Origin of the sequence: Pedobacter polaris (assembly GCF_005116505.1) — a bacterium.
Taxonomy (GTDB): Bacteria; Bacteroidota; Bacteroidia; order Sphingobacteriales; family Sphingobacteriaceae; genus Pedobacter; species Pedobacter polaris.
In genome coordinates this window covers 1-415,023 of the sequence record NZ_SWBR01000005.1, presented here as the reverse complement: position 1 = coordinate 415,023, position 415,023 = coordinate 1, and the positions used below count along the sequence as shown (strand labels likewise).

At 34.3% G+C, this 415,023-nt stretch carries 393 protein-coding genes, 7 tRNA genes, 1 pseudogene and 1 riboswitch; of the genes and pseudogenes, 174 read left to right on the top strand and 227 right to left on the bottom strand.

The window, feature by feature from the left end; all coding sequences use genetic code 11:
* The first annotated feature begins 1,513 nt into the window (after positions 1-1,513).
* The 8 genes from FA048_RS18635 to FA048_RS18600 all read left to right on the top strand — a co-directional run bounded on the left by FA048_RS18635 (position 1,514) and on the right by FA048_RS18600 (position 9,964).
* Positions 1,514-2,443 (top strand): outer membrane protein assembly factor BamD, encoded by a 930-nt coding sequence (locus tag FA048_RS18635; protein WP_136843959.1) that lies wholly within the window; start codon positions 1,514-1,516, stop codon positions 2,441-2,443.
* Complete coding sequence (locus FA048_RS18630) at positions 2,443-2,769, top strand: DNA-directed RNA polymerase subunit omega (protein ID WP_136843957.1); 327 nt, start codon at positions 2,443-2,445, stop codon at positions 2,767-2,769. Before FA048_RS18635 ends, FA048_RS18630 begins: the two co-directional genes overlap by 1 nt.
* Positions 2,770-2,814: 45 nt before the next feature.
* On the top strand, positions 2,815-4,014 hold the full coding sequence (gene coaBC, locus FA048_RS18625; protein WP_205943523.1) for a bifunctional phosphopantothenoylcysteine decarboxylase/phosphopantothenate--cysteine ligase CoaBC: 1,200 nt from the start codon (positions 2,815-2,817) through the stop codon (positions 4,012-4,014).
* Entirely contained in the window at positions 4,011-4,913 is a 903-nt protein-coding gene (gene porD, locus FA048_RS18620; protein ID WP_136843952.1) for a type IX secretion system protein PorD, read from the top strand. The genes coaBC and porD overlap by 4 nt, the downstream gene beginning before the upstream one ends.
* A gap of 110 nt (positions 4,914-5,023) precedes the next feature.
* Positions 5,024-5,401 (top strand): BlaI/MecI/CopY family transcriptional regulator, encoded by a 378-nt coding sequence (locus FA048_RS18615; RefSeq protein WP_136843950.1) that lies wholly within the window; start codon positions 5,024-5,026, stop codon positions 5,399-5,401.
* A 3-nt stretch (positions 5,402-5,404) separates the two neighbouring features.
* On the top strand, positions 5,405-7,417 hold the full coding sequence (locus tag FA048_RS18610) for a M56 family metallopeptidase (protein WP_136843948.1): 2,013 nt from the start codon (positions 5,405-5,407) through the stop codon (positions 7,415-7,417).
* Positions 7,418-7,532: 115 nt separating this feature from the next.
* Positions 7,533-9,185: a DNA repair protein RecN gene (recN, locus tag FA048_RS18605; protein WP_136843946.1), complete on the top strand. Its 1,653-nt coding sequence runs from the start codon at positions 7,533-7,535 to the stop codon at positions 9,183-9,185.
* Between the two features lie 35 nt (positions 9,186-9,220).
* The gene (locus FA048_RS18600) at positions 9,221-9,964 is read left to right on the top strand and encodes an energy transducer TonB (protein WP_136843944.1); all 744 of its coding nucleotides are present in this window, start codon (positions 9,221-9,223) and stop codon (positions 9,962-9,964) included.
* Between the two features lie 232 nt (positions 9,965-10,196).
* Here the strand turns inward: FA048_RS18600 and FA048_RS18595 are convergent, their stop codons facing one another.
* Positions 10,197-10,478, bottom strand: a complete 282-nt coding sequence (locus FA048_RS18595) for a LytR/AlgR family response regulator transcription factor (protein WP_136843942.1) — start codon at positions 10,476-10,478, stop codon at positions 10,197-10,199.
* Positions 10,479-10,596: 118 nt separating this feature from the next.
* Here FA048_RS18595 and FA048_RS18590 point away from each other — a divergent pair, with 118 nt between their 5' ends.
* The 4 genes from FA048_RS18590 (at position 10,597) to FA048_RS18575 (ending at position 16,777) form a co-directional block, all read left to right on the top strand.
* Positions 10,597-11,829 carry a carboxypeptidase-like regulatory domain-containing protein gene (locus FA048_RS18590; protein WP_136843940.1) on the top strand — a complete coding sequence of 411 codons (1,233 nt, stop codon included), beginning with the start codon at positions 10,597-10,599 and terminating at the stop codon, positions 11,827-11,829.
* 76 nt (positions 11,830-11,905) lie between these two features.
* Positions 11,906-13,153 carry a carboxypeptidase-like regulatory domain-containing protein gene (locus FA048_RS18585; RefSeq protein WP_136843938.1) on the top strand — a complete coding sequence of 416 codons (1,248 nt, stop codon included), beginning with the start codon at positions 11,906-11,908 and terminating at the stop codon, positions 13,151-13,153.
* Positions 13,154-13,292: 139 nt separating this feature from the next.
* Positions 13,293-15,644 (top strand): TonB-dependent receptor domain-containing protein, encoded by a 2,352-nt coding sequence (locus tag FA048_RS18580; protein ID WP_169306907.1) that lies wholly within the window; start codon positions 13,293-13,295, stop codon positions 15,642-15,644.
* A 59-nt stretch (positions 15,645-15,703) separates the two neighbouring features.
* Positions 15,704-16,777 carry a PA0069 family radical SAM protein gene (locus tag FA048_RS18575; protein ID WP_136843934.1) on the top strand — a complete coding sequence of 358 codons (1,074 nt, stop codon included), beginning with the start codon at positions 15,704-15,706 and terminating at the stop codon, positions 16,775-16,777.
* Positions 16,778-16,819: 42 nt separating this feature from the next.
* Here FA048_RS18575 and FA048_RS18570 read toward each other — a convergent pair whose 3' ends face one another.
* From FA048_RS18570 to FA048_RS18555, 4 genes are all read right to left on the bottom strand, one after another.
* Positions 16,820-18,403, bottom strand: a complete 1,584-nt coding sequence (locus FA048_RS18570) for a discoidin domain-containing protein (protein ID WP_136843932.1) — start codon at positions 18,401-18,403, stop codon at positions 16,820-16,822.
* A 77-nt stretch (positions 18,404-18,480) separates the two neighbouring features.
* Positions 18,481-19,023: a discoidin domain-containing protein gene (locus tag FA048_RS18565; protein WP_136843930.1), complete on the bottom strand. Its 543-nt coding sequence runs from the start codon at positions 19,021-19,023 to the stop codon at positions 18,481-18,483.
* A 39-nt stretch (positions 19,024-19,062) separates the two neighbouring features.
* Complete coding sequence (locus FA048_RS18560; protein ID WP_136843927.1) at positions 19,063-20,550, bottom strand: RagB/SusD family nutrient uptake outer membrane protein; 1,488 nt, start codon at positions 20,548-20,550, stop codon at positions 19,063-19,065.
* Between the two features lie 60 nt (positions 20,551-20,610).
* A complete protein-coding gene (locus FA048_RS18555) occupies positions 20,611-23,613 on the bottom strand; it encodes a SusC/RagA family TonB-linked outer membrane protein (protein WP_136843924.1) in 3,003 nt (1,000 codons plus the stop codon).
* A 460-nt stretch (positions 23,614-24,073) separates the two neighbouring features.
* Between FA048_RS18555 and FA048_RS18550 the strand changes: the two genes are divergently transcribed.
* Positions 24,074-24,946 carry an ATP-grasp domain-containing protein gene (locus tag FA048_RS18550; protein WP_136843921.1) on the top strand — a complete coding sequence of 291 codons (873 nt, stop codon included), beginning with the start codon at positions 24,074-24,076 and terminating at the stop codon, positions 24,944-24,946.
* On the opposite strand, the gene FA048_RS18545 is transcribed toward FA048_RS18550, so the two are convergent.
* The 3 genes from FA048_RS18545 to FA048_RS18535 form a co-directional block, all read right to left on the bottom strand.
* The gene (locus tag FA048_RS18545; protein WP_136843918.1) at positions 24,929-25,309 is read right to left on the bottom strand and encodes a hypothetical protein; all 381 of its coding nucleotides are present in this window, start codon (positions 25,307-25,309) and stop codon (positions 24,929-24,931) included. The two genes, FA048_RS18550 and FA048_RS18545, sit on opposite strands and share 18 nt — an antisense overlap.
* A gap of 91 nt (positions 25,310-25,400) precedes the next feature.
* Positions 25,401-25,760 carry a hypothetical protein gene (locus tag FA048_RS18540; RefSeq protein WP_136843916.1) on the bottom strand — a complete coding sequence of 120 codons (360 nt, stop codon included), beginning with the start codon at positions 25,758-25,760 and terminating at the stop codon, positions 25,401-25,403.
* A 120-nt stretch (positions 25,761-25,880) separates the two neighbouring features.
* Complete coding sequence (locus FA048_RS18535; protein WP_136843914.1) at positions 25,881-28,415, bottom strand: ATP-dependent Clp protease ATP-binding subunit; 2,535 nt, start codon at positions 28,413-28,415, stop codon at positions 25,881-25,883.
* 1,638 nt (positions 28,416-30,053) lie between these two features.
* Between FA048_RS18535 and ettA the strand changes: the two genes are divergently transcribed.
* Positions 30,054-31,733: an energy-dependent translational throttle protein EttA gene (gene ettA, locus FA048_RS18530; protein ID WP_136843911.1), complete on the top strand. Its 1,680-nt coding sequence runs from the start codon at positions 30,054-30,056 to the stop codon at positions 31,731-31,733.
* Between the two features lie 96 nt (positions 31,734-31,829).
* Here the strand turns inward: ettA and FA048_RS18525 are convergent, their stop codons facing one another.
* The 5 genes from FA048_RS18525 to FA048_RS18505 form a co-directional block, all read right to left on the bottom strand.
* The gene (locus FA048_RS18525) at positions 31,830-32,717 is read right to left on the bottom strand and encodes a TIGR01777 family oxidoreductase (RefSeq protein ID WP_136843909.1); all 888 of its coding nucleotides are present in this window, start codon (positions 32,715-32,717) and stop codon (positions 31,830-31,832) included.
* 36 nt (positions 32,718-32,753) lie between these two features.
* The gene (locus FA048_RS18520; RefSeq protein ID WP_136843906.1) at positions 32,754-33,146 is read right to left on the bottom strand and encodes a hypothetical protein; all 393 of its coding nucleotides are present in this window, start codon (positions 33,144-33,146) and stop codon (positions 32,754-32,756) included.
* A gap of 10 nt (positions 33,147-33,156) precedes the next feature.
* A complete protein-coding gene (locus FA048_RS18515; RefSeq protein ID WP_136843903.1) occupies positions 33,157-33,510 on the bottom strand; it encodes a hypothetical protein in 354 nt (117 codons plus the stop codon).
* Between the two features lie 53 nt (positions 33,511-33,563).
* Positions 33,564-34,067, bottom strand: a complete 504-nt coding sequence (locus FA048_RS18510) for a GbsR/MarR family transcriptional regulator (RefSeq protein WP_136843901.1) — start codon at positions 34,065-34,067, stop codon at positions 33,564-33,566.
* Positions 34,068-34,418: 351 nt separating this feature from the next.
* On the bottom strand, positions 34,419-34,724 hold the full coding sequence (locus tag FA048_RS18505) for a hypothetical protein (RefSeq protein WP_136843899.1): 306 nt from the start codon (positions 34,722-34,724) through the stop codon (positions 34,419-34,421).
* Between the two features lie 98 nt (positions 34,725-34,822).
* Between FA048_RS18505 and FA048_RS18500 the strand changes: the two genes are divergently transcribed.
* Positions 34,823-35,209, top strand: coding sequence for a response regulator (locus FA048_RS18500; protein WP_136843897.1), 387 nt, complete (start codon positions 34,823-34,825; stop codon positions 35,207-35,209).
* Positions 35,210-35,310: 101 nt separating this feature from the next.
* Here FA048_RS18500 and FA048_RS18495 read toward each other — a convergent pair whose 3' ends face one another.
* The gene (locus tag FA048_RS18495) at positions 35,311-35,523 is read right to left on the bottom strand and encodes a DUF1456 family protein (protein WP_225872580.1); all 213 of its coding nucleotides are present in this window, start codon (positions 35,521-35,523) and stop codon (positions 35,311-35,313) included.
* 96 nt (positions 35,524-35,619) lie between these two features.
* A complete protein-coding gene (locus FA048_RS18490; protein WP_136843893.1) occupies positions 35,620-36,927 on the bottom strand; it encodes a DEAD/DEAH box helicase in 1,308 nt (435 codons plus the stop codon).
* 227 nt (positions 36,928-37,154) lie between these two features.
* Here FA048_RS18490 and FA048_RS18485 point away from each other — a divergent pair, with 227 nt between their 5' ends.
* Entirely contained in the window at positions 37,155-37,628 is a 474-nt protein-coding gene (locus tag FA048_RS18485; RefSeq protein ID WP_136843891.1) for a ribonuclease H-like YkuK family protein, read from the top strand.
* Between the two features lie 75 nt (positions 37,629-37,703).
* Here the strand turns inward: FA048_RS18485 and FA048_RS18480 are convergent, their stop codons facing one another.
* The 3 genes from FA048_RS18480 to FA048_RS18470 all read right to left on the bottom strand — a co-directional run bounded on the left by FA048_RS18480 (position 37,704) and on the right by FA048_RS18470 (position 40,847).
* A complete protein-coding gene (locus FA048_RS18480; RefSeq protein WP_136843889.1) occupies positions 37,704-38,285 on the bottom strand; it encodes a DUF4468 domain-containing protein in 582 nt (193 codons plus the stop codon).
* Positions 38,286-38,348: 63 nt separating this feature from the next.
* Positions 38,349-39,386 carry a porin gene (locus FA048_RS18475; protein ID WP_136843887.1) on the bottom strand — a complete coding sequence of 346 codons (1,038 nt, stop codon included), beginning with the start codon at positions 39,384-39,386 and terminating at the stop codon, positions 38,349-38,351.
* A gap of 93 nt (positions 39,387-39,479) precedes the next feature.
* A complete protein-coding gene (locus tag FA048_RS18470) occupies positions 39,480-40,847 on the bottom strand; it encodes an ammonium transporter (protein WP_136843885.1) in 1,368 nt (455 codons plus the stop codon).
* A gap of 311 nt (positions 40,848-41,158) precedes the next feature.
* On the opposite strand from FA048_RS18470, the gene FA048_RS18465 reads away from it, so the two are divergent.
* A complete protein-coding gene (locus tag FA048_RS18465; RefSeq protein ID WP_136843884.1) occupies positions 41,159-41,632 on the top strand; it encodes an SRPBCC family protein in 474 nt (157 codons plus the stop codon).
* 14 nt (positions 41,633-41,646) lie between these two features.
* On the opposite strand, the gene FA048_RS18460 is transcribed toward FA048_RS18465, so the two are convergent.
* Together FA048_RS18460 and FA048_RS18455 are read right to left on the bottom strand one after the other, a co-directional pair.
* The gene (locus tag FA048_RS18460; protein ID WP_136843881.1) at positions 41,647-42,618 is read right to left on the bottom strand and encodes a TIGR01212 family radical SAM protein; all 972 of its coding nucleotides are present in this window, start codon (positions 42,616-42,618) and stop codon (positions 41,647-41,649) included.
* A 1,134-nt stretch (positions 42,619-43,752) separates the two neighbouring features.
* Positions 43,753-45,168, bottom strand: a complete 1,416-nt coding sequence (locus tag FA048_RS18455; protein WP_136843879.1) for an APC family permease — start codon at positions 45,166-45,168, stop codon at positions 43,753-43,755.
* A gap of 239 nt (positions 45,169-45,407) precedes the next feature.
* Here FA048_RS18455 and FA048_RS18450 point away from each other — a divergent pair, with 239 nt between their 5' ends.
* From FA048_RS18450 to FA048_RS18435, 4 genes are all read left to right on the top strand, one after another.
* Complete coding sequence (locus tag FA048_RS18450; RefSeq protein ID WP_136843877.1) at positions 45,408-47,669, top strand: sodium-translocating pyrophosphatase; 2,262 nt, start codon at positions 45,408-45,410, stop codon at positions 47,667-47,669.
* 136 nt (positions 47,670-47,805) lie between these two features.
* On the top strand, positions 47,806-49,518 hold the full coding sequence (locus tag FA048_RS18445) for an amino acid permease (RefSeq protein ID WP_136843875.1): 1,713 nt from the start codon (positions 47,806-47,808) through the stop codon (positions 49,516-49,518).
* A 120-nt stretch (positions 49,519-49,638) separates the two neighbouring features.
* Positions 49,639-50,967 (top strand): porin, encoded by a 1,329-nt coding sequence (locus FA048_RS18440; RefSeq protein WP_136843873.1) that lies wholly within the window; start codon positions 49,639-49,641, stop codon positions 50,965-50,967.
* A 66-nt stretch (positions 50,968-51,033) separates the two neighbouring features.
* Entirely contained in the window at positions 51,034-51,615 is a 582-nt protein-coding gene (locus FA048_RS18435) for a MarC family protein (protein WP_136843871.1), read from the top strand.
* A 261-nt stretch (positions 51,616-51,876) separates the two neighbouring features.
* On the opposite strand, the gene FA048_RS18430 is transcribed toward FA048_RS18435, so the two are convergent.
* From FA048_RS18430 to FA048_RS18405, 6 genes are all read right to left on the bottom strand, one after another.
* Positions 51,877-53,067, bottom strand: a complete 1,191-nt coding sequence (locus FA048_RS18430; protein WP_136843869.1) for an RsmB/NOP family class I SAM-dependent RNA methyltransferase — start codon at positions 53,065-53,067, stop codon at positions 51,877-51,879.
* A gap of 17 nt (positions 53,068-53,084) precedes the next feature.
* Positions 53,085-54,323: a type 1 periplasmic-binding domain-containing protein gene (locus tag FA048_RS18425; RefSeq protein ID WP_136843867.1), complete on the bottom strand. Its 1,239-nt coding sequence runs from the start codon at positions 54,321-54,323 to the stop codon at positions 53,085-53,087.
* Positions 54,280-55,806, bottom strand: a complete 1,527-nt coding sequence (guaA, locus tag FA048_RS18420) for a glutamine-hydrolyzing GMP synthase (RefSeq protein ID WP_136843865.1) — start codon at positions 55,804-55,806, stop codon at positions 54,280-54,282. The genes FA048_RS18425 and guaA overlap by 44 nt, the downstream gene beginning before the upstream one ends.
* Positions 55,807-56,069: 263 nt before the next feature.
* Positions 56,070-56,531 carry a deoxycytidylate deaminase gene (locus FA048_RS18415; RefSeq protein ID WP_136843863.1) on the bottom strand — a complete coding sequence of 154 codons (462 nt, stop codon included), beginning with the start codon at positions 56,529-56,531 and terminating at the stop codon, positions 56,070-56,072.
* A 102-nt stretch (positions 56,532-56,633) separates the two neighbouring features.
* On the bottom strand, positions 56,634-57,920 hold the full coding sequence (locus FA048_RS18410; RefSeq protein WP_136843861.1) for a sugar MFS transporter: 1,287 nt from the start codon (positions 57,918-57,920) through the stop codon (positions 56,634-56,636).
* A gap of 146 nt (positions 57,921-58,066) precedes the next feature.
* Positions 58,067-59,497: a sugar MFS transporter gene (locus FA048_RS18405; protein ID WP_136843859.1), complete on the bottom strand. Its 1,431-nt coding sequence runs from the start codon at positions 59,495-59,497 to the stop codon at positions 58,067-58,069.
* A gap of 192 nt (positions 59,498-59,689) precedes the next feature.
* Here FA048_RS18405 and FA048_RS18400 point away from each other — a divergent pair, with 192 nt between their 5' ends.
* Complete coding sequence (locus FA048_RS18400; RefSeq protein WP_225872579.1) at positions 59,690-60,349, top strand: LysE family translocator; 660 nt, start codon at positions 59,690-59,692, stop codon at positions 60,347-60,349.
* 3 nt (positions 60,350-60,352) lie between these two features.
* On the opposite strand, the gene FA048_RS18395 is transcribed toward FA048_RS18400, so the two are convergent.
* The 15 genes from FA048_RS18395 to ubiE form a co-directional block, all read right to left on the bottom strand.
* Entirely contained in the window at positions 60,353-60,904 is a 552-nt protein-coding gene (locus FA048_RS18395; protein WP_136843857.1) for a hypothetical protein, read from the bottom strand.
* Positions 60,905-61,118: 214 nt separating this feature from the next.
* Positions 61,119-63,020 (bottom strand): amidophosphoribosyltransferase, encoded by a 1,902-nt coding sequence (locus FA048_RS18390; RefSeq protein ID WP_136843855.1) that lies wholly within the window; start codon positions 63,018-63,020, stop codon positions 61,119-61,121.
* A gap of 112 nt (positions 63,021-63,132) precedes the next feature.
* Entirely contained in the window at positions 63,133-63,957 is an 825-nt protein-coding gene (gene murI, locus FA048_RS18385) for a glutamate racemase (protein ID WP_136843852.1), read from the bottom strand.
* A 63-nt stretch (positions 63,958-64,020) separates the two neighbouring features.
* Positions 64,021-64,605 (bottom strand): OmpH family outer membrane protein, encoded by a 585-nt coding sequence (locus tag FA048_RS18380; protein ID WP_136843850.1) that lies wholly within the window; start codon positions 64,603-64,605, stop codon positions 64,021-64,023.
* 50 nt (positions 64,606-64,655) lie between these two features.
* On the bottom strand, positions 64,656-65,186 hold the full coding sequence (locus FA048_RS18375; protein WP_136843849.1) for an OmpH family outer membrane protein: 531 nt from the start codon (positions 65,184-65,186) through the stop codon (positions 64,656-64,658).
* Between the two features lie 15 nt (positions 65,187-65,201).
* Entirely contained in the window at positions 65,202-67,742 is a 2,541-nt protein-coding gene (gene bamA / locus FA048_RS18370) for an outer membrane protein assembly factor BamA (protein WP_136843847.1), read from the bottom strand.
* A 63-nt stretch (positions 67,743-67,805) separates the two neighbouring features.
* Positions 67,806-68,546, bottom strand: a complete 741-nt coding sequence (locus FA048_RS18365; protein WP_136843845.1) for an isoprenyl transferase — start codon at positions 68,544-68,546, stop codon at positions 67,806-67,808.
* Positions 68,547-68,564: 18 nt separating this feature from the next.
* A complete protein-coding gene (porG, locus tag FA048_RS18360; protein WP_136843843.1) occupies positions 68,565-69,371 on the bottom strand; it encodes a type IX secretion system protein PorG in 807 nt (268 codons plus the stop codon).
* A 1-nt stretch (position 69,372) separates the two neighbouring features.
* The gene (locus FA048_RS18355; RefSeq protein ID WP_136843841.1) at positions 69,373-70,254 is read right to left on the bottom strand and encodes an NAD kinase; all 882 of its coding nucleotides are present in this window, start codon (positions 70,252-70,254) and stop codon (positions 69,373-69,375) included.
* 7 nt (positions 70,255-70,261) lie between these two features.
* The gene (locus FA048_RS18350; protein WP_136843839.1) at positions 70,262-70,924 is read right to left on the bottom strand and encodes a CBS domain-containing protein; all 663 of its coding nucleotides are present in this window, start codon (positions 70,922-70,924) and stop codon (positions 70,262-70,264) included.
* Positions 70,924-71,688 carry an alpha/beta fold hydrolase gene (locus FA048_RS18345; protein ID WP_136843837.1) on the bottom strand — a complete coding sequence of 255 codons (765 nt, stop codon included), beginning with the start codon at positions 71,686-71,688 and terminating at the stop codon, positions 70,924-70,926. Before FA048_RS18345 ends, FA048_RS18350 begins: the two co-directional genes overlap by 1 nt.
* A gap of 100 nt (positions 71,689-71,788) precedes the next feature.
* The gene (locus tag FA048_RS18340; protein WP_136843835.1) at positions 71,789-72,235 is read right to left on the bottom strand and encodes a GatB/YqeY domain-containing protein; all 447 of its coding nucleotides are present in this window, start codon (positions 72,233-72,235) and stop codon (positions 71,789-71,791) included.
* Between the two features lie 128 nt (positions 72,236-72,363).
* A complete protein-coding gene (locus FA048_RS18335; protein ID WP_136843833.1) occupies positions 72,364-73,122 on the bottom strand; it encodes an SDR family NAD(P)-dependent oxidoreductase in 759 nt (252 codons plus the stop codon).
* Positions 73,123-73,173: 51 nt separating this feature from the next.
* Complete coding sequence (gene porT, locus FA048_RS18330) at positions 73,174-73,923, bottom strand: type IX secretion/gliding motility protein PorT/SprT (protein WP_136843831.1); 750 nt, start codon at positions 73,921-73,923, stop codon at positions 73,174-73,176.
* Positions 73,920-74,648, bottom strand: coding sequence for a bifunctional demethylmenaquinone methyltransferase/2-methoxy-6-polyprenyl-1,4-benzoquinol methylase UbiE (ubiE, locus tag FA048_RS18325; protein ID WP_136843829.1), 729 nt, complete (start codon positions 74,646-74,648; stop codon positions 73,920-73,922). The genes porT and ubiE overlap by 4 nt, the downstream gene beginning before the upstream one ends.
* A 116-nt stretch (positions 74,649-74,764) precedes the next feature.
* Between ubiE and yihA the strand changes: the two genes are divergently transcribed.
* The 6 genes from yihA (at position 74,765) to FA048_RS18295 (ending at position 81,735) form a co-directional block, all read left to right on the top strand.
* Positions 74,765-75,409: a ribosome biogenesis GTP-binding protein YihA/YsxC gene (yihA, locus tag FA048_RS18320; RefSeq protein ID WP_136843827.1), complete on the top strand. Its 645-nt coding sequence runs from the start codon at positions 74,765-74,767 to the stop codon at positions 75,407-75,409.
* Positions 75,410-75,448: 39 nt separating this feature from the next.
* On the top strand, positions 75,449-76,306 hold the full coding sequence (locus FA048_RS18315) for a UbiA-like polyprenyltransferase (RefSeq protein WP_136843825.1): 858 nt from the start codon (positions 75,449-75,451) through the stop codon (positions 76,304-76,306).
* 44 nt (positions 76,307-76,350) lie between these two features.
* On the top strand, positions 76,351-78,066 hold the full coding sequence (locus FA048_RS18310) for a M3 family oligoendopeptidase (RefSeq protein ID WP_136843823.1): 1,716 nt from the start codon (positions 76,351-76,353) through the stop codon (positions 78,064-78,066).
* Positions 78,067-78,212: 146 nt separating this feature from the next.
* The gene (locus FA048_RS18305; RefSeq protein ID WP_136843821.1) at positions 78,213-80,162 is read left to right on the top strand and encodes an amino acid permease; all 1,950 of its coding nucleotides are present in this window, start codon (positions 78,213-78,215) and stop codon (positions 80,160-80,162) included.
* 7 nt (positions 80,163-80,169) lie between these two features.
* The gene (locus tag FA048_RS18300) at positions 80,170-80,643 is read left to right on the top strand and encodes a hypothetical protein (protein WP_136843819.1); all 474 of its coding nucleotides are present in this window, start codon (positions 80,170-80,172) and stop codon (positions 80,641-80,643) included.
* Between the two features lie 48 nt (positions 80,644-80,691).
* Positions 80,692-81,735: an acyltransferase gene (locus FA048_RS18295; RefSeq protein ID WP_136843817.1), complete on the top strand. Its 1,044-nt coding sequence runs from the start codon at positions 80,692-80,694 to the stop codon at positions 81,733-81,735.
* A gap of 73 nt (positions 81,736-81,808) precedes the next feature.
* Here FA048_RS18295 and FA048_RS18290 read toward each other — a convergent pair whose 3' ends face one another.
* Positions 81,809-83,770: a KUP/HAK/KT family potassium transporter gene (locus FA048_RS18290; protein WP_136843815.1), complete on the bottom strand. Its 1,962-nt coding sequence runs from the start codon at positions 83,768-83,770 to the stop codon at positions 81,809-81,811.
* 248 nt (positions 83,771-84,018) lie between these two features.
* Between FA048_RS18290 and FA048_RS18285 the strand changes: the two genes are divergently transcribed.
* The 12 genes from FA048_RS18285 to FA048_RS18230 all read left to right on the top strand — a co-directional run bounded on the left by FA048_RS18285 (position 84,019) and on the right by FA048_RS18230 (position 94,671).
* A complete protein-coding gene (locus FA048_RS18285; protein ID WP_136843813.1) occupies positions 84,019-84,471 on the top strand; it encodes a T9SS type A sorting domain-containing protein in 453 nt (150 codons plus the stop codon).
* Between the two features lie 25 nt (positions 84,472-84,496).
* On the top strand, positions 84,497-85,108 hold the full coding sequence (locus FA048_RS18280) for a fumarylacetoacetate hydrolase family protein (RefSeq protein WP_136843811.1): 612 nt from the start codon (positions 84,497-84,499) through the stop codon (positions 85,106-85,108).
* Positions 85,109-85,113: 5 nt separating this feature from the next.
* Positions 85,114-86,871, top strand: coding sequence for a M23 family metallopeptidase (locus FA048_RS18275; protein WP_136843809.1), 1,758 nt, complete (start codon positions 85,114-85,116; stop codon positions 86,869-86,871).
* A gap of 56 nt (positions 86,872-86,927) precedes the next feature.
* Positions 86,928-87,389, top strand: a complete 462-nt coding sequence (bcp, locus tag FA048_RS18270; RefSeq protein ID WP_136843807.1) for a thioredoxin-dependent thiol peroxidase — start codon at positions 86,928-86,930, stop codon at positions 87,387-87,389.
* A 113-nt stretch (positions 87,390-87,502) separates the two neighbouring features.
* Positions 87,503-88,348: a transketolase gene (locus FA048_RS18265; protein ID WP_136843805.1), complete on the top strand. Its 846-nt coding sequence runs from the start codon at positions 87,503-87,505 to the stop codon at positions 88,346-88,348.
* Positions 88,349-88,472: 124 nt separating this feature from the next.
* On the top strand, positions 88,473-89,429 hold the full coding sequence (locus FA048_RS18260) for a transketolase family protein (RefSeq protein ID WP_136843803.1): 957 nt from the start codon (positions 88,473-88,475) through the stop codon (positions 89,427-89,429).
* An 85-nt stretch (positions 89,430-89,514) separates the two neighbouring features.
* Positions 89,515-90,066 (top strand): RNA polymerase sigma factor, encoded by a 552-nt coding sequence (locus FA048_RS18255; RefSeq protein ID WP_136843801.1) that lies wholly within the window; start codon positions 89,515-89,517, stop codon positions 90,064-90,066.
* A gap of 41 nt (positions 90,067-90,107) precedes the next feature.
* Positions 90,108-90,734 carry a hypothetical protein gene (locus tag FA048_RS18250; RefSeq protein ID WP_136843799.1) on the top strand — a complete coding sequence of 209 codons (627 nt, stop codon included), beginning with the start codon at positions 90,108-90,110 and terminating at the stop codon, positions 90,732-90,734.
* 15 nt (positions 90,735-90,749) lie between these two features.
* The gene (locus tag FA048_RS18245) at positions 90,750-91,274 is read left to right on the top strand and encodes a hypothetical protein (protein ID WP_225872578.1); all 525 of its coding nucleotides are present in this window, start codon (positions 90,750-90,752) and stop codon (positions 91,272-91,274) included.
* Between the two features lie 104 nt (positions 91,275-91,378).
* Entirely contained in the window at positions 91,379-92,578 is a 1,200-nt protein-coding gene (locus FA048_RS18240; protein WP_136843797.1) for an aspartate aminotransferase family protein, read from the top strand.
* A 52-nt stretch (positions 92,579-92,630) separates the two neighbouring features.
* Positions 92,631-93,308, top strand: a complete 678-nt coding sequence (locus tag FA048_RS18235) for a response regulator transcription factor (protein ID WP_136843795.1) — start codon at positions 92,631-92,633, stop codon at positions 93,306-93,308.
* 43 nt (positions 93,309-93,351) lie between these two features.
* On the top strand, positions 93,352-94,671 hold the full coding sequence (locus FA048_RS18230) for a sensor histidine kinase (RefSeq protein WP_136843793.1): 1,320 nt from the start codon (positions 93,352-93,354) through the stop codon (positions 94,669-94,671).
* A gap of 291 nt (positions 94,672-94,962) precedes the next feature.
* On the opposite strand, the gene FA048_RS18225 is transcribed toward FA048_RS18230, so the two are convergent.
* The 4 genes from FA048_RS18225 to dnaE all read right to left on the bottom strand — a co-directional run bounded on the left by FA048_RS18225 (position 94,963) and on the right by dnaE (position 102,395).
* Positions 94,963-95,883 carry a DUF58 domain-containing protein gene (locus FA048_RS18225; RefSeq protein WP_136843791.1) on the bottom strand — a complete coding sequence of 307 codons (921 nt, stop codon included), beginning with the start codon at positions 95,881-95,883 and terminating at the stop codon, positions 94,963-94,965.
* A gap of 273 nt (positions 95,884-96,156) precedes the next feature.
* The gene (locus FA048_RS18220) at positions 96,157-97,365 is read right to left on the bottom strand and encodes a PQQ-dependent sugar dehydrogenase (RefSeq protein WP_136843789.1); all 1,209 of its coding nucleotides are present in this window, start codon (positions 97,363-97,365) and stop codon (positions 96,157-96,159) included.
* Positions 97,366-97,505: 140 nt separating this feature from the next.
* Positions 97,506-97,823 (bottom strand): thioredoxin, encoded by a 318-nt coding sequence (gene trxA / locus FA048_RS18215; RefSeq protein ID WP_136843787.1) that lies wholly within the window; start codon positions 97,821-97,823, stop codon positions 97,506-97,508.
* Positions 97,824-97,961: 138 nt separating this feature from the next.
* On the bottom strand, positions 97,962-102,395 hold the full coding sequence (gene dnaE, locus FA048_RS18210) for a DNA polymerase III subunit alpha (protein WP_136843785.1): 4,434 nt from the start codon (positions 102,393-102,395) through the stop codon (positions 97,962-97,964).
* A gap of 228 nt (positions 102,396-102,623) precedes the next feature.
* Between dnaE and FA048_RS18205 the strand changes: the two genes are divergently transcribed.
* Positions 102,624-103,028, top strand: coding sequence for a GxxExxY protein (locus tag FA048_RS18205; RefSeq protein ID WP_136843784.1), 405 nt, complete (start codon positions 102,624-102,626; stop codon positions 103,026-103,028).
* Between the two features lie 124 nt (positions 103,029-103,152).
* On the opposite strand, the gene FA048_RS18200 is transcribed toward FA048_RS18205, so the two are convergent.
* Positions 103,153-103,611 (bottom strand): lipocalin family protein, encoded by a 459-nt coding sequence (locus tag FA048_RS18200; protein WP_136843782.1) that lies wholly within the window; start codon positions 103,609-103,611, stop codon positions 103,153-103,155.
* Positions 103,612-103,779: 168 nt separating this feature from the next.
* Between FA048_RS18200 and mdh the strand changes: the two genes are divergently transcribed.
* The 4 genes from mdh to FA048_RS18180 all read left to right on the top strand — a co-directional run bounded on the left by mdh (position 103,780) and on the right by FA048_RS18180 (position 106,586).
* Positions 103,780-104,718: a malate dehydrogenase gene (gene mdh / locus FA048_RS18195; RefSeq protein WP_136843780.1), complete on the top strand. Its 939-nt coding sequence runs from the start codon at positions 103,780-103,782 to the stop codon at positions 104,716-104,718.
* A gap of 93 nt (positions 104,719-104,811) precedes the next feature.
* Complete coding sequence (locus FA048_RS18190) at positions 104,812-105,234, top strand: retropepsin-like aspartic protease (protein WP_136843778.1); 423 nt, start codon at positions 104,812-104,814, stop codon at positions 105,232-105,234.
* Positions 105,235-105,308: 74 nt separating this feature from the next.
* Positions 105,309-105,983, top strand: a complete 675-nt coding sequence (locus FA048_RS18185) for a peptidoglycan recognition protein family protein (RefSeq protein ID WP_136843776.1) — start codon at positions 105,309-105,311, stop codon at positions 105,981-105,983.
* 66 nt (positions 105,984-106,049) lie between these two features.
* A complete protein-coding gene (locus tag FA048_RS18180) occupies positions 106,050-106,586 on the top strand; it encodes an SRPBCC family protein (RefSeq protein ID WP_136843774.1) in 537 nt (178 codons plus the stop codon).
* Between the two features lie 211 nt (positions 106,587-106,797).
* On the opposite strand, the gene gyrB is transcribed toward FA048_RS18180, so the two are convergent.
* Complete coding sequence (gene gyrB / locus FA048_RS18175; RefSeq protein WP_136843772.1) at positions 106,798-108,756, bottom strand: DNA topoisomerase (ATP-hydrolyzing) subunit B; 1,959 nt, start codon at positions 108,754-108,756, stop codon at positions 106,798-106,800.
* A 257-nt stretch (positions 108,757-109,013) separates the two neighbouring features.
* Here gyrB and FA048_RS18170 point away from each other — a divergent pair, with 257 nt between their 5' ends.
* On the top strand, positions 109,014-109,613 hold the full coding sequence (locus FA048_RS18170; RefSeq protein WP_136843770.1) for an OmpH family outer membrane protein: 600 nt from the start codon (positions 109,014-109,016) through the stop codon (positions 109,611-109,613).
* Positions 109,614-109,790: 177 nt separating this feature from the next.
* On the opposite strand, the gene FA048_RS18165 is transcribed toward FA048_RS18170, so the two are convergent.
* Positions 109,791-111,710, bottom strand: coding sequence for a TlpA family protein disulfide reductase (locus FA048_RS18165; protein ID WP_136843767.1), 1,920 nt, complete (start codon positions 111,708-111,710; stop codon positions 109,791-109,793).
* Positions 111,711-111,847: 137 nt separating this feature from the next.
* Here FA048_RS18165 and FA048_RS18160 point away from each other — a divergent pair, with 137 nt between their 5' ends.
* Entirely contained in the window at positions 111,848-112,582 is a 735-nt protein-coding gene (locus tag FA048_RS18160) for an EcsC family protein (RefSeq protein WP_136843765.1), read from the top strand.
* A gap of 42 nt (positions 112,583-112,624) precedes the next feature.
* Here FA048_RS18160 and FA048_RS18155 read toward each other — a convergent pair whose 3' ends face one another.
* Positions 112,625-113,026 carry an RNA-binding S4 domain-containing protein gene (locus FA048_RS18155; RefSeq protein WP_136843763.1) on the bottom strand — a complete coding sequence of 134 codons (402 nt, stop codon included), beginning with the start codon at positions 113,024-113,026 and terminating at the stop codon, positions 112,625-112,627.
* Between the two features lie 152 nt (positions 113,027-113,178).
* Between FA048_RS18155 and FA048_RS18150 the strand changes: the two genes are divergently transcribed.
* The 7 genes from FA048_RS18150 to miaA all read left to right on the top strand — a co-directional run bounded on the left by FA048_RS18150 (position 113,179) and on the right by miaA (position 119,803).
* Positions 113,179-113,997, top strand: a complete 819-nt coding sequence (locus FA048_RS18150; RefSeq protein ID WP_136843761.1) for a 2,3,4,5-tetrahydropyridine-2,6-dicarboxylate N-succinyltransferase — start codon at positions 113,179-113,181, stop codon at positions 113,995-113,997.
* Between the two features lie 6 nt (positions 113,998-114,003).
* Entirely contained in the window at positions 114,004-115,218 is a 1,215-nt protein-coding gene (locus FA048_RS18145; RefSeq protein ID WP_136843759.1) for a glycosyltransferase family 4 protein, read from the top strand.
* Positions 115,215-115,985 carry a DUF5672 family protein gene (locus tag FA048_RS18140; RefSeq protein ID WP_136843757.1) on the top strand — a complete coding sequence of 257 codons (771 nt, stop codon included), beginning with the start codon at positions 115,215-115,217 and terminating at the stop codon, positions 115,983-115,985. The genes FA048_RS18145 and FA048_RS18140 overlap by 4 nt, the downstream gene beginning before the upstream one ends.
* Position 115,986: 1 nt before the next feature.
* Positions 115,987-116,550 (top strand): L-threonylcarbamoyladenylate synthase, encoded by a 564-nt coding sequence (locus FA048_RS18135; RefSeq protein ID WP_136843755.1) that lies wholly within the window; start codon positions 115,987-115,989, stop codon positions 116,548-116,550.
* Positions 116,551-116,661: 111 nt separating this feature from the next.
* Complete coding sequence (locus FA048_RS18130; protein ID WP_136843753.1) at positions 116,662-118,068, top strand: CCA tRNA nucleotidyltransferase; 1,407 nt, start codon at positions 116,662-116,664, stop codon at positions 118,066-118,068.
* A 60-nt stretch (positions 118,069-118,128) separates the two neighbouring features.
* On the top strand, positions 118,129-118,782 hold the full coding sequence (locus FA048_RS18125) for an IS1096 element passenger TnpR family protein (protein ID WP_136843751.1): 654 nt from the start codon (positions 118,129-118,131) through the stop codon (positions 118,780-118,782).
* A gap of 85 nt (positions 118,783-118,867) precedes the next feature.
* Positions 118,868-119,803, top strand: a complete 936-nt coding sequence (gene miaA, locus FA048_RS18120) for a tRNA (adenosine(37)-N6)-dimethylallyltransferase MiaA (RefSeq protein ID WP_136843750.1) — start codon at positions 118,868-118,870, stop codon at positions 119,801-119,803.
* Between the two features lie 43 nt (positions 119,804-119,846).
* Here miaA and FA048_RS18115 read toward each other — a convergent pair whose 3' ends face one another.
* The 18 genes from FA048_RS18115 to rpsU form a co-directional block, all read right to left on the bottom strand.
* Positions 119,847-120,161: a DUF3467 domain-containing protein gene (locus FA048_RS18115; RefSeq protein WP_136843748.1), complete on the bottom strand. Its 315-nt coding sequence runs from the start codon at positions 120,159-120,161 to the stop codon at positions 119,847-119,849.
* Between the two features lie 110 nt (positions 120,162-120,271).
* Positions 120,272-124,561 (bottom strand): DNA-directed RNA polymerase subunit beta', encoded by a 4,290-nt coding sequence (gene rpoC, locus FA048_RS18110; RefSeq protein WP_136843746.1) that lies wholly within the window; start codon positions 124,559-124,561, stop codon positions 120,272-120,274.
* Positions 124,562-124,645: 84 nt separating this feature from the next.
* Complete coding sequence (gene rpoB, locus FA048_RS18105) at positions 124,646-128,452, bottom strand: DNA-directed RNA polymerase subunit beta (protein ID WP_136843744.1); 3,807 nt, start codon at positions 128,450-128,452, stop codon at positions 124,646-124,648.
* Positions 128,453-128,605: 153 nt separating this feature from the next.
* The gene (rplL, locus tag FA048_RS18100) at positions 128,606-128,983 is read right to left on the bottom strand and encodes a 50S ribosomal protein L7/L12 (RefSeq protein WP_136843742.1); all 378 of its coding nucleotides are present in this window, start codon (positions 128,981-128,983) and stop codon (positions 128,606-128,608) included.
* 64 nt (positions 128,984-129,047) lie between these two features.
* Complete coding sequence (rplJ, locus tag FA048_RS18095) at positions 129,048-129,569, bottom strand: 50S ribosomal protein L10 (RefSeq protein ID WP_136843740.1); 522 nt, start codon at positions 129,567-129,569, stop codon at positions 129,048-129,050.
* A gap of 2 nt (positions 129,570-129,571) precedes the next feature.
* Complete coding sequence (rplA, locus tag FA048_RS18090) at positions 129,572-130,270, bottom strand: 50S ribosomal protein L1 (protein ID WP_055132255.1); 699 nt, start codon at positions 130,268-130,270, stop codon at positions 129,572-129,574.
* Between the two features lie 23 nt (positions 130,271-130,293).
* Positions 130,294-130,737 carry a 50S ribosomal protein L11 gene (gene rplK, locus FA048_RS18085; RefSeq protein WP_136843738.1) on the bottom strand — a complete coding sequence of 148 codons (444 nt, stop codon included), beginning with the start codon at positions 130,735-130,737 and terminating at the stop codon, positions 130,294-130,296.
* Positions 130,738-130,933: 196 nt separating this feature from the next.
* The gene (gene nusG / locus FA048_RS18080) at positions 130,934-131,476 is read right to left on the bottom strand and encodes a transcription termination/antitermination protein NusG (RefSeq protein ID WP_136843736.1); all 543 of its coding nucleotides are present in this window, start codon (positions 131,474-131,476) and stop codon (positions 130,934-130,936) included.
* 9 nt (positions 131,477-131,485) lie between these two features.
* Positions 131,486-131,683: a preprotein translocase subunit SecE gene (gene secE / locus FA048_RS18075; protein ID WP_136843734.1), complete on the bottom strand. Its 198-nt coding sequence runs from the start codon at positions 131,681-131,683 to the stop codon at positions 131,486-131,488.
* 16 nt (positions 131,684-131,699) lie between these two features.
* Positions 131,700-131,770, bottom strand: a tRNA-Trp gene (locus tag FA048_RS18070).
* A gap of 84 nt (positions 131,771-131,854) precedes the next feature.
* Positions 131,855-133,042 (bottom strand): elongation factor Tu, encoded by a 1,188-nt coding sequence (tuf, locus tag FA048_RS18065; RefSeq protein ID WP_136843731.1) that lies wholly within the window; start codon positions 133,040-133,042, stop codon positions 131,855-131,857.
* 125 nt (positions 133,043-133,167) lie between these two features.
* Positions 133,168-133,239: transfer RNA gene (locus FA048_RS18060), tRNA-Thr, on the bottom strand.
* A gap of 80 nt (positions 133,240-133,319) precedes the next feature.
* Positions 133,320-133,392, bottom strand: a tRNA-Gly gene (locus FA048_RS18055).
* Positions 133,393-133,469: 77 nt separating this feature from the next.
* Positions 133,470-133,552: transfer RNA gene (locus FA048_RS18050), tRNA-Tyr, on the bottom strand.
* An 87-nt stretch (positions 133,553-133,639) separates the two neighbouring features.
* A tRNA-Thr gene (locus FA048_RS18045) sits at positions 133,640-133,712 on the bottom strand.
* A gap of 242 nt (positions 133,713-133,954) precedes the next feature.
* Positions 133,955-134,302 (bottom strand): ribosome hibernation-promoting factor, HPF/YfiA family, encoded by a 348-nt coding sequence (hpf, locus tag FA048_RS18040; RefSeq protein WP_136843729.1) that lies wholly within the window; start codon positions 134,300-134,302, stop codon positions 133,955-133,957.
* 13 nt (positions 134,303-134,315) lie between these two features.
* Positions 134,316-135,212 carry a tyrosine-type recombinase/integrase gene (locus FA048_RS18035; RefSeq protein ID WP_136843988.1) on the bottom strand — a complete coding sequence of 299 codons (897 nt, stop codon included), beginning with the start codon at positions 135,210-135,212 and terminating at the stop codon, positions 134,316-134,318.
* A 120-nt stretch (positions 135,213-135,332) separates the two neighbouring features.
* On the bottom strand, positions 135,333-135,527 hold the full coding sequence (gene rpsU / locus FA048_RS18030; protein ID WP_055132547.1) for a 30S ribosomal protein S21: 195 nt from the start codon (positions 135,525-135,527) through the stop codon (positions 135,333-135,335).
* 291 nt (positions 135,528-135,818) lie between these two features.
* On the opposite strand from rpsU, the gene FA048_RS18025 reads away from it, so the two are divergent.
* Entirely contained in the window at positions 135,819-136,205 is a 387-nt protein-coding gene (locus FA048_RS18025; RefSeq protein ID WP_136843727.1) for a hypothetical protein, read from the top strand.
* Between the two features lie 133 nt (positions 136,206-136,338).
* On the opposite strand, the gene FA048_RS18020 is transcribed toward FA048_RS18025, so the two are convergent.
* The 3 genes from FA048_RS18020 to FA048_RS18010 form a co-directional block, all read right to left on the bottom strand.
* A complete protein-coding gene (locus FA048_RS18020) occupies positions 136,339-137,490 on the bottom strand; it encodes an acyl-CoA dehydrogenase family protein (protein ID WP_136843725.1) in 1,152 nt (383 codons plus the stop codon).
* A 335-nt stretch (positions 137,491-137,825) separates the two neighbouring features.
* Entirely contained in the window at positions 137,826-138,353 is a 528-nt protein-coding gene (locus FA048_RS18015) for an adenine phosphoribosyltransferase (RefSeq protein WP_136843723.1), read from the bottom strand.
* Positions 138,354-139,274, bottom strand: a complete 921-nt coding sequence (locus FA048_RS18010) for a ComEA family DNA-binding protein (RefSeq protein ID WP_169306906.1) — start codon at positions 139,272-139,274, stop codon at positions 138,354-138,356. It abuts the gene before it with no gap.
* Between the two features lie 159 nt (positions 139,275-139,433).
* Between FA048_RS18010 and FA048_RS18005 the strand changes: the two genes are divergently transcribed.
* From FA048_RS18005 to FA048_RS17995, 3 genes are all read left to right on the top strand, one after another.
* Positions 139,434-141,185, top strand: coding sequence for a lysophospholipid acyltransferase family protein (locus FA048_RS18005; RefSeq protein ID WP_136843718.1), 1,752 nt, complete (start codon positions 139,434-139,436; stop codon positions 141,183-141,185).
* A gap of 227 nt (positions 141,186-141,412) precedes the next feature.
* On the top strand, positions 141,413-142,624 hold the full coding sequence (locus FA048_RS18000; RefSeq protein WP_225872577.1) for a hypothetical protein: 1,212 nt from the start codon (positions 141,413-141,415) through the stop codon (positions 142,622-142,624).
* Between the two features lie 98 nt (positions 142,625-142,722).
* The gene (locus FA048_RS17995) at positions 142,723-142,989 is read left to right on the top strand and encodes a hypothetical protein (RefSeq protein WP_136843716.1); all 267 of its coding nucleotides are present in this window, start codon (positions 142,723-142,725) and stop codon (positions 142,987-142,989) included.
* Between the two features lie 57 nt (positions 142,990-143,046).
* Here the strand turns inward: FA048_RS17995 and FA048_RS17990 are convergent, their stop codons facing one another.
* The 9 genes from FA048_RS17990 to pheT form a co-directional block, all read right to left on the bottom strand.
* Positions 143,047-144,495, bottom strand: coding sequence for a matrixin family metalloprotease (locus FA048_RS17990; protein ID WP_136843714.1), 1,449 nt, complete (start codon positions 144,493-144,495; stop codon positions 143,047-143,049).
* Between the two features lies 1 nt (position 144,496).
* Positions 144,497-144,781 carry a hypothetical protein gene (locus FA048_RS17985; protein ID WP_136843712.1) on the bottom strand — a complete coding sequence of 95 codons (285 nt, stop codon included), beginning with the start codon at positions 144,779-144,781 and terminating at the stop codon, positions 144,497-144,499.
* 506 nt (positions 144,782-145,287) lie between these two features.
* Positions 145,288-146,481: a hypothetical protein gene (locus FA048_RS17980; RefSeq protein ID WP_136843710.1), complete on the bottom strand. Its 1,194-nt coding sequence runs from the start codon at positions 146,479-146,481 to the stop codon at positions 145,288-145,290.
* Positions 146,482-146,598: 117 nt separating this feature from the next.
* Positions 146,599-149,415, bottom strand: a complete 2,817-nt coding sequence (locus FA048_RS17975; protein ID WP_205943522.1) for a TonB-dependent receptor — start codon at positions 149,413-149,415, stop codon at positions 146,599-146,601.
* A gap of 306 nt (positions 149,416-149,721) precedes the next feature.
* Entirely contained in the window at positions 149,722-150,222 is a 501-nt protein-coding gene (locus tag FA048_RS17970; RefSeq protein WP_136843708.1) for an Mpo1 family 2-hydroxy fatty acid dioxygenase, read from the bottom strand.
* A gap of 152 nt (positions 150,223-150,374) precedes the next feature.
* A complete protein-coding gene (rny, locus tag FA048_RS17965; RefSeq protein WP_136843706.1) occupies positions 150,375-151,946 on the bottom strand; it encodes a ribonuclease Y in 1,572 nt (523 codons plus the stop codon).
* 187 nt (positions 151,947-152,133) lie between these two features.
* On the bottom strand, positions 152,134-152,424 hold the full coding sequence (locus tag FA048_RS17960; protein WP_136843704.1) for a cell division protein ZapA: 291 nt from the start codon (positions 152,422-152,424) through the stop codon (positions 152,134-152,136).
* Between the two features lie 32 nt (positions 152,425-152,456).
* Positions 152,457-152,747: a hypothetical protein gene (locus tag FA048_RS17955; protein ID WP_136843702.1), complete on the bottom strand. Its 291-nt coding sequence runs from the start codon at positions 152,745-152,747 to the stop codon at positions 152,457-152,459.
* A 54-nt stretch (positions 152,748-152,801) separates the two neighbouring features.
* Positions 152,802-155,198 (bottom strand): phenylalanine--tRNA ligase subunit beta, encoded by a 2,397-nt coding sequence (pheT, locus tag FA048_RS17950; RefSeq protein ID WP_136843700.1) that lies wholly within the window; start codon positions 155,196-155,198, stop codon positions 152,802-152,804.
* 167 nt (positions 155,199-155,365) lie between these two features.
* Here pheT and FA048_RS17945 point away from each other — a divergent pair, with 167 nt between their 5' ends.
* Positions 155,366-155,788, top strand: coding sequence for a hypothetical protein (locus FA048_RS17945; protein WP_136843698.1), 423 nt, complete (start codon positions 155,366-155,368; stop codon positions 155,786-155,788).
* A gap of 52 nt (positions 155,789-155,840) precedes the next feature.
* Here the strand turns inward: FA048_RS17945 and FA048_RS17940 are convergent, their stop codons facing one another.
* The 7 genes from FA048_RS17940 to rpsT all read right to left on the bottom strand — a co-directional run bounded on the left by FA048_RS17940 (position 155,841) and on the right by rpsT (position 160,760).
* Positions 155,841-156,329 (bottom strand): hypothetical protein, encoded by a 489-nt coding sequence (locus tag FA048_RS17940; protein ID WP_136843696.1) that lies wholly within the window; start codon positions 156,327-156,329, stop codon positions 155,841-155,843.
* Between the two features lie 22 nt (positions 156,330-156,351).
* Entirely contained in the window at positions 156,352-156,558 is a 207-nt protein-coding gene (locus tag FA048_RS17935; protein ID WP_136843694.1) for a hypothetical protein, read from the bottom strand.
* Positions 156,559-156,561: 3 nt separating this feature from the next.
* Positions 156,562-157,956, bottom strand: coding sequence for a radical SAM protein (locus FA048_RS17930; protein ID WP_136843692.1), 1,395 nt, complete (start codon positions 157,954-157,956; stop codon positions 156,562-156,564).
* On the bottom strand, positions 157,949-158,725 hold the full coding sequence (locus FA048_RS17925) for a prolipoprotein diacylglyceryl transferase (RefSeq protein WP_225872576.1): 777 nt from the start codon (positions 158,723-158,725) through the stop codon (positions 157,949-157,951). The genes FA048_RS17930 and FA048_RS17925 overlap by 8 nt, the downstream gene beginning before the upstream one ends.
* A gap of 6 nt (positions 158,726-158,731) precedes the next feature.
* Complete coding sequence (locus FA048_RS17920; protein WP_136843690.1) at positions 158,732-159,571, bottom strand: endonuclease/exonuclease/phosphatase family protein; 840 nt, start codon at positions 159,569-159,571, stop codon at positions 158,732-158,734.
* An 87-nt stretch (positions 159,572-159,658) separates the two neighbouring features.
* Positions 159,659-160,357, bottom strand: a complete 699-nt coding sequence (gene radC, locus FA048_RS17915; RefSeq protein ID WP_136843688.1) for a RadC family protein — start codon at positions 160,355-160,357, stop codon at positions 159,659-159,661.
* Between the two features lie 148 nt (positions 160,358-160,505).
* Positions 160,506-160,760: a 30S ribosomal protein S20 gene (gene rpsT, locus FA048_RS17910; RefSeq protein ID WP_136843686.1), complete on the bottom strand. Its 255-nt coding sequence runs from the start codon at positions 160,758-160,760 to the stop codon at positions 160,506-160,508.
* A gap of 302 nt (positions 160,761-161,062) precedes the next feature.
* On the opposite strand from rpsT, the gene purN reads away from it, so the two are divergent.
* The 7 genes from purN (at position 161,063) to rodA (ending at position 169,357) form a co-directional block, all read left to right on the top strand.
* On the top strand, positions 161,063-161,641 hold the full coding sequence (gene purN, locus FA048_RS17905) for a phosphoribosylglycinamide formyltransferase (RefSeq protein ID WP_136843684.1): 579 nt from the start codon (positions 161,063-161,065) through the stop codon (positions 161,639-161,641).
* Between the two features lie 165 nt (positions 161,642-161,806).
* Entirely contained in the window at positions 161,807-163,333 is a 1,527-nt protein-coding gene (gene purH, locus FA048_RS17900) for a bifunctional phosphoribosylaminoimidazolecarboxamide formyltransferase/IMP cyclohydrolase (protein ID WP_136843682.1), read from the top strand.
* A 349-nt stretch (positions 163,334-163,682) separates the two neighbouring features.
* Positions 163,683-164,705, top strand: a complete 1,023-nt coding sequence (locus tag FA048_RS17895; RefSeq protein WP_131555670.1) for a rod shape-determining protein — start codon at positions 163,683-163,685, stop codon at positions 164,703-164,705.
* A 75-nt stretch (positions 164,706-164,780) separates the two neighbouring features.
* On the top strand, positions 164,781-165,620 hold the full coding sequence (gene mreC / locus FA048_RS17890) for a rod shape-determining protein MreC (RefSeq protein WP_136843680.1): 840 nt from the start codon (positions 164,781-164,783) through the stop codon (positions 165,618-165,620).
* Positions 165,610-166,125, top strand: coding sequence for a rod shape-determining protein MreD (gene mreD / locus FA048_RS17885; RefSeq protein WP_136843678.1), 516 nt, complete (start codon positions 165,610-165,612; stop codon positions 166,123-166,125). Before mreC ends, mreD begins: the two co-directional genes overlap by 11 nt.
* The gene (gene mrdA / locus FA048_RS17880; RefSeq protein ID WP_136843676.1) at positions 166,126-168,117 is read left to right on the top strand and encodes a penicillin-binding protein 2; all 1,992 of its coding nucleotides are present in this window, start codon (positions 166,126-166,128) and stop codon (positions 168,115-168,117) included. It begins immediately after the preceding gene.
* On the top strand, positions 168,098-169,357 hold the full coding sequence (rodA, locus tag FA048_RS17875; protein WP_136843674.1) for a rod shape-determining protein RodA: 1,260 nt from the start codon (positions 168,098-168,100) through the stop codon (positions 169,355-169,357). The genes mrdA and rodA overlap by 20 nt, the downstream gene beginning before the upstream one ends.
* A gap of 83 nt (positions 169,358-169,440) precedes the next feature.
* Here the strand turns inward: rodA and FA048_RS17870 are convergent, their stop codons facing one another.
* The gene (locus tag FA048_RS17870) at positions 169,441-170,466 is read right to left on the bottom strand and encodes a hypothetical protein (protein WP_136843672.1); all 1,026 of its coding nucleotides are present in this window, start codon (positions 170,464-170,466) and stop codon (positions 169,441-169,443) included.
* 94 nt (positions 170,467-170,560) lie between these two features.
* Between FA048_RS17870 and FA048_RS17865 the strand changes: the two genes are divergently transcribed.
* The 4 genes from FA048_RS17865 (at position 170,561) to FA048_RS17850 (ending at position 172,692) form a co-directional block, all read left to right on the top strand.
* The gene (locus FA048_RS17865) at positions 170,561-171,136 is read left to right on the top strand and encodes a thymidine kinase (protein WP_136843981.1); all 576 of its coding nucleotides are present in this window, start codon (positions 170,561-170,563) and stop codon (positions 171,134-171,136) included.
* A gap of 47 nt (positions 171,137-171,183) precedes the next feature.
* Entirely contained in the window at positions 171,184-171,381 is a 198-nt protein-coding gene (locus tag FA048_RS17860; RefSeq protein WP_136843670.1) for a hypothetical protein, read from the top strand.
* Positions 171,382-171,750: 369 nt separating this feature from the next.
* The gene (locus FA048_RS17855; RefSeq protein WP_136843668.1) at positions 171,751-172,167 is read left to right on the top strand and encodes a VOC family protein; all 417 of its coding nucleotides are present in this window, start codon (positions 171,751-171,753) and stop codon (positions 172,165-172,167) included.
* 69 nt (positions 172,168-172,236) lie between these two features.
* Positions 172,237-172,692, top strand: coding sequence for an SRPBCC family protein (locus FA048_RS17850; protein WP_136843666.1), 456 nt, complete (start codon positions 172,237-172,239; stop codon positions 172,690-172,692).
* A 39-nt stretch (positions 172,693-172,731) separates the two neighbouring features.
* On the opposite strand, the gene FA048_RS17845 is transcribed toward FA048_RS17850, so the two are convergent.
* Complete coding sequence (locus FA048_RS17845; RefSeq protein WP_136843664.1) at positions 172,732-174,120, bottom strand: TlpA family protein disulfide reductase; 1,389 nt, start codon at positions 174,118-174,120, stop codon at positions 172,732-172,734.
* A 142-nt stretch (positions 174,121-174,262) separates the two neighbouring features.
* On the opposite strand from FA048_RS17845, the gene FA048_RS17840 reads away from it, so the two are divergent.
* Together FA048_RS17840 and FA048_RS17835 are read left to right on the top strand one after the other, a co-directional pair.
* Positions 174,263-174,628 carry a hypothetical protein gene (locus tag FA048_RS17840; RefSeq protein ID WP_136843662.1) on the top strand — a complete coding sequence of 122 codons (366 nt, stop codon included), beginning with the start codon at positions 174,263-174,265 and terminating at the stop codon, positions 174,626-174,628.
* 101 nt (positions 174,629-174,729) lie between these two features.
* Positions 174,730-175,260: a ferritin gene (locus FA048_RS17835; protein WP_136843661.1), complete on the top strand. Its 531-nt coding sequence runs from the start codon at positions 174,730-174,732 to the stop codon at positions 175,258-175,260.
* Between the two features lie 318 nt (positions 175,261-175,578).
* On the opposite strand, the gene FA048_RS17830 is transcribed toward FA048_RS17835, so the two are convergent.
* The 4 genes from FA048_RS17830 to FA048_RS17815 all read right to left on the bottom strand — a co-directional run bounded on the left by FA048_RS17830 (position 175,579) and on the right by FA048_RS17815 (position 180,114).
* A complete protein-coding gene (locus tag FA048_RS17830) occupies positions 175,579-176,238 on the bottom strand; it encodes a hypothetical protein (protein WP_205943521.1) in 660 nt (219 codons plus the stop codon).
* Positions 176,239-178,746: a glycoside hydrolase family 127 protein gene (locus tag FA048_RS17825; protein ID WP_136843659.1), complete on the bottom strand. Its 2,508-nt coding sequence runs from the start codon at positions 178,744-178,746 to the stop codon at positions 176,239-176,241.
* Positions 178,747-178,927: 181 nt separating this feature from the next.
* Positions 178,928-179,818, bottom strand: a complete 891-nt coding sequence (locus FA048_RS17820) for an alpha/beta hydrolase family protein (RefSeq protein ID WP_136843656.1) — start codon at positions 179,816-179,818, stop codon at positions 178,928-178,930.
* A 223-nt stretch (positions 179,819-180,041) separates the two neighbouring features.
* Positions 180,042-180,114 (bottom strand) — tRNA-Phe (locus tag FA048_RS17815).
* Positions 180,115-180,350: 236 nt separating this feature from the next.
* On the opposite strand from FA048_RS17815, the gene FA048_RS17810 reads away from it, so the two are divergent.
* A complete protein-coding gene (locus FA048_RS17810; RefSeq protein WP_136843654.1) occupies positions 180,351-181,646 on the top strand; it encodes a (Fe-S)-binding protein in 1,296 nt (431 codons plus the stop codon).
* A gap of 137 nt (positions 181,647-181,783) precedes the next feature.
* Entirely contained in the window at positions 181,784-182,572 is a 789-nt protein-coding gene (locus FA048_RS17805) for a (Fe-S)-binding protein (protein ID WP_136843652.1), read from the top strand.
* Positions 182,573-182,634: 62 nt separating this feature from the next.
* On the opposite strand, the gene FA048_RS17800 is transcribed toward FA048_RS17805, so the two are convergent.
* Positions 182,635-183,423 carry a DUF3050 domain-containing protein gene (locus FA048_RS17800; protein WP_136843650.1) on the bottom strand — a complete coding sequence of 263 codons (789 nt, stop codon included), beginning with the start codon at positions 183,421-183,423 and terminating at the stop codon, positions 182,635-182,637.
* Positions 183,424-183,502: 79 nt separating this feature from the next.
* On the bottom strand, positions 183,503-183,982 hold the full coding sequence (locus FA048_RS17795) for a hypothetical protein (protein ID WP_136843648.1): 480 nt from the start codon (positions 183,980-183,982) through the stop codon (positions 183,503-183,505).
* 35 nt (positions 183,983-184,017) lie between these two features.
* Between FA048_RS17795 and FA048_RS17790 the strand changes: the two genes are divergently transcribed.
* Together FA048_RS17790 and FA048_RS17785 are read left to right on the top strand one after the other, a co-directional pair.
* Complete coding sequence (locus FA048_RS17790) at positions 184,018-184,518, top strand: ABC transporter ATPase (RefSeq protein ID WP_225872575.1); 501 nt, start codon at positions 184,018-184,020, stop codon at positions 184,516-184,518.
* Between the two features lie 176 nt (positions 184,519-184,694).
* Positions 184,695-187,124, top strand: a complete 2,430-nt coding sequence (locus tag FA048_RS17785; RefSeq protein WP_136843646.1) for an AsmA-like C-terminal region-containing protein — start codon at positions 184,695-184,697, stop codon at positions 187,122-187,124.
* Between the two features lie 90 nt (positions 187,125-187,214).
* Here the strand turns inward: FA048_RS17785 and mtgA are convergent, their stop codons facing one another.
* Positions 187,215-187,934 (bottom strand): monofunctional biosynthetic peptidoglycan transglycosylase, encoded by a 720-nt coding sequence (mtgA, locus tag FA048_RS17780; protein ID WP_136843644.1) that lies wholly within the window; start codon positions 187,932-187,934, stop codon positions 187,215-187,217.
* 257 nt (positions 187,935-188,191) lie between these two features.
* Here mtgA and FA048_RS17775 point away from each other — a divergent pair, with 257 nt between their 5' ends.
* Positions 188,192-188,995 (top strand): 3-keto-disaccharide hydrolase, encoded by an 804-nt coding sequence (locus FA048_RS17775; RefSeq protein ID WP_136843642.1) that lies wholly within the window; start codon positions 188,192-188,194, stop codon positions 188,993-188,995.
* 1 nt (position 188,996) lies between these two features.
* The gene (locus FA048_RS17770) at positions 188,997-189,401 is read left to right on the top strand and encodes a DUF1801 domain-containing protein (RefSeq protein ID WP_136843640.1); all 405 of its coding nucleotides are present in this window, start codon (positions 188,997-188,999) and stop codon (positions 189,399-189,401) included.
* A gap of 348 nt (positions 189,402-189,749) precedes the next feature.
* Here the strand turns inward: FA048_RS17770 and rplI are convergent, their stop codons facing one another.
* The 4 genes from rplI to FA048_RS17750 form a co-directional block, all read right to left on the bottom strand.
* Positions 189,750-190,193 carry a 50S ribosomal protein L9 gene (rplI, locus tag FA048_RS17765; RefSeq protein WP_136843638.1) on the bottom strand — a complete coding sequence of 148 codons (444 nt, stop codon included), beginning with the start codon at positions 190,191-190,193 and terminating at the stop codon, positions 189,750-189,752.
* Between the two features lie 9 nt (positions 190,194-190,202).
* Positions 190,203-190,466 carry a 30S ribosomal protein S18 gene (rpsR, locus tag FA048_RS17760; RefSeq protein WP_136843636.1) on the bottom strand — a complete coding sequence of 88 codons (264 nt, stop codon included), beginning with the start codon at positions 190,464-190,466 and terminating at the stop codon, positions 190,203-190,205.
* The gene (gene rpsF / locus FA048_RS17755) at positions 190,466-190,828 is read right to left on the bottom strand and encodes a 30S ribosomal protein S6 (RefSeq protein ID WP_136843634.1); all 363 of its coding nucleotides are present in this window, start codon (positions 190,826-190,828) and stop codon (positions 190,466-190,468) included. The genes rpsR and rpsF overlap by 1 nt, the downstream gene beginning before the upstream one ends.
* Positions 190,829-191,487: 659 nt before the next feature.
* Positions 191,488-192,081, bottom strand: coding sequence for a hypothetical protein (locus tag FA048_RS17750; protein WP_136843632.1), 594 nt, complete (start codon positions 192,079-192,081; stop codon positions 191,488-191,490).
* Between the two features lie 173 nt (positions 192,082-192,254).
* On the opposite strand from FA048_RS17750, the gene FA048_RS17745 reads away from it, so the two are divergent.
* Both FA048_RS17745 and FA048_RS17740 read left to right on the top strand, forming a co-directional pair.
* The gene (locus FA048_RS17745; RefSeq protein WP_136843630.1) at positions 192,255-193,127 is read left to right on the top strand and encodes an AraC family transcriptional regulator; all 873 of its coding nucleotides are present in this window, start codon (positions 192,255-192,257) and stop codon (positions 193,125-193,127) included.
* Between the two features lie 96 nt (positions 193,128-193,223).
* A complete protein-coding gene (locus FA048_RS17740; protein WP_136843628.1) occupies positions 193,224-195,080 on the top strand; it encodes a DNA polymerase III subunit gamma/tau in 1,857 nt (618 codons plus the stop codon).
* 59 nt (positions 195,081-195,139) lie between these two features.
* On the opposite strand, the gene FA048_RS17735 is transcribed toward FA048_RS17740, so the two are convergent.
* From FA048_RS17735 to FA048_RS17725, 3 genes are all read right to left on the bottom strand, one after another.
* On the bottom strand, positions 195,140-195,595 hold the full coding sequence (locus FA048_RS17735; protein ID WP_136843626.1) for a hypothetical protein: 456 nt from the start codon (positions 195,593-195,595) through the stop codon (positions 195,140-195,142).
* A gap of 43 nt (positions 195,596-195,638) precedes the next feature.
* Positions 195,639-196,553: a hypothetical protein gene (locus FA048_RS17730; protein WP_136843624.1), complete on the bottom strand. Its 915-nt coding sequence runs from the start codon at positions 196,551-196,553 to the stop codon at positions 195,639-195,641.
* 71 nt (positions 196,554-196,624) lie between these two features.
* Positions 196,625-197,302, bottom strand: a complete 678-nt coding sequence (locus FA048_RS17725; protein ID WP_136843622.1) for a hypothetical protein — start codon at positions 197,300-197,302, stop codon at positions 196,625-196,627.
* A gap of 761 nt (positions 197,303-198,063) precedes the next feature.
* Between FA048_RS17725 and FA048_RS17720 the strand changes: the two genes are divergently transcribed.
* The 3 genes from FA048_RS17720 to FA048_RS17710 all read left to right on the top strand — a co-directional run bounded on the left by FA048_RS17720 (position 198,064) and on the right by FA048_RS17710 (position 200,765).
* Entirely contained in the window at positions 198,064-198,702 is a 639-nt protein-coding gene (locus tag FA048_RS17720; protein WP_136843620.1) for a hypothetical protein, read from the top strand.
* A 640-nt stretch (positions 198,703-199,342) separates the two neighbouring features.
* Positions 199,343-200,119, top strand: coding sequence for a sensor histidine kinase (locus FA048_RS17715; protein WP_136843619.1), 777 nt, complete (start codon positions 199,343-199,345; stop codon positions 200,117-200,119).
* 1 nt (position 200,120) lies between these two features.
* On the top strand, positions 200,121-200,765 hold the full coding sequence (locus FA048_RS17710) for a response regulator transcription factor (RefSeq protein ID WP_136843617.1): 645 nt from the start codon (positions 200,121-200,123) through the stop codon (positions 200,763-200,765).
* An 88-nt stretch (positions 200,766-200,853) separates the two neighbouring features.
* On the opposite strand, the gene FA048_RS17705 is transcribed toward FA048_RS17710, so the two are convergent.
* Together FA048_RS17705 and FA048_RS17700 are read right to left on the bottom strand one after the other, a co-directional pair.
* On the bottom strand, positions 200,854-201,273 hold the full coding sequence (locus tag FA048_RS17705) for a hypothetical protein (RefSeq protein ID WP_136843615.1): 420 nt from the start codon (positions 201,271-201,273) through the stop codon (positions 200,854-200,856).
* Positions 201,274-201,560: 287 nt separating this feature from the next.
* Positions 201,561-203,780 (bottom strand): NADP-dependent isocitrate dehydrogenase, encoded by a 2,220-nt coding sequence (locus FA048_RS17700; protein ID WP_136843614.1) that lies wholly within the window; start codon positions 203,778-203,780, stop codon positions 201,561-201,563.
* 198 nt (positions 203,781-203,978) lie between these two features.
* On the opposite strand from FA048_RS17700, the gene FA048_RS17695 reads away from it, so the two are divergent.
* From FA048_RS17695 to FA048_RS17675, 5 genes are all read left to right on the top strand, one after another.
* Positions 203,979-205,274, top strand: a complete 1,296-nt coding sequence (locus FA048_RS17695) for an alpha/beta hydrolase family protein (RefSeq protein WP_136843612.1) — start codon at positions 203,979-203,981, stop codon at positions 205,272-205,274.
* Positions 205,275-205,326: 52 nt separating this feature from the next.
* Positions 205,327-205,830: a GNAT family N-acetyltransferase gene (locus FA048_RS17690; protein ID WP_136843610.1), complete on the top strand. Its 504-nt coding sequence runs from the start codon at positions 205,327-205,329 to the stop codon at positions 205,828-205,830.
* Between the two features lie 23 nt (positions 205,831-205,853).
* The gene (locus tag FA048_RS17685) at positions 205,854-206,336 is read left to right on the top strand and encodes a YcxB family protein (protein ID WP_136843609.1); all 483 of its coding nucleotides are present in this window, start codon (positions 205,854-205,856) and stop codon (positions 206,334-206,336) included.
* Positions 206,337-206,457: 121 nt separating this feature from the next.
* Complete coding sequence (locus tag FA048_RS17680) at positions 206,458-207,771, top strand: PQQ-dependent sugar dehydrogenase (RefSeq protein ID WP_136843607.1); 1,314 nt, start codon at positions 206,458-206,460, stop codon at positions 207,769-207,771.
* A gap of 344 nt (positions 207,772-208,115) precedes the next feature.
* Positions 208,116-210,161, top strand: coding sequence for a TonB-dependent receptor (locus FA048_RS17675; protein ID WP_136843606.1), 2,046 nt, complete (start codon positions 208,116-208,118; stop codon positions 210,159-210,161).
* A 160-nt stretch (positions 210,162-210,321) separates the two neighbouring features.
* Here the strand turns inward: FA048_RS17675 and FA048_RS17670 are convergent, their stop codons facing one another.
* Positions 210,322-210,666 (bottom strand): single-stranded DNA-binding protein, encoded by a 345-nt coding sequence (locus FA048_RS17670; RefSeq protein ID WP_136843604.1) that lies wholly within the window; start codon positions 210,664-210,666, stop codon positions 210,322-210,324.
* Between the two features lie 236 nt (positions 210,667-210,902).
* On the opposite strand from FA048_RS17670, the gene FA048_RS17665 reads away from it, so the two are divergent.
* The 15 genes from FA048_RS17665 (at position 210,903) to FA048_RS17595 (ending at position 223,026) form a co-directional block, all read left to right on the top strand.
* On the top strand, positions 210,903-211,256 hold the full coding sequence (locus FA048_RS17665) for a hypothetical protein (RefSeq protein ID WP_136843602.1): 354 nt from the start codon (positions 210,903-210,905) through the stop codon (positions 211,254-211,256).
* A 165-nt stretch (positions 211,257-211,421) separates the two neighbouring features.
* Positions 211,422-212,015 carry an FMN-dependent NADH-azoreductase gene (locus FA048_RS17660; protein ID WP_136843601.1) on the top strand — a complete coding sequence of 198 codons (594 nt, stop codon included), beginning with the start codon at positions 211,422-211,424 and terminating at the stop codon, positions 212,013-212,015.
* A 12-nt stretch (positions 212,016-212,027) separates the two neighbouring features.
* Positions 212,028-212,369, top strand: a complete 342-nt coding sequence (locus FA048_RS17655; protein WP_136843599.1) for a YciI family protein — start codon at positions 212,028-212,030, stop codon at positions 212,367-212,369.
* Complete coding sequence (locus FA048_RS17650) at positions 212,369-213,625, top strand: RNA polymerase sigma factor (RefSeq protein WP_136843590.1); 1,257 nt, start codon at positions 212,369-212,371, stop codon at positions 213,623-213,625. The genes FA048_RS17655 and FA048_RS17650 overlap by 1 nt, the downstream gene beginning before the upstream one ends.
* 466 nt (positions 213,626-214,091) lie before the next feature.
* Positions 214,092-214,661, top strand: coding sequence for a GNAT family N-acetyltransferase (locus FA048_RS17645; protein ID WP_136843588.1), 570 nt, complete (start codon positions 214,092-214,094; stop codon positions 214,659-214,661).
* Entirely contained in the window at positions 214,662-215,513 is an 852-nt protein-coding gene (locus tag FA048_RS17640; RefSeq protein WP_136843586.1) for a helix-turn-helix domain-containing protein, read from the top strand.
* An 85-nt stretch (positions 215,514-215,598) separates the two neighbouring features.
* Positions 215,599-216,015 (top strand): OsmC family protein, encoded by a 417-nt coding sequence (locus tag FA048_RS17635; protein ID WP_136843584.1) that lies wholly within the window; start codon positions 215,599-215,601, stop codon positions 216,013-216,015.
* A 28-nt stretch (positions 216,016-216,043) separates the two neighbouring features.
* Positions 216,044-216,538: a hypothetical protein gene (locus FA048_RS17630; RefSeq protein ID WP_136843582.1), complete on the top strand. Its 495-nt coding sequence runs from the start codon at positions 216,044-216,046 to the stop codon at positions 216,536-216,538.
* Positions 216,539-216,837: 299 nt separating this feature from the next.
* Positions 216,838-217,164 (top strand): ArsR/SmtB family transcription factor, encoded by a 327-nt coding sequence (locus tag FA048_RS17625; RefSeq protein WP_136843580.1) that lies wholly within the window; start codon positions 216,838-216,840, stop codon positions 217,162-217,164.
* Positions 217,154-217,657 (top strand): SRPBCC family protein, encoded by a 504-nt coding sequence (locus tag FA048_RS17620; RefSeq protein WP_136843577.1) that lies wholly within the window; start codon positions 217,154-217,156, stop codon positions 217,655-217,657. The genes FA048_RS17625 and FA048_RS17620 overlap by 11 nt, the downstream gene beginning before the upstream one ends.
* 45 nt (positions 217,658-217,702) lie before the next feature.
* Positions 217,703-218,128 (top strand): VOC family protein, encoded by a 426-nt coding sequence (locus tag FA048_RS17615; RefSeq protein WP_136843576.1) that lies wholly within the window; start codon positions 217,703-217,705, stop codon positions 218,126-218,128.
* A 38-nt stretch (positions 218,129-218,166) separates the two neighbouring features.
* Positions 218,167-218,679, top strand: coding sequence for an SRPBCC family protein (locus FA048_RS17610; protein WP_136843574.1), 513 nt, complete (start codon positions 218,167-218,169; stop codon positions 218,677-218,679).
* 130 nt (positions 218,680-218,809) lie between these two features.
* On the top strand, positions 218,810-219,190 hold the full coding sequence (locus FA048_RS17605; protein WP_136843572.1) for a DoxX family protein: 381 nt from the start codon (positions 218,810-218,812) through the stop codon (positions 219,188-219,190).
* Between the two features lie 198 nt (positions 219,191-219,388).
* Positions 219,389-220,153 (top strand): DUF3667 domain-containing protein, encoded by a 765-nt coding sequence (locus FA048_RS17600; protein WP_136843570.1) that lies wholly within the window; start codon positions 219,389-219,391, stop codon positions 220,151-220,153.
* A gap of 791 nt (positions 220,154-220,944) precedes the next feature.
* Positions 220,945-223,026 (top strand): tetratricopeptide repeat-containing sensor histidine kinase, encoded by a 2,082-nt coding sequence (locus FA048_RS17595; protein WP_136843568.1) that lies wholly within the window; start codon positions 220,945-220,947, stop codon positions 223,024-223,026.
* A 9-nt stretch (positions 223,027-223,035) separates the two neighbouring features.
* Here the strand turns inward: FA048_RS17595 and FA048_RS17590 are convergent, their stop codons facing one another.
* A complete protein-coding gene (locus tag FA048_RS17590; RefSeq protein WP_136843566.1) occupies positions 223,036-223,539 on the bottom strand; it encodes a protease in 504 nt (167 codons plus the stop codon).
* Between the two features lie 124 nt (positions 223,540-223,663).
* Between FA048_RS17590 and FA048_RS17585 the strand changes: the two genes are divergently transcribed.
* The 12 genes and pseudogenes from FA048_RS17585 to FA048_RS17530 all read left to right on the top strand — a co-directional run bounded on the left by FA048_RS17585 (position 223,664) and on the right by FA048_RS17530 (position 238,223).
* The gene (locus FA048_RS17585) at positions 223,664-224,605 is read left to right on the top strand and encodes a helix-turn-helix domain-containing protein (protein ID WP_225872574.1); all 942 of its coding nucleotides are present in this window, start codon (positions 223,664-223,666) and stop codon (positions 224,603-224,605) included.
* 138 nt (positions 224,606-224,743) lie between these two features.
* Positions 224,744-225,508, top strand: a complete 765-nt coding sequence (locus FA048_RS17580) for an SDR family NAD(P)-dependent oxidoreductase (RefSeq protein WP_136843564.1) — start codon at positions 224,744-224,746, stop codon at positions 225,506-225,508.
* Positions 225,509-225,588: 80 nt separating this feature from the next.
* Positions 225,589-225,951, top strand: coding sequence for a bleomycin resistance protein (locus FA048_RS17575; RefSeq protein WP_136843562.1), 363 nt, complete (start codon positions 225,589-225,591; stop codon positions 225,949-225,951).
* Between the two features lie 73 nt (positions 225,952-226,024).
* Positions 226,025-226,477: a GNAT family N-acetyltransferase gene (locus FA048_RS17570; protein WP_136843560.1), complete on the top strand. Its 453-nt coding sequence runs from the start codon at positions 226,025-226,027 to the stop codon at positions 226,475-226,477.
* A 76-nt stretch (positions 226,478-226,553) separates the two neighbouring features.
* Positions 226,554-227,312: a HEAT repeat domain-containing protein gene (locus FA048_RS17565; RefSeq protein ID WP_136843558.1), complete on the top strand. Its 759-nt coding sequence runs from the start codon at positions 226,554-226,556 to the stop codon at positions 227,310-227,312.
* A 2-nt stretch (positions 227,313-227,314) separates the two neighbouring features.
* Positions 227,315-228,036 (top strand): annotated as a pseudogene (locus FA048_RS20145) (SDR family NAD(P)-dependent oxidoreductase).
* On the top strand, positions 228,008-229,336 hold the full coding sequence (locus FA048_RS19955) for a DUF1572 family protein (protein ID WP_225872573.1): 1,329 nt from the start codon (positions 228,008-228,010) through the stop codon (positions 229,334-229,336). The pseudogene FA048_RS20145 and the gene FA048_RS19955 overlap by 29 nt, the downstream one beginning before the upstream one ends.
* Positions 229,333-229,779 (top strand): DinB family protein, encoded by a 447-nt coding sequence (locus FA048_RS17550; protein ID WP_136843556.1) that lies wholly within the window; start codon positions 229,333-229,335, stop codon positions 229,777-229,779. The genes FA048_RS19955 and FA048_RS17550 overlap by 4 nt, the downstream gene beginning before the upstream one ends.
* A gap of 133 nt (positions 229,780-229,912) precedes the next feature.
* Positions 229,913-231,808, top strand: coding sequence for a 7TM diverse intracellular signaling domain-containing protein (locus FA048_RS17545; protein ID WP_136843554.1), 1,896 nt, complete (start codon positions 229,913-229,915; stop codon positions 231,806-231,808).
* A 317-nt stretch (positions 231,809-232,125) separates the two neighbouring features.
* Positions 232,126-235,041: a SusC/RagA family TonB-linked outer membrane protein gene (locus FA048_RS17540; protein WP_136843552.1), complete on the top strand. Its 2,916-nt coding sequence runs from the start codon at positions 232,126-232,128 to the stop codon at positions 235,039-235,041.
* An 11-nt stretch (positions 235,042-235,052) separates the two neighbouring features.
* Complete coding sequence (locus FA048_RS17535) at positions 235,053-236,468, top strand: RagB/SusD family nutrient uptake outer membrane protein (RefSeq protein WP_136843550.1); 1,416 nt, start codon at positions 235,053-235,055, stop codon at positions 236,466-236,468.
* 306 nt (positions 236,469-236,774) lie between these two features.
* Positions 236,775-238,223 carry a glycoside hydrolase family 30 protein gene (locus FA048_RS17530; protein ID WP_136843548.1) on the top strand — a complete coding sequence of 483 codons (1,449 nt, stop codon included), beginning with the start codon at positions 236,775-236,777 and terminating at the stop codon, positions 238,221-238,223.
* Between the two features lie 59 nt (positions 238,224-238,282).
* Here the strand turns inward: FA048_RS17530 and FA048_RS17525 are convergent, their stop codons facing one another.
* Positions 238,283-239,116, bottom strand: a complete 834-nt coding sequence (locus FA048_RS17525; RefSeq protein ID WP_136843546.1) for a DUF3667 domain-containing protein — start codon at positions 239,114-239,116, stop codon at positions 238,283-238,285.
* Positions 239,117-239,234: 118 nt separating this feature from the next.
* On the opposite strand from FA048_RS17525, the gene FA048_RS17520 reads away from it, so the two are divergent.
* A complete protein-coding gene (locus tag FA048_RS17520; protein WP_136843544.1) occupies positions 239,235-239,696 on the top strand; it encodes a hypothetical protein in 462 nt (153 codons plus the stop codon).
* Positions 239,697-239,799: 103 nt separating this feature from the next.
* On the opposite strand, the gene FA048_RS17515 is transcribed toward FA048_RS17520, so the two are convergent.
* Positions 239,800-240,498: an RluA family pseudouridine synthase gene (locus FA048_RS17515; protein WP_136843542.1), complete on the bottom strand. Its 699-nt coding sequence runs from the start codon at positions 240,496-240,498 to the stop codon at positions 239,800-239,802.
* 255 nt (positions 240,499-240,753) lie between these two features.
* Positions 240,754-241,569: a 3-methyl-2-oxobutanoate hydroxymethyltransferase gene (gene panB / locus FA048_RS17510; RefSeq protein ID WP_136843540.1), complete on the bottom strand. Its 816-nt coding sequence runs from the start codon at positions 241,567-241,569 to the stop codon at positions 240,754-240,756.
* A gap of 378 nt (positions 241,570-241,947) precedes the next feature.
* Here panB and carA point away from each other — a divergent pair, with 378 nt between their 5' ends.
* The 8 genes from carA to FA048_RS17470 all read left to right on the top strand — a co-directional run bounded on the left by carA (position 241,948) and on the right by FA048_RS17470 (position 249,261).
* Positions 241,948-243,060 carry a glutamine-hydrolyzing carbamoyl-phosphate synthase small subunit gene (carA, locus tag FA048_RS17505; RefSeq protein ID WP_136843538.1) on the top strand — a complete coding sequence of 371 codons (1,113 nt, stop codon included), beginning with the start codon at positions 241,948-241,950 and terminating at the stop codon, positions 243,058-243,060.
* A 235-nt stretch (positions 243,061-243,295) separates the two neighbouring features.
* Positions 243,296-244,063 (top strand): ABC transporter ATP-binding protein, encoded by a 768-nt coding sequence (locus FA048_RS17500; protein ID WP_136843536.1) that lies wholly within the window; start codon positions 243,296-243,298, stop codon positions 244,061-244,063.
* Positions 244,064-244,109: 46 nt separating this feature from the next.
* The gene (locus FA048_RS17495) at positions 244,110-245,201 is read left to right on the top strand and encodes an ABC transporter permease (protein ID WP_136843535.1); all 1,092 of its coding nucleotides are present in this window, start codon (positions 244,110-244,112) and stop codon (positions 245,199-245,201) included.
* 226 nt (positions 245,202-245,427) lie between these two features.
* Positions 245,428-245,988 carry an NADPH-dependent FMN reductase gene (locus tag FA048_RS17490; RefSeq protein ID WP_136843534.1) on the top strand — a complete coding sequence of 187 codons (561 nt, stop codon included), beginning with the start codon at positions 245,428-245,430 and terminating at the stop codon, positions 245,986-245,988.
* A 66-nt stretch (positions 245,989-246,054) separates the two neighbouring features.
* A complete protein-coding gene (aqpZ, locus tag FA048_RS17485) occupies positions 246,055-246,738 on the top strand; it encodes an aquaporin Z (protein WP_136843532.1) in 684 nt (227 codons plus the stop codon).
* 197 nt (positions 246,739-246,935) lie between these two features.
* Positions 246,936-248,231 carry a phosphopyruvate hydratase gene (gene eno / locus FA048_RS17480; protein WP_136843530.1) on the top strand — a complete coding sequence of 432 codons (1,296 nt, stop codon included), beginning with the start codon at positions 246,936-246,938 and terminating at the stop codon, positions 248,229-248,231.
* A 144-nt stretch (positions 248,232-248,375) separates the two neighbouring features.
* Positions 248,376-248,675, top strand: coding sequence for an FtsB family cell division protein (locus FA048_RS17475; RefSeq protein WP_136843528.1), 300 nt, complete (start codon positions 248,376-248,378; stop codon positions 248,673-248,675).
* 88 nt (positions 248,676-248,763) lie between these two features.
* Positions 248,764-249,261 (top strand): hypothetical protein, encoded by a 498-nt coding sequence (locus FA048_RS17470; protein ID WP_136843525.1) that lies wholly within the window; start codon positions 248,764-248,766, stop codon positions 249,259-249,261.
* Here FA048_RS17470 and FA048_RS17465 read toward each other — a convergent pair.
* Positions 249,255-249,866 (bottom strand): trimeric intracellular cation channel family protein, encoded by a 612-nt coding sequence (locus FA048_RS17465; protein WP_136843523.1) that lies wholly within the window; start codon positions 249,864-249,866, stop codon positions 249,255-249,257. The two genes, FA048_RS17470 and FA048_RS17465, sit on opposite strands and share 7 nt — an antisense overlap.
* Positions 249,866-251,950, bottom strand: coding sequence for a VWA domain-containing protein (locus FA048_RS17460; protein ID WP_136843522.1), 2,085 nt, complete (start codon positions 251,948-251,950; stop codon positions 249,866-249,868). The genes FA048_RS17465 and FA048_RS17460 overlap by 1 nt, the downstream gene beginning before the upstream one ends.
* A gap of 146 nt (positions 251,951-252,096) precedes the next feature.
* Between FA048_RS17460 and FA048_RS17455 the strand changes: the two genes are divergently transcribed.
* A complete protein-coding gene (locus FA048_RS17455) occupies positions 252,097-252,834 on the top strand; it encodes a L,D-transpeptidase family protein (RefSeq protein WP_136843520.1) in 738 nt (245 codons plus the stop codon).
* Positions 252,835-253,239: 405 nt separating this feature from the next.
* On the opposite strand, the gene fabG is transcribed toward FA048_RS17455, so the two are convergent.
* The 10 genes from fabG to sucD form a co-directional block, all read right to left on the bottom strand.
* A complete protein-coding gene (fabG, locus tag FA048_RS17450; RefSeq protein WP_136843517.1) occupies positions 253,240-254,025 on the bottom strand; it encodes a 3-oxoacyl-[acyl-carrier-protein] reductase in 786 nt (261 codons plus the stop codon).
* Positions 254,026-254,082: 57 nt separating this feature from the next.
* On the bottom strand, positions 254,083-255,210 hold the full coding sequence (locus FA048_RS17445) for an agmatine deiminase family protein (RefSeq protein WP_136843516.1): 1,128 nt from the start codon (positions 255,208-255,210) through the stop codon (positions 254,083-254,085).
* Positions 255,210-255,563: a four helix bundle protein gene (locus FA048_RS17440; RefSeq protein ID WP_136843514.1), complete on the bottom strand. Its 354-nt coding sequence runs from the start codon at positions 255,561-255,563 to the stop codon at positions 255,210-255,212. Before FA048_RS17440 ends, FA048_RS17445 begins: the two co-directional genes overlap by 1 nt.
* Positions 255,564-255,656: 93 nt before the next feature.
* Positions 255,657-256,532 carry a carbon-nitrogen hydrolase gene (locus FA048_RS17435; protein WP_136843512.1) on the bottom strand — a complete coding sequence of 292 codons (876 nt, stop codon included), beginning with the start codon at positions 256,530-256,532 and terminating at the stop codon, positions 255,657-255,659.
* Between the two features lie 531 nt (positions 256,533-257,063).
* Entirely contained in the window at positions 257,064-257,285 is a 222-nt protein-coding gene (locus tag FA048_RS17430; protein WP_136843510.1) for a cysteine-rich CWC family protein, read from the bottom strand.
* A gap of 144 nt (positions 257,286-257,429) precedes the next feature.
* Entirely contained in the window at positions 257,430-259,814 is a 2,385-nt protein-coding gene (locus FA048_RS17425) for a ribonucleoside-diphosphate reductase subunit alpha (protein ID WP_136843508.1), read from the bottom strand.
* Positions 259,815-259,966: 152 nt separating this feature from the next.
* The gene (locus tag FA048_RS17420; RefSeq protein ID WP_136843506.1) at positions 259,967-260,938 is read right to left on the bottom strand and encodes a ribonucleoside-diphosphate reductase small subunit; all 972 of its coding nucleotides are present in this window, start codon (positions 260,936-260,938) and stop codon (positions 259,967-259,969) included.
* Between the two features lie 445 nt (positions 260,939-261,383).
* Positions 261,384-261,770: a septal ring lytic transglycosylase RlpA family protein gene (locus FA048_RS17415; protein ID WP_136843504.1), complete on the bottom strand. Its 387-nt coding sequence runs from the start codon at positions 261,768-261,770 to the stop codon at positions 261,384-261,386.
* Between the two features lie 179 nt (positions 261,771-261,949).
* Positions 261,950-262,420 carry a methionine-R-sulfoxide reductase gene (locus tag FA048_RS17410; protein WP_136843502.1) on the bottom strand — a complete coding sequence of 157 codons (471 nt, stop codon included), beginning with the start codon at positions 262,418-262,420 and terminating at the stop codon, positions 261,950-261,952.
* A 394-nt stretch (positions 262,421-262,814) separates the two neighbouring features.
* Positions 262,815-263,687, bottom strand: coding sequence for a succinate--CoA ligase subunit alpha (gene sucD, locus FA048_RS17405; RefSeq protein WP_136843500.1), 873 nt, complete (start codon positions 263,685-263,687; stop codon positions 262,815-262,817).
* A gap of 99 nt (positions 263,688-263,786) precedes the next feature.
* On the opposite strand from sucD, the gene FA048_RS19775 reads away from it, so the two are divergent.
* Both FA048_RS19775 and FA048_RS17400 read left to right on the top strand, forming a co-directional pair.
* A complete protein-coding gene (locus tag FA048_RS19775; protein ID WP_169306903.1) occupies positions 263,787-263,936 on the top strand; it encodes a hypothetical protein in 150 nt (49 codons plus the stop codon).
* A 42-nt stretch (positions 263,937-263,978) separates the two neighbouring features.
* Complete coding sequence (locus tag FA048_RS17400) at positions 263,979-264,416, top strand: cupin domain-containing protein (RefSeq protein ID WP_136843498.1); 438 nt, start codon at positions 263,979-263,981, stop codon at positions 264,414-264,416.
* Positions 264,417-264,511: 95 nt separating this feature from the next.
* On the opposite strand, the gene FA048_RS17395 is transcribed toward FA048_RS17400, so the two are convergent.
* The gene (locus tag FA048_RS17395; RefSeq protein WP_136843496.1) at positions 264,512-265,786 is read right to left on the bottom strand and encodes a dicarboxylate/amino acid:cation symporter; all 1,275 of its coding nucleotides are present in this window, start codon (positions 265,784-265,786) and stop codon (positions 264,512-264,514) included.
* Between the two features lie 139 nt (positions 265,787-265,925).
* Between FA048_RS17395 and FA048_RS17390 the strand changes: the two genes are divergently transcribed.
* Positions 265,926-266,363, top strand: a complete 438-nt coding sequence (locus FA048_RS17390) for a hypothetical protein (RefSeq protein ID WP_136843494.1) — start codon at positions 265,926-265,928, stop codon at positions 266,361-266,363.
* On the opposite strand, the gene FA048_RS17385 is transcribed toward FA048_RS17390, so the two are convergent.
* The 8 genes from FA048_RS17385 to truA form a co-directional block, all read right to left on the bottom strand.
* On the bottom strand, positions 266,360-267,199 hold the full coding sequence (locus tag FA048_RS17385) for a cyanophycinase (protein WP_136843492.1): 840 nt from the start codon (positions 267,197-267,199) through the stop codon (positions 266,360-266,362). The two genes, FA048_RS17390 and FA048_RS17385, sit on opposite strands and share 4 nt — an antisense overlap.
* Before the next feature lie 44 nt (positions 267,200-267,243).
* Positions 267,244-268,335 carry a cyanophycinase gene (locus tag FA048_RS17380; protein ID WP_136843490.1) on the bottom strand — a complete coding sequence of 364 codons (1,092 nt, stop codon included), beginning with the start codon at positions 268,333-268,335 and terminating at the stop codon, positions 267,244-267,246.
* Positions 268,336-268,390: 55 nt separating this feature from the next.
* Complete coding sequence (locus FA048_RS17375; RefSeq protein ID WP_136843488.1) at positions 268,391-269,779, bottom strand: RagB/SusD family nutrient uptake outer membrane protein; 1,389 nt, start codon at positions 269,777-269,779, stop codon at positions 268,391-268,393.
* Positions 269,780-269,790: 11 nt separating this feature from the next.
* Complete coding sequence (locus FA048_RS17370) at positions 269,791-273,186, bottom strand: SusC/RagA family TonB-linked outer membrane protein (RefSeq protein WP_136843486.1); 3,396 nt, start codon at positions 273,184-273,186, stop codon at positions 269,791-269,793.
* 101 nt (positions 273,187-273,287) lie between these two features.
* Positions 273,288-274,469: a FecR family protein gene (locus FA048_RS17365; protein ID WP_136843484.1), complete on the bottom strand. Its 1,182-nt coding sequence runs from the start codon at positions 274,467-274,469 to the stop codon at positions 273,288-273,290.
* 188 nt (positions 274,470-274,657) lie between these two features.
* Positions 274,658-275,260: an RNA polymerase sigma factor gene (locus FA048_RS17360; protein WP_225872572.1), complete on the bottom strand. Its 603-nt coding sequence runs from the start codon at positions 275,258-275,260 to the stop codon at positions 274,658-274,660.
* Positions 275,261-275,275: 15 nt separating this feature from the next.
* Positions 275,276-277,066 (bottom strand): ABC transporter ATP-binding protein, encoded by a 1,791-nt coding sequence (locus FA048_RS17355; protein ID WP_136843481.1) that lies wholly within the window; start codon positions 277,064-277,066, stop codon positions 275,276-275,278.
* Between the two features lie 73 nt (positions 277,067-277,139).
* Entirely contained in the window at positions 277,140-277,925 is a 786-nt protein-coding gene (truA, locus tag FA048_RS17350) for a tRNA pseudouridine(38-40) synthase TruA (RefSeq protein ID WP_225872571.1), read from the bottom strand.
* A gap of 48 nt (positions 277,926-277,973) precedes the next feature.
* On the opposite strand from truA, the gene FA048_RS17345 reads away from it, so the two are divergent.
* The 5 genes from FA048_RS17345 (at position 277,974) to FA048_RS17325 (ending at position 282,839) form a co-directional block, all read left to right on the top strand.
* Positions 277,974-278,432 carry a DUF4293 domain-containing protein gene (locus tag FA048_RS17345; RefSeq protein WP_136843479.1) on the top strand — a complete coding sequence of 153 codons (459 nt, stop codon included), beginning with the start codon at positions 277,974-277,976 and terminating at the stop codon, positions 278,430-278,432.
* Positions 278,433-279,011 carry a GDP-mannose pyrophosphatase NudK gene (gene nudK, locus FA048_RS17340; RefSeq protein WP_136843477.1) on the top strand — a complete coding sequence of 193 codons (579 nt, stop codon included), beginning with the start codon at positions 278,433-278,435 and terminating at the stop codon, positions 279,009-279,011. It begins immediately after the preceding gene.
* A 10-nt stretch (positions 279,012-279,021) separates the two neighbouring features.
* The gene (locus FA048_RS17335; RefSeq protein ID WP_136843476.1) at positions 279,022-279,792 is read left to right on the top strand and encodes a pseudouridylate synthase; all 771 of its coding nucleotides are present in this window, start codon (positions 279,022-279,024) and stop codon (positions 279,790-279,792) included.
* A gap of 66 nt (positions 279,793-279,858) precedes the next feature.
* Entirely contained in the window at positions 279,859-280,305 is a 447-nt protein-coding gene (locus tag FA048_RS17330) for a DUF2199 domain-containing protein (protein ID WP_205943520.1), read from the top strand.
* 590 nt (positions 280,306-280,895) lie between these two features.
* Positions 280,896-282,839: a DEAD/DEAH box helicase gene (locus FA048_RS17325; RefSeq protein ID WP_205943519.1), complete on the top strand. Its 1,944-nt coding sequence runs from the start codon at positions 280,896-280,898 to the stop codon at positions 282,837-282,839.
* Between the two features lie 173 nt (positions 282,840-283,012).
* Here the strand turns inward: FA048_RS17325 and FA048_RS17320 are convergent, their stop codons facing one another.
* The 6 genes from FA048_RS17320 to FA048_RS17295 form a co-directional block, all read right to left on the bottom strand.
* The gene (locus FA048_RS17320) at positions 283,013-283,345 is read right to left on the bottom strand and encodes a hypothetical protein (RefSeq protein ID WP_225872570.1); all 333 of its coding nucleotides are present in this window, start codon (positions 283,343-283,345) and stop codon (positions 283,013-283,015) included.
* Positions 283,346-283,738: 393 nt separating this feature from the next.
* The gene (locus tag FA048_RS17315; protein WP_136843473.1) at positions 283,739-284,380 is read right to left on the bottom strand and encodes a 1-acyl-sn-glycerol-3-phosphate acyltransferase; all 642 of its coding nucleotides are present in this window, start codon (positions 284,378-284,380) and stop codon (positions 283,739-283,741) included.
* Positions 284,370-285,203 (bottom strand): alpha/beta hydrolase, encoded by an 834-nt coding sequence (locus FA048_RS17310; RefSeq protein ID WP_136843472.1) that lies wholly within the window; start codon positions 285,201-285,203, stop codon positions 284,370-284,372. The genes FA048_RS17315 and FA048_RS17310 overlap by 11 nt, the downstream gene beginning before the upstream one ends.
* Before the next feature lie 2 nt (positions 285,204-285,205).
* Positions 285,206-286,204, bottom strand: a complete 999-nt coding sequence (locus tag FA048_RS17305; protein ID WP_136843471.1) for an NAD(P)H-dependent glycerol-3-phosphate dehydrogenase — start codon at positions 286,202-286,204, stop codon at positions 285,206-285,208.
* Positions 286,205-286,335: 131 nt separating this feature from the next.
* Positions 286,336-287,697 (bottom strand): efflux RND transporter periplasmic adaptor subunit, encoded by a 1,362-nt coding sequence (locus FA048_RS17300; protein ID WP_136843470.1) that lies wholly within the window; start codon positions 287,695-287,697, stop codon positions 286,336-286,338.
* Positions 287,698-287,727: 30 nt separating this feature from the next.
* Positions 287,728-289,086 (bottom strand): TolC family protein, encoded by a 1,359-nt coding sequence (locus tag FA048_RS17295; RefSeq protein ID WP_136843469.1) that lies wholly within the window; start codon positions 289,084-289,086, stop codon positions 287,728-287,730.
* Between the two features lie 82 nt (positions 289,087-289,168).
* Between FA048_RS17295 and FA048_RS17290 the strand changes: the two genes are divergently transcribed.
* Positions 289,169-289,786, top strand: a complete 618-nt coding sequence (locus FA048_RS17290) for a polysaccharide deacetylase family protein (RefSeq protein WP_136843468.1) — start codon at positions 289,169-289,171, stop codon at positions 289,784-289,786.
* A 386-nt stretch (positions 289,787-290,172) separates the two neighbouring features.
* On the top strand, positions 290,173-292,455 hold the full coding sequence (locus FA048_RS17285; RefSeq protein WP_136843466.1) for an aconitate hydratase: 2,283 nt from the start codon (positions 290,173-290,175) through the stop codon (positions 292,453-292,455).
* Between the two features lie 90 nt (positions 292,456-292,545).
* Here the strand turns inward: FA048_RS17285 and FA048_RS17280 are convergent, their stop codons facing one another.
* From FA048_RS17280 to FA048_RS17265, 4 genes are all read right to left on the bottom strand, one after another.
* On the bottom strand, positions 292,546-292,968 hold the full coding sequence (locus tag FA048_RS17280) for a putative signal transducing protein (protein WP_136843464.1): 423 nt from the start codon (positions 292,966-292,968) through the stop codon (positions 292,546-292,548).
* A 2-nt stretch (positions 292,969-292,970) separates the two neighbouring features.
* Complete coding sequence (locus FA048_RS17275) at positions 292,971-293,195, bottom strand: putative signal transducing protein (RefSeq protein ID WP_136843462.1); 225 nt, start codon at positions 293,193-293,195, stop codon at positions 292,971-292,973.
* 9 nt (positions 293,196-293,204) lie between these two features.
* Positions 293,205-293,597 (bottom strand): hypothetical protein, encoded by a 393-nt coding sequence (locus tag FA048_RS17270; RefSeq protein ID WP_136843460.1) that lies wholly within the window; start codon positions 293,595-293,597, stop codon positions 293,205-293,207.
* Between the two features lie 72 nt (positions 293,598-293,669).
* The gene (locus FA048_RS17265; RefSeq protein ID WP_136843458.1) at positions 293,670-295,007 is read right to left on the bottom strand and encodes a GH1 family beta-glucosidase; all 1,338 of its coding nucleotides are present in this window, start codon (positions 295,005-295,007) and stop codon (positions 293,670-293,672) included.
* Between the two features lie 168 nt (positions 295,008-295,175).
* Here FA048_RS17265 and rlmH point away from each other — a divergent pair, with 168 nt between their 5' ends.
* Together rlmH and FA048_RS17255 are read left to right on the top strand one after the other, a co-directional pair.
* The gene (gene rlmH / locus FA048_RS17260) at positions 295,176-295,649 is read left to right on the top strand and encodes a 23S rRNA (pseudouridine(1915)-N(3))-methyltransferase RlmH (RefSeq protein ID WP_136843456.1); all 474 of its coding nucleotides are present in this window, start codon (positions 295,176-295,178) and stop codon (positions 295,647-295,649) included.
* Entirely contained in the window at positions 295,627-296,442 is an 816-nt protein-coding gene (locus tag FA048_RS17255; protein WP_136843454.1) for a tetratricopeptide repeat protein, read from the top strand. The genes rlmH and FA048_RS17255 overlap by 23 nt, the downstream gene beginning before the upstream one ends.
* 237 nt (positions 296,443-296,679) lie before the next feature.
* Here FA048_RS17255 and FA048_RS17250 read toward each other — a convergent pair whose 3' ends face one another.
* Both FA048_RS17250 and FA048_RS17245 read right to left on the bottom strand, forming a co-directional pair.
* Complete coding sequence (locus tag FA048_RS17250; protein ID WP_136843452.1) at positions 296,680-297,219, bottom strand: DUF5606 family protein; 540 nt, start codon at positions 297,217-297,219, stop codon at positions 296,680-296,682.
* Between the two features lie 79 nt (positions 297,220-297,298).
* Complete coding sequence (locus FA048_RS17245; RefSeq protein ID WP_136843450.1) at positions 297,299-297,757, bottom strand: peptidylprolyl isomerase; 459 nt, start codon at positions 297,755-297,757, stop codon at positions 297,299-297,301.
* A 177-nt stretch (positions 297,758-297,934) separates the two neighbouring features.
* Between FA048_RS17245 and FA048_RS17240 the strand changes: the two genes are divergently transcribed.
* On the top strand, positions 297,935-299,197 hold the full coding sequence (locus FA048_RS17240) for an asparagine synthetase B (protein WP_136843448.1): 1,263 nt from the start codon (positions 297,935-297,937) through the stop codon (positions 299,195-299,197).
* 68 nt (positions 299,198-299,265) lie between these two features.
* Here the strand turns inward: FA048_RS17240 and FA048_RS17235 are convergent, their stop codons facing one another.
* The 3 genes from FA048_RS17235 to lpxK are packed head-to-tail and all read right to left on the bottom strand — an operon-like array spanning position 299,266 to position 303,096.
* Positions 299,266-301,257, bottom strand: coding sequence for a putative porin (locus FA048_RS17235; protein ID WP_136843446.1), 1,992 nt, complete (start codon positions 301,255-301,257; stop codon positions 299,266-299,268).
* Complete coding sequence (locus tag FA048_RS17230; protein WP_136843444.1) at positions 301,257-302,072, bottom strand: purine-nucleoside phosphorylase; 816 nt, start codon at positions 302,070-302,072, stop codon at positions 301,257-301,259. The genes FA048_RS17235 and FA048_RS17230 overlap by 1 nt, the downstream gene beginning before the upstream one ends.
* Positions 302,044-303,096: a tetraacyldisaccharide 4'-kinase gene (lpxK, locus tag FA048_RS17225; RefSeq protein WP_136843442.1), complete on the bottom strand. Its 1,053-nt coding sequence runs from the start codon at positions 303,094-303,096 to the stop codon at positions 302,044-302,046. Before lpxK ends, FA048_RS17230 begins: the two co-directional genes overlap by 29 nt.
* Before the next feature lie 273 nt (positions 303,097-303,369).
* On the opposite strand from lpxK, the gene pruA reads away from it, so the two are divergent.
* The gene (pruA, locus tag FA048_RS17220; RefSeq protein ID WP_136843439.1) at positions 303,370-305,001 is read left to right on the top strand and encodes an L-glutamate gamma-semialdehyde dehydrogenase; all 1,632 of its coding nucleotides are present in this window, start codon (positions 303,370-303,372) and stop codon (positions 304,999-305,001) included.
* Between the two features lie 222 nt (positions 305,002-305,223).
* Here pruA and FA048_RS17215 read toward each other — a convergent pair whose 3' ends face one another.
* The 3 genes from FA048_RS17215 to FA048_RS17205 form a co-directional block, all read right to left on the bottom strand.
* Positions 305,224-305,883 carry a carbonic anhydrase gene (locus tag FA048_RS17215; RefSeq protein ID WP_136843437.1) on the bottom strand — a complete coding sequence of 220 codons (660 nt, stop codon included), beginning with the start codon at positions 305,881-305,883 and terminating at the stop codon, positions 305,224-305,226.
* 6 nt (positions 305,884-305,889) lie between these two features.
* The gene (locus FA048_RS17210; protein WP_136843435.1) at positions 305,890-307,494 is read right to left on the bottom strand and encodes a SulP family inorganic anion transporter; all 1,605 of its coding nucleotides are present in this window, start codon (positions 307,492-307,494) and stop codon (positions 305,890-305,892) included.
* A gap of 88 nt (positions 307,495-307,582) precedes the next feature.
* Complete coding sequence (locus FA048_RS17205; RefSeq protein ID WP_136843433.1) at positions 307,583-307,921, bottom strand: hypothetical protein; 339 nt, start codon at positions 307,919-307,921, stop codon at positions 307,583-307,585.
* Positions 307,922-308,143: 222 nt separating this feature from the next.
* Between FA048_RS17205 and FA048_RS17200 the strand changes: the two genes are divergently transcribed.
* The 9 genes from FA048_RS17200 (at position 308,144) to FA048_RS17165 (ending at position 316,730) form a co-directional block, all read left to right on the top strand.
* Complete coding sequence (locus FA048_RS17200; RefSeq protein WP_136843431.1) at positions 308,144-309,685, top strand: acyl-CoA carboxylase subunit beta; 1,542 nt, start codon at positions 308,144-308,146, stop codon at positions 309,683-309,685.
* Between the two features lies 1 nt (position 309,686).
* A complete protein-coding gene (locus FA048_RS17195; protein ID WP_136843429.1) occupies positions 309,687-310,106 on the top strand; it encodes a GNAT family N-acetyltransferase in 420 nt (139 codons plus the stop codon).
* Between the two features lie 60 nt (positions 310,107-310,166).
* Positions 310,167-311,285: a M42 family metallopeptidase gene (locus tag FA048_RS17190; protein ID WP_136843427.1), complete on the top strand. Its 1,119-nt coding sequence runs from the start codon at positions 310,167-310,169 to the stop codon at positions 311,283-311,285.
* A gap of 367 nt (positions 311,286-311,652) precedes the next feature.
* Complete coding sequence (locus FA048_RS17185) at positions 311,653-312,345, top strand: HAD family hydrolase (protein ID WP_136843425.1); 693 nt, start codon at positions 311,653-311,655, stop codon at positions 312,343-312,345.
* On the top strand, positions 312,342-312,515 hold the full coding sequence (locus tag FA048_RS20035; protein ID WP_262709726.1) for a CatA-like O-acetyltransferase: 174 nt from the start codon (positions 312,342-312,344) through the stop codon (positions 312,513-312,515). The genes FA048_RS17185 and FA048_RS20035 overlap by 4 nt, the downstream gene beginning before the upstream one ends.
* Positions 312,500-312,967, top strand: a complete 468-nt coding sequence (locus FA048_RS17180) for a CatA-like O-acetyltransferase (protein WP_262709725.1) — start codon at positions 312,500-312,502, stop codon at positions 312,965-312,967. Before FA048_RS20035 ends, FA048_RS17180 begins: the two co-directional genes overlap by 16 nt.
* Positions 312,968-313,137: 170 nt before the next feature.
* Entirely contained in the window at positions 313,138-314,709 is a 1,572-nt protein-coding gene (locus FA048_RS17175; protein WP_136843423.1) for a helicase HerA-like domain-containing protein, read from the top strand.
* 60 nt (positions 314,710-314,769) lie between these two features.
* Positions 314,770-315,669, top strand: coding sequence for a nucleotidyltransferase family protein (locus FA048_RS17170; RefSeq protein WP_136843421.1), 900 nt, complete (start codon positions 314,770-314,772; stop codon positions 315,667-315,669).
* Complete coding sequence (locus FA048_RS17165; RefSeq protein WP_136843419.1) at positions 315,660-316,730, top strand: phosphotransferase enzyme family protein; 1,071 nt, start codon at positions 315,660-315,662, stop codon at positions 316,728-316,730. Before FA048_RS17170 ends, FA048_RS17165 begins: the two co-directional genes overlap by 10 nt.
* A 355-nt stretch (positions 316,731-317,085) precedes the next feature.
* On the opposite strand, the gene dnaK is transcribed toward FA048_RS17165, so the two are convergent.
* Positions 317,086-318,987, bottom strand: coding sequence for a molecular chaperone DnaK (dnaK, locus tag FA048_RS17160; protein ID WP_136843417.1), 1,902 nt, complete (start codon positions 318,985-318,987; stop codon positions 317,086-317,088).
* Between the two features lie 427 nt (positions 318,988-319,414).
* Between dnaK and FA048_RS17155 the strand changes: the two genes are divergently transcribed.
* A complete protein-coding gene (locus FA048_RS17155) occupies positions 319,415-319,771 on the top strand; it encodes a hypothetical protein (RefSeq protein WP_136843415.1) in 357 nt (118 codons plus the stop codon).
* A gap of 9 nt (positions 319,772-319,780) precedes the next feature.
* Here the strand turns inward: FA048_RS17155 and FA048_RS17150 are convergent, their stop codons facing one another.
* Positions 319,781-320,986, bottom strand: a complete 1,206-nt coding sequence (locus tag FA048_RS17150) for a class I SAM-dependent methyltransferase (RefSeq protein ID WP_136843413.1) — start codon at positions 320,984-320,986, stop codon at positions 319,781-319,783.
* A 117-nt stretch (positions 320,987-321,103) separates the two neighbouring features.
* Here FA048_RS17150 and FA048_RS17145 point away from each other — a divergent pair, with 117 nt between their 5' ends.
* Together FA048_RS17145 and FA048_RS17140 are read left to right on the top strand one after the other, a co-directional pair.
* Complete coding sequence (locus FA048_RS17145) at positions 321,104-322,840, top strand: GMC oxidoreductase (protein WP_136843411.1); 1,737 nt, start codon at positions 321,104-321,106, stop codon at positions 322,838-322,840.
* A 3-nt stretch (positions 322,841-322,843) separates the two neighbouring features.
* The gene (locus FA048_RS17140; RefSeq protein ID WP_136843409.1) at positions 322,844-323,467 is read left to right on the top strand and encodes a gluconate 2-dehydrogenase subunit 3 family protein; all 624 of its coding nucleotides are present in this window, start codon (positions 322,844-322,846) and stop codon (positions 323,465-323,467) included.
* Positions 323,468-323,555: 88 nt separating this feature from the next.
* On the opposite strand, the gene rplQ is transcribed toward FA048_RS17140, so the two are convergent.
* From rplQ to FA048_RS16980, 32 genes are all read right to left on the bottom strand, one after another.
* Entirely contained in the window at positions 323,556-324,146 is a 591-nt protein-coding gene (gene rplQ, locus FA048_RS17135) for a 50S ribosomal protein L17 (protein WP_136843406.1), read from the bottom strand.
* A gap of 130 nt (positions 324,147-324,276) precedes the next feature.
* The gene (locus FA048_RS17130; RefSeq protein ID WP_055130460.1) at positions 324,277-325,269 is read right to left on the bottom strand and encodes a DNA-directed RNA polymerase subunit alpha; all 993 of its coding nucleotides are present in this window, start codon (positions 325,267-325,269) and stop codon (positions 324,277-324,279) included.
* 78 nt (positions 325,270-325,347) lie between these two features.
* Positions 325,348-325,956, bottom strand: a complete 609-nt coding sequence (gene rpsD, locus FA048_RS17125; RefSeq protein ID WP_136843404.1) for a 30S ribosomal protein S4 — start codon at positions 325,954-325,956, stop codon at positions 325,348-325,350.
* Between the two features lie 70 nt (positions 325,957-326,026).
* On the bottom strand, positions 326,027-326,416 hold the full coding sequence (gene rpsK, locus FA048_RS17120; protein WP_025145207.1) for a 30S ribosomal protein S11: 390 nt from the start codon (positions 326,414-326,416) through the stop codon (positions 326,027-326,029).
* Positions 326,417-326,524: 108 nt separating this feature from the next.
* Positions 326,525-326,902, bottom strand: a complete 378-nt coding sequence (gene rpsM, locus FA048_RS17115) for a 30S ribosomal protein S13 (RefSeq protein WP_136843402.1) — start codon at positions 326,900-326,902, stop codon at positions 326,525-326,527.
* Positions 326,903-326,975: 73 nt separating this feature from the next.
* A complete protein-coding gene (gene rpmJ, locus FA048_RS17110; RefSeq protein ID WP_010599887.1) occupies positions 326,976-327,092 on the bottom strand; it encodes a 50S ribosomal protein L36 in 117 nt (38 codons plus the stop codon).
* A gap of 1 nt (position 327,093) precedes the next feature.
* Positions 327,094-327,312 (bottom strand): translation initiation factor IF-1, encoded by a 219-nt coding sequence (gene infA / locus FA048_RS17105; protein WP_008244555.1) that lies wholly within the window; start codon positions 327,310-327,312, stop codon positions 327,094-327,096.
* A 71-nt stretch (positions 327,313-327,383) separates the two neighbouring features.
* Entirely contained in the window at positions 327,384-328,169 is a 786-nt protein-coding gene (gene map, locus FA048_RS17100) for a type I methionyl aminopeptidase (protein ID WP_136843400.1), read from the bottom strand.
* Between the two features lie 8 nt (positions 328,170-328,177).
* A complete protein-coding gene (secY, locus tag FA048_RS17095; RefSeq protein ID WP_136843396.1) occupies positions 328,178-329,515 on the bottom strand; it encodes a preprotein translocase subunit SecY in 1,338 nt (445 codons plus the stop codon).
* Between the two features lie 3 nt (positions 329,516-329,518).
* Positions 329,519-329,965 (bottom strand): 50S ribosomal protein L15, encoded by a 447-nt coding sequence (rplO, locus tag FA048_RS17090; protein ID WP_136843394.1) that lies wholly within the window; start codon positions 329,963-329,965, stop codon positions 329,519-329,521.
* A gap of 103 nt (positions 329,966-330,068) precedes the next feature.
* Positions 330,069-330,248, bottom strand: coding sequence for a 50S ribosomal protein L30 (gene rpmD, locus FA048_RS17085; RefSeq protein ID WP_131555081.1), 180 nt, complete (start codon positions 330,246-330,248; stop codon positions 330,069-330,071).
* 4 nt (positions 330,249-330,252) lie between these two features.
* Positions 330,253-330,771 carry a 30S ribosomal protein S5 gene (gene rpsE / locus FA048_RS17080; protein ID WP_055130468.1) on the bottom strand — a complete coding sequence of 173 codons (519 nt, stop codon included), beginning with the start codon at positions 330,769-330,771 and terminating at the stop codon, positions 330,253-330,255.
* 18 nt (positions 330,772-330,789) lie between these two features.
* Complete coding sequence (rplR, locus tag FA048_RS17075; RefSeq protein ID WP_136843392.1) at positions 330,790-331,143, bottom strand: 50S ribosomal protein L18; 354 nt, start codon at positions 331,141-331,143, stop codon at positions 330,790-330,792.
* 5 nt (positions 331,144-331,148) lie between these two features.
* The gene (rplF, locus tag FA048_RS17070) at positions 331,149-331,706 is read right to left on the bottom strand and encodes a 50S ribosomal protein L6 (RefSeq protein ID WP_136843390.1); all 558 of its coding nucleotides are present in this window, start codon (positions 331,704-331,706) and stop codon (positions 331,149-331,151) included.
* A gap of 18 nt (positions 331,707-331,724) precedes the next feature.
* Positions 331,725-332,123: a 30S ribosomal protein S8 gene (gene rpsH, locus FA048_RS17065; protein ID WP_136843388.1), complete on the bottom strand. Its 399-nt coding sequence runs from the start codon at positions 332,121-332,123 to the stop codon at positions 331,725-331,727.
* A 159-nt stretch (positions 332,124-332,282) separates the two neighbouring features.
* The gene (rpsN, locus tag FA048_RS17060; RefSeq protein WP_136843386.1) at positions 332,283-332,552 is read right to left on the bottom strand and encodes a 30S ribosomal protein S14; all 270 of its coding nucleotides are present in this window, start codon (positions 332,550-332,552) and stop codon (positions 332,283-332,285) included.
* Positions 332,552-333,118, bottom strand: a complete 567-nt coding sequence (rplE, locus tag FA048_RS17055) for a 50S ribosomal protein L5 (protein WP_136843384.1) — start codon at positions 333,116-333,118, stop codon at positions 332,552-332,554. The genes rpsN and rplE overlap by 1 nt, the downstream gene beginning before the upstream one ends.
* Positions 333,118-333,456, bottom strand: coding sequence for a 50S ribosomal protein L24 (gene rplX, locus FA048_RS17050; protein WP_136843381.1), 339 nt, complete (start codon positions 333,454-333,456; stop codon positions 333,118-333,120). Before rplX ends, rplE begins: the two co-directional genes overlap by 1 nt.
* A 1-nt stretch (position 333,457) precedes the next feature.
* Positions 333,458-333,826, bottom strand: a complete 369-nt coding sequence (gene rplN, locus FA048_RS17045; protein WP_041878524.1) for a 50S ribosomal protein L14 — start codon at positions 333,824-333,826, stop codon at positions 333,458-333,460.
* Between the two features lies 1 nt (position 333,827).
* Positions 333,828-334,082: a 30S ribosomal protein S17 gene (gene rpsQ, locus FA048_RS17040; RefSeq protein ID WP_055130475.1), complete on the bottom strand. Its 255-nt coding sequence runs from the start codon at positions 334,080-334,082 to the stop codon at positions 333,828-333,830.
* 13 nt (positions 334,083-334,095) lie between these two features.
* Complete coding sequence (gene rpmC / locus FA048_RS17035; RefSeq protein WP_090992923.1) at positions 334,096-334,305, bottom strand: 50S ribosomal protein L29; 210 nt, start codon at positions 334,303-334,305, stop codon at positions 334,096-334,098.
* A 72-nt stretch (positions 334,306-334,377) separates the two neighbouring features.
* A complete protein-coding gene (gene rplP / locus FA048_RS17030) occupies positions 334,378-334,800 on the bottom strand; it encodes a 50S ribosomal protein L16 (RefSeq protein WP_131555073.1) in 423 nt (140 codons plus the stop codon).
* Between the two features lie 35 nt (positions 334,801-334,835).
* Positions 334,836-335,690 carry a 30S ribosomal protein S3 gene (gene rpsC, locus FA048_RS17025; protein ID WP_136843379.1) on the bottom strand — a complete coding sequence of 285 codons (855 nt, stop codon included), beginning with the start codon at positions 335,688-335,690 and terminating at the stop codon, positions 334,836-334,838.
* Positions 335,691-335,695: 5 nt separating this feature from the next.
* The gene (gene rplV, locus FA048_RS17020) at positions 335,696-336,058 is read right to left on the bottom strand and encodes a 50S ribosomal protein L22 (RefSeq protein WP_136843377.1); all 363 of its coding nucleotides are present in this window, start codon (positions 336,056-336,058) and stop codon (positions 335,696-335,698) included.
* 7 nt (positions 336,059-336,065) lie between these two features.
* Positions 336,066-336,332, bottom strand: coding sequence for a 30S ribosomal protein S19 (gene rpsS, locus FA048_RS17015; protein ID WP_136843375.1), 267 nt, complete (start codon positions 336,330-336,332; stop codon positions 336,066-336,068).
* Entirely contained in the window at positions 336,332-337,156 is an 825-nt protein-coding gene (gene rplB / locus FA048_RS17010; protein ID WP_136843372.1) for a 50S ribosomal protein L2, read from the bottom strand. The genes rpsS and rplB overlap by 1 nt, the downstream gene beginning before the upstream one ends.
* 23 nt (positions 337,157-337,179) lie before the next feature.
* The gene (rplW, locus tag FA048_RS17005) at positions 337,180-337,470 is read right to left on the bottom strand and encodes a 50S ribosomal protein L23 (protein ID WP_136843370.1); all 291 of its coding nucleotides are present in this window, start codon (positions 337,468-337,470) and stop codon (positions 337,180-337,182) included.
* A 1-nt stretch (position 337,471) separates the two neighbouring features.
* Complete coding sequence (rplD, locus tag FA048_RS17000; RefSeq protein ID WP_136843368.1) at positions 337,472-338,101, bottom strand: 50S ribosomal protein L4; 630 nt, start codon at positions 338,099-338,101, stop codon at positions 337,472-337,474.
* 4 nt (positions 338,102-338,105) lie between these two features.
* A complete protein-coding gene (gene rplC / locus FA048_RS16995) occupies positions 338,106-338,723 on the bottom strand; it encodes a 50S ribosomal protein L3 (protein WP_136843366.1) in 618 nt (205 codons plus the stop codon).
* 182 nt (positions 338,724-338,905) lie between these two features.
* Entirely contained in the window at positions 338,906-339,301 is a 396-nt protein-coding gene (locus FA048_RS16990; RefSeq protein ID WP_136843364.1) for a DUF1634 domain-containing protein, read from the bottom strand.
* Positions 339,298-340,134, bottom strand: coding sequence for a sulfite exporter TauE/SafE family protein (locus tag FA048_RS16985; RefSeq protein WP_136843362.1), 837 nt, complete (start codon positions 340,132-340,134; stop codon positions 339,298-339,300). Before FA048_RS16985 ends, FA048_RS16990 begins: the two co-directional genes overlap by 4 nt.
* Positions 340,135-340,215: 81 nt before the next feature.
* Positions 340,216-341,472, bottom strand: coding sequence for a prephenate dehydrogenase (locus FA048_RS16980; protein ID WP_136843360.1), 1,257 nt, complete (start codon positions 341,470-341,472; stop codon positions 340,216-340,218).
* Positions 341,473-341,653: 181 nt separating this feature from the next.
* On the opposite strand from FA048_RS16980, the gene FA048_RS16975 reads away from it, so the two are divergent.
* Positions 341,654-342,346, top strand: a complete 693-nt coding sequence (locus tag FA048_RS16975) for a hypothetical protein (protein WP_136843358.1) — start codon at positions 341,654-341,656, stop codon at positions 342,344-342,346.
* Positions 342,347-342,421: 75 nt separating this feature from the next.
* Here the strand turns inward: FA048_RS16975 and rpsJ are convergent, their stop codons facing one another.
* From rpsJ to rpsL, 4 genes are all read right to left on the bottom strand, one after another.
* Positions 342,422-342,727 carry a 30S ribosomal protein S10 gene (gene rpsJ, locus FA048_RS16970; RefSeq protein WP_008244591.1) on the bottom strand — a complete coding sequence of 102 codons (306 nt, stop codon included), beginning with the start codon at positions 342,725-342,727 and terminating at the stop codon, positions 342,422-342,424.
* A 145-nt stretch (positions 342,728-342,872) separates the two neighbouring features.
* Positions 342,873-344,987 (bottom strand): elongation factor G, encoded by a 2,115-nt coding sequence (fusA, locus tag FA048_RS16965; protein ID WP_136843356.1) that lies wholly within the window; start codon positions 344,985-344,987, stop codon positions 342,873-342,875.
* A 97-nt stretch (positions 344,988-345,084) separates the two neighbouring features.
* A complete protein-coding gene (rpsG, locus tag FA048_RS16960) occupies positions 345,085-345,552 on the bottom strand; it encodes a 30S ribosomal protein S7 (protein ID WP_136843354.1) in 468 nt (155 codons plus the stop codon).
* A gap of 16 nt (positions 345,553-345,568) precedes the next feature.
* Positions 345,569-345,982 carry a 30S ribosomal protein S12 gene (rpsL, locus tag FA048_RS16955; protein ID WP_008244597.1) on the bottom strand — a complete coding sequence of 138 codons (414 nt, stop codon included), beginning with the start codon at positions 345,980-345,982 and terminating at the stop codon, positions 345,569-345,571.
* A gap of 493 nt (positions 345,983-346,475) precedes the next feature.
* Here rpsL and FA048_RS16950 point away from each other — a divergent pair, with 493 nt between their 5' ends.
* Positions 346,476-346,868: an RDD family protein gene (locus FA048_RS16950; protein WP_136843352.1), complete on the top strand. Its 393-nt coding sequence runs from the start codon at positions 346,476-346,478 to the stop codon at positions 346,866-346,868.
* Positions 346,869-346,892: 24 nt separating this feature from the next.
* Here FA048_RS16950 and FA048_RS16945 read toward each other — a convergent pair whose 3' ends face one another.
* Entirely contained in the window at positions 346,893-348,491 is a 1,599-nt protein-coding gene (locus tag FA048_RS16945; RefSeq protein ID WP_136843350.1) for a DUF4139 domain-containing protein, read from the bottom strand.
* Positions 348,492-348,620: 129 nt separating this feature from the next.
* A complete protein-coding gene (locus tag FA048_RS16940) occupies positions 348,621-348,803 on the bottom strand; it encodes a hypothetical protein (protein WP_136843348.1) in 183 nt (60 codons plus the stop codon).
* A 183-nt stretch (positions 348,804-348,986) separates the two neighbouring features.
* On the opposite strand from FA048_RS16940, the gene FA048_RS16935 reads away from it, so the two are divergent.
* Complete coding sequence (locus FA048_RS16935) at positions 348,987-349,316, top strand: MmcQ/YjbR family DNA-binding protein (RefSeq protein WP_136843346.1); 330 nt, start codon at positions 348,987-348,989, stop codon at positions 349,314-349,316.
* A gap of 60 nt (positions 349,317-349,376) precedes the next feature.
* On the opposite strand, the gene FA048_RS16930 is transcribed toward FA048_RS16935, so the two are convergent.
* From FA048_RS16930 to FA048_RS16890, 9 genes are all read right to left on the bottom strand, one after another.
* Complete coding sequence (locus FA048_RS16930) at positions 349,377-349,562, bottom strand: hypothetical protein (RefSeq protein ID WP_136843344.1); 186 nt, start codon at positions 349,560-349,562, stop codon at positions 349,377-349,379.
* Between the two features lie 93 nt (positions 349,563-349,655).
* Complete coding sequence (locus FA048_RS16925) at positions 349,656-350,390, bottom strand: ThuA domain-containing protein (protein ID WP_136843342.1); 735 nt, start codon at positions 350,388-350,390, stop codon at positions 349,656-349,658.
* Positions 350,391-350,565: 175 nt separating this feature from the next.
* Entirely contained in the window at positions 350,566-350,787 is a 222-nt protein-coding gene (locus FA048_RS16920; protein WP_136843340.1) for a VF530 family protein, read from the bottom strand.
* 79 nt (positions 350,788-350,866) lie between these two features.
* Positions 350,867-351,544: a response regulator transcription factor gene (locus tag FA048_RS16915; RefSeq protein ID WP_136843338.1), complete on the bottom strand. Its 678-nt coding sequence runs from the start codon at positions 351,542-351,544 to the stop codon at positions 350,867-350,869.
* 27 nt (positions 351,545-351,571) lie between these two features.
* Positions 351,572-352,648, bottom strand: coding sequence for a PAS domain-containing sensor histidine kinase (locus tag FA048_RS16910; protein ID WP_136843337.1), 1,077 nt, complete (start codon positions 352,646-352,648; stop codon positions 351,572-351,574).
* 240 nt (positions 352,649-352,888) lie between these two features.
* Complete coding sequence (locus FA048_RS16905) at positions 352,889-355,147, bottom strand: M1 family metallopeptidase (RefSeq protein WP_136843335.1); 2,259 nt, start codon at positions 355,145-355,147, stop codon at positions 352,889-352,891.
* 140 nt (positions 355,148-355,287) lie between these two features.
* Positions 355,288-356,013 (bottom strand): hypothetical protein, encoded by a 726-nt coding sequence (locus tag FA048_RS16900; RefSeq protein ID WP_136843334.1) that lies wholly within the window; start codon positions 356,011-356,013, stop codon positions 355,288-355,290.
* A gap of 98 nt (positions 356,014-356,111) precedes the next feature.
* Complete coding sequence (locus FA048_RS16895) at positions 356,112-356,585, bottom strand: ankyrin repeat domain-containing protein (RefSeq protein ID WP_136843332.1); 474 nt, start codon at positions 356,583-356,585, stop codon at positions 356,112-356,114.
* Between the two features lie 220 nt (positions 356,586-356,805).
* A complete protein-coding gene (locus tag FA048_RS16890) occupies positions 356,806-357,156 on the bottom strand; it encodes a Spx/MgsR family RNA polymerase-binding regulatory protein (RefSeq protein WP_136843330.1) in 351 nt (116 codons plus the stop codon).
* A 210-nt stretch (positions 357,157-357,366) separates the two neighbouring features.
* On the opposite strand from FA048_RS16890, the gene FA048_RS16885 reads away from it, so the two are divergent.
* The 5 genes from FA048_RS16885 (at position 357,367) to FA048_RS16865 (ending at position 362,878) form a co-directional block, all read left to right on the top strand.
* The gene (locus FA048_RS16885; RefSeq protein ID WP_136843328.1) at positions 357,367-358,869 is read left to right on the top strand and encodes a sensor histidine kinase; all 1,503 of its coding nucleotides are present in this window, start codon (positions 357,367-357,369) and stop codon (positions 358,867-358,869) included.
* 12 nt (positions 358,870-358,881) lie between these two features.
* Complete coding sequence (locus FA048_RS16880) at positions 358,882-360,045, top strand: TlpA family protein disulfide reductase (RefSeq protein ID WP_136843326.1); 1,164 nt, start codon at positions 358,882-358,884, stop codon at positions 360,043-360,045.
* Between the two features lie 2 nt (positions 360,046-360,047).
* A complete protein-coding gene (locus FA048_RS16875; protein ID WP_136843324.1) occupies positions 360,048-361,550 on the top strand; it encodes a TlpA family protein disulfide reductase in 1,503 nt (500 codons plus the stop codon).
* Between the two features lie 162 nt (positions 361,551-361,712).
* Positions 361,713-362,030: a GIY-YIG nuclease family protein gene (locus tag FA048_RS16870; protein ID WP_136843322.1), complete on the top strand. Its 318-nt coding sequence runs from the start codon at positions 361,713-361,715 to the stop codon at positions 362,028-362,030.
* Positions 362,031-362,182: 152 nt separating this feature from the next.
* Entirely contained in the window at positions 362,183-362,878 is a 696-nt protein-coding gene (locus FA048_RS16865) for a LytR/AlgR family response regulator transcription factor (protein WP_136843321.1), read from the top strand.
* A gap of 1 nt (position 362,879) precedes the next feature.
* Here the strand turns inward: FA048_RS16865 and pth are convergent, their stop codons facing one another.
* The 4 genes from pth to FA048_RS16845 form a co-directional block, all read right to left on the bottom strand.
* Positions 362,880-363,440, bottom strand: coding sequence for an aminoacyl-tRNA hydrolase (gene pth, locus FA048_RS16860; RefSeq protein ID WP_136843319.1), 561 nt, complete (start codon positions 363,438-363,440; stop codon positions 362,880-362,882).
* A gap of 211 nt (positions 363,441-363,651) precedes the next feature.
* Positions 363,652-364,233, bottom strand: coding sequence for a 50S ribosomal protein L25/general stress protein Ctc (locus tag FA048_RS16855; RefSeq protein WP_136843316.1), 582 nt, complete (start codon positions 364,231-364,233; stop codon positions 363,652-363,654).
* 62 nt (positions 364,234-364,295) lie between these two features.
* A complete protein-coding gene (locus FA048_RS16850) occupies positions 364,296-365,237 on the bottom strand; it encodes a ribose-phosphate pyrophosphokinase (RefSeq protein WP_136843314.1) in 942 nt (313 codons plus the stop codon).
* 70 nt (positions 365,238-365,307) lie between these two features.
* Positions 365,308-365,378 (bottom strand) — tRNA-Gln (locus tag FA048_RS16845).
* Between the two features lie 232 nt (positions 365,379-365,610).
* On the opposite strand from FA048_RS16845, the gene FA048_RS16840 reads away from it, so the two are divergent.
* Positions 365,611-368,703 (top strand): glycosyltransferase family 117 protein, encoded by a 3,093-nt coding sequence (locus FA048_RS16840; protein WP_136843312.1) that lies wholly within the window; start codon positions 365,611-365,613, stop codon positions 368,701-368,703.
* Positions 368,704-368,778: 75 nt separating this feature from the next.
* Here FA048_RS16840 and FA048_RS16835 read toward each other — a convergent pair whose 3' ends face one another.
* From FA048_RS16835 to FA048_RS16815, 5 genes are all read right to left on the bottom strand, one after another.
* The gene (locus tag FA048_RS16835) at positions 368,779-369,744 is read right to left on the bottom strand and encodes an acetyl-CoA carboxylase carboxyltransferase subunit alpha (protein ID WP_136843310.1); all 966 of its coding nucleotides are present in this window, start codon (positions 369,742-369,744) and stop codon (positions 368,779-368,781) included.
* Between the two features lie 159 nt (positions 369,745-369,903).
* Positions 369,904-371,493: a S10 family peptidase gene (locus tag FA048_RS16830; RefSeq protein WP_136843308.1), complete on the bottom strand. Its 1,590-nt coding sequence runs from the start codon at positions 371,491-371,493 to the stop codon at positions 369,904-369,906.
* Positions 371,494-371,616: 123 nt separating this feature from the next.
* Positions 371,617-372,873: an alkaline phosphatase family protein gene (locus tag FA048_RS16825; protein ID WP_136843306.1), complete on the bottom strand. Its 1,257-nt coding sequence runs from the start codon at positions 372,871-372,873 to the stop codon at positions 371,617-371,619.
* Between the two features lie 9 nt (positions 372,874-372,882).
* Positions 372,883-374,790: an alpha-amylase family glycosyl hydrolase gene (locus FA048_RS16820; RefSeq protein WP_136843304.1), complete on the bottom strand. Its 1,908-nt coding sequence runs from the start codon at positions 374,788-374,790 to the stop codon at positions 372,883-372,885.
* Between the two features lie 4 nt (positions 374,791-374,794).
* On the bottom strand, positions 374,795-376,120 hold the full coding sequence (locus FA048_RS16815) for an alpha-L-fucosidase (protein ID WP_136843302.1): 1,326 nt from the start codon (positions 376,118-376,120) through the stop codon (positions 374,795-374,797).
* Between the two features lie 160 nt (positions 376,121-376,280).
* Between FA048_RS16815 and FA048_RS16810 the strand changes: the two genes are divergently transcribed.
* The 5 genes from FA048_RS16810 (at position 376,281) to FA048_RS16790 (ending at position 383,353) form a co-directional block, all read left to right on the top strand.
* Entirely contained in the window at positions 376,281-378,227 is a 1,947-nt protein-coding gene (locus FA048_RS16810; RefSeq protein WP_136843301.1) for a sensor histidine kinase, read from the top strand.
* Positions 378,228-378,241: 14 nt separating this feature from the next.
* Entirely contained in the window at positions 378,242-378,874 is a 633-nt protein-coding gene (locus FA048_RS16805; protein ID WP_136843299.1) for a response regulator, read from the top strand.
* 139 nt (positions 378,875-379,013) lie between these two features.
* Positions 379,014-380,165 (top strand): fatty acid desaturase family protein, encoded by a 1,152-nt coding sequence (locus tag FA048_RS16800; RefSeq protein WP_136843297.1) that lies wholly within the window; start codon positions 379,014-379,016, stop codon positions 380,163-380,165.
* A 97-nt stretch (positions 380,166-380,262) separates the two neighbouring features.
* On the top strand, positions 380,263-382,968 hold the full coding sequence (locus tag FA048_RS16795; protein ID WP_136843295.1) for a PAS domain S-box protein: 2,706 nt from the start codon (positions 380,263-380,265) through the stop codon (positions 382,966-382,968).
* 19 nt (positions 382,969-382,987) lie between these two features.
* Positions 382,988-383,353 (top strand): response regulator, encoded by a 366-nt coding sequence (locus tag FA048_RS16790; RefSeq protein WP_136843294.1) that lies wholly within the window; start codon positions 382,988-382,990, stop codon positions 383,351-383,353.
* A 60-nt stretch (positions 383,354-383,413) separates the two neighbouring features.
* Here the strand turns inward: FA048_RS16790 and fabF are convergent, their stop codons facing one another.
* The 6 genes from fabF to FA048_RS16760 form a co-directional block, all read right to left on the bottom strand.
* Entirely contained in the window at positions 383,414-384,664 is a 1,251-nt protein-coding gene (fabF, locus tag FA048_RS16785) for a beta-ketoacyl-ACP synthase II (RefSeq protein ID WP_136843964.1), read from the bottom strand.
* Positions 384,665-384,676: 12 nt separating this feature from the next.
* Positions 384,677-384,895, bottom strand: a complete 219-nt coding sequence (locus FA048_RS16780) for a DUF2798 domain-containing protein (RefSeq protein ID WP_136843292.1) — start codon at positions 384,893-384,895, stop codon at positions 384,677-384,679.
* A 20-nt stretch (positions 384,896-384,915) separates the two neighbouring features.
* Positions 384,916-385,665: an SDR family oxidoreductase gene (locus FA048_RS16775; protein ID WP_136843290.1), complete on the bottom strand. Its 750-nt coding sequence runs from the start codon at positions 385,663-385,665 to the stop codon at positions 384,916-384,918.
* Positions 385,666-385,726: 61 nt separating this feature from the next.
* Positions 385,727-386,314 carry a TetR/AcrR family transcriptional regulator gene (locus FA048_RS16770; protein ID WP_136843287.1) on the bottom strand — a complete coding sequence of 196 codons (588 nt, stop codon included), beginning with the start codon at positions 386,312-386,314 and terminating at the stop codon, positions 385,727-385,729.
* Between the two features lie 174 nt (positions 386,315-386,488).
* Positions 386,489-388,660 (bottom strand): TonB-dependent receptor, encoded by a 2,172-nt coding sequence (locus FA048_RS16765; protein ID WP_136843285.1) that lies wholly within the window; start codon positions 388,658-388,660, stop codon positions 386,489-386,491.
* A gap of 242 nt (positions 388,661-388,902) precedes the next feature.
* Complete coding sequence (locus tag FA048_RS16760) at positions 388,903-389,217, bottom strand: DUF6660 family protein (RefSeq protein ID WP_136843283.1); 315 nt, start codon at positions 389,215-389,217, stop codon at positions 388,903-388,905.
* Positions 389,218-389,363: 146 nt separating this feature from the next.
* On the opposite strand from FA048_RS16760, the gene FA048_RS16755 reads away from it, so the two are divergent.
* Together FA048_RS16755 and FA048_RS16750 are read left to right on the top strand one after the other, a co-directional pair.
* Positions 389,364-390,428 carry a sensor histidine kinase gene (locus tag FA048_RS16755; protein WP_136843281.1) on the top strand — a complete coding sequence of 355 codons (1,065 nt, stop codon included), beginning with the start codon at positions 389,364-389,366 and terminating at the stop codon, positions 390,426-390,428.
* Positions 390,429-390,434: 6 nt separating this feature from the next.
* Complete coding sequence (locus tag FA048_RS16750) at positions 390,435-391,178, top strand: LytR/AlgR family response regulator transcription factor (RefSeq protein ID WP_136843278.1); 744 nt, start codon at positions 390,435-390,437, stop codon at positions 391,176-391,178.
* Between the two features lie 85 nt (positions 391,179-391,263).
* Here the strand turns inward: FA048_RS16750 and FA048_RS16745 are convergent, their stop codons facing one another.
* Both FA048_RS16745 and FA048_RS16740 read right to left on the bottom strand, forming a co-directional pair.
* A complete protein-coding gene (locus FA048_RS16745) occupies positions 391,264-391,914 on the bottom strand; it encodes a GDSL-type esterase/lipase family protein (protein ID WP_136843276.1) in 651 nt (216 codons plus the stop codon).
* 283 nt (positions 391,915-392,197) lie between these two features.
* Positions 392,198-395,533 carry a caspase family protein gene (locus FA048_RS16740; RefSeq protein WP_136843274.1) on the bottom strand — a complete coding sequence of 1,112 codons (3,336 nt, stop codon included), beginning with the start codon at positions 395,531-395,533 and terminating at the stop codon, positions 392,198-392,200.
* A 251-nt stretch (positions 395,534-395,784) separates the two neighbouring features.
* Between FA048_RS16740 and FA048_RS16735 the strand changes: the two genes are divergently transcribed.
* From FA048_RS16735 to FA048_RS16720, 4 genes are all read left to right on the top strand, one after another.
* Positions 395,785-396,798, top strand: coding sequence for a LacI family DNA-binding transcriptional regulator (locus FA048_RS16735; protein ID WP_136843272.1), 1,014 nt, complete (start codon positions 395,785-395,787; stop codon positions 396,796-396,798).
* A gap of 95 nt (positions 396,799-396,893) precedes the next feature.
* Positions 396,894-398,378: a xylulokinase gene (locus FA048_RS16730; protein WP_136843271.1), complete on the top strand. Its 1,485-nt coding sequence runs from the start codon at positions 396,894-396,896 to the stop codon at positions 398,376-398,378.
* 70 nt (positions 398,379-398,448) lie between these two features.
* On the top strand, positions 398,449-399,780 hold the full coding sequence (gene xylA, locus FA048_RS16725; protein ID WP_136843269.1) for a xylose isomerase: 1,332 nt from the start codon (positions 398,449-398,451) through the stop codon (positions 399,778-399,780).
* 259 nt (positions 399,781-400,039) lie between these two features.
* Positions 400,040-400,777, top strand: a complete 738-nt coding sequence (locus FA048_RS16720) for a hypothetical protein (RefSeq protein WP_136843267.1) — start codon at positions 400,040-400,042, stop codon at positions 400,775-400,777.
* 15 nt (positions 400,778-400,792) lie between these two features.
* Here FA048_RS16720 and FA048_RS16715 read toward each other — a convergent pair whose 3' ends face one another.
* From FA048_RS16715 to FA048_RS16660, 12 genes are all read right to left on the bottom strand, one after another.
* Positions 400,793-401,359: a DUF4256 domain-containing protein gene (locus tag FA048_RS16715; protein WP_136843265.1), complete on the bottom strand. Its 567-nt coding sequence runs from the start codon at positions 401,357-401,359 to the stop codon at positions 400,793-400,795.
* Between the two features lie 73 nt (positions 401,360-401,432).
* Complete coding sequence (locus FA048_RS16710) at positions 401,433-402,011, bottom strand: YdeI/OmpD-associated family protein (protein WP_136843263.1); 579 nt, start codon at positions 402,009-402,011, stop codon at positions 401,433-401,435.
* A 9-nt stretch (positions 402,012-402,020) separates the two neighbouring features.
* On the bottom strand, positions 402,021-402,428 hold the full coding sequence (locus FA048_RS16705) for a DoxX family protein (RefSeq protein ID WP_136843962.1): 408 nt from the start codon (positions 402,426-402,428) through the stop codon (positions 402,021-402,023).
* A complete protein-coding gene (locus tag FA048_RS16700) occupies positions 402,428-402,901 on the bottom strand; it encodes an SRPBCC family protein (protein ID WP_136843261.1) in 474 nt (157 codons plus the stop codon). Before FA048_RS16700 ends, FA048_RS16705 begins: the two co-directional genes overlap by 1 nt.
* A 5-nt stretch (positions 402,902-402,906) precedes the next feature.
* Positions 402,907-403,230 carry an ArsR/SmtB family transcription factor gene (locus tag FA048_RS16695; protein WP_136843259.1) on the bottom strand — a complete coding sequence of 108 codons (324 nt, stop codon included), beginning with the start codon at positions 403,228-403,230 and terminating at the stop codon, positions 402,907-402,909.
* A 179-nt stretch (positions 403,231-403,409) separates the two neighbouring features.
* Entirely contained in the window at positions 403,410-404,294 is an 885-nt protein-coding gene (locus FA048_RS16690) for a hypothetical protein (protein ID WP_136843257.1), read from the bottom strand.
* Between the two features lie 60 nt (positions 404,295-404,354).
* Positions 404,355-405,683: an RICIN domain-containing protein gene (locus FA048_RS16685; RefSeq protein WP_136843255.1), complete on the bottom strand. Its 1,329-nt coding sequence runs from the start codon at positions 405,681-405,683 to the stop codon at positions 404,355-404,357.
* Between the two features lie 208 nt (positions 405,684-405,891).
* On the bottom strand, positions 405,892-406,770 hold the full coding sequence (locus FA048_RS16680) for an AraC family transcriptional regulator (RefSeq protein ID WP_136843253.1): 879 nt from the start codon (positions 406,768-406,770) through the stop codon (positions 405,892-405,894).
* A 484-nt stretch (positions 406,771-407,254) separates the two neighbouring features.
* Positions 407,255-408,358, bottom strand: coding sequence for a DUF5074 domain-containing protein (locus FA048_RS16675; RefSeq protein ID WP_136843251.1), 1,104 nt, complete (start codon positions 408,356-408,358; stop codon positions 407,255-407,257).
* A 21-nt stretch (positions 408,359-408,379) separates the two neighbouring features.
* Complete coding sequence (locus FA048_RS16670) at positions 408,380-409,318, bottom strand: PKD domain-containing protein (protein ID WP_136843249.1); 939 nt, start codon at positions 409,316-409,318, stop codon at positions 408,380-408,382.
* 10 nt (positions 409,319-409,328) lie between these two features.
* The gene (locus FA048_RS16665; RefSeq protein ID WP_136843247.1) at positions 409,329-410,453 is read right to left on the bottom strand and encodes a YncE family protein; all 1,125 of its coding nucleotides are present in this window, start codon (positions 410,451-410,453) and stop codon (positions 409,329-409,331) included.
* Positions 410,450-412,492 (bottom strand): TonB-dependent receptor plug domain-containing protein, encoded by a 2,043-nt coding sequence (locus FA048_RS16660; protein WP_136843245.1) that lies wholly within the window; start codon positions 412,490-412,492, stop codon positions 410,450-410,452. Before FA048_RS16660 ends, FA048_RS16665 begins: the two co-directional genes overlap by 4 nt.
* Positions 412,493-412,586: 94 nt before the next feature.
* Positions 412,587-412,777, bottom strand: a riboswitch (cobalamin riboswitch).
* Positions 412,778-413,034: 257 nt separating this feature from the next.
* On the opposite strand from FA048_RS16660, the gene FA048_RS16655 reads away from it, so the two are divergent.
* From FA048_RS16655 to FA048_RS16645, 3 genes are all read left to right on the top strand, one after another.
* Positions 413,035-413,622 (top strand): DUF4402 domain-containing protein, encoded by a 588-nt coding sequence (locus FA048_RS16655; protein WP_205943518.1) that lies wholly within the window; start codon positions 413,035-413,037, stop codon positions 413,620-413,622.
* 123 nt (positions 413,623-413,745) lie between these two features.
* On the top strand, positions 413,746-414,579 hold the full coding sequence (locus tag FA048_RS16650; protein WP_136843244.1) for a fimbrial biogenesis chaperone: 834 nt from the start codon (positions 413,746-413,748) through the stop codon (positions 414,577-414,579).
* A 46-nt stretch (positions 414,580-414,625) separates the two neighbouring features.
* A partial coding sequence (locus FA048_RS16645; protein ID WP_205943517.1) for a hypothetical protein occupies positions 414,626-415,023 on the top strand: 398 nt, incomplete at its 3' end.

Sequence of the window (415,023 nt, the reverse complement as noted above, 5' to 3'; positions counted from 1 at the left end):
TCTTTTTTCGAAACTTTTTTTCGTCCCGTATGTTTGCAATATATATAGTCCCTTATTTCAAACCAACCTTCACCTTTTATCCCCCTCTTTTTTCCTTCCGTCGTTACCTCCGTAGCGGGTTGCAAAGGTAGAAAACTTTTCCGCTTTCCAAAAACTTTTTTTAAAGTTTTTTAAGGTTTCTCCTAAGTCGCTGTAAGCCAGCATCCCCAATCCAAATCCCCCCTTTCAATACTCCCAGCCAACTTTCGCCAACCAAACGCCTCCTCCGAAGCGGGTTGCAAAAGTAGCAATATTATCCGAAAACACAAACCCATAACAACTATTATCTCCAATGATAAAGGTAAGTGCATGAATGTCAGGATGAAAAAATTCAAAACAGTCTTTTCCAATCTGACAGACAATGGAAAAAATGTTGAATGCAACGATCTAAACATGCCGTCCTAGCGAACTCGAGTAAACCTTGGAACTGTTCTTCTTATCTATAAATACTAATTTTTAGTATGGTATATAAATACTACAAACTACATTATATTAACTATTAATAATATATAAGGACCAAACCTATATAGGGCGGCAGCAAAATGATGATGTAATCATTGGTCGTAGCGAGACGCTACGACTAGATGGATTTTATATATACTGATTTTTAGTGTAGGATGAAAAAATTAAAAATAGGCTTTCCAATCTGACAGACAATGGAAAAAATGCTGAATACAATGATCTGAATATGCCGCTCTAGTGAATTCGAGTAACCTTGGAACTGTTCTTCTTATTTATATATACTGATTTTTAGTATAGTATATATATAGGTATATACAACGAACTACATTATATTAAGTATTATAATATATAGAAGGACCAAACCTATATAGGGCGGCAGCAAAATGATGATGTAATCATTGGTCGTAGTGAGACGCTACGACTAGATGGATTTTCATATGCTTGAACTCTGGTTGTAGCGTCTCGCTACGACCCCTAATTCTTTATTAACCTATTCATTTATTAAGAGATTTACGGGCAGAAGCTTTTAGTTGATTGAGAGTTGACTTCTATTTTCTTAAGCTAGTAGCGAAATTCAAACCTGTGTAAAAGGAAATCAGATCAACATATATTGCGAATATGGACATATATATGAATTAAAGGAAATTATAAAACCCTATAATGCCACCTTAAATAAAGAAGTATATATAGAAACTAATAGCATGCAAATGAAATATGCTTTAAAAGACACAATCTTCTGAAATTAAATAGATAAACCAGGATTGGTTATTAATGCTAATATTGATCACAATTAATAGCACCACTACTATTAGAGCCAATGAAAAGATGCCAAATGCTGTGACCCTACCAATAAAAATATCAAATAAAATGGTTATCCAAGCTAACTAAAATAGCCGTTTAACGTTCGTATGTTAAAAATTGTTAAGTGTTTGATAGGTTGAAAGGCTTTATTTAGCTTAGCGGACTATTATTTTTAATTGACGTTATCGTATTATTACCTTATCTTTGCACAATGTTTAAAATTAAACAACTACTTATTTTAAGTTTTACTATCATTTTATTAGGCACAGCTGGCTGTAAAAGCCGCTTTGAAAAACTACGCCTAAGTAATGATGTTGCCAAAAAATACCAAGAGGGTATTAGACTTTACAACAAAAAAGATTATTCTAAAGCTTTGATTTTATTTGAAGGTTTAGCACAAAAATATAGAGGTACTGCAGAAGCTGAGGATTTGAATTACTATTACGCCTTTACTCTTTATCGCTTGAAGGATTATACCACAGCACGTTACAAATTTAAAGAATTTGCTGATACCTACCCAGCGAGTAAAAATGCGGAGGAATGTCGTTATATGGGGGCTTATTGCTACTATTTAGATTCTCCAAAATCTTCTTTAGACCAAGAGAATACTTATAAAGCTATTGATGCTTTACAGTTGTTCATCAACTTGTATCCAAAGAGTGATCGTGCTACGCAAGCTGCACAATATATTGCAAACCTAAGAGGTAAGCTAGAAACTAAAGCATTTGATAATGCTAAATTATACTATGATTTAGGTGGTTACAGTATAGAAAATTATAAATCTGCAGTTGTTGCTTTAAAAAATGCTCAGATTGAATTTCCTGATATTAAATATGCTGAAGAAATGAATTTGCTAATTGTTAAATCGCAATTTATGTTTGCTAAAAACAGTTACCCAATTAGACAGGAAGAACGTTTTAAAGAAGCTATAACTTATTACGATGAATTTGTTGAAGCTTACCCTAACAGCAAGTTTGCTAAAGAGGCCAAACAATTGAAAGAAGATAGTGAGGCTGGCATTGTTAACGCTAAAAAAATTATTGCTGCCGAAAATGCAGAATACCAAAGATTACTTGCATTAGAAAAAAGAGGTGCAAAAAAAATAGATAGTACTAAAGTAGAGATTAAAAACCCGAAATAATGAATACACCAAAACCTGCAATACCAAATACTACGGTAACGAGAAATGTACACGATTTAGATGCAACTACTGATAATATTTATGAGTCTTTAGTAATCATTTCTAAAAGGGCTAATCAAATTTCAAATAACATGAAAGAAGAATTACACGGTAAACTAGCCGAGTTTGCTTCATCAAATGATAATTTGGAAGAAATTTTTGAGAACAGAGAGCAAATTGAAATTAGTAAGCACTACGAACGTATGCCTAAACCTAGTTTAATTGCTATTGATGAATTTCTAAATGGTAAAATTTACCACAGAAATCCATCAAAAGAACAAAAATAATTGATGCCATTGCTTATCTTGCACCTTAGAATTTATTAAGGTATCATGCTTAGCAACAAAAATATTATTCTTGGCGTTTGCGGCAGTATTGCAGCCTACAAATCGGCTTTATTGGTGAGATCACTTATCAAAGCTGGCGCAAACGTTAAGGTTATTCTTACGGCAGATGCGAGTAACTTCATTACTCCTCTTACACTTGCCACACTTTCCAAAAATCCTGTTTATACACAATATTTCGAAGCCGAAACTGGTGTATGGAGCAACCATGTAGAATTGGGCCTTTGGGCTGATTATATGGTTATCGCCCCTGCTAGTGCCAATACCATCGGTAAAATGGCAAATGGGTTATGCGATAATTTATTAACCGCCGTTTATTTATCCGCAAAATGCCCAGTATATATAGCTCCTGCAATGGATTTAGATATGTGGAAGCATGAGAGTACTCAAGAAAATATTGAACAGTTAAAAGGATTTGGCAATACTATTATTGCTCCTAACAAAGGTGAACTTGCCAGTGGTTTGTTTGGTGAAGGCAGAATGGCCGAACCTGACGAGATTGTTGCTTTTTTAAATCAAGAAATTAAAAAGAGCTTACCTCTACTTGGCAAAAAAGTTTTAGTAAGTGCTGGACCAACTTATGAAGCGATTGATCCCGTACGTTTTATTGGCAATCACTCTTCTGGAAAAATGGGTTTTGCAATAGCCAATGAAATGCTTGCATTAGGGGCTGATGTAACCTTAATTACAGGACCTACCACTGAAAAAGCAAGTTCTGCTTTAAACAGAATCGATGTTATTAGTGCAGCCGATATGTTAACTGCCTGCAATGCAAATTTTGAACAAAGCGATATCACCGTTATGAGTGCGGCTGTAGCAGATTATACACCTGTTGAAGTAGCGTATCATAAAATCAAAAAGAAAGATGATGGCCTTAGCATTAACCTCAAAAAAACTGTAGATATCTTAGCAGGCCTAGGAAAGGTTAAAAAAGAAGACCAAATTTTAGTAGGTTTTGCTTTAGAAACCGATCAAGAAGAAATGTATGCCAAAGATAAATTACATAAGAAAAATTTGGATCTCATTATTTTAAACTCTTTAAATGATAAAGGTGCCGGTTTTAAAACAGAAACCAATAAAATAACTATATTTAATAGGGCGCTAGTTAAAACAAGTTTCCAAACAAAATCTAAAAGAGAGGTAGCAAAAGACATTTGCGCTGAAATACTTAAGTTGGTTAACAAATGAAAAAAATAATAGGCATTACCCTTTCGCTACTAATGATTTTTGGTTTTGTAAATGCGCAAGAATTGAATTCTCGTGTGCAGGTATTAGCCCCAAATATCTCTAATATCAATAAGAAAAACTTAGAGCTTCTACAAAATACTATAAGAGATTTCCTTAACAATAATAAGTGGACCAATGAGACTTATATGCCACAGGAAAGAATTGAATGCAATTTTGTGATTACGCTTACCAAGTGGGACGGAAACGCTACCTATGCTGCTGAAGCTCAAATACAATCTAGCAGACCAGTTTATGGTAGTTCTTATTATAGTACTATATTAAATATGAGTGATAAAGATTTTGATTTCAATTACAATGATGGTCAATCTTTAGACTTTTCTGAACAAAATTTCATCTCTAATTTGAGTTCTCTTTTAGGGTATTATGCCTATACAATCATCGGCTTAGATAAAGATAGTTTTAGTAAACTTGGTGGCACTCCATTTTATACAAAAGCTCAAATGGTAATGAATATTGCACAAACTGGCAATAATAAGGGCTGGAAAGCTTATGATGGTTTACGTAATCGTTACTGGCTTAATGAGAACCTATTAAATAATGTTTTTAAAGAATTAAGAACATTCATCTATGATTATCATTTTAATGGTTTAGATAAACTTCAGGAGAATGTATCAATTGGTGCAAAAAACATTTTAGCGCTCTTACCTGGTTTACAAATAATGGACAAGCAAAAACTTGGTTCTATTTTTCCGAATGTATATTTCGCCAGTAAAGCCGATGAAATAACAAATGTTTTATCTACTATAGAATTACCTGATAGAATTAAAGCTTATAATCTGTTAAGCGATATCGATCCGGCAAATATTAATAAATACGAAGCTTTAAAAAAGTCCCGTTAAGCACACTCAGTGTATCTTTAAGAAAATAATTGTTAAATTTATGTTAAAATGTTTTGTTTATACGAATACATTCGTACATTTGAATACGAAATAATTCGTAGTGAAACAAAATGAGTAATACAAACATCAAACCAACAGAAGGCGAAATGGAAATCCTACAAGTACTTTGGGAAAAAGGAAACTGTACAGTTCGCGATGTTCATGAAGCTTTAAATAAAAAAGATGCTGGTTATACAACTAGCCTAAAGTTGATGCAGATTATGCATGAGAAAGGATTGGTAACTCGTGATACCAGTTCTAAAACACATATTTATAGAGCTTTGATTAATCAAGAGAAGACACAACAACAGTTGGTAAATAAAATGATAGATAATGTTTTTAATGGTTCTGCAGCTAGATTGGTAATGCAGGCTTTAGGAAACAAGACAGCAAGCCAAGAGGAGATAGATTTGATTAAACAGTATTTAGATAAACTTGAAAACAAATAAGTTATGGAAGCTATAGTTAATAATCTCATTAAAGCAATTGGTTGGAGCATTTTACATTCATTATGGCAAGGTGCGATCATTTATGCTATTTTATTCACCATCTTAATGGTGTGGCCTAAAATGAGTGCTAGATTAAAGCACAACTTAGCTTTTGGTTCATTATTCTTAATATTTAGTAGCTTTTGTTTTACTTTTTTTTCAATTTTTGAACTTCCAACAGCAAATAGCATTAAAAACATAGCCTTTAATCAACTAGCTTATCAAGATATATCACAATTTGCAAGTAGTTTTAATCTCAAAACAGAAGCATATTTTCCGGTAGTTGTAACTGTATATATAATTGGAATTGCTTTTCAAATGGTTGTTCTTTCGTCGGGATATATCAAGCTTAAAAAGCTTAAAAAATCAAATACAATTGCTATTCCCACATCCTGGAAAGTTATTTTCGAAATGACGCTTTTTCAACTCAAAATAAACAAAAAGGTTCAATTCTATTTGTCAGAAAAAGTGAATGTACCGTTGGTAATTGGCTTCTTTAAGCCAGTAGTATTATTTCCTTTCTCATTGGCGACACAATTAGATGCTAAACAAGTTGAAGCTATTTTAATTCATGAGTTATCACACATTAGACGAAATGATTACCTGATCAACCTTGTTAAAACCTTTATCGAAACACTATTATTTTTCAATCCATTTGTATGGTTAACCACTAAATTTATACATATAGAAAGAGAACATGCATGTGATGATTTGGTGATTAATGCTACTGGAACGCCCCTAACCTATGCTCATGCACTATTAAAATTAGAGTTACTAAAAGACAAACAGTCACCTGCATTATCGCTTGCTGCCACAGGCAAAAATCAACACTTATATCAACGCATAAAAAGAATCACAGATATGAAAACCAATTACATCAATGTTAAACAGCAGTTTTTTATCCTAACGTTAGCCATTGCAACAGTCGCATCATTGGCTTGGATAAACCCATCAAAAAAACAAGAAGTAAAAACAAAAGGAATAACTTCTTTAAAACTGATTAAGCCATCTATAATAGAAGATAAGGCACTGAATAAAAACCTAACCTTAAAAGCTGATACAGATACTACTAAAGTAAAACATAAAGCTAAAATCATAATTACAGATGATAAAGGAAATGTTAAAACGTATACTTCGGTAAAAGAAATGCCAGATAGTTTAAGAAAGAAAGTTGAAAGACAAATCTATCTTGGAGACTCAATTTCAGCTTATTATAATTCTCAAGTATTTAAAGCTAAGATTGCAGAAGTTCAAAAAAATGCATTAATGCTTTCTAAAAAATATGAATCTAAGGAATGGAAAGATCAAATGGCTAAAGTGCAAGAGAATGCGTTAGCTATTGCTAAGAAATACGACTCTAAAGAATGGAAAGATAATATGGCTAAAGTGCAAGAAAATGCATTAGCTATTGCTAAAAAATACGAGTCTAAGGAATGGAAAGACCAAATGGCTAAAGTACAAGAGAATGCATTGGCTATCGCTAAGAAATACGACTCTAAAGAATGGAAAGACAATATGGCTAAAGTGCAAGAAAATGCATTAGCCATTGCTAAAAAATACAATTCTAAAGAGTGGAAAGACAATATGGCTAAAGTTCAAAAAAATGCCGAAGAAATTCAAAAGAAATACAATTCTCCAGAATGGAAACAGAAAATGGAAGATTTAAAGAAACTTCAAGAATCACCGGAATATAAAGAACTAAGAAAGAAGTATGAAAGTGATTTAGAAGAATTGAAAAAGAAAAAAGGGATTAAAACAGATAAAGCTCTCCTTTTATTTAATGGAGACAATGTTGATAAAGTATTCTTACCCTTTACCGGAGACTTAAAAACTGCTTTTGCAGCTACATTACCTCTTAATTTTAAATCAGCAGACTTAGGATTTGAAACGCTGAATTTAAATTTTGAAACGCTAACTCCAATCAATTTAAAGCTGGCTACACCATTAACAACACCGCTAAAGGTTAAAGTTAATTAATAATAAACCACACAAATGATGTAGTAAGGGCAAGATAATTTCTTGCCCTTTTTTATTATTTAAATGCTATGGTTGTTGAAAGCTATATGCTTTTATCTTAATTTAGCATCTCAATATGCTACAAAAACTTTCTATACGTAACTACGCTTTAATTGATACTCTTGACATTGAATTTGACAAGGGATTGAATATAATTACCGGTGAAACTGGTGCTGGTAAATCTATTATTTTAGGTGCGCTATCACTTATTCTTGGTCAGAGGGCAGAAAGTAAATACTTTTTTAACCAAGATAAAAAATGTGTGATTGAAGGTGTTTTTTTATTATCAGATGAAAAACTAAAATCTATTTTTGAAGTTAATGATTTAGATTTTTTTGAAGAAAGTATTTTGCGTAGGGAAATTTCTATGGATGGAAAATCAAGGGCGTTTATTAATGATACCCCTGTAAATCTTTCCATCTTGAAACAGGTTGGAGAGAAATTAATTGATATTCATTCTCAACATGCTACACAAGAAATAAACGATTTAGATTTTCAGTTATTAATTGTGGATTCATTAGCGAATCATCACCAGTTGTTATCAGTTTACCGTAGCGGATTTAAAAAATTAAAACAAGATTATCTGTTCTTAAAAGAATTGATAAGCAGAGCTGATGAAGCACGGAGCAAACAAGATTACGAACAATTTTTATTTAACGAATTAGAGCAAGCTGCACTAAAAGAAGGTGAGCAAGAAGAATTAGAGCAAGAATTAGAAAAACTAACTCACGCAGAAAGCATTAAAAGAAGTTTATTAACTGCCACTTCCTTACTTACGGAAAATGAAATTTCTGCTTCTAGTATTTTAAAGGAAGCCTCAATACAATTACAAAACATTGAAAAATTTGATCCGGAAATTAATGTACTATACGAGCGTTTACGATCAAGCATTATAGAAATTAAGGATATTGCAGATGAAACTTCTATAATTGAAAGCAAAACATTGCATAGTGCCGAAAGATTATTAATCATTCAGCAACGATTGGATGTTTTGTACACTTTACAACAAAAACATCGTGTAGCCAATAATTCAGAGTTATTAATTGTTCAACAAAAATTAGAAGATAATTTAAATCAACTTCTTTCTTCAGATGAGCAAATCGAAAGCTTGAAAAAAGAAATAGAATTGCTTAAAAACGAATTAACCAAACAAGCTCAAGAATTAAGTACAAATCGTAAAAAAGCAATTAAACTAGTTGAAATAGCAACTGGTAAAACTTTACAACAAGTTGGGATGACTAATGCCAAGTTGGTTTTTGCACATCTGTCATTGGCAGAATTAAATAAAGATGGCCTGGATGAAATTCAATTGTTGTTTTCGGCAAATGCCGGACAAGCTCCAGCCCCAGTAAATAAAGTAGCTTCTGGGGGCGAATTATCTAGGTTAATGTTAGCCATTAAATCACTATTGGCTAAACATACTTCATTACCTACCTTAATATTTGATGAGATTGACACTGGAATTTCTGGAGAAACTGCTTTAAAAGTGGGAAGTGTTATTGCTGATTTAGGGATTGATATGCAAATATTATCAATTACACACTTGCCACAAATTGCAGCTAAAGGCCACTCACATTATTTTGTATATAAAAACGAAGGCAATAACAAAACCACAACTGGCATTAAAAAACTTAACCCAAACGAAAGAGTTAATGCCATTGCAGAAATGTTGAGCGGTAAAAATCCGGGCGCCTCTGCTCTACAAAATGCAAAAGAGCTATTGGGGTAGTTGTGGAATCTTACTTCAGATTTCATCATCATTTTATGAAAAAAATCATACTCCTATTGCTTAATTTGGCGTTTTCATATTGCTCATTTGCACAAGAAAAAACAGTAAAAATAAAATTGGACACTATTAACGTTAGTGGGAAATTAATTGCTGGTGATGGAACCAAACTTTCGAATATATACATTGAAACAAAATCCCAGCATAATCAATACTTGCAATTAAAGGTTGGGGCAACAACCGATAGTTTAGGTAATTTCAAATTAGAGGGAATTAAACCAACTGACACTTTAACTTTTTTTGCTTTAAATAATGAACATACTTTTATCAATCATGGAAGTAGGTTATTAAATATTACTATTTGGCCAAGTATTAGTAAGTTTAAGAATGAAACTCCAGTTGTTTCTGCTAAAAGAATTGCACCAAAAAAGATTGCATCATTTAAATTAACATATTTATTTAATGTTGGATGTTGTGATTTAACTCTTAATCCCCAGTATCCAGGAGGAGATAAGAAGTTTGCAGCGTATATATATGAAAATTTAAAATACCCAACCGCAGCCATTAAAAATAATATTGAAGGCACAGTAACTGTAGAATTTACAATTACAAAAGGCGGTACATTAATATTTCCTAAAATTATAAATGGATTGGGCTATGGTTGTGATGAAGCTGTTTTAGACATTCTAAAACATACTAAAAAATGGCATCCTGGAATAAGAAATGGAAGACCAATAGTAATGAGCTATCAAACAGATGTTATTTTTAAATTGATTGATTAATAAATCTTAACGCCTACTACATCTCTTAGTTTACTTTTTTTTCCTGCCTTATTTTCAATTTGCAATTGATTGTAATAAGTACTTTAGTATCAGCAAAAGCTTGGTTAACAGCTGGTAAATTTTCTATTTAGCCACTTTAAAACTTTCGTTTGAAGGCATTGATTTCCTTCCGCCTTCATCAACCGCTACTACATAATAATAATTGGTTTTATTTTTCACAAAACCGGTATCCTTATAAGTATGGGAATGCAAATTCGGGATGGGATGTTATAAATACGTTAATGGTATCTAAGTTTGAAATTGATTTAACGAAATCAATGCCAGTAATTTCTGGCATATCTATATCTAAGAATAATACATCTGGTGGGTGAGAGCTGATAGCACTAATTGCTTCTATTGGATTGCAATAACTTCCTAAAACTTTAATATTTTGAGAAGAAGATAGTTCGGCCTCAACAGCCATCCTATCCAAATCATCGTCATCAACTATGATGCAAGTGAGCGTATCTTTCATAAAGTGCAGATAAATAGATATAAAACATACGCAAAAAAAATAATTTCTAATTACAATCCAAATGGTAGAGATTGCAAATTTTATTTTATACACCTAATTATTTAGTTAAATTTACACTATGGCAAACAGATTTACATTCTTGTTCATTTTATTTTTTTGTTACTGTGGACATACTTTTGCCCAAACATTTTCCATTACCGGAACAGTTGGTGATAAAGTTGGTGCGCTTCCAGGAGCCGCAATATATGTTAGTGGTTATAAAATTGCAACGGTATCAGACAACAACGGGCATTTTATCCTTTCGAAACTTGCACCTGGAAATTATGATATTTTAGTACAAATGATTGGTTACCTACCCTACTCTAAAAATATTATAATTTCAGATAAATCTATCCATATTGATGTTATACTTACTGAGAATGCTACTCTGCTAAAAGAAGTAGTTATTAAACCAGATCCAAATAGGGCTTATTATCTTGCCTTGTTCAAAGATTTTTTCATCGGCAAAACTCCTAATTCTAAAGAGTGTAAAATACTAAACACAGAAGTGTTGATTATGGACGATGATAAAACCGAAAGTATATTAACTGCTAAAGCAACTGACTTTATAATCATAGAAAATAAAGCACTGGGCTATAAAATCAAGTACTTATTAAAATACTTCGAATATAACTATAAGTTAAAAATGATATTCTATGCAGGACACCCTTCTTTTGAGGAAATGAAGGGGAACAATGCAAAGCAAAAAAGATGGTTAAAAAACAGAGAAATGGCATACAAAGGTTCTATTCAACATTTCTTTAAGGCGTTATATAACAATACTGTTGTTGAAGAAGGTTTTATAATTAATAAAATGACTAAAATACCTAATAATAATAGGCCACCAGATAGTATCATTAACGCAAATATAAAAAGATTAATTTCTGGGCAGAATGGCTTAACAAATGTCCTTACCTTTAATGGGAACGATTCGCTGTCTTATTGGTTAAAAAAGCGCAAAGAGCCTGTAGAATTTAATGCTTTAAGCAGAAAGGACGTATTAGTAGACACTTTAGTGAAAAAGGTTAATACAAATCTTAAAATGATAAAATATTTAGATGAGCTCTATATCGGCTATAAGAATGAAAAGGAAACTCCAGCTTTTAATTTTAGTGGGCTTAAACAAAATCGCCCTCCTGAATTAACAGACTATCAAATTTCTATTGTTTCTCTATTGCAGCCATCAGTAAGTTTTTATGCCAATGGTGGTGTTGCAGACCCGAGAAGTTTATTGTATAGAGGATATTGGAGTTATGAGAAAGTTGCAGATATGGTACCCATGGATTATATGGCAATTATTGGCAAAAAGTAGAAGCGCTAAATGTTAAAAAAGTTAAATAAAATCAGATTATTGAATTTTAGTTTCTTGATTTACTACATTAGTAGCCATGTTTAGAGCGCTCTTACTCTCTTTAATTCTATTGTTTTCGGGCATTCAAACTTACGCTCAAAGTACATTTTCAATAAGTGGTATTGTTAGAGATCAAAAAGAGACCTTACCTGGTGCAGCAATTTATGTAAGTGGTTATAAAATTGCTACTCAAACAGATAATAATGGTAAATTCATTTTAGCTAATTTAAAACCGGGTAATTATGATATTTTGGTTCAAATGGTTGGCTACTTACCTTTCTCTCGCAACATCATAATCTCAGACAAATCTATACAAGTAGATTTTTTATTGAAAGACAATCCTGTCATGTTAAACGAAGTTGTGATTAGGGTTGATCCTAATCGCCAAAAATACATCAATCAGTTTAAGAATTATTTTATTGGCAAATCTCCAAATGCTAAATTATGCAAAATACTTAATCCTAATGTGCTGAGGGTAGATTTTGATGTTACAAAAAGTTTATTAACAGTTAAAACAGATGAATTTTTAATTGTAGAAAATAAAGCACTTGGTTACAGGATAAAATATATGTTAGATTATTTCGAATATAATAGTCGTACAAACATTATCTACTATTCAGGCAAACCATTTTTCGAAGAATTAAAAGCTTCAAATGCTAAAAAGAAGAAATATATTGAGCTTAGAGAAATTGCTTATTATGGTTCTGCACAGCACTTTTTTAAATCGCTTTATAGAGGCAAAAGTAAAGAAGAAGGTTTTATAATCAATAAAATTATCCAAATCCCAAATCCAAATCGAGCACCAGATAGTGTTATTAATAAAAATATATTCGCATTAAAACATCCTCCTGAAAAAGCTGGCATTAGAAAAAATGCTGGCAAAATTGATACTTCTTTAATGGCCTATTGGATGAAGCAACTAGAATTACCAAAAACTATTGACAAATTTATCAACGCTGAAGTTCTTCCAGACACCTTAGTTAATTACTACAACAGAGACCTTAAATATTTGAATTATACCAATGCATTATGTGTAATGTATACCAAAGAAAGGGAATCAACTGAATATACCAATTTTGGGTTTTGGGTTTTTAGACCTTTATATATTCCCGATTATCAATTATCTATAGCCAAACTAACAGATGGTGCTATTCGATTTTATGAAAATGGGGGGATTTTAGATGCAAGATCTTTATTATATGAAGGTTTTTGGGCGTATGAGAAAGTAGCCGATATGGTACCAATGGATTATATTCCTTTAGTTAAACGACCGGCATTACCTTAGTTACACCATTGTAGTTAATTTTTAATTTTAAATTGCATTTTAGTAATTGATAAATATGTTAATTTAGATGTGCATCTCTAAAACAACCTTACTCATCCTATCTTGTTTTTTAATAAATTTCAAGGTATTGGCACAAACTGTGTCTTTTAAAATTAAAGGCCGGGTTTTAAATGAATCTTATCAAGTTTTATCTGCTGCTTCAATTTCACTATTTAACTTAGAAAATAAAGAATTAATAAAATCGATTTCTAAATCTAATGGAGAGTTTGAAATAATATATAATATCAAAGGAACATATAGCTTAATTGTTAAACATACAGGCTATCAAGACTATAAATCTGCTATATTCGAACTTAGTGATAAAGATTTCGGGATTATCTCTTTAACGTCAAACGCACAAACCCTAAATGAGGTTGTTGTTCAATCTAAACAGAATTTAATCGAGGTAGATGCAAATAGTATTATTTATAATGTTTCAAAAAGCATAACCGCACAAGGGGGAAATGCACTTGATGCATTAAAAAATGCTCCTGGAATTTTTATCGACAATAATAATTCTATCTCTTTAAATGGAAAACAAGGTGCAATGATTCTTTTAGATGGGAAACAAACCTATCTTTCTAGTAAAGAAATAGTTGACTTATTAAGGTCTATGCCGGCTTCAGGTATTAAATCTATCGAAATCATCAATAGTCCAACTGCTAAATATGATGCAGCTGGCTCTTCAGGCATTATCAACATTAAAACATTAAAATCGCAAGTTAAAGGCTTTAACGGAACGGCAACAGCTGGTCTTTCTTATGGCGTTTACCTTAGACAAAATCAAGATTTATCGTTCAATTATAGAAATGACAAAGTAAATGTCTATGGAAGTTATAATCATTTTTTTGGCAATTATTCTTATTTATATGGGTCTGATAGGATACAAAATGGTAAAACTTATGACAGCTTTACTGATGATGTAGACAAGAGAAAAAAAATGGGAGCTCGTTTAGGTGCTGATTATAACATCAATGAAAAACATACTGTAGGCATCTTAGTAAATGGAAACTTCATTTTTGGTGGCGGAATTACAGATACTGAAACAGATATTGGTTTACCAAATTCATCAAATATTGATCAAACATTAAAAGCGATTAACGATTATTACCATCAGAATACTGAACGTTATAATGTAAATCTAAATTACAAGTATGAAGATACGTTAGGTAAAATCATTAATATAGATGCAGATTATGGATATTATGAAAAGGGAGCTGGTAATTTCCAATCAAATATTTATTCAACCCAAAATAACATTATAAAAGAAAATTATTATAGAACTTTAAACGGAGCAAAAATTTATTTAAAAGCATTTAAGGTTGATTATACCACAAATTTTTGGAAAGGGAAGTTGGAAACAGGAATAAAATACTCCGCTATTCAAACCAATAATAATTCAAAATTCTATCAAGTATTTAATACAATCGAAGTATTTGATGAGCGTAGGTCTAACACTTTTAAATTTGATGAAAATATTGCCAGTGCTTATGTTAATTACAAAAAGCCACTGGGCAAATGGGTTTTGCAAGCTGGTTTACGTGTAGAAAATTCTGCGTCAGAAGGTGAGTTAGCTTTTAAAATTAAAGGCATAGATTCTCTAGAGAATATTAAAAGAAATTATACAAATCTTTTCCCTTCTTTTAGCGCGTCAGTTAAACCATCAGCTAATCATAATTTTTCCTTTGGATACTCAAGGAGGATTGATAGACCAGCCTACAATGATTTAAATCCATTTGTTTACTTATTAGATGAACTTTCTTTTTGGCAAGGAAATCCATTTTTAAAACCTCAATTAAGTCATCGTTTTTCACTTCAATATGCATACAAAAGCAACACGATCATTAGCTTAAACTTTGCCCATACCAATCAGTACAGTGCAAATATTACCGATACTACTTCAACATCAAGTATTGTAATGATACCGAGGAATCTAGGAACGCAGCAAAATATATCTCTTTCATTAACGCAACAGTATTCACCAACCAAATGGTGGGATATTACCCTTAACGGCACTGTTTATCATATTCAAAATAAAATTGCTTTTGATCAGTACAGGAATTTAAATTTAAAACAGTTAGCAGGAAGGTTAAATATTCAACAAAAATTTAAAATGCCATATCAAATTACTGGAGAAGTTTTAGGCTTTTTAAATTCAAAAAGACTACTAGGTGCTAATCAAATCATGACGCCGACAAGTCAAATAGACTTAGGTTTACAAAGAAATTTTTTAAAGAATACTGCAACATTACGCTTAGCATTTACCGACATTTACAAAGGCAGTAAAGCTAATTCTACACAAAATTTTGACGGTTTTTATTTAAAAAACTCCAGCTATTTTGAGTCTAGGCAAATCAGACTTAATTTCACTTATAAATTTGCTGAAAATAAAGCTAAGGGGCCAAGGACTAGGAATTCTGCCTTAGAAAACGAAAACGGCAGAATTAAATAGTAAACATATTGTTGAAAAAAGGCTGATTAAAATTACTAATATTTTTAGTAATTTTAATCATGGAAAAAGTAGCTGAAAATCAAGATGATTACAAATATGGACGAGGTGCTCAGTTTAACACATCCAACAAATTTCTAAAGAATTCTTTAGCTAAAGAACATGCAGAAGGAATTGATGATTGGGAGGAAACCAATGAAAAAACGAGTTATATCATTGGCAATTCTAAGTCAATAGCTAATAAAGTTGACAGTCCCGATGTTGGCATGTGGTATTCTTTGAATCCCTACCAAGGTTGTGAACATGGCTGTATTTATTGTTATGCTCGTAATTCTCATGAATATTGGGGTTTTAGTGCAGGTTTAGATTTCGAAAGAAAAATTATCGTTAAAAAAGATGCACCAGAACTTTTTAAGAAATTTTTATCTAAAAAAAACTGGGATGCCACTCCTATTTCTTTATCCGGAAACACTGATTGTTATCAACCAGCTGAGCGAAAATTTAAGCTAACCAGACAGCTCTTAGAAATTGCCTTAGCTTATAAACAGCCGATCGGGATGATTACTAAAAACTCATTAATTTTAAGAGATATTGATATTTTACAAGAAATGGCAAAGGATAATTTAGTAATGGTTTATGTTTCAATAACTAGCTTAGATGAAAAACTTCGTCAAAAAATGGAGCCCCGAACCACAACAGCTAAACAACGTTTAAAAATTATTGAAGATTTAAGTAAAGCGGGATTACCAACTGGAGCTATGGCTGCACCTATGATACCAGGGTTAAATGACTACGAAATGCCTGCGATTTTAAAAGCTGTGGCAAATAATGGGGCTAAGTCTGCAGGTTATACTGTTGTTCGCCTAAACGGTGTCATCAATAAAATATTTGAAGATTGGCTAAGGAAAAATTTCCCAGATAGATTTGATAAAGTTTGGCATCAAATACAAGCATGTCATAATGGGAATGTAAATGACAGTAGATTTGGAACACGAATGCATGGAGAGGGAAATTTCGCTGAGATGATTAGAGATACTTTCAAATTACACTGCAAACTGAATGGTTTAAATTTAGAACGTATCGAACTTAATAGGAGTTTATTTAAAGTTCCACAAGCACAAATAAGTTTGTTTTAAGCGCTCGTCCTTGGGATAGACGAGCGACTTACAAAAACTAACTTAAAAAGCTCCAATCTCAGCAAGAGCTGCAAAATTGCTTCCATCATAGGCAGATTTAGCAATTATTTTAATGTATCGAAGTGATTGTTTATTAGGCAACTTAAAATATTGAATAGAAGTACTATTTGCCAATTCAAAATTTCCTGCAGAAACAAAATCAATACCATTCGAACTTGTTAAATATTCGAAACTTTTCACCGATCTAGAAAGAGTATTTCTTTGGGAAAGTGAAATCCCTTCAACCAATTTAACATTACCCATATCAATTGTAATTTGATGAGGATAGGTAGCCGCTGTGCCTGACCACCTAGAATGCCAATACGTACTTAAATCATTATCAATTAATTTAGAAGCCTTACCATTTATTGTTCCTTCACCTGAGGTTTCTTCAGAGCTTACTTCACTAATAGACCATCCTTGTTTATTAATTTCAGTTCGTGTACTAAAATCTAGCACAGGGATATCATTTTCAAACTTATAGAGGTAACTAAATGTAGACACTGTTCCATTCTCATTAACCAGTCCTATTCTAAGTTCATAAGGTGTATTACCCTTATATTGTAAATCTGACAATAAGAAACTAGTACTAAAGCCATTTGTTCCTACAGGTTTAGATTCATAACTAACTGCGTTATAATCCTTATTTGCGCCCATCCCTTCACTGTTAACATTTGGATCATTATAGTATATAATGTTCTTTACCGTAGCGCTTGAAATAAATTCACCAGAAATCACAATTGCAGATTTAGTTGCATCATAACTCGCATTAATTGTTTTTATACTTGCGGTAACACTTCCATAATAAGTTTTAGTATCCTTATTAAAAATCTCATTTGAATTTAATATAGCACAATCTGTTGCTGTCAAAAATGTTTTAGAAACACTTAATGTATAATTACCCGCACCCATTAAAGCTGTGCCTAAACTTGGAGTTTCAGAAACTTTTGCACAGTTATGGGGCAGATTTAGTCCATGGCCTAATTCATGCATCATGCCTCCGTACCATTTAGTAAATTTACTAGTACCAATATACTTTAGTTCTAGTCCTTCATAATCCATTGCATAACACCATTTTCCAATACCATAAAATGGTCCATCAATTGGAGAGCCATCAGCATTGTAACCATATGGAGGTAATAATATTAAGGTGTGTTGACCATTTTGATCACTAGGATTTGCAGCAAAATAAGCGTTTATTTCAGCAACTATTGCTGCAGAACCACCTTCTCTAGGATATTGGCTTTTTAACTTGGTTCCTCTAATGGTTATAATCTTTACCCTGTTTTTATTATTCGTAAGCAAACCGAAAGTTTTACCGGGATAACCATTACGGGTCATTTCATCATGGTAAAACTTCTGACCCATCAATAAAAGCTCACTCACTCTTTTTTCGTAATTGGCAATGGTATCTAAATCACTAGGCACAAAATAAACAACGTTTAAATTATATTTTTGGTCACTAGTAAAATTACTCGTTGCTGTGGGTGCTGGAGTAATAGATGTCGGCTCAGCCTTTGGTGTATCCTCTCGCTTTTTACAAGACAATAAAAAAAGAATACCGATTAAGAATAAAATGTTTTTCATAGGTTTTATTAAATCTTCTCTAAGGCATTAATTCTGATCTAGTAATAGATCTTACTAGATCAGAATGGGAAACAAAATTATTTTACGCCAAAAACATCAATCTCACCTAAAAAAGTATGGTTAGTACCTGCCTTTTGCGGTTCTAAAGCTGTTAATTTTAAATAGCGATAAGCTTTATCTGATGAAACCGGAAAGTTTTGTGAATCATTAGAAATTGCGAAGTTAAATTCGCCCAAACTACTAAATGTTGTACCATCATTACTACCTTCAAGTTTAAACTTCTTCATACCAACAGAATTGGGTGTAGCTGCATACCTATTTGTTATACCCACAGATATCATTTTATTTTCCTTTTTCATATCTATCAATACCCAGTGTGGGTATGGAGTTACAACTGCGTAGTTGGTATGCCAGTAGGTTTTAGAATCATTGTCTATTAATTTCTCTGCTGTTCCATTTGGTGCCTCATCAGCAGAAAAGCTAGAGGCAGTAATAGTCCATCCTATTTTGGAAATACCAATTGCAGTAGACTTATCTTCAAAAATCACTGAATCGGCTTTGTCACAAGCAGAAGCAAACATTAAGGATATTGCAACTACTAAATATTTAATTTTTTTCATGTTCGTTTATTTTCATTTACCAATTAAAAAGTCCGATTATTATGGGTTCTGGATAAGCTTATTATTTTTATCCACTTCGTTTTGGGGAATAAAAGCAATAATTTTACTATCACCAGGTTGTACAATCTGATTTGTTGAAGTACCAGTACCAGGATAGTTTCTAATTAATGGTCTATTATTTCTAAATAAATCATAAGCACGGTGCCCTTCAAATGAGAGTTCAAACCAACGTTCTTCTAAAACAGCATCTAGTACCGATTTACCACTTGTGGCTAATCCAGCCAAAGTGAGTATAGGAATGCCAGCTCTTGTGCGTATTTTATTTACATCGTCTAAAGCTAATTGCTCTTTCCCTGAGATTTTTGCATTAGCTTCTGCCTTATTCAAATACATTTCAGCTAAGCGTAAGTATACCGGTGAACTTAAATTTACAATGCCTTCTTGTAAGGAGTATTTATTGATATAATACATTGGTGCATTTGGTGTAATCTTATTATTCAATTTTACAACACCGTTCTCGGTTAATGGACTAATAAATTTCAACCTTAAATCTTGCGGATTTACATTTAAAGCATCGTATAATTTTTTAGATGCATAAATTTCTCCCCAACCACTGGCAGCTTGATTCAGTGCATTACCACTTGCATCTCCACTAAAATACATGGAACCAATAGCACTAAAGCCCCTATCTTCTGTTTTGATATGTCTAATACAGAAAATTGTTTCTTTGTTACCATCAGGTGCTCCTCTAAAATAAGTTGGATACTCACCAGAAGATAATAAATTATAACGTCCCGAATTAATTACTTTATCAGCATACTCTATTGACTCTGCATTTTTTTCCATATACAAATAAACACGGGATAATAATGCATAAGCAACTTCTTTAGAAGCAAATGAATTAGATTTTGGTTGATTCATTAACGTACTGGCTTTTAATAAATCAGCAACAATAAAATCATAAACCGTATTAACATTGCTTCTAGCCAGTGTCAATTTTTCATCATCTGTTAAACCTTCTTTTAATATGGGCACGCCAAGGTTTACTGTAGGATTTTGTGAGTACGGCCTTGCAAATATGCGCACCAAATTAAAATGTAACATCGCTCTGATGTATAAATTCTCCCCTTTTAATTGTCTGAGAGGTAAACTTGCGTTGTCATCAATTGCTTCAATTACCCTATTCGCTGCACTTATAGATTTATAAGCACTAGACCAAAAATTTGCCGCGTGACTTGAGGTTTTGATTGGTGTATATTTATAAATATTGCTTAAATCATCAGATGAATTCTGACCTTGGGCAACTTCATCTGTAGGATATTCGGTAAAGAAATAACCGCTTCGTACATAAGCTTCAGCCTTAAACAACGCATAGGTTCCAATGGTAGCTGTTTCAATATCAGCTTCGCTTGTTAAAGCAGAATTTTCATCAATTGCGGTTGATGGATTGAAAGTTTTTTTACAGGCTGTATTACCTGTAATTAGTAAACTAACTACAGCCACAGCTATTAAATATTTTATTTTCATAACAATATGTTTAGAATTTAATTAATGTCCTAAATAATGAGAGCCATTTATAGGTTTGATTTATAGTGATACATTTAAGCCAAACAATAATTTTCTACTAATTGGATATTTAATATATGATTCACCAGTTCTCAATTCAACTTCAGGATCTGTTCCACTAAATTTGGTAAGTGTCCAAATATTATCTCCACTAATAAAAATTCTTGCTTTATTAATTTTGGCCTTAGTTAACCATGATGTTGGCAAATTGTACCCTAACGTTACATTTCGTAAACGGATATAGCTTCCATCTTCTAAAAACCTGGTAGAAAGTGCGTTTGCATTATCTGCTCTACCATGAACAGGCTTAGGATGTGTTACAAGATCACCAGGTTTCTCCCATCTATTCCAGCCACTGGCCAATTGCATTTGGTTATAGCTTTCATATAAACCATCGCTATCAAATAGGAAACGACTTTCGTTATAAACATAATTGCCATAAACAAAGTTGAAGAATGTAGAAAGACTAAAGTTTTTATATTCGAAATTGTTACTTAAACCACCAGTAAATTTAGGCGCTGAGCTTTTTCCGGTATATACTCTACTAGCCGCATTATAGTTGCTAGTATAACTTAGAAACTCTTTTCCATCTGCATCCTTTACTCTATTCTCCCACAATGGGGCTCCATTATCTGGATTCACACCAGACCAAACTGGCATAAACCACTCATCCATGTCATGCCCAACAGCAATAGGTTGTCTGGCTCCATTACTTACTTCATTACGTCCTTGATTTACTTCTAATACTTTATTTCTGTTAAAAGCCATATTAAAATTGGTCTCCCATTTAAAAGCCTTAACAAAATTCTTTGTTGTTAAATTAAATTCGACACCTCTGTTTCTAACATTACCAACATTTTCATAAACCCCATTATAACCAGTAGTTGCAGGCAATGGGCGAAAGAATAACAATGAGGCTGCTTGTTTATGGTAAGCATCTATGCTTAACTCAATTCTTTTAAACAAAGTGATGTCTAAACCAATATTTGCTGCTTTAGATTTTTCCCAAGTTAAATCTGGATTTGCCTTTTGACTTGGGGCCGCACCCGGCAAACCTGCATAGCTAGCACCCGAAGAAATAGAATATAAACCCAATGCGGCGTAATAACCAATGCCATAAGCATTACCAGTTGTACCATAGCTTGCCCTAAGTTTTAAAGAGGTTACTGGTTTTACATTCTTAAAGAAAGCTTCGTTACTTATTATCCATGAAGCACCAAGTTGATAAAAATTCCCACTTGGATTATTGCTGCCAAATCTGGACGAATATTCTGTAACATAAGAAGCTACAGCAAAGTATCTATTGTCGTAATTATAATCTGCTTGCCCTAAATATTTGCTAAATTGATAAGTGTCATTTCCACTTGTTGGATTAGTGACAATATCTGTAGCAGTACTGAATGCATCTCTACCGGCAGGAAGATTTTTAACATTGGCTCCAAGTGACTCTGCATATCCATACTCTATCTCACCAACTGCTAAAACTGCTAAATTATGTTTACCAAATGTATTACTATACCTTAAACGATTTGAAGTTAAAAACGTATTCGTATAAGATGTTGAGGCAGATGCTGAACCATTATTAGTAGCTCCATCTTTAGATCTCTTATCACTAAAGCTATCGCTACGGTAATTAACTAACTTACCTCTATTGTAGGTAGAAAAAGTAAGATTTTTTATAATTTTATAGTCTAAATTAATATCCGCACTTACATTTAAGCTCTTGGCTTTTGATGTATTATATTGCAGCGTGTGCATAAAGTTATCCCTATCTCTGCCATACCATGTACCGTACCTAGAATCAACTGGTGTTAAATCTCCATTAAACGCAGGATCAAATGGTAAATTCACATAAGCATCATATAGAGCACCACTTGCGTTATAATTATCTTTTGTAAATATTCCGTTTAATAAAACAGATAAGTTGAATTTTTCAGACAGTTTTTGACTGATATTCGTTCTAAAATTATACCCTGTTTTATCATTATTAATTAATGTTCCTTCTTCTTTATAATAATTACCAGAAACATAGAACTTAGTGTTTTCACTTCCTCCAGACGCAGATGCTGTATGACTATTTACCATTCCTGTCCGAAATGCTAAATTCCACCAGTCTGTATCATTATTTAAGCGCTCAGGTGTTAATCCAGTATAAAATTTGCTTTGGTAGTCATATAATTGAGCGGTATTCATCAATTTAAAATTGCCTGTTGAAGCTTCACTATAACCCATTGAAGAATTAAAATCTACTTTTGTAACACCAGCTTTACCCGTCTTCGTTGTTACAATAATTACACCATTGGCCGCTCTAGAACCATATAGTCCAGTAGCTGCAGCATCTTTTAAAATAGTAATTGTTTCTACATCCGTAGGATTATAATTGCCTCCAATGTTACCATCTACCACAATTAAAGGATCTGTACTTGCATTTATACTACCAGCTCCCCTTATTATTATATTTGAGCCACTTGTAGGAGAGCCCGACGCAGTAGATACCACTACACCAGGAGCCTTGCCTTGTAAAAGGCTACTTAATTCATTTGATGTAACGTCTCTTAATTTTTCACCAGTTACTACAGAAACAGAACCAGAAATCTCACTCTGCTTTTTTGTAGAGTAACCTACTACTAAAACTGTCCCTAACTCAGTTGACATTTCTTCTAGGTTTACATCAATACTAGTATCATTTTCGATCCTTATTTCCTGACTTTTGAAACCTGTAAAAGAAAATACAAGAATAGATCCTACTTCAGCATCTATTATATATTTTCCATTGTTATCTGTTAAAACACCAACTTTGGTATTTTTTACACTAATAGATACACCTGGTATAGGCAAACCAGCTTTATCTTTTACTGTACCTGTAATTCTTGTTAATTGTACTATATTATCTTCAGTTAGCTTTTCATTTAGTACTGAAATAACATTTAAATTTTCCGTTGTGCTTTTCGTTGTAAATGCATAACCGTTGTTAAAGGATAATACAACGACACCACCTAATAATAGTAATGGTTTTATCTTCATTTGATTTAGTTTAGGTTAAATATTTTGGTTAGTATCTTCTTTTTAGTCAGTTTTTTCTTACATAGGCAATTTCTTATTGGTGATATATTTATTATTTCTCGCTATTAGATTAATAGGTTTCAATAAGCATATTCTGATATTAAAACTTAATAACTGATTACCAAGCTAAATACTTTGAAGTCGCCTAGGATAAACAAACACAGCGCAAACGTTTGATTTACAATTTGGGCATAGAATTTACTTTCAACTTATTTTAATCCTAAAGGATAGTTTTAGTTAAACTGTAGAAATGATGAAGGGGAATAGTGTTAATTTGCCAAACTTCGAATTATAACAAGATTTTTACATGCGGATTTAAGTATTTTTCTCCCGTTATTTGAGCAAATTTTAATTTATAACACAAACGTTTGCACTAAATTTCTAAACCTTATTAATTTAATTTTAGACAAATATTAACACCATGAAAATTGCCCTTATAACCTTTCAAGATAAAGGTGCTTACCATATTATTAACGTACAAAATGAAGATGATAAACTCATCAATTTTTTAAAATCAAAAGGTTTAAACATCATAAAAGAAATTTGGAATAACGATCAAGTTAAATGGGAAGATTACGATTTGGCAATCATTAAGTCTCCTTGGGACTATTTTGACTTAATTGAGGATTTTTATGCTTGGGTATCGAAGCTAGAACAAAAAAATGTGAGGCTCCTGAATCCTATTGATATTGTAAAATGGAATGCTGACAAGCATTACTTAAAAGATATTGAGAAAGCAGGTTTAAAAGTAACTCCTAGTATTTTTTTTACAAAAAAAGATGAAATTAACCTGCAGGATTACTTCTCAAGATTTCAAACAGATAAATTTATTGTCAAACCTGTTGTAAGTGGTGGTTCAAAAAATACTTTCAAAGTTACCGCAGCAAACGTTGATGAAATAAATGAAAAACTTAGGTCTTTAATTCAAGCTGAAGATTTTATCGTTCAACCATTTTTAACAGAAATTGAAGAAAATGGCGAGTGGTCGTTTTTATTTTTTGGAGGAAAATTTAGCCATGCCCTATTGAAAAAAGCAAAGTCTGGAGATTTTAGAGTTCAAGCAACATTTGGTGGAACAGTACATCCTATACAACCATCAAAAGATTTATTGGAAAGCGCACAACAATATGTCGATCAATTTGCAAAAGATTGTCTTTATGCTCGTGTAGATGGTGCAATTGTAAATAATAAATTTATGTTAATGGAACTGGAACTAATTGAGCCATTTTTATTTTTAGACACTGAGCCAAAAAGTTTAGAGAATTACTACCAGGCTTTAGAGAAATTTATGTAGCAGGATTAGTTTTAGTTGGGAGACATTTTTTACTTCGGTCTTCTTTTTAGACAAGAAAAAATAACCCATACTAGCTAATAAAATTATCATTACCCAACTATAATTGTCAATAGGACAGGTAAAAACACCTACTTGACCTTTAAATGCCGCACCAGAAAAACCACTTACAGTACAAGTATTAGCGGTTTGAACATATTGGCAACCAGGAGTTGCATCTGTAAATGTGGTTGACCTATAATTGGTACCAGACTGCAATGAGGTATAAATGCGTGTCTTAAGCGCACTACGAATGCAACCAGTTTGTGCATTAACAAAAGTCGAAACCACAAAAATCAACAGAAACGTAGCTGAAAATTTTAACATAGAGTAGTTATTCAAATATTTAAGAGTTTTAATTTATTAAATATACTATATTAAATGATTAAGCAATAATAAAATGGTTATTCATTACTTTTTAAAGTCCAGATGATGAATAATGAAATATCATAGGTTTTTTACGAAGAGCGAAATAGCCTAAACCTCCAAAAGAAATCATTAATAACCAAATATAATCGTCGATAGGACATGCTACTAAAGTTGTATCGCCCAAAGTTCCAGCGCCAACACCTGTTATTGTACAAGGACTTGAACCAACATATAAACAGCCACTATTTGCTGTAGAAAAAGGGCTTGATTTATAGATTGTGCTACTTGGTCCACCATCTCTTTTTGTATAAATTCTTGTCTTATTAGCATTAGGAACACATCCTGTTGCTGCTTTGCTCTGAATTGATGTAAATATGAAGAATAGAAAGAACGCAATAAATTTTAACATTGTAATTGGATAATAATTATCAATAAAGGTATAATAATTATTCCAATTAAGAATATTCACATATAAAAAATGCCCTCCATATTCATGAAAGGCATTTTTTATTTAAAGAAAACACGTTAATTATGCTCCCTCTTCTTTTTTCTTTTTCTTACCGTTGCTTTTATTTACAACTGTAATTTCTTCTTTTTCTTTATCATAATCAATTTCTAAAGTGTCTCCATCGTGAATTTCTCCTTTTAAGATTTCCTCAGCAATTGGATCTTCTAAATATTTCTGAATAGCACGTTTTAAAGGACGTGCACCAAAGGCACTATCAAAACCTTTATCAGCAATAAATTCTTTAGCAGTATCAGTCAGTTTAACTTCGTAACCTAAGTTATGAACACGACCGAATAATGATTTCAATTCAATATCGATAATTTTAAAGATTTCATCTTTGCCTAAGCTGTTAAACACAACTACATCATCAACTCTGTTTAAAAACTCAGGCGCAAAAGCACGTTTTAACGCGTTCTCAATTACACCACGACTGTGGGCATCACTTTGATTAACTTTAGCTGAGGTAGAGAAACCTACACCTGCGCCGAAATCTTTCAATTGGCGTGCACCAATGTTAGATGTCATGATAATAATTGTATTTCTAAAATCTACTTTTCTACCCAAACTATCTGTCAATTGACCTTCATCCAATACTTGCAACAAGATATTAAATACGTCAGGGTGTGCTTTTTCAATCTCATCTAATAAGATAACAGCATAAGGTTTTCTTCTAACTTTTTCAGTTAATTGTCCTCCTTCTTCATAACCCACATATCCCGGAGGCGCACCTACTAAACGAGATACAGCGAATTTCTCCATGTACTCACTCATGTCAATTTGAATAAGTGAATCATCGCTATCAAACATAAAACGAGCTAGTTCTTTGGCCAATTCAGTTTTACCAACACCGGTTGGGCCTAGGAAAATAAATGAGCCAATTGGTTTTTTAGGATCTTTTAATCCAGCTCTAGTACGTTGAATTGCTTTGGTTAATTTCTTGATCGCATCATCCTGTCCAATAATTTTTTCGGCAACTTTATCGTACATATTTAATAGTTTAGTACTATCAGCTTGTCCAACACGTTGTAACGGAATGCCTGTCATCATTGAAACAACTTCAGCTACGTTATCTTCTGAAACTTCATAACGTTTTGTTTTGGTTTCAGATTCCCATTCTGCTTTTGCACGATCCAACTCCTCTAACAGGTTTTTCTCAGTATCACGCAGTTTAGCTGCTTCTTCGTACTTCTGACTTTTAACTACTTTATTTTTTTCAATTTTAATATCCTCTATTTTACTTTCAATAGCAATGATATTTTCTGGAACATGAATATTAGTTAAATGCACCCTTGAACCTGCTTCATCTAAAGCATCAATTGCTTTATCTGGCAAGAAACGATCGGTAATGTATCTGGCGGTTAAAGTTACGCAAGCTTTAATGGCTTCATCTGTATAGGTAACACCGTGATGTTCTTCGTATTTATCTTTAATACGAGTTAAAATCTCAATGGTTTCATCAGGTGTAGCAGGCTCAATCATTACCTTTTGGAAACGACGGTCTAAAGCACCATCTTTTTCAATGTACTGACGATATTCATCTAAAGTTGTAGCACCTATACATTGTATTTCGCCCCTGGCCAATGCAGGTTTAAACATATTCGATGCATCTAAAGAACCAGATGCGCCGCCTGCACCAACAATAGTGTGAATCTCATCAATAAATAAAATTACATCCGTAGATTTCTCTAACTCGTTCATTACCGCTTTCATACGTTCTTCGAACTGGCCACGGTATTTTGTACCAGCAACTAATGAAGCTAAATCTAACGTAACAACACGTTTATTAAATAAAACCCTCGAAACTTTACGTTGCACAATTCTCAAAGCCAAACCTTCTGCAATGGCAGATTTACCAACACCAGGCTCACCAATTAAAATTGGATTGTTTTTCTTTCTACGTGATAGGATTTGTGAAACACGTTCAATCTCTTTCTCGCGGCCAACAATTGGATCTAGCTTACCCTCTTCTGCAGCGCGTGTTAAGTCACGACCAAAGTTATCTAATACAGGAGTTTTAGATTTAATGTCTGAAACTTTCTTAGGTGTAGTAAAGCTTTCTTCTTCTTGGTAATCATCATCACCGCCGGCAGTACCACCACCTTGGGCCTCATCTCTAAAACCGTTTTTATTCACCTCTACTTCTTGTTTAAAGATTTCGTAAGTAACGCTGTATTGCAATAAAATTTGTGATGCAATATTATCATCATCTCTTAAAATTGACAACAATAAGTGCTCAGTTCCGATTAAATCGCTTTTAAATATTTTTGCTTCTAAATAAGTGATTTTTAATACCTTTTCGGCCTGTTTGGTCAAAGGGATATTACCCAAATTAACGGTTACACTCGAAGTACCGCGAACGGCTTCTTCTATAGAACGGCGAAGTTTTGAAGTATCAACTCCTAATGATTTTAAAATCTTAATGGCCATACCATCACCTTCGCGAATAAGGCCCAACAGCAAATGCTCTGCGCCTATATAATCGTGTCCTAATCTCAGGGCTTCTTCCCTGCTAAAAGAAATCACGTCTTTTACTTGTGGAGAAAATTTAGCTTCCATAATATGTGTGTAAACCAGATGACTCTAAACTATAAATTTGTTTTATAAATACGGTCTCTGATTTTTTATAATTTATCAACAATTACGCCATTTTGGTGGATAAGGTTGTTGTTTGCTTCACTAATTAACAAAAAATAACATTAGTAAAAAAGAACTTCCTATTTTCATTACTTACGTAAACAAATAGAAAATAGGTTTTTAGCTTTCTAATAATCTAATTTACGCATCATATAGTAGATATTGTCGGTTTTTTGTAAGGTTTTAAGCGACCCATTTAACTGACAAATTGCTAGAGAAAGTATTTGAAAAATAGCAGTTTTGACATGAGGTAGTTGTAAGTGGTAAGTTTTACGTAGTAAGTAAAAGGAGCGAAGAAAATTTGGCTATGAATTACAAATCTGGTGCGTCATACCCAACTCGATTGGGTATCTTAATACAATAGAAGGCAAATTAAATAGTTGTGCTTTACGATTCCCGTTTTCACGGGAAGGACGACATAATTGAATTATATCTTCCCTCCTTTTACATCTTCCATTATTTGAAAAGCCAATTAGTGCTACTATTAAGCAAGTCCCGCTATGCACTATAATTCCCGATGAAACCTGTGAAGCTAGCAAGCATACAATTAAAAAACAATAGACCGTGATGCTTAAATCTGGAGATTTTCGTTGCTATCGGGTTTAGAGAGGTTAGAGAAGTGCAAGAAACATACTAAGAACCTGTAAGGTTTAAAAAAGAAGTAACAACAACTAAAATTTAATCGTAATAGCATAAGTAAAGAATAATACCAACGTTATATCAGCTTAACTCATGGCTCATACTTAGTTCGCAGTTAAGACGCAGTTAGTTCGGATTCAATTGTCATAGGTCCGAACTAAGTCCGAACTAACCCCGTCCTAAGTGCGTCTTAACGGTTAACCTTTTAATATGTTGTTACGATGCTGATACGAAGAAAATAGGCAAGAAAAATGTTAGCTTTTTTACCAAATAAAAATTAGAGGGTTTATTTGTTTAAACATTTAATAATTAAATAGAAGTTGATATTCTCATGGTTTCATGCTTCGCGATTGCAAATCACGAAGAGCTAGTGTAATAAGTTTTAAGTAATAAGTAAAAGGAGCGAAGAAAATTTGGCTATTAATTACAAATCAGGTCCGTCATTCCCAGCTTGACTGGGAATCTTAATGCAATGGAAAAGGTAAGTTAAATAATATAACGCTTTACAATTCCCGTTTGTACGGGAATGAAGACAGGATGGAATGTAAATCTTCCATTTGACTTTTTATACATTTCCCATTATTTGAAAAGCAAGCTATTGTTACTATCAAAGTCATTCCCGCTATCCACTTCAATCTTTTTGCGCCGGCTGCGCTCAGCATAACAAAAAGTATTTTCGTTACTATCGGGTTTAGAGTAATTAGGGAGGTGCAAGGAAACTCAGTTTTTCGAAAACTATAAATCTTGCGCTAGGGATTGAAGCGGCATACTTTTGCCTAAGCAGCGAAGAAGGCAAAAGATACAGTGGAAAGCCCACTCGAGCGCCCAAAAAATCAAGAACAAAATTCTTACTGGTATCTTTTAACCTTTAACTTTCAACTCTCTTCACTTTTAAGCATCTTTGCACAAATACTATTAATTATGTCAGACGAAAAAATAATCTTTTCAATGGCTGGAGTGAGTAAAATCTATCCACCACAAAAACAGGTTTTAAAAAATATTTACTTATCATTCTTCTACGGCGCTAAAATTGGCGTAGTTGGTTTAAACGGTTCTGGTAAATCATCTTTATTAAAAATTATTGCAGGGCTAGATAAATCTTTTCAGGGTGAAGTAGTTTTTAATGCAGGTTATAGCGTTGGTTATTTAGCACAAGAGCCCATTTTAGATGAAACCAAAACAGTACGTGAGGTAGTAGAAGAAGGTGTTGCAGAAGTTACTGCCATCCTTAAAGAGTACGAAGAAGTTAATGAAGCATTCGGCTTAGAAGAAAACTATTCTGATGCTGATAAAATGGATAAACTAATGGCTCGCCAAGGTGAGTTGCAAGATAAAATTGATGCTGTTAATGCTTGGGAATTAGACACCAAATTAGAAAGAGCGATGGATGCTTTACGCTGTCCAGAGCCTGAAACTTTAATTGGGGTACTTTCTGGAGGAGAACGCAGAAGAGTAGCCATGTGCCGTTTGTTATTACAAGAACCTGATGTTTTATTATTGGATGAGCCAACCAACCACTTGGATGCTGAAAGTATCGATTGGTTAGAGCAATTTTTACAGAACTATAAAGGAACGGTTATCGCTGTTACCCACGATAGGTATTTCTTAGATAACGTTGCAGGTTGGATTTTAGAATTAGATAGAGGTGAAGGTATTCCTTGGAAAGGAAATTACTCTACTTGGTTAGAGCAAAAAGCAAAACGTTTAGCACAAGAAGATAAAACAGAAGGTAAACGCCAGAAAGCATTAGAGCGTGAGTTAGAATGGGTACGTATGGCACCAAAAGCTCGTCACGCAAAATCTAAAGCTCGTTTGGCAAACTATGATAAACTAGCTTCGGAAGATGGAAAAGAACGCGAAGACAAATTGGAATTATTTATTCCGGCTGGTCCGCGTTTAGGTAATGTTGTTATCGAAGCTACAGATGTTACTAAAGCTTATGGCGATAAAATTTTATTCGAAAACTTAAACTTCTCCTTACCCCCTGCCGGTATTGTTGGAATTATCGGCCCCAATGGTGCGGGTAAAACTACTTTGTTTCGTTTAATTACTGGGCAAGAAACACCAGACAAAGGAACTTTTAGAGTTGGAGATACCGTTGCATTGGGTTATGTTGACCAAATGCACAATGATCTAGATGCAGACAAAACTGTTTACGAAAACATCACCGATGGTTTAGATAATATTCAGCTGGGTAACAAAGCCGTAAGTGGTCGTGCTTATGTTTCTAAATTTAACTTCAATGGTGGCGACCAACAGAAAAAGGTTGGTATTTTATCTGGTGGAGAAAGAAACAGGGTTCACTTAGCTATTACCTTAAAAAAAGGCGCTAATGTTTTATTGCTGGATGAGCCAACGAATGATATCGACGTAAATACGCTACGTGCTTTAGAGGAAGCTTTAGAAAACTTTGGTGGTTGTGCTGTGGTTATTAGTCACGATAGATGGTTTTTAGATAGAATCTGTACGCATATACTAGCTTTTGAGGGTAACTCTGAAGTTTATTTCTTTGAAGGTAATTACTCAGATTATGAAGAAAACCGCAAGAAAAGATTGGGAGATGTTACTCCGCATAGAATTAAATATAAAAAACTAGTTTAATAGCATGTCAGTCTGAGCTTGTCGAAGACCGCTTAATTGTGCTTCAACAAGCTCAGCATGACAATATTTAAAGTCTCAGGACAACTATTGAACTTTTCATTTTAAAATGTTGGCTAGAGCTATATCAATTGTAGGATATTTAAAACTGTAACCAACTTGAATGAGTTTTTCGGGAATAACCCACCTGCTTTTCAAGATCAATTCCGTTTCTGTTTTTATCACAATAGCTCCAATTTTTAGTAACCAAGTAGGTGATGGCAAACCAACCTTTACACCCATTGATTCTCTAAATGATTTCATTAGTGTTTTATTATCCACAGGATTAGGAGATGAACAATTAAAAACCCCTTCCAAATCCTTACGTTCTAGTAAAAACAATATTATACGGAATAAATCTTCAATATGTATCCAGCTAAACATTTGATTTCCGTTTCCCTGTTTACCTCCTAAACCAAAGCGTACAAGATTGGTGAATGGCTTCATCACTCCTCCATACTTACCTAACACAATTGCCATTCGTAGTGCAACCTGTCTGGTATTTGGCAGTCTAAAATCGAAAAAAGATTGTTCCCAATTTGTTGCCACATCTACAGAAAATCCACTTCCAATTTCCCCAGTACTTTCAGTCATAGCTCTATCGGTAGCGTGCCTATATATTGTAGCAGTACTTGAATTAATCCAAAGTTCTGGTGGGTTCTTACACTTCAAAATGGCCTTACCAAGTGTTTTTGTAGTTTCAGTTCTTGATTTTAAAATCTCTTCTTTGTTTTTTTTATTGTAACGGCAATCAACCGATTTACCAGATAGGTTTATTAGCATATCAGAATTCTCAAGCGCACCAAGGATTTCTTTTTCATTTTCCCATTGGATATTTTTATCCTGCCTTGAAATAATAAAAACCTGGTAACCGAGTTTTCTAAACTGCTTTGATAAATATTTACCTATGAAACCAGTTCCGCCCGCTATAACTATTTTCTTATACATATATATATATTTTAAGTTGAAAAGCAAATAAGTTAGTTAGGCTGTAAATGTTGGTGGGAATGGCGTAGGCTTTGGAGACTGATTTGCTTTTCTTTTTCCTCTAAAAAAGAAATAAAGATTAATAAATAACATTAAGCCTAAGTAAATAGAAAAACCTCCTATTTTATAGCTTAAAGCCTCGATTAAATCCTGATAATTGTTATTGTACAAATTGATTTTCAAAATCATCAAGGCAAACCCTAGATTTAACAAGTAAAAGCCAGTTTCAAATAATTTGTTTGTTGCACTGGCAATTTCATCTCTACCTTTAAAAATATCCAACATATACACTTTACTGTTTCTAAATAGTGTTCTAGAAACATAAAAAGTTAAAAATAAAGCGATTGGAACATATACTGCATAGCCGATTAAAATTTTTGTAGTTTCCATGATTAAGTGTTTAATGTGATTTGATTAATTTTTGAATGCTTGTTGTTAATATGATAATGTTTAAATAGTGTAGCAAAGAGAGGATAGAGATGATAATTGAAACTTTAATAGCAATCACTTCTACCAATTGATTTAATGAAATAATGGTTTCCCAACCTGCCAAAGTCATTGTTGCATAACCAATATTCACCAAGTAATAACCTACCAAAAGGATTTTATTAATTTGCTGGCAAAGCGCTAAATGATCAGGAATTAATTCTGCTACAAATATATTTCCATTGCTATAGCATAGCTTACCTACAACCACAATTATGAATACAATAATAGTAATGAAGATGCCGTAGGCTGTAATATTATAATTCATTTCTCTTAATTATTAAACTTTCAGAAAATATTGAAATTTTATTCTAAATTTTTTTAACCCATCATTTTCACAATCAACTTTGTAAGCCAATTATCTTTGTATTCTGTTACTTTATCAATCATTGTATCTGCTTTTGCTACAAAATCGTATAGTTTTTTAGTCTGATCAACAAAATGTTTAGCTTCAACTGAACTTGTATCGTCAATTGATGAAACTTCCTTTAGCACTTTCAATGCTGGTTTAATTTCTCTTTTACTTCTTTCTCTGGCTATTTTAGTTGCTAACTCATCTAAGTCCTTTTCTGCAGTAAAAAATTCTCGACGTTCACCCTGTTTAAATTCTTTATATACAATTCCCCAATCCATTAAGGCTCGTAGGTTCATACTTGCATTACCCCTAGAAATCTGTAGTTCTTGCATAATCTCTTCCATAGAGATAGGTTCTGACGAAACCATTAAAAAAGCATGAATTTGAGCCATAGTTTTATTTATACCCCACTGAGAGCCTAATGCGCCCCATGTTTGTACAAATTTATTTTTAGCCTCATTGAAATTCATAGTCAAATGTAATAAATGTTTTTAAACTTTCAAATATTATTGAAAGTTTATTTATATTTAAGTTCTGCTTATTTCTTTGTCAAGTAATAAATCAGCACTAGAACTGATATTACTATTCCGATAAAAAGTAATATAAATCTTATTTTTAGATTTGGATTGACCCCTTCAGTTTTAGTTTTCAGATATAAACTGGTGCTTAAAAGAATTATTCCTAGAATAATTAAATATGGAATGTAAGGCTGTAGAAATAGTGTTTCTGTTTTAAAAAACTGCCCTATAATTACTAAAAAAAGGCAAATTAGCCCTGAAATTCTTGTTATAGCTTGTGTGTTCATTATATGGGTTAGGCTATTAAAACCCTTTCTGTTCTAGTAAATAATACATTGCAATTCCTAATCCAGCTACTGTTCTTATAATTTCTCTGGTATGTAAGATTACAGAAAAACCTTTCTTTTTGCTTTCTCTTTTTAGCTTAATGAATAAGCTTGTACAAAGCAAAAGCATACTAAAAATTAATATTGGAGCATAATAGCTTTCATTTAAAAATCCAGCAGCTCCTGTTTTAGATCTACTAATAATTACAATAAGAATTCCGACCATGCCTAAAATCCATATGATAAATTCATTTTTCTTTTGTTGCTGATCTTCATTGCTCATATTTCAAACATATAAAAAAATAAGTTTCAAACTATTATAAACTGTAATGATTTTTCATTGTTATATATTTAATCTTACAATCTTATATATTTGCCATTATGAAGAAGATACTTGTAGTAGATGACGATGATGAAGTGTTAGAAACCATTCAACTGATTTTAGAAATTGGTGGTTATGATGTTGAGCCCTTGAATGACGCTGAATTAATATTCGAACGCATTAATGAATTTGAACCAGATTTAATTTTATTGGATGTAGTTTTAGGAAAAATTGATGGGAGAGTGATTTGTAGCCAAATCAAATCTCATGATGACACTAAAAAAATCCCTATTTTAATGATGTCGGGATTGTATGATTTAAAAGAAGTACAAGACATGGTATGTGCTCCAGATGATTTTATGTCTAAACCTTTTAAAATGGATGTACTTTTAGAAAAGATTGAAAAATTAGTCACTAAAAAAGAACCTAGGTACGACATTAATTAATAGTGCCCGTAATTTATAGCGAGCGTAGCGATGAAATTTGTTTTGTCAACAAACAAATTTCTCGTCACTACCGATGTGAATCAGTACACGTCTGAATGACTTTATTTTTTCTCTTCTCTTGGCCCGCGTTTGTAGATTACCAAACCATTTAAAAAATTACGTAAGATTTGATCTCCACATTTTTTAAAATTAGGATGCTCATCATTTCTAAAAATATCTCCTAATTCACTTTTAGTAACTGTAAAACCTACCAAATTACAGATTTCAATAATCTGGTCGCTGTTTAAGGATAATGCTACCCTTAGTTTTTTCATGATATCGTTGTTGCTCATTTTAGTATATAGTAGTCAGTATAAAGTATTTAGATAAGCCATTCGCTTTTGTCTTTTTACTTTGGTCTTTCAGCTCGATTACATTGCTGGTTCTATTTTTACTTTTTTATTTTTTACTCTTTCGTTAGCTAGTGTCCGTAAAACTTGTGGTACCAGTTTCCTTTTAATAGCTACGTAGGATGCTTGATCTTTTACTTCAATTAATCCAACATCTTCTTTTTGCAGCCCACCCTTTTTAAGTAATAAACCTACAATATCTATTTTATTAACTTTGTCTTTTTTGCCGGCGCTAATGTACAAAGTTTGCCAAATACTATCTTGGGGTAATTTATAAGGCCCTTTTAACTTTTCAACTTCTATATCAGCTTTTAAGAAAGGATATTTTTCATCGTCTGCTAAAATTAAATAAGCTGTACCCTTTGCATTCATCCTTGCAGTACGGCCATTGCGGTGCAAAAATGCATCTTCTGTGTAGGGTAACTGGTAATGAATAATATACTCAACTTCAGGAATATCTAAACCTCTTGACGCTAAATCTGTTGTAATTAGAATTTTAATACTCCCATTTCTAAACTTTAGCAAAGCTCTTTCACGTTCATCTTGCTCCATCCCACCATGAAAAATATCATGCGCCAGATCCTTATCAATTAATAAGTCACTAATCCTATCTACCGTTTCTCTGTGGTTACAGAAGATTAAAGTTGTTTTGCTTCCATTTTTACAGATCAGTTCAAACAAAGTATCCAACTTGTCTTCTGCTGTGGTTTGTACTTTTTTTAATTTTAAGTCTGGTGCAATTTGCTCATCCTGTAAAAAATTGATTTCCTTGTGATCTTTTAACCCTGTAAAAGCTGGTATTTCATCCATCGCAGTTGCGGAAGTTAAAATCCTTTGTTTTAAAGAATACAAAGTACCAATGATATGTGACATATCTTCTGTAAAACCAAATTCTAGGGCTTTATCAAATTCATCCAATACCAAAGTAGTAATGAAAGATTCGTCGAAATTTTTATGGCGTAAATGGTAAGCGATCCTTCCAGGAGTACCAATTAATACCGCAGGGGGTTGTTCTAAATTATTACGTTCAGTTTTTATGGGATGACCACCATAACAACAATTTACTTTAAAACCAGTCCCCATTTGCTTAAAAACCTGTTCAATTTGTAAGGCAAGCTCACGAGATGGAACTAAAATTAAGCACTGAACTCCTTTACTCTCTTTATTTAAGTTATTTAAAACCGGAAGTAAAAATGCCAAGGTTTTACCAGAGCCTGTTGGTGCTAATACCAATATATCGTTTCCTTTTTTTGTTGCCGAAATTGATGCCTCTTGCATTTGATTAAGGGCAGTAATTTTTAAGTTATCGAGTATTGGCTGAAGTATCATTGTGCAAAGGTAGAGATATAAAATGATTAAGGAACAAAGAGCAAAGAATAAGGATTAACATTCTATTTCCCCATTTACATTTTCCATCTACCATACTTTAACCGTATCTTGTTGATAACCAATTTAATGTTGACAAATAAACAATACTAAATTAACTATTATATAATGCGAACGACTTAATTTTAGGAAACCTGATTACGGGTTGTTAACCTTAACACCAATAACGTATGACCTGGAAGAAATTTAGTGGCGAAATTATTCAATCGTCAATCTTAGAAGAAGTTGAACAAGCGATTATCCGTGAAACAGAAAATGGCTACAAATTAAAAGTCTGCATAGGCACCGACTCACAAGTTAAAGGTGCAATAACTGATTTTGCAACTGTAATTGTTTTGTTGCGAGAACATCATGGAGGTTTTATGTACATCGCTCAAGACAAAACAGCTCAGAAAATGGGTATCAAAGAAAGAATGCTAGTAGAAGTTCAAAAGTCAATTGAAACTGCTTATTCAGTATGTGATTTACTTGATATTTATGATGTTGATTTGGAAGTTCACGCCGATATCAATACCAATCCGATGTTTAAGTCGAATAGAGCATTAAATGAAGCAATGGGCTATATTTTAAGTATGGGCTTTATTTTTAAAGCAAAACCAGAAGCTTTTGCAAGTTCTACCTGTGCAGATAAGATGGTACACTAAAGTTTTACGTGATAGGTTTTTAAGTAATAAGTAGAGACTGGACTTAAAACGTACAACTTATTACTTTTAACTCTATTACCATTCTTTCTTAACTACTTTCTTTTCGGTGGTGAGTGCAATTATTGGTGTTCTGCTAGACATGTAAAACTTAAACTTACTTGCCAAATCTTTAGCATATTTTGCAGTTTGAACTTTATACTCTTTCCATTCTCCGGCATTTAACTTACCAGGGTTATTTTCTAAAGGAATACCAACCGTTGTGCTGGCCACGAAATTGGCATAACGGTCGCGTTGATAGGGAATAAAGCTGAAATTAGTTAACCAAAAACGATATTTTCCATTTTTAACTTCAGCCTGAAAATCATATAAAACCTCTCCAGATGGGTGAGACATTACCAATAACGTTTTATTAATGATCATTTTACCAGTGGCGATGAAAGCTGTATCACCCTGAGTTGATTTGAATTTCAAATCCTTATTTTGCTTTTTAAGGTAGTTTAACACTCTAATTTTTAGAGAATCAGCTGGTGTTTTTACATTTACAACTTCATAATAAATTAACTTGCCCTGCTCATCTACTGGCAATGACTGCTCAGTCTGGGCATTGGTAATTACAAAACAACTCGATAACAATAAAAAACTTAAAATAAACTTCATAGGATAAATATAAAAAAAACGTCCCGAAAAATCGGGACGTTTAATAAGATTACGTCGTTATTATTAAAATGCGTAAACAGCAGCCAATGAGAATTGAGAAGCTGATTTAGTTGGAGCTAAATTTGATTTAACAAAACTTTGAGAAAAATCTTCATCATTATCAAAACGAACCTCTGGAATAAAAGTTAAACCACCCGCTTTAATGTTAGCAGATAAAGTAACAGACATTACACTTGGATTAGCTACCACAGGAATATTATATTTAAAATACTCACCTCTTAAACCTAAAGCAACTGAAGGAGTAAATGCATATTGAGGATATAAAGCAACACCAGTATAACCACCATTTCCACCAGAAACATGATAATCAGCAGCATTTAAGCCCAATTTAAATTTATCAGTTACTTGGTAAGCAGTAGTTAAGTCATAAATTGTACCTGTACCAGCTGCACCTGCTGAATGACCAGAAAGGAAATTTAAATAAGCAGTCCATCCTTTAACTGGAGAAACTGTTAACTGTGCACCAATATGAGAAACGCCATTAAAGTCTTGGTAAGCATTCCAATCATTAAATAAACCAGCCATTAAGCTAACCTTATCTGAGAATGCATAAGCTGCTTTGATCCCAGCATTTTGGAATGGACCATTAGTAAATAAGTACGATGTTGAATAATTGAAATTTCCTACTGGAGAAATTACTTCATATCCAATAAAGGTACCCATATAACCTGCAGTCATACTGAACTTATCAGAAAAAGCATAATTGATATATAAATTTTGGATATTGAAGGATGACAAAGATCCAGAAGTGGCATCTACCGCAGCATCAGGAATAGATTGCGCTTGACCACGTGGACCGAATGATAACTCACCTACAAAAGATGCTTTGCCAGTAGTCTTCTTCAAGGCAAGATCTATCATACCTAATGAAACAGAATTTTGCTCATTAGCAAAAGACGTTTTAATGTTTCCTGTTTTGTTAAAATCGTATTTGTAATAGGTATCAACTGAACCAGAGATTTGCAATGGAGTTGCATCTTGAGCGAAAACTGCAGAAGTTAATCCAAGGGCAAGCGTAGAAAGTAAAAGTTTAATTTTCATATTAAAAAAAATTGAAGCGTTTATAATTAGACATTTATCTGAATAGGGATGATTAAAGCTGTTTAGGCACGAACCTAAACAGCTAAATATTTTTTATTTATTTTCAACTTCCTGACCAGCTACAATCAAGGTACCTTGAGAGTATTTCTCATCATGCTGAGTTGCATCCAAACCTTCTTCTTCTTCTTCAGAAGTTACACGAATTGGCTGCACTAGGTTGATTAATTTGAAAATTACAAATGATACAACAAAACTGAAGATAATTACAATTACAGCACCTTTTAATTGTGTAAAAAAGAATTCTGGATTACCATAGAACAAACCATCAGCACCAGCAGAGTTTACAGTTTTAGTAGCAAAAATACCTGTTAACAACATACCAACTATACCACCCACACCGTGACAAGGAAATACGTCTAAAGTATCATCAAGACTTGTTTTTTGTTTCCAAGAAACAACAAGGTTAGAAATAACTGCTGCAATTGCACCGATGAATATACTAGAAGGTATACTTACAAAACCTGCACCTGGTGTAATTGCAACTAAACCTACAACCGCTCCGATACAGAATCCTAGTACAGAAGGTTTTTTGCCTCTAGCCACATCAAAAAACATCCATGATAAACCAGCAGCACCAGCAGCAGTATTAGTTGTAATGAAAGATGAAACAGCTAAACTACCAGCTCCAACAGCAGAACCTGCGTTAAAACCGAACCAACCGAACCATAATAAACCAGTACCAATTAATACGTAAGGAATATTTGCAGGCGGAACTTCTTTATGCTCTAAGTGAGATTTTCTACGTTTTAAAACTAAAGCACCAGCTAATGCAGCCATACCAGCAGAAATGTGAACTACGGTACCACCAGCAAAATCTAAAACTCCCATTTTAAACAAGAAACCATCTGGATGCCAGGTCCAATGTGCCAATGGAGAATAAACCAATAAGGCAAAAAGAACAATAAATAAAATATATGAAGTAAAGCGAATACGCTCAGCTACAGCACCAACAACTAAGCCTGGAGTAATGATGGCAAACATTAATTGGAAGACAGCAAACAATGAAAGTGGAATTGTAGCAGCTAAGCTCCAAGATGGACCAGAGTTTACACCTTGAAAGAAGAAGAATGTTCTTGGATCGCCAATAAAACCTCCAATTGAAGTTCCAAAAGCAAGACTAAAACCAACCACAACCCAAAGAACAGTAATTACACCAGCAGCAACTACACTTTTGATCATTGTAGAAAGTACGTTTTTACGATGAACCATACCTCCGTAAAAAAATGCTAATCCTGGAGTCATTAAAAATACAAGAGCCGCAGCTATTAACATAAAAGCAATATCAGCTCCATTATACTTTCCTTCATCAAAATTTGGAAGCAAAGGAGTAAAGAGAGCGAAGACTGCAACTACCATTAAAATGATAAATGGAGCATACTGTTTAAATAAAATTTTACCCATAGTTTTTAATATTTAGCGTTATTATTTGATTAATTCTCTAAAACTAGTAATAAATTTTCAATAATTAATAAGAATTAGCATAAAAAATGTAAAATATTAAAGAAAAAAGAAAAAATAACAGCTAATAACCGTAAAAGAGAGTCAAAATCAATAAAAAACAACAAAATGAAAGGTAATTTTGCCAAAAAAGGTTAATTTTTAAAAATTTATAAAGAATAATGGATGAATTTTAACAAAAATGCAAAATTTATACATTTTTTTACCCCCAATTACAATATTCAAAATATTAAGGCATAAACGTATCTTTAACCATGAAATCTTATCAAATAAAGTTTGCTCAAAAGCTTCCTATTTCAAGTTCCGATGCCTGGGATTTCTTCTCCTCTCCAGCTAATTTGGCCAAGATTACCCCAAATGAAATGGCTTTTATTGTTACTTCGGGAGATAGTGATGGAAAAATGTACCCAGGAATGATCATTACCTATAAAGTATCCCCCTTATTTGGCATACATTTAAATTGGATGACAGAAATTACCCAAGTAGAACATGAAAAGTACTTTATTGATGAGCAACGGTTTGGTCCGTTTAAATTCTGGCATCACCAGCATCATTTTAAAGCTATAGAAGGCGGCGTAGAAATGACTGACATTTTAACCTACGCTTTGCCGATGGGCATTTTAGGACGAATGGCACATGAAGTCATGGTAAAAAACAAAATCAAAGAGATATTTACCTTCAGAGAGAAAAAAGTGATAGAATTGTTTGGCGTTTATACAGGGCAATAAAAATTGCTTTATAGTTAAATTGTTGAATTGTTAGCCATACCAACTACATACATCGAACCCTGCATTACCCCTCTTCTTTCTATCTCCTTATCTATATAGGTTTGAATGGCTGATTTATTTAAACCCCAGTTAGGTGCAATTAACAAATCCCAATCAGAAATTCCGAATAAACGTTGTATCACAATATCTGGCCTTAACAAAGGAATTAATTCACAAAGCAGGTCGGTATATTCTTCAAGTGTAAATAATTTGAAAGGATTTTTTTTATACTTAGCCCCCATAATAGAACCTTCTACAATGTGCAAATGGTGAAATTTTACAAACTTGATTTGAGGAAAACGGTTAATTTCGTGAATATAACCCAACATCATCTCTCTAGTTTCCCAAGGAAAACCGAAGATAGTATGTACACAGAGATCTAATTTTGAATTTTCTAAAAGTTTAACCGCTTCAACAAACTCTCCGTGACTGCAACCTCTATTAATTTGCTCAAGAGTTTCATCATATATAGACTCCATTCCCATTTCTAAATCTACATCGAAACGATCGGTATAACTTTCTAATAGCGCAACCTTTTCTGCATCGATACAATCTGGTCTGGTACCTACAGAAAAACCAACAACATCTTCGGTATTAACAGATAACGCTTCATCATACATCATCTTTAAATAATGTACTGGTGCATAGGTATTTGTGTTTGGCTGGAAATAAACGATATACTTATCGGCTTTGTAAGAGTTTTTAGCTCTCGACATGCCTTCTATCAATTGATCTTTAATATTTGGATTTTTTCTTGATGGTTCTGGGGTAAACGAATCTACATTGCAATAGGTGCATCCGCCATAACCTTTACTACCATCACGATTAGGGCAAGTAAAACCTCCATCTACAATTACTTTAAATACACGCTGACCATTGTATTTTTCACGCAAGTGAATGCCATAACCCTTATACCCTTTTATACCCGAATCTAATGCAGTTCCCATTAAGTGCAAAGATAAGGATAAGAATTGGAGTTTAGGGGTTTGCGTAATATTTTGAAGGTTTGATGATTGTATTAAATTACTATGTCTGTCATTGCGAGTCTCCGATTTTCCCTCGGGCCGAAGCAATCTGTTTTGGTTGGACACCAACTATGATTGTTGCCAGCACTTAGGCTTGTCTCGGCTAGCCGCCACCGAGTGGCTCTTTCTTTTGGCTTGATCCAAAAGAAACAAAACATCAAGGCTGTAAATCATTGCTCGGATTACACTATCCAAACTTTTAGGGCGACAGAAAAAGGTCCGATGAAGGATCGAACTGCTTTCTGTCTTGAGTTGTGGTTTTTGAATGGTAGTGCACAAGTTTGAATGCGTTCTCCTTCGGAATGCTTCAAGGCCGGTTCTCGTTCTTGGGAATGGTTGTAGGGGATTGAGGGGTTTGCATGGCGCCCTTTAAACTATGTTCGTCATTGCGAGTCTCCGATTTTCCATCGGGACGAAGCAATCTGCTTTGGTTGGGGGGCCACCTATGATTGTTGCCAACGCTTAGGCTTGCCTCGGTTAGCCACAAAATGGCTCTTCTTCTTTTCCATTGATGAAAAGAGCAATCCCGAGCTTGCGAGTGCATGAATACCATTAAAGACATATAAACTGATGAATACATCTAGGCTGTGGATGCTATGGCGGAATAATACGTCAATTGTTTTTTTACCGTAGGACAAGCCGTTCGGCTGAAGATGCCTCTCTTCTCCGCCCTACTATTTTTTCTCTAGAGAGAATTTTTATTTAGAACAATTAACTATTCTTCCTTTCCTAGCATCCAAGGCCGGTTCTCGTTCTTGGGAATGGTTGTAGGAGATTGAGGGGTTGCAGAGTGTATTAGCACAGGCTTTGCATGCTAAACCCGATCGCAATGAAAATACTTTTTGTAATGCTGAAGATTGTTGAAGCACAAAAAGATTGAAATGAAGAGCGGGGCTATCGCAACCTACAAGCACCACAACTGCTTTTCAAAAACAAAAAAGATGATAAGAAACTAATCTTAATTAGGATTTCTTGGATTTTGAGATGGTTAGCATAAAAAAGGATAGTAGAAATTAATCCCACTATCCTTTAAAGAATCCTAATCAAGACAACCTTCTAAGCTTCTTTAGGTTTAGTTAGGTAATACACCGGAATACCAATTAACATAATCAATACACCCCAACCACAAGTACTAGTTTTAGTAATTAATAAGCCGATTGAAACTGCGGATGCGACTACTATATATATAAAAGGTAATACCGGATATCCAAACGCTTTATATGGACGTTCGGCATTCGGCATTTTTCTTCTTAAGATGAAGATTCCATATATAGTTAATATATAGAATATCAATACAATGATAATTACAAAATCAAGTAATGCACCATATTGACCAGTTAAACATAATAAGGATGCCCAAATACCTTGAGCCCACAAAGCCCATTCAGGAACATCGAACTTATTTAAATTACTAGCTTTTTTAAAGAATAACCCATCTTTAGACATGGTATAATAAACCCTTGCACCAGCCATAATTAATCCATTATTACAAGCAAAAGTTGATATCATGATCATTACTGCAATTATAATGGTTCCAGTATTGCCAAAAATATATTGTGCCGCAGCAACAGCTACCCTATCTGATGGGGCATTTGCAATTTCATTCAATGGCATAACTGCAACATACATTACGTTTGCCAAAATATAAATAACACTAACAATTAAAGTACCTAAGAACAAACTTAAACCAACATTACGTTGAGGATTTTTAATCTCTCCGGCAATAAACGTTACACCATTCCAAGCATCACTACTAAATAATGAGCCTACCATAGAAGCAACAATACCAGACATTAAAGCTGTGCCACCAATTGTTACCCATGAGGAAGTGCTGGCATCAAACATTTTAGAATCCCAAGCATTTGCCCAGTTCGCATTCCATACATCAGCTTTAGCCGCTAAGGTTAATCCGAAAATAATTAAGCCAAATAATGATAATATCTTAATGATGGTTAAGAAAGTCTGTAGCATTTTACTATCCTTAACTCCTCTTGTGTTGATATAAGTTAACAAAACAATAGTTACAATAGAAACTAATTGAGCAGCATTTAACTGAAAAGATCCCATCTCATACAAAATATTTTCATTACTTAATGGAGGATACAAATAGGCAGCAAACTTTGCAAAGGCTACACCTACAGCCGCAATTGTACCCGTTTGAATTACTGCAAAAAAGCTCCAACCGTATAAAAAGGCAATTAATTTATTGTATGATTCTTTTAAATAAACATATTGCCCACCAGCTTTAGGGAACATGGCGCTTAATTCGCCATAACTAACGGCGGCAATCATTGTAATTACAGCTGTAAGAACCCAAATTAAGATTAACCAACCTGCAGAACCAACCTGCCTAGTTATATCTGCACTTACTATAAATATACCTGAGCCTATCATTGAGCCCACAACGAGCATTGTGCCATCAAATAGGCCAAGCTCTCTTTTAAAAGAACCTTCTTCTTTTTGGTTTTCCATGTTTTAGTTTATTTGTTTGTTCCCAATAGTATCGGGATGGTTTAGTTTGGCTAATATATACTAAATATGGATTAAAAAAAACAGGCTAAAACGTTCTTGCGTCCGTATTATTACTAAAAAATAAAAAATGTTAACAATCATTTGCTTAAAAATTTGGTTATTAGCTAAACACGCTTATTTTTGCAACCCTTGTATTATTTTTATTTCACTAACTAAACAACCAAAATATAAATTACAATATGGATTTTCTACAAAACAATTTAATCTATTCCATTCCTCTTTTAGGCTTAATCGGTATTCTGGTTATGGCTGTAAAAAGTGCATGGGTAAACAAACAAGATGCTGGTGATGCGAATATGCAGGAGCTTGCTGGTTACATTGCCGATGGAGCAATGGCCTTTTTAAAAGCAGAATGGAAAGTATTAAGCATCTTTGCTGTTTTTGCTGCCGCTTTATTGGCTTATTCTGGAACCATCCACGAAATTAATGGTAAAGAAATTCACTCAAGCTGGATCATCTCTATTTCATTTTTAATTGGCGCCTTTTTCTCAGCTCTTGCTGGATACATTGGAATGAAAGTGGCAACAAAAGCAAACGTTCGTACCACACAAGCTGCAAGAACTAGTTTAAAACAAGCTTTAAAAGTGAGCTTTACAGGCGGTATAGTAATGGGCTTAGGTGTTGCAGGTTTAGCTGTGTTAGGATTAGGTGGATTATTTATCGTTTTTCTTTCTTTATTTGATGTAATTGGTACAGATGGAGTTGTGAGTGTAGTAAACATGAAAACTGCTATCGAAGTATTAACTGGATTTTCTCTTGGAGCAGAATCTATTGCTTTATTTGCTCGTGTTGGTGGTGGTATTTATACTAAGGCTGCCGATGTTGGTGCAGATTTAGTAGGTAAAGTTGAAGCAGGTATTCCTGAAGATGATGTACGTAACCCTGCAACTATTGCTGATAACGTTGGAGACAATGTTGGTGATGTTGCTGGTATGGGTGCAGATTTATTTGGATCTTATGTTGCTACAATTTTAGCAACAATGGTGTTGGGTCAAGAAATTACTGTAACTGATAAATTTGGCGGTATGTCTCCTATTTTATTGCCAATGGTAATTTGCGGATTGGGAATTATCTTCTCGATTATCGGAACTTGGTTTGTAACCATCAAGGATGAGAAATCTAGTGTTCAAAATGCTTTAAACTTAGGTAACTGGTCATCAATTTTAATTACTGCAATTTCTTCTTTCTTTATTGTAAAATGGATGCTTCCTGAAACTTTAAGCCTACGTGGTTATGAGTTTTCGAGCATGAATGTATTTTATGCAATTATGGTTGGTTTAATTGTGGGTACTATTATGAGTATAGTAACTGAGTATTACACCGCTATGGGTAAAGCTCCGGTTAATTCAATTATTCAGCAATCTTCAACTGGTCATGCCACAAATATCATTGCTGGTTTATCAGTAGGAATGAAATCTACCGTTATCCCTATTTTAGTATTAGCTGGCGGTATTATGTCTTCTTATTATTTTGCAGGATTATATGGAGTTGCAATTGCTGCTGCAGGTATGATGGCTACAACGGCTATGCAATTAGCTATTGATGCTTTTGGACCAATTGCAGATAACGCTGGTGGTATTGCAGAAATGAGTCAATTACCTCCAGAAGTTCGTGAGCGTACAGATAATTTAGATGCGGTAGGTAATACAACTGCTGCAACTGGTAAAGGATTTGCAATTGCATCTGCTGCTTTAACTTCATTGGCTTTATTTGCTGCTTTTGTTGGTATTGCTGGTATAGCTGCTATTGATATATATAAAGCTCCAGTTTTAGCTGGGTTATTTGTTGGCGGAATGATACCTTTCGTATTTTCTGCATTATGTATTCAAGCAGTTGGTAAGGCAGCAATGGATATGGTGCAAGAAGTTCGTCGCCAATTCCGTGAAATTCCTGGAATTATGGAATACAAAGCAAAACCTGAATATGAAAAATGTGTGGCTATTTCTACTAAAGCCTCAATTCGTGAAATGATGTTGCCTGGAGCAATTGCCTTAATTACTCCAGTAATTGTTGGTTTCACTTTAGGCCCAGAAGTTTTAGGTGGGTTATTAGCAGGTGTAACTGTATCTGGTGTATTGATGGGTATTTTCCAATCTAACGCTGGTGGTGCATGGGATAATGCTAAAAAGTCATTTGAAAAAGGGGTAGAAATTAATGGTGAAATGTATTACAAAAAATCAGAACCACATAAAGCATCTGTAACGGGTGATACTGTAGGAGATCCATTCAAAGATACTTCAGGCCCATCAATGAACATTTTAATTAAGTTAATGTCTATCGTTTCTTTAGTTATTGCACCATACATTGCAATTAGTGCATCAGATGCGCCTCATGTTACAGAAGTTGTAAAAGAGGTTCGTATTCAAAAAAATGTTGATTCTGCTGGTAATGCAACAATAGATACGATTAAAAATACTACTGATACACTAACCCATCGTTAGTTAAATCATAAATGTTACTAAATAAAGGGGATTTTGAATAAAAATCCCCTTTATTATTACAGAATTTTTATTTAGGTTTGAAACTATTATAAAACAAACTGAAAACTTATTGAAACACTTTAACTAAACTTAAACTATGAATTTTAGAAAGTCAATTGACTTACTTACAAAAGAAGCAGAAGAGAGCGGAGAAGGTACACTGAAAAGAACCCTCGGCCCTGTAAATCTGGTTGCTTTGGGTATTGGTGCAATTATTGGTGCTGGTTTATTCTCAATCACAGGTTCTGCTGCAGCTAATAACGCCGGTCCTGCAATTACTATTTCATTTATCATAGCAGCCGTTGGTTGTGCTTTTGCTGGTTTATGCTATGCAGAATTTGCATCAATGATTCCTGTTGCTGGTAGTGCTTACACCTACTCTTACGCCACTATGGGCGAATTTGTAGCATGGATTATTGGATGGGATTTAGTACTAGAATACGCTGTTGGAGCCGCAACGGTTTCTATTAGCTGGAGTCGATATCTGGTCAAGTTCCTCGAATACTTTGACATACATCTCCCAGCTCAAGTAGTAATGTCACCTTTTGATACGGCTACTTTAGCAGATGGAACAATTGTATCAGGTATGTTTAACTTGCCTGCTGTATTTATTGTTGTATTAATGTCTTTAATCTTAATTAAAGGAACTAAAGAATCTGCAGTAATTAATGGAGTAATTGTAGCAATTAAAGTTGTAATCGTATTGATTTTTATCTTCTTAGGATGGAAATATATTAATGCAGACAACTTTAGTCCTTATATCCCTAATAATACAGGCAAATTTGGCGAATATGGTATATCTGGGGTTATTAGAGCTGCAGGTATTGTATTCTTTGCTTATATAGGCTTTGATGCTGTTTCTACTGCTGCGCAGGAAGCAAAAAATCCTAAAAAAGATATGCCAATTGGTATTTTAGTTTCATTATTTATTTGTACTATACTTTATATCTTATTCGCACATGTAATGACTGGCGTTGCTAACTACGAGCTTTTCAAAGGTCAGGATGGTATTGCACCAGTTGCTGTTGCAATAGATAACATGGGTACTACAAATGCTGCAGGTGTTGTAAGTCCAGCATATCCTTGGTTAAACAAAGCAATCATCTTAGCTATTTTAGGTGGTTATGCATCTGTAATCATGGTAATGTTAATGGGCCAATCAAGAGTATTTTTCTCTATGAGTAAAGATGGTTTATTACCAAAAGTATTCTCTAGTGTACACTCTAAATATAGTACACCAGCAAAAAGTAACTTGTTATTTATGGTATTTGTGAGTTTGTTTGCTGCATTTGTTCCTGCACGTGTGGTTGGTGAAATGACGAGTATTGGAACATTGTTCGCATTTATTTTGGTGTGTATTGGTATTATGATTTTGAGAAAACGCATGCCAGATTTGCCAAGAGCTTTCAAAGTGCCTTTGGTACCACTTATTCCTATTTTAGGTGTATTGGTATGTTTAGGTATGATGGTGTTTTTACCATTAGATACTTGGGTTCGTTTATTGGTATGGATGATTATCGGTATTAATGTTTATTTATTCTATGGAATTAAAAACAGCTTATTATCTGATAATTTAAAAGCGACAATGATGAAGAGCAACAAAGTAGTATCTTATGTAGGTCTTGCACTTGCTGTACTTTTAATTATTGTAGCAATCTTACACCACCATTTATCATTAGAAGCTACTAAAGCAGATGCGACAGTTGAGGCAGATTATGGTTTATATTACTTCTCATTAGCATTTGCAGTTTTACACTTAATTATTTATGGTTATAGAATTGCCACTGTTAGTAAGATAGAACCTAAATAATATTCATAAAATTTTAATAAGCCTCCCATTGAAAAATCGGGAGGCTTTTTTATGTCAAAAATTATTTATCCTTCTTATTTTACTATGCAAATAAGAATTACCTTTGCTAAAAATACAAGAATGAAAGTTTTTAAATGTTATTTACGAAGTGCGGTACTCCTATTATTAATCTGTATTGGTAATAATGCTTTGGCACAAAGAAACATAAATGACATACTTGATTCTACAACAGTAAATAACTTGTTGATAATTTCAAAAAAATATGGATCTGTATCTTTTGGAGGTTACATGCAACCACAGTTCCAATTCGCTCAAGCTAAAGGTACACAAGCAGAATTTCAAGGTGGTAATTTTGGGGAAAACACTGATAATAGATTTAGATTAAGACGTGGCAGATTAAGAGCAGATTATAGCTTATTAAATGATGATGGAACTCCATCAACTTATTTTGTGTTTCAGTTTGACGGGACAGAACAAGGGGTAAATGTTAGAGACTTTTGGGGCAGATACTACGAACATCATTTTCAATTATTCTACTTTACAGCAGGTTTAGCAGGAAGGCCGTTTGGCAATGAGCTACAACTCTCATCTTCTGCTAGAGAAGCTCCAGAGCGTGGCAGAATGTCTCAAATCCTGATGAAGACGGAAAGGGATTTAGGAGTGATGTTTACCTTTAATCCTCGTAAAAAAACTGCAAAGCTTAAAAACCTGCAATTTGACCTTGGTATTTACAATGGACAAGGTTTATCAGGTCCTCAGGAATTTGACAATAGTAAAGATTTTGTTTTAAGGTTAAGCCATAAAAACTATGCCTTTAAAAAAATTCCATTAAATATTTCTGGAGGTATTAGTGCTTTGTTAGGTGGACTAAATCATCAATTACCAGTAAAATATGAAATGCAAAAGTTAAATAATACTTGGGTAATGGCTAAAGATTCTTCAATTAGCAACATTAATAAAATTGCACCAAGAAAATATTATGGAGCTGATGTTCAGTTTTCAACTAGAAAGAAAAGTTGGAAATCAGAACTTAGGGCAGAATATGTTACTGGTTTACAAACAGGAACTTCTACCAATAGCAGTACCCCAGGAACATTTCCTATAGACAAAAATGCAGTGAAACTACCTTATTATACTAGAAGCTTTAATGGTGCGTACTTTACTTTTGTTCAAACCCTAAACAGTACAGATAATCAACTCATTTTAAAATACGATTGGTACGACCCAAATGCGAAGGTTAAAGGAAATGAACTTACTGCTGCAAATGGATATTCAGCTGCTGATGTGCGGTTTGATACTTTTGGTTTTGGGCTCCTACATCATTTTAATCCGCATTTAAAAGCTGTTGTTTATTATGATATCATAAAAAATGAAAAGACTAAGTTGTTAAATTTTGAAAATGATTTAAACGACAATGTTTTAACCATTCGCACCCAGTTCTATTTCTGATAATTTAATGTCTAGTTTAATTAAGTTAAGTCTAATTAATTTAACTTTGTTGTAAATCTCCCAATTATGGAACATTTACAATTTGATTTCAGTCAAATCTTATCTACCACAATGGTATTATTTGCTATTATTGATATTTTAGGCTCTATTCCAATTGTTATTGAACTAAGAAAAAAAGCCGGACATATCGAATCTGAAAAGGCTGCAATTGTTGCTACTGTGTTAATGATTGTTTTTTTATTTGCAGGTAAAACATTGCTAAATGTGATTGGTATAGATGTTTCTTCTTTTGCTATAGCTGGTTCTTTTGTAATTTTCGCTATTGCAATGGAAATGGTGTTGGGGCTAACCATTTTTAAACATGATGCAGACAGTTCTGCAGCAACATCTATTGTGCCGTTAGCTTTTCCATTGATTGCTGGTGCTGGTACGATGACTACCCTACTATCTTTAAAGACAGAATATGCTACTCAAAATATAATTGTAGGTATTATAATAAATATGCTCTTCGTTTATTTCGTTTTAAAGAATACCAATAGATTAGAAAAGCTTTTTGGTAAAACTGGACTGAATATCCTTAGAAAAGCATTTGGTATTATCTTATTGGCTATTGCCATAAAGTTGTTCAGAACAAATACAGGGTTATAATTGAAGAAACTAACCTTCAAACAATCTTGCAATCCGCATTACGATGCCCAGTAAAGCTGAGCATAATGATTCTGCTTGGTTTGTCTTTAGATCTAGTTGGTAATGAAGATTTTATTAATTAAGATACTAAATCGTAACAAAATTTCGTTAAATTAGTCATATAGATGTTAAACCAAGATATGAACAGTTTTGAGCAGTTTACGGTTATCATTGGCGTTTTAGCCATTCTTTTCGAAGCTATTAAGCATCTGAAAGGGAAGATTAAGCATTGGCATCAATAGCCGAACTTTCTTGCTTGATTAACCTGGCTACAAACATACTGTCTGCCTTATTTCCATAACCCTTTATCAGTTCCATTTTTTCTAATTTCAAATCGAAATTTTCTGTTAAATATTTCACAACATCTTCATTTTCTGCTTTAAAAACAGAACATGTCATGTATATTAATGGCTTATCCTTTTTAAGGTATTTTACAACTTTTGCGGCAATTCCTTTTTGCAATTTCACGTAATTTTCGACCTTATACTTTTCAAAATAATAAAGCATTTCTGGTGTTCTACCCCAAGTTCCAGACCCAGAACAAGGTGCATCTAATAAAATACCATCAAACTCATAGTGGTGTAAGATCTGATCGTTATTTTGCAATAAATCCATTGCTTTTAAATGGTATTTCTTTAGCCCTGCCAGTTGAAAACGTTCTTGTAAGTTATTTAAGCTGTTTTCTCTAATATCACTCACTAAAAGCTCAATATTTGGCTCTAAACTATGTAACAACAATGATTTACCGCCAGATGCGGCACAGCTATCCCACCAATAGTCATATTTCTTAGGTCCGAAAAACGTTCCAGTATATTGTGATGAAAGATCTTGAATTTGATATAACCTTGGGTCATTGATTACCTGTTCTAATTTAGTTCCATTGGGCAATGCTAAAGTAGTAGCTGAAATTTCTTTAACCGAAACCCCGTTAGCTTGTAATTGGTCTACTACGGCTTGAATATGTGTTGATTTAACCCTAATGAATAAGTCTGGTTGAATAAAAAATGAACGGTAAAAATCTCCTTTAAAAATCCCTTCAGATAATTCTGTATCAAAAGAAAAAACCTCTTCTATTTTAAATGCTGAAAATTTCTTTTTAACAATAGCAATCTTATCTGTAATAGATGCTCCTATTGATTCCTCTAGTTCTGGTAAATAATGAGAAATAATCAAGCTTAAAGTATCATGGCAAAGAAAATCAGCTATTGCTAATCTTTGTAAGTTATTTAGTTTGCTTAATGCTTTTCCTAACCTAAAGAAACTATAAAGGTATCTCGTTGCCCATCTCCTATCTGAGGATCCCATTTGCTTATTTTGCTTGAAATAAGTAAACAAATGTCTATGCAATGGCAAAACACCTTTATAATCTTTTAAAATCTGCTCAAAAGCTCTTATCTGATGTTCTACTCTCATCCGTAACCCTATGGGGATTAATCAATAATACTTAATGTTAAGTTCTTGTATTGCAAAAGCATTAGCTCGGTATTGTAATATCCAAACTGTGGACTGTATTCAAACTCAAAAGAGTTATGCAGTCCTTTATACTTTTCTTTAGTAAGGTAATCTAAATAATTTGCTCCGTGTTTAGCTAATAATTTTCCAAAATAAAAGCCAATGTCAAAACCCTTAAAAGAATACTCACTTGGTTCAAAGCTAAATGCTGATCTATATTTTTTAATAAAATTAATCACAGATGTGCTTTTATAATCGATTTTATAAGATGAACTTACAATTGTATTTAAATCTTGTAACTGATCTAAGTTGTATGTTTGTTTTATCCAGTTTGGATGTCCAAATAAATTGATATCATATCCTCCTGCCTTTAAATTTTTAAGCTTATATATTTTATCAATACTTGGAGTTACAAATGGAGCGTCTGAAGAGCAAATAATTAAAGCATAATTTTTGTCTTTTATCATTCTTTTTTCAAAGGCATAAGTGGTAGAAAACTCTTGAACTATGAATTTAGGGTACTTTTGTTTGAAATGATTTCTAATCGGCTCAGCAAATTGTTCGTCAGCAGTTTTTTTAGGATTAATTAAAACTACAATTGAGTTACTACTCTGGTAATGACTAGCAATATAATCGGCTATTTTAATGGCATGCTGATTTATATTATTTACAATAGAAATGAGTTTTGGATTATTAAAATCGCTTGGTTTTGAAGCCGCTAATGGTGATACAATAGCCAAATCATTGGCAATTGCAGAGTTAGTAATATACTTAATACCTTCTGGAAAAACAGGGCCAATGATAAGGTTGCTGTTTTTTAAAGTTTCTTTTTTAAAAAGTACAGAAAGTTGAGCATTATCGTCTTTAGTGTCAAATACGTTCAAGTTAAAATTTAAACCCAATGCAGCTGCAGAATCTATTCCAAGTTTAACACCTTGATAAAAATCTATAGCCATATCTGCTCTATCTACTTGAGCTTTTGTTGCTGTTTTTAAATTGAATTGATTCAATTTAAAAGGCACCAACAACGAAATATCAGCTTTTGTAAACTTTTTTGCAGGCTTTTCTACTTTTGGAGAAACACTATTATCCTTAACAGGTTTATTTATAGTTGTATTAACTTTTGGAGAGCAGGATGCAATTAATACAACAATAAAAACTACTGGCCAAAATTTATTCCCACTCAATAGTAGCTGGCGGTTTCGAACTAATATCATATACAACTCGGTTAATTCCTCTTACTTTATTAATTATTTCATTAGAAATTTTTGCGAGCACGTTATAAGGTAAATGGCACCAATCTGCCGTCATTCCATCAACAGATTCTACAGCACGTAAACAAATTACATTCTCATAAGTTCTTTCATCGCCCATTACACCAACAGATTGAACAGGTAAGAATATTGCACCGGCTTGCCAAACTTCGTCATACAAACCAGCTTCCTTTAAATTATTGATGTAAATTGCATCAGCTTCTTGCAAAATAGCTACTTTCTCTGGAGTAACATCACCTAAAATTCTAATGGCTAAACCTGGGCCAGGAAAAGGATGGCGGCCTAAAATGAAACCTTCGATGCCTAAAGATTTCCCCACTCTTCTCACTTCATCTTTAAACAAAGTATTAAGTGGTTCAACTATCTTTAATTTCATAAAGTCTGGTAAACCGCCTACATTATGGTGAGATTTTATGGTTGCAGATGGGCCTTTTACAGAAACTGATTCTATAATATCTGGGTAAATAGTCCCTTGAGCCAACCAAACCACGTCTTTAACTTCATGGGCAGCATCATCAAAAACTTCAATAAATACTCTGCCAATTGCTTTACGTTTTAATTCTGGGTCTTTAACACCAGCCAATTGACTTAGAAACCTATCTTTAGCATCAATGCCTTTAATGTTTAGGCCCATGTCTTTGTATTGCTCTAACACGCTTTCAAATTCGTCTTTTCGCAATAAGCCATTGTCTACAAAAATGCAATGTAAGTTTTTACCAATTGCCTTGTGTAATAAGATAGCTGCAACACTAGAATCTACACCTCCTGAAAGGCCTAACACAACTTTATCGTTTCCTAATTTTTCTTTTAAAGCCGCAATTGTTGTTTCTACAAAGGCATCTGCTGTCCAGTCTTGAGCGCATCCACAAATACCAACTAAAAAGTTTTGCAACAAAATCTTTCCATCAGTACTATGTGTTACTTCTGGATGAAATTGTATTGCATAAGTGTTTGTATCTTTTACTTGAAACCCAGCAACTTCAACATCAGCTGTGCTAGCGATAATCTCGAAATTAGCTGGTACATTTTTAATGGTATCTCCATGGCTCATCCACACTTGTGAATTTACATTGATGCCCTTAAAAAGTTTATTTTCTTGGTTTACAAAATCTAAATTTGCTCTACCATATTCTCTACTATTTGATGCTTGAACATCTCCTCCACTTTGTTGTGCTATAAATTGTGCACCATAACATACCGCTAATAATGGGTATGCTGTAAACAAAGATAAATCTACATAAGGTGCATCTTCTTGACGAACTGAATATGGGCTACCTGATAAAATAATTCCTTTTACAGTTGAATCTAATTCGGGAATGTGATTAAATGGATGGATTTCACAGTAAACATTTAATTCGCGCACGCGACGAGCAATAAGCTGTGTAAACTGAGAACCAAAATCGAGAATGATGATTTTTTCTAGCATGCGCAAAGGTAGTTATTTAAGCTGAAAGACTAAAGGAAAAAGAGCAAGGATGAAGGAACAACGAACAATGAGAAAGAGATGTAAAATCTTTAATTATTTGAAGCGAAATGACAATAGAAAAATCAATGCTCAGTCCCGCTAAACGCTTTACTCTCTACGTTCGTGTTCGCTAATATCGGGGCTATAAAAAAAGGATTGTGCTATTAATCAATAGTTCCTTCAAGAAACCAAAATCTACAAAAATCATTTTAATCTTGGAATATTTAGGCCAAAACCTCGTGTTGCAAAACTTCAACTCCAAAACGAATTAAAAAATCTACACCTTCATCACTGGCCAAACCTTTATAAGCTGCATATGAATCTTTGAAGTAAACTTTTTTGATACCAGATGATAAAATTAGCCTTGCACATGCAATACAAGGAGAAAGTGTAGTATACAATGTAGAGCCTTCTATTTTTGATCCGTTTTTAACTGCATATAGAATCGCATTTTCTTCTGCGTGTAGGGCCAAGGAACAACTTCCTTTACTATCTCTAGCACATCCAAGTTCTGGCCATTCTTCATCGCAATTATGTGTACCAGCTGGCGGACCATTGTAGCCTATTGAAATAATACGAGTATCTTTTGTTAAAACAGCACCAACATGGGCCCTAACACAATGAGAGCGGGTTGCTAAATCTGTAGCCAGATTCATGTAAATATCATTAAATGCTTGTTTTGCCATTTCGTATAATTAAAAAGCCCTCTGATAAATACCAGAGAGCTTTCAAAATTAGTGTTTTTTTAAGCCATGCGGCTAATTTATTTGCTTAATTAAAACTTAACCTTATATTTTCTTCGCACCCGCTTTATGCCCTTTTACAGCAAAATAAATAATATACAAATAAGCTGGCAACAAAGTGTATAAAAACGCATGCTGAAAATCAATCGAAAGACTATCTTTTAAGAAACCATAAATGGGTAAAACCAACGCACCGCCAGCAATGCCCATAATCATAATTGCTGAACCTGTTTTAGTAAACCTACCTAAACCTTTAATGCCTAGCGGAAAAATAGCAGGCCACATTAGCGAGTTCGCTAAACCCAATAATGCCACAGAATAGAATGAAACATTACCTGTTGAAAAAGCTGAAATGAAAGTTAATGTTACACCTAAAATTGCACAAATGCGTAATGCCATTTGCTGGCTTATAATTTTAGGAATAGCGATGATACCAATTACATAACCCACTAACATACATATTAATGTAAATGATGTAGAGAAACGTACAATATTTGGGTTTATATTAAGCTCCCGTCCGTAAGTAGCTATTCCATCTCCAGCCATAACTTCTACTGCTACACAGCAGAAAATAGCAAAAGCACCCAAAAACAAATGAGGATATTGAAAGATGCTAGACTTAACTTTTACATTACTGACTTCATCCAGGACATCTTCTTCGGCCTCTACTTCTGGAAGATTAACAAATTTGATTAATATCGCAAAAAGCACAAAAACTATCGCCAAAACAATGTAAGGTGTATGCACACGCTGTAATAACTCATCTAAAATTGCATTTTTAGCATTTATATCTGTAGTTGCGTTAATTTTTGCTGTTGTTTCTGCAGAGTTTTTTAAAAACAATACGCCAAAAATAATTGGGACTAACACACCTGCGCCTTTATTACACAAACCCGCAATCGAAATACGTGCAGCTGCGCTATCAATTGGACCAATAATACTTAAATAAGGGTTTACTGCAGTTTGCAATAAAGCCATTGCCGATCCTTGAATAAAAATTCCTGTTAAAAACAATCCGTAACTTCTATTATCTGCAGCTGGTATAAATATCAAAGAACCTATCCCTAAAATTACCATACCCAGCACTAATCCGTTTTTAAAGCCAATTTTCTGTAAAATCCAAGAACTAGGTAAGGCAAGAAAAAAATAAGCAATGTAAGAAGCGAAGGTTACAAAAAATGCTTGTAAATCGGTTTCTAAATCTAATGCCAGTTTTAAGAAAGGGATTAATGTACCGTTTGCCCAGGTTACAAAGCCGAAGATAAAAAACAAGGCACAGCAAATTACCATTGGTAATAATGCCGTTCTGTTTTGGTTTGAAATAGATGTCATTGTTTAGTTTAGGTTTAAATTTTATCTAACATAAGTAAAAATAGAAGGCATTTAAAAATTAAAAACTGCGCAAACGTTTGATTAAGGGCAAAAAAAAGAGCCCCGATATAAATCGGGACTCTTTAAATAAAATATATTTCGGTTTTTTAGTGTCCGCCTGAAATTTTTTCATCAAAGTTAATCCCTTGCGACTTTAATATACTACTGGCTCTTAATGCATAAAACGCTAAATATGCGAAACATAAAATACCTATAACATAACTATACTGAATACCTGTATAGTTTGAAACATAGCCTTGAAGCCAGCTGATAAGACCACCGCCCATAATCATCATAATTAAATAGCTACTACCTTGGCTTGTATGTTTACCTAAACCGCTTACTGCCAAAGTAAAAATACAAGGCCATAATGTACTACAAAATAAACCAACACTAGTAAATGCATAAACACTTACCATTCCTGTAGTAAACATACCAACTAATAAAGCCAAAATTCCAACACCAGAGAATATGAAAAGCATTCTTGCTGGATTTCCTTTACTAGCCATATCTGCAATGATTAATATAAGAATAATTAATGCATATACATAGAATGGAGCCAAATCATGTTCAGCAATAGCATTTACCAATAAGAAAATGCCAAATGCCAAATAAGGAGCAATAAATCTCAATACTTTTTGTAAGCTAATTTTATCTGTAAACGCTTCAACCGCACCAGTCCAACGACCAATCATCATACTTGCCCAATACAAGGAGATATATGGAGCAACATCTTTAATTGCAAATCCTAAATCTTCTTCCATATATGCTGGCAAATTACTAGCTGTAGAAACTTCAACACCTACATATACAAAAATTGCAATCATCCCTAAAACCAATTGCGGATATTTCAAAGCCGAACCTTTTAACGAGCCATCCTCAATTACTGCTTCACTTAAAGCTGGCTTATCAGGTAATGAAGACATTTTTAAAAATACTGCTACCAATAAAAATGCTGCTCCTAAAATTAAATAGGGGATTTTAACACTTTCAATACTAATGTTCGTATTACCACTTGAAGCTGATCCGAAAATTGCAAAGCTTACAATAAGGGGCCCAATTGTAGTTCCAAAATTATTTATTCCACCTGCTAGGGTCAATCGTTGAGAGCCCGTTTTAATTGGCCCTAAAGCAATTGCTAAAGGATTTGCGACCGTTTGCTGTAATGAAAACCCTAATGCCACAATAAATAACCCAGAAAGCATTAGCGGAAACGACCCTGTATTTGCTGCTGGATAAAATAATAAAGTACCAACTGCCGAAATAGTTAGGCCCAAGGCTAAACTGTTCTTATAACCAATTTTGTTAATTAAATCTGTTTTCATTAATGCAGATATACCCACATATATTAACGAACCAACAGTGTATGCAATATAAAAGGCTAATGATACCAATTGGCTTTCGCTTTGAGACAAATTAAAAGCAGATTTAAACACTGGTATTAATATATCATTACTAGCGGCTACGAAGCCCCAAAAGAAGAAAACAGTTACTAAGGGTATGAACTGCCCCCAATTGGTTTTTGAATTTTGTTCCATACTTGGATCAGAGTTTAAGTTTAAAATTAAATTTTGGTTGGCTAAACATAAATAAAATTTATTGTTTATGAAGTGTATTTTTTACACTAATCAAAAATTTTATAAACGTTATAAAGACGTGTATTTTACACTTAATAGCTATATATCGCTTACAAACTAAGTGAAAAAATGAATAGATTTTAGCTTTAAAAATTGCATATTAGCATAAATTATGATGATAGGTTAATGTTTGAAGCGATATTATTAGGTATGGGTGCAGGGCTAATTTCCTCATTCTTAACAGGTCCTGTTTTTTTCGCAATGATTAAGACCAGTATTGAAAAGGGTTTCATGGCTGGCTTTTCACTTGCAATTGGCGTGATAATTAGTGATGTTATTCTAATTGGACTTGTTCTTTTTGGGAGTCAATTTTTAGCCTACCAAGATAGTTTTGACAAATATGTTGGTTTGTTTGGAGGCATCTTTTTGCTCGCCGTAGGAATTTACTATCTGGTTTCTAAAGTTTCTATCAACTATGAAAACAATACGATGATAAAAATTAGCAAACGTGGCTATTTTTTAAAAGGGTTTTTGATGTGCATTTTAACACCATCAACCTTAATGTTCTGGATAATTGTAAGTGGAATTATTTCTGTAAAATTGAATAATAGATTGAATGAAAAGCTATTTTGCTTTTTTATTGCAATGGCAACACAGCTCGCTATTGATAGTTTAAAAAGTTACTATTCTAGCAAATTACGTTACCGGATAAAAGAAGATACTTTAAGAAAATTGAATAAGATTGCAGGGATAATTATTATCGCTTTTGCTTTGTGGTTGATGTATAAAACCTACCACCAGTTTTATGCCTAAATACTATAATTTATTATCTAAATCATATAAATCTACATAGTCTAGCAAGCGTCCACCTGCACAATTTTCCATATTTTGCAACCTATAATATCTTCTCTCTCCTTTTTTTGAAAAAACTTGTTTACCAGTCTTCTCACACGGAGCTCCACCATTATTAGTTTTAATGTAGGTTATGATTGTTCCTTCAAAAGAAATGGTTTGCTGATCTACTCTTTTAATTTTACCATTGATCTTTAAAAACTCATTATTAGTATTGGTCTGTTCGCCTTTAATAGTAAACCATCCATCATTTTCTTTGCTTAAAGTAGCTTTACCTTGATTTTCAAAACTGATCCACTGCAAACTAATTGGGATACTACGTTCAATTTCTATTTTAACCTTCGGAATTTTATTAGCTACATCATCTTTAACTTTATTAAGCGTATCATTCAACTTGTTTAGCTTAGAATTTAAGCTATCACTTGTTTTAGCAATTGCATTTTCCACTTTATCTTGTTTAGCTTCTGAACAAGCCAAACCTAAACACACTAGTACACCTAAAAAAATCTTTTTCATAATCATTTTATTTAATAGGTAAAACAAATAAACGACTGCAATGTTTTTTTTGAGATTAGCAGTTCGTAATTAGCAGAAGCTTTGAAAAATAAACCTGATTGAAATGGAAAGCCCACAGCGCAGCGAGGACTTGCAATGAAAAGCAGGGCTGAATAAACATAAGGGGCGAAAACTTCCATTTTCGCCCCTTATTTATTTCAACTATCAGATTCTTCTAATATGCTCTTTGGTTGTTTCCTTCTTTCCAGTTAACAAAAGCTTTATTTACAACTTTATTGCCACCTGGTGTTGGATAATTACCAGAGAAATACCAATCGCCTTTATGGTCAGGGCAAGCTATGTGCAAGTTATCAAGGGTTTGATAAATTACCTCAACCTCTGCAATAGTTCCTTTTGGGGTTATGATCTTAGCAATTTTATCAGAAATCTCCTGTTGTTTAAAAGGCCTATAAATATCTTTAACATAATTTATAATTTGCTCCTTCGGCAATAATAAAGATGCCTTACATTTTTGATACACATCTTCAATAACACTTTCCATTCCGCGTTCTTTAAGCAATTGAATTGCTGCATCGAAAGCTACAAACTGGCCCATCTTAGACATGTCAATACCGTAGCAATCTGGATAACGAATTTGAGGTGCTGAAGAAACAATGATAATCTTTTTAGGGTGCAGCCTATCAATGATCTTAATGATACTTTGTTTTAATGTTGTACCACGAACAATAGAATCATCTACAGCTACCAAAGTATCAGTATGATTTTTAATTACTCCGTATGTTGTATCGTATACATGGGCAACCATTTCTCCCCTATCTGCATCTTGTGTAATAAAAGTACGAAGTTTAACATCTTTAATGGCCAGTTTTTCTACTCTTGGCGACATTGATAAAAGTTCGTTCAATTCTTCATCATTTAGCTTTTCCTTACGATTTAGCAAAGTATCTTTCTGAACCTCTCTAACATGGTTATGTAGGCCCTCTACCATGCCATAAAAGGAAACTTCGGCTGTATTCGGAATGAACGAGAAAACTGTATTTTTCAGGTCTTTTTTAACAGCATCTAAAACTTGAGGAATTAATAAATGACCTAATTGTTTACGTTCTTTATAAATATCAGCATCACTACCTCTAGAGAAATAAATTCTTTCAAATGAACAAGCTCTTTTTTCTGCAGGCTCACGATACATTTCTTGAGTAACTGTTCCATCCTTTTTAACAATTAATGCATGTCCGGGCTCAATCTCTTTAACCTGTTTAATTTGAACATTAAAAGCTGTTTGGATAGCAGGTCTTTCTGATGCTGCCACAACAATCTCATCGTCTGCATAATAAAAGGCAGGGCGAATACCAGATGGATCTCTTAAAACAAAAGCATCACCATTACCTACAATACCAGAAATGGTATAACCACCATCCCAATCTTTTGCAGAGCGACGAAGTATATTTGCGATATTTAAGTTTTCGGATATTTTATGGGTAATATCTACGTTATTCAGGCCTTCCTTTTTATAATCATCAAATAACTCTTGATTTTCATCATCAAGGAAATGACCGATTTTCTCTAGGACCGTAACGGTATCTGCTTTTTCTTTTGGATGCTGTCCTAGTTCGTAAAGTTGCTCTAAAAGTTCATCAACATTAGTCATATTGAAGTTACCCGCAATTACCAAGTTTCTAGTCATCCAGTTATTTTGGCGCAAGAAAGGGTGGCAATTTTCAATACTGTTTTTACCGTGCGTTCCGTAACGTAAATGACCTAATAAAACTTCGCCTATAAAGCTTACATTTTGTTTTAGCCATTCTGTATCTTTCATCAACTCTGGCGTTTCATTCTGAATATCTACAAATTTATTTTGCACATATCCAAAAATATCGGCAACCGCATTTTGAGCCATAGAACGGTAGCGACTAATGTAGCGACTACCAGGTTTCATGTCTAATTTTATGGTTGCAATACCAGCTCCATCCTGACCACGATTATGCTGTTTTTCCATTAACAAATACAATTTGTTAAGTCCGTAAAGTGCAGTACCGTATTTTTCCTGGTAGTATGAGAGAGGTTTTAACAGGCGGATAAAGGCAATTCCGCATTCGTGCTTGATCTGATCGCTCATTGAATTGATGATTGAGCCGCAAAATTAACCTTTTAATAATTGAAAACCTAAAAAGAAATCAAACGATTTCCCACATTAAGTAATTTAAATGTTAATTTTTAAAAGCCAAAAATCATTTGTTATTCATCTTTTTTGCCGCTATTTCTTCTCCTAAAAATATTGAAGCATGATTGTTAAAACTAACTACATCACCAGATGTGTAAAACTCTCTAGTTTCAGTTTTACCTAAGTAGGCTTCAATTTCATGGTGCCTTTTCAAATAATCTGCCAAGCTATTGGCAACGATATCTCCTTGACTTAACAATTTAATATCTTTGGGTAGGTATTGTTCTATTTTTGGAATTAGTAATGGATAATGTGTACAAGCGAGTAGAATGCAATCTATATCATCAGATTGTTGCAAAAGTTCTTGAATATACGCTTTAACAAAAAAATCTGCCCCATCATTTAAGTGTTCACCATTTTCTATAATAGGCACCCACATTGGACATGCTTGCTGATATACTTTTACTTCTGGAGAAAAGTGATTAATCTCTATTGGGTAAGAATTTGAATTTACTGTTCCTCGGGTACCCATCACTCCTACATTTTGTGTATACGTAAAATCACCTATCACTTCAGCTGTTGGTCTTATTACGCCTAAAACTCTATGATTTGGATATTTTTTTGGCAAGTCTAATTGCTGGATGTTTCTTAAAGCTTTCGCAGAGGCTGTATTACAAGCCAAAATCACTAGAGGACAACCCTTATCAAACAGCCATTCTACACATTCTAAAGTATATTGGTAAACAGTTTCAAAAGAATGATCGCCATAAGGTGAGCGAGCATTATCTCCTAAATAGATATAATCGTATTGTGGTAATTTTTGAACGATTGATTTAAATACAGTTAAGCCTCCAAAGCCAGAATCGAAAACGCCAATAGAAAATTTGTCCATAACAAAAAAGCGGAATAGGTATTGAAACCTATTCCGCTAAGATAATTAAAATTATATTTTTAATTAGTTCTTTTTAACTGGAGTTTTTGCTGGAGTTGCACTTGCAGAAATACCCAATTTAGTTTTAACAGCAGCAGTAATATCTTCACCACCATCAAAATAAATTAAATTGTTAAAGCCAGATGAAGCTGAAATATCAAAAACATAAGCTAAACCTTTTTCTTTAGCTACTGCACCCATAGCTGCAGATAGTTTCTGGTTAATTGGCGGATAAAGTCTTCCTTGTTCAGTTTGAACATCAGTAGTAGCTTTAGTACGAGCATCTTCAATTCTCTTACCAAGGTCTTGCAATTCTACTTGTGCATTCTGCAACTCTTTTCCTACAACTTCTTTGTTAGCTTCGCTTAAAGTTTTTTCTTTGTCTTGTGCTGCTTTAAGTTTAGCTTGATATTCTGTGATCATTTTATCAATCTCACCTTGTTTTGTTTTAGCCAATGATTCTAAACTAGCTTGAGCTGCTTTTGCCTCTGGCATAGTTGCATAAATCTCATCAGAGTTTAAATGACCTAACTTTTGTTGTGCATTTGCAACATTGGCAGTAAGTAATAACCCAGCTGCTACAAATAATACGTTAATTAACTTTCTCATTTTCTATTTTACTTAATAATTGTTTTATAATTGATTGTGTGTTTGTTTGCCTATTTTACAATTGTACCAGGTTTGTAACCTAATCTAACTATAACGTCATTACTGATGTCATAATTGCTACTTGCATAAATCATCATTGTAGATTCGCTACTCTTATCAAAAACAAAATCAATAAATTTGTTTTTTGCCGTTTCACCAATCACTGTCGAAACCTTTTCTTGAATAGGTTTTAATAGCTTAATACGTGTTTGAAAAAGCTCTCCCTCAGGGCCAAACTTTTGACGTTGCATTTCCTTAGCTTTCTTTTCCTTTTCAATAATGTCATTTTCTCTACGCTTACGCATATCATCTGTTAACAATACCTGATCTGCTTGGTAAGCTTTGTACATTTTGTCGATTTCTAAAAAGTTATCATCAACCTGTTTTTGAAATTGCTTAGATAAACCGTCTAATTGACTTTGTGCAGCTTTGTAGTCTGGTAAATGTTTAAGGATATACTCAGTATCTACGTAAGCAAATTTTTGCGCTGATGCCCCTAATCCGATTAAAAGCAAAAAGCTGGCTAATATATATTTTTTCATTTGTGTAAATGCTAATTAGTTAAACCCTCCTAATTGTTGCGCTATGCTAAAGTGGAATTGACCTTTGTTTGCATCTGGAATACCCGGAATTTTATCAAACCCATAACCATAATCTATACCCAACAATCCAAATATCGGTAAAAATATCTTTGCTCCAACACCTACAGAACGTCTTACATTAAACGGATTAAAATCGCTAAACTTATTCCATGTGTTACCACCCTCAGCAAAAACCGTCATAAACGCTGTTGCTTGTTGACTGCTAATTACCGGATATCTTAACTCCATTACATATTTGTTAAAGATAGGACTTCCTGAGCTTTGTGCAGTAGTTACATTAGCACCTACAGGAATAACTGAGTTATTTGAATAGCCACGCATTGCGATTAACTCAGATCCTTGTAAGAAGTCGAAACCTTGCATCCCATCACCACCTAATTTAAATCTTTCGAAAGCTGATTGACCAACTGCTTGGTTATAACTACCTAAGAAACCAAATTGTGCTTGTGCTTTAAATACTAATTTACCAACTACATTTTGGAACCATTGTGCTTCGAATTTCCATTTGTGATACTCAGTAAATTTATAACGTTGCTTATCTGAAGCTGTAGCATAATTTACATTGTTTAACAATGAATATGGTGGTGTTGCTTGAATTGTAAATCTTATATATGCTCCACCAGTTGGGAAGATATTATGATTTCTAGAATCTCTAGCAATCTCTTGTGTTAAGTTTAAATTGTAAGAAGTACCTGTACTAAATAAATATCCAGGATAGTTATTTAAGATGTACTGGTTTAAATTCACTGTGTGAACCAAAGAGAACCAGTTATCAGGCCATTTTAATTTTCTTCCTAAACTAATTGAAACACCATTTAAACGTATTTTTTGATATTGGCTATTGTCTACATCTATTCCGTTTGATTGTAGGGAAGTAAAGGCACTTAAACCAAAACTAACTGGTTTTTTACCACCTAACCAAGGCTCAGAGAACGAGAAACTATAAGATTGGTAATATTTACCATTAGTTTGTCCACGTAAGCTTAATTTTTGTCCATCTCCTTTAGGTAGCGGTTTATAAGCTTCACCATTAAATATATTTTTTAAAGAGAAGTTATTAAATGTTAATCCTAAAGTACCAATTACTCGGCCACCACCAAAACCACCTGATAATTCAATTTGATCAGAAGGTTTTTCTTCAACATTAAATTCAATATCAACTGTACCGTCTGCATTAGGTTTTGGAATTGGATTGGTTTTAGATTCATCGAAATTACCTAAAGCCCCTATTTCACGAACACTTCTTACTAAATATTCTTTCGAAAATTTCTCTCCAGGTTTCATACGAATTTCACGCAAAACAACCTTATCGTTCGTAATCGTATTTCCTTTAACTGTTATTTTATTGTTAGTGAATTGTGGGCCTTCATAAATACGCATTTCAAGGTCAACTGTATCACTATGGATTTTAGTTTGTACAGGATCTATATTGAAAGTTAAGTATCCATCATTTAAGTAAACGCTAGATACATCGTCTCCGTTAGCACTACCACGCAATTTCTTCTCTAATTTTTCTTCACTAAAAAGTTCACCCTTTTCAATACCAAATACTTTCTTTAAATATTCAGTTGTATACTTAGCGTTACCAACCCAACTAATGTCTCCAAAGTAATATTTAGGACCTTCGTAAAGGTCTATTTTAATACCAACAGATTTATCGTTGTATTTATAAATGCTATCTTTTAAAATGGCTGCATCTCTGTAACCTTTTTCTTGCATTTTAGCAACGAGTTTTATTTTATCTTCTTCGTATTTCTCTTTATTGAACTTACCACTACCAAAAACCTTATAGAAAGCCTGTTGCTTAGTTTTTTTCAAATATTTTCTCAGTTTACCAGATTTAAAAGCAGAATTACCAGTAAATGTAATTTCATGCACTTTTACACGCTTGCCCTTATTGATTTTAACTTGTAAGATTACACTGTTCTCTTGATTAGGATCTTTTTTAGATTCGAAGTCTATAGTAGTATAAAAATATCCTTTTTCAAATAAATACTTATTAATGATACTTCTTGTGGTATTATAAAGATTATCATTGATAATGGTTTTACCAGCTTTATCAGCTAATTTTTCAGAAATATCAGTTTTTTGAGATTTGCTAATCCCTATAAATTCAAAAGAACTTAAGCGAGGGCGTTCTACTACCTGAATATCAAAATAAACAGTATCTAAATTAATTTTTGTAACATACAATTGTATATCGTCAAATAATCCTTGAGCCCATAAATTTTTAATTGCATTAGCTGTAGCTTCTCCTGGTAAAATTATTCTTTCTCCCTTTGATAATTTAGAAAGCGTTATAATTACTTCTTTATCAAGATATTGTGTGCCAGATAAAGTTGTACCTCCAATGATGTATTCTTTCGGGCTAAAGTAGTCAAGGTTTAACCCATTAACTTTTAAAGAAGGAGTTGCCTGTGTAGGCTGATTACGGATTTGAGCTATTGCTGGCGAACCAATCAATAACAAAAATATAAGTTGGTATATTCTTTTCATTTACAATCTAAAAAACGTTGCTAAGTTAATTTAAACACATGTTAAAAAGTGTTAAAGTTAAAATTAGTTCAGTTGTTCACTAATTTTTCCAAAGCGTCGTTCGCGTTTTTGGTAGTCTACTATGGCCTCAAAAAGATCCTCTCTTCTAAAGTCTGGCCATAGGGTTTCAGTAAAATATAATTCAGTATACGCCATTTGCCAAAGTAAAAAATTACTTATCCTATGTTCACCGCTGGTACGTATCATTAATTCTGGATCGGGGATATTTGTAGTGGTTAATTGAGCTGCAAAAACATCTTCATTAATCTCACTCAATTTCATTTTCCCTTCTTCAACTTGTTGGGCAATTTTCTTAGCAGCTTCTAATATTTCCCATTTTGCACTGTAACTTAATGCTAATGTTAAAGTACATCTACTATTTTTGCTGGTTATCTCCATCACATTAGCCAAATCATCAATACATTTCTGTGGTAATGATTTTAAATCGCCAATGGCATTTAGTCTTACATTATTTTTATTTAGTGTTTCTGCTTGTTCATTTATAGTAGAAATCAAAAGCTCCATTAAAGCATTAACTTCTTCTATTGGGCGGTTCCAATTTTCAGTAGAAAACGCGTAAACAGTTAGGTATTTAATCCCAATATCTACACAACCTTCCACAATATCTTTTACAGATAAGACACCACTCTCGTGCCCAAAGACTCTAAATTTTCCTTGGTTTTTTGCCCATCTGCCATTGCCATCCATGATTATGGCAATATGTTCTGGTAATCGATTAATATCTATTTGCTCTTTAAATCCCATTTCTGCTTTGTCAGCGCCCTAAAAAGTAAAACATTTTTGGCTCACAAAGGTATAAGATATCCCAATACCTACAAACATGTAATTATCTCTTTTTCTAAAATCTCCTCTTTGGGTATCGGGACTACCTATATAATTCCCTGTTTTCTCTCCAGAACGATCAGCCAGTGCTCTGCTAATTTCGGCATTATTGCCACTCCAAGAGTTGTTTTTAGCATATAACCCACTAACATCATCTATGTAATCTGTAAATGGACTTCTGTAACCAGCCTGCCCAAAAATAGTTAAGCTTTCAGTATATCTATATTTAATTCCCACACCATAAGGAATAGTTAATGAATGTTTTTTATACGCCATACTTTGCCCTTCCGTATTGTAAAGCCTCAACAAATACTCATTATCCTTATATTCTGTTTTCGGCTCAAAAACAACAGCTCCAATACCTGCAAAAATATATGGGGAAAAGCGTCTTTTTCCTCCCGGGGAATACAAGTCGAAAAAATTAAATTGGAGTAATAGACTTACTTCATTTAATGGAGTATAAAAACTAAGATTACGATCTCTAAATTGCGCATAACTGGAAAGAGAGTCTGCACCTTTAATTTTACCGTAGTTATAATGTAAACCAACCGCCCAATGTGGATCTAGATTTACTTTAATGAAAGCTCCTGCAGATATTCCACTAATTTTTATTGGATTGTATTGGTTAAGATCACCAAGATAAGACGCTCCGCCAGCATTAATACCTAGTTCAATTTGTTGTGCAAACGCTGTACTAGATAAAAATATTGAAATCAGTATAAGTTGAACAGATTTAATGTAGCGCATTTTAGTAGTTACGGGTATCTATGCCCCAAAGTAATTTATTCCTTAACGTAGTAAGGTAACTTTCATTGTTAAGGCGAATTAGATTTACATTAAATTTCGCTTTATTGATTGTTATTTTAACTGATCTATCAACTGTTTCTGTTCTCGAATCACATGAAACTAAAAACTTTGTACTTCTTGCTTCAATTTCAAAAGTTAATTCTACGTCATCTGGAACAATAATTGGCCTTACATTTAAATTATGTGGGGCTATTGGGGTAATAACAAAACTTTGTGCATTAGGCAAAATAATTGGCCCACCGCAGCTTAATGAATAGGCAGTAGAACCTGTTGGTGTAGCTATAATAAGCCCGTCTGCCCAATAAGAGTTTACAAATTCTCCATTCATATAGGCATGTATGATCATCATAGCTGAGTTATCTCTTCTATGAATGGTCATGTCATTTAACGCAAAATTTTCATCTCCAAATAGATTATTTTGAGACTCTAAATTTAGAATTCCTCTTTTATCCAATGAGTATTCACCTTTAACAAGGGCATCAATTGCAGTATCTATTTCATTTTTATTGATACTTGCTAAAAAGCCTAAACGACCAAAATTGATTCCTATAACCGGAATTTGGGAATCTCTAACTAAAGAAAGGGTATCTAATAAAGTTCCATCTCCGCCAAGACTTAGCAAAACATCTCCCATAGCTAATAATTCTTGGTGACCAGAAAAGGTTGCTGTGTCTGGAGGTAAAGTAACCTTGTTTTTTATAAAATTATGAAACTTAGAAAAAACTACTATTTCAATTTTATATAATGACAATGCGTTAAATACTTGTTGTACAAATGGTAAAACACTATCATTAAAATCTCTTCCGTAAATTGCTATTTTCATGCGGGAATTATACGTTTAAATAGTTCATGAAGGAATTGAACCTATCTGTTGAACCATCATCGTTTTGCGTATTATTAAAAACAGCTTTAACCTCATAGTTATAGCGTTCGAAAGAAGCTATAATGCCTGAAAGTTCTGTTTTATTTATTTTTAAGGTAATCTCTAACCTTGTAGAATCAGGAAAAGAGCTTACATAAGATGATAAAATTTGAGCGTTATCTGCCTCAACAATTTGAGCCATGTGTGCCAATGAATTGTTTCTATTGTTAATTTCTAGAACGATAATCCCTCCTGGTTCTTTTACTGCGTAGGTATCAGCAGTATAAGCCAATAAATTATTGATAGAAACCACCCCTAAATAATTTTTATTCAAATCAAGTACAGGTACAAGTGATAATTGCATCAGGTTAAACAACCTAATTACATCATAAATATGTGCATCCTGAAAAACAAATGGATTTAAAATAGTTAATGATAAACTACCAATAGGTGTTTCTTGTTCTCTAATTTCTATAAGCTCATCTTCAGAAACTAAACCTAAAAACTGAGTTTCGTTTACAATGGGCAAATGGTAAAGTTTGAACTCACTCATCCTTTCCAAAGCTTTCTGTACAGTATCAGAAGTTTTTAGCGGTGGAATTACATTTGATATGAGTTCTTCTGCTATCATTATTTAAGTAAAATTCTATTTAAAAATTTATCCAAAAATTCGTTAAAAACTTCTGGTCTTTCCATCATTGGTGCATGCCCACATTGATCCACCCAATTTAATTCAGAATTTGGAAGTAGTTCGTGAAACTCTACAGCAACTTCAGGTGGTGTAATTTTATCTTGTCTACCCCATATCAAAGATACAGGGATTGTAATTTTAGGTAATTCTTTAGCCATATTATGGCGAATTGCAGATTTAGCCAAGGCTAAAATCCGAATTACACGAGAGCGATCATTTACTGATTTAAATACCTCATCAACCAACTCTTTTGTTGCAGTTGCTGGATCATAAAATGTAAATTCTACTTTCTCTCTTACATAATCGTAACTCTCTCTTCTTGGAAAAGACCCACCGAATGCATTCTCATACAAACCTGAACTTCCTGTTAAAACTAAAGCTTTTACAAATTGTTGATGAGCAGCTGTAAAAACTAACCCAACATGACCACCTAATGAATTTCCAATTAAAACAACTTGATTTAATTTTTTAAATTTTAGAAAGCGGTGTACATATTTTGATAAACTTTTAACGCCTAAAGTAAGCAGAGGCAAATCGTAAATAGGTAGAATAGGGACAATTACACGATAATTTTTCTTAAAATGATCTATTGCTGGGCTCCAATTACTTAGCTCGCCCATTAATCCATGAAGTAATACCAGTGGTTCTCCTTCGCCTGCTTCTATATACTTAAAACCCTCTTCTTCAATTACTTCGTATTCCATATAATGTATGCTTCTGTTTGGTATGTGCTACTAAGTTAATAGAGTAAAATTAATTTACGGTAATTAATATGAATATTTTTCTAAAAAAATATGATTTTTATTATCCTAGCTTCACTTTTACAATTTCTCCAATTAATTTTCCATCTGCTTTGCCTGCTAATTCTTTATTAGCAATACCCATAATTTTACCCATTTCTTTAATAGATGTTGCGCCGGTTTCGGTAATGATTCTTGCTACAACTGCCTCAATAGCAGATTGGTCTAACTGTTGGGGTAAAAACTGACTAATCACATCAATTTCTTCTTGTTCTACTATATATAAATCTTCTCTGCCCTGCTCTTTATATATAGTTGCAGATTCTTTACGTTGTTTAACTAGTTTTTGAAGAATTTTCATTTCAGCATCTGCATCCAGTTCTTCTGTATGGCCTTTTTCTGTTCTTGCCAATAACAAAGCGGCCTTAATTGCTCTTAAACCTCTAAGTTTTGCTTGATCTTTAGCCAACATGGCTTGTTTTATTTCTTGATCTATTGTTGTAGCTATCATATCTGTATTATATATTGTGATTACGGGTTATGAGTTTTAATTCAATTCGTAATACTAATGTTATTTTTATTGGTATTTGGTTATGCATCCAGACTTTTAACCTTCAATCCACAACCTTTAACCTTATTTTAGTCTCTCTTTATTAAATTACCATTGGCTTGTGCAGTTGGCATAATCAACATGTCATTAATATTTACATGTGCTGGTCTACTTACTGCAAACCATATTGCTTCTGCTATATCTTGCGCAATCAAAGGTTCAAAACCATCATAAACTTTTTTAGCTCTGCTTTCATCTCCTTTAAAACGTACTATAGAAAATTCTGTTTCTACAGCTCCGGGATTTATAGCTGTAACCCTTATTCCATGAGGCAACAGATCAATGCGCATCGCTTTATTTAATGCATCTACAGCATGTTTTGTAGCACAATAAACATTCCCATTAGGATAAACTTCTTTACCAGCAATAGAACCAATGTTTATGATATGACCCTTCTTTTGAGCAACCATCCAACTTGATACTACTTTCGAAACATATAAAAGTCCTTTTACATTGGTATCAATCATAATGTCCCAATCATCACTATCTCCCTTATCAATTGGCTCTAATCCCTGACTTAACCCTGCATTGTTTATTAATACATCAACATTTTTCCAAATAGCTGGTAAGGTTTCAAGTACATAGTTAATGTTTTCTTTATCCCGCACATCAGCCTGTATTTTTTTTACTTCAACAGCATATTTATCTGATAAATGATGCGCAATTTTCTCTAGCAAATGCTCTCTTCTTCCTAAAAGGATTAAATTAAAACCTTGTTGAGCAAAAAGATGTGCGCAAGCCTCGCCAATACCTGAGCTTGCACCAGTAATTAATGCAATTTTAGCCATGTGTTAATTGAATAGTTAATTAACAAAGGTATGAAATTTGAATGGGTTAGCTTACTCGAAAAATAAGCTAAAAGTAAAATGTCTGAGCTTAGCCTTGTCTATCGGATTTGAATATGGATTATTTTCGTGTCTCAAAACATCATTAAAAGAATAAGATAATTTTACCTCTGGAGACATTTTAAAGTATTCGAAATAAATATCAAAACCTATACCTGCTTCATAAGACAAAAAGCTTTTTGTATTTTTAACTAGCTTATCTATAGGTGCCGCCGCCGCATCATTTGTCTTTTTTCCAGATGCTAAATCCATTGAGTATTTTAGTCCACCAAGCATGTAAGCCCTAAAATTCATTAATCGATCAGATTTTAATTTTAATCCTACCGGAAGATCAATCATAGTAGCCTGCACTTTCTTTTGCGTTAATGAAACTCCGGGATTATTTATAGCAGGCTCTTCATAACTGTAATTTAGCAGTCGGTCGTTAAAAACAAGTGAGGGAGTAAAACGAATATCTAAATTTGGGGTAAGGTTACTATTTATCACAAATCCAATTCCAAAGCCTGCCGATGTTGGAGAAGAAATAGACGTTAAAGGGTCAGTAACATACCTTCCTTGTTCCATATCAAAATAAGGCTCCCTCCAATTTTTAGTTTTAATAAGTTTATATTCCGAAATGATGTATTGAAAGCTAAATCCCCAATTAAAGCGCTCATCATCTATGCCCCCACCCCAATTTTGGGCATTAGCAAAGCCTATAGTAAAAAGAAAAACGAAAAGAAAAAGCGTTATTTTTTTTCTCATTTAATACCTGTGTAAATAGCACTTATTCCAAACGTTAAAGGACGATGTTTGGTATTTTTATAACCTACTTTTTCCATTAAGCTAGTGAAAGACTCCCCATCTGGAAATGCTGCTACAGATTCGGGCAAGTAGGTATAAGCTCTACTATCTTTAGAAAATAATTTACCAAAGAATGGTGTTACATATTGGAAATAGAAATTATATCCTTGTTTTATAGGGAAGGTTTTAGGTTTAGAGAATTCTAAAATCACTATTTTACCTTCAGGTTTTAATACGCGTAGCATATCTGAAAGACCCTTTTCTAAGTTCTCGTAGTTTCTAACACCAAATGCTACTGTAATTGCATCAAAGGTATTGTCTTCAAAATTCAATCCTTCAGAATCTCCCAATTGAACAGAGAAAATATGCCCTAAGTTACGGTCGTGAATTTTTTTCTTAGCCACTTCCAACATGCCTTCGGAAATATCAACTCCTATTATTTTATCAGGCTGTAGGATGTCAATAGATTCAAATGCAAAATCTCCCGTTCCTGTTGCTACGTCTAAGATCATTCTTGGTTGAATAGATTTTAATTCTTTTATCGCTTTGCGTCGCCAAATGATATCGATACCTAAAGAAAGGAAGTGATTTAAAAAATCGTAGGTACCAGAAATGTTGTTGAACATAGTAGCTACTTGTTCTTTTTTGGTGGTTTCGTCTGCGTAAGGAGTTACTTCTTGATTCATAATTGTTGGGTCAAAGATACATAATGAATGTAAGATGTGAAATGTAAGATGGAAAATGTGTTTAGCATGATTTTATGCAGAACTATCTTCTCCAAACTTATTCTTACCTTTGTATTATGATCATAAAATCTGCCACATTTGTTGTTAGCAACACTAAAGTTTCTGCATTACCACTTCCAGACATGCCAGAGTATGCATTTATTGGTCGTTCTAACGTTGGCAAATCATCACTTATCAATATGTTAGTGAATGTGCAGGGCTTAGCGAAAACATCACAAAGGCCAGGAAAAACGCAGTTAATCAATCACTTTCTCATCAATGAAAAGTGGTATATTGTAGATTTACCTGGATATGGTTATGCTAAAGTTTCAAAAAGTAGCCGTGAGAAATGGGAAAAATTCATTAGAAACTACCTAACTAAACGTGAAAATTTGCAGTGCGTTTTTGTATTGATAGATAGCCGCTTGGAACCTCAAAAGATAGATTTAGAATTTTGTTCTTGGTTAGGTGAATGCCAAATTCCTTTTGCATTAGTATATACAAAGGCAGATAAACAGTCGGCTCCAAAAACTGACCAGAATGTAGCTAAATTTAATAAAACATTATTAGGTTGGTTTGAAGAAGTACCCCCATTCTTTGTAACCTCCGCCGAAAAAGGGCAAGGAAAAGAAAAGGTGTTACAGTTTATACACGAAGTAAATGAAGATTTCGTAAAACCAGAGATTGACCCACAGTTTTATTCAAACAGCAACACAGTATAATCAGATAGAAAAACTAGTCTCAAATCTCATATCTAGATAATGAAGAAATATTTTTCACTTGTATTATTTGCGCATTCTGTATTTGCATTGCCATTTGCTTTAATCGGTTTTTTTTTAGGGGTAACAACAACTCAAAATCCATTTAACTGGTATTTATTTGCATTGGTTATACTCTGTATGGTTTTTGCAAGAAATGCAGCAATGGCATTCAATCGGTATTTAGATAGGAATATCGATGCCAAAAACCCAAGAACGGTGATGCGTGATATCCCGGCAGGTAAAGTTTCTGCTGCTGAAGCGCTGACTTTTGTAATTGTAAACTGTGTTTTATTTGTAATTGCAACTGCTTTTATCAATACTTTATGTCTTTACCTATCACCAATTGCATTATTTGTAGTTTTATTTTATAGCTATACCAAACGTTTTACTGCTTTATGTCATTTGGTTTTAGGATTAGGATTAGCACTTGCCCCAATTGGCGCTTACATTGCAGTAACTGGCGCATTTAATATTGTACCACTATTTTACTCATTTGCGGTTTTGTTTTGGGTGAGCGGTTTTGATATTATTTATGCTCTACAAGATGAAAAATTTGACCGTGAGCAAAAATTACATTCAATTCCTGCAACACTTGGGATAAAAAATGCACTAAGATTATCTGTTATTTTGCATGTTTTTTCGGCATTGTGTGTAATACTACCTTTGTTTTTCGCAGAATTTAGTTGGGTTTATTATATCGGAATTGCCTTTTTCTGTGCAATGCTAACTTATCAGCATTTGTTAGTTAAACCAAACGACATTAGTAAAGTAGACAGGGCTTTTGCGACAACAAACGGGTACGCGTCTGTAATATTTGCAGCCTGTTTTTTAATTGATACTTTTTTAAGGACACGATAAATTTGAATTAGCTAATTATCTAATTCACCAATTAACTAATCTATATGAACAACTTAATTATAAATAAGAAACCAAGAACTTATATTCCTCAAGATTTAAAGATGGAATGGGATAGCCTATCTCCTATTTTAGATGAATTGTTGAAAAGAGAAATCAACAATGTTGACCAATTAGAACAATGGTTAAAAGATAAAAGTGAACTTGAAGCTGCCCTTGAAGAAGATTTTGCTTGGCGATATATTAAGATGAGTTGCGATACGGCCAATGAAGACTTGGTTACAGCTTTCCAATATTTTGCAACTGAAATTGAACCAAAAATATCGCCTCTTGCAAATGAACTAAATAAAAAATTTAGTGAGAGCCCTTTTATAGACCAACTTGACCAAGATAAATACTTCGTTTACATCAGAGCTGTTAAAAAAGCTTTAGAGTTATATAGAGAAGAAAACATTGAGCTTTTTACACAGTTACAAGTTAAACAGCAGAAATACCAGAGCATTACTGGTTCAATGAGTGTAACCATTAACGAACAAGAATATACGCTAGAGCAAGCATCAAACTTTTTAAAAGATACCGATAGAAGTGTTAGGCAAAATGCTTGGGAAACTGTTCAACAGCGCAGGTTAGCCGATAAAGATAAGTTAAACATTTTGTTTGATGAATTAATAGAAATGCGACATAAAGTTGCCTTACATGCTGGTTTTGAGAACTATCGTGATTATATGTTTCAAGCTTTAGGCCGCTTTGATTATACCCCAAAAGATTGTTATGATTTTGCTGAGGCAATTGAAAAGGAAGTTGTTCCTGTTTTAAGAGAACAAGCAGAAAAAAGACAAGAAGCTTTAAGTTTAAGTGAGCTGAAGCCTTGGGATATGGAAGTTAGTACCACTGGAAAGCCTGCTTTAAAACCTTTTAACAATGGCCAGGAATTAATTGATAAAAGTATTGATTGTTTCAACTCAATTGATCCGTCATTAGGTGAAAAGCTCGCTATTATGAAAGCAAATGGGCTGTTTGATGTAGAAAGCAGAATGGGAAAGGCTCCAGGTGGTTACAATTATCCTTTAGCAGAAACAGGTGCCCCATTTATATTCATGAATTCGGCAAACTCACTAAGAGACTTAACCACAATGGTTCATGAAGGTGGCCATGCCATTCATACATTTTTAACCGCTGGGTTAGAACTAAATGATTTTAAACATTGTCCATCAGAGGTTGCAGAATTAGCATCTATGAGTATGGAGTTAATTTCAATGGACAATTGGGCAATTTATTTCGACAATCCGGAAGATTTAAATCGTGCTAAAAAAGAACAATTAGCAGATGTATTAAAAACCTTACCATGGGTTGCAGTAATTGATCAGTTTCAACACTGGGTTTATACCAATCCAAATCACAATGCAGCCGACAGAGAAGCTTCATTTAAACAGATTTATAATCGGTTTGGAGCAGGTTTTGCAGATTGGACAGGATTTGAGCAACAGTTTGGCAATTTATGGCAAAAACAACTACACTTGTTCGAAGTTCCTTTTTATTACATAGAATATGCAATTGCTCAATTAGGTGCTATTGCCGTTTGGAAAAACTATAAAGAAAATCCAACAAAAGCATTAGCACAGTATTTAGCTGCTTTAGCATTAGGTTATACTAAACCTATGAATGAAATTTACGAAACTGCAGGCATTAAATTCGACTTTAGTGCGGCCTACGTTAAAGAATTAGCAAGTTTTGTAAAAGAAGAATTAGAGAAATTGGGATAGTCCGAAAAGCCGGAAGTCTGAAAGAAGTGAAAGTCTGAAGAAGAGATAAACAAGTCAAATAGTTTTTCTATATATCTTTAGACTTTTAGATTTTCGGACTTAAAAACCAGAGTTTTTTTTTATGTTTGAACAAACTAAACTGACTTATGCTCGATAAACTATTCAGAAAGAAATCAATCAGTAAGATTTTAGAAGACGCTGCAAAAGGCTATGGCGAACATGGCGATTCATTACATAAAACTTTAGGTGTTAGAGATTTAACGGCTTTTGGTATTGCAGCCATTATTGGAGCCGGTATCTTCAGTACTATTGGTAAAGCTAGTGCAGATGGCGGTCCTGCTGTAATTTTCTTGTTTATTTTTACTGCTATTGCTTGTAGTTTTGCGGCATTTGCCTATGCAGAATTTGCATCTATGGTACCTGTTTCTGGTAGTGCGTATACCTATTCTTATGTAGCGTTTGGCGAATTAGTAGCATGGATTATTGGTTGGTCTTTAATTATGGAATATGCTATAGGCAATATAACAGTAGCTATTTCTTGGTCAGATTACTTTACAGGATTACTCTCCTCCATCCGAATACCAGCTTTAGGGATTGATGGTATCAATATCCCAGATTGGGCTACAATGGATTATTTATCAGCTTTTAATGGGCATAAACATGCAGAAGCTTTATTAAATGCAGGCAAAAATATGGCTGACTTAGATTCTGCTACTGCATTAGCAAATAACGCTTGGTTAACTGCGCCAAAAATTGGCAGTTTTCATCTTGTGGCAGATTTACCTGCTTTAGGTATTATCATCTTCATTACATGGTTAGTTTACCGTGGAATGAAAGAATCTAGAAATGCAAGTAATGCCATGGTGGTGGTAAAATTAGCAGTTATCCTATTGGTTTTAGCTGTAGGGGTTTTCTATATCGATACAAAAAATTGGAATCCGTTTGCACCTAATGGGGTATCTGGAGTACTAAAAGGTGTGTCTGCAGTATTTTTTGCTTACATAGGTTTTGATGCAATTTCTACAACTGCTGAAGAATGTAAAAATCCACAACGTGATTTACCAAGAGGAATGATGTGGGCAATTATCATTTGTACAATTCTGTATGTTGCTATTGCTTTAGTATTAACTGGAATTGTTAAATCTGATACATTAGCGGTTGGGGACCCTTTAGCATTCGTTTTTGATGCTATAGACCTTAAATTAATGAGCGGTATTATTGCGGTTAGTGCAGTATTTGCAATGGCTAGTGTATTGTTGGTTTTTCAAATGGGCCAACCTCGTATTTGGATGAGTATGAGCAGAGATGGCTTATTACCAAAATCGTTTTCTAAAATACACCCTAAATATAAAACCCCTTCTTTTGCAACAATAGTTGTTGGTTTTGTAGTTGCAGTTCCGTCTCTATTTATGAATTTAACTATAGTTACAGATTTATGTTCTATAGGTACTTTATTTGCTTTTGTATTGGTTTGTGCAGGTGTATTGGTTTTACAGAATAGACCTGATGTACAACGTGGTAAATTCAGAATTCCTTATGTAAATTCTAAGTTTATTGTTCCGATTGTATTTATAGCCGTTATTATATTTTCATTTGTACAATATAAAGCCGAAACAACAGCTTTTATTACCAACGAGACTAAGATTAACGACCCTGTAACCTTTATTACTTCATTAAGTGCTACAGAATTAGAAACTGTTAAAAAAGAAATTAGTACAAGTCCTGTAGTTTTACAAGGAAAACAAATTGATGCTGAGGCTTATTTAAATAATTTAACCCCTGTTCAGTATGATGATTTTATGGCTAAATCATCTATCTCATTCGATAAAAAGTATGAAAGTGGTTGGTCGTTATTTAAACATAAAATTCCGATGTGGATTTTCTTATTCATCTGCATTGTTATTTGTTACTACTGCGTAACTAAAAATCTATCTTTAATACCTGTTTTAGGATTATTGAGTTGTCTTTACATGATGTGTGAGCTTGGCATTTCTAACTGGATTGGCTTTGGCATTTGGCTGGTAGTAGGTCTAGTTGTTTATTTCGCTTATGGTTATAGACATAGCAAATTGGGACAGCAGGTTGATAAGGCATAAATAGCTAATGAAACAACCACTTACTGATCAAGATAAAAGCAAAATCAAAAAACTTAATTTGTTCAGACTTAGCAATGATTGGTATTTAGTTTTAAGTTTAATCGGTTTATTTTATTTTGCGCTGGCATTTTTCTTGCCTTATACTGGCTGGAGACACAAACCAATAAACCCTCCTACAAATACAGAAGAATATGTTAAGCAAGTAATCCAGTGGTTATTACCTATATTCCCATTATGTATTCTTTCAATCTCGAACTATCTTGTTAAGAGGGTTGATAGATTAAAAGGATATAAAAAAATAGATGTAAGTACTGTAAAACTTAAAATAAGATTATTTGGGAAGCTAAAACTGATAATATTTAAACCATTTCTGATAATTATTTACTTCCGACCCCTTCAATTTCACGATTTAGAAAAAGAATCTATTGTAAAGGTAAAATTAACTTATTTTAGAAGGCTTATAGAATACGAATTGATCTGAGTATAATTTAATCTATATACCAATCTAAAATTTAACTTTGCCCGAATAATGAGCGATTTTAAATTAAAAGAAGATACTTCTTGGTTAGATAATTTAAGGGTTATTGCAACTATAAGTGTGATATTTCTTCATGTAGCAGCACCATTTTTGTACAAATTCACCAAAATTTCGGGTTTCAACTGGTGGACAGCAAATGTATATGACAGCTTAGTTAGGTTTAGCGTGCCTATTTTCGTGATGATTACAGGGGCTTTATTACTTCCAAAAGATTATCAGCTCAATGATTACTTAAAGAAAAGGGTGGTACGCATTATTTTCCCATTCCTATTTTGGATCTCAATCTATTCCATTCATGTCTTGTATCTATTAAAGAACGGTTTTAAGCTTCCCTTTCTTCAAATGCTAACCATTGGTTCTACTACCTTTGCTTATCGTACCACCTATCATTTTTGGTATATTTATATGATCATAGGCATTTATCTGTTTATCCCCATCCTATCAAAATGGATTAAAAACGCTAAAGAAAAAGAGATTCATTATTTTTTATTGCTTTGGATAGTTGCCATCATTATTGCTCAGCCTCTATTTTCAAAGTATGTGCCAGATTTTAACCTCCAATACTTTGCTGGTTTTATAGGCTATGTTGTTTTGGGTTATTATTTATCTATCAGAAATTTCGAAAACGTAAAACACATCAAAGCAATTGCATTGCTTATTTTCGCAACTGGTGTACTACTTACCGTTTTTGGAACTTACTTCCTATCTCTAATTAGTGGCCGTTTTGTGATAGATTTATACACTTACTTTTCTCCTAACGTAATTATCGCTGCAGTAGGATTGTTTCTGTTCTTTAAGCACATCAACCTAGCCAATCCTATATGGAAAGCTATTCGAAAGTTCATTAATAAACACAGTTTCGGCATATACTTTATACATATCCTAGTGCTGTTTTATCTAAATAAATCCGGAATCAATGGGGCTGTATTGGGACCAGCATTCGGAATTCCATTTGCTACTTTAGCCTGTTTATGTATTTCTGGTTTGATGATATATCTGCTGAAGAAAATAGGTCTGGCAAAAGTGGTCGGATAGTATTGAACAGAAAGGTTAAAGGTTGTGACTTTATTCCATAAAAAAACCAGTCCTAAAACTGGTTTCTATTTCATTAAACCGACAGTCGGTTCATTTCTATATCATCAGGTGTTACAAATATCAATGGCACTTTCTCTACATCTACATAACTAGAATCTAAGCCAAAACTGCTCACTTCTGATAAACTTAAGCGCTTAAGTACAAAATAATAATCCATAATGGTACGCTCATAGAAACTTAAGTTGGTGAATTTAGAAAGATGTTTTTCTAAAAGCACAAAACGGAAATCTCCAGTAATTTTATGTTTGTTTAGTGATGTATACTGACTTGTAATATCAACTTCACCATTTTTAACCAACTCTTCAACAACCTTACGGTATAACAAGTTAACCCTTTGCTCAATTCTAAAACCTAATTTAAAGTCTATACGTATCAACTTACCAGGAATTAAGAATTCTACTTTATAATCCATAGTATAAGGTTCATCCATTACATCTACGTGAACTAGCCAATATACATCTGCTCTTTTTGGTTCTTTTTGGATAATAGAATAAATAATCTTCGATTCTATTTCAGTTTTAAAGTTTGCACTAGTTAAATAAACCAATTGAGATGAGAATTTAGGAACACTTTCATCGTTACTTAGTTCATTTAAAATGGTGTAGTAATCTTCAATTTCTACATATTTAACAAAGCGGTTTTTAATTTTTCTAGAGTTATACCAAGTCCACATTACACTTAATAATGCACAACTGATTAACAAAGTAACCCAACCACCGTGTATAAATTTGGCCATGTTACCTACTAAAAATGCAATCTCTATTACTGCATAAACCACAATAAATAAGATAATGATATACTTAGGAAATTTCTTTCTTAACATGTAAACAGCAATCAAAACGGTTGTCATTAAGAAAGTTAAATTAATAGCTAACCCGTATGCTCCCTCCATGTTGTCTGATTTTTTGAAAATCAAAACAATGATGATACAGCCAATACAAAGCAACCAATTTATTGATGGCACGTAAAGCTGTCCTTTTTGAACACTTGGATAGTTAATTCTCACTTTTGGCCAAAGATTTAACCTTACAGCTTCAGAAATCAAAGTAAATGATCCAGAAATCATTGCTTGCGAAGCAATAACAGCAGCCGTTGTAGCTAAAATAACCATATACAATACCAAGTCATCTGGCACTAATTTAAAGAATGGATTTTCTAGTGCATTATGCGGGTTATAGCTTGGGTTACTTAATACCCATGCACCTTGCCCTAAATAGTTTAAAATCAGCATTAATTTAACGAAAATCCAGCTAATTCGAATATTCTTTTTGCCGCAGTGCCCTAAATCGCTATATAAGGCCTCGGCTCCAGTGGTACAAAGAAAAACCCCACCTAAAATTAGTAAAGCACTAGGGTTAGTTACCAATAAGTGTATTGCATAGTATGGGTTTAGTGCTTTAAAAACCGATGGATCGTCCATTACATGGGTTAAGCCAGCAACACCTAAAGCTGCAAACCAAAAAAACATAATAGGACCAAAAAGCTTACCAACCAGGTTTGTGCCAAATTGCTGAATAATAAATAACAAAGTGATAATACTAATTACAATAGGTAGTACCGGAACTGTTGGAAATTTAAGTTTCAAACCTTCAATAGCAGATGTAACTGTAATACTTGGTGTAATCATACCATCGGCTAATAATGCAGCACCTCCAATAATTGCAGGTATAACCAACCATTTTGCCTTTTTACGAACTAAAGAGTAAAGAGAAAAAATCCCTCCCTCCCCTTTGTTGTCAGCTCTTAGTGTTATAATTACATACTTTATGGTGGTTTGAAGGGTAAGTGTCCAAATGATACAGGATAATGCTCCTAATACTAAATCAGAATTAATTACCTGTCCAGTATCAATTACCGATTTAAAAATTGCTTTTAAAGTATACAGTGGTGATGTACCTATATCTCCAAAAACTATCCCTAAACTAACTAAAACTCCACCTGCTGTGAGTGCATTAACGTTTTTATGATTTGACACTTGATATAAATTTGGATGCAAAAATAATTAAATAATTAGTATTAAACGGATTAATATTTTTATCATAATCTAGCAACTGAAAGTTAAAAAAATTGCTTAAAAATAATGGGTGTTAAATAGTGTTAAATATTGATTTATTAAACAAATAGTTTGATTTCTTTGTTTAATTATTTATATTTTTGCTGCCAGTAAAGATGAAGTTAAAGCCAAAAATAGCGTTCTCATGGAGTATACTATGCACAATTTGCATGATTGTTTTATTGGGTTCGAGTGTTTTTGCGCAAAAGGTAGATACCTCAAAAATATCTTTTAAGCCAAAGGCTAAAGTTATAAATAAAGTACCTCAAATTAAGGCCAACATCACACCATATAAGCCTAGTAATGTAAGTTTTAACTCTGGCAGCAGCTCTTCATCTGTAACGCCAACAAAAACTGCTAAAATATTAAGTGTTTTAAAAGTTTATCCAAACCCTGTAAGTGAACAGATTAATGTTAGTTTACGCTTAGATAGAGATATATTACTTGTTGTAAAAATTACAGATATGTTGGGTAACGATGTGTTAAATTTAGCAAATGAGCGTTCTCCAGCTGGCGAACAAACAAAAACATACACTATTCCTAGTAAACTAAATGCAGGAATGTACTTTTTAAAGATCATTGCTGGCGGTGAGCAGATTGTAAAGAAGATTTCTGTTTTATAAATTACAATTTTTCTACTTTTGTTATATGAAGATTATTGCTATCGGTCGCAACTATGCTGCGCATGCTAAAGAATTGAACAATGCCGTTCCTACAAAACCTATTATATTTTTAAAACCTGACACCGCTGTTTTAAAAGACAACAAACCTTTTTACATTCCAGAATTTTCGTTAGATATTCATTATGAACTGGAGGTTGTTTTAAAAGTTTGTAAAGAAGGCAAACATATCGCCGAAAAATTTGCAAGCAACTATTATGATGAAATTGGTTTAGGGATCGATTTTACAGCAAGAGACATACAAACCGAGCATAAAGAAAAGGGCTTACCTTGGGAACTAGCAAAAGCATTCGATAATTCTGCAGCCATAAGTAATTTTTTGCCGAAGGCAGGGTTTTCAGACATGTATCAATTACAATTTGAATTACAAATTAATAAAGAAACACGACAGAATGGCCACACATCAAACTTACTGTTCTCATTTGAAAAGATTATTTCATTTGTTTCTCAATATATAACGTTAAAAAAAGGCGATTTAATTTTTACCGGAACTCCAGAGGGGGTCGGTCAAGTAAAACAAGGTGATCAGTTAGAAGCTTGGCTTGAAGGCAAACAATTACTCAATTTTAGTGTTAAATAATCCAAATGTTATATCAAAAAATCTATCCAGGCCTAAGCAGGCTTAAGCACTTCTATGTTATCTTTTTGTTTGTTTCTATTGCCAACAATGCTAATGCCCAACAAATCTTTAGTAACAACGTTTATCCATTAACAGATTTCAGACAACCTCTGGATATTGTACCGCCAGCGTTAGCTGGTTCATTTGGAGAATTAAGGTCTAATCATTTTCACTCTGGAACAGATTTTAGAACAAATCAAAGAATAGGCTATCCTGTTTACGCAGTGGCGGACGGCTATATTTCAAGGCTAAGGGTTCAGAACAGCGGCTTTGGATTGGCTTTATATATCAATCATCCCAATGGATTTACTTCTGTCTACGGACATTTATCCAGATTCAATCCAAAAATTGCGATGGAAGTTAAAAAAATTCAATACCAAAAAAAATCTTACGAGATAGATGAATTCCCTAACTCTGATTTTATCCCGGTTAGGAAAGGCGATGTTATAGCTTATTCTGGCAATACTGGAAGTTCAGGAGGGCCACACCTACATTTCGAACTAAGAGATACTAAAACAGAGGCGACGGTTAACCCTCAATTATTGGGCATCCAAATCCCAGACAATATTCCGCCAGTAATTTATTCAATGTATGTTTATCGACTTAATGGCAAACCATTTAATGAATTTACCCCTAAACAGTATTTTCAAGTAATTGGAGGAAATGGCAAATACAATTTAAATAAGGTAAGTACCATCAATTTAAATGGTGAAGTTGGTTTCGGAATCATAACTACAGACAAACACAGCGGAAATTCTGGATTAAATGGTGTGTATGCTATAGAATTAACTTTAGATGGAAATACTATTTTTACCTCTGCCTTAGAAAGATTTAGCTTTGAGAACAGTAAGGCAATTAATTCACACATCGATTATCCAGCCCTTCTTAATTTAAAACGTAGCATCCAAAAAAGCTTTGTTGATCCTGGAAATCCGTTACAAATTTATAGCAATCTAGTTAATAGTGGAAGGGTAGTTTTTACAGATGGGAAACTCCATGAACTAAAATATACCATTACTGATGCAAAAGGTAATAAAAGCATTTTATCATTTAATGTACAGGCAGATTCAAAAGCTGTAATTAATACTCCGCCAGTTCAGGCAAACAGCTTTCTCTTTCCTTACAATAAGGTAAATGAATATAATAATGATGACATTAAAATAATACTACCCAAAGGAACTTTATACAATGACCTGAATTTTGTGTACAAGAAATTACCTAAACCACAAACCAATGCCTTTTCTGCCCTTCATCAAATCCAGAATAATCTTACCCCCCTTCATGTAGGTTTTGAATTATGGATTAAAGCAGACAGTAGCTTAATTAAATACCAAAATAAGGCGTTAATTGTAAATGCAAATCGTTTATCACAAGGTGGATATTTTGAAAATGGTTATGTAAAAACACAGGTTCGTAATTTTGGAAGTTTCTTTATTGCTATTGATACGATTGCCCCTACTATCGTACCTGTAAATATTAATAATGGCAAAAATATGAACGGTTTAAGTAAAATGAACTTTAAACTTAGGGATAATCTTTCTGGGATTAAAAGTTTTAACGGATATATTGATGGCAAATGGGTATTGATGGAATTCGACACCAAAACTGCGAGCTTATGGCATAATTTTGATGCACAAACTGCCTCAGGCAAACATAGCTTTGAATTAATAGTTGTTGACATGAAAGATAATACTAGGCGTTATGCTATAGATTTTTATTTATAATTAATAAATTGTTAGCAGATTGCAACCTATAATAAAATTTCACAATAAAGAGCAATATGAGTATACTTAAAGCAGGCGATAAAGCCCCAGAATTTACTTCCAAAGACCAAAACGGGAATGCAGTTTCTTTAACCCAGTTTAAGGGGAAGAAAGTTGTACTATATTTTTATCCTAAAGATAGTACCCCAGGCTGTACAGCAGAAGCTTGTGATTTTAGAGACAATTACCAGAGTCTAAAAAGCCAAGGTATTGAAGTTTTAGGTGTTAGTATTGATGATGAAAAATCTCATCAAAAATTTATTACCAAATATGATTTGCCATTTACTTTATTAGCAGATACAGACAGATCGATCGTTGAAGCTTATGGTGTTTGGGGAGAAAAGAGCATGTATGGTAAAAAATATATGGGCACTAATCGTACTACCTTTATTATTGATGAAGATGGGAACATTATACACGTTATTAACAAAGTAGATTCAAAAAATCCAACGGCACAAGTACTAGACTTGATTAAGTAAATGCATTTACCTTGATAAATTAACAACTAAATCTATAAAAGTTTATCAAAATAGAAATACCTTAAATTTTTATAATTACCTTGCCTTTAATTAATAAAAAATACTCTTTTTAAATGAAACATACAATTAGTGAATTAGAAGATATTGCCTCACAGGTTAGAAGAGATTGTTTAAGAATGGTGCACGCAGTTCAATCTGGCCATCCAGGAGCATCTTTAGGCTGTGCTGATTTCTTTACGGCTTTATATTTTGAAGTATTAAACCACAACCCTAAATTTACAATGGCTGGTGCTGGTGAAGATTTATTTTTCCTTTCAAACGGACATATTTCTCCAGTTTGGTACAGCGTTTTAGCTAGATCTGGTTATTTTGATGTAAGCGAATTGGCTACTTTCAGAAAGCTAGATTCTAGGTTACAAGGTCACCCAACAACTCACGAAGGATTGCCAGGCGTACGAATTGCATCTGGTTCATTAGGACAAGGATTATCGGTTGCTATTGGCGCTGCATTAGCTAAAAAAATTGATGGTGATAAATCTCTAGTATACGCTTTAATGGGTGATGGAGAATTACAAGAAGGACAGAATTGGGAAGCTCTAATGTTTGCCCCTTTTCATAAAGTAGACAATTTGATTGCAAGTGTAGATTACAATGGCCAACAAATTGATGGTCCTACCGAAAAAGTATTGTCTTTAGAAAATCTTCAGGCAAAATTTGAGGCATTTGGCTGGCATGTAATTACTTCTGATGGAAATGACATGGGAGAAATAACCAAGGCATTACACTATGCTATATCTTTAACAGGAAAAGGCAAACCAATTTTAAATTTAATGAGTACTCAAATGGGTTACGGGGTTGATTTTATGGTTGGAACACATAAGTGGCACGGAGCTGCACCTAGTGATGCCCAATTAGAAGTAGCATTAGGCCAACTTAAAGAAACAGCTGGGGATTATTAACCCCCTTACCCCCTAAAGGGGGAATTAACAGAATTTCAAATAAAAAAATAAAGCCCCTTTAGGGGTTTGGGTATGAAAACCTGCGAAGCAAGCTTGAACACCTTTAACTAAAAATAAGTACATCGTGAAAAAATATACATATACTGAAAAAAAAGATACACGTTCTGGTTTTGGAGCTGGATTACATGAAGCGGGTAAACGCAATGAAAATGTAGTTGCGCTTTGTGCAGATTTAGTTGGCTCTTTAAAAATGGATGCTTTTATCAAAGACTTTCCTGAAAGATTTGTACAGGTTGGTATTGCAGAAGCCAATATGATGGGTATTGCTGCGGGTCTAACAATTAACGGGAAAATTCCATTTACGGGTACTTTCGCTAACTTTTCAACAGGTCGTGTTTACGATCAAATCCGCCAATCAATAGCTTATTCTGGCAAAAATGTTAAAATCTGCGCTTCTCATGCTGGTTTAACATTAGGAGAAGATGGTGCAACCCACCAAATTTTAGAAGATATAGGGTTAATGAAAATGTTGCCAGGGATGGTAGTAATCAATCCTTGTGATTATAACCAAACTAAAGCTGCTACATTGGCAATCATGGATTATGAAGGACCAGTATACTTACGCTTTGGTCGCCCGGTAATTCCTGTATTTACTCCTGAAGATCAAAAATTTGAAATCGGTAAAGCTTGGATGGTTAATGAAGGAACAGATGTTACCATTATTGCAACTGGGCACATGGTTTGGAGAGCAATTGAAGCTGGCGAAAAACTAGCAGAACTTGGTATTGATGCAGAAATTATAAATATCCACACTATTAAACCTTTAGACGAAGAAGCCATTCTAAAATCTGTTAAGAAAACTGGTTGTGTTGTTACTTGTGAAGAACATAACAAATATGGTGGTCTTGGCGAAAGTGTTGCTCGTTTATTAACTACCGAATACCTTGCTCCGCAAGAATTTGTAGCTGTAAATGATAGTTTCGGAGAAAGTGCTACTCCAGATCAATTGATGACTAAATACAAATTAGATCCAGCTGATATTGTTGCTGCAGCGCAAAAAGTAATGAAAAGAAAAAAATAGATTGAGTTATTGGCTATGAGATTTGAGACATTGTGTCTAAACTAATCTCATAGCTCAATTCTCAGATCTCTTATCTAGATAATAAATGAAACAAGTTGAAGATGCAGAAATTTTGCAAAAATTTGGTGTAGAAAAAACACGAAATGAAGCCTTCAACTTGCTTTTAACAAAATATCAACAAAAAATTTATTGGCACATCCGTAGGTTAGTTATTAATCATGATGACACCGATGATTTAGTACAAGAAACTTTTGTAAAGGTTTGGAAAAACCTAGTCAATTTCCGTAGCGATTCGCAACTTTACACTTGGATTTATCGCATTGCCACGAATGAATCTATTACCTTTCTTAATAAAAAGAAATTAAAAAATAACATCTCTCTAGATGATGTAAGTGGAGAATTGGCAGAAAGTCTTACTGCTGCTGCTTACTTTGATGGTGATAAAATACAACGCAAATTACAAGAGGCCGTTTTAACACTACCAGAAAAACAACGCATTATTTTTAATATGAAGTATTTCGATGATATGAAGTATGACGAGATATCTGAAGTGCTTGGCACGAGTGTAGGAGCTTTAAAAGCTTCTTTTCATATCGCTGTTAAAAAAATAGAAAGTATTTTAATAAATGAAGATTAGCTTTTAAACCTTTTGCAATAAAAAGTATCAATACTTACGTGATGAATATAAAAGATGAAAATATGGAATGGGAAAAGGAAGCATCGCACCTAGCGAGTTTACCTAGAACTACGCCATATAGTGTACCAGATAAGTATTTTAATGATTTACAAACACGTATTAATCAATCAGTATTTGTTGATGGCTTAATGCAAAAAGAAAATCAAGGTTTTACTGTCCCTCAAAATTATTTTGAAGATTTGGGTATTCAGATCGAAAGTAGAATTGCTGTAGATCAACTTAAATCTTTAGTAAATAACGATGGATTTAAAACTCCAACAAATTATTTTGATAAATTAAATGCTGAGATTTTAAATAAAACATCAGCAACAACCCCGAAAACAAAAATTATTCGTTTGTGGGGTTCAGATTTAATGAGATATGCATCAGCAGCTTGTTTTATTGTTTTAGTAGCCTCGGGTTTATATTTTAATGAGCAAAGTGTGGTTAAGCAAAATCACAATAGCGAGCTAGCTAACGAGCAAATGTTATATGATATTGATGAAAGTGTAATTATAGAACATATTCAAGAAAGTCAAAACGTAACAACTACTTCTGCATCTGAGACAGAAATGGAAAACTATATTTTAGATAATTATTCATCTAGCGACCTATCTAGTAATTTATAAACTAATGAAAGCATCATGAGTAAATACCTACAGATAATCAATATTGCTCGTAATTGCTACATCACTTCTAAAAAAGCAAATTTTAAATTAATGAAAAACCTATTTATAGCATTATTTATTTTTCTACCAGGTTTGGCTTTGGCCCAAGGACCACGTCAAGGAGATGAGAAAATAGAGGCTGCAAAAATTACTTTTTTTACTCAAAAATTAGATCTATCTGCCGAAGAAGCTAAGATTTTTTGGCCAATCTACAATGACTACCAAAAAGAACAAAATGCTTTGAGAAAAGATAGAATGAAAAAGATGATTAGTTTTAGAAAAGTAACTGAAATTGATGATTTAAGTGACTCTGATATTCAAATGCTAATTGCCGGCGATTTCGATTATAAACAAAGGGATTTAAATATTGAAAAAAAATACTACGCTAAGCTTAAATCTAGTGGTTTACCTATCAAATTAATTGGTAAGTTTTACAGAGCCCAAGAAGCATTTAAAAAAGAATTATTGGCTCGCTTTAGAGGCGGTCAGAATAAACACTAATTTGAATAATGATTAATTTTAAATCCCGTATGTGAGTAACATACGGGATTTTTTTATTTAATAATTGACATTAGCAGATTTTAAAAAAACCTTACTTTTACCTCATGCTTACACAACGTCAATTATTTCTAAAACACAATGCACAAACATCTACAACGCCACTTTTATTAGAATTTGTAAAGGCAAAAGGTATTTACATGTATGATGTGAATGGTAAAAAGTATATGGATTTAATTGCGGGCATCGGCGTAAGTAATGTTGGACATTGCCATCCCGCAGTTGTAGCAGCTGTAAAAAAACAAGCTGAAACCTATATGCATTTAATGGTTTACGGAGAGTTTGTTCAAAGCTCGCAGGTAGATTTTGCCAAAGCGCTGGCATCGGTTTTACCAGAAAAACTGGATTGTACTTATTTCGTAAACTCAGGTACTGAAGCTGTTGAAGGTGCGATGAAGTTAGCAAAGAGATATACCAATAGAACAGAACTAATAGCCTGCAAAAACAGTTATCATGGCAGTACACAGGGTGCATTAAGCTTAATGGGCAATGAAGAGTTTAAACAAGCGTACCGACCATTGTTACCAGATGTTCAATTTATCAATTTCAATTCATTACCTGATTTAGATAAAATAACGACAAAAACCGCCGCTGTGTTTTTAGAAACCGTGCAAGGTGAAGCTGGAATTAGGGTTCCAGATTTAGATTATATGAAAGCTTTAAGAGCTAAATGTACTGAAACAGCAACATTATTAATTTTGGATGAAATTCAATGTGGTTTTGGTAGAACTGGTAAAATATTTGGTTTTGAGCATTTTAACATAGTGCCCGATGTTTTATTATTGGCAAAAGGCATTGGTGGCGGAATGCCAATTGGGGCCTTCATCAGTTCTTCACAAATAATGTCGGTATTTGCTAATAATCCAATACTTGGGCATATTACAACTTTTGGTGGGCATCCCGTAAGTTGTGCAGCTGGCTTGGCAACTTTAAATGCAATTTTGGATGAAGATTTAGTAAAAGATGTAGAAGCAAAAGGAGAACTTTTCAAATCATTACTGAAACATCCTGCTATAAAAGAAGTTCGTGGCAAAGGATTGATGTTGGCAGTAGAATTTGATAGTTACGATACCCTAAAAAAAATAATTGATGGTTGTATAGAAGATGGGATTATAACAGATTGGTTTTTGCACTGTAGCAATTCAATGCGTATTGCCCCACCTTTAACTATCACAGTAGATGAAATTAGAGAAGCTTGTGCCGTAATCTTGAAAAATGTAGATCGGGTTGTGGCTTACGAATTGTAGGTTAAAAGCTTGGGCTCATAGCATGTAACTCGCAACCTTTAACTTGTAGAAAATGAATGTATTAATTGTTGAAGATGAAAAAGCACTTGCCTTAGAAATGAATGAATTTTTAAGCAAGGAAGGCTATATTGTTGAACATGCATGGAAAAAATCTTCTGCTGAAGAAAAAATATTTGTAAACAATTATGATTTTATTCTACTCGATTTGGGACTGCCAGATGGCGATGGCTTTGAAGTTCTTAAACAGCTCAAGAATATCAAAAATCGTGATGACGCCGTAATCATTTTAACGGCCAGAGGTGCTGTAGATGATAGAATTAAAGGCTTGGAAGAAGGGGCAGATGATTATTTGCCAAAACCATTTTCCTTAAATGAATTAATGGCAAGAATGCATGCTATTATCCGTAGAAAACATAAACTAGAAAAAAACGAAGTTAAAATTCATGATTTTGTTCTAGATATTCAGAACAGAACAGTTTCTTTTAATGAAGAAAGAATTCCTCTGACAAAAAAAGAGTTTGAAATTTTTAATTACCTAGTATTAAATAAAAATAGGGTAGTATCTAGAATGAGCCTAACAGAACATGTTTGGGGTGATATTTTAGAAGTAAATTCTGATTCAAACTTTGTTGATGTACATGTAAAAAATTTACGCAAAAAGCTCACACAATGCACGCTCACAGATTGGTTTGAAACTGTTCGCAGCATTGGATATAGAATAAATTATTAAGAACTATGTCTCAATACCCACATAGCAATAGGCTATTCTAATTATGAATCTTCAAGCCAAATTTGCGCTATACAATGCAATCACCAAAATTGCTATTATTTTGGTTTTGGGGTCTATTATTTTGCTTTCTTTAGAGACAATCTCATCTAATCATTTAGACGCTCGCTTAAAAAAGAAAAGGCTTAAAGTAATTGAAAACTTAAACGACAATGAAATTAATAGCCTAATCAAAAACAATCATTCATTTACAGATTACAATATTTTAAAAGAAGAATTTATTGTTTTAACAGCGATCCCGAATACTGGAAATATTGACACCACTATTTTTTTTAAAACAGATAGAAGAGAGATTGAAGGCGACATTGAAATTTATCGCATACTTAATGATCAATTCGAATTTAGAAATAAACGCTATAAATTAGAGCTTGGAGAAACCATGACTGCCATGGATTCTATTAAAACAACGGTTAGATTTTATATGCTTATTGTTTTGGTAATCGCATTATTAATTACCTTGATTACAGATTATGCCTTCACCAATTTGATTTTAAAGCCTTTCTATAAAATCATAGATCAGAAAATAAATAAGGTTAACGATCCAACACACTATAACTATGCGAACATCCCTACAAACACCAATGATTTTAGAATTTTAGACAATAGCATCAATTCCCTAATGCGGAAAATTGCAAATCTATTTTTATTAGAAAAGCAGTTTATTGCCAATGTTTCTCATGAATTGCTCACTCCAATTTCTATTTTAAGCAGCAGGTTAGAAAACATGTTAGCTTCAGAAGATCTACCATTAGCGCATGAGAATAAAATTTTTGCTTCGCTAAAAACATTAAATAGATTAAAAGTAATAATCAATAGTTTATTGTTAATTTCTAAGGTAGAAAATGAGCAGTATTTAAAAACAGATGATATATATATTAAGCAAGAACTGGATGATATTTATGAAGATTTAGAAGACCGCATAATAGATAAAGAAATCATTTATACCAATACAGTTAATGAAAATTTCTTCCTAACAGGAAATAAGGGATTGATTCATACACTGCTAATCAATATCATTAACAACTCTATTAAGTACAACATTAAAGGCGGAAAAATTACAATAAGCGATCATATCAATCAAAAAATGTATGTGCTAAGCATTATCGATACAGGTATCGGAATGGAGAAAGATAGCGCATCAGATGCTTTTAAACGTTTTGAACGAAAGAATAATAATACTGAAGAAGGCTTTGGTTTGGGCTTAGCAATTGTAAATAGTATTGCCAAATTCCATCAATTAAACATTAAGATACAATCTGAAAAAGATAAAGGAACAGAAATTGAAATTGAGTTTCCAATAAGTTAAACTTTTAGACAAACTTCATTAAAACTTCATAATCAAACGTCATATTTGAATAACAAAACATCAGAAGCGATTTCCGTTTTGTTATCTAAAATTCATCAAATAGTTTTTTAGTTTTCCGGTTACCCTTATCTGAACCTTTATGTATTGCAAAATACATGAAGGTTTTTTTTTATTTTAAGAGTACTCTTCTTTGGCTGGCAATATAAATTACTCATTTTATGATTGTCCTTCGACAGGCTCAGGATGACAAATTATGAATGAAAATGAACTAACGAACTTAGGTTTTAGGATTTACCCCATCTTCTGCCTCTTTATTAAATAGGCTTGTAAAATATGATCAAAACCTTCATTAATATCAGCGTCAACCATATCAATTTTATATTGTGCGCATTTTAAGGTTAGCTTTTGGCGGTAATCTTTCATTTGTGCTAAATAGGCATCTTTAACTTTAGAAGTATGTACTTTTAAAACTGTTCCAGTTTCCATATCAATAAATTCATACGGCCGGTTTGCAAAGTCAAAATCTACTTCCTTACTTTTATCTGTGACATTAAAAATTACTACCTCATGCTTATTGAATTTTAAATGCTGCAGAGAAGAAAATAGAGCAGAGATTTTATCTTCATCATGAACAGTTTGCAACATGTCACTAAACACAATTACCAATGAACGTTTGTGGATCAGCTCTGCAATTTGGTGCAAAGCTAAAGCCAAATTAGTTTGGATATTCATTTTAGGCTGTTGCAAAACCTGCTCTAGTTGTGCAAATAAATATTTTTGATGTGTATTGGTAGATTTTGCCTGTGTGTTTAAGCCTACTTGGTCTGTAAATAAACTCAACCCAAATGCATCTCTTTGCTTTTTGAGAAGATACATTAAACAAGCTGTGCTCTGAACTGCAAATATTAGTTTATTGTATTTATCAGCTGGAAAATACATTGAAGATGAAGTATCGATTACAAATTGGCAACGCAAGTTAGTTTCTTCTTCATACCGCTTACTGAATAATTTATCTGTTTTGGCAAATAATTTCCAATCAATATTCTTTACACTATCGCCAGTATTATATAGACGGTGTTCGGCAAACTCGACAGAAAATCCATGAAAAGGACTTTTATGTAGGCCAGTAATAAATCCTTCAACAACTTGTCGCGCCAAGAGCTCTAAATTAGAACTTAGCTGTAAGTTTTCATATTGATTTATGGTTGCCATAGTGTAAAGCTAATAAATAAATAATTTTTCAGTACTAACCTTTTGTTCAATAAACCTGATATAAGCGAGCACGAACGAAGTGAGCAAAGCATTTAGCAGGGTTTTAGAAACCGATTAGCACTGAAACTGCTTTTCGAATTAAGCAAGTATTCGGTCGTTGAGACGCCAAAAGAATGGTAAAACAAGGATTGTCAGTCTGAGCGTAGTCAAAGACAATAATTAAATAAAAAGATTCCTTCAACAAGCTCAGGATGACATTTTTTAGTTTGACTATTATTTCTTTGCAATCCTGTATAAATTCCCACCATCAGTTACACCATATAAAGCACCATCCTTCCCTGTAACCAAGTCTCTCCAACGCTCACCTTTGTCTTCTAGTAATCTTTCTTCACCTACAACTTTATTGGCTTTAATTACTAATCTAATAATATGTGAACCACTTAAGGCTCCAACAAATAAATTGCCTTTCCACTCGGTAATATTACCTGTATAAAAAGCAATACTGCCAGGAGAAATAACTGGGCTCCAGTAATAAACTGGTTGCTCCATTCCTGCTTTTTGCTGAATGCCATCACCAACTTTTTGCCCGCTGTATTCTGTTCCATAAGTAATAACGGGCCAGCCGTAGTTTTTACCAGGTTTAATTAAATTTATCTCATCTCCTCCTCTTGGACCAAATTCTGCTTCCCAAAGCTCTCCTGTTGCAAGATTAATTGCCAAACCATCTGGATTACGAAGGCCATAAGCATAAATCTCTGGCCTAGCATTACTTTTACCTGCAAAGGGACCATTAGGAACTGCTTCTCCATTTGGAGTTAAATGAAGAATTTTACCCAAAGAAGAATTTAAATATTGAGCCTGCACCCTGATATTTTTATCAGAACGTTCTCCCGTACTTACAAATAGATTCCCGTTTTTATCAAAAACTATTCGTGAGCCATATTGTAGTTTACCTGTGTGCGCTGGTGTTGCCCTATAGATGATGGTTTGATTTTCTATGCTTGTTTCATTGGCAGATAATTTACCTTTTGCAATAGCTAACAAAACACCTTTGCTTTGAGGTTCTGAATATGCCCAATAAACCATTCTACTTTTCGCAAAATCTGGTGCTAAGGTTACATCTAATAAGCCGCCTTGACCTGAGTCATCTACCTTCGGAAGCGCTGTTATTGTTTTAGATAATGTTCCATTGGCCAATAAAATAACCATTGTACCGCCTTTTTGGGTAATGAAAAACCTACCATCAGGCATTACCGAAATTGCCCAAGGGTTTTCTAATTTTTTATTGATTACAGCAATACTGATTGGTGTTGAGGTTTTAACCGCTTTAATTCTAGTTTGACCATCAAAGGCTGGTTTATAATCTGCAGTTGGTTTTCCAGTTTCTACTGAATTTTGCGCAGAAACTTCAGTTTTATTTACACAGCTTAATAAAAAACTTGCTGCAAATAAACTAGCTAAGGGAAATTTAAAATATTTCATAAAACAGGGATTTTCTTAAAAGAACAAAAAAAAATTGGCAATAAAAAATCCGAACTCATTTGAGTTCGGATTTTAATATATCTAGTATTAAAGATGAATAGACTTGATTTATCTTCAGCCTTCCAACCTCAACCTTGTTGTTATAATTGTGCGTCTAACTTACCAGCTAAAACAGATTTTGGAACTGCTCCAACTTGTTTATCTACAACTTCACCATTTTTAAAGAACAATAAAGCAGGAATGTTACGAATACCAAATTGAGTTGAGATTTGAGGGTTGTTGTCAACGTTTACCTTACCCACTAATGCTTTTCCTTCATATTCTTTTGAAATTTCGTCTACAACTGGACCTACCATACGGCATGGACCACACCATTCTGCCCAAAAATCTACTAATACTGGTTTATCTGATTTTAATACAACTTCCTCGAAGTTTGCATCTGTTATTTCTAAAGCCATAACTTATTTTTTAATTTATATACAAATATATTATCAATTGTAATGCCATCAATAGGTTGCTGTCAATTTGACATTGCTATGCTAAAAGCTGAAAGATTAAAGCTTTTTTCTTTGGTCTTTGAACTCCAAGCTTAAATCTTAATTCAATCTATAGTTTACAACATTGAGTTTCGTTAATTGTTCTAAGAACTTATTGTTAGGATTTATTTTTAGTGATTTTGATGGCAATTCTAACTTTAAATTCTCTACCCTATCATAAACCTCAAAATTCAATTTACAATTATGGCGTTCGCTATTTTCTTTATTCTCCTGCAAAAGAACGTCTATTTTCTCCATTAGCTCGTCATTGATTTCTTCTATAGGCACTTGAATGGTAATACATTTCGTCAGTTTATCTCTTAATTCTGACAATAAGTCTATTGAAGTAACCTTAAATTCCCAATCACCTTCTTTCCTAAAACGTTCACCTACCCTACCTCTAATCTGCAAGAAATATCCCTCTGTTAAAAACTGCTTAAATTTCAAGAAATCATCTCCAAACAAAGCAATCTCACAACTGTCATCATAATCTTCAAAAATGAATGTGCCAAATGGTTTACCTGTTTTGGTAATTCTTTGTGAAGCCATCACCACCAAACCACCAACTACCAAATCTCTATTTTTAAGCGATTCAAACTCTGCTAAAATCTCTTCATTGGTATCGCCGCTACGAATTTTATTAACAACAGCTAAATGTTTAACCGAATGTTGGCAAAAATTAGTCAATTCAAAACGATAATCATCCAAGGGATGTCCTGATAAGAAAATCCCAATCGCATCTTTTTCATACTTCAAACGGTCAATCAATCCCCATTCTGGAGAAACAGGAAAAGTTGGCTCTAAAATTAAATCAGCTTTAGAACCACCAAACAAAGATGATTGAGATGAATTCTGGTTATTCTGGAAATCATTAGCGTATTTAATTAACTTCTCAATGCCATTCATTTTATCATTAGGACCGATATAAAAATATTGGGCTCTATGGAAACCGTAAGCATCAAAAGCACCACTATATACAAAGCTTTCATAAGCTTTTTTATTTACGATACGGGTATTAGATCGTTTAGCAAATTCAAAAACACTAGTATACGGTCCATTTTCCACTCTTTCTTCTATTATACTTTCTACAGCTTTCTCTCCCACTCCTTTTACCGCAGACATGCCGAAACGGACTTCACCTTTTGCATTTACAGAGAATTTTAAATCAGATTCGTTTACATCTGGACCTAAAACCGTAACGCCCATCTGTCTACATTCTTCCATAAAAAATGCTACTTGTTTAATATCACTCATGTTATTGGAAAGTACCGCAGCCATATATTCTGCTGGATAATTTGCCTTTAAATAAGCAGTTTGGTAGGCAATCCAAGCATAACATGTAGAGTGAGATTTATTAAATGCATACTCAGCAAATGCCTCCCAATCTTTCCAAATTTTTTCTAAAACCTTTTCATCATGACCTTTTTCTGCTGCTTGCTTAATAAATTTCGGCTTCATTTTATCCAAAACATCACGCTGCTTTTTACCCATTGCTTTACGCAAAACGTCTGCCTCACCTTTCGTAAAGTCGGCCAATTTTTGCGATAAAAGCATCACCTGTTCTTGGTAAACTGTAATCCCGTAAGTTTCTTTAAGTAATTCTTCGCAAGCTTCTAAATCGTATTTTATCTCTTCTTCTCCATTTTTACGTTTTACGAAACTTGGAATATATGCAATCGGACCTGGACGATAAAGTGCATTCATGGCAATTAAATCTCCAAAAACCGTTGGCTTAAGTTCTTTCATGTATTTCTGCATTCCAGGACTTTCATACTGGAAAATGCCGACAGTCTCACCACGTTGAAAGAGTTCATAAGTCTTTACATCATCTATCGGAAAAGCATCTGGATCTAAATCAATGTCGTGTCTTTTCTTAACCAATTTAACCGTATCCTTAATTAGAGTTAATGTTTTTAACCCCAAAAAGTCCATTTTTAATAAGCCAGCGCTTTCTACAACCGAGTTATCAAATTGGGTAACATATAAATCAGAATCTTTTGCCGTAGCAACCGGAACGAAATTGGTAATATCATCTGGTGTAATAATTACCCCACAGGCATGGATACCAGTATTTCTTAATGAACCTTCTAAAATAATAGCTTGCTCAATGGTTTCTGCACTTAAATTTTTAGCAATTGACAACGCTTTTAACTCTATTACACGCTCATATTCATCTGGTCGCATGGCCGCTTTTAGTGCCTTTTCCTCCAGATTAAATATTTTTGCCAATTTCATGTTTGGTATTAACTTGGCAATTTTATCAGCTTCAAAAAGAGGCAAATCTAAAACCCTTGCTGTATCACGGATGGAAGATTTAGCCGCCATTGTACCATAAGTAATAATTTGGGCCACTTGGCTAGAACCATACTTATCGATTACATATTCCATTACTCTACCGCGACCCTCATCATCAAAGTCGATATCAATATCGGGCATGGAAACACGATCTGGGTTAAGGAAACGCTCAAAAAGGAGATCGTATTTTAAAGGATCAATATTAGTAATCCACAAGCAATAGGCAACTACCGATCCTGCTGCAGAACCGCGACCAGGCCCAACAGAAACATCACGTCTACGAGCCTCGGCAATAAAATCTTGTACAATCAAAAAATAACCAGGATAACCTGTTTTCTCAATGGTAGCCAATTCAAAATCCAATCGCTCAATAATGACCTCTGTTAGCTCTACATATCTTTTCTTCGCACCTTCATAGGTAAGATGTCTTAAATATTTGTTCTCTCCGCGTTTCCCTGCATCAGTATTATCTTCTTCCACCAAAAACTCATCAGGAATACCAAATTTTGGCAACAATACCTCTCGGGCAAGCTCATAAGCTTCAATTTTATCTACAATTTCTTGCGTGCTTAAAATCGCCTCTGGTAAATCAGCAAAAAGTGCTTTCATTTCATCAGCAGACTTGAAATAGTATTCTTGATTGGGCAAACCATAGCGATAGCCACGGCCACGGCCTATTGGTGTTGCTTGTTTCTCTGCATCTTTTACACACAGCAAAATATCGTGTGCATTTGCATCTTTTTTATTGATGTAATAAGTATTGTTTGTTGCAACAAGTTTCACATTGTGTTTTGCAGATAAAGCAACCAAATCTGTATTTACACGGTCTTCATTTTCTTGACCATGGCGCATGATTTCTAAATAAAAATCATCTCCAAATTGCTCCTTCCAATAAACCAAAGCTTCTTCTGCCTGCTTTTCACCCATGTTTAGCAACTTGCTTGCAACTTCACCATAAAGGTTTCCAGAAAGCACAATGATATCGCTTTTGTATTGCTCAATTACTTTTCTATCAATACGAGGAACATAGTAAAAGCCTTTGGTATAAGCAATAGAAGACATTTTAGCTAAATTATGATAGCCTTTTTTATTTTTAGCTAATAGTACTATTTGGTATCCATCATCTTTCTTGGTCTTATCTAAGTGGTTATCACAAACAAAAAACTCAACTCCTACAATTGGTTTAACTATTTGTGCCGTAGGCTCTTCACCCTTTTCTAAAGCTGCAGCATTTTTAGCTTTTATTTCCTTGTTATGCTTACTTACATTGCTCACAAAGTGGAAAGCACCCATCATATTCGCATGATCTGTCATTGCAACGGCTGGCATATTATGCAAAGCAGCTGTTTTAACTAAATCTGGCACACTAATGGTAGATTGTAGTACAGAAAATTGGGTATGGTTATGCAAATGTGTAAAGTTTGCATTTGCTAATTCTTCTTTGTTTCCAGCTAGAGTTTGTTTAGAAATACCTCCTGCCTGTGTGCTCTGCTGGCGTTTTCTAATTTTATCAGATTCAGTTTTTAAATTGGCATGTTGAATTCCAAAAGAGCCAATGGGACCGGTATTTATTTCTTTAAAGCGTTCAAAATAATCAGCCTCAACTAGCAATTCTTCCTTTTTAAAAACTTCTTTTTTAATCAGTTCCAAGAAGCAACGTGTAGTTGCCTCCACATCTGCAGTTGCATTGTGTGCTTCGGCAAATGGTACCCCAAAAAGATATTGGTGCAGCTCTGTTAACGTGGGCAATTTAAATCGTCCGCCTCTACCACCCGGTATTTTCAATAAGTCGGCAGTAATTTCTGTACAGGTATCTAAAACAGGCATAGTTGCCATTGGGCTGTCTACACCTAATCGGTGAAACTCGCATCCCATAATGTTTACGTCGAAACCAACATTTTGGCCAACAATGAATTTAGATTTACTTAATGCGACATTAAACTTCCCTAAAACTTCGGCAAGTTCTATCCCTTGTTCTGCAGCTAATTCTGTAGAAATACCATGTATGCGTTCAGCATCATAAGGAATGTTAAATCCTTCTGGTTTCACCAAGTAATCTTGATGCTCAATCAGATTCCCCATCTCATCATGCAACTGCCAAGCAATTTGGATACAACGCGGCCAATTATCGGTATCGGTAATAGGCGCATTGTAATTACGTGGTAAACCAGTAGTTTCGGTATCAAAAATCAGGTACATAGTAGGGAATTGATGGAGATCAAAAATAGAGAATTTTGATGGGGAACTTGTCAGTAAATTATCAACATCGAATAAGAAAAATGGTCTTGATTAGGATTTTTAGGATTAACAGATGTTAGGATTTATAATTGCGTTATTTCAATAATTGAAGAATTTCTTACTACCAATAAAATTTAATCCTTAAATTGAAATTTTAAAATCATCCCACAAGATTTTAAAATAAAGGAAATGAAACACAAAGAATTAACACATCAAATAATTGGGTGTGCAATGAAGGTTCATACAGTTCTTGGAAGTGGGTTTCGAGAAGTTATTTACCAAAGGGCTCTAGCTATTGAAATGAATAAGCAGGGCTTGGCATTTAGCAGAGAAATGGAAATGACAATTTTTTATGATGGAGTTGATATTGGGACTAGAAGGGTTGACTTTTTTGTTTCAGATTTAATTATGTTAGAACTAAAAGCAGTGTCAATATTGGATGATTCTCATTTAAATCAAGCTATGAATTATTGTCAGGCTTATAAATTACCAATAGGATTATTAATTAATTTTGGGGGAAGGAGCTTGGAATATAAAAGGGTTTATAACTTAAATCATCCTGACAATATTGAATATAAGAATAATCAGAAGTAGAAGTTAGTGTAAAGGTTGTCTGAAATAAGATTTTAGGGCTAATAGATGATATGATTTTCAATACATTATCGTAGGAGAATTTTAGAGCTGTAATCTTACGATCCTCAAATCCAAAAAATCCTAATCAAGACAAAGAGTGTTCCTGACTAACCAATTCTCCTGTATCATAACCCATTTGTCTGCAACGCTCAATAATCCCTCTTAGTAATTCGGGTTCAATTTGTGGTTCTCTAGCCATAATAAATAGGTATTTTTCATCAGGGTGACCTACAACCACGTAACTGTAATCATCTGCCAATTCTATTACCCAATAGCCAATTTTAAATGGCCATAAAAATTGAGCTTCCATATCTCCATCCGGCTTCGCATTATTAAAAAATAATTTAGAGGTAAGGGACTTTTCTTCTAACTTACCCTCTTTATGATAGGTTGTATAAACCTCATAATGTTCATCATCCACTAATGTGTATATTTCAGTGGTTTGCTTCCAATTTTTATCTAGTAATGTTGGGATAGAATATAATGAATACCATTTTCCGGCGAATGCTTTGTAGTCAATTGTGTTTACAGGTTTGTTTTCCATTGTTAATGATTTGATTATTTAACCGATTGAGATTTAAAAGGTTTTAATTATGTAAATTATTTATCATAAGCCTTATAAATTTCTCAAAGCATTTGGGTAAACTAATGCAATTCTATATCTTGGGCATCGAAAAACAATTTTCAAAGAAATTCCAAAATATAATCTAATATGAAGATAACGGTAGTAGGTGCAGGAGCCGTGGGCGCAACCTGTGCAGATAACATCGCTAGAAAAGAATTAGCAGAAGAATTAGTATTGTTAGACATTAAAGAAGGCTTTGCTGAAGGTAAAGCTATCGATATGATGCAAACCGCTGCTTTGTTAGGCTTTGACACAAAAATAAAAGGAGTAACTAATGATTATAGCCAAACCGCAGGCTCTACTGTTGCTGTAATCACTTCTGGCTTACCACGTAAACCAGGGATGACCCGTGAAGAATTAATCGGTATTAATGCTGGCATTGTTAAAGGTGTAGCAGAAAATATCTTGAAATATTCTCCTGATGCAATTATCATTGTAATCAGTAACCCAATGGATACCATGACTTATTTGTCATTGAAATCTTTAGGCTTACCTAAAAACCGTATCATCGGTATGGGCGGAACATTAGACAGCGCTCGTTTTAAATATTACTTAAGTGTTGCTTTAGGTTGTAATTCAAATGACTTACAAGGTTTTGTAATCGGTGGTCATGGTGATACAACTATGATTCCTTTAACACGTTATGCAACTTACCAAAGTTTACCTGTTAGCGAATTATTAGACGAAGCTACCTTAGCGAAAGTTGCTGCAGATACCATGGTTGGTGGTGCAACTTTAACTGGTTTATTAGGCACTTCTGCTTGGTACGCTCCTGGAGCAGCTGGCGCAGCATTGGTAGAAGCAATTGTTCGTGATGAAAAGAAATTATTTACTTGTTGCGTCGCTTTAGAAGGCGAATACGGACAAAATGATATTTGCTTAGGCGTTCCTGTAATTGTTGGGAAAAATGGTTGGGAAAAAATCATCGATTATAAATTAAACGATGAAGAGCAAGCAGCTTTTAATAAGAGTGCTGATGCTGTTCGCAACATGAATAGTGTATTGGCAGAAATGAAATTAATTTAATCAAGATTTGTCATTCAGAGAGAGGAATCTCTCAAATAGATTCCTCGTTCCTCGGAATGACAAAAATTTTGCTCTGAATGACAAGAATACTATATGAGAACAATTAATGTTCCCTTAACCTTAATAAACTTACAAGACGACGGTTTCCATCTTTTGGTGGAAATTGTTGTTTTTGGAGAAAAGTTATTCGCAGTTTTAGATACTGGTGCATCTAGATCTGTGTTTGATAAAGGACTAATGGAGAAGAATATCAAAGAAATTTCTGTTAGTGAAGAAACTCAAGCGGCAACAATTTTTAGCACTTCACAAACTTTGCAAGGTACTATACCTAAGCTTAAAATTGGTGGCTTGATTTTAAAAAATTATCCGGCAGTTGCTTTAGACCTACAAAGCGTAACAGATACTTACCTCACTATGGGGCATCCATCTATTGCTGGAATTATTGGTGGAGATATTTTAATGGAGTTTAATGCCAAGATTGATTACCAAAAAAGAATATTAAGATTTTATAAATAATAGACATTGCTAAATTACTCCATATTGATGTTTAACAACACAAGCATTTCTTTAAGCCACACTCCAAATATCAAATGAATATTTACCAAAAATATATACTTATTTTATTCATACTCGGTTCTAATACTGCCTTTGCTCAACAGTTAAGGATTATTGAAAAACCAATAATTTTTGATGCCACCAGAACACAGCTTTCGTTAGATTATTTAAAACGTAGACATTCAATTATTCAAGAAGAGCCTACAATAAAGCCTACAATGATTGTGCTACACTGGACAGCTTCTAGAAGCTTAATGGGCACCTATAATGCTTTTAATAAATCTATCTTACCTAGCGACCGCAAAAATCTTACTGGAGTAAGTAAATTAAATGTCTCCTCGCACTTTTTAGTAGATAGAGATGGGTCAATATATCAACTTTTACCAGATACAACTTTTGCAAGACATGTAATTGGTCTAAATTATTGTGCTATTGGAATTGAAAATGTAGGCAGTAATGATTATCCATTAACTAAAGCACAGCTTCTTGCAAATGAAAAACTGGTTCGCTATTTAGCAAAAAAATATAATATCCAATATTTAATTGGCCATTATGAACACACTTTGTTTAAAAACACCTCAATGTGGCGCGAGACTAATCCTTATTATCACTCTGATAAAATTGATCCAGGCAAGCTATTCATGAAGAATATCAGAGAAGAACTACAAGACCTTAATTTAAAAGGAGCCCCTATTCACTTGGGCAAATAATTGCCTTTTTAATTTTTTTCTTTTGAATGGTTTATTAGTAACTTTAAGTAAACCAAAAAAAACTATATGAAAATTTTAAAAGTATTAGGGATCATTATTGTCGTGCTGGCAATAATTATCTTAGTAGGCGGAATGTTTCTGCCTAAAACCTATTCGGTAAGTCGCTCTACAATTATTAATGCCCCAGATAGCGTGATTTACAAAAATATTGCAGATTTTAATGAGTTCTTGAAATGGAACCCTTGGGCTAAAATGGAGCCAACAGCAAAAACCACCATCAGTGGCCCATCTGCTCAGCCAGAACATTTATACCAATGGGAAGGAAAAGAAACCGGCAGCGGACAAATGAAGGTTAAAAGTGTTGAGCCAAATAAAATGGTTGATATTGAATTAAAATTTATCAAACCATTTGAAAGTCTAGCCGATACAAAATTTGCGATTGCTCCAGAAGGCACTGGCAATAAAGTAACATGGACGATGAGTGGGGAAAACAATTTAATTAGTAAATGGATGTGTCTATTTGTAAGTATGGATAAAATGATAGGGAAAGACTTCGAAGATGGATTGAAATACCTTAAGGAGAAATCGGAGAGTGATAAATAACTTTTCTTTTTAATACCAAAAACCTTTTTAGAAACTAGAAAGGCTTTTTTATGTGTAAAAACGTAAGGCAGTTAAGCCTACCGACAAAGACCTAACAGCTAATTATGCTGTATTTTAGATTTGTATCATGTTATAGGGACGAAATTTATTAAAAAACCCTCCAAGAGTTAACTTGGAGGGTTTTTGGTTTTCCGCTTAGTCTTTCAGCTTTCTAAGCATCAATTTTAGCATATTTTGCATTACGCTCTATAAACTCTCTACGTGGTGCAACTTCATCGCCCATTAACATAGAGAAAGTATGGTCACACTCTGCAGCATTTTCTATTGTTGCTTTTAGAAGTGTACGTCTAGCTGGATCAAGAGTGGTATCCCACAATTGTTCAGCATTCATCTCTCCCAAACCTTTATAACGTTGGATGTGAACGCTTTCTTCCTTACCTGCACCTTTTAAACGCTGTACTGCTTGGTCACGTTGTACATCATTCCAGCAATATTCAAACTCTTTACCTTTTTTAACTTGATAAAGTGGTGGTGCAGCAATGTAAACATAGCCAGCCTCAATTAATGCTCTCATGTAACGATAAAAGAATGTTAAAATCAACGTCGTAATGTGCGATCCGTCGATATCAGCATCCGTCATGATTACAACTTTATGGTAACGAAGTTTGGTAATGTTTAGCGCTTTATCATCTTCTGGTGTTCCAATACTTACACCTAAAGCTGTAAACATATTTTTAATCTCATCATTTTCGTAAATTTTATGTTCCATTGCTTTTTCCACGTTCAGGATTTTTCCTTTTAGTGGAAGAATAGCTTGGAAATTACGATCACGACCTTGTTTGGCAGTTCCACCCGCAGAGTCTCCCTCTACAAGATACAACTCACATTTTTCTGGATCACTATCAGAACAATCGGCAAGTTTTCCTGGCAAGCCAGAACCGCCCATTACACTTTTACGTTGCACCATTTCGCGAGCCTTACGAGCAGCAGCACGAGCAGTTGCAGCTAAAATAACTTTATTAACAATCATTTTAGCTTCCTTAGGATTTTCTTCTAAGTAAGCACCTAATGCTTCACCAACAGCAATATCTACAGCTCCCATTACCTCAGAGTTACCCAATTTGGTTTTGGTCTGCCCTTCAAATTGTGGCTCTTGCACTTTTACAGAAACTACTGCAGTTAATCCTTCTCTAAAGTCATCACCGGTAATTTCCATCTTAAGGTTCTTTAACAAACCAGATTTATCAGCGTAACTTTTTAAAGTACGTGTTAAACCTCTACGGAAACCGGCAATGTGTGTACCACCCTCATGCGTATTAATGTTGTTTACATAAGAGTGAACATTTTCTGAATAACTATCATTGTATTGAAAAGCCAACTCAACCGGAACCCCATTTTTAATACCATCAATATAAATTGGTTGAGGCAAGAAAGAAGCACGAGTACCATCTAAAAACTGAACAAATTCTTTTAAACCCCCATCAGACTTAAAGGTTTCAGTTAAAAATGATCCATCTTCTTGAGGATCGCGTTCATCTGTTAAGGTTAATGTAATTCCTTTATTTAAAAATGCCAATTCGCGTAAACGAGCGGCAAGTGTATCGTATTTATACTCTGTTGTTTGTGTAAAAATTGTTGCATCTGGCGTAAAAGTAACAATCGTACCTCTTTTATCAGTTGTACCAACTTCCTTTACATCATACTGTGGAACACCAATTTTGTATTCCTGCATCCAGATTTTACCTTCACGGTGTACCTCTGCTTTTAAATCAGTAGACAATGCATTAACACAACTTACACCCACGCCGTGTAAACCGCCAGAAACTTTGTATGTATCTTTATCGAATTTACCACCTGCGTGCAAAACCGTCATTACAATCTCTAGCGCCGATTTATTTTCTTTTTTATTTATACCTGTCGGGATACCACGACCGTTATCTTCAACTCTAATTGAATTATCTGCTAAGATATTTACGATAATTGTATCTGCATGACCAGCTAAAGCCTCATCAATCGAGTTATCTACAACCTCATAAACCAAGTGGTGCAAACCTTTAACGCCGGTATCACCGATATACATAGAAGGACGCTTACGAACAGCCTCTAAACCCTCTAAAACCTGTATATTATCGGCATTATAATTTGACTTTGGATCTAATTCTTCACTCATAATTTTATTTAATACTTAAAGAATCAAAAATAACCATTTTTTACCATTTAAGCCACATTGTGGATAACTATTTGAGTGTTGATAGTATGTTAAAAATGATTAAAAAATGCTGATTTTTAGGATACTCGGTTTTGATTTTTATATTTGCTAAAATTTATTAAAATAGAATGAAACCTGAAGCAGCTTACCACTCTAATTTCGACAACCAAATAAGCTGCTGAAAAACTTTATTACCTTTAAAAACAAATCAAAACTAAATGAAATCAAACACATTAAAAGTAAGCAGTTTCGCTACTGCAATAGCCATAGTTTCTGTACTATCTGCTTGTGGAAATAAAGAGGGCAAAACTGATGCTTCTACTACAAAAACAACTACAGCAGTAACTGCTGAGGAGAAAATTGTTTATGTTAATTCAGATTCATTGTTAGCAAACTACAATTATTCTAAAGACATTACCGCTAAAATGGAAACTAAAGGCAAATCTGCTGAAAGTGATTTAGCAGCTAAACAACAAGCTTTTCAAAGAGAATTGCAACAATACCAACAGCAACAAAATACATTGCCAGCAGACCAAAGAGCTGCAACAGAACAAAGATTACAGCGTAAAGGTCAAGAATTACAAGCTTACCAACAAAATGCTGGTGCTGCTTTGCAAAATGAGCAAGGTAAAGAGCAAGAAGCTCTTTATACTAAAATAACTACGTACCTAAATACTTACGCAAAAACAAAAGGCTACAAACTGATTTTAACCTACTCTAAACGTAATCCTACTATTTTGTTTGCTGATGAAAGCCTTGATGTAACTAAACCCGTTATAGCAGGCTTAAACGAAGCTTACGCAAAAGATAAAAAGTAACATTCATATCTTTTAAAAAATAACATTACTAAAATGCTCCGAATAATCGGGGCATTTTTTTTGCACAAAAAGATATAGTGCAAAACTAACAGCACAAAGTTTCAGTTAATCGTTCGATAAATGCAAAAGCCAACCTAAATTAAGTTGGCTTTTTACTAGTTATCATTTGTGTTATTATTATTTAGTTGCTTCCTTACCACCTTTAGCCAAAGCAATCATCATATCTAATTCCTTTACTGTGCCATCGGCAGTACCAGAAAAACCTACTTTCTTGAAACGAATATTTCCTTTTCCATCAATAATAAATTTTGTTGGAATTCCCTCCACCTTATATTGTTCAATTACCTCAAATTTGTTAGGATCCTGTTTATTCTTAGTGTCCAGCAAAACATTAAAAGTATAAGGGTTAGCAGCCATGAAATCTTTAACAACCTGCTCTCTATTTTCTTCTCTTTGGCTAGTATTGATAAATAAGAACACAACTGATGGATCATTTTTATATTTATCTACTGCTTTTTGCATGCCAGGGAAAGATGCGATACATGGGCCACACCATGTTGCCCAATAGTCAACTATTACTACTTTACCTTTTAAATTAGCTAAATCAACTTTTTCTCCTTTTAGATTTAGCAAGGCAAAAGTTGGAGCGGGGGCATTGATCATTTCCTTCATCCATTTTGCTTTTTCCTTTTCATTGGCTTCTTTTTCTAAAGCTGCATAATAGGCATCAAAAGACTGCGCACCTTTATATGCAGCTTTTAGATCTAATTTCATTTGATCTGTACCCTGCCCTGCTTTTATAAATCGCTCTGCATAAGTTACAACCTTATCATTTTGCCCATTTTTCGCTAAGAAATTAACATAGCGGACATTCATGTCAGCACTACTAAAATTATTTTTATTCACAGCTTCTTCTTGAAATTTTAAAGCCTCTGCATTTTTACCGGCATGAGCTAATAAAAGTGCATACGTATCGGCATAAGAAGCATAGCTACTTTCCAAGCCTTTGATATAATCTTCTTGTGAAGAAATATAAGCTGGTCTTGAATCACTTTTAGCAGCCTCTAATAATTCTAAAGATTTCTTTGAAATCTGAGTGGCAAATTCTACATTTTCTTTTTTCTCTGCTCCTGCCCAAGCGTAAGAATTGTAAATGCTAGCAAGTGTAGTTTTATTTTTAATCAGATTAGCATAAGCTTCAAATTTTACATTATTTTTTGCAAGTCCAAACCCACTAGCTACTTGAGCATAAAAGTTTTCAATTTTTTCAAAATCGGCTTTTTTGTTTACATCTAATTTAAAGTCTTTTATTAGCTTATTTAATTTCTCTTCGGCTTTTACAGCATCTTTTTCACTATAAATTCCATTAGCTGCCATATTATACATATAGGTACCTGTTGGGTAGTTTACCTTAACCAAATTATACACAGAATCGGCAGCAGGTTTTTTCTTTAAAACAGTATAAAGGCTTGCCATTTTAATCATATCATCCTCTTTCAGTTTATTTGAAGATGCATTTATCAGCTTAATCTGATCATTTATCAACTGTTCACCCTTTACTTTATCCAATCCATATTGCAAAGCTAAATACGCAATAATATTTTTGTCCTTCATTGATGGATCTATTGCAAAAGCTTTTTCATATGCAGCTAAAGACTTTGCCTTATCCGATTTAACACCTGCAAGTGCAGATCCCATTCCGTTATAAAAAAAGGCCTCCCAATAATATGCCATGGCGGTTGGCTGCCCTTTATCATAAAATAGGGTATAATATCCATTTGGATTATCGTCTTTTGTACCATCTGCAGAGAATACTAAAACTGCAATTGCTGTACTATCTACAGGCGTAAATGTTCCTTTATAAACAGAGCCTTCTTTAGTTAAATCTATTTTAACAACTTTCTGCTTACGGTTAACAAATGTTTGTGCAACACAGGTTACATTAGAAATCATCTCTAATTTCCCACCCTTTGATTCATATTCAAACGATAAGGGTTTGCCCGCCTCCGGGTTAGCTGGAGAAAATTTAACAGATTGTGCCTTCGAATAGCAAATAACCATTGATGAAAGCAAAAATAACAAGCATAATTTTTTCATGATAATCAAATTTAAGTGAAGGAATAACTAAATATATAGTTTGTTTTTTAAATCTCCAAATAATTGTAATAATTTATCAATTTTCTATCTAACAGATTGACGGAATGATTTTTGATTAATTCTTTTAAAAAATATAAATGGGAAATTACGAAGAACAAATTGGCTACGAACTACAATTCTGGAAAATGGACTTGATGAAGAAACCATCTATATTAGGCAATTTGGCTACCAAGGTTCAGACCAAAATAAATAGTTACATCCCTACTAAGGTTCATAAAGCCATTACAGTAACAATTAAACAAATGGTAAAAGCCGTGTTGTTCGGCTCTACTTATACAACATCTGCAATGCCGGATGAAAATACAAGTCTCGTACACAGAGAAGCACTAGTAAAGTCTAAAATTGATAATTACAGCAAAACTGGTGCAGCTGAGGGGGGTATTACTGGAGCTGGAGGTTTTTTAATGAGCATGGCTGATTTCCCTATTCTGATTGGCATTAAAATAAAAATGCTTTTTGAAATCGCTGCACTATATGGATATGATGTGAAAGATTACAGGGAGCGGTTGTATATATTACACATTTTTCAGTTGGCGTTTTCGAGCAAAACTGGTACTCAGAATGTATTTAAGCAAATGCAAAACTGGGATCAAAAATTAATTATTCTTCCAGAAAGTGCAGAAAATTTCGATTGGCAAACCTTTCAACAGGAATATAGAGACTATATTGATTTGGCAAAAATGGCACAATTATTACCAGTTGTGGGTGCAGCAGTTGGCGCTGTAGCTAATTATAAACTCATCCAAAAACTAGGTAAAACCGCAATGATGGCCTATCGTTTGAGAGTCCAAAGTTTAAATACTAAAAGCTAGGTTATGAGTTAATACAAATGCTTTGTCTTGCTCCTTTTAGCTTTAGGCTTCCTCCCCAAACATTCCTTCAATCAAATCATCCGTTTCACGTCTGTCTTTTTTAGTCGGCCTACCCGTACCACGATCTCGTTTTAAACTAGGTGCATGAAAAATAGATTTAAAGGCATGAGTTTCCTCCACAGGTGTAAGATCCTTATATTTTGTAACAGCGATTTTTGCTTCAACCCTAGTATATAATAGTTCTACAACCTCTATTATTTTCTTTTCGATACCTTTAGATACTTGATAAACCTCGCCAACTTTCACAATGGCAGAGGGTTTTAGATTTTGCCCATTAAACTTCACCCTACCAGCTTTACAGGCTTCGGTAGCTAAGCTTCTGGTTTTAAACAATCTAATTGCCCAAAGATATTTATCTATCCTTAATTTCTCTTTTTCAGTCATAAAAATCAAAAATACTAAGAAACATTAACAGTTAATTTATAAACAAAAATATTAAAACCCTTTAGTTTCTTACAATAAACAAACATTTAATTAGATGAAAACAATGTTCAATACATAAAATTGATTTATTTTGTAAAAAATTAAAAAACACCATGATTGGAGATTTAAAAAAATTGATAGAAGCCGCTTGGGAAGATAGGTCTTTACTTGCCTATAATAACTACTGCGAGGCAATTGAAGAAGTAATTTCAAGATTAGACAAAGGTGAACTGCGTGTTGCAGAACCTATTTTAAATACTTGGGGAATTAATGAATGGATTAAAAAAGCTGTAATATTATATTTCCCTATTAAAGAAATGAAAGAGATTAAAGTTGGTCCTTTTGTTTACCATGATAAAATGGAATTGAAAAACAACTATAAGGAAATTGGCGTTCGTGTAGTGCCTATGGCAAGTGCCCGTTATGGTGCTTATTTAGCTAAAGGTGTAATCATGATGCCATCATACGTAAATATTGGCGCTTATGTAGATGAGGGCACTATGGTTGATACTTGGGCTACAGTAGGCTCATGTGCTCAGATCGGCAAACGTGTTCACTTAAGTGGTGGTGTAGGCATTGGTGGTGTTTTAGAGCCAATACAAGCTGCTCCAGTAATTATTGAAGATGATTGTTTTTTAGGTTCTAGAGCCATTGTTGTAGAAGGGGTTAAAGTAGAAAAAGAAGCTGTATTAGGTGCAAATGTTGTACTTACTGCATCAACAAAAATTATTGATGTAACTGGTGCCACTCCAGTAGAATATAAAGGAATTGTTCCTTCTCGTTCCGTTGTTATCCCTGGTTCTTATACTAAGAAATTCCCTGCTGGAGATTTCCAAGTTCCATGTGCATTAATTATCGGAAAACGCAAAGAGTCAACAGATAAGAAAACCTCTCTGAATGATGCATTGAGAGAAAATAATGTAGCTGTTTAAACTAACGTGAAAGCAAAAAGCGAAAAGCTAACTAATGAAGCCGAAAGCCCTGAACTTGAGCAATCAAGCTTTGGTCCTTCGGCTTTTAGCTTTAAGCTCAAAATTGGATACGATGGCAAACGTGCTGCAAACAATTTAACCGGACTAGGCAATTATAGCAGATCTTTGATAGCAAATTTAGCCAAAAGCTTCCCTTCAAATGAGTATTTCGTTTATACGCCTAAAATAAAAGATCACCTTAAAAAATCTCCTCTTTTTACACAACCAAATGTTCATCTCGAACTTCCATCAGCTAAAAACTCAAAATTATTCTGGAGAAGCAGTGGTATTAAAAGTCAGCTTATAAATGATAACATTAACCTATTTCATGGTTTAAGCCACGAAATTCCAGTTGGCATTAATAATATTGGCATTAAGAGTATTGTAACAATGCACGATTTGATTTTTTTGCGTTATCCAAAATATTATAGACTTATAGATAGGCTTATTTACAAATTTAAAAGCAAATACGCTTGTGAAAATGTGGATAGAATTATAGCCATTAGCGAAAAAACCAAGGAAGACATTGTAGATCTTTATAAAATAGATTCTTCAAAAATCGATGTAGTCTATCAAAGTTGTGATGATAGCTTTAAAACCTCATCAACTGAGAATGAAAAAGAAAAAATAAGAGAAAAATACAACCTGCCAGTAAAATATATCTTAAATGTAGGTACAATTGAAGCACGTAAAAATCTTTTACTCCTAATTAGAGCATTACCAAAAATTGACTCTGCTTATCAACTTGTAGTTATTGGTAAGGAAACTACATACACTGCGTTAGTAAAAAAAGAAATTGAAAAATTGGGACTGAAAGAAAGAGTTATTTTCTTGAAAAATGTTCCTTTTACTGATTTACCCTTAATTTATCAATCAGCTGGTATTTTCATATTACCATCCTATTATGAAGGCTTTGGTATTCCAATAATTGAGGCTTTATATAGTAATGTACCAGTTATTGCAGCGACTGGCTCTTGTTTAGAAGAAGCAGGTGGACCAAATAGTATTTATGTTGCTCCAGATGATATTAAGGGTTTGTCAAATGCTGTAAACAAGGTTTTATCAGACCAAAATCTGCAAAAAGAAATGAAAGAAAAAGGTTTGTTTTACGTGCAAAAATTTAATAATGAAGCTGTTAGTAAGCGATTAATGGATTGTTATTTAAAAACATTGGCTCAATGAAAAGTTGTATCGTAATATTTCCATTATATCAAGCCCCAACCGAGCTAGAATTAGCTTTCTTAGAAAATGGTATCGAAAAAACCAGAGGAAATAAGCAAGTAATTGTTGCTCCAGAAGGATTAGTTATTAATCAATCATTCGGGTTATTAGAAAAACTTGAAGTAAAACGCTTTGCAAAACATTATTTCGAAGGAATTTCAGGGTACAATCAATTGTTATTATCTAAGGGATTTTATTCGGCCTTTAAACATTTTGAATATATGCTCATCCATCAAGCAGATGTTTATCTTTTTAAGGATGAATTACATTATTGGTGTGAAAAAGATTATGATTATATCGGCTCGCCATGGTTTAGACCTGAAAAATTAAATAGAAATGCCATTTTTAATTTATTTCAGCAACTAAAGCTCTCTTTCAAAAAGAATAAAATTTACGCCGATAGGTATAATAAAGTTGGAAATGGTGGTCTCTCTTTAAGAAAAATTAGTTCAGCTTTAAATGTATTAGAAAAGGTAAATCCAACCCTATTAAAAAAATATACAACTTTACAAGGTGATGCTTTTAATGAAGATGTGTTTTGGTCATTAGAAACACCTCGAATTTTAGATTTTAAAATACCCCAATGGGAAGAAGCAATGAAATTTGGAATAGAATTTCATCCAGAAATTGCCTACAAATATCTAGGCGAAATATTACCGTTTGGTTGCCACGCCCCATTAAAACATCATCCAGGATTTTGGAAAAAATTTATTCCAATAATTAAATAAAATGAAACAGGAAATTAACAATGCGCTTGAAATTTTAAAAAATGGTGGAGTAATCCTTTATCCTACTGATACGGTTTGGGGTTTAGGTTGTGATGCCACTAATGAAGAAGCTGTAGCGAAAGTAAATGAAATTAAGGGTCGCAGTGCAGATAAAAGCTTAATCATCCTTTTAGATAATGAAAACAAACTACAAAGTTATGTTACTGAAATTCCTGATGTAGCTTATGAATTAATTGAGTTTGCAGAGAATCCAATGACTATTGTTTTTTCTGGTGCTAAGAACTTAGCCAAAAATGTTATTAATCTGGATGGAAGTGTAGGCATTAGAATTGTTAAACATGATTTCTGTGAGCAATTGCTTCAACGCTTTCGCAAGCCCATTGTTTCTACTTCTGCAAATGTAAGTGGCGAAGCCTCTCCCCGATTTTTTGATGAAATTAGTGATGCTATCAAAGACGCTGTTGATTATATTGTAGACTTTGATCAAGATAACCGCACAGTTAAAAAACCCTCTACAATTATTAAATTAGGCCCATCTGGTCAATTTGAATTTATACGTAAGTAATTTTACTATTTTTGCATAAATTACAACCCCATTCGTCACCTTGAATTTATTTCAGGGTCTTTTAGGCTAAAAAGATGCTGAAATAAATTCCGCATGACGATAACAAATTTTATGCAACAGCACCTTCAAAATCCAATATTTAAAGTTTTAGCAACCATTGCAGAGCAAACCAAAACAGAAGCTTATGTGATAGGTGGTTTTGTACGCGATTTATTTTTAAACAGGCCATCAAAAGACATTGATGTGGTTATTCTTGGAAATGGGATTGATTTTGCTGAGAAAGTTGGTCAGCATTTAAAAACTAAAGTTGCTGTGTTTAAAAATTTTGGTACAGCAATGCTCAAATACAATGATTTAGAGATCGAGTTTGTTGGTGCCAGAAAAGAATCTTATCGCTCAGATTCTCGTAAGCCGATTGTTGAAAACGGAACTTTAGAAGATGATCAATTACGTAGAGATTTTACAATTAATGCATTAGCTATCTCACTAAATCCCTCAAATTATGGAAGTTTAATTGATCCATTTGAAGGATTGATAGCCTTAGAAAATAAAATAATTCGTACTCCATTAGATCCAGCAATTACTTTTTCTGATGATCCCTTACGAATGATGCGGGCTATTCGTTTTGCTACACAGTTAGATTTTGAAATTGATGCTGCTGCTTTGCAAGCCATTAAAACACAAAAAGAACGAATTAAAATCGTTTCAAAAGAACGAATTACAGATGAATTAAATAAAATAATTTTGGCCAAAACACCATCAATTGGCTTTAAGCATTTATTTGATACAGGTTTATTGCAGCTCATTTTCCCTCAAATGGCAAACCTTTATGGTGTTGAAATTATAAAAGGCAAAGGCCACAAAGACAACTTTTACCATACTTTACAGGTTTTAGATAATATTTGTAACACTACAGATGACCTTTGGCTTCGATGGGCAGCAATATTACATGACATCGCTAAGCCTGCAACAAAAAGATTTGAAGAAGGTCATGGTTGGACTTTTCATGGACATGAGGATAAAGGCGCTCGAATGGTTCCTCAAATTTTTGCTCAACTGAAACTACCTTTGAATGAAAAAATGAAATACGTTCAAAAATTGGTTCAATTGCATTTACGTCCAATTGTTTTGGCTCAAGAAAAAGTAACTGATTCTGCCGTTAGAAGATTGCTTTTTGAAGCTGGAGAGGAAATTGAAAGTTTAATGTTGTTATGTAATGCTGACGTAACCACAAAAAATGAGTACAAAATAAAAAAATACCGCAATAATTTTGAGTTGGTTAAACAAAAACTCAAAGACGTTGAAGAGCGTGATCAATTGCGAAATTGGCAACCCCCTATTTCTGGCAACGATATTATGGAAACATTTGGTCTATCAGCAGGAAAAGAAGTGGGCATTTTAAAAAATGCAATTAGAGAAGCTATTTTAGAAGGCGAAATAACAAACAACTATGAAGATGCTTTTAATTTTATGTTAAACAAAGCCAAACAATTAGGTTTAAATCCAGTTACAAGATAAAAACAACGGCAGATTTTATTTTTTATTTCTTAATTTTATAGACAGAAACAGAACAGCGCAATGGCAATTTATAGATTTAAAATTTCTTTTGAAGATTTTGACGAAGTAGTAAGAGAAATCGACATTAAAACTAATCAAACTTTTGAAGACCTCCACAGAGCAATTCATCGCTCAACCGGTTATAATGCAGAAAAATCGTCATCATTTTATGTAAGTACAGATAATTGGATTAAGGGGGATGAAATTGCCATTTTACCTAACCAACGGAAAATTGATAATGGAGTAGCTTTAATGGAGAACTCAAAATTGAGTAACTTTATCGAAGATCCACACCAGAAATTTTACTACATCTATGATTTCGAACGCCCATTCGATTTTCACGTAGAGTTGATTAAAATTATCCTAGAAAACGACCCTAATATAGAATATCCATTCTTGGTTAAAAGTACTGGCGAAGCACCAAAAATTATTGACAAAAATAATGCTGGTGCCTTTACAGTAAGCAGTGCAGCAGCATCAAGCGATTTTGATTTCTTAAATGAAATGGACTTTGTACCTGAAGATACCGAAGAATTGGAAGCAATGGGTGGAAGAGGTATTATGGCAGAAGAAGTTGATGAGGAGAGTGAAGAAGAGGTAGAAAAAGATGATTTTGCTGATAGTGATGATTTTGCCGACGAAGAATACGGAACTGGTAAAGAAGAAGACTATTAAAATTGAGTTCACAGATTTGGGTGATTTTACAGATTTTAGTTTGTCATCATTAAATTCAATCTAAAATCGTAATTCTAAAATTAATATGCCCATTCCAAAGAAGACCTTAATTGTTGTTGTTGGGCCAACTGCCATTGGTAAAACTGCGCTTGCTATTGAGTTGGCTCAGTTTTATCATAGCGAAATTATCTCAGCAGATTCTCGACAGTTTTTCCAAGAAATGCATATCGGCACTGCAAAACCTTCAAAAGAAGAACTGGAAGCTGTGCCCCATCATTTTATAGATTCTCATAGCATAACCACACTTTTCAGTACGGGAGATTTTGAAGTTCAGGCTTTAAAGTTAATGGATGAACTTTTTAAAAAGCACGATATTCTGATTATGGTTGGCGGCTCTGGCTTATACATTGATGCTGTTTGCAAAGGATTGGATGATTTACCAGAAATAGATCTGAATATAAGGGCCCAATTAAATCAGAAATTGGCTGATGAGGGTATTGATTCAATTAGAAAACAACTTCAAGAATTAGATCCTACATATTTTGAGAAAGTAGATCAATCTAATCCTCAAAGAATGATTAGAGGCTTAGAAGTGGTACTTTCAACAGGCGAAAAGCTAAGTTCTTTTTTAACCGCTAATAAAAAAGAAAGACCTTTTCAAATCATAAAAATTGGACTTAATACCGACAGGGCAATACTTTATGAGCGTATTAATCACCGTGTAGATCTAATGATGGAAGCAGGTTTATTAGAAGAGGCCAAATCACTCCTTCCGCACCGCCAATACAATGCATTAAATACAGTTGGTTATTCAGAATTATTTGATTATTTCGATGGTAAAACCGATTTAGCTACTGCAGTTACTTTGATTAAACAAAGTACACGTCGTTTTGCAAAACGTCAGCTTACCTGGTTTAGACGCGATGAAAACACAGTTTGGTTTGAACCGAATCAAGTTGAAGAAGTTATCAAACATTTAACTAAAATTTGTCATTCCGACTCTGGAGGAATCTCAAAGTAAAATATTCTAGAGATTCTTTGCTTCGCTCAGAATGACAAAATACCTAAGCTTGTGCAGTAGGCCCACCAAAATTCATTGGAAAACCTGGAGGCTCATCTTGAGTTTTAATTTTACCATTTGCCATTTCAAATTTTTCTATATTATCTTGCATGGCATGCAATAATCTTTTGGCATGTTCAGGAGTTAATATTATTCTCGATTTAACTTTTGCCTTTGGCACTCCTGGCATTACTCTAATAAAATCTAATACAAACTCTGTATTAGAATGTGTGATTATAGCTAAATTAGAAAAAACGCCTTCAGCAATTTCTTCAGATAATTCTATGTTGAGTTGGTTTTCGTTTTGTTGATCTTCCATAGTCAAAAATATAAAAAGCAATTGTTAATCGTTGCAATATTCAATAAAAAATCCCTAGCGAATTAACACTAGGGATTTTATTTACAAATCTTTAAGATCTGTTATGATAATTAAGCTTCAACTTCTTCTTCTTGTTTAGAAGCTAATAATTTATCGTATTCTTCTTGAGAACCAACAATGATACGCTCATATCCACGAACACCAGTACCTGAAGGAATCAAGTGACCAACGATTACGTTTTCTTTTAAGCCTAACATGTTATCACGTTTACCTGCGATAGCTGCTTCATTCAAAACTTTAGTAGTTTCCTGGAATGATGCTGCTGAGATGAACGATTTGGTACCCAATGATGCTCTAGTAATACCTTGCAAAATTGAACTCGCAGTTGCAGGTTTTGCATCACGTACTTCAATTTGTTTCAAATCTTTACGTTTTAATTGAGAATTTTCGTCTCTTAATTTACGTAAAGAAAGAATTTGTCCTGGTTTTACTGTTTCTGAATCGCCTGCCTCTACCACAACTTTTTTGTCATAGATTTCGTCGTTCTCAACCATAAAGTCCCAACGATCTACAGAGTCATTTTCTAAGAAACGAGTATCACCCGGATCTTCGATATGAACCTTTTGCATCATCTGGTGTACAATTACTTCAAAGTGCTTATCGTTAATTTTCACACCTTGTAAACGGTAAACCTCTTGGATACCATTAACTAAGTATTCTTGCACAGCCGCAGGGCCTTTAATAGCTAAAATATCAGCTGGAGAAATTGATCCATCAGATAATGGCATACCTGCTTTCACAAAGTCATTATCCTGTACTAAAATGTGTTTAGACAATGGTACTAGATATTTTTTAACTTCTCCGTCTTTAGATTCGATAGTCATTTCGCGATTACCACGTTTAACACCACCTAAAGTTACAACACCATCAATTTCAGTTACTACAGCTGGGTTAGATGGGTTACGTGCTTCGAATAACTCAGTTACACGTGGTAAACCACCCGTAATATCTCGAGTTTTACCCGTTGCACGAGGTATTTTAACTAAGATTTGTCCTGTTTGAACTGCTTCTCCTTCATCAATAGCGATGTGGGCACCAACAGGGATGTTATATCCTCTAATCAGTTCACCTTTTTTATCAACTACTCTAATTGATGGATTTTTAGTTTTATCACGTGTATCGATAATTACTTTCTCACGGTGACCAGTCTGCTCATCAGATTCTTCACGGAAGGTTACACCTTCAACAATCGCATCAAACTCGATTTTACCTGCAAATTCTGAGATAATAACCGCGTTATATGGATCCCACGAACAAATTTTATCGCCTTTAGAAACTTTATCACCTTCTTTAACGTATAAAAATGCACCGTAAGGAATGTTATTAGTTACGATTATTTTACCAGTTTTTGGTTCCGTAATTTTGAATTCTCCTGAACGACCCAAAACGATATCAGTCTTACCTTCTTCTGTTTGAGTTTCTACAGTACGTAAGTTTTCAAATTCGATAACACCATCAAATTTGGCATTGATTTGAGATTCTGCAGCAATGTTTGATGCAGTACCACCCACGTGGAATGTACGTAAGGTTAACTGTGTACCCGGCTCACCAATTGACTGTGCAGCAATTACACCAACAGCTTCTCCTCTTTGAACACGTTTACCAGATGCTAAGTTACGTCCATAACATAATGCACAAACACCACGTTTATTTTCGCAAGTTAATACCGAACGAATTTCAATACCTTCTAATGGAGATTCCTCAATAGTTTTTGCAATTTCTTCAGAAATATCTTCGCCTGCAGCAACTAATAATTTACCATCTAATGGATTGAATACATCGTGAAGTGAAATACGACCTAAAATTCTATCATATAATGGCTCAACGATATCTTCATTATCTTTTAAAGCTGTAGTGTACATACCTCTTAAAGTACCACAATCTACTGCGTTAACAATCATATCTTGTGCAACGTCATGTAAACGACGTGTTAAGTAACCAGCATCAGCAGTTTTTAACGCTGTATCCGCCAAACCTTTACGAGCACCGTGAGTAGAAATAAAGTATTCTAATACTGATAAACCTTCTTTAAAGTTAGATAAAATTGGATTTTCAATAATCTCACCACCAGAACCTGATTTTTGAGGCTTAGCCATCAAACCACGCATACCTGCTAACTGACGAATTTGCTCTTTCGAACCACGGGCTCCAGAGTCAAGCATCATGTAAACAGAGTTAAAACCTTGGTTATCGCTAGACAATTGGTTCATTACAAACGTAGTTAAACGGTTGTTGATACGTGTCCAGATATCGATAATTTGATTGTAACGCTCGTTGTTGGTAATGAAACCCATGTTATAGTTGTTTCTTACCTCATCAACTTCAGCAGCTGCTTGTTCTAGTAAAGTATGTTTCTCTACTGGAATATTAACATCTTGTAAGTTAAACGATAATCCACCTTGGAAAGCCATTCTAAAACCAAGTTCTTTGATATCATCAAGGAATCTTGCAGAACGAGCCATACCAGTCATTTTTACTACTTCACCAATAATATCTCTTAAAGATTTTTTAGTTAATAGTTCGTTGATATAACCTACTTCTTCTGGTACCATTTGGTTAAACAATACCCTTCCTACAGTAGTCTCAGTTAATTTATTTACAATCGTACCATCTTCTTGTTTTACATTTACTTTTACCTTGATAAAAGCATGTAAATCAATCATTTTCTCATTGTAAGCAATAATTACTTCTTCTGGAGAATAGAAAGATGCATCTTGTCCTTTAACTACACGAGTTTCATCAGTTCTACGGCCTTTAGTAATATAATAAAGACCCAAAACCATATCCTGAGATGGAACCGTAATTGGCGTACCATTTGCAGGGTTTAGAATATTGTGTGCTGCTAACATTAGAACTTGGGCTTCCAAAATTGCTGCATGACCTAAAGGTAAATGCACCGCCATCTGGTCACCATCAAAATCCGCGTTAAATGCAGTACAAACTAATGGGTGTAATTGGATAGCTTTTCCTTCAATTAAACGTGGTTGGAAAGACTGGATACCTAATCTGTGCAACGTAGGTGCACGGTTAAGTAATACTGGGTGTCCTTTTAGTACGTTTTCTAGAATATCCCAAACTAAGGGATCTTTTCTATCTACAATTTTCTTAGCAGATTTAACTGTTTTCACAATTCCACGCTCTATCATCTTGCGAATAATGAACGGTTTGAAAAGTTCTGCAGCCATATCTTTTGGTAAACCACATTCGTGTAATTTAAGGTTTGGACCTACAACAATTACCGAACGAGCAGAATAATCTACACGTTTACCTAATAAGTTTTGACGGAAACGACCTTGTTTACCTTTTAAAATATCTGATAAAGATTTTAATGCTCTATTACCTTCAGTTTTAACAGCATTTACTTTACGTGAGTTATCGAATAACGAATCTACAGCTTCCTGTAACATACGTTTCTCGTTACGTAGAATAACTTCTGGTGCTTTAATCTCGATCAAACGTTTTAAACGATTGTTACGGATAATTACACGACGATATAAATCGTTCAAATCTGAAGTTGCAAAACGACCACCTTCTAATGGTACCAACGGACGTAATTCTGGTGGAATAACAGGAACGATCTTGATAATCATCCACTCTGGGTTATTCTCAATACGAGTTTTAGCACCACGGAAAGCTTCTACAACTTGAAGACGTTTTAAAGCTTCATTTTTACGTTGTTGAGAAGTTTCATTTGCAGCTTGGTGACGTAGATTATAAGATAAAGTATCTAAGTCAATACGTTTTAATAAATCTTCTAATGCTTCTGCACCCATTTTGGCTACAAATTTATTAGGGTCTTTATCGTCTAAATATTGATTTTCTTTAGGTAATTTATCTAAAATATCTAAATACTCTTCTTCAGTTAAGAAATCCATGTACTGGATACCTTGATCTGCCATTAAACCAGCTTGGATTACTACATAACGTTCGTAGTAAATAATCAAGTCTAATCTTTTGGTAGGTAAACCTAAAAGGTAACCGATTTTATTTGGCAATGAGCGGAAATACCAGATATGTGCTACAGGAACCACCAAGTTGATGTGTCCCATACGCTCTCTACGTACTTTCTTTTCAGTTACCTCAACACCACAACGGTCGCAAACAATACCTTTATAACGGATACGTTTGTATTTACCACAATGGCATTCGTAATCTTTTACCGGACCAAAAATACGTTCGCAAAACAAACCATCACGTTCAGGTTTGTAAGTACGATAATTGATAGTCTCAGGTTTTAACACCTCACCACTTGAACGTTCCAAAATAGTTTCTGGAGACGATAAGCTAATGGTTATCGAGGTGAAATTGCTTTTTAATTTATTATCCTTTTTGTAAGACATATTCTTTCTTTAAAGTTGTGAGTTACGAGTTGCGAGTTATGGGTCAGGTCTTTTAACCTACAACCCGTAACCCGTAACAAATAACTAGTCTAACGTAATATCTAAACCTAAACCGCGTAACTCATGTACCAATACATTAAATGATTCTGGTACACCTGGAGTTGGTAGGTTTTCACCTTTAACGATGGCTTCGTAAGTTTTGGCTCTTCCAATAACATCATCAGATTTAACTGTTAAGATCTCTTGTAGGATATTAGCTGCACCGAATGCCTCTAATGCCCAAACCTCCATCTCACCAAAACGCTGACCCCCGAATTGAGCTTTACCACCCAATGGTTGTTGTGTAATTAATGAGTATGGTCCGATAGAACGAGCGTGCATCTTATCATCAACCATGTGACCCAGTTTAAGCATATAAATAATACCTACTGTAGTTGGTTGATCAAATTTCTCACCTGTTAAACCATTGTGTAAGTAAGTTCTACCAGAAGCTGGTACACCTGCTTTAGCGATCCATTCTTCAACCTCTTCAGACTTAGCACCATCAAAAATTGGAGTTGCAAATTTAACGCCCAATTCTTTACCAGCCCATGCCAATACGGTTTCGTAGATCTGACCTAAGTTCATACGTGAAGGTACACCCAATGGGTTCAACACAATATCAACTGGTGTTCCATCTTCTAAGAATGGCATATCTTCATCACGTACAATACGAGCAACGATACCCTTATTACCGTGACGACCAGCCATCTTATCACCTACTTTTAATTTACGTTTTTTAGCTACATAAACTTTCGCCATTTGAACAATTCCTGATGGTAATTCATCACCAACACTAATTGCAAATTTATCGCGTTTGTAAGCACCTAGTTCTTCATTTACACGGATACCATAGTTGTGTAATAACAATTTGATTTGATCGTTTTTATCATCATCAGTTGTCCACTTGTATGGGTTAATATGAGCATACTCTAGGTCTGCTAATATTTTCTGAGTAAACTTAGCGCCTTTAGCGATTAACATTTCCTTATAAACGTTAAATACACCTTGAGATGTTTTACCATTTACAATTTGAAACAATTTATCAACTAATTCGTTTTTAAGGTTCTCTGTAGCTAAATTATATCTCTTATCTAATTTCTCAATAGCCGATTTTTCTTCTGCTTTAGTAGTTTTCTTAGCTCTTGAGAATAATTTAGTATCAATAACCACACCTTTAATAGAAGGTGGAGTTTTTAATGAAGCATCTTTAACATCACCGGCTTTATCACCGAAAATTGCACGAAGTAATTTCTCTTCTGGTGAAGGATCAGACTCTCCTTTTGGTGTAATTTTACCAATTAGGATATCGCCTTCTTTTACTTCAGCACCAATACGGATGATACCGTTTTCATCTAAATCTTTAGTAGCTTCTTCAGAAACGTTAGGGATATCTGGTGTTAATTCCTCTTCTCCACGTTTTGTATCACGTACTTCTAATTCAAATTCTTCGATATGTAAAGAGGTAAAAATATCATCTCTAACAATACGCTCGTTAATTACAATCGCATCCTCAAAGTTATATCCTTGCCAAGGCATGAAAGCAACTTTTAAATTTCTTCCTAATGCCAGTTCTCCATTTTCAGTTGCATAACCTTCACAAAGCACTTGACCTTTTACAACTTTTTGACCTTTTTTAACAATTGGTTTTAAGTTGATACAAGTATTTTGGTTGGTTTTTTTGAACTTGATTAATCTATAAGTTTTGCTATCACCTTCAAATGATACTAAACGATCTCCATCGTTACGTACATATTTAATGGTGATTTCGTTAGCATCTACATATTCTACTACACCATCGCCTTCTGCATTGATCAATGTTCTCGAGTCACGAGCAACGCGACCTTCTAAACCTGTACCAACAATTGGAGCTTCTGGACGTAATAATGGTACTGCTTGACGTTGCATGTTTGATCCCATCAAAGCCCTGTTCGCATCATCATGTTCCAAGAAAGGAATTAAAGATGCCGCAATTGAGGTAATTTGGTTAGGAGCAATATCCATTAAGTCTAATTTCTCAGGCTCAATAATTGGAAAGTCACCTTCGTAACGTGCTTTAACACGAGTAGTTGTAAAGTTACCTTTATCATCATACTCAGCATTAGCTTGTGCAATAGTTTTACCATCTTCATCTTCTGCCGATAGATAAATTACATCTTTATCCATTGCTACAACACCGTTTTCAACAATTTTATAAGGAGTTTCGATAAAACCTAAATTGTTAATTTTAGCATGTACGCATAGTGATGAAATCAAACCAATGTTTGGTCCCTCTGGTGTTTCAATAGTACATAAACGACCATAGTGAGTATAGTGAACGTCACGTACCTCAAAACCAGCACGCTCACGTGATAAACCACCTGGGCCTAAAGCTGACAAACGACGTTTGTGTGTAATCTCTGCCAAAGGATTGGTTTGATCCATGAACTGAGACAATTGGTTAGTACCAAAGAATGAGTTAATAACCGACGATAAAGTACGAGCATTAATTAAATCTGTTGGTGTAAAAACTTCATTGTCACGAATGTTCATACGCTCACGGATAGTTCTAGCCATACGAGCTAAACCTACACCAAATTGTGCGTATAATTGCTCACCTACCGTACGAACACGACGGTTTGACAAGTGATCAATATCATCCACTTCTTCTTTAGAGTTGATCAATTTGATCAAGTATTTAACAATCGCAATAATATCTGCTTTAGTTAATACTTTTACATGATCAGGAGTATCCATTTTCAACTTACGGTTGATACGGTATCTACCAACATCACCTAAGTCGTAACGTTTATCTGAGAAGAATAAACGCTCAATGATACCTCTTGCCGTTTCCTCATCAGGTGGTTCTGCATTACGCAAAGCACGATAGATGTTTTCAACAGCCTCTTTTTCAGAGTTTGAAGTATCTTTTTGTAAAGTATTATATATAATAGTATAATCAGCTTGAGATGCACCATCATCTTTAGATAAGATAATAGTTTTTACACCTGCATCGATGATCATATCGATATGGTCGTCTTCAAGAACGGTATCCCTATCTAAGATAACTTCGTTACGATCTATAGAAACTACTTCACCTGTATCTTCATCTACAAAATCTTCAACCCATTTTCTTAAAACTCTAGCTGCAAGTTTACGACCGATAAATTTCTTTAAACCAGATTTACTAACTTTTACTTCATCAGCAAGATCAAATAATTCTAAGATATCTTTATCAGAATCATAACCAATAGCACGCAATAAGGTGGTTACCGGGAATTTTTTCTTACGATCGATGTAAGCATACATTACGTTATTAACGTCTGTAGCAAACTCAATCCAAGAACCTTTGAAAGGAATCACACGAGCAGAGTATAGCTTAGTTCCATTTGTGTGACGGCTTTGGCCGAAGAACACACCTGGAGATCTGTGTAATTGAGAAACAATTACGCGTTCTGCACCGTTAATCACGAAAGTACCTTTAGGAGTCATATATGGTATGGTTCCTAAGTATACATCTTGAATGATGGTTTCAAAATCCTCGTGTTCTGCATCATTACAAGAAAGCTTAAGCTTTGCTTTTAATGGAACACTATAAGTTAACCCACGATCAATACATTCAGGAATGTCGTAACGTGGTGGGTCAATAAAATAATCTAAAAATTCTAAAACAAATATGTTTCTAGAATCAGTGATTGGAAAGTTTTCAGCAAACACTTTAAATAGACCCTCTGTGTGACGGTTATCTGAAGTTGTTTCTATCTGAAAAAATTCTCTAAATGATTGCAACTGCACATCCAGAAAATCTGGATAATCAATGATGTGCTTACTACGTGCAAAATTTACTCTTTGGTCTACGACTTTATTTGCCAAGGGACTAAATTTAATTTAGTTTAAGAATAAACTATTTGAATGGTTTGCCTTCAAACAAATCACCAACCAAACAAGATGAAATGTTTATAAACAGGAATAGACTCCGACTTTGCAGTCGGAGTCTTTTCTTAAAGGTTCGTTAAAATTAAGTGATTACTTAATCTCAACTACAGCTCCAGCTTCTTCTAATTGTTTTTTCAAAGCTTCAGCTTCGTCTTTAGCAACACCTGATTTTAATTCTTTTGGTGCACCATCAACTAAGTCTTTTGCTTCTTTCAAACCTAAACCAGTTAAGTCTTTAACTAATTTTACAACTGCTAGTTTAGCACCACCAGCTTCTTTCAAAATTACATCGAAAGTAGTTTTTTCTTCTGCTGCAGGAGCATCAGAACCACCAGCAGGACCAGCAACAGCAACTGCCGCAGCAGCTGGTTCGATACCATACTCGTCTTTTAAGATTTGAGCTAATTCGTTAACTTCTTTAACTGTTAAGTTTACTAATTGCTCAGCAAACGCTTTTAAATCTGCCATTTTATTAAGATTTTAAAAATTTACGTAAAAATATTCTTGTTTAATTGCGAACTTTAGGTGTTCGTTAACCTCTTTCTTGTAGTGTTTTAACAATACCTGCAATTTTGTTACCGCCAGATTGTAATGCCGAAACAACGTTTTTAGCTGGTGATTGTAATAATCCAATGATTTCGCCAATAAGTTCTTCTCTTGATTTAAGACTTACTAATGCATCTAATTGGTTATCACCAACAAATATTGCTGTATCGATATAAGCTCCCTTTAGTTGAGGTTTTTCTTCTTTACCTTTTCTTAGGCTTTTGATCAGCTTAGCTGGAGCATTGCCTACTTTAGAAAATAATAAAGCCGATTGACCTTTTAATGCCGCGAATATCTCAGATGAGTCGCCTTCTAATCCATCAATCGCAATTTTGATCAATGTATTTTTTGCAACTTTCATTTCGATACCACTTTCGAAACATTTGCGACGGATGTTATTTACTTTCTCAACAGATAAGCCTGAGGTATCAGCAATATAAAAATTGCCATACTCTTGCATTTTCTCTTGTAGAGCTAAAACTACTTCTTGTTTTTCTTCTCTGTTCATAATTAGATCCCCGCTACTGATTTAGTTTCGATTGCAATTCCAGGACTCATTGTAGAAGACACGTGAATGCTTTTAAAATAAGTTCCTTTTGCAGCAGAAGGTTTTAATTTTGAAATCGTTTGAAGTACTTCTAACGCATTTTCATATATTTTCTCTGCTGAGAATGATACTTTTCCTATTGAAGCATGGATGATACCAGTTTTGTCAACTTTAAAATCAATCTTTCCGCCTTTTACGTCAGTTACAGCCTTACCAACTTCGTTGGTTACTGTACCTGATTTTGGGTTTGGCATAAGGTTACGTGGGCCTAAAACTCGGCCTAGTTTACCTACTTTTGCCATACAAGCAGGAGTAGTGATAATAATGTCAACATCTGTCCAACCACCTTCAATCTTAGCCACATATTCGTCTAAACCCACGAAATCTGCTCCTGCTGCTTTAGCTTCTTCTTCCTTATCAGGAGTACAAAGTACTAAAACACGTACAGTTTTACCTGTACCATGAGGTAAAGTAGCAATACCACGTACCATTTGATTGGCTTTACGTGGATCTACACCTAAACTAACATCGATATCAACCGATGCATCAAATTTAGTTGTAGTGATCTCTTTTACCAAAGCAGCCGCATCCTGTAAAGAATACGATTTACCGATTTCTAGTTTAGCGTGTGCCAGTTTTTGATTTTTTGTTAATTTCGCCACTGTTGTAAACTGTTTTTTGTTAATTAATTTGTCCAGGGTGCATCACCGCTAACGGTAATTCCCATACTGCGTGCTGTACCCGCTACCATTTTCATAGCAGATTCGATAGTGAAAGCATTTAAATCAGTCATCTTATCTTCAGCAATTGACTTAACTTGATCCCAAGTCACCGAACCAACTTTCTTACGGTTGGGCTCAGCAGAACCACTCGATAATTTAGTTGCTTCCAATAATTGGATAGCTACTGGAGGGGTTTTGATGATGAATTCGAAAGACTTGTCCACATATACAGTAATCACAACTGGTAATACTTTACCTGGCTTATCTTGGGTACGAGCATTGAATTGTTTACAAAACTCCATGATATTAACACCTTTAGCACCTAATGCAGGTCCTACTGGTGGTGATGGGTTTGCAGCTCCGCCTTTGATTTGTAATTTAACAAGTGCACCGACTTCTTTTGCCATTTTCTGATTTGTTAATTGTAATACTCAATGTTAAATATTGGAAGCATGTAACATTTAAGACCTTAATAATCTTTAGTTTACTGATATATGGGGATTAAGTTACCAAAACCGTCCACGGATCAATACACATAAAAACCAAAAGGACTGCAAAGATATGAATAATCTTGCAGTCCTCAAATATATTTTTAAAATAAATTTATTCTTTTTCTACTTGCATATAGTTAAGTTCTAAAGGTGTTTTACGACCAAAGATTTTAACCATAACTTTTAATTTTTTCTTCTCTTCGTTCACCTCTTCGATAACTCCTGTAAAACCGTTGAAAGGACCATCCATTACTTTAATGTTTTCACCTACATAATAAGCGATATTCATTGTTTCAGCTTGTTGGCTCATTTCATCAACCTTACCTAAAATACGATTAACTTCTGCTTGGCGCATAGGTATAGGATTACCTGCTTTATCGCCTAAAAATCCAATTACACTATTTACACCTTTAATAATATGCTCTAGCTCTCCATCTAAAATAGCTTCAATTAAAACATATCCCGGATAAAAGTTACGCTCTTTTGCAATCTTTTTTCCTTCTTTCATTTGGTAGTATTTCTCCATAGGAATTAATACCTGAGGTACCAAATGAGAGAAACCTAAACGGCTAATTTCAGAATCAATATACTGCTTTACTTTCTTCTCTTTACCACTAACCGCTCTAACTACATACCACTTTAACTGATCGTTCATCTAGTAATATTAATTTGAAAGTGAATTATAAAAAGTTTCTAATATATAGTTAGCGCCTTTATCCATTGCAAATATTACCAATGCGATGATAAAAGAAGCTATTAAAACCAATACTGCAGAATTTTGCAATTCACTCCAAGTAGGCCAAGTAACCTTCTGGGTCATTTCTTCGTATGATTCTTTAATAAATTGAACTACACCAGCCATATTTATATTTTTTAAGCACGGGAACAAGGATTCGAACCCTGATCAAAGGTTTTGGAGACCTCTATTCTACCATTGAACTATTCCCGTAATTAGAAAGCAAAGTACCTAAGAACTAGTTATCTTAAGTACTTTGCAATCACATATCCTTAATCCCTTTCGGGCTTTAGGCTACTATTTTACAATTTCAGTTACCTGACCAGCACCTACTGTTCTACCACCTTCACGGATAGCGAAACGTAGACCTTTTTCCATTGCGATAGCGTTGATTAATTTTACATTAATTGTAACGTTATCACCTGGCATTACCATTTCAGTTCCTTCAGCTAAAGTGATTTCACCTGTAACGTCTGTTGTACGGAAATAGAATTGTGGACGGTATTTGTTAAAGAATGGAGTGTGACGTCCACCTTCTGCTTTTGATAATACATAGATTTCAGCTTTGAAATCAGTGTGAGGAGTTACTGAACCTGGTTTACAGATTACCATACCACGACGGATATCAGTTTTCTCAATACCACGTAATAATAAACCTACGTTATCACCAGCTTCACCATAATCAAGAATCTTACGGAACATCTCAACACCAGTAACTGTAGATTTTAAGTTCTCAGCACCCATACCTAAGATTTCCACTGGATCTCCAGAGTTGATTACACCACGCTCAATACGACCAGTTGCAACAGTACCACGACCAGTGATCGAGAATACATCTTCAACAGGCATTAAGAATGGAAGTTCAGTTAAACGTGGAGGAATTGGAATATAGCTATCTACAGCATCCATTAACTCCATAATTTTTCCAACCCATTTTGGATCTCCGTTCAAGCCACCAAGAGCTGAACCTTGAATAACAGGGATATCATCACCAGGGAATTCATAGAAAGATAATAATTCACGAACTTCCATCTCTACTAATTCTAGTAATTCTGGATCATCCACCATATCAACTTTGTTCATGAAAACAACTAACGAAGGTACACCTACCTGACGAGCCAATAGAATGTGCTCGCGAGTTTGTGGCATTGGACCATCTGTAGCTGCTACTACAATAATAGCACCGTCCATTTGAGCAGCACCAGTAACCATGTTTTTCACGTAATCCGCGTGACCTGGACAGTCAACGTGTGCATAGTGACGGTTAGCTGTTGAATACTCAACGTGAGCTGTGTTAATTGTAATACCTCTTTCTTTTTCCTCTGGAGCAGAGTCAATCGAATCAAATGAACGCGCCTCAGATAAACCAGCATCAGATAACACTTTAGTGATAGCTGCTGTTAAGGTTGTTTTACCGTGGTCAACGTGACCGATAGTGCCGATATTTAAGTGCGGCTTGCTGCGGTCAAACTTTTCTTTTGCCATGTTTTTATACTTATTAGTAGGTTAACTTTTTTTATTTATTTATTGTTTTGATACAATTTCAATACAAAAAACCCTGTTCATTCTGTTTTACCAGATTAACAAAGCCTTTATTTTTATTCTTTTTGAGCCAACTATGGGAATTGAACCCATGACCTCTTCCTTACCAAGGAAGTGCTCTACCGCTGAGCTAAGTCGGCTTATTAGTTTTCAGTTCCCAGCAATCAGTTTTCAGTTCAAACTGTTAACTGCAAACCGCCAACTGCTCACTTCACATTAGAGCGGAAGACGAGGTTCGAACTCGCGACCTATAGCTTGGAAGGCTATCGCTCTACCAACTGAGCTACTTCCGCTTATCAATTTACAATTGATGATTTACGAATTACGATTTGCATCGTCAAACTGAAATCTACAATCTAAAATTAGATTGTGGGGGGAGAAGGATTCGAACCTTCGAAATCTTGCGATAACAGAGTTACAGTCTGTCCCATTTGGCCGCTCTGGAATCCCCCCGCTTTCTATTTATGATTTTTAATTTACGAACTACGATTGAACTTACGTCCAATCTAAAATCTAAAACCGTTGATCTAAAATAAAAAGAGCCTCCTATCGGGATCGAACCAATGACCTACTGATTACAAGTCAGTTGCTCTACCAGCTGAGCTAAGGAGGCTTTTATACTTTTATTAAATGTGGCGCAAATATATAAAAAATTGTGTTTTTATATAATCGAACTAACATTTTTTATTTTTTTATCTTTTCATAGAACTAACCACCTCAACTCAGGAACAATGCCCCTCCCGAAATGGAATGCAAATCTACAAAAATTAATCTTTGAAAAAAATATATTTTAAAAAAAAGTTTGACAGATTTTAGCCCATCAAACTTTTCAATTATTATTTATAAAATATCCGCTTAATAATCAGACACTTCATTGGCATTTAATAATGCCTTGTGCTCGCTAAGTTTTATACGAGTTTTATCTTTATGTTTAGTAATTTGCTTCTTTAGGGATTCAATTGCCAAATCCGTCGCCTCTTCAAATGATTTACATTGTTCTTTTGCAAAGAGGGTAATACCCGGAACCATTAATTTTATTTCTGATATTTTGTTTTCTTCATCTTCTACATTCTCCAACTTCAAATAAACCTCTCCACCTATGATCTGATCGAAAAACTGATCTAACTTATCTACTTTCTTTTGAATGAATTCTAATAATTTCTTGTCCGCATTGAAATGGATCGACTGTACTCTAATTTTCATTTTTCCTCCTTTTTTATGCCTTTGGATGGGCTTGTTTATATATAGATTTTAGACGCTCTACTGAGTTATGCGTATATACTTGCGTTGCCGCTAAGCTTGCATGCCCCAGTAAATCCTTAATTGCATTTAAGTCTGCTCCTTTATTAAGCAGGCTACTTGCAAACGAATGCCGCAAAACATGCGGACTTCTTTTATCTTGGGTTGATATTAATGTCAAATAACTTTTTACTATCCTGTAGATTAATTTTGGATAGGATGATGCACCTGTATTGGTAACGATTAAGGTAGTGATTTTGTTATGAAAATTTTGATTTAATTTTAAATCAATGTATGTTTTTAATTGATCGATGAGCTGGCCATGCAACGGGATAATGCGTTCTTTATTTCTCTTACCCAACACTTTAATAGTGCCTTCATAAAAATTAATATCCGATTCTTTTAACAGTAACAATTCTGCTAAACGAATACCTGTACCAAAAAGCAATTCTAAAACTACTTTATCTCTTTGGCTCGGGAAAGTTTCATCAAAAACTCTTTTCCCTTCAATTTCTCCATCTAACAAAAAATCCATCTTAGTTTCTTCTATAAACACCGGCAAACGCTTAGGTACTTTAGGTGCTTTAATTAGCGTCATAGGATTTACTTTCAGTTCATTTTCTCTAAGTAAATATTTATAGAAACTCCGCAAAGTAGAAATTTTTCGACCTATAGCATTTTCAGAGATATTGAGATCCATTAAAGAAACGATAAAACTTCTTATATGTGTAGCTTTAGCATTAACAGGAATGATTTCGAAATCGTTATGCAAAAAAGTTTCAAACTGGAGCAAATCTGTTTGATAAGATTTTACGGTGTGTGGAGAATAACGTTTCTCGTGTTGCAAATAAATTAAGAAACTATTAATAAGCATAGGCCTTATTTCTTGTTCATGTTTGTGAATATACAAAAAATAGCCTCTGTAAATTATTTTTTTCAAAAAAAAACGTCCCGAAACAAATCGGGACGTTTTTATCTATCTAAACAATTAGGACTATAAAGTACCTTCTTGATTCATGTTCTGAATGTAAACAGCGTGTTTAATTTCTGTACGACGAGCAACAGATTTTTTCTCGTATGCTTGACGGCTACGTAACTCTCTCAATACACCAGTTTTTTCAAACTTTTTCTTGAAACGTTTAAGCGCTTTATCTAATGATTCGCCGTCTTTAATATTAATGATAATCATAACGTAGAAATACCTCCTCTCGATGTTTTTAATGTTCCCTGTTATTGGGGTTGCAAATGTAAGTAAAATATTGAGAACGAGAAAGTTTTTATAAAAAAATAAACCTTGCCAAAATCTACGTGGCTACACATGCTTAGTACTTATTAAATTTTGTACAGCTATTTTCCCAAGGATCAAAATATTGTTATTCAATGATTACAATTGATTTTTAAAACTAGTTGAGCAATAAACTGGTTTTATTTCCTGGAAATGAATTTACTTTCCTACATTTAAATACCTTAAAAACATATCATGACAACTGGAAAGAAAATTACTGCAATTGCTGCACTTATTATTATTATAATTTTAGGATTTATTATCTATTATCGTTACTACTTCGTTTTTGGTGAGGGAGTAAAAGCTGGACAGCTAAACTATATCGTAAAAAAAGGATATATTTTTAAAACTTATGAAGGGAAAATCATTCAAACTGGAATAAGATCTAAACAAGTTGGTTCAGTACAATCAAATGAATTTGAATTCTCTGTAGCAGATGAAGAAGTGGCTAAAAAGATGATGTTAAATAGTGGCAAAATGTTTGAGTTACATTATAAAGAATACAAAGGCTCTTTGCCTTGGAGGGGCTTTAGCGTGTATGTTGTAGATAGCATTGTTACTATGCGGGAACCGCAACCTTAATCTTGTTTTTCGAAAGTTATAGATCTCCGAAGACCATAGAATATTATAGGTGTTTAACCGATCTCTATAATTATAAAAAAAGCTGTAGCTTTCCGGCTACAGCTTAAGTATTTCACTGAGATTGCAAGTTAGTTTACTTCAAAATTTCTCTTGCAATAACTATTTTTTGAATTTCTGAGGTTCCCTCTCCTATTGTACACAATTTACTATCACGATAGAATTTCTCTACAGGAAAATCTTTCGTATACCCATAGCCACCAAATATTTGAACAGCTTCAGTTGCACATCTCACAGCCACTTCTGAGGCATAATATTTTGCCATTGCCGATTCTTTAGTCATTGGCAGGTGTCTGTTTTTTAAATCTGCAGCCTGGCGAATCAGCAATTCTGCTGCTTCAATTTCAGTTGCCATGTCGGCAAGTTTAAAGCTTATGCCTTGGAAACTAGCAATTGGCACTCCAAATTGATGACGTTCTTTTGCATAGGCAACCGCAGCCAAATAAGCTCCTTTTGCAATACCTAATGACAATGCCGCAATAGAAATACGGCCACCATCTAATACTTTCATTGCCTGTTTAAAACCATCGCCAACATTACCTAAAAGGTTTTCTTTGGGAACGCGGCAATTATCAAAAATCATTTCTGTAGTTTCTGATGCTCTCATACCGAGCTTATTTTCTTTCTTACCTGCAGAAAAACCTGGTGTTCCTCGCTCTACCACAATGGCAGAAATTCCTTTTGAACTTCCTGCTTCCCCAGTACGAACCATAACTACGGCAACATCTCCAGACTTGCCGTGTGTAATCCAATTTTTGGCCCCGTTAATTACATATTCATCGCCATCTAATACTGCAGTAGTACGCATACGTAAAGCATCAGATCCGGTATTAGCCTCCGTTAAACCCCAAGCGCCAATCCATTCTGCAGTTGCTAATTTTGGCAACCATCTCATTTTTTGTTCCTCACTTCCAAAGGCTAAAATATGACCTGTACAAAGTGAGTTATGTGCTGCTAAAGACAACCCAATGGAGCCACAAACTTTAGATACTTCTACAATAACATCTACATATTCTTGGTACCCAAAGCCAGAACCACCATAAATTTCTGGTACTAATACGCCCATTAATCCTAGGTCTCCTAATTGTTTAAAAATTTCGACAGGAAAATGCTGTACTTCATCCCATTCCATTACGTTTGGACGGATGTGTTTTTCAGCAAAATCGCTGACCATTTGTTTAATAATTTCTTGATTTTCTTCTACTTCTAAGCTAAAGCCAGTGTTCATATGGTAGGGTTTAAAAAAAGAAACTGCTTAAACACAACGCTTCTTACAGCATTCGGATTTAAACAGTTTCTTAAGATTTATATTTGGTTTAAAACAATGATAAGCAAATTATATCATACCATCAAAGTAATTTTATTGGCTAAAAAGTAGAATGTTTTGGTATTCGGTTCAATTGTTTTACTTATTTATTACAGCGTAAGGAAATTTAGAAAAAATAATTCTGAAAAAAAATTAAAATATTTTGTAAAATTCTTTACCAAATTTATTTTTAAGTGAATATGGAAAGCGTACAGTAAGACTAGAATTAAGGAGGAATATAGGATTCATCCAAAAAACTAATATGATACTAGAGAAAAAGTATTTGGGCTAAACAAATCCAACCGTTGTTTGCCATTTAAAAAGTCGAGACTAATTAAAAATGAATATGCAGCTACATTTGCTTGCAGTTGATTTACCAATTTAGAAGCCGCTACAACTGTACCGCCTGTTGCCAATAAATCATCGTGGATTAGTACATTTTCTCCAGCTTTAAAAGCATCTTCATGAACCTCTAAGGTAGCACTGCCGTACTCTAAATCGTATGTTTGTTGAATAGTTTTATAAGGTAGTTTACCAATTTTACGAATGGGTACAAATGGGACTTTTAAAGCTTGGGCCAATGCCAGACCAAATAAAAAACCACGACTTTCAATTCCTGCAACCACATCAATTTTAATATCTTTTAATTGCGCAGCTAATGCTTCGGTAATTTCGATACATAATGCGGGGTCTTTGAGCACTGGTGTAATGTCTTTAAAAACAATTCCTGGTTTTGGGAAATCTGCTACATCACGTAAAGTTTGTTTAATTCTGGTTTCGAGCATTTAAAATTTGAGATAAGGTGCTAAATTTTGAATAATTTGTGGTGTTAAGATAACTACTTTCTTTAAATCATCAATGCTATTAAATTTTCCATGCTGTTTTCTATATTGAACAATTGCATTTATCTGTTTATACTTTAAATAAGGATGGTTTTTCAAATCATCAAATTCTGCAGTATTGATATTGATTTTCTTAATGTTCGACTCATCGATTTTAACTTGACCTTTTATTTCAGCAAACTTTATACTATCTAATCCATACACTTCCATAAGCTGTTCTTTTTTATAAAAGCCTCCCAGCTTATCTCTATACTTTACAATTCTTCTGGCAAATGCCGCTCCTACTCCTTTTATTTCATCAAGCTGCAGGGTATCAGCCCTATTAATTTCTATAACTGCTAATTCCTTTTTAGCATAGGGTGCTTTTTCTGGGTAAGTTTTCTTCTCAAATTTATTAGCAAAACCAGCATTATCAATTTCGATATAAGGCAGTAAAGCTTCATATTTTGAAGGTGTAATGGTATACATTTTCTGTAAATCTTCTGCCTTATAGAACTTACCACCTTTGTTTCTATAATTAAGTATAGATTGAGCTTGCTTTACAGAAAGGCCAAGTTTTTGCCAACCTTCGGCATTAATTTTATTTGGGTCGAATTTAAATAAGGATGTTGTTGATTTAACTTCGCTATCTTCTCCTTCTATTTCACTACGTACTTGATGATAATAGTTTGGCTGCTGTTGATTAACCAAAACCAGTTGCTTTAAGGCAGCCTGCTCTTCAAGCGACACAAAGTTGGGTTTCACAAAGTATTGGCCATAAACATATGGCAACACACTTATTAGCAATAATATAGCCATTAGAGCTAATAATCCGTTATACTCTCGCTTCGTAAAGCCAAAGTAGTTATTTAACCAATTTTTCATTAGCATAAATTGTTTTTCATAGGTAATAAAGTCATCTTGATTTGTGTTAACGATGTAAAAAGTTAAGGAAAAATTAAGATGTTTTCACTGATAGCATAGGTACTCTAAATATAAATCTTATTTTTGATATTGCTTTACAAAATTAATTCCTCCTTTTAGATGAAGATTATTACTAAACAAGAGTTTGCCAAAGCGACCAAAATAGACAAGTTAGGCGTTCCAGGTCTGGCAGCTTTATTAATGGAAGTAATGAAGTTAAATGACATCAACAAAGTATTTTCTAAGAACGAACATTTTGCCGGATTAGAATTTGTTGACAAAATTTTAGAGACCATAGGTGTATCGATAGATTTTGATGAAGATGATTTAAAAAACATACCAAAAACTGGCGGTTTTATCGCCATTGCCAATCACCCTTATGGCGGTGTAGAGGGTTTAGCCTTGGTTAAACTTTTGTGCACCGTTAGACCTGAGGCGAAAGTAATGGTAAATTTTATTCTAAAGAAAATACCAAACCTAAGTGAGTTCTTTGTTGCTGTTAATCCTTTTGAAAATGTTCAACATTCCTCAAGCATTAGTGGTTTAAAAGCTACTTTCGATTTATTGCAAAGTGGCACACCTATCGGCATTTTCCCAGCTGGTGAGGTTTCTACTTTTAATTTAGAAACACAAGAAGTAACAGACAGACTTTGGCATCCTGTAGTCGGTAAATTGATTTCACGCTCAAAAGTTCCTGTAATTCCAATTTATTTCCATGGCAATAATGGTGTTCTTTTTAATATACTCAGCTTTATTCACCCTACATTAAGAACCGCTAAATTACCATCAGAGTTTTTAAACAAACAAGGCTTAAAAATTAAGGTTAGAATTGGCAAACCAATTAAGATAGAAGATATATCTTATAAAAAAGATACCAATAAGCTACTTGACTTTTTAAGAGCAAGAACCTATGCCCTAGGCACAAGTTTAGAGGAGGATAAAAAACTATTTAACCCAATAAATCTCTTTAAACGCAAGAAGAAACCTGAAGCTGTTGTAGAAGAAACCAATAGAACTTTAATTGTAAATGAAGTTGCTAAACTGGAGGAATTTAGAGTATGGGAAGAGAAAAACTACGAAGTATATATTGTACCTACTGCTAGCATACCTAATATTTTAAGAGAAATTGGTCGTTTACGCGAAATTACTTTTAGAGAAGTTGGCGAGGGTACAAATAAAAAAATTGACTTAGATAATTACGACATTTACTATAATCACCTATTTATTTGGGATAAAGATTTACAGAATATAGTTGGGGCATATAGAATTGGGAAGGGAGATGAGATTTTAAATACGATGGGCCGTAGAGGTTTTTACCTATCAGAATTATTTAAAATTAAAGAGCCTTTTTATCCAATATTAAGACAAGGAATTGAACTTGGAAGATCGTGGATTAGAAAAGAATATCAACAAAAACCATTGCCACTGTTCTTATTGTGGAAAGGAATTTTAAAATATTTAGTAGATAATCCACAATACCGTTACATGTTCGGGCCCGTTAGTATTAGTAATAATTTCTCGAAATTATCTAAATCAATAATTGTAGATTACATTATTAAGAACCATTTTGATTATGAATTGGCTTCTTATGTAAAACCAAAAAACAAGTTTAAGGCAGATCTTACTGCTATTGACACCGACTTGTTGGTAGAGAGCAGCGATTCATTAAAAGACTTAGATGGTTTAATTGGCGATATAGAAAACTCACACATAAAAATACCAGTGCTACTTCGTCAGTACATGAATTTGAATGCAAAGATCATCTGCTTTAATATAGATCCTAAGTTTTCTGACTGTTTAGATGGATTTTTAGTAGTTGATGCACACAAGATTCCGGCAGAAATGTTGGAGAAAATCGGTAAAAACTTCTAACCCTCTCCCTAAAAGGGGTTTAACAACAAAAGCCACGACATCCATCGTGGCTTTTTGCTTTACTAACTAACCTAAACTTAACGTTATATATTAACCAAATATTTAACACTGCAAAAGTAATGGGGCGATGTTAAACTGATGTTAAATATCGATTACTATAATGAAAAACTTAATATTGCTTATTTGTTAATTTTATCTACATTTAATGTTAACTAAATATTAATGCCATGAAGGCATCGAGCATATATTCATTTTTTGTATTTCTAATTACATTTACTGGAGTGTTTACTAGCATTCAGGTAAAGGCCCAGAATTATGCTTTTGATTTTTATGAGGGCACATTTAATTTCTCGGCAGATCAAACCTTAAATATTGATTTTTCAGCTGAACTAACTCAACCGTCTGTTCGTGACTTTTACAATAAGCTTGATCAAAGTAACTATAAGGGTATGATCAGCGATTTATTAGCGTATAAAGAAAAATACAAACTAAACGACTGGCTTTATTACCAACTCATTAGGAAAACAGCACAACAAATTAGTCCCAAGGCAGAAAATTATAACCGCTACACTTTATATAAGTGGTTTTTAATGACTAAATCTGGCTATGATGCAAAAGTTGCAATTGGAAATAATCAGATTATATTTTATGTAAGGAATAATGAAGATATTTCTGACATTCCATTTTTCATGATTAATGAAAAAAAATACATGTGTTTAAATTACCATGACTATGGCAAACTTTTCAAAAGAGAAGAAACATATATTCCAGTAAAAATAAACATTCCAGAAGCTATAATAGCTTTTAGCTACAAGGTAACAAAAATGCCGGATTTTAAACCTGAAGATTATATCGAAAAACAAATTGCATTTAATTATAAGCATAAAGCTTATCATTTTAGCGTGAGGGTTAATAATGAAGTATCAAGCATTTTCAAAAACTACCCTATAGTTGATTTTGAATCCTACTTCAACATTCCCCTGAGCCGAGAAACATACCAATCTTTAATCCCAATTTTGAAGGAAAACATTAAGAAAATGCCTGTTAAAAAAGGGGTTGATTATTTAATGCGATTTACTAGGTATGCCTTTCTTTATGAGGACGATGAAAAACTCATTGGAAAAGAAAAGCGATTTTCTCCAGAGCAAACCTTATTAAATGATCAAAGCGATTGCGATGATAGGGCTGCGTTGTTCTTTTATTTAGTAAAGGAAATCTATAATTTACCAATGATAGCGATGCTTTATCCAACTCATATTACAATGGCAGTTCAATTCGATAAACCAATTGGCGATGTGATTGTGTACCAGGGCAAATCTTACTCAGTATGTGAACCAACCCCTCAAAAACAAGATTTAAAGATTGGCCAAATCTCGGCACAGTTTAAAAATGTACCTTATCAAATTGTATATGCTTATGCCCCGGCTTCGATGAAGTAAATCTTTCTTTGTTAACATCGCCAAACTATTTAACATAATGATAATATTAATTTAACTTATTGATCATTTATCTTTGGAAATATCACAAAATTCAAGTTATGAAGAAAGAAAAATCAAAATCAGAAAGCAAAAAAGCTAAGAAAGAATTAGAAGATAAATTGACTGCTGCATTTACAGCAATTGTTGCTGATTATGGTAAAGCAAAAAAAACTAAATCAATAATTGAAAAATTTGCTAAACAGTTAAGCAAAAAAATTGATCTTAAAAGTAAAACTGAAACTGTTGCTGAAGTAGTTGCTGCTCCTGTAAAAGAAAAAGTTGTTAAAGCAAAACCTGTTAAAAAAGCTATAGAAACTGCAGAATAATTTATTTTTAAATAGAAAAAGCCTGAGTAAATTTACTCAGGCTTTTTCTTATGGTTATTACAATACCGTAATATTTTTTGTAGCAGTTACTGGAGTTGCATATTTTCCTCCGGAAATCGTACATTTTAATTGATAGTTACCAGCATCAGCAATAGCCATTTCACTTAATATTCCATCAGTGTCATCAGTAAATTCATAATTATAATTAGTTCCATTTATCCCGACTATTTCCCATTTATAATATACACCACTTTCCTTAGAAAGATAGCTCATGATATATGTAAATTGCCCATTTGTATTCAAAGTGCTTGCACCTCCTATATAAGGAACAATTAAACTATTAGGATTTATCGAATATAAAGCATTAATTAGTGCAACATCATAATTATGTAATATAGGGTAAACCTCTAAATTTACAACACCGGTACTTCCATTCATTATTGAACTTGAAGAGTTATTATGGTTCAAACCTAGAGAATGTCCAATTGCATGAATAACTTTTCTCGCTGCTCTATCAGAATTTATAAATGAATTTGTGCTTGGATCTTTAAAATCAGTATTTATTAAAATTGAATTGCCTGATTTTCCATCACCATTTGGAAACTCTGCTACTGTCACTAAAGTTGATGCCAATAAGCCATCGTCGCCTTTTATCAAGATATCCGTTTCTGGTAATGGGTTATAATTAGAATCACTATAAATAAGATTTAACTTAACATCACAATTAGGTGTGGAGTTCCACACTTCCACTGCTAATAAAATAGCACTTGGCCACATATTATGTACTAATATAGACTGATCAAGTAAAATATTAATATTATGCACTTTGTCATTATTGATTGAATACATAGGATTACTAATATTTAACGAACTCTTTTTTATAAGTACATCATTCTCGACTAAATAGTGTGTACTACTGAAATTCGCAATTCCATTTGTATTAAAACCCATAGCTTGTATTTTAGTAATTATTGCAGGGTCAATACCCGATGGTGGATTAACAACTGGTTGGTTAATATTATATCTTACACTTGAATATTTAATAACATCCCTATTATAGTTAGTACTATAATATTTATATCTTAAAATTATTCTACCGGATGTTTTACCAGCTGGTAATTTTGCTGATAATTGTTTAAATGCATCAAAATTTGCTGTCGCATTGCTATAATCCGTACTTGTCACATTTTTAGGCGTCATCAATTCAATTGTTGATGGGTCACTTTCATAATCTGAGCCACCTGGAAAAGCCTCTGTCAAATTATTGGGATTTTCGGTATACAACAAGGTAACAGTGCAATTTCCAGATACATAACCGCCTGTGCTTGCTGCTGCTCTTTGTAACGAAATATAAAATTTAAAATCAGTAATTACACTCGGGTCATTCACAACCAATTTGTTAGAAGATAAATAATTAGCTGCTATTTCAAATTGTAAAAGTGAAACTTGGGCTTTTAATATTGGTGCAATAAATGTAAATATCAGAAAGAATATATACTTTTTCATACTAATTTTCGTAGTTAAGTTTATATTCATTTGCTTTGTTATATGTCTCTTGAACACTTTCTAAGCTTAAGTGATTCTTGCCATAAATAACGAACTCCTTTTCTTTCGCGTAATAAACTACTTGGTCTATTGGGGTATATAATGATATAGACAGAAATTTGGTCAGTTTGGCAATTGTTGCATCTTCAATTTTAACCTCAGGAACTGGGGCAATGGATTTCTCTTTTTCACAGCCAATAGTAGCATAGACTCCTAAGACTGCAACTATTGCAATCTTCAAGTACATTAATTTTGTGTTTTTCATATTGACAAATTAGAAATCCAATATCATCATAGTATTAAGTATTCTTTATCATATTACTTCGGATTAGATATTACATCTTGTGATTGGTGTTATCACCAATTATCTAAAAAGACCTATACTTGTTATATCTCATTTGTGGGTGGATAACACCCACCACGGGTGAAGAGAAAAATCAAAATCAGAAAGCAAAAAAGCTAAGAAAGAATTAGAAGATAAATTGACTGCTGCATTTACAGCGATTGTTGCTGATTATGGTAAAGCAAAAAAAACTAAATCAATAATTGAAAAATTTGCTAAACAATTAAGCAAAAAATTGATCTTAAAAGTAAAACAGAAACTGTTGCTGAAGTAGTTGCTGCTCCTGTAAAAGAGAAAGTTGTTAAAGCAAAACCAGCTAAAAAGATTACTGAAACTGCAGAATAGTTTATTTTTAAATAGAAAAGCCTGAGTAGATCTACTCAGGCTTTTTCTTTATGGTTATTTATTTCTTATAAATTAGCTAATAAATCTAAGCCATCAATATTAGCCCATTTACCTTTTGTTAAAGATGCACCAGTTGCAGTTGTAGAAACTGACCAATTAACACCAAAACTAGCTGCATTTACAGTAAACGCACCGCCAGAATTTTGCGAAAGGAATAGAACTGGCGTATTTGTAATTTTTACATTATTCAATTTAATCTTACCAGCAACTACTTGATCATTGTATGTACTCAAATCACGGATTTGAACAGCAGAACCGAAGCCAGCTTCAATCGATGCGTAACCATCAATAACAATATTACTAAAATCACCATTACCTTGTGCCTTAAACTGTATTGCGTCATATTGCTTTTCAGATGCTGATTCTGTACCTGTACCGGCTGCTCTTTTAAGTGTAATATTGGTAGCTTTTGGCCAAAAAGTATTATTTACGCTTTTAGCTTCAATTTCCATTCCATAGTTAGCTGTTCCTGTTTGGTAAGCAAACCAGTTGGTATTATCTTGTCCTCTCCAACCGTCTTGCCAATCGAAAGAATCATCTGCATTACCATAAGAAATTAAATTTTTACCGCTAGCAGTTCCACCATAAAATTCAAACCCATCATCGTTACCTTTGTAAGATACTAAGTTTTCTAATGTTGTACCGCTACCAACTGCGTAGAAAGAAAAACCATTATGTTCTTTAGTATTACTATTATAAACTAGGCCAGCATATTCAACTCTAACATATTTTAATGAGCCACTGCTATGAGATGCATTAGTACCACCGTAAGGTAGATTTAAACCATCTTCAGAAGTTGCACTAGCAACACCTCCAGAAGCAACTATTGGCGCTTCTCCGTACATAATAATACCTGCCCATTGACCAGGAGCTTTATCTTTTGCTGTAAATACAATAGGCTCATCTGCTGTTCCATTGGCAATTAATATACCACCCTTTAACACTACTAATCCATTTTCACCATTCGATTTATCTGCTGTAAAAGTAGATCCTTTTTCAATTGTTAACGTAACACCTGGTTGAATTTTAACCATACCTTTTAGGGTATAATTGCCATAAGCTAAAGTTCTGCTTGCTGTAATATCACCAGTAATTTCACCTACTACAGGTTGTTTTGTTGGCACCACATCATCATCGTCATCAGAGCAACCTGTAAAAATTGTAGCTACAATTGCAATTGCGTAAAATAATTTTTTCATCTTTAATTTTTTATTTTATTTATTCATTCAAAAATAGCGAGGCAATGTTGTGTATAGATTAACTAATCTTAATCATTTTATTACCTCAGTGTTAATAAATTGTTACTAATTTTTAATTTAGAAAGTATAGCCTAAACCTAATGACACACCCACTCCTCTTTTATAATCCTTAACTGTTAGGTCAGTTTCATAAACTTTTATTTTACTGTTAGCTCCTAAATCAATTTTATAGGTAGGGTTTAAGATATTCTCTATACCAAATTTCACATCCCATTTGGTAGCAATTTTATTGTTCCAAATAAAATCAAGTTTGCCAAATGGCTTTTCGTAATAACTATCTAATCCATTGGTACCAACTGCATAAATACGTTCACCATAAACATTATAGGCCAAGGTCATTGTGCTTTTCCATTTTTTACTAAAATCAGCTTCATGTTTAATATCGGCATTAATCAACCATGGTGAAGCACCTTGTAGCTTTCGTGTTTTTTTATCGCCTAGTGAAGCAATTTCCGAACTGTTTTTAATTACATCAATGGTAGCTTTAGTAACCATTAAAGAGGTATTAAAACCAAATGAAAACTTTTCTAACGATGGGTGTATTCTGCTCAATTGAAGTAAAAGCTCTAACTCTGCACCATACAAAATTGCCTTTTTAGAGTTACCGTAAGTAATGGCCAAACCGCCACTACCTGCCGATTGCTCAAATAACCTTTCTATCGGGTCTTGTAAGTATTTAGCGAAACCCGTTACGGCAAACATCTCTTTATTGGTAGGAAACCATTCGTACTTCACATCAAAATTATAATTTTGGCTATTAATTACATTTGGGTTACCGTTTTCTATAGTAGCATCTGGATTAACAAACTCTAATGGATAAGCTTCCATAATTACGGGCTTAGTTAAGGTTTTAGAAGCCGACACTCTAAAATTCGCCTTATCACTTAGCGCATACTTTAAGTTTGCTGCTGGTAAAACATCGAAGTTATCTTTAATGTCTTTTTGAAATGGAGCGTCGAAAGATCCTGATTCTCTATATCTTGTGATTCTTTGTGATTGTTCAAACCTACTACCTATGTTTAAATTCAATTTATTGTTTAATCTTAGCGCAAAATCTACATAACCAGCATTAACACCTTCTTGCATTCTAGCAGCATAGGTTGAACTAGAGCCTTCTTCATAGGTAAAACCACCATTAGCAATTGCTGATCCTAATACTGCATCGGGTTGATTTGTTGGGAAAGAAGCATTATTTGAGGCTAAATTTTTAGAAACTATAAATCTAAAATCAGATTCTATTTTATTAAATGAACCATTGTAACCTATCGATAGTTTATGAGCTTTGGTTAAATCTTCGTTACCAAATTTCCAATTGTACTCTAATAAGCCAGAAGCAAAGAAATCTCCATTATAGTCCATAAACTGTCTATAGATACTATTGCCAGAATAGCTTAGCGCAGTAGTATTATCATCCAATTTCGCTCCTCTAAAAGATTTCCTATCTGGCAATTGATACTTTGTTTTTGAGTAAGATACTCCAGCTTTTATACTATGAGCATCATCTTCTGTCAACTTATAATTTGCCAATAGCTGTCCAGTAAACATATCGGTTTTTTGTAATTGATTTAACCTGATAAAGGCATTGTTAACATTTGCTTGGCTATTGGTATAACCTAACTGATCTTGAATTAAGTTTTCGGTTCCCTTTAGATAAAAAGCATTTAAACTTAAGTTTAGTCTTTTGCTACCATAATTAAAGGCGGCTAATAAAGATGAGTTTGTAGAAAACCTGTTAGTTGTTGTATATAAATTGTTGTCGTAAACACCTAAGCCAGTATTAAAAAAGCGATCTACCCCTTCTCTAGTCTGAAAATTATTATCTGTATTTAAAGAGATTAGATATTGAAAACTACGTTGATTTTCTAATTGAAATTTTTGCGAATGCAATATACCTACGCTTGTGTTTAAAGGCGCTTTACCTTCATCAACATCGAAACCAGAACCAAATTGCGAGCCTGCTTCACTTGCAGACATCATATAAGATGATGGTTTTTTTCCGAAAGCTTTTGGTATATCACGTTCACTTCCTGCAAAACCAAAGTAATCTCCTATTGATGTAGCATCTTCTGACCTTAAGAATTTCTTAAAAGTACTATTAGAAATAAAGCTTGTGCCGATATTAATTTTGGTGATACTTTTTTCACCTTTAGCAGTAACAATGTTAAATGTACCTCCAGCAAAATCCCCGTATAATCCAGCATTAAATGTTTTAGATGTTTCCAAGACGCTAACGATATCGGTAGGAAAAAGATCCAAAGGAATAATTTTTTTAAACGGATTGTTTGAAGGAACTGCCAAACCATTTATCAATAAGTTATTGTATCTATCCTCTAAACCTCTAACAAATAAACCTCTTCCGTCTACTTTGGTAATTCCAGTAATTTTAGTTAAGCCTTCTTCAACATCACTTACACCTTTCCTCGATAGTTCTTGAATTCCAATACCTTGTTTTATTTCTGTAGCATTTTTTTGAATTGCTAATAATGCAGTTTCAGTTTCTCGGTTAACTTGGCCTTTAATTACCACTTGATTTAAAGTAGAACCCGCCTCTTCTAAAATAACATTTACAGTTGTTATTCCAGCGTCCTTTACATCAACTTCAGTAATGGTTTTTGTATTATAACTTACATAAGAAACCTCTAAAATATATTTTCCCGCTGTTAAGCCTGTCAAAACATATTTCCCTAACGAATCCGTTCCTACTGCTTTAGTAGTCCCTGCTATTTTAACACCAGCACCTATTAAGGCTTCACCAGTTTTTTTATCTGATACCGTTCCTGAGATTTTACCTGTTCCTTGTGCGAAAACAGTTGCACCAATAACTACAAATAGTAATGTAAAGAATGCTTTTTTAAGAGTTAATTGTGATTTCAATTTGCCTATTTTTTGTTTAGGCAAAACTATTACCACAATGTTAGCTTCATGTTAGCTGTAAATTACCATTCGTTTACCAACGTGTTAATTAATTGTTAAATGACGAGCTAATTAATATTCCAAGGCTCTTTTAGTAGCGCGTGAGATGATGTTACCAAATTAAGCGGGGTAACAAAAACTTAACTTTAAAAAAAGGTATCTCGGCAAACTACAATAAGATTCAGATGGTATTTGGAACAACACTATCAAATAATCTCCAACATCTGCGGCCAGAAATACTAATCATCAAATTAGAATTGAAAAGAATTAGTATTTCAAACCCATTTTTTTGCAAATGAAATGCAATAACCAAATTGGACCAATTAGCAAAAATTTAACATCATCTAAAAAGGAAGGTTTTTTCCCTTCAATTTTATGTCCGATAAATTGACCAATCCATGCCAGTACAAAAATTACCACATAAATTAAACAAGCATTTAAACTACCTAAACCATAAAACTGCTCTATTTTAACAATTACATAGCTCATTAGACCAATGATCCAGATCATTAAAAAAAACAAAACCGGTGAAAGGGTAAAATAATAGTACATCGCAAATGCAATTAAAAACGATGCCCAATTTAAATAACCGTTGTATTGCCCTAAAAACTCTAAATGAGGAAATGGAATTTGCCAAACTAAGCCCAATAAGCTAAAAACAATTAAAGGCACACAAATCCAATGTATGGTTTCATTGGTATGGTTTTGATGACTTTCTGCATATTTATCAAAAAGCACATCTACTGGGCGTTTTTCTATTTGTTCCATAGCTTAATTATTTCCGTAGTCTTCGACAGGCTCAGACTGACACTTGTAATTGGTTATATAAAGATAAAAAAAGCGTCCTGAAAATTCGGGACGCTTTTAAAATATTTATTTGTCTACTTAGAGATTCTTCGCTTTGCTCTGAATGACAAGTACTATTTGGCAAATGCAACAGATCTAGTTTCTCTGATTACAGTAACTTTAATCTGACCAGGATAAGTCATTTCAGTTTGAATACGATTAGAGATATCTGCTGCCAATAATTCTGCCTGCGCATCTGTAATTCTTTCACTTTCTACAATTACACGTAACTCTCTACCTGCTTGTATCGCAAAAGTTTTTTCTACTCCTGGATAAGACATGGCTAATTCTTCCAGTTCTTTTAAACGCTTGATGTAGCTTTCTACTACTTCGCGTCTAGCTCCTGGTCGTGCACCTGAAATAGAGTCACATGCCTGAATGATTGGAGAAATCATCGAAGTCATTTCAATCTCGTCGTGGTGAGCTCCAATAGCATTACAAATTTCTGGATGTTCTTTATATTTTTCTGCCAATTGCATTCCTAAAATAGCGTGTGGCAATTCTGGATTATCATCTGGCACCTTACCTATATCGTGTAATAAACCTGCACGTTTAGCCATTTTAGCATTTAAGCCTAGTTCGGCTGCCATGGTAGCACAGAAATTAGCCACCTCACGAGAGTGGTGTAATAAATTTTGCCCATAAGAAGAACGGTAGCGCATACGTCCAACCATTCTAATAAGCTCTGGGTGTAAGCCATGAATACCTAAATCGATAACGGTGCGTTCACCAATTTCAACAATCTCGTCTTCAATTTGCTTTTTAGTTTTTGCAACAACTTCTTCAATACGAGCTGGGTGAATACGACCATCTGTTACCAAACGATGCAAAGCTAAACGAGCAATTTCTCTCCTTACCGGGTCGAAACCAGATAGGATAATTGCTTCAGGAGTATCATCTACAATAATCTCAATTCCTGTTGCTGCCTCTAGTGCACGAATATTTCTACCTTCTCTACCAATAACACGACCTTTAATCTCATCGCTATCAATATGGAAAATAGAAACAGAATTCTCAATTGCTGCTTCTGCTGCTGTACGTTGGATAGTTTGAATAACTACTTTTTTAGCTTCTTTACTAGCCGTCAATTTAGCTTCATCAACAATGTCTTTAACTTGCATCATGGCTTGGGCACGAGCTTCAGTTTTCATGTTTTCTACCAATTGATTCTTAGCTTCTTCAGCACTTAAGCCTGCTATAGTTTCCAATTGCTGTACATGCTGATTCTTCAACACATCAACCTCTTCTTGTTTTTTAACTGCAAGGGCTGTTTGTTTCTCTAAATTAGATTTATGAGTATCTAATTCTTGTTCCTTGCGATTCATGTTTTCCAACTTAGAATTAAGCGATTGTTCTTTTTGCTTAATGCTATTTTCTCGTTGGTTAATCTCATTATTTCTAGTATTTACTTGTTGCTCATGTTCAGCTTTCATTTGCAAAAACTTTTCTTTAGCCTCAAGTAGTCTATCTTTTTTTAAAATTTCAGCATTGCTCTCTGCTTCTCTTAGTATTTTCTTGGCTTTGTTTTGCGCAGCAACTTCTTGTTGTTTTAACAGGCTACGTAAAAGGTATCTTCCTATTACAATACCTAGGGCTAAGCTGGCTAATACACCTCCAATTATTCCCGTTATATCTATTATGTCCATTTTTTGTTTTATATAAAAAAACCGTAACTAAATTATTATGCCTCGTGTATAGGTTCTTTCTCATCAAGATTGATGAAATAAAAACTACAAATATTGAAACATAAAAATTTAGCCACGGCCAAATTCTATTAGCTGTAATGATTTAACAGATGAATAACTCACCAATTAACCATTTATAAAGAACGATTTATTTAGCGAAAAAACTCTTTAACAAACTATCTAATTCTTCAACTTTTTCGGCAACTGCAGTATCTTGGTTCTGCACTTTATGTTCTGTTCTCAATACTGCCGTTGCATAATGCAACACCGCCATTGAAAGCAAATCTTGTTTATCTCTAACCGCATAATTTTCTTGGTAGTCTTTTATGCGTTCATTAATAATTTTAGCCGCTCGTCTCACAATTTCTTCTTCTTCTATATTCACCTTTAATGGGTAAATACGGTCGGAGATAGTTATTTTAATAGAGATTTCTCCCATTTTTTAGCTTTGTTTCAATTTTTTTATGCTACCTATTTTTTAAGCAACACTACACACTTATCTATTTCACGCACAAATTCGTTAATTTTTTGCTTTATATCAAGTGTCTTTTCACTTGTACCCTCAATACTTTTTGCTAATTTAAGTACTCTTAGCTTTTCATCAAGGTCTGTATGTCTAATTTTGGCAGTTTCTAAGGCTGCTTTTGTTTGTTGATTTTCTTTTTTTAATAAGTCATTTTCTTCTTGTAGGGCATTACAAAGCTCAATCAAGCGAGCAGTTTTTTGTATTACACTATTTAATTGTTCTGCAACTGAAGACATTCTTTACTAAATTTTTTAAAATCACCAGCATTAATATTGCTGAAAAATATTTTATTATCTTATCTCTGCTTTGGCAGTTTGTGCCAAGTTAGCTATAATCTTTTGCATAATCGCATCAATTTGCTTATCAGTTAAAGTTTGTTCTTCATCCTGTAAAGTGAAATTTAACGCATAAGATTTTTTTCCCTCTGGTAATTTATCGCCTTCAAAAACATCAAATATCTGCACTTCTTTTAATAGTTTTTTCTCTGTTTTAAAAGCAATAGATTTTAATTCCTCAAAAGTAGTTTCTTTGTCTACCAACATAGATAGATCTCTTCTTACCGTTGGATATTTAGGAACCTCTTTATTTACAATCTTATTTTTTCGAATTGCATCTAATAATAGTGCCCAATCAAAATCTGCATAAAATACATCCTTATCAACTCCAGTTTGTTTTTTATCAGCAGTTGTTACTGCACCGAAAGAAACAAGTGTTTGAGCACCTCTAAAATATTTTAGTCCAAATGCAAAGTTTTCATCCTTAATTTCTTCTGATTGGAAATTAGTTAAACCTAAGCGTCCCAGAATACCATCAACCGCAGCTTTTAAATTATAAAAAGTAGATGGTGTTGAGCTTTGGTTCCATTGTTCGTTCTGTTTTGCACCACTTATTAAAATCAATAATCTTGGTCGCTCAATATATTGATCTCCTATTAAATGGTAAGTTTTGCCAAACTCATATAATTTTAAATCTGTATTCCTTCTGTTCTGATTATAAGCTACACTTTCTAAAGCTGGCTGCAGCAAACTTTGGCGCATCACATTTAAATCTGAGCTTAATGGATTTAAAATTTGTACTGCTTCTTCTGGCTTTTTAGAAAATGCAGCACGCGTTAACGAGTTACACCAAATTTCTAAGTAACCGTTAGCCGTTAGCATATCGGCAATCAGATTTTGAACATTCTCTTTATTCGGCTTGGCAGTATACGCTAAAGATGCATTTACCTTTGTAGGGATATGAATGTTATTGTATCCATAAATACGTAAAACCTCTTCTGTAACATCACATTCACGAGTAACATCAACCTTATATGCCGGAACTTTTAAGCTTAAACCTTCTGCAGTTTCTATAGCAACCTCAATTCCTAAAGCTAAAATAATTGCTTTAATTTCTTCAGCAGGAATATCTTGACCAATTAGCTTTACAATGTTCGAGTAGCTAACCTCAACATCAAATGGAGCTGATTTAACAGGATAAATATCAGAAATTGAAGAAGAAATCTCTCCGCCAGCAATTTCCTTAATTAATAATGCAGCACGTTTTAACGCGAAAACTGTGATTTCTGGATCAGTACCACGCTCAAACCTAAAAGATGCATCTGTTTTTAAATTATATCTTTTAGAAGTTTTGCGAACACTAACTGAATCGAAATAAGCACTTTCTAAAAATATATTTGTTGTGCTTTCTGTAACTCCAGAAGTTTTACCCCCAAAAACACCAGCAATACACATAGGCTCTTCAGCGTTACAAATCATTAAATCGTCTGCAGAAAGTTTACGTTCTACCCCATCTAACGTTACAAAAGGAGTTCCTTCAGCACATTTTTTAACAACAACTTGTTTACCTTTAATTTGATCGGCATCAAAAGCATGCAATGGCTGACCAAGCTCATGTAACACATAATTGGTTACATCAACAATGTTATTAATAGGACGAATACCAATTACTTTCAATTTATCTTTAAGCCAATCTGGCGATGATTTTACAGTTACACCTGCAATTGTTACACTGCTATAACGAGGGCATGCTTTTGTATCTTCAACTTTAACCTCAATTATTAACTGTTCATTTTCAACTTCAAAAGTAGAAACATCTGGCATTTGATAAGAAGTACGCAAATAAGCTGCTAAATCTCTAGCTACTCCTAAGTGAGAGGCGGCATCTGCCCTATTTGGTGTTAAACCAATTTCGAACATAAAGTCATCTTCCATCTTGAAATAAGATTTTGCAGCAATACCGATTTGTGTATCTTCTGGTAAAACCATAATTCCTGCATGAGATGCCCCTAAACCAATTTCATCTTCAGCACAAATCATGCCTTCAGAAACTTCACCTCTTATTTTTGATTTATTGATCTTAAAAGGTTCTCCTTCATTAGGAAAAACCGTTGTACCCACTGTAGCCACTACAACTTTCTGGTTTATACCTACATTTGGTGCGCCACAAACAATTTGTAAAAGTTCTCCTGCACCAACGTCTACTTTGGTTACACGTAAACGATCTGCATTTGGATGCTGTGCACATTCAACAACATGTCCAATTACCAATCCTTCCAAGCCGCCAACAATTGGTTGTACTTTTTCTAAGCTTTCTACCTCTAAACCGATATCAGTTAAGATTAAAGAAATTTCTTGTGGGGTTTTATCAGTTTGAATAAATTGTTTGAGCCAGCTATATGATATTTTCATTTTTGGAGTATCAAGTATATAGTATCAATTATTGAGACAATGCTCAAAACAAGTACTTAAAATTAAACGCAAAGATATTATTTAAAGCTGAAAGGAAAAACTTGGAAGCAAACAAAGTGACCATTGTTTTGTTTATATAAGCGATAAGCCAACTAAATATCCTAAAGATGAAATTCTTGAGTATGATACTCGTCATTTGCTTGTATTTTTCCAATACAAAAGCACAAGAAGTCAACTATCAATCTATAAAGGGTTCATGGGAGTATAAAAGTCCGAAAGGAAAAACCAAATTGACTTATAAATTTGATGTTGATAATAAATTTACCAGCCTAACTGAACACAAAGAAAAGGAATTACAAGCAGAGGGAATGTATGAGTTTGACAAGAAGGATGATTTAGATAGACTGAAATTAACATTAACGGACAAGGCAAATAGCAACCAGAGCCAGATTTTATATCATTTTATCAAATTTGCAGGCGCCGATACTCTGAAAATACAATCGGTTAACGATAAGCAAACAAAATGGCTGCCAGAAAGACGAAGAAACACAATGATTTTTGTTAGAAAGAAAGAGAAGCCCAAGGAATAAACTACCAATTCGGATAGTAGTTAGTTCAAACCTATATATTACTCTGAAATTATTATTTTACTATTACTAAAGGGTTTTGACCTGAATTTCCGGTTTCTATTCTTGATTTAGCTGTACCATTAATCCAAATTTGCTGCAAAAGCGTATTTCTTTTTCTGTCTGAATTAAATTCTCCAACAATCTCATCTTCCGTACCATCCTTGTACCTAATAAATTGAGTGATTTTGTTTCCGCTAAAATTTTCAGTACTGATATCAAAGTACATTTGAAATCTACTTTTACCATTTTCGGTTCTAATCTTAAAAAATTTCGCTGCATCTAGATTACCTTGATATAAACGTATTTTTGATCCGTTTCTTAGAACATATATATCTACATTTTCTTCCGTCAGCGCACCTGCAGTATTTGTATTTAAAAGATCCTCACCTTTTGAATTTAAAAATAAAAAACTCACATCTGCATTAATATCTACACCCCTAATTGGTTTTTCACAGCCAAAAACAACTAAAACAAATAGCGCTATTGTTAATATTCTTTTCATAATTTCTACAAATTTAAATATATTAGTGCATACCACCCAAACCGCCTAATATAACTGCACAAGCACCAACGCCTATCACCAACATTATTACCGAAATAATTAACAGTTTTAAAGCTGGCTTTAGGGGCTCATTCTTTGATGATTTAATGATAAGCTGAATTAAGCCTATTAGAAAAACTACACCTGCAGCAAGCCAATATGCAATGCTTAAAACTATAATACCTTCCATATTCTAATTTAGGTTTAATTTTTCTCTTATCGTATCAATTTTATGATCTCGATAAAAAATATTCATTGTTTCAAATGGAACGATTTTATATTTATCACTCACAATGTGTACACATGATTTTTTTACCGCTCTAACATCAAAGTCTAAAGGATCCATGAAGTTCATAATAATAATGCGAAATAAATTATCATAACTTAAATTATCTGATTTAACTCTAGGTAGGCAACACATTAACTCTCCAAAAGTATCTTCGGCACAATCTACTGAAACGCCTGTACTAAATAAATTTAGCATATGCGCTTTCAACTTCTCATCATGCTCAAAAACTATTGTATTTTTTGAATTATTTAACAAATCTTCAGGATTGATTAAATGTGTCATCGGAATAACTTCATCGCCAATTTTTAGTGCATAAGCCATACACAAAGCATCAGGATTGCATGGAACAGGGATTAAATCTTGTGGAGTGAAAATTGGATATTGATCATATATTTTCCTGCGAACTTCCGTTAGGGTTATTCTCCCCTTTTGGTCGTTGTAGTCATCGTTTCTACCCGCAACCTGCGTAGGCTGAAAAGTTACACCTCTAACACATTTCTGTTTTAATGCATAAGCTAAAATATCGCCAATTTCATGGTCATTTAATCCATTTTGTAAAGTAACAACAAGGGTTGTAGATACATTAAATTGATTGAGATGTTCAATTGCCTTTCTCCTCACTTCAGTTAAATCTTCCCCCCTTAACTTGGTTAGAACTTCTGCGCTGAAACTATCAAACTGCAAATAAATCTCGAAATCTGGCATATAACTTGCCAATTTTTCAACAAAGCTAATGTCTTTCGCAATGCGGATGCCATTTGTGTTTACCATTAAGTGTTTAATGGGTTTAGTTTTTGCCAAATCTAGAATCTTAAAAAAATCAGGATGTACAGTTGGCTCACCACCAGAAAGTTGCACCACATCTGGCTCACCTTCATTTGCAACAACCACATCCATCATTTTTTCTATCTCTTCTAAAGTTCTGTGTCTGCCATAATTAGGAGAAGACATGGCGTAACATGTTGGGCAGGCCAAATTACATCTATCAGTAACCTCAATAACCGTTAAACAAGAATGTTGCTCATGATCTGTACATAAACCACAATCATACGGACAGCCATAATGCACTTTTGTATTAAATTTTAAAGGCATTTCAGATTGCTTGTTGTAATTCCTAATCTGCTTATAATATTCTACATCATCGGCAATCATTACCTTACTGTCGCCATGACTTTTGCAATGTTTAAGCATATAAACTTTCGCATCCTGAAACACAATTTTTGCATCACATAGCATTAAACACTCTGGGCACAAGCTTTTAGTATAATCGTAATAAATATAATCTCTCGTATTAGCCATAGATTTGCTTTTGTAATAGCATTTGATTAGTCAATCTAATAAAGAATTTATAATAATAGATAAAAATAAATATAGCCGACCAATGAATGCTACTTAAACTTAGGAATAAAGGATGATAAGGCTTGATAAATTCAACTAAAAAACGGAACAAAAAGTACAGTACCATAAAAAGTTTAAACCGATCCCCATTTAACAAATATTTATTTTTAATAGATTGAAACAATATAAAAAGTAGGACTACATAAATCATTTCATATAAGGCCACTGGGTGTCTTTTTATTCCATCACCCAAATCCATTCCCATAAAAAAGCTAGTTTTGATACCAAAAGTAGGTTCATCTACCCCCATAAAAAAGCACCCAAGCCTTCCTATAAATAATGATACAAGAATTGGAATGACGTATAGATCCCCCGAAGCAATTCTTACACCTATAAATTTTTTAATGATTTCGACTCCAAATAAACCACCTAACAACCCACCAGCTATTGTTTTGCTTGCATATAATGTCATAAAAGTAATTTGACTTAATTCTGCTGGAGTTTCTAGAATAGCAATTACTCTTGACCCTATTAAGGCCCCGAGCATTGCCCCTAGCATAATCCAAAGTCGATTTTCATCAGAAATAGGATCCTTTACATTCTTTTTTAATTGATAATAAACTCTAATACCAATGATAAAAGCTAAAGTTTCTAGAATATAGTGCCAATGGTATAGGTTACCATTAATCTCAAATTGAACTGGAAAGTGAATGTAATTAGCTAAAAACAAAATAGCTTAATTAAAAAACAACTTCACAAAAACAGGCAAATGGTCTGAATAATAACGTTGGTCTTTACTGTCTGATAAAGCAGCAAATTTTTGAACCTTAAATGCTTTATTTACGAAAATATAATCGATTTTATTCTGTAGTGGGCTATCCCACTTAAAAGCATTAAAAGTTCCATTTGGGCCATAAGGAGGTTCTATAGTAACTTCTTTAGTATCTATTAGGAAAGATTTAATGGTAGCAATTGCCTCAGTTTCTGGAGTTACATTTAAATCACCAGTAAAAATTACAGGTAAGGTTGGCGCTATCTGTTGAATTTTTTGTTTAATTAATTTAGCTGATTCAATTCTTGCCTGTACACCAATATGATCATAATGTGTGTTAAAAACAATAAACTCCTTTTTATTAGATTTATCATAAAGTTTAACCCAAGAGCAAACTCTATTTAAAGCTGCATCCCAACCTTTACTTGGCACATCTGGAGTTGTTGATAACCAAAAAGTTCCACCATCTTTTTTCGTAAAACGATTTTTATTAAAATATACAGCAGAAAATTCTCCTTTTCTTTTACCATCATCTCTTCCTGCCCCAACAACATCAAAATCTGTATTGGCTAATAAATCATCAAATTGCTCTGGCAATGCTTCTTGAACACACAAAATATCGGTATCGTAAAATTTGATTAATGCTTTAACATTGTCCTTTCTATTTGGCCATGCATTAATTCCATCAGATGCAACATTCAGCCTAATATTATACGACATCACATTAATCGGTTGGTTTTTCTGGGCATTTGATACCGAAATAAGTGATAAGCAAAGGAATAAGAGTATAAGGGTTCGTTTCATAATTGCACTAAATTACAAATCGGATATTAAATAATTGTAAAGAATTACTTATTAATCCAGACCTGCAACTCATAACCTATAACTCAATTACATCAACCCTTCATCAGCTAAACTCAAATAAGAATGGTCTGTTATAATTAAATGATCATAGATAGGAATTTCTAATAACAAGCCTGATTGTACCAGTTTTTTAGTTATGCTAATATCTGCGCTACTCGCTTTTAAATTACCAGAAGGATGGTTATGTGCTAAAACTATAGAGGCTGCATTATTTTCAATTGCGATTTTAAAGATAATTTTAGGATCAACTACCGTTCCTGATTGCCCCCCTTTGCTGATAAATTGTTTACTCATTACAAAGTTTGCTCGGTTAAGTAGTAAAACCCAAAATTCTTCATGTGGTAAATCTTCAAACTCAGCTTTTAAGATTAAGTAGGCATCTCTTGAGGAATCAATTTTTTGGCGCCTCTGCATTTCTGTTTCTTTTCGCCTTCTGCCAAGCTCTAGGGCGGCAACAATAGCTAGCGCTTTTGCTTCGCCAATTCCTTTAAATTTTGATAGTTCCTTAACGCTTAGCTTAGCAACTTTAGTTAAGTCGTTTTGGTAGAAACCAAGAATACGCTTGCTCAAGTCAACTGCAGTTTCTATTCTATTTCCAGAACCTATTAAAATTGCAATCAGTTCTGCATCCGTAAGCTGTCTTCTGCCTTGTAAAAGTAGTTTTTCTCTCGGCCTGTCTGCCTCAGCCCAAGCTTTAATGCTTAATTTTTGTTCGTAGTTATCCATCCAAAGTTGATCTAATTTATAAATACAATCGGGATGGATTGAGTGGTCTAATATAGAAATACTATTTGCTAATCCAATTTGAAAAATTTAAACACAAAAAAAACGGTATCGCAAAAGCAATACCGTTTATATATTTTAAAAAAGGCGACTATTTTAAACCGTTAACGAATTTCGTTAATTTAGATTTATTGTTAGCAGCTTTATTTTTGTGAATTACGTTTTTCTTAGCTAAACGATCTAACATTGAAATTACTTTAGGTAATAACTCAGTACCAGTTTTTTTATCTTCAGCAGCACGTAATCTTTTAATGAAAGTACGTGTAGTTTTTGCTTGATATCTGTTACGTAGACGTTTTGTCGCGTTTGCTCTAATTCTTTTTAAAGACGATTTATGATTTGCCATTATTGTTTAGCCTTTTTATATCTTCTGTGTTAACTATTTTTCGGACTGCAAATATAGAGTTTATGTTTTTAAAATGCAAAATGCTTTTGAAAATAATTTCATAAATATTTGTAAAATAGGGGAAATAGGGAAATTTAGACCAAAAACCTAGTAAATAACTTCCTAAATAAGTCTACGGCAAGCTCAGATAGACACATCTTTCGAGTATTAACAAACTCATTTCTACCTATATATTTATAAAAATTAATTAAAACGCTTTTATTGAAAGCCTAAAATGCTATTTTTGAAAAAAACATAGCATTTTGAAGAAACGTATCGCAATTTTTGCTTCGGGCTCAGGGTCTAACGCTCAAAAATTAATGGAGCATTTTAAACGTAACACAGAAGTAGAGGTTGCATTGGTTTTAACCAATAACCCAGATGCTTACGTTTTACAGCGTGCTGATAGTTTTGAAATACCATCTCACATATTCGACAAACACGAATTCTATAAAACTGACAACATTATAGACCTGCTCAAAAACTTAGATATTGATTTAATTGTATTGGCAGGTTTCTTATGGTTAATTCCTAAAAACTTATTGCAAGAATATCCTGGAAGAATTATCAATATTCATCCTGCTATTTTACCGAAATTTGGTGGCAAAGGCATGTATGGAGATTTTGTTCATAAAGCAGTAATGGAAGCTAATGAACCAGAAGGAGGAATCACCATTCACTATGTGAACGAAAACTATGATGAGGGAGAATTTATTTACCAAGCCAAGTACCGTATTGATAAGGGCGACAACCTAGAAATGGTGAAATTTAAAGGGCAACAATTAGAGCATCTACATTATCCACGCATTGTAGAAAGCATTATTAAGAAGATAAAAAAGTAGAAAAAAGTCCGAAAATCAGAAATACCTAAAGTCCGAAAGATTGGGCGGCAAGTAGTTCAATAATAAAGCAATTTAACAATAGAACTTTTTCTTCATTTTTATTTAAAAAACCTCCAAAAAAAACATTCGTTTTTCTTACCTTTGCGGCTTAAAATAACACCCTTCATGAGTCAGTCAGTAAAGATCAAAAACGCTTTAATTTCAGTTTATTACAAAGATGGTTTAGCGCCACTTGTTCAATATTTAGCCCAACAAGGCGTAACGCTATATTCTACTGGCGGAACAGAGCAATTTATTAAAGATTTAAACCTTCCGGTTGTGGCGGTTGAGGACTTAACTGGCTATCCATCAATCTTAGGTGGCAGAGTAAAAACCTTACACCCTAAAGTATTTGGTGGAATTTTAAACCGTAGAAATTTAGCTGGAGATCAAGAGCAAATTGCTCAATATGAAATTCCAGAAATTGATTTGGTAATAGTAGACCTTTACCCTTTTGAAGAAACAGTTAAAGCTGGTGGAACTGACGCAGAAATTATAGAGAAAATAGACATTGGTGGAATTTCACTAATTCGTGCTGCTGCTAAAAACTTTAATGACGTTGTAATCATTGCATCAAAAGATGATTATAGTACTTTATTAGGTGAACTACAAAATCAAGATGGGGCAACAACTTTAGCTCAACGTAAATCGTATGCTAAAAAAGCATTCCATACTTCTTCTCACTACGACACAGCAATTTTTAATTATTTTAATAATGAAGAGCCGCTAAGCGTTTTTAAACAAAGTGTAAAACAGTCACAAACTTTACGTTATGGAGAAAACCCTCATCAGCAAGGCACTTTTTATGGCAACCTAGATGAGATGTTTACCAAATTGAATGGTAAAGAACTAAGCTATAACAATTTGGTAGATGTTGATGCTGCAGTAGCTTTAATAGATGAATTTACTGAACCAACTTTTGCAATTTTAAAACATACCAATGCTTGCGGATTAGCCTCTAGAGCTACTGTTTTAGAAGCATGGACAGCTGCTTTGGCTTGCGATCCTGTTTCTGCTTTTGGTGGTGTATTAATTACTAACCAAGAAGTAGATTTAGCAACTGCACAAGAAATTAATAATCTTTTCTTTGAAGTTTTAATCGCTCCTTCTTACCAACCAGCAGCTGTTGAATTGTTTAAAGCAAAGAAAAACAGGGTTATTTTACAGCGTAATGAAGTTGAATTGAGCAAAAAACAATTCAAAACTTTATTGAATGGCGTAATTGAGCAGGATAAAGATTTGAGCTTAGAAGGTGCAGACCAAATGACCGTAGTTACTGAAAAAGCACCAAGCGAAGAATCTATTAAAGATTTACTCTTCGCGAATAAAATTGTAAAACATACTAAATCTAATACCATCGTTTTTGTAAAAGACAATGTGTTATTGGCAAGTGGTGTTGGACAAACTTCGAGAGTTGATGCTTTGAAACAAGCAGTTGTAAAAGCAGAATCTTTTGGCTTTAGCTTAAAAGATGCAGTTATGGCTTCTGATGCCTTTTTCCCTTTCCCTGATTGTGTTGAATTAGCAGCAGATGCAGGAATTATTGCTGTTTTACAACCAGGTGGATCAATTAAAGATCAAGATTCTATTAACATGTGTAATCAAAAAGGCATTGCCATGGTTACAACTGGAGTAAGACATTTTAAACACTAACCCCTAAATCCCCTAAAGGGGACTTTACAGAGCAGAAAGACTAAAGCTTAAAGACTTAAAGCCTTATACAATTCTCCTCTTGAAGGCTGGAGTGGTTTAGGCTACTAGCAACCTTAAATAGTTGCACAGCCTACTGTTAATAAACCCGATTGAACGAATGCCATTTTTTATGGCAGCAGGGAAAGCGGGACTGAAAAACCGATGGAAATATGGTATTGATTTTCAAACAATTCTAAACAAAATAAATATACTGTACCACGGATTTTTTTAATTTTAAATATAATAAAAACACTATTTTTACATTTGAATAGTAGAGATTTACTAATAACATAGCTAACACCACATATAAATGGGATTATTTAATTGGTTTACGCAAGAAGTTGCCATCGATTTAGGCACTGCGAATACCCTTATCATACATAACGACAAAGTAGTAGTAGACGAACCATCTATTGTTGCTTTTGACAGACAAACAAACAAAATCATTGCAATTGGCCGTCAGGCGATGCAAATGGAAGGTAAAACACACGATAACATTAGAACAGTTAGGCCTTTAAAAGATGGTGTAATTGCAGATTTTAATGCTGCAGAAGCCATGATTAAAGGAATGATTCGTATGCTTAACGGAGGTAAAGGATGGATGTTCCCTTCATTAAGAATGGTAATTTGCATTCCATCTGGTATTACTGAGGTTGAAAAACGTGCCGTTAGAGATAGTGCAGAAATTGCTGGCGCTAAAGAGGTTTATCTTATTCATGAGCCAATGGCTGCAGCAGTAGGTATTGGTATCGATGTAGAAGAACCAATGGGAAACATGATCATTGATATAGGTGGTGGTACTACAGAAATTGCGGTTATTGCTTTATCAGGTATTGTTTGCGATCAATCTATCCGAGTTGCGGGAGATAACTTCGATTCTGATATAGTGAATTACATCCGTCGCCAACACAACATTATGATTGGTGATCGTACTGCAGAAAAAATTAAGATTGAAGTTGGTGCAGCTTTACCAGAATTAGCAGATCCACCTGCAGATTTTGCCGTTCAAGGAAGAGATCTAATGACTGGCGTACCAAAACAAATTACGGTTTCTTATACGGAGATTGCACATTGTTTAGACAAATCCATCTCTAAAATTGAAGAAGCGATTTTAAAAGCTTTAGAGATTACTCCACCAGAGCTTTCTGCAGATATTTATCAAACTGGTATTTATTTAACAGGTGGTGGTGCATTGTTACGCGGTTTGGATAAACGTGTAGCTGCTAAAACAAAGTTACCTGTTCACGTTGCCGAAGATCCACTTCGTGCAGTAGTTCGTGGTACTGGTATCGCTTTAAAAAACATTGGTAATTATAAATTCTTAATGCAATAAATCAAGTTATACGTTGTAAGTTATAAGTTTTAAGTCTTGTAACTTACAACGTACCACTTATAACTTATCACTTAAATGCGTAACCTTTGGATTTTCATAAGCAGATATAACGCATTTTTCTTTTTCATCATTTTCTTTTCTGTTGGGATTATTTTAACCCTAAAAAATAATGCCTATCACCGTAGTGTAACCCTAAACTCTACTAATGCTGTTGTAGGCAGTGCTTACGAACGTTTAAATGTTTTAAAAAGATATTTAAACTTGGGCCAAGTAAATGATAGCCTAGCCATGGAAAACGCAAAACTTAAAACTCAACTTTTATCTTTGCAAAACGTAGACACTAGCCATGCAATTAAAGTTAATGACACTGTAAATAGACAACAATATACATTATTTGCAGCTAAGGTGATTAAGAACTCCATTAGCATGCGCAATAACTACATTACCATAAACAGAGGCAGTGCAGATGGTATTGTAAAAGATATGGCAGTTATTTCTCCTCAAAAAGGTGTAGTTGGGTTTGTACAAGATGTGTCTGAACATTTGGCAACAATTAGGTCTCTATTGAATAAAAATACAGCTATTAGTATCTTTATTAAAAAGAATAATGCTTTTGGATCATTGGTGTGGGGCGATGGAAATTTCGATTTCCGAAAAGCTTATATTAAAGAAATTCCAAACCACTTTAAAGTTAATGTTGGCGACACGGTGATTACCTCTGGTGTAGGTAGTTTCCCGAAAGGAATAGAGGTTGGCAAAGTAAGTAAAACTGGTATAAGTACAGGTGATAGTTTTATGACTTTAGAAATTAGTCTCTTTAACGATTTTAGCACATTACAATATGTGTATGTAATTAAAGATAGGTTAGCAATAGAACAAAAAGCACTCGAAACGCAATTACCCAATGAGCAGTAGAATAATATTTATCAATATATTTAGATGGATTGTACTTTTGTTTGTACAGATCTTTCTTCTGCGTAACCTAAATTACTATAACCTATCTACACCGTTCCTATATATTTTATTCATTTTAGTTCTTCCCTTTAGAACGCCCAACTTTTTGCTCTTTCTAATAGCTTTTGGAACTGGATTAACAATGGATGCTTTTTATGATACATTAGGTGTACATACGAGCGCTTGCGTTGCACTTGCCTTTGTAAGAATACTATTTATCTCCGTGAGTGTAAACAGAGATGCATTTGATGAACCTGAACCTTCTTTGGGTAATATGGGCTTCAAGTGGTTTACGCTTTATGCCGTATTGTGCACTTTGGTACATCATATTGTAGTATTTTTATTAGAAGCATTTAAGTTTAATGAAATTGCTTATACATTGGGCAGAGCTTTGCTTAGTGTGGTATTCACTATGTTTGTTGTGTTGTTGGTTGAATTAATTTTCCACAATAGAAAATCGAACTAAATGGATCAGTTGTTTAATAGAAAATATATTATACAAGGTTTATTTGTCTTACTTGCACTTATCCTCTTGGGCAAGCTTTTTTATATTCAAATTGCAACTGATAAATATTTTGTGAATGCCAATAGTAATGCACTTCGTAAAATTTATGTTTATCCGGCTAGGGGTGTAATTTTAGATAGAAATAATAAAGTTTTAGCGCAAAACCAGCCCACGTATGACCTATTGGTAACTCCAAAATTGGTTAAACCTTTTGATACTTTATCGCTATGCCAAATTATTGGGGTAGATATGCCAACATTTAGAGAAAAACTTAGAAAAGCAACTGTAAGATCTAGGTATCAAGCTTCTATATTTCAGAAATTACTTTCTGTACAAACCTACGCTGCTTTGCAGGAAAAAATGGCTAATTATCAAGGATTTGATGTTCAAAAAAGAACGATAAGGTATTATCCTGATAGCATTGCAAGTCAGTTTTTAGGCTACATGAGAGAAGTTACACAAACAGATCTCGAAAAATACGAAGGTTATTATAAATCTGGAGATTATATTGGTAAGGCAGGGATTGAAAAAGAATACGAAGTTGATTTAAGAGGTACAAAAGGGGTAACCCATATGCTCTACAATGCCAGAAATGTAGCCCAAGGAAGGTATGCTGATGGGAAATTAGACTCTATGGCAATTTCTGGTGACCAACTTACTTCAACAATTGATAGCAGAATACAAAAACTAGGCGAAGAATTACTAGCCAACAAAGTTGGAAGTGTAGTTGCTATAGAGCCAAATACCGGAGAAATTTTAGCTTTTGTAAGCAGTCCAGGTTACGACCCGAATAAGTTGGTAGGTAGCAATTTTAGCAATAATTACAGAGATATCTTTGCAAACCCAAACAGAGCGTTTGTAGTTAGGCCAATACAAGGGGGATATTCTCCAGGCTCAGCTTTTAAACCTCTAGATGCCCTAATTGCCCTAAGTGAAGGTGTTGTTGATCCAAATACTACTTTTAACTGTCCTGGTTATTACATTGCTGGTAATAGACGATTTAAATGTGAGCACGTTGATGGGAATACAGCATTACGTTGGGGAATATCTCGTTCATGCAACACCTACTTTTATAACATTTTTGCCAAAATGATGACTAAAAATGGTTTCTCAAATACCAAACAACAAGCGGCCTATGAAGCATGGCAAAATAAAGTGAGGAAGTTTGGAATTGGAGATACGTTGGGTATTGATTTTCCGGGTGAAAAAGCATATAAATTATATAGGGCAAAAGATTACAGTAAAATTTACGGCAAATATTGGGGAAACACAACCATCATGTCTGTTGCAATTGGTCAAGGAGAGATAAGCACCACTCCCTTGCAAATGGCTAATATCATGGCAATTATTGCAAATAAGGGATATTATATTAAACCACATGTTGTTAAAGCCATTGGAAGTGGAAGAAAGATAGACCCTAAATACAAGGAAAAACACTATGTAGGCATTGATGCCAAATATTTCGACCCTGTGATTGATGGGATGCAAGATGCAGTAAATACAGCAACAGGTACAGCAACAGAATCTAGGCTAAGAGACATCATTATGTGTGGTAAAACCGGAACTGTACAAAATAGCAGAGGAAAAAATCACTCTGTGTTTATTGGCTTTGCGCCTAGAGATAATCCAAAAATTGCCATTGCTGTAATTATAGAAAATGGCGGTTATGGTGGTTCTTATGCCGCACCTATTGCTAGTTTTATTACCGAAAAATACTTGACAGATTCACTTTCTGGAAGACTGATAAATGGTGCAACTTTACAAAAATATAAGGATGCGAATTTATTACCGGTGCCAAAAACAATAAAGCCAATTAAACCTACTTCTAAAACCGACAGCTTAAAAGCAGATAGCATAAAGAAAGCGGCACCAAAGGGGAAAACGAATGTAGCTGTGAATAATTTTAATAAAGAAGCCATTAAACCGAAAAACAATGCAACAGCAAAGCAATAGATTTTTCTATAATGTAGATTGGGTCACCATTCTAATTTATGTGGCCTTATGTGCCATTGGTTTCATGAACATTTATGCTACCGAATATAATCCAGATATAGCTATTCCCTTATCTAAGGCAAAGTATATCAAACAACTCACTTTTATAGGTTCGGGACTATTAATAGGCTTTGTGATCTTATTACTCGATGCCAAGTTCTTCAGCGTATTTGCCCCTATAATTTACGGCACCACTGTTTTTCTTTTATTGATTGTTTTGGTAGTGGGCAGAAATGTAGGCGGTAACCAAGCCTGGATAGCCATTGGCTCATTTCGTTTACAACCATCAGAATTTGCAAAGTTTGGTACGGCTTTATTACTAGCCAGGTACATCAGTTCGTTTAATGTTAAGCTTACTACTTTAAAACCAATATTAATTTGTGCTGCTATTATTGTATTGCCCATGTGTTTAATCATGTTGCAACCAGATGCCGGCTCCATGTTGGTTTTTTTATCATTTATGTTTCCCTTATACAGAGAGGGCCTATCTGGTAACCTACTGATTATTTTTTGGGGAATGGTACTTTTGTTTATACTCAATCTTTACTTTGCTCCTTCCATTCTCATCTCCTCTATTTTAATTTTAGGGGCCTTATTTATTTACTACAACCGTAAAAAGCAACAGAAAATTATTAGCATATCTATCATTACGATAATAGCGATTGGTTATTTATTTGTTGCCAAATTTTTGTTTAATAATGTATTACAGCAACATCAACGTACCCGTATAGAGCTGATTTTGGGCTTAACAAAAGACAACAAAGGTGCCGGATACAATGTAATTCAATCTCAAACTGCTATAGGTGCCGGACAAGTTACAGGCAGGGGCTTTTTACAGGGAACGCAAACTAAATTTAAATTTGTTCCTGAGCAAAGTACCGATTTTATTTTTTCTACTGTGGGCGAAGAATGGGGATTTGTAGGTTGTTTCGTAGTTATAGCCCTATTTATATTTCTATTGCTCAGAATCATTAATATTGCAGAGCGACAGCGTTCATCTTTCTCTAGGGTATATGGTTATTGTATTGCCTGCATTATATTTTTCCACGTATTCATCAATATTGGCATGGCAATAGGTATTATGCCTGTAATTGGTATTCCGTTGCCATTTATTAGTTATGGGGGTTCTTCTTTATGGAGCTTTACAATTCTGTTGTTTATCTTCTTAAAGCTCGATTCGAATAGAATGGGATTTATTTAAACCCCTAAATCCCCTAAAGGGGACTTTCCTAAATGATACAGAGATATTAGTGCAAATTCTACTCCCCTTTAGGGGTTGGGTGTTTATTTAAAACGTTGGTTCAATAACAAATAAAATTTATCAACCGTAGCTTGTTTTTCTGCCCAATTATTTTTAGCAGCATAATTCTTTTGAAAGAAATTATCTGCTGCTTCAAAGTTTGGCAATTTATTAGCTAAATCTATTGCCTCAGCATAGGCTAAATTATAACCATTAAAAAGATCTTTGATGTAAAGCAATTTATCGTTAAGATTAATGGCTTGTTTTAAGTCTTTGATATCGGTAGTGGTAGTAGAGTTGATATTTGTAGCGTTAGATTTTGCTAGCAAATCATTTAACGTTGGTTTGTAAGTTGGGTCTTCAACTGGCTCGGTTTTATTTACAACAGTATTTTCAATTGGTGCTATTTCCAATTCCAAATCTTCTTTTTCTATCGGAAACTCTTCTTCCTTTTGTACCAAGAATGGCTCTGGTCCTATTTCATCATCATCCGCAGTTTCTTCTGTTAAGGGCCCCTCTTCTCTTAATCCTCTTTTCTGCGCTAAAATGAGTTCTTCTTCTTCACTTAAAGGCCTGTTAAAAAGCTCATCTACACTTTTTTCTTCAAAATCGAACTTTTCATGCTCTGAGTGGTCATTTAAAATAAACTCGAAGGTTGATGGCTCATTATCTAGCTTAAAAACCTCCTCTTCTATTTCTTCAAAATGAATCATAGATTCTGGTTCTTGTTCAACTACCTTTTCTTCAATAACTTCAGGTATTTCTGTTGGCTCATTGGCAAAAGTAATCTCCTCAATTTGAGATACCTCCTGTATATCATCTCCTGTGGCACTAACATTTTCAGGCTCGCTTACTTCTGCTGCTGGAGTTAAAACTAAGGTCGGTTGCTGATTGGCATTTATTTTTTTTATGATTTGAACATGATCTGCCAAGAAATTTGCATTAGCATGAAAAAGTTCAAGTTCTAACTCATTGAGCTTTTGGGGGTTTTGAGCCAAGAATTGATATTGCTCATTCAACTCATTTAATATCAAACCTAATTTATTAAAAAGATCTTCTTGCTTTATCATGGTTGCTTAACGAAAAAATGGGTGATTTATGTTAATAAATGACAATCAAAAGTACTATAAAATTCTTTTATATTTGGCTAAAATACCTTTACAAATGTTATTCAGCGAGCAAAACTTTAGAAGAGGAGAATTTTGTGGAAGCATCGAAGTAATTTGCGGCTCCATGTTCTCTGGTAAAACGGAAGAATTAATTAGAAGACTTAAGAGAGCTCAGATAGCAAAACTAAATGTAGAAATTTTTAAACCTAAAACAGATACCCGTTATGATGAAACCGCAGTGGTTTCTCATGATTTAAATTCCATACAATCTACTCCCGTTGATAGTTCATCAGCCATTTTATTATTAGGGGCTAATACCCAAGTTGTAGGTATTGATGAAGCTCAATTTTTTGATGAAGAGTTGCCAGAAGTTTGTAACAAGCTAGCCCTAAAAGGCATACGTGTAATTATTGCTGGTTTAGATATGGATTTTCAAGGCAAACCATTTGGCCCCATACCAGCTCTTTTGGCCATTGCAGAGCATGTAACTAAAGTAAATGCAGTTTGTATGCAATGTGGTAGTCCGGCAGTGTATTCTTATCGTACCGTTGTAAACGATGCTAAAATATTGTTAGGAGAAAAAGACAGCTATGAACCTAGGTGCAGAGCTTGTTACAACGCTTTAGGCTAATTCAATTTCTCCCAAAAGCTACCGGATTACAATTTTACTTAACCCCTATGAAAATCCTCAATCAAGATACCCCAACTGGCGAACTAAATGAAGTTAAAGTAGGCGATTCGATCAGTAATGGCATCGGTACTTTTGGTGAAGTAGAGGATATTAAATTCGAAAATGGTGATGGATTTTGGGAATTCACCTTTGCCTTAGTAGGCGGTGGACTAATCCAAGTAAGAAAGACAATCCAAACCTGTTAGCCAACCATTACAATTCATCTTTTTTTAACGCTATGGATCTAACCATTTAACTATGGTTTGAGCAAGGGAAATTCATAGTAAATACGCATCGCTTCAGGTTCGTAATGATGTTATAAAAGCTTAACCCTTAAAACGGCGTTTAGACGGGGTTGGTTCGGACTTGGTTCGGACCTGTGACAATTCTATCCGAGTAAACTCCGACCTAAATACGACTACACACTAAGCCAAAAGATATCCGTTTATAACGCATGTAGGATACTGGCATAAAGCTTTCACCATTATGTCTCTTATACGCCCTAAGATTGTCTCATAGCCCCTCCTATTTTTAGTTTAAAATTCCGAGCTTAGTATAAACTAAATACAATAGTTATGACAAAAGAAATCTGGGCCAACCTACCAGTTGCCGACATCAGCAAGTCAGTTGACTTCTTTACCAAAATGGGATTTACTAAAAATGACAAATTCCCATTTACAGATACGATGGCCTCTTTTTTTATTGGCGAAAAAAGCAAATTTGTGATGATGTTATTTAGGAATGATATTTTAGAGGGTTTTAGTGCGAATAAAATTTCAGACACCTTAAAAGGAACAGAAGTTCTATTTTCTATAGATGCCGAAAGCCCAGCAGAAGTTGATGAAATGTTGCAAAAAGCAGCTGACGCCGGTGGTAAGATTTATGCAAAAGGCGGAGAAAAAGATGGCTGGATGTATGGTGGTGGCTTTATAGATCTTGATGGGCACAGATGGAATCTGTTGCATATGGACTTTAGTAAAATGCCTAAGTAGCCCTAAGTAGCGAGCCATTAATCTCAAATCTAACTAATTACTATATACCAACTACTAAATACTTATACTATGGAATTTAATATTGAAATCAATGCGCCTAGAGAAAAAGTATGGGATGTACTTTTTGGCGAAGAAACTTACCCATTATGGACCTCAGCTTTTGGTGAAGGTTCGAGAGTAGAAACTGATTGGCAAAAAGGAAGCAAGGCTTTATTCCTCGGTTCTGGTAACAGTGGAATGGTTTCGAAAATTGCTGATAATGTACCTAATGAATATATGTCTATTGAACATTTAGGGATGATTAAAAATGGTATTGAAGATTATGATAGTGAAGAAGTAAAAAGCTGGGCAGGTGCAAAAGAAAACTATACCCTTACGGATTTAGATGGTAAAACCAATCTGTATATTTTTATGGAAATGGATGAATCTGAAAAGAATAAACCGATGATAGATATGTTTGCAGACATGTGGCCAAAAGCCTTAGCTAAAGTAAAAGAGCTAGCAGAACCATCTGCTGTAGTATAACATAACCCATAGCTTTGGCAACTTTTATGGTTGTCAAAGCTATTGCTGTAAAATTCTTTTCAAATAATCTACAACTCCATCATTACTTGGCGAAGGTGCAGCTGTGGAGATTAAAAAGCCATTTCTGTCTAATACTGCGTACCTTGGAAATCCATTCTTTATTCCAAAAAATTCATTAAAATATTTTTCATCAGCAGCTTCAGCCTTTAAATTTACTCCTGTAATTTCATGGGCTTTAATAGCTTTAATCCATAAATCTTTCGTATCATAAAAGTCTAAGTAAAGGAAAATTACTTTTTCATTTTTAAATTTGTCTCTTAGCATTTTAGCATAAGGCATTTCTATTAAACAGGCTTTGCACCAACTTCCCCAAAAGTCAATATAAACTACATTTCCCTTAAACGATTCGATACTTACACTTTCACCCTTCGTGTTTTTTAAACTGAATGTAGGTTTCTTTAAATACTGCTCATTTTTCTTGAGCCATTTTGCTTCAAGGAGTTCAGTATAAGGTGAATTTGGATATTTAGTTTCATAGTTGGATTTTAAAGCGCTAATCATTGCCACCTCATCCATATATTGAATATAAAATAGAATTAGCTCTCCTTGAACAACTTCTAATGTTTTTGGCTTATCAAAAAATAAAGAATCCATCAATTTAAATTGAGTTTTAATAGCCGTAACCCTATCCACATTGGTATTCGAAAACTTTTCCTTTACCAAAAATTGGGTATAATCGCCAATAGCGCCTAAATAATTCTTAGAAATAACCCCATCCGGCAAAACTTTAAACCTCTTCCAAAAATCATAGTAATTCACTGGCAATTCTGTACTTTTCATATCGTAAATCATCACGAATTGACTCTTTTTATAGAGACTAAAGTTGATTACTTCTTGTATGGTTTGGATATAAAAACTAGGAGAAAGTTTATTTCTATAATCTCCAAGAACAGCCATCCTATGTTGTTCTAAACTATCTAACATTTTACTATGATTCTCCACCTGTGCTTTTGTAAAAGCCATATATCCTGGCAAGGTATAAGGTTGCATTAACTTGGTTTGATAAAGAACTTCATTTTCACTAGCATAAGCACCAGCAAATTTTAATGTATGTTGATCTTCTACCATATTAAATGAACCATTTTCTCCAAACCAAAGGTTATAATATTGATTGCCAACAAATAACACCACTTCCTTTTCTTTATCTAATTTTAAACTGGTAGTAAATTCACCAACACTGTCTAACTTACCTGTAGACAGAATTATTCCTTTATAGTCGTTAAATACAGATGGATTACTAATTATCCTGTAGGCTAAATTTTTGGCTGATGGGAGCTTAAACTTCACCACTATATCTCCATAGCCATAAGTTATGATCGTAAATAATAACACTAAAGTTAAACTGAAAATTCTGTGTGCTTGCATCATAATGTTGGCTTAAAGGTTGGATAAAGATATTAAATTACAATCAATGTACGAAATAATTCGTACATAAAATTTATCACTATATTTATTTGGAATAAATCTAAACAATTCCCTATATTTGTTTCCAACAAGCAAATTGAAACAAATGCAACAAACGCTTACCGTACCAAAAATCAATTTTACCGAAGTATTTAGCACTAAAAATGGCGCTATTTATCAATCAGACAGCGAGGGCTGTTGGTATATTGATTTTGCCGGAAAGTTAGCTCGTTTCGATTATCGAAATTTATTGAAGCTTAAAAAAGCAGTTTATCAGATCGACATTGAAGATCGTTTGTTAAACAGTACTAAATCTGCCGACTTAGAAATCATCTTCATTTGCGCTTGCGATCATTGCTACGTTTTATCGCTTTTACAGATCATTAAAATGAAAGAGTTGTTACAAGGCACCTTCACCATGCTAGAGCTTAACCACATTATTTTCGATCGTTTACACCGCATTACCGCCTAATTAGCTAGAATTAGAATCTTTCTATATTGCCTTTAAATTCTTTTTGATTAGAACATAGCAGTACCTTTATTGTTATTAAAGTATCATTAACAAGTTTAGTCATGAAAGATATCATTCGTGTAAAGTGTTTACTATCATCAGATGTAGAAACATTACTTAATCAACAAATTAAAAAAGAAGCACATTCATCGGCTATTTACCTGTCTATGGCTTCATGGTGCAACAGAAACGGGTACGATTTTTCTGCAGACTATTTCTTTAAGCAGGCAGAAGAAGAAAGAGAACACCAACTTAAAATATACAAGTACGTTTTAGATATGGGAGGAACTTCTATTTCTCCAGATATTACCAACATTAAGTTAGAATACAATTCGTTTAGAGAAGTATTTGAAGATGCATTAGATCAAGAAATTAGTGTAACTCAATCTTTAAAAAACATTGCAGCTCGTTGCCAAAAAGAACAAGATTTTGTAACGTTAGAATTCTTAAATTGGTTCTTTAGAGAGCAAAGAGAAGAAGAATACAAAGCCCGCAGAGCATTAGAATTGTTCGAAGTAATTGGCGAAGAAGGTACTGGAAGATGGCAGATCGACAAACACGTTGGTCAGATTGCTTACAATAGCGAAGCTTAATACCTCCCCCAACCTTCTCCTAGAACAGAGAAAGCCATAAAATTTAGAAAGGTGCATATTAAACAATATGTACCTTTTTCATTATATTGTATAACCAAACTGCTTATAAGTTTGGGCGTTTTAACACGCTATGCGCTATATCCCCGATGAAAAACGGGGGATGCCGCTCCTATCGTTAACGCAATTCATCGCATAACATACCATCATGTCGAAAAAAGACAAAAAGAAAGATAAGGATAAAGACAAAAAGAAGAAGAAAAAGAAAGAATGCTGCTTTAAGTATTTAAAAGGGAAGAGATGTGACAATTGCCCAAATGGTTAAGTAATTAGACTTAACTGTGGCTGATAACCACTTTTCAAAGCATTCATTATCGACTTTGGAGTTAACACTTTAACCACAGTAGATAAAGCAATTTGTTTACCTGCTGCATAACCAAAAGGCGACCATTGATAAATCAAATCATTAACAACAAGATAAGCTTCATTGTCAATAGAGATAAAAGTCCCAGTAGGTAAATCTTTTAATGTAGCCTGAAAGGTTACTTTTTTACCTTGTTCATCTATTCGTTCTCTATGCAAAATTTTATCTATTGCTCCTATCTTGGTTTTGAGGTTAAAACCATATTCAGGATTGCCTTTAAGCCAAGCTGCTTTAAAAAGATTAGCTGCTATTCTTCTACATTCAAAACAAGGTCTATGCCCCGCAGCTAGTGCCGTTGCTTCATCTAAAAAGAACAATTCTGTCCATAAATTAGGCGACATGATTACTCTACGCCTTCCTTTAAATACTAACTCACAACTAATCCAGGCCTTATGCTTAAAAGGGCGTAATATGGTTTTACCCGTACCATGTAATTGCCCTCGATTACCTAACCATTTGCCACGAGCTTTGGTGGTAATGAGATTGCCAAAAGGATCTACACGATTTTGAAGCATTTGGTTTTCTTTATTATACGAAGCTATTAAAAACCTTACCATCTACCTTTTAACATCTACTTGAACCTGTAAAATACCAGCTGCCGAATCATTTTTAGGCAGGATGTTGAGTTTAATTTTTTTCACACTGAATGAATCACCATTACTATGAACTAAATTAAATTGATCTTTTAAAATGGTGTATGTGTCTGTACTGTAAAGTGGGTATGGCTTCCATGTTGTAGATTCATCAATCGAATATTCTAAATTCCATGATTGAGGAACTTGTACCCCGCCTTTATCATCATACCAATAAACAGCAAAAGATTTTATAGCTGTAGACTTCTCAAAGCTCAATTCTATAGACTGAGCTTTCCCTTTTTGGGGATAAGATGTCCAACGTGCTATGCTATTGTCAAAAGAATGTTTTGGGAATTTTCCATTTACTATGGCAAACACATTTTCACCTGTGTTTGTATAACTAGCTTTAATATTATTAATTTCTTTAGGCAAGGATATTAATTCCTCTCTCAATGTAGGTTCATTTTCCGGAAACCATATATTCATTGTCGAAACGCCCCTATTGTTCCAAGCGTAGTAGGGTAATAGATTTAAATTGGCGTTATGCACCTCTCCTTTAAGGTCAATATATTTAGCAGGTATTTTTCTTACAAACTCAATATTCGGCAACTCGCTTGCATCGCCCTTGCTAACTATAGGATTTTCTACTTGAGCAGGAATATAATATCGAGTTACATCTGCATTGTTATCTACACCTTCAGCACAATACACAATTGGCCCTCTGGTAATTGCAATTCGGTTTCGATCAGCTTCAACTCTTTCATCTGCTTTTGTATAACGTACTGGCATAGGTAAGCGTAGTTCAACTTTATCTCCTTTATTCCACTTTCGGTTGATAGAAACGAAGCCCTTATTAACTTTATCATCCTTTATTTGCTTACCATTTACCCAAATGGACCAAGGTTTAGCATCATTATCCGTGAATTTATAAAGTCCACCAGGTACGAATTGAAATCCGGTCCAACTTGGAATTCTAAGTTTTACAGCAAATGTTTGGTTAGGTTTAGTAGGATTTATTTCTAGTTTAATTAATTCATCAAAAGGATAATTACTCGTTTGTTTCAGGTAAACGTTTCCCGAACTCAAAGGAATAACTGTTGTACTACTAGTATAGAAAACACAGTAAATGTCAGTTTGGGTATTGGCATACATCATTCCCGAAACTTGTGGTATTAATCTTGCTAAGTTTGTTGGACAACAGGCTGTCCCAAACCAATGAGAACGGTCTACCATACCTTCTGACTGAAGTGGATTTACATAAAAAAACTTGTTACCCTCGAGGTTGACTCCAGCCAATACGTTATTTAATAAGGCTACTTCAGCGATGTCCATATATTTTCCATCTTTATTCAATAAGAACATACGATGATTAAAGAATACGTTGCCTACTGCTGCACAAGTTTCGTTATACGCTTCTTTATTTGGCAAAAGAAATTCATCCCCAAATCCTTCTATTCCTTGAACTGCACCGAGACCGCCTGTGATATGCATACGGGTATCTGTGATATTTTTCCAGATTTTATTCAGCGCAGGGTTAAGTGAAGAATCGTCAGTAAATGCGCCAACATCAGACATAGCTGAATACAAATACATTGCCCTTACCGCATGCCCAACTGCTTTATCCTGTTCTCTAACAGGCTTATGTTGTTGTGCATATTCAGGAGACATTGGTCCTTTTCCATTAGGCATGTATGTTACACCTCTGATGTTTAAAAAATTCTTTGACATATCTAGATACAGTTTGTTGCCCGTAACTCGATATAATTTAACCAGCGCAAGTTCAATCTCTTCATGACCCGGTGCTTGATTTACAGGTTTTCCATTATTATATTTTGGGTCTCCCTCAAAAAACACTTTATTAACATGTTTGGCGCTTTTCTCTGCAACTTCCAATAAATTTCTTTTACCAGTTGCCTGATAGTAAGCAACGGCAGCTTCGTATAGATGGCCTATATTGTAAAGTTCATGGCTATGCACTTCCCAGGAATAAGGTTTATCCCCCATTCCAGATTCTCCCCATAATGTTGCACTTTTATATGAACCAGTAATATGAGGTGGGTAAAAGTAGCCATCTTTTTGTTGGGCGGCCGCTATAATTGTAGCAAGATCATCTATTTCTTTCTCCAGTTTGGCATCGCGTCCAATTTGTAGTAGATAGGCTGCACCCTCTATCACTTTAAAGAGATCTGACGAAGAAAATCTACTATTAGAAGGTAACGGACCTTCTTTTCCACTTAAATAATTTGCTGTTCTTTGTAAATCCTCAACAGCATTCTTTGTACGATCGAAAGCTACAGGCACCAATACTTCTTTTTGAATTCTGATACGCTCACTCCAAAACTTGTCTGTTAGTTTAACTTTATTGAATGCAATAGGTATTAATAAGTCTGATGATCCATTACTTTTTTTTAATTGAAACGATTGTGCTAAACAATTTGCAATGGAAAAGTTAAATAGAAGAAGCAGGTTTAAACTTAATAATTTATACATGACAAGTAATTATTGATATACTAGGATTACAATAAAGATAGAGTTAAATTATTTCCTTTTAAATAGTAGATATTTTCTTATGATTGGCATTACCACAAAACATTATTTGTATCTTATAACAATGCAAGCCGAAATAGAATTTCACCGCAACGTGTTAAATTAACAAGATTTATTATTGAGATTATTGAGGTTTCACATGCCCATTAATAGATTTAATCCATTTAATAGCTGCTTTTAGCGTTTCTTGTGATTTTGAGGAGGCCGTATTATGTCCCAAATCTGGAAATAACTGGTACTCGTATGGCTTACCTAGCGCTTTAAGTGTATTGAGGTGTTCTATTGATAAACCTACTGGAATTTGTATATCTTTTCCGCCAAAAATCCAAAGCCCTGGAATAGATAGCTTTGTGAGTACATCGTTCGGATCAGTGCCGATAAACTTATATTTATCAGCATCGTTGCGTATGTGTTCGCGTGCCTCAGCTTCAGTATGCGTTTCCCAAAATTTAGAATTTCCATTTGTATAAAACTGAAACCTCAATTGCTCGAGCGTTGTAACGACTGGTCCACTAAACAATACCATAAAGTTCACATTGCGATTTGTTTTTGCAGCAATAGGAATTACCCAGCCTGCCTGACTAAAACCCATTAAGCCTAATGGCCCATGAACAGCAGGAAGATGTGCCAAAAGAGTGTTGGAAGCAGCGCTTGCATCTAAAGCCAAAAGGGTAAGATTAGAAGAATCAATATTGTTAGTTCCTACTTCTGGACCAGCATAAACTCCTCCTGATTTTCCCACCCCACGTTTATCATAGGTTAATACTGCAATTCCGTTTTCAGCCAGAAAAGATGCCATTTTAACCATTCTTATTTCCTGCCCAGACCCGTGTACAAGAATTACTGCTGCATAAATATGTTTGGGTTTAAAGATAGTACCAGCAATAGAAACTCCTACACTTTTGAATTCGACATTTTCCATGGTGAAGTTCGGTGGGTAAGTAGAATCGGGTGTAGTTTGTGCAAATGCGCTAAAACATGCACAGCAAAGTAGCAGAAATAAATATGGTTTCATTGTTGTTAAATTAAAGGATTTGATGCCCCGTTATCAATACTATTTAAATGTAAAACAATATTACCCCAGGCAGAACACAGGTACAAACAAATGTGATGGAATAAGGGAAAAATGTGACGAAAGGAGGTTTATAGTTAGCATTATTAAACAACCAGAAACCTAGTATAACAAATCAAAACATCCTTAAACGCAAAAACCTCAACTTACGTTGAGGTTTTAAAGGTGGTGCCTGCTGGAATCGAACCAGCGACACAAGGATTTTCAGTCCTTTGCTCTACCGACTGAGCTAAGGCACCATCGCCCGTTTGGGATTGCAAATGTAGTTTCTTTTTTTAAAAACTAAAATATTTTTTCAATTTATTTCTACTATTTCAGTAACACCGAAGTATTCTCTCTAAATATCAAGGCATTACATTCTCAAAAAAAATCAAATTTATTCATATCGATTCTAAATTTTATAAATTATGCATGCATAGTAATATATATTAATTTAAAATATTTTAACTTAGCCTAACCAAGGAGCAAAGAAACTATGGCATCACAAATTATCTTTATCATCTTAGTCATTGCAGGCATAGCCTTATTTAGCTTTAATGTGCGCAAAGTTATTCGCAATATTAAAATCGGGAGACCTGCTGGTCGTAGCGATCAACCTGCAAAAAGGTTTATGACCATGCTCAAAGTGGCTTTCGGTCAGACTAAAATGGCGGCAAGACCAATTCCCTTTTTATTACACTTGGTGGTTTACTTGGGTTTCGTGATCATCAATCTGGAAGTGCTAGAGATTATGATTGATGGTATTTTTGGCACACACCGTGTATTTAATGGTTTAGGAGGTTTATATAATTTCTTAATTGGCTCTTTCGAGTTCTTAGCCTTAGGGGTTTGGTTGGCTTGTGCTATTTTCCTTATCCGCAGAAATATTTTAAAACTGAAACGTTTCGGAGGTGTAGAAATGAAAGCTTGGCCAAAGTCTGACGCCAACTACATTTTAATTACTGAAATTCTATTGATGTCTGCCTTCTTATTAATGAATGCTGCAGATTTCAAATTACAAGCATTGGGCGAAGCACATTACGTAACAGCTGGTTCTTTTCCAGTAAGTTCATGGTTGCAAGGCTTACTACCTGCTAGTGCATCGAGTTTAATTGTGATAGAGCGAGTGTGTTGGTGGTTCCATATCATTGGTATTTTTGCTTTTTTAAACTACCTACCCTATTCAAAACATTTCCACATCATATTTGCCTTCCCAAATACATACTTCTCTAATTTAGAGCCAAAAGGCGAATTTACCAATATGGCTAGTGTTACCAATGAGGTTAAAGCCATGCTTGATCCTTCTTTTGTACCCTCAGAAACTGCACCCGGTAAATTTGGGGCTAAAGACGTGAACGATTTAAGTTGGATTAATTTGATGAACGCTTATACCTGTACTGAGTGTGGCCGTTGTACTTCAGTTTGTCCGGCAAACATTACGGGCAAATTGTTATCGCCCCGCAAAATTATGATGGACACCCGCGACCGTATGGAAGAAGTGGGCAAGAACATAGATAAACATGGAGCTGAGCACCAAGATGGAAAAGCATTGTTAGACGATTACATCAGTCGTGAAGAAATTTGGGCTTGTACCAGCTGTAATGCTTGTACAGAGGCCTGTCCTATCAATATAGATCCTTTGGCAATTATAGTTGAGTTAAGAAGATTTGCTGTAATGGAAGAATCGGTTGCACCTGGAAGCATCAATGCCATGCTGGGTAATGTAGAAAACAATGGTGCCCCTTGGAAATATTCTCCTGCAGATAGATTGAATTGGGCTGAGCAGAGTTAGATTAAGGATAAAAGAGCAAGGAACAAGGAACAAGGAACAAAGATCAGAAAGTCATAAGACTGAAAGATTAAGAACAAAGAGAAAGATTAAGGAAGTTCAAGTCTTAATACTTGATACTAACTACTAAATACTTAAAAATGGAATTCAAAGTACCAACAATGGCCGAATTAATGGCTATGGGCGAAGAGCCTGAAATATTATTCTGGGTAGGTTGTGCAGGAAGTTACGATGAACGTGCACAAAAAATCACAAGAGATATCTGCAAGATTTTACATCATGTAGGCATCAAATATGCCGTATTGGGAACAGAAGAAAGTTGTACTGGAGACCCTGCTAAAAGGGCTGGAAACGAATTTCTATTCCAAATGCAAGCCATGACTAATATTGAGGTATTAAATGGCTATAACATTAAGAAAATAGTTACTGGTTGTCCCCATTGCTTCAACACCATTAAAAATGAATACCCAGGTTTAGGTGGTACGTATGAGGTAATTCACCATACCCAATTGATCCAAGATTTGATTAACGAAGGTAAGCTTAAAGCAGAAGGTGGTGAAAGTTTTAAAGGTAAAAAAATCACCTTCCATGACCCTTGTTATTTAGGTCGTGGAAATGGCGTTTATGAAGCTCCGCGTAAAGCATTGGAAGTATTAGATGCTCAATTGGTAGAGATGAAGCGTTGCAAAAGCAATGGCCTTTGCTGTGGAGCTGGTGGTGCCCAAATGTTTAAAGAGCCCGAAAAAGGTTTTAAAGACATCAATATTGAAAGAATTGAAGAGGCATTAGAAACACAACCAGCAATAATTGCTGCAGGTTGCCCATTTTGCATGACCATGTTAAGTGATGGTGTTAAATTAAAAGACAAAGACCAAGAAGTTAAAGTATTAGATATTGCTGAAATTACAGCAAGGGCTAATGGGCTATAAAAAAAATTCATCCTCAGCTTTTGAATATAGCTAAGATATTGATGATATTGAAAAATAAAACTCTATACTTCTGTTAACTTTCTATCCATAATTTCCTCTAAAACTCCATCCCACAAACTGATGCGTTTTTGAAGAGATTCTATGCTTGCTTTTTCGGCTTCAGCCCAGCGTTGTTCATCTGTACCGCAAAGCTTTGCAGTCATCTCAAGTGCCAAGTGACTATGGTGATCTCCATCAACTTCAATATGTCTCTCCAAATAATATTTAAAATCTGAAATGCTTTCTGGAAAATTTTTATGGATATCATTCACAATAGAGATAAACATGTTTGGAATTAAATCTTCCCTACCAAATGTAAAAACGGCAGATTGGATATAATCCTTATTGCTATTTATCACTTCAAAAGTATGCTCAACAAATTCTTTTGCTTTAGGCTGCACTGTAACAATATCGAGTGCCAAGGTTAAATTGCCATTTGCTTTTAAATGATCAACAAACTTTGCTATCTGATCAACGTCAGCTCCACATTGTTTCATGGCATCTAAATACATTTCAAAATGACTTTTTCTTATACCATTCCGATCTATATCAGACTCTTCTCCAGCAACAATTTCATTAATTAGATATCTTGTATCAGCAGCTCCTTTTGGAAACCAAGGAATAGACGTACAGGTCAAGTTATTTTGTAATGATTTTAACAATGACATAAAATCCCACACTGCAAAAATATGGTATTTCATAAAAATTTTAAGGTCGTCTATTTTCTTAATTGCAGCATATACTTTGTGATTAATAATCTCTTTCCTTAAAGGCTCTATTGCTTTTTGAAGTTTTGCTAGGTTCTCATTCATCTGGTGCAAAGATACCTCTCTACATTAATTAAGCTTTAAATATTTATTACTTATTTTACCAAAAAAGACCAATGACTGATTATTTATGCACCAACAATGTGGCATTCATTTTCTTAAAATTCTCTGCTAAGGCATTCAGTTCACTTACCTCAATATTTTTAAGCGGAATAACCATGTAAGTTCCCATTGAATCTATATCTCCGGCCCTATCATTTCTCGTTTGCACAATCACATCATCATTTTTGGTACGTAAATACAACTCCCCTTTTGTAGTAGTTCCATAATAATCCATGCTTTTTAAACGAGCGAGATTAAAAGCAAAATATTCCTGTTTTCCATTGTTAAATACCTTGCGATACCTACAAAAACCTGTGTTAGTAACATTAATTTCAAAGCGTTTAATATCCTTGATCTGGCTATCATTGTCATAATATTTGGTTAGGATATTTTGGATAATAACCGTATTTTCTTCAGGTAAATCGAAACCAGAAAAAACACAAAAAGCGATGCAAGCAGTAAAAGAAAACACAATTTTTAAGTTCAATGTAAACTTTTTCATCAGAGCGGAGTTTTAATAGAAGTAAATTAAATAAAATGATAAATTTGAATATGATTTTTTCTCCACAATCTAAAGTTTGGATTTACCAAAGCAACCGTCAGTTTACAGCTACAGAAACTGCAGAAATTCAACAGCAATTGGATGCTTTCACCGCACAATGGAAGGCTCATGGCCATCAGTTAAAAGCTAAGGGAGAAATCTTTTATAATTTCTTTATTGTGCTTACTGTAGATCAGGATGCAGCGTCAGCAACAGGTTGTTCTATCGATTCATCTGTTAGGCTAATTAAAGAGATTGAAAGCACTTATGGGGTAGATTTGTTTGATAGATTTAACATGGCTTACAAAATAGGTGATGAAGTACATGTAAATACTAAAGAAGATTTTGAGACTTTAATTACCATCAAAAAGATTGGTCCACAAACCATTGTTTTTAATAACCTTGTACAAACGTTAGCAGAATTTGAGCAGAAATGGGAAGTTCCCTTAGCAGAAAGTTGGCATAAAATGATTTTCTCTGAGCAATTGAGTGCATAATCCCCTAAAAGGGACATTTTTTCAATGTCAATTTGAGCTTGTCGAATACAATTTAAAAACTTGAAACGAAAAACGTGGCAAGATCAACATACCGCAGTACTTTCAAAAACCTTAACAATCATTAACAAACATTAGATATATTAATTTGTTATATTTATTAACATTAAACCATATCTATGTCTCGCTGGCTCAAAATTTCCCTTAAGATACTTGCTTCTCTTTTTGTACTGATCATTATCATTTGGTTAGGAGCGGCTTATTACATTAACCATAACAATAAAGCTATTTTAAATACCATTTTAACGCAACTAAATTCTAATGTGAATGGTAAAATAGAAGTTGCCAGTATGGAGACTACCCTGCTAAAAGGTTTCCCCGGGATATCTGTTTCACTAAAAAAAGTACAATTAAGAGATAGCTTATGGTCGCAGCACAAGCACGATTTGCTTCATGCTGATGATATTGACGTTTCTTTAAATATGTTCTCGTTAATGGCGGGCAATATTAACATTAATAAAATTGGGATCAATAATGCAGGTATTTACATTTATACAGATACCACAGGTTACAGCAACACTAGTATGTTTAAGTCTAAAAATACAGGCAAACCTGCAGATCCAAAAGACAAACAAGCATTTGAGATTAAACGTGTAGACTTTAATAATGTGAACCTGATTGTAGAAAATCAAAAACGATACAAATTATTCCATTTTTTAATAGACGAACTTAAAGGAAAAATAGATTATCCAGATTCTGGTTGGAATGGAAATCTGAAACTTAAAACGCTGGTTAAGAGTTTCGCTTTTAACACCAGAAAAGGTAGTTTTTTAAAAGATAAAAAATTAGAAGGCACTTTAATTGCACATTACAATAACGCAACAAAAGCAGTGACGATTGATCCGGAAAAGCTTACAATTGGTAATGATGAGTTTATTATTGGAGCAAAAATAGATTTGGCTAAAAATGAATCAGCTTTTGCTATAGATATTAGGGCTGATAAAATTCTTTATAAAAATATTGCCTTATTGCTGTCCCCCAATATATCATCAAAGCTATTGAAATTTGCAATAGATGAGCCAATTGCGGTTCTAGGGCACATTATAGATGATGGTAGTAAAATCAAAACCGATCCTTATATCAACGTTAGGATGACTGTTAAAGACAATACGGTAACTATTCCATCAGGGCAATTAACCAAATGCAATTTCTTAGGCACTTTTACCAATAAAGATAGCGTTGGCAAATCCATAGGGGATGAAAATTCTGCCATTCGCTTCTATAATTTAACAGCAGATTATTACAATGCTCCTTTAAAAGTGGATACATTTTCTATTACCAATTTAGCAAGACCTTTGGCCGCTGGACTTGTAACTTCACAATTTCCATTAGAAAAATTGAATAGTTCGATAGGAGGTGAAACATTTGACTTTAAAAATGGAACCGCTAATTTAAGGTTATACTGCAAAGCAGACATTGATAATTTTAGGTTTACCAAACCTGTTATTTCTGGAACAGTTGATATTAAAAATGCAGATATCACCTACATTCCTAGAAATATGAAACTGGTTAACAGCTCATTAACCTTAAACTTTAATCAGAAAGATTTAAACATAACAGGAAGTAGATTTCAATTAGGCAAAAGTGTATTAAACATGAATTGTTCGATACAGAATTTCCTTAATTTCTATTATACAGATCCAGAAAAGATTTTGGTAAATCTGAAACTAAGTAGTCCACAATTATATTTAAACGAGTTTATGCCGTTTTTAGGGACTAGAAAAAAAGTGAAAAGGAAACCTGTGAGTAAAAACGCTATCAAAGAAGTTTCTGATCAACTGAGTGCAGTTTTAGAAGCCTCTAAAGTAAACATTCAACTTAATGTAAATAAGGCCATCTACAAGCGCTTTGTAGCGACTAATCTGAATGCAAACATTGCAATGCTAACCGACGGCATATATTTTAATAAACTAAGCGTAAGTCATGCTGGTGGAAACTTAAGTATGACTGGTAATGTTAAACAATCTGGCACCATTAATAAGTTTGTGATGAATGCTGTGGTAAGCAAAGTAAATGTAAAGGAGTTCTTTTATGGTTTCGAAAATTTCGGACAGAATTCAATTACCAATCAGAATTTAAGAGGTTATTTATCTGCTAAAGTAAATGCTTCTGGCAGCATAACTGATAATGGAAGCATTGTTTCGAGATCGATGTATGGGCAAGTCATTTTTAACTTGAGCAAAGCTGCCTTAGTTAATTTCGAGCCGTTACAAAAGGTACAGAAGCTCGCATTTGCCAATAGAGATTTTTCAAATATTGCAATTGATAATTTAGATGGCACCTTAACTTTAAATGGAGATAAGATAGCCATTAGCCCAATGCAGGTGAATACAAGTGTACTTAACTTTAACATGAAAGGCATTTATGGTTTGGGCGCTGGAACAGATATAGCAATGGATATTCCGCTAAGGAACCCTAAAAAAGATGAAGAATTGACTAGTAAATCAGAAAAGAAACAAGCCAGAATGAAAGGTATTGTTTTACACCTGAAAGCAGTTGATGATGGTAAAGGTGGAATGAAAGTACGATGGAATAAGGATCATGATTAGAGCTAGAAGATGTGGAATGTAAATATAAAATCAAGTGTCTTCGACAAGCTCAGACTGACAATTAAAGCGTTTGATCTTCCTCTACTAACATTAAAAATCAAGCGGACCTAATCTTCTCATATTCCTCATGATGAGGTACTGCCTATGCCTAATGTAACCCGTTGGGTGTTTTGGTGTCCAGCGACGGGGGTTAGGGAAACAAGCAGCGATTAATGCCGCCTCACCCCTTCTTAAATTAGCACAAGATTTACCATAGTAAGCTTGCGATGCGGCTTCAGCACCATAAATGCCATCACCCATTTCTATTACATTCAAATAAACCTCAAGAATGCGCTCTTTACTCCATAATAATTCTATCAGCAAGGTGAAATAAGCCTCAAAACCCTTTCTAATATAAGATCTGCCTGGCCAAAGAAATACATTCTTAGCAGTTTGCTGAGAAATGGTACTTCCCCCTTTTATCTTTTTGCCTTTTGCATTATTAGCATAAGCTTTTTCAATTGCTTTAATATCGAAACCCATGTGCTGCAAAAAAAGCTGGTCTTCTGCAGATACCGCAGCACGTTTCATGTTATCAGAGATGTCTTCAAACTTAACCCATTTGCGATCAGCTTTGGCTACTTTACCCTCAGCTTTGCGCTCCCAATTTCTTTGCACCATTAATGGCGTAATTGGCGGATTAATGAACCGATAGGCTAAAACCCAAATCACACTCAACAGCACAAACCACAAAATAACTTTGCCAGTAACAATGGCAATGCGTTTAAATAAAGAAGGTTTACTAGTGGTTTTGCTTGTTCGTTTGGCCATTAGACCAAAGGTAGTAGTTTTTAATTACATAGATACATGGGCATATTAAGTTTAATCTATTAGCGGGTTCTCACCGATTGATAAATTTTCTTGCAGTCTAGCCAGTCAAAACCTACAAGCTCAGGATGAAAATTCTGGGTTTATTCGAGTGAATTTAAACTGTCATCCAGTCTTCCTTATCTTTTGATTAGATCCTAAACGATAAACCATTTGTTTCAATTGAATTTATACTTATTTTGGACATAAAATAACACATCATGAAAATCCTTGCTTATTGCGTTGCTGTAATTACCCTAATCATCTTTGCGTCTGCTAACCTAGCTAAAGAAAATGAAAAACCTGAATGGGTTTCTTTATTTAATGGTAAGGATATTAAGGACTGGAATGTAAAAATACATCGTCATGAGTACAACAAGAATTTCGGTAATACTTTTAGGGTTGAAGATGGATTGATTAAAGTAAGATACGATCAATATGGAGATTTTGATGATCAATTTGGACATCTTTATTATAAAACTCCTTTCTCCTATTATCATTTAAAGTTAGAATATCGTTTTATTGGTCAATTACACAATGGAGCCCCTAGTTATACTTTGCGCAATAGCGGCGTGATGTTTCATTCTCAAGACCCTAAAACAATGCCTAAAGAGCAAGATTGGCCAATTTCTATTGAAATGCAGTTTTTAGGAGGCTTAAGTGATGGTAAAGCCAGACCAACAGGCAACATGTGTTCACCAGGTACAAACGTAGTCTACAATGGAAAAATTGCAGCAGACCACTGCATCAATTCTACCTCAAAAACCTATGATGGCGATCAATGGGTAAAAGCAGAACTAATTGTATTAGGCGATTCGCTAATTACCCACATCATTAATGGCGATACAGTATTAAAATATTCAAAACCCCAAATTGGTGGAGATGTTGCCAATCGTTATGATCCTAAAATTAAAATAGATGGCAAATTATTAAAAAGTGGTTTTATCGCCTTGCAAAGTGAAGGGCAGCCTATTGATTTTAGAAAAATAGAAATTAAAGACCTAAGCACAGCTAGAAAGAAATAATATGGCAAAATCTACATTAAGCGATACCCAACAAGTTGAAGAACTTATCTCGAAATTAGATTTAGATATAAGAGAAACTGTTCAAACCATTAGAGCTATCATTTTAGCTACCGATCCAGAAATTAATGAACAGGTAAAATGGAATAGTCCAAGTTTTTACTATACCGGAGCGATGAAACCATTTGATCCGAAAGAATACAAAAGAGACATTGTGGTTTGTAACTTACATCGAGGTAAAATTTTGTTAGTTTTTCCTACAGGAGCAAAAGTTAAAGATAAGCTAAAAGGCAAAGATTACCCTGATGGAAGGAAAATCATTACTATAAATGGTTTAGCGGATGTAAAGACAAAACAAAAGGATTTACAACAGGTAATTAAAGATTGGTTAGCTATGGTAGAGAAGTAAAATCAACCGTCATATCGAAGAAGGAACGGCTGAGGTATCTTCCTTCCTAAAAACTGCTGGCTTACTGAAATGAAAGACAAGAGACTTCTCACTACACCGTGTTCCGTATCGAAGTGACGATGTGGTTTGCGTCATATCGACAGAGCGGAGCGACGAGATATCTCTTTCCTATTTCTTCTGGCTTATGCTTTCAATGATCATGTGCTCACTAACTTAGAGATTTCTCCTCCTGAAGAACTCGTTCGAAATGACGGTTATTAAAGACATAAAAAAACCGCTCCCGAAAATCGGAAGCGGTTAAATTTTATACTTGAGATCCTTCGACTAGTTCAGGATAACAAAGTAAGATTATTCAGCTACAACTTCGAAAGGAACTTTAACTTTCACTTCTTTGTGTAAGTTTAAGTTTGCGATATACTCGCCTACCATTTTAGGTTCAGTTTCGAAAGTAATACGACGACGATCAACTTCAAAGCCTTTAGCTTTTAAAGCATCAGCGATCATGATTGTATTTACAGCTCCAAAGATTTTACCAGTTTCACCAGCTTTAGCACCAATGCTTAATTTCACATCAGTTAAACGCTCAGCAATACCTTCAGCATCTTTCTTAATTTTATCTTGTTTAAAAGCAGCTTGCTTTAAGTTTTCTGCTAACACTTTTTTAGCAGATGGCGTAGCCAATTGTCCAAATCCCTGAGGAATTAAATAATTACGACCGTAACCTGGTTTTACATTAACGATATCGTCTTTCTCACCTAGTGATTTGATATCTTGCTTTAAAATAATTTCCATTCTCTGCGCTTATTTTAATTGGTCAGTAACAAAAGGCAACAAACCTACGTGTCTAGCACGTTTAACAGCTTGTGCAACTTTACGTTGAAATTTCAATGAAGTACCAGTTAAACGGCGAGGTAAAATTTTACCTTGATCATTGATGAATTTTAACAAGAAGTTTGCGTCTTTGTAATCAATATATTTAATTCCGTTTTTTCTGAAACGGCAATATTTTTTTCTGTTATCGTCCACTTTTGGAGCGGTAACATATTGTATTTGATCCTTTGCCATTATGCTCCAGCCTCCTCTTTCTTAGGTTTTTTGTTAAAAGCACCACTACGTTTTTTCTCGCTATAAGCAATCGCATGGCGATCTAATCTTACAGTTAAGAAACGTAAAACACGCTCATCACGTTTCAACGCTAGTTCTAACTTGTTAATTAATTCCCCTTCAGCTTTGTATTCTGTAAGGTGGAAAAATCCACTTGCTTTTTTTGCAATCGGATACGCTAATTTTCTCAAACCCCAATTGTCTTCTGCGACAATTTCGGCTCCGCTATCAGTAATAATGCTTTTGAATTTAGCTAATGCCTCTTTCGCAACATCTTCTGATAACAACGGGGTAAGAACGATAACAGTTTCGTACTGATTCATCTTTGTTATTTAATTGTTATTTAAAATTTAATTTCCGCTTTAAAACGGGTTGCAAATGTAGTGAGATTATTCTTAAAATCAAAAGGTTAATGAGAAAAATTTAGTGAATGATATCGAAAAGTCCAAGAGTAGGAAATTCTGGGAGATAATTACATAACTTATTGACCATCAATTTAAACGATTGGTAAAAGTTTGTCGGTGGCAATCGGCAATTTCAGTCCCGCTCTCACTTCAATCTTTTTGTGCTTCAACAAGCTCAGCTTAACAAAAAGGATTTCCGTTAAATCGGGTTTATTTAACAAAGGCGGTTGTCCTTGGAATGAACTTTGCCAAGTTCTTATTTTTAGCTCCTAACAAAATTTATCAAGGCTTTTCTTTAGGCCTTATCGTCTTTCTTTGGATAATTTAAAGCAACACTTATTTAGATAGTTTATATAAGTATATGGCAAAACCACCCATCAGCCTAAAAAACACTCTTATCTTACTCATGTTTAATTAATTATACATCAAAGGTCGATAACAATTTTCAATTAAACATCAGTGGTAGCACGTATTTGTGAAAAATACCTACTATTAGGTATGCTGCATCATACTAAAGAAAAAGCAAAAAAAAATGTCTATCTCGTAAGAAATAGACATTTAAAACTAAGTGTAGTAGCTTATTTTATCGAAAGCGTTTCAATAAATTCTTGATCTTTAGCTCTAACAATAAATGTAAGTTCTTTTGCTTCACTCTTCTCAGTATTGAATTTTTTCATAAACTTAGCTTTACTTGCAAAAACTTTAGCATAAAGTTCTTCATTGTACTCGTTTAAGATTTTAACTTCAATTGGTCCACTTGGCGCATTATCCATATTAAGTGTAATCACATTATTTTCTTTAGTTAAAACAGGCTTAAAAAACTCTGTAATTACGGCATCAGAAACTAATGTTTTGCCATTTTCTATAGTAACTTGGTATTCAATTAGTTTTTTATCATTCTCAATTTTCACAGTATAATTTCCATCAGGAAAAGCTTCTAAATTATAAACTTTCGTTAAAGGTCTTACTGCATGAATTTTTTGTTCATAAATTACCCCATCGTACAAACTATGAATGGATAAATTAACATCCTGAGCCTCTTCTATTAAAAAAACAATTGACTTTTCATCTCCATTCTTCACTTTTAGTGAAAAATCATCATAATTTGCGAATGCAACAGTAGAAGTTAATAAGATAACTGCTAAAAGACTAGTTTTTAATAAATTTTTCATAATATGATTGCTTAAAAGAGTTAATAAATAATTGTTAAACAAAAATACTACTGATTATCACGCTAATTTTATGGCATATTTTCCAATATCTATGCAAAATTACCCCAATAACTATTTTGTTTACGTTAAATTAACAATAGACCATAATTTTTAAGTTAATTTTGCATTAGAATATGAAAAAGATAAGGCCAAGTTTCGAAATTGTTGAACCTTCTTTTGGGAGTTCTTTCTCTTATTCTAAATACGTAACTAACGCCAACAATAAGGCTCATTTATGGCACTATCACCCAGAAATTGAGATGGTATTTGTAAATGGCGGTGCTGGCAAACGCCAAATTGGGAGTCATATTTCATACTATACCGAAGGCGATTTGATATTAATAGGCACTAATTTGCCTCATTGTGGTTTTACCGATGAAACCACTGGTAACAAAAATGAGGTTGTAATACAAATGAAACCGGATTTTTTAGGCACCGACTTTCTATCACTTAAAGAAACTAAAGGTATTGCCAACTTATTCGAAAAAGCTAAATATGGTATTGCTTTTGGCAAAGACACCATGAAACTTGTTGGACATACCTTAGAAAAAATGAATAGTTTATGGTCATTCGAGAAATTACTAGCGCTTTTAAGTGTACTACGAGAACTTGAACAAGCTTCTGATTATACCTTGTTAAATGCTCAAAATTTCTCTTTAGAAATGCAAGTTCAAGACAATGACAGAATTAACATGGTTTTCAACTATGTTAAGGATCATTTTTTAGAAGAAATTAGCCTAGAAGACATTGCAGAGATGTCAAGCATGACAGTGCCTTCGTTTTGTAGGTATTTTAAAAAGATCACCAAAAAAACCTTTACCAAATTTGTAAACGAATATAGAATTGTACATGCTTCTAAATTGTTAGCCGAAAAACCAATTAGCATCGCAAATATTAGCTACGAAAGCGGTTTCAATAACTTTAGTCACTTTAACAAGCTATTTAAAGAGTTTACAGGGAAAAGCGCTTCTCAATACCGAAAGGAATTGAAATCTATGATTAAATAAAAGCAACAAATTTTGGAACTACTTATCTGGTAGTAATTTTTCAACATTCCAAATTTGAACCCTTACAACAACTAAAATTTTCCTATTTTCGTTGCGATGGAAAATTTTATTGTTTCGGCTCGTAAATATCGCCCTGCTACGTTTGAAACCGTAGTTGGACAACAGCATATTACGGGAACTTTAAAAAACGCCATCAAGAATAATCAATTGGCCCAGGCATTTTTGTTTTGTGGACCACGTGGTGTAGGTAAAACAACTTGCGCCCGTATCCTTGCCAAAACAATTAACTGTACAAACTTAACACCAGAACAAGAAGCCTGTGGTACTTGTGAAAGTTGTGTTTCTTTTCAGACCGGGCATTCTTTTAATTTCCATGAATTAGATGCCGCTTCTAACAACTCTGTTGATGACATTAGAAGTTTAATTGAACAGGTTAGGATACCTCCGCAAGCAGGCAAGTATAAAATCTATATCATAGATGAGGTTCACATGCTTTCGGCAAATGCTTTTAATGCATTTTTGAAAACGCTGGAAGAACCGCCAAGCTACGCCATCTTTATATTGGCAACTACCGAAAAGCACAAGATTTTGCCAACCATTTTATCACGTTGTCAGATTTTTGATTTCAACAGAATTCAGGTAGAAGATATTGCATCTCACTTAAACAAAATTGCAGTTCGTGAGAACATCGCTGTAGAAGCTGATGGTTTACATATTATTGCTCAAAAAGCGGATGGCGGTTTGCGTGATGCGCTTTCTATGTTCGACCAAATTGTAAGTTATACCAACAAAAATTTAACTTATAAATCAGTAATCGACAACCTAAATATTTTAGATTATGATTACTATTTTAAACTAACTGACTATTTAAGTAGTGGCGATGTTAGCAAAGCTTTATTATTATTTAATGAGATTTTAAATAATGGTTTTGATGGCAACAATTTCATTAACGGATTAGCTAGCCATTTTAGAAATTTATTAGTTGGTAAAGACGCACAAACTATTCAACTTTTAGAAGTAAGCGAGAATATTAAACAAAAATACCTTGCACAAAGTAAGTCTGCTGACCTAGGTTTTATTCTTACGGCTTTAAATTTAGCCAATCAGTGCGATCTAATTTATAAAAACAGTAAAAACCAACGGTTGCAAGTAGAACTATCGCTCATTAAAATGTGCCATATTCCTTCGGTAATCCAACTTGCAAATCAATCCACAGCAACTGACTTAGATCAGGATAAAAAAAAAACTTTAATTAAGTCTGAAAGCAAAGAAGTCCGGAAGACCGAAAGTCTGGAAGGCGGAAGGTTGGAAAGCTTGAGTGTTGAAAGTGCGACCATTACCGATCTAAAAGATTTTGTTGAAAAAGAAGATTTACATGATTTGCCAGATCATTTAGATATTCCACTTCCTACCCAAGCTCCAGTTAATACCAAACCCCTTACCCCCTTAAAAGCAACCACAGGCTCCATTAAAATTCAGCCACTAAATACACAAAATGTTACTTCTTTAATTCCTTCACTTACAGACTTAGAAAGAATTGCTACCGCTGAAGAAGATAAAGGCCCTCAATATATTTCAGGAAACGAGAAGCAAGAGTTTACGCCAGAAAAACTTTTAGAACTATGGAAAGTTTATACACAAAAGGCAAATGATGAACATAAGATTCATTTGTTTACTTTGATGAATAATGATCCAATTATAGAAGGAACTGAAATTACGGTATTGGTTGAAAATTCTGCTTTAGAAAGTACCTTACAAAATGAAAAAGTAGAATTACTTAACTTTTTAAGAAGTGCACTAAAGAATTTTGATCTTCAGATCACCACCAAAAGAGCTGAGAGTACCGCTAAAAAGCGAATTTATACCAACAAAGACAAGTACACTCACATGGTTGATAAAAATCCGCAGTTGGAAGAATTGAGAAGAAGATTTAACCTAGATATTAACCCTTAAACAGTTTAAAGTTTAACTTTAATAAAGCAACTCCAGAGCAAGTCCCATAGTATTCTCTACTAATAACTAATTCTACGGTTAAATAATGTATCAAGCTTAGTTGTAAGTGCAAATCTAGTACCATCAGTTTTTATTTTTCTATTATACGTTTGTATAGAAAAATCAATATTTCTATAAGATGGATATTGTTTAAATAAGTATAAAGCAATGGATCTAGACCCAGCTTCTAAATAAAGCGTATCTCTAACCATTTGTTGAATTGAAGAGTTAACCCTAACTGCATTTATGGGTAAAACTAGTTTCTCCAAACCTGAATCCTTTGCAATTATTGTATTTCTCGAGGGGTTAGCAGGTTCTACTAAGCTAATATCGCTTTTAATAAATTGATAATTATTAGATTTACTTGTAAAAAACCCATACTGCCAGTTTAATCTTGTTACTCTAAAAACAAAAGATTGGGCAACTGAAAGTTCATAGCAGTTAATATTTTTATCAATCCAGACACTAACTTTCATTATCGATAAAAAAACGATTAACAATATTATTCGAAAAGTAATTTTATATGCTTTTATCATGTTCTTTAATTTTAAAATCAACAAAAATTGCTGGATACCAGCAAACTATATTTAGTATAATTAGTAGCACTCCAAAAAATAACAAGTCCATAAAAAGTCCAATAAACAAATGCATTGATATGATTATGACTATTATATATAATCTAGTTTTCTTAAACCACACGAGTATAAAATATAATGATTCCATAAATACCACCATAATTCCAAAAAAGGCATAGAAGAGAATACTTTGATCTTTTGGGAAAAAATTTGTTGTCATTATGGTTGGGTCGTTGCTAAGGAAATAAATAAATCTTCCATTCCACCAGTTTAGCATAAATGCTTTCTCAAACCCAGCCGACATATAGGTTATAATTAAATATAGCTGCAATACCCTGACACAAATTTGCTTAATCTCGCTAAGGCTATGGTAACTATCTTTTTTGATTAACGATAAACTATAACCCGTTGGAAATATGGTAAGGAAAAAAAAACAGACTGATTGATAAATATCTACCCCAAATGCGAAAGAAGACATTACATTGGTAATTAGCGTAAAGGTAATTAGGCAAACAATAGCTGATAACCTTGTCCAAACCCCCAACAATAATGTAATAAGGCTTAAAAAATATAGTGTAAGAATTGTAATCATTACATATTGGGGCGGGACATTTAAAAAATCGGCTATTTTTTGTGGATGACACTCAAACCAAAGTGCATTTGCATTAGAAACCTCCCAGTTAACTATACCGTTTGGCGCAAAAAAAACATCGTAATCTAACACCAAAGTAAACATCGAAATAATTGCAAAAGCTGCTACTAAAATTCTAAATACCTCTAATTGGTTAGCACTATAGCAATAGGTAATGTTATAAAAAACATTATCCTTCAAAACACTTTTAATTTTATATGAGTTCATTTTTAGTATTTTATATTAGTTAAATAACATTAATATAGTGTAGAGTTGCATCTACACTATATTGGCGAATTTTAGTTCAATCCTTTTTTAGCAAGGATTGCATTTAATTGGTTAAAACGTTCTTCTCCTAATTTTGACTTAAGCAAATCACCACTTTGTTTATAAACCCACCATTTTTCGTTAGCAGCCAAAACTGCATTAGCTGCAAGTCCAGGCATCCCGCTAAAACCACCCCTTGCTGTAGATTTCAATTGTCCAACCTTGTCTGGCGTAACAACTGCCAATTGTCCCTTCTCACCTAATACTGCTGTAAAGTTTCTACCCAAAACTTTCTGCATTTGTTGTTGCTCTGCTCTAGTAAATGCTACTGTTTTTTCAACCGCATTGATATTTAATCCTTTTTTGGTAAGGATTTTATTTAATTGGTTAAAACGTTCTTCTCCCAATTTTGACTTAAGCAAATCGCCACTTTGTTTGTAAACCCACCATTTTTCGTTAGCAGCCAAAATTGCATTAGCAGCAAGCCCAGGCATCCCCTTAAAACTACCCTTTGATGTAGATGTCAATTGTCCAACTTTGTCTGGTGTAACAACTGCCAATTGTCCCTTCTCACCTAATACTGCTGTGAAATCATTACCCAGAATTCTTTGCATTTGTTGTTGCTCCGCTTTAGTAAATTTTACTCCTCTTTGCGAAAATGCAACTGTACTAAAAGCCAATGCGATTAGTAGTAGAATTGATTTTTTCATTTTATTTAGATTTAATTTTTACTCCTACTCTTTTAAGGATTTTCGGAATACTCCTTTTAGTTATAATATATTTATGAGTTCATTTATAAAAGCATCGCCTAAAGAATAAATGATTGCTTATCACAAATCTGCACCACTATTCATTCGTAATCAATGTGCATAAAGCTGTATTTTTTTGTTTGCTTAACGGTAAATTTTACCGTTGTTTAACTGCATTAAAGAGTATTAATAAGCATCGAAAGCATAAAATGGGCTTAATCAATAAAGCTTAAATACGCTTATTGAAAAGAAAAACCTCAATTGGAAAGTTTATAAAAACCTTATTTTAATCGGTTCTGACAGAGCTTTCTGAAATAGAGAAGAAGGAGTTTAGCATGAGATAAAGTATAGCCAACTTTTCAGGGATAATCTTTGGTAGGTATAATATTTTATAGTTTATAAAATATGGTTTTGCAAAATTCTATTTTCATTTGCACCAAGTTCATAAACTGTTTCATTCGCCTCAAGTTTTTTTTCATCAATTCTATTTTATAAAAACTGTACTACTAAAATTTGTAAACCGTATTATACTTTACAAAGCTGCAATACTGTGAGGTCTCTACCAAAGTGTATAAAACTGAATTTTGATGTTTAAACAACGGTAAAATTTACCGTTGTTTAACGATAGTAAAAACGAGTTAATGCCCCTAGTTTTCTTAACTAAACCTTCTCTATTTTGTATAATTAAAAAGTATATTTATTATATAATTCAAATCAATAAAATGGAAAAGAAACATCTAACTCTCATTATTGTGGTACTTATTATCGCTTTTGGTGTATATGCTTACTACTATCCACCAAAAAAAACAGATTCCAACCCTAATCCACCCAGTTCTAAGCCAAGTACATTACGGGTTAGTTTAATACAAGAAATGACTAATAATTATAGGCAAACCCAACTTAAAGCCATAGATAACGTTGTGGAAAACGATGCAAATTCTATTTTATTCGATATACCTACGCTCAAAAAATTCATTAATGACATTGAAAGTAATGTAAAACATAACCAACCAGGGGTAAATAACAAACTGGCTATAAGAATGTACTATGCAGCATATCCATTAAATACAAAGTGGTCTAGACCGGGGTATGAAAATTTGGAAAAACTACTAAGCAATGATATTACTAGACTTTACGAAAGAAAACACACTTTAATTCTATTGCCAGTAATTAAAAATGCGAGAGGCATTTATGCTGATTTTAATCCTTTAGATATTAATACTTACGAAGGATTTATAAAGAAACCCGCAAAGCAAATGAGTTTTTTGATGGTAAAAGATGAAAGAGATGATATAGAAGTGATGTCATTAAATCATGGACAAATAATACCTCCAGTATCGAGGGAGGGGCAAGCTTTTTAATCACAATGGTATTAATTAGCAATACCCAAAAAATATTGAGCGAAACACTGATTTGGCTTCAATTTTTAACAGCTCTTGTTGCTTTATTTCATTACCCTAAACTCAAAAAAAGTTATTGGAAATGGTTTATTGTTTATTGTTGTGCTATTTTTCTTATGGAGGTATTTGCAAAATTAGGACTAAAAAATTATCCATCGTACATAAGTAAGTACTATGATTTTTTTGTTATACCAATTGAGTTTGTGTTTTTTTATTGGCTATATGCAATAAAATCGTTAAATAGACAAAAGTTGTTTTGGATTATTACAGGTTTATTTTGCATTTCGTTTTTACCATATTTTACAATTATTCATAAGCCAAGCATGATGCTGTCTTTAAGCTATACAGTTGGTACGGTACTACTGATGTTTTTAGTTATTTTAGAAATTTTTAAACAAATAAAATCAGACAAAATACTCTTATTCCGTACAAATTATATGTTCTATATTAATATTGGTATTATACTGTTTTATGTAGGAACCTTACCATTTTTTTCATTTTATAATTTATTGCTAAACGAACCGAATTTATGGAGCAACTACTATACTTTTTTCCTGATCGCTAACCAGTTGATGTACCTATTATTTACCGCAGCTTTTATATGGGGCAAACCGAATATTTATTAGTTATTATTTTATTTAATGTTTTTTTGGTTGCATTTATTGTGGCTGTTATCTCCTTTGTGGTTCAATATAAAAACAAAAAAAAAGAGAGTGTAAACCAATTACAGCAACAACATGTTTTGCATCAAAAGGAATTGTTGGCTACACAAATAGAAATACAAACCCAAACCATGCAGCACATTGGCCGAGAAATACACGACAATGTTGGCCAAAAACTTACTTTGGCAAGTTTATACACCCAACAATTGGTTTTTGAAAACGAAGCTTTACCAATAAATGATAAAATTACTGGAATTGGAGAATTAATAAATGATGCTTTGTCTGAATTAAGGCATTTATCTAAGTCTTTGACGGATGACCATATAGATACAAATGATATTTCTATTTTACTGAAAGAAGAATTTGCTAAAATTAAGGTGCTAAAAAAATATAAACTTAATTTAACGGTTAATTTTGAGTCGGTACTGCTAAATTATCAAACTAAAAGTTTACTGTTAAGGATAGTACAAGAATTTATACAAAATAGCATTAAACATGCTTCCTGTAAAACAATTTCGACAAGTTTAGTTAAAAATGATAATCAATTAACACTAACTTTAAGTGATGATGGCAAAGGCTTTAATACCGAAAAATTGATAAGCAAGGGTATTGGCTTAATTAATATAAAAAAAAGAATAGCCTTAATTGGAGGTAGTTACCATATGTTAAGTAAAGAAGGGAATGGAACAAAATTAACCATCGAAATTTCGATATAAAATGAAGACTAGTATTGTAATTGTTGATGACCATATTTTAATTGCAAAGGCATTGAGCGGTATTTTAGCGAATTTCGAGCAATTTGAGGTGCTTTACGAATGTGAGAACGGTAAAGAATTGCAAGAAAGATGTCAGCACCCTAAAAATGTACCCAACGTGGTATTGTTAGATATTAGCATGCCAATAATGGATGGTTTTGAAACTGCAGCTTGGCTTAAAGAAACCTATCCTGAAGTGTTAATTATGGCATTAAGTATGCAAGACGATGAGCATAGCCTTATTAAAATGATAAAAAGTGGTGCTAAGGGGTATTTACTAAAAAATGTACATCCAACAGTATTGGCCGATGCCCTAAATCATTTAGTTAAAAATGGACATTATTATCCAGAATGGGCTGCAAGCAAAGTATTTTCCAGTATTTGTAACGAAGACAAGCAATCTGATAAAAAAGATCTTTTTAATAATAGAGAAAAAACATTTTTACGATTTACAGTAACCGAAATGAGTTACAAAGAAATTGCAAACCAAATGAACTGTAGTACAAGAACTGTTGAAGGTTACAGAGATAGTTTATTTGAAAAATTAGAACTAAAAACACGTGTAGGTTTAGCAGTGTATGCAATTAAAAATGGGTTCGACAGTTAAGCTGTTGAACCCATTTATGCATTATAAAACAAGCAGTTACCTATTTTAAACTTTCAGCTAATTTATCATCAATTTTTATAATCCAGTTTTAACCTGCATTCGGCGCATCATTTTTAGGATAACCTTCTTCATCTAAGTCATCTCTAAAATCTTCTTCTGTACGGGCTAAAAGCTCATCTTCTGGACTTAACAAAACGCTTTCGCCTCTATTATCGATATGCATTCCCAACTCTTCTAATTTATCATTCACTTTTTCGACATCAGTTGCATATTCATCTCCAACATACGGGTTTGCTTCATCGAAAGTAGAATTATCATCTACGGAGCCAGCTGCAACAGTTTCATAAGGCATAGGATGATCGTAATCCTTTTCATCACCTTTTACATCTAACTCATAACTTTGCTTTACCTCATCAAAAGACAAGTCGTTAAAATCTTTGGTCTCCCCCAAATCGCTTGGATGTAATTTATCATTTGATGGTTTATGATTTTGATTTTCTGTACTCATGGTATTTCGATTATTTGTATGAATATAACGAAAGGGATTGGAAATTTGTTTTTAGAAATTTTACCACAGATAAAAAATATCTGTGGTAATCTGTGCGTATCTGTGGGTAAAAAATTGAAAACAAAAAAAGTCGTAGCGAGAAGCTACCACTAGTAATTGTTGGAAAATTTAACCACAGATAAAAAATCTTATGGTAATCCATTCGTATCTGGTTAAAAATTGAAAATAAAAAAGTCGTAGCGAGATGCTACGACTAGTAATTGCTATGATAAGTAATTTGTTTTACCTTATAGAGAAGCCAAAGTAGTATTCAAAGTCTCGCTTGGACGCATAGCTTTAAATGCTAACTCATCATTTGGATGATAGTAACCACCAATATTTTGAGGCTTGCCTTGTGAACCTATCAATTCTTCGGCAATTTTAGTTTCGTTTTCGCTTAATGCTTTAGCCAATGGCGCAAATCTAGCTTGTAGATCAGCGTCCTTTGTTTGCTTAGCTAACTCTTGAGCCCAATATAAAGCTAAATAAAAGTGAGAGCCACGATTGTCAACAGTTCCCAATTTTCTACCTGGAGATTTATCATTTGCTAAAAATAATGCATTCGCCTCATCAAGCGCATCAGCTAAAACTTGTGCTTTCGGGTTGTTTTGTGTTTGTGCCAAATGCTCTAAAGAAGCCTGAAGCGCTAAAAACTCTCCAAGAGAATCCCAACGTAAATAACCTTCTTCAATAAATTGTTCGATGTGTTTTGGAGCAGAACCACCAGCACCAGTTTCGAACAAACCACCACCATTCATTAATGGCACAATAGATAACATTTTTGCAGAAGTTCCCAATTCTAAAATTGGGAATAAATCTGTTAAATAATCACGCAATACGTTACCTGTTACCGAGATTGTATCTAATCCTTTTCTAATTCTGTCTAAAGTAAATTTAGTCGCTTCTACCGGAGAAAGAATTTGAATGTCTAATCCATTGGTATCATGGTCAGCTAAATATTTTTTCACTTTCGCAATGATTTCTCTATCGTGTGCCCTATTTTCATCTAGCCAAAAAATTGCTGGTGTAGCCGATAAGCGAGCTCTATTTACTGCTAATTTTACCCAATCCTGAATTGGTGCATCTTTAGTTTGGCACATACGGAAGATATCGCCAGTTTCTACTTTTTGATCAAAGAAAACTTTACCATCCGCATCAGTTACACGGATTGTTCCATTTGCTTTAGCTTGGAAAGTTTTATCGTGAGAACCGTATTCTTCTGCTTTTTGCGCCATTAAACCTACATTAGGTACAGAACCCATTGTAGTTACATCAAAAGCTCCATGAGTTTTACAGTCATCAATTGTTGCAGTGTATACACCAGCATAACAACGGTCAGGAATTAAAGCTGTAGTATCTTGAGCTTTACCAGCTGCATTCCACATTTGTCCAGAAGTACGGATCATTGCAGGCATAGAAGCATCAACAATTACATCTGATGGTACGTGAAGATTGGTAATTCCTTTATCAGAATTCACCATTGCCAATGCCGGACCATTTTCAATTGCTTTAGCTAAATCAGCCTCTACCTCAGCTTGTTTAGAATTTCCTGCAATTTTCGCATAAATATCTCCTAAACCATTGCTAGTTTCTATGTTTAGTTCTTTAAATAAAGCTGCATATTTTGTAAATACATCAGCGAAGTAAACTTCTACAATTGCACCAAAAATAAGCGGATCAGAAACTTTCATCATCGTTGCTTTTAAGTGAGCAGATAATAATGTTCCTTCAGCTCTAGTTGCTACAATTTCTTTAGCCACAAATGCTTTTAAAGCAGCTAAACTTAAAGCAGAACTATCAATAACCTCACCTGCTTTTAAAGCAGCTAAACCTTTTAATTCTGTTACAGCTCCATCTTCAGCTACAAATTCTATTTTAAATTGAGTGGCATCAGCTATAGTTACAGATTTCTCTGAACCATAAAAATCACCTTCGCTCATACTTGCAACACGAGTTTTTGAATCTGCAGACCAAGCACCCATTGAATGTGGATTAACCTTTGCATAATTTTTAACCGCTTTAGGCGCTCTTCTATCTGAGTTACCTTCACGTAAAACAGGGTTTACTGCAGACCCTAATACTTTACCATATTTAGCTTTGATGGCTTTTTCTTCATCAGTTTGTGCATTATCTGGGTAATTAGGCAATGCATAACCTTGAGCTTGTAATTCTGTAATTGCACCAACTAACTGCGGGATAGAAGCAGAAATATTTGGCAATTTAATAATGTTTGCCTCTGGAGTTGTTGCCAACGCACCAAGTTCAGCTAAAGCATCACCTATTTTTTGATCGTCTTTTAAATATTCTGGGAAGTTTGCTAAAATTCTTCCTGCCAATGAAATATCTCTGGTTTCTACATCAATACCTGCCGAAGCAGTAAAAGCTTGCACAATTGGTAATAAGGAATAGGTTGCCAACATTGGCGCCTCGTCTGTTTTGGTGTAGATAATCTTCGATGTATTTGACATAATTTTGGTATTTATTTAGGTGGAACTGGGCATGAAATTAACCCTTTTCTTAAAATCGCATAAAGATAAAATAATCAGATGAAATTAAAGACATTGATTTGTTAATTAAGCATTTTGAGTAAAAGATATTCTAATTTAATAATAAGATGTAACCTTAATTTAAAGCTAGTCGTCCTATAGTACAATCAAATCTATTGTATGTTTTATAAATATCTTTTTGTGCTTGTCTTCTTTGTAACTGAGATAAGTTCTGCGCAGCTAAAATCAATTCAGAGGAATGAATTATATCAATATGAAGGTACTTACGATTTTGGGAATGGACAGCGCATTACGCTTGGAATTTTCGATGAATTAAATCAAAGCTTGGTTTATCTAGACCTTAAAACTTTAAAAATTGGAGTGCTTATTCCTGTTTCATCAAATACATTTAGGGATATGAATGATAGCACGAAAACATTTGCTTTCACTTCAAAAAACAGCCAAATTGATGGTTTAGAGATAGTCGAGCATACTATAAGATCTTCGGGTAAAAGAGTAGCTCCACATCAAGTAGAATCAATATCATTTCAAAGTGGCAAAAATATAATCAAAGGAGATCTTTACTTGCCACAAGGAGAAGGTAAGCATCCTGTTGTTGTATTTGCCCATGGCTCAGGCCCATCAACAAGAGGTGTAGGATTTTTTACCACCTTTTTTCTGCAACTAGGAATTGGTGTACTCACATTCGACAAACAGGGCGCTGGGGAATCAACAGGCGACTGGGAAACTGCTAGCTTCGACGAATTAGCCAATGACCTAGTTGCTGGTGTTAAATTCTTAAACGGTCAAAAAAATATCAATCAGAAAAAGATAGGAATAATGGGAAATAGCCAAGGTGGGTGGACCGGAAGTATGGCTGCATCCAAAATAAAAGATCTTGCTTTTATGGTAATGAGGGTTGGATCAGGAGAAAATGTACGCCAAACAATTAGCCATGAATACAAAGGCTCCTTAATAGCCGATGGTTTTGATCCCGCAGCCATACAAGAGATTATGAAAATGTACCATGACAATTGGGAGCTGGCTGCTAATGGCAAAACATGGCAAGAAGGCAACCAACAAATAACTAGCTATAAACATAAAGATTGGTTCAAAAAAGTATATCCAACAGAAAGAACGCCAACTGAAAGTGCATTAAAATGGTGGGCATGGTTAAACAAAAATTTAGGTTATGACAGTTTTACCTATCTAAAAACCATCCAAAGCCCTACCTTATGGTTAATGGGAGAAAAAGATTGGAACATAAATTCGCAGAAAAGCTATCCTAAAATTAAATCTGCCTTGCAATTGGCGCATAATAACGACTTCACAGTTTCTATTGTTCCTAATATGGCACATAATGGAATGGTTGCAAAAAGTGGATACTATAACGAACCTTTAAGCTTTGAATATGCTGCAGGGTTTTGGGATAGACTAGAAAAATGGCTAATTGATAGAAAGATTGGCAAAAGGTAGTCTAATTTTTTAAATCCTATTTTGGTTCAAGATATTTGTTATTTTTGATCAAATGATCTCAAGTCAAAATCTTATTTTAAAACCTCTTTCTCACAATCAGCTGATCAAATATATTGCAAATGATGATTCATTAGAAAGAGAACTCAAGTTAAACCCAACAAAAAAAGTAATTTCTCCAGAGCTCAGGGAAGCATTAGCCGAAACCATTTTGCCAAATGTAGCTGATACAGGCAAAAACCATCTCTTTTCTACTTTGTGGACAATTATTCTAAAAGCAGAAAGCAGAATGGTTGGCGATATTTGCTTTGTAGGTGAGCCTACGGAAGATGGAGAAATAGAAATAGGCTATGGCACCTATGAAAATTTTAGAGGAAAAGGCTACATGACCGAAGCCGTAGCTTGTATCATTGACTGGGCAAAAAGGCAAGATAATGTAAAATCTATTTTCGCCCAAACGGCTAAAGATAATCCAGCTTCTTGGCACATTTTAGAGAAAAATAATTTCGAAAAAGTAAATGAGGATGGAAACTTATTGAGTTGGCGATTAAAGTTTTAATAGATTTGTAATTAAAAATAAAAATGACCTTTTACAACAAAATTGAATTCAATGATTATTTGAAATTGAATTATGTAATATTTTACAAAAAGATTGGATCAATACTAACATTACTTCTTGGAATTGTGTTTATTACTATTTCAATAATTGATTTTTTTGGAATTTATGACATTATAGAAGGCTATCCAACTTATCAACCGATATTGGGTTTAGCTATTGTTTTTTTAATGCCTTTGGCAATATATTTTACAGCCAAAAAGAATTTTAAGAATTATGAAGTTCTAAATGGTGCAAATGAATATCAATTTGACAATGAAAATTTAAGAATAATTGGGTCTAACTTTAATTCCGAAATTAAATTAAACTCTCTTTATAAAGTAGAAGAACTTAATGATTGGTTCATCATACATCTAGCAAAAGGTTCTTCAAATTTAATCACAAAAAAAGCACTAAAAGAGGAACAAATTTCAGCACTTCGCGAAATATTTAAAAAATCTAATTTGTAGACCTACCCTCTCAGTTCGTTTATTTCGCAACAAAATGAATACATCACTTATTAATGCAGTAAACAGAAAAACAACTTCTAAATTTGAGTGTTAGCCATACACATCCTTAAATTGTTATTAAATGAAAAATCAATTCCTTCGCCTAACCTTATTATCAAGTGCCATTCTATTGGTTAATTACAGCAATTCACACAGTCAAACTACACCTGCTGCAAAAGTAAAAACAGGTGCTGGTAAAATAATAGAGCTACCAGAGGCAGATACCAAAACAAGCAAAACTAATTTTAGTAAGGTTGTAGCTTGGCCAGAAGGCCAAACACCAACTGCGCCTGAAGGGTTTGTGGTGACCAAATTTGCCGAAGGCATGAAAAGCCCTCGAAATATTGTAATTGCCCCAAATGGAGATGTGATTGTAGTGCTTTCTAACTCGCAAAGAACCAAGGTGGAGCAAGCTGCCAATGAGATAAGTGGCAAAGCGAAATCTGAAGTTCAGGGCAAAAGTGTAAATACAATAATGTTATTTAGAGATGCTGATAAAGATGGGAAACCTGAAGTAATATTTACTTTTTTAACAGGATTAAATCAGCCTTATGGCGCCGCATTTATAGGCAATTCATTTTATGTTGCCAACACAGATGGTGTTTGGATGTATCCTTACAAAGCAGGCGACACTGAAATTAAAGCAGCTGGCAAAAAAATATTAGAATTACCAGCAGGCGGGTACAATAACCATTGGACAAGAAATTTGATTGTTAATCCTGCTCAGACTAAAATTTATGTAACTGTAGGTTCTGGTAGTAATGTGGCCGAACGCGGTTTACCAAATGAAATTAGAAGAGCAAACATATTAGAATTTAATCCAGACGGTACTGGAGAAAAAATATATGGCAGTGGTTTGCGCAATCCTGTTGGAATGGCTTGGGCACCGGGCACAAATGCCTTATGGACTGCAGTAAATGAACGTGATGGTTTAGGTGATGATTTAGTGCCAGATTATATTACCAGTGTAAAAGAAGGTGCATTTTATGGATGGCCGTTTTCTTATTTTGGTCAAAATGAAGATCCTCGTTTAAAAGGTCAAAATCCAGAATTAGTAGCAAAAGCAATTGTTCCTGATATTCCCGTTGGTGCACATACTGCATCATTAGGCTTGGCTTTTTACACCGCTAAAAAATTCCCTGCAAAATATCAAGGTGGTGTTTTTATTGGTCAACATGGCTCTTGGAACCGTTCACAACTTGTAGGGTATAAAGTAACTTTTATTCCTTTTAAAAATGGCAAACCAAATGGGCAAATGCAAGATTTTTTAACTGGTTTTATTAAAGACGAGAAAGAAGTTTATGGTAAACCAGTTGGTGTTGCAGTTGCACAAGACGGGGCTTTACTTGTTGCAGATGACGTGAGCGGCATTATTTGGAGAGTAGCGGCTAAATAGTTGAAGTTGCCCGGAGCTTCCTGTCATCCTGAGCTTGTCGAAGGATATTAACAAGTGTTTCGACAGGCTCAACATGACATAATTTTATAAATTTGCTTTCTAAAAATTTAACTCTCGCTCTATATCACACAAAATTATAATCTGCTAATCTGTGGCTAAATAGTTCTTGTTACCCTTCAGCTTCATGTCATCCCTAGCTTGTTGTCATCCTGAGCTTGTCGAAGGATATTAACAAGTGTTTCGACAGGCTCAACATGACATAATTTTATAAATTTGCTTTCTAAAAATTTAACTCTCGCTCGATATCACACAAAATTATAATCTGCTAATCTGTGGCTAAAAATTTGAAACAAACATTATTTGCGCTTACCCTTCTAATCTCTTTGAGTGCAAGCGCACAAACAGATACTGTTAAAAAGCTAAACGAAGTTACTGTAAAAGGCTATTACAATCCTCAGCCATTATTAAGGGCAGTAGGTTCGGTTAGTATGTTAGATAGCAATCAGATTAAAAACCAGCCAAGCACTTCTTTGGTGAGTTTAGTAAACACAGCACCGGGTGTGAGAATGGAAGAACGTTCACCTGGCAGTTACCGTTTATCTTTACGTGGCAGTTTGTTGCGTTCTCCTTTCGGAATTCGAAATGTAAAAATTTATATAGATAATTTCCCTCTAACTGATGCAGGAGGCAATACCTACCTTAATGCTTTAGACGTAGCAGCAGTAGGAAATCTAGAAATTTACAAAGGTCCAGAAGCCAGTATTTTTGGTGCCAATACAGGAGGCGCTTTGTTGATCAATTCCACCTTAAAAAAAGCGAATGACCTAAATCTCACTGCAACAGCTGGGTCTTTTGGTTTATTTCAGCAAACTGCAAGCTTAAACCAAGTAACCAAAAATTACAATTTCAATATTACTGGAGCTTACCAGCAAAGTGATGGTTATAGAGAAAATAGCGCCTTAAAAAGAAGATATATCCAAACTTCGCACCTATGGGACTATAGTATAAAAGGTCAATTGAAAGCTTTTCTTTTTTATAGTGATTTAGATTACCAAACACCAGGCGGATTAACCGTAGCACAATTTACTGCTAATCCAAAAGCTGCCCGACCAGCAACACCAACTTTACCAGGAGCAATACAACAAAAAGCAGCCATTTACAACAAATCTTTTTTTGCTGGCTTGTCTCATAACTATAGTTTCAATCAGCATTTTAAACATGTAATTGCCTTATTTACTTCCAATACCGATTTTAAAAATCCTTTCATTACCAATTATGAAAAGCGAAAAGAAAGCACAGTTGGGTTACGGACATTCATAGAGTTTGCTACTATTAGCCATAATATAAAGTATAATATACAAGCCGGTTTAGAAAGTTCGAGTACAAAAAGCGACATCAAAAATTATGGAAATGCACAAGGCGTAGCTACAAGTTTAACAGCATCAGACGATTTAAAAGCACATCAAGATTTTGGCTTTTTGAGGGTTAACTTCGACATTAAGCAAAAGCTTTTAGTAGAGTTAGGCTCAAGCTTAAATTTCTTTAGTTATGATTACGAAAGCTATTTCCCTATAGCCGTAGCAGAAAAGCAGAGAAGTTTTAAAACAAGGTTAATGCCTAAAATCGCTGCCTCTTACTTAATCGATTCTAACCTTACCTTTAGAGCTTCGGTAAGCAAGGGTTACTCTCCCCCTACTTTAGCTGAGGTTCGTTCTTCAGACAATATCATCAATAACAACTTACAAGCAGAGGCAGGATGGAATTATGAAAGTGGTTTACGGTATCAGACTAAGAACAAACGCTTCTTTACCGACGGAACTATATTCTACTTCCAGTTAAGGGATGCTATTGTAAGAAGATTAAATACCGGTGATGTTGAATATTTTATCAATGCGGGTGGAACAAAACAATTAGGCTTAGAACTTCAAACTGCTTTTTGGTTAATTAAAGCTAATCATAGTCAATTTTTAAATGGTTTATTGATTAGCAATAGTTTTACCTATAGCCACTTTAAATTTCAGGATTTTAAAAATGCAGGTGCCGATTATGGGGGCAATAAATTAACTGGAGTTCCAAAACATACAATCATCAGCGGCTTGGAATTCAACTTTCAAAAAGGAATCTATTTGTTTGCTCAACATAACTACACCTCAGCAATTCCATTAAATGATGCGAATACGGTATTTGCAAGAAAATATCATTTAGCAGACCTTAAAGCAGGGATTAGAAATTTGAACATCGGAAAGACTGCAATAGACATTTCCTTGGGAGCTAATAACCTTTTCAACCAAAGTTACAGCTTGGGCAACGATTTAAATGCGGCCAACAATCGCTATTTTAATACAGCTATGAAAAGGAATTATTATGCAAGTTTAGGAATTACCTTATAAAATTTTAGATTTCTTTAAATACGATGAACCTATAAGAATCAGAAGATATGACAGATCTAAGTTTAATCAAACTCATAAAAACAAAACTGTCTTATCAAAGGCATTAAAATGTCTTACATAGTTCTAAAAACAAACCATGTAAGACATTAAGTAGATTGAGCTAAGCCTCTGCTTCTACCTCTTTAAAGGTAACCTGGTCTACAACAATTTCAGTAGTATAACGTTTGGTACCATCCTTAGCTTCATAGTTGTTATTTTGCAACCTGCCTTCAATTGTAAAACGTGTGCCTTTTTTAATTTTTAGTTCTGCAATATCAGCTTTTGCTCCCCAAAAGGTAAGCGAAACCCATTGTGTTTTTTTCACTTCCTCACCAGCTCCATTTCTGTAGCTTTCATTTACAGCCATATTTACACGAGCTAATTTTTGATTACCACTTACTGCTTTTACTTCTGCATCGCTACCTGCACAACCGCTCAATACTACTTTGTTTACTACGTTTTCCATGATGTTTAAAAATTAAGTTTCTGAATGTTTAACGAACAATAGTCACCACGACTACCGACAGTACAAAGGTGCAGAGAGCTCGTCAACTTAGTCGGATTTTAAACATTTATAGTCGTTTATAAACGTTTAAACACGGATAAAACAGGTTATTTGGGCTAAAAAGGCATATTTAAAATTCTTTGCTATTTCATTTTTTTTGTAGATTTAATGATCATCCCTGATAAAAACCAAACCTTATGGAACGTTTATGTCTAGACTGCAACGCTGTTGTTAACGGCAGGGCTGATAAAAAATTCTGTGACGACCAATGTCGCACCAATTACAACAATCATTTAAGAACTGAAGACAACAGTTTTTTAAATGAGGTTAATCGAGCTTTAAAGAAGAACCGAGAGATCTTAAAATTGAAAAATCCAGAAGGCAAGACCAAGGTAAAACGAGAAGTTCTGCTTCGTAAAGGCTTCGACTTCAATTACCATACGCACACTTATGCCACCCAAAAAGGAACAACCTATATATTTTGCTATGAATATGGTTACCTCTCTCTAGAAAATGAAGAAGTTTTGTTGGTGAAAAGGGAGGAGAAATGAATGTCGAAATAAATTATATTTGGTTTTAAAAATACATACTATAGCCCTTTAATAAATTAGTAAATGGATTTCGCCTATTTTAAACCAGCACATAATAAAAGTTGAGACTTTTGTCCCCGTCCTGAAATATTAATCGTTATAAGGCAAAACAACAAAATTTAAAAGATGAAAAATGTTTTGCATATTATCTCGAGTGCAAGAGGAAGCCTATCTCACAGTAAAGGATTAAGTTCAGCCATTGTTAAAAAGTTAATGGACAAAAACGATATTAAAACAGTCGTTGAAAAAGACTTAACAAAAGAGTTTCCTCCCTTTATAGACCCAGAATTAATAGGAGAGTTTTACAAACATCCAGATTCTATCTTAGAAGATGGTAAGCAATTATTTACCTATGCTAATACAATTTTTAATGAAATTAATGATGCAGATATTATTGTTATCGGCACTCCAATGCATAATCTAGGAATTTCCGCTCCTTTAAAGGCATGGATTGATCAACTCATTAGATTTGGCATAACCTATCGATATGATTCTGATGGAGTAAGAACGGGTGTTTTTAAAGGTAAGAAGGTATATTTAGCAATTGCATCGGGTGGTAAATTATCTGATTGGCCCAATCAAAATGAATACATAGAATCGTATATAAAAACTGTTTTTAATGCTTACATGGGAATTTCAGATATTTATACATTTAGAGTTGAAAGCACGGCCAATACCAACCTAAAAATAGATTACCAAACATTTATACATAACATATAAAAGACTCCAAAAATGAAAGAATTTACATTAATCTTTAGGTTAAAAGATATTGCCGATTTCAAACCTTCGCCTGAACAAATGCAGGAAAGAATGAATTGGCTAGCAGGCATCGCTGCTCAAAATAAATTAGTAGACAAGGGAAATACACTTTTACCTGGTATTGGGAGTGCCAAAACGGTGAAGCCTGATCATATAGTAACCGATGGCCCATATACAGAAATCAAAGAGTTTATAGTTGGTTATATTATTATAAAAAGTGAAACCATTGATGAAGCTGTAGAAATTGCAAAGGGAAATCCGATTTTCAAAATTGGCGGCAACATCGAAATTAGAGAGGTTCTAAAAAGAGATTGATGACAGAAAATCAGCAATCACATAAAGAACTCTTACCTCATCTATTCCGACAGGAATATGCTAAAATGACGGCTGTTTTATGTCGTCATTTCGGTTTAAAGCATGTTGAAATTGCCGAAGACATTGTCAGCGACACTTTCTTAAAAGCGTCTGAAAATTGGGCAATTAATGGAATACCCAAAAACCCAACAGCTTGGCTTTATACGGTTGCTAAAAACAAGACCAAAGATTATTTTAAACACATTGTGGTTTTTGAAACACAAATCAAAGAAGTTATAAAGCCGAATGAATTTGACATAGAACAAGATTTTGAATTTAGCAGTCAAAACATTGCGGACAGTCAGTTAGCAATGATTTTTGCAGTTTGTAGCCCCAGTAATTCAACGGAAAGTCAAATTTGTTTAGCACTTCAAATTCTTTGCAGTTTCAGTGTGGAAGAAATTGCCAATGCTTTTCTTACAAAACCTGAAACCATTAAAAAGCGTTTGCAAAGAGCCAGAACTAATCTTCGCAATGACAGTTTTCAAATAAAAATATTAAACGAGAAGGAAACAAAATTAAGGTTAAATAGCGTTCTAAAAACTTTATACTTGCTGTTTAACGAAGGATATTTTTCCAAAACTAATAATCAGTTAATCAGACAAGAACTTTGTTCAGAAGCAGTAAGACTAACTTTAATGTTAACGGAAAATAATTTCACGAACACACCACAAACAAACGCATTACTTGCCTTAATGTGTTTTCAAAGCTCGCGACTTGAAGCAAGAACAAACGACCAAGGGGAAGCTGTTTTATTTGATGAACAGAACAAAAACTTGTGGGACAAAACGTTGATTGAAAAAGGAAATTATTATTTAGTGAATGCCTGCAATGGAAACGAAATTTCAAAATATCATTTAGAAGCGGGAATTGCTTATTGGCATACTACACCGACAGACCAGGATAAATGGCAACACATTTTACAACTTTACAATCAACTTATTCTTATTGAATATTCGCCTATAACTGCATTGAATAGGACATTTGCATATGCCAAAGTTTACGGACACAATAACGCAATACACGAAGCCGAAAAACTAAAGCTGGAAGAAAGTAATTACTATCACAAATTATTAGGCTACTTGTATGTAGATATAGACATTAACAAAGCCATTTTCCATTATACTCAAGCTATTGGGCTGACAAAATCCAAGATAGAAAAACAAAGCTTGTCAAAAGAAATAGAACGTATCAGCGAGAAGAACAACAGCCGCTAATACCGAGTGCAGTGGCCCTTAACATGTTGATTAATCAAACACACAATTGAAATCAGTTGGTGTTGGCGGTGAATTGCTTCCACCTGCCTAATATCTCAGACGTATCAAATAGTAAGTGAGTCCAATATGAGTCCAAGTATTTTCATAAAAACTTGGATAAATTATAACTATATTTTAGTTTTATTACTGTAACATAAGCTTGATGATAGGAACTAATACATAACCAATAGCATTGATGTTTTAACTTTGACAGTGGAATTGATGGAGAATACTTGGTTTCGGTGGGCATCAAAACCTATCACTATTTAAAAACAGTTGACAATCCATTAAAAACGGAACTGTTAAGTATATTGGCGAGACTGAAGAAATTTATGATTATTCACAAGCGGCTATAGACGATTGGAAAGAAAATAAAAAATCCTATTTCAGAAGTCATGCTACAAGAAACGAACAGAAAAAAGCCAATATGCTAACCCTTACATTTACCCCATTTCCAGTTTTAATAACAGAGCGTTTAACCCTAAGACAACTTTCTGTTAATGACGACAAAGAAATATTTGCACTTCGTTCAGATCAACAAGTAAATAAATACATTGACAGAGCCCCAAGTAATACGATTGAAGACGCAAGAAAATTTATCCATAAAATTGAGGAAGTAGTTAGGGAAAACAAAGGAATCTATTGGGCAATTACGCTAACTAATCACGACAATTTAGTAGGAACAATTTGCTTATTTAATTTTTTAGCCGAAAATGACCAAGCCGAAATCGGTTATGAATTATTGCCAACTTTTCAAGGACAAGGAATTATGCAAGAGGCTATATTAAAAGTTATTGGCTTTGGACTTCAGGTTATCGGACTAAAAACAATTGAAGCATATACACATATAGAAAACGTAAAGTCAACAAAACTTCTAGAGAAAAATAACTTCAAGAAACAAGAAAACATTGATAGTAATTCAGACAGCCCATACGTTCTCTTTAAACTTAATCATTTGATGCTAACGAACAACCCAACCTTTGAAAATCAACAATAAATGATAGGCGACCACAAAAGATATGATTTATTCGGCAAAACACTTTTAGAAATATTGGTGTTAAAGCCACCTTTTAAATTTGAAATGCCTGCGGCAGAAAATGCTTGTTTTCATTATATGTTAGAAAGTGAAATGCATTACAACATTGATGAGAAACAAGTAAAAATTTCAGCTAACGACTCGTTATTACTCAATTGTAGAACCGTTGGCAATAACATGAGCAATGTTACAGCAAATAACAATAAGGTTGTTATTGTACATTTTCACCCAGATATTTTAAAGAAGATTTATGACAGGGAAATGCCAACCTTATTGCAGCAACCCAAAAATCCAATTTCCAATAAAACAAGTGAGAGAATTAATAACGATTTTTTAATTCAAAAATATATTGAAGGACTTTTGTTCTATTTTGAAAATCCGTCTTTGGTGAATGAAGACATTCTGGTATTAAAACTAAAAGAGATCATAATTCTGCTTTCGCAAACTAAAAATGCCGAAGCCATTCAAATGATCTTATCTCAATTGTTCTCCCCTACCATCTATAGTTTCAAACAAATCATAACTGCCAATCTTTTTTCGGCAATTACACTCGACGAATTGGCCGATTATTGTAACCTGAGCTTATCGTCATTTAAACGAGAGTTTGCAAAACACTACAATGATACCCCTGCCAATTACATCAAAACCAAAAGATTGGAAAAAGCTACTGAATTGTTAGTAGTTTCCAATCAGCGCATCACCGATATTGCCTTTGAATGTGGCTTTAATGATTTGGCAAATTTCACCAAAAGTTTTCATGATAAATACGGTGTTACACCAAGCAATTATAGGCTGAACCAAATTGCCAAATAATTGAACCAATTCGCAAAAAGCTTTCCTTTTTTCTATCCAATATTTGCATTGTCAATAACGACATCACATATTAAACATAGAAAACATGAAACGTACAGCAAAAGCACATTGGGCAGGTAACCTAAAAGAAGGTAAAGGCGAAATAACTACACAAAGCGGAATTTTAAATCAAACAAACTACAGTTTTAAAACTCGTTTTACGGGTGAAGAAACCGGTACAAATCCAGAAGAATTGTTGGCAGCCGCACATGCAGGTTGTTTTACAATGGCTGTTAGTGCTGCATTAACAGAAAAAGGATTTAATCCAACAGCATTGGATACTGAAGCTGCGGTAAAAATGGAAGGTTTAGCTATCACATCGGTACATCTTACTATTACTGGTACAGTACCTGGCATAAGTGAAGCAGAGTTTGAGGCTATTACCAAAGGCGCAGAACAGAATTGTCTTATTTCTAAAGTCCTGAATATCCCTATCAGTTCAGAAGCTCATTTTGTGTCTTAATTCAAATTAATTTTAAAATCTTAAAATTATGGGACTCTCAAATTTAGGAATCTTTCATACAGTTATTGGTGTATTGGCCATTGTTGCGGCAATAGTATCCTATATAAAATACAGTAAAATCAATTTGGACGAATTATCCGGAAAAATATATTTTTATGGTACCATAATCACAGCATTAACAGCCTTGGGTATTTCAAAGCATGGTGGGTTTAACCCAGGCCATGCTTTCTCCATATTAATTGCGATTTTAGTAGCTGTTGCCTATTTTCTTCATTCAAGAAAAAAAGGAAATAATCGAAGTAGATATTTTGAAAATTTTTTCCTTTCATTCAGTTTCTTGCTATCATGGCTTCCTACAGTTAATGAAACCTTTACCCGCATTCCAATCGGTCATCCGCTGGCAAATGGCCCAAGTGATCCAATAATTGGCAAAACACTACTTGTTCTTTTAGTATTATTTATTGTGGGGTCTATTTTTCAGTTTTTGAAGCAAAAGAAAATAAACATAAGCACTAATCAATAAGTTATTTTTTGCAATAATAGAAAATCCCTGTTCAAATTAAATTGGACAGGGATTTTGTTATTTAGCCCCCCAAGACATAAAAAGGGCAAAGCTATCCTAATTTTGTAATCTTAAATTATAGGCCAACTGCAGTTTGCACAAATGCCCTGCTAAATTGTCGTATCTACACCACAAGCGTTATTTTCATTGCAACTATTTTTGAATTAGAAAAATAAATCTATTTTTTTTAAAATAAACTTGCGAAACCGAACAGTTGCATATATATTTGCAACCAATTAGTTTCATAACAACACTAAAAAATGAGAAGAGATATTTTTCAGGCCATAGCAGATCCTACCAGAAGAGCAATTATTACACTCATTGCCTTGCAAGCAATGACACCTAATGCATTGGCAGAACATTTTGACACCAGCCGACAAGCGGTATCTAAACACTTAAAAATACTTACAGAGTGTGAATTGGTGAAACAAGAACAAAAAGGTAGAGAGATTTATTACCTACTGGAACTTGAAAAAATGAAAGAGATCGACAAATGGATAGCGCAATTCAGAAAAATCTGGGAAACTAGATTCAATCAACTTGACGAAGTATTATTAACGCTTAAAAACAGAAAAGATGGAAAGTAATTTATTGTTTGACTTTATCGTAAACAAAGAAGACAAAACCATTCTCATTAAACGTGAGTTTGCCGCAGAACTTGCATTGGTTTGGGAAGCATGGACAACACCAAAATTTCTTGAACAATGGATTGCACCAAAACCTTGGAGGGCAGAAACTAAAACAATGGATTTTAAAGAAGGTGGATTTTGGCACTATGCAATGATAAGTCCGCAAGGCGAAAAGCATTGGAGCAGATATGATTACCAAAAAATAGAGTTTCAAAAAAGCATTACTGAATTGAGGGGATTTAGCAATGAAAATGGAATTGTTAATCCAGATTTTCCCCGCACCTTATGCACAAATATTTTTAACGAAACAAACGGAAATACTTTCGTAACTGTTACAGCCCAATACGGAAGCCTTGAGGTTCTTGAATACATGGTAACAAATGGTTTCAAAGAAGGCATGTCATCCGCTCTAGCAAATCTTGATGAATTATTATTAAATCTTAAAAAATAAACAAGAACAAAGTGAAAACACGAGTTCAATTAAAAACAAATAATTATGGCACTTATTAACCCACACATTAACTTCAACGGAAATGCCGAAGAAGCATTTAATTTTTACAAATCAGTATTTGGTGGAGAGTTCACAAAGATTATGCGCTTTAAAGACATAGCAAACGACGAATTCCCAGTAGCAGAAAAAGAAGCAAATAAGCTCATGCACATTGCTTTATCAATTGGTAATAATACCTTAAGGGGCAATGATGTTCCAGAAAGTATGGGGCAAGTAAATGAAAATGAAAACAGGTCTAAAATAGCTATTAGTGCCGAAAGTTTTGAAGAAGCAGACAGATTATTTAACGGGCTTTCAGTAGGTGGAAGTATTGAAATACCAAATGATGATAGTTCTTCGGACTCTTATTTTGCAATGCTTAGAGACAAGTTTGGCATAGAATGGATGATAGATTTAACCAAGCGCAGCTGAACTAAAAACAAGATAATTATCAATTAAAAATAGAAAAGATGAAAAGTAATTTATTATTCGATTTTATCGTAGACAAGCCAGCAAAAACAGTAGTTGTAAATAGAGAATTTGATGCAGACCTTTCTTTAGTATGGGATGCTTTTACAAAACAAGAAATTCTTGATCAATGGTGGGCTCCAAAACCTTGGATTTCAAAAACAAAGGTTATGAATTTTGAAGTTGGTGGTAGAAGGTTTTATGCCATGGTAAGTCCAGAAGGTGATGAACATTGGTCTATTCAGAAATATATTGCTATAAGCCCAACAAGCAATTTCAAAATGCTGAGTGCTTTTGCAGACGCAGATGAAAATCCTCAATTGCCAGGCTCTGATTGGGATTTTAATTTCAGTGAAGAAAACGGCACAACAAAAGTTAGCATTACAATTAAAAACGATTCGCTTGAACGTTTTGAGCAAATGATTGAAATGGGTTTCCAAGGTGGATTTACAATGACATTGAACTACTTAGATACGCTGTTAGAAACTTTATCTAAAAAATGGACAACTTATTAAGAATAAAATAAATTCCATCTCAAATGCCCATTTAACTTGTCGCGTCTGCACCTCAATTTTGAATTGATTTTAGTATATTTTTGACTAGCTTTAAATACAAAACCATTCCTAAATTATAAATCAAAAATACATGAAACAGAAAATCACATTCGTTTTAAGTCTATTATTTGGACTTTTCTTTATCAATGCAGGCTTAGACAAATTTTTCCATTACATGCCCATGCCCGACAAAATATCGGATGACATGATGAAAGCGATGACAGGGATGATGGCCGTGACTTGGTTAATGCCATTAATTGCAGTTGCTGAAATTTTAGGAGGCTTATTGATCATCTTCCCAAAAACAAGGGCATTAGGTGCTTTAATTATTGTACCTATAATGGTTGGTATTTTATTAACAAATACAGTTACGGATGCTAGCGGATTTCCTATTGCTGCAGTATTTACCGCTGTTTTACTTTGGATCATTTATGATAACAGAGCTAAATATGCACCATTAATAGAAGAATAAAATCAAAACTAAACCTTGTGCGTTCAGTAACAACTCTTCGCACAAGGTATTTAGATAATAAAAAGGACTATTCCTACTTCGATAACGATCCAAGAAACAAAAATCTTTATTTCACCTTTAAATTATCTTCTTGTTAAATTTATTTCATCAGCTTCTTTAGAAAAATCATTTACTAGATTTGCTTTACAACTTTAGCCGATGAAACAACGCTCAGCACAAACTATAGAAGAATTAACCAAAACAATAACCACTTGCGGAAATTGCAACAGTGAAGTAATCCAAAACTACTGTGCCAACTGCGGAAACCCTGTACAGCTAAAGAGGATTGATGGACATTATATCCAACACGAAATTGTGCATGTACTGCATTTCGAAAAAGGAATTTTTTATACCATTAAAGAACTGTTAATTAGACCAGGCCAAAACATTAGGAAGTTTATTTCTACAGATCGAAGCAGGCTAGTTAAACCAGTTATATTTATCATTATCACTTCTTTGGTTTACACCTTACTCACGCACTTTTTTCATATAGATGATAGTTTTATTAAAATAGAAGGCAGTAAAGGGGTTGCTACAAAAGCAATTAACAATTGGATACATAGCAACTATGGCTATTCAAATATCTTAGAAGGTCTTTTAATTGGTTTTTGGTTAAAATTATTCTTTTGGAAAAGTGGTTATAACTTTTTTGAAATCGTTATCCTGCTGTGTTTTGTGATGGGCATTGGCATGTTAATATTTTCATTGGCAGTACTTTTTAGGGGTTTAACACATATCAATGTAATGCAAGCTTCTGGCATTATTTTTTACATTTACGCTACTTGGGCAATTGGGCAGTTTTTTAATGCTGAAAAAGTATTGAGTTACGTAAAAGCCTTTGCTGCCTACATGATAGGCATGATAACTTTTAGTATGCTAGCTCTTGGAATAGGATATCTAATTGATTTGATGATTAAACATTAGAATTATATAAAAAGTACTTCAACAAGCTCAGCAATAGCAATTTAATATTGTAAGTCAAGGAAGCTAAAGCAAAGGAGATTGCCAAAGCCGATGAAATATCTCCTCGCAATGACGGTAACCAAACCTTTCCTCAAAAACCTCAACCCTTCCTATTCACCACTGCACCAAGGAGCGTGGGGCTGAAAGAACGGCGGGCCATGCGTAGGCCTGTGGGCGGAAGCATCGTTCTTTCTTGATTGTTTGCTTCTTTATCATCAAGGATAAAGAAGGAGCCCTTCGGCGGCGATGAGCCGAGGCAAGCCCGAGCGTTGGCACTATAAATAACAGATGCTTCGATAGGATCAGCATGACAAATGATAAAAGCAAGAAGGAGATTGCCACAGCCGATGAAATATCGCCCTCGCAATGACGGTAACCAAACCTTTCCTCAAAACCTCAACCCTTCCTATTCACCACTGCACCAAAGAGCGTAGGGCTGAAAGAACGGCGGGCCATGTGTAGGCCTGTGGGCGGAAGCATCGTTCTTTCTTGATGTTTTTGGTACTTTTTTCATCAAGAAAAAAGGACTAGGGCTTTCGGCGCCCATGAGCCGAGGCAAGGCTGAGCGTTGCCCTTAATAAAGGTGCTTCGACAGGCTCAGCATGACAAATGAATATATAAGTCAAGTAAGCCTTGTGCGTTAGCATCTTTAGCTAAAAAGCAAGAATGAAAACTAAACTTATTTAAACATAAATCCTTAACTTTAATCGGGTATTCTGCAATTAGCATCATACCCTAATTAACGCTCAATTATGCTCAATTTAATAAAACGACTTAAAGAGTTCTCACTCTTTTGTTTTATATCTTTTCTTAGCATTACAACTATTGCCCAAACTACCAAGGTAGATGAGTTACTTGGTCAACTGAATAAAAACAGTCCGGATACTGCTCAGATCAAAATCATGAGAAAATTATCTACAGCCTACTCTGCAGTTGATCCACTAAAAAAATTCTATTATGCCAACCAGTATAAATTATTAGCCGAAAAAAATGGAATAGATTCTCTAGTAGCAAGTGCATACCTAGACATGGGTATTTCCTATGGCATAAGAAGTAATCTAGATAGTGCTTTGTATTATTTTAATTTAGGCTTTCAAAAAGCGAAAGAAAGTAATTATGTGGTTGGTATAGCAAGAAGTCATGCAAATATTGGTTTTGCCTATGACCGATTAGATAGAAAAAAAGAAGCTGTAAAAAGTTATGAAGAGGCTTTAAATATTTATAAAAAACTTGGTAATAAAAAACCTATTAATCAAATGATAACCAATTTAGGATCTATTTATTTTGATTTGGGCGAGTACAAAACTGCGGATAGTTATTTCCAACAAGTGCTAGAAAATGTTAAAGAAACGCCTAAAGATGAAATTGGTCTTGGTAATGCTCTTTTTTCATTGGGTAATTCGAACAGAAAACTGGGTAAGCCTAAACAATCACTGGCATATTACCAACAGAGCTTAGCTATTAGAGAAAAGATTGGCGATTTGAATGGCATTGCGCTAAGCAATTGGGGAATTGGCCAGACATACATCGATGCAAAAAATTACAAAAAAGCATTAAGACATTTAGAAATAGCTCTAAAAAACAATAGAGCATTAAAAAATTTATACCATGAATGTGTGGTGCTAATATCTCTATCTCATGCTCAATTGGGTTTAAAAGATTATAAAAAAGCCGAAGAAACAGCAAATTTAGCTTTGTTAAGAGCTAAAGAGAGCAATTCAAAAGGGCTAACTGCTGATGCATTAGAATTATTGGCAGAGATAAATTCAGCACAAAAGAAATTTGATGAAGCACTAATCTTCCAAGCCGCCTATAAAGCCATTAACGATAGTTTGAATACCAATGAAACTACAAAAGATGTAATCATCAGCGATCTCCATAGAATTAATTCTGATAATAAAAATTTAGTAAAGGATAACAAAACCATCACCGCTAAAAATTCTGAATATGTTGCAGTGATTTCCATTATCACGATACTATTGATTTTCTTGGCCATATTACTTGCCCTTTATTACAAGAGAAACTTAGAAAAGAAGGCCACTAATCTTTTGTTGCAAGCCCAAAAACAACATATTGCCGAAGTCAATGAAGAGCTCACTACACATATGGATATTGTTTCTACACAAAACATAGAGTTAGAGAAGCTAAATTCAGTTAAGAATAAATTTTTCTCTATCGTGTCTCACGATTTAAGAAGTCCATTAAATAACTTAAAAACGCTTTTCGAATTGTACCATACAGGTGTTTTAAATAAGAAAGAGTTGAGTGAATTATTAATCAAATTAGAGGATACCATTTATTCTACAGCAAATTTTTTAGATAATCTATTGGAATGGTCTAAAAGTCAATTAGATGGCATGGTAGTAAAACCTTCATTAATTAAGATTAGTGACATTGTAAGTGAGAACATCAAATTAATGGATTCACAGATTAAGTTAAAGGGACTCACAGTAGAAAATAGAATTGACAAAGACATTACAGCCTTTGCCGATTCTAATATGATTGATACTGTGGTAAGAAACTTGCTTTCTAATGCTATTAAATTTTGTGATTTAGACGATAAAATTACTTTTGAGGCAAAATTACATAAGGATAAAGTGATATGCTCTATTAGCGATTCAGGACCAGGAATTAGCAACAAGGACCAAGAAAATCTTTTCAACTTATCCCATACCATTAGTACTGGTACAGCTGGAGAAAAAGGATATCATATTGGTTTAACCCTATGTAAAGATCTAATACTTCAAAATCATGGTAGCATAACAGTAGATAGCAATTTAGGCCAAGGCACTACCTTTCATGTTTCAATCCCCTTAAAGCATACACAAAATTAAATAGGATTATTATTTAATAGCAAACTGAACACTATCAGTTAATTTCAAACCACTTATACCTGCCGAATTATATTTAACGGTATAATTTCCCGCCTTTATATCATAAGCTTTTGTTAAATCTACTTTTACAGACAAGCTATCTTTTGGCTTAATGCTTAGGTAACTATCTGTCGGAGGTGGCATTATTCTTTTTGCCATTGGCCCTTTGTAAGCTGCTTCTATTCCTTCAGCGGAAGTTACATCCAGGTATTTACTCATTAATGGCTCAAATGGAGTATGCCATTTACAAAATGTTTTAACAGAATCAGTTGGATTGTACACAGTAAAGGTCATTTCAATTGGAGTTCCTACGCTTAAATTAGCAGGAATTGATATTTTCGTAACCAGTGCCGTATCAATTTGATTAGTAGCACTATCTGTTGCCACAACTTCTTTAGCATTTTGAGTAGAAGGACTACATGCAGCAACCGCAACGATTAGTAAAGCGGGTAAAATAATTTTATATGTATTCATAATTTATATATAGCAATATACCTGCCAGTTCTAAATTTCTTTTTTACTTAGTAGAAAGCATTAATTAAGAACCAAATTTTTTCTTACTGATCTGAATTTCATTAATAGCTAAAATTCCTTAGATTTGAATTTTGCAACCATCATGGAAATCACTTCACTAAAAGATTTTTATAGAGAAATGGGTTTTGACAATGAGCTAGAAACCATTTTACCAGAAGGCATCAACAAAGACATTGGCCATTTCAATGTTTTCAATATTGCAAGCGTAAGAAAAAAGGTAAAAGAAACAAAGACAATGCCTTATAACAGGCGCACTTATTATAAAATCAGTTTAATTAACGGGCACAATCGGGCTGAATACGCAGATAAGGTTATCGAAATTAAAAAGAATGGTTTGTTATTTGCCTCACCAAAAGTACCATACCATTACATTCCCCAAGATGAAGAGCAATCAGGTTATTTCTGTATCTTCTCTCATGAATTCTTAACCTCTTCACAAAGTGGAATTGTATTAGATAACCTTCCTATATTTAAAGCTGGCGGCTATCCTGTTTTTCAACTAGATGAAAATCAAGTGAAAGAAATAGAATACCTATTTGAAAAGATGTTCAAAGAAATGGCATCAAATTATGCGTTTAAATATGATTTATTGCGAAATTATGTTTTAGAATTGATTCACTATGGACAAAAATTACAGCCTGATATTGCCCAATATACAGCACACAATGCAACCACTAGAGTTGTGGGTTTATTTGTAGAATTACTAGAGCGTCAATTTCCAATTACAGCATTAGGACAACAATTAATATTACGTACTGCAAAAGATTACGCAGAGCGACTAAACATCCATGTTAACCACTTAAATAAAGTTTTAAAAGAACATTCCGGCAAAACAACAACAGATTTCATCGGCAGTCGCATTGCACAAGAAGCAAAAATACTCCTCAAACAAACTGATTGGAACATCTCTGAAATTGCTTATACGTTAGGTTTTGAAGAGGTGGCTCACTTTTCTAATTTCTTTAAAAAGCAAGCAAAGGTTTCTCCCCTAACCTTTCGTACTTAAATTTTCAATCCAGTTTACCTTTCTGAACCTGTTGAGCACCTAAGAAACCAATATTTGATTCTTGCAAACAATGGATTGATGTTTACAAGTGCTCCTCTTCAAATTGTATGATCTTTGTTTTATCAAAAACATAAAGATATGAATACAAGAAACAAAATAGCTTTGGTAACCGGTGGTAGCCGCGGACTAGGCAAAAATATGGCAATCGCTCTTGCCAAAAAAGGAATTGATGTAGTACTTACCTATCATAGCAACAAAATTGAAGCTGATAAGGTAGTTGCAGAAATCGAATCTCTTGGACAAAAGGCACTTTCGCTTCAGCTTGATGCAGGGGACATTAAATCATTTGATAGTTTCCTTAACCAAGTAACTTCACATTTAAAAGAAAACACTGGAAGTACAAATTTCGACTTCTTAATTAACAACGCTGGCACAGCTTTGTACGCTCCTTTTGCTGAAACAACAGAAGAGCAATTTGACACTGCCCTAAATATTCATTACAAGGGTGTATTTTTCTTAACTCAGAAGTCGCTACCTTTTTTAAATGATGGTGGTCGTATCATCAATATTTCGTCGGGTTTGGCACGTTTCTCATTCCCAGGCTCGTCTGCTTATGGTTCAATGAAAGGTGCTGTTGAAGGTTTAACAAGATACTTAGCTAAAGAACTAGGTTTTAGAGGAATTGCGGCAAATGTTGTTGCTCCTGGAGCAATTGAGACCGATTTTGGTGGTGGACGAACAAGAGATGATAAGGATATCAATGCCCATATCGCCAGTGCTACCGCTTTAGGTCGCGTTGGTTTGCCAGATGATATTGGTGGTGTTGTTGCCTTTTTATGTACTGACGAGGCAAGATGGATCAACGGGCAACGCATCGAGGTTTCTGGCGGAATGATGTTGTAAAAACCTATTGCATTAGCAAACAAAAGGAGTTAACTTTAAGAAACATTTTCTTAAGGCTAACTCTTTTTTAATTATATCCCATGCTTACTGCTATCAACCCCAAACTTCCCATGCGCAATAAAGCTATTACGAAAGATTTTTATATCAATAAACTTGGCTTTAAAGAACTAGGTTCTGCAGACTATGCTGAATACTTAATGGTGCAAAAAGAAAATATAGAGATTCACTTCTTTGAATTTAAAGAACTTAATCCGCTAGAAAACTATGGGCAAGTTTATATCCGAACTGACCATATTGAGGAATGGTATGATATGATTTTACTTCAAAAATTAAATATACCAACCGCTGGCCATTTACATGTAAAACCCTGGGGGCAAAAAGAATTTGCTTTACTTGACCCTGATCACAATTCACTTACTTTCGGTCAAAGTTTATTGTTATGAAAAAAATATATTATCGAATAATTATGCTTTAATTTAAAAAGAACATAATATTGAATGATATAATTTCATCATCATGATCAATACCATTAGAACCGATTCAGATAACTTAGCTTTTATTGCACTTGTTAAAGATTTAGATGCCTACCTCGCTGTAATAGACGGGAATGAACATGCTTTTTATGCGCAGTTCAATAAAATTGACAAAATAAAACATGCTGTAGTGGCTTATGAAAATGATAACCCAATAGGCTGTGGAGCAATTAAAGAACTTTCGCCAACTGCTATGGAAGTAAAACGAATGTATACCTCACCTGATGGTAGAAAAAAAGGAGTTGCTACTACAATTTTAAATGAACTAGAAAGCTGGGCTAAAGAAATGGGTTATGAAAAATGCATGCTAGAAACGGGAATTAGACAAGCTGATGCCATTTCATTGTATCAGAAACTTGGATATAAATCAATTCCAAATTATGGCCAATATATTGGTGTTGAAAACAGCGTTTGCTTTGAAAAGGTATTGAGATAATAAATAGATAAATCATTAAAACTTATTTACACAATCTCCCCTTTTAGTGAATGTGTTAAATTTCAATTTATTTAAAATGGCTTTTTATGATTTAACAAAAGCAGAACGCCTAAATCTTGTAGAAGATATAAAAACCAATATTCGGCAAGAATTGGAACAAAATTTATTAAACCAAATTATCCAATATTTTAGTAGCGAAGATACATACATCAGAAAATCTGCCTATTTAAGTTGTGGGAGACTCTATTTCTCAGATGATTCTTTAAAAACGAAAATTATTGCAACATTAAAAACGCTCTTGCAGCATAACGATTTTAAAATAAGACAAACTGTTATTAATGCAGCCGGAGAAATTGGTAAAAATGATTTCGAAACCGTAAAATCATTTTTTGATGAAGGCTTATTTGACAAACACCATTCTCCAAGAAATGCTGTAATTGGTTGCATTAAAAAAATGGGCGAGGTAAATCCAACTTCTGTATTAGATTGGGCAAGGCAATACCTCCATCATTCAGATAAAGAAGTTAGAAGAGAAATTTGCCACGGCATTGAGCTTAGGGGTCGCAAATACCCACAAGACATATTACCTTTACTAAAAGAATTACAATATGACAAAACAGCAAGGGTTAGAAATACCTTGGTGCATGTAATTGGTCAAATTGCTTATAAAAAAGGATGCTTGGCAACAGTAATTTCAAGTCTTAAAAATTGGGAGAATAAAAAACTTGTTAGCCAAGCACTTGAGGAAATTATAGATGTACATTTTCGATATCGCGATTTTTCTGCGCTAACGCAAGAACAAGCTAAACAGTATATTGATAATCATTACATTTGATAATGAGTAAAATACTTATCATCACTGGTGGAAGTAAGGGAATAGGCAAAGGAATAATTGAAACTTACCAAAGCCATGGCTATCAGATTTTCTCAATTGCCAGAACTAAAAACGAAACTTTTAAAAACGTTAAACAGGTTGAATTTGACCTTAGTAAAACTGATGGAATTAGAGATTTACTGTCGGGCATTTTTGACGATATTAAACAGCAAGATTTACAGCAAATAACACTTATCAATAATGCCGGAACATTAGGGCAAATTGGAAGGATTGAGGATATAAAAGACATTGAGGCATCTGTTCAATTGAACACCGTTGCACCTTTAATATTAACTTCAATATGGATTAGTTTAACGAAAGATTGGGCATGTGAAAAACATATCATCAACATCTCTTCTGGTGCCGCCCAAAACCTTATTACGGCTGGACAGTTTATTGCGCTACGAAAGCAGCAATAGACATGATGACAAAAACAGTTGCACTTGAACAGGACAGCGTAATAAATGGCACTAAAATCATTGCCATTTATCCTGGCGTTGTAGATACAGAGATGCAGGCGAAAATACGCCAAAGTGATAAAGAAAGCTTTGCCTCAATTGACAGGTTTTTAGAACTTAAGGCTACAAATTCATTAGCTAATGCAACAACTGTCGGACAACAGATATTTGCGATAGACCAAGATGAAGCTATAGAAAATGGAACTATCATTCGTGTTGATGAATAAACAAATTACAATGACCAATGATTACCTAGAAAGCGTTAAAAAGCAGTTTGAATATTACAAAATGCTCGGCGATAAAACCTTTGCTCAACTAAACGAAGAGCAGTTATTTTGGCAATTTAACGAAGAGAGCAATAGCATCGCAATGGTTGTAAAACACCTTTGGGGCAATATGCTTTCTCGTTGGACCAATTTTTTAACTACTGACGGCGAAAAAGAATGGCGCAATAGAGATGAAGAATTTAAAAATGACATTGGCAGCAAAGAAGAACTTTTAGAAAAATGGGATTCAGGTTGGCAATGTTTATTTAACGCAATAACTTCGCTAACAAGCGAAGACTTAGCAAAAGAGATCTATATCCGAAATCAAGGACATACAGTTGCCGAAGCAATAAATAGACAATTGGCCCACTATCCTTACCATGTTGGGCAAATCGTGTTTTTGGGCAAAATGCTCTGTAATCAAAACTGGAAATCGCTTTCTATCCCAAAAGGAGATTCCAAAACTTTTAATGATGAGAAATTTACTCACCCAAAACACAAACAACATTTTACTGATGAGTTTTTAAAGAATAAGATGGAATTAACCGCCAAATCTTTTATTGAAATCTTAAAAGCGAATCAATCTAATGAAGAGTTGAGAAAGATTCTTCGCTATTTTAAATCAGAAGAAGGAGATTATGGCTTTGGCGACGAATTTATTGGCGTAAAAATGGGTTTCATTTTCGAATTGGCCAAACAATGCAATCAAATGCCAATTGAAGAAATCGAGTTATTATTAGAAAGTCCGATTCACGAAGCTCGAACTGGTGCTATGAGTATTATGGATAAAGCCGCACGAGATAAAAAAATTAACCCAGTAAGGTTGGCAGAATTTTTTGAACTTTATATGCGCCGCCATGATCGAATTAACAATTGGGACTTGGTAGATTTGGGCTGTTTGTATATGACAGGCTTATATTTATTTGATAAGGATAGAACAATTTTATACAAATTAGCAACCTCAAAAAATATCTGGGAAAGACGTACAGCAATTTTAAGTACTTGTTATTTCATCAGGAAAAATGATTTAAATGATACTTTCCAAATTGCTGAAATGTTGTTAAATGACCAAGAAGATTTGATTCATAAGGCTACGGGATGGATGTTACGTTTCGCAGGCGACAAAAACAAGGATCAATTAACAACTTTCTTGGCTAAATATGCGGCAACAATGCCAAGGGTTTTACTTCGCAATGCGATAGAAAAATTTGATAAACCAGAACGCGATTATTATTTAGCATTAAAGAAAAACAAGATATGATAACCGAAAACCTAAAAACCATTTTCAATAGAGACCTCAATAGATTAAAAATAGAAATAGCCGCCTATCAAGATGAAGCTCAACTTTGGAAAATAAGTGGGGATATTAAAAATTCTGCTGGTAATTTGTGTTTACACTTGATAGGAAACCTAAATACTTACATTGGAGCAGAACTTGGAAAATCTGGTTATATTAGGAATAGAGAACTAGAATTTTCTTTAAAAGACATTCCTAAATCAGAATTGTTAATGATGATCGACCAGACCATTAAAGTGGTTGATAAATCATTAAGCTTGATCAGCGATGAAGATTTAAGTAGAGAATATCCCGTACTTGTTTTTGAAAGCAAAGCCTCAATTGGTTTTTTTCTCATCCATTTAACTACACATTTAACCTATCATCTAGGGCAAATCAACTACCATAGAAGGTTATTAGCAAAGTGATAAATCAAGTTTGCTATATGTAGGTCTTAAAAATTGGCATACCCTCAAACATGTTCACTTATTTCACTCAACTTACGAAATAAAGTTTAAAGCTTATGTTTACCTTTGTATCCCCTAAACTGTTAGCTAAAGAATGATCAAGTCTCTTTTGAAAATAACATATATATTATTCATCCTATGTATAATAAGCTATACTTCAAATGCACAAAAGATTGTCGCTGTTCAGGATGAAGTAGACCAACATATATTTAATTTCAGCGAAATTGAGTTTTTAAAAGATGCAAGTGACCAATTTTCCTTTAAAGAAGTGAGCAGTGCCGCATTTGATAAAAAATTTATTCCTAGTCCTGCGAGTACCCCTCAAACTAAAGAGCTAAATACCAGTTATTGGTTTCGCATTAAGATTAAACACAATAGTTTAGCTAAAAATAGGTTTCTATTAGAATTTTTCGATCAAACTATAGATCATATCACAGCTTATATTCCAAAAAGTAATGGTAGCTATGAAATAAAGGAACTGGGAGATCAATTTGGTTTTGAAAAGCGTAATCTCCATCATAAAAACTTCGAAATCTATTTAGATAACAACAATGACAAAGTTCAAACTTATTATTTCAAGCTTCGTTCTTCTCAAATTTCTGACGCAATAATTGTTTTACGTTCGGTAAATTGGTTTATTTCTTATGCCTTAGACGAGTACTTTTATTTTGGTGTTTTTTATGGGATGATTTTGGTCTTCAGCTTTTACAACCTGATCATGTTTATCGCCATGCGCCAAAAACAATACCTTTTTTATGTATTGTATAATTTAAGTGTAGGATTTTTCGAGATGAGCTCAGATGGCATTGCTTATCAGTACCTCTGGCCAAACTCTCCTGCATGGAATCAAATTGCCTATGCTTTTTTTCTGTATGGCACCAGCATTTTTGCTTTGCTCTTTACCCGAGAACTCCTTTTTGTAAAAGCTAAAGCACCACGTCTCAATAAATTAATCATTGGAATCATTATTGCCAGAAGTGCATTTTTCATTTATAGCCTACTATTTGATCAAAACCTTTTCAGCTATAAATTTTTAGAGTTCATTCCACTCTCTGTCGCGTTTTTTACTGGAATTTACATTTTTAAAAGAGGGTACCAACCTGCAAGGTTTTTTGTATTAGGCTACAGCTTTCTATTTTTTGGCTTTACCTTAAAGTTTTTGATAATGCTAGGTTTAGAATGGCTCAACTTTGGCATCATCACCTATTATAGTTTAAGCTTTTGTTTTGTGCTAGAAATGGTGTTTTTATCATTTGCCATAGGTGATAAAGTTCGTATCCTTAAAAAGAAAAAAGACAAAGCACAAAGGCAAATTATTCAACAAATGGCTGTTAATGTTAAATTAAAAGACAGCTTAAATCAAGAATTAGAAAAACAGGTAGAACAACGTACCAAAGAGGTTTTCCATAAATCAATTATCATTGAGGCACAAAATGAAGAGTTGCTAAAAGCCAACGACCAATTAAAACAACAGGCCGAAGAAATTTCTAGAATGAATGTTCTACTTGAGCAAGATAACCATGAGCTACAGGTTAATGTAGAAAAAGTAACTAGAGATCGTGTAATGTCTGCTGATGTAGATTTTGAAGAGTTCAGTAAAATTTATCCTGATAAGGAAAGCTGTAATGCTTTTTTAGCCGAACTAAAATGGCAAAATGGTTATACCTGCCGTAAATGCAAAAACACACACTTTTATACTGGGCATATTTCTTATAGTAGGCGGTGTAGCAAATGTGCATATGAAGAATCTGTTACCACCTACACCATCTTCCATAATACCCGTATTCCTATTAATAAAGCATTCTACATGATTTTTCTGATCTATTCTACAAAGGGAAAAATCTCCTCGCATAAGCTTTCAGAATTATTAAATATTAGACAAAGTACCTGTTGGACTTATGGCACCCGCATTAAGACAGTAATGGAAGAACGTAAATCAAGCCTAAAAAAAGCCAATAAAAACGGCTGGAGTCTACTTGTTCTAGATTAAATCTTGAGCCAACAGCAGTAATCAAGATTATTTAGCTCATTTTAAGGTTAAAAATACCTTGTTTTTACAAATAAAAATAAAGGGTACTGAAGCGTATCGGGTCTATAGCTAAACGACTACAAAAAGCATAGCTTATGTGCTGTATATCAGCACTAAACGAGTTTTCAATTTAGGGTATTGTAGCGTATCGAAATATTCATAATATATTAATTATCAGATAGTTATAAAAAATATTTTTATCAATTCTCTTGGATATTGGCTATAAATGGCCTTAACTTTATCCCAACTAAATTTAATTGTATACTAACCAAAAAATCATGAGAAAAAAATTTACCCTATTTATTGTATTGCTCTGCTGCGGAATGGGTTTTGCCATGGCACAAGATATCACGGTAAGTGGTCAGGTAAAAGACCAACAAGGCTTACCTATTCCTGGTGCATCTGTTCAAGTTAAGGGCACCAACTTAGGAGCATCAACAGCTGCCAATGGTACTTTTACACTTAAAGCACCTGCTAATGCTACGCTTACCTTTTCATTTATGGGTTTTAAATCTATAGAAGAAGCCGTAAATAATAGAACTTCAATTTACGTAACCATGTCCGAAGACAACAACCAACTGAATGAAGTAGTTGTAGTTGGTTATGGTACTCAGGTTAAAAAAGATTTAACAACAGCGGTTGTTTCTGTTTCTGCTAAAGACATAGAAAATCAGCCAGTAACTAATCCTTTGCAAGCTATACAAGGTAAGGCAGCGGGGGTTCAAATCATTTCACAATCTGGTAAACCAGGTGCTGGTGTAGCAGTAAGTATTCGTGGTAATACTTCTATCACCGCATCCAACAGTCCTTTATATGTAATTGATGGAATTACTTCTAGAGATGCTAGTTTTGTAAATCCTGCCGATGTAGAAACAATGACCATTTTGAAAGATGCATCTGCAGCTGCAATTTATGGTTCGAGTGGTGCTAATGGTGTGGTCCTAATTACTACTAAAAAAGGTATTTCTGGTCAACTAAAAGTAGGCTTAAATGCATTTACTGGATTTTCTAACCTATGGCAAACTCAAGATGTGTTAAATAAAGAGCAATACGTTGCTTTATTAACTGAACTAGGTGGTTATGCTACAGATGGAGCTGCAAACACAGATTGGCAAGATTTAACTTTTGGTACTGGAACTCAACAAAATTATCAAGTTTCTTTATCTGGCGGTATTAAAGGTGGCCAATATTACTTCTCTTCTGGTTACCAACAAGATAAAGGTATCGTTGCTCCTGCTAAATTAGATCGTTATACTTTAAACTTCAATGGTTCGCAAAACTTAACCAAATGGTTAAAGATATATGGTAATGCTGTTTTAACTTCTGGCAAATCTAGAGACGTTAGTGATAATGCTGGTGTTGCAAGAGGTGGAACTATTTTATCTGCATTAACTACCCCTCCAAACATTGGGATCTATTTACCTAACGGAACTTACGCAGGTAACCCAAATGCGGGTGGTTGGGAAAACCCAATTGCTAATGCATTTGCTGGCATCAATGCCAACAGAAACCTAAGATTTATAGGTGCTTTTGCTGGTGAAATTAAATTCACTAAAGACCTTTCATTCAAATCTAGTATCAGTACTAACTCAAGCACAAACCATTATAACTATTTTATAGATCCTTATTCTACAGATTATGGTAGAGCACAAAAAGGATTGTTTAGGTATAATGATACTAAAGATCATGTATGGTTAAATGAGAATATTTTAAGCTATGCTAAAAAAGTAGGTAAACATGATTTTTCTGCAACTGCAGGATATACTCTTCAAGAATCTGACTGGACCTATAGTAATTATGAGATTACCAAATTTACCGATCCAACAACTAACGCATTGCTAAATGATGGAACAGCTGTTGCTGCTGTAGGCCCACCATCTAGAGCACAATGGTCTAAAAGATCTTACTTAGGTCGTGTAAGTTATTCATACGATGGCAAATATTTACTGTCATCTAACTTTAGAGCAGATGGTTCATCTCGTTTTAAAAAGGGTAACAGATTTGGTTATTTCCCTTCTGTTTCTGCTGGATGGAGAATTTCTGCTGAGAACTTTATGAAAGACAGCAAAACAATTAACGACTTGAAATTAAGAGGTAGCTGGGGTCAAGTTGGTAATGATGAAGGTATTGGAGATTATGCCTATTTAAAATTATATCAGATTAATGCACAAGGTGGTTATGGCCTTTCTCAGCCTGCCAATGAGAATTTAACTTGGGAAAAAACTACACAAACTAATATTGGTTTAGACTTAACCATGTTTAACAGCAGATTAACATTCACTGCTGATGCCTACATCAAAAAAACAACAGATTTATTAGTTAGCGTACAATTGCCTCCATCATCTGGTTTAGGTGCACAATCCCTAAATGTTGGTGCAATGGAAAATAAAGGTTTTGAGTTTGTACTATCAACCAAAAATTTTATAAAAGATAAATTTACTTGGAACACCGATTTAAACTTCTCACTAAACAGAAATAAGGTAACAAGCTTAGGTATTACTACTAAATCATTAGATTTTGCCGGTATTTACGAGCGTACTGCGGCTGTTAGAATTGTTGAAGGAAGACCATTGGGTAGTTTTTATGGCTATGTTTCTAACGGGGTAAATCCAGCAACTGGTATGATTGATTATGCAGATATAGATGGCGTTCCTGGTATAACTGCTGATGACCGTACATTTATTGGTTCTGCTCAACCTAAATTTACTTATGGCATTAACAACAGTATGACTTTTGGAAATTTTGGTTTCTCATTCTTCTTCCAAGGCGTACAAGGCAATGATGTTTTTAATGCTTCTCGTATAGATCTAGAAAGCTTAAATGATTCGAAAAATCAATCAGCGGCTGTATTGAGAAGATGGACTACTCCAGGTCAAGTTACCGACATTCCAAAAGCCCTAAAAAGCAATTCAGACAATACCAGAACATCAAGCCGTTTTGTTGAAGATGGTTCTTATTTAAGACTTAAATCAGCAACGCTTTCTTATAGCTTAGGTAAATTAACTTTAGGCAGAATGAGAATGAGCAAAGTAAACATTTTTGCAACGGGATATAACCTTTTAACGTTTACTGATTATTCAGGTTTTGATCCAGAAGTAAATCAATATGGTGCAAATGGTCCATCAATGGGAGTAGATTATGGAACCTACCCACAAGCTAGAACTTTCTTATTTGGTGTTAATGTTGGCTTTTAATTATAAAAAAGATGAAAACTAAAATATATTCATTGCTGGCATTTGGTGCCTTAGCATTAACCGTTCAAAGCGGTTGTAAAAAAGATTTCTTGGAAAAAGACCCAATTAATCAAGTTACAGGAGATGTAGCTTTTGTAAACAAAGAAGCTGCAGAAAAATTATTACAGGGAGCATATGATGGGATGTATAACGATTATCACATTTGGGATTACATGATCAATGGTGATGTTACTGCTGATAATGCTTATGCTGGAGGAGACAACCAGGCCAATATTGACATTGATTTATTCAAAGCGAACTCTACTAATGGTAACGTAGGTAGAGATTGGGGTTCTTTATATTCAGACATTAAAAATGCAAACGAGGTACTAGAAAATGTTCCTAATATTCAAGACCCAGCTTTAGATGCAGGAAACCGTAGAAACGAAATCTTAGCAGAAGCAAGCGGATTAAGAGCTTACATGTATTTTAATTTGGTACGTTTATTTGGTGCCGTGCCTTTGGTTTTAAAAACACCAGCTAATTTAAGCGAAATGCAACCTGCAAAGGCTAGTATTGATGCTGTTTATACCCAGATTATTAAAGACTTAGAATTTGCAGCAACAAATGCAAAAACTACCTCTGCAAATAAAGGGATCATTACAAAAGGTGTTGCTAATGCTTTACTAGCTAAAGTATATGCTTCAAAACCTACACCAGATTGGGCAAAAGTGTTGCAATATTGCGATTTAACTATTGCAAATGGCTATAGTTTATTTGGCAGTTACAATGGCTTATTTGACGCTGCTAACAAAAACAACAGTGAAGCCATTTGGGAAATGCAATATGACGGTTGGGGTGGACAACATGGCAATTGGATGCCAAGTGTAATTGTTGGTACCGGTTGGAAAAGATTTTGTACTCCATCTAACGATTTAGTAAAGGCTTTTAATGATGAAGGTGATTTAATTCGTAGAAACGCAAGTATCTATTTCATGAATGCAACAACCGAAGGTTGGAGTGATTCTTACTGGGCTAAAGCAAACTATCCATACATTAACAAATATAGAGCTGATGATAAAAGCGATAGTTACATTATCAGGTTAGCCGATATTTTATTGCTAAAAGCTGAAGCTTTAAACGAAGCGAGCGCTGGTGGATGGGCTACTGCTAAACCAATTGTAAACCAAATTAGAGGTCGTGTTAGTTTAGGCAGTACACCTGCAATAGATCAAGCTAGTATGCGTTTGGCAATTGAAAAAGAGCGTAGATTAGAGCTAGCCTTTGAAGGTCATCGTTGGTTTGATTTGTTACGTACCAACCGTGCGGTTGCTGTAATGAATTCATCAAAAGATGGGGCTGGGAATAATTTATATAATATTTCTACTGCTAACCTTTATTTCCCTATTCCACAAGCCGAGATTGATAGAAATCCGAATGTGAAATAGTATGAATGTGGTATAAAAATAAGTTAGGTTGTTTTTATACCACATTTTTTCAAAATCTCAACATGTTATTTAAGCGTATTGAATTAGGTTTTAATACTGTCTAATTATCCTTATAAACATTTATGAGTAAGCTTAAAACCAATTTATGTCTATTGCGAATAAAGCGTATCACAAAACACACAAGTAACTATAAATCAAATATTTATATAAATAAATAATCTAAAATAAATATTTAATTCACTAGTTTTAAAACCGTTAATCCTTTAATAGACATCTAAATCATCAACTTAAAACCATTCTACACAAATGAAATTTTTAACCGCAACTTGTATAGCTTTAGCCATAGCCTTGGGCTCTTGCGCTTGTAAAAAAGGAACCAAAAAGGCTACAGTAATTCCTGATGACCCTACACCCACTACACCTGTAACCAGTGATGTTAGTTTTTGGCTTACCAAAGGAGATAAATCAGCTCTGCTACAAAAACAGAACATTGCTTTGAATTTTACCGCAGCAAATAATGCTAACACCACTATTGAGATTGATGATACTCAAGCTTATCAAACCATTGATGGATTTGGTTATACATTAACAGGTGGAAGTGCAACGTTGATGAATAACCTTGGCGCAACAGAAAAAGATGCTTTAATTAAAGAATTATTTTCTACCGAAGAAAATGCAATTGGGGTGAGCTATTTAAGAATTAGCATTGGGGCATCAGATTTAAGCGCAAATGTTTTTACCTATAATGAAAGGCCAACTGGACAAACTGATGTAAATCAAGACTACTTTTCTATTGATGCAGAAATGACAGATTTGGTACCTATCCTTAAAAAGATTTTAGCCATTAACCCTAACATAAAAATATTAGGTTCACCATGGACTGCACCAACATGGATGAAAACAAACAAGGCATATAAAGGTGGCAGTTTAAAACCTGAATATTACCAGGCTTATGCCAAGTACTTTGTAAAGTATGTTCAGGCAATGAAAGCTCAAGGCATTACCATTGATGCTATCACTATCCAAAATGAGCCACTTCATCCCGGCAACACACCAAGCATGTACATGGAAGCTATAGATCAAGCTAACTTTATTAAAACTGCCTTGGGTCCAGCATTTCAAACAGCCGGCTTAACTACAAAAATTATTGTTTATGACCATAATGCCGATCGCCCAGATTACCCGATGGCAATTTTAGCAGATCCAGCAGCAAATGCTTATGTAGATGGCTCTGCCTTCCATCTTTATGCCGGTAATATTTCGGCGTTAACTACAGTTCACAATGCTTATCCCAACAAAAACGTTTATTTCACAGAGCAATGGGTTGGAGGCCCGGGTAATTTTGCCGAAGATTTAAAATGGCATGTATCTACTTTAGTTATTGGAGCTACCAGAAACTGGAGTAGAAATGTATTAGAGTGGAACCTTGCAGCAGATGCGAATTATAACCCACACACTCCAGATGGAGGTTGTACAACTTGCTTAGGCGCTATTACCATTGCTCCTGCAGTAAGTAGAAACGTTGCCTATTACGTAATTGCACATGCTTCTAAATTTGTAAGACCAGGCTCTATACGTATTGCATCAACATTAAACAGTACGATATCAAATGTCGCATTTAAAACACCAGATGGAAAAAAAGTCTTGATTGTAATGAATACAAGTTCAAACAATCAAACTTTTAACATTAAAGACAACGGTAAAATTGTAACCACAACATTGCCTGGCGGTGCTGCCGGAACCTATGTTTGGTAAAGATTTTCATATTCACATATGATTGATTTAGTTAACCCCGCCTTGTGTGGGGTTTTCTATTACCTTCTGCCCATGTGTTTAAAGTAATCCATAAAGTTTAAGCTTTGGTAAACATAAATTGCACTAGCTATTTGGGTTAGAAAAGCCCATAACAGTAAGCCAATTAATGTAACCATTATAACTTTAAAAATTGCCCTAGGCCCTTTTAAATCAACAAAATCTTTATAAGCAATAACAAAATATATAAGTTGCAACAATAGGCCTAATAAGGGAGCAAATGCTACCCAGGAAGTTTCCTTTAGCAGGGCCCGCAACGGATGGACCAATAAGGTAAAGGCAAGATTAGCAAAGCTGATAAACATTAAATTGGCAACCAAATGTTCTGAGTAATTATATTTTTTTCTATAATAAATGAGCCAAAAATAAAAAGAAAAAAATGGTACGGCAATCATTGCCAAGATGTTCCCGTTCTTGACAAAAAACTGTTGACTTTTCATTGCCCTATGGTAGATTATAGTTGCTTCTTGCCTTTTTTCTGGGTCTGGTATCTCAGCAATTTTTATAAGGGTAGTTTGATCATCTTTTTTCACAGTGCTACTTAAACCATCAGATAACACATAAAAAGCGGCCAATATTAAAAAAAAGGTAAATGGGCTAAAATACTTTTTCCTCTTACCAGCAATGTATTCTTTGGCAACAATACCTGGCCTGATAAAAAGCTCTTTAAGCAAATAAAAAATGCCCTTATCTGCATGTGTAAATGCATGAAAAACTTCATGGAAGAAATGAGTGAGCGTAAAGCGATGTACATGTGCCTCTTGGCCACATTGTGAACAAAATTTTTGACCTATGTCTAAATTATGCTCACAATTTAAGCAGTGCTTAGTATTCATTGAGTTGCGTTTGTTGCTCTAATGTCGTGAAATGTATTTAAAAATCAAATCTATCCCAAAAAGCGAATAGCAAACTTTTTTATACTATCATTGTTCCTACTAGTATAAAATAAAAATCATGAAAAATTATTTCTTCCCTATTATCATTGCTGCACTATCGTTTACTGCCTGTCAAAGTGAAAGTACCGAACAAGAAGATAAAGTTGCTGTTGACACCAACATAGTAAAGGTGGGTGAAACTTATTGCTACACTTACATAAAGAATAAAGACACAGCAAAACTGACTTTTATGAGCACCAATGGCATTACTACTGGAGAATTGAGCTATAACCTCTTTGAAAAAGACAAAAACAAAGGTATAATTGAAGGTGAAATGAGAGGTGATACTTTATTGGCAGAATATACTTTTAATTCTGAGGGGAAAGAATCTGTAAGACAGGTAGCATTTCTTAAAAAAGGAAACCAGTTACTTGAAGGTTTTGGTGATGTAGAGGATAAAAGTGGAAAAATGATGTTCAAAAATCCTACTAAGCTAACTTTTGGTCAATCAATTGTTTTTGAAAAGGCAGATTGTCAGTAAAGGTTGTTAAGGGGATAATGGTTGATAGTTGATGGTCAAATGTTGATAGTTTAAGTGGTCAATAATGCAATCCATCAACTATAGGCTATGGACTATTTACCAATTATTTCTCAACTTTAAAATTCTCAAATCTTTCCCAAAAACCATCAACAGGCAATGGCGCAAAAATTTTAACCTGTTCTTTTTGCACAGGGTGAATAAATTCCAATTGTCTGGCATGTAAACAAATACTCCCCTTTCTACTTCCTCGTGGATAACCATATTTATTGTCACCAACTATTGGGCAATCCATTGTAGAAAGCTGCACCCTGATTTGGTGAGACCGCCCTGTAATAGGATTTACTTGTAATAAATAAAAGCCGCCAACCTCTCCTATCAATTTATAATCTAGCTCTGAGCGCTGACTTCCAGTTACTTCTTTATTATAAGCCGCAACTACATTTTTCTGAGGATTTTTAATCAGATAATGAACCAAGTTCCCTTCTATTCTCGCTGGTCTATTTCTTACCACAGCAAAATAGGTTTTACGAACTTCTCTATTTTTGAAAACAGCATTCATACGCTCTAAGGCCTTACTTGTTTTGGCAAATAGAATTACGCCACTTACAGGCCTATCCAAACGATGTACCACACCTAAAAAGGCACCATTGGGTTTGTTATACTTGGCAGCAATATATTTTTTAACCTTTTCATCTAAAGGTTCATCGCCAGTTTCATCAATCTGCACAATATCACCACTGCGTTTATTTATAGCAATTAAATGATTGTCTTCGTATAAAATATCTGCTTCAGTAATAGGCATTGTATTGGTAATTGTAGAAATTGTTAAATTGCTTAATTGTTACTGTCAAATGAAAACTGCATTTGTTTAATAAACCCGATTGTAATGAAAATACTTTTTGTTAAAGATCCTTCGACAAGCTCAGGATGACAATAACAAAAAGATTGAAATGAAAAGCGGGACTACTGCATCCGAAGAGCAATGAAACTGCTTTTCCCATCATAAGATTTACCCTGCTCGTTTATCCTTGTTCTTTGCTCCTTTATCCTTATTCAACTAATATTGTTCTTTCTCGTTCGGGAAATCTTTTGCTTTTACATCTTTAATATAAGATTGTGCTGCGCCTAAAATTCCTTCGTATAAATCTAAGTACTGGCGTAAAAACCGTGGCCTAAAACCTTTAGTTAAACCAATCATGTCATTTACAACTAGAACCTGTCCATCGCAATCTGGTCCGGCACCAATTCCAATTGTAGGAATATGTATGCTTTCTGTTACTTCCTTAGCCAATTTAGCAGGAATTTTTTCTAAAACAACGGCAAAACATCCAGCATCTTGAAGCGCTAGAATATCAGTTTTTAATTTATTTGCCTCTTCTTCATCCTTAGCTCTAACCGTATATGTACCAAACTTATAAATAGATTGAGGTGTTAACCCCAAGTGTCCCATAACTGGAATACCTGCAGTAATTATTCTTTGTATTGATTCTACTACCTCTATGCCACCTTCTAACTTCACACCATGTGCACCAGATTCTTTCATGATTCTAATGGCAGAATTTAAGGCTTCTTTTGAATTACCTTGATAAGAACCGAAAGGTAAATCTACCACTACAAAAGCCCTTGTTGCACCGCGTACAACGCCTTGCGCATGGTAAATCATTTGATCTAATGTAATTGGTAAGGTAGTTTCATGACCAGCCATAACATTGGATGCCGAATCGCCAACCAATAAAACGTCTAAACCTGCATCATCCAAAATGGTAGCCATTGAATAATCGTAAGCGGTTAACATGGCAATTTTTTCGCCACGCTGTTTCATCTCTTGCAAAATGTGGGTTGTAATCCGCTTAATTTCTTTGTTTACAGACATATTCTTTGTTTTGTTAGGCAAAATTAGGTTTTATTATTGTAAAAGGAACAAGATTAAAGTGTAAAGAACAAAAACTTAAACGTTAACATAAAGCATACGGAGATGGCGTAGCATTTCAAATCCATCCTTTGTGTTCGCTGTGAATTCCTCTTTTCTCTGTGGCTAATTAATTTCCATATAAATCATTTATCGCAATATGTATATCTCCATACGCAACTATTTTAAAAAAAATCTTGAAAAAACCGTTGAAAAAACTACCTTTGTATCCTGAAATGAATGAGTTCGGTCAGACTTCTTTACTATCTTACAAAAACGGCATAACCGTTACGAAATTCCATTCTTTTTTCTCTTTTTTCATCAATTCTTATTGTATTTTAAATGACTAACTACACCAAGTTACCTGCAATTTTGTTATTGGCCGATGGCACTGTTTTTTATGGTAAAGCTGCCGGAAAAATCGGAACTACTACTGGCGAGATTTGCTTTAATACAGGCATGACTGGCTATCAGGAAGTATTTACAGACCCATCTTACTTTGGTCAGATTATGGTAACCACCAATGCGCATATTGGAAATTATGGCATGCATAAGGAAGAAATCGAATCTGGCTCTATAAAAATTGCTGGTTTAGTTTGCAAAAACTATAACATTTTATACAGCAGAAAAGAAGCTTCAGAATCTATCCAAGATAATTTCCAAAACGAAAATATTGTTGGTATTTCTGAAATTGATACCAGGGCTTTGGTTCGTCACATCAGAAATAAAGGAGCAATGAATGCGATTATCTCTTCTGAAATTACTGATTTACAGGAATTGAAAAAGAAACTAGCAGATGTACCAAACATGGATGGCTTAGAGCTTTCATCTCAAGTTTCTACAACAGAGCCTTATTATTATGGCAATCCTGAAGCAAACTATAAAATTGCAGCTTTAGATTTAGGTATCAAGAAAAACATATTGCGCAACTTTGATGATAGAGACATCTATGTTAAGGTTTATCCAGCCAAAACTACTTTTGCAGAAATGGACGAATGGGGTGCGAATGGTTACTTCATTTCAAATGGCCCAGGCGATCCTGCAGCAATGGAATACGCAATTGATACTGTTAAATCTATTTTAGAAGCCGATAAACCATTATTTGGAATTTGCTTAGGTCACCAATTATTGGCAGAAGCAAACGGAATTGGTACCATGAAAATGTTTAACGGACATAGAGGCTTAAATCATCCGGTTAAAAACATCATTAAAAACCATTGTGAAGTTACTTCTCAAAATCATGGTTTTGGAGTAATACCAGATGAAGTTAGAAAATCTGATAAAGTAGAAATTACACATATCAATTTAAATGATCAGTCAATTGAGGGAATTCGTGTAAAAGGTAAAAAAGCATTCTCGGTTCAATATCACCCAGAATCATCACCAGGCCCGCATGATTCTCGTTACTTATTTGATGATTTTGTTGATTTGATAAAAGGCGACTTAGTTTGGTAAATTAAGCCAAAGATCTAGCATTAAATCTATAGCTATTATTTAAGGATGTTTGTTAATCAGACATCCTTTTTATTTTCGATAGACTTACAAATCCATTCGTCCCAATTAAGCATCAGTTTATCGACATTTTACTACCACTCAGATAAAATTCATTTTCTATTCATATAAACCTTCTTACTTTAGCATTATGTAATTAGCAACTCTGCGTGCTTAACTTCTACAAACAAACTAAACAATGGAAAAAAGGAATGTAATTATCAGTGTTAAAGATCTGGTAAAAAATTACGATGATTTCAAAGCTGTACAAGGCTTAAACTTTGAAGTTTATGAAAATGAAATTTTTGGATTACTTGGCCCTAATGGTGCAGGAAAAACTACTACTTTAGAAATCATAGAGACTTTACGCCAAAAAACTTCTGGAGAAGTGATCGTAGATGGATTCTCTATTGATAAAGATCCAAATGCCATCAAACGTATTATTGGTGTACAATTACAGGCAGCTGGATATTATCCAAACCTAAACCTCATTGAGCTTTTAGAACTATTTTCTGGTTTGTATGGTGTGAGTGTAAACCCGATGGAAATGTTAGCAAAGGTAAATTTGCAAGATAAAGCAAAAGCAAAATATAAAGCGCTATCTGGCGGACAAAAACAACGTTTTTCTATTGCAACAACATTAATCAATTCTCCGAAAATTATATTTTTAGATGAACCTACTACTGGATTGGATCCGCAAGCCCGCAGAAATCTTTGGGATTTAATTACCGACATTCGTAGTCAAGGTACAACAGTTGTGATTACAACCCACTACATGGATGAGGCAGAGCAGTTGTGTGATCGTGTTGCATTTGTAGAGCGAGGTCAGATTATTGCCTTAGACACACCAGATCAATTGATTGATAATTTAATAGCGAGCGGATTTGAACGTAAAAAAGAGGTTAAAAAAGCAAATCTCGAAGATGTTTTCATCAATCTTACAGGCCAAGAATGGCGTGAAGATTAATCAAATTCAATTATTTCAATATCATTAATCTTTCAATCTAAATATAATGAAAACTCCATACAGTCATACCAAAGCTACATTAGCACTTGCAAAAGCAAGCTTCCGTTCAATTATGCGCAGCCCTTCGGCTGTAGTTTTTACTTTAGCTTTCCCATTAATTTTCATCTTAGTTTTTGGCTTTTTAGGGGGGGGTGGTACAAAATTAGACATAGCACTAGCTCCAGGTTCTGATATGGAGAACCCAGTTATTGTTGCCTTAGAAAAAACAGGATTAGTTAGAATAACTAAGGATGATAACTTGGATAATATAAACAAGGATCTAGAAAAGGGAAATTATGATGCATTAATTAGTGTAGAGAAAAATCCAAATGGAGTTCCTGCTTATTTTACCAATGTTAAATACACTTCAGCATCGCTTGATAAAGGAAATATTTTAAAGTCTATTTTAAATGAAATTTCCTTTAACTTAAATACCCAAAACCTAAAACCAACTGTTACAGAAATCAGGGCAACCACTGTAAGCGGAAGGTTATACCGTACCATAGACTTTATTCTACCAGGGCAATTAGGCTTCTCCTTATTAAGTACTGGTGTATTTGGTACTGCATTTGTGTTTTTTAGTTTACGTCAAAACCTAGTAATTAAACGTTTCTTTGCGACACCTGTAAAACGTTCGAGTATTGTTATTGGCGAAGGTATTGCCCGTATTGGTTTTGCATTATTAGGTGCTTTATTTATCATTTTAATTGGACACTTCTTTTTCAAATTCACACTAATTCATGGTGCAACCACAGTTCTAAACATGCTTGTTTTAGCCACAATGGGCGTAATTGTTTTTATGGGTTTTGGATTTGTTGTTTCTGGTATAGCCAAAAGCGAAAGTACAATTCCACCGATATCCAACATTATCACCTTACCTCAATTTCTACTTTCTGGAACTTTCTTTTCTATAGACGCTTTTCCATCTTGGTTACAACCCATTAGTAGAGCACTACCGCTAACCTATCTTAATGATGCAATGCGTAAAGTTGCTTTTGAAGGTGCAGGATTATGGGATGTAAAACACCAAATGTTAATTATGTTGCTTTGGGGTATTGGAATTTATGCGGTAGCTGTTAAAACCTTTAAGTGGGAATAATAGCTTTCTGAAATATAATTTTAAAGTTAAAGGGATGATAGGATATACTTGTCATCCTTTTTTTGTTTATAGGCTTCCTTATGAATGGGTTAACCTTAACCATATTCGAGAAATAAAATCCCCATTTAAATGAAAGCTCTTTTTTAAAGGACCTTACCACATCTCCCTTTTTTGTTGCATCTTATTTTTAATTCATTTTTAGCAGATTAAAATAATATATTAGGTTATGAAAAATATTTCCATCATCTCAGCTAGTGTTAGAAATGGCCGAAATAGCCACAGAGTTGCACTTTATTTCAAGAATTACTTGGAAGAAAACAAATTAGCAAATGTTAATATAATCGACTTAAAAGAGTATGATTTTCCAATTTTTGAAGAGCGATTAAGGTTTATTTCAGACCCTACAGCAGCCATGCTTTCTTTTGCTAACGAGGTAACTACAGCCGATGGTATTATAGTTGTAACTCCAGAGTATAACGGCGGTTATCCAGCAAGTTTAAAAAATGCTATTGATTTATTGTATGCAGAATGGAAACGCAAGCCAATTGGCATTGCAACTGTTTCTGCTGGTGCATTTGCAGGTACACAAGTAATTACCTCATTGCAATTTAGTTTATGGAAAATAGGAGCATTAGTTATTCCAGCAATGTTTCCGGTAGCTACAATAGAAAAAACATTTGATGAAAATGGCAAACCAAGTGATGTAGAAGGTACCGATAAAAGAGCAAAATCTTTTATAGGCGAACTCATTTGGTGGATAGAAGCTAAGCAGAAAATGGAGATGTAAGCTAATTCATTTTAGGTTTAGTTAAGCGGCCAATACAACAATTGAAAACTTAAATAAACTTAAAAAATGAAAAAATTAGTAGCAGAATTTATTGGAACATGTTGGTTGGTATTAGGGGGTTGTGGCAGTGCTGTTTTAGCATGCAATTACCCTGGTGCAGGAATTGGATTTGTTGGCGTATCATTAGCGTTTGGATTAACAGTTGTTACCATAGCTTATGCATTTGGGCATATTTCTGGGGCACATTTAAACCCTGCAGTTTCCGTAGGTGCATGGGTAGCTGGCAGATTAGAAACCAAAGATTTAGGTCCCTATATAGTAGCTCAGGTTTTAGGCGGCATTGCCGGAGCTGGAATTTTATACCTAATTGCCACTGGTAACGGTAGTAATATAGGTAATTTCGCTACAAATGGATACGACCAATTATCTCCCGGAAAATATAGCTTGCTGGCAGCTATTGTAACAGAAATTGTCTTGACTTTTATCTTCTTACTGGTAATTTTAGGCACTACAGATGACCGGGCACCTAAAGGCTTTGCAGGATTAGCTATCGGATTATGTTTAACATTAATTCACCTAATTAGCATTCCTGTAACCAATACTTCTGTTAATCCAGCACGTAGTACTAGCCAGGCAGTTTTTGTTGGTGGAGAAGCTATAAGTCAATTATGGTTATTTTGGGCAGCTCCTATTGCCGGTGCTATATTGGCTGGTTTAGTTTATAAATACTTTTTTGCGGAAAAGAATTAGACAAAATGCTAATACATATAGCCTCTTTTTAGGGGCTATATTAATTTACAACTAATTGGCATTCTTTAACTAAGGAGCATTTTAAAAAAAATGAAACTATCCATACTTATAATTTAAAAATTATTTTAACTTTGGATACGCCCTAGCTAATTGTACTTTTTACACTAAGGGCAGTTTTTAATCAAAACCAAAATAAAATGAGTTTAATAATTGATGTCCACGCAAGACAAATCCTTGATTCTAGGGGTAATCCAACAATAGAAGTTGAAGTAATTACAGAAAATGGCCAAATGGGTCGTGCAGCTGTGCCATCTGGCGCAAGTACTGGTCAACATGAGGCTGTAGAATTGCGTGATGGCGACAAAAAAACCTATATGGGTAAAGGCGTTTTAAAGGCCGTAGAAAATGTAAATACTATTATCGCTAAAGCTTTGCAAGGCGTTGATGTTTTTGAACAAAACCTAATAGACAAGTTAATGATTGACTTGGACGGTACAGAAAATAAAGGAAAATTAGGTGCAAATGCAATCTTAGGTGTTTCTTTAGCCGTTGCTAAAGCCGCTGCCGCAGAAAGCAGACAACCATTATATCGTTATGTTGGTGGTGTTAATGCAAATATTTTACCTATTCCAATGATGAATATTATCAATGGTGGTTCTCACTCAGATGCTCCTATCGCTTTTCAAGAGTTCATGATCATGCCTGTTGGCGCACCATCATTCTCTGAAGCTTTACGTTGGGGAACTGAAGTTTTCCATAACTTAAAAGCTATTTTACATGATAGAGGTCTATCTACTGCTGTAGGTGATGAAGGTGGTTTTGCTCCTAAATTTGATGGTACTGAAGATGCAATTGAAACCGTATTAAAAGCGATAGAAAAAGCAGGTTATAAGCCAGGTTCTGAAATTTGTTTAGCATTAGATTGTGCTTCATCTGAGTTCTACAAAGATGGAAAATACGATTATACTAAATTTGAAGGCGATAAAGGTGCTATTCGCTCTAGCGAAGAACAAGCTCAATATTTAGCAGATCTTTCTATAAAATATCCTATCATTTCTATTGAAGATGGTATGGATGAAAATGACTGGGCTGGTTGGAAAACTTTAACTGAAAAAATTGGTGATAAAGTTCAATTGGTTGGTGATGATTTATTTGTAACTAACGTTAAACGTTTACAAACTGGTATTGATACAAATACTGCAAACTCAATCTTAGTTAAAGTGAATCAAATTGGTTCACTAACAGAAACTATCAATGCAGTGAGTTTAGCACAAAATAGTGGTTATACTTCTGTAATGAGCCATAGAAGTGGTGAAACTGAAGATACAACTATTGCAGATTTAGCTGTTGCTTTAAACTGTGGTCAAATTAAAACAGGCTCTGCTTCACGTTCAGATAGAATTGCAAAATACAACCAATTGTTACGTATTGAAGAAGAACTAGGTGATGCCGCTCGTTTTATTGGCAAAAACTTTAAATACGCAAAGAAATAATCCCTATATCCCCTAAAAAAGGACTTTAGATTAAACAAAAGCCCTTTTAGGGGTTTGATTGTTAACAAGTTGATAAACACATTTGCAAAACATCCGAAGATTTAAAACCTTCGGATGTTTTTATTTAATACTATATTTGCTTTAATGAAACGGTTATTAGAACTTTTGCGCAATAAATACTTTTTAGCAGTTGTTGCTTTCGCAGTATGGATGATGTTTTTTGATAAGAACGACATGCTCTCTCAATATGAATACCGTGCCGAGGTAAATAAATTGCAACAAGAAAAAGATTTCTATACAAAAGAAACCGCATCAGTAAAAAAAGATCTTAAAGAGCTAGATAGCAATTTAAACACAGTAGAAAAATTTGCTCGTGAAAAATACTTCATGAAAAAAGACAATGAAGATGTTTTTGTAATAGTAAAAGACGAGGAAAAAAATTAACTCAACTAATTGAGCCGCTGTTAAAGATTTTAATTTTAATGCCTTATATTCGTCTTAACGGAATAAACTAAATCCTATAAACAAGATAATGAAAAAAGGAGCCTTATTTTTCTTTTTGTTTTTGATAGGCATACACTACTCCTATTCTCAAGACTTACCCATCCTAAAGCACGTTAAATTAAATAAAAAGGTTCATTTTAAAGATACCGAGGCCTTAGTTCTAAAGGTTATCAATTATTTATTTGAAACTCCAATTGATAAAAAAAACAATGCCAGAACAGAAGCTGGACAGTTTTTAATAAAATGGATGAATGGAACGCCAGAATACACATTCTATTTAGAAGAGAAAGAAACAAACTTCTTTAATACTGATTCTGATTTAATGCTAATGTATATGGCTGGCTTAACCAAATTCACATTAGAAAATAAGGAAGTTAAAGACCAAAAAACTTTAGTTATTGGTGCGTTGAAATCTGTCCTACCTTATTTAAACAATCAAGAGAACAAGAAGAGATGGTCTACAGAACTTTGGCAACTAAACGAAGCTAACCAAAAGGGTAAATTAGAAGAGTTTCTATATCAATAGCCAAACTTCGGCAATGCCAATTTATAGCGTACCACAATTATTCTAAGTGTAAAAATAAATGCAATTACTATAATTTTTGCTACGTCTGCTTTTAAGTTAAAATACAACAGCGTGAAGTAAAGAACTCCACCCAAAATACAAGCAGTAGCATAGATTTCTTTTCTAAATATTAATGGGATTGTATTGAGTAAAGTATCACGAATTACACCTCCAAAGCAACCCGTTATAGTGCCTAGGGCTACGCAAATACCAGGATCTAAGCCAAAAACTATTCCTTTTTGAACCCCAACTAAGGTAAATAAGCCTAGACCAAGAGAATCGAATAAAAAGAGTGTAATCTTAAATTTTTTAATTTGTGTTTTAAAGAAAATCGTTAACAAAGCTGTAACCAGAATGAGCAAACAATAGTTCACATCTCTCATCCAGGCAACAGGTGTGTCGCCAAGTAATAAATCTCTAACCGTACCACCACCAATAGAAGTTACAAAAGCAATAATCAGCACACCAAAAGGATCTAACCTTTTTTGCATTGCAGCGAAAGTACCTGAAATTGCAAAGGAAATTGTTCCTAAAATCTCAATTGCATATGTAGTGCTAATTTCCATTAAACTTCGCCATTACGTTTTCTTAAAAACCACTCTGTCGATAATAATACTAATATCAATGCAAATAACCATTTAATACTAATCAATTCTTCATATTTACGGTCTTCGTAACTTATGGTTTTAACCTGTCCGCTTTTCTCTAATTCATCAGCTATGCTTAATAAATTTGCAGGCATTACCATTTTACCATTTGTTTGCTGGGCTATTGTATATAACAATTGGTGATTGGCTGTAGTCTGCTGATACTCGGCTATTAAGGCATTGATGTAGAAAGCTCCAGAAGCTGTATAGTTTTTATTGCCCAAAGTAGTACTCGCTAAATAAGTGTAATTACCTTGCGGCAAATTGCCAATATCTAATCTATATGTTACGCCAAACTTCGAAAAAGTATAATTAAATATTTTTCCATTGGCATTTTTAACCTGAACTTTTACATCGGGTGTATTGATAGGTTCATAAGCATCATTATATAACGTTGCATTTAAAACAACATTTTCATTTTCTTCGTAAGTATTTTTACTGCTGTAAACTTTAAACTTTCTCTTATCATCCTTTACAGCAAGGTATTGTACCGTTTTAGAGATAAGTTCATTCACCAATGGGAAGGCTTGTTCGTCTTTTGCCTCTTCTAATTTCCACTTCCAAATACCCTCACCTATTAAAAAACCCAGTTTTCTACCATTATCTTCTGCAAAAAACCAAAGGGGCGTTTGTGTTTTAACTTTACCAATACGTTGATTTAAGACTGCAGAATAGTTTCCATTAATACTCATTTTAGCAAAGAGAACTTGCAATGGATCGTAATCATCTAACTGTTTTAAAGTGATTGGATTTAAATTAAAGGCGGTAAAATTAGGTTCTGGGTATGGAAATATTTCTTGCAAAGAACCGGTAGACTTACCAAAACTCACTACATTCTGAAATTGACCCAATGTGTACAAACTTGTTTGTGCCCCAACGACATAAAAAAGAGAAATTTTAGTTTTTTGAAGTTTGTCGATCAGTGGAATTGAGACATTGGAATATCCCGGCAATTGATATAATATGGCTAGACCATATTTATTTGGATCGATGGAATTTAATTCATCAGCTAATGCAACGGTAACCTCATAATGTTTATTAAGCTCAATTGCTTGTTTGAAGGCAGCAATGTCTGGATGTGGAGCTGCCGCTGCCAATAATACTTTTTGACGAGCATCTATTACTTCAACAAAAATTGTTTGGGTATTATTTTTTGTTGTAATCTCATTTTTTAAACCTGAAACACTTACTGTATATTTCTGAATCCCTATTTTATTTGCTTTTAGCTTTACTTGTACCTCCTTCACAAAACTGGCGGCATCAATGTTTACATTTTGCTCTTTAACTTTAGTTCCGTTTTCGGCAACAGAAATTTGAATGGTTTCTCCTTTGCTTTCATAGGCTTGAATTTGGATAGCTAAGGTAAACTCATTATCTAAATACACGAGGTTATTGTAATTTACATTTGCAATTAAAACGTCTCTTTTCGCTATAGTATCACCCATAGCAATGGTATAAATGGGCGCTTTGATTTTATTTATTTCATATAATGGATTACCACCACGATTAAAAATACCATCGCTCGCCATAATCACAGCACCAACATTGCGATTTAACAATTCATCATTTAACCGATCAACCAAGGCAGATGCATTGCTTAATTTACCTTTGCCAGAAAAGTCTAAACCAGATTTTACGCTATCGCTAAAGCTATAGGTTTTCACCTCATATTTTTCAGACAGCCGATCTACAAGCCGCTTCAAATCTTGTTGATATTTTTGTTTATTAAACCCTATTGGCTCAATCTCAGCCACAGAAATAGAATTATCATTTGCTAAAACTATAATTGGTTTTTCTGGATGATATGAAATGCGTTTTACAAGTGGGGCAAAAAGCAAGTAAGCGATTAGGGTAATCACTACTATTCTAAATGCCCCCAAACAGTATTTTAAATTTTTAGCTAAATTTTTATTTGTCCCATACAAAAACCATGCGTACAAACAACCCAATAATAAACAGGCAAGAAAAGTGAAAACAGAAGTTGCTGTAAAAAAATTACCCATAGCTTAAACGTAAAGATGCTAATTTTCTAAAAAATACACCGTAATTTGTTTGTGGATTATTAAATTAATAAATACTCATTTTAAGGTATTTTCTTAGAGCTCTAATTTAAGTAGTATTGTTTTAATCCACCATAATACCACTAAATATGAATAAGCTCTTCCAAACATTACTACTTTTACTCATGACCATCCCTGCACTTGCCCAAAATAGCTTTAAAGCCAGTCAATTGAAATTTGAACGCGTTAGAATTGCTTACGAGCAAAAGGGAGAAACACTCCAAAAAGATTTACAAAAAGCAGGGTTTACTAGTGATTTTCAGCTCTTCATTGCTGCTTATAAAGTTGAAGGGAAATTGGAAGTTTGGTTAAAAGGAAATGGCCAAAACCAATTCAAATTGTTCAAAACCTACAATTTTTGCGCACATTCAGGTACTTTAGGTCCAAAGGTAATTGAAGGAGATGGACAGACACCTGAAGGATTTTATCAAATCAATGTCTTCAATCCGATGAGTAATTTCCATTTATCTTTAGGGATTGATTATCCAAACAAAGTGGATCTAGCAAGAACTGGAAAAGGAAATAAAACTGGTGGGGATATTTATATCCATGGCAATTGTGTAACTATTGGTTGCATCCCCTTAACAGATGAGAAAATTAAAGAAGTTTACATTTTAGCGGTTGAAGCAAGAAATGCAGGTCAGAAAGATATTCCAGTTAGCATTTATCCTTTTAAGATGACTGAGGCAAATATGAAGAAATACAGCAATCAATATCCACAGCAAGTTGCCTTTTGGCAAACCTTGCAAAAAGGTTATATGGCTTTCGAGAAGGATAAAAATTTAACGAAAGTTACACACGTAAAGGGGAGTTATTTTGTTAAATAAACCGTTTACTTTTTCGGTTGGAGAGACACCAACCGATAGGTTTAATTCATTTTTCTTTTCTCAAGTTTATTTTTCTTTGATATAAGAACATTATTAAAAAAGGAATTACAATAACAATTAGTATATCGATTAATAGCGCAAATAAGTTTAAGTTATGTCTAGTTTCGGGTTCTGGAAACCGTTTTCCCCCTAGATACTCGTAAAAAGTGAATGGAAAGCCGATAACATTATTACCATCAGAAGAAACATTTAACATAGAGGTTATCAAAATAACTAATATAAAAAACCCACTACAGCTAATAATTATTTTCTTTGTTGTCATTACGTTGGGTTAATGAAATTAATATAACATAAAAGGCGAAAAGTAAAACCCTCCGCCTTCTACCTTTATATCTTCTACCTCAATTACAGCATTCCTCCGCAAACCGATAAGGTTTGACCGGTTACGTAAGCACTCATATCTGAAGCTAAGAATACACAAACATTGGCAATATCTTCTGTTTCGCCAGCACGTTTAAGTGGAATATCTTTTTCCCAGCCTGCAACTACTGCAGGATCTAAAACATCAGTCATTTCGGTACGGATAAAACCTGGAGCAACAACATTTGCACGAATGTTACGAGAACCTAATTCTTTAGCAACAGATTTGGTAAAACCAATAATTCCTGCTTTAGAAGCAGCATAATTAGCCTGACCAGCATTACCTGTAACACCAACTATAGAACTCACATTAATAAAAACACCTTTACGCGCTTTCATCATTACTTTAGAAGCAGCTTTAGTTACATTGAAGATAGATTTTAAGTTAACGTTCATAACATCATCCCAATTCTCTTCGCTCATGCGCATTAACAAGCCGTCTTTTGTAATACCAGCATTGTTAACTACAATGTCAATAGTACCAAATTCAGCAACAATGTCATTAATTAGTTGTTCTGCTTCATCAAATTTAGAAGCATCAGAACGGTAACCTTTTACCTTTGTGCCAAAGCTTTGTAATTCTTGTTCTAAGGCTTGTCCCTTTTCTACAGATGAAAGATAAGTAAAAGCTACATTAGCACCTTGTTCTGCAAATTTTTCGGCTATTTTGCGACCTATTCCTTTTGATGCACCTGTAATTAGTGCTGTTTTTCCTTGAAGAAGTTTAACCCCTAAATCCCCTAAAGGGGACTTTTCTGTTATTTCGTTCATATATTATTTTAATAATTTTTGTAAAGTTAATATTTATAGCGTTACGGCAAAGCCCCTTTAGGGGTTGGGGTCTGGTTCTTGTTGACTCAAACAATGAAAACTACCCAATCCCCAAATAATGTCTGTAGAATCTATACCAACTACTGGCCTGTCTGGAAAAGCTTTCTGAATAATATCTAAAGCAATTTGGTCATTCACATCTCTAAATGTTGGGACTATAACAGCTGCATTGGCAATATAGAAATTGGCATAAGAAGCCGGAAGACGTGTATCTTCGTGTATAACTGGCGATGGCATTGGCAATTTGATAATATTCAATGGTCTTCCATCTAATAATCTCATCTGTTTTAATGCCTCATAATTCTCTTGTAATAGCAAATGGTTTTCATCCAGCGGATTACTTTCTAGTACAGTAAGCACCGTATCCTCATTTACAAAACGAGTAATATCGTCGATATGACCGTCGGTATCATCACCAACAATACCATTTCCTACCCATAATACCTGCTCCGCACCATAAAACTCTTTTAAGTAAGTTTCAATTTGTTCTTTATTTAAATGAGGATTTCTATTTTCATTTAACAAACAAGCCGTACTTGTTAGAATTGTTCCAGCTCCATTAAACTCTACAGAACCACCTTCCATAACAATATCAGGCGTAAATAAAGGCAAGTTAAAATGCTTGGCTATTTTAGTCGGAATTACATCATCTAAATCAAATGGTGGATATTTTCCACCCCAAGCATTATAACCCCAGTCAACAACTGCTTTTTCATTTCCTTTTAACAAAAAAGCAGGGCCATGATCACGGCACCAAGCATCATTGCTCTCGTTAAAATAAAATTCTACTTGACTTAAATCAGCATCAACTTTTTGAAGCTCTGAAACGGCAAAAGCTTTCATTGCTTCATCCCTTACATTGATACGAACCTTTTCTCCAGTCGCTACAATTTTAATAAATTGGCAATAAGGCTCATAAATAGTCTCTATTTTTCCTGGCCAAGATTCTTCCTTGTGTGGCCAACTTAACCAAGTTGCTTCGTGTTTAGCCCATTCAGCAGGAAAAGAGTAACCTTTCGCCTTTGGCGTTTGAGAAAAGTCAGAAAGTCCGGAAGTCGGAAAGTCCGATGATTTATTTCCAGAGAAATGAGGTGTATTAGATTTATAATGTGCTTTATCAGACATTAGCTTAATGATTTAATGAGACCGTTTATCATTATCAGAACTTCTTCACAGGCATTGTAAAGTTCAACAAAACGTTCTTCTAGTAAATATTTTCTTCTTTTAGCAAGATGCAAACAACCTACAACTTCAATGTCAGACCTCAATGCATAACGTAAAAACCTTATAAATTCGGCATTACTTTGCCCTGTACTTCCTTCTGCTATATTTAAAGATATTGAATCTGCTGCTCTTTTTATTTGTGAGTTTAAAATATAAATTTCGTCCTTCGGAAAAGTCTTAGTTAGTTTATCAATTTCGTCCGCTAAGTCTAAAGCTTTTTGCCAGACTTTTAGTTTTTCAAATTTAAATGCCATAGATAGTATTTTAGGTAGGCTGAAATATACAATATCTATTTGCTTTCAAAAAATATCTTTCGGACTTTCGGACTAAAAACTTTCCAACTTTATTTAATCGCCATCAATATATCTTTTTGTAATTGGCTGGTATGAATCTATTCTTCTATCTCGTAAAAATGGCCAGTGCTTTCGGATATAATCGCTCTGCTTCAAATCAATCTCAACCACTTCGGTTTCTTCTTGATCATGCGATGCTAAGTATAGCAACTTGCCCTGTGCATTAGTAGCAAAACTACCACCCCAAAACTTCATACGGCCATCTTGTTCAAAACCGACACGATTTACACTGATTACAGGTAAGCCATTCGCAACAGAATGTGAGCGTTGGATAGTTTGCCAAGCATTGTATTGATCTTGATTAGTTTCTTCGTCTTGTGTAGTATCCCAACCAATAGCTGTAGGATAAAACATTATATCAGCACCCATCAATGCCGTAATACGTGACGCTTCTGGATACCATTGATCCCAACAAATCAGGATGCCAATTTTAGCAAATTTTGTTTCAAAAACTTTATAGCCCAAATCGCCTGGTGTGAAGTAGAATTTCTCATAATAAGCCGGATCATCAGGAATATGCATTTTGCGATATTTACCCAAATAAGAACCATCAGCATCTAAAACTGCAGTTGTATTGTGATATAAACCTTCAGCTCTTTTTTCAAATAATGAAGCAATAATAACCAAACCCAACTCTTTTGCAACAACTTGTAAAGCATCTGTAGAGGGGCCGGGAATTTTCTCCGCTAAATCAAAGTTATCATAGTCTTCAACATCGCAAAAATATAAAGAGGTAAACAACTCCTGCAAACAAACAATTTGTGCGCCGCCTGCTGCTGCTTCCCTAATCTTTACAATCGCCTTGTCTAAATTTTCTTGTTTATCCTTAGTACAGCTCATTTGTACCAAGCCCACTTTTACTTTGCTCATAATTATAGATTTGAGTATTGAGATTTGAGTATTGAGAACCCCTCAAATCCTTAAACTTCTTGAGCTACAAAGTTAGGAAAAAAGGTTGAGGGTAGAAAGCTTAAAGACCAAAGCTGAAAGGTAAAAAAGTAAAGGAGGAGGATTGAAAAGCAATGAAGAAGCGTTTATTAAAGTTAGTCTGGCTATTCGTTTCAATCTTTTACCCCCTACATCCCTAAAGGGGACTTGGCAAAAAGGATTTTCACTGTTATCCAGTTTAGTTAACTTTGGCTTGTGCTACTATGAGGGGCTGCAATTTGCCAAGACCTACTACCTTTGTTAATTAAACCCGATTGACAGCGAGAGCTCTTGAGCTGAAAGCGAAAAGACTAAGGCAGAAAGCGGGGCTGCAATTGCTATGAAATACTGATATTGATTTTCAGAAAATCTAATCCATATTTCGGTCGGTGAGACACCAACCGATAGATTGTGTTAGGCGGCCGCCTAAAATTACGAAGTTCTGCTATGCACAACCTCTAGAAACTTCGTAAGTTATCCTACTAGCGTTTCGCGATATTCTTGTTGTAATTCAAATAGGCATTTTGCACATAAACAGCCGTCGTAAAGCTCGCTAATATGCTGTACTTCATTAATGCTAAGTTGAACTACGCTACATTGGCATTTGGTATAAGAATTTGCCTTACATTCAATAGCAGTTCCACAGCGTTCGCATGGAATAATTTCGTGTTTGCTATGTGGGTAAGGATTGTTCATTGGTCAATTGTTCATTAGTGAACTATCGTTTAACAAAAATAGGAACAAAAAATAAGGTTCTGAACTTTACGTCCAGAACCTTACATTATTATGCTTTTTTGAAAATCATCTTTCCGACTTTCGGACCTCAGACTTTCTGACTATCTATCCAGAGCAGCTAATACAACCTTCTTCCATTGAACAAACTGGTCCATCTACAATTTCTTCAGCAACTTGGTCTTGCGTCATTTCAGCTGGAATTACAGCTTCAATTGCTTTACCACCTTGATTTTCTACAGTAAATTTAACAGCTTGAGAAGCAGCTTGTGTACGTAAATAATACATACCTGTTTTCAATCCTTTTTTCCAAGCATAGAAGTGCATTGAAGTTAGTTTTGAAGTATTTGGTGCATTGATAAACAAGTTTAAAGATTGAGATTGGCAAATGTATGCACCTCTATCCGCAGACATGTCAATGATGTTTTTCATTTTAATCTCCCAAACAGTTTTGTACAATTCTTTAATGTAATCTGGTATTTCTGCAATGTCTTGAATTGAACCATTCGCTAAAATAATTCTATCTTTCATTGCTGGGTTCCACAAACCTAAAGAAACCAAGTCTTTTAATAAGTGTTTGTTTACTACCACAAACTCACCACTCAATACTCTTCTTGTATAAATGTTTGAAGTATATGGCTCAAAACATTCGTTATTACCCAATATTTGAGAAGTTGATGCAGTTGGCATTGGTGCAACTAATAATGAGTTGTAAACACCAGTTTTAACTACACGTTTGCGCAAAGCTTCCCAATCCCAACGCTTACTGCTTGGTTTTACATTCCAAAGATCGAATTGAAATTTACCTTTAGACAATGGCGAACCTTTAAAGCTTTCATAGTGACCATTTTTAGCGGCTAAATCAGCCGATGCTGTCATACCAGCAAAATAAATGGTTTCGAAAATTTCTTTATTCAGTTCTTTTGCAGCATCACTTTCAAAAGGCAAACGCAATAAGATAAATGCATCTGCCAAACCTTGTACACCTAAACCAACTGGACGGTGACGGAAGTTAGAGTTTTGTGCTTCAATAACTGGATAGTAGTTATAATCGATGATTTTATTTAGGTTTAAAGTAGCTTGATAAGTTACTTCATATAATTTTTGGTGATCGAACTCCCCATTAATTACAAATCTTGGTAATGCTAAAGAAGCTAAGTTACAAACTGCAACCTCGTCTTTAGAAGTGTATTCAATAATCTCAGTACACAAGTTAGAGCTCTTAATTGTACCTAAATTTTGCTGATTAGATTTACTGTTAGCTGCGTCTTTATACAATAAATATGGAGTACCAGTTTCAATTTGAGAATCTAAAATTGCAAACCAAAGTTCTTGTGCTTTAATTGTTTTACGAGCTCTTCCTTCTCTTTCGTAACGTGTATATAATTCGTTAAACTCTTCACTATGGCAATCTGCTAAGCCTGGAGCTTCATCTGGAGAGAATAAACTCCAATCGCCATTTTCTTCTACACGTTGCATAAATAAATCGCAAACCCAAAGTGCATAGAATAAATCACGTGCACGCATTTCTTCTTTACCATGGTTTTTACGCAAGTCTAAGAAAGCGAAGATATCAGCATGCCAAGGTTCTAAATAAATAGCAAATGCACCCTTACGTTTACCTCCTCCTTGATCTACGTAACGAGCTGTATCATTAAACACTTTTAGCATTGGCACAATACCATTACTCGTACCATTTGTACCACCAATATAGGCACCAGTAGCACGAATATTATGGATACTTAAACCAATACCACCAGCACTTTGTGAGATTTTAGCAGTTTGTTTTAAAGTATCATAAATACCTTCAATGCTATCATCTTGCATTGTTAACAAGAAGCATGAAGACATTTGAGGTTTTGGAGTTGCTGCATTGAATAATGTTGGTGTAGCATGTGTAAACCAACGCTCACTCATTAAGTTATATGTTTTAATTGCACTGTCAATATCCCCTTTATGGATACCAACAGAAACACGCATGAATAAATGTTGCGGACGCTCTACAATCTGACCGTTAACTTTTAACAAGTAAGATTTTTCTAAAGTTTTGAAACCGAAATAATCGAAGCCAAAATCTCTATCGTAGATAATTGTACTATCTAAAATTTCAGCATTGTCTTTAATTACTTGCCAAACATCTTCTGCTATTAAAGATGATGGTTTATCAGTTTTAGGGTCAATATAGGTATATAACATTTCCATCGTTTTAGAAAACGATTTCAATGTGTTTTTGTGTAAGTTGGATACCGCAATACGCGATGCCAACAATGCATAATCTGGATGCTTGGTAGTAAGGGATGCAGCTGTTTCTGCCGCAAGATTATCAAGTTCTGAAGTTGTAACCCCATCAAATAAACCTTCAATTACCTTTTTTGCAACATCTATCGGGTCTACTAATTCGGCATTAAAACCATAACACAACTTCTCAATGCGAGCCGTTATCTTATCAAACTTTACCGCTTCTTGGCGGCCATCTCTTTTCAGTACAAACATATTTTCATCAGATTTTGAGATTTGAGATGTGAGATTTGAGACAAATCGAACATGTTAAATCTTATAATTAGCATTTTATTATTTTGGTAAAACAGCTCCCTAACCTTCTATTTTAACCTATAGTATTTTCTTATTTTGGCTTAACCCTTAATCTAGAAGTCTTCGTCTAGTGAAAAAGCTTGCGCTTTATCTTCTGTAGAGGTTAATACTCCACTTTTTTGGTAATCACCAACTCTTTTTTCGAAGAAGTTTGTTTTCCCTTGTAGCGAAATCATCTCCATAAAATCGAATGGGTTTGTAGCATTGTATATTTTAGTATAACCTAATTCTCCAATCCATCTATCTGCTACAAATTCGATATATTGTTGCATTAGCTTGGCGTTCATACCAATTAAATTAACTGGTAGCGCATCTGTAACAAATTCTTTTTCAATTTCTACCGCATCGCGGATAATACCATGAACTTGTTCTTCGCTTAACCTATGTTCTAACATACTATAAAGCAAACAAGCAAATTCGCAGTGCATACCCTCATCTCTTGAGATTAACTCATTACTGAAGGTTAAGCCTGGCATTAAACCACGTTTCTTTAACCAAAAGATAGAACAGAAGCTACCGCTAAAGAAAATACCTTCTACTGCAGCAAAAGCAACTAAGCGCTCTGCAAAGTTTCCATTATCAATCCAACGTAAAGCCCATTCTGCTTTTCTTTTTACTGCCGGAACGGTATCGATTGCGTGAAATAGGCGATCTTTTTCTTCTGGGTCTTTGATATAAGTATCAATTAACAAAGCGTAAGTTTCTGCATGTATGTTTTCCATCATAATTTGGAAACCGTAAAAACAACGTGCTTCTGGCAATTGAACTTCACTCATAAAGTTTACCGCCAAGTTTTCATTTACAATACCATCGCTTGCAGAAAAGAAAGCCAAGATGTGAGAAATGAAATGACGTTCGCCACTATTTAAGTTATCCCAATGTTTTTGGTCATCTGATAAGTCAATTTCTTCTGCCGTCCAAAAACTTGCCTCGCTCTTCTTGTACATCTCCCAAATTTCAGGGTATTTAATTGGTAAAAGAACAAAGCGATCTTTGTTTTCTCTTAATAATAACTCGTCTTCCATAAGCTCAATTTTTTAACGTTAGAAATTGCATTATAGGTTATAGATTGTTTTTAAAACTTATCGGAATACGATATATCTTTAAACCAAATTAAACCCCTTATCTTACAAAGCTCTATCAAAATATACCCGCCAACAAAAACCTATTTAGTTTTTACAATTTTAAAAACGTTGAAATTTCACCGCTTTTTAATCAACTAAATATTAAGTACTTAAATAATATTTGGAGTGGATTCTTTTAAAGAACTTTGTTTAACAAATATAGAAGTTGAACGATTTTTTGCGTCGCAAAGTTGTTAACATGTTGTTGAAGGATATGCATTTTTCAATCAGAATTCTGTCAGAAACAACTTAGAAAAAAGCTAATTATTTCTTTTTAAGGACTTAGTAAAATAAAATGAGTGTTAATAATTTTAAAAAATGAGTGATTATGCACTTCATTTCTAAATTATTTTGGCCGGGCGTAACTTACCTCAACCTTAGCATAACCAAGTCTGTAAATACCTAAGGCTTTGGCTGCTGACTCTGAAAGATCTAATGAAAATTTCTTACTAAAAGGACCCCGGTCATTAATTCTAACTATTACTATTTTACCAGAAACCAAGTTCTTAACAGTTACTATTGTACCAAAGGGAAGTGTGCGGTGAGCTGCTGTAAGTTTTGCTGCTCTATATCTTTCTCCACTAGTTGTTTTTCTACCTTCAAACTTTTTAGCATAATAAGTGGTAAAGAGCGTTTTCACCACAGTATCTGATTGCTTGGTAGGATTTTCTTGTGCTTTAACAGCAAAAAAACCTAAACATAAGATCAATAAGAGTGTAAACTTTATTCTCATATTATTTGGTTGGAGGTGGGGGCAAATATACAAAATGATTTTTTGATGGTTTTTTTGCTCGGATTGTGATAAGGTTATCCTTCTCTATAAATTCCTTGCTGCGCTCTGAATAACAAATTTACTGCCAAAAAAAATGCCTTAGTAAAAACTAAGGCATTTCGTAATCAATAAAAATGATTTTATTTTTTATCAGGTACAAATATCATTGAGATAGAATTTACACAATGGCGTGTGTTTTTTGCAGTTAATCCTTCGCCAACAAACACGTGACCAAGGTGTGCGTCGCACTTGGTACAAACAATCTCTGTTCTGCTTCCATCAGCATCTGGAATTCTTTTTACAGCTCCTTTAATTTCATCATCAAAAGCTGGCCAGCCACAGTGTGCATCAAATTTTGTATCAGATTTGTACAATGGTGCATTACAACGCTTACAAATGTAAGTTCCTTTTTCAAAAAACTTATCGTATTTCCCAGTACCTGCCCACTCTGTTCCTTTACGAACAATTACATCTTCTTCTTCTTTTGTTAATTTATTGTATTCCATTTTCTTAGTGGTTTTAGATGGCGCTGCCTTTTCTTGCTTTTGAGCGCAAGCAATTATACTTGTTGAAACTAACAGGCACAGTGCCAATAATGTTTTATTAATCATAGCTTTAATTTTGTATGTTTTACAAGCATATATACGCTTTATCAACTTGCTTAGATTTATACAGCTTATACAAATATAATCAATAGTTAGTTTTTGATTTTCATTTGAGCGTCAAACGTTATAGCTTATAATTAACCGCAAGGAGCTAAGAAGATTTCGCAAAGAAAAGAGTTAATGATTGATAGACAATGGTGATAGCTAAGGCAGCGAAATACACATTACCAAACAAAGACTCTTTGCTTCTTTGCGGTTAAAAACTTCAGCTTGACTCCCTGTTCTCTGTGTATCTCTCTGCGCACTCTGTGTATCTTTCTGCGCACTCTGTGTTTAAAAACTCCATAAAAAAAGCGCTTCACAAATTGCGAAACGCTTCTAAAATATATTTGGTTAGTAATTATTTCTTCAACAAGTTGGCCATAGCTGCACCAATTTCTGCAGGACTTTCTACAACCGTAATACCACACTCAGCCATAATCTTCATTTTAGCAGCAGCAGTATCATCAGCACCACCAACAATTGCACCAGCATGTCCCATTCTACGTCCTGGAGGCGCAGTTTGACCAGCAATGAAACCAACAACCGGCTTAGTACCATTTTCTTTAATCCATAATGCAGCCTCTGCTTCCATGCCACCGCCAATTTCACCAATCATGATGATACCTTCAGTTTCTGGATCGTTCATTAATAACTCAACAGCTTCTTTAGTTGTAGTACCAATAATTGGATCGCCACCAATACCAATAGCTGTAGTAATACCCAATCCAGCTTTTACTACTTGGTCTACTGCTTCGTAAGTTAAAGTACCAGATTTAGAAACTACACCAACTGTACCTTTTTTGAAGATAAAACCTGGCATGATACCAATTTTAGCTTCATCAGCAGTAATAACACCTGGACAATTTGGACCAATTAAACGGCAATCTCTTCCTTTTAAGTAAGATTTTACAGCAATCATATCTTTTGTTGGAATACCTTCTGTAATACAAACAATTACTTTAATACCACCTTCAGCAGCTTCCATAATTGCATCTGCTGCAAAAGCAGGAGGTACAAATATAATAGATACATTAGCACCAGCTTTGTCAACAGCATCTTTTACCGTGTTAAACACAGGTTTATCTAAGTGCGTTTGACCGCCTTTACCAGGAGTTACCCCACCAACAACGTTTGTACCGTAAGCTATCATCTGCTCAGCATGGTAAGTACCTTCGTTACCAGTAAAACCCTGAACAATTACTTTAGAATCTTTATTTACTAAAACACTCATTATATCTATTTTTTGTGTTGCAAACTTAAGCTAATTGAAATAGATTGTCAAATGCAAAACACAGATAATTGAATAATTTATGTAACTAAATGAAAAACGATGAAAGATATGGTTAAAGTAGCAGAAAACAATGGCAGTAACTCTTCGGGAAATGCAGTCCCGCTTTCAGCTTTAGTCTTTTCGCTTTCAGCTCAAGAGCTATCACTTCAATCGGGTTTATATAACAAAGTTGGTGCATTTGGCAAGTAAAAAACAAAATGCCTACTTTTATTCGAACCAAAATTACCATCAATGAAAACTCCAAACAGGCTATATTCAATTTTATTTATTGTAGCATTTCTATTTGCCTTTAATTATACTGCAAAATCACAAACTATAGATACCAGCAAATTCATTTTACAAAATGACACTGATGTTGCCAAAGAAGAAGCTGGCACTCATAATGGGGGAGGTAAAACGATAGGTTATAACTTTTTTGCAGGTGCTAAAAATTTGAAAACAGTTTTTAGAAAGCGGATTTTAAAAGCAGGTTCGTCAATTGGCTATCACTTACAAAAAGAAGATGAAATTTACTATGTAATAAGTGGCAATGGCAAAATGAAAATGAATGGAGAAACTTTTGCTGTTAAACCTGGTGATGCTATTTTAACCAGACCCGGAAGTTCACATGGTATTGCTCCAGATCCGAATAATGATTTGGTGATACTGATAGTTTACGAGAAAAAATGATTGATAGGAATGTTTGGAAGATAAAATTAAACCATATAGGCACATAGAAAAGATTTTATCTCTATGTTTTCTATGTACCTCTGTGGTAAAATCAACTAAAAATGTTCCTCCTCAGCTTTCTCAATCGCTGCTGGCCTAATTGCTTTTAAATATTTCTCTTGATCAAATTCATTTTCACTTTTGGCAATTACGATAGTGGCAATACCATTTCCAATCATATTGGTTATTGCTCTTGCTTCGCTCATGAAACGATCTACGCCTAGCAAAATAGCAATATGCTCTACAGGCATAATTTTTAAAGCGGTAAGCGTACTTGCCAAAACAATAAATCCACTTCCTGTTACCCCAGCGGCACCTTTAGAGGTAACCATTAAAACTGCCATGATAGATATCTGCTGTGTTAAAGTTAAATCAATATTAAAAACTTGCGTTAAAAAAATAACAGCCATTGCTAAGTAAATCGCCGTTCCATCTAAGTTAAATGAATAGCCTGTTGGAATAACCAAACCAACTACAGATTTATCACAGCCAATGTCTTCCATTTTCTTCATCATACTTGGCAAAACAGATTCTGATGAAGATGTGCCTAAAACAATTAAAATCTCTTGACGGATATATTTTAGGTATTGCCACAAGCTGAATTTATAATACCTGCAAATACCATTTAAAACCACAAAAACAAAGAGGAAACAGGTTAAATAAACTGACCCCATTAATTGCGCCATTGGCTTTAAAGAACCCAAACCATACTTACCAATGCTAAATGCCATTCCACCGAAAGCACCAATTGGCGCTACACGCATTACCACTTTCATGATATTAAACAATACTTTAGATATTTTATCGAAAGTGCTAATTACAGAATGGCCGGCCTCTCCCATTTTATTTAAGCCATAGCCAAATAAAATAGCGAAGAACAAAATTTGCAAAATTTCTCCTTTGGTAAATGCTTCGAAAATATTCTTAGGAATAATGTGGGCAATAAATTCTAGCCAATTGATTTCTCCAGCTTGTGCTGTATAAGTTGCAATTTTTGTTACATCGCCTGTTGGCACATTAACTCCTACCCCTGGCTTTAATACATTAGCTACAACTAAACCAATAACAATAGCCAGTGTGGTTACAATTTCAAAGTAAAGTAAAGCCTTGCCACCTACACGTCCAACTTTTTTCATATCACCCATATGGGCGATCCCTAAAACAATGGTAAAAAATATAATCGGGGCAATTAACATGCTAATCATGTTAATGAAACTTTTACTAATCAACTCTGCATAAGAAGCAAAACCAGGGTATAGTACCCCCACTAAAATGCCTAAAGAAATGGCTACTAAAACTTGAAAAGTTAAATTAGAGAATACGTGTTTCATTCATTTTCAATTACAAACTGAAATATATAACTATTTTCTTTTTGGTTCTGCTCTTTTTTAAGTTTTAGTATAAAAAGTATCACAATTAGATAAAAAAGGCCATTAGCATTCTTATCTTTACTTCACAAATGTTAACTGAATGAAAAACTTAAAGATTGCAATTATCCTTTTAGGCATTACAGCACTAACTTTTTACGCATGCAAAAAGGAAGAAATTACTGACAAAGAAGCCGCTCAGAAGCATTTTTTAGGCAGATGGCCACTTAAATATAGAATTAGAACTGTATATGATTCATTCACTACTAGAATAGATACCACATTATCTACTCCTGTAGATACATTAATTTTTACTGATGATGGTAAATTTGAAAGAAGAAACAATACGCTAATTTTATCAGGAACCTACAATTTTGATGAAACAGGTGAAAATATTACGTTTTCTGGCACACCTAATTTAACTCAAAAAATAAGTTACATTAGGGTAACAACTATTGGCTTGCTGGTCTCTGACACAACTGTGGGTACTGGCACAGCTAAAATTAGAACTGTTGTTGAAGATCAGTTGAGCAAATTTTAAGGTTTAATATCAATTACATCGCCTGCGGTAAACAAGCCAAACTCGGCCTGATTAAATTTAATTAAACCTTTGGCTGTTGTTTTTAATTCTTTAGGATTAGCGAATCTAATTACTTGGCTATCGCCTGCTACAGTTGCTTTATTGCCGTGAACAATGATTGCAGTGCCCTCATCTATCCCAATACAAATCATTTGTGGGTGTGCAGCTAAAGAAGAGACCAATCTATTGTACCTGTTTCGCTTTAGGAAATGCTGATCTATAATTGTATTTTGAAGTAGACCTAGCCCTTCGGCAAACTCTACGTTTTTATCCCAAAGTTTATTGAAGGTTTCTTTGTAAACGGTATCTAATAATTGTTTGCCTGTAATCATATATTTACTCATCACCGCAGCACCTGCACTTGTACCTGCAATGGTAGCGCCATTTTGGAAAGCCGTATGAATTGCGGTATAAACTGGAGTTCCTAAAACTGCTTTCATGAAACGATTTTGATCGCCACCTAAAATGTAAATCAGCTTCGCTCCCGCTAATGAATCAATCCATTTTTTGTCATTAACATCATGTTTGCTAAAATTAAAGTTCTTGATGTTAAGTTGGGTCTGTTTTTTCAGTTGTGCAGAAATGTATTTAAAGCCAGTATCTGGAATTTCACTTGCCATTGGCAGAACAATTATATAATCATTGGCTTTAAAATTGGCAGTAGTAACCAATTGTTTAATTAATTCATCAGAACGATCTCCGCCACCAATAATAAACAAATTGCCTTTTGCTGTATTTTGAGCTTGAGCCGCAATTGTTAATGCAAAACTGATTGCTATTAAAAGTATTTTTTTCATAATTTATTATTTAGTCTTCGATAAGCTCAGACTGACAATTATTGTTACTGTAATTTCTTAATTAATACACCATTATTGATAGACCACCAATAAGATTTTCCACCAGTTGCATCTGTTATATTAAAGTTGGCTACATTAAAATTACCTTCACCAGTAACAGATGCCGGAATTTCATAAACTGAAACCGCTTGTTCTGTGTAATTCCAAGTTACTTTAGTGTTGGCAATTAACTGCTCGGGTTTTTTAGCTAAATCAGGCATTAGGAAATAGGCATAACTGTAAGGTCGTGTGGCAGAATAATCTCCATAAACTTTTGCTTTACCAGTGGCATCTATACAAACTGCTGTGCGTTCATCTACAGCAATGCCTTTTGCAGCAATGTTCCAATCTTTAAGTATTCTTCCTAAAAAAACCATCGAACGGCCTTCACGCTCTCTGGTTAAATAATGTTGGTCTGTAATTACATTTTGTAAAAATGGCGACTTTAAAAAATCGTTATTATAAAGCGTAATTGTATTTTCAAATGGATTTTGCAAAGCATTTGAAGAAGTAACACTCCCATTTTCACCGCTATAATATAAACCACCCAAAATTGCACAACCTGCACTTGTGCCACCAACGGGAGCTTTCTTTTCGGTTAACAAATAATTAAGCGCTTTTTCTACTTTGGTTCCTCGCCAATAATTCATATAATGAGATTGGTCGCCACCAGCAATAAAAACCATTTCTGCATTGCGAATAATATAAGCAACTATATCATCGTTAGCTAACTCTCTTGAGTTGATCAATAATGTCTCTACAGAATTTACTGTTCCTAATCCATTTACAAAAGGATTGTAGGCATCGGTTCCAGTTGCACGAAGAATAACCACATCACCACCACCGCTTCTATCAATCATCCATTTAAACGCAGCCTCAACATCAGCACCACCACCCATTAATACCATACCTGCGGTAACAGGTTTCACAACATTACTGCTATCTCCAATTATACCAATAGAACCTGGTCTTTTAGGTGTAGGTGTAACTACTACAGGAGGAGTTGGTGTAACTGGTGTAGCTGTATCTCCAGACTTGCCACAGCTAATGGATGAAATGCAACAGGATATTAAAAGGATGAGAAGGGATTTTTTCATAATGGTATGTTTAAATATTTTGGGGAAGAAGAAATTCCCTCCCCAAAAACTTTACCTAATATTTAGGATTTTGAACCATATTTTTATTAACAGATAATTCTGTTGCCGGAATAGGCAAAGCATATTGTGCCTGAGCAGGAGTTAAAGTAAGCGCACTCTGAGTTGCAGCAACATCTGCAGGAGTTCTCTCAATTGATAAATTTCTTCTTTTTAAATCAAAAAAGCGATGTCCTTCAAAGGCTAATTCTTTATACCTTTCCTCATAAATAGCATTAATTAATGCAGTTTTATCGGCAAAAGTTGCGTTTACATACCCATTAATTCTTGCAGCACGTAAAGTATTTATATCTCCTGCAGCATCGCCGGTTGTTTCTGCTCTAGCTTCTGCTCTAATCAAATACATTTCGCCGGTTCTAAACTGTTTTACATCTGCCAAACCAGGTGTAGCTGAAGATCCGCCAATGTATTTATTTACTAAATATTTAGATTTTGTTCCGGTACGTGTATTGTCAAATTTAATATATGGAACAAATCTAATGTCATTGGTTTGATCATAAGCAGCTATTAATTTAAATGAAGGTGCATATAAAACAACACCTCCAGATTGTCTAAAATAGAAATCTCCTGTTCTAGAATCACCACTAACACGTTTAAGTTTCCAAGCTACTTCAGCATCATTTGCATCTGTCCAAATACCTGGAAATTGTACTTTCGTAGCTAATGGCAATGCCGTAATTACTTCTGTAGAATAAGTGATCGCATCGCTCCAGTTTTTTTCATATAATGCAATACGGGCTTGAATTGCAGAAACAGCAGTTTTTGTAATCCTTGTTTTATCTGTAAATGTTGTTGGAATTAAATCTTTAGCTGCAATCAAATCTATTTTAGCTTTTGAAATTACAGCTTCAAAAGTTTCTCTAGCTGGATAAATCACAGCCGATTTTGTCATATAAGTTACTCCTAAAGCACCTGTCTGGTAAGAAGATGCATAAGCTCTTAACAATTCGAAATGTAAATATGCCCTTAATGCCAATAATTCACCTTTGTAACGATCTCCCAATGCAACATCTGTACCTGTAAAGGTTAATTTACCCATAGCTTCTAAAACTCTATTTACGCGATCTATAGCTTGGTAATTGGTATAGTATAAACCGGTAACCGAACCATTAGAACCATTATAGAGCCATCTGTATGCATCACTATTACCCACAGTATTTTCTTGTGGGTAAATGGCCTCATCAGAAACGATCGAACTATAGCTTAATGTAGAATAATCAATTGGTGCATAAGCGCCAATAACGCCCAAGTTAATATCTGAAATGTTCCTGAATGCCAATTCAGGCAAAATTAAATCAGTTGGCTTAAAATCTAGTTTAGTACAAGAGGTCGCCAAAAGCACTACTGCCAATAACACAGTGCATTTTTTATATATTTTGTTAATCATAACTGTAATTATTAAAAGTTAACATTAATTCCTGCGGTATATGTTCTGGTATTTGGGTATTGGAATCTACCAAAAACATCGTTGTTTTCAGGATCTAAACCTCTCCAACTTGTCCAAGTGTATAAGTTCTGTCCCTGAACAAAAACTTTTACTCCTTTAATGAATTTGGTTTTATCTAAGATGGTTTTAGGAACTGTATATCCAATAGTAACATTTCTCAATCTTAAATAAGAAGCATCCTGAATGTCCTTAGAAGTAAAATTTCTTGGGATATCAAATCTCTGTAAAATAGCATCGTCCTCAGAATCACCAGGATTTTGCCAACGGTTGTACAACATTCTTACCGACTGGTTACTAGTGCGGTAAGTTCTGTTTTCGTTATAAAGATCCTCATTATTATGACGCATCACATCAGACACAAAGGAAAATAATGCAGAAGCTGTAATTCCTTTATAATTGAAACTTGTATTAAAGCCACCAGTAAATGTTGGATATAAACTACCAGAATTAGTTGCGTTTTGTGTATTGGCATTATATAAGGTAGTAATGCTACCATCTAGATTATAATATTGTGCTTCACCCGTTTGTGGATTTACACCAGCCCAATCAGGAGCTACGTAAGTACCATAAGGTAAACCAACTTTAATGATACGTGTATCTCCTTCTGGGAAATTATCTGTTACATCACTTACACGTAAAACCATGTTTTTATTGTAACCAGCATTTGCACCTATAGTCCAAGTAAAATCTTTTGTTTTAAGCACATCTCCACTAATATCAAACTCAATACCTCTATTTCTCATTTTACCTGAGCTTAATGGTAAAGTTGCGTAACCAGCAACTGCAGAGGGTGGCTGATTGATGAACATATTGCTAGTAATTTTATTATAAACATCAGCAACTAATCTCAATCTATTACTTTTAAAAAGGGTTAAATCAAAGCCTGCATTAAATGTACTTACATATTCCCAATCATAATCAATATTACCTGCCTGAGTAGCACGAATACCTGTATTGCCACCATAAGTAGTATTACCATATGCTTGTTGATAATCGAAATTACCTCCAAACGTACTTGCTGTAGTACCATAGCTTGCTCTCACTTTCAAATCAGAAATAAGCTCTACATTTTTAAGAAAATCTTCTTGTTTAGCGTTCCAGTTTGCACCTACAGAATAGAAACCATGCCATCTATTTTTTTCTACAACAGTTGTAGAACCATCATATCGGTAACTTCCTGTTAATGTATATTTACCATCATAAGTATAGCGACCTATCCCCATAAAAGATGCCATTGCATTTCTAGTTTTACCTCCAGACAGATTAGGTAAAAATGTTGCATTAACTGTTATCCCAGCTGGTGTTTCTGGCAAACGACTATCTATACCAAAACCAGTATAACCAAATGATTTATAATCGTTATAAATATATTCGTAAAGTGCAGAGAATTCTACATCGTGTTTGCTATTGAATGTTTTTGAAAAAGTTAATCCACTTGTAGACACGATTCCAAAGTTTCTACGACTAGCTTCATCTAAACGGCCTCTTCCGCCTAAAGTATTAGTATTGGATCTAGATCCGTAATAAGAATCAGGATTGATGTAGTTTTCATCAGATGAATTTCTATAATCGATACCAAATCTAGTTGTAGCTTTTAAATAGGGTAGAATTTGGTACGCAAATGAACCACCAACAATCGCTTTTAATTGATCGGTTTTATTACTTGAATTTAAAACTCGTTCTAATGCTAAAGTTCCCTCTCTTTGGTCAAGAATATTGTATTTAGCTTGACCGCTAATACCTGGATGCACCAAAGTCCCATCCGAAGCATATGGCTTTTCATAAGGTAATGCATAGTAAACCGCAGACATTGGTGTTCCTGCGCTCGTAGTACCTTCTCCATTTATAAAAGTAGATTGAGAATAACCTAACGACACATTTACACTACCGCTGAATTTGTCATCATTAAAATCTAAATTACTACGCAAAGCATAACGTTTTAGTCCAGTGTTAATAGCAACGCCTTCTTGATTATAATAATTTAAAGAATTGTAAAAGCGCAATTTTTCACTGCCACCACTTATGCTTACTTGTTGTTCTTGAAATTTACCCTTTTGAAAGAAAATGTCTCTCCAGTCGGTATTAATGTTCCTCAAACTATCAATAATAAAATCTGCACGCGCACGAGTTGCTGTTGTACCTGCAGCATAAGTTGGATTTTTAGGAGAGTAAGTCCAACCTGGCCCAATATTTACACCTGTTAATCCTATCTCTTCTTCAAACTGTAAACGCTCATTGGTATTCATCATGGTAAAGTTAGGTCTACTCAAATTAGAAAAACCGTATTGAGAGTTATAACTTACTGCCACTTTACCTGCTTTACCTTTTTTTGTAGTATAAACAATTACACCATTCGCACCTCTTGAGCCATATAAAGCTGTAGCTGATGCATCTTTTAACACAGTAGCTGATTCGATATCATCGGGATTGATAGTTTGAAAATAACCAGCTTCAATAGGCACACCATCTAAAATCATTAATGGACCTCTTACACCATTCACAGTACCAATACCTCTAATTACAACTGATGCACTTTGACCTGGCTGACCAGAAGTTGAGATTACGCTCATCCCAGGAACACGGCCTTGTAATATTTGATCTAATGTTAAACCTGGAACTTGATTAATTTTATCAGCTGTAACCAAAGAACTTGCAGCTGCCGATTGCGTTTTCTTGTAACTCGTATAACCAGTTATTACTACATCTGTTAATGCATTGGCAACTGAAGACAACTTAATGGTTCCAATTTGTGCTTTAGCCGCTACTTCTACGTCAGCAAAGCCGATGTAAGAAATAACAATAGTTGCATTTTCATCAACATTTGGCAACACAAAGTTACCATCCGAATCACTAACAACTGCACCTGTCCTACCTTTAACCTTAACCGAAGCACCAGGCATTGGTATTCCATTCTCATCTACAATTTTACCTCTAACATCTATGTCAACCCTTGCAACATTTTTTAAAGGCATAATTAAAATAGTATTTTCTTTAATCTCGTAGCTAAATGGTTGAGATTTTAAAACTGTGACAAGCACATCTTTTAAATCAGCATTTTTTACGTTAATGGTAACTGGTTTAGACTTTTGTTGAATTAAGTCTAAATCGTACAAGAAAAAATAGCCAGTTTGGCGTTTAATTTCTTTTAAAACTTGCTCTAATGGCACGTTCTTTTGGCTTATGCTAATCTTTTGAGAAAATGCTGAAGCACTTACTTGCAAGCAAAAAGCAGTTAAAAAAATTACAATAAGTTTCATTGCCTTAGTTAATTTTTTGTTTAGTTGGTTTGTAATGAATCCTAAGTGCTTATTCGCCTTAGTTCCACCACTTTTAATGTAAAATCTCATACATTCTTGTGTGTTTAGGTAAGTGGTAAATAGTTTGTTTAAGTTTTTATGCCTAATGGCAATGGTTTGGTTTGTAGTAATTTTTCTTCATAGGGTGATCTTTATTTTTTAGTATAAACTTTTAATTTTCTTCCTTCTAATATTTCAAAAGAGATGTTTCCTGTTAACTCTAGCATACTTAATACTTCAGAAAGTTTAGCTTTTCTCGGCACCATACCATTATATCTTTTTTCTGGTACAGTACTGTAATCAATTTTAATGTCGTACCATCTTTCTAATTGATTAAGAATGGTTTTTAAATTCGCATTATTAAATCTAAACTGACCATTTTTCCAAGCTGTTTCATCATCGGTATCTACATTAGCCAATATGTTAATAGCTGCTAAACCATAATTTTGAATTACAGCTTGCTCACCAGGCTTCAATATCTTAACAGATTTTTGATTGCTAATTTTGATGCTTCCTTCTAATAAAGTCGTTTTAATAGATTTGTCATCCATATAAGTATTTACATTGAAATGCGTCCCCAAAACTTCTATTTCTTGGTTTTTGCTCATTACCCTAAATGGAAGTGCTTTATTTTTAGCAACCTCAAAGTAAGCCTCACCTGTTAGTTCCACTTTTCTTTCATTACCAGCAAAAATTTCTGGATACTTTAAAGATGATGCTGCATTTAGCCAAACTTTAGTCCCATCTGGCAAAATAACTTGATACTGACCTCCTTTTGGAGTTTCTATAGTATTGTAGGCAATAGCAGCAGATTTGATGTCTGATTTAGCATTTATTTTATAAAGTAACTGCCCATCTCCCGTTTTAGAAATTGTTACACCAGCTTTCTCACTTATATTTCCACTGGTGTGGTTATCTAACACGATTCGGGAACCATCTGCCAAAGTCAAAATAGCTTTATCTACTCCTGGCAAAACGTCATTTTTTTTCGCTAATTCTTTTGTAGCAACAAGTGTTTTCTTGTTATTAACAGTAATAGTATAAAAAGCGCCAATGCTCAATGAAATTAAAACCACTGCTGCTGCTGCATAGCGATACAATGGAATAATTTTTCGTTTTGTTTTACTTTGAGTAATTTTAGCTTGAATGGTTTTATAATTCTCCGTTGCTAAAGCATCTAGCTCTTCCTTAGTTTTTTCAGCTAAAATATCACTGCCTTTACCCAAATATTGATAATAGGCTTCAATAAACTTTATTTCTTCAGCTGTTGCCTTACCAGAAACATAGTTTTTAATTATACTTTCAAGATCTTTTTTGTTTTTAAAGGGAATCATTTTATAAGCCTTTTGTATAGATGTACCAAAAAGCAGTAAAAGTCCCAAAGGGATTTTAAAAAAATTAGGCCGTGATGTCGACAGAGCGAAGCGACAAGCGATAACTACTCTCTTTATCTAGGTATATCTAGTTTATACTCAAAAAATAAGATTTCTCCTAGTGAAGATCTCGTTCAAAATGATGAAAATTAAATTAAGGATAAGGCAAGGATCAATAAAAACATATGCGTTAACTTAAATTTTAATGCATGAGAAGCTGTAGTTAACTGATTTTGTACCGTTTTTCTTGATACGTTTAACTTAGTAGCAATGCTTGCTGTACTTAAACCTTCAAAATAATGCATTAAGAAAATGTTTTTTCGCTTTTCTGGCAAAGCAGCAATGTATAATTCTATCAAAGTCTTTACCTCTTTCTCTAGCAATTCGCTATCGCTTGCCAATGGAGATATTAATTCTGTTTCAAAATGAGCTGTAATAAAAGTATTCTTAGGACTTCTACTAATTTGTTTTAACACTTGAAAACGTACTGCAGTATGTAAATATGCAGTTGGATTATCTATTTCCAATTCTGCCCTTCTAGTCCAAAGGTCTGTAAATATGTTCTGAATAATATCTTGGCATTTTTCCTTTTCAGGTAATCTTTTGTATGCAGTATTATAAAGCTCTGCCCAATATCTATTGTAAATTTTTTCAAATGCACTTTCATCTCCTTGCTTTAATAAGTCAAAAAGTGAAATATCATTTTCAATATTTGGGTAAGCGCTTTCCAAGAATAGGTTGTGTATACCCAAACATAACAATTTTTATCAGTTGTTGGCTATGCCAATAGACGAAAATTGTAAATCGTACAATCTTTTATAATAACCATCTATTTTTAGCAATTGCTGGTGCGTTCCTTTTTCTTTAATTTCTCCCTTGTCTAAAACAATAATAAGGTCTGCTTTTTGAATAGTAGATAAACGATGGGCAATCACTATAGAAGTTCTGCCATGCATTAACTTTTCAATGGCAGTTTGTATTAACATTTCTGTTTCAGTGTCAACCGATGAAGTGGCTTCATCCAAAACTAAAATCGAAGGTTGATAAACCAAGGCCCTAATAAATGAGATCAGTTGGGCCTGACCAGCAGAAAGTGTAGCACCACGTTCCATTACATTGTAATTGTATCCGCCAGGTAAACGTTCAATAAAATCATGAGCACCTACTTTTTTAGCAGCATCAACTACTTCATCAAAAGTAATTTCTGGATTGTTAAGTGTAATGTTGTTAAAAATAGTATCAGAAAATAAAAAAACATCTTGCAAGACTGTTGCAATATTGCTTCTCAAATAGCTCAACTCATAAGCGGCGATATCAACCCCATCAATTTTGATTGTCCCTTTCTGTATTTCGTAAAAACGATTTAAAATATTTATGGTAGACGATTTTCCTGCACCTGTTGCACCTACCAATGCGATCGTTTGGCCTGCTTTAACCTCGAAAGAAATATCTTTTAAAACGTAATTATCTTCTTTAATATCACCATCTTGATTGTAACTGAACCAAACTTTATCGAAACTAATTGCTCCCTGCATTTTTGCCGGCGCATAGGTTCCATTATTTTCTGTTGTTTCTTTAGTATCTAAAACTTTAAAAACACGCTCTGCCCCAACCATTCCCATTTGTAAAGTATTGAATTTATCAGCAAGCTCTCTAATGGGTCTAAAAAGCATGTTGATACACATAATAAAAGTGGTAATAACCCCAGGTTTTACATCAATAGGATTTTTTAAAATGCTATTTGCACCATACCAAATTAGCAAACCTAAAGACATGGCAGATATCAGTTCTACTACTGGAAAGAAGATGGAATAATACCAGTTTGAACGAATGTTTGCATCACGATAGCGTTTATTAATTTTAACAAATTTTTTATATTCTTGATCTTCTCTTGCAAAATACTGGATAATGGAAATGCCGCTAATGTGTTCTTGCAAATAGGTATTTAAATTAGATACCTCTGTTCTTATCTCTTGAAATGCAACCTTAATAGATTTCTGGAAAATTCTTGTAGCAATTATTAAAAAAGGTATGGGCAACAAAACTACAATGGTTAATTCCCAATCTTTCCAAAGCATAAAACCTATAATTACAACTACTTGCAATAAATCGCCAATCATGGCAATTAAACCTTCAGAAAATATATCTGCAATGGTTTCTAAATCTGAAACTGTTCTGGTAATTAACTGGCCAATTGGGGTTTGATCGAAATATTTTAACCTTAATTTACTAATGTGATTAAATACATTGACCCGCAAATCTTTAATAGCACTTTGCCCTAAGGTATTGGTAAGTAAAGTATGACTATATTGAAAAACGGTTTGTAAAAACAATAATAACAGCATTATTACTGTCATTTTCACTAAGCCGCTATAATTGCTTTTTAAGATAAACTCATCTAAAGTATAGCCAATTAAAAAAGGCCTAACGGGTGCAATTATTGCCAATAATAAAGTTAAAGTTACCGACCATGCAAAAGTTTTACGATAGGGCTTTACATACTCAAAAACCCTTCTGAGTAAACCTACGTTAAATGCATCACCAGTTATTTTAGACATTAATAGTTAAATTGGTTTATTGTTAATTTGCTTTATTGTTGAATTGTTAACCTTTTCTTTGGACTTTAGTCTTTCAGCTTACAAACGGATACTCCACTGCCACCAAATACAAACCACAGGCAGGAACAGATTGACCCGCTTTGCTTCTATTTTTACTTTCAATTATCTGAGCTACTTCTTCTATTTCTATATCGCCCTTGCCCACTAAAATCATTGTACCCACAACTGCCCTTACCATATTTCTTAAAAAACGATCTGCCTTAATGGTAAAAATCAAACCATTCTCTATTTGCTCAAAACCTGCTTCAGTTATTTTACAGTTATTGGTAAAAGTCTGTGTTTTAGATTTACTGAAACAAGAAAAATCGGTAAAGTTTAGCAATAGTTCAGCTGCTTTATTCATTTTATCTGCATTTAAATCACCTTTATATAACCAAGATCGGTCAATTTTAAAAGGATCTTTATTAAAATGCAAATGATATTTATAGGCACGGGCTGTGGCATCAAAACGAGCATGAGCATTATCCGCTACTTTAAAAATCTTTTTAACAGCAATGGTATAGGGCAATAAGGAATTGATACCGCCTACCGCTTTAATTACCACTTCTTCTGATAAATCTACTACATCAAAATGTGCAAAAAACTGAGTAGCATGAACACCTGCATCTGTTCTTCCACAACCAAGTGTAACTATTTCTTGTCTAAAATAAACGCTTAAAGCTTTATCTAGGCATTTTTGCACAGTTATCCCGTTAGGTTGTGTTTGCCAACCGTGAAAATCTGTACCGTTATAACTTAGTTCTATAAAATATCGCTGATTGTTCAATAGCGCAAAAATAGTTTTTTCTAAGTATTTCAACGTGCTACTGTTTACCTTTTAATCTATATTTGTTAAAAAAATAATGTTATGATACAAAGAGTACAAACAATATGGCTTTTATTAGCTGCTGTAACCATTAGTTGTTTATTATTTATACCTATGGTTACCACAACTGCTGGAAATATAGAATATCAAGTTTTAGCAACAGGATTATATCAAAAAATTGGAGATGTGAGCAAGCAAATAGAAGCTTTCTTACCCCTTCTTATTGGCACAATTGCAGTTGCAATTATGAGCTTGGTTAATATTTTCAATTTTAAGAACAGAACCAATCAAAAAAGAGTAATTATGGCCAACGTGGTTCTGATTATCGGCTTATCTTTTTGGTGCAGTCAATATGCAAAGAAAATCCCTGGTGGTTTAGAAACAGCAAATTATAATGTGGGCATGTTTTTACCAGTAATTGCTATCTTTTTCTGCATTTTGGCAATAAGAGGCATTAATAACGATGAGAAGTTAATTCGTTCAGCCGATAGATTAAGGTAAATGATTAAAGAAGTAAAGATTTTAGAAACAGACATCCTCTCTAACAATTGGTACATCCTTAAAAAGATAACTTATGAATATGTAAAACCAAACGGGACTAAGCTAACTCAAACCCGTGAAGCTTATGATAGAGGCAATGGCGCAACAATTCTACTGTATAACAAAGAACAACAAACTGTTATTCTAACTAGACAGTTCAGGCTACCTACTTTTATTAATGGCAATGCTAATGGCATGTTAATAGAGGCATGTGCTGGTTTATTAGATAAAGATAATCCGGAAGATTGTATAAAGAGAGAAACCGAAGAAGAAACTGGCTATAAAATTACTGATGTAAAAAAGATTTTTGAAGCTTATATGTCACCTGGTTCAGTAACAGAAATCCTGTATTTTTTTGTTGCAGAATACTCAAAAGACATGAAAGTAAATGAAGGTGGTGGAGTTGCCGGTGAGGAAGAAAATATCGAAGTTTTGGAAGTAAAAATAAGTGAGGCCATGGAAATGATTACGAATGGCAAAATTAAAGATGGAAAAACAATCATGTTATTGCAGCATGTAAAGCTAAATGAGATTTTGTAAGAAATAAGCTGTGAAGCCATTAACCCAAAATAATTTCTTTACCAAGTTTGAGCAATCAATAGCTTACCATGCTTTGCCTACTCAATTCTCGTTAATGCAAAACAATGATCCTCACCCGCTGTGTGTTTTAGCTGCAGAGGAACTGCAAAATCATATTTTAAATCAAAAAGAATGGCAACATAATTTCGGTTTAGATACAAATGGAGAAGGGACTGTAATCGGTAAAATGTTCGGTGTACTGGTGGTTCAAAACAATAAAAAAGAAATTGGTTATTTGGCAGCTTTTTCAGGCAAACTTGCAGGCAGCAATCAACATGCTAAATTCGTTCCCCCAATATTTGACCTATTAACTGAAAACAGTTTCCTCAATAAAGGAATGCAGGAGCTTACTTCAATTAACCTTGAAATCAAAAAGCTAAGTGAATTGGGTTCGGATGCTAATCAAAAACAAATTGCTAAGCTTAAAGCTAAACGGAAACAACACTCAATCGCATTGCAAAATAAAATATTCGATCAGTACTATTTCCTAAATCAAGCTGGAGAAGAAAAAAGTTTAGTGGATTTATTTTTAGCTGCAAATTATAAAAACCCGCCTGCAGGTGCTGGCGAATGTGCCGGACCAAAACTTTTGCAATATGCCTTTCAACATCAAATGAAACCACTGGCCATTGCAGAATTTTGGTGGGGATTATCACCTAAATCTGCTACATGGAAACACAAACAATTCTATCCTTGCTGTAAGGAAAAATGCGAACCTATATTAGCGCATATGTTGAAATAGAATTGAGTTATTATATTTGAATTTAATAAAACATATTCAACCCTTCAAGGCTTAACAGAAACATCAATGACAGAAACTATTAAATATATTTGTAGTTGTTGTGGAAAAGAACACGAAGAATGGCCAGCGTTGGTTTATATATCGCCCACAAACTATAATATATTATCCGACACCGACAAGGCGATCAAGGGGGAGCTCGACACAGACTTTTGTATTATTACACATTCGGAACAAACAGACAGATTTATCCGTTGCACTTTGACACAGAAAGTTAATGACCACTGCGAAAATCTTGAATATGGACTTTGGGTTTCATTAAGTGACAAAAGCTTTCAGGATTATTCAGACAATTATAACAATGAAAATCATGAGACAAAATATTTTGGCTGGTTAAGCAACGACTTACTGGGCTATGATTTTAGTAAAGACAGTATTCTTACTACAGTTTTTACAAGAACAGGTAATGATCGACCTGAAATTGTCCCTCATCAAGATTTGACCATCCATTTGTAATTGACTATTATAAGGGAATTACAAAATTAGAAGCTGAAGGAAGAATAAAAGATATGCTTAAAATAAATAATGAGCGTAATGATAAAATAACAAAGCCTTGGTGGAAACTGTGGTAAATTTATCAAGAGAGACAAAAAAAATATGTTTTTTTAATCAAAAGAACCCAATAAGTGCAAAGCATATAGAAGATTTGATATTGGACAAAAACTAATTGAACAGGCAGAAAAACTAGCAAGTTAAATTAATGCAAGCTCTATTATGTTAAAGTGTGGCAACCGAGACGAACGACAATCAGCACATCAGTTTTACCCTAGAATAGGATTTGAAAGCAAAATCGACAAGTTATGCTAAGGAAATTAAATAAGCTTTATTTTATGCGTCATACCCAACTCGATTGGGTATCTTAAAGCAAATTAGACGGCTTAAAGCATTACGATTCCGGTTTCCACGGGAATGACGGAAACATTGAATTTCTCTTCTACCTACAACTCACTCTAAATCAATAATATCCTTAAAAAACTATTTGCTCAGCTATCAATAAAATACCAAATATTAACCTTACCTTTGCGGCTTAATTAAAAAATGTTATAATGATAAACCCATTTAGTAAATTGGGGATAAGTGATGACGTTGTTAATGCCGTAAAAGAGCTAGGATTCGAAAATCCTACGCCTATTCAGGAGCAATCTATTCCTGTACTGTTAGAAGGTAGTAACGACTTTGTTGGTTTGGCCCAAACAGGAACAGGAAAAACAGCCGCATTTGGTTTGCCGCTGTTAGAATTAATAGACTTTAAAAGCAATAAACCGCAAGCACTAATTTTGTGCCCTACGCGTGAGCTATGTCTACAGATTACAAACGACATCAAAAATTTCTCAAAAAACACGCCTAATGCACATGTGGTTGCCGTTTACGGTGGCGCTAACATTATGCAACAACTACGTGAAATACGCAATGGCGTACAAATAGTAGTGGCCACGCCCGGCCGTATGTTAGATATCATTGGCCGTAAAGCCATCGATTTTTCTAGCGTTAAATATGTAGTATTGGATGAGGCAGATGAAATGTTAAACATGGGCTTCCAAGAAGACATTAACGACATTTTATCGACTACACCAGACGATAAAAAAACATGGTTATTCTCTGCAACTATGCCTCCTGAGGTTCGTCGCATAGCTAAAAACTACATGGAAAATCCTGTAGAATTAACCATGGGCACAAAAAACACAGGTAACGTAAACATCGAACACGAATATTATATCGTAAAAGCTCGTGATAAATATGCTGCCTTAAAACGGATTGTAGATTTTAACCCAGAAATTTTTGCCGTAGTATTCTGTAAAACTAAATTAGATACACAGGATGTTGCTGAGCACTTAATTAAAGATGGTTACAATGCAGATTCATTACACGGAGATTTATCTCAACAACAACGTGATAAAGTAATGCAACGTTTCCGCGATCGTAACATGCAATTGTTAATTGCTACAGATGTTGCAGCTCGTGGTATCGATGTTAGTGGTGTAACCCACGTAATTAACTATTCATTACCTGATGAAATTGAAAGTTATACCCACCGTTCTGGCCGTACTGGTCGTGCTGGTAAAACTGGTATTTCTATCTGTATCATTAACTCAAAAGAAACTGGCAAAATCCGTCAGATTGAAAGAATTATTGGTAAACAATTTACAAAAGCAGAATTACCTACTGGTTTTGATGTTTGTGAAAAACAATTGTTCTCTTTAATTCATAAAGTTCACAATGTGGAAGTAAATACAGATCAAATTGATCAGTATATTCCAAGAATCATGGATGAGTTTGCTGAATTAAGCAAAGAAGACATCATTAAGAAATTTGCTTCATTAGAATTTAACCGTTTCTTAGATTACTATGCTAACGCACCAGATTTAAATGCTAGCGTAGATGATCGTGGAGATAGAGGCGAAAGAGGTGAGCGTGGAGAACGCGGAGAACGTGGTGCCAGAAACTTTGACAACAGCAATTATACTCGTTTATTTATCAATGTAGGTTCTGTAGATGAATTTACTAGAGGTGATTTATTAGGTTTTGTTTGTAATAACGGTAAAATCAGTGGTAAATCTGTTGGTAAAATAGATTTAAAAGGTGTTTTCTCTTTTATTGAAGTAGAAAATGATGCAGTTGATTCATTATTTACCAATTTCAAAGACATTAAATTTAACAACCGCGATGTAAGAATCGAAAAAAGCGGTGATGCACCAGTTGGTGGCCGTGGAGATGGTGGAGAGAGAAGAAGTGGTGGTGGTGAAAGAAGAGGTGGCTACGGTGGTGGCGAAAGAAGAAGCGGGGGCGGTGGTTTCGGCGGCGGCGGAAGAAGTGGTGGTGGAGAGAGAAGAAGCAGCGGTGGCGGAAGTGGAAGACGTGAAGGTGGCAACAGTGGTGGTGGTTTCAAGGATTTCTCTGGACGTAGCCGTGATGACAAAGGCGGAAACACTGGTGGTAGCGGAAGACGTGAAGGTGGTGCAGGAAGTGGTGAAAGAAGACGTAGGTCTTAATTCTCTATAACCTTATATAACAAAAAAGCCTCGACAAATTGTCGAGGCTTTTTTGTTATAAGCTAATTCGTTAGCCCGAACTTATTTAAGGGTAAAGCTAGTTTTGTCATCGAGAGCGCAACGAAGGATCTAACCTTATAGATTCCTCCAAAGTCGGAATGACAAAATTTCCCCTATTTCCCAGCTGGTTTATTTCTAATTTGACTTACTTTTAAATAGACCTTCGCTCCTTTGCTATTGATGTAATACTTATTGTTTTTACCATCAATATAAACATCAGACCCATCTGGTGCTATTTTGCCTTTATATTTTGCATCTACAACTTTTGCGGTTCCTTTAACTGCAACTTCAGCAGTTTTATTCCCTACACTTTTGGCTGCTTTTCCTGTTTTCTGGATTGCCTTACCTACATCAGTTTTTTTCTCTTGTGCACCTGCAGTAAATGCAACAGAAGCTATCATTGCCATGGCAGCTAAGCTACCTACTAAATATTTTTTCGTTTTCATGATATTAGATTTTTATTAATAACAATGGACAAGTATTTATTGTTTCTTTTATTTGAAAAGCAGGGGCAGTAAATCTTTTGAAAATACAGCCTCGCTATACTTTCCAATTTTTTGTGCTTCGACAGGCTCAGCATGACAAAAAAATTTTCACTGCTATCGTGTTTAGAGAAATTGGGTTTGTACTGCTATGTTGTACAGCTTCCTTGCACCATTTTAACCTATATAGCCCTTATTGCAGTGAAAATCCTTTTTACAAGCCATGATATAGTCATCCGATAAATATTAAATCATTCTTATGTATATAGGATGCCTTCAATAAACCACAAAAAAGATTGTAATGCAAAGCAGGACTAACTTTAATTTGAGCAGTGTTACTACGTTTCGAAATAAGGTTTACATTAAAACATTTGGTGGTGGATTGTATTTTTGCTTTTGCGCTAGTTTGCAATTGGTATAAAAAACATTATATGCTTCTTCCATTTTTTCTGGAATTTGTTCTCCAGTATAATCCATAAAGTAAATACTAGCTTTTGGCTTAAAATCAGCTAAAAAATCGAGCAACATTACGGCAAAAACAACTTGTACAGGTGCTTTCTTTTTCTTCAAAATTCTATCTAAACCTTTTTCAAAATGGATTTTATTTAAATGCAAAGAAAAAACTCCGCCCTGCGGAAAAATGCCCAACATGTTTTTTTTATCGCTTAGTAATAAAGCCGCATAATCTAGCGACTCGACTAATGATTTAGATTTTTTGTTTACCGAAAAACAGCCAATATATTTTAAAGGTTTAAAAAGCAACATCTGCTCTTCTAAAACCATTACCTTAAATTCTTTTTTGAGCACTTTTCTGCACAGGTAATGCATCATAGGCCCATCATTAAAGCTAAAATGATTCATTAGCAGCAAGGTTGCAACATCTTGATTTATTTTAGGTTCGTCTATAAATATTATTTTAGAAAATTTAGACAAAATAAACTTCTCAGCAGCTAACATTAACCATTGGATAAATCTTATAGGTTTGTCTTTAATTATCATTTTGCTGAAGTTGATTTGCCAAATAACTATTCATTGTTGCATTTACTAACTCATGGCCATCATTAAAAATGTGGACATTAGCTTTGTTAAGCATTTTACCAAAGCGTTCGCCTATTTTACTCGGAAAAAGTTTGTCTTTTGTACCAAAGTACAAGTGGCAGTTTAAGTTATGTGCATTTATAGACTTTGCAATCTTTTGTCTGTTGAAAGATAACTGTGCATAATAAGTTATAGTATTGTAACATGCCAATCTGGTTTCAGTTGTGCTAAATTCAGCTTTTAATATGCGATAGATCGCGGTATCAATGTAATTTAGTTTTAACAACGTATTGAGTAAGAAATGTACTGCCTTAGGGCTATAAACCAATTTGTAAAACAACCTGTTGATGACATAATTTGCACCTCCCAATTTTAACAAGCGATTAGGCTCAATTCCATCTGGAGCTATTAAATAAACCGAATCTACTTGTTGGGGTATATTTTCGATTAAACAAAGCGCCATTCTGGTTCCAATGCTGTAAGAAAGCAATGAAATCTTTTCTACATGGGGATATTTATTTGTCAAAAACGAATTTATTTGCTGCGCAAATTGCTTTGATTGTAAACCTTTCCTAATGTTTTTAACTGAATTATCTTTGATAAAAGTATCGCCATGAAAAAACAAATCGAAGCTGATAATTTTATATCTACTACCAAATGCTTCTTCGAGTACCTTAAATTGTGTTCCTCGCATTCCAAAACCATGAAAAGCTAACAAAATTTGGTCGCCAGTTCCATATTCGTAATAATGCAAAGTACTAATATCAGTTTCGAAAATGGGCATTGTTATCTTAGTTTTTCGGTAAGTAGGCGCATTTCGCTAACTGGTGATTTTGCTTGGTAAAGAATAGAATATACTGCTTTACAAATAGGCATATCTACTTTATACTTCTGATTAATGAAATTCATGCAATTAACCGCATAATAACCTTCAGCAATCATATTCATTTCTAGTTGAGCAGATTTAACAGTATAACCCTTCCCTATCATGTTACCGAAAGTACGGTTGCGACTAAATTGTGAATAGGCTGTTACCAATAAATCTCCTAAATAAGCCGACTCTTTAATATCTCTATCTATTGGATGCACAGCATCTACAAAGTTTTTTATTTCTTGTATCGCATTAGAAATTAGTACGGCCTGAAAATTATCGCCATAACCAACCCCATGACAAATACCACTGGCAACGGCATAAATATTCTTTAAAACTGCAGCATATTCAGTCCCGAAGATATCGTCAGAAACATTGGTTTTAATATATCTGGTTGCTAAAAAACCTGCAAATTCTGCAGCCAAAGCAACTTGCATGCTGGCAATTGTTAAATAAGATAACTTCTCTAAAGCAACTTCCTCTGCATGACATGGTCCACTTATTACTAAGATATCGGTTAAAGGGACTTGGTATTTTTGATTGATAAATTCTCCAATAATTAGATTTTCATCAGGTACGATACCTTTTATTGCAGATATGATTTTTTTACCTTTCAAATCAGCAGCACTCACATTTTTTAAAGTTTCTTTTAAAAATGCAGCTGGTACATTTAAAACAATATAATCTGCTTGTTTAATGATGAATGAAATATCTGATGAAATATGCTGTACTGGTAATTTTATTTCAACAGAACTTAAATAATTTGGGTTATGCTTAAAAGATTTGATATGCGTAATTGCTTCCTCATTTCTCATCCACCAAAAAATTTCTTTTTCAGTTGCGTTGTCCGCTAACATTTTGATAATCGCAGTAGCCCAACTTCCGCCACCAATCATTGCAATTTTAGGTATCATATTATTCAAGTTAAGGATAGTTTAATCAAAACCATCTTAAAAGGTAAAAGGTTTAAAATAACACTCCAAGAGCGTTACTTTAAACCTTTCAAAATTGCATTAAAAATATTTAATTATAGTGATTTGGGCTATTACTTTTTCTTATCCGTGCTAAACAGTTTATCCTTAGTGGTTTCTTCTACCTTCATTCCGTCTTTTAACTTATTCTGGATTGCTGAATATGGCCCACTAACAATCTGCTGACCAGCTTTAAGTCCAGATTTAATGATGATATATTGATCATCTTGAATACCAGTTGTTACCTCTGCTTTTTTAACTGTTTTTGCTTTATTATCGAACAAATAAACATACTGTTTAACTTTTTTATCAGTTAGTTTTGCTTTTTGCTTATCCTGATTTTGGTCATTCCCTGCATTTGCCATTGGATCAGTAGATTTGTCTTTATCCCCAGTAAATACGGATTGAATAGGAACGGCTAATGAAGTTTCAGATTCACTTTCAATATCCACTGTTGCAGATAAACCTGGTCTAAATGGTGAAGGTAAATCTTTTGCACCGCCTTTAACACTACTATATGAGTCTGCAATAATGCGAACTTTTACAGAGAAGTTGGTTACCTGGTCTACTGATGTAGAAGCTGTACCCACACTTGTTGATGAACTTGCAATCTCGGTAACTATACCTTTAAATTTCTTGTCTGCAAAAGCGTCAACTTCAATAGATGCGCTATCACCTACATTTACACGGTTAATATCATTTTCATTCACATCTACATTTACTTCCATAGATGTTAGATTAGAGATACGCATAATTTCTGTACCAGCCATTTGCGATGTTCCTAAGATACGGTCACCTAATTCGATAGATAATTTAGAAACCACCCCATTAACTGGCGAATAAATGGTTGTTTTAGCCAAGTTAGCACCAGCCTCTTTTACGTTTGCACCAGATTGCTCTAAACCAAATTTAGCGCCAGTTACGTTTTCCTTTGCACTTGCTAAATTAGCTTTAGCAGTTAAATAAGCTGCCTTTGCTGCATCAAATTCTGAAGCAGAAATTACTTTTTTATTGTACAATTCTACATTACGTTTATAAGTTGCTTCTGCATTTACAAAATTTGCTTGTGTTTGGATCAACTGTTGTTGAGATGAAGCTACACTCGCTCTTTGAGAATTGTAAGACGCAACTGCTCTTTCATATCCAGATTGTAAAACATCTGGTCTAACTTTACAAAGCAATTGACCTTTCTTAACCACATCGCCTTCTTTAACTAAAAGTTCGGTTACCTCTCCAGATACTTCAGAACTTAACTTAACTTCTGTTTCTGGCTGTATTTTTCCACTCGCAGTTACCGTTTCTACAACTTTTTTGTCGCCTGCTTTATCTACAGTTACCTTTTCAATTTGTTCGCCACCAATAAGGCCTGCAAAATTTGCACCTAATAAAAGTACAATTAGTACACCGAAGCCAATTAAAATGTGTTTAAGTTTCATAATGTATATTAGTGTTGTTTGTTTTATGTATTAAAATATAATTTGTTTGCCTAAATAATAGTCGATTACTTTTGCTCTAAAAATCAAATCATATTTAGCTTGAATGTAATCAATTTCTGCTTTGTTTCTGTTTGTTTGTGCCGTACTATAATCTAAAGAGTTAACTAAGCCAACCGCATAACGTTGTTCAATTACATAGAAAGCATCCTTTTGAGCCGTAAAAGCATTACCTGTAGATTGATAACGACTTTCTGCAGCTTTTAAATCAGCAACTGCCTGATAAATGATTTTATTTAGGTTATTTTTTGCTAACTGTTCTTGCGTTTCAGTTTGCATTAAATTAATCCTTGCTCTTTTAACACCAGATTTAGCCTGTAAGCCATTAAAAATTGGAATTGATAAACTTAAACCTAAACCTTTTCTAATGTTATTTTTTAACTGCGACATTAATGCTTCATTTGACAAGTTATTAAAATCATAGAAATAATTAGACCCATAACTACCATTAAATGATAAACTAGGATACAAATTACCTTGGGCAACCTTAACCCCAACTTTAGCTGCAGCAGTATTTAAGCTAGCTAATTTAATATCTGGAAAAAGGTTAAGTGCATTATTATAAACTTCTTCTGCATTATAGCTACTTGATGAATTTTTGAAACTATCAACTACTGGAGCCTGTACTTCATAAACTGAAGATGAAGGAATATCCATTAATTGTGCTAAAGTTAAATAAGAAATAGATAATGCATTTGCTGCGTTGGTAACATTTAATTCTGCTGTGGCCAATTGAGATTTAGATTGTGATAAATCTGCTAATGTTTTATTCCCAACATCCAACAATTGTTGTTGTTGGTTAAGTTGTTGCTTAGCAACAGTTAATTGATCTTCTGCTGCTTTTAAAAAATCTTTATTATAAAGAATTTGAAGATAAGAGGTAATAACTGATAAGATTAAGTCGTTTTTAACCTTTTCTGTATTGGTTTTACCAGCATCTAACAGAAGTTTATTTTGCTTAATCTGGTTTATTTTTGACAAACCATTAAACACATCTATGCTAGAACTTATGCTTGGATTTAGGTTATAATTCTGCGTATTTTGAAACAGACCTGAAGCAACTTGGTTACGACCCCAACCCATACTTTGACCAACACTGGCATTTAAGTTTGGGTATAACGCCATTTTCGATTGTTGTAACGTAACCTCTGATAAGCTTTCACTTAATTTAGATTGCTTAACCTGTAAGTTATTAGTTAAGGTTTTATCTATCGCCTGTTGTATTGTAATTACCTCTTGTGCAAAGCTTGTTTGGCTAATTGCTGTGGTAACAATAAACGATAAAATAAAAGAAAGCTTAGTTAGAAAGCTATAATTGGCAACTTGTTTCATAAAAATTTGTTTCGCAATAATAAATAAACAATTAATTGGTTTTTTAAATTTTGTAAGTGCAACCTAAATATTACTTTTGGTTATGTACTTGGTTAAATCTCCCCTTTTACTTAAATGGTATTATTCTGCATTAATATGGAATAAGCCACGCTCAGCAAAAATTGTTTATTTAACCTTTGACGATGGACCTATACCCAATGTTACAGACTTTGTATTAAATACTTTAAAAAGCTTTGACGCTAAAGCTACTTTCTTCTGCATTGGCGATAACATTGTTAAACATCCTGAAATTTTTGAAAAATTAAAAAAAGATGGCCATGCAATAGGAAACCATACATTTAATCACTTAAAAGGATGGAAAACTAAAGACGACACCTACATCAATAATTGTCTTAAATGTCAAGAACTTACGCAAAGTAATCTTTTTCGTCCACCTTTTGGAAGGATAAAAAAATCTCAAAGCTCAATTCTCAAATCTCTAATCCCAAATCTAAACATTATTATGTGGGATGTATTAAGCGGAGATTTTGACATTGATCTTTCTCCAGAAAAATGTTTTCAAAACGTAATCAAAAATACTGAAAATGGTTCTATCATTGTATTTCATGATAGCTTAAAGGCTTTTGATCGTTTAAAGTATGCTTTGCCTAAAACCATCCAGTATTTAAGCGATAAAGGCTACCAATTTGGCACACTTTAATTAGAGTTTAAAAAGCCAAGTTAATGCCAAGATAAAACCAGCACACAACTATCTAGTTTTTAATTATTTAGATAAATTTATTGTCTCTAGAGTGTTCGGTAATGTACAAAGCTGTTCGATAATGGACAAGAGCAAGGAAGAACTACAAAAAGATGAACATAGGCTAAAGCACAATTAAAAATATTTTGTAATCGTTGGCCTCCAAATTTCCAGAATTACATACTTTCTTACAAAAAACTTTATGCTATGCCTTAATATTCTTAAATAAAGTTATTTAGAATACTTCCAAATAATATAATGATATACAGATGATAGCGTTAAGCCTGTTTTTTTTGTAAATTCGCTACCAATTAGACGAATAGATTACCTTTAAACCAATATTATCAATGGCTTTTGATATAGAAATGATCAAAAAGGTGTATGCAAATTTTAGCAGTCGTGTAGATGCGGCTCGTAAAGTTGTTGGCAGACCTTTAACACTTTCAGAGAAAATATTATATACTCACCTTTGGGATGGAAATGCAAAAACAGCATTTATCCGTGGAACAGACTATGTAGATTTTGCACCAGATAGAGTTGCTATGCAAGATGCAACTGCTCAAATGGCGTTATTACAATTTATGCAAGCTGGTCGCCCACAAGTTGCAGTACCTTCTACTGTACATTGCGATCACCTAATCACAGCTAAACTTGGAGCAGAAATAGATTTACCTCATGCAAATACAGAGAGTAAGGAAGTTTTTGATTTCCTTGCTTCAGTTTCTAATAAATATGGTATTGGTTTTTGGAAACCAGGTGCAGGAATTATTCACCAAGTAGTATTAGAAAATTATGCTTTTCCTGGCGGGATGATGATTGGTACTGATAGTCATACTGTAAACGCAGGTGGTTTAGGTATGGTTGCCATTGGTGTTGGTGGTGCAGATGCTTGTGATGTAATGGCGGGTTTACCTTGGGAGCTTAAATTTCCAAAATTAATTGGTGTTAAGTTAACTGGTAAATTAAATGGCTGGACTTCGGCTAAAGATGTAATCTTAAAAGTGGCTGGTATTTTAACTGTAAAAGGTGGTACTGGTGCAATTGTAGAATATTTTGGCGATGGTGCAGAAAATTTAAGCTGTACTGGCAAAGGAACCATCTGTAACATGGGTGCTGAAATTGGTGCAACTACATCTACTTTTGGCTACGACGAAAGCATGGAACGTTATTTACGTGCTACGAACCGTGCTGATGTTGCTGATGCCGCAAATGAAATTAAAGAACACTTAACTGGAGATGCAGAAGTTTATGCAAATCCAGAAAGATATTTTGACCAATTAATTGAAATTAATCTTGATGAATTAGAACCATATTTGAATGGTCCTTTCACACCAGATTTGGCTACACCTATTTCACAAATGAAAGAAGTTGCTGCTGCTAATGGTTGGCCATTAAAGGTTGAATGGGGTTTAATTGGTTCATGTACCAACTCCTCTTATGAAGATTTATCTCGTGCTGCTTCCATCGCGAAACAAGCAATTGATAAAGGTTTAGGTATTAAATCTGAGTTTGGTATTAACCCAGGTTCTGAGCAAGTTCGTTATACTGCAGATCGTGATGGTTTATTAGGAACTTTCGAAGATTTAAATGCAACTATTTTCACCAATGCTTGCGGGCCATGTATTGGCATGTGGGATAGAACAGGCGCAGAAAAAGCTGAGAAAAACACAATCGTTCACTCGTTTAATAGAAACTTTGCTAAACGTGCTGATGGCAATCCAAACACTTATGCCTTTGTAACCTCTCCAGAAATAGTTGCAGCTATTGCAATTGCCGGAAATTTAGGTTTTAATCCATTAACTGACACATTAACAAACGATAAAGGTGAACAGGTTAAATTGGATCCGCCAGTTGGTGATGAATTACCTGTAAATGGTTATGCTGTAGAAGATGCAGGTTTCCAAGCACCAGCTGAAGATGGCTCTGGCGTTCAGGTTTTAGTATCTCCAACTTCTCATCGTTTACAATTATTAGACCCATTTACTCCTTGGGAAGGTACTGACTTAAAACGCTTAAAATTATTAATAAAAGCTAAAGGTAAGTGTACTACCGACCATATTTCAATGGCTGGACCTTGGTTAAAATTCCGTGGTCACTTAGATAATATATCTAACAACATGTTGATTGGTGCCGTTAATTATTTTAACGATAAAACAGATAATGTTAAAAATGAATTGACTGGCGAATATGGCCCTGTACCAGCAACTCAGCGTGCATACAAAGCAGCGGGAATAGGTTCTGTTGTAGTTGGCGATGAAAACTACGGAGAAGGCTCATCTCGTGAACATGCAGCTATGGAGCCTCGACACTTAGGTGTACGTGCTGTATTGGTGAAATCATTTGCTCGTATCCACGAAACAAACCTTAAAAAACAAGGTATGTTAGGCTTAACCTTTGCGGATAAGGATGATTATGATAAAATTCGTGAAGATGATACTATTGATATCCATGGATTAACCACTTTTGCACCGAATGTTCCTTTAAAAATGGATTTACACCATTCTGACGGGACTAAGGAAACAATTATTGTTAACCATAGTTACAATGCTCAACAAATTGAATGGTTTAAAGCTGGTGGTGCATTAAACATCATTAGAAGAGAAGCCGCCATAAAAGCAGCAGGACTATAAGTCTGAGGTTTATATCCCGATGTCCAAAGTTTGGGTATCTTGTTAAATAAAAAATCCCGTTTTGAGTAAAATCAGAATGGGATTTTTTATTTATTTAAATTCATTACCACATTCATAACAGTGGTAACATTTATTTGCCTTAAACGGATAAATGAAAAACAATAAAGAAATAATAGTTACCCACCAACTGAATCTTTTCTTAGTAGCTTGGCCAAAGCTTACATTTGTAGAACCGCATTTTTCACACTCAACCTTATCTTCTTCAATAATAGTTTCAGCATTATCTTCAATAAAATCTTGTTCTTCGTTTAGTAAAATATTTATTCTCTCAATATCTTTTTCAAATACATTTAGTTTTACACCCCCTATTGCTTGATTATACATAGGCTGGATAGTTGCAACATGCTCATCCGTAAGAAAACATGGAATATCACTATCCTCTAACCTACTTTTTATAATATTTGCTTCTATGGGATTGTAGTATGAACTGTAAACAACAATCTTATCTTCCATCTTTATAAAATTACATCATCTGCTAAAAACTTGCTTATTTCATCAGCTTCGTTTTCAAATACATGTAGTTGTATTCCACTTATAGATGGGTCGAAAAAAGTTCTTAGTCCGGCAGTGCTTTCTCCAGAAAGAAAACAGTTAAAACCAGCATCTTTTAATCTAGTCATTACAATATTAGCCTCAAGAGGATCTTGAAATGTTGTATATACTATAATTTTATCATCCATTTAACAAAGCTAGTAAACAAACTTGGGTTTACCATCAACACATTCAATACCTTTCGGTGGCATGACAAACATACAGTCAGACGCCACATCCCATTTCACATTGTAAGCCTTTTGTTTCTCTGTATAAAGAGCTACTTTCTCAAGGAATTCTGCTTCATCAATTTTTACAGCATAAGCAATATATCCAGTTGGACCTCCGCATGCTTTAGAACCAATTGCTGTAAATTTCCATTCTCCAGCATTTTCGCAAGTATGTTGATTTGCAATATTTTCAATTTCTTTTTTCAATGCGGTTATTTCTTTGTCTTCTTGTTTTCTATTATACAAGTCTTTTTCTTCACATCCATTAACCACAAAGAACAGCGAAACGATTAATAAACCTTTTGATAAAATATGCTTCATGTCATTTAGTTTTAGCTATAACGACAAAAGATTTTAAAACGCTACAAGAAGTTTAAAATACAAGGCTGTTTGTTATTTGGTTAAAAATTCTTGCCACCAATATCCAGATTTTTTAATTGTTCTTTCTTGTGTTTCAAAATCATTGTATACCAATCCAAATCTTGCTTCATAGCCTTCAGCCCATTCAAAATTATCCATCAATGTCCAAGCCATGTAACCTGTAATATTCACGCCTTCATTTTTTGCTTTTAACATCGCTGTTAAGTATAATATAAAATAAGCTATGCGTTCATCATCATTAACTATTCCATTTACTAATTTATCATTAAAAGCCGCCCCATTTTCTGTAATTATAATTTCCTTAACGTTTGGATAGGCCGCAAACTGTTTAATAATATTGTAAAAACTATCTGCATTAATCTCCCATCCCATTTTGGTATGTGGCTTTTTTCTACTTTTTGCTTTAACTTCCCAGGCCTGTATAACCGGAATAAATGCATTAAACTTTATAACCAATGGAAAATAATTTTGCAAACCAATAAAATCGAAATCAAATGTCATTCTTTCTTTATGCCGCCAAGTAGAATGACTAACTGCAAATTTTTCTAGCACATCCCAATCTGCAGTGGGGAAACCCATGCCTAAAGTTGGCTCAATAAACAATCGATTCATTAAACAATCTACCCTTTTTGCAGCAAGTAAATCTGTTTCGTTATGTGTATACGGTATAATTTCTGAACAGGAGAATGTAGTGCCAATATTCGCATTTTTCACTTCAGACCTCAAAATTCTACCTCCATCTGCTTGGGCAATGGTTGCGTGCTGTACAGCAGAAAAGAAATTTGTCAATCCTGTTTCTCCGGGGGCATGAATACCCAGCATATAACCTAAAGATGTAAAACCAAAAGGTTCATTCATTACAATCCAGTTTTTAACTTTATCTCCATAAGTTTTAGCACACAACAATACAAATTCATTAAAATCTGCATTGATGCTGTAAGCTGTCCAACCACCATTTTTAGCTAATGCTTCAGGCAAATCCCAATGATATAGCGTAACATACGGAATAAGACCATGCTGCAAACATTCATCAATCACCTTATGATAAAAGGCAATACCATCTTTATTGACCTGACCTTTACCAAATGGCAATACTCTTGACCATGCAATTGAAAACCGAAAAACTTTAAAGCCTAAAGTTTTTACCAATAAAATATCGTTTTTATAGTTATGGTAAAAATCACAAGCTATTTGAGGATGATGGGACTTTTTAATTTTACCCTTTCTTTTCGCAAAAGTATCCCACATGGAAAGCCCTTTTCCATAGGTATTTGCTGCGCCTTCAATTTGAGTTGCTGCAGTTGCAACTCCCCATAAAAAATCACTTCCAAAGTCAGCGGTATTAAGCATGTGGTAATTAAATTTCACTAAGGTTATAAATTACTATTAACTTAATATTAACAACAGACAATAGTTAAAGATTGACATTTTTTTCATTCAACGGTTAAACTTTCTTGCTAAATATTTGAGGCCATTAGCCTTAATTAGGTAATTTAGATTCACTTTAAAACAAATCATTTGAGAATTACATTAATAGCTGTAGGCAAAACAGAAGACAAATACCTAATTGAAGGTATTGAAAAGTACTTAGGGAGATTAAAACACTATATCAATTTTAATATTTTAATCATTCCAGATATTAAGAACACTAAAAATCTTTCAGAAGCGCAGCAAAAATCTAAAGAAGCAGAATTTATAAGTAAGCAAATCAATCCAACAGATATTGTTGTTTTACTTGATGAAAAAGGCAAAAAACATAGTTCCATATCATTTTCTGAATATTTAAATAAGCAAATGATTGGCAGTGTACAGCATTTGGTTTTTATAATTGGTGGCCCGTACGGATTTGATGAAACGATTTACAAACGTTCAAACACAAGCATCTCACTCTCTGACATGACTTTTTCACATCAAATGGTGAGATTATTTTTTGTTGAGCAATTATATAGAGCTTTCACCATTTTAAAAAATGAACCTTATCACCATGCTTAAAAAATTAACATTTTTCATTACAATCATTTTATTAAGCAATGCTGCATCCGCTCAAGAAAATGAATACAATTTAGGCCTAAAACTTTATAACCTTAAAGATTATGCAGGTGCGATTAATTATTTTACTGCTGCAATTAAAATAGATACCAATTTTAGCGAAGGATATGAAATTAGGGCAGCAGCCAAGCAACAATTAAAAAACTATAGTGGTGCTCTGGAAGATTATGCTAAAGCACTCCGAATAAATCCAGAGAGCACGAATAATTATTCGTCTATGGCGTATATTAAATATCTATTAAAAGACAACAAGGGGGCAGTTGCCGACTATAATAGTGCAATTAAACTAGACAGCGATAATGAAAGCAGTTATTACAATAGAAGCTTGGCATATATTGCAATGAAAGATTATAAAGCTGCAATGAGCGATTTAGACAAGGCAATTACAATCGACGCGAAATACGTTGATGCCTACTTGGCCAGAGCTCATGCAAAAAGAGTTTTGGGTGATAACAATGGTGCAATTTTAGATTATACCAATGTTATTAAAAATGATGATACAAATGTAGTGGCTTATTTTAACAGGGGACTGTTAAAGGCTTTAAAGGAAGATTATCAAAATTCAATTTTTGATTTCACGAAAACAATTGCCTTAGATGCTAAAAATGGAAAAGCTTATTATAATAGAGGATTATCTAAAATTAAGTTAAAACAAGAAGGCTGTTCAGATATTAAAAAAGCTATACAATTAGGTTATAAAGAAGCTTCAACACTATTTAATAACCATTGTAAATAATGACAATTATGGAAATAAGTTTCAAAATTCATCATTAATAAAAGAAAAAATTATGGTGCCTGGAGATTATAAAAGAAAGTATAAGTTTAAAACTGACACTTCAAAAGAAAAAAAATATTTTAACATTGCTATCATCGTATCTATAATTATGATAATAGTGTTGTGGTTTTTAATCAACTAATTTTAGGGCAAAAAAAAACATCCCAATAAATTGAGATGTTCTTAAAATATTAAAAACTATACGCCTTTTTTGCTTGTCATACTAGCTTTTTTAGCTGGTGCTGATTTTGCCGTAGGCGCTTTAGCATTTGTTGGCTTGGCTTTAGGTGTAACAGTTTTAGGTTTTAAATCTGTTTTATCATCTTTTGCACCTTCTTCTTCTGTTCCAGGAGCAGCCTCTTTAAATAAAGGCATATCTTTTATTAAATGATACCAAGTTAAAATTTTCTTCATATCAGAAGTATAAACTTTCTCTTGGTCATGACCTGGAGCAACTTCTAAAAAGAAATTTTTCAATGTAGTTCCATCAGCTTTTGCATCTGGTGCCGTTGCTTTTTTAGCATCAATATTGCCTAAAACATCAATTAATTTCAATTCTTCATCTTCACCATAAATGGTAATATCTTCTAATGAAGCTAGTTTTGTATTAGAAATATTTGCAACAATTTTTAATTTGTGCTCATCTAAACTTTCTAAAACATAACCTGATTTGTTTTGTCCAACAAGTTTAAATAAACCTGGTCTGCCAGATACGGCTACAATTCCTCTTAAATTCATATATGTATTTTCGTATGGAGTAATGCGTATTGCGTAACGCGATTGATCTCAATACGCTGTACGCAATACCCTATACTAATTAATCTTCTAAAACTTCAATCGATAAAATTTTATCGCCTTGTCTAATATCGTCAACAATATCTACATTTTCTACAACCTTACCAAAACAAGTATGGTTACGATCTAAATGTGCTGTATTAGCTCTACTGTGACAGATAAAAAATTGCGAACCTCCAGTATTTCTTCCAGCGTGTGCCATAGACAAAACACCACGATCATGAAATTGATTTTCGCCATCTAATTCGCAGTCAATTTTATAACCAGGCCCACCAGTACCCGGCATACCAGTTGCACCATCTTTAGAATTTGGGCAACCACCTTGAACCATAAAATTAGGGATTACACGATGAAAACTAATTCCATCATAAAAGCCTTCACTGGCTAATTTCTTAAAATTGGCAACTGCTTTAGGAGCATCTTTTTCATAGAACTCAACAGTCATGTCGCCTTTATCAGTTTTTATTATTGCTTTGCTCATAGTATTTTTTTGTGAGGGGCAAATTTAGTAAAAATCAAATGATTAGCTATAACTAATACAGTATAAATCCTGTTAAGAATTTATAATTAATACCAATTACATTAATTTTAACGTTTTGTAGGGATAATAATTTTATAATAGCCACCAAAAAATATACATTCGTAGGTACATCGAATTATGATTTTAAAAAAATACATCTTCTTAGTTGTTGTTCTGCTGCTGTCTGTGGCTGCAAAAGCTTCATCCATTCTAATTTACATGGATGAAGGACAAAAAAATCATCTTAAAGCCTATGGCATTGCCTATTGGAGTATTGCCAAACAAGCCGAAGTAGATTGGCTTTTAAATTACCGAGGCGGGAGTTTTTTAATTAAGTATAATAAAGCCGTAGAAGATGAATGCAAAGTTCGTGGTGTATCTTATGAAGTAATTGCAGATGGAAAGGTAAATGTTATTCTAAATGAAATTAACGATCCGGCAGTAAACATGGAAATGGTTAAGTTAGAAAAAACACCAAAAATTGCTGTTTACTCTCCAAAAAGTAAATTACCTTGGGATGATGCCGTTACCTTGGTTTTAACTTATGCCGAAATTCCATACGATTTAATTTATGATGATGAAGTTTTAAAAGACAAATTAACCAGTTATGATTGGCTGCACTTACACCATGAAGATTTTACTGGTCAATATGGTAGGTTTTGGGCCTCTTTTAGAAACGCCACTTGGTATAGAGAGGATGTAAAATATCAGGAAGCAGCGGCAAAAAGAAATGGCTTTAAAAAGGTAAGCGATATGAAACTAGCAGTTGCTAAGCGAATTAAGGAATTTTGTGCTGGTGGTGGGTTTCTATTTGCCATGTGTTCTGGTACCGACAGCTTTGACATTGCGCTTGCTGCAGAAGGCATTGATATTGCAGAAAACATGTTTGATGGGGATGGCACGGATGCCAATGCGCAGTCGAGGATAAATTTTGAAAACAGTGTTGCTTTTAAGGATTTTACAATAGATATGAATCCTAATAACTATGAGTTTTCTGATATTGATGTAACACAAACTAGAAATTTTAACGAAAGCAACGACTACTTTACCCTATTTGATTTTTCGGCCAAATGGGATTTAGTGCCTACAATGCTTACCCAAGATCATGATAAAGTTATTAAGGGCTTTATGGGGCAAACTACAGCGTTTAGAAAAAGTTTGGTAAAGCCTAGTGTAACTGTTTTGGGAGAAAACAAAGGTGGCGGAGAAGTACGTTATTTACACGGAGAAATTGGGAAGGGCCAGTTTACTTTTTATGGAGGTCATGATCCAGAAGATTACCAACACCAAGTGAACGACCCACCTACAGATTTAAGTTTACATCCAAATTCACCTGGGTATAGGTTAATTTTAAATAATGTTTTATTCCCAGCGGCGAAAAAGAAACCTCAGAAAACCTAAATATTTTAAGTTTTAAGTTATACGTTTTAAGTTGACTTATTACTTAAAACTTAGCACGTACAACTTATTTAATCGTAGAAATTCCAACTTACCCCAAACTTTAATAATTTATCTGGCATTGGATATTGTTTTACTGTGTAATAGCCTTGGCTAAACAAACCTTGATTTACATATTCATACTTTACAAATAGATTAGCACGGCGTAAACCTGCTTTTACCCAAACATCAACAACTGGTTTTGAGCCAAGTTTCTCATCGATATTATAAAACTGGCTTGCTGCCGGTGAATAAGCCGTTACGGAATAAGTTGTATTATATCTAATATCAACCCCTATCTGTGTTTTAAGTGTTTTAAAAAAGGTTTGATCCTTATACAAACTATTAAAAGTATAAATTTCTGGTATTCTTAACACCCTTGCGTTATCTGTTTTTTGATAAACAGCGTATGCATCTAAATGCCAAGTACCTAAAGTAAATTTCTTTCCTAAACTTAACTTAAGCAAACTAATATCTCCACCTTCTTGGGTTGGGATAATACCGCTAGCGCCATCACCTACAAAGTATAAATAATTTGTTATTAAGTAATAAGAAGCGTTTGCATCTAAATTATATTTAGCATTTAAATAACTAAAAGATAGGTTAGCTGTTTTTGTGCGGTCAAATTTCTTATCCCAATTGTAATGGTTTCCATAATAGCGATTGAACAGCTGTTCTGGAGATTTATTTTGCAAATATGCCCCTAAAACAATTCTACCTACATTCTTACTTAGCAGCAAATTACTTTTTGCTTCATATAAAAAATCACCCGTATTTTCTCCTTGAAAAATCTGTTGTAAATCTAAATTAAAATCAATTCTATTGCTAAAACGATACCCTAAAGACCCCAATAATGTTATATTTTGAAATGATGTTTCGTAAGAATAAAACCTTGTAGTATCTCTAAGAATTCCATATTGCCCATATTTATAAAAATCATGCCTTATACCTGCATCTATCTTAAGCTCGTTTTTAATGAGTGAGGTTCCTTTTGCTCGCAAAAAGAAACTATAAATAAACTCGTTCATTACATGCTTTACATTTGTAGAATCGTTTGTAAATACAGAGTCTACAGCATTTCGGGGTAAAACTTTATAAGAATCTATTTCATCCTTTTTAAAGGAGTAATCGTTTCTAGTGTAAGCTAAAGTGTAAGTTATTTTATTGGTTGGCAGTATGCTTTGTTGTGCAGTTATACCTGTACTGTCAATTCTGCCAACAAAATAACTTTGTTTTAACATCCATGAATTTTTGCGCCAAAGCTGTCTTGCTGTTGAGAGCCTTACTGGTTCTGCCAATTTATCTACTAGAAGATCTCCATTAGCCTTAAAAATGGTATCATTTACCGGCGAACCATTTTCTTCGGCTTTTAAGGTATTAAAAACCCCGTCGAACCACAAAGTATAGCGTTTATTTGGCGATTGATACCAAGTAAATACGGATGCATTCAAATGATCCCCACGTTGATGGGTATAAGCGCCATTTGCCCCTATTCTATTAAAATTAGCCCCGAAATTCCAATTTTTATTTATGTTTTGAGTATGAAGTAATTTTAAAACCTGTTCTTTATCTCCAGCATTTACATAATATAGATTTGTAAATGGCGAACGAGCTCTATAAAACTTTACATCCTCATGGTTCAGCATGTAAAAGTCTAATGCATGAAAACCTGCATCAAAGCCTATGGTTTTAACCGGCTCAAACAACAAGGGTCTTGCGGCTAGCCCTAAAACACCAGTACCTGCAGTTGGCCTGCGTGGTTGGGCAATTAAGCTAAAATTCTGTATACCTGTTAAGCCAGTATCAATAGGGATAGTTTGAATACTGTCTTTAGTTAGTTTATGCGTTGTATATCTAATGTATTTAGAGTTGAAAATAACTGAATCTGCGCCGGCTTCTGCTTTTTTACGGGCCGAGTCGAGCTCCTTATTCTTAGTTACCTCTGTTTTTAAATCTTGGGCAAAAACATTGGCTATTCCAAACGATAGGCAACAAAAAAGAAGTGATGCAAGTATTTTTCGCATTATAAAGTAGAGATAAGCTGGCTAAGAATTTGTGTCATTTTTGGTTCTGCAATAGCTGCAGTTTCTAAAATTTCTTCTAAATTAAAAGGTTGTAAATCTTCAGGAAAACCTTCATCTGTTAAAACTGAAATCGCAAAAACAGGTAATCCCATGTGGTTAGCTACAATTACTTCTGGTACAGTGCTCATGCCAACAGCATCTCCACCAATAATACGCAAATATTTATATTCTGCCTTGGTTTCTAAATTTGGTCCAGTTACGGCAACATAAACACCTTGGTGACAAGTAATCTTTTCTGCTTTAGCAATCTTTAAACCTTGTGCAACCAATTTTCGGTTATAAGGTTGGCTCATATCTGGAAACCGTGGGCCTAAATCTGAATCATTAATTCCACGAAGCGGACTTTCTGGTTGTAAATTAATATGGTCATTAATAATCATTAAATCGCCCTTTTTAAATGCTGGGTTTAATGAACCCGCAGCATTAGAAACGAATAAATGTTGAATACCCAATGCTTTTAAAACCCTAATAGGCGATGTAATTTGTTGCATTGAATAACCTTCATAATAGTGCAATCTGCCTTGCATAGCGACTACTTTTTTCCCTTTTAAAGTTCCGAAAATTAATTTCCCAGAATGAAATTCTAAAGTAGAGATTGGAAAATTAGGAATGCTAGAGTACATAACACTATGCAAAACCTCTATTTCTTTAACTAAACCACCTAGTCCAGTGCCTAAAACTATACCAACTTCTGGCTCAAAAGTGCCAATCTTTTTTTTAAGGTACTCAACTGATTCTTTTAGCGCTTGCAACATAGTCTAGTATATTTTTATCAAAGGTAAATTTATCTTTTGGTGCCAACTCTATTTCTATTGGCAAATAGTATACTGGCAAATTTAACAGTAAATCTTTTAAATTATTGCCTAATAAACGTTGGCTATCTTTTTCTGTTGTAATTATTATTTTTTCCTTAGCAGGATGATTGTTAAACGCATTAATTAAGGTATTAATATCTGCTCTGGTAAAATTATAATGGTCTGGATATTCGAATTGCTTAATGTCTGCTGAAAACCCTTCTAAATAACCTACCAATGGTTTTGGATTAGCTATTCCCGTTAACAAAAAGACAACTTCCTTATTAATTTCCTTTTTAATGTCTTTTGTAATTAAATGAACCAATTCGCCATATTTTATAGAAGAGAAAGAAATTCTTTGTTCAATTGTTAAATCAATTTTTCTTCTAACGGCTATTTGATCAACCATATTTACAGGATTAGGGCTTTTGGTAATTAGCACCGCATTTGCTCTAATGTAGTTGGCAAAATGTTCTCTCAAATTCCCTGTTGGCAATAAAAATTGCCAACGCCTTAATTGATCAAACTCAAAAAGTAATATATTAAACCCTGCCTTAACAGCCCTATGTTGGTAGGCGTCATCTAGTAAAATAACATCATGATTTTCTTTTAGCTGATTAATTCCATGTACCCTATCCTCGCAAACTGCAACAGTTACGGTCGCAAATTTTTGGTGGTATTGCATTGGTTCATCACCTATAGTTTCAGTTGTCGAATTTTCATCCGCTAGTACAAAGCCATTCGTTTTACGGCCATACCCCCTACTTAAAATAGCTACTTTATAATTTTCCAATAACCTCACTAAGTATTCTGTAGTAGGAGTTTTGCCTGCTCCACCAACAACCAAATTACCTATACAAATTACAGGCAAATCGAACTTTGTTGATTTTAAAATACCCCAATCATAGCATTTATTCCTTAGCAGGATAATAAACCCATAAATTAATGTAATTGGAAATAATAGAAGACGTAAAAATTTAATCATGTTAGTTTTCAAAAATAAGGATAATTTAAAAAACAAAAGCAACACTTTTAATCACGTAGCTTTGCTTGCATATTTCTATTTATTGATGTGGTCTTTGGAACTATTATTTGCTTAAAAATTTTTACTTAAAATCCTCTCGTTACTTATTTAAAATAAGAGACAAAGCGATAGATTGCTATGCAAAATCGGTCTATTTTCAGCTAATATTTTTGACTTGTAACACACATCAGCTTTAAATAAAAGCCTTATCTTTGCACAAACAATAATTATTTTATGCTTAAAGGATTTTTTAACGTACCAGCACCTGTTAACGAGACCATTTTGGGTTATGCACCAGGTAGCAAAGAACGCGAATTATTAAAAGAAGCATTGGCTGATAGTCGCTCAAAAGTGATTGATATTCCAATGTATATTGGCGGAGAAGAAGTTTATACCGAACAAAAAGGTAAAATTACTCCTCCTCATGATCATCAACATTTATTGGCTAATTACAGCAAAGGAAATAAAAACCATGTAAGTATGGCTATTGATGCCGCCCTAGCTGCAAAAGCAGATTGGGAGAATTTAGCTTGGGAACACAGGGCTGCAATTTTTTTAAAAGCTGCTGATTTAATTGCTGGACCATACCGTTATAAATTAAATGCTGCAACTATGTTGGGGCAGAGCAAAAATGCTTACCAGGCAGAAATTGATTCGGCTTGTGAATTGATTGACTTTTTACGTTTTAACGTAGAATATATGTCTCAAATTTACAAACAACAACCTCCTGTTTCTCCACGTGGAAGCTGGAATAGATTAGAGCAACGTCCGCTAGAAGGATTTGTATTTGCTTTAACTCCATTTAACTTTACTGCAATTGCTGGCAATTTACCAACTTCTGCAGCCATGATGGGTAATGTTGTAGTTTGGAAACCAGCTAATACTCAAATTTTTGCAGCTAATGTTTTAATGCAAATTTTCCGCGAAGCGGGACTACCAGATGGTGTAATTAATTTAGTATATGTTTCTGGACCTGATGCAGGAGATGTGATTTTCTCTCATCCAGATTTTGCAGGAATCCACTTTACAGGTTCTACTGGAGTTTTTCAAGACATTTGGAAAACAATTGGCAACAACATTCATAAATTTAAAACCTATCCTAGGATAGTTGGCGAAACTGGTGGTAAAGATTTTATCTTAATCCACGGTTCTGCAAATCCAGAAGTTTCAAGTACTGCTATTATTCGTGGTGCTTTCGAATACCAAGGACAAAAATGTTCTGCAGCAAGTAGAGTTTACATAGCGAAAAGTGTTTGGCCAGAAATTAAAAAATTCATGCTTCGTGATTTGGCTACTTTCAAAATGGGTGGAACAGAAGATTTTAGCAATTTCATTAATGCTGTTATTGACGAAAAATCTTTTAACAGTTTAGCAAAATACATTGATGCTGCTAAAACAGATAAAGGTGTAGAAATTATTGCTGGTGGAAATTATGACAACAGCAAAGGATATTTTATTGAACCAACAGTTTTAGTGGTTGATGATCCGAAATATACGACCATGTGCGAAGAGCTTTTTGGCCCTGTATTAACTGTTTTTGTTTATGATGATAAAGACTTTGATAAAACTTTAAACATTATAGATAGTACTTCTATTTATGCCTTAACAGGAGCCGTAATTGGTCAAGATAGATATGCACTGGAAAAAGCTACTCATCGTTTACGTAACGCAGCTGGTAATTTCTATATCAATGATAAATGTACTGGTGCAGTTGTTGGCCAACAACCATTTGGCGGTGCTAGAGGAAGTGGTACTAATGATAAAGCTGGTTCGATGATCAACTTGTTGCGTTGGGTATCTCCAAGAACAATTAAAGAAACATTTGATCCGCCTAAAGATTATAGATATCCGTTTTTAGCGGAGTAAATAAACTATAACAAGAAACCGTCCCTATAAGCTGGGGGACGGTTTTTTTATGCATTATACTTTTGAAACACCGTCTTTGTTTTTTAAACCTGATTGAAGCGAACACGAACGAAGAGAGTAAGCGAAAAGCGGGACTACAAAACCTATGAAAAACTGACACTCATTTTCAAAAAAAAATCCCAAACCTAAGCTTGGGATTTTCTATTTTAACTAATTTATTACTTAAACACCTACTTTAAAAGCTGGTGAAACGTCATCAAGACTATGGCTACTCACTTTTAAATCTTTTATAATACCTGTTTTTAAACTGTAAACCCAAGCATGAACTGAAAGTTCTTGTCCATTAGCCCAAGCATTTTGAACAATTGAGGTATTCATTACATTGGCTGCACCTTCAATGGCATTTAATTCTACCAATCTGTTAAATTTTTGCTCATGGTCTTTCATTGTAGCCATTTCTCTCTCATGCATACGGTAAACATCTCTAATGTTTCTTAACCAATTATCGATGATACCAACTTGTTTGTTACCTAAAGCGGCATTAACACCACCGCAACCATAATGACCGCAAACAATTACATGTTTTACTTTTAATACATTCACAGAATAATCTAACACGCTTAACATATTCATGTCTGTATGTACAACTACATTGGCAATGTTTCTGTGTACAAATATGTCACCAGGTAAAGTATTTGTAATCTGGTTAGCAGGTACACGACTATCTGAACAACCTATCCATAATACGGGTGGGTTTTGTCCGGCAGATAGCTTATCAAAAAATGTTGGATCGGTTTTTTTCATATCCTCAACCCAATCTAAGTTACCTTTTAATAGGCCATCATATGTTATATCTTTTGTTTCTATGGTTTTTGCGCACATAATTTTTTAATTATTAATTTCTTCTACAATTTTTGAATTTAATTTTGGCACAACATAATGACTTTTTATGTGCTCCAAAGTTACGATAATGCCTTTAGTATATGCATTATGCTTGTAATTAAATATGGTTTCCAGTACATCTGGATCTATATATCTTGAATTTGATCCATCGATAATTACATTGGTTTCTTTTGGAATACCAGTTAACAATACTTGGATGGCTGCTTTATTTAAGAAAGAAACTTCTTCTGCCAACTTAATTCTGATATGTTTCTTATCTCCTTCTTCTTGAATTTTATAGAAGAACGGATTCCGCATATTGGTGCGTAATAAATAAAATATAGAAAACGCCATACCAATTGCAACTCCCTTTAACAGGTCGGTTAATACCACCGCAAGCACCGTAACCACAAATGGAATAAATTGATCCCATCCTTTTTCGTACATATGCTTAAATAAGGCAATTCGGGTAAGTTTGTAACCCGTAACCAACAGGATAGCGGCCAAACATGCCAAAGGAATCATGTTAATTAGGTTAGGAATAAGCAATAACGACAACAACAACCAGGTTCCATGAAAAATAGTCGACATCTTAGTTCTAGCTCCCGCATTAGTATTTGCCGAACTCCGTACAATTACGGAAGTCATGGGCAAACCACCTAGCATACCACTGACCATGTTTCCAATTCCTTGGGCAACTAGCTCTCTGTTGGTTGGTGTAACGCGTTTAATTGGGTCAAGTTTGTCAATCGCTTCAATACCTAATAGGGTTTCTAAACTCGCAACTACAGCAATTGTTGCTGCTACGAGCCAAACATCCGATCTGCCTATGGCCGAAAAATCTGGAGAGGTAAATAAGCCTAGAAATCCGTCCCATCCACTAAAAACAGGAATATTTACCATGTGGTCTTTCTCTAATCCATAACTTGTGCCTTTAAAAGCCATAGCTAAGCCAATACCTATGGCCACCACAAGAAAAGGTGCAGGAATAGCATTCAGCTTCTTTATTTTTGGCCAATACACCAAAATAAGAATCGATAACACACTGATTACAACGGCTACCAAGCTAAATTCGCCAACTGCGCTTATAATTGCTGAAAAGGTATTTTCTCCATTTTTTTGAAGAAAGCCTTCATCACCGAAAAAATCTTTATCTACACCCACCGCATGCGGTAGTTGTTTTAAAATTAGCAATAAACCAATACCAGCTAACATTCCTTCAATTACACTTGATGGAAAATAATTTCCGATTGTACCTGCTTTAATTAAACCAAGTATCAATTGAATTCCACCTGCCAAAGCAACAGCAAGAATAAAGATTTGATAACTACCTAAACTTGCAATAGCTGCAAAAACGATAGCTGTTAGTCCGGCTGCAGGACCACTTACACTCAATTGCGAGCCACTTAATGAACCCGTAACAATACCTCCAACTATACCTGCAATTAATCCAGCAAATAACGGTGCACCAGAGGCTAAAGCAATACCCAAACATAAGGGCAAAGCCACTAAAAACACAACCAAACTAGATGGTATGTCTTTTTTTAAATTCTTTTTTAATATATATTTTTTCACTTCGAACCTTGATGAGGTCGAACTACCATTTCCCATAAAACTTAGCGTTAAATTCTATAATTTTTAAAATATTTATCACTCTGCAAAAAATTATTTTGCATAACAAAGCGACAGCAATAAGAAATTAAGAAAAGTTGGGTGGTGGTGTTGGCACTGAAGGATGATGTGGATCAACGTATCTCCGTGAATGTTCAATAAAACTATTTGTCACTCCGTAGTCAATAACAACAGGAACATAAGTTAAATCAAAACGTTGGAACATCAATTTATGATCTGCAAATTTAACATTGCTTTTTGGTGTGTCATCTCCGTTGTTTTCTACCTCTAGCTGCATAATTACAGCATTCATTAAGCCTTTATCTAAATGAGCGAAAATTACAGGAGCACCAGAAATTACCATCTTTGCTGCAAAGATGCCCATAAAGGCAATTACAATAAGTATACGGTATTTTCTTAAAAACATAAATTAATTAAAATTTTCTTGATTTGTTCAAAAATAGTTCCAAAACAAGTAAACATTCAAATAAATTAGTAATAAAAATGTAATTTAAAACGAGAATTTTACAAAACTCGCTCTCAATTAGCGCCTTAAATCTCACTGACAAGAAAAATTATGGCTTATCGATCCATTATCCGTTTGCAATACCAATGCTATTGTTTATTTTTAAAAAATTGATTTTTTGAGATGAAGAATAAGATTGAAATCTTACAAGATAAAATAAAAAGTGCTCATTTAGGTGGTGGGCAAACCCGTATAGACAGTCAACATAAAAAAGGAAAACTTACAGCTCGTGAGCGTATCCATTTTTTAATGGACGAAGGTAGTTTCGAAGAAATTGGAATGTTGGTTACACATCGAAGTACCGATTTTGGCATGGAGCAAGAAAAGTACCTTGGCGATGGTGTAATTACAGGATACGGAAACATCAACGGTAGACTAACTTATGTTTTTTCTCAAGATTTTACAGTTTTTGGAGGTTCGTTATCTGAAACCCATGCAGAGAAAATCTGTAAAATAATGGAAATGGCCATGAAAAATGGTGCTCCTTTAATTGGTTTAAATGATAGCGGTGGTGCTCGTATTCAAGAGGGTGTAGTCTCTTTAGGTGGTTATGCTGATATTTTTTACCGTAATGTTCAAGCTTCGGGTGTCATTCCTCAATTGTCTGCAATTATGGGCCCTTGTGCTGGCGGAGCAGTTTATTCTCCTGCAATTACAGACTTTATTTTAATGGTAGAGCATACATCATACATGTTTGTAACAGGGCCAAATGTAGTTAAAACTGTAACACACGAAGAAGTAAGTTCTGAAGAATTAGGAGGTGCCAATACCCATGCTACTAAATCCGGAGTTACACATTTTGCTTGCGCAAATGAGCTAGAAGCGATTAACCATGTTAAAAAGCTATTAAGCTATGTTCCACAAAATTGCGAGGAGACCCCCGCAAATTTGCCTTATGAAACAGGTGATGAAACTCGTCATGATTTAGATAATTTATTGCCTCAAAACTCAGCTCAACCTTATGATATTCGTGACGTAATCTCACAAGTAACCGATGCAGAAAGCTTTTTTGAAGTGCATGCCGCTTATGCAGAAAATATTGTAGTTGGCTTTGCTCGTTTAGCCGGAAGAAGTATTGGCATAGTAGCTAACCAGCCAGCTTATTTAGCAGGAGTTTTAGATAGCAATTCATCAACCAAAGCCGCTAGATTTGTTCGCTTCTGTGATTGCTTTAATATTCCATTATTAGTTTTAGAAGATGTACCTGGATTTTTACCAGGCACCGATCAGGAATGGAATGGAATTATCACTAATGGTGCAAAATTACTATATGCATTTAGTGAAGCAACGGTTCCACGCATTACTGTAATAACTAGAAAAGCTTACGGTGGCGCCTATGATGTGATGAATAGTAAACACATTGGTGCTGATATGAATTATGCTTGGCCTACTGCAGAAATTGCTGTAATGGGTGCAAAAGGTGCAGCTGAAATCATTTTCAAAAAAGAAATTTCATCATCAGAAAACCCTCAAGAAAAATGGATTGAAAAAGAAAAGTTGTATTCAGATATTTTTGCCAACCCTTATCGTGCCGCAGAACGTGGTTTTGTAGATGAAGTAATCGAACCATCTCAAACCCGTATTAAACTGATTAAAGCATTTAAAATGCTCGAAAACAAAGTAGTAAATAACCCCAGAAAAAAACACGGAAATATACCTCTGTAAAATGGCTGTAGTAGAACAAATATTCCCAGCACTAACCTGGCGCATTAGACATATTGCCATGTATCCAGCCCATTCTATTGAATTTGTTAAACTAGCAAACGATTTTGAGGGCATTCATTTTGGAATTTATGTAGACTACGAGTTAGCAGGAGTTGTTTCGCTTTTTATGCAAGGCGATATAGGGCAATTTAGAAAATTAGCAGTTTTACCAGATCTGCAAGGAAAAGGTTTAGGCAAACAACTAATGGAATACCTAATCGATTTTTGTAAGCTTCAAAAACTGACAAAACTTTGGTGCAATGCCAGGGTAAATGCCAAGGAATTTTATACTAAATTTGGCTTCCACGAAACAGATAAAACCTATACTGCAGATGGTTTTGATTTTGTAATTATGGAGCTATTAATTAATCACGAAAAATAAATAATAACAAACCTGTTTAATCTGTGAAATCATTTTAAATCGGTGTAATCATATTTAACAATGGCAAAGAAGAAAGAAGAAGAAACTAAGAAAAAACACGTTCCGGTAGTAACTAAAAAATCGATACAATTTTTAGAGAAATACATAAACAACCCTGCCCCCACTGGTTATGAGTGGGAAGGACAAAAAATTTGGTTAGATTATCTAAAACCATATATAGATGAGCATTTTATAGACAACTATGGTACGGCAGTTGGTGTAATCAATCCAAAAGCTAGTTATAAAGTGGTTATTGAGGCCCATGCCGATGAAATTTCTTGGTACGTAAATTACATTACCAGCGATGGTTTAATTTATGTTATTCGTAATGGCGGCTCAGATCATCAAATTGCACCTTCAAAACGTGTAAACATACACACCGAAAAAGGATTAGTTAAAGCTGTTTTCGGATGGCCTGCAATTCACACTCGTCACGGCGATAAAGAACAAGCACCAGAATTAAAAAACATCTTTTTAGACTGCGGTTGCACCACTAAAGAAGAGGTAGAAAAACTAGGAATTCACGTAGGTTGCGTAATCACTTACGAAGATGAATTTATGATATTAAATGATCGTTATTATGTTGGTCGTGCCTTAGATAACCGGGTTGGTGGTTTTATGATTGCAGAGGTAGCTCGTTTATTAAAAGAAAACAAGAAAAAACTTCCATTCGGATTATATATTGTTAACTCTGTTCAAGAAGAAATTGGATTACGTGGTGCCGAAATGATTGCACAACGCATTAAACCAAATGTTGCCATAGTAACAGATGTTACTCATGATACCACTACCCCAATGATTAATAAAATTACACAAGGTGATTTAGCTTCAGGTAAGGGCCCAGTTGTTTCTTATGCACCAGCTGTACAAACCAATTTGAATAAATTATTGATTAAAACTGCAGAAAAAAACAATATTCCTTTCCAGCGCCAAGCATCTTCTCGCTCTACTGGAACAGATACTGATGCTTTTGCTTATTCAAATGGTGGTGTTCCATCAGCATTAATTTCATTACCATTGCGTTACATGCATACTACGGTTGAAATGGTACATAAAGAAGATGTAGATAATGTAATTAGCTTAATTTACGAAAGTTTGTTAAATATTAAAGCAGACCAAGACTTTAGAGAGTTCTCTTAATGAAAGGTTGAAGGTATGAAGGTTGAGGGTTTTCCCCTCGACCTTTTTTTATATTCAAAATCGTCATTGCGAGAGCTTGCTCCGATTTATCGGAACGGCATACACGAATGTTGGGTTTATTGAAGTTAGGACATTACAATTAGTTTCCTACTGTTTAAACGCTAAGCAACTTTTGTTTCCTGCACTTTCTTCATTTAATAAACCTGATGGTAACGAACACGAATCCCGATTTTCATCGGGAGAAGCAAAGTGTACAGCAGGACTACCTTACCCGATTAACTACTACCTTTCATTTTCAAAACATTAATTTACCAGCTTAACGTTTAAACAATTTAGCTATTTTTACCGATCTAAAAACACCTCCAAAATGACTAATATCAAAGTTATCGCATTTGATGCCGATGATACTTTATGGGTAAACGAACCCTATTTCCGCGAAGCTGAGGATAAGTTTTGTGCGCTGTTAGAAGATTACCTTCCGCTACACAGTGTTGCCGCAGCGCTTTTTAAAATAGAAATCAGAAATCTCCCTTTATATGGTTATGGCATTAAAGGCTTTATGCTCTCTATGATTGAAACTATTTTAGAAGTTACCGAAGGAACAGCAAGTTTAGAAATGATTAGCAAAGCCATTGAATTTGGCAAAGAACAGCTAAACAAACCCATTGAATTATTAAATGGTGTTGAAACAGTTTTAGATGCCTTAAAAGGAGAATATCGTTTAGTTGTCGCTACCAAAGGTGATTTATTGGACCAGGAAAGAAAGCTGCAAAAATCTGGATTAGAAAAATACTTTCATCATATCGAGATCATGAGCGACAAACAAGAGAAAGACTACCTTAAACTCTTGAAACACTTAGATTGCAAACCTGAAGACTTTTTGATGATTGGAAATTCTTTAAAATCAGATGTTTTACCTGTGTTACAAATTGGAGGAAATGCTGTTCACGTTCCATATCATACCACTTGGGCGCACGAAGTTGTAGAAAATAATGTAGCTCATGATAATTTTTCTGCCATAGCTTCAATTGATGAAATTTTAGCCATCCTTAAAAAATGAAACAGCTGCTTGACTTAGAAAACTGGTCCAGAAAAGATCATTTCAATTTCTTTAATCGATTTGAAGAACCGTTTTTTGGAGTAGTGGTAGATATTGATTGTACCATTGCTTACGATAAGTGTAAAAAAGAAGGCATCGGTTTTTCTTGTATTATTTGCACCAAGCTTTAGCATCAGCCAATGCTGTAGAAAATTTCAGACTAAGAATTGAGGATAACCAAATTTATATTTACGACCAAGTTAATGCTTCGGCAGTCATTAATCGCCCAGATGGCACGTTCGGCTTTTCATATATAGATTATGCTACAGATTTTGAAGAATTTCAATCGGTAGCTAAAAAAGAAATACAACGAGTTCAAAACTCAACTGGTTTAATCCCCGCAGGTTCTGGAGACAATGTAATTCATATTTCGGCTATGCCTTGGTTAAAATTCACTTCACTTTCTCATGCACGTAGTTTTTCATTTAAAGATAGCTGTCCAAAAATCTCATTCGGTAAAATGACAGAAACCGATGGTAAAAAATCAATGCCAATATCTATTCACGTTAATCATGCTTTGGCAGATGGTTATCACGTAAGTTTGTTTGTAGATGAATTTCAAGAACGGATGAATTCACACTAAGCAATCCAATACCTATTTGTAACTGAATTTTTTAATTATAAGCTTAAAATCTTCTTTATAAAATAATATCTATTTAAAAAGTTCTATGTTAACTATGTTTTTATGTGGTTAATTATCTATTTCAATTCCCATATTTCTTTCTTAATTTAAACCCGAAAAACACCTGTACTATGAGTGACAAAAAATCTTTATTTATTGAAAAAATAAAAACATCGTATGCACCAACTGGGGCATCGATTTATTTAGGAGCAGGCATTTTAGATGGCGAAGTATTAGCTGCCGCAGAAGTGAATTTGCCTTTGCGAATGATGAACCGCCATGGTTTAATTGCTGGTGCAACAGGAACGGGTAAAACCAGGACATTACAATTATTAGCTGAACAACTTTCAGATGCTGGCGTACCTGTATTTATGTTAGATGTTAAGGGAGATTTATCTGGTTTATATCAAGCAGGAACTACAAACCCTAAAATTGAAGACAGAGCGAAACAATTAGACAAACCCTTCACCCCTACTGGATTTCCGATAGAACTTTATTCCCTTAGTGGAAAAACTGGCGCACAAATGCGTGCCACAGTTACAGAATTTGGACCAGTTTTATTAGCCAAAATTCTAGAACTAAATGATACACAAACAGGTGTTTTAGCAGTAATCTTTAAGTATGCGGATGATAACAAAATGCCTATTGTTGATTTAAATGACTTAAAAAAGCTACTTGGTTATCTATCTGAAGGCGCAGGAGCAATTGAAATAAAAAGCAGTTATGGCTCTATTTCTACAGCTACATCAAGTACCATTTTAAGAAAAATTGTTGCTATTGAGCAGCAAGGCTTAGGAGGTATGTTTGGTGAAACTTCCTATGACATTAATGACTTAATTAATCGCATAGATGGCAAAGGCGTAATCTCTCTTTTAAATATTGCAGATGTACAAAATCAGCCTGTACTATATTCTACTTTTTTATTGAGTCTTTTGGCAGAAATTTACCAAGCAATGCCAGAAGCTGGAGATTTAGATAAACCAAAATTGGTTTTCTTTTTTGATGAGGCACATTTGCTTTTCAATGATGCTCCAAAGGCATTTTTAGAACAAGTAAATACAATCATCAGACTAATTCGCTCTAAGGGAATTGGAGTTTTCTTTTGTACACAATCGCCTATGGATATTCCAGAAACAGTTTTGGCGCAGCTAGGAAACAGAGTGCAACATGCGCTAAGAGCTTTTACACCTAATGATGTAGATGCTTTAAAGAAAACTGTTAATACTTATCCAAAGTCTGAATTTTATGAAATAGATAAAATGTTAACAGCATTGGGTACTGGGCAAGCACTTGTTACTGTACTCAATGAAAAAGGTATCCCTACAGAAGTTGCCGCAACTATGTTAACGCCCCCAAGAGCAGTAATGGGGCCAATGGCTGCAATAGATTGCGAAAAATTAATGCAATCAAGCCCTTTATTTACCAAATACCAAAAATCTATCGATCCGGTAAGTGCTTTCGAAATGTTAACCGATAGAATTAATGAAAAAATGGCTGAAGACAATGAAATAAAGGCAGCTGCAGAAGAAGAACAAAAAAGAGTAGAAGAAAGTAAACCTAAACCCGGAGAAAAAAGCATAGTAGAACAAGTAATGGGCGCTACTATAACTCGTCAGATTGGAAAAGAAATTGTCCGCGGTCTTTTTGGAATGCTTACAGGTAAAAAACCAAGATCAAGAAGTGGTGGCATTTTTGGCTTTTAAAACTTATCTTTGCCACCTACTAATTAATAATCATCCGAACCAATTTTATAAAATTAATTAATGAAACCAACCCTACTAATTTTGGCTGCTGGTATGGCTAGCCGTTACGGAAGTATGAAACAAATAGATGGCTTCGGTCCAAATGGCGAAACTATCATCGATTATTCTATATATGATGCAATTAAAGCTGGCTTCGGCAAGGTTGTTTTTATCATCAAAGAAGAATTTGTAGAAAACTTCAAAAGCATTTTTGATGCCAAGCTGCAAGGAAAAATTGAAACAGATTACGTTTTTCAAAACTTCGATTTAAAACAATTTGGTATTGAAGAAGAGATTTATAGAGAAAAACCTTGGGGTACTGCTCATGCTATCTTATCAGGACGAAAAGTAATAAAAGAACCGTTCTGTGTAATTAATGCAGATGATTTTTATGGTTTTGATGCCTATAAAAAAATGGTAGCTTTCTTGAATGAAGAAGCTACAGATAGCAATTTCTCTATTATCGGTTATCAAATCGGTAAAACACTATCAGATTTTGGTGCTGTATCTCGTGGCGTTTGTAAAGTTGATGGTAATGGGAACTTAGAAGAAATTGTAGAACGCACTAAAATTTATCAAGATGGCGATGCTATTGTTTATGAAGAATATGATACAAAACATCCATTAGCCTATGAAACTCCAGTTTCAATGAATTTCTGGGGTTTTACTCCTGCTGTTTTTAAAGTTACAGAAGATCTTTTCAGAGAATTTGCATTAGCCAATAAGGATAAACCTAAAGCAGAATTCTTTATCCCATTAATTGGAGAAAATTTAGTAAAAAGTAATACTGCAGCCTTTAAAGTAGTACCAACTTCAAATCAATGGTTTGGTGTAACTTATAAGGAAGATAAACCTTTCGTACAAGCTAGCATAGATCAATTGATTAAAGATGGCGCGTATCCAGAAAAACTATGGAGCTAAATATTGACGAAGAAATATTAAAAGCTTACGGTTTCACTTTAGATACTATTGCTTTACAACAAATAGGTTCGGGACATATTAACCGAACCTATTTGCTTTTAACACAAGACAATAAAAAGTATATTCTTCAAAATATTAACACCCAAGTTTTTAAAGACCCTTTTGCTATTGCAAACAATATTAAGGCTGTAGCAGATTACTTAAAGAACCATTATCCAGCATACCTTTTTCCGGCACCAATTACAACCTTAAATGGAGACTTAATGCTTAGTCACCATGATTATTGGCGCTTACTTCCATTTGTAGAAAACACAGTTGCTCTCGATACTTTAAGCAATCCTAAACAAGCTTATGAAGCAGCAAAACAATTCGGTAAACTTAGTCGATTGTTAAATAATTTTGACGCATCTAGCTTAAAACCAACAATCAATGGCTTTCATGATTTAGTTTGGCGCTATGAACAATTTATTTTTGCCTTAAGTAAAGCGAAAGCTGAATTAAAAGAAAATGCCAAGCATGAAATTGACACAGCACTTCATCATCATTTTATAGTTGATTACTACTGTTCTTACGAGCATCGCAAGGATTTTCCAAATAGAGTAATGCATCACGACACTAAAATTAGCAATGTCCTTTTAAATGAAGATGACTATAGAGGCGTCTGTGTAATAGATTTAGATACTTTAATGCCTGGTAAGTTTATATCAGATTTAGGTGATATGATGCGAACTTATCTTTGTGCTTTTTCTGAGGATGAGACTGACCTTAATAAAGTAAAAATTAGGATAGATTATTTTAAAGCAACTATTGAAGGTTATCTTTCTGAAATGTCTAGTATATTAACAGAAACAGAGAAAGAATTGATCTTGTTCTCTGGAAAATATATTGTTTATATGCAGGCTTTACGTTTTTTAACAGATTATCTAAATGGTAGTGACTATTATCCTATTGCTTATCCAGAGCAAAATTTAGACAGAACAAAAAATCAATTCAAATTATTGAACGAGTTATTTGAAAATGAAAAAGTTTTGCAAGGAATAATAGAAGAATGTTTATCTTAATTTTGTCATTCAGAGCGAAGCGTTTGTCATTCAGAGCGAAGCGAAGAATCTACTTGCTTTATCATTAAAACATTCCCAAAAGCGCTTTTCCTTTGTTATATAAACCCAATAGTAACGAAAATACTTTTTGTTAGCCTGAGCGAAGTCGAGGGGTAAACAAAAAGTATTGTAGTGAATAGCGGGACTGAACTGGCCATAAAACACTGCCATTCATTTTCAAAAATGTCACCTTAAGATTGCTTCGTTCCTCGCAATGACGATGACATTAAACAAAAAAGCGTTACTGAACTTAATCAGCAACGCCTTTAAATATTATATTCAACTGAAAACTGTCAATTGAAAACTGAGAATTGACTTATTTCTTCTCTTCGTCTTTTACTTCTTCAAAATCAACATCAGTAACAGTATCGCCACCTTGTTGTGCATCAGCTTGTGGTGCTTCTCCTTGAGGTTGCTCACCAGCTTTGTACATTTCTTCTGAAGCTGCATTCCATGCAGTTTGTAACTCTTCTTGAGCTGCATCAATATCTGCAAAGTTACGAGACAAATGAGCTGCTTTTAATTTCTCTAAACCAGCTTCGATTGGCGCTTTTTTATCAGCAGATAATTTATCACCAAACTCTTTCAATTGTTTCTCAGTAGAGAAAATTAAAGCATCAGCACCGTTAATTTTATCTGCTTCTTCTTTTGCTTTAGCATCAGATTCTGCATTTGCTTCAGCTTCTTCTTTCATTTTCTTGATTTCTTCATCAGTTAAACCAGAAGATGCTTCGATACGGATTTTTTGCTCTTTACCAGTAGCTTTATCTTTAGCGCTTACGTGTAAAATACCGTTAGCATCAATATCAAAAGCCACTTCTACTTGAGGCACACCGCGAGGTGCAGGTGGAATACCATCTAAAATGAAACGACCAATTGTACGGTTTTGAGCAGCCATTGGACGCTCGCCTTGTAAAATATGGATTTCTACAGAAGGCTGATTATCAGCAGCAGTAGAGAAGGTTTCTGCTTTTTTAGAAGGAATAGTTGTATTTGCTTCAATTAACTTAGTCATTACACCACCCATAGTTTCAATGCCTAAAGAAAGCGGGGTAACATCTAATAACAATACATCTTTAACCTCACCAGTTAAAACACCACCTTGAATAGCAGCACCAATTGCTACAACTTCATCAGGGTTTACACCTTTACTTGGCTCTTTACCAAAGAAAGCTTTAACAGCATCTTGAATTGCAGGGATACGAGTTGAACCACCTACTAAGATAATTTCGTCGATATCACCAACTTTTAAACCAGCATTTTTCAAAGCAGATTTACAAGGATCAATAGTACGTTTAATTAAATCACCAGCCAATTGCTCAAATTTAGCACGGCTTAAAGTTCTAACTAAGTGTTTTGGGCCGCTTGCATCAGCAGTAATGTATGGCAAGTTAATTTCTGTAGAAGTAGTGCTTGATAACTCAATTTTAGCTTTTTCAGCCGCTTCTTTTAAACGTTGTAAAGCCATTGGGTCTTTGCTCAAGTCCATGCTGTTTTCAGCTTTAAACTCGTCATTTAACCAATCGATAATTACGTGGTCAAAATCGTCACCACCTAAGTGAGTATCACCATCAGTAGATTTTACTTCAAAAACGCCATCACCTAACTCTAAAACAGAAACATCATGTGTACCACCACCACAGTCAAACACAACAATTTTCATGTCTTTGTGTGCTTTATCTAAACCATAAGCTAAAGCAGCTGCAGTTGGCTCGTTAATGATACGTTTTACAGTTAAACCAGCTATTTCGCCTGCTTCTTTCGTAGCCTGACGTTGCGCATCGTTAAAATAAGCTGGAACAGTAATAACTGCTTCAGTAACTTCATGTCCTAAGAAATCTTCAGCCGTTTTTTTCATTTTCTGCAAAATCATAGCAGAAATCTCTTGTGGAGTATATTTACGGTCGTCAATCTCTACGCGAGGTGTGTTGTTATCACCTTTAATAACTTTATAAGGTACTCTACCAACTTCTTTCGAAACCTCAGCAAAGCTAGAACCCATAAAGCGTTTAATAGAATAAATTGTTTTTGTAGGGTTCGTTATCGCCTGACGTTTCGCAGGCTCACCCACTTTACGCTCGCCGTTTTCTGCAAAAGCAACAATAGATGGCGTTGTACGTTTACCCTCACTGTTGGCTATAACTACAGGTTCGTTACCTTCCATTACAGAAACGCAAGAGTTTGTTGTTCCTAAGTCTATACCAATTATTTTTCCCATTTTATTATGTATTTCTTTTAAATTTTTATTGTTTACAAGCTTAATAACAAGCAATGTGCCAATCAGGTTTTGGCAGAAATAACATTCAAAAGACTGTTAAAATGTAAAAAATGAAGTTAAATCGTGCTGACACGTTGTCAGAAATAAGTCAAAAGGCAGATTATTTAATAATTTGTAGTTTTTTTGAAAACGAATGTCAGTAATTCTTGAGATTTGTAGTCCTCTTATCTGCTTTACTCGCCTGTGGCTTCGTGTTCGCTATCAGCAGGTTTAAAATAACAAAAGCTTGTGCTAAATGTAAAACTGTGGCTTAAGCCTAAATTAAATGCATAAAAAAATAAGGTTTATAATTTATTAATTTAATCAATAGATAAATAAATGAGCGTAACAAACCGCATAAATTTTAATCGAACTACAAATCCTATATATGAAATACATATTACTCTCATTACTTACAATTTCATTATTAAGTTGTGTTGGCCCATTTGGAAATAAGTCGATAAAGGTCAAAATCATTAATGAATCACAAGTAGCTATTTCAAACGTTAAGCTTACAACATCAGAAAATTTAGATTCTCTGTTTTTCGCATATATTGAAAGCGATGCAAAAGAGTCAGGTAATTTAAATCTAGAGAAAAATAAAACAGATGGAGAGTATAATTTAAGCTTTAAGCAAAATGGAAAGTATCATATTGTAAAAAGTGGTTATTATACCAATGGGAGATCATTAGATTATTCTATGAATATCGTGGTAAAAAATGATACAGCATTCGTTTCTTATTAAAGTTAAAAATTAATTAAGCCCCAACAATCGTTCTAGATGATGATAATCAATCCCGAAATAAGCTTTAGTATCTTTTATTTTTTGTAAAATTTTTGCCCTTTCTTCGCTTTGATCTTTATTCTTTGAGCTTTCAGTTCTCTTCACTCCTACCACTAAAACATTCTTCGGAGTATTTGCATCAGAAATAAATTCGAACACTTTAGTTTTATAACCATAATATTCAAGAATTAAGGCTCTAACTCCATCAGTCACCATTTCAGCTTGGCGCTCTAAAAAAATCCCGTATTTAGTTAAAAAAGAAACTTCATTTTTAACCTTGTGCTTTTCAATTTCCCTTCTAATTTGTTTGTGGCAACAGGGTGCAACAACAATTAATTCTGCACCTACACTTATTCCTTTAAAGATGGCATCATCAGTTGCAGTATCACAAGCATGTAGGGCAATCAATAAATTAATCTCTTTTACTTTATAATCTTCAATAGTTCCTTCAACAAAATTTAATTGTTCAAAATTAGATTGTTTGGCAATATCATTACATAATTTTACTAAATCCTCTCTAAACTCAACACCGGTAACTTTAGCATTTAAGTTAAGCTGTTGATGCAAATAATCATACAGAGCAAAAGTAAGGTAGCCTTTACCAGAACCCATATCTACCACATTTTTAATGGTTCCATCTGGCAATTCTTTAATTAATGAACTTAAAATCTCAATATATTGATTGATTTGCTTGTATTTATCTTGCGCATTTTTAAAAACATTACCTTCAGCATCGGTAATTTTTAAAGAGTGAAGATAATTATTTGCTGTAGGCTTGATCAATCTTTTTTTCTCCTTATCGTGAGCAAGTTTTGGTTCGAGTTTCACATTCAATTCACGCTCACGTAGCTTAATCAAACCTTTTTTATCGTGTTCTATAATTATTTCTTTGTCAACGGTAAATAAGGTTGCAATCTTGAAATCATTACTCAACAGGTTGATGATTAAACCAGTGCCCTCTTCAAGCAGTAAATTTTTAAATATATCTCTAGTTTTATATCGATAATTAAAAGATAACATATCAGCTCTTTTAATTTTAACCAGCTTCACATACAGATTTTTCAGTTCCTTGTCATTACCTTGATAATTTCCGAGAGATAATTTAACTAGGTTTTTTTCAGCTATGCTGGCTTTTAAAAGGTTTGCAAACTTTAATAGAATATCACTATTGCTCATATAAATAAATCGATTTAGTTAACATTAAGGCTACATTATCAAAATTGTAGTCATAACGTTTCCATTTCACAAAATTAAGCTTTAAATTAGGATATCGTAAAATTCTAACCATTTAAAATGAGCGACTTTCAAATAAAAAAGTCTTCTACTGTATATGATGCCATTATTGTAGGCTCAGGTGCTGGAGGAGGAATGGCTGCCTATGTTTTGGCAAATGCTGGACAAAAAGTATTAATGCTTGAAGCGGGTCAATATTTCGACCCAAGAATAGATTCTCATCAAATGAAATGGCCATGGGAGTCTCCAAGACGTGGGGCTGGAACAACAAGACCTTTTGGAGATTTTGATGCTTCCTATGGAGGTTGGGAACTAGAAGGAGAACCATATACTAAAAAAGACAGAACTGAATTCGAATGGTTTCGGTCTCGCATGCTTGGTGGAAGAACCAACCATTGGGGTAGGATTTCTTTACGGATGGGACCAGATGATTTTAAGCCAAAAGATGGATTAACTGATGATTGGCCAATCACTTATGCAGACGTAAAGCCATTTTATGATAAGGTTGATCGAATGATTGGCATATATGGTTCAGTAGAAGGTATAGAAAATGAGCCTGATGGTATCTTTATGAAACCACCTAAACCACGCTTAAATGAACTTTTCATTAAAAAAGGCGCAGAAAAAGCAGGTGTTAAAGTAATTACTGGTAGGGGTGCAGTAATGACAGAATCTATTAAAGGCAACAATGATCGAGCACCTTGTTTTTACTGTGGCCAATGCGGCAGGGGCTGTAAGGTATATGGAGATTTTTCAGCATCATCTTGTTTAGTAATTCCAGCAGTAAGCACAGGTAATTTAACTGTAATAACTGATGCTATGGTTAGGGAAGTGATTACCAATAAGGATGGTACAGCAAAGGGTATTTCTTATGTAAATCGAAAAGATTTACAGGAATATCAAGTAAATGGAAAGCTAATCATCTTAGGAGCCAGTGCCTGTGAGTCTGCCAGAATACTTTTAAATTCAAAATCATCGCAACACCCAAATGGATTAGCAAATAATAGTGGGGTTGTTGGTAAATATCTACACGATTCTACTGGAGCAGGCGTATCAGGGTTTCTTCCTCAATTAATGGATAGAAAAAGATATAATGAAGATGGATTAGGAAGTATCCATATCTACTCTCCTTGGTGGTTAGACAATAAAAAATTAGATTTCCCTCGAGGCTACCACATTGAATATGGTGGTGGAATGAGTATGCCATCTTACGGATTTGGAGGAGGTGTACCAACTATGAATGGATTGGTACCAGACAAAAACGGAAAAATGAAAGATGCAGGTGGTTATGGTTCGGCTTTAAAAGATGATTACCGTCGTTTTTATGGCACCGGAGTAGGCATGGCGGGTCGTGGCACTGCCATTGCTCGGGAAGACAACTATTGTGAAATCGACCCAGATGTAGTTGATAAATTTGGTATTCCTGTTTTGAAATTTCATTATAAATGGGCGAAAGAAGAAATCTTGCAGGCCAAACATATGCAAGAAACATTTCTGTCAATTATGAAAGAAATGGGTGGAATTGTTACTTCTACAATTCATGGGCCCGAAACCAATTACGGATTGTTAGCTCCTGGAAAAATCATTCATGAAGTTGGCACCATTCGCATGGGAGATGACCCTAGTAAATCAGCATTAAATAAATACTGCCAGGCACATGATTGCAAAAATTTATTTGTAGTTGATGCCGGGCCATTTGTGCAACAGGGAGATAAAAATGCTACATGGACTATCTTAGCTTTATCCATGAGAACTGCAGAATATATTTTAGCTGAAAAGAAAAAACACAATATTTAAATTATGAATAGACGCGATTCCTTAAAGGCTATAGGCCTAACTGCATTAAGTACAACCCTATTAGTTGGTGCATGTAAAGATTCAGCAGAAAAAGAAGTAGTTAGCACAGCTGAAAGTACAGCAGGGCGTGAACCATGGGAAACAGAGAGAGATCAAAAATTAAAGAATGAAACTTTCTTTAATAAGCATGAAATGGCTACCATAACAGTTTTGGTTGACATTATCATTCCAAAAGATGAGATATCAGGTAGTGCAACAGACGCCAAAGTTCCAGAATTTATAGAATTTATTGTAAAGGATATGCCAGACCATCAAGTACCAATGCGAGGTGGTTTAAAATGGCTAGATATACAATGTTTTAATAGATTTGAAAAGCCTTTCATTGAAGCATCTGCTCAAGAACGAATTAGCATTATTGATGAAATTGCTTACCCTAATAAAGCAAAACCTGAAATGCGAGCAGGAGTTTCCTTCTTCAATAGAATGAGAAGTCTCACGGCATCTGGTTTCTATACTAGTGAAATTGGAGTAAGAGATATTGGTTATGTAGGCAACACTCCAAATCAATGGGCAGGTGTCCCTGATGATATTTTAAAACATTATGGGATGCAAGATATTAAAGTATAAACTTTATAACTTCAAACTCAATGCATTGTTTATAAAAAAAGCCCTTTAAGAAATTCTTAAAGGGCTTTTATATTTTAGTTAAGATTAACTATGCTTTTGGAGCTTCTTCTTCAGCGCTAGCTTCTGGTTTAGCTTCTTTAGTTGCAGGAGTTTCTTCAACAGCTGGTGCTGCTTCTTCTTCAACAACTACAGCTTCTTCAACTACAGCTTCAGCTTTTGGAGCTTTAGCCTCAGCCGCAGGAGCATCAGCTTTTTTAGCTTTGCTTCTACCTCTACGTGTAGTTTTCTTTTCTTCAGCAGCAGTATCTTTACCGTAAACTTCGTTGTAATCAACTAATTCAATTAATGCCATTTCAGCATTATCACCTAAACGATTGTTTAATTTGATAATACGAGTATAACCACCTGGACGATTAGCAACTTTTGCAGCTACATCACGGAACAATTCAGTTACCACTTCTTTATCTTGTAAGTAAGAGAAAACAATACGACGAGAGTGCGTAGTATCAGTTTTAGATTTTGTAATTAGAGGCTCAACATAACCACGTAAAACTTTCGCTTTAGCTAAAGTAGTTGAAATTCTCTTGTGCTTAATTAATGAAGAAGCCATGTTAGCTAACATCGCTTTTCTGTGCGAAGTTGTTCTGCCTAAATGGTTATTTTTTTTACCGTGTCTCATTGTTTGTTTTGTAAAGTGTATACCGTCTCTTTGAACTTAATCTGAGGGAATTATACACAGTGAATATTTAATTAATTATATTCCGAGCCTTGAGTTACAATTTCACAACTGAAACTCAAAACTGAAAACTTTACTCTTCGTCTAACTTGAATTTAGAAAGGTTCATTCCAAACGATAATTGTTTAGATTTAACTAGTTCTTGAATTTCAGTTAATGATTTTTTACCGAAGTTTCTGAATTTTAACATATCAGCAACATCGTAAGAAACTAGATCAGCCAAAGTACGGATATCAGCTGCTTTTAAGCAGTTTAAAGCACGTACAGAAAGATCTAAATCAACTAATTCAGTTTTAAGTATTTTACGCATATGTAAAATTTCCTCATCAACTTCTTTAGTTTCTTCTTTAGCTTGAGATTCTAATACCAAATTCTCATCAGAGAACAACATAAAGTGTTGGATTAAAATTTTAGCAGCTTCTTTCAAAGCTTCTTCTGGATGGATTGAACCATCGGTAGAAATATCTAGAATTAATTTCTCGTAATCTGTTTTTTGCTCAACACGATAGTTTTCGATCGTGTATTTTACATTTTTCATTGGAGTAAAAATCGAATCGATTGCAATTACACCAACTACTGTATCAGTAATTTTGTTCTCTTCTGCTGGAACATAACCACGTCCTTTATTAATAGTTAATTCTACTTCTAAAGTAACTGATTTCTCCATGTTACAGATTACAAAATCAGGGTTTAAAACCTCGAAGTTGTTAGAGAATTTTGTGATATCACCTGCTAAGAATTGGTCTTGACCATTTACAATGATGAATACTTTCTCTGAATCTCCTGACTCACCTACTTTTTTAAAACGAACTTGTTTTAAATTTAAGATGATTTCAGTTAGATCTTCTACCACACCTTTCATGGTAGAAAATTCATGAGAAACGCCTGAAAAACGAATACTTGTAATTGCAAAACCTTCTAATGAAGAAAGTAAAATTCTTCTCAAGGCATTACCAATTGTTACACCGAAACCGGGCTCTAAAGGACGAAATTCAAATTGACCATCGAAATCAGTTGATTTCTGCATGATTACCTTATCTGGTTTCTGAAATGCTAAAATTGCCATTTATAATGTTTTTAGATCGTTATATTAATAATGTGTAACGTAAAAAAGTTAAAGCCATGTAGGCTTTAACTGATATTATTACTTAGAGTATAACTCTACTATAAGATTCTCTTTAATGTTTTCTGGGATCTCATCACGGTTAGGATAAGCTAAAAACTTACCTGTTAACTCGCTTGCATTCCAATCTAACCAATTGAATTTATTGATTATTCTTCCTGCTACAGAGTTTGTGATTGCTTCTAATGATTTAGATTTATCACGTACTGCAATTACATCACCAGATCTTAATTGATATGATGGAATATTAACAACCTCACCATTTACAGTTACATGTTTGTGGCTAACCAATTGACGTGCACCTGAACGGGTTGGAGCGATACCTAGTCTGTATACAGTGTTATCTAAACGTGCTTCTAATAATTGTAATAAGTTATCACCAGTGATACCTTCACGAGAAGAAGCTTTAGTAAATAAGTTACGGAATTGTTTTTCTAACACACCATAAGTGTATTTTACTTTTTGTTTTTCCATTAACTGTACTGCGTACTCAGATTGTTTTCCTCTTCTTTTAGAAGCGCCATGTTGGCCTGGAGGGTAATTTTTTCTGTCTAATACTTTGTCAGGGCCGAAAATTGGCTCTCTGAATTTACGGGCGATTTTGGACTTTGGTCCGGTATATCTTGCCATTGTGTTGTTTTGATTTTAAAGTATCATGCAACCTTTAAATTGCAGACTCTTAGCTTTAAAAAATGATTAATTAAACTCTTCTCTTTTTAGGAGGACGACATCCATTGTGTGGAAGCGGAGTAATATCTTTAATAGATGTTACTTCGATACCAGCTACTTGTAAAGTTCTGATTGCAGACTCACGGCCTGAACCTGGGCCTTTAACAAATACTTCTACTTTACGTAGACCTAAATCAAATGCTACTTTACCGCAATCAGATGCAGCTTGACCAGCAGCGTATGGAGTGTTCTTTTTTGAACCCTTAAATCCCATTTTACCTGCAGACGACCATGAAATAGTTTGACCGTTGTTATTTGTTAGTGTTACAATGATGTTGTTGAACGTAGCGTTGATGTGAGCCTGACCTACAGACTCGATAACAACTATACGCTTTTTGGTAACTTTTTTGCTTTTAGCCATTTTGCTTTAATAATAAGTTAGTGAATTACTGGATTAGCGAATAACCCGGACCCATTAACCGTTTTAATTAATTTGTTCCAAGCAATCATAAAGATTGCTTATCATTTATTATTTAGTAGCTTTTTTCTTGTTAGCAACTGTTTTTCTCTTCCCTTTACGAGTACGAGAGTTGTTTTTTGTACGTTGACCACGAACAGGCAAACCTTTTCTATGACGTAAGCCACGGTAACAACCAATATCCATTAAACGTTTGATGTTTAATTGAACTTCAGAACGTAAAGCACCTTCTACTTTAATTCCATCGTTAATGATTGTACGGATAGCAGACAATTCATCGTCTGACCAGTCTTGTACTTTTTTATTGAAATCAATTCCTGCCTCAGTTAAAATGTTCTGAGCAGTTTGTCTACCTATTCCGAAGATATAAGTTAACCCAATTTCACCTCTTTTGTTTCTTGGTAAATCAATACCTGAAATCCTTGCCATATTTATAAGTTGTTTTAAGACGAACGACCGAACGGCGGACCACCGTTGTACGAGTTCATTCGAATGTTTTTAATTATCCTTGACGTTGCTTGTACTTTGGATTTTTCTTGTTAATTACGTAAAGTTTTCCTTTACGGCGAATAATCTTACAATCAGCGCTACGTTTTTTAATTGATGACCTAACTTTCATTTTATTTATATCTATAAGTAATCCTGCCTTTTGATAAATCGTAAGGCGACATCTCTAATTTAACTTTATCTCCAGGAAGGATTTTGATGTAGTGCATCCTCATCTTTCCTGAAATATGAGCGATAATTTCATGGCCATTTTCAAGTTCTACTCGAAACATAGCATTTGATAACGCTTCTCTTATTACTCCGTCTTGTTCAATTGAGGCTTGTTTAGCCATATTATATTGATTTTTACTTAATTAGCTGCTATTAAACAGGGTTGCAAAATTAAATAAAAATTTTTAATTTTTTACTTTTTTTCTTTTAAAACTTCTTCAATAAGTGAAAAGGTCGATAAAACATCTGCTTTCCCCCTTTTGATAGCAACCGTATGTTCAAAATGTGCTGAAGGTTTATTATCTCTTGTAGTTACTGTCCATCCATCAGACCAAAACTTAACAGCTGGAGTACCAGCATTAATCATTGGCTCTATGGCAATTACCATTCCTTCTTCTAATTTAACTCCACTACCTCTTTTACCATAATTTGGCACTTCTGGTTTCTCGTGAAGCTTAACTCCAACACCATGCCCTACAAGTTCTCTAACAACTCCAAAACCGTTGCTCTCTGCATGATTTTGTACTGCAAAAGCAATATCTCCAATTCGCATACCAACAACTGCTTTATCTATTGCTAGACTTAAGCACTCTTGAGTTACTTTAGTTAGTTTTTGCTTTTCGGTATCCACTTCTCCAATAGAGAATGTATAAGCAGAATCGCCAAAAAAGTTATTTTTAATTACACCACAATCAACTGAAATTAAGTCTCCCTCCTTGATAACATAGTCATTAGGGAAACCGTGAACCACTTGGTCATTTGGTGAAATACACAATGAATTAGGGAAACCTCCATAATTTAAAAAGGCAGGAATAGCTCCATGATCCTTAATAAATTCATAAGCTAATTTATCTAATGCAATAGTAGTAACACCTGGTGCAATTATTTTAGCAACTTCTGCTAACGTTTTTGAAACAAGTAAAGAACTTTCTCTTATTAATTCGATCTCCTCCGGAGATTTATAATAAATTTTTGACATGTTAACTTTTACAAAGCGGCTCCAGTGCCAGCTGCAGGAATTCCTGTTCTGCCTGTAACTCTACCTGTTTTCATTAAACCATCATAGTGGCGCATTAATAAATAACTTTCAATTTGTTGTAAAGTATCTAAAACAACACCAACTAAAATTAATAATGACGTACCTCCAAAGAATTGAGCAAATTCTTGTTGAATACCCAATTTAACAGCAAATGAAGGAAGGATTGCAATAATTGCTAAGAAAAGCGATCCTGGGAAAGTAATCTTAGAAATAACATCATCAATGAAAGAAGAAGTAGCTAGTCCTGGTTTAATACCTGGAATAAATCCGCCATTCTTTTTCATGTCATCAGACATTTGAGTTGGGTTAACAGTAATTGCAGTATAGAAGAAAGTAAATGCAATAATTAAAAATGCAAATGTTAAACTGTAAGTTAACGATGTAATATCTGTATACTGGTGTAACCAACTATCTGTTAGCTTTTCAGGAAACAAGCCTATTAAAGCATTAGGAATAAACATTAAAGCTTGAGCAAAAATGATTGGCATTACACCAGCCGCGTTTACTTTTAATGGAATATATTGTCTAACTCCCCCAACTTGTCTATTACCAACAATTCTTTTTGCATATTGTACAGGTACTTTACGCACACCTTGAACAATAAGGATAGTAAACATTACAACGGCTAATAAAGCAACAATCTCTAAAACAATCATAATCAAACCGCCATCATTACCAGCAAATTTTGAAGAAACTTCTTGTTGTAGCGCGATTGGCAAACGGGCTATAATACCCACCATAATAATTACTGACGTACCGTTACCAATTCCCTTATCAGTGATTTTCTCACCTAACCACATTACAAACAAAGTTCCAGCCGTTAATACAAAGCCTGATAACACATAAAATGTAAAATGATCAATAAGTATTGCTTCTGGTTTAATTTGAGTTTTTACATAACCAACAGCTTGTATAGCTGTAATAAAAACTGTTAGATAACGCGTGTACTGTGTTAATTTTTTTCTGCCACTCTCACCTTCTTTTTGCATTTTTTGGAAAGAAGGGACAGCAATACCTAACAACTGTACAACAATAGATGCAGAGATATAAGGCATTACGCCTAAAGCTACAATTGATACTTTTGAAAAAGCACCACCTGCAAACATATCCAACAAACCTAAAATTCCAGTTTTTTGAGTATCTACTAACTGAGCAGGATCTACACCTGGTAGAACCACTTGACAAACGACCCTGTAAATTACAAGAATCATTAACGTAAATAATATACGTTCTTTTAATTCTTGTATTTTCCAGATATTACTTAAAGTAGTAAATAGCTTCTTCATTAATTACAATTTTACGATTGAGCCTCCAGCAGCTTCGATTGCTTTTTGTGCAGTTGCAGAAAAAGCATGAGCTGTAACTTCCAATTTAGCTTTAACTTCACCACGACCTAAGATTTTCACTAAGTCGTTTTTAGAAGCTAAACCATGCTCTTGTATAGCAGCAAAATCAATGGTTGTTAAATTGAATTTTTCTGCCAATCCTTGTAGTATGTCTAAGTTAACGCCTACATATTCTGTACGGTTAATTGGTTTGAAACCAACTTTAGGCACACGACGTTGTAATGGCATTTGACCACCTTCAAAACCGATTTTTGTTTTGTGACCAGAACGTGAACCAGCTCCTTTATGACCACGAGTAGATGTACCACCACGACCAGAACCTTGACCACGACCAATTCTTTTAACTTTTTTTACAGAACCTGCTGCAGGTTTTAAATTACTTAAGTTCATTTTTTAAACTTGTTGTGTTGCCCTTCGCTTTCACTAATCAGGGACAACGATAAATAAATAAAAATCTGTTTAAGCAAAAACTCACTTAAACAGATTTTAATAATTAAATAGTCTCTATAGCTACTAAGTGATTAACTTTTCTTACCATCCCAATAATGGCAGCGTTAGCCTCAACTTCTACACTTTGGTTCATTTTTTTTAAACCTAAAGCTTGCATAGTTCTTTTTTGGCGTTCGCTTCTATCGATAATGCTTTTAATTTGGGTAATTTTAATTTTAGCCATGATATTATCCGTTAAAAACTTTATTTAAATCTACACCACGGTGCTGTGCTACTGTATAAGCATCACGCATTTTAGTTAAAGCATCTACTGTTGCTTTTACCACGTTGTGTGGGTTTGATGAACCTTTTGACTTTGCTAGTACGTTATGAATACCAGCACTCTCTAATACAGCACGCATTGCACCACCTGCAATTACACCAGTACCTACTGCAGCTGGTTTGATTAAAACAAAACCACCAGAGAATTTACCTATTTGCTCATGTGGAACTGTACCGTGCAAAATTGGAACTTTAACTAAGTTCTTTTTTGCATCATCAATTCCTTTAGCAATAGCTTCTGTAACCTCCTTAGCTTTACCTAAACCATAACCAACAACACCTTGCTCATCTCCTACAACCACAATGGCTGAGAAGCTGAAAGTACGACCACCTTTGGTTACTTTGGCAACACGTTGTATGCTAACTAAACGATCTTTTAATTCGATCTCGCTAGTCTTAACTCTTTTTATATTGATAGTTGACATCTTATCCTATTTCTTAGATTAAAATACTAAACCAGCCTCGCGAGCACCATCTGCCAACGATTTAACACGACCATGGTATAAGTAACCATTTCTGTCGAAAACAACTTCTTTAACACCAGCTGCAATTGCTTTTTCAGCAATTAATTTGCCTACTGCTATTGACTGATCAGATTTGTTTCCTTTACCAGTAAAATCTTTAGATAAAGATGATGCTGAAACTATTGTACTACCAGTTACATCATTGATGATTTGAGCATAAATCCCTTTATTGCTTCTATAAACTGATAAACGTGGACGGTTTTCAGATCCAGTAAGTCTTTTTCTGATACCTTTTTTTATACGATCTCTACGAGATAATTTTTTTCCTGCCATTTTGATTATTTTTTAGAAGCTGATTTACCTGCTTTTCTTCTTAACACTTCACCAACAAACTTGATACCTTTACCTTTATAAGGCTCTGGGGTACGTAATGAACGAATTTTCGCTGCTACTTGACCTATCAATTGTTTATCGATACTCTCTAAAATAATTTTAGGAGTTTGACCTTTTTCTGATGTAGTAGTTACTTTAATCTCTGTTGGTAACTGGAATACATAGTGGTGAGAATAACCTAAAACTAGATCCAAAGTATTACCTTGGTTAGTAGCACGGTAACCCACACCTACTAATTCTTGTTCTATTTTAAAACCATCTGTAACACCAACAACCATATTGTTGATTAAAGAACGATATAAACCGTGTAAGGCTTTATGTCTTTTTTGCTCAGTTGGACGGCTTACTGTAAGTACGCCATCTTCTTGACTGATAATAATATCTGCGTCTACCGCTTGAGTTAATTCTCCTTTTGGACCTTTAACAGTAACAACGTTATCGTTAGATACAGTTATAGTTACACCAGCAGGTACATTAATTGGATTCTTTCCTATTCTTGACATTGTGCTATCCTCCTTTAATTAATAAACGTGACACAATACCTCACCGCCAATGTTTAATTTGGCTGCTTCTTTATCAGTCATTACACCTTTAGAAGTAGATAAGATTGCGATACCTAAACCATTTAATACTCTTGGCATATTATCTACACCAGCGTATTGTCTTAAACCTGGTTTGCTGATACGTGTTAACGTACGGATAGCCGAGATTTTAGTAATTGCATTGTATTTCAAAGCAATTTTGATAACGCCTTGAGCGTTAGTGTCTTCAAACTTGTAGTTTGCGATGTAACCTTTATCAAAAAGTACTTTTGTAATTTCCTTTTTAAGGTTTGATGCAGGAATTTCTACAATTCTGTGATTAGCCTTGATGGCATTTCTCACTCTTGTCAGATAATCTGCGATTGGATCTGTATTCATTATTATTGAGTTGTGATAGTGGTATCCTGTTTGCCCTCTGGCTCTAGGACCTGCTATCGGTTAAAATTCTAATTCTTGCTATATACTAAAGAGCTATAAGCTGTAAGGGCTGCAAAAATACAACTTACAACTTATAACTCAAAATTTATAACCTCTTAATTACCAGCTTGCTTTTCTTACGCCTGGTATTTTTCCATCTAAAGCCATTTCACGAAAAGTAACCCTTGATATACCAAAAGTACGCATGTATCCACGAGGACGACCAGTTAATTTACAACGGTTGTGTAAACGTACTGCTGATGAGTTTTTTGGTAACTTATCTAATCCTTCGTAATCACCTGCAGCTTTTAATTCTGCACGTTTGTCTGCATATTTAGCAACCAATTTTTGGCGCTTAATTTCGCGAGCTTTTACACCTTCTTTTGCCATTATTGCTCAGTTTTTTGATTTTTAAACGGTAATCCAAATTGTTTTAACAATTCTAATGCTTCAACATCAGTAGTAGCAGACGTTACAAAAGTAATATCCATACCTAAAATCTTGCTGATTTTATCGATGTTAATCTCTGGGAAAATGATTTGTTCAGTGATACCTAAAGTATAATTACCTTTTCCATCAAATCCTTTATCATTGATTCCTTTGAAATCTCTAATTCGTGGCAAAGCTACGGAAATTAATCGATCTAAAAACTCATACATGTTATTGTCACGTAAAGTTACTCTTACACCAACTGGCATACCTTTACGTAATTTAAAGTTTGAGATATCTTTTTTAGATTTTGCTCCTACTGCTTGTTGACCTGCGATAGTGCTCATTTCTAAGATAGAACTATCCATAACTTTTTTGTCAGTTACAGAATAACGGCCAACACCTTGGTTAATGGCAATTTTCTCTAATTTAGGAACTTGCATAATGCTTTTGTAATTGAACTTATCTTTAAGTGCAGTTACAATTTCCTCTTTATATTTACTTTTTAATCTTGGTACGTATGCCATTATTTGATTTCCTCCCCTGAAATTTTAGCAACTCTAACTAATTTTCCGTCAGCGTTTAATTTACGACCAACACGAGTAGTTTTACCAGTTTTTGGATCAACTAATTGTACGTTAGAAATATGAAGAGCAGCTTCTTTTTTAATTATACCACCATTTGGTGTTGCAGCATTTGGTTTAGTATGTTTTGATACAAGGTTAATACCTTCTACTACAACTCTATTTTTAGCAACCAATACTTCTTGAACTTTACCTTGTTGGCCTTTTGAATCGCCAGCTATAACCTTTACTAAATCTCCTTTACGGATTTTTGCTTTGGTTTGTGTTACTTTATTTTTCATATTATAATACCTCCGGTGCTAATGATACAATTTTCATGAATTGTTTTTCACGCAGTTCTCTCGCAACCGGGCCAAAAATACGTGTACCACGTGGCTCGTCTTGTGCATTTAACAATACTGCTGCATTATCATCAAAACGAATATAAGAACCATCCTTACGTCTGATTTCTTTTTTAGTTCTTACTACAACTGCTTTAGAAACTGTTCCTTTTTTAATGTTACCAGATGGCAAAGCGCTTTTTACAGTAACAACAATTTTGTCGCCTATTGAAGCATATCTTTTGCCAGTTCCACCAAGTACACGGATAACCAGTACTTGTTTTGCGCCGCTATTGTCGGCTACGTTTAATCGTGATTCCTGTTGTACCATCTTATTTAGCTCTTTCTAAAATTTGTACTAATCTCCAGTTCTTGTTTTTACTCAGCGGACGCGTTTCTTGAATTAATACAGTATCACCGATACCACATTCGTTCTTTTCGTCATGAGCCATAAATTTGGTAGTTTTTTTAACAAACTTACCATAGATCGGGTGTTTCACTTTACGTTCAACTGCCACAACAACAGATTTATCCATTTTGTTGCTTACCACCAACCCGGTTCTTGTTTTTCTTAATTGTCTTTCCATTTCGACTCTAAAGTTATTTAGTTTCAGTTGCAGACTGAGCTTTAAGCTTAGTCAATTCAGTAGTTAATCGGGCGATGTCTTTTCTTACCTTAGTAATACGGGTAGGATTTTCTATAGCCGAAATTGTGTGTGCAAATTTTAACTTTACCAAGTTTTCTTTTTCTTCTGCAATCTTAGCTACTAGTTCTTCTTTTGAAAGCCCTATGATTTCTGAGTTCTTCATTTTATTAATTTTTATGTCTGGGTCTAGCGGTTATAACAACAAGTTATTTATAACATTGATCCCACAACTTTTTTATGCTTCTACGTAATCTCTACGTACTACAAACTTTGTTTGAATTGGTAATTTTTGAGCTGCTAGTCTTAATGCTTCTTTGGCAACTTCCATAGGAACACCTTCTGCCTCAAAAATTATACGTCCGGGTCTAACAACAGCTACCCAATATTCTGGAGCACCTTTACCTTTACCCATACGTACCTCAGCTGGTTTTTTAGTTACCGGTTTATCCGGGAATATTCTAATCCAAACTTGACCTTCACGTTTCATGAAACGAGTTACCGCAATACGGGCTGCTTCTATCTGGCGACTTGTAATCCAAGTTGCCTCTAAAGATTTAATCCCGAAAGAACCGAATGACAATTCAGCACCACGAGTTGCTAAACCTTTCATTCTGCCTTTTTGCATCTTTCTGAACTTCGTTCTTTTTGGCTGTAACATTTTATTTTAATATTATCGTTAAACGATCTTGTTAACTATTTGCGTGGACCTCTGTTGGCACCACCACCTTTATTATCTCTTCCTGCACCAGCACCGCCTTGACCCGGACGACCACCACCACCACCTGGGCGTTTGTCATTCCTTCTGTCTCCGCCGCCTCTGTTATCTCTACCGCCATCTCTACCACCGAAAGCACCTTGAGGTCTCTCGCCAGCTTTACCTGGAGCATTACTAGCAGCACCGATGTTTGGAGAAAGATCACGTTTACCGTAAACTTCACCTTTACAGATCCATACTTTAACACCTATTTTACCATAAGTAGTTAAAGCTTCTGCTAATGCGTAATCAATGTCTGCACGGAAAGTATGCAAAGGAATTCTTCCTTCTTTATACTGTTCGCTACGAGCCATCTCAGCACCACCTAAACGACCTGAAGTCATTATTTTGATACCTTCTGCACCCATACGCATTGTTGATGCGATAGTAGATTTCATTGCTCTACGGAATGAGATTCTAGCCTCAAGTTGTTTTGCAACACCTTCTGCAACTAATTGTGCATCAAGTTCAGGGCGTTTAATTTCAAAGATGTTAATTTGAATTTCCTTTTTAGTTAATTTCTTTAACTCTTCTTTAATTTTATCAACCTCTTGACCTGCTTTACCGATTACAATACCTGGACGAGCTGTGTGAATAGTAACAGTGATACGTTTTAACGTACGTTCGATTACTACTTTAGCTACACCACCTTTTGCAATACGAGCTGAAAGGTATTTTCTTATTTTTTCGTCTTCAACTAATTTATCAGCATAGTTGTTGCCTCCGAACCAATTAGAATCCCATCCTCTGATGATTCCTAATCTGTTACCTATTGGATGTGCTTTTTGTCCCATTTCTGTTAATTAGTTTGAGTTTCAACGTTTTTACTATCTACTACTAAGGTAACATGGTTTGAACGCTTACGTATTCTATAACCACGACCTTGAGGAGCTGGTCTAAGTCTTTTTAACTGACGACCACCGCCTACCATTATCGTTTTCACGTATAACTGGTTTTCTTCAGGGCGAGAACCTTCATTTTTTGATTCCCAATTTTTGATTGCTGACAATAAAAGTTTTTCAACTCTAATTGCTGCTTCTTTATTTGTGAATTTCAAAATGCTTAATGCTTTCTCAACACGCTCACCTCTGATAAGATCTACAACCAAACGCATTTTACGTGGTGAGGTTGGACAATTGTTTAATTTCGCTAATGCTTCCATCTCTTAATTATTTTCTTTTTTCAGAGTGACCCCTAAATGTTCTGGTTGGAGCAAACTCTCCCAGCTTGTGACCAACCATGTTTTCTGTTACGTATACCGGTATAAATTTATTACCGTTATGTACTGCAAATGTATGACCAACAAAATCTGGTGATATCATTGATCTACGAGACCAAGTTTTGATCACAGACTTCTTGCCTGAATCATTCATAGAGACTACTTTTTTCTCTACGTTATGGTCAATATAAGGTCCTTTTTTTATCGAACGAGCCATTATTTCTTCCTTTTCTCTATGATGAAACGATTTGAGTATTTTTTAAGTGAGCGGGTTTTGAAGCCTTTAGAGTAAACGCCGTTTCTTGAACGAGGTTGACCTCCTGAAGAGCGACCTTCACCACCACCCATTGGGTGATCCACTGGGTTCATCGCTACTGGACGAGTTCTAGGGCGACGACCTAACCAACGGCTACGTCCTGCTTTACCTAATACTTCATTAGCGTGATCTGAATTAGAAACTGCACCAATTGTTGCTAAACAAGTAACTAAGATAGATCTTACTTCACCTGATGGCATTTTAATAGTTGCATATCTACCATCTCTAGCTGCAAGTTGTGCATAAGCACCTGCGCTACGTGCCATTTGAGCACCTCTACCTGGTTGAATTTCTAAATTGTGGATAATAGATCCCAAAGGGATATTTGCCAACGTTAAAGTGTTACCTACTTCTGGAGTAGCTGTTTCACCCGAAAGCACAGTTTGTCCTACTTGCAATCCCTCAGGTGCAATAATGTAGCGCTTCTCTCCATCTGCGTAGTGCAATAATGCAATACGAGCGGTACGGTTTGGATCGTACTCAACAGTAGCTACTGTTGCAGGGATATCAAACTTATCACGTTTAAAATCAATTAAACGGTAAGATTTTTTGTGACCACCACCCATGTAGCGCATAGTCATCTTTCCTGTATTGTTACGACCTCCCGATTTCTTAGAAGATACAACCAATGATTTTTCGGGCTTGGTTGCTGTAATCTCCGTGAAGCTTGCGCCTACCCTAAAACGGGTTCCCGGAGTGACTGGTTTAAATTTTCTTAAGCCCATAGTTATAAATTATTCAATTCTTATTAAATATTCGCGTAATAATCTATTGTTTCGCCATCTTTCAATGTTACAATAGCTTTTTTGTATTTCGGGGTACGACCCGATACTAAACCACCTTTAGTATTTCTTGATTTCATCTTACCTACAACAACCATTGTGTTAAGGGCAACGATGTTCACTCCATACATTTTTTCGATGGCAGATTTAATCTGCAACTTGTTAGCTCTGTGGTCTACTCTGAAGGTAAAACGATTAGCTTTTTCAGTTAATGCAGAAGCTTTTTCAGTTAATATTGGTTTTTGTAAAATTTCCATATTACTTGGCAAATGCCTCCTCCAATGTTTTAAGCGAGTTTGCAGTTAACAAAAGTTTGCCTGCGTTTAATACATCATAAGTATTTAACTGATCTGCAGTGATAACTTTAGCTTTCTGAATATTTCTGCTTGATAAATAGATATTATTATTTTGTGCAGGTAAAACTAATAAGGTTTTCTCTCCGGCTAAATTTAATGCATTAACCAAATTGATATAGTTTTTAGTTTTAATGTTATCAAAATTAAAATCTTCCAATACTACCACGTTGTTATCTTGTGCTTTATATGATAAAGCAGATTTACGTGCTAATGATTTTAATTTTTTGTTCAATTTAAAACTATAGTCTCTTGGTTGTGGACCAAAAACACGACCACCACCATTGAACAATGGAGATTTAATGCTTCCGGCACGTGCACCGCCAGTACCCTTTTGTTTGTATAATTTACGGGTAGAACCTGCAATTTCGTTACGTTGTTTAGATTTGTGAGTTCCTTGACGTTGGTTAGCCAAATACTGTTTTACATCTAAATAAATCGCGTGGTCGCTTGGTGTTACACCAAATACCGACTCAGGAAGTTGCACCTTGGCACCTGTCTCTTTTCCTGAAATGTTTATTACTTTAACTTCCATCTGCTTACTTATCTAAGATTACGTAAGAACCCTTAGCTCCTGGAATGGAACCACTAACTACAACTAGATTTTGCTCAGCATAAACTTTCAATACTTGTAAGTTTTGAACTTTTACTCTGTCTCCACCAGTTCTTCCTGCCATACGCATTCCTTTGAATACGCGAGCTGGATATGATGCAGCACCCAATGAACCTGGAGCACGCAACCTGTTATGCTGACCGTGAGTTTGACCACCCACACCACCAAAACCGTGACGTTTTACCACACCTTGAAATCCTTTACCTTTTGAAGTACCAACAACATCAACAAAATCGCCTTCGTTAAAAATCGTAACAGTTACAGTATCGCCTAAGCTAACTGAATCTTCAAACTGCTCAAATTCTACCAATTTACGTTTTGGAGTTGTGTTTGCTTTCGCAAAGTGACCTTTTAAAGGTTGGGTAGTGTTTTTTTCTTTGGCTTCATCATATCCCAGTTGAACTGAAACGTAACCATCTTTCTCTTCGGTCTTAACTTGTGTTACAACACAAGGTCCAGCTTCGATCACCGTACAAGGAATGTTTCTTCCTTCGGCGTCAAAAATGCTGGTCATTCCTACTTTTTTTCCAATAATACCTGACATTTTCTATTTTTAATTTAACACCCATCGAAGCAGTAGGGCTTCGTTCAAGGTGGATATACATCCCCGCTAAGGGACGGCAAAAATAGGAAAGAATTCTTAATTTTCAAATAGTTAGCTCAATATTTTTTCAAATAATTGCATTTATTTTTCTAATATACAGTACAATAGCTAAAAAAGGTACTTTAATGAGCTACATCCAGGTATAAGCTGGTGATAATCACACACAATACGATAATACCTATTAGTACATACATATAATCTTTTTCCATTAAGAAACTAAAAATGGAAAAAACTACGCGAGCTATCGGCGTAAATATTAATAATAAAACTCCGAATTGAATAATTGCAAGTCCATCTAGTGTTTTCAAACCTCCTAAAATTTCTGCAACGGAAGAAAACTTTGACTCTTCTGGTTTAAAATCAGAGAAAGAAACTTTCTGATTATTATGAGTTGATAAAAAAATAATTCCGCCTAATAAAACAACTGCTGTTGATACAATTACTCCAACTCGCAATAATGTACCTAGTATAACCTGCACATCTTTGTCGCCTAAATAATGTTTAATTTGCTTGCTCATATACTACCTGTTAAGCCTTTATAAATCATCTGTAGCGCTAAAAATGTTACTACAATTGCAAATATTACTTTTAGTTTATCGGTTTTTGTTCTGATTAAAATTTTAGCCCCCAGTGTTGCACCAGTAATAACCCCTAATGTTACTGGCATTGCAATGGCTGGATCTATCTGACCTTTATGCAAATAAACCAATGCACTTGCAGCTGCTGTTACACCAATCATGAAGTTACTGGTAGTAGTAGAGACCTTAAAAGGGATTTTCATGATATTATCCATGCCAATTACTTTTAATGCCCCAGAGCCTATGCCTAGCAAGCCAGATAAAGTACCTGCAACAAACATCATTGCAAAACCACCAACAACATGATGAACAGCATATTGCTTCATTCCATCTTCGGTAGGATAGCTACCATTTAGTTTAAAGTAATTAGCCAAGACACTTGTCTTTTCATTATTAGAATGGTCTATTTTTTTCTTCAACATCATAAATGCTGAGAACAATAAAATCAAACCAAAAATTACAATGATGTAATCTGCTTTTATATATGTAGCTATAATTACACCTACTATCGCACTTAAAGTTGTTGCTATTTCTAAAAACATACCAATTCGCACATTGGTTATTCCCTCTTTAACATAAGCAGCTGCTGACCCTGAGGAGGTGGCGATTACAGAAATAATAGAAGCTCCAATAGCATAATGAATATCAACACCCAAACCTAAGGTTAACAATGGAATGATAATTACCCCACCCCCCAATCCGGTTAGGGAGCCTAAAAGCCCAGCCAAGAAAGCACCAACTAATACGATAATAGTAAATAATAAAACCGTCATTAATACAAATATAAGCGACTTCTTTGTGCTTAATGAATTAAAATCTAATTAAATAAAGTCTATATACAAAGTAGTATTTTATCAATTAGCTAATTTTTTGATCATTTCTGAGCTTAACTGCAGTGCTCCTTCTACCCTATTTGTAAAAAAAGTTTTAGCAGCTTCAAAGTGTTCTTTGTAACCATTTAAATCTCCATATCCAATTATCGATGCCCACTCATGTACCGCCGTATGAAATTCTAGATCATCACATCTTATTGTTTTATCATATAATGCGGCCTGAATTGATTCCTCCAACATTTTCTCATTCTTAAAAAGATATTCGGCTATACCTAATCTAAGTCTAAATGGTGGGGTTTGACATATTAAATTATCATAGGGGTTAATTTTCATCATATACCACGAATAAACCATGCTCAAAATACTGAGGTGCGAATTTGGTTTAGTTTGATGACCTCCATTAGCTAAACTGAATTCTTCCATAACACTATCATCTAACATGATCAGCGTCGAGTTTTCCTTAAATAAGAAATCTCTCGCTTTGTAAATTCTTTCTCTAAACTCTTTCTCATTTTCAGAAATCATTAACTTAAACAATTCTGATTCTGCTTTTGCGTAAACTTTGACTTGTTTACGTGCATACGGATTTAATATTGCCAAGCCTGCATAAATATGTGCCTTATAACTAAAAATCCTTAGAGTGATTAAAATTTTCACATTATCTATTCCTTTTGAGTATGCTGCATTTTCCCATGGATAGAAACCTGCGTTTTTCCAGGCAGACCCCATACTCTCAAAGCCCATGTGTGTAATAGCTTGAGTATCGGCCATTATCTTATCATGAACTCTATAATCATCCATTTCAATAATCTGAGACTTTAGTGCTTTAAAAATTTTAAGTGCCGCCATGTATTTTTCATTGCTTGCCCTATGGCGTATTACAATTAATGTTTGACCTGCGGTTTCAAATGCTGGCCCATGCAAAGAATGGCATGATACAATTTGAACATCATGAGAAAGATATTTTTCGAAAGCCAAAATTTCAGGATGTTTAACTGATGTTTGCCCCGAAACAATGGCCGCATATTTAATGGATTTAGCATAATATGCTACAACTTCATCTATTCGTTCTGCTTCAACGCAAAAAATAATAAAATCAGATTTTCTAGTAACTTGATGCCCATCTTGCAAAACTTCTATACCAAATGGCTCTAATTCGATTTGCAAACCTTCAATCAGCTCAGCAATATCGACTCCACATACATCATACCCAGCTTGAGCAAAAGCTTTAGCATACAATTTACCCATATCGCCTAAGCCTATAATTCCAATTTGCATATTGTAAAAATAGCAGGTAGCTAAATAAATAAAATGATATGCATCATTTGAATAATTGATATTGTTACATGAATAAAACCGTTTATATTATTGTGGCAGCCTAGTACAAAAAGACTATCACATATTAAAATACACAATAATTTTTAACTATAATTGTTTAATCAATGATATCACTACTATTATGAAGCGAACATTATTTTCTATTACAACAGGTATAATTTTAAGTTTTTTGTGTTTGAACATTGCGGCACAAACGCCAAGTAAAACTCAAACACTTCCTGTAAAAGTCCAACCAGTCCCAGCAAAAAAAGTTTATTACCAGAAGAGAGCAATAGATACTGTAAAGAATACAGATTTTAGTTTAAATGGCCAATATCAATTTATGCTGTCAAGATCTAAATCTTTATATGGAGCTAAGTTGATTAACCCAGCAAGATTAAATTCGGTATGGAAGAGTGCGAATGATACCTTGCGTAAGGAGCGAATAGAATTGAAAAATGCAAAAGCTAAGGTTAGTGAGCAAGAAAAGACTATTGTTAGTTTAAAAACTGAAATTAGTGGGAAAGAAAATACATTAAATGACACAACTGCCAAAGCAGATGAAATTAGCTTTTTAGGGGTTTCATTTACTAAAGGAACTTATAATATTATAGTTTGGTCTATCATTATCATATTGGCTATTGCGTTATTTATTGTGATTGCTAGATCTGCAAAAAATATTATTGAGGCAAAACACAGGACACAGCTTTATGATGAAATTTCTGCAGAATACCAAGCTTATAAAGCTAAATCCAACGAGCAACAACGTAAACTAGCTAGAGAGCTTCAAGATGAGCGTAATATTATTGAGGAGATGAGAAGTCGCGGAAAGTAGCATAGTAGTTTAAATTTAATATAAAAAAAAGCCCTAAGAAGAAATTCTTAGGGCTTTTTAAGATCTATAAAATCATTAAACTTTGATTTCTACTTCAACACCGCTAGGTAATTCAAGTTTCATCAATGCATCAACAGTTTTAGAGTTAGAGCTATAAATATCTAAAAGACGTTTATAGGCACACAATTGAAACTGCTCACGTGCTTTTTTGTTTACGTGTGGTGAACGCAAAACAGTGAAGATTTTCTTTTCTGTTGGCAACGGAATTGGTCCGCTAACTACTGCACCCGTAGGCTTTACAGTTTTAACGATTTTCTCAGCAGATTTATCTACCAAGTTGTAATCGTAAGATTTTAATTTAATTCTGATTCTTTGGCTCATATTCTATTTTAATTATGATCACCTGTTAGAGCTATTAATAACAAGTAATCGGATTTATCTTTAAATGATTTCACCGATATTTAGATGATTACACCGATATCAATTATCAATCGGTGCAATCTCTTTTAATCCGTGTAATCAATTTCTAGTCTTCCGACTTAACTTTACCTTTTGATTTAGCAATTACCTCATCTTGTACGTTTTTAGGCGCAGCTTCGTAATGATCAAATTCCATTGTAGAAGTTGCACGACCAGAAGTAATTGTACGTAACTGAGTTACATAACCAAACATTTCTGATAAAGGCACAGTTGCTTTAATTACTTGAGAACCTGCACGAGTATCCATACCTAAAAGTTGACCACGACGACGGTTCATGTCACCGATTACATCACCCATGTTTTCTTCAGGGGTTAAGATTTCGATTTTCATGATTGGCTCCATCAATGTTGGCTTACATTTAGGTAATGCTTCACGGTATGCCATTCTAGCTGCAAGTTCAAATGATAAAGCATCTGAATCGACCGCGTGGAATGAACCATCAATTAAACGAACTTTCATATCAGGTAGTGGATAACCAGCTAATACACCATTCGCCATTGCTGCTGCAAAACCTTTTTCTACTGAAGGAATAAACTCACGTGGAATTGAACCACCTGTAATTTCGTTTACGAATTGTAAACCACCTTTTTCGAAATCAGCATCAATTGGAGAAATCACAACTTGGATATCCGCGAATTTACCACGACCACCCGATTGTTTTTTATAAGTTTCACGGTGTTGAGTTGTACCAAAAATTGCTTCTTTGTAAGCTACTTGTGGTGCACCTTGATTAACCTCTACTTTAAATTCGCGTCTTAAACGGTCAATTAAAATATCTAAGTGAAGCTCACCCATTCCTGAGATTACTGTTTGACCAGTTTCTTCGTCAGTTTGAACTCTAAATGTAGGATCTTCTTCAGCTAATTTACCTAAAGCCATACCTAACTTATCAACGTCTGCTTGAGTTTTAGGCTCAATTGCTAAACCAATAACTGGCTCAGGGAAGTTCATTGATTCAAGTATGATTGGGTTTTTCTCTTCACAAAGTGTATCTCCAGTTTTGATATCTTTAAAGCCTACAACCGCAGCAATATCACCAGCACCTACATTAGGTATTGGGTTTTGCTTGTTTGCATGCATTTGGAAGATACGAGAAATACGTTCTTTGTTTTCAGAACGAGCATTATAAACGTATGAACCAGCTTCTAAGTTACCTGAATAAACACGGATAAAACATAAACGACCTACGAAAGGATCTGTAGCAATTTTAAATGCTAAAGCTGCAAATGGTTCTTTTTCTGATGGTTTACGTAAAACTTCTAAACCTGTATCTGGGTTTGTTCCAATTACACCTTCGCTATCCATAGGTGAAGGCAATAATTCCATCACATAATCAAGCATAGTTTGCACACCTTTGTTTTTGAAAGATGAACCGCAAACCATTGGTACAATTTTAGCATCTAATACAGCTGCACGTAATGCATCTAAAATTTCACGCTCAGTGATAGAGTTTGGATCTTCGAAGAATTTCTCCATCAAAGTCTCATCATAATCTGCAACAGATTCTAATAATTTTTCTCTCCATTCAGCTACCTCATCTATCATATCTTCTGGGATAGGCACTTCAGTAAAGGTCATACCTTTATCATGCTCATTCCAAACGATACCACGGTTGTTAATTAAATCAACCACACCTTTAAATGAATCTTCAGCACCAATAGGTAATTGCAATGGAACTGCATTGCTACCTAACATATCTTTAACTTGTTTAACAACTTTTAAGAAGTCAGCTCCAGAACGGTCCATTTTATTAACGAAACCAATACGAGCCACACTATAGTTGTTAGCTAAACGCCAGTTAGTTTCAGATTGAGGCTCAACACCATCAACCGCAGAAAATAAAAACACCAAACCATCTAATACACGTAACGAACGGTTTACCTCTACAGTAAAATCTACGTGTCCAGGTGTATCGATAATGTTGATATGATAATTTTGGTTTCTGTATTTCCAACCAACAGTTGTAGCAGCAGAAGTAATGGTAATACCACGTTCTTGCTCTTGTGCCATCCAGTCCATTGTTGCAGCACCTTCATGCACCTCACCAATTTTGTGACTAACACCAGCATAATAAAGAATACGCTCAGTTGTTGTAGTTTTACCCGCATCAATGTGAGCAGCAATTCCAATATTTCTTGTAAATCTTAAATCTCTTGACATCTTTTTTAATTTATGATAGCACAGATTTTAAATGATTACACCGATTATTTTATAACGAACAATCGGTGTAATTTTCTATGTCTGCGTAATCTGCTTATTAGAATCTGAAATGTGAGAAGGCTTTATTAGCCTCAGCCATTTTATGCGTATCTTCTTTCTTTTTAACTGCTGCACCTTCACCTTTAGCTGCTGAAACAATTTCACCTGCTAATTTCTCTTTCATGGTTTTTTCGCCACGTTTACGAGCGTAAGAAATTAACCATTTCATACCTAATGCAACTTTACGATCTGGTCTTACTTCTGTAGGTACTTGGAAGTTTGCACCACCTACTCTACGAGATTTAACCTCTACGGCAGGCATAATATTAGTTAAAGCACGTTTAAATACGTCTAATCCACTTTCACCAGCTTTTTGTTCTGCAATTTCTACTGCATCATAAAAAATAGAATAAGCGATAGATTTTTTTCCATCGTACATCATATTATTTACAAATCTTGTAACCTGAACATCGTTAAATTTAGGATCAGGAAGAATAATTCTCTTTTTTGGTTTTGATTTTCTCATGTCTGTTTCCTCCTAATTATTTTTTCTTTCCTTTAGTTGGTGCTGCAGCTACTTGTCCTGGTTTAGGACGCTTAGTACCATATTTACTACGACGTTGGTTACGACCAGCTACACCTGATGTATCTAATGCACCACGAATGATGTGGTAACGTACACCTGGTAAATCTTTAACACGACCACCACGAATTAACACGATCGAGTGCTCCTGTAAATTGTGACCTTCTCCAGGAATATAGGCATTCACCTCTTTTCCATTGGTTAAACGTACACGGGCAACTTTACGCATTGCTGAGTTTGGTTTTTTAGGGGTAGTAGTATATACACGTGTACATACACCTCTTCGCTGTGGACAACTGTCCAACGCCGGAGACTTACTCTTGAACTCCAGTGCTACTCTACCTTTTCTAACTAATTGTTGAATGGTTGGCATTTCTTGCTTTTTGTTTTTTCTATTTTATTTAAAAACTACCTTAATGGCCAGCCTACAACGAGGCCACATTAAAGGGACTGCAAAAGTAGGAACTTAATTTGTGATAATCAAGGGTTTGTGATAGATTTTTTTCTAAGCTAAAAGACTAAAGGATAAAGACTAAAGCAAATTATTCAATTTCTTACACTGGCAAACAATTAAAGCAGTTTAGCTAATATAAAAAGTCACATTATATTTAGGTTACCGCTAAGTTAAAAATGATATTGTATTTAAGAAAACCAGTGTTAGTGGTTAATGGCTAAACCAGTCCCGCTAATGTTACAAGCTCGTGAAGAACTCACTTTACACGAATATCGGGTTTATAGATGAAAGTTAGTCCCAAGTCAGATTTAAAACCTTTGCTAACCAAAGTTTTAAAAAAATAAAATATGGAAACCATAAATAATATGAATAAAATAAAGCATAATATTATCTTAGAAAAAATTAACACTCAATGGAAGAAAAATATCCATCTCTTGTAACAAGATTACAATCTACATTAATTGATACGATTTTGATTATCGTTTTAATGCTCATCTTTTCAAATGTCTTAGATCGCTTTCCAAATGTACCAGATTGGCTAAGAATTATTCTATTCGCCCTTGTATTTATTATTTATGAACCAGTATGTACATGCTTAGGGTCTACCTTGGGCAATTATGTTAAAGGAATAAGAGTAAGGAGAAATGAGGACACAAGCAAAAGGATAAGTATTTTCCAAGCCATTATAAGATATCCAATTAAATTTGCACTAGGCTGGATAAGCTTTTTAACCATTCATACTAATCTACAAAAGCGTGCAATTCATGACTTGGCAGCTGGAAGTGTAATGATTGAACTTACATAAGTCAAACCTTATTCCTATTATTTTTTACAGATTCTCTATACGCTGATTTTTGGGATATTTTACCGAATAACTAATCCTAACTTTTTCGGTTATGCCAGGCTTAAGCGTCAGTTTCCAAGTTAATACACCAGTTTCTGTATTTATAATTGCACCATCTGCACTAATCAATTCTACTTCAATCGCTTTATCTGTTGATACAGGATATTGATCTTTAAGCAATAGGTTCACTGCTTCATTTTTACCATTCCTTAACCTAATCTCATAAGTAAAAGTCTGTTTTTTAGTTGAGCCCAACAATTTTGTCCCACTTTGCTCTGCAACTTTTTCACGTTTAATTACGATTTTCTTATCCCTGCCCATACTTAAGTTTAGCGTATCTGTAGTGGCATTTGGATTAACAACAGATTTACCTACATAAGTATTCTCAAAAATGATATTTGCATCACCTGGCAATAGATTAAGTTTCTCATAATTGGTGATCTCCGCTAGTAAAAAAGCATCATTTTCTAATTTAGGCACACTGTAATATTTATAATTTACTGGCTGATTATAAGTGTTTAATGTTACACTATGTGCTTTACTGTTAGATAGAATATCATAAGGAATATCTAAATCAAAGGATGTGTTCAATGCATTATTATTAGGAGTTGCCAAATTCCTATCTGGATCTGAAACAACATCCATTGCCGCAGTTTTCATTGGAGCTCTACTTTCCATTGTTTGAACAGTATTTTGCATACTTTGGGTTCTATAGCTATTTGGCGAGCCAAATCTTAAAAACCATGCAGACAATAATGGCGCTGTTCCACTTTGTGATGGACTACCAGTTGATAGACTTAATTTAACTTTTTTCCAGTCGATACCTGTATACTGAACCACATTAGCTTTATACACAATTTTTAATGGTGTGGATGTATTTTCTGCTCTCAAATCATAAAATGGGATCCATGATGCACTTGGAGAAAGATAGCTTAAATTAAAAACTGCAGTAGTAGCTTCTTTGGTTATGATTTGCAATAACAACTGCCCTCTAGTACCAGATTTGTCTGCACTAAGCTCATTAAGCTGCTGTTGTAATTTGTTTATTTTGGTTTGTTGTTTAGCTTCCAATACCTGATAACCATAAATACTATTGCGCAACTCAAGCTGTTTTGCTTTATAGTAATCGGCCATTTTGATTAGCTCAGCAACACTTAAACCACTATTAACACCACCTACAGTTTGATTTTTATCCAGTAAAATAAGTAGATTTTCATCAACAGATTTTTTATTTTGAATTGTATTTAATTCCTTCCTTGCCGTATTTAAACTATCCTCTACTTTAATATAAGCTGCGCTTTTGTTTTCGCTTTTTAAGTAGTCTTTAACAAACGTAGTAGAAAGTATAGTTACATTGACTGGTGCGCTTAATTGAATACTATTCTGATCTACAGCGTTTGCAATGTTTCCTATTATAATGTCACTTGAACCAGCAGGCAAATTTACTTTAATGCTATGGTTTAACTCGGCACTAGTTCTATAAACAGTTACCGCCTCTAAAGAAGCATTATACAATGTTGGGCTTTGTGCATTTACCGAAATAACAAAAAGTACCGAGAGCAGAAATAAAATAGATGTTTTCATAAGTTACAATTAAATGGAAGTTACCTAAGCTAAGCTATCATCTATTTTTAACAATTGCACTACCTAGAAATAGGTAATTTGTGATTAACTGCAGAGGTATGGTATTTTTAAGATTTCATGCTGTATAAATTATCTTTTTGTTTTAATTACTCTTCCTGTATTTAAATAGAATTCATAAATTTTATACAGACCATCATCTGTAGTTTCTATACTCTCTACTAAGCTGGTTTTACTAAATCCATCTGTTACTAAGTCTCCAATTTTAATATCTTGCAGTATTTCAACTGGGGTTTCCTCATTTATTCTTATCATAGCAATGTTAATTGGCATGTAAAGATGAATAATAAATTCTGCTATTGGCAAATGATATTGATTTGCGTTAAGGGCTGATAAGATTTCGTACCGGATTTCATCGTTATCGGAGCAATGTGTAGCCTGCAAAAAATCAACTCTTGCGAAGCTTGAGAAACAGCCAAAATTTGTTTAGCTTTAAATATGATAACCCTTGATAAATTTAAAGAAATTGCACTATCATTTCCTGAAACGAATGAACAGCCTCACTTTGAAAAACCATCATTTAGGTTAGGAAAAAGTATTTTCGCTACTTATGACTCAAAAAATAATCTGGCTTGCTTAAAGTTAAGTGAAATAGATCAATCTGTTTTTTCGGCCTTTAATAAGGAGATTATTTACCCTGTACCTAATAAATGGGGTAAACAGGGATGGACATTATTTGATTTAGCAGCGGTGCGAGAAGATTTATTTACAGATGCTTTGACAACCGCTTATTATCATCTTACCCTGAAAAATAAAAGAAAAACATAACTACAAAAACGCTCTAGCAAAATTATGCTAGAGCGTTTTTATAAACAAAGCTTATGCTTGTTATTTTTCACCTTTTTTAGTCGCTTTTTTTGCTACTTTTTTAGCCGTTATATCTGCTTTCTTCTCAACTTTAGCTGCTTTCTTTTCAACTTTAGTTGCTGGTTTAGCTGGTGCAGTCTGTGCATTAACAGTATTTACAGTAAATGCTGCTACTAGGGCGATCATTAAAACTTTAATTGCTTTCATTTTTTTAAGATTTTAGATTGTTGTAATTATTTAACAATGCTAATCTCAACATACAAAATGAAGATTTAATGAAGTGTAACAAGGCAAACCTGGCTATTTCATAACCCACTTCATACCTGCCAACAGGTGTTTTAAAAATAATGGATCTGTATAACATTCCTTGGTATGGCCCAAAGCAGTATAGAATACCTTTCCACCATCAAATTCGTGATACCAACTAATAGGATGATTGTTGTTCATATTACCTCCTTTATAAGAGTTTTCATCGATCTTGATTAAAACATTTACAGATTGGTTAAAATTTTTAAAGTTGTACCACTCATCTTTATGTAGCCAAGGGTTTGGTAATCCTCTTACGATTTTGTTTTTTGGAGCAATGATGTTCAATTTTGCTTCTTGTATTTTGGGGTGGCTAGCAAAAAAACCACCTACCATTTTGCCATACCATTCCCACTCATAATTACAATCTGTTGCGGCATGGATACCAACAAAGCCACCACCATTATTTATATATTGTTTTAATGCCTCTTTTTGTTCATTATTGAAAATATTTGATCCTGTTGGGCTTAAGAAAACGAGTGTTTTATACTTCTTTAAATTTTCTGATGTAAATAAATTCACATCTGTTGTTGTATCAACATTAAAGTTATTTGCTAAACCAAGTTTCTTTATTGCAGCAATACCATCGGGTATAGAAGCATGATGAAATCCCTGTGTTAGTGAGAAAATTAAGATTGATTGTTTTTTAGATTTTTCAGACTTAACGATAAACCCAAAAGATAAAATCGCAGCTAAAAATAGGATAAGATAAGTCGTAACTCGTTTCATTCATTCATATTTGAATGACTAATTTACAAAATGTATTGTATGTTTAATAGCTTTAATGAATTTAAATAAATAATTATTGTTAGTATTAGCTATTAAAGTTATCATTGGTTGATAACAACCTAAAAAGAAGTTTTAGCTGTGGCAGAAAATTTGTTATGATATTTACTATCAATGTTTAATGAAATGTATTTAAATATAACTTTTCTACTTTTTTTCGAGCCCAATCTGTTTTACGCAGAAATTTAAGGCTTGATTTTAATGAAGGATCATTTTTAAAACAAGCAATCTTAACCAAATTTCCAAGCTCTTCCCAACCGTAATGAAAAAACAATTGCTTTACGATAAACTCAAGCGATAGACCGTGTAAAGGATTATTTTTTTGTTCTTGCAATGCCATTCACAAAAGTAAAAGATTAAACTAATAAAGAAAAGCGACTTGTAACCTTATCTGCCGCAGCATTGCAGTATCTTATGAACTAATAATTATGCCTTTCACTATAATTAAAACCGATATAGCCATTTAATATTGCGTATTTAATGAGTGCAGCAGAGTTTTTTACACCAGTTCTATCTAAAATAGATTGTCTGATTCCTTCTACCGTCCTGCGACTTAAAAATAAATGATCTGCTATTTCCTGATTGGTACGCCCGTCCGCTATCAATTCTAACACACTAAAATCACGATCTGAAAAAGAGATTTTGGCTGCATTTGGTACATTTTTATCGCTCAACTGTTTGTGGAAACGTTCTAAAATAGATATGGCAAGTTCAGATGAAAAATAACGTTTTCCATTTACTACGGTATTGATAGCAAATAAAACCTCATCGATTTCTACATTTTTAGATAAATAGGCATTGGCCCCAGCTAAAAATGCCGCAGAAGAATGTTTTTCATCTTCTAACATCGACAACAGTATTACGGGCACCTCATTTCCATTTCCCCTTAATGTAGCAATCATTTTAATACCATCCATTTCAGGCATTAAAATATCAGAAATGATCAGGTCTACTTTTGGTTTACTTTCTAAAAGTGCAAATAGTTCGGTTGCATTCCTAACCTCGGCGATCACTTCAATATGTTCATGCTTCTCTAATAATGCAGTAAGTGATGAAAGCATTAACCTATGGTCTTCTACTAAAATGATCTTAATCATGTTTTTTTATATATTATTTATTTCTTCTTATTTAGGCAGCTCAATGTGAAAAACAGAACCTTTCCCCTCTTCACTTTCAAACCAAATCACACCTTCGTGCAGTTCAACAATTGTTTTAATGATGCGCATACCTAATCCTCCAGAGTTTTCACCACTAAGTCCCAATTTCAATCCCTTTGTTCCGCTATGAAATAAAGTTGCATGTGCTTCCTTGGGAATTCCAATGCCATTATCAGCTACACTAACAACAACTGATTTTTCTTTATTTTTTACACTTAATTCAATGATACCTCCATAAATGGTAAACTTAATTGCATTCGAAATAAGGTTATTAACTACTTGCATAAACTTCATTGTATCTAATGGAAGGTATATTTTTTCATCAGAACTGCTAAAACGAAACTCTTTTAAATCACGTAGATGAGATCTCCTGTAAAACCGCAAAACATCTTGCAACTCCCAAACTATATCGGTACGTTCTTTCTTCAATTCTACAACACTTGATTTAACAAATTCTCTATTGATCATGCTACGTACCAATTTAATGTTACGTTCACACATTTCTTTAATGAAAATTAAGGAATCAGTCATTCTAGAATTGCCAGTTTTGGCTACCTCTCCTTCCATAGCACTTGCAGTAAGGCGCATCATGCCAAGTGGTTCTTTCAAATCATGAGACAATACTTCTAAAGTGATATTTTTATGCGCATTGATCTGCTCGATATAAATTTTGTTATGTTTATCAACTGTGGTGTCTTCTACAATTCCGCATAGTATAGTATCTACCTGATCTACAAAAGGAAAGATGGAGAAACGAACATATTTCTCTTTTTGATTTAGCAACAGTCTAATTTCATATTTCTTAGCTGTCATGTCTGCTATGCATTCTTGGTAGCAAGAATACGCATGCGATTGATCTTCAGCATGAACAGCATCTACTAAAATTTTTGGATATTTTTCTATCTCTGCTGTTGTAGCATTCCAGATTTGAGTTAAGCCTTTATTAAAATAAATTAAGTTTTGTTTTATGGTACTATAAATAAAAAAGCCATCTTTTGATATTTCACCCATTTGACAAAACAACTGTGTGTTGAGTTCGTTCATAATTTCAATGGGCACTGTAAGAATATAGTTATCCCATTGTTATAACAGTAATTGTTTAGTTTAGTTTTAATTATACACCTTTTAAGAATGTAAAGCTGTATTGCTTTTCATACTATAGCTTATTCAATTCGAAGTCTTTAAATAACATTGTATGAAAACCGACATATTAAATCAATATCTTGGTCAAAAAAAAAGCCCTGCAAATATTTGCAGGGCTTTTTTTATTAAAATAAGTTAGTGCTATTTCTCTTTCGTAAATACGAACGTTTGCTCCCCTTGTTTAAATGTCATTTCATTTTTAGCAGGGTTAAAGTCAAATGCCAATCCTGCCTCTTCGTATGTGAATTTGTTTCCACTTACATAAGTTAAAGTGATAGGTTGTTGACCACTAGCAGTAGCTACTAAGTTGCCACTTTCTTTTGTAATTATAATTTTAATTGGTACTGCTGCTACAGTATAGGTGCCAACAAATGGGTCTAAATTAATAGCTGGCACCGTAGTAGTCTCCTGATTTCCACCTGCAGTCCATTTATTATTGTCCGCATTTCCGTCTGGCAATACTTTATCAGGGTCTAAAGTAACTTCGGTAATTTCTTCTGTTGTTGGATAACGTACCAACCAAGTTGTATTCTTCATCCAAACATCTACAGGAACTTTTACCATATCTGTTTTACCGCTTTTAGTTTTAACCTGTAAAATAATTGGCATAGGCATTTTCTCCATGTTTTTAACTTGAATTGTATAGCCAGTTAATACGCCGTCTTTTTTAACTTCTTTCACCTCACCAACAGCTTGATCATTTTTCCAGCTGTTTAGGAACCAACTTCTCCAAAACCAAGCTAAATCTTCTCCTGCAGCATTTTCCATTGAACGGAAAAAGTCAAAAGGAGTTGGATGTTTAAATGCCCAGTTTTTGATATATTGTCTAAAAGCGTAATCGAAACGATCTGCTCCTAAAACTTGGTTTCTTAAAATATCTAATCCCCACCCTGGTTTGCTATATAAGTTTACCCCAATATTTGCTTCGGTCATTCCATCAGGCATTTGCATAATGTTTTCATAACGAGGATTACCAATTACAGCTTTTCCAATAGCATTCATATTTGTTGGGCGTTGTTTGTATTCGCCTTTGTTAAATTCTGCTGAAGACAAACCATTAATGAAAGTATTAAATCCTTCATCCATCCATCCGTATTTACGCTCATTTGAGCCAACAATCATTGGGAACCAAGTATGACCAAATTCGTGGTCAATTACACCCCAAGCACTGCCTTTTTTAGCAGTCCAACCACAAAATACGATACCTGGATATTCCATACCACCAATATTGGTAGCTACATTAACAGCCATTGGATATGGGTACTCAAACCATGTTTTTGAATAATGTTCTATAGAAGCTTTCACATACTCTACGCCACGTCCGTAAGAATCCATACCGTTACTTTCTACTGGATGAGCAGAAACTGCCAATGATTTTTTCCCGCTAGGTAAATTGATACGAGCTGCATCTAATACAAATGACTTTGAAGATGCCCAAGCTGCATCACGGGCATTTATAATTTTAAATTTCCAAGTTAATTTATTTCCAGCAGGACGAGATTTTGGATCTAAAACTTCAGCTTCTGAACGGATATGAACAGTGGCATCACTTAATTTCGCTGCATTCCATCTTTTTAATTGTTCTGCAGTAAATACTTCCTGTGGGTTTAATAACTCGCCTGAACCCATTACAATGTGATTGGCAGGTGCTGTAACTGAATAATTGATGTCTCCAAATTCACAATAGAATTCACCTCCACCCCAGTAAGGTAAAGTGTTCCATCCAATTACATCATCATATACGCACATCCGTGGAAACCACTGTGCAATAGCGAAAATCTCTCCATTTTTAGTAGTTAAATGACCCGTTCTATCAGAACCTTCTTTAGGTACGATATAAGAATAATCCATTTTAATGGTCACAACATCACCACCTGCAGCCAAAGGTTGAGCTAAGCGAATTTGCATACGCGTATCTTCAACTAATGAAGTAAACTTTACACCACCAGCTTTTTGCGATACATTGATATTCGATATTTTATAACCCGCATCAAATTTTTCTCCTTGTGCACCATAACGACTGCGGTTAGGAGTTATCATATATCCGCGGGATGTTTCTTTAAAAGTGTTTTGATCTAATTGTAACCATAAGAATGGTAATCTATCTGGACTATTGTTTTTATAGGTAATGGTAATAGATCCGCTCACCATGTTTTTGGCTTCATCTAAGTTCGCGGTAATGTTATAATCTACTCTATTTTGCCAATATTTAGCACCTGGGGCACCATTTGCTGAGCGATATTCGTTTCCGTTTTGAGTGTAAAACAATGGGCCAAAAGCATCTTCTGGAACATAGTTTGTGGTTGGAGCTGCTGGGGGAGTTGTTTGTGCAAAGCTGGTAGAGCCAAACAAACAAATTACCGCAACACATAATAATGGTTTGGTTATAAATTTAAGCATGTTAAAGGTTTTTTATAAAATATAAAGGTAAATGCTAATTGAATAATTTCAAATATACAAGCAATAATGTTACTAGATTAATCATTGCTTATTATTCGATAAGCATTAGACTGCAAAATAGTAACTCATGTTACAAATAATTAATTGCTAGTTTTTGGTTTGATTAAAGGAGGAAGATGTCTTTGATCTGCAGGTAATTTTAGCCATGCATGATATGCCTTAACTGTATAATAAGCATAATTAAATGGCCTTTCTGCTTTAATTTGATCTACTGTAGGGCGATATAAAGAAATAAAATCTTTGATGCCTGGCCCTTCAAATTTTACAGCCGCCTTAATGTATTCCTCATTAAAGTTCTTATTGATTTCTGTTTGGTATCTTTCAATTTCTTCTAGTTCTTGAACCTTAATTTGTTCCTTACGCCATTTACCATAGCCTAAATTAAGGCGAAAACCTCCTCGTTCTTTCGAATAATCAATTGACTTCACAGGAGGTTTATTATCTGGATTACCTAAATTACCTAAATAGGGAGAAGTTTTAACACCATTAATATCAACCGTTTTCAGGTTATTTACCTCTACTCTTAAATACACATTCTTTGGGAAAAGATTAGTCAAATAAACGGTATCTGTTTGAAAGCCAGACATGCCAAAAGAAACTAAATCGCCAATTTTAGCAACAATTGAAAAGTGCCCATCTTTATCAGATAACGCAAATGTTTTAGTTGAGAGGTTTTTAATTGTTGCTCCTTGTATAGATGTATTTCTATTATCATTATCAAAAATATCTCCCGTTAAGATGTTATTTTGCGCTAATAATTTAAAGGGGGAGGTAATGAGTAAAAGAAGAATTAACTTTTTAAGCATATCCAAATTTAATGGTCTTTTGGTTTTGCATTGCCTATTTAACAAAATTTAACAAAAGTAAGACGATATTTTATAAAAATAGTTAGGCTTTTTCAATATTAAGCACCCAACAAATCTTGCGCCTTTTTATTACCCTGCTGCACTGCAAGGTCTGCAGCCCGCATTCCTTTACCATCACAAATTGTACTATCAGCCCCATGCAATAATAAAAGTTGCACCAACTCATTTTTTCCAAACATTGTAGCAAACATTAAAGCAGTTCTACCATCATTGTGTTGCAAATTTAAATCAGCCCCTTGTTCAATTAACAGTTCAGCAATAGCCAGATGACCTTTAAAAGATGCACCCATTAAAGCCGTATTTCCTTCTAAATCTTGAGTATTAACAGCAGCTTTATTTTCCAACAACAATTTAGCAGTTTCATATTGATTGCTATCACAAGCGATAATCAAAGGTGTACATCCTTTTTCATCTTTAATGTTCACATCTGCATTGCCTTTTAACAATTCATTTAACACATCTAAATCGCCCGTTCTGGCGGCATGAAGAAGTAATTCATGTTCTATTTGCATCTTATTAATATTAGTTCGTTAGGCTAATAACAAACGAAGATTATTAAGGTTTTAAACTACTTTAACACAGTAATCTTCTTTCTCATAGAAGGGATAGCCTCGCTAAGAATCAGTATCATATTGCGGTTGAGGTGAGTTTAGAACTGTAGATCTGTAATGGTATCAACATGAATATCGCCATATTTGTGAAATACTTTTATTCCTAAAACGCAGCTTTGTTTTAAATTGCCAACTTTTCTTGATAAGCATCTTCGCTAAAACCTAAAAGGATAGCTTTTCCATTTTGCTCAACAATAGGTCGTTTAATGGCACTTGTATTTTGCATTAGATAAGTAATTACTTTGTCTGCCGAATTAACATTGGCTTGTTCTTCCTTACTTAGTTTTTTAAAAGTTAACCCATTTTTGTTGATTACTTTTTCCCACCCAAAAGTATCAAACCACTCTGTTAGCTTTTCTGCACTCACGCCTTTCTTCTTAAAATCATGAAACTCGTAGTCTATATAATTAGCTTTTAACCAATCTTGGGCTTTTTTAACCGTGTTGCAATTTGGGATGCCGTAAAGTTTCATAGTTGTGGGTTATGAGTTGTGAGTTGCAAGTCGAATTGCAACATTAGGCAAACTTAAGTCTTTAAAATACAACTTCAAAGCATCAAACTCGTAACTTTTAACCTATAACTCGTAACTTCTTCTAATTCATCACATTTTTTTACGAGTTCATCACATTTTTTAAATAGGTAGCTTTATCCTTCTTAAAATTGTGGCATCAAACTAAAAAGCATGAAACAAAAAGATTTACAAAAGGCAGAATTTTGGATAGCAACCATACTCTATTGCGTGGCCATTATTATCCTTATATCTAATACAGGAGACAGAAGACATTCATTTGAATATTATAGAATTAAAAATGAGGGCTTAACCTTCTCTTACCTGTACAATTATTTTCTTCCTAAACTTTTCGAATATTCTGTCATCTATTTTGGTTTTCTATCAATTAACTTCTTAATTATTCCGCCATTAATTAAGAAACAGCAGAATACGCTAAATGGAATATTATTATTCGGCTTACTTGTGGTGATGGGCTTAGTAATCAGTATATCAAAAACTTATAGTTCATCTTACATTTTAGTTGAATATGATGATATTCAATCTGCGTATAACCGCATTTTCTTTAAAGGCTTTTCGAGTGCTTTATGGATAATCATTTCTATAAGTGGATATGTCTTATTGAAAGAGTTTATCAGTTATCTGATAGAAGACAATAAAAAAATTGAGGGTACTCAAAATCAAATCAAAGTTGATATCGGGTTTGGGCTTGCCTTTTGGTTCGTTGGATTGTTATTGTGGGTATCAGCCAGTGCGCCATTTGAAATTATGATTATATGGACTTTAGTAATACTAGCCAGCATAGGCATTTTTGTTTATGCATTGTATTTCTATCTGCCCAAACATTATGCAAGAGCCTATAAATTTAGAAGATATTTTTGGCAAATTATGTTGGCTACAGTTTTATCTGCATTACCTGTTTGCTTAATCACCTTGTTAATGGTAAGACAAGAAGAATTTGGAGCAATTGTTCTTTGTTTTCATTTTCCAACTCAAATTATTATAACCTTACCTTTAGCGTGGTATATTTATAAGAGCAGATTAGCTAATAGTAATCAGATTTCTACTTTAAGAACAGAACTTGGTAAATCTGATGCAAGTTTGAGTTTCTTACAATCACAAATAAACCCCCATTTTCTGTTTAATGCCTTAAATACTTTATACGGAACCGCCTTACAAGAAAATGCAGAACGCACTGGCGAGGGCATTCAGAAATTAGGAGACATGATGCGGTTCATGCTCCATGAAAATGTACAGGATAAAATTTCCCTAACCAGAGATGTTGATTATTTAGAGAACTATATCGCCCTGCAAAAATTAAGAACTTCTCGTTCTGCAGATATCGTTATCGATACTCAAATTGACGAGCAATTAAATAATTTTCAAATTGCCCCGATGCTTTTAATCCCTTTTGTAGAAAATGCATTTAAACATGGTATTAGCTTACAACAACCATCGCACATTAAGGTAACATTGCAAACAAAGGAAAATACCTTGTATTTTGATGTGCATAACAGCATTCATATTAAGCCAGATAATGACCCTGAAAAGTTAAAAAGTGGAATTGGATTGGTAAATGTAAAACAACGTTTGGCTTTATTGTATCCAGGTAAACACGAGTTGATTATCAGAGAAAGTGCAAAAGAGTTTTTTATTCATTTAACGATACAGTTGTAAATACCATTTAATATGAAATCAAAAATTATAGCTCTTTTAGCCTTATTGATATCTCTAAATAATTTATATGCTCAAAAAGTAGATTCCGCAGCATTAGGTATTCTAAAAAAATCATTTGATAAAATTGCTGAATTAAAAAACATCAACTACAAAATGGTTTTTAAGGATACTTGGATTACAGGTGGCGGAGTTGCTGAACATCAGGTTAATACCGCCTATGCCAATCAGTTCGAAAAAGAAAATACTTTGTATATTTTCAACGATAAATCTGCCAACTATATTACAAAAGATACGCTTTATCAATATCAAGAATATCCAGACAAAAGTGTTGAAGCATTTAGTAAATGGGATAGTCACAAAGCAAATAAATACAGCATATACAATTTATTAGGCAGTGACAGTAATTTTCTATCCAGCGAAACAGCTTCTATCTCTTTTAATAAAGCAAAATGGGCTGATGGTTTTTATGTGATAGATGAATTATATAAAACGGGAAAGAATGATAATGGAACAAAAACCACTATAAATAAATATACAAGGTATTTTATAGACAAAACAACACTTTTACCTGTTAAGAGCCTTTATTTTTCGCAATGGGAAAGTGATCGTCATGAGCAAACTATAGATATTTACGACCGCGAGGTTTCATTTCCAAAAGAAAATCCTGCATCAAATTTTCAAATGGATGTTTTTAAAACAATATCGCTTAGAAAAGTTAAGCCCGTTGTGGCAGAAGAAAGTTTTCCACTCTTGGGCAAGCTAGCGCAAAATTTTGTAGCTACAAACCTTAAAACCAATAAAAAAGAGAGTTTATCTAATTACAAAGGCAAAGTAGTATTATTAGATTTTTGGTATTTATCTTGCTCGCCTTGTCGCGAATTAATGCCTGTACTCCAACGATTAAGCAAAAAGTATACAAAGAACAATTTTGCGGTAATAGGCGTAAACATATCGGATAAAAACCAAACCGAAATACAAAACTACCTTAACGATAAAGGCTTTCAATACCCACAGCTTTATAATACTAGCCATGTTAAAGAACTATACAACCTTAAAGCCTTTCCTACAACTATTTTAATTAATAAAAAGGGGGAAATAGTAAATGCTCACATTGGTTATTCTGAAGATTTTGAAGAAAAAATATCAAAATTAATTGATAACCAGCTTAAAAAATAAACATGAAAATATTTAACAGGTTAGTCTTACTATTGGTTCTAAACATATGGTGTATTCAGAGTTATGCCCAATTTAAACTTAGTGGAAAGATTTTAGATTACGATGGCAAGGCAGAATTAAAAATAAATATCCCCTTAGTTTTTGGTTTCTATAAAGAAAATTCCGTTCAAATTCCTGTTGAGAAAGACGGCTCTTTTAACATCGTCTTACCAATTAAGGAATCAAAATTTGCCAATCTAATTTACAAAAGAACATTTCATACTTTGCTCTTAAATCCTAACAAAACCTTAACTACCAATTTAAAAGACACAACTTTAACTTTAATTAGCGGAATAGCTTTACCAGAAAACAATGTGATGCAAAAGGTGAATGTAGAAGAATACCCGTTCTTTTTTAAGAATGATGGGGGAAATGAATTTTCTAACCTTTCTTTTTTGCAACTTAAAGAACAAGTATTAAACCCCTATTTTACACAACGTGATGAGAAAATTAAAATAGTTAATGCATCAACTATTGCTGCCAAATACAAATTATTAATTGTTACAGAACTTAAATCTATAGCTTACAATTACATTAACGATTATGCAAGAACGCAAGTTTCTAATAAGCGAGTAGTAGACAGTTTAATCCTACAAGTTTTTGATAGAGCCGATTTAAAACCACTTACATTTCCTGCAGGTCCACAATATTTTGCTTTTGTAGATAATTATATCCGCTTTTTAGAAACCAAGGCATTTGTTAAAATTAAGGCGGAACAAATACCATCAAACCAACCTATTCCATATTTTGGGATAAGCTTGGATAGTGCAAACGTAATTGTAAAAAAATTCGATAAAAACTATTGGAGATGGATTGGCGCAACTCATAATTTTCCATTAAATATTGTTGAAAAATACACTTATCAGCAATTGGTAAATCTATATAACAATAAAGAATTAAGACCATTTAAAGGACTTTCAAGTGCCTTTAATAATCAATTCCCTCAAAGCATTCATTATCAAGATATCCTATCGAAAACAAATAGTTTACATAAAATGCTGAGTGAAAATGAAACCAATGCAAATATTCAAATTGCAACTGGTTTTGAAAAGTTAAATTCAATTGCCGAATTGATCCAATCTTATAAAGGAAAAGTAGTCTATTTAGATATTTGGGGAACGTGGTGTGGGCCATGTAAAGAAGAACTTGCTTTTATTCCTGAATTAAAAACTCGGTTTAAAGGGAAGGATGTAGTGTTTATTTATCTAGATATGGATGAAGAAGATAAAGATTCTTCATGGAGAGAGTTCATCAAAATAAATAAAATGGAAGGCATCCATTTGCGAAAAAATAGGCAAACAATAGCTCCAATCTGGAAGGAATTATTGGCGAATGCAAAAGATAAAGCAGAATATTATCCTCAATATTTTATATTTGATAAGGATGGAAAATTAGCAGTTACAAAAGCGCTAAGGCCTAGTTCAAAAGAAGCACTTTATACACAGTTGGAGAATTATTTAAAATAAATGCCTTTTATTATTTGTCAAACTAGCGTTAGTAGAAGAGCTAATTCAATAAATAAAAAATCCTTCGACTACGCTCAGGATGACATTTTTTATTTATTATATTCACAATACTTAAATAAGATGTCACGCTGAGCGTAGTCGAAGCGCCAATTCATAAAATAAATGAAATCATATTCAGTTTATATTTTAAAATGTAGTGATGGTTCTTATTATACTGGAATTACAAATGATATAGATAGAAGATTATATGAGCATCAAAATGGAGAAAATATAACTTGCTACACTTATAAAAGAAGACCTTTATCTTTAGTATTTTTCGAAAATTTTCCAGATGTAAATCAAGCTATAGAATTTGAGAAGCAAGTTAAAGGCTGGACAAGAATAAAGAAAGAAGCAATTATAAACGACAATTGGAATAAACTTAAAGAATTATCAATTTGTAAAAATAATACAAGCCATACTAATTACATTAAACCTTAAACTTCGACTACATATCTACCCGACAGACCAATGTTCGTAACTTAAGCATTGTCACTTTTCGACTACGTCAGGATGACATTTTTTTTGATTTTATATAAAACTTAATAATATTTTATAGGTAGCCAGCGCTCAGCCTAACAATTTTTACTTATATGATTGCAATAGCAATAGATGATGAACCCATAGCTTTAGACATTGTTGCAGCGCATGCTAGCAAGGTGCCATTTATTGAGTTAGAAGCCCAATTTACAAATGCTTTTGAAGCCATAACTTATCTTCAACAGCACAGAGTGGATTTGATTTTTTTAGATATTAAAATGCCCGATATTAGTGGAATTGAATTTCTGAAAGCTTTGAGCAAACCGCCAATGGTAATTTTCACCACTGCCTATAGCGAACATGCTGTACAAAGCTTTGAATTAGATGCTGTTGATTATTTGTTAAAACCTTTTTCGCTTTCTAGGTTTTTAAAAGCCTGCAATAAAGCAAAAGAACTTTTTGATTTACGTAATCAAGCGCCAGAAAGCAAAGCTGATTTTATCTTTATTAAAGATGGCTATGAGCAGATAAAAGTTTTATATCACGACATTTCATATATAGAAGCATCTGGGAATTACACACAATTTCATTTAACCAATGGTCGCTTGTTAAGCTCTCGTATTACGATAAATGAATTAGTTGATTTGTTGCCTCACAAAGAATTCATCAGAACTCATCGGGCATTTATTATTGCTAAAACTAAAATTAGCAAGTATGATCGTTCTCAAGTTTGGATTGGTGACCAAATCATCCCAATAGGCACAACTTATAGTGAATGTTTAAATCCCAAATCTCTAAAAGGGATTTAAATTACTTATTGAAAAGTGTCATTGTTTGTGCCGGGCCAATGGTTACAAAACTTTTAATCATCGTTACCCCCCTATTAATTAATGTTGGCAGCTCTTTTTGTTCATCCTTATCAAATTGACCTAATACGTAATCTGCTTGTTGACCTTTTCTAAAGTTATCACTAATACCAAAGCGCAAACGAGCATAATTTTGTCCACCACAAACTTCCTCAATGCTTTTTAAGCCATTATGCCCTGCGCTACTTCCTTGTAGTTTCATTCTTAATTTACCTAAAGGCAATGCTAAGTCATCCACCAAAACCAACACGTTTTCTGGAGCTATCTTTAAATCCTTCATCCAGTAATTAACTGCTTTACCACTTAAATTCATAAATGTAGTGGGTTTAATGACATGCAATTTTTTGCCTTTAAAACCAACTTCAGCATAATAGGCTAAACGTAAAAGCTCAAAGTTTCCACCCAAGCTTGACACTAATTCATCCGCAATGTTAAAACCAATATTATGTCTGGTATTGGCATATTCTGGGCCAATGTTACCCAAGCCAACGATGAGGTATTTCATTTTGTAAATTTAAAGCTAAAAGCTGAAAGATTAAAGACTAAAGCGAAAGAAGTCCAAAAGACCATTTCCAAAATCATCTTAAAAATCCTGCGTCTCCAAAAATCCTGATAAAAAAAGCGGTAAAGAATTTCTTCTATACCGCTTAATTAGTTAGTACAACTAGTGATATTAAATCTGTGAAATCCCGTTAATCGGTATAATCACTCTATAATTATTTACCTTTAGCTGCTTCTGTTTCTGCTTGTTTTAATGCTCTAGACATACCAACAGAAACGATTGTATCTTCTGGTGTATTAGTTACTACATAATCACCTTTTTCTAAATCACGAACGCGGAATAAGTTTCCAACTTCCATTTTAGAAATGCTCACTTCTATTACTTGAGGCATATTTTTTGGTAAAGATTTTACGCGTAGTTTACGTAATTTTTGAACTAATTTTCCACCCATTTTAACACCTGGAGAAGTACCTACCAATTTAACAGGAATTTCCATTACAATTTCTTTTTCATCAAATAATTGAAGAAAATCTACGTGCATTAATACATCTGTTAGTGGATGAAATTGAGCTTCTTTTATGATAGCTTTAGTTTTAGTACCACCAATGTTGATTTCTAAAAAGTTAGCTTCTGGAGTGTAGATAGCATCGTTTAAATCGGTAATTAATATAGCAAAGTGAACTTGCTCTTTACCACCATACAATACTGCAGGAACTTTACCTTCATAGCGAAGCTCTTTAGCATCGCGTTTCCCTACGTTCTCTCTTGGAGAACCGCTAATTGCGATTGTTTTCATTTTTTATTTATTTTAATTAGTATATAGTATTTAGTATAAAGCAGTTACACCTTATACAATTATTAAACTCTAAATAAATCACTTATTGAGCCGTGCTCATTTACATTGGCAATTGCTTTTGCAAATAATTTAGCTGTGCTCAATACTTTAATTTTAGCACTCTCTTGTTTTAGTGGAATTGTGTCTGTTACGATTAATTCTTCTAACATTGAGTTCTCAATTGTTTCGTACGCTTTCCCAGATAAAACTGCATGTGTACAAACTGCTCTTACACTATTTGCTCCATTCTCCATAATCAAAGCTGCTGCTTTAGCCAATGTACCAGCGGTATCGCAAATATCATCCATCAACACTATATCTTGTCCGGTTACATCTCCAATAATAGACATAGACTCTATTTCATTGGCACGTAAACGACGTTTATCACAAATTACTACCTCAGCATTAAAAAACTTTGCAAAAGTACGAGCCCTGTAAGATCCGCCCATATCTGGAGAAGCAATAGTTAAGTTTTTTAAACCTAGGCTTTTAATATAAGGCACAAAAATAACCGATCCATCAAGATGATCTACCGGAATATCAAAGAAACCTTGTATCTGTGCAGCATGCAAATCCATTGTCATGATGCGATGAATACCTGCTGTTTTTAATAAATTAGCAACCAACTTTGCTCCTATTGCTACACGGGGTTTGTCTTTTCTATCCTGACGAGATAAACCATAATAAGGGACCACCGCTGTAATGTAATGTGCTGAAGCTCTTTTAGCTGCATCAACCATTAACAAAAGTTCCATTAAATTATCGCTCGGCTGATTAGTAGATTGAACTAAGAAAACGTCACTTCCTCTAATTGATTCATCAAAAGAAGGCTGAAACTCGCCATCACTAAACCGACTTAAAGTTACACTTCCTAGTGGTTTGCCGTAAGCTTCGGCAATTTTTTTCGCTAAATCTTTTGTACCGCTTCCGGCAAAAATCTTAACTGGGTTAAATTGCAATGGCATGATTTGCGGGTATCAATGCTGGTTAAAAAAAATCGGATTGCGGTTTTATTCACAATCCGAAAAAAAATTGTTGCCCGACCAGGATTCGAACCTAGACAAACGGTACCAAAAACCGTTGTACTACCTTTATACTATCGGGCAATTTTCCACATCAAGTGTTGTTCTGAAATGGAATGCAAATTTACGCTAATTTTTTATAGCTGCAAGTCCGAATTCAAAAAAAATTAAAATATTTTCAAAAGTGCATTTATCAGCCCATTAAACCGTTAATTTTTGTTAAAAGAGGTTATTATTTTCCATTAATATCAATCTATTTCATTATTTTCGGCTGCATTTTTATGTGCCAAACAATTTATTATTACCAATTTGTACAATGAATTATTCTAAAATAAACAACATAATAGGCTGGATTTGTTTCTTTATAGCCGCTGTAACCTATATTCTAACTTTAGAACCTTCTGTAAGTTTCTGGGATTGTGGTGAGTTCATTGCCTCTGCACTTAAAATGCAAGTTGTACACCAACCAGGTGCACCCTTATTTTTAATGATTGAACGTTTCTTTTCATTACCTGCCTTTGGAGATGTTAAAAAAGTTGCCTATTTCATGAACATGGGGTCTGCAATTGCTAGTGCTGCAACTATTTTGTTCCTTTTTTGGACTATTACTGCACTCGCAAAAAAGATTTTGGTTAAAAAGAACGAAACCATAAGCAACTCTACCTTGATTAGCATTATGGGCGCTGGTTTAGTTGGAGCTTTAGCTTACACATTTTCAGATAGTTTCTGGTTTTCTGCTGTTGAGGCTGAGGTTTATGCCTTATCGTCTTTATTTACAGCAGTTGTATTTTGGGCAATTTTAAAATGGGAAGCAGTTGCAGATGAACCACGTGCAGATAGATGGCTATTGTTTATTGCCTATATCATGGGGCTTTCAATTGGTATTCACTTGCTAAACTTACTTACTATCCCGGCTATTGGATTTGTATATTATTTCAAAAAAACTGAGAAACCTACTACACAAGGTATTTTTAAAACCTTTGGTATTGGTGTGCTAATCTTGGCTGTAATTCAGTACGGAATAATTCAATACTTGGTTAAATTTGGAGCTTATTTCGACTTGTTTTTTGTGAACACACTTGGAATGGGCTTTGGAATGGGTGTACTTTTCTTTGCTCTTTTATTAATTGGAGGATTAGTTTGGGGCATCCGCTACTCTATTAAACGCAACAAGAAAATTTTAAACTTAGCTCTACTATCTACTACGCTTATCATTTTTGGTTACGGTTCGTTTGCTATGATCATTATCAGAGCTCAAGCAAAACCTAACTTAAACAACAGTAATCCTGATAATGCTTTCTCTTTTTTAAGTTACTTAAACCGTGAACAATATGGCGATAGGCCTTTACTTACAGGACCAAACTATAATACACTTCCTAAATACACAGACGAGGGCTATCCTGTAATTGATACCGGTGAGAAAATATATAGAAAAGGTGCTGAAAAATATGAAGTAGCTGGTGTTAAAACAAGTCAGGTATATGGTGTAACAGACCGTTTTCCTGATAGTTTAAAGCGTTTACAAAAAACTGTTCTCTTCCCAAGAATGTATAGTGAAGAAGCTAGACATGTAAGTTATTATAAAGATTGGATGCATTTGAGCGATCAAGATGTACCAACTGTTTTTGATAATATTGGATTTTTTGCAAGCTACCAAGTTGGCTTTATGTACATGCGTTATTTTGCTTGGAATTTTATAGGCAGACAAAACGAAGATCAAGGTCAAGGTAGTTTATATGAAGGCCGTGCAATTAGTGGCATTAAGCCAATTGATGCGCTTAGTTTTGGCGACCAAACAAACCTACCTCCATCAATTACAGAAAGTACTTCCTATAACCGTTTCTTTGCTTTGCCACTAATTTTAGGAATATTAGGAGCACTATGGCACTTTACCAGAAACCCTAAAGATGGCGGTATCATTGGTTTATTGTTTATCTGCACTGGTATAGCCATTGTAATTTACCTTAACCAGAAACCAATGGAGCCAAGGGAAAGAGATTATGCCTATGTGGGGTCTTTCTACGCTTTTGCAATTTGGATTGGCCTCGGGGTACTCGCCCTAAAGGAATGGGTATTTAAGAAACTATCTCCAAAAACCGCAGCTATTGGAGCCACAGTAATTGCCTTAGGTATGGCACCAATATTAATGGCTAGCCAAGGCTGGGATGACCACAACCGTTCTGAGAAAATGGTTGCCCATGATATTGCGGTTAGCTATATGGAATCTTGTGCACCAAATGCAATATTGTTTACCTATGGAGATAATGATACTTACCCACTTTGGTATATTCAGGAAGTAGAAGGGGTCAGACCAGATATTCGTTTAGTTAATTTAAGCTTATTCGACACCGATTGGTACATTAATGGTATGAGACGTAAAGTTCATCAATCAGAACCATTACCAATTACGATGAAAGAGTCTCAGTATGTTTCTGGTGTAAGAGATTATATGAGATTTACTGATGCACAAATACAAGGTAATGTAGAACTTAAAGAAGTTGTAGATTATTTATTACAGGGTGATAACGATTTACCAACCAAAAATTTAAAGTTAACGGTAAATCTTCAAGATGTAATTAATACAGGCACTCTACCTGCAAGTGAGGCTAACAAAATTGTTCCTGTAATGGAATGGAAATTTAACAAGGGCTATATTACCAAGGGTACATTAGCTATGTTTGACATACTTGCACACAACAACTGGAAAAGACCTATTTATTTCTGTAGCACAGTTCCTTCAGAGCAATTTAATGGTTTAGACAACTATTTATATAACGAAGGCTTAGCATTGCGCTTGTTGCCTTTAAAAAAGGATAGCTTAGAAGATACAGGCGAGCAACCTATTAATTTGGATCCGATGTATAACCACGTTATGAATAAATTTAAATGGGGTAACATCAAAACTGCTTCCTATTTAGATTCTCAATCAGCAGACGATGTTTCTATATTTAACAACATGTTTAACAGTTTAATAACTGGATTGATTAAAGCAGGTAGAATTGATGATGCTAAAAAAGCGATGAAAAAATATGATGAAGTAATGCCTACAAAAATATACGGCATTCGCATGATGATGGGTGTTGCTACTAGAGCACAAAACTTATACATTTTAGGCGAAACTAAAAAAGCAAATGATTTGCTTAAGAAATCTGCCGCCTATATCCAGAAAGAACTAACTTACCTTGCTGATGTTTCAAAAAGTAAAGGTGGTGAAATAGTTGGTGGGCAAAACGGTCAAATTGGATTAAACTATGGTCTATTGCCTATGGCACAAACTGCAGCTCAATATAAACAAATGGATTTAGCCAAGCAATTGGCTAGCCAATATGAAGCATTGGATAGCAGATTTGATAATATCTTTAGCCGTTCGAGACAACAACAGATGCAAGAACAATCAGGAGGACAATAGTCTCTGAAAATGATAAAGCACAAAAAAAAGCTTCTCGAAATCGAGAAGCTTTTTTTATTAGTAAAGGATTAAAAATTAACCTTCAACTACTACGCCCATTGCACAGAATTTATCAATTCTAGTTGAAATAAGCTTGTCTGTATTTTGCTTGCCTAGTTCTTTAAGGTCTTTTAAAACTTGCATCTTAAGTGTTTCTCCCATCAATTCTGGGTTCTGATGTGCGCCACCAAGGGGTTCTTTCACTATCCCATCTATTAATTGGTTTTTAAACATATCATCAGATGTTAGTTTCAAACATTCTGCAGCTTTCTCTTTAAAATCCCAACTTCTCCATAAAATAGAAGAGCAAGATTCTGGAGAGATTACAGAATACCAAGTGTGTTCTAACATATATACTTTGTCTCCAATACCAATACCTAATGCTCCGCCAGATGCGCCCTCTCCTATGATAAAGCAAAGAATTGGCACTCTCAACACAGACATTTCTAATAAATTACGAGCAATCGCTTCTCCTTGTCCGCGTTCTTCTGCTTCTAAACCTGGATAAGCACCCATTGTATCAATAAAAGAAATAACAGGTTTGTTGAATTTTTCTGCTAAACGCATTAAACGTAAGGCTTTTCTATAACCTTCTGGATTTGCCATACCGAAATTACGGTACTGACGCTCCTTGGTGTTTTTTCCTTTTTGATGACCGATAACCATAACTGTTTGACCATCGATAGTTGCAAAACCACCAATAATAGCTTTGTCATCTTTTACAGTTCTATCGCCATGCATTTCAATGAAATCATCGCAAATCATGCTGATATAATCCAAAGTTTGTGGTCTTTCTGCATGACGAGACATTTGAACTTTCTGCCAGCCAGTTAAATTGCTGTAAAGCTTTTTACTGGTTGCGTCTACCTTCTCGTCTAGTTCAGTTAGTGTTGCAGACATGTCTACCTTTGTCTTATCGGCAACTTGCTTTACCTTTTCAATTTGCTGCATCAAATCAGCTAAAGGTTTTTCGAAATCGAATGATGTTTTGATCTGTTCCATAAGCGGGTTACAAAACTACGATAATTAGATAAAAGAACAAAGAGCAAAGATTAAGGATAATTTGCTTACCTCACTTAGCGGCTAATATTAATGTTTGATTATCAATACTAGTTCTTTAGTCTTTGCTCCCACTCGTACAGCTTTATACTTTCATCTTTTTTAAAACTTAGCTGGTACGCCTGGTTTTGGCAAAGCTTTTTCAATAAACTCTCTTATATGGTCATTACCCATTTTAAGGTCTGGTTTACGCAAGTACATCATGTGCCCGCTTTCGTAACCTTCCCAGCTCATTCTGTCTTTTAACTTGCCACTAGGGTCCATTTGCCACATGTTATATTTGGCGTTGAAATAATCACAAGCACCATCATAATAACCAGATTGAACCAATACATGTAAATATGGGTTTTGTGCCATAGCTGCTCTTAGGTTTTCACCAGAATTGTCACCAGTTCTATCCCAGGGATTAACAGGACCAAACATATTGTATTTTAAATCTGTTTTGTAATTGAGTTCATTGCGGATGTACATATTAATTGCAGGGGTAAATGAATGCAACCATGAAGTTAGTTCTGCATTGTAATCTGGACTTTCTCCGGCTGCTGCCCTATCAATTCCTTTATACCTCGAATCTAATCTACCCACAGTAAAGCCTTTATCTCTGAGTAATTCTTTCCAAAATAAATTGGTAGAAACATCTAAGTTATTCTGTAAAATAACTTTTTCAGCTATTCCAGAGTATCTTGCCATTCTAGCTGCTATTTTTTGCTTTTCTTCTATTGGCAAAAACCCACCTTTTGCAATTGCAGGTATCAATTCATTTACAGTAAATTTCTCTACTTCTGGCAACATGTCTGTTAACTTTTTACCTTGCAGATCTGATGGCAACATTTTATGGTACCAAGCCGTAGCAGCAAAATAGGGTAATCTTAATGCAGCATCCATAACTGTACCTCTTTCTATACCAAGCTCTGTTGGCGATACTAAAATAACACCATTTAAATACATCCATTGGTTACTTTGAAGTTCTAAGGCTAATCCAGAAACGCGTGTTGTACCATAACTTTCACCGATTAAAAACTTAGGGGATGCCCAACGGTTATTACGAGTTACAAAAGTATTGATCCACTCTGCCAAATATTTGATATCAGCTCTTACGCCAAAGAATTTACTAGTTGGCACATCTTTGTTTGTTATACGAGAATAGCCTGTATTTACTGGATCTATGTAAACAATATCTGCTATATCTAAAATCGATGTATTATTGTCTTTGTAACCATAAGGTTGAATTGGATAGCCTTCATCGTCAATATTTAACACTACTGGGCCAGTGTAAGCGATATGCATCCAAACTGAGGCAGAACCTGGACCACCATTAAAAGAAATTACCAGTGGACGGCTATCTTTATTTTGAATATCGGAACGCTCATAATAGGTATAAAATAAACCAGCAATAGGTTTTCCATCTTCATCCCAAACAGGTAAGGTACCCGTTGTAGCTTTGTAAGGAACAGATTTGCCTCTAATTGTTACTGTGTGGTTGGTAATCACAGCACTTTCTGGAACAATTGTTCTTGAAGCTATATTCGAATTGGTTTTTACTTCTTCTTTAACTTGAGCTGATGCTGCAGGAGTAGTTGTTGTAGTTGGCCTTGGACCGTTTTGATTTTGACCACCTTGAGGTCGTTGTTGCGCAAATGCAATGCTAACAAAACTTAATGCAATAAGTGTTGAGGTAAAGATTTTCTTCATTTGAGATACGGTTTATTGATATTTTATAAATATCAAAAATTGAAAACCATATTTAGCAACGAACACGAAATTGTTACTTCGATAAGCTGCAGCTTCCCAGATTAAAAATCTTTAATTAATAAATCAATTCTTTAAAATCGGCGCTAAAAACTTCTCCTTACCATCTATTTTTTGCTTGTAGGTTAAACCTAAAATTTTAGCAATTAGCGGATAGATATTTACATTTTCGAATGCTGGTATTTTTAATCCTGATTTAAAATTTGGTCCCCAAGCATAAAAAATTGCATGCATATCTTGGGTGGATGGATCAAAACCATGTTGGCCAATGTCTGGTTTAATACCATTGATACTAAAAACCTTTGGTAAGCGTGGGACTAATAAAATATCTCCCAACCTATTGTATTTATCTTCTCTTCTATTGTAGTGCCATGCCTTCGGAATATTTTTGCTTAAATAAACATCGTAATCTATTGCTTCCGCTTTTAATGCTTTATAAGTTGATTTAATGTATTGCTTTTCATTTGCATAAACATGCAAAAGGGAATTACCAGGAGGAACTTTAAAATGACTTAAATCAATTGCCTTTGGCAATGGGATTGTATTTTCTCTATCAATTGTTGCCATTCCGTGATCTGAAAGAACTATAAAATTAACATCTAATCCACTTGCTTTTGCAACCTCAACCAATTTACCCACTGCATCATCTACAATTTGAACAGCAGCCCTAGTTTCTTCAGAATCTGGTTTGTAACTATGTGCTGCCTTGTCTACTTGCGGAAAATATAAAGCTATGAAGTGTGGGCGTTTATCATCGGGTAATTGCAGCCAGTTCTTAACTACAGCAACCCTTCTATCTATCGGAATGATTTCATTATAATTATAAAGATAGGTTGGTCTAATTCCATCCATAGAAATTTCTGAACCTGGCCAGTAAAAAACAGCGCTTAACATTTTTTGCTGTTCTGCTATTACCCAAAGTGGCTTACCTCCATACCACGAACTATCAGTAGCCATTTTTTTATCAGCTCTCCTAAAAACCACATTAGTTGCTTTATCATAAAAAATGTTATCAACCACCCCATGATGAGATGGATACAAGCCCGTTGTGATAGTGTAATGATTCGGAAAAGTTAAGGAAGGATATGATGGTTTTAAATAATCAGCTTGTACACCACTTTCTCTCAATTTAATTAAGTTTTTAGCTTGATATTTATCTGCTAAATCCCACCTAAATGCATCTAGTGAAATTAAAATTACATACGGTTTTTTCTGTTGCTCAATACTGTTATATCTATTAAGAACTACTTTCTGAGTAGTATCTTGAGCATTTAATGTTAGAAATAGAACCGAAAAAACTAGCGTAAGTAATGAAAATCGCATTGTAAGTAATTAGTTTAAGGCTTGCTTACTGTAAATGTGATATTCTCCAGGCGCAAGCGTTGCCCCAAATGTAGTACTTCCTAAATTAATATTCGATCCACCAGTTGCATCAATCCACGTTCCTGAAGCTCCGAAGTCTATGCTAGCTGTTTGAGAAGTTACATCAAAGTTACCTATCACAACTACAGTGTTTGTCCCATTAGTTAGTTTAATATATTTAATTCCTCCTGTTGTACTATAGGTATAAGTTGGACTTGAGAATATGCTATTGTTCTTTTTTAGTTTAATGAATTTAGAATAAGCATCATACAATGCTTTGCGCCTGCTATCATTGTAATAATCCCATTTAATTGGCTTATCTCCTGTACGTCCATTATAATCTATACTATAATCATAACCTAATTCGCCAAACTGCCAAATCATTTTTGGACCAGGAATAGCAAATAAAAATGCAGCCGCCATTTCATCACGTTTTAATGCTGTTGTTAAATCTTTTATAACATATCCACCAGATGCATTACCATAGCTTACATTTTTAAAGGTTAAGCGTTCTTCATCATGGCTTTCCATATAATTAATCAAGTTCTCTGACTTTGCGAAATTATGCTTATTGAAAAATCCCCAAGAAAAATCTGATGTCGGTATCCACCCCATTGTGGCTTCGTTCATATTATAGTTGATATTATTCCACAACATCATACCGTCTTCCGCCAATACTTTTTCTTCGCTGGCATCTGCAAAATGTTCTAATATTACATAAAAATTATTTGGGTCAATGCTCTTGATATAACTATTGTATTCTTTCCAAATCGCAACACGACTGGCATCATAAGCAGCAAAGGCTCCATCAGCATTAGAAAAGTTTTGAGTAAACCCTTTTGATAAATCGAACCTAAAACCATCTACTTTGTACTGTTGCATCCAATGTTTAATGGCTGCTTTTACAAAATACTTTGTCGCTGGGCTTTCGTGGTTAAAATCGTAGCCTACATTATAGGGGTGCTTTGCATCAGGGTTAAACCAAGGGCTATTTGTTGTTGGCTTAGTGCCATCAAAATATAATTGCACCATAGGTGACTGTCCGAAAGAATGGTTAAAAACCATATCCATAATCACGGCAATACCTCTTCCATGGCACTCATCTATAAAATTCTGAAGTGCTGTTTTTGTGCCATAATATTTATCGGGGGCAAAATAGTAGGACACATTGTAACCCCAACTTAAGTTACCTTCAAACTCTGTAACTGGCATGAGTTCAATTGCATTTATACCTAAACTAACCAGATAATCTAATTTTTGCAAGGTAGAAGTATAATTGTGTTCTGTGGTAAAATCTCTTATTAGCAATTCATAAACCACTAAATTATCTTTAACTGGCCTAGTAAAATTACCATTTTTCCACGAATAAACTGGCTGATTTGCTTGCATTACACTTACTATCCCTGTTGTTTTACCTGTTGGATAAGCTTTTAAATTAGGATAGGTTACCGTAGAAATGTAACTGTCATTATTAGGATCTAAAACTTTTTCACAATATGGATCAGCAACTTTTAACCCAGCATCTACTAGGAATTGGTAAGCATATTCTGTATTGGGATTTAGATTATCTATTTGAATCCACCAAGTATTCCCATCTGGTGCCAATTTCATTTGATGTGTTGGCAAAGTTTGCCAATCATTAAAATCTCCAATTAAATAAACAGAAGATTTTGAAGGTGCAAATAAAGTTACAATTGCGGTTGTGCCACCATTTATAAATGCAACTCCATCCTTCGCTCCAGCAGGTAATGAGTATGTAGTTGGTGAAGGTATTGGTGGTGTAATTGGTAGTGGTTCTGGTTCTGGGAACGTTCCCGATTTTTTACAAGAAGCGATAATAAGGCTGGCCCCTAAAAGGCAATAAAATAATTTTTTCATGGTATTAGTTGGCTGTTTCTAGCACAATAACTTCATCAAGTGTAGTTTGATTTGGAGTTATGGTTAGCTGTACATTTTGGTTAGTTAGGGTAGATTTTACTACACTTTTATCTTTTAGTAAATATGCTTTAATGATCTTTTTGTTCGGAAATTTAGGAAGATTTATTGTTGTTTCTGTATTTTTTAAAACATGAATATACATTTTATTTCCCTTTTGCGTAATACAACCCCAATCTTGCGGCTTTAAATAGCCTGCTTTTGTGCCATAAATGCTTTCTCCGTAAATGCTAAGCCACTTCCCCATTCCATTTAATCGGTCGATAAATTCTGGCTGTATTTTACCATTTGGCATTGGACCAATGTTTAACAAAAAGTTACTGCCCAATCCAGCTGCCTTAACTAAATAATCAACCAATTGCTTTTGAGTTTTAAAGCTATCATCTTTAATATTATAGCCCCAAGAATTATTTAAAGTTTCGCAGGTTTCTAAAGGTAATTTATCTGATGCTTCTTGAAAACTTAAGCCAGATTTATTCTCTCCAGGTAAATCACGCTCAAACATTTGAAAATCTTCCCCAACAAAAGGTGTAAGGTGATGGTTATTGCCAATCATACACTGTGGTTGTAATTTATGAATTAGGCCATATATTTCATCATATTTCCAATCTATTCTCGAACTTCTATCTGCCGCACCTTCTGGCTGAGTTTGATCCCAGTGTCCATCAAACCAAATTCCTCCTATTTCCCCATAATTGGTTAGTAATTCAGTCAATTGGTTTTTCATGAATTGGAGGTAACTAGCATAATTACTTTTTGCTGTTCTTCCACTCCCTTGTCCTGTCCTTCCCGTCTCATAAGGATAATCATCTCTGCGCCAATCTAGCAGAGAATAATATAAAAAAAGTTTTATGCCTTGCTTATGGCACTCATCTGCCACCATTTTCACAATGTCTTTTTTATATGGAGTATTCATGATGTTAAAATCAGAATATTTGGTATCCCACATGCTAAAACCATCATGGTGGCGCGTAATTAGAGTGATATACTTCATGCCTGCATTTTTTGCCATAGTTACAAATTGTGCAGCATCAAAACTTGTTGGGTTAAAAAAATCTTGTAATTGAGTATAACTAGTTGCTTTAATTTTACGCTCGTTCATTACCCATTCTCCAGCTCCAGGAATACTAAATGGACCCCAATGAATAAATAAGCCAAATTTTGAATCTGAAAACCATTTACGATTTTGAAGATTAGATTCTGTTGGCGTGTATTGAGCAAAAACCTCAACCGCAATTATTAACAAAAACGCTATGCAAAAGATTTTTTTCATTTTAATTTGGTTAGAGAGCGTACCAAAAATACTTAATATTAGGTATTTACATCTATAAAATTAACTGTAATTTTCATCTTCTCATTTATTGAAAACAAAACAGTTTAGCATAATCATTAGCGGTGATTTTAATTACTTACCACTAAATATAATAATTTAAATGTACAAATTTTTATTATTGCTCTCTTTAGGATATTTCATAAATACAACTGTATTTGGACAAAATTATGCTACAATAAAAGTTGGGAAGGCATCGGTTCTGCAAGAAGATGAAACTAGCTTATTTGAAAAGCTTATTGTTAAGTTCAATAGGCTAATTGACACAAAGTCACGTAAAGATGCTTTACACTATTTAGCACAAGCTGAAGATCTTGCCTCAAATTTCAAAAAAGAAGAGTTAAAAAATGCGCAAGCAGAACTTGCATTGGCATTTGCAAAAGCTAGACTAAGGAAAAAAGCTAAAATGTACCAGCAAAGAGCGATTAGTAAAAATCGTGGGGAAGCTAGCGAGAACTCAATTGCAAATTTAAATAAACTTAGTGCAAGTTTTGCTTTATTAAATGATACTACTGGATTAAAAAACTTGTTTGAGAAAGCCATTAGTGATGCTTCAAAAGTAAACAAGAAACCAGTAAAAATTGCCTACGTAAATGGGCTATTGGGTGTTAATGAAACGGGAAAAGCATCAACTTTGTTAAATGAACTTTACTCAGACACGCCTTTATCTACAGCAGAGAGGGCAGAGATATTAAGTTTATTAATTATCAATTCTCTAAAGTTAAATCAATTTCAGTTTTTAGAAAAGTATTACCAAGAGTTGTTAACCTTAAAATCTGTACCAACTGCTAATTATTTTTTAGCAAATGGGATGTATTTAGAGCATAAAAAACAATATACCAATGCAATTAAAAATTACCAGCAACTATTGGAAGCTTTTAATGCCGGCAAAAGAGAAGTTATTTACTTGGATGGAATTTTACAACTAGCTCAGCTCAACAGCATACAACTAAAGAAAGATAGCGCAGCTTATTTTTTTAAACTAGCAGCTACTGCCATACAAAAACCATTTAATACTACAGCAATAGGTATTAGATATATAAAATTATATCAAGCACATCAACTTCGTTTCAATCAAACTACACCTGCTTTAAATAAAGCCATAAATGATCGGGATTCTCTTTATAAAAATGAATTGATTACAATAACGAGAGAACTAACTTATAAACACAAAATAGAAGAAGACAAACAAAAAGTAGAATCTCTTAAAGAAAAAAGAGCGTTAGATGCTTTAATAATTACAAAGAACAAGCAACGCTCTTTATTAATTATAAGTTCTTTAATCTTGCTAGTTATAGCTGCCGCATCTATAATTTACATTCTATATCAACGCAGAAAACAAAGTAATTTATTGCACTTGGCAGAACTAGAAAGATTAAAACAGTTACATAAAACAGAGGTAATCAAAAAATTATCAGCTTATCAGGAAGCAGAACGTTGGCGAATTGCAGATCAGCTACATGATGAAGTGGGTTCGATGATTTCAGTAGTTAGGCTAAACCTTTCTCCTAACCCACAAAAAGCAGAAGTTATAACGGAAGAAAAACTAGAAACTGCAAATAGAATTTTGTCTGATGTGGCAAATACAGTGAGAGAAATGAGTCATGAATTAATGCCTGTAGCCATTAGGCAATACGGCTTAATAAATGCAATTGAACAATTAATCAGTGACATTAACACTTCGGGCAAAATTTACATTGAGCATTTAATTTTTGGCTTTGATAATCTTTCAAAATACCCTGAAGATTTCCAAGTTAGTTTTTATCGCATTATACAAGAACTTTTCCAAAACATAGTAAAACATAGTAAAGCTACAAATGCTATATTTCAGTTAATGGAACATCCAGATTCGATAAATCTTTACATTGAGGACAACGGAAAAGGAATGGAAAATGAAAAACCCCAAAAAAGTGGTAAAGGGATTGGATTATTGGCTAACAGAATTGATTATTATGAAGGGAAAATTAGCATTGAAGGACAACCTGGTAAAGGAACACTCATTGTAGTTGACATCCCTACCATCCACATGACTAAAGTAGAAGCTGAATAAAAGAGATCAAAATTATGGAAAACTTAAAAATATTTATTGCCGATGATCACCAGATACTAATTGATGGTTTAACATCTTTCTTTAACGAATTAGATGGTTTTGAGGTAATTGGCCACGCTAACGATGGTTTAATTTTATTACAAGAGATCGCAACAAAAACACCAGATATTGTATTGTTAGATTTAAATATGCCAAAGTTAGATGGCATGGCAACCCTTAAAAAATTAAAGGACAATTATCCGAACATTAAAGTGATTATTCTTTCAAATTACCATCAATCACAACTTATTAAAGAAGCGAAGGCTTTAGGAGCGAATGGTTATGTTTTAAAGAATGGATCAAAAAGCGATCTACTTTCGGCTATAGAAACAGTGCAAACCGGTAAATTTTATTTTCCTGAAGAAGAAAGTAAGATAGAAAACCAATCTCTTTTTACCGATGAGTTTATGAAAAAACATCAGTTAACAAAGCGTGAAGTAGAAATCATTAGGTTAGTCTGTAAAGAATTAAATAGCAAGGAGATTGCTGATAAGTTATTTATAGCAGAGTTTACCGTTACCACTCATCGGAGAAACATTTTAAGCAAACTTGAAATTAAAAATACACCTGCCTTAATAAATTTTGCCAAGCAAAATGGAATAGCATAATAAACATCTGTGCTTAGAAAATTTACGTAAGTATAAATACCCAATATGAAATTAATATGACAATCATAGTAAAAATCGTTTAAATTAGACTACTTTAGCTAAAATATAAAATCTGCCTACACTACCCTTTACACAAAATATGACAAAGAAAGTCAAATTTACCAATACAAATAAATCTACCTTTTATGCAACTTTACGTAAACGCGTTGATGAACATTTTGAAGATAACCAACTTAGCATTCATGCAAATGGCGCAATGTGGTTTAAAACAGTTTTCTTTTTAGGTTCTTTTATTGCCTTATATTTTGGTGTTTTACTTGGAGATTTCAATCCCTTGGTTAAACTTGGCCTAGCAATTTTGTTAGGTATATTTGGTGCTTTTGTTGGTTTTAATATTTGCCATGATGCAATCCACAAAGCGTTTTCAGATAAACCTTTCATCAATAAATCTTTCAGTTTTCTTTTTAGCCTAATTGGAGCAAGTGCCTATGTTTGGAGTATTTGCCACAACATAGTTCATCATACTTACACCAACATTTCTGGACATGATGAAGATATAGACGTTGCTCCGGGATTGATTCGCTTTTGTGAAGATGAGCCTGTAAATAAAATACAACGTTACCAACATATTTATGCTTTTGGCCTTTACAGTTTGGCAATGCTGTCTTGGGTTTTCAGAAAAGATTATAAAAAATTCTTCCAAACTAAAATTGGATCTCAGGTTGCAAACCATCCAAAAATTGAATATTTTAATTTATTTTTCTTTAAATTTTTATATTATTTCTTATTCATAATTTTACCGCTTATCGTTATTGATATTGCCTGGTGGCAATTTTTAATCGGCTTTTTAGCAATGCAATTTGCACAGGGCTTAGTATTAGGCTTGGTATTTCAATTGGCTCATGTTGTTGAAGGAACAAGTTTTCCCCTACCTAATGAAGATGGAAATATAGAAGAAGCCTGGGCGGCACACCAAATGATGACTACTGCAAATTTCGCAGTAAACAGTAAACTCGTAGGTTTTTTATGTGGTGGCTTAAATAGACAAGTAGAACATCATTTATTTCCAAAAATTTGTCATATACATTATCCAGCAATTGGATCAATAGTTAAGACGACTGCTTTAGAATTCGGATTACCATATATAGAAAGTCCTACTTTTTTAAGTGCATTAGGTTCACATTACCGTATGCTTAAAAAACTTGGTAAAGAGGCTTACGTTGCAAAAAAGGAAGTTGCAAAAATACCATGTTTGCTTACTGCAAAAATCAATATTCCACAAGCTTCTTAGAAATCATAAAATGTTTTATTTTTGCTTGAACAAATAAATTATTTGTTTGTTAAATTAGCGGTAATATTCCTTTTCATGATAAACCTTCTATTATAATATGGATTTTGGCTTCATTCGTGGAGGGGGCGAAAGTAGCGCCTTAATTCGCTCTATTGATTGGAATAAAAATCCCCTTGGCCCTATAAATCAATGGCCTCAAAGCTTGCGCACTACACTTAGCATTGTTTTAAATTCTAAATTCCCTATGTTTTTGTTTTGGGGGCCAGATCTTATTTGTTTTTATAATGATGCTTATCGCCTGAGTTTAGGAAATAATGGAAAACATCCTCAAGCTATGGGGCAAAAAGGAATAGAAACTTGGCCAGAAATCTGGGATTTTATTAAGCCGTTAATTGACCAAGTGCTTGCTGGCGGAGAAGCTTCCTGGAATGAAGATCATCTCTTGCCTATTTACCGTAATGGCAAAATTGAAGATGTGTATTGGACCTTTAGTTATAGTCCGGCATATGATGAAACTGACAAACCTGCTGGAGTGTTTGTAACTTGTACTGAGACAACGGCTAAAGTTTCGTCGTTGAATTCTATCAACGAGAGCAAAAATGAGCTAGAGTTTGCTTTAAATGCAGCTGAACTTGGAACTTGGGATTTAGATCCATTAACTAATAAATTTACTGCGAACAAAAGGCTAAAAAAGTGGCTTGGTTTTGAACCAGATACCGAGATAGACTTAAATTTAGCTTTAAATGCCATAATTGCAAAAGATAGACAAAGGGTAAGCGATGCTATTGCAAAAGCATTAGACTTTTCATTGGGCGGGAATTATGCAATTCAATACACCATCGTTAATTCAAAAAATGGTAGGGAGAGAGTAGTTAAAGCTAAAGGTAAAGCACTCTTTAATAATGAGAAAATTGCTTACAAATTAAGTGGCACATTACAAGATATAACCGAAGAAGTTGCGGCACAAGCTGCTTTTAAAGAAAGTGAGGAAAATTTTAGGAAGCTAATCTTACAAGCTCCAGTTGGGATGATTATTTTAAAAGGAGAAGATTTTTTCGTTGAATTGGTTAATGACGCCTATTTAAAGTTAACAGGAAAAAGCAAGAAAAATTTCGCAGACAGACCTTTATGGGAGGCAATGCCAGAATCTAAAACCTTAGGATTTGATACTATTTTAAAAAAAGTAATGCGTACTGGAGTTGCTCATCACGGAAATGAGCAGCCACTTAATTTAATTAGAAATGGGCAAAAAGAAACCATATACATCAATTACGTTTACGAGCCTCTAAAAGATATTGATGGAAGTATCAATAGAATTATGGTAGTGGCAGTAGATATTACCGAAATACTTGCAAGTAAACTAAAAATTAAAGATGCTGAAGAAAGAGCTAGACTAGCTGCAGTTGCTGCAGGTGTTGGTACTTTTGATTTAGATTTGCGCAATGGCGATTTGAAAACTTCTGAACGTTTTGATGAAATTTTTGGATTTGATAGGAAAGTAAACCGAGCTGATTTTGTAAATGCAATTCATGCAGATGACCATGAAATTAGACTTAACGCACACCGAAGGGCATTAAGTAGCGGCCAAATTTTTTATGACGCAAGAGTAGTATGGAAAGATAATTCTCTTCATTGGATTAGGATTGATGGCAAAATATATTATGATGCTGATGAGAAACCATTACGGATGCTAGGAACTGTTATGGATATCACACACCAACGTAATGCAAAAGAAGAATTGCTCCATATTAATCAACGTTTAGAGATTGCTTTAGAGACAGGAAGCTTAGGCTCTTATGAACTCAATATCAATACCCGCAAAATAACTTTCTCTGATCAATTTTTTAAAAACTATGGTCTTTTACCTAATCAAAATTTAAGTTATGACGATGTCATAGATTTAATCGAACCTTCTTTTAAAGAAGATGTAGTAAGCGCTATTAATACTGCCATTCTTAATAAAAGTATTTATCAAGCAGAATATCAAATTCGATGGTCTGATGGTTCTTTACATTGGATTAAAGAATCTGGTAAAGCCAAATATAATGAACAAGGTAACCCTATCACCTTTATTAGTGCATCTTTTGATATTACCGAAACCAAACAACTCCAACAACAAAAAGATGATTTTATAGGAATTGCAAGTCATGAATTAAAAACCCCTGTTACTAGCATTAAAGCATATGCACAAGTTTTAGAGCGAATTTTGACTAATAAAGGTGACATAAAGGAAGCGGAGTTGATGAGGAAGATGGATAATCAATTGAATCGTTTAACAAGTTTAATTGGTGATTTATTAGATGTTACTAAAGTAAATGCAGGTAAATTACAATACAACCATACTCATTTCGACTTTAATGAAATGATTAGATTTGTAATAGAAGATTTGCAGCGAACCACTGATAGCCATGAAATTATCGAAAATTTGCAAGAAGTAGGATTAGCTTATACAGACAAGGAAAGAGTTAGTCAGGTAGTTACAAATTTAATTACAAATGCTATAAAATATTCTCCAGACTCTAAAAAAATTATTGTTCATACCAGTGTAGAAGAGGGAAATGTTATTGTTTGTATTGAAGATTTTGGTATCGGCATTGCCCAAGACAAATTGAATAAAGTATTTGAACAGTTTTATAGAGTTAGCGGGAGCATGCAGCACACCTTCCCAGGTTTAGGGCTTGGTCTTTATATTTCTTCAGAAATAATTAAACGTGAGGGTGGAAAAATCTGGGTGACCAGTACGGAGGGACAAGGCTCTAAATTTTATTTTTCTATTCCATTACAACTCAGAAACACTTATTAATAACTGGATATATTATCAAATGAGCAAATTAAAAAGTATAACAATAGCTGATGATGACCCAGGTATTTTAGATGCTGTTGGAATGCTGTTGGAAATGGAAGGTTATAAAGTAAATGCTACACTAAATGGCAACACCGTTATAAATGAACAGCATGACCTCCCAGATATTTACATTTTAGACATTTGGATGTCTGGTTCTGATGGAAGAGAGCTTTGCAAAAAACTTAAGAGTGCAGAAAGAACTAAGCATATTCCTGTTATTTTAATTTCTGCAAGTAATGATTTACAACGTTCTGCAGAAACAGCAGGTGCAGATGACTTTTTAGCAAAGCCTTTTGAAATAGATGCTTTACTAGCTAAAATAGAAAAAGCCCTGCAAAATTAATGCGAGGCTTTTCTACTTATGTGTATCTTGTTCTTAAATAGGACAAGAATTCTTAACTAATTACTCAACATACTTTTTAAACAGACTAGTTGCTGTATGACCACCAAAACCGAAAGTATTATTTAGCACATAATTTACTTTCTGATAAACGGGATTTCCTAGGATAATATTTAACCCTTCTGGTATAGCCTCGTCTAAATTAACAGTATTTATTGTTGCAGGAATAACATCATTTTTAACAGACAAGACAGAAATTATACTTTCAATGGCACCTGCAGCGCCTAGTAAATGTCCTGTCATAGATTTTGTTCCGCTTATTGCTACAGGTAAGTCTCCAAAAACTTTTTTAATCCCAACCAATTCACTAATATCTCCAATTCCTGTAGAGGTAGCGTGTGCATTAATATAATCTATATCTTTTGCTGTTATACCTGCTTCTTTAATCGCTTTACTCATCCCTAAAACCGCACCCAAACCTTCAGGATGTGTTCCTGTTAAGTGGTAAGCATCAGCAGCCATTGCGCCACCTACAAGCTCAGCATGAATAGTTGCCCCTCTTTTTAGTGCACTTTCTAAGTCTTCTAAAATCAAAGCACCTGCACCCTCTCCCATTACAAATCCATCTCTTTCTACATCAAATGGTCTTGATGCTTGTTGCGGATTTTCGTTATTTTTTGAAAGTGCTTGAGCCGAATTAAAACCACCAACAGAAGCCTCTGTAATTGCAGCTTCAGAACCTCCAGCAATCATAATTCTTGCTTTGCCTAATCTAATGGTATCAAAAGCGCTAATGATTGCCGTATTGGAAGAGGCACAAGCAGAAACTGTACAATAGTTGGGTCCATAGAGCTGGTGTCTAATAGAAATTACACCCGCAGCAATGTCAACAATCATTTTAGGAATAAAGTAGGGACTGAACCTGGGTGTTCCATCTCCACCATTAAATTCTTTTAATTGATTTTCGAAAGTAGAAATTCCGCCATTACCAGTTGCCCAAATCACACCAACATCATACCTATCAATTTCATCCATTTGAGTAAAATCAAGTCCGGCATCTTTAATGGCTTGGTCAGTTGCAGCAATTGCATACTGTGTAAATAAATCATATTTTTTGATTTCCTTCTTATCGATGTATTCCTCAATATTAAAATCCTTTACTTCACAGGCGAAATTGGTTTTAAATTTACTGGTATCAAACTTTGTAATTGGACAAGCAGCACTTTTACCTGCCAATATGTTTTCCCAAAATTCATTTACCGAATTACCTAGAGGAGTAATAGCTCCCATTCCAGTAATAACTACTCTTTTCATCATATAATTGTTTTAAGACTTTACTCTCATCAAATAATCTACCAACTTTTCTATTCTTGGTGCAATAATTAATATAGAAGGAACAGCCACAAGGTAAGCTATTGGCCAAGATTTTAACCATATTATTAAAAATTGATCTACAAAACCTAGATTAGCAGCAACAACTGTAAAAGTTACTATGCCAGTGGTTACTGCACTCATTATTAAAGCAAAAGCTATTTTCTTTTTCATTATGACTGCACAGATTCGATCTAAGCCGCTCTATTTGCATTCATTACATTTAGGGCTTCTGAAGGTGATGAAAGAAATAAATCATATATTTTAGCAGTATCACCAACACGAATTTCGAATTCATTATTTTTTAAACCTTCTAACAATTCATCAGCAACTTGTGCAGTTGCTATGCCATTATGTCCTCCAATTTCTTTTGAAAATTCGGTATCAACCAAGGGAGGAAATAATTCGAAAACCTTTATGGAGGTATTTTCTAAGCTTAATCTCAATGAGGTAGTGTATGAATGCAATGCTGCTTTACTTGCAGCATAAGTTGGTAGTGTAACTCCAGGGACATAAGCCACTACAGATGAGACATTAACAATTGCTGCCTCTTCTTGCTGTTTTAACAATGGCAAAAGATGCTGATTTAACCTTATGATAGACAAATAGTTAGTTAACATTTCATCTTCTGCATTTACATACGCATTCTGACTTTCATCTGCCAAATTATAAAGTAATGCTCTACCTGCATTATTGATGACCACATTTAAAGCCGGAAATAATCGATTAACAGTAGCAACTAATTCTGCAACATCAGCTGCTTTACTTACATCAGCCCTAATTGCAGTTACGTTAGTTAATTGTGCTTTTGCTTCATCTAATCTATTTTGATTTCTGCCCGTAATGATTACATGATTTCCTTGTTCGCTTAATAATTTTGCAGTTTCAAAGCCAATACCAGCACTACCGCCAGTAATTAGTATCGTGTTTTTTGTAGTTTTCATTTTCTTTTCAATTTTTTATTATATATTAAATACCGTTCGGTATATTTTTATTCAAATTTTTTTAACTTAATTCAATTATCATTTTTTTCATTGATTGCATTACATCAGCAATATGATTTTTATCATTTAATAGTTTTGAAATCATAATCGCTCCTTCTATCATTGCAATCATAGTTAATGCCATTTGTGATGCATTTACCTCTGATCTAAATTCTTTATTTGCTATTCCGTCATTAATAATTGCAACAATTTTATTTTTCCAAGCAAGTACTGCCGCCGCCGCTTTTTTTCTCAATTTTGGATGTGTATCATCTGCTTCTACAGCAGTATTTAAAACTGGGCAACCCCCTTGTTCACATTGGGTATTGAAAAAATCTGTATAAGCACTCACATAAACCAAAAGCTTACTTTCTGCATCTTTTTGGCCTGCAATCTGTTGACTAATCCCTGCATTGGCACGTTCAAAATTATAGTCAAAAACAGCTAATGCTACTTCATCTTTATTTGCAAAATTGCCATAAATGCTTCCTTTGGTTAATCCAGTAGCAGCAGTAATGTCATTTAATGAAGTACCTGCAAAACCTTTCTTATTAAAGATAGGTGCAGTTTTTTCTATAATAAATGCTCTCGTTCTTTCTGCTTTTGTCATGATATAATGATTTAACAAAACAAATATATACCGATTGGTATTATTTTACAATTTATTTTAAGAAGATGATTTTCAGGAGACAAATAGTCTTGTCATTCAGTTAATTTGTCATTCCGAACCCACGAGGAATCTAATAAATAAGATTCTTCGCTACACTCAGAATGACAAATTAGACTACAACCTAAACTTAATTCCACCATTCATTACAAAACCATCAAGTGGGGCATAAATATCCCTAAACTGAGGATTGCTAAGCGTACCTGTATAAATGGTATCGAAACGAGTTTGGCGGGCATCTAAAAAGTTCTCAAAATTTATATAGATTGAAAATCTCTTCCAAAGTTTTTCGGCCATAAAACCAGTAATCAGATAGTTCTTACCTGTAGTACCATCATTTAACAATTGCTTGCTAAAAGTATAGGCTTCTAAACCAATTTTCCATTCATCTTCAAGCTCGTACATTAACACGGCGTTAACCCTATGCTTTGCAGTTAAAGGATTGGCAACCTGAGCTCCATTTCTATGCTGATGAGCGTCTGTGTAAGTATAGCCTAAAAACAATTTAAAATCTTCATAACCTAACTTCACATTTGTTTCCGTTCCCTTACTTTCTAAGTTACCAGGTACGTTAATAAATTGATAATTGCCACCAGTAACTGGAATTAATTGTAAGGGGTTTTTCAAGTGGGTAAAGAAAAACAAATGATTAATCGTAAAAGAAACTTTGTCATTAAACAAAGCAGTACGATAGTTAATATCCCAATTTGCACCATAACTCTTCTCTAAAACATTTACTTGTGAGTTTATAGGTAACACATTTCTATATTGAATGCGTTCGCTGTCTTCTGTAAATATGGTTGGGGCTTTGTAACCCAAACCACCACCTAACCGTGAAGTAACCTTAGGACTAACTTTAAATAACGCAGAAACCCTTGGTAAAAACGCAAAACCATACTCATTTACATGATCTGCCCTTACTCCTGTCTCAATATTTAACCAATTGTTTGCTTTCCAATTCGCCTGCAAAAATGCTCCAATTGTAATTTGCTCATAGTTACGCAAAGCGGATGTTTGTGCTTTTTCTCTAAAACGATCAGTCCATAAATTTAAACCCCCAACCCATTCTATAACCTCTCCATGATTGGCATAATTTGCTTCAGTAAAGGTTGAGTATTGAGTGCCATTAAAACCATAACCTGGTGTATTTAGTTTTCTATTGAAATAGCTGATGCTGTTTTTGAACGTAAAGTGTCCGCATTTTCCAAAAGCATGATCCAATGACAATTGGGTACTCACTCTTTCTGTTTTGTTTTGCTCAAAATAAGTATGAGTAGCATCGGCATTACCATCAATATAATGCATATCACCACCAATGCGATCTTCGAAAGTTGTATTTACACCAAATACAATGTTTGTTCTTTTGCTTGGATATAAAAATAACCTCGGATTAAAAGTAAACTTCTCAGATTTTGGAATTGCAGACAGATCTATTCCAGCTGGATCATAAGCACTATTATTTTGGTAGGAGGCGAATAACGTTGTTCCTATTTTTTCATTTCGCTTTCCATAAAATCCATTCAAACTTAAACCTAAGGCATCAGTACCATCAAAATGAAAGCTGAGCTCTCTTTCTAAATTTGGAGTTTTAGAAATTAGATTTACCAATCCGGCGATAGCACCGCCCCCGTATAATGTAGATGCCGAACCTTTAATAAGTTCTATTTGCTTTAAATCTAATGGCGGAATTTGCAGTAAACCTAAACCACTAGCAGCTCCGGCATATAGTGGAAATCCATCCTTTAAAATTTGTGTATAGCGACCATCCAAACCTTGTATTCTTATTGCTGCATTGGCTGATGTTGCTGAAGTTTGTTGCGTTTGGATACCAGTGCTTTCACTCAAAACCATTCTAATATCTCCAGGTTTCATATTTGCTTTTTCTTCAAGCTCTTCTCCTGCTATAAATTCTACCCTAGTAGGAATATCTTTTATACTTCTAGAACTTCTGGTTGAAGAAATTGTAACCGTTTCTAGTTCATCTTCACTTACTTCTAGCAAAACTTCTTCTACTGAAGTTTGAATAAATGGAAACTTTAACGTGATGGTTTTTTCTTCAAAACCTACAAAACTGATGATTATGGTTTGTGTTCCGTCTGGGATATTAGTTAAGGTTAAAAACCCCTTTTCATCTGCTTGTGCTCCAATAGCTGTTCCTTTTATTTTTGCAGATGCACCAACAACTGGATTTTTTGTTTCTTCTTCTAAAATATGAGCCTTCCAAGTGTTTTGGGCAAAAGCTAGCGTAGTTATAAATAATGTCAATAATGACAGTATGATTTTTTTCATTGGATTTTATTGTAAATTGAAATCTTCTACTAATTTTCTACATCCTTACGGTCTTCTCGACAGAGCGGGGCCTTTTCGACTAGCGACGAGAAATCTTTATTATTGCAACAGCTTTTTGTTCACAGGATTTTATACAGTAAGCAAGTAAATCAAAGATTCTCAATCGCAAAAGCTCATTTCGAAATGACGCGAAATTATAGGATGGATGCTTCGACAAGCTCAGCATGACAAACTTAAAATTATTAAACTAGTTTCGGCGGTTGCCAAATGTTTTGATCTCTTTGCTCAAGCTTAAAGTGATAAGCCGAAATAAGACTAGGACGTTCTGTAGCTAGAATTTTTGTAGTGAATGAAACCAAGTCCGTTTCTATCACACTTTGCCCACAACAAGTGCATAGACAAATTGGCGAACAGCTTTCTGTTTTACAGTCATCTTTTTCATGTGAAATAATAGCTGAGGTATTTTCTACAAAATCTTTATTTTCTAGCTCATCACTGCATGGCAAAGCGGAGAGCAATACCACCATGATTAAATAAAAGATGCCTAGATTTTTCACACCGCAAATGTATAGAAATAGAATTAGATAATAAACCACTCATCTCAATGTTTCTACCATTCATCTATAATACATTTATTAACTCACTTGTTTTACGCAAATTTGAACCTGTTAAAAAATCACTAAATTATGCCTGTTAAAATATCATGATAGAGAAAAGATTATCGTTTAAAGAAGGTGGCTGGCTCAAGACTAATATCAAATATGCCATAATTGGGCTTTCAGTTGGTTTTTTAATGAGCGCTTTCATCTATATCTTTAACCCAAATGGCATACAAACTAAAAACGTACTATTCAACATCCTTTTTAGCTTATTCATTACCCTTAGCATAGCAAATGTAATAGCTTTAGTTCAATGTTATTTTACGCCTGCTAAAATTGGTTTTTGGAATTTTGTTTGGATTTATTATTTATGCAATTTCATAGGGCTATTTATTGGTGTGGAACTCACTTATATTATCGTTTCTATAATTTTTGATTTTAAATATGAATTTATAGCCCACATTAACGATTACAAATTCAATGTACTAATAACCATCATTGTAGGCACTTTGATTTTACTCTACCATTTTCAAAGAATAAATGCAGAGGCTATATTAAAGTCAAAAGAAATGGATTTAGTGAAGTTAAGTCAACTTAAAACACAAGCGGAGTTGCAAGCTTTACAATCTAAAATCAATCCACATTTTTTGTACAATGCCTTAAATTCAATAGCTAGTTTAATTCATGAAGATGCTGACAAAGCTGAAGATATGACGATGAAACTTTCAAAGCTTTTTAGATATAGCATTAACACATTGCAAGAAAACCATGTTTCTATAAAAGAGGAAGTAGAGATTTTAAATACTTATTTAGACATTGAGAAAGTACGTTTTGGCAATCGCATTAACTTTCAAATTGAAGTATTATCAGCATTAGAAAACAAATTAATTCCTCGTTTTTTATTACAGCCCTTGGTAGAAAACGCTTTAAAACACGGCTTAAAAGATGTTCGTGATAATGGGGAAATGAAAGTAAACATTACGCAAAGCGGAAATAGGATTGAAATTTTCATTTATGATAGTGGGGCTCCATTTCCTGAAGAATTAATTGCAGGTTATGGCTTGCAAAGCACATTTGACAAACTGCAATTGTTGTACAAAGAGGATCACGATATTCAGATCAACAATACACCAGAAAAGCATATTAAAATTTCAATTCCTTTTATTTAAATCACCATGTGGAAAACCGTAATTATTGATGATGAACTATTAGCTCGCCAACGCATTAAACGTTTGTTAATGCAATACGACGAAATTGAAATTATAGCAGAAGCAGAAAATGGAGATGAGGGATTAAAGATAATTGAAACGTTAAAACCTGATTTAATCTTTTTGGATATTGAAATGCCAGTATTAAATGGTTTTGAAATGTTAGCGAAACTGAAACATCAACCTAAAGTTGTTTTTACCACAGCTTACGATCAATATGCCATTAAAGCCTTTGAGGAGGGCTCTATCGATTATCTTTTGAAACCCATTGAAATAGAAAGATTAGAGAAGACCATCAAGAAATTAAAACAAACTAACCTAGTTTCGGCTCAAGTTCCAATTGAAGAATTGCTCCGACAAATTCAAGGTAAAAAGTCTATTAAAACCTTAACTGTTAAACTTGGAGACAAGATTTTATTAATAAAATTAGATGATATCGTTCATATTCAAGCAGAAGATAAATATGTATTTCTTCACACTGTGGATGACAAAAAGCACCTGACTGACTTTACTTTATCTACATTGGAAGAGAAATTACCTGAAGAGTTTTTAAGAATTCACCGTAGCGAAATCATCAATACTGAATACATCAAAGAAATTAGAAAAGGCTTTAACGGGGCACTCATTTTTGTACTCAACAACCAAACAGAAACTAGAGTAACTTCTAGTCGTTCAAATAGCGAAGCATTAAGATTGAGGTTTGATATATGAGAAATTTGTCATTCAGAGCGAAGCGTAGAATCTATTTAAAGGATTCTAGCGATAGATTCCTCGAAACTCGGAATGACAAATCTTACTACTTCAAATAAGGCTCCATTATTTTCTGCCAAATGGCATAACCTTTGGCATTCATGTGCAAATTATCTGATAGAAAAATATCCTTCATAATCGTACCATCTGCATTAAACATGGCATCATAAGTATTAATAAATTCTGTACGTTTCATTACTTTAATCATTTCAGCAATCTTTTGATTTGCTTCAATCATTTGTGGTCTATATTTTTCTCTCGATGGACTTGGTTTGATAGAAATATAAGCAATAGGCACTTTAGGATATTCTACCCTAATCAAATCAAACAATTTTTTCACTCTACTTACAACAATTTCTGCAGTTGCATTTCCCATGAAATCATTTTCACCACAATAGATTACTATTTGTTTAGGTTGGTAAGGATAAACAATATCACCAATATAATTGATTACGTTAGGAAGAGATGAGCCTCCGAAACCCCGGTTAATAATTACATGTTTCGGGAAATAAGTTTGTACATCTTTCCAATTTGTAAAAGTTGAGCTGCCAATAAACAATACTGCATTCTTCGGCGGAAATTTAATACTGTCTTGCTTTTTAAAATTTTGAATGTCATTATAAAAAGCATCTTTTTGTTGTGCCTTTGCAGCTGCAAAAACGAAAAGAAATAGGGCAATTAGTTTTAAGGTCTTCATTAGTCTAAAATTACTTAATAGTTTTTAAATTATATGTTCTTATTGTAATTTGTTAGACTAAAGTCAAACCCTATAAAACGAAGATAAAGAGGGTTTATCGAAATGTTCTTAACGCAAAGTCAAAGCTTACATAGAAATTTAAAATAGAAACTAATTTAATTTTTCGCTGTTGCAACCCCTACTTTGACGTTGGTTTAAACACCTGGGATCAATAGAAATTCGCTATAATTTTTAGTGGTTTGTTATTAATGGGCATTTTTTTACAATAGACTAGAATGAAATTCTACCACACAGCCCAATCAATAACTGTATTTTCTGAGCGGGAAGTTGGTTGTTGCAGACCGGCTGTTAATTCTACTACCCTATCATTAACCCTATCTTTCAATTTCTTTATACCCACAGTTTTAGTTTCTTTCATGTATTCTAAAATACTATAAGTAAAAACTCCATTCTTAAGACTGTTCTTCTCCAAAGCATATTGCATTCCTCCTGCAGCAGAAATAATTGTAGCCCCTGTTCCCTTTCCAATGTTTGCAAAAAGATCTTGCATTAGTTCAAAGCTATTTTTCATGCCAAGTTTGCTATTCTTACTTAGGTTTTTAACCACTACGCCCTTCCCTGTTGCGTCGGCTTTTGTTCCTTCGGCACTTGCCTCTATGCCTATTGTAGCCAACACAGTTTCTTTTTTATTCATCTTTTGTAGCTCCTCCTTATCAACTTCTCCGCTATGACAAGCATCAATTAACATCAATTTTTGTCTAGCTGGAATGTTGTCGACCAAATCCTCAAATGAATCATAGGCCATTCCATTTTTTTCTGGCTTATTGAAATCAATGTCATAGGTAGAGAGAAAATAATCATAGCTAGCACTTAATAAACCATGACCAGAATAGGCAATAATCACCTTGTCATCAACTTCACTTTTTTTCAACTTTGTTTTTAAAGCTAAAATATTCTCTATAGTTACTTTATCATCAAAAAGTGTATCAATTTCAATGTTTTCTAAATATTTTTCTTTTAGTTTAATAGCCAAGTCTCTAATGTCTTTTACACTCCACTGCAAATTATGTCCGGCTTGGGCGAAATTGTTAATACCAACACCTAAGAAATACATTTTACCATTGGGTTTATCCGTTGGATTATAATTAACCATTAGTGGTAGGCGATAGCTTTCAATTCCGTTTGTGTTAATTACAGAAGTTTCAATCTTATTGTCGCCAGCAGCAAGTATTACCGTAATAGTTGTATCGACAGATTTTCGCCTTGCAGTTCTTAAATTAACACCTTTTAAACCGTAAATCGGGACTTCATTTATCCAAACATTAAATCTATCTAAATTTACATTTTTGTCATTGCCCCTTATTTTTAAAAGCAATTTATTTTCCCTTCGCTCAAAACTTATTTCCTCTCGGTTTATAAAATCAGCTTCTGGCACACTATAATTACTAGTAAATAAAGTAGTATCGATTCCAAGCTTTTTGATGCGTTTTTCATAAGCCTTTTTATAAGAATTAATTAATGCAGTATCGGGTGAGCCCAATGACTGTAATACCTTATCAGGACGATTGAATCGATAATCGAATTGTTTAAAAGAATATGTATTAAAACCTTCTACATAGTGAATTCCGGCAGCATTAGAAGAAGGTACCATATAATAATTATCAGCTGTAAAAAGAGCTATCCCCGCTTTATTATCTCCATATAACTTTGTAGCACTAATAATTGATTTATTTAACTTAAAATCGTTAACACTCATTATTTTATCATTTGCATAAGCAATCAACCACCTACCGTTTGGATGAAAAGCCAATCCATTGATGGCAGAACTGTGTTGGTTTTTAGAAAAAATGATACTATTGTCAGTCAAACTTCTTACCTCTATTAACCCACTTACATAGCCTAATACATAGATATTTTCTTTTGGGTGGCAAATTATTTCGCAAACACTGCTTGATTCTATTTTTAATCTGGTTTTAGATGTCTTTGTTGCAAAATCAAATTCTCGTATTTCATTTACAAAAGATTGAGTGACGTCAACGTTTTTTTCAAATTTTAAATACCCATACAAAAGGCTCTTGTTATCTGGTGTAAATGCAAAATCACTAAATCCATATCCATCTAATTCATCAGCACCTAAAATCCACTTGTTTGCTTTAATGTCATAAACTCCTATTTGCTTAATGCCACTTACGGTTAGCAAATCACTATTGGGAGAAAATTTAGCGTCAAAATACCTGATCTCATTTATAGGATTGTTGATGGCTTTAATGGTTGTATAATTCGATCCGCTAGCTAAGTAAAGCTTGTTGGTTAACGAATGAGAAAAAGCAATCGTTTTAAAATCAGGAGAAATGGTGGCATTTTCAATTTTCATTTCCTCCTTATTAATTTGATTAACAACTTGCTCGGTGTAAACATTTCTAATTTGGAGATCGGTGTTGATGTAACCGTTTTTATCAAAGCACAGTGCCAAAGAATCACTTATCCATTCTTTAATTTCGAACTTTTTTTCTATCTGATTTCCTATTTGCAAGTTTAATAGTCTGGAATAGCCATTTGCAGTAGAAATAACATCTCCCTTAGGCACAATTCTTAGTCCTTCCAACCCAATTACAGCAGCGTTTTGTATTAACAATTTGTTCCCAGTAATGGGCTGAATAATATCTACAGCATTACTTAAAACAGCTAATTGAGTTGCATCTGCATTGATTGCTATAATTGGCTCATAAATATCACGGCTTTTATTTATCCAAGCTTTTTGTGTTAAATCGTAAACTATTTTATCATTACTTAAAGGAACTATTAATCGTTTACCGTCATTACTTAAAATTAATCTACTATTAGATTGCAATCTGCTTTTACCTATCGGATTTATGCTATTTACGACTGTTAACTCATGGTTAAATTCTGTTATACTCCCATTCCTTCCTAATGCAAAAAAAGTATTTCCTCCTTCAACTATCGAATTAAATTCCTCTGCAAATGCAGTTGAGCTTTTAATAACCTTACCATCATTGGTAATAATTTCTAATCTATTACTTCCATCAGTCGTGTAACCAATTAGTAATTCATTCTCCTGACTGGTAAATGAAATTTTAGTGCTATAGGCTTGAGCTTTAAAAGCCCCATTTTTATTTTTTTTAATGGGATCTACCAAAAAAACTTCATTAAAAGCTTTTAGAGCTAATTTGCTCCCGTTTTTATTCCTAACTAATAAATCAAGACTTTTCCAATAAACAGATTCTCCAAACTTTGAATAATAGGCTAAAGTATCAGTCAATTTCCCATTTCGAGTATTATAAAACCTTAATGAAGCATCTTTGCCTGTTGCGTAATTTAATACTGCAATCTCCTCTCCATTTTTGGTTAAAACGGCTCCTGTAATTTTGTTAGGTGTTAATATTTTCCGCAGCTGTAGGTTAGTCTGGGTGTTCCATAAAATGATTTCATTCTTGCTTGTAGTTAACAAAAGGTGTTTCTCATTCCATACATCATAAAATTCAATTTTATCTGAATGAGCAGATTGAACTACTGGAACAATATTGCTTTTTGGAGCTTGCGCTAAAGAATTAAATGCAAAGCCAACCCATAAGAAAGATAGAAGTAAATACCTAGCCATAAACTAAGGTATAGTTTTTTAGTACGATAAAACATACCTAAAAGTTGGTATTTATGCTAGTAAAAATATACAATAAAACAGCTGAAAATTATTAAAGCTCTACCATATATTGGTCTGGCTAAGTATATTTTCTTAAAAAACTGCAATCGATTGCATATTTTTAACATATATTAAATCGATGAGGTTCATAAAATCCAAGTTTTTTTATTTGTTTCTTTAAAAAATTCACAGATTTTGGCTTACTTTAAAAATTGAAAAAGAAAACCACCATATACGACATTGCCAAGGAACTTAACATTACAGTTTCTACGGTTTCTAGGGCTCTAAGTGGTTTTTCTGCAATAAGCGATACCACTAGAGAAGCCGTAATAGCTACAGCTAAAAAACTTAATTATAGCCCAAATAGACTTGCTTCTGCATTAAAGTCTGGTAAAACCTATATCATAGGTGTAATTGTGCCAAGCGTACAAGCGCATTTTTTTGCTTCAATTATACATAGTATAGAAGAGGGCTTAAAAGATAGTGGCTATAGAGTGATTTTATACCAATCAAATGAATCTGTAGAGAATGAAATTAATGGCGTTAAAACATTACTAGAGGCACAAGTTGATGGCATTATGGCCTCCATGTCTTTAGAAACTGAAGATGTTTCTCATTTTGCAGAAATTGTTAAACAAAATAAGCCATTGATACTGTTTGACCGTGTTCATAACGATTTGAAAGTACCAACAGTGACATTGGATGATTTTAGAGCTGGTTATTTAGCAACACAACATCTCATTGATCAAGGATATAAAAATATAGCCTTTGTAACTACAATTCATCAAATAAAAATATTTAATGATAGATTAAAAGGTTATAAATCGGCATTAGAAACAAACAATCTGCCTATTTTAAAAGAGCATATAATTTTCGGGGGTCTATCAATAAAAGATGGAAGATTTGGTGCTAGCAAGTTAATGCGCCTTGAAAATAAACCTGATGCAATTATAGCAGGAGATGATTTTACAGCATTAGGAGTAATTAAAAAATTGAAAGAAATTAATGAGACTCCACCTCAAATAGGTGTTATTGGATTTGCTAATGAAGCATTCTCCCCTTACATTACACCTAGCCTTTCTACCATAGATCAACATCCTAACCAAATGGGTAGTGAATGTGCAAAAATGTTTCTAAAAATGATTCAGCTTAAAAACCCCTATCAAGATGTTAACCATGTTATTTTAGATCCCCTATTAGTAGAAAGACAATCTACCATTAACTAAAAATCTCACCTTTTATGATAAAAAATTCTCCTTTTTAAAATTAACATATATCTTTATGCAACCGTTTGCATAAAACGTAAACAAAATTTAATCAAATGTATTTATTAGGTATTGACATAGGCACATCGTCTATTAAAGTTGCAGTTGTTGATGTAAGCACTCAAAAGAGTGTGGCTACTGCACAATACCCCGAAGAGGAAACGGCAATTAAATCTACACAACCAGGCTGGGCAGAACAAAGCCCAATGGATTGGTGGCATAATGTGCAGCAAGCTATTTTAAAGGTTAATGCTTCAAACTTATTTAATCCAAAGGACATCAAAGCTATCGGCATTGCCTACCAAATGCATGGCTTGGTTACTGTAGATAAAGACCAAGAAGTTTTAAGAGATAGTATTATATGGTGCGATAGTCGTGCGGTAGAGCTGGGCGAAAAAGCATTTGACACTATAGGCCACGAAAGATCGCTGCAAAGCCTTTTAAACTCTCCAGGAAATTTCACCGCCTCTAAATTAGCATGGGTAAAAAATAACGAACCAGAGATTTATAGTAAAATAGATAAAATAATGCTGCCTGGTGATTTTATTGCCATGAAGCTAACTGGAGAAATCACCACTAGCACCTCTGCCCTATCTGAAGGTGTATTTTGGGACTTCAAAAAAGATGAAATCTCTGCAGACGTAATGGAACATTATGGCCTAGATTATAACTTAATTCCATCAATAAAACCTTTATTTTCCGAACATGGACACTTAAAAGACGGTATTGCAAAACTATTAGGATTAACAGTTGGCATTCCTGTTTCTTATAAAGCTGGCGACCAGCCCAATAACGCATTGTCTTTAAATGTATTAAAACCGGGTGAAGTAGCTGCAACCGCAGGAACTTCTGGTGTAATTTATGGTGTGAGCGATGAATTAACTTACGATCAACAATCTAGAGTAAACACTTTTGCACACGTTACCTATTCTCCTGAAAAGAAACATACAGGTGTGCTACTTTGCATTAATGGCACAGGTAGTATGTATCGATGGGCTAAACACAATTTCGCTCCATACTTATCTTATCCAGAGCTAAATCATATTGCCGCACAAGCTCCAATTGGCAGTAAAGGACTAAAAATTTTACCTTTTGGCAATGGTGCAGAGCGGATGTTGAACAACAAATATACTGGAGCTCAACTTTTAGGCATCGATTTAAATACGCACAATCAATCTGATATTTTTAGAGCTGTACAAGAAAGCATCGTATTCGCTTTTAGATATGGATTAGATATTATGCGAGAAAACGGAATGCAACCAAAAGTAATTAGGGCAGGAAAAGCAAACTTATTTTTAAGTGATGTATTTGCCCAAACGTTTGTAGATGTAACCGGTGTACCTGTAGAGCTATATGAAAATGATGGTAGTGTTGGCGCTGCTTTAGGCGCTGGAATTGGCGCTGGGATCTTTAAAAGTCCAGAAGAAGCATTTTCTCAACATCAATTATTAAAATATTTAGAACCAAAAAATACAACAGCATACGAACCAATTTATCAGGATTGGAAAAAGATATTAGAGCAAGAATTAATTAGTCCATAGTTGATAGTTAATGGTTTAAGTGGCCAGGCCATTGACTATTGACCATTATCCAAAAATTAACAAATAAAAGATGACAAAAGTAGTAACAGGAGCAAAGGAATTTTTTAAAGGCATAGCGCAAGTAAAATTTGAAGGTTTGCAAAGCGATAATCCACTAGCGTTTAGATGGTATGATGCAAACAAAATAGTTGCAGGAAAAACCATGAATGAGCACTTTAAATTTGCCTGTTCTTATTGGCATTCTTTTAATGGCAATGGCGCTGATCCTTTTGGTGGAGCAACGCATATCTTCCCATGGGATGAAAAGAAAGATGCGATAGAACGTGCAAAAGATAAAATGGATGCAGCTTTTGAATTCATTACTAAAATGCAATTGCCTTATTATTGTTTCCACGATGTGGACGTTGTGGATTATACTGATGATGTTGTAGATAACGAACGTAGATTACAGGCATTAGTTGAATATGCTAAGCAAAAACAGGCAGATAGTGGAGTAAAATTACTTTGGGGAACAGCCAATTTATTTAGCCATAGTAGATACATGAATGGCGCATCTACTAATCCAGATTTTCATGTTTTGGCTCATGGTGCTGCTCAAGTTAAAGCTGCTTTAGACGCAACAATCGCCCTTGGTGGTGAAAATTATGTGTTTTGGGGAGGTAGAGAAGGTTACATGAGTCTACTTAACACAAATATGAAACGTGAGCAAGAGCACTTGGCTAAATTCTTACACGCGTCTAAAGATTACGCCCGTAAACAAGGTTTTAAAGGAACTTTCTTTATCGAGCCTAAACCTTGTGAACCTTCTAAGCATCAGTATGATTATGATGCTGCAACGGTAAAGAGCTTCTTGCAGCAATATGGTTTATTAGAAGATTTTAAATTAAACCTAGAGGTTAACCATGCAACACTAGCTGGCCATACTTTTCAGCATGAATTACAGGTTGCAGTTGATAATGGTTTATTAGGTTCTATTGATGCCAATCGTGGTGATTACCAAAATGGATGGGATACCGATCAATTCCCAAATGACATCAATGAGTTAACTGAAGCCATGTTAATTATTTTGGAAGGAGGCGGTTTACAGGGTGGTGGTGTTAATTTTGATGCTAAAATCCGTCGTAATTCTACCGACCAGAAGGATTTATTCTACGCTCATGTTGGTGGTATGGATTTATTTGCCCGTGCTTTAGTTACAGCTGATGCAGTTTTACAAAAATCAGACTACAAAAAAGTAAGAGCAGATCGTTATGCGTCTTTTGATAGTGGTAAAGGTGCAGAATTTGAACAAGGCAAATTAACCCTCGAAGATTTAAGGAACTACGCTGCAGAAAATGGCGAACCAGAAACTCGAAGTGGCAAACAGGAATATTTAGAGAATATCATCAATAGGTATATCTAACATTTAGTTAATGTTATTGTGAAATTGACCATCAAGCGCTAGTCAATTTCACAATACATTAATTAACACAAAACCAAATGTGAACAATTTTAGAGTTTAAAGATTACATGGTATTTCTCATATACGTTGTAAGTTGCTGCATGCGGATGAATATGCCAATTTGATTTCTCCATTACTCATGCTATCTGTAACTAACATTTTATATTATATTCAAATTTCATAATCATTACAAGCCTATATTGTAATCAAATAAATAGGTATGAAATCAAAATATTTAGCAATTGCTTTGCTATTGACAATAACAACTCCTTTAGTTGCACAAACTATAAATATCAAGTTTAAAGAGATTCATAATCAGTTCTATGGGAAATGGCCTAAGACCATAACTTTTGTTCAAAAAACAAATATGTATAGGGCTGATAGTTTATTTAAAAGTCAGACTTGGTATGAAGCCAGCATTTTCCCAAATCTTTTCAGAATAGATTTAGGCGATATTAAAGATGGTAATGCCATTATCTACCGAGGAGATTCTACTTATAATTTCAGAAAGTTTCAAAAAATGAAACCTAACGTAGACCCTAATATTTTAGTTTATTTATTGGGTGGTATGTATTTCGAAAGCCTAGAACAGGTAAATAAAAAATTATCAATAGAAGGATTTGATCTGAGCAAGGCTCATAAGAGTAATTGGAAAGGCCGTGGAATTGACATTATTGGCACTACAACCGCAGATACTACGGTTAGTCAATTGTGGTATGATTCAAAAGATCATTACCTGGTAAGGATGATTCAGCAAAAACCCAAGATGCGTTTAGAATGTCAATTTGAAAACCATCAAAAAACTGGAAAAATATGGCATGAAGGCAGTGTTAAGATATTTGTTCAAAACAAACTGGTTCAAACCGAAGAATATTCAGATTTTAAAATTAATGTGGCCTTAAATCCTGATTTCTTTAATCCTGATAAGTTTGGTTCTTGGCATTGGATGAAACAATAAGTTAGCTGTGCAATATTATACCCTTAAACAGCCACGGAACCCCCTAGCAGCATAGTAAGATTCTGCACCATTGTGATATAAAAAAACATGGTTATAGCGGCGGTCACAAAAAAGTGCACCTCCAAGTTTTCTAATGGCAACAGGTGTAATGATCCAGCTTGACGTTTTCATATCGAAATTCCCTAATTGCTGCAATTCTTTATATTGATCTTCTGTTAAAAGCTGAATGCCCATATCAGCTGCCATTTCTATAGCACTATTTTCTGGCTTATGTTCTTTCCTTGCTTCTAGCGCTTCATGATCATAACAGATACTTCTGCGACCTTTAGGACTTTCTGCTGAACAATCATAAAAAATGTATTCGTTTGTCTTTTCATCATAACCAACCACATCTGGTTCACCGCCGGTGCTTTCCATTTCATCTAATGACCAAAGCTTTTCAGCATTAGCTTTAAGCTTTGCCTCTACTTTAGTCCATTCTATACCTTTATGACGGTCGCTATTTTTGTCAAAACGTGTTTTCAAGGTGCCTATTAGTTCTTCACACTGCTCTGGCGATAATTCCTTCTTATTGCTATTCATATTGTTCCTTACTTTTATATTAACCTGCTTAATAATTGCCTACCACACACTATTGGTCTTCTTATCAAATCTACTAATCATTTAAACCTTTTCCATTAAGAATTTGCTGCATACATTTCTCGATCCTTGCCACTCGGGTTTTGGATTGTTTAGGAGCAGAAAAATGGAGTAGATATGCTCTTTGTCGCCCTGGTGTTAATGCTTCAAAAGCAATTTTCAAAGCTGGGATCTGATCTAATTTATGTTGAAATTCTTCAGTAACCGTAAAAGCTGAAGTCTTTTTAAGATCCATTTTCAAACCTGATTTTTCCACTTCAATGGCTTCAAAAATATAGCTTTTCAATAGGGCTTTCATCTCTATTATTTCTTGAACATGAGTAAAGCGGATTTGGCGAGCTGCTTGTACATTTTCAGTTTGTTGAATTAATATGCCATCAGCATTATTTAATAGGGCGCCTTTAAAAAACATGAGCGCACAATATTCTTTAAATACATGAATTAAAACAATGTTGTTTTTTTGAAACATATAACAAGGAACACCCCACTTTAATTCTTCGGTTAAGCCACAATCTAAAACAATCAATCTCAATTGCTCTAGTTCCTCTTGCCATTTTTTTGCCTTGTTAAAATAAAAATCAACCTTAGGATTCATGCTATTCATTTATTGATAACTGAAATCATTTCTATCTGCAGGCCTAAAGTACCATGATACTATGGTCAGAACAAGTAATAAGGTTGGCCCGAAAAGTTCTATAATGCTACTTCCACATGCTAAATGAGAAAAAATTGCGCCAGACATGGCAAAAAAAAAGCCTGCATAAGCCCATTCTTTTACTAACGGAAATTTAGGAATAAGTATAGCTACAACACCCAAAATTTTCCATACGGCCAGTATCGTCAGAAAATAGACAGGATAGCCTACTTGTTTCATCTTAATTACCTCTTCATCCATTTTAATGAGTTGCACTATCCCTGTAGATAACATGCCTAATGAAAGCCAGATCGTAGCAATCCAATAAATAATTTTATTCCATTTCGTTGAACTCTTGGGTTCGATTCTATTTGTCATCATCTATTATTTAATTTACTAACCAAGTCTTGTAATCTATTATGCGCCATATTTATACCTTGAGCAAAGGGTAAGGCTAACATTTGGTCTCTATGGCCCCCTGACCTATATACGATATGCATATTGAGTTTACTGGTATGCTCAGATATTTTTTCGAATTCTAGAAACTCAAGTTGAACAGGGAAGGGTGTGTTTTCCATTTCAAATGTTCTTATGATTTTCTTGTTAGGAACAAATTCATGAATAACCCCATTAGCCTTAAACACAACATTACCCTTGGCATCTGCTGTTTCAAATTCCCAACTGCCATGCTTTTTATTTTCAAGCTTTAACACTTTAGTGCTCATCCATTGCTCAACAATTTCAGGTATGATGTAAGCCTTAAAAAGTAACTCCAATGGCAGATCAAACTCCCTTGTAATTACCAAGTCTTGTTTGCCACCTTCGGCATTGATTTTTGTCTTCTGTTCCATATCTCCTATTTTTTTGATTGATAGTCTTTCATTACGGATTCCAGTTTATTGAATCGATCATCCCATATTTTGCGGAATGGTTCAATAAAGTCTGCGACTTCTTTCATGTTTTTTGCGTTAATGTGATAGTAAATTTCTCTACCATTTTGATTTTGCTGAAGCAATTCGCACTCGGCAAGTATCTGCAAGTGTTTTGAAACTGTTGGTCTTGCAGTATCGAAGTTTGATGCAATTGCACCCGCCGTCATGGACTGGGAAGCAACCAAAAGAAGTATGGCTCTTCTTGTAGGGTCCGCTATTGCCTGAAATACGTCTCGCCTTAAATTCATTATGTAGTTATTTGACTACAAATATATATGTAGCTATTTAACTACGCAAATTTTTATGACTTTTTTTTAAAAAAAGAATCCAATCAAATGGTAATATGTATTGATGTGAGGAATGATGCGAAGGATGCCCTAAAAGATTTAAGATCTTAAGGCTGGATAAAAAGATTTATTTAACCGCTCTAAAAAGTTAGGTTAATCCCTAACTGGGCGTACTTACTTTTCAATTCGCCACCATTAAATTTTGTAGTGGCAGTGCTGTTATCAGTAAAATAAGCATAATCTTTTCCGGACAAAGTAGCTCCGTAAGTAATATTAAAAGTACTGTTAATTTCTAAATGACGATTTACTAAATAAGATAGATGTAAACTGCCACCATATTTATATGCATTACCTTTGTGCTCAAAACTAACAGGTTTATTAAAATTTGGAATTAAATTCCAGTTCGCATTAGCGTAATAGCTGTAATACCCACTTCTTATTTTTGCTGAAACAGAAAATTTTTCAATTAAGTATTTTAAATCAAATCCCATCTGTAAACCATTCCAATAATGTTTGTAATAAGAGTTTAAATTTTCGGTAGTGGGTTGATTAGGGTCTTCTACTAAATAAAGTTTCTGAACTAAATTGTCGTAACCAATTAAAGCATTTAATGTAATTTTCCTACCTAAGTCTTTTTTTACAACTAGGTTTAAATTAAGGTTTTGGAAATAGCCTTTGTTGCTTAAAAAAGATTCATCATAAATAGATTGTGCTCTATTGTCTTCTATATAATCGGAGTCGTTAACTTCTCCACTACTTATTTTACCATAAGTAAAATCGCCATTAATACTTATTCTTGGGGTTAAAAAATAACTTGAACTTATATTATATTGGATGCCCTTTAAATTTCTCCATTTCAACTCAGAGAGGACATTTGGCGCTTTACCTTCCATGTTTCCTGCAATAGACCAATCGAAATCTTCTCTAAATAACCCTGAGTGTAAAGAAATGCTGAAATTCTCTTTTTGAGGAAAGGCAGTAATTGCAATACAAAGTAAAATGGTCGATAAAAATATTTTCTTCAAAATCAGCTATTTGGTTAAAAAATCCCATACAACAATACTAATTGTATGGGATTTATACGGTTATTGCTTAGTTAAGTTAAATCTTTGGGCTTCAACGTTTGTGTCAAATGTACTTACAATAATATTTGTATTATTAACATAACTCCCTCCGGCTACAGCCAACCTTAACCCTGCTGCATGTTTAGGCGCAAAACTAAATCCATCATTGCCTCTATTATCTAGTCTAAACTTTTGATTATTTGCACTTGCATCAGTCCTTAGTTCTACCTGTGTTCCGCTAACTATCGATGCATTACGCACTGTTAAAACTTTTGTAGGATCAAGGTTAGATACGATTTGGTAATACCCGTGATCAGCTTTTCTAAGCGTAAACCTTTGGTTATTTCCTGCATGGGAAGTATAAAGTGTAATATTTGTTCCATCGGCAGTGCTACTTGCAGGTAAATCAAAAGATTTAGTGCTGGCACCAAAAGGACTAATTTTGTAAATCCCATTAAATTCTGTAGGAAAATATAAACTTCTTAGCCCAGCAATGTCACCAGGAGATAAAGCAACTCTTTGTTTTACAAATGTAGTTCCATCTAGCTTTGTCATAGGGGGAAGGTAATTAGGTGCAATGGCAAAATCTGTAGAGGCATAGAGCATAATAGAATTAAAATCAAAATTACCATGACCGGCAAATCCTGGAGTTTTGTTAAAATTAGCTCTAAAGACATCAGCGTCTAATCTGTCTTGAAACACTGTAACATACTGATCTCTGTCTGGTCTACATTGCTCATGATGTACGCCCAATGAGTGTAAGGTTTCATGTGTTGTAATACCAGGACTGTTGTAGTTAAACAAATTAATTGTATTTACCCTGTCTTTTTGCCAACCAAGAGGCGAATTGTTACGATCTAGTGATTTTACAAATGCTAAATATTCGGTTTGAACGGTTCTTTCTATAAACTGAATTCCTGTAGCATTAGTTATGTTTTGGAATGCAGTATTAATGGTGGCAATAAATACCTGAAGTTGAGCTGCGGTCAGACCGCCCTCATTAAGAACAGGATATCTGTAATAAACTGTTGCATTGGGCCAAGTTGTTGCAAAAGATTGTACGATGGTACTTCTTTCCTGTGTTGATAAGTTACCAGCCGTAAGCTTTTTTAGCGTGTTGAATTGTTCTTTGCTAATGGTAAGGTCATCTGCATAATAATAGGTTCCATTAATTTCATTTACGTAGGTAACGTTTCCGTCAATCATTAATTTATGGATAATTGTATCACCTTGTTTATTTGAGGAGATAGCACCATTTTTTTGTGGATCTGTGGTTCCGATGTCTTTCTTACAGGAAAAGCATGTTACAATTAGGAGTAGAGCAACACAGGCTTTGGTTAAAATTTTCATAGGTAGATGTAGTTTAAATGTAATACATGATTAATTTGGTTAGGTTAAATTCATATTAAATCAGTTATTCACAGACATTAATAGAATCATTAATTAAATATATTTTAATTCTGTTTACACACCTTAAGTTGACCACTAATTGTAAACACACGGCTAATTTTTGTATAAAAGCGACTTATATCTGCTTAAAAATCAAAATTTTGCGTACTCATACACTTTCCATTTTCAATTTGTATACCTTGACGTAGTCACTAGGTGAAACCCCCATCATTTTTTTGAAGGCACGGTTAAAGGTGCAGGCATTGTTAAAACCTGTTGAATAGGCAATTGTAGCTATTGAATCCATATGGTCTTTTAAAAGCAATCTACAGGCTTCATTGATTCTGATTTCATTAAGAAAATAGATGTATGTTTTTCTCGTATGCTTTTTGAAATACCTACAGAAGCCATGAGGTGTCATGTGTGCTATGGAAGAGATTTTTAATAGGCTGATCTGTTTAGAGAAATGCTCAGTGGTATACTGTAGAACGAGATTCATTCTTATTCCTTCAGATTCTGTAATAGAATTAAAGGATAATCCAGTCGACAGCGATTTCCAGTTAGATACATTAGTAGCAAAAAACTGAAGCAAATAGGTGAATTTTACCAACCTATCTAAACCACCGAGTTTACTGATAGACAATATATCCTTTGCTACTGTTGCTGAATACTTGGAGGGCAAATGCAAACTACCAAGGTTAGGTTTAAAAAATTTACTGACTTTATTAAATTCTGGAAAACTCAACAAAGGCTTTAGGTAATTCTGATCAAAGAAAATATGTATAGCATGGGCGCCCATTTCCGGTATTTTCTCATTTAAACCACCTTTAAACATATGTGGCTGGTTAGCTCCAATAAAATAGACTTCTCCCTCCTTAAAGGGCTGTGTATAATTACCTACAATGAAGGTTCCCTCTCCTCTAAGAATCAATGTAATCTGTGCTTCCTTATGGCGGTGCAGGTAATTATAAAAATATGGTGACGTCTCATTCTGTATTACAATAGAATCTTCATTTGCCACCGGAACTGTATAATGAATTACCTTCATATGCTTACTTAATTAAATATATCTGGCTGCAAGTAAGTCTTTAGATTAGCAATAATGGTAAATTCACAGCTAATCAAAATTCAAACAACTCGCGCTTCAAATATAGCCTGCGAGGACCTATAGCAAATAAAATTAAACTACTCACTTCTACTGCAAAAAAGCCCCAAACGCCTCATTAGGCTATAAATGCTAAATTTGAAAACGAAAGGTTTTTATAAATTTTAAGGGGTATTAGATGCTGAAAAATTCAATTACAGGCTAATCGAATTTTGTAACATCAAATTCAAGCAGCGCAATAAAGTATAAGCAACTAGTTTGTCAGCAATACCTTCGAGATTGGGGAAGTAATGGAATGCTGTATTTCGGGTGATTATGATTCCCTATTAGAAGTATTTTGCCAAGGCATGACAATATCAATCCTTGATCGCTAATCGCAAAAAACCCCTTTGCTTTTAGGCAAAAGGGATTTCGGTACGTGCAAGTTTTAATGGAAAACCGTAAGGTTTGGAAAGTAGATCTTGCTGAAATCAATAGTAACGCCATCTCCCCCATATTTTACTTTCTTAACCAATGCACCAGTGGATGCATTATAGATCAGCAGGTAGTTCACGGTTGATGCCGCACCATAGCCTTGGATCCCATTAACGACAATGTAATCCTTATTCTTGTCGTAACGGATGGCACCATAAACCATAAATGGAGTTTCACTGATTGTGATAAAAGGTTGGGTTAACGATGCTGTATTTCCATCAACATATTTGTAGATCAAATTACCGCTGTGATAGAAAACTGCATTTTCTTTGCTTGAGGCAGTGATCCTAGTTGGTGCATCAAGACCGAATGAACCTATGGATACCGGAAGCTTTACTCCAACAGTATCAAAATTCGCATCGATGGCAATCAGGCGGCTTCCTGTAGATGCCCAAACTTTTCCATTCGGCGTTTCTGCAAATCCACGAGTAATATTGCTAAAGCTTTTTTCAAGGGAATAATTTCCTGTCGACACTATTTTTGCGCCATTACTTTGCAATAAGTATACATAATTGCCTTTCTTCCACATTTCACCTGTATTGAGGGCACCAACAGTGGTCAATTTACTGCCTATTGAAAGTGTGGTAAGATCAATCGGGTATACTCCATCGTTCGCACTCACCAACCCCCGGTTACCTTCCAGCTGAACAATGCTCCGCCAGTTGCTTGTTTCCTGCATGAACCTGGCCTCTTCCTTTAAAGTCTCCGCATTTACCTTTATGATAGGTCCATTCATCTTGCACATTAGGTAAATGCTGCCGTTGATGACTGAAGCAAATTGTAAGGTACTTGTCTTTGCGGTATTGGAAAGGCTCTTTCCAGGGTTTTCCCTTTCATATACCCGTGGAGAAATCGTGTCGGTTCCATACCTGTAGAAGTTAATTGTGCCAACACTCTGTCCATAAGAACCTTCTCCAATTACGAAAAACCCATTAGCATATTTTTCTACTACCAGTTGGGTCGGTTCTATTTCTGAATTGTTTTTTTTACAAGCTTGCAATGCTGTAGTGAAAATGAATGCAGCGAAAAGAAGTTTTTTGATGTTAAATTGTTTCATAGATATTTATTTGTTTAATTATTATTTCTTTATCAGTTTAAGATCTACCGCCCCAGCGATCTCGGTTGATATTTCGCCGACATAGCGTGACCTTTCATTATTTAGGTCTGGACTGAACAAATTGCCATTGCAGTTTTGCGCAGTATATACCTTTACAAAATCGATGCTGGTCAGACTTACTTTATCACCATTGTCATTTACTGCCCAATCGATATCAAATGTATTGTAGCCTCTACCAAACTGTTCCTGAAAGCTTACATATTCGCTAGATCCATTATCCGAATAGCCGGTTCTAAGAGGTTTATTAGTGATGATATCTCCTAGAGTTAAAGTGTTTCTAACCAGCGTTCCAGTATAGGAAATTTCGGTACCTGAAGCCCAACTTGGGAAATAATCCTGAGCATGGAACATGTTGCGCAAGATCAGTCCCTCTTTGCCCTGGTTATCGATCCAACGGATATCATGAGCCAAACTGGCTGGTTTATAATAAGTAATCTTGTAATTCTTAAGGGTTGTTGATGCGCTGTAATCACTTCCGGCCAGTTCATACCATACATCGTCAGGCGATCCGTTTTTGTTTACATCCTGCATCACACAGACAATGCCCGGTTCTGAAAACTCCATATCCACACCAATTAATGGGTTGCTGTAGATACCAAGGTCTAAACCTGTGGCATTGATAATGGCATGGTCAAAACCAAAAACGATATAGCCGCCATAGCCTCCCAGGGATACCACACCTTTACCTACATCTCCCAAAAGAATATCAGTTTTTGCCAAGTCGCTATCCCCTCCTTCGTTGACAAACTGCCCAGGAGCAGGTTTGAACTCATACACCTTTTTGATATAGGGCGATTGGATTACTGGTTTATCTTCTCCTTTAACAGGTTTCTCCTTTTTACAGGAAGCAGAAAGGAGCGCTAAAACTCCTAATAATGTTGCAAATAATTTTGTATTCATAGTTAAATTTTTAATAAACAAAAGCTAAATGAGCGGGAATATCTCCAGTAGTTACGCTCCATTTTAATTTTCCAAAAGCATCATAGCAATGCAGTTTCCCCGGTGTTACATAATCTTTTGCATCGGTTACATATACATCCTTTGAAAATGGGTTAACTGCGATACCATAGGGCAACTTGATGTTCTTTTCTGTTCCATCAGAGATGAATTTTTGGGTCAGCAGGCTTTCTTTCCCTACGTCTATCATACTGTAATTCAATGTATTAATTCCAGTGACATAACTAAACTGCGAGGAATAGATATAGGCAAGATCGTCATCAATGGCAAGATTGCTCACAGGCACATCGAACACTTTTTTGACCAATTCGGTTTGGGTGTCGATCACAAATAGTTTGGAAGGTATACTGTAATAATCCCCTCTTGAAGTCACATACAGATCTCCATACTTGTCGGCCTTGATGTGATGCAGGTTGATGGCTACATCAATATTCTTGATTACTTTAAAAGTGGGTATATCGATTACCGATACGGTTCGCTCATAATTGGAAGGACTATAGCCGCCTGAATTGGCAACATAGATCTTACGATTTAAGATAGCCATTTCCTCGGGTTGCCTTCCCACCTCAACACTACGGGTAATCTGCAAGGATGCGGTATCGATTTCGGCCACAATTCCATTAGGAGCCTTGGGATCCCCGATTTTACCAAGGTATGCACTAACGTAAGCTCTGCCATTATCGAATTTCACGTAGCGGCAATTGATGATATCGACTTGTCCAATTTTCCTGCCGGTTTTGAAGTTCAACACCTCTACCTTGTTAGAGGCATTTACAATGATAAACGCTTTGCTGCCATAAATACCAATGTCATTTCCTACATCACCCAATCCTTTAATGATCGAAGGGTTTACCTGGCTGTACAAGTTCCGGGTATAAATACCATTCACAATGTCCAGGTAATCAAGAGAAGCCTTATTCATGTTAAAATTTCCTTCATTTACTAGGTAGAAGCCTTTGATTTTTGAACCAGGTTCTGCCTCAATCTTGCTAATCTGGGCAGGAAGTGGTAAAGGTTCTTTGCGGCAGCCAAGCGCAAGGACAGCTACTACCGATAGTATTCCGGTTAACCTTCTCATAGCTTATAATTTAAGGTTAAACGATAATTCCTGCCCGGCATTGGGAAATTTGGAATGACATCGAAATATTGATCAAGGAGATTATTAACTTCAAGGGATAATTGGCAAACATCCTTTTTTGCATTCAAATCATAGCCCAGGGTAACATCATGAGTGTACCAGGGCTCCATATAATTATAAATGATGTTCGATTTTTGGTTGTATCGATAACCCGTGTAAATGAAACTATAGTTCAGTTTCCAGTTTTTATAATCGATCTTCCCTAAAAATGAGCTGCTATGCTTTGGGACATATGGGATCTGGCCGCGATAATTGTCTTCTTCTGAAGAAGTGACATCTATCGCTTGCTGATAGGTATAGTTTAAGCCAATACCCAGTGTTAATTCGTTGGTGAGCGCAAAGCCAGATTTAGCGTTCAGCTCCAGTCCCCTGATTTCTACCCGTCCCAAATTGTACATAGACCAGCGGAATAGGTTAGCCCCCGGCTGAGCAACAATCTTATCCTTTACCGTATTGTAATACGCATCGACCTGTAGGTCTACAAAAGTAATCGCCATATTTTTAAAGGTATTGGCGAAGGTAAGACCAAGGTCATACTGTTTGGCAAACTCTGGTTTGAGTTGTGCATTACCGATAAAAGTATAGTACAGGTCATTAAAAGTAGGCATCCGGAAAATATCCTTATAAAAACCTCTAAGCCTTATCTTGGAAGATTTCATTGGCTGATAGCTGAACATTATGGTCGGACTAAAAATCTGCTTATCACCAGCCGAGCCGAATTGCCTAACCCGATCTATAAGTGTTGTGCTCAAGAGGTTTCCTTGAATCTGAAAACGCTCGATTTGTAACGCCGCGTTGAATACATTCAAAAATGTACTCCGATTAGGGTAGGCAAACCGATAGATATTGGCATCCAAGGTTTGATAGGAGTAGTCTGAGGCTAGGCCGATAGTTAGGTTTTTATGGGCCTGGAATTTTGTGGCAGCCGATAGGAATATCTCTTTCTCGTTGAAATGGTTGTCCAGAAAACCATCGATGGTAACATATTCAGGGTCTAAGTACCGAGTATATTCATAAGAAAGCTTGGCATTGAACATGATTGTGAATTTTGATAGGCGCTGCTCTAATGACCCTTGGGCAAATATGCTCCTGTCCCAAATATGTTGGGTATAATCAAATTTATTGGCGACAATTGCACCTGGTAGGCCCCTATCTGACCAAAAGGAGTAGACTTGAGCATTCCATTTCCCATCATTATGAAGCTTGCCGTGCAACGCTGCCTCTATACGGATACGGTCTACCTCGCCATTGTTGCGTACAGCAATGGTATCATATACACCATTAGTATAGCGGAATTTATATTTCCCGTTGGCCCTGATGTATTCACTGCTAGCCGTTGCGGAAAGTTTTTTGCTTATTTTTTGCTGAATGCTGAAACTTGGATTGACCAGCCCAAAACTGCCCGTTTTTAACGTCGCTGAAATACTCGTCCTTATGTTTTCATCGAAATTAGGTATCTTGGTTTTCAGGAATATGGCACTTGCTGAGGCATAGGCCTTAGCGGGCTGCAAGATCTCACTGTGCTGCCCGCTCACCAATGAAATTTCCTCCAGGCTTTCCAAGGAATATTTGCCTAGGTCGACCTGACCGTTTTGTGCATTTGCCAATTGGATCCCATTGTAGAATACAGCAGTATGGTTACTGCCCATGCTACGCACGTTTATAGTCTTTAATCCACCAATCCCTCCATAATCTTTTAATTGTACACCAGAAAAATAGCGTATTGCATCGGCAACCGAAAGGCTATTGATCCGTTTGAGATCTTCGCCAGAAAGAATTTGAATGGGCGTGGGTGAAAGGTTCTGTCTACTCAGTTGTACCTGGTTGATGATTAACTCTTTTAGCAGATTTGCCTTGATCAAGGTATCTGGAATTTGGGCAAGGGTATGCCCGGGCGATAGATAGATCGCACAACAAATTGAAAAAGTTAGCACATACAACCTAAAGCCCTTGCTTGAGGTTTGTTTCTTTTTTTGCATTCTTTGTTGTGAGCTGTTGTTTAACAGCTACAATTAAGCGTAAAATGATATATTTACTTTTAGTCTCCTCCAAGCTTCAATCCTCGAAAGCTGTGGAATAATAATGCTGAAGGCAGGTCTCCTGACTAACGCCCGATTTTTCCGCCTTCCCATCACACATTGGTGTGATAGTGGCCAGATTGGAAAACCGTTTAGGCGCTTACAGTTGCGGGACAGTTGTGGATTTTCACCACATTCCCTTTTAATCCCAGTTGTTACTTGGGAACCAAAAGCATCGCAAAGATAGAAATTAAACCGAAAAATTTTATATGAAGGTGTGTTTTTGGAAGTTTATGCTGTCTTGCCAGAATTTATCTTGTCCATCACCCCTAGTTTCTCTGCTTTCATAAACGCACGATTGGCTGTGCTACTTATTGCCCCCGTATCACTGAATGCCAATAAAACTACTTCTTGTAATCGAAACAATGACAAAGTTTTCATAGTTGGGTCTATTTCACAGGGATTTTAAACCAGCTTTCTTTGTAATGTCAAATCGATACAACATGAAAACATTAATTACATCAACCGAAAATATAAACTTTAATAAATTCATTAAATTATACCTTAAATCAAATTTTAACATGAAAAATTTATTTACATTTTTAGGCACTGCCTTTTTATCTGTAGCTTTCGCTACTTCTTCTTTCGCACAAGTTTCTGCTACCGCTAATGCATCAGCAACAATTGTTACTCCAATTAGTATTGTAAAAACAGTTGACATGAGTTTTGGTAATATAGCTACCAACGGCGCTGTTGGTACAGTTGTTCTTCCTGCTATAGGCGCTCGTACCTTTACAGGTGGAGTAACCCTACCAGCAACAACTGGAACCGTTTCCGCTGCTTCTTTCACACTTGGTGGAACAGACGATTACACTTTTAGTGTAACACTACCTGCTTCTGTAGTGATTACAAACGGGGCTAACACAATGACGGTAAACAACTTTACAAGCGGTTCTGCTGCAAGTCCAGGTTCATTTGTCAATGGCGCACAAACACTTAAAGTTGGTGCTACCTTAAACTTATCTGCATCACAGGCTGCAGGCGAATATACTTCGGCCAGTCCCTTTACAGTTACTGTAAATTATCAATAAGAAAAGTATTGTTTTAAGGTAGGTGTCTGGAGAGGTAGTACCTCTTCAGGCATCTTTTTAATATGTAATTACTAGTTTCCTAACAATCAAAACATTATATTGTAAGCAACCAAATATAATACCATGAAAAATACTGTACTTTTTATTTTAATGTTATCAGGGTTTTTATTACCAACCCCAAAAGCCACGGCACAGGGAAACCTGATCATTATACCACGAAGGGTAGTTTTTGAAGGTAACAAAAGAACACAAGAGCTTAATTTAGCAAATACTGGTACAGATAGTGCCAAATACCTGATCTCTGTGGTGCAATACAGGATGAAGGACAATGGCACCTTTGAAAGTATTACACAACCTGATTCAGGTCAATATTTTGCCGATAAAAATTTTCGCTTTTTCCCTAGAAGTGTAGTACTTGCCCCTAATGAAGCACAGACTGTAAAAATACAACTCTCAAATACTAGTGAATTAGAAGCTGGCGAATACAGGTCGCATTTATATTTTAGAGCGGTACCAAAAGAAGTGCCATTAACCGAAAAGGTGGTCGAAAAAGATTCAAAGGATATATCGATACGCCTGGTTCCAGTATTTGGCATTGCCCTTCCAGTTATTATACGGAAAGGAGTTTCAACCACCAATGTAACCATTCAAAATCCCTCCTTAATAATCAACCCTTCAGAAGTACCCCAATTGAAGTTGTTTTTTAGTCGCTCGGGCAATATGTCTGTTTATGGAGATATTACAGTAGACCATGTTTCTCCCCAAGGCAAAAAAACGAGAGTGGGCATAGCAAAAGGGTTTGCAATTTATACGCCCAATAAATCCCTTACTTTCAACGTAAAACTCAATAAGAATTTAAATGTAGATTATCACAAAGGCAAGCTGCATATTGTATATGCTACCCCTCCAGATGCGAAATTTGTAAAAATAGCAGAAACTGAGCTAGTCTTAAATTGATACCCATTTGTTTATGCAGTGATATTGTAAGTTAAACCCTAAAAACATGAAGAAAAATTACCTATCGGCCATATACCTTAGGAGTATTGTGATCGGGTTTTTGCTCGTTTTTGGAGGCTTGCAAGTAACCGCTCAAACGATAACCAATTATACTTTTGCCGGCTCAACCGGTACATTTACAGCTTTAACTACCCCCACTAATCCAGCCCTTTCAGCCGGTGATGTAGATGACGGATACTTCAATAACATACCAATCGGATTTGATTTCTGGTATATGGGCACCAGATACACAACCATATCTGCAAGTACGAATGGCTGGCTTACACTTGGCGCAAATATTACGGATGCGAGCTATACCCGGGATATTGTCAGCGGGGGGGCACCCAGGCCTGTATTAGCCCCCTTATGGGATGACCTGCATTTACAGGTCGCCACCAATGTATC

Coding starts and splice junctions, on each gene's coding strand:
- FA048_RS18635 (WP_136843959.1), top strand. CDS start 1,514: ATGTTTAAAATTAAACAACTACTTATTTTAAGTTTTACTATCATTTTA.
- FA048_RS18630 (WP_136843957.1), top strand. CDS start 2,443: ATGAATACACCAAAACCTGCAATACCAAATACTACGGTAACGAGAAAT.
- coaBC (WP_205943523.1), top strand. CDS start 2,815: ATGCTTAGCAACAAAAATATTATTCTTGGCGTTTGCGGCAGTATTGCA.
- porD (WP_136843952.1), top strand. CDS start 4,011: ATGAAAAAAATAATAGGCATTACCCTTTCGCTACTAATGATTTTTGGT.
- FA048_RS18615 (WP_136843950.1), top strand. CDS start 5,024: ATGAGTAATACAAACATCAAACCAACAGAAGGCGAAATGGAAATCCTA.
- FA048_RS18610 (WP_136843948.1), top strand. CDS start 5,405: ATGGAAGCTATAGTTAATAATCTCATTAAAGCAATTGGTTGGAGCATT.
- recN (WP_136843946.1), top strand. CDS start 7,533: ATGCTACAAAAACTTTCTATACGTAACTACGCTTTAATTGATACTCTT.
- FA048_RS18600 (WP_136843944.1), top strand. CDS start 9,221: ATGAAAAAAATCATACTCCTATTGCTTAATTTGGCGTTTTCATATTGC.
- FA048_RS18595 (WP_136843942.1), bottom strand. CDS start 10,478: ATGAAAGATACGCTCACTTGCATCATAGTTGATGACGATGATTTGGAT.
- FA048_RS18590 (WP_136843940.1), top strand. CDS start 10,597: ATGGCAAACAGATTTACATTCTTGTTCATTTTATTTTTTTGTTACTGT.
- FA048_RS18585 (WP_136843938.1), top strand. CDS start 11,906: ATGTTTAGAGCGCTCTTACTCTCTTTAATTCTATTGTTTTCGGGCATT.
- FA048_RS18575 (WP_136843934.1), top strand. CDS start 15,704: ATGGAAAAAGTAGCTGAAAATCAAGATGATTACAAATATGGACGAGGT.
- FA048_RS18570 (WP_136843932.1), bottom strand. CDS start 18,403: ATGAAAAACATTTTATTCTTAATCGGTATTCTTTTTTTATTGTCTTGT.
- FA048_RS18565 (WP_136843930.1), bottom strand. CDS start 19,023: ATGAAAAAAATTAAATATTTAGTAGTTGCAATATCCTTAATGTTTGCT.
- FA048_RS18560 (WP_136843927.1), bottom strand. CDS start 20,550: ATGAAAATAAAATATTTAATAGCTGTGGCTGTAGTTAGTTTACTAATT.
- FA048_RS18555 (WP_136843924.1), bottom strand. CDS start 23,613: ATGAAGATAAAACCATTACTATTATTAGGTGGTGTCGTTGTATTATCC.
- FA048_RS18550 (WP_136843921.1), top strand. CDS start 24,074: ATGAAAATTGCCCTTATAACCTTTCAAGATAAAGGTGCTTACCATATT.
- FA048_RS18545 (WP_136843918.1), bottom strand. CDS start 25,309: ATGTTAAAATTTTCAGCTACGTTTCTGTTGATTTTTGTGGTTTCGACT.
- FA048_RS18540 (WP_136843916.1), bottom strand. CDS start 25,760: ATGTTAAAATTTATTGCGTTCTTTCTATTCTTCATATTTACATCAATT.
- FA048_RS18535 (WP_136843914.1), bottom strand. CDS start 28,415: ATGGAAGCTAAATTTTCTCCACAAGTAAAAGACGTGATTTCTTTTAGC.
- ettA (WP_136843911.1), top strand. CDS start 30,054: ATGTCAGACGAAAAAATAATCTTTTCAATGGCTGGAGTGAGTAAAATC.
- FA048_RS18525 (WP_136843909.1), bottom strand. CDS start 32,717: ATGTATAAGAAAATAGTTATAGCGGGCGGAACTGGTTTCATAGGTAAA.
- FA048_RS18520 (WP_136843906.1), bottom strand. CDS start 33,146: ATGGAAACTACAAAAATTTTAATCGGCTATGCAGTATATGTTCCAATC.
- FA048_RS18515 (WP_136843903.1), bottom strand. CDS start 33,510: ATGAATTATAATATTACAGCCTACGGCATCTTCATTACTATTATTGTA.
- FA048_RS18510 (WP_136843901.1), bottom strand. CDS start 34,067: ATGAATTTCAATGAGGCTAAAAATAAATTTGTACAAACATGGGGCGCA.
- FA048_RS18505 (WP_136843899.1), bottom strand. CDS start 34,724: ATGAGCAATGAAGATCAGCAACAAAAGAAAAATGAATTTATCATATGG.
- FA048_RS18500 (WP_136843897.1), top strand. CDS start 34,823: ATGAAGAAGATACTTGTAGTAGATGACGATGATGAAGTGTTAGAAACC.
- FA048_RS18495 (WP_225872580.1), bottom strand. CDS start 35,523: ATGAAAAAACTAAGGGTAGCATTATCCTTAAACAGCGACCAGATTATT.
- FA048_RS18490 (WP_136843893.1), bottom strand. CDS start 36,927: ATGATACTTCAGCCAATACTCGATAACTTAAAAATTACTGCCCTTAAT.
- FA048_RS18485 (WP_136843891.1), top strand. CDS start 37,155: ATGACCTGGAAGAAATTTAGTGGCGAAATTATTCAATCGTCAATCTTA.
- FA048_RS18480 (WP_136843889.1), bottom strand. CDS start 38,285: ATGAAGTTTATTTTAAGTTTTTTATTGTTATCGAGTTGTTTTGTAATT.
- FA048_RS18475 (WP_136843887.1), bottom strand. CDS start 39,386: ATGAAAATTAAACTTTTACTTTCTACGCTTGCCCTTGGATTAACTTCT.
- FA048_RS18470 (WP_136843885.1), bottom strand. CDS start 40,847: ATGGGTAAAATTTTATTTAAACAGTATGCTCCATTTATCATTTTAATG.
- FA048_RS18465 (WP_136843884.1), top strand. CDS start 41,159: ATGAAATCTTATCAAATAAAGTTTGCTCAAAAGCTTCCTATTTCAAGT.
- FA048_RS18460 (WP_136843881.1), bottom strand. CDS start 42,618: ATGGGAACTGCATTAGATTCGGGTATAAAAGGGTATAAGGGTTATGGC.
- FA048_RS18455 (WP_136843879.1), bottom strand. CDS start 45,168: ATGGAAAACCAAAAAGAAGAAGGTTCTTTTAAAAGAGAGCTTGGCCTA.
- FA048_RS18450 (WP_136843877.1), top strand. CDS start 45,408: ATGGATTTTCTACAAAACAATTTAATCTATTCCATTCCTCTTTTAGGC.
- FA048_RS18445 (WP_136843875.1), top strand. CDS start 47,806: ATGAATTTTAGAAAGTCAATTGACTTACTTACAAAAGAAGCAGAAGAG.
- FA048_RS18440 (WP_136843873.1), top strand. CDS start 49,639: ATGAAAGTTTTTAAATGTTATTTACGAAGTGCGGTACTCCTATTATTA.
- FA048_RS18435 (WP_136843871.1), top strand. CDS start 51,034: ATGGAACATTTACAATTTGATTTCAGTCAAATCTTATCTACCACAATG.
- FA048_RS18430 (WP_136843869.1), bottom strand. CDS start 53,067: ATGAGAGTAGAACATCAGATAAGAGCTTTTGAGCAGATTTTAAAAGAT.
- FA048_RS18425 (WP_136843867.1), bottom strand. CDS start 54,323: ATGATATTAGTTCGAAACCGCCAGCTACTATTGAGTGGGAATAAATTT.
- guaA (WP_136843865.1), bottom strand. CDS start 55,806: ATGCTAGAAAAAATCATCATTCTCGATTTTGGTTCTCAGTTTACACAG.
- FA048_RS18415 (WP_136843863.1), bottom strand. CDS start 56,531: ATGGCAAAACAAGCATTTAATGATATTTACATGAATCTGGCTACAGAT.
- FA048_RS18410 (WP_136843861.1), bottom strand. CDS start 57,920: ATGACATCTATTTCAAACCAAAACAGAACGGCATTATTACCAATGGTA.
- FA048_RS18405 (WP_136843859.1), bottom strand. CDS start 59,497: ATGGAACAAAATTCAAAAACCAATTGGGGGCAGTTCATACCCTTAGTA.
- FA048_RS18395 (WP_136843857.1), bottom strand. CDS start 60,904: ATGAAAAAGATTTTTTTAGGTGTACTAGTGTGTTTAGGTTTGGCTTGT.
- FA048_RS18390 (WP_136843855.1), bottom strand. CDS start 63,020: ATGAGCGATCAGATCAAGCACGAATGCGGAATTGCCTTTATCCGCCTG.
- murI (WP_136843852.1), bottom strand. CDS start 63,957: ATGGACAAATTTTCTATTGGCGTTTTCGATTCTGGCTTTGGAGGCTTA.
- FA048_RS18380 (WP_136843850.1), bottom strand. CDS start 64,605: ATGAGAAAGTTAATTAACGTATTATTTGTAGCAGCTGGGTTATTACTT.
- FA048_RS18375 (WP_136843849.1), bottom strand. CDS start 65,186: ATGAAAAAATATATATTAGCCAGCTTTTTGCTTTTAATCGGATTAGGG.
- bamA (WP_136843847.1), bottom strand. CDS start 67,742: ATGAAAAGAATATACCAACTTATATTTTTGTTATTGATTGGTTCGCCA.
- FA048_RS18365 (WP_136843845.1), bottom strand. CDS start 68,546: ATGGGATTTAAAGAGCAAATAGATATTAATCGATTACCAGAACATATT.
- porG (WP_136843843.1), bottom strand. CDS start 69,371: ATGCGCTACATTAAATCTGTTCAACTTATACTGATTTCAATATTTTTA.
- FA048_RS18355 (WP_136843841.1), bottom strand. CDS start 70,254: ATGAAAATAGCAATTTACGGAAGAGATTTTAATGATAGTGTTTTACCA.
- FA048_RS18350 (WP_136843839.1), bottom strand. CDS start 70,924: ATGATAGCAGAAGAACTCATATCAAATGTAATTCCACCGCTAAAAACT.
- FA048_RS18345 (WP_136843837.1), bottom strand. CDS start 71,688: ATGGAATACGAAGTAATTGAAGAAGAGGGTTTTAAGTATATAGAAGCA.
- FA048_RS18340 (WP_136843835.1), bottom strand. CDS start 72,235: ATGATAGCTACAACAATAGATCAAGAAATAAAACAAGCCATGTTGGCT.
- FA048_RS18335 (WP_136843833.1), bottom strand. CDS start 73,122: ATGGCTAAAATTGCATTAATTACTGGTGCAAGCTCAGGTATTGGCGAG.
- porT (WP_136843831.1), bottom strand. CDS start 73,923: ATGAGAAAAAAAATAACGCTTTTTCTTTTCGTTTTTCTTTTTACTATA.
- ubiE (WP_136843829.1), bottom strand. CDS start 74,648: ATGAATCAAGAAGTAACTCCTTACGCAGACGAAACCACCAAAAAAGAA.
- yihA (WP_136843827.1), top strand. CDS start 74,765: ATGATCATAAAATCTGCCACATTTGTTGTTAGCAACACTAAAGTTTCT.
- FA048_RS18315 (WP_136843825.1), top strand. CDS start 75,449: ATGAAGAAATATTTTTCACTTGTATTATTTGCGCATTCTGTATTTGCA.
- FA048_RS18310 (WP_136843823.1), top strand. CDS start 76,351: ATGAACAACTTAATTATAAATAAGAAACCAAGAACTTATATTCCTCAA.
- FA048_RS18305 (WP_136843821.1), top strand. CDS start 78,213: ATGCTCGATAAACTATTCAGAAAGAAATCAATCAGTAAGATTTTAGAA.
- FA048_RS18300 (WP_136843819.1), top strand. CDS start 80,170: ATGAAACAACCACTTACTGATCAAGATAAAAGCAAAATCAAAAAACTT.
- FA048_RS18295 (WP_136843817.1), top strand. CDS start 80,692: ATGAGCGATTTTAAATTAAAAGAAGATACTTCTTGGTTAGATAATTTA.
- FA048_RS18285 (WP_136843813.1), top strand. CDS start 84,019: ATGATTGTTTTATTGGGTTCGAGTGTTTTTGCGCAAAAGGTAGATACC.
- FA048_RS18280 (WP_136843811.1), top strand. CDS start 84,497: ATGAAGATTATTGCTATCGGTCGCAACTATGCTGCGCATGCTAAAGAA.
- FA048_RS18275 (WP_136843809.1), top strand. CDS start 85,114: ATGTTATATCAAAAAATCTATCCAGGCCTAAGCAGGCTTAAGCACTTC.
- bcp (WP_136843807.1), top strand. CDS start 86,928: ATGAGTATACTTAAAGCAGGCGATAAAGCCCCAGAATTTACTTCCAAA.
- FA048_RS18265 (WP_136843805.1), top strand. CDS start 87,503: ATGAAACATACAATTAGTGAATTAGAAGATATTGCCTCACAGGTTAGA.
- FA048_RS18255 (WP_136843801.1), top strand. CDS start 89,515: ATGAAACAAGTTGAAGATGCAGAAATTTTGCAAAAATTTGGTGTAGAA.
- FA048_RS18250 (WP_136843799.1), top strand. CDS start 90,108: ATGAATATAAAAGATGAAAATATGGAATGGGAAAAGGAAGCATCGCAC.
- FA048_RS18245 (WP_225872578.1), top strand. CDS start 90,750: ATGAGTAAATACCTACAGATAATCAATATTGCTCGTAATTGCTACATC.
- FA048_RS18240 (WP_136843797.1), top strand. CDS start 91,379: ATGCTTACACAACGTCAATTATTTCTAAAACACAATGCACAAACATCT.
- FA048_RS18235 (WP_136843795.1), top strand. CDS start 92,631: ATGAATGTATTAATTGTTGAAGATGAAAAAGCACTTGCCTTAGAAATG.
- FA048_RS18230 (WP_136843793.1), top strand. CDS start 93,352: ATGAATCTTCAAGCCAAATTTGCGCTATACAATGCAATCACCAAAATT.
- FA048_RS18225 (WP_136843791.1), bottom strand. CDS start 95,883: ATGGCAACCATAAATCAATATGAAAACTTACAGCTAAGTTCTAATTTA.
- FA048_RS18220 (WP_136843789.1), bottom strand. CDS start 97,365: ATGAAATATTTTAAATTTCCCTTAGCTAGTTTATTTGCAGCAAGTTTT.
- trxA (WP_136843787.1), bottom strand. CDS start 97,823: ATGGCTTTAGAAATAACAGATGCAAACTTCGAGGAAGTTGTATTAAAA.
- dnaE (WP_136843785.1), bottom strand. CDS start 102,395: ATGTACCTGATTTTTGATACCGAAACTACTGGTTTACCACGTAATTAC.
- FA048_RS18205 (WP_136843784.1), top strand. CDS start 102,624: ATGAAACACAAAGAATTAACACATCAAATAATTGGGTGTGCAATGAAG.
- FA048_RS18200 (WP_136843782.1), bottom strand. CDS start 103,611: ATGGAAAACAAACCTGTAAACACAATTGACTACAAAGCATTCGCCGGA.
- mdh (WP_136843780.1), top strand. CDS start 103,780: ATGAAGATAACGGTAGTAGGTGCAGGAGCCGTGGGCGCAACCTGTGCA.
- FA048_RS18190 (WP_136843778.1), top strand. CDS start 104,812: ATGAGAACAATTAATGTTCCCTTAACCTTAATAAACTTACAAGACGAC.
- FA048_RS18185 (WP_136843776.1), top strand. CDS start 105,309: ATGAATATTTACCAAAAATATATACTTATTTTATTCATACTCGGTTCT.
- FA048_RS18180 (WP_136843774.1), top strand. CDS start 106,050: ATGAAAATTTTAAAAGTATTAGGGATCATTATTGTCGTGCTGGCAATA.
- gyrB (WP_136843772.1), bottom strand. CDS start 108,756: ATGAGTGAAGAATTAGATCCAAAGTCAAATTATAATGCCGATAATATA.
- FA048_RS18170 (WP_136843770.1), top strand. CDS start 109,014: ATGAAATCAAACACATTAAAAGTAAGCAGTTTCGCTACTGCAATAGCC.
- FA048_RS18165 (WP_136843767.1), bottom strand. CDS start 111,710: ATGAAAAAATTATGCTTGTTATTTTTGCTTTCATCAATGGTTATTTGC.
- FA048_RS18160 (WP_136843765.1), top strand. CDS start 111,848: ATGGGAAATTACGAAGAACAAATTGGCTACGAACTACAATTCTGGAAA.
- FA048_RS18155 (WP_136843763.1), bottom strand. CDS start 113,026: ATGACTGAAAAAGAGAAATTAAGGATAGATAAATATCTTTGGGCAATT.
- FA048_RS18150 (WP_136843761.1), top strand. CDS start 113,179: ATGATTGGAGATTTAAAAAAATTGATAGAAGCCGCTTGGGAAGATAGG.
- FA048_RS18140 (WP_136843757.1), top strand. CDS start 115,215: ATGAAAAGTTGTATCGTAATATTTCCATTATATCAAGCCCCAACCGAG.
- FA048_RS18135 (WP_136843755.1), top strand. CDS start 115,987: ATGAAACAGGAAATTAACAATGCGCTTGAAATTTTAAAAAATGGTGGA.
- FA048_RS18130 (WP_136843753.1), top strand. CDS start 116,662: ATGCAACAGCACCTTCAAAATCCAATATTTAAAGTTTTAGCAACCATT.
- FA048_RS18125 (WP_136843751.1), top strand. CDS start 118,129: ATGGCAATTTATAGATTTAAAATTTCTTTTGAAGATTTTGACGAAGTA.
- miaA (WP_136843750.1), top strand. CDS start 118,868: ATGCCCATTCCAAAGAAGACCTTAATTGTTGTTGTTGGGCCAACTGCC.
- FA048_RS18115 (WP_136843748.1), bottom strand. CDS start 120,161: ATGGAAGATCAACAAAACGAAAACCAACTCAACATAGAATTATCTGAA.
- rpoC (WP_136843746.1), bottom strand. CDS start 124,561: ATGTCTTACAAAAAGGATAATAAATTAAAAAGCAATTTCACCTCGATA.
- rplL (WP_136843742.1), bottom strand. CDS start 128,983: ATGGCAGATTTAAAAGCGTTTGCTGAGCAATTAGTAAACTTAACAGTT.
- rplJ (WP_136843740.1), bottom strand. CDS start 129,569: ATGAACAGAGAAGAAAAACAAGAAGTAGTTTTAGCTCTACAAGAGAAA.
- rplK (WP_136843738.1), bottom strand. CDS start 130,737: ATGGCAAAAGAAGTCGGTGCACTTGTTAAATTACAAATCAAAGGCGGA.
- nusG (WP_136843736.1), bottom strand. CDS start 131,476: ATGAACGATCAGTTAAAGTGGTATGTAGTTAGAGCGGTTAGTGGTAAA.
- secE (WP_136843734.1), bottom strand. CDS start 131,683: ATGGCTGGTGTAGTTCAATTTATTAAAGAATCATACGAAGAAATGACC.
- tuf (WP_136843731.1), bottom strand. CDS start 133,042: ATGGCAAAAGAAAAGTTTGACCGCAGCAAGCCGCACTTAAATATCGGC.
- hpf (WP_136843729.1), bottom strand. CDS start 134,302: ATGAAAATTAGAGTACAGTCGATCCATTTCAATGCGGACAAGAAATTA.
- FA048_RS18035 (WP_136843988.1), bottom strand. CDS start 135,212: ATGCTTATTAATAGTTTCTTAATTTATTTGCAACACGAGAAACGTTAT.
- rpsU (WP_055132547.1), bottom strand. CDS start 135,527: ATGATTATCATTAATATTAAAGACGGCGAATCATTAGATAAAGCGCTT.
- FA048_RS18025 (WP_136843727.1), top strand. CDS start 135,819: ATGACAACTGGAAAGAAAATTACTGCAATTGCTGCACTTATTATTATT.
- FA048_RS18020 (WP_136843725.1), bottom strand. CDS start 137,490: ATGAACACTGGCTTTAGCTTAGAAGTAGAAGAAAATCAAGAAATTATT.
- FA048_RS18015 (WP_136843723.1), bottom strand. CDS start 138,353: ATGCTCGAAACCAGAATTAAACAAACTTTACGTGATGTAGCAGATTTC.
- FA048_RS18010 (WP_169306906.1), bottom strand. CDS start 139,274: ATGAAAAATTGGTTAAATAACTACTTTGGCTTTACGAAGCGAGAGTAT.
- FA048_RS18005 (WP_136843718.1), top strand. CDS start 139,434: ATGAAGATTATTACTAAACAAGAGTTTGCCAAAGCGACCAAAATAGAC.
- FA048_RS18000 (WP_225872577.1), top strand. CDS start 141,413: ATGAAGGCATCGAGCATATATTCATTTTTTGTATTTCTAATTACATTT.
- FA048_RS17995 (WP_136843716.1), top strand. CDS start 142,723: ATGAAGAAAGAAAAATCAAAATCAGAAAGCAAAAAAGCTAAGAAAGAA.
- FA048_RS17990 (WP_136843714.1), bottom strand. CDS start 144,495: ATGAAAAAGTATATATTCTTTCTGATATTTACATTTATTGCACCAATA.
- FA048_RS17985 (WP_136843712.1), bottom strand. CDS start 144,781: ATGTACTTGAAGATTGCAATAGTTGCAGTCTTAGGAGTCTATGCTACT.
- FA048_RS17980 (WP_136843710.1), bottom strand. CDS start 146,481: ATGAAAAAATTATTTTACGCAATTGCAATTGTAGCTACAATTTTTACA.
- FA048_RS17970 (WP_136843708.1), bottom strand. CDS start 150,222: ATGGAACAAATAGAAAAACGCCCAGTAGATGTGCTTTTTGATAAATAT.
- rny (WP_136843706.1), bottom strand. CDS start 151,946: ATGGACATAATAGATATAACGGGAATAATTGGAGGTGTATTAGCCAGC.
- FA048_RS17960 (WP_136843704.1), bottom strand. CDS start 152,424: ATGGGAGAAATCTCTATTAAAATAACTATCTCCGACCGTATTTACCCA.
- FA048_RS17955 (WP_136843702.1), bottom strand. CDS start 152,747: ATGTCTTCAGTTGCAGAACAATTAAATAGTGTAATACAAAAAACTGCT.
- pheT (WP_136843700.1), bottom strand. CDS start 155,198: ATGAAAATATCATATAGCTGGCTCAAACAATTTATTCAAACTGATAAA.
- FA048_RS17945 (WP_136843698.1), top strand. CDS start 155,366: ATGAAATTCTTGAGTATGATACTCGTCATTTGCTTGTATTTTTCCAAT.
- FA048_RS17940 (WP_136843696.1), bottom strand. CDS start 156,329: ATGAAAAGAATATTAACAATAGCGCTATTTGTTTTAGTTGTTTTTGGC.
- FA048_RS17935 (WP_136843694.1), bottom strand. CDS start 156,558: ATGGAAGGTATTATAGTTTTAAGCATTGCATATTGGCTTGCTGCAGGT.
- FA048_RS17930 (WP_136843692.1), bottom strand. CDS start 157,956: ATGGCTAATACGAGAGATTATATTTATTACGATTATACTAAAAGCTTG.
- FA048_RS17920 (WP_136843690.1), bottom strand. CDS start 159,571: ATGAAACGAACCCTTATACTCTTATTCCTTTGCTTATCACTTATTTCG.
- radC (WP_136843688.1), bottom strand. CDS start 160,357: ATGGATAACTACGAACAAAAATTAAGCATTAAAGCTTGGGCTGAGGCA.
- rpsT (WP_136843686.1), bottom strand. CDS start 160,760: ATGGCAAATCATAAATCGTCTTTAAAAAGAATTAGAGCAAACGCGACA.
- purH (WP_136843682.1), top strand. CDS start 161,807: ATGAGTCAGTCAGTAAAGATCAAAAACGCTTTAATTTCAGTTTATTAC.
- FA048_RS17895 (WP_131555670.1), top strand. CDS start 163,683: ATGGGATTATTTAATTGGTTTACGCAAGAAGTTGCCATCGATTTAGGC.
- mreC (WP_136843680.1), top strand. CDS start 164,781: ATGCGTAACCTTTGGATTTTCATAAGCAGATATAACGCATTTTTCTTT.
- mreD (WP_136843678.1), top strand. CDS start 165,610: ATGAGCAGTAGAATAATATTTATCAATATATTTAGATGGATTGTACTT.
- mrdA (WP_136843676.1), top strand. CDS start 166,126: ATGGATCAGTTGTTTAATAGAAAATATATTATACAAGGTTTATTTGTC.
- rodA (WP_136843674.1), top strand. CDS start 168,098: ATGCAACAGCAAAGCAATAGATTTTTCTATAATGTAGATTGGGTCACC.
- FA048_RS17870 (WP_136843672.1), bottom strand. CDS start 170,466: ATGATAAAGCAAGAAGATCTTTTTAATAAATTAGGTTTGATATTAAAT.
- FA048_RS17865 (WP_136843981.1), top strand. CDS start 170,561: ATGTTATTCAGCGAGCAAAACTTTAGAAGAGGAGAATTTTGTGGAAGC.
- FA048_RS17860 (WP_136843670.1), top strand. CDS start 171,184: ATGAAAATCCTCAATCAAGATACCCCAACTGGCGAACTAAATGAAGTT.
- FA048_RS17855 (WP_136843668.1), top strand. CDS start 171,751: ATGACAAAAGAAATCTGGGCCAACCTACCAGTTGCCGACATCAGCAAG.
- FA048_RS17850 (WP_136843666.1), top strand. CDS start 172,237: ATGGAATTTAATATTGAAATCAATGCGCCTAGAGAAAAAGTATGGGAT.
- FA048_RS17845 (WP_136843664.1), bottom strand. CDS start 174,120: ATGATGCAAGCACACAGAATTTTCAGTTTAACTTTAGTGTTATTATTT.
- FA048_RS17840 (WP_136843662.1), top strand. CDS start 174,263: ATGCAACAAACGCTTACCGTACCAAAAATCAATTTTACCGAAGTATTT.
- FA048_RS17835 (WP_136843661.1), top strand. CDS start 174,730: ATGAAAGATATCATTCGTGTAAAGTGTTTACTATCATCAGATGTAGAA.
- FA048_RS17830 (WP_205943521.1), bottom strand. CDS start 176,238: ATGGTAAGGTTTTTAATAGCTTCGTATAATAAAGAAAACCAAATGCTT.
- FA048_RS17825 (WP_136843659.1), bottom strand. CDS start 178,746: ATGTATAAATTATTAAGTTTAAACCTGCTTCTTCTATTTAACTTTTCC.
- FA048_RS17820 (WP_136843656.1), bottom strand. CDS start 179,818: ATGAAACCATATTTATTTCTGCTACTTTGCTGTGCATGTTTTAGCGCA.
- FA048_RS17810 (WP_136843654.1), top strand. CDS start 180,351: ATGGCATCACAAATTATCTTTATCATCTTAGTCATTGCAGGCATAGCC.
- FA048_RS17805 (WP_136843652.1), top strand. CDS start 181,784: ATGGAATTCAAAGTACCAACAATGGCCGAATTAATGGCTATGGGCGAA.
- FA048_RS17800 (WP_136843650.1), bottom strand. CDS start 183,423: ATGAATGAGAACCTAGCAAAACTTCAAAAAGCAATAGAGCCTTTAAGG.
- FA048_RS17795 (WP_136843648.1), bottom strand. CDS start 183,982: ATGAAAAAGTTTACATTGAACTTAAAAATTGTGTTTTCTTTTACTGCT.
- FA048_RS17790 (WP_225872575.1), top strand. CDS start 184,018: ATGATAAATTTGAATATGATTTTTTCTCCACAATCTAAAGTTTGGATT.
- FA048_RS17785 (WP_136843646.1), top strand. CDS start 184,695: ATGTCTCGCTGGCTCAAAATTTCCCTTAAGATACTTGCTTCTCTTTTT.
- mtgA (WP_136843644.1), bottom strand. CDS start 187,934: ATGGCCAAACGAACAAGCAAAACCACTAGTAAACCTTCTTTATTTAAA.
- FA048_RS17775 (WP_136843642.1), top strand. CDS start 188,192: ATGAAAATCCTTGCTTATTGCGTTGCTGTAATTACCCTAATCATCTTT.
- FA048_RS17770 (WP_136843640.1), top strand. CDS start 188,997: ATGGCAAAATCTACATTAAGCGATACCCAACAAGTTGAAGAACTTATC.
- rplI (WP_136843638.1), bottom strand. CDS start 190,193: ATGGAAATTATTTTAAAGCAAGATATCAAATCACTAGGTGAGAAAGAC.
- rpsR (WP_136843636.1), bottom strand. CDS start 190,466: ATGGCAAAGGATCAAATACAATATGTTACCGCTCCAAAAGTGGACGAT.
- rpsF (WP_136843634.1), bottom strand. CDS start 190,828: ATGAATCAGTACGAAACTGTTATCGTTCTTACCCCGTTGTTATCAGAA.
- FA048_RS17750 (WP_136843632.1), bottom strand. CDS start 192,081: ATGAAAAATTTATTAAAAACTAGTCTTTTAGCAGTTATCTTATTAACT.
- FA048_RS17745 (WP_136843630.1), top strand. CDS start 192,255: ATGAAAAAGATAAGGCCAAGTTTCGAAATTGTTGAACCTTCTTTTGGG.
- FA048_RS17740 (WP_136843628.1), top strand. CDS start 193,224: ATGGAAAATTTTATTGTTTCGGCTCGTAAATATCGCCCTGCTACGTTT.
- FA048_RS17735 (WP_136843626.1), bottom strand. CDS start 195,595: ATGAAAGTTAGTGTCTGGATTGATAAAAATATTAACTGCTATGAACTT.
- FA048_RS17730 (WP_136843624.1), bottom strand. CDS start 196,553: ATGAACTCATATAAAATTAAAAGTGTTTTGAAGGATAATGTTTTTTAT.
- FA048_RS17725 (WP_136843622.1), bottom strand. CDS start 197,302: ATGAAAAAATCAATTCTACTACTAATCGCATTGGCTTTTAGTACAGTT.
- FA048_RS17720 (WP_136843620.1), top strand. CDS start 198,064: ATGGAAAAGAAACATCTAACTCTCATTATTGTGGTACTTATTATCGCT.
- FA048_RS17715 (WP_136843619.1), top strand. CDS start 199,343: ATGGGGCAAACCGAATATTTATTAGTTATTATTTTATTTAATGTTTTT.
- FA048_RS17710 (WP_136843617.1), top strand. CDS start 200,121: ATGAAGACTAGTATTGTAATTGTTGATGACCATATTTTAATTGCAAAG.
- FA048_RS17705 (WP_136843615.1), bottom strand. CDS start 201,273: ATGAGTACAGAAAATCAAAATCATAAACCATCAAATGATAAATTACAT.
- FA048_RS17700 (WP_136843614.1), bottom strand. CDS start 203,780: ATGTCAAATACATCGAAGATTATCTACACCAAAACAGACGAGGCGCCA.
- FA048_RS17695 (WP_136843612.1), top strand. CDS start 203,979: ATGTTTTATAAATATCTTTTTGTGCTTGTCTTCTTTGTAACTGAGATA.
- FA048_RS17690 (WP_136843610.1), top strand. CDS start 205,327: ATGATCTCAAGTCAAAATCTTATTTTAAAACCTCTTTCTCACAATCAG.
- FA048_RS17685 (WP_136843609.1), top strand. CDS start 205,854: ATGACCTTTTACAACAAAATTGAATTCAATGATTATTTGAAATTGAAT.
- FA048_RS17680 (WP_136843607.1), top strand. CDS start 206,458: ATGAAAAATCAATTCCTTCGCCTAACCTTATTATCAAGTGCCATTCTA.
- FA048_RS17670 (WP_136843604.1), bottom strand. CDS start 210,666: ATGGAAAACGTAGTAAACAAAGTAGTATTGAGCGGTTGTGCAGGTAGC.
- FA048_RS17665 (WP_136843602.1), top strand. CDS start 210,903: ATGGAACGTTTATGTCTAGACTGCAACGCTGTTGTTAACGGCAGGGCT.
- FA048_RS17660 (WP_136843601.1), top strand. CDS start 211,422: ATGAAAAATGTTTTGCATATTATCTCGAGTGCAAGAGGAAGCCTATCT.
- FA048_RS17655 (WP_136843599.1), top strand. CDS start 212,028: ATGAAAGAATTTACATTAATCTTTAGGTTAAAAGATATTGCCGATTTC.
- FA048_RS17650 (WP_136843590.1), top strand. CDS start 212,369: ATGACAGAAAATCAGCAATCACATAAAGAACTCTTACCTCATCTATTC.
- FA048_RS17645 (WP_136843588.1), top strand. CDS start 214,092: ATGCTAACCCTTACATTTACCCCATTTCCAGTTTTAATAACAGAGCGT.
- FA048_RS17640 (WP_136843586.1), top strand. CDS start 214,662: ATGATAGGCGACCACAAAAGATATGATTTATTCGGCAAAACACTTTTA.
- FA048_RS17635 (WP_136843584.1), top strand. CDS start 215,599: ATGAAACGTACAGCAAAAGCACATTGGGCAGGTAACCTAAAAGAAGGT.
- FA048_RS17630 (WP_136843582.1), top strand. CDS start 216,044: ATGGGACTCTCAAATTTAGGAATCTTTCATACAGTTATTGGTGTATTG.
- FA048_RS17625 (WP_136843580.1), top strand. CDS start 216,838: ATGAGAAGAGATATTTTTCAGGCCATAGCAGATCCTACCAGAAGAGCA.
- FA048_RS17620 (WP_136843577.1), top strand. CDS start 217,154: ATGGAAAGTAATTTATTGTTTGACTTTATCGTAAACAAAGAAGACAAA.
- FA048_RS17615 (WP_136843576.1), top strand. CDS start 217,703: ATGGCACTTATTAACCCACACATTAACTTCAACGGAAATGCCGAAGAA.
- FA048_RS17610 (WP_136843574.1), top strand. CDS start 218,167: ATGAAAAGTAATTTATTATTCGATTTTATCGTAGACAAGCCAGCAAAA.
- FA048_RS17605 (WP_136843572.1), top strand. CDS start 218,810: ATGAAACAGAAAATCACATTCGTTTTAAGTCTATTATTTGGACTTTTC.
- FA048_RS17600 (WP_136843570.1), top strand. CDS start 219,389: ATGAAACAACGCTCAGCACAAACTATAGAAGAATTAACCAAAACAATA.
- FA048_RS17595 (WP_136843568.1), top strand. CDS start 220,945: ATGCTCAATTTAATAAAACGACTTAAAGAGTTCTCACTCTTTTGTTTT.
- FA048_RS17590 (WP_136843566.1), bottom strand. CDS start 223,539: ATGAATACATATAAAATTATTTTACCCGCTTTACTAATCGTTGCGGTT.
- FA048_RS17580 (WP_136843564.1), top strand. CDS start 224,744: ATGAATACAAGAAACAAAATAGCTTTGGTAACCGGTGGTAGCCGCGGA.
- FA048_RS17575 (WP_136843562.1), top strand. CDS start 225,589: ATGCTTACTGCTATCAACCCCAAACTTCCCATGCGCAATAAAGCTATT.
- FA048_RS17570 (WP_136843560.1), top strand. CDS start 226,025: ATGATCAATACCATTAGAACCGATTCAGATAACTTAGCTTTTATTGCA.
- FA048_RS17565 (WP_136843558.1), top strand. CDS start 226,554: ATGGCTTTTTATGATTTAACAAAAGCAGAACGCCTAAATCTTGTAGAA.
- FA048_RS19955 (WP_225872573.1), top strand. CDS start 228,008: ATGGAACTATCATTCGTGTTGATGAATAAACAAATTACAATGACCAAT.
- FA048_RS17550 (WP_136843556.1), top strand. CDS start 229,333: ATGATAACCGAAAACCTAAAAACCATTTTCAATAGAGACCTCAATAGA.
- FA048_RS17545 (WP_136843554.1), top strand. CDS start 229,913: ATGATCAAGTCTCTTTTGAAAATAACATATATATTATTCATCCTATGT.
- FA048_RS17540 (WP_136843552.1), top strand. CDS start 232,126: ATGAGAAAAAAATTTACCCTATTTATTGTATTGCTCTGCTGCGGAATG.
- FA048_RS17535 (WP_136843550.1), top strand. CDS start 235,053: ATGAAAACTAAAATATATTCATTGCTGGCATTTGGTGCCTTAGCATTA.
- FA048_RS17530 (WP_136843548.1), top strand. CDS start 236,775: ATGAAATTTTTAACCGCAACTTGTATAGCTTTAGCCATAGCCTTGGGC.
- FA048_RS17525 (WP_136843546.1), bottom strand. CDS start 239,116: ATGAATACTAAGCACTGCTTAAATTGTGAGCATAATTTAGACATAGGT.
- FA048_RS17520 (WP_136843544.1), top strand. CDS start 239,235: ATGAAAAATTATTTCTTCCCTATTATCATTGCTGCACTATCGTTTACT.
- FA048_RS17515 (WP_136843542.1), bottom strand. CDS start 240,498: ATGCCTATTACTGAAGCAGATATTTTATACGAAGACAATCATTTAATT.
- panB (WP_136843540.1), bottom strand. CDS start 241,569: ATGTCTGTAAACAAAGAAATTAAGCGGATTACAACCCACATTTTGCAA.
- carA (WP_136843538.1), top strand. CDS start 241,948: ATGACTAACTACACCAAGTTACCTGCAATTTTGTTATTGGCCGATGGC.
- FA048_RS17500 (WP_136843536.1), top strand. CDS start 243,296: ATGGAAAAAAGGAATGTAATTATCAGTGTTAAAGATCTGGTAAAAAAT.
- FA048_RS17495 (WP_136843535.1), top strand. CDS start 244,110: ATGAAAACTCCATACAGTCATACCAAAGCTACATTAGCACTTGCAAAA.
- FA048_RS17490 (WP_136843534.1), top strand. CDS start 245,428: ATGAAAAATATTTCCATCATCTCAGCTAGTGTTAGAAATGGCCGAAAT.
- aqpZ (WP_136843532.1), top strand. CDS start 246,055: ATGAAAAAATTAGTAGCAGAATTTATTGGAACATGTTGGTTGGTATTA.
- eno (WP_136843530.1), top strand. CDS start 246,936: ATGAGTTTAATAATTGATGTCCACGCAAGACAAATCCTTGATTCTAGG.
- FA048_RS17475 (WP_136843528.1), top strand. CDS start 248,376: ATGAAACGGTTATTAGAACTTTTGCGCAATAAATACTTTTTAGCAGTT.
- FA048_RS17470 (WP_136843525.1), top strand. CDS start 248,764: ATGAAAAAAGGAGCCTTATTTTTCTTTTTGTTTTTGATAGGCATACAC.
- FA048_RS17465 (WP_136843523.1), bottom strand. CDS start 249,866: ATGGAAATTAGCACTACATATGCAATTGAGATTTTAGGAACAATTTCC.
- FA048_RS17460 (WP_136843522.1), bottom strand. CDS start 251,950: ATGGGTAATTTTTTTACAGCAACTTCTGTTTTCACTTTTCTTGCCTGT.
- FA048_RS17455 (WP_136843520.1), top strand. CDS start 252,097: ATGAATAAGCTCTTCCAAACATTACTACTTTTACTCATGACCATCCCT.
- fabG (WP_136843517.1), bottom strand. CDS start 254,025: ATGAACGAAATAACAGAAAAGTCCCCTTTAGGGGATTTAGGGGTTAAA.
- FA048_RS17445 (WP_136843516.1), bottom strand. CDS start 255,210: ATGTCTGATAAAGCACATTATAAATCTAATACACCTCATTTCTCTGGA.
- FA048_RS17440 (WP_136843514.1), bottom strand. CDS start 255,563: ATGGCATTTAAATTTGAAAAACTAAAAGTCTGGCAAAAAGCTTTAGAC.
- FA048_RS17435 (WP_136843512.1), bottom strand. CDS start 256,532: ATGAGCAAAGTAAAAGTGGGCTTGGTACAAATGAGCTGTACTAAGGAT.
- FA048_RS17430 (WP_136843510.1), bottom strand. CDS start 257,285: ATGAACAATCCTTACCCACATAGCAAACACGAAATTATTCCATGCGAA.
- FA048_RS17425 (WP_136843508.1), bottom strand. CDS start 259,814: ATGTTTGTACTGAAAAGAGATGGCCGCCAAGAAGCGGTAAAGTTTGAT.
- FA048_RS17420 (WP_136843506.1), bottom strand. CDS start 260,938: ATGGAAGACGAGTTATTATTAAGAGAAAACAAAGATCGCTTTGTTCTT.
- FA048_RS17415 (WP_136843504.1), bottom strand. CDS start 261,770: ATGAGAATAAAGTTTACACTCTTATTGATCTTATGTTTAGGTTTTTTT.
- FA048_RS17410 (WP_136843502.1), bottom strand. CDS start 262,420: ATGATTAATAAAACATTATTGGCACTGTGCCTGTTAGTTTCAACAAGT.
- sucD (WP_136843500.1), bottom strand. CDS start 263,687: ATGAGTGTTTTAGTAAATAAAGATTCTAAAGTAATTGTTCAGGGTTTT.
- FA048_RS19775 (WP_169306903.1), top strand. CDS start 263,787: ATGAAAGATATGGTTAAAGTAGCAGAAAACAATGGCAGTAACTCTTCG.
- FA048_RS17400 (WP_136843498.1), top strand. CDS start 263,979: ATGAAAACTCCAAACAGGCTATATTCAATTTTATTTATTGTAGCATTT.
- FA048_RS17395 (WP_136843496.1), bottom strand. CDS start 265,786: ATGAAACACGTATTCTCTAATTTAACTTTTCAAGTTTTAGTAGCCATT.
- FA048_RS17390 (WP_136843494.1), top strand. CDS start 265,926: ATGAAAAACTTAAAGATTGCAATTATCCTTTTAGGCATTACAGCACTA.
- FA048_RS17385 (WP_136843492.1), bottom strand. CDS start 267,199: ATGAAAAAAATACTTTTAATAGCAATCAGTTTTGCATTAACAATTGCG.
- FA048_RS17380 (WP_136843490.1), bottom strand. CDS start 268,335: ATGAAAAAATCCCTTCTCATCCTTTTAATATCCTGTTGCATTTCATCC.
- FA048_RS17375 (WP_136843488.1), bottom strand. CDS start 269,779: ATGATTAACAAAATATATAAAAAATGCACTGTGTTATTGGCAGTAGTG.
- FA048_RS17370 (WP_136843486.1), bottom strand. CDS start 273,186: ATGAGATTTTACATTAAAAGTGGTGGAACTAAGGCGAATAAGCACTTA.
- FA048_RS17365 (WP_136843484.1), bottom strand. CDS start 274,469: ATGATTCCCTTTAAAAACAAAAAAGATCTTGAAAGTATAATTAAAAAC.
- FA048_RS17355 (WP_136843481.1), bottom strand. CDS start 277,066: ATGTCTAAAATAACTGGTGATGCATTTAACGTAGGTTTACTCAGAAGG.
- FA048_RS17345 (WP_136843479.1), top strand. CDS start 277,974: ATGATACAAAGAGTACAAACAATATGGCTTTTATTAGCTGCTGTAACC.
- nudK (WP_136843477.1), top strand. CDS start 278,433: ATGATTAAAGAAGTAAAGATTTTAGAAACAGACATCCTCTCTAACAAT.
- FA048_RS17330 (WP_205943520.1), top strand. CDS start 279,859: ATGACAGAAACTATTAAATATATTTGTAGTTGTTGTGGAAAAGAACAC.
- FA048_RS17325 (WP_205943519.1), top strand. CDS start 280,896: ATGATAAACCCATTTAGTAAATTGGGGATAAGTGATGACGTTGTTAAT.
- FA048_RS17320 (WP_225872570.1), bottom strand. CDS start 283,345: ATGAAAACGAAAAAATATTTAGTAGGTAGCTTAGCTGCCATGGCAATG.
- FA048_RS17315 (WP_136843473.1), bottom strand. CDS start 284,380: ATGATAATTAAAGACAAACCTATAAGATTTATCCAATGGTTAATGTTA.
- FA048_RS17310 (WP_136843472.1), bottom strand. CDS start 285,203: ATGCCCATTTTCGAAACTGATATTAGTACTTTGCATTATTACGAATAT.
- FA048_RS17305 (WP_136843471.1), bottom strand. CDS start 286,204: ATGATACCTAAAATTGCAATGATTGGTGGCGGAAGTTGGGCTACTGCG.
- FA048_RS17300 (WP_136843470.1), bottom strand. CDS start 287,697: ATGAAACTTAAACACATTTTAATTGGCTTCGGTGTACTAATTGTACTT.
- FA048_RS17295 (WP_136843469.1), bottom strand. CDS start 289,086: ATGAAACAAGTTGCCAATTATAGCTTTCTAACTAAGCTTTCTTTTATT.
- FA048_RS17290 (WP_136843468.1), top strand. CDS start 289,169: ATGTACTTGGTTAAATCTCCCCTTTTACTTAAATGGTATTATTCTGCA.
- FA048_RS17285 (WP_136843466.1), top strand. CDS start 290,173: ATGGCTTTTGATATAGAAATGATCAAAAAGGTGTATGCAAATTTTAGC.
- FA048_RS17280 (WP_136843464.1), bottom strand. CDS start 292,968: ATGGAAGATAAGATTGTTGTTTACAGTTCATACTACAATCCCATAGAA.
- FA048_RS17275 (WP_136843462.1), bottom strand. CDS start 293,195: ATGGATGATAAAATTATAGTATATACAACATTTCAAGATCCTCTTGAG.
- FA048_RS17270 (WP_136843460.1), bottom strand. CDS start 293,597: ATGAAGCATATTTTATCAAAAGGTTTATTAATCGTTTCGCTGTTCTTT.
- FA048_RS17265 (WP_136843458.1), bottom strand. CDS start 295,007: ATGCTTAATACCGCTGACTTTGGAAGTGATTTTTTATGGGGAGTTGCA.
- FA048_RS17255 (WP_136843454.1), top strand. CDS start 295,627: ATGAACCTTATCACCATGCTTAAAAAATTAACATTTTTCATTACAATC.
- FA048_RS17250 (WP_136843452.1), bottom strand. CDS start 297,219: ATGAATTTAAGAGGAATTGTAGCCGTATCTGGCAGACCAGGTTTATTT.
- FA048_RS17245 (WP_136843450.1), bottom strand. CDS start 297,757: ATGAGCAAAGCAATAATAAAAACTGATAAAGGCGACATGACTGTTGAG.
- FA048_RS17240 (WP_136843448.1), top strand. CDS start 297,935: ATGATTTTAAAAAAATACATCTTCTTAGTTGTTGTTCTGCTGCTGTCT.
- FA048_RS17235 (WP_136843446.1), bottom strand. CDS start 301,257: ATGCGAAAAATACTTGCATCACTTCTTTTTTGTTGCCTATCGTTTGGA.
- FA048_RS17230 (WP_136843444.1), bottom strand. CDS start 302,072: ATGTTGCAAGCGCTAAAAGAATCAGTTGAGTACCTTAAAAAAAAGATT.
- lpxK (WP_136843442.1), bottom strand. CDS start 303,096: ATGATTAAATTTTTACGTCTTCTATTATTTCCAATTACATTAATTTAT.
- pruA (WP_136843439.1), top strand. CDS start 303,370: ATGCTTAAAGGATTTTTTAACGTACCAGCACCTGTTAACGAGACCATT.
- FA048_RS17215 (WP_136843437.1), bottom strand. CDS start 305,883: ATGTGCGCAAAAACCATAGAAACAAAAGATATAACATATGATGGCCTA.
- FA048_RS17210 (WP_136843435.1), bottom strand. CDS start 307,494: ATGGGAAATGGTAGTTCGACCTCATCAAGGTTCGAAGTGAAAAAATAT.
- FA048_RS17205 (WP_136843433.1), bottom strand. CDS start 307,921: ATGTTTTTAAGAAAATACCGTATACTTATTGTAATTGCCTTTATGGGC.
- FA048_RS17200 (WP_136843431.1), top strand. CDS start 308,144: ATGAAGAATAAGATTGAAATCTTACAAGATAAAATAAAAAGTGCTCAT.
- FA048_RS17195 (WP_136843429.1), top strand. CDS start 309,687: ATGGCTGTAGTAGAACAAATATTCCCAGCACTAACCTGGCGCATTAGA.
- FA048_RS17190 (WP_136843427.1), top strand. CDS start 310,167: ATGGCAAAGAAGAAAGAAGAAGAAACTAAGAAAAAACACGTTCCGGTA.
- FA048_RS17185 (WP_136843425.1), top strand. CDS start 311,653: ATGACTAATATCAAAGTTATCGCATTTGATGCCGATGATACTTTATGG.
- FA048_RS20035 (WP_262709726.1), top strand. CDS start 312,342: ATGAAACAGCTGCTTGACTTAGAAAACTGGTCCAGAAAAGATCATTTC.
- FA048_RS17175 (WP_136843423.1), top strand. CDS start 313,138: ATGAGTGACAAAAAATCTTTATTTATTGAAAAAATAAAAACATCGTAT.
- FA048_RS17170 (WP_136843421.1), top strand. CDS start 314,770: ATGAAACCAACCCTACTAATTTTGGCTGCTGGTATGGCTAGCCGTTAC.
- FA048_RS17165 (WP_136843419.1), top strand. CDS start 315,660: ATGGAGCTAAATATTGACGAAGAAATATTAAAAGCTTACGGTTTCACT.
- dnaK (WP_136843417.1), bottom strand. CDS start 318,987: ATGGGAAAAATAATTGGTATAGACTTAGGAACAACAAACTCTTGCGTT.
- FA048_RS17155 (WP_136843415.1), top strand. CDS start 319,415: ATGAAATACATATTACTCTCATTACTTACAATTTCATTATTAAGTTGT.
- FA048_RS17150 (WP_136843413.1), bottom strand. CDS start 320,986: ATGAGCAATAGTGATATTCTATTAAAGTTTGCAAACCTTTTAAAAGCC.
- FA048_RS17145 (WP_136843411.1), top strand. CDS start 321,104: ATGAGCGACTTTCAAATAAAAAAGTCTTCTACTGTATATGATGCCATT.
- FA048_RS17140 (WP_136843409.1), top strand. CDS start 322,844: ATGAATAGACGCGATTCCTTAAAGGCTATAGGCCTAACTGCATTAAGT.
- rplQ (WP_136843406.1), bottom strand. CDS start 324,146: ATGAGACACGGTAAAAAAAATAACCATTTAGGCAGAACAACTTCGCAC.
- FA048_RS17130 (WP_055130460.1), bottom strand. CDS start 325,269: ATGGCAATTTTAGCATTTCAGAAACCAGATAAGGTAATCATGCAGAAA.
- rpsD (WP_136843404.1), bottom strand. CDS start 325,956: ATGGCAAGATATACCGGACCAAAGTCCAAAATCGCCCGTAAATTCAGA.
- rpsK (WP_025145207.1), bottom strand. CDS start 326,416: ATGGCTAAAAGCAAAAAAGTTACCAAAAAGCGTATAGTTGTTATCGAG.
- rpsM (WP_136843402.1), bottom strand. CDS start 326,902: ATGGCAAGGATTTCAGGTATTGATTTACCAAGAAACAAAAGAGGTGAA.
- rpmJ (WP_010599887.1), bottom strand. CDS start 327,092: ATGAAAGTTAGGTCATCAATTAAAAAACGTAGCGCTGATTGTAAGATT.
- infA (WP_008244555.1), bottom strand. CDS start 327,312: ATGGCTAAACAAGCCTCAATTGAACAAGACGGAGTAATAAGAGAAGCG.
- map (WP_136843400.1), bottom strand. CDS start 328,169: ATGTCAAAAATTTATTATAAATCTCCGGAGGAGATCGAATTAATAAGA.
- secY (WP_136843396.1), bottom strand. CDS start 329,515: ATGAAGAAGCTATTTACTACTTTAAGTAATATCTGGAAAATACAAGAA.
- rplO (WP_136843394.1), bottom strand. CDS start 329,965: ATGAACTTAAGTAATTTAAAACCTGCAGCAGGTTCTGTAAAAAAAGTT.
- rpmD (WP_131555081.1), bottom strand. CDS start 330,248: ATGGCTAAAATTAAAATTACCCAAATTAAAAGCATTATCGATAGAAGC.
- rpsE (WP_055130468.1), bottom strand. CDS start 330,771: ATGTCAACTATCAATATAAAAAGAGTTAAGACTAGCGAGATCGAATTA.
- rplR (WP_136843392.1), bottom strand. CDS start 331,143: ATGGCAGGAAAAAAATTATCTCGTAGAGATCGTATAAAAAAAGGTATC.
- rplF (WP_136843390.1), bottom strand. CDS start 331,706: ATGTCAAGAATAGGAAAGAATCCAATTAATGTACCTGCTGGTGTAACT.
- rpsH (WP_136843388.1), bottom strand. CDS start 332,123: ATGAATACAGATCCAATCGCAGATTATCTGACAAGAGTGAGAAATGCC.
- rpsN (WP_136843386.1), bottom strand. CDS start 332,552: ATGGCAAAAGAAGGTGTAAAAGCTCGCGAAATTAAGCGCCAAAAATTG.
- rplE (WP_136843384.1), bottom strand. CDS start 333,118: ATGGCATACGTACCAAGATTAAAAAGTAAATATAAAGAGGAAATTGTA.
- rplX (WP_136843381.1), bottom strand. CDS start 333,456: ATGAAAAATAAAGTAACACAAACCAAAGCAAAAATCCGTAAAGGAGAT.
- rplN (WP_041878524.1), bottom strand. CDS start 333,826: ATGGTACAACAGGAATCACGATTAAACGTAGCCGACAATAGCGGCGCA.
- rpsQ (WP_055130475.1), bottom strand. CDS start 334,082: ATGGAAAGACAATTAAGAAAAACAAGAACCGGGTTGGTGGTAAGCAAC.
- rpmC (WP_090992923.1), bottom strand. CDS start 334,305: ATGAAGAACTCAGAAATCATAGGGCTTTCAAAAGAAGAACTAGTAGCT.
- rplP (WP_131555073.1), bottom strand. CDS start 334,800: ATGTTACAGCCAAAAAGAACGAAGTTCAGAAAGATGCAAAAAGGCAGA.
- rpsC (WP_136843379.1), bottom strand. CDS start 335,690: ATGGGACAAAAAGCACATCCAATAGGTAACAGATTAGGAATCATCAGA.
- rplV (WP_136843377.1), bottom strand. CDS start 336,058: ATGGAAGCATTAGCGAAATTAAACAATTGTCCAACCTCACCACGTAAA.
- rpsS (WP_136843375.1), bottom strand. CDS start 336,332: ATGGCTCGTTCGATAAAAAAAGGACCTTATATTGACCATAACGTAGAG.
- rplB (WP_136843372.1), bottom strand. CDS start 337,156: ATGGGCTTAAGAAAATTTAAACCAGTCACTCCGGGAACCCGTTTTAGG.
- rplW (WP_136843370.1), bottom strand. CDS start 337,470: ATGGAAATTTTACAAAAACCAATATTAACTGAAAAAGCTTCTGCATTA.
- rplD (WP_136843368.1), bottom strand. CDS start 338,101: ATGGAAGTTAAAGTAATAAACATTTCAGGAAAAGAGACAGGTGCCAAG.
- rplC (WP_136843366.1), bottom strand. CDS start 338,723: ATGTCAGGTATTATTGGAAAAAAAGTAGGAATGACCAGCATTTTTGAC.
- FA048_RS16990 (WP_136843364.1), bottom strand. CDS start 339,301: ATGAGCAAGCAAATTAAACATTATTTAGGCGACAAAGATGTGCAGGTT.
- FA048_RS16985 (WP_136843362.1), bottom strand. CDS start 340,134: ATGACGGTTTTATTATTTACTATTATCGTATTAGTTGGTGCTTTCTTG.
- FA048_RS16980 (WP_136843360.1), bottom strand. CDS start 341,472: ATGCAAATTGGAATTATAGGCTTAGGCGATATGGGTAAATTGTATGCT.
- FA048_RS16975 (WP_136843358.1), top strand. CDS start 341,654: ATGAAGCGAACATTATTTTCTATTACAACAGGTATAATTTTAAGTTTT.
- rpsJ (WP_008244591.1), bottom strand. CDS start 342,727: ATGAGCCAAAGAATCAGAATTAAATTAAAATCTTACGATTACAACTTG.
- fusA (WP_136843356.1), bottom strand. CDS start 344,987: ATGTCAAGAGATTTAAGATTTACAAGAAATATTGGAATTGCTGCTCAC.
- rpsG (WP_136843354.1), bottom strand. CDS start 345,552: ATGAGAAAATCAAAACCAAAAAAGAGAATTATTCTTCCTGATCCTAAA.
- rpsL (WP_008244597.1), bottom strand. CDS start 345,982: ATGCCAACCATTCAACAATTAGTTAGAAAAGGTAGAGTAGCACTGGAG.
- FA048_RS16950 (WP_136843352.1), top strand. CDS start 346,476: ATGGAAGAAAAATATCCATCTCTTGTAACAAGATTACAATCTACATTA.
- FA048_RS16945 (WP_136843350.1), bottom strand. CDS start 348,491: ATGAAAACATCTATTTTATTTCTGCTCTCGGTACTTTTTGTTATTTCG.
- FA048_RS16940 (WP_136843348.1), bottom strand. CDS start 348,803: ATGATAAGAATAAATGAGGAAACCCCAGTTGAAATACTGCAAGATATT.
- FA048_RS16935 (WP_136843346.1), top strand. CDS start 348,987: ATGATAACCCTTGATAAATTTAAAGAAATTGCACTATCATTTCCTGAA.
- FA048_RS16930 (WP_136843344.1), bottom strand. CDS start 349,562: ATGAAAGCAATTAAAGTTTTAATGATCGCCCTAGTAGCAGCATTTACT.
- FA048_RS16925 (WP_136843342.1), bottom strand. CDS start 350,390: ATGAAACGAGTTACGACTTATCTTATCCTATTTTTAGCTGCGATTTTA.
- FA048_RS16920 (WP_136843340.1), bottom strand. CDS start 350,787: ATGGCATTGCAAGAACAAAAAAATAATCCTTTACACGGTCTATCGCTT.
- FA048_RS16915 (WP_136843338.1), bottom strand. CDS start 351,544: ATGATTAAGATCATTTTAGTAGAAGACCATAGGTTAATGCTTTCATCA.
- FA048_RS16910 (WP_136843337.1), bottom strand. CDS start 352,648: ATGAACGAACTCAACACACAGTTGTTTTGTCAAATGGGTGAAATATCA.
- FA048_RS16905 (WP_136843335.1), bottom strand. CDS start 355,147: ATGCTTAAATTTATAACCAAACCATTATTATGTGTTGCGGTAATTTGT.
- FA048_RS16900 (WP_136843334.1), bottom strand. CDS start 356,013: ATGCTTAAAAAGTTAATTCTTCTTTTACTCATTACCTCCCCCTTTAAA.
- FA048_RS16895 (WP_136843332.1), bottom strand. CDS start 356,585: ATGCAAATAGAACATGAATTACTTCTTCATGCCGCCAGAACGGGCGAT.
- FA048_RS16890 (WP_136843330.1), bottom strand. CDS start 357,156: ATGAAACTTTACGGCATCCCAAATTGCAACACGGTTAAAAAAGCCCAA.
- FA048_RS16885 (WP_136843328.1), top strand. CDS start 357,367: ATGAAACAAAAAGATTTACAAAAGGCAGAATTTTGGATAGCAACCATA.
- FA048_RS16880 (WP_136843326.1), top strand. CDS start 358,882: ATGAAATCAAAAATTATAGCTCTTTTAGCCTTATTGATATCTCTAAAT.
- FA048_RS16875 (WP_136843324.1), top strand. CDS start 360,048: ATGAAAATATTTAACAGGTTAGTCTTACTATTGGTTCTAAACATATGG.
- FA048_RS16870 (WP_136843322.1), top strand. CDS start 361,713: ATGAAATCATATTCAGTTTATATTTTAAAATGTAGTGATGGTTCTTAT.
- FA048_RS16865 (WP_136843321.1), top strand. CDS start 362,183: ATGATTGCAATAGCAATAGATGATGAACCCATAGCTTTAGACATTGTT.
- pth (WP_136843319.1), bottom strand. CDS start 363,440: ATGAAATACCTCATCGTTGGCTTGGGTAACATTGGCCCAGAATATGCC.
- FA048_RS16855 (WP_136843316.1), bottom strand. CDS start 364,233: ATGAAAACAATCGCAATTAGCGGTTCTCCAAGAGAGAACGTAGGGAAA.
- FA048_RS16850 (WP_136843314.1), bottom strand. CDS start 365,237: ATGCCATTGCAATTTAACCCAGTTAAGATTTTTGCCGGAAGCGGTACA.
- FA048_RS16840 (WP_136843312.1), top strand. CDS start 365,611: ATGAATTATTCTAAAATAAACAACATAATAGGCTGGATTTGTTTCTTT.
- FA048_RS16835 (WP_136843310.1), bottom strand. CDS start 369,744: ATGGAACAGATCAAAACATCATTCGATTTCGAAAAACCTTTAGCTGAT.
- FA048_RS16830 (WP_136843308.1), bottom strand. CDS start 371,493: ATGAAGAAAATCTTTACCTCAACACTTATTGCATTAAGTTTTGTTAGC.
- FA048_RS16825 (WP_136843306.1), bottom strand. CDS start 372,873: ATGCGATTTTCATTACTTACGCTAGTTTTTTCGGTTCTATTTCTAACA.
- FA048_RS16820 (WP_136843304.1), bottom strand. CDS start 374,790: ATGAAAAAATTATTTTATTGCCTTTTAGGGGCCAGCCTTATTATCGCT.
- FA048_RS16815 (WP_136843302.1), bottom strand. CDS start 376,120: ATGAAAAAAATCTTTTGCATAGCGTTTTTGTTAATAATTGCGGTTGAG.
- FA048_RS16810 (WP_136843301.1), top strand. CDS start 376,281: ATGTACAAATTTTTATTATTGCTCTCTTTAGGATATTTCATAAATACA.
- FA048_RS16805 (WP_136843299.1), top strand. CDS start 378,242: ATGGAAAACTTAAAAATATTTATTGCCGATGATCACCAGATACTAATT.
- FA048_RS16800 (WP_136843297.1), top strand. CDS start 379,014: ATGACAAAGAAAGTCAAATTTACCAATACAAATAAATCTACCTTTTAT.
- FA048_RS16795 (WP_136843295.1), top strand. CDS start 380,263: ATGGATTTTGGCTTCATTCGTGGAGGGGGCGAAAGTAGCGCCTTAATT.
- FA048_RS16790 (WP_136843294.1), top strand. CDS start 382,988: ATGAGCAAATTAAAAAGTATAACAATAGCTGATGATGACCCAGGTATT.
- fabF (WP_136843964.1), bottom strand. CDS start 384,664: ATGAAAAGAGTAGTTATTACTGGAATGGGAGCTATTACTCCTCTAGGT.
- FA048_RS16780 (WP_136843292.1), bottom strand. CDS start 384,895: ATGAAAAAGAAAATAGCTTTTGCTTTAATAATGAGTGCAGTAACCACT.
- FA048_RS16775 (WP_136843290.1), bottom strand. CDS start 385,665: ATGAAAACTACAAAAAACACGATACTAATTACTGGCGGTAGTGCTGGT.
- FA048_RS16770 (WP_136843287.1), bottom strand. CDS start 386,314: ATGACAAAAGCAGAAAGAACGAGAGCATTTATTATAGAAAAAACTGCA.
- FA048_RS16765 (WP_136843285.1), bottom strand. CDS start 388,660: ATGAAAAAAATCATACTGTCATTATTGACATTATTTATAACTACGCTA.
- FA048_RS16755 (WP_136843281.1), top strand. CDS start 389,364: ATGATAGAGAAAAGATTATCGTTTAAAGAAGGTGGCTGGCTCAAGACT.
- FA048_RS16750 (WP_136843278.1), top strand. CDS start 390,435: ATGTGGAAAACCGTAATTATTGATGATGAACTATTAGCTCGCCAACGC.
- FA048_RS16745 (WP_136843276.1), bottom strand. CDS start 391,914: ATGAAGACCTTAAAACTAATTGCCCTATTTCTTTTCGTTTTTGCAGCT.
- FA048_RS16740 (WP_136843274.1), bottom strand. CDS start 395,533: ATGGCTAGGTATTTACTTCTATCTTTCTTATGGGTTGGCTTTGCATTT.
- FA048_RS16730 (WP_136843271.1), top strand. CDS start 396,894: ATGTATTTATTAGGTATTGACATAGGCACATCGTCTATTAAAGTTGCA.
- xylA (WP_136843269.1), top strand. CDS start 398,449: ATGACAAAAGTAGTAACAGGAGCAAAGGAATTTTTTAAAGGCATAGCG.
- FA048_RS16720 (WP_136843267.1), top strand. CDS start 400,040: ATGAAATCAAAATATTTAGCAATTGCTTTGCTATTGACAATAACAACT.
- FA048_RS16715 (WP_136843265.1), bottom strand. CDS start 401,359: ATGAATAGCAATAAGAAGGAATTATCGCCAGAGCAGTGTGAAGAACTA.
- FA048_RS16710 (WP_136843263.1), bottom strand. CDS start 402,011: ATGAATCCTAAGGTTGATTTTTATTTTAACAAGGCAAAAAAATGGCAA.
- FA048_RS16705 (WP_136843962.1), bottom strand. CDS start 402,428: ATGACAAATAGAATCGAACCCAAGAGTTCAACGAAATGGAATAAAATT.
- FA048_RS16700 (WP_136843261.1), bottom strand. CDS start 402,901: ATGGAACAGAAGACAAAAATCAATGCCGAAGGTGGCAAACAAGACTTG.
- FA048_RS16695 (WP_136843259.1), bottom strand. CDS start 403,230: ATGAATTTAAGGCGAGACGTATTTCAGGCAATAGCGGACCCTACAAGA.
- FA048_RS16685 (WP_136843255.1), bottom strand. CDS start 405,683: ATGAAAATTTTAACCAAAGCCTGTGTTGCTCTACTCCTAATTGTAACA.
- FA048_RS16680 (WP_136843253.1), bottom strand. CDS start 406,770: ATGAAGGTAATTCATTATACAGTTCCGGTGGCAAATGAAGATTCTATT.
- FA048_RS16675 (WP_136843251.1), bottom strand. CDS start 408,358: ATGAAACAATTTAACATCAAAAAACTTCTTTTCGCTGCATTCATTTTC.
- FA048_RS16670 (WP_136843249.1), bottom strand. CDS start 409,318: ATGAATACAAAATTATTTGCAACATTATTAGGAGTTTTAGCGCTCCTT.
- FA048_RS16665 (WP_136843247.1), bottom strand. CDS start 410,453: ATGAGAAGGTTAACCGGAATACTATCGGTAGTAGCTGTCCTTGCGCTT.
- FA048_RS16660 (WP_136843245.1), bottom strand. CDS start 412,492: ATGCAAAAAAAGAAACAAACCTCAAGCAAGGGCTTTAGGTTGTATGTG.
- FA048_RS16655 (WP_205943518.1), top strand. CDS start 413,035: ATGAAAACATTAATTACATCAACCGAAAATATAAACTTTAATAAATTC.
- FA048_RS16650 (WP_136843244.1), top strand. CDS start 413,746: ATGAAAAATACTGTACTTTTTATTTTAATGTTATCAGGGTTTTTATTA.